At 66.2% G+C, this 446812-nt stretch carries 418 protein-coding genes and 3 pseudogenes (2 of these 421 running past the window's edge); 214 read left to right on the forward strand and 207 right to left on the reverse strand.

The window, feature by feature from the left end; all coding sequences use genetic code 11:
* Positions 1–117: the 3' portion of a phosphoribosylformylglycinamidine synthase gene (gene purL, locus ASE30_RS02765; protein ID WP_057283244.1), read on the forward strand. 3933 nt of this gene lie to the left of the window's left edge; only the last 117 of its 4050 coding nucleotides appear in the window; the start codon falls outside the window, past its left edge; it ends in the stop codon at positions 115–117.
* Positions 118–223: 106 nt separating this feature from the next.
* Here the strand turns inward: purL and ASE30_RS02770 are convergent, their stop codons facing one another.
* Positions 224–1147, reverse strand: coding sequence for a LysR family transcriptional regulator (locus tag ASE30_RS02770; RefSeq protein ID WP_200964379.1), 924 nt, complete (start codon positions 1145–1147; stop codon positions 224–226).
* Positions 1148–1344: 197 nt separating this feature from the next.
* Here ASE30_RS02770 and ASE30_RS02775 point away from each other — a divergent pair, with 197 nt between their 5' ends.
* The 3 genes from ASE30_RS02775 to ASE30_RS02785 all read left to right on the forward strand — a co-directional run bounded on the left by ASE30_RS02775 (position 1345) and on the right by ASE30_RS02785 (position 4170).
* Positions 1345–2586 (forward strand): aconitase X catalytic domain-containing protein, encoded by a 1242-nt coding sequence (locus tag ASE30_RS02775; RefSeq protein ID WP_057282707.1) that lies wholly within the window; start codon positions 1345–1347, stop codon positions 2584–2586.
* A 6-nt stretch (positions 2587–2592) separates the two neighbouring features.
* Positions 2593–3057: an aconitase X swivel domain-containing protein gene (locus tag ASE30_RS02780; protein ID WP_057282708.1), complete on the forward strand. Its 465-nt coding sequence runs from the start codon at positions 2593–2595 to the stop codon at positions 3055–3057.
* Between the two features lie 141 nt (positions 3058–3198).
* Positions 3199–4170 (forward strand): tripartite tricarboxylate transporter substrate binding protein, encoded by a 972-nt coding sequence (locus tag ASE30_RS02785; RefSeq protein ID WP_057282709.1) that lies wholly within the window; start codon positions 3199–3201, stop codon positions 4168–4170.
* 95 nt (positions 4171–4265) lie between these two features.
* Here the strand turns inward: ASE30_RS02785 and ASE30_RS02790 are convergent, their stop codons facing one another.
* Both ASE30_RS02790 and ASE30_RS02795 read right to left on the reverse strand, forming a co-directional pair.
* Positions 4266–4949 (reverse strand): RraA family protein, encoded by a 684-nt coding sequence (locus ASE30_RS02790; RefSeq protein ID WP_057282710.1) that lies wholly within the window; start codon positions 4947–4949, stop codon positions 4266–4268.
* 42 nt (positions 4950–4991) lie between these two features.
* Positions 4992–5651 carry an RraA family protein gene (locus ASE30_RS02795; protein ID WP_057282711.1) on the reverse strand — a complete coding sequence of 220 codons (660 nt, stop codon included), beginning with the start codon at positions 5649–5651 and terminating at the stop codon, positions 4992–4994.
* 125 nt (positions 5652–5776) lie between these two features.
* Here ASE30_RS02795 and ASE30_RS02800 point away from each other — a divergent pair, with 125 nt between their 5' ends.
* Complete coding sequence (locus ASE30_RS02800) at positions 5777–6715, forward strand: LysR substrate-binding domain-containing protein (protein ID WP_057282712.1); 939 nt, start codon at positions 5777–5779, stop codon at positions 6713–6715.
* Between the two features lie 53 nt (positions 6716–6768).
* Here ASE30_RS02800 and ASE30_RS02805 read toward each other — a convergent pair whose 3' ends face one another.
* The 3 genes from ASE30_RS02805 to ASE30_RS02815 all read right to left on the reverse strand — a co-directional run bounded on the left by ASE30_RS02805 (position 6769) and on the right by ASE30_RS02815 (position 9838).
* Positions 6769–7725, reverse strand: a complete 957-nt coding sequence (locus ASE30_RS02805; RefSeq protein WP_057282713.1) for a tripartite tricarboxylate transporter substrate binding protein — start codon at positions 7723–7725, stop codon at positions 6769–6771.
* Positions 7726–7764: 39 nt separating this feature from the next.
* The gene (locus ASE30_RS02810; protein ID WP_057282714.1) at positions 7765–8733 is read right to left on the reverse strand and encodes a tripartite tricarboxylate transporter substrate binding protein; all 969 of its coding nucleotides are present in this window, start codon (positions 8731–8733) and stop codon (positions 7765–7767) included.
* Between the two features lie 172 nt (positions 8734–8905).
* Complete coding sequence (locus ASE30_RS02815; protein WP_057282715.1) at positions 8906–9838, reverse strand: LysR substrate-binding domain-containing protein; 933 nt, start codon at positions 9836–9838, stop codon at positions 8906–8908.
* 115 nt (positions 9839–9953) lie between these two features.
* Between ASE30_RS02815 and ASE30_RS02820 the strand changes: the two genes are divergently transcribed.
* The 4 genes from ASE30_RS02820 (at position 9954) to ASE30_RS02835 (ending at position 14357) form a co-directional block, all read left to right on the forward strand.
* Positions 9954–10490, forward strand: a complete 537-nt coding sequence (locus tag ASE30_RS02820) for a phosphonopyruvate decarboxylase (RefSeq protein WP_057282716.1) — start codon at positions 9954–9956, stop codon at positions 10488–10490.
* Positions 10490–11089 carry a thiamine pyrophosphate-dependent enzyme gene (locus tag ASE30_RS02825; protein ID WP_057283246.1) on the forward strand — a complete coding sequence of 200 codons (600 nt, stop codon included), beginning with the start codon at positions 10490–10492 and terminating at the stop codon, positions 11087–11089. Before ASE30_RS02820 ends, ASE30_RS02825 begins: the two co-directional genes overlap by 1 nt.
* 51 nt (positions 11090–11140) lie before the next feature.
* Positions 11141–12619, forward strand: a complete 1479-nt coding sequence (locus ASE30_RS02830) for an aldehyde dehydrogenase (protein ID WP_057282717.1) — start codon at positions 11141–11143, stop codon at positions 12617–12619.
* 109 nt (positions 12620–12728) lie between these two features.
* The gene (locus tag ASE30_RS02835; protein WP_057282718.1) at positions 12729–14357 is read left to right on the forward strand and encodes a methyl-accepting chemotaxis protein; all 1629 of its coding nucleotides are present in this window, start codon (positions 12729–12731) and stop codon (positions 14355–14357) included.
* Between the two features lie 85 nt (positions 14358–14442).
* Here the strand turns inward: ASE30_RS02835 and ASE30_RS02840 are convergent, their stop codons facing one another.
* Entirely contained in the window at positions 14443–15426 is a 984-nt protein-coding gene (locus tag ASE30_RS02840) for a tripartite tricarboxylate transporter substrate binding protein (RefSeq protein ID WP_057282719.1), read from the reverse strand.
* Between the two features lie 19 nt (positions 15427–15445).
* The gene (locus ASE30_RS02845; protein WP_057282720.1) at positions 15446–16402 is read right to left on the reverse strand and encodes an alpha/beta fold hydrolase; all 957 of its coding nucleotides are present in this window, start codon (positions 16400–16402) and stop codon (positions 15446–15448) included.
* 167 nt (positions 16403–16569) lie between these two features.
* Here ASE30_RS02845 and ASE30_RS02850 point away from each other — a divergent pair, with 167 nt between their 5' ends.
* The 5 genes from ASE30_RS02850 (at position 16570) to ASE30_RS02870 (ending at position 22436) form a co-directional block, all read left to right on the forward strand.
* Positions 16570–17487 carry a LysR family transcriptional regulator gene (locus ASE30_RS02850; protein WP_057282721.1) on the forward strand — a complete coding sequence of 306 codons (918 nt, stop codon included), beginning with the start codon at positions 16570–16572 and terminating at the stop codon, positions 17485–17487.
* A 186-nt stretch (positions 17488–17673) separates the two neighbouring features.
* The gene (locus ASE30_RS02855) at positions 17674–19143 is read left to right on the forward strand and encodes a M20 family metallopeptidase (RefSeq protein ID WP_057282722.1); all 1470 of its coding nucleotides are present in this window, start codon (positions 17674–17676) and stop codon (positions 19141–19143) included.
* Positions 19140–19697: a DUF1415 domain-containing protein gene (locus tag ASE30_RS02860; RefSeq protein WP_057282723.1), complete on the forward strand. Its 558-nt coding sequence runs from the start codon at positions 19140–19142 to the stop codon at positions 19695–19697. Before ASE30_RS02855 ends, ASE30_RS02860 begins: the two co-directional genes overlap by 4 nt.
* A 431-nt stretch (positions 19698–20128) precedes the next feature.
* A complete protein-coding gene (locus tag ASE30_RS02865) occupies positions 20129–21118 on the forward strand; it encodes a tripartite tricarboxylate transporter substrate binding protein (RefSeq protein ID WP_057282724.1) in 990 nt (329 codons plus the stop codon).
* Positions 21119–21128: 10 nt separating this feature from the next.
* Positions 21129–22436 carry an acyl-CoA thioesterase/bile acid-CoA:amino acid N-acyltransferase family protein gene (locus tag ASE30_RS02870; RefSeq protein ID WP_057282725.1) on the forward strand — a complete coding sequence of 436 codons (1308 nt, stop codon included), beginning with the start codon at positions 21129–21131 and terminating at the stop codon, positions 22434–22436.
* Positions 22437–22516: 80 nt separating this feature from the next.
* Here ASE30_RS02870 and ASE30_RS02875 read toward each other — a convergent pair whose 3' ends face one another.
* A complete protein-coding gene (locus tag ASE30_RS02875) occupies positions 22517–23101 on the reverse strand; it encodes a YceI family protein (RefSeq protein ID WP_057282726.1) in 585 nt (194 codons plus the stop codon).
* 231 nt (positions 23102–23332) lie between these two features.
* Between ASE30_RS02875 and ASE30_RS02880 the strand changes: the two genes are divergently transcribed.
* Positions 23333–23824: a MaoC family dehydratase gene (locus ASE30_RS02880; protein ID WP_057282727.1), complete on the forward strand. Its 492-nt coding sequence runs from the start codon at positions 23333–23335 to the stop codon at positions 23822–23824.
* Here ASE30_RS02880 and ASE30_RS02885 read toward each other — a convergent pair.
* From ASE30_RS02885 to ASE30_RS02895, 3 genes are all read right to left on the reverse strand, one after another.
* The gene (locus ASE30_RS02885) at positions 23799–25373 is read right to left on the reverse strand and encodes a winged helix-turn-helix domain-containing tetratricopeptide repeat protein (protein ID WP_057282728.1); all 1575 of its coding nucleotides are present in this window, start codon (positions 25371–25373) and stop codon (positions 23799–23801) included. The two genes, ASE30_RS02880 and ASE30_RS02885, sit on opposite strands and share 26 nt — an antisense overlap.
* A gap of 103 nt (positions 25374–25476) precedes the next feature.
* Positions 25477–26778 (reverse strand): UDP-N-acetylglucosamine 1-carboxyvinyltransferase, encoded by a 1302-nt coding sequence (locus ASE30_RS02890; protein WP_057283247.1) that lies wholly within the window; start codon positions 26776–26778, stop codon positions 25477–25479.
* A 160-nt stretch (positions 26779–26938) separates the two neighbouring features.
* On the reverse strand, positions 26939–27649 hold the full coding sequence (locus ASE30_RS02895; protein WP_057282729.1) for a GNAT family N-acetyltransferase: 711 nt from the start codon (positions 27647–27649) through the stop codon (positions 26939–26941).
* A 102-nt stretch (positions 27650–27751) separates the two neighbouring features.
* On the opposite strand from ASE30_RS02895, the gene ASE30_RS02900 reads away from it, so the two are divergent.
* The 3 genes from ASE30_RS02900 to ASE30_RS02910 all read left to right on the forward strand — a co-directional run bounded on the left by ASE30_RS02900 (position 27752) and on the right by ASE30_RS02910 (position 30191).
* On the forward strand, positions 27752–28714 hold the full coding sequence (locus ASE30_RS02900; protein WP_057282730.1) for a GlxA family transcriptional regulator: 963 nt from the start codon (positions 27752–27754) through the stop codon (positions 28712–28714).
* Positions 28715–28884: 170 nt separating this feature from the next.
* Positions 28885–29640, forward strand: coding sequence for an SDR family oxidoreductase (locus ASE30_RS02905; RefSeq protein ID WP_057283248.1), 756 nt, complete (start codon positions 28885–28887; stop codon positions 29638–29640).
* A 149-nt stretch (positions 29641–29789) separates the two neighbouring features.
* A complete protein-coding gene (locus ASE30_RS02910) occupies positions 29790–30191 on the forward strand; it encodes a cupin domain-containing protein (RefSeq protein ID WP_057282731.1) in 402 nt (133 codons plus the stop codon).
* A gap of 51 nt (positions 30192–30242) precedes the next feature.
* Here the strand turns inward: ASE30_RS02910 and ASE30_RS02915 are convergent, their stop codons facing one another.
* The 3 genes from ASE30_RS02915 to ASE30_RS02925 all read right to left on the reverse strand — a co-directional run bounded on the left by ASE30_RS02915 (position 30243) and on the right by ASE30_RS02925 (position 32237).
* Positions 30243–30737, reverse strand: a complete 495-nt coding sequence (locus ASE30_RS02915) for a hypothetical protein (protein ID WP_057282732.1) — start codon at positions 30735–30737, stop codon at positions 30243–30245.
* A 12-nt stretch (positions 30738–30749) separates the two neighbouring features.
* A complete protein-coding gene (locus tag ASE30_RS28320; RefSeq protein ID WP_235515167.1) occupies positions 30750–31310 on the reverse strand; it encodes a hypothetical protein in 561 nt (186 codons plus the stop codon).
* Positions 31311–31754: 444 nt separating this feature from the next.
* The gene (locus ASE30_RS02925; protein WP_057282734.1) at positions 31755–32237 is read right to left on the reverse strand and encodes a nucleoside deaminase; all 483 of its coding nucleotides are present in this window, start codon (positions 32235–32237) and stop codon (positions 31755–31757) included.
* A 173-nt stretch (positions 32238–32410) separates the two neighbouring features.
* Between ASE30_RS02925 and ASE30_RS02930 the strand changes: the two genes are divergently transcribed.
* A complete protein-coding gene (locus ASE30_RS02930) occupies positions 32411–33052 on the forward strand; it encodes a glutathione S-transferase family protein (protein ID WP_057282735.1) in 642 nt (213 codons plus the stop codon).
* A gap of 104 nt (positions 33053–33156) precedes the next feature.
* Here the strand turns inward: ASE30_RS02930 and ASE30_RS02935 are convergent, their stop codons facing one another.
* Positions 33157–33750, reverse strand: a complete 594-nt coding sequence (locus ASE30_RS02935; protein ID WP_057282736.1) for a YSC84-related protein — start codon at positions 33748–33750, stop codon at positions 33157–33159.
* A gap of 143 nt (positions 33751–33893) precedes the next feature.
* Between ASE30_RS02935 and ASE30_RS02940 the strand changes: the two genes are divergently transcribed.
* Positions 33894–34940, forward strand: coding sequence for a zinc ribbon domain-containing protein (locus ASE30_RS02940; RefSeq protein ID WP_235515168.1), 1047 nt, complete (start codon positions 33894–33896; stop codon positions 34938–34940).
* 6 nt (positions 34941–34946) lie between these two features.
* On the opposite strand, the gene ASE30_RS02945 is transcribed toward ASE30_RS02940, so the two are convergent.
* Together ASE30_RS02945 and ASE30_RS02950 are read right to left on the reverse strand one after the other, a co-directional pair.
* On the reverse strand, positions 34947–35522 hold the full coding sequence (locus ASE30_RS02945) for a hypothetical protein (RefSeq protein WP_156407517.1): 576 nt from the start codon (positions 35520–35522) through the stop codon (positions 34947–34949).
* 224 nt (positions 35523–35746) lie between these two features.
* A complete protein-coding gene (locus ASE30_RS02950) occupies positions 35747–36535 on the reverse strand; it encodes a DUF899 domain-containing protein (protein WP_057282738.1) in 789 nt (262 codons plus the stop codon).
* A 486-nt stretch (positions 36536–37021) separates the two neighbouring features.
* Here ASE30_RS02950 and ASE30_RS02955 point away from each other — a divergent pair, with 486 nt between their 5' ends.
* On the forward strand, positions 37022–38281 hold the full coding sequence (locus ASE30_RS02955) for a PD-(D/E)XK nuclease family protein (RefSeq protein WP_057282739.1): 1260 nt from the start codon (positions 37022–37024) through the stop codon (positions 38279–38281).
* 160 nt (positions 38282–38441) lie between these two features.
* Here ASE30_RS02955 and ASE30_RS02960 read toward each other — a convergent pair whose 3' ends face one another.
* The gene (locus tag ASE30_RS02960; protein ID WP_057282740.1) at positions 38442–39341 is read right to left on the reverse strand and encodes a LysR family transcriptional regulator; all 900 of its coding nucleotides are present in this window, start codon (positions 39339–39341) and stop codon (positions 38442–38444) included.
* Between the two features lie 110 nt (positions 39342–39451).
* On the opposite strand from ASE30_RS02960, the gene ASE30_RS02965 reads away from it, so the two are divergent.
* Positions 39452–40480: an NADP-dependent oxidoreductase gene (locus ASE30_RS02965; protein ID WP_082601424.1), complete on the forward strand. Its 1029-nt coding sequence runs from the start codon at positions 39452–39454 to the stop codon at positions 40478–40480.
* 18 nt (positions 40481–40498) lie between these two features.
* Here the strand turns inward: ASE30_RS02965 and ASE30_RS02970 are convergent, their stop codons facing one another.
* From ASE30_RS02970 to ASE30_RS03000, 7 genes are all read right to left on the reverse strand, one after another.
* Positions 40499–40921, reverse strand: a complete 423-nt coding sequence (locus ASE30_RS02970; protein WP_057282742.1) for a hypothetical protein — start codon at positions 40919–40921, stop codon at positions 40499–40501.
* 37 nt (positions 40922–40958) lie between these two features.
* The gene (locus ASE30_RS02975; protein ID WP_082601425.1) at positions 40959–42872 is read right to left on the reverse strand and encodes a DUF4157 domain-containing protein; all 1914 of its coding nucleotides are present in this window, start codon (positions 42870–42872) and stop codon (positions 40959–40961) included.
* Positions 42873–43160: 288 nt separating this feature from the next.
* On the reverse strand, positions 43161–44147 hold the full coding sequence (locus ASE30_RS02980; RefSeq protein WP_057282744.1) for a tripartite tricarboxylate transporter substrate binding protein: 987 nt from the start codon (positions 44145–44147) through the stop codon (positions 43161–43163).
* A gap of 39 nt (positions 44148–44186) precedes the next feature.
* On the reverse strand, positions 44187–45335 hold the full coding sequence (locus tag ASE30_RS02985; protein WP_057283250.1) for a mandelate racemase/muconate lactonizing enzyme family protein: 1149 nt from the start codon (positions 45333–45335) through the stop codon (positions 44187–44189).
* 72 nt (positions 45336–45407) lie between these two features.
* Positions 45408–46316 carry an NAD(P)-dependent oxidoreductase gene (locus ASE30_RS02990; protein ID WP_057282745.1) on the reverse strand — a complete coding sequence of 303 codons (909 nt, stop codon included), beginning with the start codon at positions 46314–46316 and terminating at the stop codon, positions 45408–45410.
* Positions 46317–46347: 31 nt separating this feature from the next.
* On the reverse strand, positions 46348–47808 hold the full coding sequence (locus ASE30_RS02995) for an NAD-dependent succinate-semialdehyde dehydrogenase (protein ID WP_057282746.1): 1461 nt from the start codon (positions 47806–47808) through the stop codon (positions 46348–46350).
* 23 nt (positions 47809–47831) lie between these two features.
* Positions 47832–48812, reverse strand: a complete 981-nt coding sequence (locus tag ASE30_RS03000) for a D-glycerate dehydrogenase (RefSeq protein ID WP_057282747.1) — start codon at positions 48810–48812, stop codon at positions 47832–47834.
* A gap of 174 nt (positions 48813–48986) precedes the next feature.
* Here ASE30_RS03000 and ASE30_RS03005 point away from each other — a divergent pair, with 174 nt between their 5' ends.
* Positions 48987–49775 (forward strand): FadR/GntR family transcriptional regulator, encoded by a 789-nt coding sequence (locus tag ASE30_RS03005; protein WP_057282748.1) that lies wholly within the window; start codon positions 48987–48989, stop codon positions 49773–49775.
* A gap of 427 nt (positions 49776–50202) precedes the next feature.
* Here ASE30_RS03005 and ASE30_RS03010 read toward each other — a convergent pair whose 3' ends face one another.
* From ASE30_RS03010 to ASE30_RS28840, 3 genes are all read right to left on the reverse strand, one after another.
* Complete coding sequence (locus ASE30_RS03010) at positions 50203–50535, reverse strand: hypothetical protein (protein WP_057282749.1); 333 nt, start codon at positions 50533–50535, stop codon at positions 50203–50205.
* Positions 50536–50538: 3 nt separating this feature from the next.
* Entirely contained in the window at positions 50539–51117 is a 579-nt protein-coding gene (locus tag ASE30_RS03015; protein ID WP_156407518.1) for a hypothetical protein, read from the reverse strand.
* An 866-nt stretch (positions 51118–51983) separates the two neighbouring features.
* Positions 51984–52400 carry a hypothetical protein gene (locus ASE30_RS28840; RefSeq protein ID WP_156407519.1) on the reverse strand — a complete coding sequence of 139 codons (417 nt, stop codon included), beginning with the start codon at positions 52398–52400 and terminating at the stop codon, positions 51984–51986.
* Between the two features lie 156 nt (positions 52401–52556).
* Here ASE30_RS28840 and ASE30_RS28845 point away from each other — a divergent pair, with 156 nt between their 5' ends.
* Positions 52557–54029, forward strand: a complete 1473-nt coding sequence (locus ASE30_RS28845) for a hypothetical protein (protein ID WP_156407520.1) — start codon at positions 52557–52559, stop codon at positions 54027–54029.
* Positions 54030–54701: 672 nt separating this feature from the next.
* Here the strand turns inward: ASE30_RS28845 and ASE30_RS03020 are convergent.
* A complete protein-coding gene (locus ASE30_RS03020; protein ID WP_057282751.1) occupies positions 54702–55127 on the reverse strand; it encodes a helix-turn-helix domain-containing protein in 426 nt (141 codons plus the stop codon).
* Positions 55128–55193: 66 nt separating this feature from the next.
* Between ASE30_RS03020 and ASE30_RS03025 the strand changes: the two genes are divergently transcribed.
* Positions 55194–56603 carry an MFS transporter gene (locus tag ASE30_RS03025; protein ID WP_057282752.1) on the forward strand — a complete coding sequence of 470 codons (1410 nt, stop codon included), beginning with the start codon at positions 55194–55196 and terminating at the stop codon, positions 56601–56603.
* A 214-nt stretch (positions 56604–56817) separates the two neighbouring features.
* Here the strand turns inward: ASE30_RS03025 and ASE30_RS03030 are convergent, their stop codons facing one another.
* Genes ASE30_RS03030 through ASE30_RS03050 form a run of 5 tightly spaced genes read right to left on the reverse strand, consistent with a single transcriptional unit; the run spans position 56818 to position 60793 of the window.
* Entirely contained in the window at positions 56818–57591 is a 774-nt protein-coding gene (locus ASE30_RS03030) for a quinone oxidoreductase (protein WP_304438806.1), read from the reverse strand.
* Positions 57592–57631: 40 nt separating this feature from the next.
* Entirely contained in the window at positions 57632–58597 is a 966-nt protein-coding gene (locus tag ASE30_RS03035; RefSeq protein ID WP_057282754.1) for a tripartite tricarboxylate transporter substrate binding protein, read from the reverse strand.
* A 37-nt stretch (positions 58598–58634) separates the two neighbouring features.
* Entirely contained in the window at positions 58635–59174 is a 540-nt protein-coding gene (locus tag ASE30_RS03040; RefSeq protein WP_235515169.1) for a carboxymuconolactone decarboxylase family protein, read from the reverse strand.
* The gene (locus ASE30_RS03045) at positions 59165–59983 is read right to left on the reverse strand and encodes an SDR family NAD(P)-dependent oxidoreductase (protein WP_057282756.1); all 819 of its coding nucleotides are present in this window, start codon (positions 59981–59983) and stop codon (positions 59165–59167) included. Before ASE30_RS03045 ends, ASE30_RS03040 begins: the two co-directional genes overlap by 10 nt.
* Positions 59984–59998: 15 nt before the next feature.
* On the reverse strand, positions 59999–60793 hold the full coding sequence (locus ASE30_RS03050) for an SDR family NAD(P)-dependent oxidoreductase (RefSeq protein ID WP_057282757.1): 795 nt from the start codon (positions 60791–60793) through the stop codon (positions 59999–60001).
* 91 nt (positions 60794–60884) lie between these two features.
* On the opposite strand from ASE30_RS03050, the gene ASE30_RS03055 reads away from it, so the two are divergent.
* The gene (locus tag ASE30_RS03055) at positions 60885–61778 is read left to right on the forward strand and encodes a LysR family transcriptional regulator (RefSeq protein ID WP_057282758.1); all 894 of its coding nucleotides are present in this window, start codon (positions 60885–60887) and stop codon (positions 61776–61778) included.
* 60 nt (positions 61779–61838) lie between these two features.
* Here the strand turns inward: ASE30_RS03055 and ASE30_RS03060 are convergent, their stop codons facing one another.
* From ASE30_RS03060 to ASE30_RS03085, 6 genes are all read right to left on the reverse strand, one after another.
* Complete coding sequence (locus ASE30_RS03060) at positions 61839–62612, reverse strand: HpcH/HpaI aldolase/citrate lyase family protein (protein WP_057282759.1); 774 nt, start codon at positions 62610–62612, stop codon at positions 61839–61841.
* Between the two features lie 8 nt (positions 62613–62620).
* Positions 62621–63403, reverse strand: coding sequence for a 2-oxo-hept-4-ene-1,7-dioate hydratase (gene hpaH, locus ASE30_RS03065; RefSeq protein WP_057282760.1), 783 nt, complete (start codon positions 63401–63403; stop codon positions 62621–62623).
* A gap of 10 nt (positions 63404–63413) precedes the next feature.
* Positions 63414–64280, reverse strand: coding sequence for a fumarylacetoacetate hydrolase family protein (locus ASE30_RS03070; RefSeq protein WP_057282761.1), 867 nt, complete (start codon positions 64278–64280; stop codon positions 63414–63416).
* Positions 64277–65149 (reverse strand): amidohydrolase, encoded by an 873-nt coding sequence (locus ASE30_RS03075; protein WP_057282762.1) that lies wholly within the window; start codon positions 65147–65149, stop codon positions 64277–64279. The genes ASE30_RS03070 and ASE30_RS03075 overlap by 4 nt, the downstream gene beginning before the upstream one ends.
* 11 nt (positions 65150–65160) lie before the next feature.
* Positions 65161–65541 (reverse strand): RidA family protein, encoded by a 381-nt coding sequence (locus ASE30_RS03080; RefSeq protein WP_057282763.1) that lies wholly within the window; start codon positions 65539–65541, stop codon positions 65161–65163.
* 86 nt (positions 65542–65627) lie between these two features.
* A complete protein-coding gene (locus tag ASE30_RS03085; protein ID WP_057282764.1) occupies positions 65628–66596 on the reverse strand; it encodes a tripartite tricarboxylate transporter substrate binding protein in 969 nt (322 codons plus the stop codon).
* Positions 66597–66838: 242 nt separating this feature from the next.
* On the opposite strand from ASE30_RS03085, the gene ASE30_RS03090 reads away from it, so the two are divergent.
* The 8 genes and pseudogenes from ASE30_RS03090 to ASE30_RS29355 form a co-directional block, all read left to right on the forward strand.
* Positions 66839–67471, forward strand: a complete 633-nt coding sequence (locus tag ASE30_RS03090; RefSeq protein ID WP_057282765.1) for a flavin reductase family protein — start codon at positions 66839–66841, stop codon at positions 67469–67471.
* Entirely contained in the window at positions 67468–68259 is a 792-nt protein-coding gene (locus ASE30_RS03095) for an IclR family transcriptional regulator (RefSeq protein WP_057282766.1), read from the forward strand. The genes ASE30_RS03090 and ASE30_RS03095 overlap by 4 nt, the downstream gene beginning before the upstream one ends.
* An 84-nt stretch (positions 68260–68343) precedes the next feature.
* Positions 68344–69075 (forward strand): hypothetical protein, encoded by a 732-nt coding sequence (locus ASE30_RS03100; protein ID WP_057282767.1) that lies wholly within the window; start codon positions 68344–68346, stop codon positions 69073–69075.
* Between the two features lie 453 nt (positions 69076–69528).
* The gene (locus ASE30_RS03105) at positions 69529–72507 is read left to right on the forward strand and encodes an autotransporter outer membrane beta-barrel domain-containing protein (protein WP_057282768.1); all 2979 of its coding nucleotides are present in this window, start codon (positions 69529–69531) and stop codon (positions 72505–72507) included.
* Between the two features lie 471 nt (positions 72508–72978).
* A complete protein-coding gene (locus tag ASE30_RS03110; RefSeq protein WP_057282769.1) occupies positions 72979–74619 on the forward strand; it encodes a restriction endonuclease in 1641 nt (546 codons plus the stop codon).
* A gap of 158 nt (positions 74620–74777) precedes the next feature.
* Entirely contained in the window at positions 74778–77204 is a 2427-nt protein-coding gene (locus ASE30_RS03115) for an AAA family ATPase (protein WP_057282770.1), read from the forward strand.
* A gap of 398 nt (positions 77205–77602) precedes the next feature.
* The gene (locus ASE30_RS03120) at positions 77603–78544 is read left to right on the forward strand and encodes a toll/interleukin-1 receptor domain-containing protein (RefSeq protein WP_057282771.1); all 942 of its coding nucleotides are present in this window, start codon (positions 77603–77605) and stop codon (positions 78542–78544) included.
* A gap of 23 nt (positions 78545–78567) precedes the next feature.
* Positions 78568–78770, forward strand: a pseudogene (locus ASE30_RS29355) (transposase); the annotation flags it as partial.
* A gap of 150 nt (positions 78771–78920) precedes the next feature.
* On the opposite strand, the gene ASE30_RS28330 reads toward ASE30_RS29355, so the two are convergent.
* The 15 genes from ASE30_RS28330 to ASE30_RS03190 all read right to left on the reverse strand — a co-directional run bounded on the left by ASE30_RS28330 (position 78921) and on the right by ASE30_RS03190 (position 94399).
* Positions 78921–79484 (reverse strand): hypothetical protein, encoded by a 564-nt coding sequence (locus ASE30_RS28330; protein WP_082601426.1) that lies wholly within the window; start codon positions 79482–79484, stop codon positions 78921–78923.
* Positions 79485–79616: 132 nt separating this feature from the next.
* Complete coding sequence (locus tag ASE30_RS28335) at positions 79617–79928, reverse strand: hypothetical protein (RefSeq protein WP_082601427.1); 312 nt, start codon at positions 79926–79928, stop codon at positions 79617–79619.
* A 353-nt stretch (positions 79929–80281) separates the two neighbouring features.
* Positions 80282–81130: an SAM-dependent methyltransferase gene (locus tag ASE30_RS03130; RefSeq protein ID WP_057282773.1), complete on the reverse strand. Its 849-nt coding sequence runs from the start codon at positions 81128–81130 to the stop codon at positions 80282–80284.
* A gap of 142 nt (positions 81131–81272) precedes the next feature.
* The gene (locus tag ASE30_RS03135; RefSeq protein WP_057282774.1) at positions 81273–81548 is read right to left on the reverse strand and encodes a hypothetical protein; all 276 of its coding nucleotides are present in this window, start codon (positions 81546–81548) and stop codon (positions 81273–81275) included.
* 262 nt (positions 81549–81810) lie between these two features.
* Positions 81811–82986 (reverse strand): CMD domain protein, encoded by a 1176-nt coding sequence (locus ASE30_RS28340; RefSeq protein WP_082601428.1) that lies wholly within the window; start codon positions 82984–82986, stop codon positions 81811–81813.
* 24 nt (positions 82987–83010) lie between these two features.
* Positions 83011–84456, reverse strand: coding sequence for an acyl-CoA thioester hydrolase/BAAT C-terminal domain-containing protein (locus ASE30_RS03145; RefSeq protein WP_235515171.1), 1446 nt, complete (start codon positions 84454–84456; stop codon positions 83011–83013).
* A gap of 3 nt (positions 84457–84459) precedes the next feature.
* The gene (locus ASE30_RS03150) at positions 84460–86046 is read right to left on the reverse strand and encodes an ABC transporter substrate-binding protein (protein ID WP_057282775.1); all 1587 of its coding nucleotides are present in this window, start codon (positions 86044–86046) and stop codon (positions 84460–84462) included.
* A 78-nt stretch (positions 86047–86124) separates the two neighbouring features.
* The gene (locus tag ASE30_RS03155; RefSeq protein WP_057282776.1) at positions 86125–87144 is read right to left on the reverse strand and encodes an ABC transporter ATP-binding protein; all 1020 of its coding nucleotides are present in this window, start codon (positions 87142–87144) and stop codon (positions 86125–86127) included.
* Positions 87141–88154 (reverse strand): ABC transporter ATP-binding protein, encoded by a 1014-nt coding sequence (locus ASE30_RS03160; protein WP_057282777.1) that lies wholly within the window; start codon positions 88152–88154, stop codon positions 87141–87143. Before ASE30_RS03160 ends, ASE30_RS03155 begins: the two co-directional genes overlap by 4 nt.
* On the reverse strand, positions 88151–89077 hold the full coding sequence (locus ASE30_RS03165; RefSeq protein WP_057282778.1) for an ABC transporter permease: 927 nt from the start codon (positions 89075–89077) through the stop codon (positions 88151–88153). The genes ASE30_RS03160 and ASE30_RS03165 overlap by 4 nt, the downstream gene beginning before the upstream one ends.
* Positions 89074–90048: an ABC transporter permease gene (locus ASE30_RS03170; RefSeq protein WP_057282779.1), complete on the reverse strand. Its 975-nt coding sequence runs from the start codon at positions 90046–90048 to the stop codon at positions 89074–89076. Before ASE30_RS03170 ends, ASE30_RS03165 begins: the two co-directional genes overlap by 4 nt.
* Complete coding sequence (locus ASE30_RS03175) at positions 90045–91517, reverse strand: NAD(P)/FAD-dependent oxidoreductase (protein ID WP_057282780.1); 1473 nt, start codon at positions 91515–91517, stop codon at positions 90045–90047. The genes ASE30_RS03170 and ASE30_RS03175 overlap by 4 nt, the downstream gene beginning before the upstream one ends.
* Entirely contained in the window at positions 91514–92491 is a 978-nt protein-coding gene (locus tag ASE30_RS03180) for a LysR family transcriptional regulator (RefSeq protein WP_057282781.1), read from the reverse strand. The genes ASE30_RS03175 and ASE30_RS03180 overlap by 4 nt, the downstream gene beginning before the upstream one ends.
* Positions 92492–92648: 157 nt before the next feature.
* Complete coding sequence (locus ASE30_RS03185; protein WP_057282782.1) at positions 92649–93626, reverse strand: tripartite tricarboxylate transporter substrate binding protein; 978 nt, start codon at positions 93624–93626, stop codon at positions 92649–92651.
* Positions 93623–94399, reverse strand: coding sequence for an IclR family transcriptional regulator (locus ASE30_RS03190; RefSeq protein ID WP_057282783.1), 777 nt, complete (start codon positions 94397–94399; stop codon positions 93623–93625). Before ASE30_RS03190 ends, ASE30_RS03185 begins: the two co-directional genes overlap by 4 nt.
* 63 nt (positions 94400–94462) lie before the next feature.
* Between ASE30_RS03190 and ASE30_RS03195 the strand changes: the two genes are divergently transcribed.
* A complete protein-coding gene (locus ASE30_RS03195; RefSeq protein ID WP_057282784.1) occupies positions 94463–95512 on the forward strand; it encodes a cyclase family protein in 1050 nt (349 codons plus the stop codon).
* Positions 95513–95577: 65 nt separating this feature from the next.
* On the opposite strand, the gene ASE30_RS03200 is transcribed toward ASE30_RS03195, so the two are convergent.
* The 5 genes from ASE30_RS03200 to ASE30_RS03220 all read right to left on the reverse strand — a co-directional run bounded on the left by ASE30_RS03200 (position 95578) and on the right by ASE30_RS03220 (position 98816).
* Positions 95578–95844: a hypothetical protein gene (locus ASE30_RS03200; protein ID WP_057282785.1), complete on the reverse strand. Its 267-nt coding sequence runs from the start codon at positions 95842–95844 to the stop codon at positions 95578–95580.
* Positions 95845–95940: 96 nt separating this feature from the next.
* Positions 95941–96348, reverse strand: coding sequence for a hypothetical protein (locus ASE30_RS03205; RefSeq protein WP_057282786.1), 408 nt, complete (start codon positions 96346–96348; stop codon positions 95941–95943).
* A gap of 81 nt (positions 96349–96429) precedes the next feature.
* A complete protein-coding gene (locus tag ASE30_RS03210; RefSeq protein ID WP_057282787.1) occupies positions 96430–96723 on the reverse strand; it encodes a hypothetical protein in 294 nt (97 codons plus the stop codon).
* 77 nt (positions 96724–96800) lie between these two features.
* The gene (locus ASE30_RS03215) at positions 96801–97766 is read right to left on the reverse strand and encodes a 2-hydroxyacid dehydrogenase (RefSeq protein ID WP_057282788.1); all 966 of its coding nucleotides are present in this window, start codon (positions 97764–97766) and stop codon (positions 96801–96803) included.
* A 54-nt stretch (positions 97767–97820) separates the two neighbouring features.
* Complete coding sequence (locus tag ASE30_RS03220) at positions 97821–98816, reverse strand: tripartite tricarboxylate transporter substrate binding protein (protein ID WP_057282789.1); 996 nt, start codon at positions 98814–98816, stop codon at positions 97821–97823.
* 175 nt (positions 98817–98991) lie between these two features.
* Between ASE30_RS03220 and ASE30_RS03225 the strand changes: the two genes are divergently transcribed.
* The gene (locus ASE30_RS03225; protein WP_057282790.1) at positions 98992–99903 is read left to right on the forward strand and encodes a LysR family transcriptional regulator; all 912 of its coding nucleotides are present in this window, start codon (positions 98992–98994) and stop codon (positions 99901–99903) included.
* Between the two features lie 13 nt (positions 99904–99916).
* Here ASE30_RS03225 and ASE30_RS03230 read toward each other — a convergent pair whose 3' ends face one another.
* Positions 99917–100300, reverse strand: a complete 384-nt coding sequence (locus ASE30_RS03230; protein WP_057282791.1) for a hypothetical protein — start codon at positions 100298–100300, stop codon at positions 99917–99919.
* Positions 100301–100357: 57 nt separating this feature from the next.
* On the reverse strand, positions 100358–100900 hold the full coding sequence (locus ASE30_RS03235) for a DUF4189 domain-containing protein (protein WP_082601429.1): 543 nt from the start codon (positions 100898–100900) through the stop codon (positions 100358–100360).
* A gap of 204 nt (positions 100901–101104) precedes the next feature.
* Between ASE30_RS03235 and ASE30_RS03240 the strand changes: the two genes are divergently transcribed.
* From ASE30_RS03240 to ASE30_RS03250, 3 genes are read left to right on the forward strand one after another with little or no spacing between them, the layout of a single operon-like run.
* Positions 101105–101527, forward strand: a complete 423-nt coding sequence (locus ASE30_RS03240; protein ID WP_057283252.1) for a hypothetical protein — start codon at positions 101105–101107, stop codon at positions 101525–101527.
* 27 nt (positions 101528–101554) lie between these two features.
* Positions 101555–102673 carry a PHB depolymerase family esterase gene (locus ASE30_RS03245; protein WP_057282793.1) on the forward strand — a complete coding sequence of 373 codons (1119 nt, stop codon included), beginning with the start codon at positions 101555–101557 and terminating at the stop codon, positions 102671–102673.
* Complete coding sequence (locus ASE30_RS03250; RefSeq protein WP_057282794.1) at positions 102670–103071, forward strand: Imm1 family immunity protein; 402 nt, start codon at positions 102670–102672, stop codon at positions 103069–103071. The genes ASE30_RS03245 and ASE30_RS03250 overlap by 4 nt, the downstream gene beginning before the upstream one ends.
* On the opposite strand, the gene ASE30_RS03255 is transcribed toward ASE30_RS03250, so the two are convergent.
* The 5 genes from ASE30_RS03255 to ASE30_RS03275 form a co-directional block, all read right to left on the reverse strand.
* Positions 103061–103561, reverse strand: a complete 501-nt coding sequence (locus ASE30_RS03255) for a hypothetical protein (protein WP_057282795.1) — start codon at positions 103559–103561, stop codon at positions 103061–103063. The genes ASE30_RS03250 and ASE30_RS03255 overlap by 11 nt on opposite strands.
* A gap of 72 nt (positions 103562–103633) precedes the next feature.
* Positions 103634–104011 (reverse strand): DCC1-like thiol-disulfide oxidoreductase family protein, encoded by a 378-nt coding sequence (locus ASE30_RS03260; protein WP_057283253.1) that lies wholly within the window; start codon positions 104009–104011, stop codon positions 103634–103636.
* Positions 104012–104169: 158 nt separating this feature from the next.
* Positions 104170–104379 carry a hypothetical protein gene (locus ASE30_RS03265; RefSeq protein ID WP_057283254.1) on the reverse strand — a complete coding sequence of 70 codons (210 nt, stop codon included), beginning with the start codon at positions 104377–104379 and terminating at the stop codon, positions 104170–104172.
* Positions 104380–104490: 111 nt separating this feature from the next.
* Positions 104491–105864: an HdeD family acid-resistance protein gene (locus ASE30_RS03270; protein ID WP_057282796.1), complete on the reverse strand. Its 1374-nt coding sequence runs from the start codon at positions 105862–105864 to the stop codon at positions 104491–104493.
* Between the two features lie 72 nt (positions 105865–105936).
* A complete protein-coding gene (locus tag ASE30_RS03275) occupies positions 105937–106560 on the reverse strand; it encodes a DUF2239 family protein (RefSeq protein WP_057282797.1) in 624 nt (207 codons plus the stop codon).
* Between the two features lie 198 nt (positions 106561–106758).
* Between ASE30_RS03275 and guaB the strand changes: the two genes are divergently transcribed.
* From guaB to ASE30_RS03290, 3 genes are all read left to right on the forward strand, one after another.
* Entirely contained in the window at positions 106759–108219 is a 1461-nt protein-coding gene (guaB, locus tag ASE30_RS03280; RefSeq protein ID WP_057282798.1) for an IMP dehydrogenase, read from the forward strand.
* Positions 108220–108319: 100 nt separating this feature from the next.
* Positions 108320–109912 (forward strand): glutamine-hydrolyzing GMP synthase, encoded by a 1593-nt coding sequence (guaA, locus tag ASE30_RS03285; RefSeq protein ID WP_057282799.1) that lies wholly within the window; start codon positions 108320–108322, stop codon positions 109910–109912.
* Positions 109913–110283: 371 nt separating this feature from the next.
* Positions 110284–111267: a tripartite tricarboxylate transporter substrate binding protein gene (locus ASE30_RS03290; protein WP_057282800.1), complete on the forward strand. Its 984-nt coding sequence runs from the start codon at positions 110284–110286 to the stop codon at positions 111265–111267.
* Between the two features lie 64 nt (positions 111268–111331).
* Here the strand turns inward: ASE30_RS03290 and ASE30_RS03295 are convergent, their stop codons facing one another.
* From ASE30_RS03295 to msuE, 3 genes are all read right to left on the reverse strand, one after another.
* Positions 111332–112360 carry a methionine synthase gene (locus tag ASE30_RS03295; RefSeq protein WP_057282801.1) on the reverse strand — a complete coding sequence of 343 codons (1029 nt, stop codon included), beginning with the start codon at positions 112358–112360 and terminating at the stop codon, positions 111332–111334.
* Between the two features lie 27 nt (positions 112361–112387).
* Positions 112388–113371: a DUF1852 domain-containing protein gene (locus ASE30_RS03300; protein WP_057282802.1), complete on the reverse strand. Its 984-nt coding sequence runs from the start codon at positions 113369–113371 to the stop codon at positions 112388–112390.
* A gap of 172 nt (positions 113372–113543) precedes the next feature.
* Positions 113544–114125, reverse strand: coding sequence for an FMN reductase (gene msuE / locus ASE30_RS03305; RefSeq protein WP_057282803.1), 582 nt, complete (start codon positions 114123–114125; stop codon positions 113544–113546).
* A 216-nt stretch (positions 114126–114341) separates the two neighbouring features.
* Between msuE and ASE30_RS03310 the strand changes: the two genes are divergently transcribed.
* From ASE30_RS03310 to ASE30_RS03320, 3 genes are all read left to right on the forward strand, one after another.
* Positions 114342–115259 carry a LysR family transcriptional regulator gene (locus ASE30_RS03310; protein ID WP_057282804.1) on the forward strand — a complete coding sequence of 306 codons (918 nt, stop codon included), beginning with the start codon at positions 114342–114344 and terminating at the stop codon, positions 115257–115259.
* A 166-nt stretch (positions 115260–115425) separates the two neighbouring features.
* Positions 115426–116562 (forward strand): hypothetical protein, encoded by a 1137-nt coding sequence (locus tag ASE30_RS03315; protein ID WP_057282805.1) that lies wholly within the window; start codon positions 115426–115428, stop codon positions 116560–116562.
* An 82-nt stretch (positions 116563–116644) separates the two neighbouring features.
* Positions 116645–116830: a hypothetical protein gene (locus ASE30_RS03320; RefSeq protein WP_057282806.1), complete on the forward strand. Its 186-nt coding sequence runs from the start codon at positions 116645–116647 to the stop codon at positions 116828–116830.
* A gap of 46 nt (positions 116831–116876) precedes the next feature.
* On the opposite strand, the gene ASE30_RS03325 is transcribed toward ASE30_RS03320, so the two are convergent.
* Positions 116877–118490: an NAD(P)/FAD-dependent oxidoreductase gene (locus ASE30_RS03325; RefSeq protein ID WP_057282807.1), complete on the reverse strand. Its 1614-nt coding sequence runs from the start codon at positions 118488–118490 to the stop codon at positions 116877–116879.
* A 296-nt stretch (positions 118491–118786) separates the two neighbouring features.
* On the opposite strand from ASE30_RS03325, the gene ASE30_RS03330 reads away from it, so the two are divergent.
* Complete coding sequence (locus ASE30_RS03330; RefSeq protein ID WP_057282808.1) at positions 118787–119608, forward strand: type IV toxin-antitoxin system AbiEi family antitoxin domain-containing protein; 822 nt, start codon at positions 118787–118789, stop codon at positions 119606–119608.
* Entirely contained in the window at positions 119592–120536 is a 945-nt protein-coding gene (locus ASE30_RS03335) for a nucleotidyl transferase AbiEii/AbiGii toxin family protein (RefSeq protein WP_057282809.1), read from the forward strand. Before ASE30_RS03330 ends, ASE30_RS03335 begins: the two co-directional genes overlap by 17 nt.
* A gap of 111 nt (positions 120537–120647) precedes the next feature.
* On the opposite strand, the gene ASE30_RS03340 is transcribed toward ASE30_RS03335, so the two are convergent.
* Complete coding sequence (locus ASE30_RS03340) at positions 120648–121739, reverse strand: MBL fold metallo-hydrolase (RefSeq protein WP_057282810.1); 1092 nt, start codon at positions 121737–121739, stop codon at positions 120648–120650.
* 78 nt (positions 121740–121817) lie between these two features.
* Between ASE30_RS03340 and ASE30_RS03345 the strand changes: the two genes are divergently transcribed.
* Positions 121818–122462, forward strand: coding sequence for a TetR/AcrR family transcriptional regulator (locus ASE30_RS03345; RefSeq protein ID WP_057282811.1), 645 nt, complete (start codon positions 121818–121820; stop codon positions 122460–122462).
* 71 nt (positions 122463–122533) lie between these two features.
* On the opposite strand, the gene ASE30_RS03350 is transcribed toward ASE30_RS03345, so the two are convergent.
* Both ASE30_RS03350 and ASE30_RS03355 read right to left on the reverse strand, forming a co-directional pair.
* Positions 122534–123094, reverse strand: coding sequence for a dihydrofolate reductase family protein (locus ASE30_RS03350; RefSeq protein ID WP_057282812.1), 561 nt, complete (start codon positions 123092–123094; stop codon positions 122534–122536).
* A 101-nt stretch (positions 123095–123195) separates the two neighbouring features.
* Positions 123196–123645, reverse strand: coding sequence for a hypothetical protein (locus ASE30_RS03355; protein ID WP_082601432.1), 450 nt, complete (start codon positions 123643–123645; stop codon positions 123196–123198).
* A 106-nt stretch (positions 123646–123751) separates the two neighbouring features.
* Between ASE30_RS03355 and ASE30_RS03360 the strand changes: the two genes are divergently transcribed.
* Positions 123752–124432 carry a TetR/AcrR family transcriptional regulator gene (locus ASE30_RS03360; RefSeq protein ID WP_057282814.1) on the forward strand — a complete coding sequence of 227 codons (681 nt, stop codon included), beginning with the start codon at positions 123752–123754 and terminating at the stop codon, positions 124430–124432.
* A gap of 29 nt (positions 124433–124461) precedes the next feature.
* Here ASE30_RS03360 and ASE30_RS03365 read toward each other — a convergent pair whose 3' ends face one another.
* Both ASE30_RS03365 and ASE30_RS03370 read right to left on the reverse strand, forming a co-directional pair.
* The gene (locus ASE30_RS03365) at positions 124462–124881 is read right to left on the reverse strand and encodes an SgcJ/EcaC family oxidoreductase (RefSeq protein WP_057282815.1); all 420 of its coding nucleotides are present in this window, start codon (positions 124879–124881) and stop codon (positions 124462–124464) included.
* Positions 124882–124919: 38 nt separating this feature from the next.
* Positions 124920–126944, reverse strand: a complete 2025-nt coding sequence (locus tag ASE30_RS03370; RefSeq protein ID WP_057282816.1) for a GAF domain-containing protein — start codon at positions 126942–126944, stop codon at positions 124920–124922.
* A 184-nt stretch (positions 126945–127128) separates the two neighbouring features.
* Here ASE30_RS03370 and ASE30_RS03375 point away from each other — a divergent pair, with 184 nt between their 5' ends.
* The 8 genes from ASE30_RS03375 (at position 127129) to ASE30_RS03410 (ending at position 135211) form a co-directional block, all read left to right on the forward strand.
* Positions 127129–128430 (forward strand): ABC transporter substrate-binding protein, encoded by a 1302-nt coding sequence (locus tag ASE30_RS03375; RefSeq protein WP_057282817.1) that lies wholly within the window; start codon positions 127129–127131, stop codon positions 128428–128430.
* 26 nt (positions 128431–128456) lie between these two features.
* Positions 128457–129362, forward strand: coding sequence for a branched-chain amino acid ABC transporter permease (locus ASE30_RS03380; RefSeq protein WP_057282818.1), 906 nt, complete (start codon positions 128457–128459; stop codon positions 129360–129362).
* Positions 129362–130318 (forward strand): branched-chain amino acid ABC transporter permease, encoded by a 957-nt coding sequence (locus tag ASE30_RS03385; protein WP_057282819.1) that lies wholly within the window; start codon positions 129362–129364, stop codon positions 130316–130318. The genes ASE30_RS03380 and ASE30_RS03385 overlap by 1 nt, the downstream gene beginning before the upstream one ends.
* On the forward strand, positions 130315–131070 hold the full coding sequence (locus tag ASE30_RS03390; protein ID WP_057282820.1) for an ABC transporter ATP-binding protein: 756 nt from the start codon (positions 130315–130317) through the stop codon (positions 131068–131070). The genes ASE30_RS03385 and ASE30_RS03390 overlap by 4 nt, the downstream gene beginning before the upstream one ends.
* On the forward strand, positions 131067–131837 hold the full coding sequence (locus tag ASE30_RS03395; protein ID WP_235515172.1) for an ATP-binding cassette domain-containing protein: 771 nt from the start codon (positions 131067–131069) through the stop codon (positions 131835–131837). The genes ASE30_RS03390 and ASE30_RS03395 overlap by 4 nt, the downstream gene beginning before the upstream one ends.
* Positions 131834–133066 carry a CaiB/BaiF CoA-transferase family protein gene (locus ASE30_RS03400; protein ID WP_057282822.1) on the forward strand — a complete coding sequence of 411 codons (1233 nt, stop codon included), beginning with the start codon at positions 131834–131836 and terminating at the stop codon, positions 133064–133066. The genes ASE30_RS03395 and ASE30_RS03400 overlap by 4 nt, the downstream gene beginning before the upstream one ends.
* Complete coding sequence (locus tag ASE30_RS03405) at positions 133066–133839, forward strand: enoyl-CoA hydratase/isomerase family protein (RefSeq protein WP_057282823.1); 774 nt, start codon at positions 133066–133068, stop codon at positions 133837–133839. The genes ASE30_RS03400 and ASE30_RS03405 overlap by 1 nt, the downstream gene beginning before the upstream one ends.
* Positions 133840–133903: 64 nt before the next feature.
* Entirely contained in the window at positions 133904–135211 is a 1308-nt protein-coding gene (locus ASE30_RS03410; protein ID WP_057282824.1) for a hydroxymethylglutaryl-CoA reductase, degradative, read from the forward strand.
* On the opposite strand, the gene ASE30_RS03415 is transcribed toward ASE30_RS03410, so the two are convergent.
* From ASE30_RS03415 to ASE30_RS03435, 5 genes are read right to left on the reverse strand one after another with little or no spacing between them, the layout of a single operon-like run.
* On the reverse strand, positions 135208–136071 hold the full coding sequence (locus ASE30_RS03415; RefSeq protein ID WP_057282825.1) for a class I fructose-bisphosphate aldolase: 864 nt from the start codon (positions 136069–136071) through the stop codon (positions 135208–135210). The two genes, ASE30_RS03410 and ASE30_RS03415, sit on opposite strands and share 4 nt — an antisense overlap.
* A gap of 17 nt (positions 136072–136088) precedes the next feature.
* Positions 136089–137069, reverse strand: a complete 981-nt coding sequence (locus ASE30_RS03420; RefSeq protein WP_057282826.1) for an aldo/keto reductase — start codon at positions 137067–137069, stop codon at positions 136089–136091.
* Positions 137066–138106, reverse strand: a complete 1041-nt coding sequence (locus tag ASE30_RS03425; RefSeq protein ID WP_057282827.1) for an ABC transporter permease — start codon at positions 138104–138106, stop codon at positions 137066–137068. Before ASE30_RS03425 ends, ASE30_RS03420 begins: the two co-directional genes overlap by 4 nt.
* Positions 138094–139629 carry a sugar ABC transporter ATP-binding protein gene (locus tag ASE30_RS03430; protein ID WP_057282828.1) on the reverse strand — a complete coding sequence of 512 codons (1536 nt, stop codon included), beginning with the start codon at positions 139627–139629 and terminating at the stop codon, positions 138094–138096. The genes ASE30_RS03425 and ASE30_RS03430 overlap by 13 nt, the downstream gene beginning before the upstream one ends.
* Positions 139626–140666, reverse strand: a complete 1041-nt coding sequence (locus tag ASE30_RS03435; RefSeq protein WP_057282829.1) for a substrate-binding domain-containing protein — start codon at positions 140664–140666, stop codon at positions 139626–139628. The genes ASE30_RS03430 and ASE30_RS03435 overlap by 4 nt, the downstream gene beginning before the upstream one ends.
* 180 nt (positions 140667–140846) lie before the next feature.
* On the opposite strand from ASE30_RS03435, the gene ASE30_RS03440 reads away from it, so the two are divergent.
* Genes ASE30_RS03440 through ASE30_RS03450 form a run of 3 tightly spaced genes read left to right on the forward strand, consistent with a single transcriptional unit; the run spans position 140847 to position 144867 of the window.
* The gene (locus ASE30_RS03440; protein WP_057282830.1) at positions 140847–142337 is read left to right on the forward strand and encodes an FGGY family carbohydrate kinase; all 1491 of its coding nucleotides are present in this window, start codon (positions 140847–140849) and stop codon (positions 142335–142337) included.
* Positions 142334–144115 (forward strand): glycerol-3-phosphate dehydrogenase/oxidase, encoded by a 1782-nt coding sequence (locus ASE30_RS03445; RefSeq protein ID WP_057282831.1) that lies wholly within the window; start codon positions 142334–142336, stop codon positions 144113–144115. Before ASE30_RS03440 ends, ASE30_RS03445 begins: the two co-directional genes overlap by 4 nt.
* Positions 144112–144867 carry a GntR family transcriptional regulator gene (locus ASE30_RS03450; RefSeq protein WP_057282832.1) on the forward strand — a complete coding sequence of 252 codons (756 nt, stop codon included), beginning with the start codon at positions 144112–144114 and terminating at the stop codon, positions 144865–144867. The genes ASE30_RS03445 and ASE30_RS03450 overlap by 4 nt, the downstream gene beginning before the upstream one ends.
* Before the next feature lie 25 nt (positions 144868–144892).
* On the opposite strand, the gene ASE30_RS03455 is transcribed toward ASE30_RS03450, so the two are convergent.
* Positions 144893–145465, reverse strand: a complete 573-nt coding sequence (locus tag ASE30_RS03455; RefSeq protein WP_057282833.1) for a hypothetical protein — start codon at positions 145463–145465, stop codon at positions 144893–144895.
* Positions 145466–145844: 379 nt separating this feature from the next.
* Here ASE30_RS03455 and ASE30_RS03460 point away from each other — a divergent pair, with 379 nt between their 5' ends.
* The 6 genes from ASE30_RS03460 (at position 145845) to ASE30_RS03485 (ending at position 154836) form a co-directional block, all read left to right on the forward strand.
* On the forward strand, positions 145845–146558 hold the full coding sequence (locus ASE30_RS03460; RefSeq protein WP_057282834.1) for a gluconate 2-dehydrogenase subunit 3 family protein: 714 nt from the start codon (positions 145845–145847) through the stop codon (positions 146556–146558).
* Positions 146559–146561: 3 nt separating this feature from the next.
* Positions 146562–148337 (forward strand): GMC family oxidoreductase, encoded by a 1776-nt coding sequence (locus ASE30_RS03465; RefSeq protein WP_057282835.1) that lies wholly within the window; start codon positions 146562–146564, stop codon positions 148335–148337.
* 12 nt (positions 148338–148349) lie between these two features.
* Positions 148350–149669 (forward strand): cytochrome c, encoded by a 1320-nt coding sequence (locus tag ASE30_RS03470; protein WP_057282836.1) that lies wholly within the window; start codon positions 148350–148352, stop codon positions 149667–149669.
* 258 nt (positions 149670–149927) lie between these two features.
* Complete coding sequence (gene yghX / locus ASE30_RS03475; protein ID WP_057282837.1) at positions 149928–150815, forward strand: YghX family hydrolase; 888 nt, start codon at positions 149928–149930, stop codon at positions 150813–150815.
* A 92-nt stretch (positions 150816–150907) separates the two neighbouring features.
* Positions 150908–152569 carry a VRR-NUC domain-containing protein gene (locus ASE30_RS03480; protein ID WP_057282838.1) on the forward strand — a complete coding sequence of 554 codons (1662 nt, stop codon included), beginning with the start codon at positions 150908–150910 and terminating at the stop codon, positions 152567–152569.
* Positions 152566–154836 carry an ATP-dependent DNA helicase gene (locus ASE30_RS03485; protein ID WP_057283255.1) on the forward strand — a complete coding sequence of 757 codons (2271 nt, stop codon included), beginning with the start codon at positions 152566–152568 and terminating at the stop codon, positions 154834–154836. The genes ASE30_RS03480 and ASE30_RS03485 overlap by 4 nt, the downstream gene beginning before the upstream one ends.
* A gap of 12 nt (positions 154837–154848) precedes the next feature.
* On the opposite strand, the gene ASE30_RS03490 is transcribed toward ASE30_RS03485, so the two are convergent.
* On the reverse strand, positions 154849–155211 hold the full coding sequence (locus ASE30_RS03490) for a group III truncated hemoglobin (RefSeq protein ID WP_057283256.1): 363 nt from the start codon (positions 155209–155211) through the stop codon (positions 154849–154851).
* A 193-nt stretch (positions 155212–155404) separates the two neighbouring features.
* On the opposite strand from ASE30_RS03490, the gene fes reads away from it, so the two are divergent.
* From fes to ASE30_RS03535, 9 genes are all read left to right on the forward strand, one after another.
* The gene (gene fes, locus ASE30_RS03495) at positions 155405–157000 is read left to right on the forward strand and encodes an enterochelin esterase (protein WP_235515173.1); all 1596 of its coding nucleotides are present in this window, start codon (positions 155405–155407) and stop codon (positions 156998–157000) included.
* A gap of 242 nt (positions 157001–157242) precedes the next feature.
* On the forward strand, positions 157243–158700 hold the full coding sequence (locus ASE30_RS03500) for an amidase (protein ID WP_057282839.1): 1458 nt from the start codon (positions 157243–157245) through the stop codon (positions 158698–158700).
* 264 nt (positions 158701–158964) lie between these two features.
* Complete coding sequence (locus tag ASE30_RS03505) at positions 158965–160584, forward strand: methyl-accepting chemotaxis protein (RefSeq protein WP_057282840.1); 1620 nt, start codon at positions 158965–158967, stop codon at positions 160582–160584.
* Positions 160585–160592: 8 nt separating this feature from the next.
* Positions 160593–161135, forward strand: coding sequence for a chemotaxis protein CheW (locus ASE30_RS03510; RefSeq protein WP_057283258.1), 543 nt, complete (start codon positions 160593–160595; stop codon positions 161133–161135).
* A complete protein-coding gene (locus tag ASE30_RS03515; protein WP_057282841.1) occupies positions 161132–162403 on the forward strand; it encodes a protein-glutamate O-methyltransferase CheR in 1272 nt (423 codons plus the stop codon). The genes ASE30_RS03510 and ASE30_RS03515 overlap by 4 nt, the downstream gene beginning before the upstream one ends.
* Positions 162396–163058, forward strand: a complete 663-nt coding sequence (locus ASE30_RS03520) for a chemotaxis protein CheW (RefSeq protein WP_057282842.1) — start codon at positions 162396–162398, stop codon at positions 163056–163058. Before ASE30_RS03515 ends, ASE30_RS03520 begins: the two co-directional genes overlap by 8 nt.
* Positions 163055–165349, forward strand: coding sequence for a hybrid sensor histidine kinase/response regulator (locus ASE30_RS03525; RefSeq protein WP_057282843.1), 2295 nt, complete (start codon positions 163055–163057; stop codon positions 165347–165349). Before ASE30_RS03520 ends, ASE30_RS03525 begins: the two co-directional genes overlap by 4 nt.
* A complete protein-coding gene (locus ASE30_RS03530) occupies positions 165346–166356 on the forward strand; it encodes a chemotaxis response regulator protein-glutamate methylesterase (RefSeq protein ID WP_057282844.1) in 1011 nt (336 codons plus the stop codon). Before ASE30_RS03525 ends, ASE30_RS03530 begins: the two co-directional genes overlap by 4 nt.
* 34 nt (positions 166357–166390) lie before the next feature.
* Complete coding sequence (locus ASE30_RS03535; RefSeq protein ID WP_057282845.1) at positions 166391–167404, forward strand: PleD family two-component system response regulator; 1014 nt, start codon at positions 166391–166393, stop codon at positions 167402–167404.
* A gap of 126 nt (positions 167405–167530) precedes the next feature.
* Here ASE30_RS03535 and ASE30_RS03540 read toward each other — a convergent pair whose 3' ends face one another.
* The 4 genes from ASE30_RS03540 to ASE30_RS03555 all read right to left on the reverse strand — a co-directional run bounded on the left by ASE30_RS03540 (position 167531) and on the right by ASE30_RS03555 (position 170971).
* The gene (locus ASE30_RS03540; protein WP_057282846.1) at positions 167531–168190 is read right to left on the reverse strand and encodes a GntR family transcriptional regulator; all 660 of its coding nucleotides are present in this window, start codon (positions 168188–168190) and stop codon (positions 167531–167533) included.
* A gap of 143 nt (positions 168191–168333) precedes the next feature.
* Entirely contained in the window at positions 168334–169005 is a 672-nt protein-coding gene (locus ASE30_RS03545; RefSeq protein ID WP_057282847.1) for an RraA family protein, read from the reverse strand.
* A gap of 35 nt (positions 169006–169040) precedes the next feature.
* Positions 169041–170006: a tripartite tricarboxylate transporter substrate binding protein gene (locus ASE30_RS03550; protein ID WP_057282848.1), complete on the reverse strand. Its 966-nt coding sequence runs from the start codon at positions 170004–170006 to the stop codon at positions 169041–169043.
* An 89-nt stretch (positions 170007–170095) separates the two neighbouring features.
* On the reverse strand, positions 170096–170971 hold the full coding sequence (locus tag ASE30_RS03555; RefSeq protein WP_057282849.1) for a DUF1932 domain-containing protein: 876 nt from the start codon (positions 170969–170971) through the stop codon (positions 170096–170098).
* A gap of 280 nt (positions 170972–171251) precedes the next feature.
* Between ASE30_RS03555 and ASE30_RS03560 the strand changes: the two genes are divergently transcribed.
* The gene (locus ASE30_RS03560; RefSeq protein ID WP_057282850.1) at positions 171252–172535 is read left to right on the forward strand and encodes a cystathionine gamma-synthase family protein; all 1284 of its coding nucleotides are present in this window, start codon (positions 171252–171254) and stop codon (positions 172533–172535) included.
* A 49-nt stretch (positions 172536–172584) separates the two neighbouring features.
* Here ASE30_RS03560 and ASE30_RS03565 read toward each other — a convergent pair whose 3' ends face one another.
* Complete coding sequence (locus ASE30_RS03565; protein WP_057282851.1) at positions 172585–174105, reverse strand: MFS transporter; 1521 nt, start codon at positions 174103–174105, stop codon at positions 172585–172587.
* Between the two features lie 118 nt (positions 174106–174223).
* Between ASE30_RS03565 and ASE30_RS03570 the strand changes: the two genes are divergently transcribed.
* A complete protein-coding gene (locus tag ASE30_RS03570; protein WP_057282852.1) occupies positions 174224–175096 on the forward strand; it encodes a LysR family transcriptional regulator in 873 nt (290 codons plus the stop codon).
* A 3-nt stretch (positions 175097–175099) separates the two neighbouring features.
* Here the strand turns inward: ASE30_RS03570 and ASE30_RS03575 are convergent, their stop codons facing one another.
* The 7 genes from ASE30_RS03575 to ASE30_RS03605 all read right to left on the reverse strand — a co-directional run bounded on the left by ASE30_RS03575 (position 175100) and on the right by ASE30_RS03605 (position 184581).
* The gene (locus ASE30_RS03575; protein ID WP_057283259.1) at positions 175100–175786 is read right to left on the reverse strand and encodes a GntR family transcriptional regulator; all 687 of its coding nucleotides are present in this window, start codon (positions 175784–175786) and stop codon (positions 175100–175102) included.
* A gap of 145 nt (positions 175787–175931) precedes the next feature.
* Complete coding sequence (locus ASE30_RS03580; RefSeq protein WP_057282853.1) at positions 175932–176915, reverse strand: tripartite tricarboxylate transporter substrate binding protein; 984 nt, start codon at positions 176913–176915, stop codon at positions 175932–175934.
* A 22-nt stretch (positions 176916–176937) separates the two neighbouring features.
* On the reverse strand, positions 176938–178884 hold the full coding sequence (locus ASE30_RS03585) for an acyl-CoA synthetase (protein WP_057282854.1): 1947 nt from the start codon (positions 178882–178884) through the stop codon (positions 176938–176940).
* 16 nt (positions 178885–178900) lie between these two features.
* Positions 178901–180034 (reverse strand): acyl-CoA dehydrogenase family protein, encoded by a 1134-nt coding sequence (locus ASE30_RS03590; RefSeq protein ID WP_057282855.1) that lies wholly within the window; start codon positions 180032–180034, stop codon positions 178901–178903.
* 9 nt (positions 180035–180043) lie between these two features.
* Entirely contained in the window at positions 180044–181240 is a 1197-nt protein-coding gene (locus ASE30_RS03595) for an acyl-CoA dehydrogenase family protein (RefSeq protein ID WP_057282856.1), read from the reverse strand.
* 8 nt (positions 181241–181248) lie between these two features.
* Entirely contained in the window at positions 181249–182430 is a 1182-nt protein-coding gene (locus ASE30_RS03600) for an acetyl-CoA C-acyltransferase (protein ID WP_057282857.1), read from the reverse strand.
* Between the two features lie 27 nt (positions 182431–182457).
* The gene (locus ASE30_RS03605; RefSeq protein WP_057282858.1) at positions 182458–184581 is read right to left on the reverse strand and encodes a 3-hydroxyacyl-CoA dehydrogenase NAD-binding domain-containing protein; all 2124 of its coding nucleotides are present in this window, start codon (positions 184579–184581) and stop codon (positions 182458–182460) included.
* A 214-nt stretch (positions 184582–184795) separates the two neighbouring features.
* Between ASE30_RS03605 and ASE30_RS03610 the strand changes: the two genes are divergently transcribed.
* From ASE30_RS03610 to sodC, 5 genes are all read left to right on the forward strand, one after another.
* Positions 184796–185761, forward strand: coding sequence for a LysR family transcriptional regulator (locus ASE30_RS03610; protein ID WP_057282859.1), 966 nt, complete (start codon positions 184796–184798; stop codon positions 185759–185761).
* A gap of 18 nt (positions 185762–185779) precedes the next feature.
* The gene (locus ASE30_RS03615; protein ID WP_057282860.1) at positions 185780–187021 is read left to right on the forward strand and encodes an AI-2E family transporter; all 1242 of its coding nucleotides are present in this window, start codon (positions 185780–185782) and stop codon (positions 187019–187021) included.
* 27 nt (positions 187022–187048) lie between these two features.
* The gene (locus ASE30_RS03620; protein ID WP_082601433.1) at positions 187049–188419 is read left to right on the forward strand and encodes a sodium:proton antiporter; all 1371 of its coding nucleotides are present in this window, start codon (positions 187049–187051) and stop codon (positions 188417–188419) included.
* A gap of 126 nt (positions 188420–188545) precedes the next feature.
* The gene (locus ASE30_RS03625; RefSeq protein WP_057282861.1) at positions 188546–189874 is read left to right on the forward strand and encodes a DUF445 domain-containing protein; all 1329 of its coding nucleotides are present in this window, start codon (positions 188546–188548) and stop codon (positions 189872–189874) included.
* A 170-nt stretch (positions 189875–190044) separates the two neighbouring features.
* A complete protein-coding gene (sodC, locus tag ASE30_RS03630) occupies positions 190045–190569 on the forward strand; it encodes a superoxide dismutase family protein (RefSeq protein WP_057282862.1) in 525 nt (174 codons plus the stop codon).
* Positions 190570–190650: 81 nt separating this feature from the next.
* On the opposite strand, the gene ASE30_RS03635 is transcribed toward sodC, so the two are convergent.
* Positions 190651–191274 (reverse strand): glutathione S-transferase family protein, encoded by a 624-nt coding sequence (locus ASE30_RS03635; protein ID WP_057282863.1) that lies wholly within the window; start codon positions 191272–191274, stop codon positions 190651–190653.
* A 228-nt stretch (positions 191275–191502) separates the two neighbouring features.
* Between ASE30_RS03635 and ASE30_RS03640 the strand changes: the two genes are divergently transcribed.
* The 3 genes from ASE30_RS03640 (at position 191503) to ASE30_RS03650 (ending at position 194620) form a co-directional block, all read left to right on the forward strand.
* On the forward strand, positions 191503–192807 hold the full coding sequence (locus tag ASE30_RS03640; RefSeq protein WP_156407522.1) for a hypothetical protein: 1305 nt from the start codon (positions 191503–191505) through the stop codon (positions 192805–192807).
* A 185-nt stretch (positions 192808–192992) separates the two neighbouring features.
* Positions 192993–194219, forward strand: a complete 1227-nt coding sequence (locus ASE30_RS03645; protein ID WP_057282865.1) for a sulfite oxidase — start codon at positions 192993–192995, stop codon at positions 194217–194219.
* Positions 194220–194299: 80 nt separating this feature from the next.
* Complete coding sequence (locus ASE30_RS03650; RefSeq protein ID WP_235515174.1) at positions 194300–194620, forward strand: cytochrome c; 321 nt, start codon at positions 194300–194302, stop codon at positions 194618–194620.
* A 123-nt stretch (positions 194621–194743) separates the two neighbouring features.
* Here the strand turns inward: ASE30_RS03650 and ASE30_RS03655 are convergent, their stop codons facing one another.
* The 7 genes from ASE30_RS03655 to ASE30_RS03685 form a co-directional block, all read right to left on the reverse strand.
* Positions 194744–195964, reverse strand: coding sequence for an MFS transporter (locus ASE30_RS03655; protein WP_057282867.1), 1221 nt, complete (start codon positions 195962–195964; stop codon positions 194744–194746).
* A 142-nt stretch (positions 195965–196106) separates the two neighbouring features.
* Positions 196107–196898: a type I methionyl aminopeptidase gene (map, locus tag ASE30_RS03660; RefSeq protein WP_057282868.1), complete on the reverse strand. Its 792-nt coding sequence runs from the start codon at positions 196896–196898 to the stop codon at positions 196107–196109.
* On the reverse strand, positions 196899–197144 hold the full coding sequence (locus tag ASE30_RS03665) for a ParD-like family protein (protein WP_057282869.1): 246 nt from the start codon (positions 197142–197144) through the stop codon (positions 196899–196901). It abuts the gene before it with no gap.
* An 83-nt stretch (positions 197145–197227) separates the two neighbouring features.
* Positions 197228–197932 carry a DUF2894 domain-containing protein gene (locus ASE30_RS03670; RefSeq protein ID WP_057282870.1) on the reverse strand — a complete coding sequence of 235 codons (705 nt, stop codon included), beginning with the start codon at positions 197930–197932 and terminating at the stop codon, positions 197228–197230.
* Positions 197922–198572 carry an OmpA family protein gene (locus ASE30_RS03675; RefSeq protein ID WP_057282871.1) on the reverse strand — a complete coding sequence of 217 codons (651 nt, stop codon included), beginning with the start codon at positions 198570–198572 and terminating at the stop codon, positions 197922–197924. The genes ASE30_RS03670 and ASE30_RS03675 overlap by 11 nt, the downstream gene beginning before the upstream one ends.
* Complete coding sequence (locus tag ASE30_RS03680; protein ID WP_057282872.1) at positions 198569–201865, reverse strand: DUF802 domain-containing protein; 3297 nt, start codon at positions 201863–201865, stop codon at positions 198569–198571. The genes ASE30_RS03675 and ASE30_RS03680 overlap by 4 nt, the downstream gene beginning before the upstream one ends.
* Before the next feature lie 10 nt (positions 201866–201875).
* A complete protein-coding gene (locus ASE30_RS03685) occupies positions 201876–202727 on the reverse strand; it encodes a DUF3348 domain-containing protein (protein ID WP_057282873.1) in 852 nt (283 codons plus the stop codon).
* Positions 202728–202937: 210 nt separating this feature from the next.
* Between ASE30_RS03685 and ASE30_RS03690 the strand changes: the two genes are divergently transcribed.
* On the forward strand, positions 202938–203546 hold the full coding sequence (locus tag ASE30_RS03690; RefSeq protein ID WP_057282874.1) for a M23 family metallopeptidase: 609 nt from the start codon (positions 202938–202940) through the stop codon (positions 203544–203546).
* On the opposite strand, the gene ASE30_RS03695 is transcribed toward ASE30_RS03690, so the two are convergent.
* Both ASE30_RS03695 and ASE30_RS03700 read right to left on the reverse strand, forming a co-directional pair.
* Entirely contained in the window at positions 203459–204415 is a 957-nt protein-coding gene (locus tag ASE30_RS03695) for a LysR family transcriptional regulator (RefSeq protein WP_057282875.1), read from the reverse strand. The two genes, ASE30_RS03690 and ASE30_RS03695, sit on opposite strands and share 88 nt — an antisense overlap.
* Positions 204416–204454: 39 nt before the next feature.
* Entirely contained in the window at positions 204455–205231 is a 777-nt protein-coding gene (locus tag ASE30_RS03700; protein WP_057282876.1) for a MipA/OmpV family protein, read from the reverse strand.
* A gap of 133 nt (positions 205232–205364) precedes the next feature.
* On the opposite strand from ASE30_RS03700, the gene ASE30_RS03705 reads away from it, so the two are divergent.
* The 5 genes from ASE30_RS03705 (at position 205365) to fhuE (ending at position 211711) form a co-directional block, all read left to right on the forward strand.
* Positions 205365–206027, forward strand: coding sequence for a response regulator transcription factor (locus ASE30_RS03705; protein ID WP_057282877.1), 663 nt, complete (start codon positions 205365–205367; stop codon positions 206025–206027).
* Entirely contained in the window at positions 206024–207376 is a 1353-nt protein-coding gene (locus tag ASE30_RS03710) for a HAMP domain-containing sensor histidine kinase (RefSeq protein WP_057282878.1), read from the forward strand. Before ASE30_RS03705 ends, ASE30_RS03710 begins: the two co-directional genes overlap by 4 nt.
* Positions 207377–207485: 109 nt before the next feature.
* Positions 207486–208715, forward strand: coding sequence for a hypothetical protein (locus tag ASE30_RS03715; RefSeq protein WP_057282879.1), 1230 nt, complete (start codon positions 207486–207488; stop codon positions 208713–208715).
* A gap of 31 nt (positions 208716–208746) precedes the next feature.
* Entirely contained in the window at positions 208747–209391 is a 645-nt protein-coding gene (locus ASE30_RS03720; RefSeq protein ID WP_057282880.1) for a glutamine cyclotransferase, read from the forward strand.
* A 127-nt stretch (positions 209392–209518) separates the two neighbouring features.
* Positions 209519–211711 (forward strand): ferric-rhodotorulic acid/ferric-coprogen receptor FhuE, encoded by a 2193-nt coding sequence (gene fhuE, locus ASE30_RS03725; protein WP_057282881.1) that lies wholly within the window; start codon positions 209519–209521, stop codon positions 211709–211711.
* Here fhuE and ASE30_RS03730 read toward each other — a convergent pair.
* Positions 211702–212640: a LysR family transcriptional regulator gene (locus ASE30_RS03730; protein WP_057283261.1), complete on the reverse strand. Its 939-nt coding sequence runs from the start codon at positions 212638–212640 to the stop codon at positions 211702–211704. The genes fhuE and ASE30_RS03730 overlap by 10 nt on opposite strands.
* A 120-nt stretch (positions 212641–212760) precedes the next feature.
* Here ASE30_RS03730 and ASE30_RS03735 point away from each other — a divergent pair, with 120 nt between their 5' ends.
* The 6 genes from ASE30_RS03735 (at position 212761) to ASE30_RS03760 (ending at position 220774) form a co-directional block, all read left to right on the forward strand.
* Positions 212761–214110, forward strand: a complete 1350-nt coding sequence (locus tag ASE30_RS03735) for a D-serine ammonia-lyase (RefSeq protein WP_057282882.1) — start codon at positions 212761–212763, stop codon at positions 214108–214110.
* A 48-nt stretch (positions 214111–214158) separates the two neighbouring features.
* The gene (locus ASE30_RS03740) at positions 214159–215139 is read left to right on the forward strand and encodes a tripartite tricarboxylate transporter substrate binding protein (RefSeq protein ID WP_057282883.1); all 981 of its coding nucleotides are present in this window, start codon (positions 214159–214161) and stop codon (positions 215137–215139) included.
* A gap of 12 nt (positions 215140–215151) precedes the next feature.
* Positions 215152–216675: an amidase gene (locus ASE30_RS03745; protein ID WP_057282884.1), complete on the forward strand. Its 1524-nt coding sequence runs from the start codon at positions 215152–215154 to the stop codon at positions 216673–216675.
* Between the two features lie 275 nt (positions 216676–216950).
* Complete coding sequence (locus ASE30_RS03750) at positions 216951–218075, forward strand: TRAP transporter substrate-binding protein (RefSeq protein WP_057282885.1); 1125 nt, start codon at positions 216951–216953, stop codon at positions 218073–218075.
* 108 nt (positions 218076–218183) lie between these two features.
* Positions 218184–218807, forward strand: coding sequence for a TRAP transporter small permease subunit (locus ASE30_RS03755; RefSeq protein WP_057282886.1), 624 nt, complete (start codon positions 218184–218186; stop codon positions 218805–218807).
* Positions 218804–220774 (forward strand): TRAP transporter large permease subunit, encoded by a 1971-nt coding sequence (locus tag ASE30_RS03760; RefSeq protein ID WP_057282887.1) that lies wholly within the window; start codon positions 218804–218806, stop codon positions 220772–220774. The genes ASE30_RS03755 and ASE30_RS03760 overlap by 4 nt, the downstream gene beginning before the upstream one ends.
* Positions 220775–220792: 18 nt before the next feature.
* On the opposite strand, the gene ASE30_RS03765 is transcribed toward ASE30_RS03760, so the two are convergent.
* Positions 220793–221320 carry a GNAT family N-acetyltransferase gene (locus ASE30_RS03765; RefSeq protein WP_057282888.1) on the reverse strand — a complete coding sequence of 176 codons (528 nt, stop codon included), beginning with the start codon at positions 221318–221320 and terminating at the stop codon, positions 220793–220795.
* A gap of 144 nt (positions 221321–221464) precedes the next feature.
* Here ASE30_RS03765 and ASE30_RS03770 point away from each other — a divergent pair, with 144 nt between their 5' ends.
* Positions 221465–221977 (forward strand): MarR family winged helix-turn-helix transcriptional regulator, encoded by a 513-nt coding sequence (locus tag ASE30_RS03770; protein ID WP_235515176.1) that lies wholly within the window; start codon positions 221465–221467, stop codon positions 221975–221977.
* Positions 221974–222771, forward strand: a complete 798-nt coding sequence (locus ASE30_RS03775) for a hypothetical protein (protein WP_057282890.1) — start codon at positions 221974–221976, stop codon at positions 222769–222771. The genes ASE30_RS03770 and ASE30_RS03775 overlap by 4 nt, the downstream gene beginning before the upstream one ends.
* A gap of 22 nt (positions 222772–222793) precedes the next feature.
* On the opposite strand, the gene ASE30_RS03780 is transcribed toward ASE30_RS03775, so the two are convergent.
* Positions 222794–223543, reverse strand: a complete 750-nt coding sequence (locus ASE30_RS03780) for an SDR family oxidoreductase (RefSeq protein WP_057282891.1) — start codon at positions 223541–223543, stop codon at positions 222794–222796.
* A gap of 102 nt (positions 223544–223645) precedes the next feature.
* Between ASE30_RS03780 and ASE30_RS03785 the strand changes: the two are divergent.
* Both ASE30_RS03785 and ASE30_RS03790 read left to right on the forward strand, forming a co-directional pair.
* Positions 223646–224563, forward strand: a pseudogene (locus ASE30_RS03785) (LysR substrate-binding domain-containing protein).
* 74 nt (positions 224564–224637) lie between these two features.
* On the forward strand, positions 224638–225438 hold the full coding sequence (locus ASE30_RS03790; RefSeq protein WP_057282892.1) for a DUF169 domain-containing protein: 801 nt from the start codon (positions 224638–224640) through the stop codon (positions 225436–225438).
* Here the strand turns inward: ASE30_RS03790 and ASE30_RS03795 are convergent.
* Positions 225429–226325 carry a LysR family transcriptional regulator gene (locus ASE30_RS03795; protein WP_057282893.1) on the reverse strand — a complete coding sequence of 299 codons (897 nt, stop codon included), beginning with the start codon at positions 226323–226325 and terminating at the stop codon, positions 225429–225431. The genes ASE30_RS03790 and ASE30_RS03795 overlap by 10 nt on opposite strands.
* A gap of 108 nt (positions 226326–226433) precedes the next feature.
* Between ASE30_RS03795 and ASE30_RS03800 the strand changes: the two genes are divergently transcribed.
* Together ASE30_RS03800 and ASE30_RS03805 are read left to right on the forward strand one after the other, a co-directional pair.
* Positions 226434–227642 carry a CynX/NimT family MFS transporter gene (locus ASE30_RS03800; RefSeq protein WP_057282894.1) on the forward strand — a complete coding sequence of 403 codons (1209 nt, stop codon included), beginning with the start codon at positions 226434–226436 and terminating at the stop codon, positions 227640–227642.
* A gap of 67 nt (positions 227643–227709) precedes the next feature.
* Positions 227710–228378, forward strand: coding sequence for an HAD family phosphatase (locus tag ASE30_RS03805; RefSeq protein ID WP_057282895.1), 669 nt, complete (start codon positions 227710–227712; stop codon positions 228376–228378).
* Between the two features lie 26 nt (positions 228379–228404).
* Here the strand turns inward: ASE30_RS03805 and ASE30_RS03810 are convergent, their stop codons facing one another.
* The 3 genes from ASE30_RS03810 to ASE30_RS03820 form a co-directional block, all read right to left on the reverse strand.
* The gene (locus ASE30_RS03810) at positions 228405–229688 is read right to left on the reverse strand and encodes an RNA polymerase sigma factor (protein ID WP_057282896.1); all 1284 of its coding nucleotides are present in this window, start codon (positions 229686–229688) and stop codon (positions 228405–228407) included.
* Positions 229685–230092, reverse strand: a complete 408-nt coding sequence (locus ASE30_RS03815) for a VOC family protein (RefSeq protein ID WP_057282897.1) — start codon at positions 230090–230092, stop codon at positions 229685–229687. The genes ASE30_RS03810 and ASE30_RS03815 overlap by 4 nt, the downstream gene beginning before the upstream one ends.
* A 64-nt stretch (positions 230093–230156) precedes the next feature.
* Positions 230157–230570: a YciI family protein gene (locus ASE30_RS03820; protein ID WP_057282898.1), complete on the reverse strand. Its 414-nt coding sequence runs from the start codon at positions 230568–230570 to the stop codon at positions 230157–230159.
* A 212-nt stretch (positions 230571–230782) separates the two neighbouring features.
* On the opposite strand from ASE30_RS03820, the gene ASE30_RS29215 reads away from it, so the two are divergent.
* Positions 230783–230935, forward strand: a complete 153-nt coding sequence (locus ASE30_RS29215; RefSeq protein WP_156407524.1) for a hypothetical protein — start codon at positions 230783–230785, stop codon at positions 230933–230935.
* A 125-nt stretch (positions 230936–231060) separates the two neighbouring features.
* Here the strand turns inward: ASE30_RS29215 and ASE30_RS03825 are convergent, their stop codons facing one another.
* The 6 genes from ASE30_RS03825 to ASE30_RS03850 all read right to left on the reverse strand — a co-directional run bounded on the left by ASE30_RS03825 (position 231061) and on the right by ASE30_RS03850 (position 234909).
* The gene (locus ASE30_RS03825) at positions 231061–231414 is read right to left on the reverse strand and encodes a YciI family protein (protein ID WP_057282899.1); all 354 of its coding nucleotides are present in this window, start codon (positions 231412–231414) and stop codon (positions 231061–231063) included.
* A gap of 109 nt (positions 231415–231523) precedes the next feature.
* Positions 231524–231715 (reverse strand): helix-turn-helix transcriptional regulator, encoded by a 192-nt coding sequence (locus ASE30_RS03830; protein ID WP_057282900.1) that lies wholly within the window; start codon positions 231713–231715, stop codon positions 231524–231526.
* Positions 231712–232098, reverse strand: coding sequence for a hypothetical protein (locus ASE30_RS03835; RefSeq protein ID WP_057282901.1), 387 nt, complete (start codon positions 232096–232098; stop codon positions 231712–231714). Before ASE30_RS03835 ends, ASE30_RS03830 begins: the two co-directional genes overlap by 4 nt.
* A 125-nt stretch (positions 232099–232223) precedes the next feature.
* Positions 232224–233249 (reverse strand): OmpA family protein, encoded by a 1026-nt coding sequence (locus ASE30_RS03840; RefSeq protein ID WP_057282902.1) that lies wholly within the window; start codon positions 233247–233249, stop codon positions 232224–232226.
* On the reverse strand, positions 233246–234142 hold the full coding sequence (locus ASE30_RS03845; protein ID WP_057282903.1) for a motility protein A: 897 nt from the start codon (positions 234140–234142) through the stop codon (positions 233246–233248). Before ASE30_RS03845 ends, ASE30_RS03840 begins: the two co-directional genes overlap by 4 nt.
* A gap of 206 nt (positions 234143–234348) precedes the next feature.
* Positions 234349–234909 carry a GNAT family N-acetyltransferase gene (locus tag ASE30_RS03850; protein ID WP_057282904.1) on the reverse strand — a complete coding sequence of 187 codons (561 nt, stop codon included), beginning with the start codon at positions 234907–234909 and terminating at the stop codon, positions 234349–234351.
* 251 nt (positions 234910–235160) lie between these two features.
* On the opposite strand from ASE30_RS03850, the gene ASE30_RS03855 reads away from it, so the two are divergent.
* The 3 genes from ASE30_RS03855 (at position 235161) to ASE30_RS03865 (ending at position 238200) form a co-directional block, all read left to right on the forward strand.
* A complete protein-coding gene (locus ASE30_RS03855; RefSeq protein WP_057282905.1) occupies positions 235161–237206 on the forward strand; it encodes an NYN domain-containing protein in 2046 nt (681 codons plus the stop codon).
* A gap of 180 nt (positions 237207–237386) precedes the next feature.
* Positions 237387–237893 carry a DUF523 domain-containing protein gene (locus ASE30_RS03860; protein ID WP_057282906.1) on the forward strand — a complete coding sequence of 169 codons (507 nt, stop codon included), beginning with the start codon at positions 237387–237389 and terminating at the stop codon, positions 237891–237893.
* The gene (locus ASE30_RS03865) at positions 237883–238200 is read left to right on the forward strand and encodes a hypothetical protein (protein WP_057282907.1); all 318 of its coding nucleotides are present in this window, start codon (positions 237883–237885) and stop codon (positions 238198–238200) included. Before ASE30_RS03860 ends, ASE30_RS03865 begins: the two co-directional genes overlap by 11 nt.
* 29 nt (positions 238201–238229) lie before the next feature.
* Here the strand turns inward: ASE30_RS03865 and ASE30_RS03870 are convergent, their stop codons facing one another.
* Positions 238230–239207 carry a tripartite tricarboxylate transporter substrate binding protein gene (locus tag ASE30_RS03870; RefSeq protein WP_057282908.1) on the reverse strand — a complete coding sequence of 326 codons (978 nt, stop codon included), beginning with the start codon at positions 239205–239207 and terminating at the stop codon, positions 238230–238232.
* A 124-nt stretch (positions 239208–239331) separates the two neighbouring features.
* Positions 239332–239925 (reverse strand): hypothetical protein, encoded by a 594-nt coding sequence (locus ASE30_RS03875; protein WP_057282909.1) that lies wholly within the window; start codon positions 239923–239925, stop codon positions 239332–239334.
* A gap of 194 nt (positions 239926–240119) precedes the next feature.
* Here ASE30_RS03875 and ASE30_RS03880 point away from each other — a divergent pair, with 194 nt between their 5' ends.
* A complete protein-coding gene (locus tag ASE30_RS03880) occupies positions 240120–240734 on the forward strand; it encodes a TetR/AcrR family transcriptional regulator (protein ID WP_057282910.1) in 615 nt (204 codons plus the stop codon).
* A 26-nt stretch (positions 240735–240760) separates the two neighbouring features.
* Here ASE30_RS03880 and ASE30_RS03885 read toward each other — a convergent pair whose 3' ends face one another.
* The 4 genes from ASE30_RS03885 to ASE30_RS03900 form a co-directional block, all read right to left on the reverse strand.
* Positions 240761–241735, reverse strand: coding sequence for a tripartite tricarboxylate transporter substrate-binding protein (locus ASE30_RS03885; protein ID WP_057282911.1), 975 nt, complete (start codon positions 241733–241735; stop codon positions 240761–240763).
* Between the two features lie 156 nt (positions 241736–241891).
* Positions 241892–242233, reverse strand: a complete 342-nt coding sequence (locus ASE30_RS03890; protein WP_057282912.1) for a hypothetical protein — start codon at positions 242231–242233, stop codon at positions 241892–241894.
* 12 nt (positions 242234–242245) lie between these two features.
* Complete coding sequence (locus tag ASE30_RS03895) at positions 242246–244762, reverse strand: cbb3-type cytochrome c oxidase subunit I (RefSeq protein ID WP_057282913.1); 2517 nt, start codon at positions 244760–244762, stop codon at positions 242246–242248.
* A gap of 23 nt (positions 244763–244785) precedes the next feature.
* Entirely contained in the window at positions 244786–245766 is a 981-nt protein-coding gene (locus ASE30_RS03900) for a c-type cytochrome (RefSeq protein ID WP_082601435.1), read from the reverse strand.
* Positions 245767–245918: 152 nt separating this feature from the next.
* Between ASE30_RS03900 and ASE30_RS03905 the strand changes: the two genes are divergently transcribed.
* The 4 genes from ASE30_RS03905 to ASE30_RS03920 all read left to right on the forward strand — a co-directional run bounded on the left by ASE30_RS03905 (position 245919) and on the right by ASE30_RS03920 (position 248886).
* Positions 245919–246359, forward strand: coding sequence for a cytochrome c family protein (locus ASE30_RS03905; protein ID WP_057282914.1), 441 nt, complete (start codon positions 245919–245921; stop codon positions 246357–246359).
* Complete coding sequence (locus tag ASE30_RS03910) at positions 246356–247198, forward strand: c-type cytochrome (RefSeq protein WP_057282915.1); 843 nt, start codon at positions 246356–246358, stop codon at positions 247196–247198. The genes ASE30_RS03905 and ASE30_RS03910 overlap by 4 nt, the downstream gene beginning before the upstream one ends.
* A 98-nt stretch (positions 247199–247296) precedes the next feature.
* A complete protein-coding gene (locus ASE30_RS03915; protein WP_057282916.1) occupies positions 247297–248175 on the forward strand; it encodes an NmrA family NAD(P)-binding protein in 879 nt (292 codons plus the stop codon).
* A 69-nt stretch (positions 248176–248244) separates the two neighbouring features.
* Positions 248245–248886, forward strand: a complete 642-nt coding sequence (locus ASE30_RS03920; RefSeq protein ID WP_057282917.1) for a hypothetical protein — start codon at positions 248245–248247, stop codon at positions 248884–248886.
* A 101-nt stretch (positions 248887–248987) separates the two neighbouring features.
* Here the strand turns inward: ASE30_RS03920 and ASE30_RS03925 are convergent, their stop codons facing one another.
* From ASE30_RS03925 to ASE30_RS03955, 7 genes are all read right to left on the reverse strand, one after another.
* Positions 248988–250382: a M20 family metallopeptidase gene (locus ASE30_RS03925; protein WP_057282918.1), complete on the reverse strand. Its 1395-nt coding sequence runs from the start codon at positions 250380–250382 to the stop codon at positions 248988–248990.
* Positions 250379–251359, reverse strand: coding sequence for an ABC transporter ATP-binding protein (locus ASE30_RS03930; protein WP_057282919.1), 981 nt, complete (start codon positions 251357–251359; stop codon positions 250379–250381). The genes ASE30_RS03925 and ASE30_RS03930 overlap by 4 nt, the downstream gene beginning before the upstream one ends.
* The gene (locus ASE30_RS03935) at positions 251356–252345 is read right to left on the reverse strand and encodes an ABC transporter ATP-binding protein (protein WP_057282920.1); all 990 of its coding nucleotides are present in this window, start codon (positions 252343–252345) and stop codon (positions 251356–251358) included. Before ASE30_RS03935 ends, ASE30_RS03930 begins: the two co-directional genes overlap by 4 nt.
* A gap of 2 nt (positions 252346–252347) precedes the next feature.
* Positions 252348–253265, reverse strand: a complete 918-nt coding sequence (locus ASE30_RS03940) for an ABC transporter permease (protein WP_057282921.1) — start codon at positions 253263–253265, stop codon at positions 252348–252350.
* A gap of 1 nt (position 253266) precedes the next feature.
* Positions 253267–254184, reverse strand: a complete 918-nt coding sequence (locus ASE30_RS03945) for an ABC transporter permease (RefSeq protein ID WP_057282922.1) — start codon at positions 254182–254184, stop codon at positions 253267–253269.
* 63 nt (positions 254185–254247) lie between these two features.
* The gene (locus tag ASE30_RS03950) at positions 254248–255819 is read right to left on the reverse strand and encodes an ABC transporter substrate-binding protein (protein ID WP_057282923.1); all 1572 of its coding nucleotides are present in this window, start codon (positions 255817–255819) and stop codon (positions 254248–254250) included.
* A 23-nt stretch (positions 255820–255842) separates the two neighbouring features.
* Positions 255843–256604: a GntR family transcriptional regulator gene (locus tag ASE30_RS03955; protein WP_082601436.1), complete on the reverse strand. Its 762-nt coding sequence runs from the start codon at positions 256602–256604 to the stop codon at positions 255843–255845.
* A 199-nt stretch (positions 256605–256803) separates the two neighbouring features.
* Here ASE30_RS03955 and ASE30_RS03960 point away from each other — a divergent pair, with 199 nt between their 5' ends.
* Together ASE30_RS03960 and ASE30_RS03965 are read left to right on the forward strand one after the other, a co-directional pair.
* A complete protein-coding gene (locus tag ASE30_RS03960) occupies positions 256804–258000 on the forward strand; it encodes an alanine--glyoxylate aminotransferase family protein (protein ID WP_057282924.1) in 1197 nt (398 codons plus the stop codon).
* A 43-nt stretch (positions 258001–258043) separates the two neighbouring features.
* Entirely contained in the window at positions 258044–259099 is a 1056-nt protein-coding gene (locus ASE30_RS03965) for a serine hydrolase (RefSeq protein WP_057282925.1), read from the forward strand.
* Here ASE30_RS03965 and ASE30_RS03970 read toward each other — a convergent pair.
* From ASE30_RS03970 to ASE30_RS03980, 3 genes are read right to left on the reverse strand one after another with little or no spacing between them, the layout of a single operon-like run.
* Entirely contained in the window at positions 259032–259775 is a 744-nt protein-coding gene (locus tag ASE30_RS03970) for an RNA polymerase sigma factor (protein WP_057282926.1), read from the reverse strand. The genes ASE30_RS03965 and ASE30_RS03970 overlap by 68 nt on opposite strands.
* Before the next feature lie 48 nt (positions 259776–259823).
* Entirely contained in the window at positions 259824–260246 is a 423-nt protein-coding gene (locus ASE30_RS03975; protein ID WP_057282927.1) for a DUF2231 domain-containing protein, read from the reverse strand.
* Positions 260243–260581 carry a hypothetical protein gene (locus ASE30_RS03980; RefSeq protein ID WP_057282928.1) on the reverse strand — a complete coding sequence of 113 codons (339 nt, stop codon included), beginning with the start codon at positions 260579–260581 and terminating at the stop codon, positions 260243–260245. The genes ASE30_RS03975 and ASE30_RS03980 overlap by 4 nt, the downstream gene beginning before the upstream one ends.
* Positions 260582–260714: 133 nt before the next feature.
* On the opposite strand from ASE30_RS03980, the gene ASE30_RS03985 reads away from it, so the two are divergent.
* Positions 260715–261725, forward strand: coding sequence for an aldo/keto reductase (locus ASE30_RS03985; protein ID WP_057282929.1), 1011 nt, complete (start codon positions 260715–260717; stop codon positions 261723–261725).
* Positions 261726–261816: 91 nt separating this feature from the next.
* Here the strand turns inward: ASE30_RS03985 and ASE30_RS03990 are convergent, their stop codons facing one another.
* Complete coding sequence (locus tag ASE30_RS03990; protein WP_057282930.1) at positions 261817–262389, reverse strand: TetR/AcrR family transcriptional regulator; 573 nt, start codon at positions 262387–262389, stop codon at positions 261817–261819.
* 221 nt (positions 262390–262610) lie between these two features.
* Here ASE30_RS03990 and ASE30_RS03995 point away from each other — a divergent pair, with 221 nt between their 5' ends.
* Genes ASE30_RS03995 through ASE30_RS04005 form a run of 3 tightly spaced genes read left to right on the forward strand, consistent with a single transcriptional unit; the run spans position 262611 to position 268454 of the window.
* Entirely contained in the window at positions 262611–263825 is a 1215-nt protein-coding gene (locus ASE30_RS03995; protein WP_057282931.1) for an efflux RND transporter periplasmic adaptor subunit, read from the forward strand.
* A 38-nt stretch (positions 263826–263863) separates the two neighbouring features.
* Positions 263864–267013, forward strand: coding sequence for an efflux RND transporter permease subunit (locus ASE30_RS04000; protein WP_057282932.1), 3150 nt, complete (start codon positions 263864–263866; stop codon positions 267011–267013).
* A gap of 4 nt (positions 267014–267017) precedes the next feature.
* Complete coding sequence (locus ASE30_RS04005) at positions 267018–268454, forward strand: efflux transporter outer membrane subunit (protein ID WP_057282933.1); 1437 nt, start codon at positions 267018–267020, stop codon at positions 268452–268454.
* Positions 268455–268528: 74 nt separating this feature from the next.
* Here ASE30_RS04005 and ASE30_RS04010 read toward each other — a convergent pair whose 3' ends face one another.
* Together ASE30_RS04010 and ASE30_RS04015 are read right to left on the reverse strand one after the other, a co-directional pair.
* The gene (locus ASE30_RS04010) at positions 268529–269869 is read right to left on the reverse strand and encodes an MFS transporter (RefSeq protein ID WP_057282934.1); all 1341 of its coding nucleotides are present in this window, start codon (positions 269867–269869) and stop codon (positions 268529–268531) included.
* Positions 269870–269944: 75 nt separating this feature from the next.
* Complete coding sequence (locus tag ASE30_RS04015) at positions 269945–271606, reverse strand: GMC family oxidoreductase (RefSeq protein WP_057282935.1); 1662 nt, start codon at positions 271604–271606, stop codon at positions 269945–269947.
* 134 nt (positions 271607–271740) lie between these two features.
* Here ASE30_RS04015 and ASE30_RS04020 point away from each other — a divergent pair, with 134 nt between their 5' ends.
* Together ASE30_RS04020 and ASE30_RS04025 are read left to right on the forward strand one after the other, a co-directional pair.
* Positions 271741–272598 carry an IclR family transcriptional regulator gene (locus ASE30_RS04020; protein ID WP_057282936.1) on the forward strand — a complete coding sequence of 286 codons (858 nt, stop codon included), beginning with the start codon at positions 271741–271743 and terminating at the stop codon, positions 272596–272598.
* Between the two features lie 286 nt (positions 272599–272884).
* Positions 272885–274900, forward strand: a complete 2016-nt coding sequence (locus ASE30_RS04025; RefSeq protein WP_235515188.1) for a LamG-like jellyroll fold domain-containing protein — start codon at positions 272885–272887, stop codon at positions 274898–274900.
* A 35-nt stretch (positions 274901–274935) separates the two neighbouring features.
* Here the strand turns inward: ASE30_RS04025 and ASE30_RS04030 are convergent, their stop codons facing one another.
* A complete protein-coding gene (locus ASE30_RS04030; protein WP_057282937.1) occupies positions 274936–275364 on the reverse strand; it encodes a VOC family protein in 429 nt (142 codons plus the stop codon).
* A 117-nt stretch (positions 275365–275481) separates the two neighbouring features.
* Here ASE30_RS04030 and ASE30_RS04035 point away from each other — a divergent pair, with 117 nt between their 5' ends.
* The 10 genes from ASE30_RS04035 to ASE30_RS04080 all read left to right on the forward strand — a co-directional run bounded on the left by ASE30_RS04035 (position 275482) and on the right by ASE30_RS04080 (position 283652).
* Positions 275482–275826 carry a GFA family protein gene (locus tag ASE30_RS04035; RefSeq protein WP_057282938.1) on the forward strand — a complete coding sequence of 115 codons (345 nt, stop codon included), beginning with the start codon at positions 275482–275484 and terminating at the stop codon, positions 275824–275826.
* Between the two features lie 128 nt (positions 275827–275954).
* Positions 275955–276566, forward strand: coding sequence for an LON peptidase substrate-binding domain-containing protein (locus ASE30_RS04040; RefSeq protein ID WP_057282939.1), 612 nt, complete (start codon positions 275955–275957; stop codon positions 276564–276566).
* 26 nt (positions 276567–276592) lie between these two features.
* Positions 276593–277465: a hypothetical protein gene (locus ASE30_RS04045; RefSeq protein WP_057283265.1), complete on the forward strand. Its 873-nt coding sequence runs from the start codon at positions 276593–276595 to the stop codon at positions 277463–277465.
* Positions 277466–277623: 158 nt separating this feature from the next.
* Entirely contained in the window at positions 277624–278304 is a 681-nt protein-coding gene (locus ASE30_RS04050; RefSeq protein WP_057282940.1) for an RraA family protein, read from the forward strand.
* Complete coding sequence (locus tag ASE30_RS04055) at positions 278301–279503, forward strand: aminotransferase class I/II-fold pyridoxal phosphate-dependent enzyme (protein ID WP_057282941.1); 1203 nt, start codon at positions 278301–278303, stop codon at positions 279501–279503. The genes ASE30_RS04050 and ASE30_RS04055 overlap by 4 nt, the downstream gene beginning before the upstream one ends.
* Positions 279504–279573: 70 nt before the next feature.
* Positions 279574–280395 (forward strand): ABC transporter substrate-binding protein, encoded by an 822-nt coding sequence (locus ASE30_RS04060; RefSeq protein ID WP_057282942.1) that lies wholly within the window; start codon positions 279574–279576, stop codon positions 280393–280395.
* 123 nt (positions 280396–280518) lie between these two features.
* Positions 280519–281208 (forward strand): amino acid ABC transporter permease, encoded by a 690-nt coding sequence (locus tag ASE30_RS04065; protein WP_057282943.1) that lies wholly within the window; start codon positions 280519–280521, stop codon positions 281206–281208.
* Positions 281201–281890: an amino acid ABC transporter permease gene (locus ASE30_RS04070; RefSeq protein ID WP_057283266.1), complete on the forward strand. Its 690-nt coding sequence runs from the start codon at positions 281201–281203 to the stop codon at positions 281888–281890. The genes ASE30_RS04065 and ASE30_RS04070 overlap by 8 nt, the downstream gene beginning before the upstream one ends.
* 10 nt (positions 281891–281900) lie before the next feature.
* Complete coding sequence (locus ASE30_RS04075) at positions 281901–282635, forward strand: amino acid ABC transporter ATP-binding protein (protein WP_057282944.1); 735 nt, start codon at positions 281901–281903, stop codon at positions 282633–282635.
* A gap of 51 nt (positions 282636–282686) precedes the next feature.
* Positions 282687–283652: a LysR family transcriptional regulator gene (locus ASE30_RS04080; protein WP_156407525.1), complete on the forward strand. Its 966-nt coding sequence runs from the start codon at positions 282687–282689 to the stop codon at positions 283650–283652.
* A 66-nt stretch (positions 283653–283718) separates the two neighbouring features.
* Here ASE30_RS04080 and ASE30_RS04085 read toward each other — a convergent pair whose 3' ends face one another.
* Positions 283719–284105, reverse strand: coding sequence for an I78 family peptidase inhibitor (locus ASE30_RS04085; protein WP_057282945.1), 387 nt, complete (start codon positions 284103–284105; stop codon positions 283719–283721).
* A 61-nt stretch (positions 284106–284166) separates the two neighbouring features.
* Positions 284167–285081 (reverse strand): LysR family transcriptional regulator, encoded by a 915-nt coding sequence (locus ASE30_RS04090; RefSeq protein ID WP_057282946.1) that lies wholly within the window; start codon positions 285079–285081, stop codon positions 284167–284169.
* A 125-nt stretch (positions 285082–285206) separates the two neighbouring features.
* On the opposite strand from ASE30_RS04090, the gene ASE30_RS04095 reads away from it, so the two are divergent.
* Positions 285207–286451, forward strand: coding sequence for an SGNH/GDSL hydrolase family protein (locus ASE30_RS04095; protein WP_057282947.1), 1245 nt, complete (start codon positions 285207–285209; stop codon positions 286449–286451).
* Positions 286452–286467: 16 nt separating this feature from the next.
* On the opposite strand, the gene ASE30_RS04100 is transcribed toward ASE30_RS04095, so the two are convergent.
* The 3 genes from ASE30_RS04100 to imuA are packed head-to-tail and all read right to left on the reverse strand — an operon-like array spanning position 286468 to position 291826.
* Positions 286468–289710, reverse strand: a complete 3243-nt coding sequence (locus ASE30_RS04100; RefSeq protein ID WP_156407526.1) for an error-prone DNA polymerase — start codon at positions 289708–289710, stop codon at positions 286468–286470.
* A gap of 12 nt (positions 289711–289722) precedes the next feature.
* Complete coding sequence (locus ASE30_RS04105) at positions 289723–291192, reverse strand: DNA polymerase Y family protein (RefSeq protein ID WP_057282949.1); 1470 nt, start codon at positions 291190–291192, stop codon at positions 289723–289725.
* Entirely contained in the window at positions 291122–291826 is a 705-nt protein-coding gene (gene imuA, locus ASE30_RS04110; protein WP_057282950.1) for a translesion DNA synthesis-associated protein ImuA, read from the reverse strand. Before imuA ends, ASE30_RS04105 begins: the two co-directional genes overlap by 71 nt.
* 239 nt (positions 291827–292065) lie before the next feature.
* Here imuA and ypfH point away from each other — a divergent pair, with 239 nt between their 5' ends.
* The gene (ypfH, locus tag ASE30_RS04115; RefSeq protein ID WP_057282951.1) at positions 292066–292770 is read left to right on the forward strand and encodes an esterase; all 705 of its coding nucleotides are present in this window, start codon (positions 292066–292068) and stop codon (positions 292768–292770) included.
* Here ypfH and ASE30_RS04120 read toward each other — a convergent pair whose 3' ends face one another.
* From ASE30_RS04120 to queE, 7 genes are all read right to left on the reverse strand, one after another.
* The gene (locus ASE30_RS04120) at positions 292771–294192 is read right to left on the reverse strand and encodes an efflux transporter outer membrane subunit (RefSeq protein WP_057282952.1); all 1422 of its coding nucleotides are present in this window, start codon (positions 294190–294192) and stop codon (positions 292771–292773) included.
* A gap of 76 nt (positions 294193–294268) precedes the next feature.
* Positions 294269–295183, reverse strand: coding sequence for an HlyD family secretion protein (locus ASE30_RS04125; RefSeq protein ID WP_057282953.1), 915 nt, complete (start codon positions 295181–295183; stop codon positions 294269–294271).
* Between the two features lie 2 nt (positions 295184–295185).
* Positions 295186–295398 (reverse strand): DUF1656 domain-containing protein, encoded by a 213-nt coding sequence (locus tag ASE30_RS04130; RefSeq protein WP_057282954.1) that lies wholly within the window; start codon positions 295396–295398, stop codon positions 295186–295188.
* Complete coding sequence (locus tag ASE30_RS04135) at positions 295395–297458, reverse strand: FUSC family protein (protein ID WP_057282955.1); 2064 nt, start codon at positions 297456–297458, stop codon at positions 295395–295397. Before ASE30_RS04135 ends, ASE30_RS04130 begins: the two co-directional genes overlap by 4 nt.
* Positions 297455–297928 carry a MarR family winged helix-turn-helix transcriptional regulator gene (locus ASE30_RS04140; RefSeq protein ID WP_057282956.1) on the reverse strand — a complete coding sequence of 158 codons (474 nt, stop codon included), beginning with the start codon at positions 297926–297928 and terminating at the stop codon, positions 297455–297457. The genes ASE30_RS04135 and ASE30_RS04140 overlap by 4 nt, the downstream gene beginning before the upstream one ends.
* 224 nt (positions 297929–298152) lie before the next feature.
* Positions 298153–298596 (reverse strand): 6-carboxytetrahydropterin synthase QueD, encoded by a 444-nt coding sequence (queD, locus tag ASE30_RS04145; protein WP_057282957.1) that lies wholly within the window; start codon positions 298594–298596, stop codon positions 298153–298155.
* A gap of 28 nt (positions 298597–298624) precedes the next feature.
* Positions 298625–299257 (reverse strand): 7-carboxy-7-deazaguanine synthase, encoded by a 633-nt coding sequence (gene queE, locus ASE30_RS04150; RefSeq protein ID WP_057283268.1) that lies wholly within the window; start codon positions 299255–299257, stop codon positions 298625–298627.
* A 195-nt stretch (positions 299258–299452) separates the two neighbouring features.
* On the opposite strand from queE, the gene arfB reads away from it, so the two are divergent.
* From arfB to ASE30_RS04170, 4 genes are all read left to right on the forward strand, one after another.
* The gene (gene arfB, locus ASE30_RS04155; RefSeq protein ID WP_057282958.1) at positions 299453–299869 is read left to right on the forward strand and encodes an alternative ribosome rescue aminoacyl-tRNA hydrolase ArfB; all 417 of its coding nucleotides are present in this window, start codon (positions 299453–299455) and stop codon (positions 299867–299869) included.
* Positions 299866–300558, forward strand: coding sequence for a DUF2238 domain-containing protein (locus ASE30_RS04160; protein ID WP_057282959.1), 693 nt, complete (start codon positions 299866–299868; stop codon positions 300556–300558). The genes arfB and ASE30_RS04160 overlap by 4 nt, the downstream gene beginning before the upstream one ends.
* Positions 300559–300633: 75 nt before the next feature.
* The gene (locus tag ASE30_RS04165) at positions 300634–300981 is read left to right on the forward strand and encodes a helix-turn-helix transcriptional regulator (protein ID WP_057282960.1); all 348 of its coding nucleotides are present in this window, start codon (positions 300634–300636) and stop codon (positions 300979–300981) included.
* 54 nt (positions 300982–301035) lie between these two features.
* Positions 301036–302091 (forward strand): alkene reductase, encoded by a 1056-nt coding sequence (locus tag ASE30_RS04170; RefSeq protein ID WP_057282961.1) that lies wholly within the window; start codon positions 301036–301038, stop codon positions 302089–302091.
* A gap of 141 nt (positions 302092–302232) precedes the next feature.
* Here ASE30_RS04170 and ASE30_RS04175 read toward each other — a convergent pair whose 3' ends face one another.
* A complete protein-coding gene (locus tag ASE30_RS04175) occupies positions 302233–303081 on the reverse strand; it encodes a type II CAAX prenyl endopeptidase Rce1 family protein (RefSeq protein ID WP_057282962.1) in 849 nt (282 codons plus the stop codon).
* A 149-nt stretch (positions 303082–303230) separates the two neighbouring features.
* Here ASE30_RS04175 and ASE30_RS04180 point away from each other — a divergent pair, with 149 nt between their 5' ends.
* Positions 303231–303605 carry an MAPEG family protein gene (locus ASE30_RS04180; protein WP_057282963.1) on the forward strand — a complete coding sequence of 125 codons (375 nt, stop codon included), beginning with the start codon at positions 303231–303233 and terminating at the stop codon, positions 303603–303605.
* A gap of 49 nt (positions 303606–303654) precedes the next feature.
* Here ASE30_RS04180 and ASE30_RS04185 read toward each other — a convergent pair whose 3' ends face one another.
* The 10 genes from ASE30_RS04185 to ASE30_RS04230 form a co-directional block, all read right to left on the reverse strand.
* Positions 303655–304089 (reverse strand): carboxypeptidase-like regulatory domain-containing protein, encoded by a 435-nt coding sequence (locus ASE30_RS04185; RefSeq protein ID WP_057282964.1) that lies wholly within the window; start codon positions 304087–304089, stop codon positions 303655–303657.
* A gap of 117 nt (positions 304090–304206) precedes the next feature.
* The gene (locus ASE30_RS04190) at positions 304207–305022 is read right to left on the reverse strand and encodes an NRDE family protein (RefSeq protein ID WP_057282965.1); all 816 of its coding nucleotides are present in this window, start codon (positions 305020–305022) and stop codon (positions 304207–304209) included.
* A gap of 3 nt (positions 305023–305025) precedes the next feature.
* Positions 305026–307005, reverse strand: coding sequence for an FUSC family protein (locus ASE30_RS04195; protein ID WP_057282966.1), 1980 nt, complete (start codon positions 307003–307005; stop codon positions 305026–305028).
* 23 nt (positions 307006–307028) lie between these two features.
* Complete coding sequence (locus ASE30_RS04200) at positions 307029–307511, reverse strand: YbaK/prolyl-tRNA synthetase associated domain-containing protein (protein ID WP_057282967.1); 483 nt, start codon at positions 307509–307511, stop codon at positions 307029–307031.
* Positions 307512–307584: 73 nt separating this feature from the next.
* Complete coding sequence (locus ASE30_RS04205) at positions 307585–308307, reverse strand: response regulator transcription factor (RefSeq protein ID WP_057282968.1); 723 nt, start codon at positions 308305–308307, stop codon at positions 307585–307587.
* Between the two features lie 135 nt (positions 308308–308442).
* Positions 308443–309930, reverse strand: coding sequence for an efflux transporter outer membrane subunit (locus ASE30_RS04210; protein ID WP_057282969.1), 1488 nt, complete (start codon positions 309928–309930; stop codon positions 308443–308445).
* A gap of 6 nt (positions 309931–309936) precedes the next feature.
* Positions 309937–311082, reverse strand: coding sequence for an ABC transporter permease (locus ASE30_RS04215; protein ID WP_057282970.1), 1146 nt, complete (start codon positions 311080–311082; stop codon positions 309937–309939).
* Positions 311079–312026, reverse strand: a complete 948-nt coding sequence (locus tag ASE30_RS04220) for an ABC transporter ATP-binding protein (protein WP_057282971.1) — start codon at positions 312024–312026, stop codon at positions 311079–311081. Before ASE30_RS04220 ends, ASE30_RS04215 begins: the two co-directional genes overlap by 4 nt.
* On the reverse strand, positions 312023–312976 hold the full coding sequence (locus ASE30_RS04225) for an HlyD family secretion protein (RefSeq protein ID WP_057282972.1): 954 nt from the start codon (positions 312974–312976) through the stop codon (positions 312023–312025). The genes ASE30_RS04220 and ASE30_RS04225 overlap by 4 nt, the downstream gene beginning before the upstream one ends.
* A 2-nt stretch (positions 312977–312978) precedes the next feature.
* Positions 312979–313704, reverse strand: a complete 726-nt coding sequence (locus tag ASE30_RS04230) for a TetR/AcrR family transcriptional regulator (RefSeq protein ID WP_057282973.1) — start codon at positions 313702–313704, stop codon at positions 312979–312981.
* A gap of 162 nt (positions 313705–313866) precedes the next feature.
* Here ASE30_RS04230 and ASE30_RS04235 point away from each other — a divergent pair, with 162 nt between their 5' ends.
* From ASE30_RS04235 to ASE30_RS04245, 3 genes are all read left to right on the forward strand, one after another.
* On the forward strand, positions 313867–314916 hold the full coding sequence (locus ASE30_RS04235; RefSeq protein WP_057282974.1) for an NADP-dependent oxidoreductase: 1050 nt from the start codon (positions 313867–313869) through the stop codon (positions 314914–314916).
* Positions 314913–315596: a type 1 glutamine amidotransferase domain-containing protein gene (locus ASE30_RS04240; protein WP_057282975.1), complete on the forward strand. Its 684-nt coding sequence runs from the start codon at positions 314913–314915 to the stop codon at positions 315594–315596. The genes ASE30_RS04235 and ASE30_RS04240 overlap by 4 nt, the downstream gene beginning before the upstream one ends.
* 159 nt (positions 315597–315755) lie before the next feature.
* Positions 315756–316355, forward strand: coding sequence for an HD-GYP domain-containing protein (locus tag ASE30_RS04245; protein WP_057282976.1), 600 nt, complete (start codon positions 315756–315758; stop codon positions 316353–316355).
* A gap of 5 nt (positions 316356–316360) precedes the next feature.
* Here ASE30_RS04245 and ASE30_RS04250 read toward each other — a convergent pair whose 3' ends face one another.
* Both ASE30_RS04250 and ASE30_RS04255 read right to left on the reverse strand, forming a co-directional pair.
* Positions 316361–317959: a glycerol-3-phosphate dehydrogenase/oxidase gene (locus ASE30_RS04250; RefSeq protein WP_057282977.1), complete on the reverse strand. Its 1599-nt coding sequence runs from the start codon at positions 317957–317959 to the stop codon at positions 316361–316363.
* A gap of 87 nt (positions 317960–318046) precedes the next feature.
* Positions 318047–318838 (reverse strand): DeoR/GlpR family DNA-binding transcription regulator, encoded by a 792-nt coding sequence (locus tag ASE30_RS04255; protein WP_200964380.1) that lies wholly within the window; start codon positions 318836–318838, stop codon positions 318047–318049.
* Positions 318839–319047: 209 nt separating this feature from the next.
* On the opposite strand from ASE30_RS04255, the gene ASE30_RS04260 reads away from it, so the two are divergent.
* The 7 genes from ASE30_RS04260 to ASE30_RS04290 all read left to right on the forward strand — a co-directional run bounded on the left by ASE30_RS04260 (position 319048) and on the right by ASE30_RS04290 (position 326300).
* A complete protein-coding gene (locus ASE30_RS04260; protein WP_057282979.1) occupies positions 319048–320133 on the forward strand; it encodes an ABC transporter ATP-binding protein in 1086 nt (361 codons plus the stop codon).
* Entirely contained in the window at positions 320133–321221 is a 1089-nt protein-coding gene (locus ASE30_RS04265) for an ABC transporter ATP-binding protein (RefSeq protein ID WP_057282980.1), read from the forward strand. The genes ASE30_RS04260 and ASE30_RS04265 overlap by 1 nt, the downstream gene beginning before the upstream one ends.
* Complete coding sequence (locus tag ASE30_RS04270) at positions 321218–322108, forward strand: carbohydrate ABC transporter permease (RefSeq protein ID WP_057282981.1); 891 nt, start codon at positions 321218–321220, stop codon at positions 322106–322108. The genes ASE30_RS04265 and ASE30_RS04270 overlap by 4 nt, the downstream gene beginning before the upstream one ends.
* Positions 322101–322913, forward strand: coding sequence for a carbohydrate ABC transporter permease (locus tag ASE30_RS04275; protein ID WP_057282982.1), 813 nt, complete (start codon positions 322101–322103; stop codon positions 322911–322913). Before ASE30_RS04270 ends, ASE30_RS04275 begins: the two co-directional genes overlap by 8 nt.
* Positions 322914–322925: 12 nt before the next feature.
* Complete coding sequence (locus tag ASE30_RS04280) at positions 322926–323234, forward strand: DUF2160 domain-containing protein (protein ID WP_057282983.1); 309 nt, start codon at positions 322926–322928, stop codon at positions 323232–323234.
* A gap of 116 nt (positions 323235–323350) precedes the next feature.
* A complete protein-coding gene (locus ASE30_RS04285; RefSeq protein WP_057282984.1) occupies positions 323351–325081 on the forward strand; it encodes an ABC transporter substrate-binding protein in 1731 nt (576 codons plus the stop codon).
* Between the two features lie 247 nt (positions 325082–325328).
* On the forward strand, positions 325329–326300 hold the full coding sequence (locus ASE30_RS04290) for a dienelactone hydrolase (protein WP_156407527.1): 972 nt from the start codon (positions 325329–325331) through the stop codon (positions 326298–326300).
* Between the two features lie 40 nt (positions 326301–326340).
* Here ASE30_RS04290 and ASE30_RS04295 read toward each other — a convergent pair whose 3' ends face one another.
* Entirely contained in the window at positions 326341–327396 is a 1056-nt protein-coding gene (locus ASE30_RS04295; RefSeq protein WP_235515189.1) for a sensor domain-containing diguanylate cyclase, read from the reverse strand.
* Between the two features lie 142 nt (positions 327397–327538).
* Positions 327539–328435 carry an NAD(P)/FAD-dependent oxidoreductase gene (locus tag ASE30_RS04300; RefSeq protein WP_057282986.1) on the reverse strand — a complete coding sequence of 299 codons (897 nt, stop codon included), beginning with the start codon at positions 328433–328435 and terminating at the stop codon, positions 327539–327541.
* A 232-nt stretch (positions 328436–328667) separates the two neighbouring features.
* On the opposite strand from ASE30_RS04300, the gene ASE30_RS04305 reads away from it, so the two are divergent.
* From ASE30_RS04305 to ASE30_RS04320, 4 genes are all read left to right on the forward strand, one after another.
* Positions 328668–329489: a glucose 1-dehydrogenase gene (locus ASE30_RS04305; RefSeq protein ID WP_057282987.1), complete on the forward strand. Its 822-nt coding sequence runs from the start codon at positions 328668–328670 to the stop codon at positions 329487–329489.
* A gap of 7 nt (positions 329490–329496) precedes the next feature.
* Entirely contained in the window at positions 329497–331317 is a 1821-nt protein-coding gene (locus ASE30_RS04310; RefSeq protein ID WP_057282988.1) for a glycoside hydrolase family 15 protein, read from the forward strand.
* A 141-nt stretch (positions 331318–331458) separates the two neighbouring features.
* Positions 331459–332586 (forward strand): acyl-CoA dehydrogenase family protein, encoded by a 1128-nt coding sequence (locus ASE30_RS04315; protein ID WP_057282989.1) that lies wholly within the window; start codon positions 331459–331461, stop codon positions 332584–332586.
* A gap of 220 nt (positions 332587–332806) precedes the next feature.
* The gene (locus ASE30_RS04320; RefSeq protein ID WP_156407528.1) at positions 332807–334255 is read left to right on the forward strand and encodes a hypothetical protein; all 1449 of its coding nucleotides are present in this window, start codon (positions 332807–332809) and stop codon (positions 334253–334255) included.
* Here ASE30_RS04320 and ASE30_RS04325 read toward each other — a convergent pair.
* The 5 genes and pseudogenes from ASE30_RS04325 to ASE30_RS04345 all read right to left on the reverse strand — a co-directional run bounded on the left by ASE30_RS04325 (position 334230) and on the right by ASE30_RS04345 (position 336886).
* Positions 334230–334622 carry a DUF2784 domain-containing protein gene (locus ASE30_RS04325; protein WP_057282991.1) on the reverse strand — a complete coding sequence of 131 codons (393 nt, stop codon included), beginning with the start codon at positions 334620–334622 and terminating at the stop codon, positions 334230–334232. The genes ASE30_RS04320 and ASE30_RS04325 overlap by 26 nt on opposite strands.
* 7 nt (positions 334623–334629) lie before the next feature.
* Positions 334630–335205 (reverse strand): restriction endonuclease, encoded by a 576-nt coding sequence (locus ASE30_RS04330; protein WP_057282992.1) that lies wholly within the window; start codon positions 335203–335205, stop codon positions 334630–334632.
* 39 nt (positions 335206–335244) lie between these two features.
* Positions 335245–335490, reverse strand: coding sequence for an RNA-binding S4 domain-containing protein (locus tag ASE30_RS04335; RefSeq protein ID WP_057282993.1), 246 nt, complete (start codon positions 335488–335490; stop codon positions 335245–335247).
* Between the two features lie 160 nt (positions 335491–335650).
* Positions 335651–336304: pseudogene (locus ASE30_RS04340) on the reverse strand (DUF502 domain-containing protein); the annotation flags it as partial.
* Positions 336305–336418: 114 nt separating this feature from the next.
* Positions 336419–336886, reverse strand: a complete 468-nt coding sequence (locus tag ASE30_RS04345) for a winged helix-turn-helix transcriptional regulator (RefSeq protein WP_057282994.1) — start codon at positions 336884–336886, stop codon at positions 336419–336421.
* A 136-nt stretch (positions 336887–337022) separates the two neighbouring features.
* Here ASE30_RS04345 and ASE30_RS04350 point away from each other — a divergent pair, with 136 nt between their 5' ends.
* The 3 genes from ASE30_RS04350 to ASE30_RS04360 all read left to right on the forward strand — a co-directional run bounded on the left by ASE30_RS04350 (position 337023) and on the right by ASE30_RS04360 (position 342280).
* A complete protein-coding gene (locus ASE30_RS04350; RefSeq protein ID WP_057282995.1) occupies positions 337023–338324 on the forward strand; it encodes a D-amino acid dehydrogenase in 1302 nt (433 codons plus the stop codon).
* A 207-nt stretch (positions 338325–338531) separates the two neighbouring features.
* Positions 338532–339659: a DNA repair exonuclease gene (locus tag ASE30_RS04355; protein ID WP_057282996.1), complete on the forward strand. Its 1128-nt coding sequence runs from the start codon at positions 338532–338534 to the stop codon at positions 339657–339659.
* A complete protein-coding gene (locus ASE30_RS04360) occupies positions 339656–342280 on the forward strand; it encodes an AAA family ATPase (RefSeq protein WP_057282997.1) in 2625 nt (874 codons plus the stop codon). Before ASE30_RS04355 ends, ASE30_RS04360 begins: the two co-directional genes overlap by 4 nt.
* Before the next feature lie 25 nt (positions 342281–342305).
* Here ASE30_RS04360 and ASE30_RS04365 read toward each other — a convergent pair whose 3' ends face one another.
* Positions 342306–343295: a hypothetical protein gene (locus ASE30_RS04365; protein ID WP_235515178.1), complete on the reverse strand. Its 990-nt coding sequence runs from the start codon at positions 343293–343295 to the stop codon at positions 342306–342308.
* A gap of 461 nt (positions 343296–343756) precedes the next feature.
* Positions 343757–344737: a tripartite tricarboxylate transporter substrate binding protein gene (locus ASE30_RS04370; RefSeq protein WP_057282998.1), complete on the reverse strand. Its 981-nt coding sequence runs from the start codon at positions 344735–344737 to the stop codon at positions 343757–343759.
* A 564-nt stretch (positions 344738–345301) separates the two neighbouring features.
* Here ASE30_RS04370 and ASE30_RS04375 point away from each other — a divergent pair.
* The 17 genes from ASE30_RS04375 to ASE30_RS04455 all read left to right on the forward strand — a co-directional run bounded on the left by ASE30_RS04375 (position 345302) and on the right by ASE30_RS04455 (position 361761).
* Entirely contained in the window at positions 345302–348217 is a 2916-nt protein-coding gene (locus ASE30_RS04375; protein WP_057282999.1) for a monovalent cation/H+ antiporter subunit A, read from the forward strand.
* On the forward strand, positions 348217–348561 hold the full coding sequence (locus ASE30_RS04380) for a Na+/H+ antiporter subunit C (protein ID WP_057283000.1): 345 nt from the start codon (positions 348217–348219) through the stop codon (positions 348559–348561). Before ASE30_RS04375 ends, ASE30_RS04380 begins: the two co-directional genes overlap by 1 nt.
* Positions 348558–350189: a monovalent cation/H+ antiporter subunit D gene (locus ASE30_RS04385; RefSeq protein ID WP_057283001.1), complete on the forward strand. Its 1632-nt coding sequence runs from the start codon at positions 348558–348560 to the stop codon at positions 350187–350189. Before ASE30_RS04380 ends, ASE30_RS04385 begins: the two co-directional genes overlap by 4 nt.
* The gene (locus tag ASE30_RS04390; RefSeq protein ID WP_057283002.1) at positions 350189–350671 is read left to right on the forward strand and encodes a Na+/H+ antiporter subunit E; all 483 of its coding nucleotides are present in this window, start codon (positions 350189–350191) and stop codon (positions 350669–350671) included. Before ASE30_RS04385 ends, ASE30_RS04390 begins: the two co-directional genes overlap by 1 nt.
* Positions 350668–350949 (forward strand): K+/H+ antiporter subunit F, encoded by a 282-nt coding sequence (locus ASE30_RS04395; protein WP_057283003.1) that lies wholly within the window; start codon positions 350668–350670, stop codon positions 350947–350949. The genes ASE30_RS04390 and ASE30_RS04395 overlap by 4 nt, the downstream gene beginning before the upstream one ends.
* On the forward strand, positions 350946–351287 hold the full coding sequence (gene mnhG / locus ASE30_RS04400; protein WP_057283004.1) for a monovalent cation/H(+) antiporter subunit G: 342 nt from the start codon (positions 350946–350948) through the stop codon (positions 351285–351287). The genes ASE30_RS04395 and mnhG overlap by 4 nt, the downstream gene beginning before the upstream one ends.
* Positions 351288–351448: 161 nt before the next feature.
* Positions 351449–351985, forward strand: a complete 537-nt coding sequence (locus ASE30_RS04405) for a hypothetical protein (RefSeq protein ID WP_235515179.1) — start codon at positions 351449–351451, stop codon at positions 351983–351985.
* Positions 351986–352057: 72 nt separating this feature from the next.
* Complete coding sequence (locus ASE30_RS04410; protein ID WP_057283006.1) at positions 352058–352906, forward strand: HAD family hydrolase; 849 nt, start codon at positions 352058–352060, stop codon at positions 352904–352906.
* A 10-nt stretch (positions 352907–352916) separates the two neighbouring features.
* The gene (gene tadA / locus ASE30_RS04415) at positions 352917–353408 is read left to right on the forward strand and encodes a tRNA adenosine(34) deaminase TadA (protein ID WP_057283007.1); all 492 of its coding nucleotides are present in this window, start codon (positions 352917–352919) and stop codon (positions 353406–353408) included.
* Positions 353405–354448: an LD-carboxypeptidase gene (locus ASE30_RS04420; protein WP_057283008.1), complete on the forward strand. Its 1044-nt coding sequence runs from the start codon at positions 353405–353407 to the stop codon at positions 354446–354448. Before tadA ends, ASE30_RS04420 begins: the two co-directional genes overlap by 4 nt.
* 148 nt (positions 354449–354596) lie before the next feature.
* Complete coding sequence (locus tag ASE30_RS04425; protein WP_057283270.1) at positions 354597–356201, forward strand: ABC-F family ATPase; 1605 nt, start codon at positions 354597–354599, stop codon at positions 356199–356201.
* 163 nt (positions 356202–356364) lie between these two features.
* Entirely contained in the window at positions 356365–357591 is a 1227-nt protein-coding gene (locus tag ASE30_RS04430; RefSeq protein ID WP_057283009.1) for an MFS transporter, read from the forward strand.
* 106 nt (positions 357592–357697) lie between these two features.
* On the forward strand, positions 357698–358480 hold the full coding sequence (locus ASE30_RS04435; protein ID WP_057283010.1) for an ABC transporter ATP-binding protein: 783 nt from the start codon (positions 357698–357700) through the stop codon (positions 358478–358480).
* Positions 358481–358547: 67 nt separating this feature from the next.
* Positions 358548–359546, forward strand: coding sequence for an ABC transporter substrate-binding protein (locus ASE30_RS04440; RefSeq protein WP_057283011.1), 999 nt, complete (start codon positions 358548–358550; stop codon positions 359544–359546).
* The gene (locus ASE30_RS04445; RefSeq protein WP_057283012.1) at positions 359543–360316 is read left to right on the forward strand and encodes an ABC transporter permease; all 774 of its coding nucleotides are present in this window, start codon (positions 359543–359545) and stop codon (positions 360314–360316) included. Before ASE30_RS04440 ends, ASE30_RS04445 begins: the two co-directional genes overlap by 4 nt.
* A gap of 16 nt (positions 360317–360332) precedes the next feature.
* Positions 360333–361139 (forward strand): transporter substrate-binding domain-containing protein, encoded by an 807-nt coding sequence (locus ASE30_RS04450; RefSeq protein WP_057283013.1) that lies wholly within the window; start codon positions 360333–360335, stop codon positions 361137–361139.
* 34 nt (positions 361140–361173) lie between these two features.
* Entirely contained in the window at positions 361174–361761 is a 588-nt protein-coding gene (locus ASE30_RS04455) for a YigZ family protein (protein WP_057283271.1), read from the forward strand.
* A 61-nt stretch (positions 361762–361822) separates the two neighbouring features.
* On the opposite strand, the gene ASE30_RS04460 is transcribed toward ASE30_RS04455, so the two are convergent.
* Both ASE30_RS04460 and ASE30_RS04465 read right to left on the reverse strand, forming a co-directional pair.
* Positions 361823–362197, reverse strand: a complete 375-nt coding sequence (locus tag ASE30_RS04460) for a co-chaperone YbbN (protein WP_057283014.1) — start codon at positions 362195–362197, stop codon at positions 361823–361825.
* Positions 362198–362369: 172 nt separating this feature from the next.
* Positions 362370–363392: an LLM class flavin-dependent oxidoreductase gene (locus tag ASE30_RS04465; RefSeq protein ID WP_057283015.1), complete on the reverse strand. Its 1023-nt coding sequence runs from the start codon at positions 363390–363392 to the stop codon at positions 362370–362372.
* Positions 363393–363605: 213 nt separating this feature from the next.
* Here ASE30_RS04465 and ASE30_RS04470 point away from each other — a divergent pair, with 213 nt between their 5' ends.
* Positions 363606–363959 (forward strand): VOC family protein, encoded by a 354-nt coding sequence (locus ASE30_RS04470; protein ID WP_057283016.1) that lies wholly within the window; start codon positions 363606–363608, stop codon positions 363957–363959.
* A gap of 61 nt (positions 363960–364020) precedes the next feature.
* On the opposite strand, the gene ASE30_RS04475 is transcribed toward ASE30_RS04470, so the two are convergent.
* Complete coding sequence (locus ASE30_RS04475; RefSeq protein WP_057283017.1) at positions 364021–365313, reverse strand: NCS2 family permease; 1293 nt, start codon at positions 365311–365313, stop codon at positions 364021–364023.
* Between the two features lie 110 nt (positions 365314–365423).
* Here ASE30_RS04475 and tsaD point away from each other — a divergent pair, with 110 nt between their 5' ends.
* The gene (tsaD, locus tag ASE30_RS04480; RefSeq protein ID WP_057283018.1) at positions 365424–366455 is read left to right on the forward strand and encodes a tRNA (adenosine(37)-N6)-threonylcarbamoyltransferase complex transferase subunit TsaD; all 1032 of its coding nucleotides are present in this window, start codon (positions 365424–365426) and stop codon (positions 366453–366455) included.
* Positions 366456–366491: 36 nt separating this feature from the next.
* On the opposite strand, the gene plsY is transcribed toward tsaD, so the two are convergent.
* Positions 366492–367133, reverse strand: coding sequence for a glycerol-3-phosphate 1-O-acyltransferase PlsY (plsY, locus tag ASE30_RS04485; RefSeq protein ID WP_057283019.1), 642 nt, complete (start codon positions 367131–367133; stop codon positions 366492–366494).
* Positions 367134–367313: 180 nt separating this feature from the next.
* On the opposite strand from plsY, the gene surE reads away from it, so the two are divergent.
* From surE to rlmD, 7 genes are all read left to right on the forward strand, one after another.
* Positions 367314–368072, forward strand: a complete 759-nt coding sequence (gene surE / locus ASE30_RS04490; RefSeq protein ID WP_057283020.1) for a 5'/3'-nucleotidase SurE — start codon at positions 367314–367316, stop codon at positions 368070–368072.
* A complete protein-coding gene (locus tag ASE30_RS04495; protein ID WP_057283021.1) occupies positions 368057–368881 on the forward strand; it encodes a protein-L-isoaspartate(D-aspartate) O-methyltransferase in 825 nt (274 codons plus the stop codon). The genes surE and ASE30_RS04495 overlap by 16 nt, the downstream gene beginning before the upstream one ends.
* A gap of 16 nt (positions 368882–368897) precedes the next feature.
* Positions 368898–369758, forward strand: a complete 861-nt coding sequence (locus tag ASE30_RS04500) for a peptidoglycan DD-metalloendopeptidase family protein (protein WP_057283022.1) — start codon at positions 368898–368900, stop codon at positions 369756–369758.
* A complete protein-coding gene (locus tag ASE30_RS04505; protein ID WP_057283023.1) occupies positions 369755–370534 on the forward strand; it encodes a 3'-5' exonuclease in 780 nt (259 codons plus the stop codon). Before ASE30_RS04500 ends, ASE30_RS04505 begins: the two co-directional genes overlap by 4 nt.
* A 190-nt stretch (positions 370535–370724) precedes the next feature.
* Complete coding sequence (locus ASE30_RS04510; protein WP_057283024.1) at positions 370725–371351, forward strand: hypothetical protein; 627 nt, start codon at positions 370725–370727, stop codon at positions 371349–371351.
* A 466-nt stretch (positions 371352–371817) separates the two neighbouring features.
* Positions 371818–372570, forward strand: coding sequence for a TorF family putative porin (locus ASE30_RS04515; protein ID WP_057283025.1), 753 nt, complete (start codon positions 371818–371820; stop codon positions 372568–372570).
* A 163-nt stretch (positions 372571–372733) separates the two neighbouring features.
* Positions 372734–374227, forward strand: a complete 1494-nt coding sequence (gene rlmD / locus ASE30_RS04520) for a 23S rRNA (uracil(1939)-C(5))-methyltransferase RlmD (protein WP_057283026.1) — start codon at positions 372734–372736, stop codon at positions 374225–374227.
* Between the two features lie 25 nt (positions 374228–374252).
* Here rlmD and cueR read toward each other — a convergent pair whose 3' ends face one another.
* Entirely contained in the window at positions 374253–374645 is a 393-nt protein-coding gene (gene cueR, locus ASE30_RS04525) for a Cu(I)-responsive transcriptional regulator (protein WP_057283027.1), read from the reverse strand.
* A gap of 25 nt (positions 374646–374670) precedes the next feature.
* On the reverse strand, positions 374671–376953 hold the full coding sequence (locus ASE30_RS04530) for a heavy metal translocating P-type ATPase (protein ID WP_057283028.1): 2283 nt from the start codon (positions 376951–376953) through the stop codon (positions 374671–374673).
* A 163-nt stretch (positions 376954–377116) separates the two neighbouring features.
* Between ASE30_RS04530 and ASE30_RS04535 the strand changes: the two genes are divergently transcribed.
* The 3 genes from ASE30_RS04535 (at position 377117) to ASE30_RS04545 (ending at position 379884) form a co-directional block, all read left to right on the forward strand.
* Positions 377117–377317 (forward strand): heavy-metal-associated domain-containing protein, encoded by a 201-nt coding sequence (locus ASE30_RS04535; protein WP_057283029.1) that lies wholly within the window; start codon positions 377117–377119, stop codon positions 377315–377317.
* 168 nt (positions 377318–377485) lie between these two features.
* Entirely contained in the window at positions 377486–378214 is a 729-nt protein-coding gene (locus ASE30_RS04540) for a glutathione peroxidase (RefSeq protein ID WP_057283030.1), read from the forward strand.
* 239 nt (positions 378215–378453) lie between these two features.
* Positions 378454–379884 (forward strand): dihydrolipoyl dehydrogenase, encoded by a 1431-nt coding sequence (locus tag ASE30_RS04545; protein ID WP_057283031.1) that lies wholly within the window; start codon positions 378454–378456, stop codon positions 379882–379884.
* Positions 379885–379952: 68 nt separating this feature from the next.
* On the opposite strand, the gene ASE30_RS04550 is transcribed toward ASE30_RS04545, so the two are convergent.
* The 3 genes from ASE30_RS04550 to ASE30_RS04560 all read right to left on the reverse strand — a co-directional run bounded on the left by ASE30_RS04550 (position 379953) and on the right by ASE30_RS04560 (position 383011).
* Positions 379953–380843 (reverse strand): 23S rRNA (adenine(2030)-N(6))-methyltransferase RlmJ, encoded by an 891-nt coding sequence (locus tag ASE30_RS04550; RefSeq protein ID WP_057283032.1) that lies wholly within the window; start codon positions 380841–380843, stop codon positions 379953–379955.
* A gap of 12 nt (positions 380844–380855) precedes the next feature.
* A complete protein-coding gene (ugpQ, locus tag ASE30_RS04555; protein ID WP_057283033.1) occupies positions 380856–381605 on the reverse strand; it encodes a glycerophosphodiester phosphodiesterase in 750 nt (249 codons plus the stop codon).
* Between the two features lie 113 nt (positions 381606–381718).
* Positions 381719–383011 carry a M20/M25/M40 family metallo-hydrolase gene (locus ASE30_RS04560; protein ID WP_057283034.1) on the reverse strand — a complete coding sequence of 431 codons (1293 nt, stop codon included), beginning with the start codon at positions 383009–383011 and terminating at the stop codon, positions 381719–381721.
* A gap of 349 nt (positions 383012–383360) precedes the next feature.
* On the opposite strand from ASE30_RS04560, the gene ASE30_RS04565 reads away from it, so the two are divergent.
* Entirely contained in the window at positions 383361–385325 is a 1965-nt protein-coding gene (locus tag ASE30_RS04565) for a SurA N-terminal domain-containing protein (RefSeq protein WP_057283035.1), read from the forward strand.
* 11 nt (positions 385326–385336) lie between these two features.
* Here the strand turns inward: ASE30_RS04565 and ASE30_RS04570 are convergent, their stop codons facing one another.
* Positions 385337–385984 (reverse strand): arylesterase, encoded by a 648-nt coding sequence (locus ASE30_RS04570; RefSeq protein WP_057283036.1) that lies wholly within the window; start codon positions 385982–385984, stop codon positions 385337–385339.
* Here ASE30_RS04570 and ASE30_RS04575 point away from each other — a divergent pair.
* Positions 385983–386660: an ABC transporter ATP-binding protein gene (locus ASE30_RS04575; protein WP_057283037.1), complete on the forward strand. Its 678-nt coding sequence runs from the start codon at positions 385983–385985 to the stop codon at positions 386658–386660. The two genes, ASE30_RS04570 and ASE30_RS04575, sit on opposite strands and share 2 nt — an antisense overlap.
* Before the next feature lie 30 nt (positions 386661–386690).
* Here ASE30_RS04575 and ASE30_RS04580 read toward each other — a convergent pair whose 3' ends face one another.
* From ASE30_RS04580 to ASE30_RS04590, 3 genes are read right to left on the reverse strand one after another with little or no spacing between them, the layout of a single operon-like run.
* Complete coding sequence (locus ASE30_RS04580) at positions 386691–387674, reverse strand: ABC transporter substrate-binding protein (RefSeq protein ID WP_057283038.1); 984 nt, start codon at positions 387672–387674, stop codon at positions 386691–386693.
* Positions 387675–387694: 20 nt separating this feature from the next.
* A complete protein-coding gene (locus ASE30_RS04585) occupies positions 387695–389341 on the reverse strand; it encodes an iron ABC transporter permease (protein WP_057283039.1) in 1647 nt (548 codons plus the stop codon).
* Positions 389342–389354: 13 nt separating this feature from the next.
* Positions 389355–390431, reverse strand: coding sequence for an ABC transporter ATP-binding protein (locus tag ASE30_RS04590; protein ID WP_057283040.1), 1077 nt, complete (start codon positions 390429–390431; stop codon positions 389355–389357).
* A 246-nt stretch (positions 390432–390677) separates the two neighbouring features.
* Between ASE30_RS04590 and ASE30_RS04595 the strand changes: the two genes are divergently transcribed.
* Together ASE30_RS04595 and serB are read left to right on the forward strand one after the other, a co-directional pair.
* Positions 390678–391586, forward strand: a complete 909-nt coding sequence (locus ASE30_RS04595; protein ID WP_057283041.1) for a LysR substrate-binding domain-containing protein — start codon at positions 390678–390680, stop codon at positions 391584–391586.
* Positions 391587–391599: 13 nt separating this feature from the next.
* The gene (gene serB / locus ASE30_RS04600; RefSeq protein ID WP_057283042.1) at positions 391600–392316 is read left to right on the forward strand and encodes a phosphoserine phosphatase SerB; all 717 of its coding nucleotides are present in this window, start codon (positions 391600–391602) and stop codon (positions 392314–392316) included.
* A 50-nt stretch (positions 392317–392366) separates the two neighbouring features.
* On the opposite strand, the gene fabV is transcribed toward serB, so the two are convergent.
* Together fabV and ASE30_RS04610 are read right to left on the reverse strand one after the other, a co-directional pair.
* Positions 392367–393557 carry an enoyl-ACP reductase FabV gene (fabV, locus tag ASE30_RS04605; RefSeq protein ID WP_057283272.1) on the reverse strand — a complete coding sequence of 397 codons (1191 nt, stop codon included), beginning with the start codon at positions 393555–393557 and terminating at the stop codon, positions 392367–392369.
* Positions 393558–393670: 113 nt separating this feature from the next.
* Positions 393671–394630, reverse strand: coding sequence for a DMT family transporter (locus ASE30_RS04610; RefSeq protein WP_057283043.1), 960 nt, complete (start codon positions 394628–394630; stop codon positions 393671–393673).
* 74 nt (positions 394631–394704) lie between these two features.
* Here ASE30_RS04610 and ASE30_RS04615 point away from each other — a divergent pair, with 74 nt between their 5' ends.
* The 7 genes from ASE30_RS04615 to ASE30_RS04645 all read left to right on the forward strand — a co-directional run bounded on the left by ASE30_RS04615 (position 394705) and on the right by ASE30_RS04645 (position 401988).
* Positions 394705–395592, forward strand: a complete 888-nt coding sequence (locus ASE30_RS04615) for a LysR family transcriptional regulator (RefSeq protein ID WP_057283044.1) — start codon at positions 394705–394707, stop codon at positions 395590–395592.
* Between the two features lie 330 nt (positions 395593–395922).
* Complete coding sequence (locus ASE30_RS04620) at positions 395923–396969, forward strand: TRAP transporter substrate-binding protein (RefSeq protein WP_057283045.1); 1047 nt, start codon at positions 395923–395925, stop codon at positions 396967–396969.
* An 82-nt stretch (positions 396970–397051) separates the two neighbouring features.
* Positions 397052–397672, forward strand: coding sequence for a TRAP transporter small permease subunit (locus ASE30_RS04625; protein WP_057283046.1), 621 nt, complete (start codon positions 397052–397054; stop codon positions 397670–397672).
* Complete coding sequence (locus ASE30_RS04630) at positions 397669–398952, forward strand: TRAP transporter large permease (protein ID WP_057283047.1); 1284 nt, start codon at positions 397669–397671, stop codon at positions 398950–398952. The genes ASE30_RS04625 and ASE30_RS04630 overlap by 4 nt, the downstream gene beginning before the upstream one ends.
* 70 nt (positions 398953–399022) lie before the next feature.
* On the forward strand, positions 399023–399706 hold the full coding sequence (locus ASE30_RS04635; protein WP_057283048.1) for a DUF2848 domain-containing protein: 684 nt from the start codon (positions 399023–399025) through the stop codon (positions 399704–399706).
* 90 nt (positions 399707–399796) lie between these two features.
* The gene (locus ASE30_RS04640; protein WP_057283273.1) at positions 399797–401146 is read left to right on the forward strand and encodes an amidase; all 1350 of its coding nucleotides are present in this window, start codon (positions 399797–399799) and stop codon (positions 401144–401146) included.
* Between the two features lie 35 nt (positions 401147–401181).
* A complete protein-coding gene (locus ASE30_RS04645; RefSeq protein WP_057283049.1) occupies positions 401182–401988 on the forward strand; it encodes a putative hydro-lyase in 807 nt (268 codons plus the stop codon).
* 6 nt (positions 401989–401994) lie between these two features.
* On the opposite strand, the gene ASE30_RS04650 is transcribed toward ASE30_RS04645, so the two are convergent.
* The 5 genes from ASE30_RS04650 to ASE30_RS04670 form a co-directional block, all read right to left on the reverse strand.
* On the reverse strand, positions 401995–403356 hold the full coding sequence (locus ASE30_RS04650) for an alpha/beta hydrolase (protein WP_156407531.1): 1362 nt from the start codon (positions 403354–403356) through the stop codon (positions 401995–401997).
* 84 nt (positions 403357–403440) lie between these two features.
* Complete coding sequence (locus ASE30_RS04655) at positions 403441–404511, reverse strand: porin (RefSeq protein WP_057283051.1); 1071 nt, start codon at positions 404509–404511, stop codon at positions 403441–403443.
* 338 nt (positions 404512–404849) lie between these two features.
* Positions 404850–406151, reverse strand: coding sequence for a TRAP transporter large permease (locus ASE30_RS04660; protein WP_057283052.1), 1302 nt, complete (start codon positions 406149–406151; stop codon positions 404850–404852).
* The gene (locus ASE30_RS04665; RefSeq protein WP_057283053.1) at positions 406144–406644 is read right to left on the reverse strand and encodes a TRAP transporter small permease; all 501 of its coding nucleotides are present in this window, start codon (positions 406642–406644) and stop codon (positions 406144–406146) included. The genes ASE30_RS04660 and ASE30_RS04665 overlap by 8 nt, the downstream gene beginning before the upstream one ends.
* 7 nt (positions 406645–406651) lie before the next feature.
* Positions 406652–407626: a TRAP transporter substrate-binding protein gene (locus ASE30_RS04670; protein WP_057283054.1), complete on the reverse strand. Its 975-nt coding sequence runs from the start codon at positions 407624–407626 to the stop codon at positions 406652–406654.
* Between the two features lie 282 nt (positions 407627–407908).
* Between ASE30_RS04670 and nudC the strand changes: the two genes are divergently transcribed.
* The 3 genes from nudC to ASE30_RS04685 all read left to right on the forward strand — a co-directional run bounded on the left by nudC (position 407909) and on the right by ASE30_RS04685 (position 413034).
* Entirely contained in the window at positions 407909–408679 is a 771-nt protein-coding gene (nudC, locus tag ASE30_RS04675) for an NAD(+) diphosphatase (protein WP_057283055.1), read from the forward strand.
* A gap of 139 nt (positions 408680–408818) precedes the next feature.
* The gene (locus tag ASE30_RS04680; protein WP_057283056.1) at positions 408819–409328 is read left to right on the forward strand and encodes a winged helix DNA-binding protein; all 510 of its coding nucleotides are present in this window, start codon (positions 408819–408821) and stop codon (positions 409326–409328) included.
* Positions 409329–409410: 82 nt separating this feature from the next.
* A complete protein-coding gene (locus ASE30_RS04685; RefSeq protein ID WP_057283057.1) occupies positions 409411–413034 on the forward strand; it encodes a hydantoinase B/oxoprolinase family protein in 3624 nt (1207 codons plus the stop codon).
* 27 nt (positions 413035–413061) lie between these two features.
* Here the strand turns inward: ASE30_RS04685 and ASE30_RS04690 are convergent, their stop codons facing one another.
* Positions 413062–414096: a C45 family peptidase gene (locus ASE30_RS04690; protein WP_057283058.1), complete on the reverse strand. Its 1035-nt coding sequence runs from the start codon at positions 414094–414096 to the stop codon at positions 413062–413064.
* 165 nt (positions 414097–414261) lie between these two features.
* Here ASE30_RS04690 and glnH point away from each other — a divergent pair, with 165 nt between their 5' ends.
* The 3 genes from glnH (at position 414262) to glnQ (ending at position 416545) form a co-directional block, all read left to right on the forward strand.
* Positions 414262–415014: a glutamine ABC transporter substrate-binding protein GlnH gene (glnH, locus tag ASE30_RS04695; protein WP_057283059.1), complete on the forward strand. Its 753-nt coding sequence runs from the start codon at positions 414262–414264 to the stop codon at positions 415012–415014.
* Between the two features lie 149 nt (positions 415015–415163).
* Positions 415164–415820: a glutamine ABC transporter permease GlnP gene (gene glnP, locus ASE30_RS04700; RefSeq protein WP_057283060.1), complete on the forward strand. Its 657-nt coding sequence runs from the start codon at positions 415164–415166 to the stop codon at positions 415818–415820.
* On the forward strand, positions 415817–416545 hold the full coding sequence (gene glnQ / locus ASE30_RS04705; RefSeq protein ID WP_057283061.1) for a glutamine ABC transporter ATP-binding protein GlnQ: 729 nt from the start codon (positions 415817–415819) through the stop codon (positions 416543–416545). Before glnP ends, glnQ begins: the two co-directional genes overlap by 4 nt.
* Before the next feature lie 80 nt (positions 416546–416625).
* Here the strand turns inward: glnQ and ASE30_RS04710 are convergent, their stop codons facing one another.
* Genes ASE30_RS04710 through gmk form a run of 3 tightly spaced genes read right to left on the reverse strand, consistent with a single transcriptional unit; the run spans position 416626 to position 419823 of the window.
* Positions 416626–418920 (reverse strand): bifunctional (p)ppGpp synthetase/guanosine-3',5'-bis(diphosphate) 3'-pyrophosphohydrolase, encoded by a 2295-nt coding sequence (locus ASE30_RS04710; protein ID WP_057283062.1) that lies wholly within the window; start codon positions 418918–418920, stop codon positions 416626–416628.
* Positions 418921–418942: 22 nt separating this feature from the next.
* Complete coding sequence (gene rpoZ / locus ASE30_RS04715) at positions 418943–419146, reverse strand: DNA-directed RNA polymerase subunit omega (protein ID WP_006219679.1); 204 nt, start codon at positions 419144–419146, stop codon at positions 418943–418945.
* 44 nt (positions 419147–419190) lie between these two features.
* A complete protein-coding gene (gene gmk, locus ASE30_RS04720; RefSeq protein WP_082601439.1) occupies positions 419191–419823 on the reverse strand; it encodes a guanylate kinase in 633 nt (210 codons plus the stop codon).
* Between the two features lie 205 nt (positions 419824–420028).
* On the opposite strand from gmk, the gene ASE30_RS04725 reads away from it, so the two are divergent.
* A complete protein-coding gene (locus tag ASE30_RS04725; protein ID WP_057283064.1) occupies positions 420029–420799 on the forward strand; it encodes an SDR family oxidoreductase in 771 nt (256 codons plus the stop codon).
* Between the two features lie 104 nt (positions 420800–420903).
* On the opposite strand, the gene ASE30_RS04730 is transcribed toward ASE30_RS04725, so the two are convergent.
* A complete protein-coding gene (locus ASE30_RS04730) occupies positions 420904–421500 on the reverse strand; it encodes a C40 family peptidase (protein ID WP_057283065.1) in 597 nt (198 codons plus the stop codon).
* A gap of 377 nt (positions 421501–421877) precedes the next feature.
* Here ASE30_RS04730 and ASE30_RS04735 point away from each other — a divergent pair, with 377 nt between their 5' ends.
* Both ASE30_RS04735 and ASE30_RS04740 read left to right on the forward strand, forming a co-directional pair.
* The gene (locus tag ASE30_RS04735) at positions 421878–423377 is read left to right on the forward strand and encodes an AMP nucleosidase (protein ID WP_369819285.1); all 1500 of its coding nucleotides are present in this window, start codon (positions 421878–421880) and stop codon (positions 423375–423377) included.
* Positions 423378–423547: 170 nt separating this feature from the next.
* A complete protein-coding gene (locus ASE30_RS04740; RefSeq protein WP_082601440.1) occupies positions 423548–425107 on the forward strand; it encodes an amino acid permease in 1560 nt (519 codons plus the stop codon).
* 21 nt (positions 425108–425128) lie between these two features.
* On the opposite strand, the gene ASE30_RS04745 is transcribed toward ASE30_RS04740, so the two are convergent.
* From ASE30_RS04745 to ASE30_RS04765, 5 genes are all read right to left on the reverse strand, one after another.
* Positions 425129–425542: a type II toxin-antitoxin system VapC family toxin gene (locus ASE30_RS04745; protein WP_057283066.1), complete on the reverse strand. Its 414-nt coding sequence runs from the start codon at positions 425540–425542 to the stop codon at positions 425129–425131.
* Positions 425539–425790 (reverse strand): type II toxin-antitoxin system Phd/YefM family antitoxin, encoded by a 252-nt coding sequence (locus ASE30_RS04750; protein WP_057283067.1) that lies wholly within the window; start codon positions 425788–425790, stop codon positions 425539–425541. Before ASE30_RS04750 ends, ASE30_RS04745 begins: the two co-directional genes overlap by 4 nt.
* A 124-nt stretch (positions 425791–425914) precedes the next feature.
* Positions 425915–426199: a DNA-binding transcriptional regulator gene (locus ASE30_RS04755; RefSeq protein ID WP_057283276.1), complete on the reverse strand. Its 285-nt coding sequence runs from the start codon at positions 426197–426199 to the stop codon at positions 425915–425917.
* Positions 426200–426626: 427 nt separating this feature from the next.
* The gene (locus tag ASE30_RS04760) at positions 426627–427601 is read right to left on the reverse strand and encodes a hypothetical protein (RefSeq protein ID WP_200964381.1); all 975 of its coding nucleotides are present in this window, start codon (positions 427599–427601) and stop codon (positions 426627–426629) included.
* The gene (locus ASE30_RS04765) at positions 427601–428533 is read right to left on the reverse strand and encodes a YicC/YloC family endoribonuclease (RefSeq protein WP_057283068.1); all 933 of its coding nucleotides are present in this window, start codon (positions 428531–428533) and stop codon (positions 427601–427603) included. Before ASE30_RS04765 ends, ASE30_RS04760 begins: the two co-directional genes overlap by 1 nt.
* Before the next feature lie 180 nt (positions 428534–428713).
* Here ASE30_RS04765 and rph point away from each other — a divergent pair, with 180 nt between their 5' ends.
* Positions 428714–429448, forward strand: a complete 735-nt coding sequence (rph, locus tag ASE30_RS04770) for a ribonuclease PH (RefSeq protein WP_057283069.1) — start codon at positions 428714–428716, stop codon at positions 429446–429448.
* A 153-nt stretch (positions 429449–429601) separates the two neighbouring features.
* Here the strand turns inward: rph and ASE30_RS04775 are convergent, their stop codons facing one another.
* Together ASE30_RS04775 and ASE30_RS04780 are read right to left on the reverse strand one after the other, a co-directional pair.
* The gene (locus tag ASE30_RS04775; protein ID WP_057283070.1) at positions 429602–430975 is read right to left on the reverse strand and encodes an MmgE/PrpD family protein; all 1374 of its coding nucleotides are present in this window, start codon (positions 430973–430975) and stop codon (positions 429602–429604) included.
* A 16-nt stretch (positions 430976–430991) separates the two neighbouring features.
* Positions 430992–432152: an acyl-CoA dehydrogenase family protein gene (locus tag ASE30_RS04780; protein WP_057283071.1), complete on the reverse strand. Its 1161-nt coding sequence runs from the start codon at positions 432150–432152 to the stop codon at positions 430992–430994.
* A gap of 231 nt (positions 432153–432383) precedes the next feature.
* Here ASE30_RS04780 and ASE30_RS28350 point away from each other — a divergent pair, with 231 nt between their 5' ends.
* Entirely contained in the window at positions 432384–434099 is a 1716-nt protein-coding gene (locus tag ASE30_RS28350) for a methyl-accepting chemotaxis protein (RefSeq protein WP_200964382.1), read from the forward strand.
* Here ASE30_RS28350 and ASE30_RS04785 read toward each other — a convergent pair.
* A complete protein-coding gene (locus ASE30_RS04785; protein ID WP_057283072.1) occupies positions 433980–435764 on the reverse strand; it encodes an EAL domain-containing protein in 1785 nt (594 codons plus the stop codon). The genes ASE30_RS28350 and ASE30_RS04785 overlap by 120 nt on opposite strands.
* Positions 435765–436022: 258 nt before the next feature.
* Between ASE30_RS04785 and rdgB the strand changes: the two genes are divergently transcribed.
* From rdgB to ntrC, 5 genes are all read left to right on the forward strand, one after another.
* Positions 436023–436646, forward strand: a complete 624-nt coding sequence (gene rdgB, locus ASE30_RS04790) for an RdgB/HAM1 family non-canonical purine NTP pyrophosphatase (RefSeq protein WP_057283073.1) — start codon at positions 436023–436025, stop codon at positions 436644–436646.
* Between the two features lie 30 nt (positions 436647–436676).
* Complete coding sequence (gene hemW / locus ASE30_RS04795) at positions 436677–437897, forward strand: radical SAM family heme chaperone HemW (protein WP_057283074.1); 1221 nt, start codon at positions 436677–436679, stop codon at positions 437895–437897.
* Between the two features lie 184 nt (positions 437898–438081).
* Complete coding sequence (glnA, locus tag ASE30_RS04800) at positions 438082–439494, forward strand: type I glutamate--ammonia ligase (protein WP_057283075.1); 1413 nt, start codon at positions 438082–438084, stop codon at positions 439492–439494.
* Between the two features lie 191 nt (positions 439495–439685).
* Positions 439686–440750 (forward strand): nitrogen regulation protein NR(II), encoded by a 1065-nt coding sequence (gene glnL / locus ASE30_RS04805; RefSeq protein WP_057283076.1) that lies wholly within the window; start codon positions 439686–439688, stop codon positions 440748–440750.
* Positions 440750–442249: a nitrogen regulation protein NR(I) gene (gene ntrC / locus ASE30_RS04810; protein ID WP_057283077.1), complete on the forward strand. Its 1500-nt coding sequence runs from the start codon at positions 440750–440752 to the stop codon at positions 442247–442249. Before glnL ends, ntrC begins: the two co-directional genes overlap by 1 nt.
* Before the next feature lie 37 nt (positions 442250–442286).
* On the opposite strand, the gene ASE30_RS04815 is transcribed toward ntrC, so the two are convergent.
* Positions 442287–443201, reverse strand: a complete 915-nt coding sequence (locus ASE30_RS04815) for a LysR family transcriptional regulator (protein WP_057283078.1) — start codon at positions 443199–443201, stop codon at positions 442287–442289.
* Between the two features lie 179 nt (positions 443202–443380).
* On the opposite strand from ASE30_RS04815, the gene ASE30_RS04820 reads away from it, so the two are divergent.
* From ASE30_RS04820 to ASE30_RS04835, 4 genes are all read left to right on the forward strand, one after another.
* On the forward strand, positions 443381–444079 hold the full coding sequence (locus tag ASE30_RS04820) for a pirin family protein (protein ID WP_057283079.1): 699 nt from the start codon (positions 443381–443383) through the stop codon (positions 444077–444079).
* A gap of 126 nt (positions 444080–444205) precedes the next feature.
* Positions 444206–445111 carry a pirin family protein gene (locus tag ASE30_RS04825; protein ID WP_057283080.1) on the forward strand — a complete coding sequence of 302 codons (906 nt, stop codon included), beginning with the start codon at positions 444206–444208 and terminating at the stop codon, positions 445109–445111.
* Positions 445112–445186: 75 nt separating this feature from the next.
* Positions 445187–445768 carry an ABATE domain-containing protein gene (locus ASE30_RS04830; RefSeq protein WP_057283081.1) on the forward strand — a complete coding sequence of 194 codons (582 nt, stop codon included), beginning with the start codon at positions 445187–445189 and terminating at the stop codon, positions 445766–445768.
* Positions 445769–445984: 216 nt separating this feature from the next.
* Positions 445985–446812 carry the 5' portion of an alpha/beta fold hydrolase gene (locus ASE30_RS04835; RefSeq protein ID WP_057283082.1) on the forward strand. 45 nt of this gene lie beyond the right edge of the window, so the window shows 828 of its 873 coding nt (coding positions 1–828); it begins with the start codon at positions 445985–445987; its stop codon lies beyond the right edge, outside the window.

Consider the following 446812-nt stretch of genomic DNA (forward strand, 5'->3'; position numbering starts at 1 on the left):
GTGACCCGCAACGTCATGATGTCGTGGGCGCCCGAGAAATGGGGCAATGCCGACACGGGCGGCGCGTACAGCCCGTGGATGCGCATCTTCCGCAACGCTCGCGTCTGGCTGAAGTAAGACCGGCGTAGCCGCCGGGGATGGTTCCCCGGCGCATGCGCGACACACCCCGCCGCCTGGGCATATCGCCCGGCCGGCGGGGTGTTTTCTTTGAAGGGCGTCCGGCTCAGGCTACCGGCCGAGGCGCGTTTCCATCCGTCTGAAATATCTTCCCGAAATCGCATTGCTCCTGAGCCAATGCCGCGATGGCAGGGATGAGGCTGCTACGCTGATCGCTGCGAAAGATCGCCGCGTATGCCGCAGGCGGCAGCGCGGGCGATACGGTCAAGACCTCGAGCGCGCCTGATTCGACCATGGGCTCCAGGAACTTCTTTGGCAGATAACTGATGCCCATGCCGGAAATCGTCAGCCCGATCAAGGCGACGAGGCTGTTGCTCAATACTTTGTTTTCCGGCTGCACGCCGATTGAGCGAAACCATCGGTTGTACAGCAGCCCGGTGCCGGAGCGCTCGTCCTGCGTAAGAAGCCGGTACTTCAGCAGATCTTCCACGCGGATGCGGCGCCGCGACACTACGCCAGGTTTGCACATCCAGGAATTGACGACCTGGCCCACGTGTTTGGAAATGAAGCGTTGGTCTTCGAATACGTCTGGAACGACCATCAGGTCGACCTGGTCCGCCATCAGCTTGTCGCGCAAGATTGCGCTGGTGTCGACATGGGGCTCGATGATCACGCGGGGATAGGCCGCCTGGATCGCGCTGATCAGGCGCGGCAGCCATGTCATCGCGGTGAGCTCGGTCACGCCGATCCGGACATGGCGTTCCACCACCTCTGGCCTTTGGAATTGTTCGACCGCAGCGTCCCGCTGGTCGAGCAGCCTTTTTGCCAGCAGGAACATCTCTTCGCCTTTCTCGGTCAGGCGGGCCGCGCGCAATGTGCGGTCAAAGAGGGGTGTTTCAAACAAGGCCTCCAGTTCCTGGATCCGCTTGGATACGGCCGATTGCGTCGTGTGCAGTCTTTTCGCTGCTTGCGCGAAGCCGCCGAGCTGGACTACCCAATAGATGGCCTCCAGTTGTTTGAAAGTGATCATGCGTACGCCCGTCTTCAAAAAAAGATCGTTTTTAAGAATCCAAAACGATTCCAATTTATCGCTTTTTTTGATTTAACGCTCACCTCAAAATTTGCCTTCACGAAATCGTTTTGAGACGAGTCATGCGCGGCCCAGGCACTGCCGACGGGCGCTGCGCGCTACCAGGCCTCGATACTGGACTTAACGGAGATTGGCGTATGTTCCTTACGGATGAAGAAACAGGGATGCTGCATGGCAAGAGCGGCCCGGCCGTTCAGAAGGCCATGGAAATCCTGGTGGCGCTGGGCGAGAGCTTCGGCGCGGAAAAACTACTGCCCGTCAACAACGTTCATATGGCGGGATCGTCCGTGCTGGTGGCGGAAGAGGCCGGCACCCGATTTGTCGAAGACATCAGGAAGCAGGGCGGCACCTTCGTCACCCGCGTCACGACGAACCCGACCGCCGTGGATCCAGTGCAGTGGCGCGAGATCGGTATCCCCGAGTCGGACAGCGTGCTGCAGACGCGCCTGACCGATGCCTATGCCGGGATGGGCGCGAACACCTGTAATACCTGCATCCCGTACCTGGTCGGCAACAGTCCGCGGTTTGGCGAACACATGGCCTGGGGCGAATCGTCAGCAGTAGTGTTCGCAAACTCGGTATGCGGCGCCCGAACCAACCGCGAGGGCGGCCCCAGCGCATTGGCCACGGCCCTGACGGGGCGCACCCCCGAGTATGGCTTTCACCTGAAGGAGAACCGCTACGGCAAACTTCTCATCAAGGTCGAAACGTCTCTTGATGACATGACTGATTTCGGAACGCTCGGCTACTTCGCGGGGCGAATCGCCGGGCAGGATACGCCCGTGTTCCAGGGAATCCGTTCGGATCCGACGCTGGAGGATCTGAAGGCGCTCAGCGCCGCGCTGGCCGCCTCCGGGGCCGTCAGCATGTTCCACGCAGTGGGTGTGACTCCCGAGGCTCCCACGCTGGAGGCGGCGTTCGGCGGCAAGGAACCGGAGAAGGTGCTTGTGTTCGACCAGGCAGAAAAGGAAAAGGCGGAGGCCGCGCTGAACAAGGAGCCGTCCGATCATGTGGATTGGATCCTGGTCGGCTGTCCCAACGCTTCCGTGCAGGAGATCCGCGAGGTCGCCGAGGCGCTGGAGGGCCAGCGCGTACATCCGGATGTGGCCCTATGGGTCACGACGGCCGGCGCGATGTACGCCATGGCCGAGCGCATGGGATACATACAGACCATCAAGGACGCCGGTGGGACCGTGGTACGGGAAACCTGTCCATTCCTCGCTCGCAGCCGCGTGATTGCCCCCACCAAGGGCTATCGCACCTTGACGACCAATTCGGCCAAGATGGCTTTCTATGCGCCAGGGCAGTTCGGCTTGCCGACTCACTACGGAAACCTGGACCGCGTCATGAAGGCCGCTGTCAGCGGCGTTTGGAGGTAAGCAATCATGGCAGCGGAACAGCTGGTTCTGAAGGGGCGCAAGATCGTCACGGGCAAGGCCCGCGGCGAAGCCGTGGTAACGGCAGAAGCCATCAGCTTCAACGGGGGCGTGGACAACATGACGGGCGTCGTGACCGAGCCCGGGCATGAGCTCGAAGGGGTCGACATTTCGGGAAAGGTGCTGGTGTTCCTGACCGGAAAGGGCTCTACCGGCGGCTCATACAAGATCTACGACATGGTTTCGCGCGGTACCGCGCCCGTGGCGTTCATCCAGGTCACTCCGGAGCCGATAACCACGATAGGCGCAATCATCGGCAGCATTCCCGTGGTTGCCCACCTGGACCAGAACCCGACCCAGGCCATCGCGACCGGCGATTGGGTGGAGCTCGATGCCGACGCGGGGACCGTCGTGGTAACGCCCAGGGCGAGCGTGGCCGCGAGCCCGGGCCGAGATAGCGCCCGCTCTTCCTGAATTCTCATCGCGCGCGTGGCGCGGCATGGCTATGCACGCGGTGCGTGCGCTCCTGCACAACCGAATTCCAGTTCCCCGGGCAGCCGCGCAGGCGACTCGGCGCCCCGTCATGCAGCACATATTCCAAATAACGGAGACAACATGACCCCACGTATCATCCTCGGTCTTGCATTGGGCGCCTGTGTGAGCGCCAGCAGCCTTGCCGCAACCGGCGACGATTGGCCCTCGCGCAAGCCGCTCACGCTGATCGTTCCATTTGCTGCCGGCGGAAGCACGGACGCCACGGCCCGGTTGTTGGCCGAGCAGCTCGCGAAGAATCTGAACCAGCAGGTGATCGTCGAGAACCGCGCGGGCGCCGGTAGCAACTTGGGTTCCACCGTGGCGGCCAAGGCGGCGCCCGACGGGTACACGCTGTTGCTGGCGACCAGCACCAGCGCGACCAACGTAACCCTGTACAAAGATATGGGATACAACCTGCGCAAGGATCTTGTGCCGGTTTCGCAGGTAGCCGCGATTCCCAACGTGCTGACGATTAACAACGCAGTTCCGGCAAAGACGCTGGCGCAGTTCGTGGATTATGTGCAGAAGAAGTCTGCGCCCATCAACTATGGTTCCGCCGGCAATGGCTCCGCCTCCCATCTTTCCGGCGCGCTGTTCAACGCCATGGCCAAGGGCGACATGGTCCATGTGGCGTACAAGGGGGGAGCCCCCGCGAACGTCGATCTGATGGGCGGTCAGGTCCAAGCCGTGTTCTCGCCGCTGGTGGAGGTGCTTCCGTATCTGGAAAGCGGCAAGCTTCGCGCCTTGGGCGTCACCACCAAGGACCGGGCCTCGCGCCTGCCGGATGTCCCTGCCGTGGCCGAGGCGCTGCCCGGCTTCGAGGTGTCGCTGTGGAACGGCGTGTTCGTTCCCGCGGGTACGCCCGATGTCATCGTTGACAAGCTTGCCGGCGCCATCAAGGCGGTGACGCAGGATCCGGGTTTTCGCAAGGTGCTGATGGACCAGGGATCGACGCCGCGTAGCCAATCGCCCGCGGAGTTCCGGGTATTCCTGGATCAGGAGATAGACAAGTGGGCCACGCTGGTGAAGCTGTCCGGCGCTACTGTGGATTGATCTGTCCAGCACTTGCCGTCTTTCGTGGGTCCACCGGCCGGTAGCTGTTCAACCGGCAGCTACCGGCGAGTGGAAGCGGGTGTTCATGTCCCTTGTCACCCGGCCTTCCTTTGCAGCATGTGGTAACCCAGAGCGGCGCGCGCCTCGCGGATGGTGGCGCCCGGGCTGATGCGTTCGCGGATGGCGGCCTCGACGGTCTCGATCCGGCGAGCGGTATCGGCAACCTCGCGGGCGCGCTCACGCGGCACTACGACTACGCCGTTGGCATCGGCCACCACGATGTCGCGCGGCGCCACGCGCACGGCGCCGACCGCCACGGTGGTGTTGACCGATTCGACCTGGACACGGTCCTTGCCGGTGCGCATGAATCGACCCGCGGTGAACATCGGGTAGTTGTCGCCCAGCGCCTTGCTCACGTCGCGGCAGACGCCGTCGATCACCGTGCCGGCGATACCGCGCAGGCCTGCATACTGCGTCATGATGTCGCCCCAGACCGTGCAGTCGGTGCGGCCATCGTTGTCGATCACGACCACGTCGCCCTCAGCCACGTCATCGATGAAGTCGCCCACGGTGCCCGCTGGAACCGTCGCGGGCACATACCTGACGGTGTAGGCAGGGCCGATCACGGGGCGGGTGTAGTTGGCCAGCGGCATGATGCCTTGGGCCTGGCCGTGCAGGCCCAGCTTGTCCATGGCATCCGACACCCCGGCGGTGTCCAGTCCTTCAAAGAGTGAAACCAGTTCCTGGTCTTGCGCAGCGGCTTTCTGAGGGTTCGTCATCATATGTTCCTGGTATGGGTGGGTGTTAATCGTGACGGCGGTTCAGCCGCGGCGGATGGCCTCGAATTCCTTGTCGTGCATCACTTCGGCGACGGAGCGGCCTGCGCGCACGGCGGCGACCATCCCGTCCTGACGTTGGGCGATGCGTTCTCCCAGATCCAGCACCTCTTCGATGCGAGCCGCGGATACGAACACCGCGCCGCAGCGGTCGGCGATGACGAAATCGTCCTCCTGAACAGTCACGCCGGCCATCTGCACCGGCTTGCCCGAGTCGATCTGGACCACGCGATTGCGGGCGCTGATCATGGTCACGCCGCGCCCGTATACGGGATAGCCGATAGATTCGCTGCCTTCGATGTCGCGGCTTAATCCGTCGATCACCGAGCCTCGGACCTGTTTGGCGCGCGCGGCGTTGGCAAGGATGTCGCCCCAGCAGGAGATGCCGTCCGCGCCGCCGGCGATCACCAGCACGCGGTCATCGGACTGCACGGCATCGATGACTGGGGAGATCAGATGCACCGACGGCTTGGCGTCGGCTTTGGGGCCGAGCTGGATGGTGCTGGCGCGGCCCACGATCTTGGGGCAGTCCCAAAGTGGCTGCAGTCCGTAGGTGGCCCCGGGCAGGCCCAGGAAGTCGAGGGCGTCGGACACGGTGTTGGTGTCCAGCGAGGCAAGGCGTTCAAGCACGGAGCGTTGGGACATGAGGTCGGTTCCTGAGAGAGTTGCTTGCATTATCGACAGGCGGTTCTGATAGATAAATTTCTATTAAGAGAACTCTGTGATACCGTTTTCGGATTAAAGGACGGCCCTCGCTGGATGGATTTCGCATGAGCACCATCGACTTCAGATTGATACGGCAGCTTTGGATGTTCCTTGCCGTGGCCGAGGAACGGCACTTCGGGAGGGCGGCGGCGCGCCTTGGCATGTCGCAACCGCCTCTGACGGAACAGATAAAGGTGCTTGAGCAATCGCTGAAACTGCAGTTGTTCGATCGATCGCGCCGGGGCACGCAGCTTTCGGCGGCAGGCGCGGCGATATTGCCGGCCGTGCGCCAGTTCGCTGGCCAGGTAGAACATCTGGAACGTGTGGTGCGCGAAGTCGCCTCGGGCCAATCAGGTGTGCTGCACATCGGCGCGATCACGTCGGCCATGCTGGATACCGTGCCCCCGTTGCTCAATGAACTGCGTAGGGCGCATCCGCATCTGACGGTATTCGTGCGTGAAATCGACAGCGCCGAAGCCGTGCCCGGCCTGACCGAGGGCAAGCTGGACTTGGCATTCGTCAGGATCGACGGCGAGGTGGGCGCGGGAATCGCCACATTGCCGCTGACAGAAGACCGTTTGGCCGTCGCGCTGCCGAGAGACCATAAGCTGGCAGCGCTGTCACGCGTGCGCCTGCAGTCTCTGGCGGCCGAGCAGTTGGTCATGTCGTCACGCCAGGTCAGCCCCGTGTATTTCGACATGCTCGCCGCTGTCTGCCGTTCGCATGGCTTTGCGCCCCGTGTGCTGCATGAGGTCCGTTCGGTCGCATCCCAGGTCGCCTACGTCAGTTGCGGTCAGGGGGTCGCTCTGGTGCCGGCATCCATGAAGAAACTGGCGCCCGATAATGTGGTGGTGCGGCCCTTGAAGGAGAAGGTCATGGTGGTAACTGCCGCGCTGGCCTGGAATACCGAGCGTCATCATCCGCTGGTCGATGTGGCTGTGGCGTGGCTGCAAGATCGCTACAAAGCGCGACCCGCAGCAAAGGCCGGGCAAGGCCCGGCCTGAGCGGGATATCCGCGGGTTACGCGCGATATCCCGGTTGCACGCGATGCGCCGTTTTACTTGCTTGCCGTGGCGTCTTCGGCAAAAGCGCGGGCTTGCCGGTCCAGGCTTTCTTTCCACTGCGGTCCGGGCAAAAACGCAAGGACTGCGGCGTCGCGGCCGGAGGCGGCCAGAAACGCCGGATCCTTCAGCGTATCGGCAAGCGCGCGCTCCAGCTTCGTTGCGATGGAATCGGGCAGCGTTGCCGGCCCCCCCATCCCGCGCTCGGAAGAGTAGCGCAGCGCCACACCCGATTCGTCGGCCGTGGGAATCGCGTTAAGCCTCTTTTCACCAGTGATGGCAATGGCGGCGAACGGGCCGTTCGGTTCATTCAACTCCGGCACTTCGCTAACCGTGATCAAGCCGTAGTCGATATGGTTTCCCAGTACGCCCAGACGGATGTCGCCGCCGCCCTTGAACGGAACGCTGGTGCCCTGGACGCCTTGGCTGCGTTCCATGTCCATCAGCGCCAGGTGGCCCGTGGTTCCATCTCCGCTGTGGCCGAAGGATGCAGATTCGGGCGTTTTCTTCAGCTTTGCAACCAGCGCCTGCAGGTCGTCGGGCGCCGGCGAACCGCGCCGCTTGATGAAGAGCAGCGGATCGTCAACCAGGCGGGCAATCAGGCGGATGTCCTCGGGGCGGTATTTGGCGCCTTTGCGCACCGGCAGATAGACAAAGCCGGGCGCATTGATCATGCCCAGCGTGTAGCCGTCCGGCTTGGCTGCCGCCACGTAGCGGACGGCGATTTCTCCTCCCGCGCCGGGCTTGTTGATGACGATGATCCTTGCCTTGTCGCTCAGCCGCTTCTCCATGTGTTGCGCCACGAGCCTGGCCATCACATCGGTGCCGCCACCCGGCGCAAAGCCCACTACCAGTTCGATGGGCCGGTCGTCCGGCCACGCCGCATGGGCCGTGCCGGCGGCGACAGCCATCGCTGCGGCAAAAAAGACATTCTGCACAGTCTTGAGTTTCACGCTTGTCTCCCGGGCGGATCTTTCGTCCGCCGTTATGGCCTAGTTGACCTTGATGCCTGCTGACTGGATGATCCGCCGGTAGCGCTCCAGCTCGTCCGCCCAGAAGGCCGTGAATGCAGCGGGCGTGCTTTTGCGTAGTTCGGCGCCCATGGCGACAAGCCGGTCCGCATAGGCCGTGTCGGACATAGAGGCGTTCAACGCGGCGCTGATCTTGCCCACGATGTCGGCCGGCGTGCCCGCAGGCGCGGCCAGGCCGAACCACGTGGTCAGTTGCATGTCGGGCATGCCCAATTCCGCGAAGGTCGGCACGTTGGGTAAGGCCTTGAGCCGCGAATCCGAGGCGACCGCCAGCGCGCGCACCCGCTTGCCCTGTATATGTCCGATCGCGCCGTTGTCGAACATGAAGTCGAGCCGGCCGCCCATCAGGTCCGTCAGGGCCGGGTTGTTGCCCTTGTAGGGGATATGCATGACATCGATCTGATTCAGTGCGCGGAACAGTTCTCCAGACAGATGCCCGGAGTTGCCCGTGCCTCCCGATCCGTAGGACAGCTTGCCGGGTTGCTTGCGGGCCGCGGCCACGATCTCCGCGGGGCGCTGGTACGGGGAATCCACCGACACAATGAGCACGCTTGGCACCAGCGCCACTTCGCCGATGGGCGTGAAATCCTTGATAGGGTCGAAATGCACCTTCGCAAACAGGTGCGGCGCCGACACGTTCGCAGAACTGCTGGCCAGCAGCAAGGTATAGCCGTCCGGCGCGGCGCGCGTGAATTGCGAGGTGGCGATGGTGCCCGAGGCGCCCGCCACGTTTTCCACCACGACGGTCGTGTTCAGGCGCTTGCCCAGCGCATCGCCCAGAGAACGGCCGATCGTATCCGCCGAACCGCCCGCTGGCCATGGCACGATCAGCCGGATCGGCTTGTCAGGGTAGGGCGCTGCGGCGAGCGTTGCGGCGCTGAATGCGGACGCGAGGGCGCAAAACGCCCAACGCTTGAGGGAAAAGCGCATGGTTTGTCTCCTGTTAATCAGGCCCTCCCTCTTGCTCCATGGCGTATCGAGGAGGTGCGCGGCACTTGGGTGCCGTCGGGTCGCACCCAGATTAATCCGTTATGAAAGAACGGAAAAAATAGAATTTTGTGATGGAAATCATCACGAAGGGAGATGGGAGTAGCCGTGTGCCTTACTTCGCCAGCCAATGCGCCGAGGGCCATTGGTCGCGTTCCACGGCATCGCGGATGCACTGGACCAGTTCTTTCGTGACGCATCGCACGGAGTTCGCCATGGTGCGGGCGGCGGGCTGCGCCAGCACGATACGCCGCGTCAGCACGGGGTCGACGACCGGCGCTGCGGCCAGGATTCCACGATCCACATCGTCCACCACGGCAATCGACGGCAGGATCGTGTAGCCGTGTCCGTCAAGAACCAGGCGCTTCTGCACGCTCATGGCGTTGGTTTCGGCAACGATGTCGAGTTCGATGTCCTGGGTGCGCGCGGCCTGTTCAACCAGCGAGCGCAGGCCATGCGGCGCGCCGGGCAGGACCAGCGGGCGTCCGATGACCTCCGCCATGCGCACGGGGGTGCGCTTGTCCAGCCCGCTGGCCGGCGGGCCGACAAACCACAGGCTTTCGTCCAGCAGCGGCCGGAACTTCAAGGCGGGATTGGGTTTGGAGTCGTAGAGCAGCGCCACGTCCACATCGCCGGTCTCCAGCCAGGATTGCAGGTGGCCGGCATAGCCCGACGTCAGGCGCAGCCGGATGCCGGGATAGTTTGCGGCCACCGCGCGCAGCAATGCGCTGGACAGCATGTCGGCGGTGCTGGGCAGCAGGCCGACCGTGACGATGCCGCCTACCGTCCCGCTTGATGGACGGATTTCCGCGCGGGCGCGGTCAAGTTCGGTCAGGGCGCGGCGCGCGTAGTCGCCCAGCGTTTTGCCAGCGTCCGTGAGCTCCATGCCGTGGCGTCCGCGCGTGAACAGCGCGATGCCGACGTCCTCTTCCAGAAGCCTCAGCTGGCGCGACACCGCGGGCTGCACGATATTGAGCAGGCGCGCGGCCGCCGTCACGCTTCCCGTTTCCGCAACCGTCACGAATGCCTTGAGTTGCTTCAGATCCACCGTCTTCTCCTGGTATGCGGATGCGTCATGAGATCCATCACAAAATTCTATTTATTGACTCATTTTATAGCGATATAAGATGGCATTCATCACATAGCCATAGGAAATACGCATCATGAGCTCCGCAAGCAAAGAAGCGCCGGCATGGCAGCAGGCCGTGTTTGACGCCTTGAAGGCCGGTGACATCCGGCAGATTGCCTACGTGCCGGACGCCGGCCATGCCTACGCCATCCGCCAGGCACAAACCGATCCCGATATCAACGACGTGGTGCTGACCACCGAGGAAGAGGGCGTCGCGGTCGTCAGCGGCGCCTGGCTGGGCGGGCAGCGCGCCGCGCTGCTCATGCAGAGCAGCGGCGTGGGCAACTGCGTCAACATGTTCTCGCTGCTGCGCGCCTGCAATTTCCCTTTCCTGACGCTGGTGACCATGCGCGGCGAGTACGCCGAGTTCAATCCCTGGCAAGGCCCGATGGGCAAGACCACGCAGCAGGCGCTGGAACTGATGGGCATTACCGTCCTGCGGGCGTCCGATCCGGACGAGGTCGGGGAGATCGTCGGCGCTGCCGTGGATTCGGCTTTCCTGGCCGGCGAGCAGGTCGCCGTGCTGTTGTCGCAGACCCTGATCGGGCGCAAAAAATGGGAGCGCAACTGATGTCATCCGCATTGAATCCGCAAGCCGCCGTGGACCGGCGCGCCTTTGTGTCGCAACTGCTCCAGGCCACGCCGGACGCCTTGGTGGTCACGGGCCTGGGCTCGCCGTCGTACGACGTGTTCGCCGCGGGCGACCGCGATCACAACTTCTATCTTTGGGGCGCCATGGGCGCAGCCGCGGCGATGGGGTTGGGCCTGGCGCTGGCGCAACCGGACCGGTCCGTGCTGGTCATTACTGGCGACGGCGAACAGCTGATGGGCGTGGGCAGCCTCGGTACTATCGGCGTCAAACAGCCCAAGAATCTGACCATCGTGGTGCTGGACAATGGCCATTTTGGCGAGACGGGCATGCAGCGCAGCCACACCAGCCTGGGCACGGATCTGGTCGCCGTAGCGCGTGGTTTCGGCATTGCCGATGCGCGCCGCGTGGCGAGCATCGACGAAGCAGGCGCTGTCGCCGAACGCGTCAATGCGCGCGGCGGCGTGTCGCTTGCGCAGGTTTTCATCCGTCCCGACGAGCCCCCGCGCGCGTTGCCGCCGCGCGATGGCGTACACGTCAAGAACCGGTTCCGCGCCGCGCTCGGCCTGCCGACGTTCTGAACAGGCGCAGCCTGCTCGGCTGCCATTCCGCATGTCGGCCAGGAGGCTGCAATGAAGACATATGCAATGCGAATTGCCGGGGCGCCAGTTGCCCCGGCGTCGGACGACTGGTTCGAGACCCAGAACCCATACACCGGCCAGGCCTGGGCCCGCATCCCACGCGGCAACGCGGCGGATGTGGATGTAGCCGTGCAGGCAGCGCATCGGGCGTTTTCGGAAGGCGACTGGGCCGACCTGACGGCCACGCAGCGCGGCCTGCTGCTGTACCGCCTGGCCGATCTGATCGAACGCGATGCCCGCAAACTGGCCGAGACGGAGGTCCGCGATAACGGCAAGTTGCTGGCCGAGATGCACGGGCAACTCAATTATGTGCCGCAATGGTTCCGGTACTACGGCGGTCTGGCGGACAAGATACACGGATCGACGCTGCCCCTGGATAAGAAGGGCTACTTCGCGTACACGCGCCGCGAGCCGCTTGGCGTGGTCGCCGCGATCACTCCCTGGAATTCTCCGTTGCTGTTGCTGGCCTGGAAGATCGCGCCTGCGTTGGCGGCGGGCTGCACCGTGGTGGTGAAACCCTCCGAGTTCACCTCGGCGTCTACGCTGGAGTTTGCGGAGCTGTTCGAAGAGGCTGGCTTTCCGCCTGGCGTGCTGAATGTCGTGACCGGCTTTGGCCATGAGGTGGGTGCCGCGCTGGTACAGCATCCGCTGGTGCAGAAAGTCACGTTCACGGGTTCGGATCAGACCGGGCGCCTGATCAACGAACAGGCGGCGCGGCTGCTCAAGCACACGTCGCTGGAACTGGGCGGCAAGTCTCCCAACATCGTCTTTGACGACGCCGATATGGAGCAGGCGGTGTTCGGTGCGGTGTCCGGCATCTTTGCCGCCACCGGGCAGACATGCATTGCCGGATCGCGCCTGCTGGTGCAGGACAGTATCTACGATCGCTTCGTCGAACAATTGGTGGGGCTTGCCCGGCCGGCACGCATGGGCGACCCGATGGATGCAGCGACGCAGGTCGGTCCCGTCACCACGCCGCCGCAGTACCAAAAAGTGCTGGACTACATAGGCATAGCCCAGCGGGAGGGCGCGACGCTGTTGCTGGGAGGGCAGGCCGCGCAACGGCCGGAGTGCGGCAAGGGGTGGTTCGTGGAGCCCACGATTTTCGGCGATGTGCGCAACTCGATGCGAATCGCACAGGAAGAGGTCTTTGGCCCGGTACTGAGCATTATCCGGTTCAAGGATGAGGCCGAGGCGCTGCACATCGCCAATGACATCCGCTTTGGTCTGGCGGCTGCTGTCTGGACGCAGGACATGGCCCGCGCCCTGCGGATGTCCGAAAAGCTCAAGGCGGGAACCGTCTGGATCAACACCTATCGCGCGGTCAGCTTCATGGCGCCGTTTGGGGGTTACAAGGACTCTGGCCTTGGACGGGAAAACGGGATCGACGCCATCAATGAATATCTGCAGGTCAAGAGCGTCTGGCTCAATACCGGAGCCGTGGCCGGCAATCCTTTCGTTTTGCGCTGATTTCTCTCCGGCTAGGCCGTAATGTGCGTGTAACCCAATGAGATATTTAACTTTTCATTGCATTGCGCCGTTAAAGGGATAGCGTTACGCAACCCCCGGAGTGGCATCAATGTTCAAGAATTTAAGTATCCGCGCAATCCTGACGACCGCCTTGGCCGTCTTTTTCACCCTTTTCCTGGTAACCGGTATCGCGGTCTATCAGCAACTCACGTCCAATCGCACCTCTATCGAGGTGCTGCTGGACACCAACCTGGTCCGCGCCAACTCGCTGGACGATGCCGCGTCCGAATTGCTGCGGGCACGCGTGGTGCTGCTGGCGGCGCAAAGCGCGCTGCTGGAAGGCAAGAGCCTGGACAACATGGCCAGCATGCAACGGCTGGACGGCTACACCAAAAAGGCCGTTGACCTGATCGAAGCGGCCCGCAAGCAGCCCGAACTGTCAGCGGAAGGCAAACCCCTGTTCGATGCCGCCCTGGCTGCGCACGACGTCTACGCGCGCGACGCCATCGCGCCGCTGATCGCCGCCATCCGCGCGGGCAATGCCAAGGAAGCCGGCCGCATCAACCTTGAAAAGGTCACGCCGCTGGGCATTACCTTCACCCAGTCCATCCAGAAGTACGTGGACTATGCGGACGACGTCGGCCAGCGCGTGGCGCGCGAAGCCTCCACGCGCATCAACGGCGCGATCGTGTTCCTGATCTGTCTGCTTGCCGTGGTGGCGGTGCTGGTGGTGGCCCTGTACATCGTCTTCGGCCGCTCCGTCTTCCGTCCGCTGCACGAAGCCGGACGCCTGTTCGACCGCATCGCCGCCGGCGACCTGACCAACCGCATCGACCAGCGTGGCAACAACGAAATCGGCATCCTGTATGCCGCCGTCAAGCGCATGCAGGACAGCCTGGCGCGCACCGTGTCGGCCGTGCGGCTGGGCGTGGAAGAAATCCACACCGGTTCGCGCGAAATCGCCGCGGGCAATATCGACCTGTCCTCGCGTACCGAGCAGCAGGCCGCTTCGCTGGAAGAAACGGCCGCCAGCATGGACGAGCTGTCCTCCACGGTAAAGAACAACGCCGAAAGCTCGCGCAACGCGTCGCAGCTGGCGGTGGCGGCGTCCGCCGTCGCCACGCGCGGCGGCCAGGCCGTGGGCGACGTGGTGGGCACGATGCGCGGCATCGCCGACAGCTCGCACCGCATCGCCGACATCGTCGGCGTGATCGACGGCATCGCTTTCCAGACCAACATCCTGGCGCTGAACGCCGCCGTGGAAGCGGCGCGGGCGGGCGAGCAGGGCAAGGGCTTCGCGGTCGTGGCCAGCGAAGTGCGCGCCCTGGCGCAGCGCAGCGCCGCCGCCGCCAAGGAAATCAAGGGCCTGATCGACGATTCCGTGCAAAAGGTGTCCTTGGGTTCGGACCAGGTGGAAGCCGCCGGCGCCACCATGCAAGAGATCGTGACCTCTGTGCGTCGCGTCACGGACATCATCAACGAGATCTCCAGCGCCTCCGAAGAACAGTCGCAAGGCATCCAGCAAGTGAACCAGGCGGTGTCGCAGATGGACAGCGTGACGCAGCAGAACGCGGCGCTGGTCGAAGAGGCCGCGGCATCCGCGGCGTCGCTTGAAACCCAGGCGCAGCGCCTGCGCGAAGCCGTTGCGGTGTTCAAGCTGCAGACGGGCCGCGTGATCGACGCCGAAGCGCCGGCGCTGGAAGGCCGGGGCGGTGAGCCCGCGCTGATCGGCGCCTGATCCGCCATTGAAAAGGCCGGCCACGAAGGCCGGCCGCAAGACCATCCAGGAGGCCCTGGCGCTCAGCGCGCCGGGGCCTTTTCCATTACTGGTCGAGCTGGATCTTGGCGTCGGCCGCCACGTTCTTCCACTTCTTCACGTCGCTGGCGATCACCTGCTGGAAGGCGTCCGACGAGCCTGCCACCACGGTGCCGCCCAGGCTGGCCAGCTTGGCCTTCACTTCGGGCGTGTTCAGCGCCTTGACCGAGGCGTCGTGCAGCTTCTTCTTCACGTCTTCCGGCAGGCCCTTGGGCGCCAGCAGGCCGTTCCAGGCATTGGCTTCATAGCGCGCCAGGCCGGCTTCCTTGAAGGTCGGCGTGTCCGGCAGTTCCGGCGAACGCGCGTCCGCGGCGATGGCGATGGGACGGATCTGGCCGCTCTTGATGTACGGCAGGGACGCCGGCACCGGTTCCCAGATCATCGACACCTGGCCGCCGATCACGTCCGTGAACGCGGGGCCCGCGCCACGGTAGGCGATGTGCATGAGCTTGGCGCCGGTCATGGATTTCATCAGTTCCATGGCCAGGTTGCCCAGGCCGCCCGCGCCCGAGGAGGCGTAGGTGTACTTGTCCGGATTGGCCTTGGATTCCGCAATCAGGGCGTTCAGATCGGCCGCGGGAAAGTCCTTGGTGACGCTGAGCACGCCCGGCACGGTGACCAGCTGCGTGATAGCGGTGAAGTCCTGCGACGCATCGTAGGTCAGGTTCTTGTAGACGGCGGGGTTGGTGCCGTGGGTGCTGGACGAGGCCAGCAGCACGACGTAGCCGTCGGCCGGGGCGTCGGCTACATAGCGCGTGCCGATCGAGCCGCCCGCGCCGGCCTTGTTTTCCACGACGACGGTGGCGCCCAGTTCGGTGCCCAATTGGGCGGCGAAGACGCGGCCGATGATGTCGGCGGTGCCGCCCGGGGCGAACGGCACGATCATGCGGATGGGCTTGCTCGGGTAGTCGGCCTGCTGGGCCGAAGCGCCGGCCGCCAGCGTGGCGCCGGTCAGCAGCGCCAGGGCAATGGTGGTTTTCTTCAGGGTCATCGGTATCTCCACGAGAAGGTTAGTCGAGGCTGCGAGCGAGCCAATCGACGATCAATCCGGCAATGTGGTCGCTGTTGCGATCCAGCATGCAGAAGTGCGAGTTGCCGGCAATGCCGGCAGCGGGCAGGTCCAGCACGTCGGCGCGTTGGCCGGCCACGCGCAGGGCATTCCAATAGGCGTCCGTCTGGGCGCGGTAGCGCTGCCAGGTGTCGTCCGCGTCGAAGTGATCGCCCCAGACCAGCAGTTGCGGGGGCAACTGGCAGGCGGCCTGGGCGGGGGTGCCGGTGGGTTCCACCGCGACGATGGCGCGCACGGTGGCGGCGTATTCCTGGGCCAGCACGGTGGCGAAGCCGCCGCCCTGGCTATGGCCGATGACGATGCACGGACCGGCCAGGTCCAGCAGTTCGCGGTAGGCGTCCAGCGCCATGTCGCCGTGCGTCAGCCAGCGCGGCACGAACTGCTTGGCAAACGTGTCGTAGGCGTCGACGGGAAACTGCTGCCCCGGATAGGCCTGGCGCGGCTCGCCGGCGGGGGCGTAGCCCGAGGCCGGGCCGATGCGGAACAGGCGCCAGGCCTCTTCCTTGGAGCGGAATATGGGCGCGGAGTCGTACACCTGGGGATACATCGCCCAAGATGCGCGGCCGCGCTCCGGCGCGTCGGACACAAACACGTCGTAGCCCGCCTGCAGCAGCCGCCACAACCAGCCCTGGCGGCCGTCGGGCGTGCTCTCCCACTGCGCGCCCGTCATGCCGCCGCCGTGCCAGAGCAGCACGGGGCAGGGGTGGCGCGGCTGGACCAGCCGGTATTCCTGCACATACAACTGGCCGACGCTGTAGCCGCCGTTCATGTCGATGAGCCGGGGCAAGGCGTTGCCGACCACCTTCTGCTGTTGCATCGGCACGCCGCCGGCCACGGCGTCGGCGCCGCCCAGGAAGTGGCTGCGAATGGACTTGAGCAGGACAGGGGTGTCTGACATAGGGTTTTCCAGGGGTGGATGCGGGGATATTAGTTGCAAGGTGTTTCTGTCTTGTGCAAAATGCGCAGTCTCTGTGCCGAAACGGCACAGTCGATGAACGACAGGCAAACACAGGCCCAGCCCCGGATAAACAGGGCGGCGGGCAGGGGCATGGAGAAGAGACGCGCATGGATATCAAATGGCTGGAGGACTTCGTCGCGCTGTCGAAGTCGCGCAACATGTTCCAGGCCGCGGAGTCGCGCAGCGTGACGCACCCGGCATTCGGCCGCCGCATCAAGGCGCTGGAAGCGTGGGCGGGCGTGCCGCTGGTTGAACGCGGCCATCAGGTGTCCACGCTGAACGCGGCCGGGCGCAGCATGCTGGCCGCCGCGATCGACGTGCTGGACATCCTTCGGGAAACGCGCGAAACCCTGCAAAAACCCGAGCAGGAACGCGCCCGCAAGATCACCATCGCGTCCGGCAAGACGCTGGCGCATTCGGTGCTGCCCGGGCTGATGGCGGGCGTGCAACGGGGCCTGCCCGCATTCCAGTTGAAGGTCGTCACGACCACGCTGAATTACGGGGTCGACATGCTGGAGGACGGCGAGGTCGATTTCCTGCTGTGCCATGCGCACGAGCCGCTGTACGCCAAGATCGACAACCCCAATTACCGCTGCCGGCGCGTGGGCGCCGACAAGCTGGTCGCCGTCAGCGCGCCGGTCGCGCCGGGCGGCCGTTACCCCCGGTACGCCGTGCCCAAGCTGGCCTCGGACCCGCCGGTGCCGTTCCTGGCCTATGCCGACAGCATGTCGCTGGGACGCATCCTGCACGACAAGCTGCGCGGGCTGTGCGAGGTGCCGTTGCTGCAGACCATGTACGAGTCGGACCTGGCCGACGCGCTGCACGCAATGGCGCGCCAGGGTTTCGGGCTAGCCTGGCTGCCGAACACCCTGGTCGAATCCGACCTGCGCGACGGCACCCTGGTGCGCGCCGACGGCGCCCGCAATGACATCCATATGGAGATCCGGCTGTATCAGCCGGTCGGCAACGCCAAGCCGCTGGCCCGGGAAGTGTGGGGCCGGATCGAGGCCTACGCGGCCCGATAGCGGCGGGGTAGTGGCTCGGCCTGGCTCGGCTCGGAGGTCGCGGGGGCGCTCATGGGCCGGCGTGTGGGCGCAGATGGGCGGGCGAAAGCTGCCTTCCTGACAACGGACGGCGAAAAGATGCCGCGCCGGCCGCGCAGGCATAAAATAGCGGTTTGCCCATTCCCCGCACTCACAGGATCCCGCGCCATGAACGCACGCATCCCCGACGACGCATTGCCGCCCACCCTCGATCCGAAGGCCCTCCAGGACTTCGTGGACGACAAGTGGGACAACGAGATCATCCCGGCGCTGACCGACTACATCGCCATCCCGGCCAAGAGCCCGGCCTTTGACGCCGACTGGGAAAAGAACGCGTTCATCGACCGCGTGGTGCGTGATGCGGCGCAATGGGTCGAGGCGCAGAAGGTCTCCGGCCTGAAGCTGGAAGTCATCCGCCTGCCGGGCCGCACGCCCGTCATCTTCTTTGACGCGCCCGCCACGCGCAGCGACAACGGCGACACCATTCTGCTGTACGGCCACCTGGACAAACAGCCCGAATTCTCGGGCTGGCGCGCGGGCCTGGGCCCGTGGACGCCCAAGTACGAAGACGGCAAGCTCTATGGCCGCGGCGGCGCCGACGACGGCTACGCCGTGTACGCCTCGCTGACCGCCATCATGGCGCTGGACAAGCAGGGCGTGCCCCGTCCGCGTTGTGTGGGCATCGTGGAAACCTGTGAAGAATCCGGCAGCTACGATCTGCTGCCCTACGTGGATGCGCTGCGCGACCGCCTGGGCAACGTGGCCCTGGTGGTGTGCCTGGATTCGGGCGCCGGCAGCTACGACCAGCTCTGGATGACCACCTCGCTGCGCGGCATGGTGGCCGGCACCCTGGAAGTCCAGGTGCTGGACGAAGGCGTGCACTCGGGCGACTCCAGCGGCGTAGTGCCGTCGTCGTTCCGCATCCTGCGCCACCTGCTGGACCGCCTGGAAGACAGCGCCACGGGCCGTTTGCTGCCGCAAAGCCTGCATTGCGAAATTCCCGCCGAACGCATCGAGCAGGTCAGCGCCACGGCCCGCATTCTGGGTGACGAAGTCTGGCGCCGTTTCCCCTGGAGCTGCGGCGGCGATGGCAGCTTTGTGCTGCCCATGACGACCGCGCCCGAAGAGGCCCTGCTGAACCGCACCTGGCGCCCGACGCTGTCGGTGACCGGCGCCGAAGGCCTGCCGCCGCTGTCCAGCGCCGGCAACGTGCTGCGCCCCCGCACCGCGTTCAAGCTGTCGCTGCGCCTGCCGCCGCTGGTGGACGCCGTGGCCGCCTCGCAGGAAATCAAGGAACTGCTGGAAGCCGACGCGCCTTACAACGCCAAGGTGATCTTCAAGGCCAACGAAGGCGCCGCCACCGGCTGGAACGCGCCCGCGTCCTCCGCCTGGCTGACGCAGGCCCTGGATGCCGCGTCCCAGCAATACTATGGCGCGTCCTGCGGCTATATCGGCCAGGGCGGCACCATCCCGCTGATGAGCATTCTGCAAAAGGGTTTCCCCAAGGCGCAGTTCATGGTCTGCGGCGTGCTGGGCCCCAAGTCCAATGCCCACGGCCCCAATGAATTCCTGCACGTGCCCTACGGCAAGAAGCTGACCGCCGCCGTGGCCCAGACGATGGCAGCGATGCCGGCATGATTTCCACCTCTGATGCCTACGCCAACGTGGTGGCGGAAACCCGCCATTGGCTGAACCAGGCCGTGATCGGCCTGAACCTCTGTCCCTTCGCCAAGGCGGTGCAGGTCAAGGATCAGATCCGCTTTGCGGTCAGCGACGCCACCGACCCCGAGGGCGTGCTGACCGACCTGCAGGACGAACTGGCGCTGCTGGCCGAGGCCGATCCCGAAAAGATCGACACCACACTGCTGATCATCCCCGACACGCTCGACGACTTCCTGGACTTCAACGACTTCGAAGAGCTGTCGGACCGCCTGCTCAAGCGCATGCGCCTGGTGGGCGAACTGCAGGTCGCGACCTTCCATCCGCAATTCCAGTTCGCGGATACGCAGCCTGACGATATCGAGAACTACACGAACCGCTCGCCGTATCCCATCCTGCACCTGTTGCGCGAAGACAGCATCGACCGCGCGGTCGAGTCCTTCCCCGACGCGGCCGACATCTACGAAAAGAACATTGATACGATGAACAAGCTCGGGGTGGAAGGCTGGAAGAAGCTGATGACCAAAGCCTGACAAGGCAGCCGGCGCAGCGGCTTTGCCCGCTGTCTGCCGCCGGCTGCGTACCGGGGCCGGCCCGGCATGGCCCGGCATGGCCCGGCTTGGCATGGCTCGGCTCGGCGCGGCTCGGCTCGGCTCGGCTCGGCTCGGCTCGGCCCGGCGGGCAGCCTCCCGGATCGCCGCGCTCGACCACTGGGCGTTCACACCATCGCGCCATCGCCCCGCAGATCGGATACCAAATACCGATCCGCGAAATATCCGGGTCACTTCCCCCCGCCGCACCGGGATATCCCTAGATAGCCCATCGGTTGTATTGCATACAACATACGATCATTGTGACCGCCGCCATTCGGCGACCGGCCTGTGCGTCCTTCCCCTTTTCATTGTGTAGCCTCGCGGCCTTTCCCTGGCCGCGTGCTGGCCATTGCCTTAGTCTGGAGAGCCGTATGCGATTCACCCGCCGTCATGCCCTGGGCGCGCTTGCCGCGCTGCCCCTGATCTCGCGCCCGGTCTGGGCCCAGCAGAATGCATTTCCCACCCGGCCGGTGCGCCTGCTGGTGGGCTTCGCGCCTGGCGGCCTGACCGATATCGCCGCCCGCGCGCTGGCCGACCGGATGGGCAAGACGCTCAAGCAGAATGTCGTCGTCGAAAACCGTCCCGGCGGCCAGGCCATCATCGCCACCGTGGCGGTGGCGCGCGCCGAGCCGGACGGCTATACGCTGGGCTTCGCGGGCACCAACGGGATGATCCTGAATCCCTTGCTGTACAACAACCTGCCGTACCAGCCTGCGGATTTCAAGCAGCTCGGTTCGATGGGCAAGTCGCCCATGCTGCTGATCGTGCATCCCGACCTGGGGGTGAAGAACGTGCAGGAATTCATCGCGCTGGCCAAGAAGAAGCCGGGCGACATCACCTGCGCGCACGCCGGCCGCGGCGTGATCAATCATCTGGCGCTGCTGCATTTCCAGTCCAAGACGGGCACGCAGTTCCAGGACGTGCCTTACAAAGGCAGCGGCCCGGCGCTGCTGGATCTGATGGCGGGCACCGTGCAAAGCACCTTCGATTTTCCGACGTCGGCACTGCCGAACATCAAGTCGGGCAAGCTGCAGGTGCTGGCGGTGACCGCCGACCAGCGCCTGTCCAGCCTGCCGGACGTGCCCACCATGAAAGAGGCCGGCGTGGACGGCTTCGAGCTCTACACGCGCATGATGATTTCCGGCCCCGCCGCCATGCCCGCCGACGTGGTGAAGACGCTGGAGAATGCCGTGCGCGAAGGCACGCGCGACCCCAGCCTGGTGCAGCAGTTCGCGGATCAGGGCGTGGCCGTGGAGTTCACGTCGTCGGCCGACCTGGACAAGGTCATCGCCGACGAATCCGCGATGTGGGCCCAGGTCATCAAGGCCAATGGCGTGCCCAAGACCGATCTGAAGGCCTGAGGAGGCGCCCGTGACCCATCAGCCCCGTATCACCGTTACGCCCGAACGCGCGCTGATCGACGTCGAGCGCGACATCCGCATCGAAGGCTTTCCCGCCTACGCCTTCATCACCGTCACCGCCCGCATGGACATGTGCGGCGCGCCCTGGTGCTCCGAAGCCGTATTCGTGGCCGGCCACGACGGCCGCCTGGACCTGCGCCGCGATTGCCCGGTGTCGGGCGCCTACGCCGAGCCCGCCGCGATGGGCATCGTGTGGTCCATGGTGTGCCAGGACATGGACCGCGTGGTGTTCCCGCCCGACAGGACCGACACGCTGACCGTGCATCTGCGCGCCGAAGGCGGCGGCCAGTCCGCTGAAGCCATCCTGGTTCAGGACTTCATGGCCGATGGCGTGACGCACCGGTCCGTGCGCGAAGATATCGGCGGCATGACCTTGTCGGGCGAGCTCTACACGCCCGCCGGCCCCGGCCCGCATCCCGCCGTGATCTACATGAACGGCTCGTCGGGCGGCGTGAACGCGCCGCGTGCCGCGCTATTCGCCGCGCGCGGCTACCAGTGCCTGGCGCTGGCGATCTTCAACTACGACGGGCGTCCTAAGTACCTGAACGACATGCCGCTGGAATACTTCGAGGCGGCGCTGAAGTGGGTGCGCAAGTCCTTGCAGCCGCGCGACGGCTTCGTCGCCGTGTCGGGCATCAGCCGCGGAGGCGAGACCTCCTTGCTGGTGGCCGCGCACTATCCCGAACTGGTGAGCGCCGTCGTGGCCTATGTGCCGTCGCCGGTCATGCATGGGGTGGTCAGCGCTGGCGCGCCCGGCACGGGGCGCGACGCCCAGGTATGGACGCGGCAGGGCGAGCCCCTGCCGCATCTGTGGCAGGACAATGCCACGGCGGATTGGGAAGCGGCGTACGCGTCCCCGCCGCCATACCGCCAGACCCTGGCCTTCCTGAGCGCCACGCGCGATGCGGCCGCGGTCGAACGCGCACGCATTCCGGTGGAAAACTACCCGGGGCCGGTGATGCTGATCAGCGCGTCGGACGATGGCTTCTGGCCCAGCACGGCCTACTCGGAAATGGTCGTGCGCCAACGCCAGGCGCACGCGCTGCCGTCGTTCCACTACGTATGCGCGGGCGCGGGCCACCACGTCCACTACCCCCATCTGCCCGCCACCCTGATCAACAAGCCGCATGCAATGTCGGGGCTGCTGCTGGACGCGGGCGGCACGCCGTCGGCGAATGCGGCGGGCAACGAGGGGTCATACCGCGCGATGCTGGATTTTCTGGCCCGGGCGCGGCGCGAGCAGGGCAGCATGGAGTAGCCGGGAAGGGCGCGGCAAACTGCGCGAGGGCCTTAGCACCAGGCCCGCGCATTTCCGGTCCGGCTGAGTGGCAGCGCCGTTCAGGGCCGGCGCACCGCCTCGACCTGAATCTTCAATTCCACCTCAGGCTTGAAGCCCATATCCAGGCCAAAGTTCAGCCCGAAGTCCTTGCGGCTGAATTCCGTGGACACATCGGCGCCGCAGACCTCGCGCTTGACCATCGGATGGTCGATGCACTTGAAGTCGTCGATATCCAGCTTGACCTGCCGCGTGACGCCGCGCAGGGTCAGGTCGCCCGTCGCTTCGTCGGGACGGTCTCCGTCGAACTTCGTGATCTTGCCCTTGAACGTCGCGGTGGGGTATTTGGCGGCGTCAAAGATGTCCGGGGCGAGGGCGTGCTTGTTCATCTCGTCGTGGCCGAAGTCCACCGAATTGATGTCCACGGTGACCTCCACCGTGCCGGTGCGCGCCTCGCGGTCCAGCACGACCACGCCGCGTGACTGGTTGAATTTGCCGCGCCAGGTCGACAGGCCGCCGAAGTGATCGGCCTCGAAGCTTGGGTAGGTATGCGAGGGATCCAGGTCATAGGTCACCGGCGCGGCGGTGACGCCAACGTTCAGCATCAGCGCGGCGGCGCCCAGCAACAGGGACGGGATCAGCTTCATTGGAACTCCTTGTGTACGGCAATCTGAACCGCGCGCGGACCGGGCGCGGGTAGGGATGGAGGCATCACGATAACATTCAGGAGCAAGTCAGAAATTCATAATTCGGATCGATTTGGCGTAGATCATTGAACCCCCGCGATTCCGCCGGGATCGTCAAAAAGATTATGCTGACAAGCGCATACGCAACCGGCCCATCGTGCGCTTGAAACGGGGTCCGCAGGAGACATCAGCATGGCATCCACGCAACGTCCTCAGCCGCTTTTCTATGAAGACCTCGCCGTTGGCGACGTGTTCGTCAGCGTGCCGCATCCGCTGGACACGGAACAGGTGATCCGGTTTGCCGAGCAGTTCGATCCCCAGCCTTTCCATCTGGACGCCGAGGCGGCCAAGGACTCGTTCTTTCAGGGCCTGGCGGCCAGCGGCTGGCATACCGCGGCGATCACGATGCGCCTGCTGGTTCAGAGCGTGCCCCTGGCGGGCGGGGTCATCGGCGCCGGCGTCGAGATCAACTGGACACGGCCCACGCGGCCGGGAGACGCATTGCAGGTGACCAGCACGATCGTCAGCATCACGCCGTCGCGCTCAAAGCCGGATCGCGGAATTGTCGTGCTGGAGAGCATCACGTCGAACCAGCTCGGCGAAGACGTGCAGAAGCTGGTAAGCAGGGTCCTCTGCTTCAAGCGGCCCGCGCAGGGCGCTATTCCGGCAGCCCCGCCTGCCTGAGTCCGTCGGCCAGCGCGGCCAGATTGTCCGGCCGATGGATGGGCAGCCAGTCCGTGATATTCGACACCCGCAGGGCCGGGTCCAGCTTGCGCAAATGCGCCATTGCGCGCCGCGCGTCTTCGGTGCGTCCCGCCAGCGCGTGGCTGGCCGCGACGATGGCCGCCGCCATCAGGAAGCTCGGCAGGTCGCGCAGCGCCTTTTCCGACCACTGTATCGCGGCGTCGTAACGGCCCAGGAAAAGATGGGCGGTCGCCATGCCCGCCTGCATCCGGTATAGCTCCGGGTCCAGGGGGCTCAGGCGCATGCCATGGGTGAAGTGCTCGATGGCTTCGTCGGTCTCGCCATGCCAGAGCCTGAGAAACGCGCCCAGGAACCACGCCGCCGCCAGGTTGGGATTGAGCACCAGCGCCTTGTCCAGCAAGGCGACGCCCGCGGAGAGATCGCCGCCCAGGTGGCCCAGCGCATGGCCGGCACGGGTCAGTGCGACGGCGTCGTTCCTGTCCAGTTCGATCGCGCGGCGCGCAAGGCTGGCGCCTTCCGCCATCTCGCGCGGACGGTCGGCCATCCAGCCGTTCACCTTGCGCCAGCAATGGCACCACGCCGCCATGGCATGGGCCGACGCGAAGTTCGGGTCGGACTGGATGGCCTGATGGAAAAGCGGCAGGGCCTCGTCGATGGACTCCCTGGTGCCTTGATGCAGCCTGGCCATGCCCCGCAGGTAGTAATCGTAGGCGTCCAGGCTGCCGGTGGGCTTCTGGGCCGCGCGTTCGATCTCCGCGCGTTCGAGTTGCGGCGCAATCGCCCCCACCACGCTTTGGGTCACCTGGTCCTGAAGCTCGAAGATATCGTCCAGCACGCCTTCGAAGCGCCCGGCCCAGTGGTGCGCGCCGGTGGTGGCGTCGATGAGCTGGCCGGTGATGCGGACGCGGTTGCTGGCTTTGCGCCAGCTTCCTTCCAGCACGTAGCGCACGCCCAGTTCGCGGCCGACCTGCTTCACATCCACCACGCGGGACTTGTAGGTGAAGCTGGAATTGCGCGCCACGACGAACAGCCAGCGGTTCTGCGACAGCGCGGCGATGATGTCTTCCACCACGCCGTCCGCCAGATAGTCCTGTTCGGGGTCCGCGCTGAGGTTGACGAAGGGCAGGACGGCGATGGAGGGCCCGGAGGGCAGGGCGGGGACCGCGACCGCCGCTTCGGGCTGCAAGGCCAGGGCGGACAGGTCCGTGGCGTGCGGAGCGGAAAAGGCGATCTCGGCGACGAACCGGAACCCCTTGCGAGGAATGGTGCGTATCACGCGCTGTTCGTTGCCGCTGTCGCCGACCGCCTTGCGCACGGCGTTGATGTGGCTGGCCAGGGTGGATTCCGAGACGATCCGTCCGCCCCAGACCGCGGTGATCAGGTCGTCCCTGCTGACTACCCGCTCGCGGTTTTCCGCCAGGTAGACCAGCAGGTCGAAAACCTGGGGCGCGGTGGCGACAACCTGGGATGCCCGGGAGAGTTCCCGCCGGTCCAGGTCCAGCACGCAGTCGTCAAACACCAATAGCATCCGGGCTCCCATCCCGCGCATGCGCGCCGGGCGCTCGGCCTGGGCGGCCGGCAAAGTCCTTGTCCGGCTGCCAAGGATACTGCATCCCCCGGCCGTGGCGGCCTTATTCCTCGTTGGCCCATTCGACCTGCACGCCCAGGCTGCGCAGGTTCTCGACAAAGCGCGGATGGGCGCGGCGGATCGGCGTGGCGTTGCGGATTTCGGAGCGGCCCTTGATGCTGCTGGCCACCATGAACAGGGCGATCGCCACCCGGATGATGTACGGGCTTTCCACCACCGCCGGCGTCAGCGGGTTGCCGCCGAAGGTCACCACGCGGTGCGGGTCCGACGAGAACACATGGGCGCCGAACTTGGACAGTTCGCCCGTCCAGCCCAGCGCGCCGTCGTAGACCTTGTTCCAGAACATCGCGTTGCCCTCGGCGCACACGCCCAGCGCGATGAAGATGGGCAGCAGGTCCACCGGGAAATACGGCCACGGCGCCGCCTCGACCTTGGTCAGCACGTTGCTGGTGAAGGGCGTCTGCACCTTCAGCGGACCCGAACGCAGCGCGCGCGACCAGCCATCCTTGTGCTCGATCCGCACCCCGAACTTGGCGAAGGTCCGGTCGATCAGCGGAAAATTGCCGGGCGTGCTGTTGCGCACCACCACGTCGCCGCCCGTGATCGCGCCCAGCGCCAGGAAGGTCGTGATTTCGTGGAAGTCTTCTTCGAAGGTGAATTCGCCGCCTTTCAAGCGCACGCCGCCGCCCACCGTCAGCCGCGACGTGCCGATGCCATCGATGTCGGCGCCCATCATCGCCATGAAGCGGCAGAATTCCTGCACATGCGGCTCGGACGCCGCGTTCGTCAACGTCGACTCCCCTTCTGCCGCCGCCGCGCACAGCACGAAGTTCTCGGTCGTGGTCACCGACGCATAGTCGAGCCAGTGATGGGTGGGCTTGAGCGGGCCGCTCGCACGCACCAGCAACGATCCGCTGGTGCGCTCCACTTCACCGCCGAACGAACGGAAAATGTCCACGTGCGGATCGATCTCGCGCACGCCCAGCGTGCAGCCCTTGACGTTGTCTTCCAGCCGCGCCACGCCGAAGCGGGCCAACAGCGGCGGCACCAGCATGATGGACGAGCGCATTTCTTCGGGCAGGCGGTGCCGGGCGGCGTCGAACGCCGTGTCGCGATGGTGCAGCTCCAGCGTGCGCGTTGCATCGTCCAGCCGGACCTGGCTGCCCAGCGTGCGGAAGATGTCCAGGATCTTGCGGACATCCGTGATGTCCGGCACTCCATGCAGCCGCAGCGGCTGATCGGTCAGCAGCGTGGCGCACAGGATCGGGAGCACGGCGTTCTTGTTGGCCGAAGGAGTGACGCGGCCGCGCAGGGGAGTGCCGCCGTGGACGATGAGATTGGACATGGGGAGGAGGGGCGCGGCGACCGCAAAAGGGATGAAGAGAGCGGAAGCGATTGTACTGTCGCCGCGCGCCGGGCGATGCATGCGCCGGCCGTCAAAAGTGTCGAACTGCAATCAGCGTTTTCGAGATTTCTCGGCACTGCGTAGTGGACCCGCATCCCCGCTACGGCGGGTTCGCGCCTTGTTCCGCGTGCCCGATCAGGGTCAGAGACAACCGCTGCCGCAACGCGAAGCCAAGGCGTTCGTACAGCGCGATCGCATTGAGGTTGCTGCCGAGCACATGCAGAAACGGGGACTCCCCCCGTAGCCAGATGCCGCCAGCCAGGCGCTTCATCAGGCGGCCTGCAAGGCCCTGGCCGCGCCACGCATCGTCCACGCATACGGCGCTTATTTCGACGTGCCCGGCGGGGTGCATCCGTTCGCCCGCCATCGCGATCAGCCGCCCCTGCGCTCGGATGCCGATATAGCGGCCCATTTCGTGCGTGCGCTTGCAAAAGGGGCCGGGCTTGGTCTTCAGGGCCAGTTCAAGCATGTCTTGCGCATCGGCCGGGCCCAGCGTCACGATGTCCGGATCGTCCGGGGCGCGGGTGTCGCGGCGGGTGGCGACCATCTGGTGAATCAGGCCCACCGGCTGGGCGCGTAGCGCAGCCGGCGGCTTGACCGGATCGGATGAAAGCAGCGCCACCTGCTGGCCGGCAGGCAACAGCCGGCCCAACGCGAGCCAGGCTTCGCGAGATTCGGATTCCATCGCCGCGAACGGCGCCACGTCCGGGTGATACCGGCAAGCCAATGCGTCGCGCAAACCCAGGTGGGCCTGTTCGGTGACAAGGGCGGTCCAGATCGGGTTGTCCAGGCTGTGTGGGGAGGGGTCCATGCCGGCTCCTGTTGTCCGCGCGGATTGCGCGTGGGGCCAATGTAGACAAGGCCAGGTGTACGCTCTATTGTCGTAAATGACATTTTTGGAGCTATTCCCGCCATGAAGCTCACGGTTCTGGCCCTGGACGGCTGTTTCGACACCGGTCTGTCGGCCATTCTGGACGCCTTCACTACCGCCAACGAACTGGCCGATCTCCAGCATCCCGGCGATGGCCCCCGGTTCGACATCAATGTGATCGGCATGCGCCGCGAGGTGCGCACCGGCTTGGGCATGCGCGTGCCGGTCAAGCCCCTGAGCGCCATGGGCACCCCCGACTGGCTCGTCGTGCCCGCAATCGCGACCAAGATGCCGGAGCAATTGCTGCCGGCGCTGGCCCGGCGCGACGTCAGGGATGCCCTGGCATTGCTGCGGCAGAGCCATGCCGACGGCGTGAAGATCGCGGCCGCCTGCATCGGGACCTTCGTGCTGGCAGAGTCGGGGCTGCTGGACGGCCAGGAGGCCACCACGTCCTGGTGGCTCGCGCCGCTGTTCCGCCAGCGCTATCCTCGTGTGCGGCTGGACAGCGCGCGGATGATGGTGCCCTCGGGCAGCTTCACGACCGCTGGCGCGGCGATGGGGCACCTGGACCTGGCCCTGTGGCTGCTGGGCCAGGCCAGCCCCGCGCTGGCGGCCGTGGTCGTCCGCTACCTACTGGTGGACGCGCGGCCGTCGCAGGCGCCCTACATGATTCCCGATCATCTGGCGCGCGCCGACCCGCTGGCCGAACGCTTCGAACGCTGGGCCAGGGACAGGCTGGCCGAAGGCTTCTCGCTGGACGCCGCCGCCGATGCGCTGGCCACCAGCACCCGCACCTTGCAGCGCCGGATCGAGGCCGTGCTTGGAAAATCCCCGCTGTCTTACTTCCAGGACCTGCGCGTGGAGCGGGCCGTGCATCTGCTGCGCACCAGCCGCCTGAACATCGAGGCCATCGCCGCCGAAGTCGGCTATGCCGACGGCGCGACGCTGCGCACCTTGCTGCGCCGCCGGCTGGGGCGCGGGGTCCGAGAACTGCGCGTGGGCTGACGGGCGGCGGCGGCGTCCCCGCGGCACGCGGCGGCCGCCCGGGATGGAATCCCAAGGAAAAACCAAGGGAAATCCAAGACGGCCGCAAAGTCTTGGGTCTGGCGGAAACGGATACTGACTCCATCGATCAACGCAACGGCGGTGATCGCCACCAGACCAAGGAGACAAGCATGAAGATAGTCGTCATCGGCGGCACCGGCCTGATCGGGTCCAATGTCGTCAACCGCCTGCGCCAGCATGGCCACGACACCGTGGCGGCCTCGCCCGGCACCGGTGTGAACACGATTACCGGGGAAGGGCTGGCCGCGGCGCTCAAGGGCGCCCAGGTCGTCGTGGACGTGTCCAACTCCCCCTCGTTCGAAGACCGGGCGGTTATGGAGTTCTTTGAAATCTCCGGCCGGAACCTGCTTGCCGCCGAGGCCGAAGCCGGGGTCGAACACCACGTCGCGCTCTCCGTCGTGGGCACGGACCGCCTGCCCGACAGCGGCTACTTCCGCGCCAAGGTCGCCCAGGAAAATCTGATCAAGGCGTCGAAGATCCCCTACACGATCCTGCGCGCCACGCAGTTCTTCGAATTCGTCGAAGGCATCGTCAAATCGGGCGCCGAAGGCGACAAGATCCGCCTGTCGCCGGCCCTGGTGCAGCCCATTGCGTCGGACGACGTGTCGGCGGCATTGGCGGACCTGGCCGTGGGCGCGCCCGTGAACGGCATGGTGGAAGTGGGCGGCCCCGACCGCTTTCCGCTGGACGAGCTGGCCCGCAAATTCCTGGTGTCGCGCGCAGACCAGCGCGAGGTCATCGCCGACGTCCACGCGCGCTACTTCGGCAGCGAGCTGAACGACCGGTCGCTAGTTACCGCGGGCAACGCGCGCCTGGGCCCGACGCGTTTCCAGAACTGGCTCAGCCGCGCGGCCGCGCAGCGATAGCCCGGAAATTTCCGTGGACGGGCCGGGCCTGGCCGGTCAGACGCGCGCCGCCCTGCGCCGCCCGCCGTATCCGCTGGCGCCGGAGGGCGCCGCCCCGCAATTCATCCGCTGGCGGCAGCCCTGCACGCCACCGCAACAAGGAGCAATTCATGTCCCGATTCATGACATTCGCGCTGCCGCTGCTGCTGGCGACCGGCGTCGCCACCGCACAGCAGACGCCGCCGCCGCCGGAGGTCACGCCGGTCATCGCCAAGGCGCTAGCCGACTACCCCGGCAAGGAAGCGCTGATCATCACCGTCGAATACCCGCCCGGCGGGGCGGACCCGGTCCACCGTCACAACGCGCACGGATTCGTCTACGTGCTGGAGGGTTCGATCGTGATGGGCGTGCAAGGCGGCGAATCCGTCACGCTGACACCCGGCCAGGTCTTCTACGAAGGCCCGAAGGACGTGCATACGGTCGGGCGCAACGCCAGCCAGACCAAGCCCGCCAAATTCCTGGTGTTCCTGTTGAAGGACAAGGACGCACCGGTGCTGATACCGGAGAAATGATCCCGGGCCGCGCATCCGGTCCCGCGTGTGAAGACGCGCGGGCGCCGGATGTCAGGGGATCGCCGGCTTGTTCCGCGCTTTCCGGATCAGCACCGCGCCCAGGATGGTCAGCAGCAGCCCGCCGCCCAAGTAGGGCAGCCCAAAGATCAGCAGCACGAAAAACAATGCCGTGTTGGCATCGTTGGCCGCCTGCGCGCCGGCGGTAGAGGCGCTATGGGCGCTGATGTCCATCGGCAGCAGACTGGCGGGCAGGGTAAGGAGCAGGGCGATGCCGAGCAGCAGAAAGCCCCAGCCGATCCGGCGCTGCATGTTTGAGATGTTGGCCAGCGCCAGCGCGACCGCCACGGCCGTCGCCAGGAACAGAAGGCCGGCCGTTATCTGCATCCGCTCGAGCGTCGCGGGGTCTGACGCAACATAGGGCGCCGACGACGGTTGGTTCAGCCCAAACACGATCAACAGCAGCGGATTGAGGACCGCGTAGGCGGCCCAGCCGATGACCAGGCCGAACGCAATGCTGGAAGCCCATCTGGTTGCGGTGCTCGACATCGGTGGCGGCGCTCAATAATAGATATCGACGTAATCGGTCAGGCGGCCGCAGCTTTCCATCTGCTGCAGGCGCCAGTACTTGCGCTTGCCCGTCGCCTTGAATTCGAAGTCGCCGGTGCGGTCGCACTTCCGGCCCTTGTCCGGCGCGTCCAGAATCAGGATGGTGCCGCGGAACACGAAGCGGTCGCTGGCGATCGAGACGATCTCGCCCTTGACCTTCAGCGTGCCCTCGAAGTTGGCCTGCGTGCCTTCGATGCGCACCACATCGTTTTCGTCCGTCGCGCGCAGCGCGCCGCGTTTGGCGGACCACAGCCATTGCAACGTCATGCCGCTGTTGTTCAGCAGGCGTTCGTACGCGGCCTGATCGTTGATCTCGGTCCGCTGCACCGGAACCAGCGCCGACCCGCCTTGTGCCGGGGCCTGTGCTGCGGGGACCTGCGCGGCCGGGGACTGTGCGGCGGGAGCAGCCTGGCGCGGCGGGAGTTCCCCGGGCGTGGCTTGCCGGGGCGGCAGTTCGGCGGGGGCGGTGGATCGCGGGGGCAGCGCACCCGGCGTGGCCTGCCGGGGCGGCAAGTCCCCGGTTGCGCCTTGCCTCGGGGGCAGATCGTCTGCCACGGAAAGGGCGGGGGCGGCCCCGGCGACCATCGCGCACGCAAACAGAAGCGCGCGGGAAAGCCGGCTTTTTCGCAGGGCAATGGCGGGAACGGAGGCGGAAAACTTCAGGCGCCGGGGGAAGCGGAGAAGGCCGGACGTGCGTTTCATTCCCGAGGCGTCGGAAATGCCGCCATTAACGTTGGTTTGCATGGTCTGTATCAAGAGGGGAACAGGGGAGCGCCGTCGCAGGTTTATCGCTTGGATCGGGGCTTGGTTGGCCCTGACCCCGATTACGGCACGGGGCGCCAACTTAGCATGACGCCCGCGCTCAAATAATTGCTGTCTTTCGAGTTTATGTATCTATCCGTTAGTCGAAAAACAAATTGCTTCCGAAATCCCCGTTCCCCAGGGCAGCGGACTTGGTTAACTCCGACCGCGAACTCTCTCTTCATGCAGCATGCGAACCTGCTCGGCAAACTCCGGCACGGGCCCATCGACCTCCACGCCGTCTATGACCTCGGCGATAGACAGGGACCGCACGCGGGAAGCCGGAACTCCCCATTCCCGCATCCATTCCGCGTACTGCTTGGACGACGCGGCATACACGATCCGGCCGAGTCCCGCCCATCCATGGGCCGCCGAACACATGGCGCAATGTTCGCCCGAGGTATAGACGGTGCAAGCCGCGCGCTCGGCTTCCGGCACATGGTTCGCGGCCCAGCGGGCGATCTCGAATTCCGGATGGCGCGTGCGGTCCCCGCTGGAAACATGGTTGTGGTCTTCAAACAGCACCCGGCCGTCGGCGGACACCAGGACCGAACCGAAGGGCTGGTCTCCCGAGTCGAGCGCTTGCCTGGCCAGTGCGATGCATCTTGCAAGGTGCTTCTTGTCCTGTTCGGTAATCATGCGGGTTCCTTGGAGAGGGAAGGTACGCTGGGAACGGTCCTGAACTCAGGGATCCCGTCGGCTTGTCCGAGCGTTTTAACATCTGATGCCCAACTACGATTACGCTGAGTAGCCGGGTTGAGTTGCCGTCTGGCATTGTCGCCGCTCGTACACCAACAGAAGGAACCGCCATCATGCTGATCGTCCACCATCTGGGAAAATCGCAATCCGAGCGCATCGTATGGCTGTGCGAAGAACTTGCCATCCCGTATGAATTGAAGACCTATAAACGGGACCCGGCCACGCGGCTGGCGCCGCCCGAGTACAAGGCCCTGCACCCATTGGGCACCGCGCCGATCATCGCGGACGGCGATATCGTGCTGGCGGAATCCACCGCCATCGTCGAATACATTCTTGCCAAGCACGGCAAGGGAACGCTGGCCCCTGCGCCTGGCGATGCGGGTTATGCCGATTACCTGTATTGGTTCCATTTCGCCAACGGCAGCCTGCAGCCCAGCCTGATGCGCTGCATGGTGCTAAGCAGGGCCAACGTCCCCGCCGACAATCCCACGGTGCAGTTCGCGGATGCTCGGCGCAGGCACGGCCTGGACCTGGTCGAAAAGCGCCTTGGGGCCATGGATTATCTGGCGGGCGATGCCTTGAGCGCCGCGGACATCGTCGCGGTGTTTTCCTTGACCACGATGCGGCTGTTCTTTCCGTTCGACCTGGCGCCGTATCCGAATATTCTTGCCTACCTCAAGCGTATCGGCGCACGCGACGCCTACCGGCGCGCGATGAAGAAGGGCGATCCCGACATGGCGCCGATGCTGGCCTGAACAGGCAACGCCGCCGCGTCACGCACGCGTCTGCCAGGATTCCCGAACCCCGCCGTCAGCGCCTGCCTTGCCGGCACCAACGGCGGGCCCTGCGCCCTGCGGGACTACAACAGCAGCGGCGATATCTTGCTGCCGTCCACGGACACCCCGGCCATCAAGCCGCCGTTGTTCAGGACGAATCCCACGATGGGCTGCTGGGCGGTATTGGAATCGATGCTGCCATTGACGCCGACATTGGCCACGGCGATGGTCGCGTCGGCTCCTACGGTCCAGCCGCTGCTGGCGCGGAACTTGGCCAAGGCTTCATCCGTCATGAACAGCACCACCATGGCCTTGGACTGCGCACCCGCCTGGAAGCCAATGGAGCCGCCCGTGATGCTGAAGTACCCCGTGTCCTGGCTGCTGACGCGCAGCACGCCCGTCCCATGCTGCGCACCCACGATGAAGCTTGCGCTCAGCACCGCCGGAAACACCAGCACGCCGCGAGCCCGTTCCACCAACTGCTTGGACTGCGGCGCGGATTCGTAGAGCTTGGACAGCGTGGCATCCGTGGCGGAGTCCAATTCCTGGCGCTTTTCCGCCGGGGTGGCGGTTGCCCGGGAGTCCGTCGTGGTGCAGCCCGTGAACAGCACCCCGGCCATTCCCAGCGTCAGCGCAGCCACACCGGCCCTACGAAACTTTGAAGAGATATCAAGCATATAAGCTTCCTTTTTTTATGGATGACCAACGATGCACATCTAAACGTCTCCTGGCAGCAGGTTACCCCGGTCCGCCGCGCCCAGGGGCCGCACCGGCCCGCCTGCAAGAAAATAGGCGGCCGCCAACGGTTTAACATCCCGCCATGTTTCTGCTTATCTTCTTCTGGATCGCGCTTGCCATCGCGGTTGGCGTCCTGGCCACGGGCCGGGGGCGCAAGGGTTTCGGGTGGACTGTGCTGGCTTGCCTGATCAGTCCGCCGCTTGCAGGCCTTTTCCTGATGGTCATCGCCGACCGATCCCCGCACGCCAGCCAGCCTGTCCCGGCCACGCATATCGATTGCCCCCACTGCGGCAAGCGCATTCTTCGCGAGGCGCGCGTGTGCCGCCATTGCGGCGGCGCCGTGACGGACGCCGGGGACGGCGGCAAGCCGACGACCCTGCGGGAAGGCTACTGGTACGACTATCCCGATCCCTCGCTCGCCCTGAGCCGGACCGGCAAGCGGGTGGCGCTTGCACAAGCCAACCCGCCCTGGCTGGTGGTCGATCAATCCCTGGCCACCATGGTCATCGGCAGCCGCTGGCCAGGGCAGCTCTGGCGCGTACGCGTCGAAGAACTGGGCGACATGTCCGGCCTGGTGGCGCAGCCGGGGTACTGGCGAGCCTCGGCGGTCGAACTGCTGGAGGAAGTGCCCTTGTCGGCCTTGTTCGGTCCGAACGGCGATGCCGTGCTGGAGATCCTTGCGAAAATCCGTGGCCTGTCGCGAGCAGAGGCGCAAGCGCTGGCCGACAACCTGCCGCCGGATGCCTGGATGGCCTGCAGTCGCGCCTGGATGCGCTGGTCGCAGCAGGACGGCGAGCCGGCAGGCGGCTGCGAGGAGGAGTGGCGCGGCACACTCGCCGCCTCGCGGCGCGTCGACAAGGCGCGTTCCCCGGTCCATTCCGGCTTCCTGGTAATCCACGCCCAATTGCGGCAGCGCGCCTCGGACATCGACGGCGACCGCGCCTTCATCCTTGTCGAGGAAGACGGCGAAACCGAACAGATACTGGCGCCGCTGTGGCAAGGCGCATGCGACGCCTTCCTGTTCGCAGGGATGGCGCGAGCCGCGCCGCAGTATGTGTCCGACGAAGACGCCGTCGTGCTGGGGCAAGCCTGCGCCCGCGTTTTTGGCGGGGCCAGCCAGCGCGCGTGAAGGTGGTCACACCGCTTCGTTCAAAATCCCCTTGGCTCGGCGGACCGTGATGACCGCGGCCCAGACCGCCAGGATTAGGGCGACCCATGCAACCAGGCCACGCTGGAATTTGCGCGACAGATTCCATTCATGGACCTGCTTGGCATCGACCAGCGTTTCCTCGCCCTTGCGCACGCCATAGACCCGTACAGGAATGGCCATGTTGTATTCCAGGGCGATCTTGCTGTCCGTGAGTTGCGCTTCGTTTTCGAGCACCATGAACTCCACGGTCTCGCCCTCTGTGTATGGGACCCTGTAGGTTGTTTCGTAGAACTTGAACACCATGTAGGGATAATTGCCCGAATACACGCAAGCGACGCCGTAGGACTGCCACCGCCCCCGTATTTTGGCCTTGGTTTCGCAGCTTGCCACCTTGTCCACGCGTAGCTGGATGGTGTTCAGCTTCGCGGGATCGTAGGGCAAAGGAATGTCCTTGGCCATGCCGAAGAACTGGATGGAAACAAGACCCAGGACCAGCACTGCAAGCGCGGGAAGGCGGCAAGGCCGAAAGGCTCGCTTCCAGTCAGCCAGTTCACTGCCCACGCTGGCCGGCTCCGGAATGCTGGTGGCCTGTGGATGGGCCGTTTTCGATATTCATGGGGCGCGCTGCAAGAATTGCGATCGCGCATATCTTAAAGCACGCCCCTGGGCCCCGCGCCCGCGCGTGGCGCTTCCCTGGGGCCCGCGCTTGCGCGCGGCGGTTCCCTGGGACTCGCTCGCGCAGCGCTTATCTCGCATCGCGCGAAGGCTTGCGTCGTACGCCTTGCCTACGTCCCCTCGCAATGATTCCTGAACGCCTTCTCTCCCGCATCGGAAACCTCTACCCATTTCTGGTCCGGCGGCGCGTCAGGCACGTAGCTGTCATGCCAGTTCCACCATTTATAGGCCGGCGTCTGGGGATAGCCCGCCGGTGAATCTTCCCAGGCCTCCTGCCGGCCCAACGGTGTGATGTCCAGGTAATTCCACGTCCCGCCCATCTGCTCGTCACCACGGTTGTTCAGGAAGTAGGTGCGGAACACGCGGTCTCCGTCGCGAAAGAACACGTTCGTCCCGTGCCATTCGTCCACGCCGAAGTCGGCATCGAAACTGTCGGTCAGGGTGAACCACGGCATCGTCCAGCCCATGCGCGCCTTCAAGCGCGCGATGGCGTCCTGCGGAGCGCGCGACACGAAGACCAGCGTGGTGTCGCGGGCGTTCAGATGCGCCAGATGCGCAACCTGGTCGGCCACCATGGAACAGCCGCGGCAAGCGTGCTCCGGCCAGCCGTAAACGCCGGGTTCGAAGAACGCCCGGTAGACGATGAGCTGACGACGGCCGTCGAACAGACCGGGCAGGGTGCGGAGGCCGGCGGGGCCTTCGAACACGTAGGGCGTGTCGACGGCCGTCCACGGCATGCGGCGCCGTTCGGCGGCCAAGGCGTCGCGGGCGCGCGTCTGGGCTTTTTCCTTCAGCAGAAGCTGCTGGCGGGCCGCCTCCCAGTTTTCAGGGGAGACAACCGGGGGCGTCTGCATGGCGGGGTTGGCGCCATTGGCTATGGGTTCGGTCGGCGTGCTCATGGCTTTGAAACCTCCTGGTTTGCGTCGATTTCCTTACCGCCAGGGAGACGGCGCCGTTGTGCGCGGAGTCTTGCTGGGGGGTGGGCCAGGGATAGTTTGGCACTGGGGATCGGGCGCAGGGGGTAACAAATGTGGCGCTATTTGGACGGAGGCCGCCTAGCAAGGGAGTCGGCAATTCCCCAGCATGGCGATGCTTCCCGAAAAAACTTCCAAACTTCTACCCGATCCGGAACCAGCGTAAGCGAAGCCGTTTCAGGCTGGACGAGCGGTATCCGTTCGCCGTCATCATGGATTGGGCTTGGTAACTGAGGTAACATTTGGATTCTAATACCGCTCCGGATGTTTCCGGAATGGATACATATTCGCGTCGGCGATGCGAAAGATCTGGATCGCTCTGAACTGACATGTGACCAGCCGGAATTCTTGGAATTCTCACGCTGTACAAAAATTTAAAACCCGCCCCAGGGCAAGAATCTAGGTAAGTTAATGGATCAATTAGTAGATCATTTCTTTAGTGATTCGAATGTGCAGCGTCTCGTGGCGTCGACCGCGACGTGGGAACCTCTTCAAATCTGCTATCCGAAAGAAGTTAATGTTTCGAGGTTCATCGCGTGGCTATTGGATCCGACCGAGGGCCATGGGTTAGGCGATCTTGCAATTCAGTCGCTGCTGGTGCGTGCGTGGGTGCAGAGCGATCAGGCCGAGCTCGACCTGCCCACTCTCCGATTTCTTTCGCCCGCCAACATACAGACCGAAGGCTTTTCGGCATCCATGGTGACCACCGAGGTGAATCTCGGCGGCCGCCACTTGGATATCCTCGTGGTTGATCCCAGCCGCAAGCGCTACGTCGCCATCGAGAATAAATTCGGTGCGAACCAGTCTGCTGGCCAATTGAAGGATTATCGCAAGGCGCTGGAGAAGCTGTTTCCGAGGTATCTGGGGGTTCACATTTTTCTCGACTCGAATGAGGCTGAGCCGAAGGATCCCTCCTGGATACCCATCGGATACGACTGGCTAGCCGAGTTTCTGCATGAAGCGGAGGCCCGTGAAGCCACTGCGGAGCACGTGCGAAGCGCACTCTCGCAATTTCGCAGGGTGATCGAGGAAGAAGCGGACGAAGCCGTGGCGGAGACGAGCTACGGACGACTGGTGACCGAGGTCGCCAGCACGCATACCGACGTGGTTGGTTGCATGGCGGACTGGTCGGTCGAATCCAGTAAAGGCGCCAGGGCGCACATGCTGGCGCATTTGGCGGGAAATGCCGATACGCTGCAAGGCAAAGCGATGCTGCGGCTCTTCCAGCTCTACTGGCGGCGGACGTCCGTGTGGGACGACTGCATCCGACAAATGCAGTTCGCCCCCTTCATTCATGCCATGCGCGCGAAATTCACGGACCTCATCGTGAATGCCAAGCGTGTGAGAATTTCGTTTTCTCTGCGTGAATGGCACCCGTTGGTGGAGATGGACGCGAGGTACTTTCCCGCCGGTGTTACGGTTTGGCGTACGGGTGAGACGTTCAGGGTGATTACGTTCATTCAAATGAACGATGTGCGCTTGGACCGGCGTGAAGACGTCTTGAACGCAGCGTCACAGGCGCGTGAGGAAAATGGAATCAAGCGAAAGGTCCACGAAGAGCAGTCCTTTGTTGTACTTCGTCGACGGAAGGATTTAAGCCTGGAACGGGCCGTTGAAGAGGCCGTTGCGCAGCTTCACTATCTTCAAGAGATTCTTCCTTATTCTCCTTGATGGAAGCTCGCTCGGGCGGTTTTCCAGAAAACCGGTAAATCAAGATTAATCGTCCGAGCAGTATTCAATCGAGTCTCCACCCGTTCCGGTCTCCCCTCATCGTTGAGGGCCGCCAGGCAAAGCTGCGCCTGCCGTCCTGTCGCAAGCGGCTACGGGCGTGTCAGGCGGAGATAAGTCCCGCTTCTTGCGGCAGCCTGGGAGCGGTCCATCCGCGCAGGCTCTCGCGTAGCAGCGACACGGCGGCCTGGCCGCTTTCGTTCAGCCGCTTCGACGCATACATCCCGAACTGCGCGCTCAACCCCGGCGCGCCGTCGCCTCCGATCGAAATGACGCGCATGGTATCGGCCCGCAAGCATTCGGTCGTCAGCACCGCTACGCCCAGGCCGTTCTCGACGGCCGCGATCGTGGCGCCCACATTGTGGCTGGTCAGTGAAACCCGGAAGTCCCGCCCGGCCGCGGTCAGCGCGTCAAACACCAGCCGGCGCCACGAGCAGGGCTCGGCATAGACGATCATGTCCAGCGGCTGGTCCGGGTCGGGCATATCGTCGATGCCGCACACCCAGTGCAGATCCACCGCCCAGGTCTCGACGGGCTCATCCACGAACGCCGCGCAGACGCCCACCGCGACGTCCAGCATGCCCTCCTGCCAGCGCGCGGCAAGCCGCTCGCCATCGTCGATCACGATTTCCAGATGCATCTGCGGGCACGAACGCCTGAGCCGCCCCAGCGCGGCCGGCAAGGCCGCCACGGCAACGTCCTCCGACAGGCCGATCCGCACGCTGCCGGCGACGGCGCGTTCGCGCAGCCGCGCCGCGGCCGTCTCGCCCAGCGCCAGGATGCGGTTGGCATAGCTCAGCAGCAGTTCGCCTTCGGTCGTGGGCGACATGCCCCGCCCGGTGCGATGCAGCAGGCGCTTCCCCACCATCTCTTCGAGCCGCCGGATCTGGGTACTGAGCGCCGACTGCGCGCGTCCGGCCTGATCCGCCGCGCGGCTCAAGCTGCCATGGCGGCAGACGGCCACAAAGGTGCGCAACAGGGCAGGGTCAAAGTCGGCTGACATTATCAATCCATTAAGTCTGAATTATGAGGTATCAGTCTACCTTTATCTCTTGAGGGTGCCTAGCATTGGCCTGTCGCTAACTGGCTGACCCAATCCAAGGAGATTTCCCCATGTCCGATATCCAAAACCTGCGCGTCGTCCTCGCGTCCCGCCCGGTAGGCCGGCCCCAACCCAGCGATTTCCGCTTCGAGCGCACGCCCATCCCCGAACCGCGTGACGGGCAGGTCCTGCTGGAAGTCCAGACCCTGTCGCTGGACCCCTACATGCGCTGGCGCATCAGCGACGCCAAATCCTACGCGCCGCCCATCGCCATCGGCGACGTGATCGTGGGCGGCACCATCGCCCGGGTAAAAACGTCGCGTCACCCCGATTGGCGCGAGGGCGACATCGTCCTGTCCGAAGCCGGTTGGCAGCACTACGCACTGTCCGACGGCAGCGATCTGCGCCGGCTGGACCCCGCCATCGCGCCGCCGTCCACCGCACTGGGGGTGCTGGGCATGCCGGGTTTCACGGCCTACGCCGGACTGCTCAACATCGGCCAGCCCAAGCCCGGTGAAACCGTCGTCGTCGCGGCCGCCAGCGGCGCGGTCGGCTCGGTCGTGGGGCAGATCGCCCGCATCAAGGGCGCGCGCGCCGTGGGCATTGCCGGCGGCCCGGAGAAGTGCGCCTTCGTGAAGAACGAACTGGGCTTTGACGCGGTGGTGGACCATCAGGCGCCCGATTTTGCGCAGAAACTGGCCGAGGCCTGCCCCGATGGCATCGACGTTTACTTCGAGAACGTCAGCGGCCATGTGTGGGATGCGGTGCTGCCGCTCTTGAACAACTTTGCCCGCGTGCCGCTATGCGGACTGATCGCCAACTACAACCACGGCCCTTCGGACCAGACCGGCCCCGATCGCCTGCCCGCGACGATGCGCGAGATTCTCTCCAAGAGCATCACGCTGCGCGGCTTCATCGTGTATGACTTCGCGGGGGCGCAGGAAGACGAGTTCCAGCGCGAGGCCGCGGGGTGGATCGCCGACGGCCGGCTGCGCTGGCGCGAGGATGTGGTGGAAGGGCTGGAGCAGGCGCCGGAAGCTTTCATCGGCCTGCTGGAAGGAAAAAACTTCGGGAAGCTGGTGGTGCGGCTGGGGAACTAGCCGTTACGCCCGGATCGTCTATTCCTCGGTACGCCAGGACTTGCGCCGCGAGGCCTTCGGTTTGGGCGCCACGCCCATGCGCGGGTCACGCGCCACCGCAAGCTCCGCCAGCATTGCCGCCGTGGCCTCGAAGGCCTCGTCCGATTGCGGCAAATACAGCCACTTGCCCAAGACCGGATGCGGCAGCAACTGCGGCAGATCCGCAAGCAGCGCCGCGTGGCGGTCCTGCGAGGTGCACACCATCACGCCGTTCCACGGAACGTCGCGATCGGCGACGATCAAGTACAGCAGGCCATCCAGGTACGCGGCATCGGCCCCGAACATCTTGCGGTGCGTGTAGCCGGCTTCCCGCTCCAGCGGTTCCAGGATCCACAGGAGCGAGTTCAGACGGGCGCCGCGTTGCTTTCTTGGCGGGGCGAAGGGATCGGGCGGGTTGCGCATGGGAAGGGAGTGTAGCCAAAAGGCCAGGAAGTCCCTGCTATTGCTCGGATCCTTCGAACAGCGGCGCGAGCGGCATGAGCGGTCCGTACTTCTTGAACTTCTTCCAATTCTCCGCCGCCTGGCGCAGTTCCTCGTTCTTCTGCGCCTCTTCAAGGATTTCCGTGATACGCGGCGCCAGTGCGGCGGACAGGTCGATGATGTCGTACGCGGTGTAGCCACGCTCCCAGCGCTCGCGCAGGGTCATGTCGTCGCCCTTGGCCCGCATGGCGCGCGTGGCTTCCTTCAGCAAGGCCTTGCGCTGATCCGCGGAGAGCCGTTCCGCGAAGGAGATCCCGGCAACCAGCCCCTGGACGAAACCCTTCTCGCGATAACCGGTCGTGGCAGCCACCTGGCTGGCCACGCTGCGGCTGATGACCTTCGGCGCCAGGTTGTCGCGTATCCAGCCCCGGCTAAGCCGCAGCAGCCCCGCGCACAGGCCCTGGCCAAAGCCCGAGCGCATGCCGTCGGCGCGCGCGGCTTCCTGCGCCTCGGCGTAGGTCATGGCGAACTGGACCATCAGCATGATCGCGTCCTGCGGACCCGGCATCAGGAAGTCGGCGACCCAGCCGGCCGCCGACCCGATCTTGCCGAGCGCGCTGGCGGCCCGTCCCTGGACCTTCAGGACCGAGCCCGCTTCCTCGGCCAAGGCCGCCGAGGTGGCCGCGGGCGCGGCCGCCGGCGCCTTTCCGTAGCGTTGCTCGAATTCCGCCATCCGGGGGGGGCCGGAGCCGACCTTCGGTTGTTCACCGGGAACGCGCGGCTTGGTCGCCGGCTGCTCTACCGGCAACTGAGGCATAGACGCTTTCGGACGGGGACGGGGCGCGGTCTCGGGGTGCTGGATAAACTTTTCGTTGGGTAGTCCAGCCTGCACGGCGGGCTCGCGCATGCTGGACAAAGAGCGATAGTGTCCCGAGCCGTCGTTCCAGGATTTCACCTTGCCGCCTTCGAATTCGACCTGTCCCGCCCAGCTCACTCGCTCGCCGCGCGCCGCTTCGGTGTGGCCGATCGCACCCATCGTCCTCTTGGACTTGACCGCGAAGATCTCGCCGTCCTTCACGACGAAGTCGTAATTGCCCCGCGCGGTTCTGCCGTACCTGCCCCCGACCTCCTTCCATGTGCCGTTGACGTTCTTTAGCCGTATGACGTCGCGAGAGGAGCCCAACGCGGGCGCGTCTCTCGGCAGATTGCCGTAAGTCGGGGCGCGCTGCAGCAGCATCGCGCCGTGCGCAGCAACCATGCCGGCCGCTCCGGATGATTGCTGGACCACGTGCGCCAATTCATGGGCCAGGAGCACACGTCCCGCAGCCGTGCCCGGCGCGTACTCACCGGCGCCCAGAACAACGTGATGGCCGACCGTGTACGCGCGTGCCTGAACGGATTCGGCAGCCTCGACGGCCCGCGCATCCGAGTGCACCCGGACATTGCCGAAGTCCTTGCCGAACCGCGGCTCCATGAAGGCCCGCGTCCTTGCGTCGAGGGAACTGCCGGGGGAGCGCAATACCGCAAGCATGGCGGGGGATGCGTCGGCAACGCTCGCGCCGCTCGGCATCGCGGAGTGCATTTGCAGATGCTTCCGTGCAGCAGTCCCTTGATCCGTTCGCCGCTGGAGCGGTGGGTCAGGCATACGCATCACCTGATCCGCGACCCGATCGGCCGCCTGTTCGAATTCGTCGCCCGGTTGGCTGATCGCTAGTTTGGTTTGGATGGAGAGGGCAGGGAGCGGGTGCAGGGGAATTCGACTGAGATCGTGGCCGAAGGGAGCGGCGCGGGTGTCGATCGCCTTGTCCTTTGCATCCCATTGATCGACGCCGGGCATCCTGTTCAGGGTTTGATTCCCGGCCGTCCCGCGTGCCGCCGTCTTGGCGGCCATACCCTGCCGAGCCGTTCTCGGTTGCTGTACGAAAGTGCGCATGATGTCACTCCGTCCGTTCGATTGGCAGATGCCCGGGAGTTCAAGGCGCCGATATGGGCCGGCCCGAATTTGCCGGATCTGTCATCGAGCATTGTCCACCTTTATGGGGGTTCGGAAAACCCAGGTCGGCTCGATCCGGCACTCAATGGGTCCCGAGCGCCGCGCGCCATGCAGCAAGCCTGGGTTTGCCAGGCTGCTGAAGGCGATATTTGCGGTCAAGGGATGTCGGGGTCCCTTCGCTGCGTGTCCCTCTCGACAGGTCGGGAGCCGTGAACGAGCGTCCGGCGGTTATTCGATCTTGATACCCGCGCGATCGATGACGCCGGTCCATTTCTTGACTTCGGCATTGACCAGTGCCTTGAACTCAGCCGGGGAACTGGCCACGATTTCTACGCCCTGTTTGCCGAATCTATCGATCACGTCTTTGTCCCGCAGCATGTCCGTCATGCCCGCATTCACTTTCTTCACGACATCCGTGGGAGTGCCTGCCGGGGCTTGCATGCCAAACCACACCGTGACCTCATACCCTGGCACGCCAGCTTCGACCACGGTGGGAACATTGGGCAGCAGCGGAGCGCGCTTGGCGCCCGTGGCGGCCAGCCCGGTGAGCTTGCCCGCGATGAGGTTGGGGTAGACGTTCGGCAAGTTGTCGAACAAGACATCGATATCCCCGGCAAGAAGGGCGGAAACAGCAGGCGCGCTGCCCTTGTAGGGAATGTGGGTCATCTTGGTGCCCGTCAATTCCAGAAACAGCTCCATCGACAGATGGTTCGATGAACCGGAGCCCGTCGAGCCATAGTTGAGCTTGCCCGGGTTGGCTTTGGCGTAGGCGATGAGCGCTTTGACGTCCTTGAACGGCGAATCGGCACGTACCGTAAGAATATTCTGGGTGCTGCCCGCCCAGATCACCGGCTCGAAATCCTTGAGGGCATCGTAGGGCATCTTTTCCCGATAAAGCCCGGGCAGGGCCGAGAACGGCAGCGGCGTGATCAATAAGGTATAGCCGTCGGGCACCGACTGCGCGACCATGGTGTTGCCGATCAAGGTGTTTCCGCCGGGTTTGTTCTCGACGACGACCGACTGCTTCCATGCCTTGGTGAGGTATTCGCTGGCCGTCCTGGCGAGGGTGTCATTGAAACCGCCTGGCGTATATGGGACAACGATACGGACAGGCTTGCTGGGGTAGGCTTCCGCCGCGTTGGCCAGGATTGGACTGGCCGACGCTAGCGTGAGACTCAGGCCTCCCAGCAGCGAGATCAGCTTTTTGATGATCATGATTGTCTCCTCGACCCTGGGGGTCTTGTATTTATTGATCTAGAACTTCACGACATATCCCGGCCCATCCACTGCTGGAAATTTATCGAATATGGACTCGTCGACTTCCACCCCCAGGCCGGGCCCGGCGGGCGGCTCCACGCAACCGTCTGCGCCGATCTTGAAGGTCGGGCCGAACATGTCCCGGAACGGATTGAAGTGCGAAACGCAGGCCTCGAAATACCCGGCGTTCTCTGTCGCAGCCAGAAAGTGCAGTGTTGCGGCGTGATTCAGCCCGGTTGCCGAGCTGTGCGCGTTGATGGGGATACGGAAGGCAGAAGCCATCGCGGCGATCCGCTGGGCCTCGGTAATGCCGCCGGTCTTGGACAAATCCGGTTGCCAGACCTGTACCGCGCCCGCCTCAAGCATCTGGGCGAACTCGAACCGCATGAAGTGATTTTCCCCGGCGGCAATGGGAACAAGCGGAGTGATCTTGGCCGCTTCGCGATAGGACGCGAAGTCGTTGCAGGCAAACGGTTCCTCAAGCCAACCCGCCTGAATGTCCGCCAGCACCGGCAGCACCCGGCGCGCCTGGGCAATGGTGTAGGCCGTGTTCGCATCGGTCAGGATATCGATGTCGTCTCCCAGCACTTTCCGTACGTGCAGGCAGCGTGCAATATCGTCTTTGACCGTGTCGCCAATACGCAGCTTGACCGCACGGTAGCCTTGCTCGATGTATGACTGTGCTTCTTCCGCGAGGGCCTGGGGCGCCTGGTATCCCAGGGCAATGCCGCCGGCGTAGGCAGGCAGGCGCTTGCGCGAGCCGCCCAATAGCTCATAGAGCGGCATGTTGGCGGCTTTGCCGCGGATGTCCCACAACGCCATATCGATGCCGGACAACGCCAAGGCGGTACCGGCCCCCAGACCATGGCTCGAAAACTGCATGCGATGCACACGCTGCCAGGCGCCCACGACGTCGGTGGCGGGCATGCCGACCAGGAGCGGCGACAGTGTGTTGTGGATGAGGCTGACAATGGCGCCCGGGCTGCGCCCCGGATGCGATTCCCCGTAACCCACGATGCCTTCGGATGTTTCCACGCGCACGATGATGGCATCGCGCTTCAACGTACTGCCTACCCCCATGGTCACTGTCTTGCCTTCAGGCAGACGGTAGGAAATTGGCACGGCGGTAATCTTGGTGATTTTCACGGGATCTCCTTTTTTGCACAGCATTCGCGATTGCCCGGGCGGACCGGGCGATACGCACGACTTTGGGTTGAGTCATTTCCCTGCGGCGGCAGCGGCCGGCGCGCCGCCAAGACTGTCGATCAGTACAGGTACCGGCGATTGTCCGAGGCCTGCCTGAGAGGCCTCGTCATAGAGCTGCCTGACTGCCAGGGCAAGCGCGCCATGAGCGCTTTGCTCGTCGGCCATGGTGCAGTAGTAGCCCATGTCCTTCAACGCATTGGAGATCGAGAACCGGAAGCCCGAAGGGTCTTGGGATTCGATATAAGGACGCAGGCGATTCAGCACGACGCCACCACCGCCGCCCGCCGCCAGGATGTCACAGAATGTCTTCGGGTCCGTCCCCGCCTGGTGTGCGCATGCAGCGGCTTCGGCCAAGACAGCCGAGAATCCAAGAGACACATAGTTGTGCAGCAGCTTCATCTGGTGACCGCAGCCCACGCCGCCTGCGTAGGCAATATTCTCGGCATAGCTTTGGAGCACGGGCAGGCAGTGTTCGTAGACCTGCCTGTCGCCACCCACGATCAGGTTCAGGCGGCCCTCCGCGGCCTCCTTGGGGGTGCGCGTCATCGGGGCGTCCAGGAAGTGGCCGCCCACATCCTGAACGGCTTTGGCGATCTTGCGGGTGGACGACGGGATGGCCGTGGAGCAGTCGATGACGGTGGTGCCGCGCTTAAGACCCTGCAGCACGCCGTTCTGCTGGAAGAGAACCTCTTCCACCTGGGGAGATCCCGTCACGCAGAGAATCAGGATGTCGACCTCCGCGGCCAGATCCGATGCCTGGCGACGGGTGCCTGCCCCGCCAGCAAGCAAGTCATCCAAAGGCTGGTTGCCCGGATGTTCCAGCACGGTCAACGGAAAGCCGTTGCGCAAGAGGCTGGCGCCTATGCCCGAACCCATCATGCCGACGCCGATCAGGCCGATACGCGGCTTATTTTCTGCCATGGAGAATGCTCCTGAAACAGTGCGATTCGACCTAGGCGGCGCCCAGGCCACCGGCGCAGATGTATTTGATCTCGACGTAATCGTCGACGCCGTATTTCGACCCTTCGCGGCCGATGCCGGATTCCTTGACGCCGCCGAAGGGCGCCAATTCGGTCGAGATGATGCCCTCGTTCAGACCCACGATGCCGGTTTCCAGCGCTTCCGCGACGCGCCACGCGCGGCGGTAGTCCGATGTGTAGAAATAGGCGGCAAGTCCGAACGGCGTATCGTTTGCCAGGTCGATGACTTCCTGCTCGTTGCTGAACCGTATCAACGGAGCAACGGGTCCGAACGTCTCTTCCTGCATCAGCTTGGCCTGACGCGACACATTCACAAGAATGGACGGCTCGTAAAACAAGCCGCCAAGTTCATGCTTGCGGCCGCCAATCAGCGCGCTCGCCCCGCCAGCGATCGCATCGTCCACGTGCTCTTGCACCTTGTCGATCGCCGCGTGGTCGATCAGCGGCCCCAGATCGACGTCCTCTTGAAGGCCGGTGCCCACTCGCAGGGACAGCACTGCCTGCTTGAGATGCTCGGCGAACGCGTCATAGATGCCGTCCTGTACGAAAATCCGGTTCGCGCACACGCAGGTCTGGCCGGCATTGCGAAACTTGGATGCCATGGCGCCGGCCACGGCCAGGTCGAGATCGGCGTCATCGAACACGATGAAGGGCGCATTGCCACCCAATTCCATCGACACTTTCTTCATGGTGCCCGCGCACTGTTGCATCAGCAGCTTGCCAACGCTGGTCGAACCGGTGAACGACAGCTTGCGGACCAGCGGATTGCTGGTGATTTCCTCACCAATGGTCCCGGAGCTTCCCGTCACCACATTGAGCACGCCAGGCGGAATGCCGGCTTCCTGGGCCAACATGGCAAGGGCGAGGGCGGAGTAGGGCGTGGACGAGGCGGGCTTGATGACAATCGTGCAACCGGCGGCCAGCGCCGCGCCCGCTTTGCGGGTGATCATCGCGTTAGGGAAGTTCCACGGAGTAATGGCCGCCACCACCCCGACAGGCTGCTTGATCACGATAATGCGGCGGTCGGCCGTGGCTGCGGGAATGACGTCGCCATAAACGCGTTTCGCCTCTTCCGCAAACCATTCCAGGAATGACGCACCGTAAGCGATCTCGCCACGGGATTCCTTTATGGGCTTGCCTTGTTCCAGCGTCAGCAGCGTGGCCAGGTCTTCCTGGTGTGCCATGCACAAGTCGAACCATCGGCGGATCAATTGCGCGCGCGGCTTGGCCGCCATTGCACGCCACGCCGGCAGCGCGCGGTTCGCCGCCTCGATGGCCTGGCGCACATCAGGTCCGCTTAGCGAGGGCACGGTGCCGAGCACGGTGCCGTCCGCGGGGTTGGTGACGTCTATGGTTTTACCGCCGGACGCATTGGTCCATTGGCCGCCTACATAGCATTGCTGCCGGAATAGCTCTGGTCGTTTCAGGTTCATCGGGAGTCTCGTGAAAGGGGGGGCTAGCGTGGATTGAGCAGGTTGTCGGGCGTGGCGCCCTGGTAGAGAGCGTCCAGGCCATTGATCAATAGCCAGCCCATGGCGTCGCGGGTTTCCCGGGTGGCGCTGCCGATATGCGGAGACAGGAATACGTTGTCCAGCTCCCGGTAGCGGGGATCAACATTGGGCTCGTTGGCGTAAACATCGAGTCCCGCGGCAAACAGGCGCCCGGTTGATAGCGCGCTGGTCAATGCGTCATCGTCCACCAGGTCGCCGCGCGATATGTTCACCAGCACGGCGCGCTCGGGCATGCACGCGATGCGTTCGGCGTTGATGATTCCCTTCAATTGGGGGGAACCGGGAGCCGCTATCACCAGCACATCGGCAATTCGCAGCGCTTGGTCGAGGTCCGCGTGGTAGATGGCGCCAGCGGCCAGTTCGGGCGCAAGGGCGCGCCGGTTGTGATAGTGGATTTCCATGCCGAACGCACGGGCGCGTGCCGCGACTTCCCGGCCGATGCGGCCCATGCCGAACACCAGGACCCGCTTTTCTTTCAGGCCTATGCCCAATAACTGGGTGGGGCTCCATCCCGGCCAGCGGCCGTCGCGCACCATGCGGTCCGCTTCGTATCCACGGCGGCATGCATTGAGCATCAGCATCATTGCGACTTCCGCGCAGGCGTCGCTGAGCACATCGGGCGTATGCAAGACGCCAATGCCCAACTCGCGCGCCGCAGCCATGTCGATGTGGTCGTAGCCTACCGAAAGCGTTGCGACGTAACGCAAGGTTGGTGCCAGTTGGCGCAGGACATGCTCGTTGATTTGCTCCGTTGCGCTGGCGAACAACACTTCGGATCCCCGCGCGGATTGCACGATTTCGTCGGGGGACAAGATGCCGTCGTGCTCATTGAGGCGCAGATCGTAACGCTCTGCCAGGGCGGCTTCGACGCTTTCGGTGAACCGGCGGCATAGGTATGCCCGGGGTGTTGTTGCGTTGGCTGCCATCTTCCGCCATGCCTCCCTTGTGGTTTTTTGATATTATTAATTTGTCGTACCAATTTATCAACAAACAACATTTCGGCCTGCTAGTGTTTGCCCTAAGCGCCGCGGCCAGGCCGCCAGCGACAGGGCAAGCATCCAGCCCGCAAGATGGAAGGGTCGAAGGGCGCTCGTCGAGTCATGCAAGAGAACAAGCAAAGCGGTGAAAGAACGCTGGCCGACCGGCTGACGGACATGCTGGCCGAAGAGATCCGCCGTGGCGCATACCCGGTGGATTCCAGGCTGCCCACCGAAAGATTCATGACGCAGCAATACGGCGTCAGCCGTACTGTCGTGCGCGAAGTGATTTCACGCCTGAAATCGGCGGGTCTGGTGGATACCCGCCAGGGCAGCGGGACGGTCGTGCTGGACCCAGCATCCAGTGACGCGTTCCGGCTGGGCACGCCTGACGAAGACCCGGCCCGTGGGGTCCTGCGCATCATCGAACTGCGCCGCGGACTGGAAGGCGAAATGGCCGCTTTGGCGGCGGAGCGGCGCAGCGCGCAGGACATGCTGCGCATCAATCGGGCGCTGGTCGAAATCGACAACGCTGTCGACCTGGGCGGTGATGGCGTGGAGGAAGACCTGGCATTCCATCTTGCCATCGCCAGGGCCACCGGCAATCCGCATTATCCGGAGTTGCTTGGCATGCTGACCCGGGCCCTGAAAGACGCCATACGGGTCACGCGTGGCAACGAAGCACGCCAGGCCCAACTGGCCGACGACGTGCGCAGCGAACACGAGGCGATACGCGCTGCAATCGAAAGCCAGGATATCGACGCAGCAAGGGCTGCGGCGTTTCACCATATGCTGAGCACCGCAAAGCGGATTCAGAACGTGGATCCGGAGTACTGGCAAGGCGCCAGTCGGGCGGCGGCTGGCAGGTTGGCGCGGACCCGGTTGGCGGCGGAGCTTCGAAAAAGAAAATAGGTTTGCCAGGCAGGAGGGCTGCGGCCGGGCTGATTGGACGCCCATGTGGTCTTGGGCTCTATCCCTCAGTGCATCAGGACCTGGCGGGCCGCGCCCGCAGTCTGGGTGCTACCCCGGAGCGGGGGGCGAGCTTGGGCAGGCTCTGCGAGCACTGTCGGCGTGGCCTCAAGGGTCTCGTCGGCTAGTGGGAATTAGGGTCATTTTCCCAGGAGCGGATGAGGCGGCAGATTTAGAATGTCTGCAAGTAGTGCAGTATTTCAAGTGCTTGGGGGCGACGATTCGTCAAGTCAGATGGGGCCTGTCCGAAGCTTTTGGCCATCTTTTCAGTACTATCCGCCGTTACCCGCCTCGAAGCCAATACTTGCCCTAGCTTATTTCGCCGCCATTACAACAACCACACAGGTCGCCAGATTTTTTGCGCCTGGGGTTAAAGAAGGGCGAATCCAAGTGCAGAGTTCACGATGTCCTTTACTGCCGTCAATGCAGCATTAATCGCTTCTTCGATCAGCACCAGTCCCATGCCTTTGAGTGTGAGCATTACCGCCCGAGTGGTGTTCTTCTGCATCTCCAACAGGACACTGGCAGTGCCTTCGGATATTTTCTTCCTCGCTCGGAGACTCTGAATCTGTATTAGAGTTCGTGCAAGCTTTTCGAACTCCGGCTCGGCATAATCCTCGATGTCCGGCCAACGTTTGTCGAAAACGCCCTTGGCCGCTGCCAGCATCGACGCAACCAAGTCTTCAAATTTGAGACTCGACATCGCTCACTCCTTGCTTGATTTATCACCGCGTTTTTTTGCCAACTCTGCCGCCATGATGGCGCCGAACAGCTGATTGAACATGGATTTAATGGGTAGGATGGCATCTCGCTCCAAGGTCACCTCGCCCCGTGCTTGCCGGTCAGCTTCCGCCCCAAAATCCACATTACAGTCCATCGAGAGATCTGGACCCATTTCACCGACAGCCTGGATCTGAGCCGCAGTCAGGGGCTTGTCAATAGAGGTGCACCGCTTGTTCAGGAGTACAAGGTACGCGAGGTTGGTGGTCGCCAGATCGATTTGTTCGATCGTAATCTTATTTTTGTATATTCCCTCGGCTCTTACTTTTAACGCAGTCAGGTCGACGCTCGCGCTCTCGTAGAATTTCTGATTATTCTTGAATTTTAGGCCTTCCTCTCCTGAGTTTTGAAGGGATACCAAATGACTGTCGAACTTTCTCTGCAGTGCTTGGGCGTCTCTGTCCGTGGCTTCGTCATAGTTTGAAATCAGTTGAACCGATGAGCACCCGCTTACCAATAAGACAAGAGCAGCCGGAAAGCAATAATTTTTATAAATGGCTCGCATGGGAGCACCTTTCTTCGGCAGGTATTAGAAATTCAGGATAGGCGTTACGCGCAACTATCACCGTTGCGCCAAACCGCGCCAATCCGGGGAAACTCTGTCGGCCATTTGGAAGTGTTGAGATGAGGGCTGCTCATCCTTTAGTGGTGGGCCGCACAAGCGGGATAAACGATTTATCCCGAATAGCCGGTCCGATCAATCATCTAGAACGTTGAATGGGTATATGCGACCTAATTCAGGTGCCGAGCGCGGAATTGTTGGGGGCGGTTGTGGTACGAAGGAGTGTGGATGGCACTTCACTCTGTCTGTCTGTCCGGCCGGTGGGTGGCAGGAAACCAAAGGGGCCGAGTTGGTCCGACCCCTGGGGGTGCTAGCGCGCATGCTCAGGTCTGCAAATTGATAAGGATCCTGTCGTGCTGTCGTACGGAGCGCGCACCTGAACTGGCCATGGTGAATGAGCAATCGTCCGAAAAGAGCCCCGGCCATGGCATACGCCATTGAGGTTGCCAGCAAAATAGCAGGGAGCCTTGTGTCCTTTCATAAGCTAGCTCCGCAGATCCGGAATTCGGACTGGAAATTTTTGCGAGGTTAAGCCACACACCATATTCTTCCAGCCCGAAAACCGGACTAGTCGGCGACCCCCGCCGCCAGGGCCATCTGCTTGCGCTGCAGGGCATTGCGTAGCGCGCCAGCCGCGGGCTGAATGAGTGCATCGTTCAGCCCCCCTGTTCCGCGGTCGCCATCGCGCCAATCAGGCCCCAAGCGAGCCCGGCTCCTATTCCCGCCTGCACACTGTTTCCTGCGGTGTTCTGTGAAATCCCCAAAGACACAGATATGTCCTGAATCGCTACGTCCACCTGTTTCTGCACTTAGACTTCAGAGGCGTCTGGGTTGTCCAGCTGAATAATTCTCTCCGAGCCCGTTACTACCAGCACCTTGCCCGGCATGGCAGCGTCCTTGGGCAGGTAGACTGCGCAATCGGCCACTATGACGAAATTTCGCGAGCTGTCTGGCGCAAAAGGTCCAGGCTTCAGAATTCGCTGGCTATAGCAGCGCGACGGTCCCTCATAGAACGTGCCGTGCGCATCTTGCCCCAGCGGACGATATTTACCAGCAGAAAGTCGCGAAAGCCAAAGATGCGTATATGGGAACGCCTCATCCAGTTGCAATGCTGCAATTTCCTTGCCCGCCGGCGTCTGGGAAGTAATTTGCGTTCGGCAACCGCCCCGGCCAAGCCCTAATCCAACCATGGGCAGCAGGCTTATCAGTCTGTTCAACGTACTCACGGGGTTTTCCTCTTATCTTTCCGCGTTGAAACTTGAAAGTGCTTCAGGTCATAATTGCAGGGGGGGGCGTGGCCATTGGAGGTTCGCAATCCCCAATTTTGGGTATGTTCTATTTGCGGGCTGAGCCTACAGTGAAATAACTGTCCAGCGGAGCAGATGATGCAACATGGTCAACCCAGCGATGACGTTTTGGATCAACGAATAGAGAAACGGCTTCTTTCGTTCCGGGATAGCCTAGAGCTTCAACTCGGGAAGGCAATGGAGGTAAAGCTGAAGGGCCACTTTGATGCTGGCGTCAAAATCTTAGGTTGGACATTTGGCCTAGTAGCGTTGGTATTTACGTTGTTCGGGATAAAAACTGCCATTGATCTGCGTGAAGCGGCGAGGACTACAGCTATAGACGAAGTTAAGAAAAAGCTTGCCGTAGATGATTCAACCTCGGAGTTTCGCAGGGATGTCGATCGAGTCATCGCTCGTGGTCTCATTAGCTCCTACTTTCTAGAAATGTCTAGAAGCAAGGAGAATCCTTTCGCTCTTGATCTCTCTATTTCCGATACGGATCTGCGCAGGTTGATTGATCTGGTGAAAGACAGTCGCTCCGAAGATCGGGATTTTCGAGACGCGGTGGACATACTTACTAGGTCGACGCAGATCAAAGAAGGAAATTCCGTTAGTCGCCTTTTGCTAGCGCTGGGGACTGCCGCAGATGAGGAATTTCGATGGATTCGTGGCCAGCCGGACAAGAGAGCAACGGTTTTCGAACTTTTTTTGGACGGGAGGCTCGTGCAAACAGCGCGGTCCCTTGTGGGGGATGACAAAACCGACAAGCGACTACTGATTGCTGCCACTCGATACCTTGCTAAGATGAAAGATGCCGAATCAGCGAAATCGCTAGAAAAAATTGCAGTTCGTAGTGACGAAGACATTGCTCACGAGGCAAAGCATGCCCTCGCTCGAATTATGCCCGAGTCGGCGGTGGTATCAGCGGCGCTCAAAATTGCACAAGATGCATCCGACGAAGCGATTGTATCTGCGTTACGTCTTGCTATTAGCGTTGCGCGGCCAGATCGTCTATTTTTTACGACCGATCCGAAAATGGCCACCCGGAATAAACTAGCGGCAGCGGTTTTGTCTGAAGTGATGGCGCGAGGTTACGTTTTGCGGCTTTCCAGAGTAATATCGACTAACAAGATGGGGCTGGCAATATCTAATCCCCAAAACATGTCGAGACTTTATTTTCTGCCGTCGCGGTTAATAAACGGGCCCGAATCAGAATTGTTCGGAAAAATTATACGGGACTCCAAAGATGCGAAAGCTGTAGTCGGAATGCTGCGATCTCTTTGTCTTGAGGATGATGACCGCTGCCACGGCGTAGTTCACGTTTCCCTCGAAAAAGAAGCCCTAATAGAGTTGAGTTCTGGTTTCACTCTTTCGGCTGCGGACGCACCCGCAGGGGTCTATCTGCGTCCTCGGTCTCCTGAGAAAAATGCTGACATTATTGCATCGTGGACCGATCAGGATAGTAATCGAAAGAGTTTGGTATTTAGTAAGTTAATAAATTCCAACGATATGCAATTTGAAATCAGGTCTGCCCGCGCATTAAGTGAGGATTTGGCCGAGAGTGAATGAGGGCGTTGACCTCCCTGCCAGTGCTCCAGCGCGGTAAACGGCTGGTTATCGAGCTTTCGAAAGCGCGACTCCGATCATCGCCATGTTTTAATGTAGCAGAGCAAATACCCGGGTGTTCAGAGGTCCGGGTTGCGGTTGCGTGGGCTAGCGCCCGAGAACGTCAAGCTCAAACGCATTGGGCCGCGTTTCCGGAAACGTAATCGGTTGCTTGGAATTGGTGCTAGCTAATCCCGTATCACGCCGACACCCCGGGAAAACAGTGCGTCCTACTGCCTGCAGATAGACACCGTACTCCTTGGGTCTCCTCACACTGACCCCCGCGCCTAGTGTGGCCAGGGTTTTTTCCACCTTGTCGTCATCCTCTACCACCACCTTGCGCGCAGCTTGGTAAAGCGCATGTCCTTGGGCACCCTCAGGCCGTAGATCGTAGGACTGCCCACTAGACGCGCGGGGGTTTATCGCTGAATACGGCGACCGGCCTCAGGCCGCCGACGCGTCGATATGCGCCTGGGCGGGATCCTCCGTGTACCTGATGAGTATCCAGCATGGACATGATTCGATTTGCATGTGAGGCAAACGGGGCGGCATTCGAGACAGGTATTATCGATTGCATCGAGTTAATGGTGTCAGACTGCAATCCGGTCGCGCGACATTGCAGTCCGACAGCAAAATTCAGGTGCGCTTTCTTGCTGTGCCGCCCGGAGCCGCATCGCGCTGCGCGATGTGCAAGAGTTTTTGAAATCGCGGGCAATTCATGTGGCTGGGGGCGGAACAATCGGCCACGTGCCGCAGCGTATCCCTTAGCGCCGACAAGCGGTGTATCTGTTGATCCAGCGCATCCGCCCGTTCGTGCAAGGTAGGGCGCGGCAGGTTTGGCAAGCCATCCTGGCCGAACATCCCCTTGATCTCCATCAGCGAAAATCCCGCCGCTTTTCCCAGGGCAATCAGCGTGAGCTGAGTCAGCGTTTCCTCGCTGTACTGACGGCGCAGGCCGCGTCTGGCACGCGATTCGATCAGCCCGAGCTCTTCGTAGTAGCGCAGGGCAGAGGCCGGCACGCCGCTGCGTTGGGACAGCACCCCAATATCGAGAAGATTCATGCTTGACCTCAAGTCAACTTGAAGTTGCATAGTAGTTGCCATTCGATATTCCGGAAAGAAGTTCCCATGTCAGACACCTCCAGCGGAAAGACGGCGGCCGTCAAGATGACGGCGCTTGCAGGCGCGACGTTATTGGCGTCGCTAGGCATCAGTATCGTGACGGTAGCGTTGCCCGCCTTGGCGCGGGCGTTCAACGCGCCGGTTTCAAGCGTGCAGTGGGTGGTGCTGGCCTATCTGGTGTCGGTCACGGTCACCATCACCTTGGCCGGCAAGCTCGGCGACCTCATCGGCCACCGCCGGGTGCTGATGGCCGGCCTGATGTGTTTCGCCCTGGCGTCGCTGCTTTGCGCCGCGGCGCCAACGCTGGGCGTGCTGATCGCAGGCCGCGCGATTCAGGGAGTGGGCGGCGCAATTCTCTTGGCCTTGCCGCTCTCGATTGCGCGCGAGGTCGTCCCCAAAGAACGGATGGGGTCGGCGATGGGCCTGTTCGGAACGGTGTCGGCCATCGGAACTGCACTGGGTCCTTCACTGGGCGGCGTACTGATCGGAGACCTTGGCTGGCGGGCAGCGTTCGTCCTGCTGGCGGGCTTGGGCGTCTGCACTTGGGTACTCGCCGCCCGGACTATTCCACCAGCGGCCTCGCGGCCCACTGCCTCGGCCAAATCGCTGGACTGGATCGGTGCGGCCGTGCTGGCCACGACGCTGGTGCTCTATGCGCTTGCGACCCTGGGCGGCAAGACCGGTATGGCGATCGATTCGCGTCTATTGCTGGGGTTGGCCTTGGTGGCGCTTGGCATCTTCATCTTCGTTGAATCGCGCGCCGCCTCTCCGCTTCTGCCTATGGCGCTCCTGCGCAACCCGATGACCCGTGTTTCGCTGGCCATGAACCTTCTGGTGTCCACGGCCATGATGTCCACGCTAGTGGTCGGCCCGTTCTTCCTGGCGTTCGGCCTGGGCTTGAGTGAAGCCGCGACCGGACTGGTCATGGCGATGGGGCCGCTTACGGCCGCCTTCTCGGGCATTCCGGCGGGGCGCATGACAGACCGCTTTGGCGCACGCAGGACGTTGCTCTTCGGCTTGGTGCAGACCACCATTGGCTTGGTTTGCCTGGCCGTCGCGCCCAGGTTCCTGGGGGTTGCCGGCTATGTCGTGGCCCTGATGATTCTTACGCCGGGTTTCCAGCTTTTCCTTGCCGCGAACAACACCGCCGTCATGCTGGGGGCGGTGGATGCGCAGCGTGGCATGCTGTCGGGGCTGCTTGGGCTATCCCGGAACCTGGGCTTCATGACAGGCGCATCCGTCATGTCCGGGTTGTTCGCAACAGCCATAGGTTCCCAGGGAATAGCGGGTGCAACGCCGGATGACGTGGCGAAGGCGTTCACCATGACGTTCATGGTCGCGGTAGGGCTTGGCGTGATTGCCCTGGTTCTGTCGTTATGCGGACTCGCCAAGCAAAGCGGCCCTCAGCCTTCGTGAGTGGAGGGCGGTCGTGGAGTTGCGCGAGCTTCGCTGCGTCTCGCGGCAACATTGTTTGCGTACGCGCATGGGCGCACTGCTTGAACCCACCGGCTTGGCGGACCGTGCAGTGATGAAACGTCTATGGAACGATGACGATCGAACCCGCGCTCTTGCGGCTTTCCGCCAGTGTGTGGGCATCGGCAACGTCCTCCAAGGCGACCCTGGCCGCGATCTATGCCTTGAAATACCCGCGTTGCATGGCTTCGAACACTTCCGCCGCGTTCTCGCGAAACGTTACCGGATCGGCATTGTGGGGAAAGACAGACGGCCGCGTCAGAAAAAGACATCCCTTCTTGTTCAGGAGTTCGGGATCGATGGAGGGAGCCGGCCCTGACGCGGCGCCGTACAAAACGACCATGCCGAATTTGGCTGTGCAGTCCAGGGATCCAAGAAAGGTGTTCTTACCAACGGAGTCATAGACCACGTCAGCCTTTCTGCCATCGCTTGCGTTGATGACCTGGTCGATCCAATCTTCCTCGCTGTAATTCACAGCGTGGTCACAGCCCGCATTGATGGCGATTCGGCATTTTTCAGGCGAGCCGGCCGTGCCGATCACGGTGGCTCCCAATGCCTTGGTCCAACCGCTCAGGATCCGCCCGACGCCGCCCGCAGCCGCGTGGACGACGACGATGTTCCCCTTCTTGACCGGAAAGGTCTTGCGAACCAGATACTGCGCGGTCATGGCCTTGAAAAAAACGGCAACGGGAGTTTCGTCGTCTATCCCCTCGGGAATGCGTGCAAGCTTTTCGGCCGGAACGTTACGCCGGCTTGTATATGCGCCAACGCCGGCATTCATGTAGACCACATGATCGCCGACGCGGAAATCGGTAACGCCCGGACCAATCATTTCGACAATCCCCGCGGCTTCGTGACCCAAGCCGGTGGGCAAGGGAAGAGGGTACTTGCGGCCCGCTGCCAAACTTGCGTGGACAGCAGGCGCCTTCATCCCGCGCTTGTGCGCTTCTGGTCCGGCAGGGAAGAGGGAGCTACTCCCGTATCAGGCCGACACCCCGGGAAAACAATGCGCGCTGCTGCTGCAGATAAGCACCATATTCCTTGGGGTCCATTACACTGACCTCCGCCCCTAGCGTGGCCAGGGTTTTTTCCACCTCGGCGCCATGCTCGGCCACCACCTTGCGCGCGGCCTGGTAAAGCGCATCGATCACCTGCGGCGGTGTGTCCTTGGGCGCCATCAGGCCGTAGATGGTCGGGCTGCCGACGTCGTAGCCCAGCTCCCGCACGGTCGGCACGTCCGGGTAGGCGACCAGGCGCTTATCGCTGAATACGGCAAGCGGCCTCAACCCGCCGGCGTCGATATGCGCCTGGGCGGGACCCACCGCCGAGACCGCGATGTCGGTATGTCCGCCCAGTAACGCGGTTACCGCCGGGGTACTACCCTTGAACGGGATATGGCGCAGGGTAATCTTCGCTTCGGAAGCAAAGAGTTCTCCAAGAAGATGGCTGATGCCCATGGCGCCCGATGTGCCATACGCGATGGCGTCGGGGCGGGCCTTGGCATCGGCCACCACATCGGCCAGGGTCTTGTATCTGGACTTGGACGGTGCAACGATCATCATGCCGCCCAGCGAAATCCCGGCCACGGGTGCGAACGAATCGGTCGTGTAGGTGACCTCCTTATTGGCCAGCGGCACCACCACAAGCGAACCGGGAGAGCTTCCCACCAGCGTATATCCGTCTGGCGCCGCGCCGGCCGTGAACGCGGCGCCTATGCCGCCGCCCGCACCAGGCTTGTAGTTCATGACCAAAGGCTGGCCCATGTATTGCCCCATTTTCTCGGTGATGGGCCGCAGCATCCTGTCGGTGTCGCCCGGTGAAAAGGGAATGACCAGTTGAACCGGCCGGTCGGGATAGGGCTGCCCGGCGTAGGCCGTCGCACTCAGGGCCAAGCCCAGCGTGCACGACGCCACGATGCCTCCGAAATACTTGCGCATTGTTGTCTCCCATTATCGTTATGACGGACTTTGCCGTTTACTCGTGATCGACTTGTATGGCTTCCAGAAAACGCGACACCATGTTGTAGGCGGCGATGGTCGCCGTGATCTCCACGATCTCTTTCTCGTCGAATGATGCTCGCAGCGACGCGAAGGTTGCCTCGTTGACCCGGATGTCGCGCGTCATCGCATCGCAGTACGCAATGGCCGCTTGCGCCTTGTCATCCAGCGCGCCCCGGTCTCCCGATTTCAGGGCCGCCACCTGTTGCTCGGTGCAACCTTCCTTCAGCGCGATGGGCAGATGCTGCTCGAACTCGTAGTCGGCCTGGTTCAACACCGCTACCCGCAGGATAAGCATCTCTCGTATCCGGGCAGACAGGCCGCTCTTTTGGCGGATGGCTGTCAGATAGTTCAGCCAGCCCTCGGCGACGGGCGGACTGTTCAGCAGCATCCGGTACAGATTCGGCAGACTGGCGCGCTCGTGCTGTATGCGCTGGACCAGTTCCCGGGTTTCTGGCTTGGTGACATCCGCATAGGAGATTCTCGCCGTCGTGGGTTCCCTTTGTCTCAATCGCACCGTGCGCTCATGCCGCCATCTACGACGAGCTCGGTGCCGGTTATGAACCTGGCTTCGTCCGAAGCCAGGAAGAGCACGGCGTTCGCCGTGTCGCGCCCGTCCCCTTCGAAGGGCAGGGGAATGCGTTTCCGGCGCTTTTGCAGCAAGGCCTCGATATCGCCGGCGGCCTGCTGCACAGCCAGGAAGGCATCCACCAGCGGCGTGTGCAACTGGCCCGGCAGCACGGTGTTTATCCGCACGCCCCACTGGGCGTACTCAACCCCGGCAACCCGGCCAAACTGCATCACTCCCGCCTTGGCGGCCGCATAGCCGACCTGCGGCGCGCCCGTCCAGCGAATCGCGGACGTAGACGAGACATTCACCACCGCGCCCGCGCGCTGGCGCGCCATGATGGGCAGCACATGCCGGCACGTGGTGAACACCGTGGTCAGGTTCAACGCCAGCTGCTTCTGCCAATCGTGCTCTGACAACGCGCCCGGTCCGCCCGCGATTGGCCCGCCGATGTTGTTGACCAGGATGTCTATCCGGCCGTGCCTTTGCAGCGTCTGCTCGACCAGTGCGGCAACTTGACTCGAATCTTGGACATCGCAGATCTGCGTCTCGATGCGATCACGGGATTGGCCGGCACGTTCCAACGTTTCCGGCAGGGAATGCACATCCTTGTCCACCGCGACCACCATGGCGCCTTCCTGTGCCAGACGCACCGCAATCGCGCGCCCATTGCCCCATCCGGGGCCGGTGCATCCGGCGCCAAAGACCAATGCCACCTTGCCCGCCACCCGTCCTGTCTGGCTGTTCTCTTCGCGCATGATTTCCCCCAAGGCCTAAGGCGTGGACAGGGTGATGCCGCCGTCCACCACCAACTGCTGGCCGGTGATGTAGCGGCTCTCGTCGCTGGCCAGGAAGGCCACCGCATGCGCGACATCCCAGCTATCGCCCATGCGGCCAGTGGGCACCTGCTTGTGCCGATGGGCGACGAAGCCCTCGTAGTCGCCCTGGGCGTACTTCTGCGCCAGGCGCTGCACCAGCGGCGTAAACATCAGGCCGGGCACCACCGAGTTCAGACGCACGCCATCCTTTGCATAGATGACGGCGGTCGTCGCCGTCATCTGCATCAAGGCGGCTTTGGCGGCGGCATAACCCACCTGGGGTTTGCCCGCATACCTAAGCCCCGCGATGGATGAGATGTTGATGATCGAGCCGCCTCCCGCTGCTGTCATGAGCGGAATGACGTGCTTGCAGCAAAGAAAGGCAGAAGTCAGGTTCACCTGGATCTGATCGTTCCAGGTGTCTTCCGACATGCTGACTGGATCCCCCGGCTCGGACCTGCCGACATTGTTGACGAGGATATCGATGCGCCCATAGGCGGCGACACAGGCCTCCACCAGTTCGGCCACCTCGCGTGCATGCCGGACGTCGCATTGCCGCACCTGGATACGGCCGCCCTCGGCCTCGATCACGGCGGCGGACTGCCGCGCCGCGTCGATGTCGACATCACAGCCATATATCGATGCCCCCAGCCTTGCCAAGACCGCAGCCGTTGCCTTGCCATTGCCCCAACCGTCTCCCAGCGTGCCGCAACCCGTCACCAGCGCAATCTTTCCATCGAGGCGAAACATGTGAGCTCCAGATACCGTTCTGGAATCAAGGTTAGGCCGGCACCGCTTCAAGGTTAAGTTCCGATCCGCACTTTATTGATAGATAAAAAGAATGAATCTGACGACGAGACAACTGAAGATATTCGTGCTGTTGGCGCAAACCCTGAGCTTTCACAAGACGGCCGAAATGCTGAACATCACGCAGCCCACGCTGAGCAAGCTGCTGAAGGAAATCGAGGCGGCCATGGGCATCAAGCTGTTTGAGCGCAGCACGCGCATGGTGCGTCTGTCGCGCGAAGGGCAGGACATACTGGAAATCGCCCGCGGGGTAACGGCCCGGTATGACGAGGGCATGCTGGAACTGGACGAACGGCTGCGCGACCGCCACAACCGCGTCGCGGTCGCCGCATTGCCCACGCTGGCGGCATCACTGCTACCGCAGTTGGTCAGAAACCTCAGGCAGGCCGATCCGCATGCCCGCATCGACATCTACGACCCCATTGCCAGCGAGGCGTTGCAATTGCTGCGCGAACGCCGCGTCGATATCGCCGTCACCGCCATGGGCAACGACGGCTCGCCCGATCTGCGGTATCAGGAGCTGTTTACTGAACCCTTCGTGCTTTTTCATAGCCAACAGGCCAAGGTTGGAATCACGCATTGGATACCCGCCGAAATCAGCCAACTGCCTATCATCAGCATGCCATCCGGCACCAGCGTCCGCGTGTTGACCGAGCGCGCCTTCCAGAACGATGCGCAGCCCTTCAAGCCCCTGTATTCGCTGCGTGATCTCAATACCATCGCGCACTTCGTGCAAGGCAATTGCGGTATTGCCTTGCTTCCGGAATCGTCGCTGGACCAGGCGGTCCATCAGGGCGTCGCCAAGACCCGTTTGCCAGGGGCGCCGACGCGATCCGTGGGGATGTTTATTCGCCGGGAGTACCGCCCGTCTCGGCTTGCGCGGCTGGCTTTGGATGAGCTGCGCCGGCTGGGTAAGGATAGGCAGTAAGGGGGAAGTAGCGCATCTGTCAGCCAGCGGAGCAGCGCATGTGAAAACGGTGTACAGGCTTTACGGGGCTGCCGGAGCGAATCGCGCCGCGAGCTGATCGCAATGGCGTGCCAGGATCGCCGCATCCACCCCCACCGCCGTATACAGACTCCCCGCCGCCATATACCGCCGCGCCAGCGTCTCATCCGGCGTCAGCACGCCCGGCGCCTTGCCCGCCGCGCGCACCCGGCTGATCGCGCGTTCAACCTCCGCCACAACCTTCGGATGCTGCGGCTCGCCCGGATAGCCCAGGCTGGCCGCCAGATCCGCCGGTCCTATGAAAACGCCGTCCACGCCATCCACTGCGATGATGGCGTCCAGGTTCTCCAGCGCTTCGCCGGTCTCGGCTTGCACCAGCAGGCACAGTTCATCCTCGCAACGCCGCATGTAGTCGGCCACTCGGCCATAGCGCGTGGCGCGCATGGTGCCGCTGACACCCCGCACGCCGCGCGGCGCGTAGCGCATGCCGGCGACCGCGCTTTCGGCTTCGGCCGCATTCTGCACGTACGGCAGCAGCAGCGTCTGCGCGCCGATGTCCAGGTACTGCTTGATCTGCACCTTGTCGTTCCACGACGGGCGCACGACCGGATGGCTGCCGTAGGCGGCCGCGGCCTGTAGCTGCGCCATCACCGTCGGTAGCGTCACCGGCGTGTGCTCGGTGTCGAGCAGCAGCCAGTCAAAGCCGCTGGCCGCCACCAGTTCGGTGCTGTTCGGATGGCCCAGCGTGACCCACAGGCCGGTCTGGTGGCGCTGTTCGCGCAGCGCACGCTTGAACGTGTTGATCGGAAGTTCCATGTGGCGTCCTAGGAGAAATGCACCGAGATGCTGCCGAGCTTGCCGTAGTCGGCATGCAGGGTGTCGCCGCTTTTCACGGCGACGGTGCGGGTAAAGGAGCCTGCCAGCACGATCTGCCCCGCGTCCAGGCCCGTGTCGTGCTGGGCCAGCTTGTTGGCCAGCCACGCGATGCCCAGCGCCGGATGCCCCAGCACCGCGGCCGACACGCCGGATTCTTCGATCACGCCGTTCTTCAGAAGCAGGGCGCCCACCCAGCGCAGGTCGATGTCCAGCGGCCGCACGGGCCGGCCGCCCAGCACGATGCCGGCGCAGGCGGCGTTGTCGGCGATGTTGTCGACGATGCGGCGCGGATACTTGCTGCGCCCGTCGATCAATTCAAGTGCCGGCACCACGTAGTCGGTGGCGTCCAGCACGTCGAACAGGCTCACGTCGGGGCCACGCAGCGGCTTGCCCAGCACGAACGCCAGCTCCACCTCCACGCGCGGCACGATCAGCTTGGCGGTCGGGATGGTCTCGCCATCCTGATAGAACATCGTGTCCAGCAGGTGCCCGTAATCGGGCTCGTCGATGCCCACCGTGCTCTGCATCGCTTTGGACGTCAGCCCGATCTTGTGGCCTCGCAGCTTGGCGCCGGCGGCGAGCTTCTGGTCGATGATGCGTTTCTGGATCGCATAGGCGTCCGCGATTTCTATGCCCGGGAAGGCCTGGTCGAGCTGCGTGGTGGGCACGCCGCTGCGCTCCGCTTCCAGCAGCAGGCCCGCTGCGCGGGCGCGATCTTCTTCATTCAGCATGACGGGTTCCTTATGCGGACGCGGCCGCTTCGTCGGCCACGGGATTGGACAGAATGCCGATGCCGGCCACTTCCACTTCGACCACATCGCCGGGCTTCAGAAAGCGCGGCGGCGTGAAGCGCACGCCCGCGCCGATCGGCGTGCCGGTCGAGATCACGTCGCCGGGTTTCAGCGTGGTCCAGATGGAGATGTAGCGGATCAGTTCGGCAAACGGGAACATCAGGTTGTCGGTGGTGTCCTGCTGGCGCAGCTCGCCGTTCACGCGCGTGCTGACGGTAAGCGGCGCTGCCGGATCGAACTCGTCGGCCGTCACCATCCACGGCCCCATCGAACCGCTGGCGTCGAAATTCTTGCCCTGCGTCACGTTGAACTTGCCGTGGCGGATCCAGTCGCGCACCGTGCCCTCGTTCAGGCAGGTCAGGCCCGCGACGTGGCTCCACGCGTCTTCCGCGGCGATGCGGCGTGCGGCCTTGCCGATGATGATGGCGATCTCGCCCTCGTAGTCGAGCTGCTCCGACTCCGGCGGGCGCAGCAAGGGTTCGCCGTGCCCCACAAAGGATCCCGGAAAACGCGGGAACACGCTGGGATACGCCGGCGGCGCGCTGCCGTCCTGGTATTCCTCGTTGCGCTTGCCGTAGTTCACGCCCACGCAAATGATCTTCTCTGGCGCGAGAATTGGCGGCAGCAGCCGTACGTCGTGCAATCGGTGCGTGACCGGCAGCGTCTCGGCCAGGCGCGCCAGCGCGGGCAGGGCGTCTGCCTCCAGCGCCGCGCGCAGGCTGTCGTGGCCCTGGCCGTCCAGCGCCACGATCTCGTCCTGGCCGCGCAGGGCGCCGAAGCGCGCGCGGCCTTCATGGGTGTAGCTAAGCAGTTTCATTTGTCGAATCCAAACAGGCGGGCGGGGTTGTCGACCAAGATCTTCTTGAGCGTGGCGGCGTCACCGGCATAGCGCGCCAACTGGTCCAGCAGGTGGCCCTCGTTGGGCGTGGCCTTCACCGACACCGGATGCGGCCAATCGCTGCCCCACACCACGCGATCCGGGTTCGCGGCGATCAGCGCCTGGGCCAGCGGAATCACATCGTCCCAGGGCTCGCCCGCGCGCGACAGCTTCTCTGTCAGCGACAGCATCACCCAGAAATTGCCGCGGGCCAGCAGCGATTCCAGCTTGCGCCGCGTCGGATCGGCTGCGCCCGCGCCGGGATCGGCGCGGCCCATGTGATCCAGCAGCACCGGAATATCCAGCGCTTCAAACTGTTCCACCTGCGCCATCATGCCGTCGGGCTCCGGCTGGAACTTGGCGTACCAGCCCAACTCGCGGATGCGCGCGACGGCGCGGTCGAACACATCCGGCGCCATGCTGATGCCCAGCCCCTGGCGCGTAAAACGCGCGCCGCGTACACCGGCATCGTGCAGCTTCTGGATATAGGCGTCATCGCGCTCGGCCAACACGACGGCATTCGCACAGCCGCGATACGACGGGCCGGCGGCGGTCAGGCCATCCAGCACCACCTGGTGATCCGCACCGTAGGTGGTGGCCTGCACGATCACACCGCGCTCGATGCCCAGCAGCCGGTGCAGGCCCAGCGCGGTCTCGATGGTAGCGCTGGGCATCTCATACGCCGCGCCTGGACGCACCGGATAGCGGTCTGCCGGGCCAAACACATGGAACTGGCTATCGCAGGAACCGGCCGGCAAGCGGTAAGCCGGCGCCGTCGGATGGGAATGGAAAGGCTGGTATTGCGCCATCGTCTTGCTCCTCATCCGATCACGGCCACGAAATCGCACTCGATCAGCTTGTCGCCATCCAGATCCGCCTGCATGGTGTGGCGGGCCGGACGGTTCTGCGCTTCGGGAAAGGCTTGCAGCCACACCGCATTCAGCGCCGCGCGCTGGCTGCGGTCGCGCATCCACACCGTCATCTTGGCGACGTGGTCCAGCGTGCCGCCGCCCGCTTCCACGATGCGCCGCACATGGTCGAACATCAGCTCGCACTGGCGCTCCAGCGACGCGCCGTAAGCGCCCGTCGCCGGGTCCGTGCCCTGGATGCTGCCGGAATACAGCATGGGACCGATCCGGCAAGCGGCGGGAATGGGGTTCTTGTGGCTGAAGCCTTCGGCGTAGATGCTGCGTCTGCTCATGGCGGGTTCCGTGTCGGGTCGGGGTTTCAGGTCGAAATCAGGGAAGGGCGGGCCACGCCGATGCCGACGCGGCCCGCCAGGAAGTCTTAATTGGCCGTAATGCCGGCGCGCTTGATGATCGGCGTCCAGCGTGCGTCCTCGGCGGCCAGATAGCGCGTGAACTCCTCGGGCGAACTGCCGCGCGCCTCGGCGCCCAGTTCTTCAAAGCGCTTGATGATCGTCGGCTGCGCCAGGATCGTGCCCAGCGCCGCGCTCAACTTGCTCAGCACCTCAGGCGGTGTGCCCTTTGGGGCAAGCAAGCCGGTAAACGTCGCCGCCTCCATGCCCTGCACACCGGCCTCCGCGAACGTCGGCACATCCGGCATCGACGGCAAACGCTTGGCCGTCGTCACCGCCAGCGCCCGCAGCCGGCCCTCTTTCACGTAAGGCAGCGCCACCGAAATCTGGTCAAAGTTGAAATCCACCTGGCCGCCCAGCAGATCCGTCGTGGCCGGGGCATTGCCCTTGTACTGAGCCGTCGTCCAACGCGCGCCCGTCAGCGACTGCAGCAGCTCGCTCACCAGATGATTCGTCGTCCCCGCGCCCGGCGACGCCATGTTCAGCTTGCCCGGATCCTTCTTGGCCAGCGCCAACAGCTCCGCCAGATTCTTGGCCGGCAACTCCGGCCGCACCTGCAACACCAGCGGCGTATACGACACCGAACTGATCGGCGCAAAGTCTCGGTCCCACTTGTACGCGTCCCGCTTGAAAATCAGCGGCGAAAACAGCAGCGGGCCATTGGCGGCCATGAACAGCGTGTAGCCGTCGGGGTCGGAGCGCGCCACCTGCTCGCCGGCAATCATGCCGCCCGCGCCCGGCTTGTTTTCCACGATGAACGGCTGCCCCAGCGCCGCCTGCAAACCCGGCGCAATCAGCCGCGCCGCCACGTCCACATTCCCGCCGGGCGGGTAGGGCACAACGATCTTCACGGGCTTCTCGGGCCAGGCGGCATGCGCCATCGAGGTAAGGACGGTCAGCGCCACAGTGGCGCAGGCGCGGAGCGCGGTGCGGTTCATGGTCAGTCTCCTGTGCGTGTCATCGCGTTTTGTATGTTTGATGACACTCTAGGAATTTCGGCTTTTTCGGACAATGCGAATTTCGCGGAAAGTTCCGGATATTGGACTCTTTTTGAAGGACGCTCCGCGCACGGCTATGGGGCTGACGTCGCTACAGCGCAGAATTAAGCTTGGCGCCTATTGCGCGCGCGGCAATACGCTTAATCTGATGTTCAATATCCGGACTACCAAGCGAGACCCTCATGCACTTCCCCGCAAGCGACCTGAACCCCGAACAGACCTACCGCCTGATGAGCGGCATCATCGTTCCCCGGCCCATCGCCTGGATCAGCAGCGTCAACGCCCAGGGCAGCGTCAACCTGGCGCCTTTCAGCTGCTACACCTTCGTATCGAACCAGCCGCCCATGATCGGCGTCAACATCGGCAGAAAGGCCGGTGAGCGCAAAGACACCGGCCGCAACATCATCGCCAACGGCCACTTCGTCGTGAACATCGCCGACGAAACGCTGCTCGACCCGCTGCATGAAAGTGCCCAAGAGCATCCCCCCGAAATCAGCGAAGCCGAACTGCTGGGCCTGGAAGTCCTGCCCGGCGCCGCCATCGCCACCCCCCGCCTGGCCGCCGCGCCCATCAGCCTGGAATGCCGGCTACACAGCGTCACGCCTTTCGGAAACACCGGCGCCGAATTCTTCGTGGGCGAAGTTGTGATGTTCCACATCCGCGACGGCTTGATGCAGGACGGCAAGATCGACACCGGCCTGCTGCGCCCCATCTGCCGCATCGGCGGCCCCAACTACGCGTCGCTGGGCGCAATCGTCACCAAGCGCGGTATCGCGCAGACGGCGAAGTCCGTCATGAAACCGGAGGGTGTGTGAGCGATCCCGAGGATAAGAGCGCGTCAGGCGCGCAAACCGTGCGCCGAGCGCTGGCGTTGCTGCGGCTGATTGCCTGCGGTCAGGAGCGGGGAGTGCGGCTGGTGGATCTGGAGCGCATGTCCGGGCTTAACCGGCCGACCGTGCATCGCTTGCTCAAGACCTTGGTGCAGGAAGAGGCGGTCGAACAGGATCCGGAAACGCGAAGGTATCTGATCGGGCAGGAGATCACGCTGCTGGGGCTGGCGCGGACGCGACGCTTTCCGTTATTGACGCTGGCGGATCCGTATATGGCGGAATTGGCGGATCAGGTGGGGGATACGGTGTTTCTTAGTATCCGGCATGGGCATGATTCGATTTGTATTGGAAGGCGGACGGGGCGGCATCCGATACAGGTGTTGTCGATTGAGGTGGGGGTACGCAGGCCGCTTGGGGTGGGGGTGTCGGGGGTGGCGTTGTTGGCTAGCTTGGATGCCGAGGAGAGTGTGAGGTTGGTGCGGAGTAATGCGGCGAGGTTGGAGGTGTTGGGGGAGCGGGTCGAGGATGTGATTGCGCGGGTTGAGGTGGCGCGAAGGGAAAGGCTGGCGCATGCGCCGGCTGGGTTGATGCCGGGGACTAGTGCGGTGGCGGTGCCGATTATGTCCGCGGGTGGAGAGGCATTGGGAGCGATTACGGTTACCGCGATGGCGGAGAGGTTGGGGGTGGAACGGTTTGAAGTAGTTGTGGAAAGGATGAGGCAGGCGGCAGGAGGTATTGCGGGGAGGTATGAGCGGGTTTTTGATCGGGGCTGATTAATCCGTCAGCAAGTTCCAATTGAAGTCGTAGACTTAATTTCCTCTGTTCAACGCCGTTATCTCCCGAATAGGAGACGCGCGATGATTGATGAGATTTGGAATTTTTTTACTCGTCTGGGACAGTTGCTCGGCTATACGGGGCAAATGCCAAATTGGTTGGCAAATATAGCGTCCGTGATGCTCGCCCTTGCCATGGTCGTCCTGTTTTGCAAGCACCTGAATGTTGCGGGCCTGCTGGTTTGGAATCAAAAGCGGAAAGTCGAAGCTCGAGCGGTGCTTGAGGCCTTTTTGGCAAGAGAAAGCAGTGATACCCCTACCAGGCGAGCGATTAAAGAGCGTTTGGAAGCGCTGTATTTTTTGGGTGCCTACAGAATATACGCGGAACAGCCCTTGCGTGACGAACTGATTCAGCTGCATGAATCCGCAAAAGGACAGTTGTGTTGGGTTCATATTCGGCGCGCGTCGCAGCTCCTGAAAATCGAAAATGGGCGCTTGATGGTGCTGAACTGGTGGAAGTCGAGCCACGCTTTGACGATTCTGTGGGCTTGGGTCATGCAGTTGGTCTTTGGCATGATCACGGTCTATTGCGCCTTTGTATTCTTCAAAGCGAAACCTTTGTCGGCCGGCGACGGCGCCATATTGCTGTTTGGAATCGTATTAAGCGGGTGGATCACCTTGTTCGCCAACAGCGCACTTTGGCCCTTCGCGGACGCGAAAAGAATTCGGAAGCTCCTGCCCCTTACACGAGAGTCGGGTGAGCACCGCAAGAAAGATGCTTGCGAGCCAAGGAAGCCGCAAAAGAAAGGGAGTTGACGCTGCCGATGGTTCGGCCGAGTTAGCTGTATCGCGGGATGGAGCGAGCTCGGCGCCATTCCCACCTCTGAAGAGGCGCACACAAAGATTTCAATATGCAACCCGATTGTCCAGCGAAAGGATGATCCTGAACCATTTTTTTGCGACAACGGATGGTATCCGAATCTTCTAAATTCGGCAGATGGTTGGTATCTATCTGACTCAAATATGTAGAACTACCGACGATTCGCCCAGCCATAGTACGTATATCAGTCGTATGCCGTAGAACTATTCGCCAAATTAATCGCATGTTTCCCCATTTATTAATGGGGCCCCAATAAAAATCGTTATACATTCCCCACTTTTTTCCAGAGCTGACCCTTAATTCACGCCGGCCGCATTATTACTTACCGATACGTATTAAGCATATCGGTAACGCGTGAGAGGAAGCTCGATTAAATCCGGAGGAATGTTTTGGCATACGGCACAAAGAAATGGCTGACGGCGACGCTCGCCTTGAGCGCGTCCTACGGGGGTAGCGTTACGGCCGCGGACCTGACCATTGGATCGGGCAATACGCAGGTTTTTGACGGATCGGCCAACTTCCCAGGGGGAATCGACGTCAACGGCGGCACGGCAGTTATCGGCGGAAACGGCGGCGGGGCGGGCGTGACGATCGGTGGGAACGTCAACGCAATGTCGAACGGCACCGTCGCGGGCTTTGGTGCGATCAATGGCGATTTGAACGTGAGCGGAAATTCCCGAGTCGCGCCGGGATATTGGGTTGACACGCCGACTGGCGTTTCCAACGGCAATCTCGTCGTGAACCGCAATCTGTCGATCAACAACGGGATTTTCGATTTCGAGGCCGGTTATGCAGGCCTGCCTATCACGCAGCCGGGTACCGGCGACAACATCACTGTCGGCGGCGACGTTGCCCTCAATAACGCGACCTTGAACGTCAAGGTCAGCACGCTGGGCGCCAACGCCGGCTTCTATCGCATCATGTCCTACGGCGGCACGTTGAGCGGCAATGGCTTGTCGCTGGGCACGGTCTCCGGCGATTCCGTGCCTGCTGCAACCATCCAGACGCTGACCGGCGACAAGCACATCAACCTTGTCCTGGGCCCGAGCACGACCAATCTGTGGAATGGCAACGGCGTGGCGTCCGCCAGCCGCGCGGGCGGCGGCGACGGCACGTGGAGCGCGACGAGCGCGAACTGGAACAGCCCCACCAACGCTGCCGGCGCGCTGCCCGATGGCGGCTATGCGATCTTCACCGGCGCGGCGGGGACGGTGACCGTGGATGGCAGCGCCGGCCCCGTGCGCGTGTCGGGCCTGCAGTTCGCCACTGACCGGTATCGCTTGCAAGGCGCGCCCATTACGCTGGCCGGTACCGGCGGCAATCCCCCCGTGATCGTCGTCGGCGACGGCACGTATGCGGCAGGCAAGTTCGTCGAGATCATCGACAACCCGCTGCAAGGCACGCAGGGCTTCGTCAAGACGGGTGTTGGCTCGGTGATCCTGAACGCCGATAGCAGCAACCTTACCGGTCCCATCTTCATCGCCGACGGCGCACTGGAGATCAACGGCAAGCTGAACGGACCGGTCGATATCGGCCGCGAAGTGGTGCTGGCGGGTGTCGGGCAAGTGGGCAGCACGACGCTGTATCCCACCGCGGTGATTTCGCCGGGTAACGATGGCACGCCGATGGGAACGCTCACCGTCAACGGCAACCTCGACTTCGGTCAGGACACGATCTATCGCGTGCATGCCGATCCCACGAGCAGCCTCAGCGACCGCATCCACGTGACCGGCGTCGCGAAGCTCGATGGCACCGTCGCGCACGTGGGGCCCAACGGCAACTATGCGCCGCGCACGACCTACAACATCCTGACCGCGGACGGCGGCGTCCAGGGCCGCTTCACCGGCGTGTCCAGCGCGTATGCGTTCCTCACGCCCTCGCTCAGCTATGACGCGAAGAATGCGTTCATGACGCTCTCGCGCAATGACGTGCCTATCGGCAGCGTGGGCGACACAGACAATGAGAACAGCGTGGGCGGCGCGCTGGACCAGGAAGCTCCGCCTTCGAGCGGCAATGGTTCGGCGTCGACGGGCAATGGTTCGGGATCGACGGGCAACGGCTCGGCTTCGACCGGCAATGGCTCGGCATCGGCGGGCAACGACGCGGCTTCGTCCGGTAGTGGTTCGGCATCGACGGGCAATGGGACCGCATCAACCGGCAACGGCACCGCATCGACCGGCAACGGATCGACCACCACCGGCACCGGCTCCGCGCCCACCGGCACGAATCCCGTTGTACCCGGCGCCGACTCGTCCTTGGTTGCCAGCGGCAACGGCGCAGCCAAGACCACGGGCGCCAGCCAGGTGACGGCGGCGGTACTTTCCATGACGCCTGACCAAGCGCGTGCGGCCTTGAAGCAGCTTTCCGGCGAAGCGTACGCCAGTACCGGCAGCGTGCTGCAAGGGCAGGGCGACGCCGTGCGGACGCTGCCAATGTCGCACTTGCGCGGCAACCTCGACGCGCCCATGGCCGCCGGACGTCCGACTGCCCAACTGGGCGCACCGTCGTCCGATGCCCTGCCGCAAAGCGGCGCATCGCCCGTCTGGGCACAGGCGTTCGGCAACTGGAGCACCTTCGGCGGTGACGGCAACGCATCCACCGTGCACCAATCCGCGGGCGGTCTCTTTGTCGGCGGCGACGGCGCCGTGGGCAACGGCTGGCGCCTGGGCGGCGCGTTCGGCTATACCGGCAGCCACAACTCCGTCGCCGACGTGTCGTCGCGCATGAGCGTCGACAGCTACACGGCAACGGTCTTCGGCGGCAAGAACTTCGAAGCCGGCCCGGGGCAATTCCGCTTCACGGCGGGCGCGGCCTACACCTGGCACGAGATCGACGCCAAGCGCAATGTGGCGCTTGGCGGAGTGAACCAGCGCCTGGAGTCGTCCTATAACGCCTCGTCGACGCAAGTGTTCACCGAACTCGGCTACAAGCTTCCGCTGGGCGACGCCTACGCCCTCGAACCCTTTGCGGGCGTGGCCTGGAACCAGATCCGCACGCGCGACTTCCGGGAGTCGGGCGGCACCGCCGCCCTGCACGGCGAGGGCAGCACGGACGACGTGACCAGCACCACGCTGGGCCTGCGCGGCGCCATGCTGATCGGTTCCGACAGCGCGCCGGGCCGCCTGACCGCCACCTTGGGCTGGCGCCATGCGATGGGCGACGTGAAGCCGACGCAGAAGCTGGCTTTCGAAGGCGGCAGCACGTTCTCGGTGTCGGGCGTTCCGATTGCGCAAAATGCGGCAGTGCTGGGATTGGGCGCTGAAGTGGCGATCACGCGGAGTACGATGGCTGGCGTGGCGTATGACGCGCAGTTCGGCGGAGGGAACCGCCAGCAGGCGGGGATGTTTAGGTTGACGACGCGGTTCTAAGTGGGTCTGGCAAGGTTCGGAGCGTTGCCCTTCGGTGGGCATCGTTCCGGGCGTTGCTGCACCCGGCCTGCGCGGGGCAAAGGGCAAGCGGTATCTGGCCCTTTCCCGCGTCTCGTTGGGCTTCCCCCTTTGATTACCCCTGCTGGCGAAGGCGGGCTTTCCGCTTGCGCCAATTTTTCCATCGCGACTTCCAGGACGGCGCGCAGCGGCGATGCGCTCTGATGCCGCCCGGACAGTTCGATTGATTCCAATGAAAACTCGGTGCAGATTGGCGCCACACAGTGTGTGGCGACTGAACCAACTCGATTAAAGGAATCTATCGACAAAGTCCAGATCATCTAAACGGGCCGGTATTGAGCAGTAGGCCAATTAAAGTTCGGGTAATATTTGAAAACATTCGTCACGTACCCGTATGTTCACGATCATGGCGGCAAAGGCGATTCGATAACGCTTATAGCTAGTGAGGACTGCATGGCACGCCGTAATGGTTTCGGAGCGTTTATCAAGGCTGCGGCGAGAGTGGCGGCAGCTTCTCAGCGAGAAAGTCAGCGGGCCGCAAGAAGGCAACTGACCTATGCCAGACAAGTAGAACGAGAAGAGCACAGAGAAGCAGCGCAACATCACCGGGATCTGCGAAGGCTTGCTGCGCAGCAGGCTCGCGAAGATCGAGAAGCCGAGAAGGTTTTAAAGGCGCAGTACCTCCAGGACCGCCAAACTGAAGCCGACGACCTTAATGCGGAGTTGAATGAAAAAATAGAAGAGCTGCAAGACATCCTGGCGCATACGCTTCGCCACGATGACATCATCGACTTCGACAGCCTCCGACAATTTGACGTGTTCGCGCCCTTCGAGATTGCGGCGGAGCTTCACCCGAGCGATCCTCCATCATTGATCAACGTTCCCGCCCCAGCAGGCTTGAAAAAGTTGATTCCCGGTGCTAGCGGCAGGCATCAAGCCGCCGTAGAGAAAGCAAAGATCCAGAACCAGCAAAGGCTGGAGAGCTTTCGTTTGTTGGAAGAAGACAAGCAGGCGCAAGTCTCTATCCTGAAAGAACACTATCTACAGAAGAAAGCGCAGTACGACGCTGACGTGGCTCGTCGTAACGCGGAGGTAGACGAATTCCAAACGACATACCTGGCTCACGATGGCGACGCGGTCATCGCATACAACGAAATGGTGCTCATCCGATCCGAGTACCCGGAAACCGGTTTCCCCCAAGAGTTTCGCCTTGCCTATCGAGACGACGCGAAAGAGCTAGTGGTGGAATACGAGCTGCCACAGGTATCGGTGATCCCAACAGACTTGGAACACCGATACGTCAAGACTCGCGACCAAATCGACATCAAGCCTCGAAAGCCTGCTGACATCAAGCGGCTCTATCAAGACATTGTGGCGTCTATCGCGCTCCGGACACTGCACGAATTGTTTGAGGCCGATCAAGCTGATGCGTTGGCCCTCGTCACCTTCAATGGCATTGTTGATACTACGGATCCCGCAAGTGGAAGAGAGATTCGCGTGCCGGTCGTGTCGGTGAGGGTTGGTAAAACGGAATTTCAGTCGCTGCGGCTCGATCGTGTAGAGAAGATCGCATGTCTCCGGAACTTGGGTGCACAGGTCTCGAACAGACCTGATGAGTTGCAGGCAATCAAACCAATCGTTGAGTTCAACATGGTCGATAAGCGATTCATTGACCAGGGAGATGTGCTGAACGATCTGGAATCGCGGCCGAATCTATTGGATCTGACGCCGGGTGACTTTGAAGTGCTTGTGTCAAACCTGTTTAGCCAGATGGGGCTGGATACCAAACTAACCCGGGCATCTCGGGACGGTGGCGTGGACGCAGTCGCTTTTGATACTCGACCAATTTTGGGCGGCAAGGTCGTTATTCAGGCGAAGAGGTATAGGGATACCGTTGGCGTCAGTGCGGTACGAGATCTGTACGGGACGATGATGAACGAAGGGGCTACCAAGGGGATACTGGTTTGCACCAGTGGGTATGGTGTCGATGCTTACAAGTTTTCGCAGGATAAGCCGATTGAATTGATTGATGGTGGCGGGTTGTTGTATCTGCTTAGAGAGCATGCCGGGGTCGAAGCTAGGATTATGAATTAGCTATGCTTAATTCTTTTCCCCGCGGCGATAACTTCCGTTCGAAACAAGATGTCAGACTACGATTTCGCCGTGTGGAATTTGAAATTGCAGTCTTATACCTTTATTCAAGATACATTCTATGTTAGTACTTTGAACGTCACTGTAGAGGGGCGGAGCCGATGATTAGTCATATTGACATAGCAAACTTTGGTAGTTTCCAAGGTCTAGATTGGAAAAATTCCGTTAGAGACGACGGAAGAAACGTCAAGCTCTTCCATCGTTTGAATATCCTCTACGGACGCAACTACTCCGGCAAGACAACGCTCTCCCGCGTCTTCCGTTCGTTGGAGACTCGTAAGCTCCCGTTGAACTATGTGGGCTCGTCATTCACTGTGACAGGTGACAAGGGGGTGGCAACCCATTCTGACCTGGCCACTCACAACTACGACGTTCGGGTCTATAACCGCGACTTCGTAACCGACAATCTGAGCTTCCTCGTTAATCAGGAAATCGGTGGTGTCATCAAGACGTTCGCCATCGTCGGTGAGCATAATAAGGAACTTGACGAAGCTATTGCCGCCATTGAGACGAAACTTGGCAGCATTGAAGGAAAATCCGGACTGCACTTTGATTTGGAAGCTAAGAGGAAAGAGCGCGATCGCACTACGTCTAGCTATGGCACTACGGCAAGTGGTCTGGAGAGAAAGCTGCGTTCACATGCTGCGGAGAAAATAAAAAAGAACCGTGAGTATGGCTCCGCTGTCTACAACATTGACCACATCAAACGCGATATTGCCTCCATTAAGAACGCAGGTTTTGTCGCGCTGACCACCGAGGGGCAAGCAAGCAAACTTAACTTGCTCAGGCAGGAGGCCCTGCCGGAAATTACTGGCACCCTAAACATCACCCTCAAACTGGCGTCTCTAACGGCCACTGCCGAACCGCTGCTGTCCAAGACGATAGCCCCGACAAAGGCGATTGAAGAGTTGCTCAAAGACAGCGCCTTGCAGCTCTGGGTCAAGCAGGGCATGGGTCATCATCGGGAAAAACGGAGCACATGTGCTTTCTGCCGCCAGGATCTGCCGCACGATCTATGGCAGGTGCTTGATGAGCACTTCAGCAAAGAGTCAGGCGAGTTGGAAACGGCCTTGGACGCGGCTATCACATCAGTTGCGGAAGAGATGGGCACCATAGCGGGGCTCAACGCTTTCACAGGTGCACAGTTCTACGCTGACGAACGCATCGCGTTTGAAGCAAACAGTAAAGCGCTATCCGAGGCTCTGGCCGTCTATAAATCGGACTTGGAAACCCTTAAAAAATCGCTTGGAGCTCGGAAAGACAACCTGTTCCTGCATGTGTCTTTGAAGCCACCTTCGCATGACGTAAAGAAAATAGGGAAGCTTGTTGATGACATTAATGCGCTGATCGTCACGAGCAATGGCAAAACCGCCACCCTGGAAAGGGACAAGACCGCTGCCCGGGATGCACTTCGCCTAACTGACGTATCCGCATTTGCTGATGCAATCACCTACGACAAGGAACTTAACCGTATAGAAACCCTGAAGGCGGAGGCCGACACGGCAGCTACGGCCTACAACGATGCGGAGAAGGAGATTCGTGACGCCGAGGCAGAAATTCTGGCTTTCAGAGCAAAGCAGAAGGACGAGCGAAAGGGCGCAGAGCGGGTCAACTCCCTACTTAACAATTTTTTTGGCCATGACGGTATCAAGTTAGAAGCCCGTGACGGTACCGACGAGGCCACGGTCAAGTTTGAGATCACACGAGACGGGAAGGCTGCGTACAACCTTAGTGAAGGCGAGTGCAGTCTTATAGCATTTTGTTACTTTATGGCAAAGCTTGAAGAGCCGGAAAGTAAGGGCAAAGACTTGATCATCTACATTGATGATCCAATCTCAAGCTTAGACGGCAATCACATCTTCTTCATGTTCAGCTTAATTGAGAGCCTGATAGCTAAACCTATCAAGAACGCTGGCCAGTCAAACTCGTATCGCTACAAGCAACTCTTCATCTCCACCCATAACCTGGACTTCCTGAAATACCTTAAGCGGCTTTCCATTCCGACCAAGAAAATTACGGCCGGAGAAGGTAAAACCAGGAGTGTTAGCGATCATGAGCACTTCATGATTGAACGTAATGGGGCGTCAAGCAATATCCTGCTGATGCCGTCCTATCTCAAAGACTACATTACCGAATTTCACTATCTTTTCCACCAAATCTACAAGTGCAGAGATCAAGCTGCGGCTGTAGATAATCACGAGCCTTTCTTCGGATTTGGCAACAATCTGCGCAAATTTTTGGAAGCATTCCTGTTCTTTAAGTTTCCATATCACGACGATAAAAATGATGCCTTTGAACGAATAAAGAAATTTTTCGGCGAAGAAGAAGATGCTGCGGTTGCCCTCGTCAATCGTCTCAATAATGAGTTTTCTCACCTTGAAGCAGTCCCTGATCGGGGCTTCAAGCCGGTAGAAATTCCGGAAATCGCCAAGGTTGCAAAGTATGTTTTGGACAAAATTTATGCAGCTGACAATATACAGTACAACGCGTTGCTAAAGAGCATTGGCGAGCCTGAACGGGTGGACTAATGCGGCAATAAAATGCCAAGCTGCAGTTTCGTAGTTGGTGGTGCTTGGAATTGCAGTCTGCCGCCTTTATTCGCGTGCGATGAGTAGTCTGTCATGATACCGGCACGAAAGGCCGCTGCCGCTGCAAAGCCGACGTAAGCGGACGTCAACGCGATAGCCGGCTCCCGGAGAGAAGCGGACATTCTTGGGGGATCCGAAATGTCCAGCTCCGCGGGCCCCTATTGCCCACCGCCGGCTATCGGAATGGGTCTGGCCAGCCTATTTACTCGGGAAAATACCACTTCTACCGGGGGGGCTCTATCGTGGGAAATATAAATTCCGCCCGTTATCAAAGCTTTATCTTACTACTTTGTCAGAATAGATATATTTTTAAATGCTAACCCAACATCATTTTTTCCATGAAAACTAGCCTTTTTATCTCGTATGCTTGGACGTCGGATCCTCATCGTGCGTGGGTTAGGCTGCTAGTAAATCAATTTAGACTACTTGGTTATACAGTACAGATCGATGCGGCTGTAGAATATGGATCCAATCTAAACAGTTTCATGAGAGAACTGACAGCGGCCGATCACGTACTGCTAATTGCAGACGATAATTACGTTACCCGGGCCGACGAGATGCCCAATTCGGGTGTTGGTATCGAAAACCGTTGGATCAGAAGCGTATTCAAAGAAAAGCCAATCTCATGGCTTTCCGCTCTTTTCGTAAACAATCCTAAATATAGGTTGCCAGCTTGGTTAGTGGATGAAAATCCCAAGGGATTCGACTTCAATTCTTACGTGGACAGGAGCGACTTTCCCGGGGTTGATCAGATAGAAAGTCTTTGGCGGTGGGTGGAGGGATTGCCGGCTGACAAAGCGCATGCGCTCCCAGCTTCAGTGCTACTTGAACGCATTGCTCGCATTGAGCGAATTGATGCCATGCGTGATCCATCAAACTATGCTAACCCTGCGCTGGCAGATCGAGTGACCTTTCGCCACCGTGACCACAATGCGTACACATTGGGTCACGGGGAATACGAGTTCAAGTTAGCGTTCAGCGATCATGGTGACGATAGCGTTTATATATACAGAGACCATGGCCTCCACGCCGTTGGGCTTATCACCGCACGTGATTTCGATCGGCACACCGTTGATATATTTTTGAGACCCGGGAGAACCGAGAAACCGCGTGTGGGCCAAAGTGTCGTAGTGATGAACTCCTTTGGAGCTTTGTGCATCATCGAAATTGAAGGGGTGCAGCGTGAGACCAATGCGGCCAAATTCGTTCCGGGAGAGGTAACTTTTCGATATGAGATTCTGATTGACCTGCTCCCCGTGAATAGTACGAAATCGACGTAGAGTCCATTCTCAAAGGAATCGCAATGAAAAAAGCGATCGCGGAAGCTAAAATCATCGGCGTACTCAAGGAGGCCGATGGGGGGCCAAGCCTGCTGAACTGTGTCGCAAGCACGGGACGGCGTACTACAAATGGAATGCGAAGTTCGGCGGCATGACGGTGTCGGAGGCTCAGCGCCTAAAGGAGCTAGAGCAGGAGAACAACAAGCTCATGAAGCTGTTAGCCGAGTACCGACGTGTAGAGAAAATGAAGGCGCGCTGCCCGAATCTGGACAGTCTGTCAGATCAATTTTGCGAAAACTTGGGTTGGAAGTTTTGGCTGTTGGATCGAATTTCGGAAGGGTTTTTATAATACTTTGAGAGATAAAAGCGCGGACAGCTATGTGGAACTAGGGCGGTGAAACCTAGCCGAGGCTCTACCTGCCTCTAGTAGTGCTTGAAATGCCTCTCCAATAACCTGCTCCGTTTCTTGAATTTGAATGAGAACCAGCTTCAGGGCTTGTATTATCTCCTCCTCGTTGGCTGAGTCTGGAAGTTCTCCTAGAAACTGAGACATGCTTCTTAAGCGGTTAACTTGAGCAAATGCCGCAGCTAGTCGATTGCTAACGACTTCATTGAAAAGGTCTGCTTTGTCCAGGAACTGAGATGGAAATTCAAGGGTTATCAAAGAGGCCTTGAATGCCAATTCCTTTCGTCCTGTTTGATTGTCGAGTACTTTCAATAGGAAAGTAGTATCTTCGCCACCAGGGGGAACAACTAGGCTCCGGAATTTGGCAATCTCCAACTGGGCTGCACCTACCGGTACTGTCATGATCTGAGCGATAAGTCGTCTAGCCGCTCGTCGCTCCCGGCGTCTGCAGTATCGATCAACGAGCCAAATCCCCAAGGCGGTTAAGGCGGCAAAAGCAGTCCAATCTATTTTTGATCCTTCGCAGATCAGCATAGGTACTTCCATCGTGTTGGTTGGAAAGGGTCTTAGTCGACGCCCGCTTTGGGTTTGTCAGCCACCTGCTGTTGACGTATTACATGGCGCAGGCCGGCATCCTTGAGATCCCGGCCTGTGTGATGAAGCGTTTTAGTGGCTGGGTTTTGGTGTTGCTACGGACCTAAAGTTCAGCTGTGTCCCATCAAGTGCGGATCCGACAAGATCCGCGAGATGATCACACAGGCTCTCCACTCCACCTATCAAGTTAGAGACAACCCACGCATCCAGCGGTTGTGCGCCAGTGGCATCCGGTTCAGTAGCACTATTGCCCACAATTCGAGCAATCGCCCAAATCCCCTGGCAAGCCCGCTCCATCTTCCGCAAATCATTAAGGCGAACGGTGCCATGCTCCGGATCATCCGGCAAAGCCCAGCGGTCGTAGGTATTAGGGTGGTCATTCATCGCAGCCTCCTTTGTCGTCAGACCCGCTTCCCGCTGTCATTCGGGGTGGGCGGGCGCAAGGCCGGGTGACAGACCGGTGACAAAAGAAACCGGCGCACGCAAGCGTGCCCCAGCCAAGGCCCGCCCATAGCAGGGACGTGCTTCGGCCTACGGACGCAAAAATGCCGCTGTTGCAGCGGCTGTCCGCCTTTTGTCATTTCCGGCTGTCAATCCGGACGGTCATTGGTGTGACCGCAGCGCAAGTATAAGGCGTACAGCTTGGGAGGTAGCAATGACGCGTAGTGGCAATTTCGTCTCTGTCGAGACGATAACGCACAAAACATAAAGGGCCGCGAACGGCCCTTTATCTGCGGCTATGCCACCTGCGGCACAAAAAACCGCTCCCTCAATTCCTGCAACCCAATTCGATCCAACATCTCCGTCAACCGTTCCGCAGGCTTCCTCGTCGGCAGATTTTTATACTGCGCGATGATCAGCTCATTCTTCATCGAATGCTCCCACCCGACCAGCTCAGTGACACTGATCTGATACCCATGCGCCTCAAGCTGCAGACACCGCAGCACATTCGTAATCTGGCTCCCAAACTCCCGCGTATGCAGCGGATGCCGCCAAATCTCCGCCAGCGGATCAGCCAGAGCCTTTGCCTTATTCTTCCTCAGCACCGAAGCCACCTCAGCCTGGCAGCAAGGCACCACCACGATGTACTTGGCCCTCTTCTCCAACGCAAAATGAATCGCGTCGTCGGTGGCGGTATTGCAGGCGTGCAGGGCAGTCACGACATCGATGGACTCAGGCAGTTTGTCCGAGGTAATGGACTCAGCCACCGACAGGTTCAGAAACGACATGCCGTCAAACCCCAGGCGCTTGGCCAGTTCCTCTGACGACTTCACCAGTTCTTCTCGGGTCTCAATCCCATAGATATGCGACCCATTCTTCAGCGCCTCCGGCTGTTCCTTGAAGAACAGGTCATACAGAATGAAGCCCAGATACGACTTCCCCGCGCCGTGGTCGGCGAGGGTAACAGCGCCGCGTTGTTCCTGAACGTCCTTAAGCAACGGCTCGATGAACTGAAACAGGTGATAAACCTGCTTCAGCTTACGGCGGCTGTCCTGGTTCATCTTGCCGTCGCGGGTCAGGATGTGCAGGGCCTTGAGCAGTTCTATTGACTGGCCGGGGCGGATGTCGTGGGTTTTTTCGGACATGGGGAAGGCAATGCGCCCCGCTAATAGGGGCGGGGCGCAGGGGAAGGCGGAAAGTGGCAGTTTAACTCTTCCCCGCGGAAGGGCAGTCCCGGCGGCGGGTGTCGGACGCGTAAGGAGTGGGACCGGATGCGCCGTGGCGGCGCTATGGCGTGCCGCCGTATTCCTGTTCGCTGCGCGCAGCGCCTGGGCATTGCGCGTCTAGCGATGCGCGGTAGGCGACGCAGCCTCGCATGAACTGAGGCCAGGCGGGCACGATGGGCGGTTTGCCTGCTTGCTCGGGCAGCAGATCCCATAGCTGAGGGTGGTGCCAACAGAGGTCGTGGCCGGTGGCGTCGCGGTGGGCGCGCACGCCAGCGCGCAGTTTCTTGACTTCGCTGATGAGCTGCTCGCGCGTCATGGCATCAAGGTCATGGTCCATGGCTGGGCTCCGTGTCTTGTTCGCGGGGGGGGCTGCCGTGGCGGGCCGAAAGAGGGAGGCGCGGAGGGCGGCAGGGTGGCGGGCGGCGAGGTGGCCGCCGAGGCCAGTGTACGGCGATGCTTGCGGTGTCAGGAACACCCGCTGTGCCTGGTCAGGGACGGTGTCCGACACCCGCGACCGTGCTTGCAGAGCGACGATGGACTTGTACGGGTGTCAGACACCTGGGGCCTGACGCGGCCCCAGGGCAGGGAAAATGTAGGTGTCAGCCAGCAACGACGAACACCGGCTCGCCCAAATTCAACATCAACCGATTCGCCCAAGCGAAGATGGCGTCCGAATGCAGCAGATCCAGCACTTCGCCCTCGCTCAACCCGGCATCCTTCAACGCCTGGATGCTGTTCGCGTTCACATCCGCCTGGGCTTCCGTGATCTGGATCGAGAACTGCCCAATCGCCAGTTCGCGCGCCGTCGTTCCCGCCGTGTAGGGGTCTTCAAACACCTGCGCGATCACTTCATTGCGCTTGGCCAGTTGCTCGAATCGCTGCGCATGGACCGACGCGCAGTAGACGCAGCCGTTCACGCGCGACACAACCGTCGAACCCAGTTCACGTTCCGCGCGCGACAGACCGCCCGGCGCGTACATGATGGCGTTGAAGGCCGTGGAGCGCTGGCGCAGGATTTCCGCTTGGTGGACCAGGAACAGGTAGTAGTCCGAGACCTTGGCCTTGGGGTGGCTTTCTTCCAGGACGGCGATCTGTTCGGGCGTGGCGGTGTCGACGTTGACGACGTCCAGCCAGGCCTTCCACTCCAGCACTTCGTTGGTGAAGCCGTGGGCCTTGATGACGGCGCCGGGCTCGGTGGCCGCGGTGTTGGGCTCGTAGGGCGTGGGCGGGACGGCCGCCTGGCGGGCGGGTTGGCCGTCCAGGTCTTTCATGGCCACCAGGCCGGCGACGAGGCGGGTCTGGTAGGACAGGAAGGCGATCAGTTGCGACAGGGTGACGACGGCGGGCGTGGAGACGCCGGCGGCGGGCAGGGTTTTTAGCGCGGCTTCGTCGCCTTCGACCGGGTTTTCGATCAGCTTGCGCGTGAATTCCAGGATGGCGGCCAAGCGCGGGGTGGAGGCGTCTGACGGCTTCCCGGATTCCGCAACCGCGATGTCGGCGGGGGCTGCGTCCGCTTCCGCCAAGCGTGCGCGGTAGTGCGAAGCCAGCAGCGGCGACGGGCTGATGCGGGTGGCGTACAGCGCGACCAGCAGGCGCTCGGCCACGGAGAGGCCGGGCAGGGCGGGGTCGAAGAGGGCGTCGTAGCTGCCTTGGGTGGCGGCGGCGACTTTTTCGCGTTGGTGGCGGACCTCGAAGGTCTTGCTGCCGGGCGTCAGGCCGACGAGCTTGTCGACCAGATCATTGGCGGCGTCATAGACGATGGGTTGTTGTGCCATGGGGATGTTCTCCTTGGTGTCTGGTCAGCCGGCGTTGCCGGAATTGCTTGCTGAATGTGCAGCAGCGGAATGCGAGTTTGCCGAATCCGCACGAGCCGAATCCGAACGAGCCGAACCCGCCCGAGCCGAATCCGCACGAACCGAATCCGCCCGAACCGAATCCGCGCCAGCCGAAGCCGCCCGCGCCTTCACTGCCGCCTCCAAAAACGTCTTCACGCCTTCCCACGATTCCTGGTCCGCGCGGGCGTTGTCCTTGGGGGTGCCGCCGCTGGTGCTGATCTTGCCGGACACGGGATGGGCGTAGACGTGCTGGGTGGTGGGCACGTAGGGGAACAGGATGGAGTGGCCGCCGTTCTCGTAGTCCAGCCATTCGACTGGGTACGGATGCTTCACTTCGGTCAGCTTGTCCTGGATCATCTTGGAGTACAGGCTGGACGGCCAGGAGCCGTCGTCGGTGCCGGACAGCAGGATGACGGGGCCTTCGATGTCCTCGACCTTGATGCGGGCACGCGCCACGGCGTCGGGGTCTTGCAGGGCGGTGAGGATGGCCTTCTCGTGACGATGCGGCGCGGGGCCTTCATCGAAGGGCGCCCAGGTGGCGGTGCGGTTGTTTTCCCAGACGTGGGGAATGGGCTTGCCGCCCAGCAGCCACGTGGGGCCTTCGCGGCCGATCATGGGGTCGCAGGCATTCTGCCCGCTGTGGACGACGGCGCCGGGCACGTAGGCGACCACCGCCGACACTTCCTTGGGGAAGGTGGCGCCCAGCAGCAGCACCAGTTCACCGCCGCGCGACTGGCCGCTGATGGCGACGAAGTCGTGCTGGGGTTGGACCTTCTTGCGCAGCCAGCGCAGGCCGGTCTGGAAGTACTCCAGCGGGGTGTTGGAGATGTAGTCGGACAGGCCCGGCGCCTTGAAGTAGGCCAGCGCGAAGGCGGCGTAGCCGCGCGAGGCGTACAGCGCGGCGCGCGGTTCGTTGATGCCGCCGCCAGAGCCGTTCAGGATCATGACGGCGGGATGCGAACCCGGGGCGCTGCCTGCCGGCAGGTACAGGGTGCCGACCAGGCCTTCTTCGCGCACGTCGTGACGGGTGACGCCGTCGGCGGCCAGGCGTTGGGTGAAGCTGGCCCGGGCCTCGCCGCCTTCCACGCGGGCGACCACGTCGGTGACCAGCGCGTCGGTCACGGGCTGGTTGAAGTGTTCGCGGCTCTTCGAGTCCACGGGGGACTGCGACCAGACCAGGCCCATGGGGGCCACGCCGGTGTAGTCGCCCGAGACGGGCGCGTCGCGGGTCAGGTCGACGACGCCGTCGTCGCCCGCCGTGTAGGCGGCCTGGGCTTGCCAGAGCACGCCGTTGCGGCGGGTGAGGGCGGTGATCTCGACCGTGGCGCCAGGCGCGGCGTGTTCGACGCGGATCTGGCGCGGGACGTCGATCAGGGCGTCCGCGGGGGTGATGGTGAGGGTCGGCACCATGGCTTACTTACCGGCGGCAGCGGCGGCGGGTTCTTTGGTGACCATCATGGCGGCCGTACGGTCGCTGGTCATGGGGGTGACCTTCAGGCCCTTCTTGGTGGCCCAGATGTTCTTGTAGTGGAACAGCGGGATGATGCCGACGTCGTCGGACACGATCTTGACGGAGTCGCGCAGGATGGCTTCACGCTTGGCGACGTCGAATTCGGACGTGGATTGCTCCAGGGCGGCGTCGACCTTGGGATTGGTGTAGCGGCCCCAGTTGGAAGCGCCCAGGCCCTTCTTGGCGTCGGCGGTGGCCAGGATGTTGACCAGCGCGTAGCTGCCTTCGCCCGTGCCGTTGCCCCATGCCAGCATGCTGACGGCGAATTCGTTCTTGTTGGCGCGGCCCGAGTACACGGCCCACGGCACGACTTCCACCTGGGTCTTGACGCCGACGCGGGTCCAGAACTGCGCGACCGCCTGGGCCGTTTCGGGGCCTTGCGGGTAGCGGTCGTTGGGGACGTGCATGGTCAGCTTGAAACCGTCGGGAAAGCCGGCTTCGGCCAGCAGCTTCTTGGCTTGCGCGACGTCGTTGGGGATGTCCTTGACGTCGGGGTTGTAGCCGATGGTGCCCTTGGGCATCCACTGGTTGGCTTCGGTGGCGGCGCCTTGCAGGATGCGGTCGGAGATGGCCTTGCGGTTGATGGCCAGGTTCAGCGCCTGGCGCACGCGCACGTCCAGCAGCGGGTTCTTGTCCAGCGGCTTGCCGTTGTTGTCGGTGATGTACTGGTTGGGCGCGGGGTTGAAGCTGGGTTGCAGCAGCATGACGCGCAGGCCGTCGTACGGGTAGACCGAGATGTTGGCGGCCTTTTGCAGCTTGGCCAGGTCGGATACCGAGACCTTGTCGATCACGTCGACGTCGCCGGCCAGCAGCGCGGCGGTGCGGGCGGCGGCGTTGTTGATGTAGCGGTAGTTGACCTTCTCCCAGACCTGCTTGTCGCCCCAGTAGGCGTCGTTGCGTTCCATGATGACGCGGTCGCCGGGGGTGTAGGAGACGAACTTGTAGGGGCCGGTGCCGATCATGGCCTTGCCCGAGTTGTAGTCCTCGGTGGACGACTTTTCACCGACGTGTTTGCTGACGACGTGGATGGACGCCAGATTCAGGGGCAGGTCGGGGTTGGGGGCCTTGGTTTTGACGATCAGGGTCAGCGGGTCCTTGGCGGTCATCGTGTCGATGGTGCGCAGGTAGCCGGCGTAGGTGGCGACGCTGCCGGGCACGCCGCGCGCGCGGGTGTAGGAGTAGATCAGGTCGTCGGCGGTGAACGGCGTGCCGTCCTGCCACTTGACGCCTTCACGCAGCTTGAATTCCCAGGTGGTGGGATCCAGCGGCTTCCAGCTCACGGCCAGGCCCGGCTGCAGCTTGTTCCACTTGTTCTCGATCAGCAGGTCCCAGAAGTGCAGGGCCACCGAGCGGTCGCCGGCGTGGTTGTTCAACTGCGGGTCCAGCGACGACAGCGGGTCGGCGAAGCCGATGGACAGGTTGTCGGCGGCGGCGACGGCCGAGGCGCCCAGCAGGGCGGCGGTGAGGGTCGAGAGAATCAGGCGTTTCATTGTCCGGGGTCCTTGGGTAGAGGGGGGAACGAGCAGTTTGTTCAAGGGTCGCCGTGGCAGGGCCACAGCCGGTGATCGTCAGGCCATGTCGTTCAGGTGACAGGCGCTTAGGTGGTTGATGGCGATTCCCTTCAAGGTGGGAACCTCGGTTTTGCAGCGCGGCATCGCATGCGGACATCGCGGGTGGAAGTGGCAGCCGCCGGGCGGATTGAGCGGGCTGGGGATCTCGCCCTTGATCGCGGTGAAGATCTTGTGGCGCGATTTCAAGGTGGGGATCTCGGCCAGCAGCGCCTGGGTGTACGGGTGGTTGGGGCGCTGGAAGACGTCTTCCACGGTGGCCGTTTCCACGACGCGGCCCAGGTACATGATGACGACGCGGTCGGACAGGTGTTCGACCACGCCCAGGTCATGGCTGATGAAGAGGTAGGTCAGGTTCAGTTCTTCGCGCAGGTCCATGAACAGGTTCAGGATCTGCGCCTGGATGGAGACGTCCAGCGCGGCGACGGCTTCGTCGCAGACCAGCATGGTCGGCTGCACGGCCAGGGCGCGGGCGATGCCGATGCGCTGGCGCTGGCCGCCGCTGAACTGGTGCGGGTAGCGCTGGCGCAGGGCCGGGTCCAGGCCGGCGCGTTCCATCTGGGCGCTGACGTAGTCGTCGAAGTCGCCGTTGCCGACCAGGCCGTGGATGCGGGCCGCTTCGCCCACGATCTCGTCCACGCGCAGGCGCGGGTTGAGGCTGGCGTAGGGGTCCTGGAAGATCATCTGGACCTTCAGGCGCGCGGCGTGGGCTTCGGCGGCGTTCATGTCGGCGGGACGCTTGCCGTTGATGCGGACCTCTCCGCCCGAGGGCGTGAGCAGGCCCGCCGCGACGCGGCCCAGCGTGGATTTGCCGCAGCCGGATTCGCCGACCAGGCCGACGACTTCGCCGGGGTTGACGATCAGGTCAACGTGGTCCACGGCGCGGGTGATGGCGGGCGGCTTGGACAGGCCCAGCTTCTGCATGGCGCGACCGGCGGCGCCGACGTGGCGTTCGCCAAAGCGCTTGCTGACCTGGCGCAGGTCGATCAGCGGGGTGGGGGCGGGCGCGGCGGTGCTCATGCCGTCACCTCGCTGTGGATCTGGATGGAAGGATGGAAGCAGCGCACTTTGTGTTCGGGCAAGGCGTGGGTGATGCCGGGTTGCTGGCCGCAGGCGGCGGTGGCGCGCGCGCAGCGCGCGGCGAACGCACAGCCGGCGGGCAGGTGCAGCAGGTTGGGCGTCATGCCGGGAATCTGGCGCAGCCGCTGGCCCCGCTGGTTGTTGCTGGGCAGGCTGTCGATGAGGCCCACCGTGTAGGGGTGCTGCGGGCGGTCCAGCACGTCGTCGACCTTGCCGTGTTCGACGATGCGCCCGGCATACATCACCGCCACGTCGTCGGCAAGACCCGCGACGACCGACAGATCATGCGTGATCCAGATGAGGCTGGTGCCGTGCTGCTGGGCCAGCTTCTGGACTTCGGACAGGATCTGCGCCTGGATGGTGACGTCCAGCGCGGTCGTCGGTTCGTCGGCGATGATCAGGTCCGGGCGGTGCAGCATGGCGATGGCGATAGCCACCCGCTGGCGCATGCCGCCGGACAGTTGATGCGGGTAGGCCAGCAGGCGCTCTTCCGGGCTGGGAATGCCCATCATGCCCAGCGTGTCGCGCGCCAGCGTGCGGGCCTGCGACTTGCTCATGCTGTTATGGGCGCGCACCGTTTCGATCATCTGCACGTCCACCCGCAGCACGGGGTTCAGCGTCATCATCGGATCCTGGAAGATCATGGCGATGCGGTTGCCCTGCAGGCGGCGCATCTCGCGCGGCGCAAGTTTGGTCAGGTCGCGGCCCTGGAACAGGACTTCGCCGCCGACGATGCGGCCCGGCGCGTCGACCAGGCCCATGATGGAAAAGCCCGTGACGGACTTGCCCGAGCCGGACTCGCCGACCAGGCCCAGGATCTTGCCGCGTTCCAGGGTGAAGGAAACGTCGTCCACGGCGGGCAGCACGCCCGCGCGGGTATGGAAGTGGGTGCGCAGGTTGCGCACTTCTAGCGTGGCCGGCGCGCCAGCCGAGGCGGAGCGGTCGGTCATTTGTGGGTCCTCGGGTTCAGCACGTCGCGCAGGCGGTCGCCCACCAGGTTGATCGCCACGATGGTGATCAGCAGCGCGATGCCGGGATAGAAGCTGATCCAGTATTCGCCGGACAGCATGTATTGGAAGCCGTTGGAGATCAGCAGGCCCAGCGATGGTTCGGTCACGGGCACGCCCAGGCCCAGGAAGCTCAGTGTGGCTTCCAGCGTGATGGCGCGCGCGATCTGCAGGGTGCCGATGACGATCAGCGGCGGCAGGCAGTTGGGCAGGATGTGCTTCAACATGATCCGCCAGTTGGGGATGTCCAGGCAGCGGGCGGCTTCGACATATTCGCGGCGGCGTTCCACCAGGGCCTGGCCGCGCGCGGTGCGGGCGTAGTAGGCCCATTCCAGGATCACCAGCGTCAGCACCACGTTGCCCACGCCCTTGCCCAGGTAGGCCAGGATCATCATGGCGACCAGGATCGACGGGAACGACAGGATCAGGTCGACCAGGCGCATGATGAAGGCGTCGACCTTGCCGCCGGCGTAGGCGGCCAACAGGCCCAGCAGCGTGCCGATGACACCGGCGATCAGCGCCGAGCCCACGCCCACCATCAGGCTGATGCGCAGGCCGTACAGAATGCCCGACAGCAGGTCGCGGCCCTGGCCGTCGGTGCCCAGCCAGTAATGGAAGGTGTCCAGGCCGTTCATGCTGCCCGGCGGCAGGCGCGAGTCCAATACGTCGATCTGCAGCAGGTCATAGGGGTTCTGCGGCGAGATCCACGGCGCCAGCACGGCGGCCAGGATCAAGAGCGTGGCCACGGCCAGTCCCAGAATTGCCGTCTTGGACGACAGGAACTCGATCATGTTGCGCCGCCACGGCGACTCGCGTCGCAGCGCGGGCGCTGCGGGATTGGCTGCAGTTTGAGATACGGAACTCATGCCGAGGCCTCCAGCCGTACCCGGGGGTCCAGCACTTTGTACAGAATGTCCACGATCAGGTTCAGCGTCACGAACAGGCACACCACCACGATCAGGTAGGCCACGATCACGGGGCGGTCCAGCGCGTTCAGGCTGTCCAGGATCAGCTTGCCGGCGCCGGGCCAGGAAAAGATGCTTTCCGTGATGACGGCGAACGCGATGGTGGAGCCCAGTTCCAGGCCCAGCACGGTCACCAGCGGGATCATGGTGTTGCGCAGCACGTGCACACAGACGACGCGCAGCGGTGACAGGCCCTTGGCGCGCGCGAATTTCACGAAGTCCAGGGGCATCACGTCGCGCACGCCGGCGCGGGTCAGGCGGATCACCAGCGATATCTTGAAGAGCGACAGGTTGAACGCAGGCAGGATCAGGTGGCGCCAGCCGTCGGCCGTCAGCCACGACCACTGGAAGCCCAGGAACTCCACCGTCTGGCCGCGGCCGCTGGCCGGCAGCCAGCCCAGCGACACGCTGAACGTCATGATCAGCATCAGCGCCACCCAGAAGGTGGGCAGCGAGAAGCCGACGATGCTGCCCGCCATGATCATCTTGGAAAAGCGGCTGTCGGGATACAGCCCGGCGATCAGGCCTAGCGGCAGGCCGACGAGGACGGCGAAGGTCAGGGCGGTGATGGCCAGTTCAAGCGTGGCCGGCAGGCGCTGGATCACCAGCTCGATGGCGGGGATGTTGTAGACGAAGCTGTTGCCCAGGTTGCCGTGCAGCGCCCCGTTCAGAAAGCCCAGGTATTGTTGCCACAGGGGCTTGTCCAGGCCCAGTTCGGCGATGATGCGGGCGCGGTCCACCTGGTCCACGTCCTGGCCGATCAGGATGTCCACGGGGTTGCCGATGGCGTGCAGCCCCACGAAGACGATCAGCGTCATCAGGAGCACGACCACGGCGGCCTGCGCCACGCGGCGTAGCAGCCATGCGGTCATTGCGCGGTCTCCGCCTGCGTCGGGGCCGGCGTCGGGGCTGGGGTCCACTCATCGCCAAACACTTCCGGCTCGGCGAACGCTTCCATATTGGCGTAGTGCGTTTCGACGTCCTCGCGGTAGAAGAGACCCGCGATGCCTTGCGCCAGGCGCTTGGCGCCTTCGCTGATGGCGGGGATGTCGCCCGAGATCGTGCCCTGCGTCAGCGCGGCGGGGTAGGAAAAGCAATGCACGCGGTCCAGGCCCGGGCAGGCGCCGGGGACTTTTTCCTGCAGCTCGAACACGGCGCCCAGGTCGGGCGAATCGTGCAGTTCCTGGTCTTCTTCGCCAGCGGGCGGCGTGTAGCGGTCGCCCCAGGCGCGCACGTGGGGCGCGAGCGGCGCGAATTCCGGGCGCACGGTCCAGTCGATCCGAAAGCCCGTGGAGAGAATCAGGAAGTCCAGCACGAACACGCCCTTGGGCGTGGTGACGTGGATCTCGTCATCGATCAGCGCCAAGTCCTGCACGCCACAGCCCAGGTTGAAGTAGGCGTTGGGATGCCGCGACACGCGCAGGGTGCTGCCGCGCGGCGGCGGCACCTGCTGCGCATTGAAGTAGTGGCGGATCTTCCACTTCCAGTCGTCGGGCAGGGTCAGGTGGCCATGGGTCAGGCCGGGGTTGCCCGCGCCCTTGCCCTTGTTGATGCGCGGGATGTCGTTGCGGCGGATCAGCAGGTCCACGCTGGCGGCGCCCGCCTCCAGCGCGGTGGCGGCGCTGTCCATGGCGGATGCGCCCGCGCCCACGACGCCGACGCGCAGGCCGGCAAGCGTTTCGTAGCCCATCACGTCCGACGAATGCGCCCAGCGGCCGCGCGGCAGCTTCTTCGCAAAATCCGGCACATAGGCGCCGCCCAGTCCGTCGCGGCCGGTGGCCAGCACCACGCGGCGGGCCAGCACGGTGCCGCGTCCGGCGGGCGATTCGATGTCCAGTTGCACCAGCTTGTCGGCGCGCGGCAGGACGGACAGGATGCGATGTTCATTGCGCACGTCCAGGCCCAGCACGCGGCGGTACCAGCGCAGGTAGTCCATCCACTGCAGGCGTGGAATTTTGTCCAGCGCTTCCCAGGCCTCGGATCCGAATTGCGATTCGAACCAGGCGCGGAAGGTCAGCGCCGGCAGGCCCAGCGCGGGGCCCGTCAATTGCTTGGGCGAGCGCAGCGTTTCCATGCGGGCCGTGGTGGCCCAGGGGCCTTCGTAGCCTTCCGGCGCCTGATCGAAGACCGGCGCGTCGATGCCCAGGTGCTTCAAGGAGGCGGCGGCCGCCAGACCCCCCATGCCGCCGCCGATGACGGCCACGTCCAGCACCGGCTGGCCGTCGACGAGACGGGGCGTCACCCAGTTCTTGGCGGGAAGCTCCAGCCATGACAGGTCTTGCCGCAGGCGTGCCTCGAGGGCGGCCAGACCTTGCGGCGGGGTGGCGATGGGCAGATTCATAGTGCGGGGGTTTCCATAACAGGGGTGTCATCGCCGTAGATCGACTGCAACAGCGCCGAATGCTCGCAGGCGTCGTGCAGCACGAAGCCCGGCAGCAAGGCTGCGGCGGCTTCGGCCAGCGCGTCCGCCATGGCCTGGCAGGCCGGCGTCAACGTTTGCGACTGCGGGGTGATGACCCCAAAAAAGAAGGGAATGTCCAGGTCGATGGGCCGGATCGCCACGCCCGCCAACGGCGCGCCGTAGGCGGTGACGGGTTCCAGCACCGACACGCCCAGGCCGGCGCGGACCGCGGCCAGGGCGTTGATGGACGAATTGGTTTCGATGGTGCCCAGCGCCTGCACGTTGTGCGCCAGCGCGGCGTCCAGACGGCGGCGCAGGCGAAACGGGTTGGCCATGGTGATCAGGCGGCGCCCGGCCAGCGCCGATACCGGCACCACGGCGTGCCGCGCCACCGGATCGTCTTCGGGCAGCGCGACGACACAGGGAGCCTGGCCGATCCAATGCACGGTCAGGCCGCGATGCTCCAGCGGCAGGCTGGTGACGCCCACCTGCGCGGCGCCGTTCAGCACCGCATGCACCACGCGTTCGGGCGAGGCGCTGCGCAACTGGATGCGCGCGGCGCCGGATCGGGCTTCCATGCGCTTGAGCGCGGTGGGGACCAAGCCGGCGGCCATGGCGGAGGTGGCGGCCATCAGCAGGGGCTGGGCCTGGCCGCGAGCGATCTCTTCGGCGCGGTCGCGGATCTGGCGCAAACCGGCCAGCGCGCGCTCTACGTCGTCGTACAGCAGGAAGCCTTGTTCGGTCGGCGTCACGCGGGGCCCGCTGCGTGCGAACAGCGGATAGCCGATCTCGGCTTCCAGTTCTTGCAGCAGGCGGCTGATCGCCGGCTGGGAACGGCCAAGCAGGCGCCCGGCAGCGGTGACGCTGCCTGTGGACATGACGGCCGCGAAGGCCTCGAGTTGACGAAGTTCCATCTGTGTTGCTTTATGCTCAGGGCGAATTCTTGCCCGGCAAGTATGCGCTCTACAAATAATTAAAAGGCATAAGTAAATTCCCTAGGCGGGAATTTCTTATGCCTTTTAATTACTGCGAGTTATTTCAAGGGCTTAGGGGTATCCCTTGGTCCCAGCTTTACTCGGGCTGAATGTTCGCGTCCTTCATCACTTTGATCCAGCGGGCGCTTTCGGCCAGGTTGAAGGCTTCGGCCTCCTGGTAGCTCATCGTGCTGGGCAGCGTGCCCTGCGACTTCAGGGCGTCGACCACCTTGGGCGATTTCGATGCCTCGACCATGGCCTTGTTCAGCTTGGCGATGATGGGCTCGGGCGTGTCCTTGGGTACCCACATGCCGTACCAGGTCATGATGTCGAAATCGGGAAGGACGGTTTCGGCGATGGTGGGCACGTTCGGCAGGTCGGCCAGGCGCGCCTTGGTGGTGACGGCCAGCGGAATGACCTTGCCGCTCTGGATCAGCGGAAGGGCGGGGGCCAGCGGCGCGTACATCAATTCGACGTGGCCGCCGGCGACGTCCGTCAGGGCCGGGCTGCTGCCGCGGTAACCCACGTGCGAGATGGACACCTTGGTCGACGTGTTGATCAATTCACCCGCCAGGTGCGGCAGCGTGGCGACGCCCGGCGACGCGAAGGTCAGCGTGCCCGGCTGCGCGCGCGCATGCTGGATCAGGTCTGCAAAGGTCTTGAAGCGGGAGTTGGGCGGGACGACGGCCACCATCGGCACCGTGCCCAGCACGCCCACCATCCGGAAGTCCTTGATCGGATCGAAGCTCAGGCTCTTGAACTGGGCGGGGTAGATGCCCTGGACGGAGGGGTTCATCAGCAGCGTGTAGCCGTCGGCGGGCGCCTTGGCGACCTGCGCCGCGCCGATCGTGCCGCTGGCGCCCGCGCGGGTCTCGATGACCAGCGGCTGGCCCAGGATTTCTCCCATTTGCACCGCCACGACCCGGCCCACCACATCGGTCGGCCCCCCGGCCGCCCACGGCATGATCACGCGTATCGGCTTGTCGGGGTAGCTGGCCTGCGCCTGCGCGCCGGCGATAGGCATTGCGGCGACGATCGCCGAGCATGCCGCGGTAAGAAAGCTGCGTTTGTTCATCTAGTGTCTTCTCCTACGAAGGTGAGGTTGGCCGAGGGTAGGGCTGCGTGCAGCAGCGCCTTGACCTCTTCCAGTTGTTTTCCAGTGGTGGCTTCGTTTTTGAGCATGCGGCCCAGGGGGCCGGCCACCACGATGGCAAAGGCTTGTTCATACGCCCGGAACCCGAGGGATACGGACATCACGTCTTCGACGTTTTCACCGACCGACCGCTGCCAGCCGCGCGCCACGCCGGCCTGCAGGTCGCGGTCGAAGGCGTCGCGGGCGGTGATGGTGCTGTCGGTGAAGGCGGCGAATCCGCTGTAGGCCTTGAACCACTTCTGGCGTTCTTCGGGCGACAGCACGGACAGCAGCGCCTTGCCCGAGCTGGTGGCGTGCACGGCCTTGAACCCGCCGGGCTGGTGCGAAAAGCGGATGGTCTGCTTGGATTCGGCCACGATCAGGTAGACCACCTTGTCGTCCGCCAGCTTGGCCAGCAGGGCGGTTTCTCCGGTCAGGTCGCGCACGCGCTCCAGCACGGGTTCGATGACGGCGTTCAGGGGATCGCTGCGGCAAATGAGCGTGGCGACGTGAATCAGCTTCTGGGTCGGGTAATAGCCATGCTTCTTGCCGATTTCATACAGGTAGCCCCGCGCTTCCATGGTCTTGAGCAGACCGTGGCAACTGGATAGCGGGATCTGCATCTGCGCGGCAATTTCGCTGTACAGCAATGGCTTCTGCTCCTCGGCGAAGAGGTTCAGTACGTCCAGAACTCGAGCTGCTGTTTTCACATCCATGATGCAAGTATCCTATACGTGATAAAGTTGTGTCAATCCGCTAACGCCAAGGAGTTACGACGCATGAGATGGAAGAACCGTCCCGAAGGATCGAACTGGGGGGACTTCGGTCCTGACGATCAGCGCGGTTGCCTGAATTACATCACCCCCGAGAACGTGCTGAAGGGCATCGCCGAAGTTCGCCTGGGCCTGAGCTTCTGCCTGTCGCTGCCACTGGACTATCCGGGCGGCAACGGCGTGAATGTCCGCCGCCATCCGCCCAAGCTGCGCCCCACCGAGAGAGACGGCGACCAGTACATGAACTTTCCGCTGGGCCGGTTGCGTCCGGGTTGCGTGGACGTGCTGAGCGACGACATCGTCGAGATGAGCCTGCAGTATTCGACCCAATGGGATTCGCTTGCGCATGTGGGCGCGCTGTTCGACGCGAATGGCGACGGCCTGCCCGAGCGCGTCTACTACAACGGCTACCGGCCCAATGACCACGTCGTCGGTCCGGTGGACTACGACGTGGGGAACGGCTTTGCCAAGACGGAATTGGGGCAGGGCGCGGCATCCAACGCCAAGAAGCTGGACATCACGCACCTGGCCGAATCCTGCCTGCAGAGCCGGGGCGTGATGGTGGATCTGGCCAGGCATTACGGCCGCGCGCAGAAATCGGTGGGCTACGACGACCTGATGCGCATTCTTGAGACGGACGGCATCGACATCGAGCAGGGCGACATCGTGCTCTTCCATACGGAATTCGGCGACGCCTTGCTGGAAAAGAACCGCGAGCCCGACCCGCACACGCTGCACGAGATCTGCGCCGGCCTGGACGGCAGCGACGAGAAGCTGCTGCAATGGATCACGGATTCGAAAGTGGCGGCGATGGCGTCCGACAACCACGCGCTGGAAATCTATCCGACCCAGAAGCCCAACGCCTGCTGCGCCGCGCTGCCGCTGCACCACCACTGCATCTTCAAGCTGGGCATGCCGATTGGCGAGATGTGGTACCTGGGCAAGCTTGCGCGCTGGTTGCAGGCGAACGGCCGCAACCGTTTCCTGCTGACCGCGCCGCCCTTGAACCTGCCGGGCGCGGTGGGATCGCCGGCGACGCCGGTGGCCACCGTGTAAAGCGGGCGGACGTATATAGCGGCCGCCGTGGGGCGGCCTACGATAGCGGGCCGCCGTGGGGCGGCCTACGCCGCCGATGCAAGCAAGGCCCGGCCTTTTGCCGTCAGGACGACGATGGCTTCTCCGCGCACCGGGCTCTCTTCATGCGTCATGTCGATAAGCCCATTGGCGGCGGCGTCTTCCCAGGCGGAAAGCCGGGGGCAGTTGGTTCGCCAGGCCTCCATGGTCTCGGCGTAGGTGCGCGGCCGTGCCGAGACCCACAGCAGTAACTGGACCAGGTTTCCGCGCTGAGACGCGCCGGCTTCTAGCTCTATGGTTGGAATGTCAGGCATGAGGCATCTCCGTTCAACGGATGCCTTTCGACGATACTCCGGCAGCCGCCGGGATTCCAGTTCCCGCGCGCGTCAGCGGAGCCCGCCGTGCCTGCGTCAGCGCGCGTTTGCTATCCAGCCCGCGCTGGTGTCGTGAAATTTCTTGGCGATGGCGTTCGCCGCCTCCTGGCTTTGGGTCATCTTGGCCGCCAGGTCCTGCAGCTTCATCATCTCCATGCTCTGCCGGTTGATCACGGTGGTGAGTTCGGTGTCCAAGTCTTCAAGACGCGCTCTATCTTCGTCCGTCGGGTTGGGCTTGCAGGCGAGTTCCGCCTTTGCTTCGTTCAGGGCGCGAATCTGATGATTCATCGCCTGCACCCGTTCAGCCTGTTTGCCGACCAGCTCCTTCAGCGCTTCAAAGCGCGCCAGCATGATGGCCTCGATCGCGGGGTCCAGGGACGAGTTTTCGGCTGAGATGGGCGAACCGGCGTTGGGGCCGCCTGCGCTGATGGGGGGGATCGACATCGAAAGCTCCTGGGGCGCCATTGCCCGTATGCGCGGTAAGTAACCGCCCAAGGGGCGAAGTTCCCGGGATCCAGGAATGCTCTAGCGGGGAGCCATGCCCTTGCGCAGCTTGTCCGGCGCTTCCATCAACGAGGCAGCCATGTCCTCGCGTTCCAGCACGCAGGGCTCGGTGCGCAGGTCTTTCATGAACTCGTCATAGAGTTCGCCCGTGATCCCGGCGGGGCGTTTGAAATCGCCGGACAGTTGGTAGGCGCGCAGCAGCACCGAACGCAAGCGCTTGACCTCCCAGAGCAAGGCGATGACGTCGGTGTTCCAGGGCTGGCGTTCGCGAATGACGCGCAGGTCGGCGTGTGAGAGAGGGGTTTTGAACGGCATGGCGGAAAATACTGTTTGGATATACAGTATAGTCCGCTTAAAACAGTGACAGAACGCTAGCGTTTTCCGCAGGTCCGTCATCCCACCCGCGTCTGCACTTGGCCTTCGCGGAACCACCCGTCCAGGTTCGACCGCATCAAGTCGGCCATGGCGCGCCGGGTTTCGTAGGTGCCGCTGGCGATGTGGGGCAACAGCACCACGTTGTCCATGTCGTTCAGTTCGGCGGGCGTGGCGGGTTCATGTTCGAACACGTCCAGGCCCGCGCCCGCGATGCGTTTCTGGCGCAGGGCCGCCACCAGCGCCGCTTCGTCGACCACGGTGCCGCGCGCGATGTTGATCAGCCAGCCGTCCGCGCCCAGCGCGTCCAGCACCGGCGCGTTCACCATGTGCCGCGTGGCGTTGCCGCCCGGCACGGCCAGCACCAGATAGTCGCATTGTTCCGCCAGCGTCACGATGTCCGGGCAATAGCGGTAGGACGCGGGCGCGTCCGCGCGCGGCTTGCGGCTGGTGTACAGGATCTCCATATCGAACGCCTGGGCGCGACGGGCGATTTGCAGCCCGATATTGCCCAGGCCGACGATGCCGCAGCGCTTGCCGCTCATGCGGGTGCCCAGGCCGAATCCTTCCGTGGGCCAGCGGCCCGCCCGAACGAAACGGTCTGCTTCCGCGATGCGGCGCGAGACGGCCAGCATCAGCGCCAGGGCGGTGTCGGCCACGCAGGCGTCCAGCACGCCCGGCGTGTTGGTGACCACGATATCGCGCGCCTTGGCCGCGGCCACGTCGATGGTGTCGTAACCCACGCCGAAGCTGAAGATGCCTTCCAGGGCGGGCAGGGCGTCGATCAGTTCCCGGGTGGCGCCAAAACGTCCGCTGGTGGCGATGCCCCGGATGGCGGGGCCGTGTTCGCGCAGCAGCGCTGCCGCGTCGCCGGCCTCCCACAAGCGGTGGACGCGGTAGCGGGATTCCAGGTCGGCCACCAGTTCGGGCAGCAGGGGGCCGACCATCAGCAGGTCGGCGGTGGAGGCGGGAAGGGATGCGGTCATGGATACGGCTTGAGCAGTGAGAGAGAGGCCCGCCGAAGCGGGCCGGGTTCGGGTTCAGTTGGTCTGGATGTTGCGGGCCTTGATGATCTGGCCGTAGCGTTCACGTTCGCTGGCGGCCAGTTCTTGCAGTTCCTTGGGCGTGGATCCGTGCGCCACCGCGCCCTGCGCTTCCAGCTTGGCCTTGACGGCGGGCGCGGCCGCGACGTCGCGGATCGCTTCCGACAGCTTGTCGATCACGGCCTGCGGCGTGCCGGCCGGCGCCAGCACCGCCGTCCAGGAACCGCTCTGCGCGTTCTTCACGCCGGCTTCGTCGATGGTGGGCACGTCCGGCATGGCGGGCGAACGGGTGGCCCCCGTGACCGCCAGTGCGCGCAGCTTGCCCGCGCTGACATAGGGCATGGTCTCCAGCACCGACGCGAACAGCATGTCGACCCGCCCGGCCATCAGGTCGGTCATGGCCGGGCCGCCGCCCTTGTAAGGCACGTGCACCAGGTCCACGCCCGTGGCCTGCTGGAAGATTTCGCCGGACAGATGGGGCGCGCCGCCGGTGCCGGAACTTGCGAAGGTGTGCTTGCCTGGCTGGGCGCGCGTCAGGGCGACCAGATCGGCCACGTTCTTGACCGGCAGGCTGGCGGGGACGACCAGCACGAACGGCAGGTCGGAGAACAGGGACACGGGCGCGAACGCCTTGACCGGATCCGAGTGCAGCTTGTAGATCCAGGGGTTGATGGCCAGCATGCCAGAGTTCGCGAACAGCAATGTGTAGCCGTCGGCCGCAGAGCGCGCGACCAGGTCCGCGGCGATCTGGCCGCCCGCGCCGGGCCGGTTGTCCACGACCACCGAGGCCGAGAGCTTTTCCCCCAGGGCCGCGGCCAAGAGACGCGCCGAAATATCGGTGCCGCCGCCTGGCGAGAAGGGGACGATCAGGTTGATCGGGCGGTCCGGATACCCGGCGGCGCTGGCGGCGCCTGGCAAGGCCGCGGTGGCGGTCAAGGCCAGCGCCGCGGCGATGAGCCGGACGCGGATCCGGGCGGTTGTCTTTGTCTCCATGGATTTTCTCTTTTTGGCGTTGAGGGCGGCTGGGCCGCGAAAGATGGGGCTGCTGGGACTGCTCCTGAATGCGCTGGCGGGCCGGTTTCCGGCCTGGGATCCGAGTATAGGGAGGCCTGTCCATGGATAGCCGTTCGAGCTATAAATAGCATTGATCAATTCAAGGATTGAATCGATGGAATTCCGCCAGCTTGAGTGCTTTATCGCGGTGGCCGAGGAACTGCACTTTGGGCGGGCCGCCGAACGCCTGTGCATGACGCAGCCGCCGCTGTCGCGCCAGATCCAGTTGCTGGAACAGGATCTGGGCGTGACCCTGTTCGAACGCAACAGCCGTCAGGTGCTGCTGAGCGCGGCGGGACGGCGGTTTCTGCGCGATGCGCGGCATCTGCTGGAATTCTCGGCACGGGCGGCCGCCACCGCGCGGCGCACGTCGGGCGGCGAGGCCGGGCACATCACGCTGGGGTTCACGGCGGTGGCGGCGTACCGCTTGATGCCGTCGATGGTCATGCAGGCGCGCAAGCTGCTGGGCGGCGTGGAGATCCAGCTTCGCGAAACGGTGTCCACCGACCTGAGCCGCCTGCTGCTGGCGCGGGAATTGGACGCCATCCTGGCGCGCAGCGTGCCGCAGCAGGCGGGCATCGACTCGCGCCTGGTCGAACGGGAACCGCTGGTGCTGGCATTGCCCGCCGCCTCGCCTTTGTGCGAGCACGCCACGGTGCCGCTGCGCCTGTTGCAGGGGCAGCCGTTCGTGCTGTATTCACCAAGAGAAGGGAAGTACTTTTACGACCGCATCGTGGGGGCGTTCGGCCTGGCCGACGTGCAGCCGGACTTTGTGCAGCGCGCCGGGCAGACGCATACGCTGCTGGCGCTGGTGCGCGCGGGGCTGGGCGTGGGCATCGTGCCGGATTCGGCGCGCGAACTCCGGTTCGAAGGGGTGGAATTCCGGCCGATCGGCCAGCGCAATCTCTACGCCGACATGTACCTGGCCTGGCACGCGCAGCACGACAATCCGGCGCTGGATGCCTTCCTGCAGCGCGTGATGAAGGTGGATGGGCCGGGCTGTTTCCGGGCGGGCGGCCGGGAATGAACCCGGGCCTTGCCTAACGGCGCTTCGGGCGGTTCGGCGGAGCCAGCGGGGCGCCCACGTGGCTGGCCAGCCAGTGTTCGATCTTGTCGTCGCGGCGGGCGGCCCAGTCCTTGCCGATTTCAAGAATCAGCAGGTTGCGGGTGTCGCCATAATCTTGGCCGGGCGCCTTCTGGAACATTTCGCGCCATATTTCCGATGCGACCAGTTCGGTCGTGACCAGCACGCCGATGCCCTTGGCGTCGATCCACAGGGGCGCGGCCCGTTCGTCCACATGGGCTTTCAGGTTCTCAAGAATCTTCTGCGCCAGCGCGGCGTTGTCTTTCGATGCCGCGATCAGGACCAGATACTGCCGGTGGTCGCCAGACGGTTCGTCGGAATCGCCAAAGGGGTTTTCCATGGTTTGTTCCTTTTGGATGAGCTATGTCTGGACAGACTGTAGTTCATCGGCAAAGGTTCATCGGCGAATAGCGGGCGGCAGATAGGCCTGAAGCCCCTCGGACCGGGGCGCGTCCGCTTCCGCACTGACGCTTTGGTCCTCGGCCTTTTGCGCCTGCGTTGAGCACGCGCTGATCACCAGGCGGCATTGGGCCCCGGTTTTGTCGCCGCACAGGCGCAGGCTGTGGTCGCGCGTCTGCTGCATATCCCAATCTTCTTTGCCGGTCGCCACGAAATGGTGCGGGCCATGGGCGGCCACGGCAATGCACTGATTCTTGAAGTTGGAATAGACCGTGCATTTGGCGGCCGGTTCGTCTTTTCTGCAGGCGGCAAGGGCGCTCTGGCGAGCCGCGGATTCCGTGCTGTACAGGATGGACGCGTAATAGCGGTAATTCGACGAGACGATCAATGCCCCATACAGGTCGGAGAGCTTCTGGGGCGGGGTGTCGGATGCCGCCGCGCACGCAAAAAACAACAGCAGGCCCGGCGCCAGGCGCGGCAGCACGGCCCGGCGTGGCGGAGGTGGCACGGCATCGAGCAAGGTCTTGCATCGGGTACGCATGGCGATCCTCCCGCGGTACACGCTGACAGTAGCGGAGCATTGCCGATCCTGCTACGGGTTCCTTGCCCCGGCAACAAAGTCTTCGCCGTAGTCCGCCTGGCGATTTCGGCCCATCCGCATTGGGTCCCGAAGCGCCGGCCCGCCCAATATCTATCAAGTTGAAACATCCATGCACCATCCAAGTGGATGGTTTATTATCGATTCATGCCTCCTCGCACACCTCGCCTCGCCGCCGTCCCCAAGCCCGCCGACGAGAAGATCACCATCAACCTGGGTTATGTCGACCTGGGTCAGATCGATCTTCTGGTCCAAGAGGGCTTCTACGCGAACCGGACGGACCTGATCCGCACCGCCATCCGCAATCAGATCGCCTCGCACGGCGATGCCGTGCGTCAGGCCGTCAGCCGAAAGACGCTGGTGCTGGGGATCCAGCACTACGCCAGCCAGGATCTGCTCGCGGTCCAGGCCGCCGGCGAAATGCTCCAGATCCGCGTGCTGGGCCTGGCGACCATCGCCGCCGACGTCACGCCCGAGCTGGCGCTCGCCACGATTGAATCCGTGACGGTCTTGGGGGCGCTGCACGCCAGCCCCGCCGTCAAAGCCGCCCTGCGTCAGCGCATCCGCTGACATCACAGCCGCACAAAAGGTCACACCATGCACCCTGAATTCCAGCAACTGATGACGCACGCCACCCAGCTCACGCGATCCGGCGATCTGGCCGCGGCAACCGCCGCCATCCAGGCCGCCTTGCGCGGCGGTCTGCCCGTCGCCCGCGCCCGGCAGGAAGACGCCGACGTCATTGACGTCGAAGCGTGGGAAATTCCGGATACCACCGACGCGCCCAGGACGGCGCGTGCAACGCCCGACGATGCCGCCACGCCCGCGCAGAAGCCCGCCGTCTCTGGCGATACGTTCACGGCGGGATCATTTCGCAACTCGTCGGGGCAGCGCGGCTACAAGCTGTACGTGCCGCCGAACCCGAGTGGCGAGCCTCGGCCGCTGGTGGTGATGCTGCACGGCTGCACGCAGGACGCGGACGATTTCGCCGCCGGCACCGCCATGAATGCCGCGGCGCGCGAGCAGGGCTTCTATGTGCTGTATCCGGTTCAATCGCGCGACGCCAATCCCCAGAAGTGCTGGAACTGGTTCAAGCACAACCACCAACAGCAGGGCCGTGGCGAACCGTCCATCCTGGCCGGCATGACGCGCCAGGTGATCGACACGCACCCCATCGATACCGGGCGCGTGTATGTGGCCGGCCTTTCCGCGGGCGGCGCGATGGCCGCGATCCTGGCCGACGCTTATCCCGATCTCTATGCGGCGGCGGGCGTGCATTCGGGGCTGGCGCCGCGCGCGGCGTCGGATCTTCCGTCGGCGCTGTCCGCCATGAAGGGCATGCACGCCCGGGCCGCTGCACAAACGGGCAGCGGCGCGCCCACCATCGTCTTCCACGGGGACCGCGACGCCACCGTGCATCCCAGCAACGCCGAAAGCGTGATTGCGGCCAGCGTGGGCCCGGGCGCAAGCGCCGAGACCCAGCGCGTGCCGGTCGCAACCGGCAAACGCGCAAGCACCCGGCACCTGTACCGCAATGCGGCGGGCAGCGTCGTCGCCGAACGCTGGGACATCCACGGCGCCGGCCATGCCTGGGCCGGCGGGACGCAACAAGGGTCCTATACGGACGGCGCCGGCCCCGACGCCACGGCCGAGATGCTGCGATTCTTCTTCGAACGCTCCCTGAACGCGCAACCCGGGGCCGCTGGAACACCATGAAAATAGCCAGAATCCTGGAAGATGTGCGACAGGGTGACCGGCTGGTGACCCGCGCGCATGAAGATCCTACGCGGGCCGACCTGCTTGCCGCGCTGGACAGGCTGGATGGCGCGGACGTCAGCTCGACCGCCTTCGTGATCGACGACGACACCGTCCTTTCGGTCGGGGGCGGCGACGGCGCCTACGTGGTGTTCATGTCCCTGCGAGCAGACGCGGAAATACACACGCTGATCGACCCCAGCAGATCCGAAGACCTGGAACAGGACCTGGTGGCGGGCGGCCAGTTGGGCAACTACCCGCAATTCCAATGTGTGGACCGGAGCCGGGCGGCGTCCGCGCTCTTGTACTTTCACGAGCACGGAGCGCCTTCACCCCATTTGCACTGGGCTAGCGAGTAGGCGCGGGTTTGCCGTAAAGCAGCCGTGCACATACCAGGCCGGCGATCGCGGCGGGCAGGGCGCCCATGTACAGGGGAAACAGCGCGGAAGACCAGGACAGGTCGCGCCCGCCGAACGTCAACAGAAAGGCAAACGCATACACCGCGCCAATGAAGCCCATGCGCAGAATGGCCAGCCAGGACGGCGCGAGCGGCTTGAGGGCGCCCGCCGTCATCCCGCAAAGCAGGGCCGGCACGATGCCGAAAATATAAGCCCAGGGCAGTCCGAAGATCCCAAACATCAGGCTGTCCGCGCTTCGGGCGGCGACAGCCATGGTCAACGCAATGACGACGATGCCCACGGCGGGTCCGACGAACGCGAAGATGGCGGCGCCGGCGACCACGTCGCGGCCGATGGTGCGGCCGGAGTCTCCGGCCCTGCGCTGCGCGCGGCGATAAACAACAGAACCTAGCGTAAGCGCCAGCAGCACGGCGCCAGTGATGTAGAGCATCGGGTCAATTCCAGATTGAAGAGAAACGAACGCGTGGTGCGCGCACCCCGCGCAGCCGTGGGCACTGGCGCATCAGGGCATTTTTTTCCTGCCCAGCAATGTCAGCGTCAGGCTGCGGCCGGTGCGCATGAAGGGATACAGCGCCTTGGACAGGCACGCGTTGCTGAAGATCGTCGCGTTCACGCGGTTGAACAGATCGTTGCCGGTGCTGAGCAAAGCCAGCCGGTGGATGCAGTCCGCGCCCCAATAGTCTCGGCCATCCAGGTGCAAGAGCATGCCCTGGTTCAGGTCATAGCCCTGCGCCCGGTGCCTGGCGGCCAAGTCGGGATGGTCGCGCATGTTCAGCATGGCGATGGGGCCCGCGGCCTTGCGCAACTGCATCATCCGCACGTAGTTCGAGCAGAAGGGGCAATCGCCGTCGTACAGAAGGTAGTTTTCGTCGGACTGCATCATGGGGATCCATCGGTAGTTTCAGGAACATACCTCATAAATCCGGCTTGACGGTCCGGCGGCGCGTTTTTGCCGGCGGCGCACGCGCTGGAACTCGATCAGAAAAACATCGGGTCCGGGCGGGTGCGGCCGGCGGATATCGCGCGGGAATGGGGCCGTCAGCCGCCCCGGTGCCCGTGATAGCGCGGAGCGGCCACGCTGCGCGTGTTCTCCTTGTGCTGCGAGCCGACCAGCGCCTTGCGCCGGGCGTCTTCGTGCTGATGATCGGATTTGGCGCGCTCTTTGTCCGCATGCGGGGGCGCATGCGTGTCGGGCGCGGTATCGGGCGCGGCGTGGCGGGGATCGGAGCGGGGGGTGTTGGGCGTCATGATGCGTACCTGCGAAGGCGACGCGGCATATGCCGCGTTTTTCACGTTACGCCCGGACCCGGTGATTCTCCAGGGATCAATTGGGATCAATTGCAACAGCTTGGCCGCGGGTCAGACCCGGGGCCGCCGCGCCGGCGCTTCCTTGTCCTGCGCCCGCCAGCTTCCGCGCAGTTCCGCGATCCGGCGCAGCGCGCGCTGCGACATCTTCCACCAGCCGAACGGGCGCGGGTCGGCAAGCATGCTCATGGCGCGGGCGTAGTCCAGCGTGAGACCCGGTGTCCAGGCCATCGTCATGGCGCGTTTGCGGATCTGCGACGCCACCCACAATTCCGGCGTCAGCAACAGCCGGATCAGCACCCGCCAGCCGGCCTCGTCGCCGTGCAGGCGGCCCACGACGCCATCCAGCGCGGCATCCAGCGCGCCCGAGACGGTGCTGGAGCAGTTGCGGTGCGTCAGGTTGTAGATGGAGTTCTTGCGGTACTCGTCCCAGAAGGCGGCCAGCTTTTCCGCATCGTAGTTGCGAATCCGCACGCGGATGGTCGATGGGCACCAGGCCCTGGATTCGGTGGCGTAGTCGGGCTGATACACGCCCGGGATATCGTTTTCAGCGGTGGCGCGCAGCAAGGCGCTGAAATCGTCGGGGGACCGGTCGATCTCTTCTTGCGGATACAGGCTGATGTAGATGCCCTCGGGCGATTCCAGCGCGGCGTGTCCGGTGGAGATCACGCCGTTCACGTCCACCGCGGCGATGTAGCGGTCCACCAGCGGATAGTTGCGGGTCTGCGCCTTGGCCGACCCGGACGGCGTCCAGACGTGCACCGTCAACGCCAGTTCGGAATCAGCGGGCGGGCCGTCCCAGACCTGCGGCGCGCCTTGCTCGGGCGCGGCGGGCGCGAAGCCCATCGACCGGGTGGCGGCAAAGGCGGGATTGGAGGACAGGTGCCGGACGCGGCGCGCCAGCCACAGGAGCTTCACGCCCGCGATGCCCAGGAACAGGCCCAGGCAATAGGGCACGGTGCCCAGGTAATGGGTGGGATAGGGCTGGAAAAAGAAGATGGCCAGCAGGATTTCGGCCACGCCGCCCGCGAACGCATAACGCCAGCGTTCGTAGCGCACTACATAACCGGCAATGCACTGCAGCAGTCCATCGACCAGGAACAGCGCGCCGAAGATCATCGACAGCACGAAGTGCCCATGATGATGGCCGGCCAGGATCAGGCCGCCAGCCAGCAGGACGAACAGCCCCTTGGCATAGCGCAGCACACGCTGGCCGCCCACGCCGCTGGATGCGATCAGCAAGGTGCCCAGGCCTTCGATGATGAAAAGGATGGCGAAGGCATTCAGGGGAAAGTAGGGCGCGCCGTCGAGCGCGTCGATGAACACGACGATTCCCGCCAGCAGGAAGACGGCTCCCGCGATCGCCAGCGCGCGCCAGCGCTGGCGCAGGTAGGTCACTCCCAACAACAGCAATACCAGTTGCGGCATGGCGGCGGCCCCGGGGGCAAGTCGATAACGTGTACACGAAAAGTAAAAGCTGCGCGCACGGGCGTCAATGCGCTACGCGGGCGACCCCCAGGCCAGGCCCATCGCATAGCCGCGCACATCCTGCGGCCATTGTGCGACCTGCTGCGCGTAGCCTTCGCGGTCATCGGCATACAGGGCGCGCGTCGCCTCCTCGAAACCCGGCAGGTTCCCGGCCATGCTCGCCATGAAACGGTACGCCGCCTCCTGGCGTTCGCGGCGGGCATCCCGCGCCTCGTTGTCGCGGCGGGCCTGTTCCACCAGCTTGCGGAGTGCCACCGATGCGCCGCCGGGCTGCGCGGCAAGCCAGTCCCAGTGGCGCGGCAGCAGGGTCACTTCGCGCGGCACCACCCCCAGCTTGGGCCGGCCGCGGCCGCGTGGCGCCGCGTCCGGCTCGGCGTCGTCGTTCGCGGAAGTGGCGGCGGGGGCGGGGGCGGGGGCCGCCGCCGGGGCATGCCGCGCAACGATCTGCGCTTCGTTGCCGCTCAGGTCCAGATCCACCTGTTTGCCGGACGAGTCCTGGAAGACAAGCAGGGTGCTGTCGCCGCGCGTGACCATCGCGTGCTTGACCGCCAGCGCCACGTCGGCCAGCGTGCCGGCTGCAAGAATGCGATGGCCTTCAAAGGCGGTATGGGGATCGGAAGGAAGGGGGGAGTTCATGATGTGTTTTTATCCGGGTGAATTTGATGGGCGAATTATTACCCAGGTAAAAAGAGCCGTCAATATCATCCGGGTAAAATATTTGATGCCGACAGGATACCTGTTTTCATCGCATAAAAATTACGCCCAAACCTAGGGTCAACACCTAGGCAAAACATGCAGGCGGCGTATAATCTTGCTTTGCGCCCGGAGTTACCCATGCGTCTCGTTCAAAAAGCGCTCACCTTCGACGATGTGTTGTTGGTGCCTGCGTATTCCGAGGTGTTGCCGCGCGACACCTCCCTGGCCACGCGCCTGACTCGCAATATCAGCCTGAATATCCCCCTTGTGTCCGCCGCCATGGACACCGTCACCGAATCGCGCCTGGCCATCGCCATGGCGCAAGAGGGCGGCATCGGGATCATTCACAAGAATATGTCCGCCGACGCGCAAGCGCGCGAAGTGGCTCGCGTCAAGCGCCACGAATTCGGCATCGTGATCGATCCGGTCACCGTCACCCCCCAGATGAAAGTGCGCGACGCCATTGCGTTGCAGCGCCAGCATGGCATCTCGGGCCTGCCGGTCGTCGAAGGCCGCAAGCTGGTTGGCATCGTGACCAACCGCGACCTGCGCTTCGAAGAAAACCTGGATCAGCCCCTGCGCAACATCATGACGCCGCAGGAACGCCTGATCACCATGAAGGAAGGCGCCACGCTCGACGAAGCGCAGGCCCTGATGCACAAGCACCGTCTGGAACGTGTGCTGATCGTGAACGACGGCTTTGAACTGCGTGGCCTGGCCACCGTCAAGGACATCGTCAAGAACACCGAACACCCGATGGCCAGCAAGGATGCCCAAGGCCAGTTGCGCGTTGGCGCGGCGGTCGGCGTGGGCGCCGGCACCGAAGAGCGCGTGGAAAAGCTGGTTGCCGCCGGTGTCGACGTGCTGGTTGTCGACACCGCCCACGGCCACTCCAAGGGCGTGCTGGAAGGCGTGCGCTGGGTCAAGCAGAACTACCCCAAGGTTGAAGTCATCGGCGGCAACATTGCCACCGCCGCCGCCGCGCGCGCGCTGGTCGAATACGGCGCCGACGGCGTGAAGGTCGGCATCGGCCCCGGTTCCATCTGCACCACGCGTATCGTCGCTGGCGTGGGCGTGCCGCAGATTCATGCCATCTCGGAAGTCGCCAAGGCGCTGGAAGGCACCGGCGTGCCGCTGATCGCCGACGGCGGTATCCGCTACTCGGGCGACGTCGCCAAGGCGCTGGCCGCCGGCGCGTTCTCGTGCATGATGGGCGGCATGTTCGCCGGCACCGAAGAAGCGCCCGGCGAAGTCGTGCTGTTCCAGGGCCGTTCGTACAAGTCCTACCGCGGCATGGGCAGCCTGGGCGCCATGACGGAAGGCTCCGCCGACCGCTACTTCCAGGACCCGGCCAACAACGCCGACAAACTGGTTCCGGAAGGCATCGAAGGCCGCGTCCCCTACAAGGGCAGCGTGCTGGCCATCATTTACCAACTGGTCGGCGGCATCCGCGCCTCGATGGGCTACTGCGGCGCCGCTTCCATTGACGACATGCGCACCAAGACCGAATTCGTGGAGATCACCTCCGCGGGCGTGCGCGAGTCCCACGTGCACGACGTGCAGATCACCAAGGAAGCGCCCAACTACCGCGCCGACTGATCCGCACAGTCAACTACAATGTCATGCATCACGCACCGGCAGAACCGCAAAGATCAGCGGGTCTGCCGGTGCGGTTTTATTTACAACGGGTAGAGTCTCCATGCACCAGCGCATTCTTATCCTCGACTACGGTTCGCAAGTCACCCAGCTGATCGCCCGCCGCGTCCGCGAAGCCGGCGTCTATTCCGAAGTCCACCCGGGCGACGTCGACGACGCCTTCGTGCGCGAACAGATGGCGCAGGGCCTGAAGGGCATCATCCTGTCCGGCAGCCACGCCTCCGCCTACGAAGAAGGCTCCATGCGAGTGCCGCACGCCGTGTTCGAGCTGGGCGTGCCCGTCCTGGGCATCTGCTACGGCATGCAGTCCATGGCGCAGCAACTGGGCGGCGTGGTCAGCTTCTCGGACCATCGCGAATTCGGCTACGCCGAAGTCCGCGCCCACGGCCACACCAAGCTGCTGGAAGGCCTGGAAGACTTCAACACGGCCGAAGGCCATGGCATGTTGAAGGTCTGGATGAGCCACGGCGACAAGGTCACCGAGCTGCCCCCGGGCTTCAAGCTGATGGCATCCACGCCGTCGTGTCCCATCGCCGGCATGGCCGACGAAGACCGCCGGTTCTACGCTGTCCAGTTCCACCCCGAAGTCACGCACACCGTTCAGGGCAAGGCCATGCTGGCCCGCTTCGTGAACGAAATCTGCGAATGCACGGGCGACTGGAACATGCCCGACTACGTCTCCGAGGCCGTCGCCCGCATCCGCGAGCAGGTCGGCACGGACGAAGTCATCCTGGGCCTGTCCGGCGGCGTGGACTCGTCGGTAGCCGCCGCGCTGATCCACAAGGCCATCGGCGACCAGCTCACCTGCGTCTTCGTCGACCACGGCCTCTTGCGCCTGGACGAAGGCAAGCAGGTCATGCAGACCTTCGCCGAAAACATGGGCGTGAAGATCATTCACGTCGATGCCACCGCGCAATTCATGGGCAAGCTGTCCGGCGTGGCCGACCCCGAAGCCAAGCGCAAGATCATCGGCCGCGAATTCGTCGAAGTGTTCCAGGAACAGGCCGGCAAGCAGCAAAGCGCCAAGTGGCTGGCCCAGGGCACCATCTACCCCGACGTCATCGAATCCGCTGGCGCCAAGACGGGCAAGGCCACGTCCATCAAGTCGCACCACAATGTAGGCGGCCTGCCGGACACGCTGAACCTGCAACTGCTGGAACCGCTGCGCGAACTGTTCAAGGACGAAGTCCGCGAGCTGGGCGTGGCGCTGGGCCTGCCGCCGCAGATGGTCTACCGCCATCCGTTCCCCGGTCCGGGCTTGGGCGTGCGCATCCTGGGCGAAGTGAAGCATGAATATGCTGAACTGCTGCGCCGTGCGGATGCGATCTTCATTGAAGAGCTGCGCAATACCAAGGACGAGGCCAGCGGCCTGACCTGGTACGAGCTGACCTCGCAGGCGTTTGCCGTGTTCCTGCCGGTGAAGTCGGTGGGGGTGATGGGCGATGGAAGGACGTATGAATATGTCGTGGCGCTGCGGGCTGTGCAGACGTTTGACTTCATGACTGCCGATTGGGCGCCGTTGCCGCATCCGTTGCTGGCTCGCGTTTCGTCGCGGATCATCAATGAAGTGCGTGGCATCAACCGGGTTGTTTACGACGTGTCGAGCAAGCCGCCTGCGACGATTGAGTGGGAGTGATCCCGCGTCCGGTGTAGACCAGCACCGACTGGCAAGAAGTACCCCGGAAGCCCGCGTAATCGCGGGCTTTTTTATTTAAGGCTTGGCACTGTGTGGCAAATTTTCGCATCGCCAAGCGCCCCGTTTCCATGGCATGGAAACGGGGCGCTTTGAGCCCGATTTGTTCAGATCAAAGCATTTTCGCTAAGCCCCGCTTGCTCATCGCCGGAAAACTAGGGTTATCAGGGATTCTTTATGCTTAAAGTTTTGTGAAGAATGAGCGGCTGATGCAGGGTTGCCGCCGCGATGAGGCATCGCGGCGGTTCACCGTGGTGCGGCACCCGACGCACCGTACGCAGGATCGCGCGGTGGCGCCCTATTAGGAGAATCGCATGCTGCTGCGTAGACGTTGTCTGGCCATGGTGATGCTGGCGATGACTGGCTGGGCGACGGGCAGCCATGCGCAAACGCCGTCTCAGGCCTGGCCCGCCAAGCCCGTGCGCCTGGTCGTGGGGCTGGCCCCTGGCGGGCTGGTCGACGTGCTGGCGCGCACCGTGCAGCCGCATTTGTCCGAGGCCTTGAAGCAGACCGTCATCGTTGAGAATCGGGGCGGCGCGGGCGGCAACGTGGCGGGGGCCGAAGTCGCGCGCAATGGGGGGGACAACCATACCTTCTTGTTCAATCCGTCCACGACCGAATCGGTCAACCCGCTGATGTTCGTCAGCATGCCGTTCGATCCGCAGAAGGACCTGCGGCCGGTCGCCTTGTTGGCCAACAGCCAGTTGTTCCTGTTCGTCCGGTCCTCGCTCGGCGTCGATACGCTCGAAGCGTTCGTCGAATACGCGCGCAAGCAGCCTAATCCTCTGAACTACGGTTCGGCCGGCAACGGCACGACGCCGCATCTGGCGGGCGAGTTGCTCAAGCAGGCTACCGGCATGCAGGCCACCCATGCGCCATATCGCGGCGTGGCGCCGGCGATTCAAGACCTGGCCGCGGGTCAGATCGACTTCGCGTTTGGACCCGCCACGGTCTTTCCCATGGTGCAAGCGGGCAAACTGAAGGTGCTGGCGGTGGCGAGCCGGCAACGCGCTGCCGTGGCGCCCGATATACGAACCTTTTCCGAGGCCGGCATCGACGGTGTTTTCGCGGACAGCCTGTTCGGCATGTATGCCGCCGCCGGTACCCGCGATGATGTGGTCGATCGCATGAACGCCGAAATCAACAAGGTACTCGCGCGGCCAGAGATCCGTGCGCGCTTCCTGGACGCCGGCGCTGAGGCGCTACCGCTGAGCGCGGCCGACTATGCGACGCGTGTGCAGGATGAGAAGAAATTGTTCGCCCCGTTGATGAAGTCGTTGGGGCTGAAGGAACAGTAGTAAAAACCCCGAAAGTCGGATCCAAGTCCAACTTTCGGGGGGCGGTGGCGGCTCTAGATCCGCATCAGGCCGAGATTTCCCTGCGGACGATTTCCGCGCCTGCGCTGAGAGCACTCAGCTTGCCCGTCGCGACCCGGCGAGACAAAGGCGCCATGCCGCAGTTCGTGCAAGGGTAGAGCTTGTCGGCATCGACAAATTTAAGCGCCTTGCGCAGGGTGTTGGCTACTTCCTCCGGCGTTTCAACGGTATCGCTCGCCACGTCAATGGCGCCTACCATCACCTTCTTGCCACGAATAAGTTCAATCAGATCGATGGGCACCTGAGAGTTGTGGCACTCCAGCGAAATGATGTCGATGCTGGATTTCTGCAGCTTGGGGAAGGATTCCTCATACTGGCGCCATTCGGAACCCAGCGTCTTCTTCCAGTCGGTGTTGGCCTTGATGCCGTAGCCATAGCAAATATGGATGGCGGTTTCGCACTTGAGGCCCTCGATCGCCCGTTCCAGAGTGGCGATACCCCAGTCGTTCACCTCGTCGAAGAAGACATTGAATGCCGGCTCGTCGAATTGGATGATGTCGACGCCGGCAGCCTCCAGTTCCCTGGCTTCCTGGTTGAGGATCTTGGCGAATTCCCAGGCCAGCTTTTCGCGGCTCTTGTAGTGGGCGTCGTACAGCGTGTCAATCATCGTCATGGGGCCCGGCAGCGCCCATTTGATGGGTTGCTTGGTCTGCTGGCGCAGGAACTTGGCGTCTTCGACGAAAACGGGCTTTTGGCGGCTGACGGCACCCACGACGGTCGGGACGCTCGCATCATAGCGATCGCGAATCCTGACGGTTTCACGTTTTTCGAAATCGACGCCGGTGAGGTGCTCGATAAACGTGGTGACGAAATGCTGACGGGTCTGCTCGCCGTCGCTGACGATATCGATGCCTGCGTGTTGCTGTTCTTGCAGCGCCAGGCGCAAGGCGTCTTGCTTGCCCTCGACCAGTTCCTGGTCCTGCAGTTTCCAGGGCGACCAGAGTTTCTCGGGCTGGGCCAGCCAGGAAGGTTTGGGCAAGCTGCCGGCCGTCGAGGTGGGCAGTAGTTTTTTCATGATCAGTGTTCCGTGTGTTGCGAATGATTAGAGAGCGGAATTGGCGGCCCAGGCATCGAGCACTTTCTTGTAGGGCTTGATGAAGTGCTCTTCCGTGAACTTTCCTTGCTTGACGGCCAGCTGGCTGCGCTCTTCCCGGTCATAGACGATCTGCGTCAGGGAGTAGTCCTGATTCTTCAGGCTCGGTCGATAGAGCTTGCCTGCCGCTGAGTTGGCGTTGTAGATCTCGGGGCGGTAGATCTTCTGGAACGTTTCCATCGTGCTGATCAGGCTGATCAGCTCAAGATTGCTGTAGCGGCCAAGCAGGTCGCCTTGGAAATAGAAAGCCAGCGGCGCGGCGCTGCCCGGGGGCATGAAATAGCGAACCTGCAGCCCCATTTTTTCGAAGTACTGATCGGTCGATGAGAGTTCATCTTGCCGATACTCGACGCCCAGGATGGGGTGCTGGTTCTCGGTTCGGTGGTAGGTCTTGCTGCTCGATGCGCTGATGCAGATGACAGGCGGCTTGCTGAACCGCTCTTTGTAGGCGCTTGAATTCAGAAAGTGCTTGAACAGCTTGCCGTGCAGATCGCCGAAATCGTCGGGGATGCTGAACGTGGATTTATTGTTGTTGTGTTCGGACAGAACCACGCTGAAGTCGTAGTCGCGCACGTAAGAGGAAAAGTTGTTCCCTGCAATGCCCTCGATGCGTTCGTTGTTTTTCTTGTCGACGATGTTTGTTTGCAATATCTCGATCAGCGGAAAAACAATGCTGCCGCCTTCGGCGCCGATGTGCATTTCCGCGGAAATGATCTCGAGTTCGACCGCGTAGCGATCCCCCGTCGGGTTGTCCCAATGCGCCAGGCTATTGAAGCGCCTGTCGATCATCCGCAAGGTGTTGCGCAAATTCTCCTGGCGGCTGGCTCCCCGGGCCAGATTGGCGAAGTTCGTGGTGATGCGCGTGTTGTCCGATGGCTGGTAATTTTCATCGAAGCTGATGCTCTTGATGCTGAATGTGAACGCGTTGCTCATTGTGGTTTCGTGCGCTGATTTTGAGAAAAAGTTTGCAGGGAGTTAGTGCCGGTTTCTGGACGGGCGCCGCGCGGGAGAAATGCGCCTCGCGCCGGATGTTCAGTCAGAGGGCGTATGTCGGATGGAAAGGCCCGGGATGCAGCCTGATTAGCGCAATAGTCGGGTCTTGCTTTCAGGCCGCGACCGCTTCCTCCGCGGCGGCAGCTCTCGAATGACGCGTCAATTCGACCAAGGGCAACGCCCGCTGGACCGCCAGCCTGGCCCGCTGGATCAAGGCCTCGTCCTGCAGGCGGTAGCCGGCGAAATCCTTGTCGGTCGCGTACACGCCCAGCGGCAATGTGCGTGCCTGGAAAAAGCTGAACAGCGGCCGCAATTGGTGGTCGATGATCAGGGCATGGCGTTCGCTGCCACCCGTGGCAGCCAGCAGGACGGGCTTGTCGATCAAGGCGTCCTGGTGAATGAAGTCGAAGAAGTGCTTGAACAGGCCCGTATAGGAGCCGCGGAAGACCGGGGTTGCCACCACCAGGACGTCAGCTTGCTCGACCGCGACAAGCGCTTGCTCCACGGTGTCGGGCAGGTGGGAGCGCCAGACCGCGCCAGCAAGATGCGGGGCGAGCTGACCCAGTTCGACCAGGCGTTGTTCGCCAGGGACGTCGTCTGCAATCAGGTCCAGCAGGTGCTCTGCCAGGGCTGCGGATTTGGAGGGGCGTTGCAGTCCGCCGGAGACTGCTACTAGACGAAGTGGACGTGTCATTCTGGTTTTCATGATGATGGATCTACGCGCCGCTGCGGCTCTGCCGAATGCGTATGCGCCGCCGGAAGCTGCGGAGGTGCCCGCGAATACAACACTTGATTAATGGCAAGGGCCGCTCGCGAACATGCGAACGATCAATGGGAGCGGATACTAGGGGAGGGTAGTGATGAAGTAAAATGGTTTTATTTCACAAATCCATGAGCGGAATTCATCTGAATGCTTGAGCGTATCCATCTCAGCATCGTTCAGCAGGTCGAGAAGCAGGGGTCGTTGACGGCCGCCGCCGGCGTGCTGAGCCTGACCCAGTCGGCCCTGAGCCACAGCATGAAGAAACTGGAGCAGCAACTGGGCACCGACGTCTGGCTGCGTGAAGGTCGCAGCCTGCGCCTGACGCAGGCCGGCCAATACCTGCTGGCGGTGGCGAACCGCGTGCTGCCGCAACTGGACCTGGCCGAAGAGCGCCTGGGCCAGTTCGCGCAGGGCGAGCGCGGTGCGTTGCGCATAGGCATGGAATGCCATCCTTGCTACCAGTGGCTGCTGAAGGTGGTCTCGCCTTATCTGGCGGCGTGGCCCGACGTGGATGTGGACGTCAAGCAGAAGTTCCAGTTCGGCGGGATCGGCGCGCTCTTCGGTTACGAGATCGACTTGCTGGTCACGCCTGACCCGCTGTTCAAGCCGGGTCTCAAGTTCGAACCCGTGTTCGATTATGAGCAGGTGCTGGTCGTGGCCAAGGGCCATCCCCTGGCGTCGGCGGCGTATGTGAAGCCTCAGCAGTTGACCCAGGAAGTGCTCATCAGCTACCCCGTTGATATCGAGCGCCTGGACATCTACAACCAGTTCCTGTTGCCGGCCGGTGTCACGCCCAAGCGCCACAAAGCCATCGAAACCACCGACATCATGGTGCAGATGGTCGCCAGCGGACGCGGCGTGGCCGCCTTGCCGCGCTGGCTGGTCGAGGAATACGCGGCCAGGATGGACGTGGTGCCCGTGCGGCTGGGGGCGCGTGGCATTGCAAAGCAGATCTTCCTGGGCGCACGCGAGGCGGACACTGCCATCGACTACGTGCGGGCCTTCATCGAACTCGCCCAACAGCCAGCAACTGCCCCTGCCATTGCGCAAACAGCCAGTGGATGAGGTCCGCCCGGCAATATCGTTGACGCCTATCCCGCGTCCGGCTTATGCCGGCATATGCCGGTATTGAAACCGCCAAGCCCGCGTAATTGCGGGCTTTTTTATTGGTGACTGACCATTGATATACTCCCCGGGTCGCGATTAAGTAACCACTAACGGGAGATTTTGGATGCGCTTAAAGGCTCTTGCACTTGGCTTGGTGGCTGTTTGTGGTAGTTCGGTCGCTGCACAAGACAGCACTCAAACGTTGCAGCAAGCCTTGAAGCAGGTGCCGCAGGTGGTGTTGACCGCCCCTGAAGCGATGCAGATCTTCTTTCTGGATGTGCAAGCCTGGCGTGGGCTGGAGAAAGCCGGGCCAACCGCGGATGGCATGCGCAGGTTGTCCATCGCGCAGGCGATCAGCCCGCTTCAATCCATCGGTTACGGCCTGGACCCGTGGTCCGATAGCGCGAAGATCCCTTTTGATGAGCTTTCCTACTTTGCCGGATTTGGTCAGGCGCCCGGCAATGTCGCCTATTGGGGGCTGAAGGACAGGGAATCCGCGGATAAGTTTGTGGATCGCCTGAAGCAGGCTGATTTCAAGACAGTGAATGGTGATGTTGCGGGCCTGCTCGCAAATGGCGAACCCAATAAACCCGATATGACAAAGGCCAACGGACGAGATCCGTGGCGAGGCGCGATGGGCATGCCCACTTTCGTACTGCCTCTGGATGCGGCGCTGGTCCAGGCGCCCGCGCCAAAGGGAATGAAAATACTGTCTCGACCCGCGCCATCCGTTGCGGACAACGAGATCGTTGCGGCCTCCGTCGCCGGATTGAAGGAAGCCGTGCCTTCGGACAGCGGCCAGATTGTGCAGGCGGCGATCATCTCGCCTGTTCTCGGTCTGCAAGCCGTCGATCCGGCAAAGGTGTTGCCCGCTACGCCGGGGGATATGGAAACCGCGAAGCAGAATCTTCATGCCATTGCCGAATCCAGTGCACGCGGCATCCCGCCTTACTTTGCGGGAATCATCGCGGACGTGCAGATCAAGAACGCGCCTGCCGTCGTGATTTCCCTGTCCTACGCGGATTGCTCCACTGCCAAGCAGGCGGTTGATGGCGTGAGCGCGGCATGGAAGCAAAGCATGGCCGGTGCGGTGCAGGCCGAAGTCTCCGGGCGTACCGTGCAGGCTGGGAAGCTGTGTGCGGCGGTCGTGAGCATGACTGCGCCGAAAGCAGAGAATGTCGGAAACCCGATTCTGACGCAGATCATGAACCGGTATATGCAGCGGGACTTCGCCGTTCTGCAGATTGGCTCGTCACGCTAAGCGCGGTCACGGGTTTTCCGGGCCTGAGTGCGTGGCCATCAAGCTGGCACGCTTGGGCACTGCGTTGCAGCAGGAGAGATGAATGGACGAGGAGCGCCGTGGTGCCCGCCTGGCTGCCGCCATGAAAGTGGCTGAGCAGATGCGTGCGACAACGCCGTTCGACCCGCCTTTAGGCCGGCGAGGCCGATATTGCGATCATGTGCTGCACGACGCGTTGTGCGCCGCGGATTTGAAAGGGCTAGACCTGCGGGACGCGGCAGATTTGTGATCGCATCTGACTCCCGGCGGGCGCCCCGGGCATCGCCGATCTTCCCTTACCCCTGCCTTCCCATAATGCTCAGCGCCACCGCCTCGGCAACCTTGATCCCATCAACCCCCGCCGACAGAATCCCGCCCGCATAACCCGCGCCTTCACCCGCCGGGAATAACCCCTGTGTATTGATGCTTTGCAGCGTCTCGTTGTCCCGCTTGATGCGTACCGGCGACGAGGTTCGTGTTTCCACGCCCGTCAGCACGGCGTCGTGCATGCCGAAGCCTTTGATGGTCTTGTCGAAGGCGGGCAGGGCTTCGCGGATGGCGGTGATGGCGAAGTCGGGCAGGGCGGTGGCCAGGTCGGTCAGGTGTACGCCCGGGGTGTACGAGGGGAGCACGGAGCCGAATTCGGTAGACGCCTTGCCCGCGATGAAATCGCCGACCAGTTGGCCCGGCGCGCTGTAGGTGCCGCCGCCCAGTTCGAAGGCCTGGGATTCCCATTTGCGCTGGAAGTCGACGCCAGCCAGGACGTGCTCGGGGTAGTCGACTTCAGGCGAGATCCCTACGACGATGCCGGCGTTGGCGTTGCGTTCGTTGCGCGAGTACTGGCTCATGCCGTTGGTGACGACGCGGTTGGGTTCGGACGTTGCCGCCACGACCGTGCCGCCCGGGCACATACAGAAGCTGTAGACGGACCGCCCGTTGCTGGCGTGGTGCACCAGTTTGTAATCCGCGGCGCCCAGGATGGGGTGGCCGGCGTTGGGGCCGAAGCGGGCCTTGTCGATGAGGGACTGCGGGTGTTCGATGCGGAACCCGATCGAGAACGGCTTGGCTTCCATGAAGACGCCCTGGTCGTGCAGCATCTGGAAGGTGTCGCGCGCGCTATGGCCCACGGCCAGCACGACGTGGTCGGCCTCGATATGTTCGCCGTTGGCGAGCGTGACGCCGGTGACCCGGCCATTTTCGCGCTGCAGCGTTTCCACTTTGCTGGAGAAGCGCACTTCGCCGCCCAGCTTGGTGATGGTGTCGCGCATGACTTCGACCATGCCGACCAGGCGGAAGGTGCCGATGTGCGGTTTGGCGACGTACAGGATTTCTTCGGGCGCGCCGGCCAGGACGAACTCCTTCAGCACTTTTTCGCCGTAGTGCTTGGGGTCTTTGATCTGGCTGTAGAGCTTGCCGTCGGAGAAGGTGCCGGCGCCGCCTTCGCCAAACTGCACGTTCGATTCGGGGTTCAGGATGCGCTTGCGCCACAGGCCCCAGGTGTCTTTGGTGCGTTCGCGCACGGCCTTGCCGCGCTCCAGGATGATGGGCTTGAAGCCCATCTGCGCCAGGACCAGTCCGGCGAACAGGCCACAGGGGCCGGTGCCGATGACGATGGGGCGCTTGGCGAGGCTGGCGGGGGCCTGGGCGACGAATTTGTATTCGGTGTCCGGCGTCGGCTTGACGTGGCGGTCGTCGTGGAAGCGCTGGAGCAGCGCTGCTTCATTTTGAACGTCGATATCCAGCGTGTAGGTCAGCAGGATATTGTGTTTCTTGCGCGCGTCGTAGCTGCGCAGGAAGATGGTGAAGCCGTTCAGGTCGCTGGCCGGAACGCCCAGTTTCTTGAGAATCGCGGCGGGCAATTCCTCGGGCGTGTGGTTCAACGGCAGCTTGATTTCAGACAGGCGCAACATGCTTGGGGTCCAGATGGTGGGCGATCACAACGTCGCCAAAGCCGGGATTGTACTGGAGCGGTTGAAGGGGGCGGCAGAGGGAGATCGGTAGAGATTGGACGCGGTGAATCAAGCGGATGGGCGTGTACAGGGGCGATGGCGATGGATCGCTGGGAGTTCCAAATCGTTCGAAATTCTCATCGTGGGATAAAACTAGTTTGTCGTTAGTGTATTAAAGTCACTATTAGTGTTGATTTTCGGACGTGCTAAAACCAAATTGCTTGCATGGGGTTTACAAAATATATAGATTAGGCGCTATGAGTGATCAAAAATCCGGAAAATTAAACCAATTGCTGGTGCAACTGGATGATTCGCGCTTGGTGTCAAGTCGCTGGTTGCGGGCGCATGGGTACTCCAGCAGCCTCGTCGCGCGCTACGTGAGCAGCAGTTGGCTGGTGTCGCCGGCGCGCAGCGTTTATATGCGCAAGGGAGGGCGCCTGCGGTGGGAGGGCGTGGTTCGCAGCCTCCAGATTGGGGAGGGGATGCCGCTGCACGTCGGGGGCCGCTTTGCGCTGAGCCTGCAGGGGCACGAACACTACCTGCGCTTAGGTGATGCCGGGACGATCACCCTTTATGGGCCGGAGCGGCCGCCGGGCTGGCTGGGACAACTACCGCTGGAACAACGCTTCGAGTTTCTTGGCAAGGGGCCGTTTGACCTGCCAATCGTGTCGTACACCACCGAATTGTTCGAGAAAGCGCTGTCCGACCAAGGGCTGGACTGGCATCAGGCTGCGGCCGGTGCCGATACCCTGGTCTGCTCGACGTCCGAGCGGGCCATGTTGGAGCTGTGCGATGAGGTCTCGGACGCGGCGCTGGTGTACGAGGCCGATGCGCTGATGCAGGCCATGACTACGCTGCGACCGCAGCGGGTTGGCCTGCTGTTGCGCCACTGCCGCAGCATCAAGGCTAAACGGTTATTCTTGGCGCTGGCCGGACGCCATCGGCATGCGTGGTTGTCCCATGTACCTCTGGATGGCGTTGACCTAGGCCGGGGCAAGCGAGCATTGGTGCCGGGGGGACGTCTGCATCCTACCTACCAGATCACGTTGCCAGGAGACCTTGATGAACACCTGGCTTGACCGTTGGGATCGGCGCTACACCGACCGAGTGCGCCTGCTGGTTGAGATCTTGCCGGTACTGGCTCAGGAGCCGGGCTTCGCACTTAAGGGCGGCACGGCCATCAATCTGTTTGAGCACGACTTGCCACGCCTGTCGGTAGACATCGATCTGGCTTGGCTGCCGGTGCATGACTATGTCGAGGACGCAAGGCTGATTGCAGAAGCACTCGGACGACTGGCGGATATCCTCCGTGCACGTCCAATGAAATTGCAGGTGCAGTTGTCCGCGGGCGAGGGTGCGGTCACTCGGTTGGTGGCCAGTCGCGGCCGCGCGCGCGTGCAGATCGAGACGACGCCGGTTATGCGCGGCACGGTCCATCCAGTGCGGAGCATGGTGGTGCGTCCGAAAGTGGAGGAGGCATTCGGATTTGCCTCCGTGCAGGTGCTGAACTTCGCCGATCTCTATGCCGGAAAGCTGGCTGCGGCATTGTCCCGGCAGCATCCGCGTGATCTTTTCGACATCGGATTGTTGTTGGAGGATGAGCGAGCTGACTCGGTACTTTGGCGAACCTTTCTTGTGTATCTGACCTGCAGTCCCAAGCCCGCCTGGGAGATGCTGGCGCCTCGCGTACCGGCGGATTTCGCTGTGACCTTTGATGCGCACTTCAAGGGAATGACGGCCGCGCCGATCGAGGCCAGAACCCTGCTGGAGATCCATGAGCGGCTACTGGCTCGCGTGGCAGGGTGGCTGGACGAGCCGTCGTGCGCGTTTCTGAGGGCCGTAGAAGATGAGCAGTCGGACTTCGGCCTGATCGGGCTTCCACACGCGGTTGGCTTGCCGGCAGTGCGACGCAAGTTGCATAACCTGGCCCAGCGTACCGCGGCCAAACGAACCGCGGATCGGGACCAGTTGGAACAAACGCTGGCACGAATCGTCGGCCCCAGATGAGGTGGAAAGGTAGCGTCGGTGCTTTGGCGAACCTGCTCGGGGAGTTTTGCCGGCGCACTTTCTCGTACCTCTTTCGCATCGATGCCCGGCTTGACTTGCTCGTCGCGCGGCTCAAGATGCGCCTTCTTTTCTCCACCACGACGTCCCCGGCTCCGGCACTCGGATATCGACCCGCTCTCCCATTACCGGCGTCGTAAGCGCGACCTGATTGGCCGCCGCTAATTTCACGATGCGCTCGAAGGGCTGCTCCCAAGGATGCATCGCCAGATCGAACGTGCCGTTGTGAATCGGCAGGAGCCACTTGCCGCGCAGGTCGATATGCGCCTGCAGGGTCTCTTCGGGCTGCATGTGCACAAACGCCCAGCGTTTATCGTAGGCGCCGGTCTCCATCAAGGTCAGGTCGAAGGGGCCGTACGCGTCGCCTATCGCCTTGAAGCCGTCGAAGTAGCCGCTGTCTCCGCTGAAGAACACGCGCAGGTCGGCGTCCTGGATGACCCACGAGGCCCAGAGGCTGCGGTCGCTGTCGGTCAGCCCGCGGCCGGAGAAGTGCTGGGCGGGGGTGGCGGTCAGGCGCAGGCCGTCGACGTCGGTGGATTGCCACCAGTCCAGTTGTTCGACCTTGGCGGGGTCTATGCCCCAGGCGATCAACTGGTCGCCGACGCCCAACGGCGCGATGAACCGGCCGGTCTTGGCGTCCAGTTTCGCGACAGCGGCGCGGTCCAGGTGGTCGTAGTGGTTGTGCGACAGGATGACGCCCGCGATCGGGGGCAGGTCTTCGATGCTGATAGGCGGCGCGTGAAAGCGCGCGGGGCCGGCCCATTGCACCGGCGAGGCGCGTGCGGAGAAGACGGGGTCCGTCAGCCAGTAGCGGCCGCGCAGCTTCATGAGCAGGGTGGAATGCCCGAGCCGGTAGAGGCTGCGGTCGGGCGCGGCGTCGAGCTGTGCGCGGTCCAGGGCGCGCACCGGGATGGGGATGTCCGGAACGGTTCCGGCGGGCTTGGCGAAGAAGAAGGTCCAGGCGAGCTTCACGCCTTTCCAAAAGCCCATGGCCGGGCGCGGGAGCGGGTTTTGAAAGCGCCCGTCCCGATGTTGTGGCGATTCCGCATGGCTGGGCAGGGCGGGGCGGTGGCAGAGGGCGAGGGAGGTCACGACAAGGATTCCAAGCAGGATAAGGATGAACAATCGGAGGCGCGGTCGCTTCATGGGGCGGATCAAAAATTACACTACACAGTGTAGTTTTCATTTTTAGAAAAGTACACTGGCCGGTGTAAAATTTCCGGCATGCCATCCAAAAGCCAGGATCCCGCCGTTTCCCGTCCGTCCAAGCGCCTGACCGACCGCAAGCGCGACGACATCGTGCGCGCGGCGGTGGAAGAATTCCGTACCGCGGGTTACGAGGCGACCAGCATGGACCGCATTGCCCAGGCGGCGGGCGTGTCCAAGCGCACGGTCTACAACCATTTCCCCAGCAAGGAAGAGCTGTTCGCGCTGATGCTCGAACAGTTGTGGGCCAGCAGCGCGGCCAGCGTCGACGTTGCGTACCGGCCCGATCTGCCGCTGGCGCAGCAATTGCGGCAGCTCTTGATGCAGAAGCTCGAGCTGCTGGGCGATGCGAGTTTCATCGATCTGGCGAGGGTGGCGATGGCGGAGATCATCCATGCTCCGGACCGCGCGCAGGACATTGTTTGCCGCATGGACGAGAAGGGCAGCGGCGTTACCGCCTGGATACAGGCGGCCATTGCCGACGGGCGCCTGATCGACGCCGATCCCGGCTTCGCGGGGCATCAGTTGGAGGGGCTGGTGAAGAGTTTTGCTTTCTGGCCCCAGGTTACGTTGGGGCAGCTGCCGCTGGCCAAGGCGGAGCGCGAGCGGGTGGCTGATTCAGCGGTCGCCATGTTTTTGGGACATTACGCGCGGAAGGCTTGAGTCCGCGGCGCCGCGTTTCACGTGCCGTGCTTCACTTGCCGCGCTTTACGCGCGGGCTTCACCTGCCGGCCTCACGTGGCCGGTTTCACCGCGTAGGTATTGATGAGCGCGCCGTTCTCAAGCCGGCGGGTGTCGGTGAGATCGAGCCGCAACTTCCGGCCTGGCTTGAAGAACAGCGTGCCTTCGCCCAGAACCACCGGCACGATGCAAAGCATCAGCTCGTCGACCAAGCCGGCTTCGAGCAGGGAATGCGTGAGTTCGGCGCTGCCGAAGATATACAACGGTTTCGTCTCTTCGGCCTTCATGCGCGTGAGTTCCGGCACGATGTCGGCGCTGATCCGGCTGTTGTTCCAGTCCGCCGATTTCAGCGTGCGAGAGGCCACCAGTTTTGGCAGCGCGTTCATGTAGGCCGAGACGATGCTGGACTCGGCCTCGGCCGATGTCCAGTAGCTGGCCATGCCTTCGTAGGTCACCCGGCCGAAGACGAGGACGGCGGCTTTGTCGCCGAATTCTTCGCTCAGCTTGTTTAATTCCGGACCCCAGGCAAGGTTGTGGAAGTCGAGGTCCCACTTCTTGGCGCCTTCGAAATAGCCATCCACGGACACCAGATTCCAGACGATCAGCTTGGCCATGAGCTTCCCCTATGAACCGCATGCGGATTTCAGTGCGTTCAGGGTACAGCCAAACCGATCCGATCGCGCGCCTGGCATGCGTGCGGGCGGCAGCCTTGCTTTCAGCGAGTCTGGATTCTTACCAGGGCGGTCACGGGCTTGCCGTCCACCAGCACGGGCTTGTGGTGATCGTCGGCCAGCAACACGCCGATCACGTGTTCGCCCAGGGGTGATGGGCAGGCCCCGAAGTTGGCTTGGATCAGCGAGCCGCCGACATCGCTGTTCATGCTGTTGTACGGCCGGCCCGGCAGGTTGCAGGTGTCGCCCTGGGGATCGATCTTCATGTGGATGTGGCCGCAGCGCGTGTCGGCGCCGCACTGGCCGGCGGCCATGAGCTTGAAATTGCTATGGACGACGACCCCGATTGCGCCGTCGCTGTCCTTGCCCAGCGGGACGCTGGCGCCTTCGGGCGGCCAGGCGATCTGAAGGCTGGGAGGTTCCTGCGCCGCGGCTGGCGCGGCCGGCCAGACGAGGAGGGCGGTGATGGCAAGGGACAAGACCGGAAATCTCATGAACGTCTCCTTCGACGCGGGGGCAAGGCGTAATGTAATCACTGAATACATAGCGTGCCGTACTATAGCGCAAAATAATCACCGATTACATTCATCCGGAGCTTTCATGGCCGCCCGCACGCCCGACGCATCGCAGCGCATTGCGTATCACCACGGCAATCTGCGCGAGGCGCTCATTGCGGCCGCCGTGGAGATCATCGAGGAGCAGGGCGTCGAGGGATTGAGCGTTCGAGAGGCGGCCAAGCGCGCTGGCGTATCGCCCGGCGCCCCGTTTCGGCACTTCGCCAGCCGCACGGCCCTGTTGACCGCGGTGGCCGAGCAGGCGACGCAGCGGCTGCGTGTAGACGTGGACGCCGCGCTGAGCCGCGCGTCGGGCGGTTCGGCGCTGGAGCGTTTCGCGGCCATCGGCCACGCGTACCTGGTGTGGGCCGCGGCCAATCCCACGCACTTTCGCGTGATCAGCGACCGCCAGGGCATTGACTACGACGGATCCGCGACCATGGTCGAGAACAACCAGGCTATCCGCGACCACATGCAGTCCTTGCTCGACGAAGCGTTTGGCCAGGAGCTTGGGGACGCGCGTACCGCCCAGGCGCAGATTGCTGCGCGGGCGCTGGTGTATGGCCTGGCTCGCATGGCCGTGGACGGCCATTTCCCCGAGTGGAATCTGCGGGGCCAGCGGGTGGACGAAGCGATGTCCGAAACCTTGGACTTCTTTATCGGCACCCTTGGTGGCCTGGCTGGCGGGAAGGGGGCGGCAAAGACGCGGCAGCGGGTCGCGCCATAGTCTGCGTGCCAACAGGTTCTGACAGCGTCTCAGCCGGACGAATGACCGGGCGCCGGTGCGTGCGCGCCGGGCTTCGGGGTCATCAGGTTCGCATCGCGCGCAAGCCGCCACTTCCCGTCGGGCTCCTTGCGCAACAGCGTCAGCGTATAGCCTGAACGCCGCACGGCAGCGCCGCCCGGCGGTGTGGCGGTCATATCGATCCGGTTGCGGATGAAGGCCCAGTCTCCCAGCACCTGGATTTCGACGATCTCGGAAGATCCTTCCATCTTCGTGCCCGCCATGCTTGCCGACGCGTCGGAAAACGCCTGCTTGCCGAATGGCTCCTGGCCGGGGACCATGAAAACCACATCGTCAGTCATCAGCTCAAGAACGCGGGCGAGATCGCCGCTGGTGCTTGCCGCCATCCATGTGGCGACGACTTGCCGGATGGAAATTTCGTCGTTGCTCATATGCGCCTCCGCTGTGATCGAAAACGTTCCGGACGCCGTCAAGGCTGGACCCAGCCGGCGTCCGCGCCGAGGGGATCATTGGTCGTCCCGCTGGCCGCCGTGTCCCGCAATCCCTTGCGCAGCTTGTGCAATCGCAGCGCGACATGCAGTTCAAGAAAGCGTCCTTCCTGCCGCCACCCTTTGAGCAGGTCGTCCACGGCCTCCAGGCGTTGCCGCAGCGTGTTGACGTGGATCCGCAGATGCTCGGCGGTGGACCGTGCGTTCTGCGCGTGTTCCAGATAGGCCAGCAGCGTGTCGGCCAGGCCGGTGTTGCGGCGCTGGTCGTGTGCAACGAGCTTTCCGACCGTGGCGTCGATGAAGCCGGCAACATCCGCCGCTTGCCGCTGTTCGAACAAGAGCGAATACATGGACAGCCCCGCCTCGGCCACGATTTCGCGTGATCGGCCCAGGGTGTTGAGGATGTCGATTCCCCGCTTGAGCGCCCGGTAGCAATTGGGCAGCGCGTCCACCCTGGCAAGCGGGGCAGAGATGACGCCTTGCGTGTCGAGGCGCTCGTCCGTGAGCAGGGTGTCCTGGAACGTGCGGTGCAGGTGGTCGAAGGCGCCTTCGGCGCAGATGGCGACGATGAATCCCTCGAAATTCTCCAGCAGCGTTCCGCGTGGAGTGCCCGGACGCAGCCGGCGCAATGCGTATTCGACGTTGCGTTCTTCGACGCTCAGGACCGCCATGCGCAGGGGCTCGGAGAGATTGAGGCCAAAGGGGCTGGCCCTGGATTGAAGCGCGGATAGGCTTTCCTGTTGCCAACTCACCAGCGCGCGGATCGCCGCGGCGGATTCGTTGCTGCCTAAAAGTTCGCGCCGCTCCTGCGACAGCAGAACGACGCCCGCGACCAGCGCGCTGCGTTCGAAAGTGCGGATCTGCGTGGGCGTCATGGGCCCGGCCGATGCGATCAGCATGGCCCCCAGCAGACGGTCGGCGCCCATGAGCGCGGCGGCGCGGACGTGGATGCCGCCTTCGCATTCGACTTCATGCGACCTGCCGGTGCGGCGGCATGCGGACAGGGCAAGATGGACTGCGTCCTGCGTGCGCGTGTGCTGCAGCAGGGCTTCCAGTTGGTCGCCGACGAGGGCGTCGGCGTTGCCCGCGCTGGTGCGCTGGGTCGGTTGCTCGGCCTCGTCCAGCAGGGCGATGTGGCCGTCCAGCAATGAGGCCACCATGTTCAGGAGGTCGAGCACGGTGCAGCCGCTGGCAACCAGCTTGGTCATCTGTTCCTGGGCTTCGGCCGCCGTCTGGATTTCGGCGGCCTGGCGGTGCAGCGATGCGTTGGCTTCGCTTGCGCGCTGCAGCGCCACCTGCGCCTCCTGGAACAGGCGCGCGTTCTCCATGGCGATGGCGGCCTGCGCGGCCAGCGTGGACAGCATCGCGATTTCCCAGGGCGCGTGGTGGCGCGGCTGCCGGTCGCAGATGCACAGGACGCCGATGCAATGGCTGCCCACCATGAGGGGCGCGCCCAGCAAGGATTGAACGCCTTCGTCCTTGATCGCCAGGTCGATTCCGCGGTCATGCGCGAAGCCGCCGTCCGCAAGATAGTCGCTGCAGTGATAGGGCGTCTTGTGCTTGAGGACGTGCCCGCAGATGCCGTGGTCCGGCGGCACCCGGACGTTCTTGAAGCGCTCGGAGATCGCGCCGTCGGTGGCCCGGATGTAGAAGTCGTTGCGGACGCGGTCGAAGTTGGTGAGGTAGCCGATGTCCGACGCGAAGATCTGCCTTGCGCGGCGGACGATCGCGCCCAGCACGAGTTCCAGGTCGCGGATGGCGGTCAGGTCGTTGACGCTTTCCAGCACCACCAGCAGGCTTTTTTCACGGCGCTGCTGCAGGGCCTGCTGTTCGCAGATGGCGATGGCCGTGCGGATGCTGCCCGCCAGCAAGGCGCGTTCGGTGGGGTCCGGCGTGGTGGCCTCCATGCGGGCCAGCATCTGGTCGTAGTCCCGGGCGCTTGCGTTGCGCTGGAGCATAGCCAGCAGCTCCGTGGCCGCTTGCGCCGTAAGGGCGGATTCCCGCATGTGCTTCGTCCTTGGAAAAGTTCAGTGAAAACCCTGAATGAATCAGGTGCTCAGCAATGGCGATGTGTTTAAGAGACACAAGAACATCTGGCGCATGTGTTTTTTCTACATGTTCGCCGGGCGTCTTAAACGTCATTATTCACTCACTAAAACATTATCAGTCTGAAGGCTGAGGAGACAAACCATGAAATCGCTAGCCAGAATCCTGGGCGTAGGCGCCGCCCTGCTTGCGCTGTCCGCCACGTCGATAGCGCAGCAAAGCCGTCCCGCCGAACTCAAGCTCGGCATGAGCACCTTCATGACGGGTTCGGCCTCGGTGCTGGGCGCGCCCGCGAAGGTGGCGGCGGACATGTGGATCGAGGAGTTCAACGCGGCGGGCGGCATCGATGGCGTGAAGCTCAGGCAGACCTGGATCGACGAAGGGCAGGGCGCGGAGAAATTCCTGGCCGAGTACCGCAGGCTGGCGCAGGAGCCGGGCGAAAAGCTGATGCTGTCGGCGATATCCAGCGGCTACTGCAATGCGCTGGCGCCGGTTGCCGAAGATCTGAAGATCGTCAACATCCTGTGGGAATGCTCCAGCGAAAAGGTGCTGGAAGCGCAGCGCTACCGCTATGTGTTCCGCACCGGTCCGAACGGCACCATGGAAATGGTGGCGGCCGTGCTGCACCTGCTGCGGACCAAGCCGGACTTCAAGACGATTGCCGTGGTGAACCAGGACTATGCCTGGGGACGCGATTCCTGGGAGATCTTCCGCCTTACCCTGCAGGCCTTGAAGCCCGACGTCAAGATCGTGGCCGAGCTGTTCCCCAAGTTCGGCGCGCCGGATTTCTCCAGCGAAGTGACGCGCCTGCAGGCATTGCGCCCGGACGTCGTGCTGTCGACCGCCTGGGGCGGCGACCTGGACACTTTCCTGCGCCAGGCATCCCAGCGCGGGTTGCTGAAGAATTCGCAGTTCGTGCTGCCGCTGGCCGACTCATCGCTGGAGCGGCTGGGCGACGCGGTGCCGCCCGGCGTCATCGTGGGCTTCGTGGGGGATGGCTATTTCGCGGATCCGGAGTTCGCTGACGACCCCGAAACGCGCGCATTCGTGCAGAAGTTCAAGCAACGCACGGGCGCCTATCCGAACTTTGCCGTGTATCACATGATCCAGGCCCTGAAGGCCTCGACGGGCGCCTATAAGAAGGCGCTGGCGGAGAACGGCGGGAACTGGCCGACGCCGGATCAGCTTGCCGCCACCTTGCGCACGCTGGAATACCGCGGGCTGTCTCGTCCCATCCGCATGCGGGAAGACGGCCAGGCGCTGCAGGGCCAGCTCTACGGCGTCACCCGCAAGGACAGTTCGCAGACCTTCCCGGTCGTGGGCGAGCTGTCGTTCTATCCGGCGGACATCGTGGCGCCGCCCGTCGGGCAGAAGTCGGTCGACTGGGTCAAGACGCTCAAGCCCGAGCTGTTGCAGAACAGCCAGATCAAGCGCGTCGGCAATTGACTCAACCCTAGCGGCAACCCCTAGTCATGGACTTCAATCTGCTCTTGCTGGCGGGCGTGGACGGCGTGTCCTACGCAAGCCTGCTGTTTCTCATCGCGCTGGGCCTGACCTTGATCTGCGGCGTGTTCGGCGTGGTCAACGTGGCGCACGGCAGCCTGTATGCCTTTGGCGGCTACAGCGCCGCGACGCTGCTGGGCTGGCTGGCGCCGCAAGCACCATCCACGCCATTGATGGTGGCCGCGCTGTTCGTGGCCGCGGCGCTGGTTGGCGGATGCCTGGGGATGTTCCTGGAGCGAGGCCTGCTCCGGCACTTCCAGGATCGCGATCCCGTGCTTCAACTGCTGGTGACGTTCGCGGCGTTCATGGTGCTGGAAGACCTGCAACGCATGATCTGGGGGGCAACCCCCGTCAACGCGGGCGAGCTGGCGGCGCGCATGGGGACGACGGAACTGGTGGGCGTGACGTTCATGAACTACCAGTTGCTGTTCGTGCCGGGCGTGGCGCTTGCGGCGTATGCCGCGCTGCAGTTCCTGTTGAAGCACTCGATAGCGGGCCGCCAGATTGTCGCGGTGATCCACCACCGCGAGGTCGCCACCGCGCTGGGCATCAATGCCTCGCGCGTGGGCATGCTGACCTTCGGGCTGGCCGGCGCCCTGGGGGCGCTGGGCGGTGCGCTCTCGGTTCCGCTGACGTCCTTCGTGCCGGGCCTGGGCGCCGAAATGATCGTGACGTCCTTTGCCGTGATCGCCACGGCGGGCCTGGGCCAGATCACCGGCGCGCTGGTGGCGGCCCTGCTGATCGGCCTGGCCAGGGCCATGGCCGTCTATACGCTGCCCGAGCTGGAGGTGGTGATGCCTTATCTCATGATGGTCGCGGTGCTGCTGGTGCGCCCGCATGGCCTGTTTTCCGCCGCCACGGCCCGGAGGATCTGATGCAACGTTTCTTCATTCTGCCGGCCGCCGCGCTGGCCTTTCTGCTGGCGCTGGCGGCCTGCTGGTTCTGGCCCGGGCTGCGCGTGCCGGTCATCGGCTTCCTGTGTGCCGGGCTTGCCGCGCTGGGCTTGACCGTGCTGCTGCGGGCTGGCCAGGTGTCGTTCGGCCATGCGATGTATGCGGCGATCGGCGGTTACGCCGCCGCGTTCACCGCCCGGCTCTTTCCCGGCGCGGATGCGCTGGTTGTCGTCGGCGCCGGCGTGCTGGCCAGCGTGTGCGCCGGCACGATTGCCGCGGCGTTCGTCTCGCGCTATCGCGGCATTTTCTTCGGCATGCTCAATCTGGGGATTTCCATGGTGCTGTTCGCATTGGCCGGCAAGCTGTATGCCTGGACCGGCGGTACGGACGGCCTGCGCTTCGAGCGGCCGACGCTGCTGGGCATGACACTGGACCGTGGCGAGTTCGAGTTCGGGGTGCTGGCGCTGGCCCTGACGCTGGCCGTGGCGCTGACTTGGCTGATCCAGCGCTACTTCGAGTCGTCGGCCGGCCAGGTGATGGTGGCCATCCGGACGAACGAAACGCGGCTTGAATACATCGGCGTGTCGGCGCGGGCCACGCTGGCGCAGGGCTACCTCATGTCGGCGGCGCTGGTCGGGCTGTCGGGCGCTTTGCTGAGCCTGGAGCAGGGCCTGGTGACGCCGGAAAGCGGCTACTGGATCCGGTCCGGCGAGTACGTCTTCATCGCCATCCTCGGCGGATCCGGCCACGCGCTGGGCGCCTTCTTCGGAGCGGCCGTGTTCGAGACGATCAAGCTCACCGCCGCCGTGTACTTCACCAATGCCTGGCAGATGCTGCTTGGCCTGACGCTGATCGCCGTGATCTTCTTCGCGCCCGCCGGGATGGTGGGCTGGCTGGAACAGGCTCGCGCGCGGCTTGCCACGGGAGGTGCCCGATGAGCTCGCTACACGGGGAACTGCTGCGCACGGAAGGGCTGACGCTGCGCTTTGGCGGCGTGAATGCCGCCGACGAGATCGACTTCGCGCTGAACCATGGCGAACATCTGGCGGTGATCGGCGCCAACGGCGCCGGCAAGACCACCTTCATCAATATCTGCACGGGCTACCTGAAGCCGTCCAGCGGCAAGGTGTTTCTTGAAGGGGTGGACATTACGCGCCACGGCCCGCGGCAGATCGCCAGGCTGGGCGTGGGCCGTTCGTTCCAACTGCCGCAGCTATTTCAGGACCATACGGTGCGGCAGTGCCTGGAGCTGGCCTCCGCAAGCCGGCAGGGAAGGCTGTCGCGCTGGACCTCGCTGTCCGATTCCGCCGACCAGAATGCGGTGGCCGAGATGCTGGAACTGGTGGAGCTGGACCGGTATGCGGCGCACCCGACGATGGTGCTGCCCGAGGGGCATCGCAAGCTGCTCGATGTGGCGATCGCGCTGATGCTGGAGCCCAAGCTGGTCATCATGGATGAGCCCACCAGCGGCGTGGCCTCGGAGGACAAGCACGGCGTCATGCAGACGCTGATGCGAGCGCTGACGCTGCGCAAGGTCACCAGTTGGTTCGTGGAGCACGACGTGGACATTGTCCTGAAATACGCGACGCGGGTCGCGGCATGGATAGACGGCCGCATCGCCGCCGACAGCGAGCCGCGCAAGGTCTTCGCGGACCCGGTGGTCCGGCGTGAAGTGCTGGGGGTGCGATGAGTCTGCACATCCAGGCAATGAATGTGGACCTGGCGGGGCATGCCGTGCTGCGCGGGGTGGATGTCTTGCTGGACGCCGGCCAGACGGTGGCGGTGGTGGGCAGGAACGGCGCCGGAAAGACGACGCTGCTGCGCAGCATCATGGGCCTTGCGAAGCTGAAGTCGGGCCGGCTGCTGCTGGACGGAGAGGACATCGCGCAGCGTCCGGCCTTCCGGCGGGCGGCCCAGGGCTTCGGGTATGCGCCCGAGGACCGGGTGATCCTGCCGACGCTGACGGTCGAGCAGAACATCACGCTGCCCTGCGACGTGCTGCGAGTGCCCGCCCCGGAAATCCGGCGGCGGCTGGACGCCGTGCTGACCAGCGTTCCGCAGTTGAAGGCGCTGCTGCCGCGTTCCGGCGCCGCGCTGTCGGGCGGGCAGGGCAAGATCGTGGCGCTTGCGCGCGCGCTGATGGTCGGCACGCGCTTCGTGCTGCTGGACGAGCCGTTCCAGGGCCTGGCGCCGGCATTGGCGCGCCAGTACGGCGATTCGCTGCGCGGGCTGCGGGCGTCGCATCCGCAGCTGTGCGTGGTGGTCACCGAGTCGAATGCGTCCTTGCTCGAGGACGTGCAGAGCAGAACGCTGTACATCGAGCGCGGACACGTGGGAACGGCGCTGCCGGACGCGGACGCATACGCGGACGCCTGCGCCGGCCCTGAAGGATCCGCCACGGAATTCCAGCGCATGGACACCGCGTCCATGGGCCTTGCATCGGAGGGAACGAAGTGAATCATGATCTGGCGCAACTGCCTTTAGGCGTGGGTCCCTTGCGGGGACTGGTGGTGATCGATGTGACGCGGGTGGTGGCAGGCCCGTATTGCACGATGATGCTGGCCGACCTGGGGGCCACGGTGATCAAGATCGAGAACCCGGCCGAACCCGACTATGTGCGGAGCTTTCCGCCGTTCGTCGAGGGCGCGCATGGACAGGCCAGCGCGTTCTTCGCGCAATACAACCGCCACAAGCTGGGCGTGAGCCTGGACCTGAAATCGGAGCAGGGGCGGGCGCTGCTGCGCGAGCTGGTCGGCAAGGCCGATCTGCTCGTCGAGAATTTCCGGCCCGGAACCATGGCGCGCATGGGGCTGGGCTACGAGACGCTGAAGGAATGCAATCCCCGGCTCATCTACGTGTCGATCAGCGGGTTTGGCCAGACCGGCCCCAACGCCAGGCGGCCGGCCTATGACAACAGCGCCCAGGCCACGGGCGGCCTGTGGTCCCTCAACGGCGAGAAGGGCAAGGCGCCGCTGCGCGTGGGCACGATCATCGGAGACCTGTCCGCGTCGTTCTATGCGGCCATCGCCGCGCTGGCGGCCGTCATCGACATGCGGAGCTCGGGCAAGGGGCAGCTCGTGGACGTGGCCCAGCAGGATTCGGTGGTCACGCTGACGGAGCACGCCATCGTCAACTACACGGTCGACGGCGTCATCGGGGAGCCCTTGGGCAATGACCATCCCTTCGTGAAGCCCTATGGGCAATATGCCTGCAAGGATGGCTTTGTGTTCTTCGGGGCCTATACGGACAAGTTTTGGGGCGAGGCCTGCCGGCTCTTCGGGGAGCCCGGGCTGATCAACGATCCGGAGATCGCCACCATGGCCCAGCGCTTCGATCCCGAGGTCTACGCAAGGCGGGTGCAGCCCATCGTCCAGGGATGGTGCGGCGTGCGTACGAAGGCGGAGCTGGAGGCCATCGCCGGCGACACCATCCCGGTGACGCCCATCAAGACCATCGCCGAGGTGGTGGACGACCCCCACCTGCAGGCCCGGGACATGTTCGTGCCCATCGAGGTCGATGGCGCGGAGGTCCAGGCGTTCGGCAGTCCCATGAAGCTGTCCCGCACGCCCGTGCGGGCGCAGGGGGCGGCGCCCGGTTTCGGCGAGCACAACGAGGTCGTGCTGAAGGGCTGGCTCGGGGTCGCCGCCGCCGACTACGACCGCTACGTGGCGGAGGGAGTCGTCTGATGAGCATTTCCTATTCGGTCAGCGACGCCATCGCGCATATCCGGTTCGACCGGCCTGAAAAGTTGAACGCGTTGACCCTGGCCATGTACGACGCGCTGGCCCAGGCCTTTGTCCGGGCCAACGAAGACCCCGACGTGCGGGTAATTCTGCTGGGCGGCAACGGCGACCGGGCCTTTTGCGTGGGCGCCGACCTGGGCGAGTCCATTCCGGCGCTGGCCGAAGGCCGCTTCGACATATCGGAATGGGACGGGGCGCATCTGAAACAGGCGGGTTTCCATAAACCCGTGGTGGCGGCGATCAATGGCCTGTGCCTGGGCGGCGGCTTCGAGATCATGCTGGCCGCCGATATCCGGATTGCCTCGGACACCGCCACCTTCGCCTTGCCGGAGGCATCGCTGGGTTTCGTGCCGGCCGGGGGCACGCTGGTGCGCCTGGTGCGGCAGATTCCGTTCGCGCTGGCCATGGAGCTGATGCTGACGGCCGAGCGCTTTCCCGCGGCGCGGCTCGCTGAAATGGGCCTGTTGAATCGCGTGGTGGCTCCCGGCGAGCTAGAAACCGTGGCGCTGGAATATGCCCTGTCGATCGCCCGCAAGGGGCAGGTCGCCGTGTCGGTCATCAAGGAAGCGGCGCTGACGTTGGGGCATCTTTCGCTGGACGAGGCGTTCCGCCGCGAGGCGCTGCTGGGGCAGCGCGCGTTTACCAGCGACGAGGCCAAGGCGGGCCTGCGGCGTTTCATGTCCCGTGACCGGGCGGCAGGCCATGAATCGGGCTGAACGCCCGGGCCGCTGCCGCGCACGTTCCATCCGCAAGCAACCATAACCATTCAGGAGATTTTCCATGGCCGATTCGCGCCTGCCCAATTTTCGTGCCTTGACTCCCGCCCAGCGCCTGGCGCACGTTGCCCAGGTAACCGGGCTTACCGACGAAGAGATTGCCCTCGTCGCCCAGCCCGGCGCGCTGCCGGTGCCGCGCGCGGACGGCATGATCGAGAACGTGATCGGCACGTTCGAACTGCCCTTCGGCGTGGCCGGCAACTTCCAGGTCAACGGCCGGGACGTGCTGGTGCCGATGGCGGTGGAAGAGCCCTCTGTCGTGGCGGCGGCCTCGTTCATGGCCAAGCTGGCGCGCGATACTGGCGGCTTTGAAACGTCCAGCACCGGACCCATCATGCGGGCGCAGGTGCAGATCCTGGGCGTCACCGACCCGTATGGCGCGCGGCTGGCGCTGCTGAAAGGCCGCGACCAGATCCTGGAGATCGCCAATAGCCGCGACAAGGTGCTGATCGGCCTGGGTGGCGGCTGCCGCGACATCGACGTCCACGTCTTTCCCGATACGCCGCGCGGACCGATGGTGGTGCTGCACCTGCTGGTGGACGTGCGCGACGCCATGGGCGCCAACACCGTCAACACCATGGCGGAGTCGGTATCTCCGCTGGTGGAGAAGCTGACGGGCGGGCAGGTGCGCCTGCGCATCCTGTCCAACCTGGCCGACCTGCGCCTGGCGCGGGCCCGCGTGCGCCTGACGCCGGAGACCCTCACGACCCGCGAGCGCAGCGGGGAGGAGATCGTGGAGGGCGTGCTGGACGCCTATACCTTCGCGGCCGTGGATCCCTATCGCGCGGCCACGCACAACAAGGGCATCATGAACGGCATCGACCCCGTCATCGTCGCCACGGGCAACGACTGGCGCGCGGTGGAGGCCGGCGCGCATGCCTGGGCATGCCGCAATGGCCGCTATACCTCGTTGTCCACCTGGGAAAAAGACACCTCCGGCGCGCTGGTCGGCACGCTGGAAATGCCGATGCCCGTGGGCCTGGTGGGCGGAGCGACCAAGACGCATCCGCTGGCCCAACTGTCGCTCAAGATCATGGGCGTGAAGACGGCCCAGGAGCTGGGCGAGATCGCGGTGGCCGTGGGCCTGGCGCAAAACCTGGGTGCGCTGCGCGCGCTGGCCACCGAAGGCATCCAGCGCGGGCACATGGCGCTGCATGCCCGCAATATCGCGCTGGTCGCGGGGGCCGCGGGCGACGAGATCGATACGATCGCCAGGCAGATGGCCGCCGAGCACGACGTGCGCACCGATCGCGCCGTCGCGTTGCTGGAGCAGCTTCGCGGGAAGGGCCGCCAGGCGGGGTCGCCGCGCTAGGGGTGTCCGGTATGCGGGGCCGGGCCTTCGTATATTCCCCAGGCCTCCCTGGCGCTGGCGTCGCGATGGATCATCGCCATCAACGCCCGCACCACCGCCGAGGGATTCGCGTGCTGGTAGACATTGCGGCCGTAGACCAGGCCCACCGCGCCCTGGTCGAGCAGTTCGCGCGAGCGCTCGAACACCTGCCGCAGATCCTCCCGGCCGCCGCCGCGCACCAGTACCGGGCAGCGCGCCGCCTGCACCACGCGGTGGAAGTCCTGCGTGTTGCTGGTGGGGTCGGCCTTGACGATGTCGGCGCCCATTTCACGGGCAAGCCGCACCAGCGTGACGATCTTTTCGGCGTCGCCGTCCACCATGTAGCCGCCGCGCGCCGAATGGGGCGCCATGACCAGCGGTTCTATCATCAGCGGCATGCCATAGCGGTCGCAGTCGGCGCGCACGCGGGCGATGTTGGCGACGCACTGGCGGAACAGGTCGGGTTCATCCGGCAGCATGAAGAGGTTGACGACGACGCAGGCCGCGTCCATCTGCACGGCCGGCAGCACCGGGTCCTGCGTGTTCTGCAGCACCGCCCACATGACGCGGTGGGTGGTGGCGTTGTAGGGGTTGCCCATGTCCAGGCGCATCACTAGCGCGGGCCTGTCGCGGCCCGGACGCTGCTGCAGCAGGTCGGCCTGGCCGTAGTTGAGCTGGATGGCGTCCGGCCGCGCCGCGGCCAACTGTTCCATGACGGCCGGCATGTTTTCCAGCCCGTCGAGAAAGCCGGGTTCGTTGCAGACGCCATGGTCCACGGCGATGTCCAGGCAGCGCCCGGCGTTGAGCAGGCGGTTCAGGCGCGCTTCCTTGTTGTGCGGCATGTGGGGGTCCTTGGGGTTCAGTCCAGCGTGTTGAGATGGCGCGCGGCCGCCGCGTCGATGGCGGCAATGGCGGCAGCGTCCAGGGTCAGCCTGGCCGCGCCGGCGTTCTGCATGGCCTGTTGCGGCGTGCGCGCGCCGCACAGGGCCAGGCTGACCGCGCCCGGGCGGGTGGTCCAGGCGATCATCAGTTGGGCGGTCGAACAGTCCAGGCGCTGTTGCAGCGGCGCCAGGTCCTGGAAGAACGCCTGCAGCCGTGCGCGGTTGGCGGCGGAAAAGCGCGGATTGCCGGCGCGCTGGTCGTCGCCGGCGAATTGCCGCGCCGGATCGATGGGGCCGGCCAGCAGGCCCAGCGCCAGCGATGAATAGCCCAGAGAGGCCACGCCATGGTCCCGGCAGAGCGGCAGCAGGGTGGATTCGATGCCGCGGTCGATCAGGCTGTAGCGTTCCTGGATGGCGTCCACCGGGCCGTGGCGCAGGTATTCCGTCAGCGTGTCGGGCGTGATGTTGCTGACGCCGATGGCGCGGATCTTGCCCTGGCGCTTCAAGTCCAGCAGCGCGTCCATGGTTTCGGCCACGGGTGTTGCGCTGTCCTGCCAGTGCGTGATGTACAGGTCGATATAGTCCGTCCGCAGGCGGCCCAGGCTTTGTTCCACTTCATGAAAGATCGAGTCGCGGCCCAGGTGGCGGTGCACCGGCTTGCCGGCTTCGTCGAAGAAGTGCGCGCCTTGCTGGGTATGCCACACCAGTCCGCACTTGGTGGCGATGACGGCGTCCTGCCGCCGCCCCTTCAGCGCCGTGCCGACCAGGCTTTCCGCATGGCCCAGGCCGTAGGCAGGCGCCGTGTCGATCAGGCGCACGCCCGCGTCCAGCGACGCGCGGATGGCATCGACCGCCGCGGCGTCGTCGTTGCCGCCCCACATCCAGCCGCCCATGGCCCAGGTGCCCAGGCCGACGGTTTCGCATTCGATGCCTGAGGCACCCAGTGTCGTGGTGTTCATCGATGTCCTTTCTTGACGTTCATAAGATGGTCGACCGTGACGGCCCCCAGCAGGATCAGGCCCTTGACCACGTCCTGCCAGTAGGGCGAGACGTCCAGCAGGATGAGCGAGCTGGTGACGACCGACAGCAGGGCCAGGCCCAGCACCGCGCCCAGCACGGTGCCGGAGCCGCCCTTCAGGCTGGCGCCGCCGATCACGACCGCCGCGATCACGTTCAATTCCATGCCCAGGCCGAAGTTGGGGGTGGCGGCGCCAAAGCGCGCCGTGTAGACCACGCCGGCCAGGCCCGCCAGCGCCGAGCACAGCACCGTGACCCAGAACTTCACGCGGCCGGTGCGGATGCCGGAATAGAGCGCGGCCTTTTCGTTGCTGCCGGTGTAGAACACCTTGCGCAGCACGGCCGAGCGCCGCAGCGCGAAGTCGCTGACGATGACGATGAGCGCGAAGATGATGATCACCGCGGGGATGCCCGCGATGGCGCCCTGGCCGATGAACTTGAACTGCGGCGGCAGCGAGAACAGCGATTGCGGCGTGCCCTGGGTGATGGCCAGCGATAGTCCGCGCACGATCACCATGAAGGCCAGCGAGGCAATGAAATGGCTCAGGCCGATGCGCGTGACGCACAGGCCGATCAGCGCGCCGACCAGGGCGCTTGCGGCGATGGCGGCCAGACTGGCCGACCAGGGGTCCACGCCCATCAGGAACAGCTTGCCGGTGATGACCATGGCCAGGCACACCACGGATCCCACCGACAGGTCGATGCCGCCGACGATCACCAGCAGCGTCATGCCGACGACGACGATGCCCTCGATGGAAAACGACAGCAGCATCGCGCGTATGTTTTCCCAGGTCAGGAAGTGGGGCGACGCGAAGCTCATGACGATGGCGAGCAGCGCGATGATGAGCAGCAGTCCGGCTTCGCGCATGCTGGCCAGCCGGCGCCTGAGACCGGGTCCGGAGGCGCCGGGCCTGGGCGCCAGGCCCGCGTCGGCCAGCAGGGCGGCGTCTGCCGCCGAGGAGGGTTTCAGTTCGGACATCGGATCGTCTCCTCGGCGCTCAGGCCGGATGCCAGCCGTAGCAGGCGCTCTTCGGTCATGTCGCTGGCGGCCAGTTCCCCGGCCAGACGGCCGTCGCGTATCACCAGCGCCCGGTCGCACAGGCCGATGATCTCGGGCAGTTCGGATGAAATGACCACCACGCCCACGCCCTGGTTCGCCAGGTCCCGCAGGATGTGGTGGATTTCGGATTTGGCGCCCACGTCCACGCCGCGCGTGGGCTCGTCCATCAGCAGCACGGCGGGCTGCGTGGCCAGCAGTTTGGCGATGGCCACTTTCTGCTGGTTGCCGCCCGACAGGCTGGCGGCGTCGATGGCTACGCCGTCCGATTTGAGCTTGAGCCGGGCGCCCAGGTCGACGGCCAGGCGGCGTTCGGCTTGGCGCCTCAGCAGGCCGAAGCGCGAGCTGATCCGGCCCAGCGCCATCGACGACACGTTCTGTTCGATGGGCAGGTCCAGGAATAGGCCCGCCGCCTTGCGGTCTTCGCTGAGATAGGCGATGCCGTGGCGCAACGCGTCGCCGTAGCGGCGCAGGCGCAGCGGCGCGCCGCGCAGCCGGACCGCGCCACGGCGCGCGCGGCGCAGGCCGCAGATCGTTTCGGCCAGTTCGCTGCGCCCCGCGCCCATCAGGCCGGAGATGCCCAGGATCTCGCCGCGCCTGAGCGTGAACGAAATGCCGTGCACGCTGACGCCGTCGGCGATGTCCTCGACCTCCAGGATGGATTCGGCAGGCTCGTCGCAAGCCGCCTGCCTGGGCGGGTAATAGCTCCCCAGGTCGCGCCCGACCATGCTGCGCACCAACGCATCGGGCGTGATGTCGCCGATGCGCGCGCACAGGACGTCGCGCCCGTCGCGCAGCACGGTGACGCGGTCGCTGTGCTGGAAGATCTCGGCCATGCGGTGGCTGATGTAGATGATGCCGATGCCTTGCGCCTTCAGGTCGTGCAGCACGCGGAAGAGGGCGACGGATTCCACTTCGGTCAGCGCGGCGGTGGGCTCGTCCAGGATCAGCACCTTGCAGTCCAGCGTCAGCGCCTTGGCGATTTCCACCAGTTGCTGGCTGGAAATGCCCAGATCGTCCACGCGCAGGCTCGGATCGATGCGCTGGCCCAGGCGCCTCAGGACCTGGGCCGCGCGCGCGTTCAGGCTGGCGTAGTCCATCCAGGCGCGTGGACGGGTGGAGATCTCGGGCATGAAGATGTTCTCGGCCACCGTGGCGTCGCCGCACAGCGCGATTTCCTGGTGCACCAGGCCGATGCCCAGGCGCATGGCGTGGGCCGGCCCGCCGACGGTCACGCGCTCGCCGTTCAGGCGGATTTCGCCTTCATCGGGCGCGTGGATGCCGTCGATGATCTTCATCAGCGTCGATTTGCCCGCGCCGTTCTCGCCGCACAGGGCATGGATTTCGCCCCGTTGCAGCGAGAAATGGACGCCGGCCAGCGCCCGCGAGGCGCCGAACCGCTTGGCGATGCCGTGCAATTCCAGCAACGGCGCGGGCGCGGTCATTCGTTGATGCCTTTCGTGCCGCGGCGGGCCAGGTACTTGTCCCAGTAGAAGTCGTCGGCGTTCGCCTTGCTGACGATGGACAGGCCGTTGTCCAGGAAGGGCACGGCCATCGGGTTGGTGCCGTTGCGCTTGGCGTCGTTCATCGGGTCGATGAGCTGCTGGTTGCGCGCCAGGAACAGCAGCATCATGCCCATGTAGCCCTGCACGCCCTGGTTCGGATTGACGGACCCATAGACCTCGCCCGACTTGATCATGTCCAGGATCTTGGCGTTGACGTCGCAGCACAGCACCTTGATGTTCTTCTTGGTCTCGATGCTGGCCTGCGCGGCGCCCAGCGCGGAGTTGGCTTCCGGCATGAACAGCGCGCCCAGGTTGGGGTTGGCCTGCGCCAGACTCAGGGTGGCCTGGTAGGCCTTGTTCGGGTCTTGGTTGCTGGCCGCGCGGCCCACCAGCTTCATGCCGGGGTGCTGGGTCTTCATGCGGTTGATGAAGGCGGTGATGCGGCGGTCGTGATTGTCCTGCCCGGGGTTTTCCAGCACCGCGTAATCGCCCTTGCCGTTGAGCGCGGCGGCGATCGCATCGGCCGCCTGCGCGCCTTCGCGTTCGTTGTCGGAGGTGACGAAGGACACGCGCTTGGAATTGGGCGAGTCGGCCGCGAAGGTGACGACGGGGATGCCCATCGCGGCCGCGCGGTTGATGGGTTCGATGAACGGGTCGGGGTTCATCGGGTGCAGCAGGATGCCGGCGGGCTTGCGGGCCAGTTCCTGCTCGAAGGACGCGAGCTGCTTGTTGACGTCGTATTCCGGCGTGCCGGAATAGCGCGTTTTCACGCCCAGTGTCTGGCCCAACTGCTTCATCATTTCATACACCGGGAACCAGTACTCCACCCCGGACACCATGACGTTCATGACATAGACGTCGCTGTTCGCGCCTTTCAGGCCGGCCCCCTGGGCGGCGGGCGCGGCCTGCGCAAAGGCATTGGCTCCTGCAAGGCTGGCGCCCGCAGCAGCTACGGTCTTCAAGAATTCTCTTCTCATGTTGCGCTCCTTTTCCTCGCATTGGTCCGTGCCTGATGGCGTGGATACCGGGTGGGGGTGAGCCTGATAGACCCAACTCGTTGTTATGACATCGAGTGAACTATATGGCAGCCGAAATATTTCTTTTACTAGGGGAAACACTGCTATTCTGCCGAAAGTTTATGTAGACAATGTCATAACATGAAAGCCGACATATTCCTGGGTATCGACATGGGGTCCACCGGCCTGAAGGCAGTTGCCTTCGAGGCGGGGACGGGTGTCTCGCTGGCCGCTTCGGGCGGCGCGCTGCCGTATGCGCATCTGCCCGGGGGCGGCTGTGAGCTGAGCGCGGATGCGATCGAGTCCGCGCTGATGCTGGCGCTGCGCGGGGTGGCCGAACAGCTCGGTCCGCGCGTGGCGGACATCCGCGCGCTGTGCTGCACGGGACACGGCGCGGGGCTCTATGCGCTGGACGAACACGGCCGCTTGCTGGCAGGGCGGGCCGTGGCATCGACGGATCAGCGCGCCTCGGACCGCGCGCGGGCCCTGGCTGCGCGGCAGGGCGACGCGCTGTACCAGGAGGTCGGCTGCCGGCCCTGGTCCGGCCAGGCCAGCCTGGTGGCGGCGGAATTGTTCGACGCGCAGGCCGGCGGCCATCGCGCCATCCACCGGCTGCTGTTCGCCAAGGATTACCTGAGCTTTCTGTTGTGCGGCGAGATCGCCACCGATGCCAGCGACGCCAGCACGGCGGGTCTGCTGTCCCTGCAGTCGGGCGAGTGGTCGGCGCTGGCGTTCGAGGCGGCGGGCCTGTCCAGCCTGATGGCCCGCGCCTTGCCGCCCATCGTGCCCACGGGAACGGTAATCGGGCGTTTGCTGCCCGCCCGCGCCGCCGCCTGCGGACTGCCGGCGGGCTTGCCCGTGGCGATGGGCGCGATTGATCTGCTGGCGTCGCTGTCGGCGGTGGGCGCGGTGAAAAGCGGGCATGCGGTGGCGGTGTTCGGGACCTGGTGCGTCAATGCCGTCGTGGCGCCGGCAAGCGAGCCCAAGCCGCAGGTCGGCGCCATCGTGCGCCATGGTCCGCCAGGGGAGCGTCTGTATCTGGAAAACAGTCCGTCTTCGATGGCCAACGTGGCGTGGCTGGCGCGCACGCTGCAATTCGTGGACGCGGCGGCGGCGGTCGATTGCGCCATGTCCGTGCCGCTCGGCGCGGAAGGCCTGCGTTTTCTGCCCTTCATCAACGGCGGCGGCGTGGCGGCGGGGGCGACGGCCGGGTTCGTGGGCCTGAAGGGGCATCATGGGCGCGCGCACATGGCGCGCGCCGTGGTGGATGCGGTCGCGGCGCTGCATGCCTGGCATCTGAAGCGCCATGCCGCGCGCGGCCTGGGCGCATCAGGGCGGGTGGCCGCCTTGGGCGGAGGCGCGCGCGATCCAAGGCTGGTGCGCTTGTTGGCAAGCTTTCTGGGCCATGCGGTGGAACGCTGCGGCGACGACGAGACCGGGGCGCGCGGCGCTGCGGGCTATGCGGCGCTGTCGCAAGGGCTGCGCGCCGGCGACGCATTGCCGGTGCGTTGTGAAACCGTGACGCCCGAGGCCGGCGCCGAGCAGGCGCACGCCGACTTTTACGCGGGCTTTGAAGCGCTGATCGGCGGCATGGCGCCCGTGTTCGAACACCTGTCGAGGCCGGCGCGATGACGGCGCACACCTTGCCGCATACCTTGCCCTACGTGCGCGCCGCGTCGCTGGCGGGCCGGCACTTTTCCACCGTGATCGTCGGCGCCGGTATCAACGGCGCGGGCGTCTTCCGCGACCTGTCTCTGCAGGGTGTCGACTGCCTGATCGTGGACAAGGGCGACTTCGCCGCCGGGGCCAGCAGCGCGCCGTCGCGCATGATCCACGGCGGCCTGCGCTATCTGGAGAGCGGCGCGTTCTCGCTGGTGGCCGAGGCCACGCGCGAACGCAACCTGCTGCTGCGCAACGCGGCCCATCTGGTGCGTCCGCTGGAAACGGTGGTGCCGCTGTCCAGCCGGTTCGGAGGGCTGCTGGGCAGCGTGCTGCGCTTTGCCGGCTTCAGCGCGTCGCCCGGCGCGCGGGGCCTGTTCGTCGTGGCGCTGGGCCTGCGGTTGTACGACAGGCTGGGCCGCAGGCAGCGCGTGATGCCCGGGCACCGCATTGCGCGGCTGATGGCGGCGGACGGGGCGCTGTTCCGCGATTCGGTGCGCTGGACGGCCACGTACTTCGATGCATGGATCAGCCATCCCGAATGGCTGATCCTGGAATTGCTGGCCGACGCGCACGCAGACCAATCCACGTCCGTGGCGGCGAACTACTGCCGCGTGACGGCCTGCCGTGGCCGCGCGCTGACCCTGCGCGATGAGATCACGGGAGACTCCGTGCAAGTCACCGCCGATACCGTGGTCAATGCCACGGGCGCGTGGCTGGACCGGTCCGCCGGCGCGCTGCAAGGCGCGGGTGCGCGCGTCATGGGCACGAAGGGCTCGCATCTGATCCTGGAGCATCCGGCGCTGCACGCGGCGCTGGGCGGCCGCATGGCGTACTTCGAGACGTCCGACGGCCGCGTGTGCATCGTCTATCCCTTCATGGACCGGGTGCTGGTGGGCTCCACCGACATTCCAGTGGACGATCCGGACCGGGCCGCCACCGAGCCGGCCGAGATCGACTACCTGCTCGATGTGCTGGGCGAGGTCTTTCCACGGCTGCGCTTCGCGCGCGGGGACGTGGTCTACACTTACGTCGGAGTGCGCCCGCTGGCGCACTCGGATGCCGACAAGCCCGGGCAGATATCGCGGGATCACGCCGTTGTCATCGACCCGCCGAACGCGGTGCGCGAGGTGCCGCTGGTGTGCCTGGTGGGCGGCAAATGGACCACCTTCCGGTCGCTGGCGGAGCTGGCGGCAAACCAGGCGCTGGCCTTGCTGGCAAGGCCCCGCCTGCGGTCGACGGAGTCACTGGCCATCGGGGGCGGCGCGGACATGCCCGCCGACACGGCCGCGCGGGACCGCCTGATCGACGGCATCCAGTCCCGTACCGGCCTGGCGCGGGCACGCATCGCTGTGCTGGTCGGCCGCTATGGCTCGCGCGCGGACGTGCTGGCGCGGGACTTTGCCAGGGCGGGCGACGCGCCGCTGCGGCATGCGCCGGACTATACCGAGGCCGAGATCCGCCATCTGTGCCAGGAGACCGGCGTGCGGCGCCTGGATGACCTGGTGATCCGGCGTACGCTGCTGGCGATACGCGGCCGCGTCGGTGCCGGCCTGCTGTCCGAGTTGGCCGACCTGGCCGCCGCCGCGCTGGGCTGGACGGCCACGCGCCGGCGCGAAGAGTGGCGTGCCTGCGCCGCCATCTTGCGCGACCGGCATTTTGTAGACCTGCCCGCGGACGAAGCGGCGAAGGCATCCGTCAAGGATGCCGCGTCGTCCACGGATTCGATTTCAAGCCCAATCACGACATGAGCAGCTCCATACCTACCCTAGACGTGCTGGACCGCAATGCCGGAGCCCCCCTCTGGACGCAGTTCCGCGACGTGGTGCGCGGCAAGATCCTGCAAGGCGAACTGGAGGTGGGCGCCAAGCTGCCCACCGAGGCCGAGTTTGGCGAACAGTACGGCATTTCACGCATCGTGGTGCGGGAGGCGCTGGCGGATCTGGTGCGCAATGGCCTGATCTACAAGATACGCGGGCAGGGCGCTTTCGTGTCGGCGCGCGAACGCGACGAAGACTTCGTGTCGACGGTGCTGGGGTTTTCGGACGAAATGGCGCGCAAGGGGCGCACGGTCCGCACGCAGGTGCTGGTCCAGGAACTGCGCGCGCCCACGGCGCAAGAGGCCGTGGCGCTGGCGCTGTCCGAGGGCGATGCCGTCGTGGCGCTCAAGCGGCTGCGCAGCGTCGATGGGGAATTGCAGTTGCTGGTGGAAACCGCCGTGCCGGCGGACCTGGCCCCGGGCCTGCATCGCGCGCGGCTGGAGAACCGCTCGCTTTACGATCTGCTGCGCCGCCAGTACGGGTTGCGCATCGTACGCGCGGAGCGGTGGATCGACGCCGTGGCGCCGGATGCGCTGACCTGCGAATTGCTGGGCATGGCCAGCGCGGAACCCTTGCTGCGCATCGAGTCCATCGCCTACGGCGCCAATGGGCGTCCGCTGGAATACTACCGGGCGCTGCACCGCTGCAAGTCGAGCCGGCTGCACGTGCAGACCACGGCCTGAACCGGCGGTCGAGGCGCGGGGCGCCTCAGAAAAGGTTCAGCGCCTGCGCCACCCACAACGCCAGGCCGATGGCGATGCCGATCAGCAGCGTCCTGCGCAGCCCGCCGCCGGCCGGGACCGCGCCGGGCGCCAAGGCGGCATCTGTGCTTGCATGGCCGGGTTCGGACGAGGTTGAACGTGCCGCGGCCGCATCCGTGCCTTCGGTTTCGATCGTGAATGCCGGCTTCGCGCCTTGGGCGGCCAGGGCGCCCGCCAGATCCTTCGCGTCGATGCCTCCGTCTTGCAGCATGTCCCACAGGCCGTCCTTGCCTTGGCCGTTGCGCAGCGCCTCGATGCGCTCGCGGTCGGCGCGCGGCACCTCGTCCAGGCTGCCGTAGCGGCGGCCGTTCACCGTGACGGCGCCGTCGTCGATCTGGACGTTGAAGGCCTCGCCGTTTTCGGTGCCCGCGTAGCTCCAGGATTCGCTGACCGTCACGCCGTCCATGCGGCCGTCCAGCAATTCCTCGATGCTCGCGCGCTGTTCGGGCGTGAGGTCCGTCGTGGAACTCCAGCTTCGCGTGGTCGTCGAACTGCGCCAGGTCTTCGTGTTGTCGGTCATCGTGGGGTCCGTTCGTGTTGTGCGCGACGCCGCGCCGGCTGCATGGGGCACGGGGCCGCTGCGCCCTGCATTGCTGCGCGAATATACCGAATCCGTTCACCCTGCTGTCAGAAAAGCCCGCTTTCGCGGGCTTCTTACATTGTCCTTAATGCAAAAGACTTTTTTATGTCAAGAAAATTGATCTGATATGGCCGATTGGGCGGATCAGATGCGTTTATAGGCGCATAATTCGGGCACCTGCTCTTACGTCCCTTTTCAAAGAGCAGTATTGATATTCAGCAAGATAAGAGCGTGTTGTCTCTAGCTCGGCAGTTCGTGTTTCCAGGTCTCATGTTCGGGTAGCGCGCTAGGACAACTTGGAATATTCACGGAGATGTCTATGACAGAAGATGCAAAGCCGCGCCGGCGCTTTCTGCAGGCGCTGGCCATCGTGCCGGCGTCGACGTTGGCGGTAGGCGGCCTGACCGCCGGCTGTACCAACGCCGCCGACGGCAAGGTTGCGCAGGCGGCCAAGCCCTACGAGCCCACCTATTTCACGAAGCCCGAGTGGGCCTTTATCGTCGCCGCGGTCGATCACCTGATCCCGGCCGACGAGTACGGTCCCGGCGCGATCGAGGCTGGCGTGCCCGAGTTCATCGACCGCCAGATGGAAACGCCCTTCGGCCACGGCAAGCTCTGGTACATGCAGGGGCCGTTCCACACCGACCAGGTGCCGGAACTGGGCTATCAGCTCAATCAGAATCCGCGCGAGGTCTACCGCCACGGCATCGAGGCCTGTGATGCCTGGTGCGTGAAGACGCACGGCAAGGTGTATGCCGAACTGGACAAGGCCTTGCAGGAACAGATCCTGAAGGACCTGCAGGGCAACAAGATCAAATTCGAATCCGTTCCCGCCACGACGTTTTTCAACTTCCTGCTGGCCAACGCCAAGGAAGGGTTCTTTGCCGATCCGATCTACGGCGGCAACAAGAACATGGTGGGCTGGAAGATGGTGGGCTTTCCCGGCGCGCGCGCCGACTTCATGGATTGGACCGACCAGCCCAACGTCAAATACCCCTACGGCCCCGTGTCGATCTCTGGGGAGAAGGGTTAAATCATGGCGATCAAGAAAGATAAGGTGGATGCGGTGCTGGTCGGGTTCGGCTGGACCGGCGCGATCCTGGGCCAGGAGCTGACCGAAGCGGGCCTGCAGGTGCTGGCGCTGGAACGTGGCGGCATGCAGGACACGCCCAAGGACGCCGAATACCCCAAGGTGATCGACGAGCTGAAGTACTCGGTGCGCGGCTATCTGTTCCAGGACCTGTCCAAGGAAACCGTGACGGTCCGCCACGGCGTGGACGATGTGGCCGTGCCGTATCGCCAGAATGGTTCGTTCCTGTTGGGCACGGGTGTGGGCGGCGCGGGCTTTCACTGGAACGGCATGCACTACCGCGTGCTGCCCGAAGAGCTGGAACTGCGCACCCGCTACGAAACCCGCTACGGCAAGAAGTTCATCCCGGAAGGCATGACCATCCAGGACTTCGGCGTGACCTACGACGAGCTGGAGCCGTACTTCAGCAAGTTCGAATATGTGTGTGGAACGTCCGGCAAGGCGGGCAACCTGAACGGCAAGATCGTCGAAGGCGGCAATCCGCTCGAAGGCAAGCGCAGCAAGGAATTCCCGCTGGCGCCGCTGGCCACGACGTACGGCGCGTCGCTGTTCGAGAAGGCCGCGCGCGAAGTCGGCTTCAACCCGTATCCCACGCCGGCCGCCAACGCGTCCGGCCCGTACACCAACCCGTACGGCGTGCGCCTGGGGCCCTGTAATTTCTGCGGCTTCTGCGAGAACTACGGCTGCTATATGTATTCCAAGGCCTCGCCGCAGACGACCATTCTGCCGGTGCTGCTGAAGAAGCCGAACTTCGAACTGCGCACGCATGCGCAGGTGATCAAGGTCAACCTGGATTCGACCGGCAAGAAGGCCATCGGCGTGACGTATATCGACGCGCAGGGCCAAGAGATCGACCAGCCGGCCGATCTGGTGATCCTGTCCGCGTACCAGATGCACAACGTGCGTCTGTTGCTGCTGTCGGGCATCGGCAAGCCATACGATCCCAAGACCAATGAAGGCGTGGTGGGCAAGAACTATGCTTACCAGATGAACGGCGGGGTCAATGTGCTGTTGCCCAAGGGCACCCAATTGAACCCGTTCATGGGCACCGGCGCGGGCGGCGTCGGCATGGACGATCTGAATGGCGACCAGTTCGACCACGGCCTGCTGGGCTTTGTGGGCGGCGCCAGCATCCGCCACGTGCGTACCGGCGGGCGCCCCATCAAGCAGACGCCCACGCCGCCGGGCACCGCTAGCTGGGGCACGGCCTGGAAGGCCGGCGTGCAGGACGCCTACCAGCGCTACATGACCATCGGCATTTCCGGTTCGGTGATGTCTTACCGCGATGCGTACCTGTCGCTGGATCCGACCTACAAGGACGCATTCGGCCAGCCGCTGCTGCGCATGACGTTCGACTGGCACGACAACGAGTTCGACATGCTGGGCTACATGGGCAAGCGGATGGAGACCGTGGCGAAGGCCATGAATCCCGAGAAGTATTTCGTGGGTGTGCGCAAGAAGGGCGCGCGCTACGACACGCGCGTGTACCAGAGCACGCACAATACCGGCGGCGCCATCATGGGGTCCAACCCCAAGGAAAGCGTGGTCAACAAGTACCTGCAGAGCTGGGATGTGCCCAACGTGTTCGTGATGGGGGCCTGCGTGTTTCCGCAGAACATGGGCTACAACCCGACAGGCCTGGTCGGCGCCTTGGCCTATTGGGCCGCGCAGGCGATCCGGGAGCAGTACCTGAAGAACCCCGGCCCGCTGGTCCAGGCTTAAGGAGACGGCACAATGATTAAACAGACCATTGTTGCGGCCTTCTCGGCCCTGGTTGCCAGCGCCGCGTTCGCCGCGGACGGCACGCCGGCATCGAACGATGCCCAGATGATCAAGCAGGGCGAATACCTGTCGCGCGCCGGCGACTGTATCGCGTGCCATACGGCGAAGGGCGGCAAGCCCTTTGCCGGCGGCCTGGGGATCGATTCGCCGCTGGGCATGATCTATTCCACCAACATCACGCCGGACAAGGAAACGGGCATCGGCGGATACTCGTTGGAGGATTTCGACCGGGCCGTGCGCCACGGCGTGGCCAAGGACGGGCATTCGATGTATCCGGCGATGCCGTACACGGCCTACGCCAACGTCACGCCCGACGACGTGAAGGCGCTGTATGCCTACTTCATGCACGGCGTCCAGCCGGTGAAGCAGGAAAACAAGGATACCGACATCATCTGGCCGATGTCGATGCGCTGGCCGTTGACTGTGTGGCGCTGGATGTTCGCACCCGATGTCGCGGCGGCCCCCGTCACGGCGGACCTGAGCGGCGCCGACAAGCAGGCGCTGCTGCGCGGCCAGTATCTGGTCGAGGGCCTGGGCCATTGCAGCACCTGCCATACGCCGCGCGGCGTGGCCTTGCAGGAAAAGGCCCTGACCGACGCGGACGGCTCGGCGTTCCTGTCGGGCGGCGTGGTCGAAGGCTGGCTGGCCAAGAACCTGCGCGGCGACGCCACCGACGGCCTGGGCAACTGGAGCAAGGAAGACATCACGGCCTTCCTGAAGTCCGGCCGTAACGGCCATTCGGCGGCCTTCGGCGGCATGGCCCAGGTGGTCGAGGAAAGCACGCAGCACCTGACCGACGCCGACCTGAACGCCATCGCGGTGTACCTGAAGAGCCTGCCTCCGGTGAACAAGGACGCCACCAAGCCGCTGGCCTATGACGAGTCCGTGGCGCAAGCGCTGCGGACCGGCAAGGACAAGGGCGACGGCGCCATAGCCTTCCTGAATAACTGCGCGGCCTGCCACCGCAGCACGGGCAAGGGCTATTCCGAGACCTTCCCGCAGTTGGCGCTGAGCTCGACGGTGAATTCGGCCGATCCGGCCTCGCTGATCCACATCGTGTTGAAGGGCGCGCAGATGCCGGGCACGGCGGCGGCGCCCACCGCCTACGCGATGCCGGGCTTTGACTGGCGCATGACCGACAAGGAGGTCGCCGACGTGGTGAGCTTCGTGCGGTCAAGCTGGGGCAACAAGGGAGCAGCGGTCAGCGCCTCGGATGTGGCCAAGGTGCGCAAGGACATCGGCGCGGCGCCGCAGCCGGCACGGGCGCAGTAAGCCGATGGGTTGATCTGCTGCGTCAGGTGTAAGCCTGCGAGGACGGCGCCGGAAAGCCCAGGTTTTCCGGCGCCGTTTTTTTTGTCCATGGATCGTCAGGCAGGCGCTTCATCAGTCCAGGATCCCCCGCTTGCCGCGCTAGCGTTCGCGGTGCTCTGCACCTATGATGCCCGGGAGGCGTCCTCGCGCCGAGGTCGAGCCGGGTGGAGCCCTTCACGTCCTAGTGTCAGCCGCACAACCGCCAATCAGGAGGACCGCATGAACCGACTTACCGCCAACGACTTCCACCCCGAACTGCTGGAGCTTTACGACGGTTACGTGCATGGGCGCGTGAGCCGACGCGACTTCCTGGACCGCGCGGCGAAGTTCGCGGTCGGTGGCCTTACCGCGGCCGCGATCCTGGCCTCGCTGAGCCCGGACTACGCGCTGGCTCAGCAGATCGAGTTCACCGATCCCGATATCCTGGCCCAGTACATCCGCTATCCCTCGCCCAATGGCCACGGCGAGGTGCGCGCTTATCTCGTGCGGCCAGCCAAGGCAACGGGGCCGGTTCCCGGCATCGTCGTGGTGCATGAGAACCGTGGCCTGAACCCCTACATCGAGGATGTGGCGCGGCGCGTGGCCAAGGCTGGTTTCGTCGCGTTGGCGCCTGATGGCCTGAGTTCGGTCGGCGGCTACCCCGGCAACGACGAGCGCGGCCGGGAGTTGCAGCAACAGGTCAATCCGCAGAAGCTGATGAACGACTTCTTTGCCGCCATCGAATACCTGCGCGCCAGCGAGTTGGCCACCGACAAGGTCGGCATCACCGGCTTTTGCTACGGGGGCGGCGTCGCCAACGCGGCGGCCGTGGCCTACCCGGAACTGGCGGCGGCGGTGCCGTTCTATGGCCGGCAGGCCAAGCCCGAGGACGTGACGCGCATCCAGGCGCCCCTGCTGCTGCACTTTGCCGAGACCGACGCGAACGTCAACGCGACCTGGCCGGCCTACGAGGCCGCGCTCAAGGCCGCTGGCAAGACCTACGAGGCGCACGTCTATCCGGGCACCAACCACGGCTTCCACAATGACTCCACGCCGCGCTACGACGAAGCCGCCGCCAAGCTCGCCTGGGACCGCACCATTGCGTGGTTCCAGCGCTATCTGGGCTGACCGGACGCTTGGCGGGGTGAATTCGCAAGCAGGTGCCCCTGGCGGGCCCTGCTATGATAACTGGATAAATATCCAGTTATCCCGTTCCGCCGATGTTCCCCCCGCACCGTTACTACTATCTGCATAATTTCCAGCGCGCGCTGGCGTGGGTTTGCGCCCGTTACGCCGACTTGCTGGACACGGACGAACAACGCTTCCTGGCGGACTTCGCGGCGTTGCCCCAGGCGTCGCAAGCCCTGATGGTGCGCATGCTGATGCGGCGCGGTCCGTGGTTCCGGGCCAGCCGGCTGGTGTATGCGGAGATCGCTGGCATCGAGGCCGCGGCGGCACCCCTTGCCGCCCTGGGCTGGCTGGATGCGCAAGCGCCGATGACGCTGGATGAGCTGTTCGCCTTGCACACCAAGCCCGAACTGGTGCGGCTGTTCGTCGACGCGCCCGTCGGATCCGACGCGCCGTTCAGATCCGCCGCGCGCAAGGCCGACATGCTGGTGGCGCTGCGCGCCGCGCTGCCGGACGCGCGGCCCTACAGCGGCTGGAATCCGGATTCGGCCGAAGGCGTCTGGCGCGTGACGGTGGCAGACCGCTGCGAACGCCTGCGCCTGATGTTCTTCGGCAATCTGCACCAGGACTGGTCGGAGTTCGTGCTGGCCGACCTGGGCGTGTTCCAGTACGAAACCGTGCCGTTCGACGCCGCGTCGCGGGCGTTCCAGACGCGCGCCGACGTGGACTGCTATCTGGCGCTGCACGCCTGCCGCCAGGCGCTGGACGAAGGCGCCGACATCGACGCCTTGCTGCGGGCGGCGCACGGCTGCGCCAGCGGCAACGCCTGGCTGGAAAAGCGCCGCGCCAAGGTGCTGCTGCGTATCGGACAGGCCTGCGAACGGGCGCGGGACTGGGAGGCCGCGCAGCGCGTGTACGCAGGCTGCGCCTATCCCGGCGCCAGGCACCGGCGCATCCGCGTGTATGAACGGATGCAGCGGTTCGACGACGCGATGGCGCTGGCCTTGCAGGCGGGCGCTGCGCCCGAAAGCGAAGAAGAGAGCCAGCGCGTGGCGCGCATGATGCCGCGGCTGCGGCGCGGGCTGGGGCAGGGCGTGCCGGCGCGTCCCGCCGCGCCGGCCTTGCCGCGCACCGATCTGGCGCTGGCGCGCCCGGCCCTGCCGGCGTCGGTGGAATATGTGGCGCGCGACCACCTGCATCACGACGATGCACCGGTGCACTACGTCGAGAACGCCCTGATCAACTCGCTGTTCGGCTTGCTGTGCTGGCCCGCCGTCTTCGCGCCCCTGCCCGGCGCGTTCTTCCATCCGTTCCAGCGCGGTCCCGCCGACCTGGACGCGCCGGACTTTCACGCGCGGCGCCAGGCGTGGTTCGAGGACTGCCTGACGATGCTGGACACGCCGGCCTATCGCGACGTCATCCTGCGGCGCTACGCCGAAAAGTCGGGTGTGCAGTCGCCGTTCGTGTTCTGGGGCGCCTTGTCCGAATCCCTGCTGGCGCAGGCGCTGGATTGCGTGCCGGCCGCGCACCTGAAGCTGTACTTCACACGGCTGCTGCGCGACGTCAAGGCCAACCGTTCCGGCCTGCCGGACCTGATCCGGTTCTGGCCGGCCGAACGCCGCTACGAACTGATCGAAGTGAAGGGGCCGGGCGACAAGCTGCAGGACAACCAGATCCGCTGGCTGCAGTACTGCCTGGCGCACGGCATGCCGGTGCGGGTATGCCATGTGACATGGCGGGAGGGCGCGGCATGAGCTACACCGTGGCGGTACGGGCGCTGTGCGAATTCACGGCCCGGGCGGGCGACCTGGATTTGCGCTTCACGCCGGCGCCCTCCGGCCTGGAAGGCATGGCGGGCCATTCGGTGGTGACGGGCCGGCGCGGACCGGACTACGAAACCGAGGTGCCGCTGTCGGGCCAGCACGAGACCCTGCTGGTACGCGGGCGCGCCGACGGCTTTGACCCCGCCGCCAATCAGCTCGAAGAGATCAAGACGTACCGCGGGCAGTTCGACAGCGTGCGCGAGAATCATCGCGTGGTGCATTGGGCGCAGGCGCGGGTGTACGGCCATCTGCTGTGCCAGTCGCGCGGGCTGGAACGCTTGCGCGTGGCGCTGGTGTATTTCAACGTGGCCACCGAAGAGGAAACAGTGCTGGTCGAAACGCACGAGGCCGCCGAATTGGCTGTTTTCTTCCAGGAACAATGCGGGCGGTTCCTGGCCTGGGCCAAGACGGAACTCTTGCACCGGCAGGCGCGCGACGAGGCCCTGGACAAGCTGGCGTTTCCGCACGGCGAGTTCCGTGCCGGGCAACGCGATCTGGCGGTGGCCGTGTACCGCACGGCGCGCGACGGCCGCTGCCTGATGGCCCAGGCGCCCACCGGCATCGGCAAGACGCTGGGCACGATCTTCCCGCTGCTGAAGGCCAGCCCGGGCACGGGCCTGGACAAGATCTTCTTCCTGGCGGCCAAGGGCTCGGGCCGCGGGCTGGCCGTGCAAGCGCTGGACACGATCAATGCGCAACCCGCCGCGCCCGCGCTGCGCGTGCTGGACCTGCAGGCCCGCGACAAGACCTGTGAGCATCCCGACCTGGCCTGCCATGGAGATTCCTGCCCCTTGGCCCAGGGTTTTTACGACCGTCTGCCCGCCGCGCGCGCCGCCGCGCTGGCGCACACCCGCCTGGATGCGCCGGCGGTTCGCGCCACCGCGCGCGAGCACCGGGTCTGTCCGTATTACCTGTCGCAGGAGCTGATCCGCTGGAGCGACGTGGTGGTGGGCGACTACAACTATTACTACGATTCCACGGCGATGCTGCACGCGCTGACGCAGGCGCACCAGTGGAAGGTGGCGGTGCTGGTCGACGAGGCCCACAACCTGGTGGACCGCGCGCGCCGCATGTACACCGGTGAACTGGACCAGAACCGCCTGACGGCGGCGCGCCACGCGGCGCCCAAGGCGCTGAAAAAGCAACTGGACGGCCTGCACCGGTCCTGGAACGCGCTGAACAAGAAGCAGGCCGAACGCTACCAGGCCTACGACGCCGCGCCGGCGGGCGTGCTGGCCGCGGTACAGAAGGCGGTCGCGGCCATCACCGAGCACATGGGCCTGTCGCCGCTGCCGCAGGACGATCCCTTACTGAGCTTTTACTTCGAGGCCCTGCATTTCATGCGGCTGGCGGAACAGTTCGGCTCGCACGCGCTGTTCGACGTGACGCTGAGCGAGGCCGGCGCCGCCAGCGCCAAGACGCCGCCGTCGACCCTGTGCGTGCGCAACGTGATTCCCGCGCCCTATCTGGCGGGGCGCTATGCGGCGGCGCATGCGACCGTGCTGTTCTCGGGCACGCTGAGCCCGCAGCAGTTCTATCGCGACACGCTGGGCTTGCCCAAGGACGCGCCCTGGATCGACGTGGCCGCGCCGTTCCAGGCGGAGCAATTGGCCGTGCGGGTCGTGGGCAACGTATCGACGCGCTATCGCGACCGCGAACGCTCGCTGGCGCCCATCGCGGACCTGATCGCCCGCCAGTATGCCGAGCGGCCCGGCAATTATCTGGGTTTTCTGAGCAGCTTCGACTACCTGAAACGGGTCGCCGACCTGATGCGGCAGCGCCATCCGCAGGTGCCGATCTGGCTGCAGACGCCGGGGATGGACGAGCCGGGCCGCGCGGCCTTCCTGGCGCGCTTCACCGAAGCGGGCCAGGGCGTGGGGTTCGCGGTGCTGGGCGGCGCGTTTTCCGAAGGCGTGGACCTGCCTGGCAAGCGGCTGATCGGGGCCTTCATCGCCACGCTGGGCCTGCCGCAGGTGAACCCGGTGAACGAAAACATGAAGCGCGCCATGGACCAGCGCTATGGCGAAGAGAACGGCTACGACTACACCTATCTGTATCCGGGCATGCAGAAGGTGGTTCAGGCGGCGGGCCGGGTGATCCGCACCGAACAGGACGTGGGCACGGTGCACCTCATCGACGACCGCTACCGCCGCGCGAAGGTGCGCGGCCTGCTGCCGGGATGGTGGTGCGTGGACTGAGGCCGCGCCGGGCTAGGCGGAGCGAAGCTCGGTCAGGGGCTGGTGGGGATCGCGCGAGAGCTGGTAGCCATACCAGAGGCTGCGCGCCATGCGCTTGGCCATTTCCTGCGCGGCGTCGCCCAGCGCGCGGTTGGGCAGGGCGTCGGTGGTTTCCCCGAACAGAACCAGCCAGCGTTCGAACAGCTCGGCCTTGAGATTGGGCATGGCCGCGTGCTTGGGCATGGGCATGCCCGAGAAACGGCGGGTCCCCAGCAGCACCGCCGACCAGAAATCCGACAGCGTGGCCAGGTGTTCATCCCAGTCGTGGATCGTGCCGTTGAAGATGGGGCCGAGCGCGTCGTCGGCGCGCGCCTTGCCATAGAAGGTGTGAACCATGTCCTTGATTTCGGCTTCGGTGCAGAGGATGGACGTTGCGGTCAAGATCGTCTCCGGGCTGGGGCAGGATGCGATGTTAGGGCGGGGGCGGGCGCGCGCGGTTTGATCTGGCGCAAGCGCCGACGGCACGAGCTTTTAGGTAATAATGATATCCATTCTTATCTAAGCGAGTCTTGTCGGAAGTGGGATGCACATGCGGAAACTGAGCGGTATCGAATGGCGGGTTTGCGTGCCGGCGGCGGCGCTGGCCTGGGCGGCGGCTGGCATGTTGCCGGGTATCGCGGCGGCGCAATCCGGTCAGGGCACGGTAACGGCCCGGACGCACGCGGACGAGCGGATCACCCTGCAAAAAGGGGAGTTCCTGGCGGGCACCTGGGCCGCGGACAGCGGCGTGACGCTGGACCTGCTGGATGCCGCCGGCGGCCATGTGCGGCGGCTGAGCGACCTTGAAAAACCGGCCGGCACGCTGATGCTGGTGGCGCCGGCCGACGGCGTCTATACGGTGCGGGCGCAAGGGCAGGGCGCGTACCAGTGGGCCGTGACCGAACGCCTGCCCCTGTCGGCGCAGCAGGCGCCCGGGCCCACGATCGCCAGTCCGCGCCTGGCCGCGCTGGCGCGGACGGTGGCGCGGGGCGGCACGACCGCGGCCTTCTGGGATGAGGTGGCGCGCGAGGGCACGCCGCTGGTCGAGGCGGTGGATGCCACGCATGACCGCGTCACCTTCCTGTGGCGCGGGGCCGAACGCAATGTGCGCCTCTTTGGCGGGCCGTCGACCGACCATGCGCAATTGGCCCGGCTGGGCGATTCCGATGTCTGGCATGTCAGCTTCGTCGTGCCCAGGTCGACGCGGCTGTCGTACCGGCTGGCCCCCGATGTGCCGGAGCTGCCGGGAACCGGCATGGCGCGGCGCCGCGCCATCCTGGCCACGGCGCAGTCCGATCCCCACAACGCCCGGGTGTATCCCGCGCCGGGAGCGGACGCTTTCCAGACCTACTCGGTGCTGGAGCTGGCCGACGCGCCGCCGCAGCCCTGGGTCGAGCCGCGCGCGGGCGTCACGGCGGGCGCGGTGGAAACGCGGGAGCTGCGCAGCGATATCCTGGGCAACACGCGCAAGATCCATCTTTACCGCCCGGCCGGCTGGCGGGCGGATGCGCCGGAAAACCATGTGCTGGTGCTGTTCGATGCGGGCGCGTACCTGGGCCGGGTGCCCACGCCGACCATACTCGACAACATGATCGCCGCCGGCGTCATTCCCCCCACCGCGGCCTTGCTGATCGACAATCCCACGGCGGACTCCCGGGCCAGCGAATTGCCGCCCAATCCGGACTTCGCGGACTTTCTGGCGCGCGAGCTCATGCCGTGGGCGCGCAAGCAGGACATCGGCGCGCCGGCGGCGCGCACGGTCATCGGCGGCTCCAGCTATGGCGGCCTGGCGTCGGCCTACGCCGCGCTGCGCCACCCCGAGGTCTTCGGGAACGTGCTCAGCCAGTCGGGTTCGTATTGGTGGGCGCCGCCTGGCGAAGAGGACCAGTGGCTGACGCGGCAGTTCGTCGCCGTCCGCAAATTGCCGGTGCGCTTTTTTCTGGGCGCCGGCTTGTTCGAGTCGGGACGCGGCGGCCAGCCGGGCATCCTGGAGACCAACCGGCACCTGCGCGATGTGCTGCGCGCCAAGGGCTACCTGGTGACGCACCGCGAGGTCGCGGGGGGCCATGACTACCTGAGCTGGCGCGGCACCTTGTCGGACGGGCTGCTGGAGCTGATCGGCACGCGCCAGACCGCCAGCCGATAGCCGCCAGCCGCTTGCCGCCAGTCGATAGCCGCCAGCCGCTTGCCGCTAGCCGCTAGCGCGGTTTGCGGTGGCGCTGCCCGCGCGCGGTCCGGCCGATCACGGTCCGGCCGATCGCGGCCCGGCCGATCGCGGCCCGGCCGATTTACGTAGTATTGTCGGCGTGCGCGGGCGGCAGGCCGCCGCGCTGCCCGATGACAATATGCGCGCCCGGCTGTCCCGCGGCGCCCCAAGGAGACACAAGCATGCCCACCGCCGCCCCGCTGAACGAGATCGTTGCCCTGTCCGCGCACGCGCTGTCGGACGCGATCCGCAACCGGCGCGTGTCCTGCCGCGAGGTGATGCAGGCCTACCTGGCGCATATCGACCACGTCAATCCCAGCCTGAATGCCATCGTCGCCCGCCGCGGCAGCGAGGAGCTGCTGCGCGAGGCCGGCGAACGCGACGCGCAACTGGCCGCGGGGCAGTGGCTGGGCTGGCTGCACGGCATGCCCCAGGCGCCCAAGGACCTGACGGCCGTGCGCGGCATGGTCACCTCGATGGGATCGCTGGTCTACAAGGATCAGGTGACGGCGCACGATTCGATCATCGTCGAGCGCATGCGCGCCGCCGGCGCGATCTTCATCGGCCGCAGCAACGTGCCGGAATTCGGCCTGGGTTCGCACACGTATAACAAGGTCTACGGCACCACCGGCAATCCCTACGACGTCACCAAGACGGCCGGCGGCAGCAGCGGCGGCGCGGCGGCTGCGCTGGCCGCCCGCATGCTGCCCGTGGCTGATGGCAGCGATTTTGGTGGCTCCCTGCGCAATCCGGCCGCCTTCTGCAACGTCTACGGGATGCGGCCGTCGGCGGGCCGGGTGCCGCCCGGTCCGTCGCCAGAAGTGTTCCTGAAGCAACTCTCCTACGAAGGGCCCATGGGGCGCACGCCGCGCGATGTCGCGCTGATGCTGTCGGTGATGGCGGGGTATGACAAGCGCGCGCCCCTGTCGCTGACGGACGACCCCGCGCAGTTCGCGCTGCCGCTGGACGCCGACCTGTCGGGCAAGCGCGTGGGCTGGCTGGGCGACTGGGGCGGCTACCTGCCGATGGAGGCGGGCATCCTGGACCTCTGCGTGCAGGCCCTGAAAGACCTTGAAGCGACGGGCTGCCGGGCCGTGGACTACCAGGTGCCGTTCGCCGGCGACCGTCTGTGGCGCATGTGGCTGGTCCACCGCCACCTGATGGTGGGCGGGCAGTTCCAGGCACTGGTCGAGAACCCGGAAACGCGCAAGCTGGTGAAGCCGGCGCTGATCTGGGAGGTCGAGGGCCTGGACGGGATGACCGCGCGGCAGGTCTACCAGGCCACCGAGGAACGCAGCGCCTGGTACCAGACCGTCCTGCGCATGTTCGATGACGTGGACTATCTGGCCGTGCCGTCGGCGCAGGTGTTTCCGTTCGACGCGGCGCTGGATTGGCCCAAGGAGATTGCCGGTCGGCCGATGGACACCTACCACCGCTGGATGGAAACCGTGACGCCCTGGACGCTGGCGGGCTGCCCGGTGATCAGCGTGCCGGTGGGATTCAATGCGGCGGGCCTGCCCATGGGCATGCAGCTCATCGGACCGCCGCGCGGCGACCTGGCCGTGCTTCGGCTGGCCCATGCGTACGAACAGGTGCGCGACTGGGTGCAGGACCGGCCGCCGCAGGCGCTGTGGGCGTAGATTGCCCACGAATCCCCGGCCCTACGGAAGGTCACGATAAATCACAAGTCCCTGTAAGCGAACTTTGCGTTTTTCTGACGAAAAGGCTTTGTTTTCGGGATTTCCCGTATTTGTCATGGCTGTGGGGCGGGTCCTTTGTAATAATTGTCGAAAATTCCCGCATCCCGGACAGGGCCGTTGGCTGTTTTTGCGCCAACGCGGCAAGAATTGAGGGGCGTCCGGGTCGGGCGTTGACAAGTTGATACAGTGCAAAGGTCTCCCGGTATGAAGAATCTGACGCTCCGCCAGCGCATCCTGGCCAGTTTCCTGGTCATTTTGGCCATCATGACGATGATGGTGGTGGTGGACTACCGGCGCCTTCTGCACGTAGAGGCGGAAGTCGAAATGATCAACAACGATGCCGTGCCGGGCATCTACTACAGCACGTCGATCCGGTCGGCATGGTTTGGCGGCTTTGTCGTGGTGCAGGACGCATTCAATAGCGGCAGCGACCAGGAGCGCCGCCAGGCGCTGGAGGCCCTGCCCAAGAACGACCAGTTGCTGGACGAGCACATCGACTTCTATCGCCGCACCGTCTCCCGTCAGGAGGACCGGCAGATGTTCGATGACTTCCAGAAGGAACTGCAGCAGTACAAGCGCATCCGCGCCGACATCCTGGCGCCCGCCATGCAGGCGGACCCGGCCCGCGCGCAGGCGCGCATCGGGTCCGAGTTGCGGCCTTCGTTCTACCGGGGGCGCGACATCCTGGCCAAGATGGTCACCGAAAACAAAACCCAGGCCGACGACGCGGCGGTCAGCATCCGGCGCGCGGTGCAGGCGGCCCAGACCGGCATGCTGGTGTCGCTGGCGCTGGCGATCGTGGCCGCCATCATCTGCGGTTTCCTCTTGATGCGCGCCATCGCCAACCCGATGCGCGATATCGTGAAAACGCTGGAATCCACCGGCGGAGGCGATCTGACCCGCCGCCTGAAGCTTGCGCGCCAGGATGAGTTCAACGCGATCGAAACGGGTTTCAACGGCATGGTGGACGAGCTGACCACCCTGGTCGGCAAGACGCAACGGTCGGCCGTGCAAGTGGCCACCTCGGTGACCGAGATCGCGGCGACGTCCAAGCAGCAGCAGGCGACCGCGTCCGAAGTCGCCGCCACCACGACGGAAATCGGCGCCACGTCACGCGAGATCTCGGCGACGTCGCGCGAACTGGTGCGCACGATGACGGAAGTCTCCGGCGCCGCCGAGCAGACCGCCACGCTGGCGGGCAGCGGCCAGGTGGGCCTGGCGCGCATGGAAGACACGATGCGCAACGTGGTGGGCGCGGCCGGGTCGGTCAACGCCAAGCTGGCCATCCTGAACGAGAAGGCAGGCAATATCACACAGGTCGTGACCACAATCACGAAAGTGGTCGACCAGACCAACCTGCTGTCGCTGAACGCCGCCATCGAGGCCGAGAAGGCAGGCGAGTACGGCCGGGGCTTCGTGGTGGTTGCCACGGAAATCCGCCGCCTGGCGGACCAGACCGCGGTGGCGACCTACGACATCGAGCAGATGGTGCGCGAGATCCAGTCGTCCGTGTCCGCCGGCGTGATGGGCATGGACAAGTTTTCCGAGGAAGTGCGGCGCGGCATGGCCGACATGCAGCAGGTGGGCGACCAGCTCTCGCAGATCATCCAGCAGGTGCAGACGCTGGCGCCGCGCGTGCATATGGTGAACGAAGGCATGCAGGCGCAGGCGACCGGCGCCGAACAGATTAATCAGGCCCTGCAGCAGTTGAGCGACGCCGCGCAGCAGACGGTGGAATCCCTGCGCCAGTCCAGCCTTGCCATTGAAGAGCTGACGCTGGTGGCCAACGACCTGCGCAGCGGCGTTTCGCGCTTCAAGGTGTGACCGCCGTCATGACAGATCCTGCCGCCAGCGGCGCGCCGGCCGCGGCCAATGCGGGCGCGGGACGCCGGCTGTACCTGCTTTTCCGCATCGGCGCCGACCGCTACGCGTTGGATGCCGGGGACATCGTCGAGGTGCTGGGACTGCGCGCATTCAAGCAGGTGCCGGGCGCCCCGGGCTGGGTGGCGGGCATGACGGACCGCCGTGGCGCGGCCGTGCCGGTCATCGACCTGAGCGCGCTGGCCGGCGAGGGCGCCGCCGCCGCCGTGTCCAGCACGCGGCTGGCGATGGTGCGCTACCGGGCCGGCATGCAAGCCGGCGAACAACTGCTGGGCCTGATCCTGGAGCAGGCGACCGAAACCGTCCACTACGATCCGGCGGCGTTCCGGCCGCATGCGCTGGACAATCCCGATGCCCGCTATCTGGGGCCGGTGCTGAGCGATGCGCACGGCATGGTCCAGGCCGTCAGGGTTGACGACCTGCTGCCCGGGCACGTGCGGGCGCTGCTGTTTCCGGCCGCGTCCGGCACGGCGGCGGACAAGGCGCGGCCATGAACCTGATCGGTGAATTCAGCGGTTTGCTCAAGCGCAGGATGGGGCTGGACAGCGGGTCCATCGGCCAGGCCGCCGTCGAACGCGCGGTCCGCCATCGCATGCACTCGGTTGGCGTGCTCGACGAGCCGGACTACCTGCTGCGGGTTCAAGCGTCGTCCGACGAAATGCAGCAACTGATCGAGGCCGTGATCGTGCCGGAGACGTGGTTCTTCCGGTACGCCGAATCGCAGGCCGCCATGGCGGCGCTGGCCCGGGAACGCCTGTACGCCGCCGGTGCCGAGAACCGCGTGCTGCGGATCCTGAGCGTGCCCTGTTCCAGCGGCGAAGAGCCTTATTCCATCGCCATGGCGCTGCTGGACGCCGGCGTGCCGCCGCAACGCTTCCAGGTGGACGCGGTGGACATCAGCGTGCGCATGGTCGAATTCGCGCAGCGCGCCGTGTATGGCCGCAATGCCTTCCGGGGCGACGATCTGGCGTTTCGCGACCGCCATTTTTCCGAGACGGCCGATGGCCATCAACTGGCCGCGCAGGTCAGGGAACGGGTCCGGTTCCAGTCCGGCAACCTGTTCGATCCGCACCTGCTGGCGGGCGTTGCGCCCTACGATTTCGTGTTCTGCCGCAATCTGCTCATCTACTTCGACATGGCGACGCAGGAGCGCGCGGTGCAGGTGCTGCGGCGCCTCGCGCGCGAGGACGGGCTGATCTTCGTCGGCCCCGCCGAAACCAGTATCCTGACCGGACGCCGCCTGCCCTCGGTGCCCATCGCGCGATCGTTCGCGTTTGGCACCCGGCCGGCGCCGGCGGCGGCCACCGTGCCCGCGCTTGCGGCGCGGCCCCTCGTGCCGGGCTGGACGCCGCCCAGGCGCGCCGCGGCGTCCGCCGCCCGCTTGCCCTTGCCGCGCGCGGCGGTTGCCGCTCAGCCAGCCATGCCGGCCCGCGAGGCGCCGGGACAGGCTGCGCAGGCGTCCCTGCGCCGTATCGCGGCCCTGGCGGACCAGGGCAGGGTGCAGGACGCGATGGCGCAGTGCGGGACCCATATCGACCTTCATGGCGCCAGCGCCGAGGCGCTCCATCTGCAAGGCCTGCTGCTGGATGCGGCGGGCAACGCGCGGCAGGCGCAGGCCGCCTACCGCAAGGCGCTGTACCTGGACCCGACCCATCGCGAGGCCCTGCTGCACCTGGCCGCGCTGATCGCGTCCGATGGCGACCACGAAGGCGCCCGCCGCCTGCAGGCGCGCGCGGCGCGCGAGGAGGCCCGACGTGAGTGAACCGGTCGCGGCGCTGGCCGACGTGGACGATTGCTGGAACCGCATCGGTATCCAGGGCGACAAGCGCTGTCCGCAATTGCCCGAGTATGTGCATTGCCGCAACTGCCCCGTGTATTCGGCGGCGGCCAAGCGCATCCTGGATCGGCTGCCGCCCCGGATGGATGCCGCCGACGACGCCGTGGCCGGGCATGTGCAAGCCAATCTGTCTTCGCTGCTGGTGTTCCGGCTGCACCGCGAATGGCTGGGCCTGCCGACCCGGACGCTGGACGAGGTCGCCAGCACGCGCGGCATCATGCGCCTGCCGCATCGCCGCGATCCGGCGGTGCTGGGCGTGACGAACGTGCGCGGCACGCTGACGGTCTGCGTATCGCTGTCCCGCCTGCTGGGCCTGGACGCCGCGGCGCCGGACGCGCGCGAGCGGCCCGCCACGGCGCGCATGCTGATTTTCGGGGGCGCGGGGCAGGCGGTGGTGCTGCCGGTGGACGAAGTGGAAGGCATGCACGCCGTCAACCTCGACGCGCTGGAACCGCTGCCGGCGACGGTGGGGGGCGCAAGCCTCAAGTATTCGCGCGGGATGGCCCGCTGCGGCGGCCGTGGCGTGGGGGTCCTGGACGAGACCTTGTTGATGCAAGCCTTGGAACGGAGCCTGGCGTGAACCCGGATCAGATGCGCGACGCTTCGCTGATGGAGCTCTTCCAGCTAGAGACCCGCACGCAGGTGCAGGTACTGAACGACGGCCTGCTGGCGCTGGAACAGGACCCCACGTCCGCGCCGCGCCTCGAGGGCTGCATGCGAGCCGCCCATTCGCTGAAGGGCGCCGCCCGCATCGTGGACCTGTATCCCGCCGTGCGCATCGCGCACGCCATGGAAGATTGCCTGGCGGCGGCCCAGGAAGGGCGCACGCGCCTGCAGGCCGCTGATATCGACGCCTTGCTGATGGGCGCCGACCTGCTGCAGCGCGTGGCCACGCCCGGCGTGACGCTGGATGTGGAGATCGACGATCTGGTGGCGCGCCTGAGCGGCGCGCCCGACGCGCCGCCCGCGCCACCGCCGCGCGCGCCCAGACCGTCGGACTTTCTGCCGCCCATCGTGCGGCTGGAGGACGAGCCGCCGGCCGTCGCGCCTGAGCCCGCGCCGGCTTCGGCGGCCGCGGCGCCCACCCCGTCGCGGCGCAGTTCGGACCGTGGACTGGGCGAAGGCGAACGCGTGCTGCGCGTTACCGCCGGCACGCTGAACAAATTGCTGGGCCTGTCCAGCGAGACGCTGGTGGAATCGCATTGGATCGGGCCTTTCAGCGCGTCGATGCTGCACCTGCGGCGCATGCAGGCGGGTGCTGCGCGCGCGCTGGACAGCGTGCGCGCAGCGCTGGCGGAGCAGCAGCTCGATGCGCGTTCGCAAGAGGCACTGGACGATGCGCAGCGCATCGTCGACCAATGCCAGCGGGAATTGACGGAACGCGCGAGCGAAGTCGACGAATTCGGCTGGCGCATGAGTCACCTGGCGCGGCGCCTCTATGACACCGCGCTGGCCTGTCGGATGCGGCCCTTCGGCGACGCGCTGAATGGCATGGCGCGCATGGTTCGGGACCTGGGCCGTTCGCTGGGCAAGCAGGTGCGCCTGGAGGTGGAAGGCGAGGACACGCAGGTGGACCGCGACATCCTGGAAAAGCTGGATGCCCCGCTCATGCATCTGCTGCGCAACGCCGTGGACCACGGCATAGAAATGCCCCAGGCCCGGATCGACGCGGGCAAGCCGCCGGAGGGCGTGATCCGGCTGTCGGCCCGCCATGCGGCCGGCATGCTGCTGATCGAACTGGCCGACGACGGCGGCGGCATCTCGCTGGACGGGCTGCGCGTCGAGGTCGTGGAGCGCAAGCTCACCAATGCCGAGACCGCCGCGCGGCTGACCGAGCCCGAGCTGCTTGAATTCCTGTTCCTGTCCGGTTTCAGCACGCGCGACGAAGTCACCGAGATCTCGGGGCGCGGCGTGGGGCTGGACGTTGTGCAGACGATGGCGCGGCAGCTTCGCGGCGCCGTGCGGATCCACCAGCAGGCAGGCGAGGGCACGCGCTTCGTGCTGGAGATGCCCTTGTCCCTGTCGGTGGTGCGCAGCCTGCTGGTGGAAGTGCAGGGCGAGATCTACGCGTTTCCGCTGGCCTATGTCAGCCATGCGCTGCAGGTGCGGGCGCAGGACATCGAACAGCTCGAAGGGCATCAGCATTTCCGCTTCATGGGCCGGCAGATCGGCCTGGTGTCGGCGCGGCAGATTCTGCGCGCCGGCGAGCCCGCGCCGGCCGCCGAGGCGCTGCCGGTGGTGGTGGTCGGCGACCACGAGCGCAGCTACGGCATTGCCGTGGACCGCTACGTGGGCGAGCGCACGCTGGTCGTGCAGCCGTTGGATCCGCGCCTGGGCAAGGTGCAGGACGTGATGGCGGGTTCGCTGATGGACGACGGCACGCCGCTGCTGATCCTGGACGTGGAAGACATGCTGGTGTCCGTGCAGAAACTCGTGGAAGGCGGAAGCCTGGCGCGGGTGGAGGGCGGCGGCGGGGCCACGCAGGCCCGGCGCCGCAAGCGCGTGCTGGTCGTGGACGATTCGTTGACGGTCCGCGAACTGGAGCGCAAGCTGCTGCTCAACCGAGGCTTTGACGTGGCGGTGGCGGTGGACGGCATGGATGGCTGGAACATGTTGCGCAATGAGGCCTTCGACCTTGTCGTGACCGACGTCGACATGCCGCGCATGGATGGCATCGAGCTGGTGTCCCGGATCAAGGCGGATCCCAGGCTGCAAGGCCTGCCGGTCATGGTGGTGTCGTACAAGGACCGGGAAGAAGACCGGCGGCGCGGCCTGGATGCGGGCGCCGACTACTATCTGGCGAAGGGCAGCTTCCACGACGATGCGCTGCTCGATGCCGTGGAAGATCTGATCGGACGGGCGCGGACGTGAGAATCGGGATCGTCAACGATATGCAGATGGCGGTCGAGACGCTGCGGCGCGCGATCGCGCTGGAGCCCGGCCTGGCGGTGGCGTGGGTGGCGTCCAACGGCCTGGAGGCCGTGGAGCAATGCGCGCGCGACCGCCCCGACGTGGTGCTGATGGATCTGATCATGCCCGTCATGGATGGTGTCGAGGCCACGCGCCGCATCATGGCGGAAACGCCCTGCGCCATCGTCGTGGTGACCGCCGACGTGGCGCGCCATACGCCTCGCGTGTTCGACGCCATGGGCCATGGCGCGTTGGACGCCGTGGACACGCCTGTGGTGGGCGGCGCGGATATGCGCAGCGCGGCGGCGCCGCTACTGCGCAAGATCCGCAACATCGGCTGGCTGATCGGCCGCTACGGCAGCCGTCCGGCCCTGAGCCCGCTGGCCAAGCCTGCGCCGCCGTCCGGCGCGCGGCGCGTGCTGGTCATCGGCGCTTCGGCGGGCGGGCCGGCCACGCTGGCTCAGTTGCTGCGCGATCTTCCGGTGGACTTTCCGGCGGGCATCGTGCTGGTGCAGCATGTGGACGCGTCGTTCGCGGCCGGGATGGCCGACTGGCTCAACGATCAGGTGTCGCTGCCCGTCAGGCTGGTGCGCGAAGGCGAACGGCCCTTGCCCGGGCAGATCCTGCTGGCGGGCACCGACGACCATCTGCAGCTTGTGGCCGATGGTACGCTGCGATACACGGACACCCCCAAGGAAAGCCTTTACCGGCCTTCCATCGATGTTTTTTTTCACAGCGTGGCGCAGCACTGGCGCGGCGAGGCGGTCGGGGTGCTGTTGACCGGCATGGGCCAGGACGGCGCGCGCGGGCTGAAGGCCCTGCGCGAACGCGGATGCCTGACCATCGCACAGGATCAGGCCACCAGCGCCGTCTATGGCATGCCCAAGGCGGCCGCGGCCATGCAGGCGGCGGTGGAAATCAGGCCCCTGGAACAAATAGCCGCCCGCGTGATCCAGGCGTTTGCCTGAGCAGCGGGCCGCAGGCGGATATCAAGGACTTACTATGCTCCCTCTCACGGACGGCACGGCCTCGGCGGATCTGAATTCGCACGGGGCGATGGTGTTGCTCGTCGATGATCAGGTCTTGGTCGGCGAAGCCATCCGGCGCGCGCTCGTGCCGGAGGCAAACATCGATTTCCACTATTGCTCCGATCCCCATAACGCCTTGAACGTGGCGATACAGACCCGGCCCACCGTCATCCTGCAGGATCTGGTGCTACCGGGCGTGGACGGCCTGAGCCTGGTGCGGGAATACCGCAATCACCCGGTCACGCGCGACATCCCCATCATCGTGCTGTCCACCAAGGAGGACCCGGCGATCAAGGGCGCCGCCTTCTCGTCGGGCGCCAACGATTACCTGGTGAAGCTGCCGGACTCCATCGAACTGGTGGCGCGCATCCGCTACCATTCGCGCTCCTATATGGCGCTGGTGCAGCGCGACGAGGCCTATCAGGCCCTGCGCCAAAGCCAGCAGCAATTGCTGGAAAGCAATATGGAGCTGCGCCGGCTGACCAATTCGGACGGCCTGACGGGGCTGGGCAACCGGCGGTATTTCGACGAGTACCTGAACGCCGAATGGCAGCGCGCGCGCCGCGACAGCCGCGAGATCAGCATGCTGATGATCGACGTGGACCACTTCAAGTCCTACAACGACACCTATGGCCATATCGCGGGCGACGAAGCCCTCAAGCGCGTGGCCCACACCATCTTTTCGAGCTGCGACCGGTCCACCGACCTGGCGGCGCGCTTCGGCGGCGAAGAGTTCGCGCTGGTGCTGCCCGGCACGCCCGCGGGCAGCGCCCGTCTGGCCGCCGAGAAACTGCGCCGCGCCGTCGAAGCCATGCAGATTCAGCACCGGGCCGCGGGCGCCGGTGCCTGGCTGACGGTCAGCGTGGGCACGGCCACGGCGGTGCCTCATGCCGACCAGCCCTGCACCGATCTGATCCAGGTCGCCGACAGGAGCCTCTACGAGGCCAAGCGCCAGGGACGCAATCGCGTCGTGCCGGGCCAGCTTTGAGACGCGGCCAGCGCCTTCGCAAGGCGTCGTGACCGCGTCGCGCATTCCAATTGGCGGTCACGCCGAAGGGTATACCAGCGGCATCGCAAGTGGTGATTACGGTCACGCCGGTGGGAAATGCGCCGCTCAGCCGCCCGTCTTCTTGTCCTTCCGGTGCGTCCGGAACAGGAGATGGGTGGCGGCCAGGTGGAAGCGCATGGCGATCTGCGCGCATTCGGGATCGCGGGCGCGCAGCGCGGCGATGATCTGGCGGTGGTGCTCCACGCTGCGCAGCATGTCATCACGGCCGTAGAAGTAGAACGAGCCGATGATGATGGGCATGTCCAGCAGGTTCTCGACCATCGAACGCACCCTGGCCGACTGCGCGGCCTCCAGCAGGGTGTGGTGGAACAGGTTGTTGAAGTGCTGCACCTGGGCGATGTGATCAGGGGCGTCGGAATTGACCGCGTCGAGCATGCATTGGTTGATGCGCTCCAACTCCAGTATCTGTTCCGGGGTGGCGCGCTCGGCGGCCGCCTGGGCGGAGTAGGGCTCGAGCAGCATGCGCAGCTCGAAGGCCTCATCGATGTCGCGGTCTTGCCAGCCAAGCACCACGGCGCCGCGCCGGCCTTCGCGCGACACCAGGCCGTCCGCGATCAGGCGTTCGATGGCGTTGCGTACGGGCGTGCGGCTGACGGAGAGCTGGCTTGCAATGTGTTCTTCGCGCAGGGGTTCGCCCGGCAGGAAGGACCCTGCCATCAAGCGGCGACGCAATTCTCCGTATACAAAATCACTGGCGCTCGACATGAAGGCTTGCCATTCCTGGTTCTGAACACTCGACTATACCAACGGCGGCCGGCGGCATGGCGCGCCCCGCTGGTCTGGCCCAGGCGCTTGACGAGCGAGAGCAAGAGGGCGAACCGCCGCATGGTCTGGCGCAAGGCTTAACGCTAGAGTCCCGAACATCCCAGGGCGCCAAGCCGGGCATCGATCCAGGAGGTGTCCAGCGTTCCGGCAGCGATATCGGCCAGCATTTTGGTCTCGAGTTCGTGCTTGGCCGACGCGGCCTGGTAGATGGCCTCCGCCTGTGCGTACGGCACCGCCAGCAGTCCGTCGTCGTCGCCGATGATCAGGTCGCCCGGGGCGATGGTCATGCCGTCGAGCGAGACGACGCAATTGATCTCGCCCGGCCCGTCCTTGTACGGCCCGCGGTGGGTGACGCCGGCGGCGTACACGGGAAACGCGCCGCGGCGGATCGTGCCGCAGTCGCGGATGGCGCCATTGATGATGATGCCCGCGATGCCGCGCGATTGCGCGTAGCTGGTCATGATCTCGCCGATGATGGCATTGGTCAGGTCGCCGCCGGCGTCGACCACGATGACATCGCCGGGTTGCGCCAGATCCAGGGCCTTGTGCACCAGCAGGTTGTCACCCGGCCGCGTGCGCACCGTGAGCGCGGGGCCGGCCAGCGGATGGCCGTCATGCATGGGGCGCAACCGGGCGCCGCCCGCCGTCATGCGCGACATGCAGTCGCTGACGTTGGCAACCGGAACGCGGCTGAACTTATCGACCAGTTCCTTGCTTACGGCACGCTGGCGGGGGTGGATTTCAAAGCCTATCATCATTGCTCCTGATCGCTGGGGATATGCGGTTCTGATTACTGTTTGGGAATGCCGGCTTCCTGCACGACCTTGCCGAAGGCGTCGTGGTCCGCGCGATGTTGCCGCGCCAGGTCCTGCGGCGAGCCCTTCATGACGCTATAACCGGCGTCTTCCAGCTTCTTGATCAATTCCGGGTTCGATTGCACCTTGCGCAGCGTGTCATTCAGGGTGGCAATGACGTCGTCAGGCGTTTTTCCCGGCGCCATCAAGCCCCACCAGATCGACTGGTTGATGGTCTTGAAGCCGCTTTCGGGGAAGGTCGGAACGTCGGGCAAGGCAGGCGAACGCTCATTGGCGACGACGGCGAGCGCGCGGACCTTGCCGCCGCGGATTTGCGGCAGCAGCGACGCCACGGATCCCACATACATATCGATGCGCCCGCTGGCCAGGTCGGGGAATGCCTGGCTCCAGCCGCGGTAGGGCACGTGCATCAGCTCCATGTTTGCCGCCTTGCGCCACAAGTAGCCGGTCAGGTCGCCGGTGCCGCCGATGCCGGGGATGCCGAGCGAGACCTGGTTGGGCCGCGCTTGTGCGGCCTTCACCACGTCGCCCACGGTCTTGAAGGGCGAATCCGGCAGAACCACGAAGACGCTGGGCGAGGACGCCACCGGCCCCACCGGCTTGAAGTCCTTGAACGTGTCGTAGCTGAGCTTGCTGTAGAGCCAGGGGTTCAGGACGATGTTGTCGGTCTGCGCCATGACGAGCGTGTGGCCATCAGGGTTCGCGCGCGCCGTCGCGTCCAGCGCCAGGTTGCCGCCCGCGCCAGGTTTGTTCTCCACGACGATGTTCCAACCGGCTTCCTGGCTGATCGCCGATCCGATCATGCGCGTCAGGGTATCGGTGCCGCCACCCGGGGGAAAGGGCGAAATCAGCGTGATGGGGGCCTTGCCCAGGTCGGCGGCTTGCGCGGCGGCGCAACCCAGCACCAGCGAGACGGCCAGCAGTTTTTTGTACAGTTTCATTGTCTTCCTCTCATGTTCTATTTCGGATTGGGACTGCGCTCTATGGCGCAGTTGGCGCTGTCGGGGGTTGTCGGGGGTTGTCGGGTCTATCAGGCCTGGCGGGCCAGCGTGCTCAGCCAGGCAAGGCGGGCTTCCACGGAATCCGGCACCTCGGCCTGGCCGTTCGCGCGCGCGGCCTCGATGCCTCGCGTGGTTCGCTCAAAGAGCTGTTCGACGCCGTTCAGCACCAGCGGCTCCAGGCCGGCTTCGTGCAATTGGTCACGGGCTTCGCGCACTTCGGCCAGCCGGCGCGGCGCGTGCAGGACATGCGAGCGGACGAAGGAATCCATGAAGGCCGTGAGCGGCGTGCGGTCGATATCGGCCAGCACTTCGTAAAGGGACGCGCGCAGGCCCATGCGCTCGGCCGCCACCATGCATTCGACGGCCAGGCTCTCCATGCCCTTGGTCATCACGCTGCGCAGAAGCTTCAGGCGCACGGCGTCACCCGGGGTGCCGTCGATGATGCGCACGGGCGCGCCCGCGCTTTCAGCCAGCGCGGTCACTGCCTGCGCCCCGTGACCCGCACAGAGGAGCGGCGTCTTCTCCGCCAGCAGGGCAATGGCGCCCATGATGGCCACGTCCATGAATTCGATCGGCCAGGCGGCGGCAGCGGTCGCCGCGGCCTGCATGTCCGGGGCGCCGGCAGTGGTGAAGTCCGCGTAGACGGCGCCCGAACGCATGTGGGGAAAACTTTGCCGCGCGACTTGCGCCGCGTTGTAGCCATACACCGCCGACACGACGACGTCAGCCTCCGACAGCCACGGCCCGGGCTCGGCGTGCAGGCTGGCGCCCGCGGCCTGGGCGCGCGCGCGCATCTCGCTGTCTTGCCGCAAGTCGCAGATCCCCACGAACGTATGTCCGGCCGCTGTCCAGGCGCGGGCGTAGCAGTGCCCGACTTCGCCACATCCAATCAACGCGATCTTCATATTTAAAAACACATAAAAAAAACAATACGTGTTTATAGGGCCCAGATTATCTTGGGAAAAGCTAGTGATTACCCGTATTTTTCAACTGTAAAAGTACATAAAAAAAACAAAACTGGCTTGGGACTTGGCCGGATCCGGGTGGTCCGGGAGCACGGATTGCTCACGATCCGGCGCGCGCAGGTCACATACCGCAATGCATAACGCGGCGCTCGGCGCTATCGTCACCGGATGCACGACGCGCCTGCCCGGTCGGCTGGAACACCAGAGAAAGAGGCACTCCATGACTTACTCGAGCTATCACAAGAAGGACATCTTCGGCCGTCCCCTGCACGCGGAAACGCAGATGATGTCCTATGGCTACGACCCCTTTTTGTCGGAAGGGGCCGTCAAGCCGCCGGTGTTCCTGACGTCGACGTTCGCCTTCCGGTCGGCCGAGGACGGCGCCGCGTTCTTCGACCTGGTGTCGGGCCGCAAGCCCTTGCCGCAGGGGGAGACGGCGGGGCTGGTGTATAGCCGCTTCAACCATCCGAACCTGGAGATCGTGGAAGACCGGCTGTCGTTGCTGGATGGATCCCAGGATGCCGCGGTGACCTCCAGCGGCATGTCCGCCATCAGCGCCGTGCTGATGGCCTTTTTGCGGCCGGGCGATCAACTCGTACAGTCGGTGCCGCTCTACGGGGGCACCGAGACGCTGATCGGCAAGATCTTTCCGGAGTGGGGCGTCGGCTCGCATCCGGTGCAGGATGGCTTGTCGTCCAAGAGCATGCGCGCCGCGCTGGAAGACGCGGCGGCCAAGGGGCCGGTCAAGCTGTTCTATATCGAGACGCCCGCCAATCCCACCAATGCGCTGTTCGATTTCGAAGCCCTGAAGAACGAGCTGAATGCGTTCGAGACGCGCCATGGCTACCGGCCGATCTCGGTGTGCGACAACACGCTGCTGGGCCCTATTTTCCAGAAGCCGGCGGAACACGGCGTGGACCTGAGCGTGTATTCCCTGACGAAGTATGTGGGCGGCCACAGCGACCTGGTGGCGGGCGCGGTCACCGGCGGCAAGGAGCTGATCAAGAAGGTGCGCGGCATCCGCAGCGCGTTCGGCTCGCAGCTGGACCCGCATTCCTGCTGGATGATCACGCGCTCGATGGAAACCGTGGTGCTGCGCATGAAGCAGGCGGCCCGCACGGCGACCAAGGTCGCGCAATGGCTATCGGGCAACCCGCACGAGAGGGTGCGGATCTTCCATCCGGAGATGATCGATGACCGTGCCTACCAGGAGGTCTACAAGCGCCAGTGCACGGGTCCGGGCTCGACCTTCGCCTTCGTGCTGGAAGGCGGGCGCGAGCGCGCGTTCCGCTTCATCAATGCCCTGCATCTGTTCAGGTCGGCGGTCAGCCTGGGCGGGACGGAGACGCTGGTCTGCCATCCCGCGTCGACCACGCATTCGGGCGTGCCGGCGGCCGAGCGCGACGCCGCGGGTGTGTCGGAAGGGTTGATCCGGATCTCCATCGGCCTGGAGCACGAGGAAGACCTGATCGCTGACATGGACCACGCGTTTCGCAACGGCTGAGCCGGGGCCTTGACCGCCTGGCAGTGCGCCGTTCGCGCCGCGCCCGCGCTCAACCCGCTGGCGTGGGGCGGCGCGCGCGGTTCAACAGCACGAAGGCGGCCGTGGCCAGCAGCATGATGGTCGCGGTGGCGATCACCGCGGCATAGCCGGTTTCGAATGCCGTCCTGGCCAGGCGCGTCAGCGTGGCGGCAAGTTCCGCCGGCAGGCTTTCGGCAACGATCAGCGCCTCGTCCAGGCTGTCGCGGGCGGCGGCCGTCTGGGCCACGCCAGCCGGCACGGCCAGCGACTGTGCGTAGACGCCCGACAGGATCGATCCCATCAGGGTCACGCCCAGCGCGCCGCCCAACTCGTACGACACTTCCTCGATGGAGGCGGCCATGCCGGCGCGTTCCGGCGTGGCGCTCTGCATGATGGTGCTGGAGGCGGCCGTCATGGTGGCGCCGATGCCCAGGCCCAGCACGCTCAGGCTGACCAGCTGCGGCAGGACGGCGCCGTCGTAGGTCAGCAGATAGCCACCCATGCCCGCGCCCGACACCAGCAGTGCCAGGAACAGCAGGCGCCTGCTGCCGACGCGGCCCAGCAGCAGGCCGGCCAGCGGGCCGGCCACGAAGGCGGCCAGGGGCAGCGGCAGAATGAAGAGCGCGGCCTGGATGGGCGACATGCCCAGCACCAGTTGCAGCCGCTGGCTGAATACCAGTTCCATGCCCAGCAGCGCGGCGGCGGCGAAGAGCGCTGCCGCGACGGCCGAGCTGAAGGCGGCGGTGCGGAAGATGGCAAAGTCGATAAGCGGATAGGGCCGGCGCCGCTGGCGGCGCACAAAGATGGCCAGCATGGCGGCTCCCGCCACGCAGGCCAGGCCCGCGTGCAGCCAGGACGGGGTTGCACGGCCCAGTTCCTTGAGCGCGTAGGCGCACAGGATCAGCCCCGCCATGACCTGCAGCGACCCGGGCAGGTCCCAGGGACGCGATGCGTCCGGCTGGCTGGGCGGGATGAAGCGCCATGCCAGCGGCAGCGCCACGAGGACAATGGGCACGTTGATGAGGAACACCGAGCCCCACCAGAAGTGCTCCAGCAATATGCCGCCCACCACCGGCCCCAGCGCTGCGCCGCCCGAGGCCACCGAGGCCCAGACGCCGATGGCCACGGCGCGCTCGCGTTCGTCGGCGAAGGTGAGCCGCAAGATGGACAGGGTGGCGGGCATCATCATGGCCGCGCCGATGGCCAGCAGCGCGCGGGCCGTGATCAGGACGGCGGCGCCGGGCGAGTAGGCGGCGGCAAGCGAGGCCACGCCGAACACGGCCAGTCCCATCATGAAAAGGCGCTTGTGGCCCAGCCGGTCGCCCAGCGTGCCCATGCCCAGCAGCAGGCCGGACACGACCAGCGCATAGACGTTCACGATCCACAGCTTGGCGGACGCCGTGACGCCCAGTTCGTGCGTGAGCCGGGGCAGGGCCGTGTACAGCACCGTCATGTCCACCACGATCAGCAACAAGGCGCTGGACACGATGGCCAGCACGAGCCAGCGGCCGCGGGCGGCCGTGGCGACAGCGTTCGTATGAGTTCGCTGCATGGTTCTACTCCTAGCAATGCCGGACCCGGCGCGCGGGTCCACGGGTCCGCATTGTCCATCTAAGTATTTGCCATAAAAAGTTAGAATCCATCTATAAAACAGATAGATTGGGGATGTCATGCAGTGGACTTTGGACCAGCTCAGGATATTCGTGGCGGCGGCGGAATCGGGCTCGTTTTCGGCGGCGGCGCGGCGGATCGGCCGCGCGCAGTCCGCGGTCAGCACGGCCGTGGGGCTGCTTGAGGCGGACTTGGGCGTGGAACTGTTCGACCGCTCGCGCCGCAATGCGGTTTTGACGCCCGCGGGCGAAGTGATGCGGCTGGAGGCCCAGGAACTGCTGCGGCAGGCGGGTGGCCTGGCCCAGCGCGCGCTGTCATTCGCGGGTGGGCAGGACGCGCGGCTGTCCATCGCGCTGGACGAGGCGTTGCCGTATCTGGTGCTGGGTGCGCTGGTCGTGGAATTGGCCCAGCGGTTTCCGGCGCTGGAACTGACGCAGCTCAATGGCACCGCGACCGAGGTGGCCGACTACGTGCGGCAGGGGCGCGCAAGCATTGCCTTCCACTTTGACCGCGGCGACCCGGGCAGCGACTTCGCGCATCGCTACCTGGGCAATGTGGCGCAGGGTATTTTCGTGGCGGCCGGGCATCCGCTGGCCGCGCAACCCCGGGTGACGCGCAGGGACCTGGCGCGGCACCGCCAACTGGTCATGCAGATGGAAGAAGTGGAGGACATGGTGCTGAGCCCCACGGTGTGGCGCACTGACAGCTTCTACAGCATCGCCGGCATGGTGGCGGACGGGCTGGGGTGGGCGATCCTGCCGTTGAACATCGCTGAATACGAGAGTTTTCGCACCACGCTGACGCCGGTGCCCTGCGAAGGCCTGGCGCTGCCGATGCTGTCCGTGCGCACGCTGTGGCTGCAAGGGGCCACGCTGGGCGAGACCGAACGCTGGCTGCAGCAGCGGATGGAGCAGTTGCTGCGGCCGGGCTAGCTTTCAGCTCAGCAGCGCGGTGACCAGGTCATTGCCGGCCTGATGGCCGCCGGAGAAGTTCAGCGCGGTCTGGACGTGTTGCAGATGCTCGTCCATCAGGGCGCAGGCGCGTTCAGTGTCGCCGGCGCGGGCGGCTTCGATGAAAGCGTGGTGCTCCTGCGATGAGCAACTGGCGTCGTGCGAGCTTTGATACAGCACGGTGATGACGGCGCTGCGCGCGGACAGTTCGCGCAGCATGCCCGTCAGCACGGAATTGCCCACGGTTTCCGCCAGCAGGATGTGGAAATGGCTCAGCAGGCGGTTGCGCGTCTGCACGTCGCCGCTGTCCAGCGCTTTGCGCTCTTCGGCCAGGTGGGCGTCGATACGGCGGAAATCCGCGGCCTTGGCGTGCGCGACGAACTCGCGGGCCAGTGCGGCTTCCAGGATGCGGCGCACCGCGTAGACCTCGCGGGCCTCGTTCGCATCGGGCTTGCTCACGAAGGCGCCCTTGTCGGGCACGATGTTGATCAGCTTGTCCTTGGACAGCATCAGCAAGGCTGCGCGGATCTTGGTGCGGCTGACCTTGTAGACCTTCGCCAGGGCCTCTTCGCGCAGACGGGTGCCGGGCGGGAGCTTGTGCGCCACGATGGCGGCGGCCACTTCCTTGGCAATGTCGTCGGCGCTGGGGTCAGTCTGAACTTCCTGAGTCATGGGGCGCGGCAGAGGCTGCCGGGAGGGAAAACCATTGGGCAGCCAGTCTATCAAAAGCGGGACCGGGAAGGCAGACATTTTTTGCATACAAAGTTTGCGTGTATGCCTGCCCGAGCCTTCCCTGAGCGTCCGCGCGCGCCAGTAACTACTTCGCCATCAGCCCCAGGTATTCGATCAGTTCCTTTTCCTTCACGTAAGTGGCCTGGGCCCAGGCTTTGTAGTCCTCGCTATTGCGATAGGCGGGCGACTGGTTGAGCTGCTTCATGACGTCCATGCTGGCCTGGTCGAACAGCGCCTGCTTGAAGGCGTCGTGCAGGATCTTCACCACCGCCGGGTCCATGCCCTTGGGGCCGGCCAGGCCGTAGGGGGAGGTGGATACGACCTTGTAGCCCAGCTCTTGCGCGGTGGGCACGTCGGGCCAGCGGGTGGTGCGTTTTTCGCCGAAGGTGACCAGCAGGCGCATTTTTCCGGAGTCCACGAACTGGTCCCAGCCGGTGGCGTCGCTCTGCGCCATGACGTGCCCGCCCAACAGCGCCTGCTGCATGTCGGCGTTGCCCTTGAACGGAACGTGGTTCAGTTTGACCTTGGCGTTGATGGCGATTTCCTCGATCAGCAGGTGCGGCGACGAGCCGATGCCGGTGGAGCCGTAGTCGATCTTGCCGGGCGCCTTGCGCGCGGCCTCGATGTATTCGTTGAAGGTCTTGTACGGCGAGTCCGAGCGCACCGTGAAGCCGAAGGTGTAGCCGGACAGGCCCAGGATGAAGGTGAAGTCGTTGATCGGGTCCCAACTGCTTTTCTGCATGTAGGGCATGCGCAGCATCGCCAGGGTGTACAGGCTGATGGTGTAGCCGTCGGGCTTGGCCGTCTTGGCCATGGTGGCGGTGCCCAGGGTGCCGCCGGCGCCCGGGCGGTTTTCCACGATGACGGGTTGGCCCAGGTGTTTGGCGGCGTCCTGCGCCACGATGCGCAGGTGGCGGTCGGTGGAGCCGCCGGCCGGGAAGGGCACGATCAGGGTGATGGGCTTAGAGGGGAAGGTGTCTTGCGCGCTGGCGGGCAAGGGCAGCGCGGCGCTTGCCAGGGTAAGCAGTAGGGCGCTCAGGCAAGCGCGGCGCAGGGGCAGTCGGGCCATAGGGTTGTCTCCAGGTATGTAGTTATTGGGCTGCGGGCCGGTCGTGCAGCACGACCTTGACGGGCAGCCGGGACAGCGCTTCGCGCAGCAGGGCTTTCAGCGGCGCGGGCGCACCGGCGCCGGCTTCTACGGCGACATCCGGTTGCGCATCGGCCAGCACGCGGAAGACGGCATCGTCTTCCGCGAGGCCAGCCTCGTGCAGGGTGCGCGCCACCACGGCCTGGACCGACACGGCGGTCGCCAGGCGGCGCAAATCGGGTTTGTAGATCTTGCCTACGTTGGTCATCGGCATGGCGTCCAGGACGATGACCCGCTTGGGCCGGGCGGGGCCTTCGTCCACGTGCTCGGCGGCGTAGGCGATGAGCTCGGCCTCCGAGGCCTGGGCGCCGTCCGCCAGCGTGACGAAGGCGATGGGCAGCTCTCCGGCGTAGGCGTCCGGCGCGCCGACGGCGGCGCAGAGCTGCACCGCCGGATGCGTGGCGAGCGCGTCCTCGATGGTCTTGGGATCGATGTTGTGGCCGCCGCGGATGATCAGATCCTTGGCGCGGCCCTGCAGGTGCAGGCGGCCTTCGCCGTCCAGGAATCCGACGTCGCCGCTGATCAGCCAGCCGTCGCCGGTGAAGGCGCGCGCGGTGTCCTCGGGGTCCAGGAATCCGGGGATGACGTTGGGCGCCTTGAACAGCACCATGCCCGGCGTGCCGGTGGGGAGTTCGCGCGGAGGCTGGCCGGCGGGCATGTCCAGGCGGACGATGCGCACCTGCACGTAGGGCAGCGGAAAGCCCACGCAGTTCACGGGGAACTCGCAGCCGGGCGGCGAGATCGACGAGATGCCGGCCATTTCGGTCATGCCCAGGCTTTCGCTGACGTGCAGGCCGAACAGGCGCTTGAAGCGCGCCGCCAGTTCGGCGGGCAGCGGCGCCGCGCCGGTGCGGCAATAGCGCAGCGACGAGATGTCGGCCCCCGCCAGCGGAATGTCGGCCAGCGCGGCCAGGATGGTGGGCACGCCTTGCAGCGAGGTGGCGCGGTGCTTTTCGACCAGGCGCCAGTAGTTGCGCAGCACGTCGCGGTTGCGCAGCAACAGCGTGGTGGGGATGACGGTTTCCACGCCGGCGGACAAGGCCGCCAGCGAGGCCGGCAGCACGCCCGCCACGTGGAACAGGGGGTAGCCGTTGATGACCACGTCCCCGGGGCCGGCGTTCTGCAACTGCACCGCGGCCCAGGCCGAGAACACCTGGTTGGCGTGCGTATGGACGGCAAGCTTGGGCGCGCCGGTCGTGCCGCCGGTGTGAAAATACGCGGCCACGTCGTCCGGCCGGATGACGCGTTCGCTGAGCAGCCGGTCAGCCGGCTGGGCGGCCCGGCCGGCGTTGAAGTCCTGCGCGCAGGCGGGCAGCGCGGGACGGGCGGCAAGGGGCTCGTCCAGGGGCGCCACGCGCAGCAGGGTGCGCAGGGTGGGCACGCGTTCCAGCAGGCGCAAGGCCTTGGACCAGGAGCCGCACTCCACGTCGGAGCCATACGCGATCAGCACCTTGGCGCGCGCCGTCGTCATCAGCGAGGCCAGCTTGTCTTCGGTCAGCAGGGGATTGAGCGGCTGGACAATGCCGGCCGCTTCGCCGCCCCACAGCGCCAGGTGGTATTCCAGGCAGCCCGGCAGCAGCACGGCCACCGCGTCGCCGGCGCGGATGCCCAGCCCGTGCAACAGATTGGCCGTCTGGTGGATGCCGGCCAGCAGTTCCTGGTAGCTCCAGCGCACCGCCTCGTCGGCGGGATCGGCGCTGCGCAGAAAGGTCAGCGCGGTCTTGCCGCCGAAGGCGGCCGCGGAGTTGCGGAAGATTTCGTAGGTGCTTTGGACCGTCAGCGTCTCGGCCAGCGGGCGGGCCTGCAGGCGCTGCACGTCGGCCGCGTTGCGCACCGGAAAGGGCGCCGCGAAGGGGCGCGACAGGGTCGGGACGGCGTAGGGCGGGGTCATGTCCGCATTCCTCCGTTCAGGCCTGCCCCAGCGCGATGTAGCGCCGCAGGTGGTGGTCTTCGTCGCCCAATTGGTGGTCGATCATGACTAGGCGCTTGGCGTAGTGGGCCAGCGGCAGTTCCCAGGTCATGCCGATGCCGCCATGGAGCTGGATGCTCTCTTCGGCGACCAGGGTGCCGATGCGGCCGATGGTGTACTTGGCGGCGGACAGCGCGCGTTCGCGCGTGGCGCGGTCGGGGTGGTCCAGGGCGGCGGCCGCGTTGATGACGGCCGAGCGTGCCTGCTCGATCTCCAGCAGCACATCGGCCATGCGATGCTGCAGCGCCTGGAAGCTGCCGATGGGCGCGCCGAACTGGCGGCGGGTGCGCAGGTATTCCAGGGTGGCGTCGCGCGCGCAATCCATGGCGCCCACGGCTTCCGAGCACAGCGCAAGAAGGCCGCGGCCGGTGGCGCGCTCCAGCAGCGCGTAGCCTTGGCCCGCCGCGCCCAGCAGGGCGTCCGGACCCAGTTGCACCTGGTCGAAGACCAGTTCCGCCGCGCGGCCGCCGTCGATCAGGCCGTAGCCGCGCGCGCTCAGACCGAATGTGCCGGCGCTGACCAGGAACAGGTTGATGCCGGCTTCGTCGCCGTCCGCGCCAGCGGTGCGCGCGGACACCAGGAACAGGTCCGCGTGCTCGCCCGCGTTCACGACGGCCTTGGCGCCATCTAGCACCCAGCCGCCGGCATTGCGTTCGGCGCGCGTGCGTACCACGTTCAGTTCGTAGCCTGAGTCGGGTTCGGCCTGGGCGAGGGCGGCGGTGATGCTGCCCGCGATCAGCCCGTCCAGCGCTTCGCGCTGGGCCGGTGTGCCGGCCGTGGCGATCGCGGTGCCGGCCATCAGGGCGTCCAGGAAGGGTTCGACCACCAGGCCGCGGCCCAGTGCTTCGAAGACGACGGAGATATCGAAGCCCGCGCCGCCCAGGCCGCCGTCGGCCTCCGCGAACAGCGCGCCGATGGCGCCCAGTTCGGCGTAGCGGCGCCAGAGGTCCACGCTGTAGCCTTGCGGCGACTGGGCGTGGCGCATGCGGGTGGTGAAGTCGTACTGTTCGGCGACAAAGCGGCGCAGCATGTCGGAGAGCATGCGCCGGTCTTCGGTGTGTTCGAAATTCATGGCCGGCCCTTACAGTCCCAGGATCATCTTCGAGATGATGTTCTTCTGGATTTCATTGGAGCCGCCGAAGATCGACAGCTTGCGGTTGTTGAAGTACTGCGCGGCGGCGCTGGCGGCGCCGTCGGGGCCGATGGGCGGCGCGTCATGGCCGTCGTGCAGCGCTTCGGGCACGAAGGGCCGGGCGTAGGGGCCCATGGCGCGGCGGTTCAGCGCGCTGATCTCTTGCCGGATCTGCGTGCCGCGGATCTTCAGCATGGAGCTTTCCGCGCCGGGCGCGCCGCCGCCCGCCACGGCCGCCACCACGCGCAGGTTGGTGGTGCGCATGTTGGCCAGCTCGATCTCCACGCGCGCCAGCCGGGCGGCGAAGTCGGGGTCTTCGGCCAGCGGACGGCCGTGCTTCTTCTGGCGGGCGGCCACCGTCTTCAGACGTTCCAGGGCGGCCGTCGACTGGCCCACGCCGGCGATGTTGGTGCGTTCGTAGGTCAGCAGGTATTTGGCGCAGGTCCAGCCGCGGTTCTCTTCGCCGACCAGGTTTGCCACCGGGACGCGCACGTCCGAGAAGAACACTTCATTGACCTCGTGTTCGCCGTCCAGCGTGATGATGGGGCGCACTTCCACGCCGGGGCTGTTCATGTCGATCAAGAGGAAGCTGATGCCTTCCTGGCGGCGGCCTTCCTGCGAGGTGCGCACCAGGCAGAAGATCATGTTTGCGTACTGGCCCAGCGTGGTCCAGGTCTTCTGGCCGTTGACGACGTAGCTGTCGCCGTCGCGCACCGCGGTGGTCTTGACCGAGGCCAGGTCCGACCCGGCGCCCGGTTCGGAATAGCCCTGGCACCACCAGTCCGAGCCGTCCAGGATGCGCGGCAGCCAATGGCGCCGCTGCGCGTCGGTGCCGTACTTGATCAGCACCGGACCCAGCATGCTCAGGCCGAAGGGCACGATGCGCGGCGCGGCGGCCAGCGCGCATTCGTTTTCAAAGATGAATTTCTGCGTGGCGCTCCAGCCGGTGCCGCCGTATTCTTCCGGCCAGTGGCTGGCCAGCCAGCCCTGCTGGTTCAGGATGGCGTGCCATTCGTCCATGTCGGCGCGGGTCAGCAGCTTGCCTTCGCTGACCTTGTCGGACAGGCGGCGCGGCAGCCGGGCGTCGAGAAACGCGCGCACCTCATCGCGGAAGGCGTTTTCTTCGGGGGTGAATTCCAGGTCCATGGGGATCCTCAATAAATTTCAAACAGGCCGGCCGCGCCCATGCCGCCGCCGATGCACATTGTGACGACGGCGTAGCGGGCGCCTCGGCGCCGGCCTTCGATCAGGACATGGCCGGCCAGGCGCGCGCCGGTGACGCCAAACGGGTGTCCCAAGGCGATGGAGCCGCCATCCACGTTCAGCCGGTCCATCGGGATGCCAAGCTTTTCCTGGCAGTACAGGGCTTGCGAGGCAAACGCTTCGTTCAGTTCCCAGAGGTCGATGTCTGCTACCTTCAGGCCGTGGCGTGCCAGCAATCTGGGCACGGCGTAGACCGGGCCGATGCCCATTTCGTCGGGTTCGCAGCCGGCGATCGCCAGGCCGCGGAACGCGCCCAGCGGTCGGATGCCGGCGCGCTGGGCCTCGGATGCTTCCATCAGCACGCAGGCGGCGGCGCCATCGGATAGCTGCGATGCGTTGCCGGCGGTGACGAACTGGCCCTCGCCGCGCACCGGGGCCAAGCCCGCCAGCGCCTCGTAGGTGGTGCCGGGGCGGTTGCAGGTGTCGTGGTCTATCGTGACTTCGCGTTCGGAGACCGCGCCGGTCGCGCGGTCCGTGACGGCCATGACGGTGGTGACCGGGACGATCTCTTCGCGGTAGCGGCCGGCGGTCTGCGCGGCTTCCGTGCGCGCCTGGCTCTGCGCGGCAAAGCGGTCCTGCGCTTCCCGGCTGATGCCGTACCGGGCAGCAACGATGTCGGCGGTTTCGATCATGGGCAGGTAGAGTTCGGGCTTGTTCGCCACGATCCACGGGTCCATGCCGCTGACACCGTCGTCGCGCGTGCGGATCTGCGATACCAGTTCGACGCCGCCCGCGATGGCGGCCGGGACGCCGTCCATCACGATACGGCCGGCGGCCGATGCGATGGCCTGCAGGCCGGACGCGCAATAGCGGTTGACGGTGGCCCCGCCCACGCTGACGGGCAGCCCGGCGCGGATCACCGCCTGGCGGCCGATGTTGCGGCCGGTGGCGCCTTCCGGATAGCCGCAGCCGATGAAGGCGTCTTCGATCAGCGCGGGGTCGATGCCGGCGCGTTCGACGGCGGCGCGCACGGCGTGCGCGGCCAGCGTGGGCCCGGCGATCCGGTTGAATTCGCCGCGGCCCGCCTTGGTGATGGGGGTGCGGGCGGTGGAGACGATGACGGCTTCACGCATGGTCTATTCCTGTTGAATGCAAGCGGTTCAGGCGGCCTGGTTCAGGCTGGCGAAATTGCGTCCGGACTCCGCCAATTGCACGAGCAGCGGCGACGGTTTCCAGAAGGCGGGGTCTTCCTCGGCAAAGCCGCGGATGTCGGCCAGCACGCTGTCCAGGCCCACACTGTCGGCGTAGTGCGTCGGGCCGCCTCGGTAGCGCGGAAAGCCGTAGCCGGACAGGAACACCACGTCCACGTCGGACGGACGCAGCGCTATGCCCTGGTGCAGCACGTTGGCCGCCTCGTTGATCATGGCGGCCAGGTAGCGGCGCAGGATGTCGTCCTGCGTGTAGGGGCGGGGCGTGACGCCGGCGCGGCGGCGTTCCTCGTCGATGATGGCCAGCACTTCCGGATCCGGCGTGCCCTGGCGCGCGCCGTCGGGATACAGGTAGAAGCCGCGCCCGGTCTTCTGGCCGAACCAGCCGCGTTCGCACAGGCGGTCGGGAATCTGCACGTAGCGCAGCGCGGGGTCGCGGGTGGCGGCGCGGCGCTTGCGCGTGGCCCAGCCGATGTCGCCGCCGGCCAGGTCGGCCATCTGGTAAGGGCCCATGGGATAGCCGAACGCGCGCACGGCGGCGTCGATGTCGTAGGGCGATGCGCCGTCTTCCATCATCATGTCGGCGGCCTGCCGGTGCACGGCCAGGATGCGGTTGCCGATGAATCCGTCGCACACGCCCGCGCGCACGGGAATCTTGCGCAGCCGCTTGGCCAGTTCGAAACCCGTGGCCACGGTGTCCGGCGCGGTGTCCTTGCCCACCACCACTTCCAGCAGCTTCATGATGTTGGCGGGCGAGAAGAAGTGCAGCCCCAGCACGTCGGCCGGTCCGCGCGTCGCGGCGGCGATGCGGTCCACATCCAGGTACGAGGTGTTGGTGGCCAGCACCGCGCCCGGCTTGGCGACGCGGTCGAGCTGCGCGAAGACGGTCTGCTTGACGGCCATGTCTTCGAAGACGGCTTCGATGATCAGGTCGGCATCGCCCAGCGCGTCGTAACGGGTGGCGCCGCTGAAACGTGCCAGGCGGGCGGCGCGCTCGCCGGCGTCGATCCTGCCTTTCTTGACCAGCAGGTCATACACCTGTTCGACGCGTGCGCGGCCGCGCCCCAGCGCGGCGTCGTCCTGCTCCACCATCACCACGGGCAGGCCCGCATCCAGCACCGCCACGGCGATGCCCGCGCCCATGGTGCCGCCGCCGACGATGCCCACGCGTTCGAGCCGCCGGGCGCGCGCCTCTTTCAGTTCCGGGATCTTGGCGGTGTCGCGTTCGGCGAAGAAGGCGTGCACCAGCGCGGCCCGCTGCGGGCTGTCGATGCACTGCAGGAATAGCGCCCGTTCGGTGCGCAGTCCTTCTTCAAAGGGCTGTTCGATGGCGGCGCGCACGGCCTCGACGATTCTGGCGGGCGAAAACAGGCCCCGGGCGGTGGCGGCCACGCGTTCGGCGGCGGCGTCCACCGCCGCCAGCGCGGCCTGCCTGTCGGCCAGCGCGGCCGTGGCGTCGCGGGTGCGGCGCGCGCCCGCGTTCAGCGCCAGCAATTGGCGGGTGTAGGCCAGCCCCGCATCCAGCGGGTCGTCTTCCGTGGCCAGCGTGTCGACGAGTCCGGCATTCAAGGCGGCCTCGGCCGACAGGGGCTTGCCGGACAGCATCAGGTCCACCGCGGCCGCGGCGCCCATCAGGCGCGGCGCGCGCTGCGTGCCGCCCGCGCCGGGCAGCAGGCCCAGGTTCACCTCGGGCAGCCCCAGCTTGGCGCTCGCCAGCGCCACGCGGTAGTGCGCGGCCAGGGCGATTTCAAGTCCGCCGCCCAGCGCCGCGCCATGCAGGGCCGCGACCACCGGTTTGGCGCTGGCTTCGATCTGGTTGCACACGTCCGGCAGGAGCGGCTGCTGCGGAGGCTTGCCGAACTCGCGGATGTCGGCGCCCGCGATGAAGTTCCGGCCCGCGCCCACCAGCAGGATCGCGCGGACCTGGTTGTCGGTCTGCGCGCTTTGAATGGCCGCCGACAGGTCGCGGCGCACGGCGGCGCTCAGGGCGTTGACCGGCGGGTGGTCCAGGGTGACGACCAGGATGTCTTCGTAGCGGCGCGTCCGTGCCGCGCCGGTGCTTGCGCTGTCTGTCATGGACAGTGTCTCCGTGGTGGCTTCCTGCTGGCGGGCCGCGCGGCGCGTGGCTGGGGGCCGTGCGCCGGGGCGCCGCGCATGCGGTGCCTGGCGGGCCAGGGGTGGCCCGTCTTTTATGGGCTTTATTCTTTCGCAGTAAAGATGTCTTGACAATGGCATCCATAATTGACACTCCAGATAATAAAATTTGACAATGCGGTGAAGGAGAGCCGACATGGACACCAAATCCCTGACCCTGCTGGTCGAAATCCTGGACGCGGGTAATTTGAGCGAGGCGGCGCGCCGGCTGAAGATGACGCGCGCCAACGTCAGCTATCACTTGAATCAACTGGAAAAGTCGGTCGGCATGCAACTGGTGCGCCGCACGACGCGGCGCGTGGAGCCCACCGAAATCGGCCTGAAGCTGTACAAGCACGGGCGCAGCATCCAGGACGAACTGGTGGCCGCGCGCGAATCGGTCGAGACCCTGGGCAAGACGCCGCAGGGCAAGGTCCGGCTGAGCGTTCCCAGCGGCTACGGGCAGTTCGTGATGACGCCCTGGCTGCTGGAGTTCAAGCAGGCCTATCCGGATATCGTGCTGGACGTGCTGTTCGAGAACAGTGTCGAGGACCTGCTGCGCGATGAGGTGGACATCGCCGTGCGCATCATGTCCGAGCCGCCGCAGCATCTGGTGGCGCGCGAGCTGGGCCAGGTCCGCTACGTGGCCTGCGCGTCCAGGGCCTACGCCGACCGCCATGGGCTGCCGCAGCGGCCGGAAGACCTGGCGGGCCTGCCGGTCATCAGCGCCGCCGTGATTGGCCGCCCGCTGCGCCTGTCCGCCTACTACGGCGGCCAGCCCCGCCAGCATGTCGTGCTGGAGCCCACCGTCATCTCGCGCAATTACGCCTTTCTGCGCGACGCGATCCGCGCCGGGCTGGGCGTGGGCGTGGTGCCGGACTACGTGGTGCATGACGACGTGGCGCGCGGGGATCTACTGGCCGCGCTGACCGAATGGCGTCTCAGCATCTTCGGGCGCGGCATGTATATGCTGTACATGCCCAACCGGCACCATCCGCGCGCCATCGGGATGATGATCGAATTCATCCTGGACCGGGCGCAACGCCGGCACGACGGCCAGGCCGGCCTGCTGGCGGTGGGACGCGCGCCGGGCGCGGGCACGGGGCTTGCTGAAGGCATTTGAAAATCGAATGCGAGGGGCATGATGGAAACTGCGACGCCGGCGGACGCACCGCCACGGACCGAGGAAACAGCCCTCAAGGCGTCCGAACCCCCGGCGTCCGAACCCCCGGCACCCGAACCCCCCGCGCCCGAACCCACGGCGGAGAAGGTGACGGCGGAGGACGCCGGCCTGATCGACACGACCCCTCCCGTGCTTCCTTCCGTGCGCGCGCGCGGCGTATGCCTGACCACCTTGACCGTGCTGGCCGTATTGTTCAGCCTGAAGCTGGCCCAGGAATTCATGGTGCCCGTGGTAATGGCCATCGTGGTGTCCTATGCGCTGGACCCCGCCGTGACGCTGATGGAGCGCGCGCGCCTGCCGCGCGCCTTCGGCACCGTGGTGCTGTTGCTGGCTATCGCGTGCGCGATCGCCGGGCTGGCCTATGCGACGCAGGACCAGGTGGGCGACATCGTGCACGCCTTGCCGGAGATCTCCGGCAAGCTGTCCCACACCCTTAGCGGACTCAGCAGCGGCGACGGGTCCTTCGTTGAAAAGCTGAAGGCCGCGGCCAGCCTGCTGCAGGACTCGGGCGGCGTGCCGCCCGGACGCCAGGTCGTCGTGGCGAAGTCCGACGGCGGCCTGAGCGACATCCTGCTGTGGGGATCCAAGGGCGTGGCCACCTTTATCGGCCAGGCGACGATGTGCGTATTCCTGGTGTTCTTCCTGCTGCTGTCGGGCAATGCGTTCAAGCGCAAGTTCGTGAAGGTGGCCGGCACCACGCTGTCGCAGAAGAAGATCAGTGTGCACATGCTGGACCAGATCAACAGCGCCATCCATATGTACATGGCGATGATGCTGGTGACGAATGTGGTGCTGGGACTGCTGTCGTGGGTGGCTTTCCGCCTGCTGGGGCTGGAAAACGCCGCGACCTGGGCCATCGTGGCGGGGGCCCTGCACATCATTCCGTACTTCGGCCCGCTCCTGACCGCGGTCGGCACGGGCGTGGCGGCGCTGGTCCAGTTCGGCGAGCTTGGTCCCGCGCTGGCGGTGGCGTTGAGTTCGGTCGGGATCGCCTTGCTGATGGGCGTGGTCGTCACCACGTGGATGTCGGGCCGCATTGCCAAGATGAACGCCGTCGCGGTGTTCATCCTGCTGCTGCTGTTCACCTGGCTGTGGGGCATATGGGGCACGCTGTTGTCCGTGCCCATCGCCTTCATCGCCAAGGTGGTGGCGGACCACATAGAGGGCCTGGAAGCCGTGTCGGAATTCCTGGGCGAGTAAAACCGGCGCCGCGGATGGAGCGTGAACGTGAACATCGAGGCGGTCTGGTTCCTGCTGATAGGCGCGCTGTTCGTGTTGATGGCGCTGGCCAGGCGCGTGATCGACAGGCTGCCCATGACCGGCGCCATGGTGTATCTGGCGGTCGGCTTCCTGATCGGGCCGGCGGGGCTGGGCCTGCTCAACCTGGACCTGTTCGATGACCGCCATGTCCTGCGCCTGATCACCGAGGCCGCGCTGCCGGTTTCGCTGTTCGCCATCGGCATGCACCTGCGCGCCGCTTGCGGCGATCCGTTGTGGCGGCTGCCGCTGCGGCTGGCGGCCCCCGCGATGTTGCTGACGATCGCGCTGATGGCGGCATTGGGCGTCCTGGCGCTGGGTCTGGCTTGGGGGCCGGCGGTGCTGCTGGCCGCCGCGCTGGCGCCCACCGATCCGGTGCTGGCGAATGAACTGCGTCCGCTGGAGGCCGGCGACGACGAGCCGCTGCGGTTCGCCTTGTCGGGCGAGGGCGGCGCCAACGACGGCGCGGCGTTTCCGTTCGTGGTGCTGGGAATCGCCCTGTGCAATGCGGGACCGGAGGGGCTTGCACACCCCTGGGCGCTGGCGGCGGAAATGACCTGGGGCGTGGCCGTGGCCATCGCGATCGGCTGGCTGATGGGGACGTTGAGCGAGCGCCTGATCGCCATGCTGCGCATCCGCTACGGCAACGCGCTGGGCCTGGACGAATTCCTGGCGCTGGGGCTGATCGCGCTTTGCTATGGCGCCACGCTGCTTGCGCATGGCTATGGCTTTCTGGCGGTGTTCTGCGCGGGCGTGGCGCTGCGCCAGCAGGAGTTGCGCGCGACCGGCGGCGCCCGCAATCCGCGCGAGGCCGTGCAGGACGTGACGCCCGCCGAGCAGGAGGAGAGCTCGCAGGATCCCAAGCTGGCGCACGCCCATCTGGCCGAATCCATGATGGCGATATCGGTGGGGCTGGAACGCTTCGTGGAGCTGGCGCTGATGCTGATCATTGGCTGCGTGGTATCGGCGTACTGGCGCGAGATGCTGGCCTGGATGCCGTTGCTGGTGTCGGCCGCGCTGTTCGTGGCGGTGCGTCCAGCCAGCGTCATGCTGGCGCTGGCCGGGTCGACGCTGGACGCCCGCCAGCGCTGGATGGCGGGCTGGCTGGGCATCCGCGGCGTGGGCACCTTCTACTATCTGATGCTGGCGGTGGAGCAGGCGCCGCAGGCCGTGTCGGGAGGGCTAGCGCCGCTGCTGCTGGCGGCCATCGTCGGCTCGGTGCTGGTGCACGGCGTCACGGCGTCGCCCCTGCTCAGATGGTATTGCCGCGGCCAGCCGCGAAGTGGGCCGGGACGTGGGCCGGGAAGTGGACCGAGAAGTGGGCCCCGAACCGGGCCCTGAATCGGGCCCCGAACCCGGCCCCGAACCCGTTCCTGAAGCGCCGGCTCCTCCAGTCTTGCTTGCCGCGGCGCAGCGGTGCCGCCACCCCGGCTTGGTATGCTCGAGCCTCGATTCGCCGGATCCTTCATGACCGATACGTCCCGTTCCGCCAGTTCCGCCGCCACGCATTCCGCGCTGGCTCCCGACGCCCGCCGCACGCAGCTTCGGCGCATGAAGATCGCCGCGCTGGCGCTGCTGGCGGCCATGGTCAGCGGCTTCATCACCAGCCACGTCATGGGCGGGCAGGGCGCGTGGGCCTGGGTGCGGGCCTTTTGCGAGGCCGCCACGGTGGGCGCCCTGGCCGACTGGTTCGCCGTCGTGGCGCTGTTTCGGCGACCCATGGGCCTGCCCATTCCGCATACGGCCATCATCCCCAGCAACAAGGACCGCATCGGCGACAGCCTGGCGGTGTTCGTGCGCGACCACTTCCTGGATCCCGACACGCTGATGGAAAAGCTGCGGGTCTTCGACCCTGCCGCGCGGCTCAGCCGCTGGCTGGCGCGGCCCCGGCAAGCGCACGCGCTGAGCGACGGCGCCCGCCGGGTGGCGCTGCAGACGCTGGACCTGCTGGATGACCGGGCCGTGCGCGGCGTCATCCAGGAGTTCGTGGTGAAGAACCTGCGGCGCTGGGACGCCGCCGGCACCGCGGGCGAGGTGCTGGGCCTGCTGACGCGGGACGGCCGCCACCAGGAACTGCTGGACGCCGCCATGGAGCGGCTGGGCGGCTATCTGGCCGAAGAGGACGTGAAGGAACGGGCGTCGACCCTGCTGGTCAGGTTCGCGAGAAAAGAGTGGCCCCGGATCATCGCGGCGGTGGACGTGGTCAAGTCGGTCGACGGCATCGCGGATAACCTGGCCGACCGCCTGGCGCGCGCGCTGGTGGAAGAACTGCGCGACGTGCTGTCCGAACCGGATCATCCCGTGCGGCGCGACTACGAGGCCTGGGTGCTGAACTACATAGAGCGCCTGAAAGACGACCCCGCGCTGGCCGAGCAGGTCGAAGCGCTGAAGCAGCGCGCCATCGACCACCCCAAGGTGCAGGAGTATGTGCAAGGACTCTGGGACGACATCCATGCCGCGCTGCGGCGGGATCTGGCGGATGAGCAGTCCGCCCTTGCCGCGCATCTGGAAAGCGCCTTGCTGGCGCTGGCCCGCAAGCTGGGCGAAGACCCGGGCCTGCGCCAGGCCATCAACAGCCATGTGCTGGGCGCCGCGCGCCGCCTGACCGGCCGCCTGCGCGTGGGCGTGACCGAGCATATTTCGCGCACCGTCAAGAACTGGGACGAGCGCCATCTGGTCGACGAACTCGAACTGAGCGTAGGACGCGACCTGCAATACATCCGCTTCAATGGCACGCTGGTGGGCGGGCTGATCGGCGTCCTGCTGCACGCGGTGGTGCTGGTCGTGAACGGCTAACGCCGTCAGGGGGCTCGCGGGCGGGGCTCCGCGCGCTTGTATCAGGAATGAAGATTGCTGGCGGACCGTCCGGCGCCGGTGCTATTGTCATTGGCGCCGTCGGCGGAACAGGGCGGACCTTGATCCGCCGGTCGCCCGCAGTTCGCGGGCATCAATCCTGGAGGCAGTTCATGAAGAAAATCTCGATGCTTGTCACGGCTTTGGCATTGGCGGGCGCCTCGAGCGCCGCGCTGGCCGAGGACGTCTCCATGTCGTTCCTGACCGCCGACGGGGTGGGCAAGAGCGCCGGCTCCATCACCCTGAAAGATACCAAGGGCGGCTTGCAGTTCACCCCCAACCTGAAGGGCCTGCCTCCCGGCGAGCACGGCTTCCATGTCCACGAAAAGGGTTCCTGCGAGCCCGGCATGGTGAACGGCAAGATGGCGCCTGGCGGCGCCGCGGGCGGACACCTGGATCCCAAGGGCACCAAGGCCCACAAGGGGCCGATGGCGTCGGACGGGCACCAGGGCGACTTGCCCCTTATCGTGGTGGGCGCCGACGGCACCGCCAAGAAGGCCGTCGTGGCGCCGCACCTGAAGCTGGCCGACGTGAAAAAGCATGCCCTGATGGTGCACGTGGGCGGCGATAACTACAGCGACAAGCCCGAACCGCTGGGCGGCGGAGGCGGGCGACTGGTCTGCGGCGTCGTGAAGTAAAGCGCTTGAGCGCGCGCCGGTCCGACCGGCGCGCGGGGCACGGCCCTCGACGTACGACGCTCGGCGCACGACCCGCGCCGGCTAGGCCGTGCCGTTGCGGCCGTATCGCCGGTAGCCTTCGCGGCCGGCAAGCCGGTCGTAATAGGCGGCCACGGCAGGCAGCGCCGGTTTGTCGAAAGGCGTCTCGAACCAGCGGTTCACCGATAGCCCGATGGGGATGTCGGCCAGCGTGAATGCGCCGCCCGCCACGTACGCGCCGGTGGCGGCCAGGCGCTGGTCGAGAACCCGCATGAACTGCGCCCAGCCCTGGCATGAGGCTTCGATCGAGGCGGCGTCGCGATGCACTGGCGATTGCCGCGCCAGCGCCATGAACGCGTAGCTCCAGGACCGGTTCAGGTCGCTTGCCTGCCAATCCATCCATTGGTCCACCCGGGCCCGCTGCTTCGGCTCGGCGGGGTACAGGTGCTGGCCGCCATATTGGGCCGCCAGGTAACGGAGGATGCTGTTGGACTCCCACAGCACGAAATCGCCATCTTGGAGCACGGGCACCATGGCGTTGGGATTCAGGGCCAGGAAGCCGGGGTCGGTGGTGGGCTGAAAGCCGATGCCCCAGTCTTCGCGTTCGAACGCCAGGTTCAGTTCGGCGCAGGCCCACAGCACCTTGCGCACGTTGATCGACGTGGGTTTCCCTAATATTTTCAGCATCTTGAACGGGCCGGCGGCATCGGTAGAGGGGGCGGGATTGCGGCAGTCTAGCTGGCCCGCGGCCGCCCCGCCAGATACAGATCGGGGGCCGCGGGCGCGGAACAGATCAGGGTTTTGCTGTAGGTGGAATCCGCTGCACCCGGGTATCGTGCTTAGTCGGCATTCCGTGGCGTTCCAACGTGATCGATGCGCCGAAGAAATGGGGCAAAGCCAGTGCGGGGGTCAACAATGACGAACAACTATGCAGGTGGCGCCGTCGTGAGCTTTCGAGCCATCGACCGTGCATCCCATGTGTTTGACGGGCGCTCGTCGCTTACGTCCGTCATCGCGTTATTGGGACTGCTCGAATCTATCGTCCTGTACGACAAGCTGTGGTACTTGCCATTTGGGGACAGGGGCCACGAGGCCGTTTCCCAAGCGAACCTATGGACGGCAATGACGGCCCGGGGTCTGATAGCACCGATCGGCTATGCAATGCTTGAGGAAGACAGCACAGTCCTGGTTTCGGCGCGCGACGCCTGGAAGCGGCAAATGGGTTCCCTGCCGCACATTCCGTCGTACGGCCACGTGTCGCGGACCGAACTGCTCGACAACGTCTTTGACCATGCGATGGGGGCGCAGGTTTGGGCCTACGACGACTTTCTCAACGATGACCATCAACTCACCGCCGACGGCCTGTCGCGATGGGTGGACCACGTGACCGGCGTCGGCTTCGATCAGGCCGAGCAAGACGCAAACGACGGCGAGGACGACGGACGCTATATCGACTGGGAACGCGCAGCCATCTATATGGCGCGCGCCACGCTGGTGGGCAGGCTCGATTGCGATTACGTGGGCGATGCCATCGAGGATCCCATCGTTCGCATCGTCAACACCCACGTCAGCCGCAATGCCGCCGCCAGGCTCTACGCCCGGCTATCCGATGACTTTCGGGCGAACATCCTGGCGCTCGCCACGGATGGCCTGCCGGTCGTCCTTCCTGTGCCTCCCATTGCCGCCCTGCTGTTGGAGCGAAGCGCCGGCGGCATGGACTCGATCTTGTCGGAGGCGGTTGCGCTGCGCGAAGAGTTTGCCCCGTTCAGGCAGCGCTACCGGCAATACGCCGAGTCGCTCCGGAATCCTGCCGGCATGACGCTGACCGACCTGATGAGCGCCAGAAGGGAGGCACTGGACGAGGTGGAGGGGGCGTTGGGTAGAGTCGGCGGCGGCAGAACCGATACACGCCTGATCTCCGAGATCGTCGGCGCCACCCTGAAACCTTCGGACGATCAAGGCGTCAGCCTTGAGATCGAACCGTCTGTTTCCTTGACGTCTCTGGCAAAAGTCGGCGTCCAGCGGTTTACGCTGTCGCGCATCAAAGGCCGGGCGAAGATGCTTTTCGATGCCTATGGCAAGGCCATGCAGATCCGGAACTACCATTCGCTCATCGGCAAGGCACTGGCCGTGCATGTCACGGCGGACGAGTACGAGGCTTATGTTGCCTACACCAGCGCGGTCGACAAACTGGCCGGTGGCCGGCCGGTGAGGCGTTGACGGATCTGGCGGCAGGGCGGATATCCAAAATGCTTATATCTGAAAAATACATAAACCTATAGTTCTTTAGAACCCGTTGACATAAAGAGGGGCATTGCCGATGATGCAGAGGGCCGCCACCCGGCGGACCGACAAGCACAATACGGCGCCTGCTACGCAAGGCGCGGCAACCGGAGAGGCATGCCATGGAGACAACCCCCCTCAACCCCGCGCGGCGCCGCCTGCTGGCAGGTAGCGCCGGCGCCCTGGCCGCGGCAGGCCTGGGCGCCCCGGGCATCGTGCGCGCCGCCGACGCGCCCGCCAAACCGGCCGCCTCGGCGGCCAAGCCGCTGCCGCCCTATGCGGCCTGGAAAGACCCCGACAGCGTCATCGTGCACAGCGCCAACACCATCGAACTCCGGCGTGGCGCCTTTGGCGACGGCGTCATCACCCCGTCGCGCCAGCTCTATGTGCGCAACAACCTGCCGCCGCCCGATCCGTCCATCCTGGACGACCGCGATGGCTGGAAGGTGGAGATCCAGGGCGTCAAGCAGCCGCGCACGCTCACCGTCGGCGACCTCAAGACACTGGGCGTGGAAACGCTGGCCACGGTGCTGCAATGCTCCGGCAATGGCCGCGGGTACTTTCCGCACAAACCCAGCGGCACGCCATGGCAGGTCGGCGCGGCCGGCTGCGTCATGTGGACAGGTGTTCCGATCCGCACGCTGGTCGAATACCTGGGCGGCGTGGAAGGCGCGCCCGCCTACATGACGGGCACGGGCGGCGAAACCCTGCCCGAAGGGCTGGACCCGAAGACGCTGGTGGTGGAACGCTCGGTGCCGCGCGAGGCCATGCAGGACGCGCTGCTGGCCTGGGAGATGAACGGCGAGCCCCTGTCGCTTGCCCATGGCGGTCCGCTGCGCCTGATCGTGCCGGGCTATACCGGCGTGAACAACGTCAAGTACCTCAAGCGGCTGGCCTTCACCGCCGAACAAAGCCCCGCCAAGATCCAGCAAACCGGCTATCGCATGACGCCCATGGACGCCAAGCCAAGTCCCGAGCAGCCTTCGGTCTGGGCCATGGATCCCAAGTCCTGGATCACCGGGCCCGGCGCGGAGGGCCGCGCCGTCAAAGCCGGCCGCGCCGTGGTGCGCGGCGTGGCCTTCGGCGGCATGCATGCGGTCAAGCGGGTGGATGTGTCCATCGACGGCGGCAAGACCTGGAAACAGGCCGCGCTGATCGGACCGGACCTGGGCAAATACGCCTGGCGCCAGTTCGCCCTGCCGGTCGAGCTGTCCGCCGGCCAGCACATGCTGGTCAGCCGCATCGAAGACACCGCGGGCAATGTGCAGGTGGAAAATCGCATCGAAAATGCGCCCGGCTATGTCAACAGCAGTTGGCGCGACCACGCTTTGACCCTCAACGTGTCCTGACCATGGCGGTATCGATGCACAGTCGTTTGTTGTCGTATGTTGCGCCCCGCCGCCCGATGGGGTGGCGGGTTGGGCGCCGGATGCTATCCGCCGTGGCGGCGGGCCTTTTGTCGCTGGCGGGCGGTTTGGCCTGTGCGGCGGACGCGGGCGATGCCGAGGCCGGCCGCGCGCTGTTCCTGAAAGGCTCGACCCCCGCCTGCGCGGTCTGCCACACCTTGGCGGATGCCGGCTCGGCCGGCACCATCGGTCCCAACCTGGATGAACTGAAACCCGATGCCCATCGGGTGGCCCAGGCGGTACGCAACGGCATCGGCGTCATGCCGGCTTTCGAGGCGCTGAGCGATGCCGATGTGCAGGCCCTGGCGAAATATGTCTCCGGCGCCACGGGGGCCGCGCAGTAGGCCGGGACGCCGGACTCCGCGGCGCAGCGCGTTCCTGGCCCCGGCGTTCAACCGCGGGCGGTTCTGTCCGAGCCGGTGTTCACCTGCAGACGGTCGTGTCTGAGCGGGTATTCAACCTCCGGCTCAGGACACGACTGCCTGCGGCTGGCTGCGCAGCCGCAGCACCGGCGAGGTAAACAGCACCAGGAATTGCACGGCGAAGCCGGCGGTGGATACCCATAGGCAGGCCTGGACTCCGAACCGGGCGGCCAGCGCGGCGCCGATGAGCGCGCCGATAGGACGAGCGCCGAAGTTGGCGGTCACGATCACGGACGACACCCGGCCCAGCAGCGCGTTGGGCGTCACCGCCTGGCGCAGCGTGGTGGTGGTGATGGTCCACAGGATGGGGCCCGCGCCGAACAGGAAGAATCCCACCGCCGCCCAGGCGCCCGACGGATACGCCAGCGTGGACAGCAGGATGAGGCTGGCCGCCAGGGCGGACAGCGGTCCCGCCGCGATCATCGCGCCGAACGTCAGCCGGCGCGCCAGCCAGGGCGCGGCCAGCGCGCCCGCCAGCATGCCGCCGCCGTACACGCCCAGCGTGATGCCCACGCCCGCGGCGGACAGGCCCAGCCGTTCGATGGCGTAGGCCACGTAGATCGCCTGCAGCACGAACCAGGCGGTGTTGAAGAAGAGGGCGGTGACCAGCACCGGACGCAGCAGCGGATGCGTCGCCACGAACGCCGCGCCTTCGCGCAGTTCCGCAAAGGGATGGCGGCGCGGCGCGGACTTGGGCGCATCGTGGGGCAGACCCGCCAGCAGCACGACGGCCAGCAGCGACAGGGCGGTGGCCAGCACATAGGCGGGTGACGCGCCCATCCACCCGACCAGCGCGCCGCCCGCGGCGGGACCGGCCGAGAACGCGGCGCTGCGCGCCAGTTCCAGCCAGCGGTTGGCGCTGGCCAGTTCGGCCGCCGGGACCAGCCTGGGCACCAGGGCCGGGGCCGCCACGTTGTAGGCGACGGTGCCCACCGCGCCCACGAAACCCAGGGCGGCCAGCCATTGCAGATTCAGGCCGCCCAGGCCCAGCAGCGCCAGCATGCCAAGCAGGCTGGCCGCGCGCACGATCTCGGCGGCGGTCATCAGCGCGCGGCGCGACATCCGGTCGGCCAGCACGCCTGCGGGCAGGGACAGCAGCAGGAAGGGCAGCGTCTGCGCGGTCTGCAGATAGCCGGTCTGCGAGGCGCTGGCGCCCAGGGCCAGCACCGCGACCAGGGGGGCGGCCGCCAGGGCGATCTGTTCGGAGAATTGGGCCGCCAGATTGGAGGCGGCCAGGCGCCGGAAGGCGGAGGGCAGGGCAGTCATGGGAATGCGGCGAGGCCGCGCAAACGACAAGGGCACGATCTTAGTCGTGCCCTTGTCGGGTCGCACTCCGGTCCTTGCGCTGGGCCGGGAGTGGCGGGTCAGGGTGCCGGCCGGGGAATCGGCGAGGCAGGGTACCGGCCCGTCAGGGTATGGACGGGTAGTCGCCGAAGCCGTCTGGCCACGACGTCAGCACGTCAAAGCCGGTTTCGGTCACGACCACCATGTGCTCCCATTGCGCCGACAGCGAACGGTCCTTGGTCACCACCGTCCAGCCGTCAGGCATCTGCTTGGTCGTCGGCTTGCCGGCGTTGATCATGGGCTCGATCGTGAACATCATGCCGGGCTGCAGCACCAGTCCTTCGCCAGGGCGGCCGTAGTGCAGCACCTGCGGATCGTCGTGATAGATCTGGCCGATGCCATGGCCGCAGTATTCGCGCACGATGCTGAAGTGTTCGCGATGCGCCACGGTCTGGATCGCATGCCCGATGTCGCCCAGCGTGGCGCCGGGCTTGACGGCCAGGATGCCCGCGCGCATGGCTTCGTAGGTGGTGTTGACCAGGCGGCGCGCCAAGGGGCTGGGCTGGCCCACGTAGTACATGCGGCTGGTGTCGCCGAACCAGCCGTCCTTGATGACCGCCACGTCGATGTTCAGGATGTCGCCGTTCTTGAGCACCTTGGACGACGGGATGCCGTGGCAGATCACGTGGTTGACGGATGCGCAGATGGTCTTGGGAAAGCCGTGGTAGCCGACATTGGCCGGAATGGCCTTCAGGACGTTCACGATGTAGTCGTGGCAGATGCGGTCGATCTCGTCGGTGGTGACGCCGGGACGCACGTGTTCGCCGATCATGTGCAGCACTTCCGCCGCCATGGCGCCGGCCTTGCGGGCCATTTCGATGTCGGCGGCGGACTTGATGGAAACCTTCTTGGCCATTTACGCGGCCTCCTGCTGCGCGGACTGCGGCAAACCCTGGGACAGGGCGGCAATGGTGAAGCCTTCGGCCTGATCGATGCGGATCAGCAACTGGCAGATATCGGCGTGGCGCAGCTCGGGGTAGAGCTCGGACAGCATGCCGACGCGCATCCAGTGTTCGGCCTGGGAGTTGATGGAACGGCTGAGCGCGCCGCTGGCGACGCGCAGGTTCTCATGCATCTGCTCGGAAATCTTGACGATGCCCATAGTGGATATTCCGTATATGTTTTGTATATGGAACGTATGGTACTGCGTCGCGGGGGGCGGACGCAAATCGAGGGGCCTTCCTGTCAGGCGCTTTCCTTGCGCGCCTTGCCGCGCGCGGCCTTCTTCGCGGCGCCGGCGCGCGGCGCATCCTTGGCCGCGGGAGCGGCCGCCGCGGTCATCTGTTCCATCCAGATCAGCGCGTCGGTATACGAAAGAAACTTCTCCAGATACCCGGGCGACACCTCGCGCATCAAGGACAGCGCCCGGTGCACGAGCTGGTTGGAATTGAGCGGGCCGGCGTTCTTGTGGACCTGTTCCTGTGACTGGCGCACCTGGCGGTCGGCGCTGACCCGGGACCACACCGCCCGGAAATAATCGAGCATCGGCACTTCGGGGTAGGCGGCGCGCAGGCCCGCCGCGTCGCGGGCGGCTGCCTCGCCGCTGTCGGTCGGAAACGGAGCGGCAATGTAGTCGATCAGTTCCGCGAGCGGCCCGGGTTGGGGAGCGGCGGGCAGGGAAGGCGCCCCGCGCGGCGCGGCCGGCAGCGCGGCTCCGGTCGGTTCGGATTCTTCAGCCCGGACAAGCTCGGATTCATAAGCCTGAACCAGTTCGGCCAGCCTGCCGTCCAGGCGCTGGCGGGCCAGGCCGCGATACGCGGCCGCGCGGCGGGCCAGGGCTTGCATGGCATGGAAGCGGACGGGATTGACCCGGTCGGCGCCGCATTCGCGCCACGCGTCCAGCGCGGCGCGGATGTCGATGAATTCCCCGCGGGTCCCGTCACTGCTCACTCGGCTTTCCCGTGTCGTTGGACGGCTTGGGGATGGGCGTGATCTCGACCCGGCGGTTCATGGCCCGGCCTTCCTCGTCCGCGTTGGACGCCACCGGCTGCTCGGCGCCAAAGGCCGCCGCGAACACCGTGGACGAGGCCACGCCCTCGTCGATCAGGGCGCGGGTCACGGTCAAGGCGCGCTGGGCGGACAGGTCCCAGTTATCCGCGAAGCGCCGGTTGCCTTCGCGCACCTGCTGGTCGTCGGTATAGCCGCTGACCATCAGGATCTCGTTGTGGGATTTCAGGTACGCCGACAGCGGTTCGATCAGGCTCTTCAGGATCTCGCGGCCTTCGGGCTGCAACTGATCGGAGTTCAAGGCGAAGAGCACGCTGCCGCTGATGCCGATGCGCCCGTTGATCAGCGTCACGCGGCCGGCGGCCAGCGGGCCCGCCAGTGCCTGCTCCAGCGTTTCGCGGCGCTGCGTTTCCACCTGGCGCTGCTTGACCTCTTCTTCCAGTTGGGTCGAAAGCTGGAGCTGCACGGCCACCACGCTGACCAGGATCAGGACGAAGGCGCCCAGCAGCACCGACATCAGGTCGCCGAAGACGGCCCATGCGGGTGCCGTCGGCTCCACGCCGCCGTCGATATCCTCGCTCATGCCGCTTCCGCTCCGGCCGGCGCGCGCTGGATGGCAAGCTGTTGCAGGTTCTCGACGATCTGCTTCTGCGACAGCATGCTCAGGTCCACGACCTCACGGGCCTGGGCCACGTAATAGGCCAGTTGTTCGTCGCCGCGCGCGATGGACTTGTCCAGGGCGGCTTCGATGCGCTGCAGGTGGGCCATCAGCTTGTCGTTGGATTCCCCGAACGACTGCACCGCGACGCCAAAGGATTCGCCCAGGCTGGCCACTTCGACGGCGCTGCCGGTGACCAGCGCGGCCACCTCCGTCAGCTTGCCGGTTTCGGCATCCACCTTCTCGGTGAACTGCGTGCCCACCCGGTCCAGCATGTCCGCCGACGAGGCGACCAGCGCATCCACGGCGGTGCGCTGTTCGGCCGCGGTGTGGTTGACGGCGTCCAGCAAGGTGCCCAGCGTTTCCAGCAGGCGGTTGCGCTCTTCCAGCATGTCGTTGTCGCGCACCATGCTGTCGGACAGCTTCTGGCGCAGTTCGCCGATGACCTCGGCGGCGGCGCGCGGCGCTTCCGACGCGGCCTGCACCAGGCGGCCGATCTCCGCGATCGTTTCGCTGGCGTGCGCTTGCGTCTGGGACGTGATGTCCTGCGCGGTGAGGTTCAGGGTGTCGCAGATCTCTTGCTGCTGGCGGGCGGTGTTCGCGCCAGCCAGCTCCCATTCGGCGCGCAGCGCGTCGGCCATTGCGGCCAGCTTGCCGGTCCAGGCCGCCAGGCGGGCTTCGTCCTGCGCCGCCAGTCCGGCCTGAAGCTGGGCATGCGACTGGTCCAGCGTTTGCAGCAGGGCGGCCGAGTGCTGCCCGAAGGCGGCCGCGGCGGTTTCAAGCGCCTGCCGGTTGTTGGCCGCGAGTTGTTCGCCGACCTGCTCCTGGCGTGCCTGGGCGTCGGTCCACGCTTGCGTCACGCTGCCCGCCGCCGTTTCCAGGCGGGCGGAAGCGTTTTCCAGCAAGCCGGATTGAGTCTGCGTCTGGGCGGTAATGTCGCGCGCGGTCTGGGCCAGCGTGTCGCTGACCTCCAGTTGGCGCAGGGCGGCCTGCGTGCCGGCCTGTTCCCATTCTTCGCCAAGCTTGGCGGCCATCGCGGCCAGCGTGCCGGTCCAGGCGGACAGGCGTTCCTGGTCGCGCGAGGCCAGCGCTTCCTGCAGCCCGGCGTGCGATTGGTCCAGCGTGCGCAACAGCGACTCGGCCTGCAGGCCGAACGACGCCACCGCGGTTTCCAGCGCCCGCTGGTTGTCGGCGGCCAGCTTTTCGTTGGCGTGCTGCTGGCTGGACTGGGCATCGGTCCAGGCCTGCGTGACGCTGCCGGCCGCGCTTTGCAGGCGGGCCGACACGTTTTCCAGCAAGCTGGCCTGCGCCTGCGTCTGGGCCGTGATGCCGCGGGCGGTCTCGGCCAGTGTGTCGCTGATTTCCTGCTGGCGGGCCGCCGTTTGCGTGCCGGCCTGTTCCCATTCCTGGCTCAGCCTGGCGGCTGTCGAGGCCAGCGTGCCGGTCCAGGCGGCCAGGCGTTCCTGGTCGTGCGCGGCCAACGCCGCTTGCAGGTCCGCATGCGACTGGTCCAGCGTGCGCAGGAGCGACGCCGAGTGTTGCTCGAAGGCGGCGGCGGCGTCTTCCAGCGCGGCCTGGTTGTCGCCGGCCAGTTTTGCGCTGACCTGTTCCTGGCGGGACAGCGCGCGCGTCCATTGTTCCGACACGCCGAGGGCCGCCGCTTCCATGCGGCCCGACACGCCTTCCAGCAAGGTGGCTTGCGCCGTGGCCTGCGAGGTGATGTCGCGCACGGTCCGCGCCAGGGTTTCACCGATCTCCTGCTGGCGGGCGGCGGCTTGCGCGCCCGATTGTTCCCATTCCTGGCGCAGCGTGGCGCCCATGGCGCCCAGCGTTTCGGTCCAGGCGGCCAGACGCTGCTGGTCGCGCGATGCCAGTTCCGATTGCAGCGCGGTGTGCGACTGGTTCAAGGTGCGAAGCAGCGACGCGGAATGCTGCTCGAAGCTGGCGGCCGCGGCGGTCAAGGCCTGCAGGTTGTCGCCGGCCAGCTTTTCGCTGGCCTGTTCCTGGCGCGACAGCGCGCGGGTCCAGGTGTCGGACATCGTGCCGGACGAGGCTTCCAGGCGGGCGGAGACGCCGTCCAGCAGGGCGGATGAACGTTCCTCGAAGGTCTGGGCAAAACGGTCCAGCGAGGCGCGCAGGTCCTGGGCCATCGCTTCGCTGGCGCGCTGTTGGCCCGCGACCGCTTCACTCCAGATGCCCGCTACGTTGGTGGTCGTGGCCTGCAAGCCCGCGGTCAGGCCGTCGAGTTGCTGGCGCACCGCCTGCGTCACGGTGTCCTGCAAACTGGCCGTCTCGCGCGACAGGCTGGACATCGTTGCCTGCACGACGGGCTGCAGCGCCTCGCCGGCCGAGCGCGCGCTTTGCGCCACGCTTTCCTTCATGGACTGTTCCATGACGGACGCCAGGCGGGCGTACGCCGCCTCGGCCTTGCCCTGGAACACGTCCTGGCTGGCCAGTTGCCGGTCGTTCAGCGTCTGGCTCTGCTGTTCCATGCTCTTCATCATGGCCTGCAACTGATCGGCCAGCTTCGGCATGGCCTCGGCCTGGCGTTGCATGACTTCGGCCTGGCGCTGGAGCAGCTTGAACGATTCCTCGCGCTGGTAGCTCTGCGTGTACACGCGCAACGTGCTTGCCGCCTTGCTGTCCAGAAGCTGCGCCGCCTGCACCCGTTCGCGCCGGCACAGGGCCGCCAGCAGCCCCAGCATGGCGGACGTGGCGACCCCGGCGATCGATGTGCCGAACGCAAATCCCAGGCCCTTGACGGGCGCGGCCAGCGACGCGCGGATGGCGCCCAGGTCGGTGGCGCTTTCCAGCGCCAGCCCGGTGCCGCGCAGCGTCACCACCATGCCAAGGAATGTGCCCAGCATGCCCAGCAGCACCAGCAGGCCCACCAGATAGGGGGTAAGTGCCGGCCCCGGCAGGCCCACGCGCTCGCCTTCGATGCGCAGGCGCGCCGCGTTGCGCAGGCTGGCCGGCAGTTGGTCCAGCCAGGAGGCCAGGTTGCCGGGCGCTTCGGACAGGCCGGACACGGCCCGCGCCAGGGCGGACGTGGCCTGCTGGTAGCGCAGCAATTCCCATGCGCCCGCCAGGTAGCAGGCGCCGATCAGCAGCGTCACGGCCAGCGCCAGCGGATTGGTGCCCGCGTAGCCCGCGCCGATCCAGCCCACAACGGCCAGACCCGCCAAGAAAACAGCAATATTAGTCAGATACTTGGACATGGTGTCCTGGTTAGCTGGCGCGAAGGGCGGCAAGCAGCCCTTCGACCGGTTGTAAACGAACGTCCAATTCGGCTAGCAGGACGCTGCGCATGTCATTGCGGAACGTGTCCAGCCAGGCGCCAGGCGTTGCCGCCACGGCCGCCGGCGGAACCTGGGCCGGGCCGTTGGCCCGGGCTTGCGGCCCGCCATCCGGCTCGGTAGTCCTTGTTGCCGTGGATGCTGCCTCTGCCTCTGCCTCGGCGTCTGCTTCGGCCTGCGCCTCGGCCAGCGCCGACTCCTCGGCCTGGCGCAGGCGGTTGAAATGCCCCTGCAACAGCTTGGGGATCGCGCCCAGCAGGGCGCGTTCCTTGGGAAGCAGCGCGCGGTCCATGATGGCGTCCACCACCGCCAGGCGCGTCATTTCGCCGTTCTTCGCGGCCACCATCCCGCGCAGCCGGCTGCGCAGATTGCCGATGCTGGTCTCCATCGTGTGCTGCAACGACAGGTAACGCTGACGAAAACCCGAGTAGTCGGCATCGGCTTCGGCCAGGGCCGCAAGCTTCTTCACCGGCGCCTGTCCCGGCACGGTCCGCCGCGCGGCGGTGGCCGCGGTGTCGCTGGCGATGGCGTCGGCCAGTGTGGTTCGCACCCGCGCGCACTCGCGTTCCTCGGCGCTGCTGAACAGCCGCGCGCCGGGAGCGATCACCGGCGGGCTGGTATTCAACGCCGCGGACAGCGCGATCGCGTCCGTCCAGCCGAGCCACTGGCTCAGATGGTCAGAGAGGGATTGCCTGGATTGCTGGACCTCGGCGTCCGTCAGGCGAGTCAGCAAGCGAATGAGCGTCGGGCCGCTTAAACCTGTGCGCTGGGGGGCTTGCAACATACCGTCAGAGTCAAAAAGGGGGGAGTTTACACGCTGCCGGGGGCGCGGAGGGGCGGCGGAGGCGGGCGGAAGGAAGCGCGGGCGGCGATAATTGGGGTCATATCATTGGGGTCGCTTGATTAGGGCGTGCAACACTGTGACGCTCGCCCGCGCCGGGGCCTGCCGGGGAGCCCCGGGGAACCCCCCGGACACCGCTCCGTCGAACCTTACATGGACGTCAGCCCGCCTTTACGCTTCATCCGACGACTGCTGCTGCTTGCCGCGCTGGCCGCCCTGGCGGTCTGGGCCTGGCCGCGACTGCCCGAAGCGGCGCGCGCCCCGTGGCACATGGCGCGGCTGTCCTGGCAGGAGGCGCCCGCGTTTCTGCCGGTGCCGGTGCAGGGCGTGCCGTCCCGGCGCCTGGCCGACACCTGGGGCGCGGCGCGCGCGGACGGGCGTCGGCACGAGGGCATCGACATCTTCGCCGCGCGCGGCACCCCCGTGTTGTCCGCCACCGAGGGCGTGGTCACGCGCGTGGGCGTCAACAATCTGGGCGGCCAGGTGGTATGGGTGATGGGGCCCGGCCGCCAGATGCACTATTACGCGCACCTGGACGGCTACGCCGACATCGGCCGCGGCCGGTTGGTCGCGCCCGGCGACGTGCTGGGTTTCGTGGGCAACACCGGCAACGCCCGCGGCACGCCGCCGCATCTGCACTACGGCATCTACGCCACCGGCGGCGCGCTCAACCCCTATCCGTTGCTGACGGCGCCCGTGCCGGACGCGTCCGGTTCCGCCCGCCCGGGCCGGGCCGACGCCGCCGCCGGCGTATCCAGGTAGTCCGCCAGAAAGTCGATGAAGCGGCGGGTCTTCGCGGGCAGCAGACGGGTTTCCGTGACGGCATGGACCTCGATGGGGCACAGGTCCCATTGTGGCAGCACGCTGGCCAGTTCGCCCGCTTTGAGCCGCGCGCGCTGGTCGCCTCCCAGCGCCGCGATGCCCGCGCCCAGGACGGCCAGCCGTTCGGCCATGCCGGCGTCGTCGACGCAGTAGCGGTGCGCCGCTGTCATCAGGTAGCGGTTATCGCGCCGCTGCAGCCGCCAGGGTTCGCTCTGGCCGCCGCCCGTGCGCAGGCCGATGCAGTCGTGGCCGGCAAGGTCGGCGGGGGTGTCCGGCGCGCCCCGCGACGCCAGGTAATCCGGACTGGCGTACAGGCGGGCGTGCAGCGCGCCCAGCCGGCGCGCCACGAGCGATGAGTCGGGCAGCCCGCCGAACCGGATCGACACGTCGCAGGCCTCGGGCGCGCGGTCGCCGCCCTGGGTGCCCGCCAGGCTCAGGTGGAAACGCACGTCCGGATAGTGTTTCCCGAACGCCGCCAGGGCCGGCAGCAGGGCGTCCATGGCGTAGGCCGCGGCCACCTGGATACGCAGCGGGCCGCTGGGGACCTCCAGTTGGCCGCGCAGTTCCTCGTGCGCGACCTCAGCCTCCGCCACGATGCGGCGGCAGCGCTCGAAGTACAGGCGCCCGGCCTCGGTCAGTTCCACCCGGCGCGTGCTGCGGTTGAGCAGCCGCAGGCCGACGGAACGCTCGAGTTCCGCGACGTGGCGCGACACCGTCGACGCGGGCACGCCGAGCGCCGCCGCGGCGCGGCTGAAGCTGTGCGCCTTCGCCACTTCGGCGAACAATTCCATGCCATGCAGGCGTTTCACAGGGGCTCTCCCAAGCGCGGCCCGGCCGGGCCCTGGATGTCAGAAGGCGTAGACCACACCCACATTGGCGAAGACGTTCGTCTTCTGTTCGGTCAGGGGGCTCTGGCGGGCGTCGCCGACCAGGGTATTCACGCCCAGCGTCGTCACGGCGCTCCAGCTCGCGTCGATGCGGTGCGCCCAGGTGCCAAAGAGCGCCACGGACTTGAACCCGGCCGACGGCGAGTACGCGTCCAGGCCCTCGCGGCTGCGCGCGGCTTGCGATGGCGTGACGCCGAACCAGGTCTGCATGCCGTTGTGGTCGGCCCATTGGGTGCTGGCGCCGACCGAGACGCGATTGTTCGCGTCGTGCCAGGCCGCATAGGTGGCGCGCAGATCCAGCGTTCCGCCATAGCCGCTGCGCGCCGCCTGCCGATACGCGACCATCAGCGAGTAGGGGCCCGGCGACCATTCGACGAATGCGCCATAGACGCCATGGAAATCGATGTCGTCCAGCCCGCGTGTGCGGTCGGCATCGGACGCGTCGCGTCCCAGGGCCATGCCCACGAACGCACCGGCCGTCCAATCCGGGGCCAGATCGGTCTTCAGGCCCATCGCGGGCAGCCCGGCGCGCGGCGATATGAAGAAATTGCCCGACTGATAGTTGATCAGGGGGACCGGCAGCGCGCGGTATTCGCGCGAGCCTTCATACACGGGCAGGGCGGCCACGCCCAATCCGATGAAATTCCTGCCGCCCTCGTCGGCGTGCGCGCTGCCCGCCATTGCGGCCAGCAAGGCCGAGGCCACGAGCGGCGTCCTTGTTAACATACCCAGCTTCATTCCATTCCTTCCTACATGGGATGCGTGCAGGCGCAATGCCTGCCGCCAACGCTGCGCATTGTGGGCGCCGGGTTTTAATAATTTTTTAAATCGGCGCTGGCATCCTGGCGCCGTTGGGTTTTCTGGAGCTGTTTTGCGTGTCCTGTTAGTTGAAGACGATGCCATGCTGGGCGACGCCTTGCACACCAGCCTGTGTCAATCGGGCGTCGACGCGCACTGGGTCCGCGGTGTTTCCGAGGCGCGATTGGCATTGGTGCAGCATGGCTTCAACGCCGTGCTGCTGGACCTGGGGCTGCCCGACGGCAGCGGACTCACGGTCCTGAAGCAATTGCGCGCCCGCTACGACGCCACGCCGGTGCTGATTCTTACCGCGCGCGACCGCCTGAGCGAACGGGTCCAGGGCCTGGACGCGGGCGCCGACGACTACATCGTCAAGCCTTTCCAGTTGGACGAACTGCACGCGCGGCTGCGCGCGGTGGTCCGGCGCAGCAGCAATACCGTCGTGTCGGCGCTGCGCTGCCGCGACATCGCCGTCGAACCCGCCAAGCGTTGCGTGACGCGCGGCGGCATCGAGGTCAGCCTGAGCGCGCACGAATACCGGACACTGCTGGCGCTGATGGAGCGGATCGGCCACACCGTCAACCGCGAGCAATTGGAAACCGCCGTGTATGGCGATAGCGCCGCGCTGGAAAGCAATACGGTCGCCGTGTACATCCATCAGTTGCGCCGCAAGCTTGGCGACAAGCTGATCACGACGGTGCATGGCATGGGCTACCGCATCGAGGCCGGCGAATGAAGAACCTGCGCAGGCAGTTGACGGTCACGGTGCTGCTGACGCTGTTGCTGGCCTGGATTTTTGTTTTTGCGTTCCAGCAGTTCGAAACGAGGCGCGCCCAGACGGGCCTGCAGGACCAGGGGCTGTACGACGGGGCGAACCAGCTCCTGACGGCCATGCCCGTCAGCGTGCTGGGCAACGTGGCGCCGGCCGAGCGCTTTGCGCTGCCCGCGTCCGTCCAGTTCAACGGCGACCGGGCCAGCTTCCAGGTGTGGTCCCTGGCCGACCGCCGGCTGCTGCTGCAATCGAAGGAATCGCCCGCCCAGCCCTTGAGCCCGGACTTTCGCGAGGGCTTCGTCGACAGCACGGCGGGCGGAAAGCACTGGCGGGTGTATTCGGTCACGGACGCGACCGGCCGGGTGCAGGTGCAGCTGGCGTATTCGCAGAGCGACCTGCGCGCGAAGATGCTGCAGAACTTCCGGCGCGGGCTGGTCATTGTCTCCATCCTGTTCCTGCTGCTGGCCGCGGTGACCTGCGTGGTGGTGGGCCGGGCGTTCCGCAAGGTGGACCGCGCGGGCGTGGCCATCGAAAGGCGCGGCCCGTTCGATCTGGCCGCGTTGCCGCAGGCGGGAATGCCCGGCGAACTGCGTCCGTTCATCCGATCCATCAATCAACTGCTGTTGCGCGTCAAAGGCGCGCTGGACCGCGAGCGGCGCTTTCTGGAAAACGCGGCGCACGAGTTGCGCACTCCCTTGGCCGCCTTGAGCGCGCACGCGGAACTGGTTGCGCGCAGCGCCGATTCCGGCGAGTCGGCGCGGGCGGCCGACAAGCTGCGCCTGGTCGCGCAGCGCACGTCACGCATCGCCGAGCAGTTGCTGGACCAGGCCCGCATGGACGCCCTGAGCGAAAGCGCGCAAGCGCCGGAACGGATCGAACTGGACGGGCTGGTCGTCGTGCTGGCGCGCGACTGGGAGGCATGCGCCAGCCGCAAGCAGCAGCGCATTCTGCTGGACGTGCAGGCCTGTGCCGTCATGGGCAGCCTGGACGCCCTTGGCGTACTGCTGAGCAACCTGCTGGACAACGCCGGGCGCTACACGCCCAACGGCGGCCAGATTGCCCTGTCCTGCGGTCCCACGCCCGGGGGCGGCGCGTTCCTGCGCGTGGCCGATGACGGGCCGGGGATCGCGCCCGAAGAACGCAAGCGGGTGTTCGACCGCTTCTACCGCGCTGCGGGCACCCCGGCGGGCGGCAGCGGCATCGGACTGTCGCTGGTGGCGCAGATCGCGCGGCAGCACGGCGCCTCCGTGACGGTGGGCGCGGGCCTGCGGGACGCGGGCGTTTCGCTGACCGTGGAATTCCCGCCCGCCTAGCGTTGCGCTCGGCGCTCTGCCCGCGCATGCCGCGCGCAGGCCCGCGCCGGCGGCTTGGTGTAGATTAGTTTTCTGGCCAGGCTGCGAGGTGACCGGTGGCGGCATTTCCATGGACTTTCTGATCGCATCCGCGGCGCGCGCGCTGGCGGCGGGCGATCCGCTGGGCGCGCTGAACCACGTGGCGCTGCGCGGCGACGCGCCCGCGCTCGCGTTGCGCGGCATCGCCATGGCGCAGCTTGGCGACATGCTTTGCGCCAGGACGCTGCTGCGCGGCGCGGCCCGCGCCTTTGGCGCCAACGATGCCGCGGCCCGCGCGCGCTGCGTCGTCGCCGAAGCGGATATCGCGCTGGCCTCGCGCGATCTGGGCTGGCCGGAAAAGGCCTTGGACGCCGCGCGCGCCACGCTGCAGGCCCATGGCGATTTCATCAATGCGGCCCACGCCCGCCAATTGAAGGCGCGGCGTCAGCTTCTGGTCGGCCGCCTGGACGACGCCGAGGGCACGCTGGCCGGCCTGGACCCGTCCGCTTTGCCCTGGGCGTCCCGCGCCATTCAGGAATTGATCGCCTCCGGCATCGCCATGCGCCGCCAGCGCGCGAAGGCGGCCCGGGCGGCGCTGATGCGCGCCGAGCTGGCGGCCGGACATGCCGGCATCCCCGCGCTGATGGCCGAGGTGCAAAGCGCATCGCTGGCCTTGAATACGCCGGCCGCGCGGCTTGCCGGACCCGGCGCCGGCCGGCCCCTGCTGCTCGACGAGGTCGAAACCTTGCTGGCGTCCGGAACTGTGGTCGTGGATGCCTGCCGGCACGCCGTGCGCCACGGCGAGATTTCCATCGCGCTTGCCGGGCGGCCGGTGTTGTTCGCGCTGGCGCGCGCGCTGGCGCAGGCCTGGCCCGAAGATGTGCCTCGCGAGGCGCTCATCGCACAGGCCTTTCGCACCCGCTACGCCGATGAAACGCATCGCGCGCGCCTGCGCGTCGAGATCGGACGGCTGCGCGCGGCGCTTCGCGGGCTTGCCGGCGTCAGCGCGACCACGCGCGGCTTTGTGCTGAAGCCAGACGGCGGCCGGCAGATGGCGGTGCTGGTGCCCGTTGACGGCGACATGGATCCCGATCTGGGCTCGCTGCTTGCGTTCCTGGCCGACGGCGTCGCGTGGTCCAGCTCGGCCCTGGCAATGGCGCTAGGCGCAAGCCAGCGCACGGTGCAGCGCGCGCTGGATGCGTTGGCCGACGACGGCAAGGTTCAGCCCTTCGGCCTTGGGCGCGCCCGGCGCTGGATGCTTCCGCCCGTGCCCGGTTTCACGACAAGCTTGTTACTCCCGGGCATCCTGCCCGGCAATTAGCATGGACGGACCAACTTGAAAGGAAGCCACCATGAAACGAACGCAAGCCCGGATCCTCCGCGAATATGGCCCCTTCCCGGGCATTGATACCGTCCATGGGCTGACGTACGACGGCAAGCAGGTGTGGTTCGCCACCGGCGCAAGCCTCGTCGCCCTGGACCCCGACACCGGCGCCACGTCCCGCAAGCTCGACGTCGCCGCCAACGCGGGCACGGCCTTCGATGGCACGCACTTCTATCAGATCGCCAACGGCCGCATCCAGAAGGTCGATCCCGCAAGCGGAAAAGTGCTGGCGGCCATCGCCGTGCCGGGCGGGGACGATGCCTCCGGCCTGGCCTGGGCGGAAGGTAGCCTGTGGGTCGGCGAATACCGCGCGCGCAAGATCCATCAGGTCGATCCGGAAACCGGGCGCGTGCTGCGCACCATCGCGTCCAACCGCTTTGTCACCGGCGTGACCTGGGTCGAGGGGCAGCTCTGGCACGGCACCTGGGAAGAGGGCCAAAGCGACATCAGGCGCCTGGAGCCGCAAACCGGCGAGGTGCTGGAGGCCGTTGACATGCCCGCGGGCGCCGGCGTGTCGGGCCTGGAGTCCGACGGCGGCGAGCGGTTCTTCTGCGGCGGCGGCGAAAGCGGCAAGGTGAGGGCGGTCCAGCGCCCCGCAAAGATCGCCGGATAAACGGCGGACGGCCGGCGCGCGCCGGTGTGGATAGGGGGAAAATACAACACTACATAGATATGAGAAGTATTTGCATTTAAACTTCGTGCCGATTTGTCGTCGCAGTTCAACTCGGTAGGAAGCCAACATGCATCATCAGAGACCACCCGGCCGCAGCGCCATTGTTCAACCTCGTTTTGCGCTGCGCCGCACATCCGCTCTGGTGTTTCTGGCTTTGGCGGCGGGCGCCGCGACGGCGCAGGACGGCGGCGTCGCCACGCTGCCGTCCGTGCAGGTGGTGGGCGACACCGCCGGCACCACCACCGAAGGGACGGGTTCCTATACGCCGCGCGCCACGGCCGCCAGCACCGGCCTGTCGCTGTCGCTGCGCGAGACGCCGCAGTCGGTCACCGTCATGACCCGCCAGCGGATGGACGACGAGGACATGCGTTCGCTGGCCGACGTCATGGCCAGCACGCCGGGCATCTCGGTGCAGAACTTCGACAGCGAGCGGTATACCTTCAACTCGCGCGGTTTCAGCATCTCGAATTACATGTACGACGGGGTGCCCACGGCGTTCGACGTGGGCTACGCGGCGGGCGAGTCGTCCGTCGATCCGATCATCTATGACCGCGTGGAAATCGTGCGCGGCGCCACGGGCCTGATGACCGGCGCCGGCAACCCGTCGGCGTCCATCAATCTGGTGCGCAAGCACGCCGACAGCCGCGAGTTCAAGGCCGACCTGAGCGCGGGCGTGGGCAACTGGGACACCTATCGCGCCACCGCCGACCTGTCCACGCCGCTCAATGCCGACGGCAGCGTGCGCGGGCGCATCGTTACCGCCTACCAGGACAACCATTCCTTCCTGGACGATTACCAGAACCGCAAGACCGTGTTCTACGGCGTGGTCGACGCCGACCTGACCGCGAACACCACGCTGAGCGCCGGGTACAACTATCAGAACAACGATCCGCAAGGCAGTAGCTGGGGCGGCTTTCCACTCTGGTATGCCGACGGCGGCCGCACGGACTGGCGCCGTTCGTTGAACACGGGCGCGCACTGGACGTCATGGGGCAGCACCACGCAGGGGGCCTTCGCGAGCCTGGAGCACCGCTTCGACAATGACTGGCGCGTCCAGGCCGTGGCGTCCCATTCCAGGAACGAGATGGACGGCAAGCTGCTGTACCTGTACGGCTGGCCCGACCGCGAGACCGGCGAGGGCATGGGCGCGTCGCCGGCGTGGTATCTGGGCGATCGCAAGCAGAACGCGCTGGACCTGAAGGCTTCCGGACCGTTCACGATGTTCGGGCGCCGCCATGAGGCCGTCGTGGGCGCAAGCTTCAACCGCCAGAAGGGCGACTTCGACTACCGGTCGCCGTCGGACCCGGCCGCCGTCGGCAACTTCCTGAACTGGAACGGCTCGTATCCCGAGCCCGACTGGAACGACTCGGTCACCGCCAGCCGCTACACCACCACGCAAACCGGCTGGTACGGGGCCCTGCGCCTGAACCTGGCGGATCCGCTCAAGCTCATCGTGGGCGGGCGGTACAGCACCTGGAAGACCGACTCGGTGGGATTCGGCGGCGAAGGCCACACGGCATTCGACAAGAATTCGTTCACGCCTTACGCCGGCCTGCTGTACGACATCAACGACACGTACACGGCCTACGTCAGCTACACCGGCATCTTCAATCCGCAAAGCTATCAGGACCGCGACGCCAACTGGCTCGATCCGCTGGAAGGCAAGTCATACGAGGCGGGCGTCAAGGGCGAGTTCCTGGAAGGGCGCCTGAACGCAAGCGCCGCCGTATTCCAGATCGATCAGGACAATGTGGCGCAGGCAGATCCGGGCCAGATGGTGCCGGGCACGACCAACCAGGCGTACACCGCGGCCAAGGGCACGCGCAGCCGCGGCTTCGACCTGGAGGTCTCGGGCGAGGTCACGCCGGGCTGGAACCTGGCGGCGGGCTGGTCGCATTGGACCGCGCGCGACGGCGACGGCAACGCCATCCAGACCGACCAGCCGCGCAGCCTGGTCCGCGTGTTCACGACCTACCAGCTTCCCGGGGACTGGAACCGCCTGACAGTGGGCGGCGGCGTCAACTGGCAAAGCCATGTCTACACCATCGCCAGCGGACCGAATGGCGATGAGCGGGTGGGACAGGGCAGCTATGCCATCACCAACCTGATGGCCCGCTACCGCTTCAACCGCAGCCTGTCGGCCCAACTGAACGTGAACAACCTGTTCGACCGCAAGTATTACAGCCAGATCGGCTTCTACAGCCAAGGGGCGTGGGCGGCCGGCAGAAGCGCGATGCTGACGATGCGGTATCAGTACTGAGGCTCGGGCCGGCCCGGCGCGGCCAGCGGCTCCAGCGCTTCCCCGACGCTGGCGATGAACGCCTTCGCCGCCTCCGGCAGCAGGCGTCCCGCCAGGGTCTGGACCTCGAAGTGGCGTTCGTTCATTTCGCGGTCGCGCAAGGGCACGGCGACGATATTGCCCCATCGCAGCCGGTTGCGGATCGCCAGTTCGCCGCAAAAGGCGACGCCGCCGCCCGCGCTGGCGAAGCCCACCAGGGCGTCGATGCTGCGGCTGGTGAAGACCGGTTCGCAAGGCAGTTGCTGGCGGCTGCAACTGATGTCGATCAACTGCCGCAGGGTGGAGTCGGCACTGGGCAGGGCAAGCGGATAGGCCGTCAGTTGCGCCAGCGACAGATCGCGCCGCCCGGCCAGCGGATGGTCGGCCGCCAGTATCGCCCTGACCGGCGCGGGCACGCGCATTTCCACCCGGATGTCCCGCTGCGAGGTCAGGCTGAGCGTGACGCCGATGTCCGCCACGCCGTCGCGGATGCGTTGGGGAATCTCTTGCTGCGAGCACACGTCCAGCGAAAAGCGGATGCCGGCATAGTGATGGCGGAAGGCGGCGATGGCGGCCGGCACGAACTCCGACGCGTAACCCTCGGTGCTGACGATGCGCACATGGCCCTGGCGCAGGCCGCGCAGCGCCAGGATTTCCCCCGAGACCCGCTCCACATCCTGCTGCATGCGCTTGGCATGCGCGGCCAGCAGCTCGCCGGCCGCGTTCGGCATCATGCCGCGGGCGCGCCGTTCGAACAGCAATGTGCCCAGCTCCCGCTCCATGCGGGCGATCTGGCGGCTTACCGCCGACGGGGCCACGTCCAGCCGGGCCGCGGCCTCGCTGACCGAGCCGGTGCGCACCACTTCCACAAAATACCGAAGCGAAATCTCCTGCAGGACACGTGGGTTCACGGCCGTCTCCAAGGTTTGCGGAAAGCGCAAAGAATAATTCTAACCATTGATATTGCTGCAAAGGGATGACGGACTCTAGGATGTGGGCATTCTTTGCGCTCACCCCCGGCTACCACACTGATGTTTCATCCCGACGATTCTGCCCTGACCCCGATTGTGGATGCGCTGCGGCTCGCCCGGCCGGTGCTGTGGACGCGGCCCGACGGCGACGCGGCCACCGCCGCGCCCGGCGCCCATTTCCTGATGGATCAGGTGCTGTCCGCACAGGAGCGGCTGGCGCGGTTCGCGCCCTTGCTGGGGGACCTGTTTCCCGAACTGGCCGAGTCGGGCGGGGTGATCGAATCGCCGCTGCTCGCGGCCGACGCCATGCAGGCGGCGCTGGGGTTGCCGCCAGAGGCCGGGCGCTTGTGGATCAAGGCCGACCACGCGCTGCCGGTGGCGGGCTCGATCAAGGCCCGCGGCGGCATCCACGAAGTGCTGGAGTTCGCCGAATCGCTGGCGCTGGGCGCCGGCCTGCTGCAAGCCGGCGACGACTACCGGAAACTGGCCGAACCCAAGGCCCGGGCGTACTTTGGCCGCTATCAGGTGGCGGTGGGTTCCACCGGCAATCTGGGCCTGTCCATCGGGGTGATCGCGTCGGCGCTGGGATTCCGCGCGGCGGTGCATATGTCCGCCGACGCCAAGGCCTGGAAGAAGGCGCGTCTGCGCGCGCGCGGCGTCGAGGTCGTGGAACACGCGGGCGATTATGAAAAGGCCGTGGCGGCCGGCCGCGCCCAGGTCGAGGCGGATCCTTGCGGCTACTTCGTCGACGACGAGCGCTCGGCCTCGCTGTTCCTGGGTTACGCGGCGGCGGCGCTGCATCTGCGCGGCCAGCTGGGCCGGGCGGACATCCGGGTCGACGCCGAGCATCCGCTGTTCGTGTACCTGCCTTGCGGCGTGGGCGGCGCGCCCGGCGGCATCGCGTTCGGCCTGACGCAGCTTTACGGCCCGCATGTCCATTGCTTCTTCGCCGAACCCGTGCAATCGCCATGCTTCATGCTGCGCATGATGGCCGGCTGCGGCCAACTGCCCGGCGTGCCCATGCCGCCTTCGGTCTACGACCTGGGGCTGACCAACCTGACCGACGCCGACGGGCTGGCGGTGCCGCGCGCGTCCGAATTGGCCTATGCGGCGGTGGGCGCCCATCTGCGCGGGGTCTATACCGTGGCGGACGATACGCTGTACGCGGACCTGGCCCGCCTGCATGCCAGCGAGGGCCTGCGCATCGAACCGTCGGCCGCGGCCGGTTTCAGCGGGCCGGGCCAGCTCTGCGGCACCGATGCCGGCCAGGCCTGGCTGCGGGCCCGCGGCCTGCGGGCGCATCTGCCCCGCGCCACCCACCTGGCCTGGACCACGGGCGGGCTGTTCGTGCCCGACGAAGAATATGACCGATTCCTGAGCCGCGGGCGATCGCTTGCGGCGGGTTCCTAGGCGCCGCCAGACGCGCCCGTTTTCCACCATCTCTCATCGAGCACCGCTATGAAAACCTCGTTTCTTGCAGTCAGTCTCGCCGTTGCCAGCGCCTGGGGCGCCGTTGCGCCCGCCGTGGCGCAGGATGCCTACCCCAGCCGTCCGCTGACGCTGGTCGTGCCGTTCCCGCCCGGAGGCGCGACGGATGTGCTGGGCCGCGTGGTGGCGCAGAAGCTGGGCCAGGAACTGGGCCAGACCGTCGTGGTGGAAAACCGCGCGGGCGCGGGCACCGTGATCGGCGCGAGCTTTGTCGCCAAGGCCGCGCCCGATGGCTACACGCTGCTGGTGAGTTCGGGCACCACCTTCACCGTCAACCCGGCCATTCAGAAAAATCTGCCCTACGACCCGGCCAAGAGCTTCGAGCCGATCGGCATCGTCGGCCGCACCGGCCTGGCGCTGCTGGCCAATCCCAAGGTGCCGGTCAAGGACCTGAAGGAGTTCGTGGCGTACGCGAAGGATCCCGCCAACAACCAGCCGCCCTATGGTTCCTTCGGCACCGGCACTACGGCGCACTTCGTGGGTGAAGCCTTCATGGCGGCCGCGAACCTGAAGATGACGCACGTGCCCTACAAGGGCAGCTCGCCCGCGATGACGGACCTGATCGGCGGCCAGATTCCGTTCTCGGTGGATACGGTGGCGGCCGCACTGCCGCAAAGCAAGCAGGGCAAAGTGCGCGTGCTGGCCGTGTCCAGCCCCAAGCGCTCGGCCTTCCTCCCGGATGTGCCCACGTTCGCGGAACAGGGCTATCCGGCGGTGGCCATGGACACCTGGCTGATGGTGGCCGCGCCGCGCGGCCTGCCGGCGAATGTGAAGAGCCGGTTGGAACAGGCGCTGCGCGCCACCGTGGATGCGCCCGAGGTGAAAAAGAGCCTGGAGGCCCAGGGCTTCGAAGCCGCTTTCGCCAGCGCCGCCGAGGGCGAGGCCCTGATCCAGCAGGAACTTCCCGTGATGCGCGAGGTTGCGCAGCGCGCCAACATCAAGATCGACTGAAGGAAAACGACGATGGCATTGGACGACTCCCTGGTATCCCTGACGGCCGTGGAACTGCGGCGCATGATCGGCGCGCGCCAGCTTTCCCCGGTGGAGCTGCTGGAGGCCTGCATTGCGCGGATCGCGGCGGTCAACCCCTACGTCAATGCCGTCACCGCCACGGCTTACGAGCGGGCGCGCGCGGAGGCGCGCGCCGCCGAGCGCGCCGTAATGGCGGGCGAGCCGCTGGGCCTGCTGCACGGCTTGCCGATGGGCGTGAAGGATCTGGAGCCGACGGCCGGCGTGCTGACCACCTATGGCTCGGCGCTGTACCGCGGCCATGTGCCCCAAGAGGACGTCGAACTGGTGGCCCGCCTGCGCCGCGCCGGCGCCATCGTCGCCGCCAAGACCAACGTGCCCGAGATGGGCGCGGGCGCCAACTCGCGCAACACGGTGTGGGGCGCCACGGGCAACCCCTTCAATCCCAACCTGAACGCGGGCGGCTCGTCTGGCGGCTCCGCGGCGGCGCTGGCTTGCGACATGCTACCGGTATGCACCGGCTCGGACACGGGCGGCTCGCTGCGCATCCCGGCATCCAAGTGCGGCGTGGTGGGTTTTCGGCCGTCCCCCGGCATCGTGCCCAGCGTGCGCAAGCTGCTGGGCTGGACGCCGATTTCGGTGGTGGGTCCGATGGGGCGGACGGTGGCCGATGCCTGCCTGCAAATGGCCGCGTCGGCGGGGCCGCATGCCGGCGACCCGCTCAGCTATCCGCTGGATCCGCTGCAGTTCCTGAATCCCGGCACGGCCGACCTGGGTTCGCTGCGGGTGGCCTACACCGAAGACTTCGGCACCTGCGACGTGGACGACGGCATCCGGGCGACGTTCAGGGAAAAGATCGCGGCCATGCGGCATCTGTTCGCCGCGTGCGACCCGATCGAACTGGATCTGGGCGAGGCCCACCGCTGCTTCGATGTGCTGCGCGCGGAATCCTTCGTGGCGGGCATGCGCGACGCCTATGAGAAGGACCCCGGCAGCCTGGGCCCCAACACCCGCGCCAACTTCGAAATGGGCGCGGCGATGAGCCTGAAGGACTGCGCCTGGGCGCAAGCCGAACAGACCAGGCTGATCAAGCGGTTCCAGCGCGCCTATGACGACTACGACCTGATCCTGTCGCCCACCACGCCGGTCTCGCCGTTTCCGTGGACGCAGCTCTATGCCGACACCATCAACGGGGTCGCCCAGGAGAATTACTACCGGTGGCTCGCACTGACCTATGTCGTAACCTTGACGACGCATCCGGCGTTGACGCTGCCTTGCGGGCGCGATGCCCAGGGCATGCCCTTTGGCCTGCAGATGGTGGGGCGGTTCCGGGGCGACCGGGACGTGCTGGCCGCGGCGCAGGCGATGGAGCAGGCCTTTGGCGGTATCGAGGCCCTGCGGCGGCCGCGTCCGGATCTGGCGGCGCTGCGTCCGGCCGAGCCGTCGCTGACCTCTATCGTCACCACGCCGCCGGTGCTGGATGGCGGGGAACCCACGGAGGCGGTGTCGGCGGTGTAGCGCGTGCCCGCGCGGGTTTAGGGACCGGACGGCCGCGCCATGCGGCCGTTTTGCCATTACGACGAAAGGATTAGTCCTCTTTCTAGGGTAATTCCTGACTAAAAGCTGATTGTCAGCCGATAGTCAGGAAGGTTTAATCAGTCCAAAGTTGCGCATCAGACGCATCAGGCGCATCGCCCCGAACGGGAGGTCCGCAGCAGGCGTTTCCATCCCGCTTCACGCAGGAGTAGTAACTACAAGCTGGTCCATGTAGTCCACCCAGGAGACAACAAGCCATGCAACACGTTACAAAACCCCGCCGCAAGTTCATCTCTGGCGCTGCCGTCGCCGGGGCCGCGGCGCTTGGATTCCCCGCGGTCACCCGGGCGCAGAATGCACCCATCTCCTTCCGCTTCCAGAGCACCTGGCCCGCCAACGACATCTTCCACGAGTTCGCCCGCGACTACGCGACCAAGGTCAACGAGATGGCCGGCGGCCAGCTGAAGATCGAAGTGCTGCCCGCCGGCGCCGTGGTCAAGGCCTTCGACCTGCTGGATGCGGTGTCGGCCGGGACGCTGGACGGCGGCCACGGCGTGGTGGCCTACTGGTACGGAAAGAACACGGCGGTCGCGCTATGGGGCTCGGGGCCGTCGTTCGGAATGGACGCCAACATGCTGCTGGCCTGGCACGAGTACGGCGGCGGCAAGGAACTGCTGGTCGAGATCCAGAAAGCGATGGGGGTGAACGTGCAGTCCCTGATGTACGGGCCGATGCCGACGCAGCCGTTCGGCTGGTTCAAGCGGCCCGTCACCAAGGTCGAGGACGTCAAGGGCGTGAAGTTCCGCACGGTGGGGCTGGCCATCGACATGTACACGGCGATGGGCGCGGCGGTGAATGCGCTGCCCGGCGGCGAGATCGTGCCGGCACTGGATCGCGGGCTGCTGGACGGAGCGGAATTCAACAACTCGTCGTCGGATCTGGCGCTGGGCTTCCAGGATGTGTCCAAGATCTGCATGCTGCAGAGCTTCCACCAGAGCGCGGAACAATTCGAGGTGCTGTTCAACAAGACGAAGTACGACGCCTTGCCCCCGAACCTCAAGCACATCCTGAGCTATGCGGCGCAGGCGTGCAGCGCGGATATGTCCTGGAAGGCCGCGGACCGCTATTCGCAGGACTACATCAAGCTGCAGAAGGATCACAACGTCAAGTTCTACAAGACGCCGGATGCGATCCTGCAGCAGCAGCTGAAGATCTGGGACGAAATGATCGCCAAGCGGTCGGCCGAGAATCCGCTCTTCAAGAAGGTGCTGGACTCGCAACGGGCCTTCGCCGAGCGGGTGGGGCGCTGGCATGGTGATACGGCCGTCAATTTCCGCATGGCCTACAACCACTACTTCACGCGCAGCACCAAGCCGGCCTGACGCAATCCTCCGTTGTGCCCGCGCGCCGTGGACCCGGCGCGCGGCGCCTCGCCATGCGTCTAGGGCCCCGCGCGTTCAGCGCGGTGTGGCCCTAAACCGGGACCTTCGATGATCCGAATCGTACGCTTCATAGACCGCATTTCCACTTTCGTCGGCAAGACCTTCGCCTGGTTGATCGTGGTGCTGACGCTGCATGTGTGCTGGGAAGTCGCGGCCCGCTACATCCTGAACCAGCCCAGCGCCTGGGCCTTCGACCTTCAGATGATGTACTACGGCATCCTGTTCATGATGGCGGGCGCCTATACGCTGGCCAAGAACGGGCATGTGCGCGGGGACATCCTGTATGGGTTCCTGCCGCCGCGGGTGCAGGCCGGGCTCGACCTGGTTCTCTTCATCGTGTTTTTCTTTCCGGGCGTGATCGCGCTGGTGTGGGCGGGCTGGTACTACGCCGGCTACTCCATCGCCATCCGTGAACATTCCTCGCTGATGGCCGATGGGCCGCCCATCTATCCATTCAAGGCTTTCATCCCGATCGCTGGCGCGGTCCTGCTGCTGCAGGGCGTGGCCGAGGTCCTGCGATGCATACTCTGCCTGCGCCAGGGGGCGTGGCCGTCGCGCGAAGAGGACGTCGAGGAAGTGGACGTCGACAAGCTCAAGAAGATGGTGCATGTCAAGGACGAAGACATCGCCCAGCTCGACCGCTACGTCAACCCCGGGGAGCCCCAGCGATGAAGATTCACAAGGCGTTGTGGTTTGGCCTGTCGTGCATTGCGATCGTGGTGTTGATGATTGCGTTCCTGACGCCCTGGGACCATCTCACCACCGGCCATATCGGCCTGTTGATGCTGGCGCTGATCGTCGTCGCCATCATGCTGGGGTTTCCGACGGCCTTCACGCTGATGGGCATGGGGGTGCTGTTCACCTTCCTGGCGTACTACATGCAGAGTTCCGATCCGGGCCGTTCGATCGGGCAGACGCTGGACCTGATGGTGCAGCGCACGTACGCCACCATGACGAACGATTCGCTGATCTCGATACCCCTGTTCGTCTTCATGGGGTATCTGGTCGAACGCGCCAACCTGATCGAAAAGCTGTTCAGGTCGATGCACCTGGCGCTGGCGCGCCTGCCCGGCGCCCTGGCGGTGGCGACGCTGGCGACCTGCGCGATCTTCGCCACGGCGACGGGGATCGTCGGCGCGGTGGTGACGCTGATGGGCCTGCTGGCCATGCCCGCCATGCTGAAGGCGGGGTACAGCGTGCGCCTGACGGCCGGTTCCATCACGGCCGGCGGCTGCCTGGGAATCCTGTTGCCGCCGTCGGTGATGCTGATCGTGTATGGCGCCACCACGGGCGTGTCGGTGGTGCAGCTGTATGCCGGCGCGCTGTTCCCCGGCATCATGCTGGCCTTGCTCTACATGCTTTACGTGATCATCGTGGCCAAGCTGCGTCCCGACATGGCGCCGCCGCTGCCCATGGAGGAGCGCGGCGTACCGCTGTCGCCCGAGTCCACCGTGCTGGCGGCGGGTCCGTACACGCGCGCCGTGTCCGGCATGCTGGCGGCCATGTTCAAAGGCAGACGCAACAGCGGGGTGGCGTTCGGTTTTCTGATGCGCAACATGACGCTGGCGCTGGCGCCGCTGGCGGTCACTTTGCTGATGCTGGCCGTGGTGCACCATGCACTGACGCGGCCGGTGGTGGAATACGAAATCCCAGCCGAACTGATGCTGGGTAGCGGCGGCTTCGATTCAGAGCTGAGCGAGCCGCCCGCCGGCGGCCTGAGCGAGCCGCCGTCGAATGAGCTGGCCGAGCCGCCGTCCACCGGACCCGCCGCGGCGGGAGGCTTGAGCGAGCCGCCCGGGACGCCGTCCGCAGCACCCGCCGCGCCCGCCACACCCGCCGGCACGCCAGCGCCGGCCGAAGCGCCCGCGGCCCCCGACGGCACCCGCGCCGCGCCCACCGGGTTCTGGATATTCGCGGGCATCTGCGCGGTGATGCTGGCCGTGTTCTACGCGGCGTTGACGTGGGCGCGCCTGGAAATCTTCAAGATGCTGATGGCCTCGTTCTTTCCGCTCGCGGTGATGATCGCCGCCGTGCTGGGATCGATCGGCTTCGGCCTAGCCACCCCCAGCGAGGCGGCCGCCATGGGCGCCATGGGGGGCGCGCTGCTGGCGCTGGCCTACCGCCGCCTGAACCTGCCGGTGCTGCGGGAATCGGTATTCCTGACCGCCAAGACCAGCGCGATGGTGTGCTGGCTGTTCGTCGGGTCGTCGATCTTCTCCGCGGCCTTCGCGCTGCTGGGCGGCCAGCGCATCATCGAAGAATGGGTGCTGTCGCTGGGCCTGACGCAGATCCAGTTCCTGCTGCTGGCGCAGGCCATCATCTTCCTGCTGGGCTGGCCGCTGGAGTGGACCGAGATCATCGTGATCTTCATGCCGATCTTCGTGCCGCTGCTGAACACGTTCGGGATCGACCCGCTGTTCTTCGGCCTGCTGGTGGCGCTGAACCTGCAGACGGCGTTCCTGTCCCCGCCGGTGGCCATGTCCGCCTTCTACCTGAAGGGCGTATCGCCGCCGCATGTGACGCTGAACCAGATCTTCCTGGGCATGATGCCGTTCATGGGGATCCAGGTGGTGGCGATCTTCCTGCTGTACATGTTCCCGGCGATCGGAATGTGGCTGCCGACGGTGCTGTACCGCTGAAGCCGGTCCGCTGACCGCTCACTTTTCCCGGGGCTCAGCTGAGCGGACGGGGCGGTGAGCGGGGCGCGGCAGCACATAGGCTTCGGTGGGGCGGCCATAGTGTTCTTCCATGCCGGCAAAGGCGAAGCCCAGCTTTTGCAGGACTCGCTTCGAGGCCGCGTTGCCGGGCCAGACGATGGCAACCAATTCGGGGACGTCGAGCGTACCCCATGCGTAGTCGCAAAGCGCGGTGGCGGCCTCGGTGGCGCGGCCTTGACCCCAGGCGTCGCGGCACAGGCGATAGGCGAGCTGGATCCGGCCGGTGTTTTCGAGTGGCGTCAAACTGATCCAGCCCAAGGCCTTGCCATCTACCGCGATGGCCCAGTGGCCCAAGTCCGTCAACGGCTCGGCCAGCCATTCCAGCAATTCCTGCCGGCGCGCCTCGTCGGCGGTTTTCACACCGGTGCTGTGACGCATGACTTCGGGGTCGGATTCCATGGCGAGCATCATGGAAACGTCGGCCTCCCGAAGGCGGCGCAATATCACACGAGGGCGGGCATTGGGCATGGCAAGTGTCGTTCGGAATGGGCCGGAACCGATGATACCGGGTCCAGCGAGGGGCTTGCGTCTTAATAGTTAGCCGCCATACTATATGGCGCTTAATCAACCTGTTGCCACCGGTTCACACCTCATATGCCCCTGGTACCGCAAATGCTGGAACCCAAACATGATGCCTTGCTGACCGAAGCATCGCGCCGCGGTTTGCCCGACGCGGACGGGATACGGCTGTGTTTCCAGGTGCTGGCGCTGGCGCGGTCCATCGACCGCGATTGCGCCGCGCGGCTGGCGCCGCGGCAATTGTCGGAAGGAAAATTCGTGCTCCTGTTCCTGCTGCACGAGCAGCCGCAAGGCTTGCCGCCCCATGTGCTGGCCGAGCGGGCCGGTGTGACGCGCGCGACGATCACGGGGTTGCTGGACGGGCTGGAGCGGGACGGGTTCGTGTTGCGCCAGGCCGGTCAGGAAGACCGCCGCAGGATCGCCGTGACGCTGACCGCCAAAGGCAAGACGGCGGCGGCGCGGCTGTTCAAGGAACACACGGCTTGGATCGGCACTTTGTTCCAGGGCTTGAGCAGCGCGGATCAACGCCAACTGGGCGACTTGCTGACGCGGGTGTGGCGCGCCACCAATGCGGGCCGCGCGGCAACGGCGGGGAGGGGACAATGAGCAAAGCCAGCGGCAAGCATGCCCCGGTCTCCGCCAAGCCGGCCGGGCGCGGCGTGAAGGACATCGGCGCGGCGCGCCTTGCCGCTTTGAACGCGGGCGACCCGGCCACGACACTGACGGAATGCCTGGCGGTGGACTTCGCGGCGCTGATGCACGCGGCGGCGCCGCGCGTGGGCGCGCAGGCCGTGGCGGCAATGCGGGCCGAGGCCGCCGCCGGGATCTCCCGGCGCATGGCGCTGGCGGCCCGGATTCTGCTCGATCGCCTGGGGCCCGGGGCGCTTGCGGAATTGCAGGCGCACGGCTCGGACACGGTGCGCGGCTGGGCCTGCTTCATGGTCGGGGCATTGCCCGGCCTGTCGGTGCAGGCGCGTCTGGACCTGATCCGCCCCTTGGCCGACGACGCGCATTTCGGCGTGCGCGAATGGGCCTGGCTGGCGGTCCGGCCGCAATTGGCGGCGGAACTGGATACCTCGGTGAAGCGCCTGCGTCCCTGGACGAACGACCCGTCCGAGCGGGTGCGGCGATTTGCCAGCGAGTCCCTGCGTCCGCGCGGCGTGTGGTGCGCGCACATCGCGGCGCTGAAGGCGGACCCCGCGATCGCGCTGCCGCTGCTGGAACCGCTGCGCGCGGACCCCGCCGCCTATGTGCAGGATTCCGTGGCCAACTGGCTCAACGACGCCAGCAAGGACCAGCCGGACTGGGTGCGCGAGGTCTGCGCGCGCTGGCTGGCGGGCCAGCCCGCCGTGCCAACCGAACGCATCTGCAAGCGCGCGTTGCGTTCGATCGGCGCCTGATCAGCCCGGCGAACGGGCCGCCCTAGAGCTGGCTCATCCCGCCGTCCACGATGATCTCCGTGCCTACGATGAAGGCGGATTCCCGGGCGGCCAGATGCAGCACGGTGGCCGCGATTTCCTGCGGCGTGCCGAAGCGGCCCAGCGGCACCTGCGCCTGGATGCTCGCGGCGGTCTTCTCCAGCTTTTCGGGGTCCAGGCCCAGTTTTTCGTAGATCGGCGTGGCGACCGGACCGGGGCTGACGACATTGACCCGGATGCCGCGCGGCAGCAGTTCGGCGGACAAGGTCTTGGCCAGCGAGATCAGCGCGGCCTTGCTGGCGCTGTAGATGGACGACGCAGGCATGCCGATGTGGGCGTTGATGGAACCGTTCAGCACGATGGACGCACCCTCGTTCAGCAGCGGATCCAGCGCCTGAAGCTGGAAGAACACGCCCTTGATGTTGGTGTTGAAGGTCTGGTCCCACAGGTCCTCGGTGGCCTCGGACAGCGTCGCGAACTTGGCGATGCCCGCGTTGATGAAGACGGCATCCAGGCGCACGCCGGCCGCGGTGAGCGTGTCGGCCAGCGCGGCGGCGGCCCCCGGGGCGCCGGCGATGTTCTGGACGGCCAGGGCATTGGGACCCAGCGTGGCGCGGGTCTTTTCCAGCGCGGCGCCGTCGCGCCCGGTGATGATGACGCGGGCGCCTTCGGCGGCGAAGGCCGCGGCGGCGGCCAGGCCGATGCCGCTGGTGCCGCCGGTGACCAGGACGGTCTTCTGTTCAAAACGGTTCATGATGGTTCCTTTTGGGGTTGGGCTTCACATGTAGCCATGGTGCGCCTGGCCCGGCGCTTTGTCGTACGATCTTTCGCAAGAACACGTTCGAAGGAATTGCACATGTTGAGCCCGAATGAGCTGGCGCTATTGGAAGCCATCCGCGACAGCGGCAGCCTGTCGCGCGCGGCCGCCAAGCTGGGCAAGGCGCCTTCCTCGGTGTCGCACGCCGCCCGGCAACTGGAGGAGCGGTTCGATGCCTTGCTCTTCGACCGCCGCCGCTACCGGCTGCAACTGACGCCCGCCGGCCGGCTGCTGGCCGAAGAGGCCGGGCGGCTGATGCTGGACGTATCCCGGCTGACGCAGCGCGTGCGGCAGGTGGCCAGCGGCTGGGAAGACCGGCTGCATATCGTCAGCGACGAGATCCTGGAATTCGAGTTCATGGCGCCGCTGATCCAGGACTTCGACAAACTGGATTCGGGTGTGACCCTGCGCTTCACGCACGAAGTGCTGGGCGGCACCTGGGAAGCCTTGCGCGAGGGCCGGGCCGACCTGATCGTGGGCGCCACGAACGAACCCCAGACCATGCCGAACCTGTAATGGGCAGAACTGGGCGCGATGGAATGGCTCTTCGCCGTCTCGCCGCGCCATCCGCTGGCCAAGGTGAAAACGCCGCTGCGGCAAGACCAGATCCAGCAGCATCGCGCCGTGGTGGTGGCCGATACGGCGCGGGGCGCCGCGCTGCGGGGCTATGGCCGGGTGGGCGGTCAAGCCGCCCTGGCCGTGCCCAGCATGCGCGCCAAGATCCTGGCGCAGCGCGAGGGCCTGGGCGTGGGATGGGTGCCGCGCCATCGCGCGGCGTCCTTGCTGGCGCGCGGCGAACTGGTGGAGAAGGCCACCGAGACGCCGCGCGAGCCGAACCTGCTGTACCTGGCGTGGCGCGGCGACCACGAGGGGCGCGCGCTGCAATGGTGGCTGGACCAGTTGCGCCAGCCCAGGATGGCGAAAGCCTTGCTGCGCGGCGTGGATGCGTTCAGGTAGCGCCGGCCGTAGATGTTGCTATCGTCGTGCATGGAAGTGAGCAAACAAGAGACCTATCGGTCCAAAGGACAGGCATGGAAGAGACTACGCAGGAAACTCCCCTGAACTGGGCGTCGCTGGTCGACGATCTGAACAAGCTGCTGCGCCTGAAGACCACGGTCATCGGCATGAAGCTCTACGAACACGAGGCCGACATGGCCGGGGTGAAGGGCCTGCGGCGGCCGCAGGCCACCCACACCACCGACCAGATCGTGGGCATGGCGGCGCGGCTGGGCTGGACGGTGGGCATCACCGGCGACGATCTGGTCGGCTCGCAGTGCCGCGCCGTGATCGGGCTGGGGCCGCAGGACGAGGCCTGGAAGAGCGGCCGAGACTACGTGGGCGTGTGGCACGCCACGGAAGCGGACGCGCGCGCCCGCCAGCAGGCCCTGTCCTGTGTGCCCGCGGGCAAGTACCGGGCGATGGTGGTGTCGCCGCTGGCGTCGGGCCGGCTCGACCCGCCGGATATCTGCCTGGTGTATGCGACGCCCGGCCAGATGATCATCCTGATCAACGGCCTGCAATGGAAAAACTACCGGCGCTTTGACTGGAGCGTGGTGGGCGAGACGGCCTGCGCGGATTCCTGGGGGCGGGCGCTGGCCACGGGCGAACCCAGCCTGTCCTTGCCCTGTTTCGCCGAGCGCCGCTATGGCGGCGTGCCCGACGAAGAGATGCTGATGGCGCTGCCGCCGCGCTATCTGCCGATTGCGATCGAGGGCATGAAGGCCTTGTCGGCCAATGGACTGCGCTATCCCATCGCGCCCTACGGCATCCAGAACGACGTGCGGGCGGGCATGGGCGTGAGCTACGCGCAGCCGCCCAAGGCTCAGGGCTGAGCGGGCGCGCGCAGCGCCTCGGCCAGCGCGCGCGCGGCCGGCCCGAGGGGCCGGTCGATGCGGTGGGCAAGATAGGTTTCGGTTGCGACCTGGCTGTCGCGGCCCAGGCTGCCGGTGCGCAGGCGCAGCAGGCGGCCTTCGGCCAGGTCGCGCTCCACCTGCCACAGCGGAAGCCGGCCCCAGCCGACGCCGGCCAGGATAAGCGCGTGCTTGGTGTCCTGCCCGCTGACCCGGCACGTCCGTGGCGACAGCACGGCGAAGTCGCGGCCCTCGGTCAGGGCGGAGGGATCGGATTGCACGATCTGCAGATGATCCGCCAGCGCGCCCAGGGACTGCGCGCCTTGCGCGAGCGGATGCGCGGCGGCAACCACCGCCACCATCTGCACGGATCCCAGCGCCTCCACCGCGATGCGGGGATGCCGGAAATGTTCGCCCGCGAGGATGCCCAGGGTGTGGCTGCCAGCCAGCAGCGCCGCGACGGGGCCGCCCAGCGGCAGTACCGAAATGCGCGTGGCGACGGACGGGTAGGCCGCCCGCATGCGGTTCAGCGCCGCACCCACCTGCTCGATCGGAAACAGCGTATCCACCACCAGCGACAGTTCCAGTTCCACGCCTTCGCCCAACCCCTGGGCGCGGGCGCGCATCGCGTCCACGCGCAGGAGGATGTCGCGGGCGTTGGCCAGCAGCGCCTGGCCCTGCGGTGTCATGACGGGACGGTGGCCGCTGCGGTCGAACAGCGGCACGCCCAGTTGCGCTTCCATGTTGGCGATGGCGTGACTGACCGCCGATTGCACGCGCGACAGCTGACGCGCGGCGGCGCGAAAACTGCCGGCGTCCGCCACGGCGGCGAATACGCGGAGCTGATCCAGGGTCAGGGCGTCTATCATCGGGCAGGCTGATCTAAATATTCGATCAAGTTCGTCAAAAGAATATCACTTACCGGAATCGGTCTCGGCGCGCATGATGCGGGCATCGTGGAGAAGGCGAGGATAGGAATGCGGAAGGTTGAAGGCATGCCGGCCCTGGACGGGGCGGAGCGGACGCACTGGGGCGCAGTGCTGGCGATCGTCGGCGCGGGCGTGGTGGCGGCCTTGCAGGTCGGCAAGGTGATCATCGCCGCGCCCCTGCTGCGCCAGGACATGGGATTGGACCTGGCGTCCATCGGCACCCTGACGGCGGTGTTTTCCATCCTGGGCATGGTGGGCGGCATCGCGGCGGGCGGCGTCATTTCCCGGTTCGGCGCCAGGCGCATGCTGCTGCTGGGCCTGACGGCGACGGCCGTGGGCACGGCGGCCGGCGCGCTGGCCCCGGGTTACGGCGTGCTGCTGGGCTCCCGGGTGATCGAGGGCCTGGGCTTCCTGATGATCACCGTGGCCGGGCCGGCCGCCTTGCAGCGCATCGTGACGGCCGCCAACCGGGACTTCGCCTTCGCCCTCTGGAGCTGCTACATGCCCGCGGGCATGGCGGTGGCGATGCTGGCGTCGCAGGCTTTTGACGACTGGCACGCCTATTGGTGGTGCGCGGGCATCGCCGTGGGCGTGGCCTTGGCGTGTGTCGCCTTGCTGGCGCCGTCCTCGCCGCGCGGGGCCGGGCTGTCGTGGCGCGGCCTGCGCCAGGACACGGCCGACACCTTGGGCGCCGCCGGGCCGGTGCTGCTGGCGCTGTCGTTCACGCTGTACAGCCTGATGTTCTTCGCGCTGTTCAGTTTCCTGCCGGTCCTGCTGATGGAACAGCTAGGGCTGACGCTGGCGACGGCAGGCCTGTACAGCGCAATCGCCAGCGCCGCGAATATCGCCGGCAACCTGGGCGCGGGCGTGCTGCTGGCGCGCGGATGGCAGCGATCCACGCTGATCGCCTGCGCCAGCGTGACGATGGGCGCGGTGGCGTTGCTGATCTTCAGTTCGGCGCTGCCAGCGATGCCGACGTTTCTGCTGTGCGTGCTGTTCTCGGCCGTGGGCGGACTGATCCCGGCCACCTTGCTGGGCACCGCGCCGCTGGTGGCGCCGCGTCCGGCCTTGACCGCGGCGACGGTGGGACTGGTGATGCAGGGCAGCAACCTGGGGCAGGTGATCGGGCCGGTGGCCGTGGGCGGCGCGATTGACCGGTTTGGCTGGACGTCGGCTTCCTTCATTGTGGCGGCGGCGGGCCTGGGCGGCCTGGTCATCGCCGGGTGCCTGCGCCGCGTCAAGTCCCTGCGCCTCTAGGCCCACGGGCCACGCGGCACCGTCACGAAGCGGGCCTATCATGGAGGAACTTCCTGATGGAGACTCCATGCACACGCCCGCTCCCCGCCTGGTCATCTTTGATTGCGACGGCGTCCTGATCGACAGCGAAATCATTGCGGCCCGCGCCCAGTCGCGCGCGCTGGCCGAACACGGCATCGCCATCACCCCCGAAGAGGCCGCCCACCGTTTCGCCGGGATTCCCGACGCGGACATGTGGCAAACGCTGCAGGCCGAGAACGCCTGCGCGCTGCCCGAAGGCTTCGCGCGGCAATACGCCGACCGCCTGGAACACACCTTCCGCCAGGAACTGAGGGCCTTGCCCCACGTGCACGAAACGCTCCGGGCACTGCGCGAACGCGGCCTGGATCTCTGCGTGGCGTCCAGCAGCACGCCGCCCAAGCTGGAAGCGGCGCTCAAACTGGTCGGGCTGTGGGACGAGTTCGCGCCCCACGTGTTCAGCACGGCGCAGGTGGCCCGTGGCAAGCCGGCCCCCGATGTGTTTCTGTTCGCGGCGCGGCAGATGCGCACGGCGGTGCTGGACTGCGTGGTGGTCGAGGACAGCGTGCCCGGCGTGCGCGCCGCCCGCGCCGCGCGCATGCGGGCGGTGGGCTTCGTGGGCGCCTCGCATAACGGTCCGGATCAGCGGCAGCGGCTGCTGGACGAAGGCGCGTTCGAGGTCATCGACGACCTGCGGCGGCTGCCTGAGCTTATTTGATCTGGTGTGGCTCCTCGGCCGCGATGTCAGGCGCCTTGTCCTGGCAACGCCCGTGCCCGCGCCAGCAGCAGTTCGCGCTCGCGGGCGTTGCGCGTCATGCCGGCGGCGCGTTCGAATTCGTCGCGGGCCTCGGCGTGGCGGCCCAGCTTGGCGAGCAGGTCTGCGCGCACGCTGGGCAGCCAGTGATAGTTGGCCAGCGCAGGATCCGACGCAAGCAGATCGGCCTGATCCAGCCCGGCCTGCGGACCGAACGCCATGCCGACCGCCACGGCGCGGTTCAATGCCACCACCGGCGAGGGCATGGCCTGCGCCAGCGCGTCGTACAGCGCCACGATGCGGTGCCAGTCCGTGTCTTCGGGGGCGCGCGCCCGCGCGTGGCAGGCGGCCAGTTCGGCCTGCAGCGCATAGGGGCCGCGCGGTCCGCCCAGCGCATCCGCGCGCGCCAATGCCGCCAGGCCGCGGCGGATCAGCAGCGTATCCCAGCGGCCGCGGTCCTGGTCCATCAGCAGGACCGGCCGGCCCTGCGCATCGGTGCGCGCATGCAGCCGGGAAGCCTGCAGCTCCATCAAGGCGGCCAACCCATGCACCTCGGCCTCTGCCGGGGTCAGCTCGGCCAGGATGCGGCCCAGGCGCAGGGCTTCATCGCATAGCCCCGGGCGCATCCAGTCGTCTCCCGACGTGGCGGAATAGTCTTCGTTGAAGATCAGGTAGATCACTTCCAGCACCGACGCCAGGCGCGGCGCGCGGTCTTCGGCCGCCGGCACCTCGAAGGGCACGTTCGCCGCCGACAGGGTGCGCTTGGCCCGCACGATGCGCTGCGCGATGGTGGACTCCGGCGCCAGGAAGGCGCGCGCGATCTCGGCCGTGGTCAGGCCGCCCAGCAGCCGCAGGGTCAGCGCCACGCGCGCCTCGGTGGACAGGAGCGGATGGCAGGCGGTGAAGACCAGACGCAGCAGGTCGTCGCCGATGTCGTCCTGGCGCGCCGCGTCCAGGGCGTCGACGAAATCCGGCTCCACGTCGGCCTGCAGGGCTTCCCGTTCATGGCCGATCTGCTCGTGCTTGCGGGTGTGCAAGGCGTCGAGCCGCAGGCGGTCGCGGGCGCGGTTTTTCGCGGTGGTCATCAGCCATGCTCCGGGATTGTCGGGAACGCCCATCTCCGGCCAGCGTTCCAGCGCGGCGACCAGCGCATCCTGCGCCAGCTCTTCGGCCAGCCCCACGTCGCGGACCAGGCGCGCGACGCCGGCGATGACGCTGGCGGCTTCTATCCGCCATACCGCCTCGATGGCGCGATGCGTGGCCGCCTGGGTCATGCGTTCCCTGCCTGGGCGGGAACCATGTGCAGCAATTCCCAGATGTGGCCGTCCAGGTCTTCGAAGCCATGGGCGTACATGAAGCCGTGGTCTTGCGGATCGCGCGGCGCCGTGCCGCCCGCCGCGACCGCCCGCGCGACCAGGTCGTCGACTTCGGCGCGGCTTTCGCAGGACAGCGCGACCAGCACTTCGGTGCTGGCCTTGGCATCGGCCACCGGCTTGCCGGTAAAGCCCTGGAAGAAATCCTTCACCAGCAGCATGGCGTAGATGTTGTCGCCGATGACCATGCAGGCGCCCTGGTCGTTGGTGAAATCCGGATTGAAGGTGAAGCCCAGCCGCTTGAAGAAGTCCTGCGACTTCTGCATATCGCTGATGGGCAGGTTGACGAAGATCTGCTTGTGCATGGCGTGTCCCGATGGATGGGTGGTGTGGGTGTTGGTGTTGGTGGCGTTGCTTGAAGGGCGGGCCTCAGTGGCTGGGCGAGGGCATCTGGCGGAAGCGCTCGACTTCCTTGCTGGGCTCGAAGTCCTCCAGTTCGAACACCTGCCGGACCTCGATCTCGCAGGGCTGGCCGGGAAAGGGCGTGGGAAACCGCAAGGCCCATTGCATCGCCTCTTCGCGTGTACGCACCTGGATCATGGTGTAGCCCGCGATCAGTTCCTTGGTTTCGGCGAACGGGCCATCGAGCACCTGGCGTTCGCCGCCGCCGTCGTAGCGCACGCGCCATCCCTTGGACGTGGGCTGCAGCCCGTTCGCGTCCAGCAGCACGCCGGCCTTGACCAGCGCTTCGTGGTAGGTCGCCATCGAGGCCAGCAGGCTGTCGTCCGGCATCATGCCGGCTTCGCTGTCGGGCGTGGCCCGGACGATGATCATGAATCGCATCTGAATCTCCTTGGGGAAGGCAAGCCCGTCGGGGGGCTTGTACAGGTACGACGAATGGCGCTGCCCCGGATCGACACAACCACGCCAGCCCTAGGGAAAACACCAGGTAAATGAGATTCGTATGCACCGATATCAGGTGGTTACGAAGGTCCAGCCCTGGTTGCACGGTCTGCCCATACACTCGCACCGTCCCTGAAATTTCGAGCAACGACATGAGAATTCTGCTTAGCCTAGCCCTGGCCGCCACTCTGCTTTCCGGCTGTGCCGTGTATACGCCGCAAGGCTCCGTAGTGGTCGATCCGCACGACGGCGGCGGGCGCGGGGGCTTCTGTCCGCCGGGACAGGCCAAGAAAGGCAACTGCTGACAAACTGGCACGGGCTGGGCTACCCGGTCCGTGCCGATCGGCGCCGCGCAGCACCGCACGCCCCGCAGCACGCGGTGCTGCGCGCTGTGTGACACGCCGTGCCGCAGGCCGCGCCAAGCGCCTTGCTACATGAAGCACGGTCCCAGTTCCCGGACCTCTACCGTGGCCCATTGGGCGGCAGGGCATTCGGCCGCCAGCGCCAGCGCTTCTTCGCGCGTGTCGCAGGTCAGCAGGAAGAACCCGCCGATCATTTCCTTGGCCTCGGCGTAGGGGCCATCCACCAGCGTGCGTTCCCCGCCGCGGATCCGCAGGTGCACGGCTTCGGATTCGGATTTCAGCGATTCCGCGCGCGCCAGCAGGCCGCGCGCCTTCAGGTCTTCCGCGTAGCGCAGCATCTGCGCGTAGGCCTCGCGGCCTTCTTCGGGGGTGCGCTGGGCGCGCTGGCCCACCGGTTCGACGATAAACAGCAGGTAGGACATGTGGGCTCTCAGGGCGGGCTTGGCGATGCCGTGGAACGGCGGGTCCGCTAGATTACCGCCGTTCGCCGAGCCCGTGCCATCGCGCTGGAATGCGCGGCGCGCCCGGCGCTCAGCCTTCCTGGAAGATCGATTCGATCGTGGTCTGGAATACGCGGGCGATGGCGAAGGCCAGCGGCAGGCTGGGATCGTAGCGGCCGGTCTCGATGGCGTTGACCGTCTGACGGGAGACGTCCAGCCGCTCGGCCAGCGCGGCCTGGCTCCAGCCGCGTTCGGCGCGCAGTTCGCGGATGCTGTTTTTCATCGGTGGCGCAGGGCATCGAAGATGCTCAGGCCTGCCCACACCGCGCCCATCAACGGCCACACCGTGAACATGCTCAGCTTGGGAAAGCCCGCGATCTCCAGGAAACCGTAGGTGAAGGTGACGCCGGCCGTGACGGCAGCGGCGATGGCCAGATGTTCCAGCGAGGTCTTGCGGATGAACTCGTCCGAACGCCGGATGCCGCGCACGACGGCGCGCAGCGCCAGCAGGAACGCGAGCATCGGGCTCACGAGGACGGCGGTGCGTAACGCGCCGGGCTGCAGTTCCAGTCCCAGCCGCAGCGCACCCACCAGCAGCACCGCATACAGCGCCAGGGCGACGCCCAGTTCCTTGAAATAGCGGCGTTTGGCCAGGTCCTGATTCATGCGGGTCTCTCCGGGTATGTAAAGCATGCTTGACATTCTGCGGCGGCAGCCAAGGGGTGTCAAGCGTCCTTTACATCACGGCGAAAATAAAACGGGCTTGCGCCGGTTTCGGGGAGTGCGGCCGTTCAGGACTTGGCGGGCGGGGGCGCCTTGACGGCGGGCGCCGCCGCTTGCGGCGCCGGGGCAGCCGCGGCCGGGGCGGGCGTCGCCTGGGCGGTGGCCGACGCGGGTTGCGCGGCTGCCGACTGGGCGGGCTTCTGAGGCTGCGTGATGTCCATGATCAGCTCGACGCGGCGGTTTGCGGCGCGGCCGGCGGCGGAGTCGTTGGATTCGATGGGACGCGTTTCCGCATAGCCCACGGCGCGCAGGCGATCGGGCGCCACGCCGTCGCGCACCAGCTCGCGCAACACGCTGGTGGCGCGGCTGCTGGACAATTCCCAGTTGGACGCGAACTGCTTGGTCAGGATGGGCACCGGGTCGCTGTGGCCCTCGACGGACACCTGGTAGGCGTTCTTGTTCAGCACGCCCGCCAGATGCTTGATCACATCGAGGCCGGCGTTGCTGAGCGTGGCCTGGCCGGACGCGAACAGCAGTTCGTTGCTGATGCGGAAGCTGACGGACTGTTCGTTGATGATCACGTCGACCGATTTGGCCAGATCGCCCAGGCCCAGCGATTCCATGGAGGGCGCTTTCAGCGGCTTGGCGGCGTCGGCCACCACCACGCCGTCCGTGTCCGGCGCGGATTCGGCCGCCACGGCGGCGGGCGCGGCCGGTTCCGCCCAACTGGCGGGAATGGGCGTGGCGTCGAATTCGGAGTATTCGCCGTCATAGGCGGGCAGGCCGCTCGCGGCCAGCGTGCCGACCAGTTCCACCGGCGTCTGCGGCTTGTCGTAGCTCAGGCCGTTCAGGCGTGATATCGCCAGCATGACGACCAGCATGGCCAGCAGCAGGGTGATCAGGTCCAGGTAGCTCAGCAGCCAGTTCTCGGAATCCTGCTCGGGTATTTCTTCGACGTGCCAGCGCGCGTAGCGATCCTTGCGGTCGCTTTCGCTGGGACGCCAGCCGCTGCTGGCGGCCGCTTTCTGTGCGCGCAACTGGGCCTGGCGGGCCTGCTCGATCCGCTGGGCCAGGGAAGGGGAAATCAGGCTCATTGACGCGCGGCGGCTGGACGGGCGATGGACACGGGAGCGCTGGACGTCGCGCCCGCAACGGGGGCGGCGGGCTTGACCTGGCCTTCCGTCTTGGATTTGACCTTGGGCTGCGCAGCCGCGCCGCCATCGTAGATTTCGTCTTCGACGTGCATCACGAAGGAATTCAGGGTCTCGCGCACCATGGCCGGACCGCGCTTCTCGCACATCATCGAGATGCCTTGCAGCACCATGTTCATGGACTCGACACGGCGCGCGGTGCGGCGTTCCAGCTTCAGCGCGATCGGCTTGCAGACCAGGTTGGCCAGCAGGATGCCGTAGAAGGTGGTCATCAGGCCGATGGCGAGCTGCTGGCCGATGGTCTGCATGCTGCCGTCGCCCAGAATGGCCATCATGTTGACCAGGCCGACCAGCGTGCCCAGCATGCCGAAGGCGGGCGCGAACGTGGCCATGACCCGGAACATCTGCGCTTCGGCCTGTTCGCGGGCGCGCAGGCGCGCCACGCGCCATTGCAGCAGTTCGATGATCTGCTCTTCGGGCGTGTTGTCGATGATGAGCTGCACGCCCGTGCGCAGGAAGGGATTCGAGACTTTCTTGAGTTCGTGTTCGACCTTGTGGACGTCGGCGTTCATCCAGAGCTGGGCCATCGAGACCAGTTCCTCGATGTCGCGCTGCTGGTCGTGCTGGTCGTTGCGGAACACGGTACGCACCAGCTTGAAGATGCGCACCACCTCGGACAGCGGATAGGCGATGAACAGCGCGGCGCAGGTGCCACCCAGCACGATGGCCAGGCCTGGCAGGTTGAAATACATGCTCGCGTCGGTGGCGGAGAGCGCCACGACGATGACCAGGGTGAGCAGGCCGACAACGGCGCCGATGACGGTAGACGGATTCATGGATCTTGCCCGATAACAAAGGCATCCCACGCGCGGAATGCCGGATTTTCGGGAATTCTAGCCAGGAGATCGCCTCGGCAATTGGCCGGAAAGCGGGGCGAAAGGGGCGGTAAGCGCGGCGTTAACCTGGCTGTCAGGCAGGCACCGCGCGGAATAAGGCAGGCGCCCCGCGGAATAAATAAGGGGGGCGGATGCGGCGCCCGTGCTCAGACGGGCTGGCGGGCCAGCCATTCGTCGCGGCCGATCTCCCAGATTTCGCTGAGATATCGCCCGCCGACGTAGCCGCGCTCTTCGGTTTTCACCACGCGCATGCCGGTGCGCTCGGAGATCCGGCGCGACGCCGTGTTGTCGATGGCCTTCGGGGCGCGCAGCACGGGCTTGCCCAGCACGCCAAACCAGTAGCCGGTGACCGCCGCGCTGGCTTCGGTCATGTAGCCCCGGCCCTGATGGACGGGGTCCAGCCAGAAACCGCGATTATTTTCGGCGTCGTCGTCCATCAGGCTGATGACGCCAATGAGCCGGTCCGGCGCCTCGCGGGTGCGGATCGACCAATGCCATTGCGAGCCTCGGCGCATGGCGGGCAGGGCGAACGCCTCGACGAATTGCCGCGCGCCATCGGGCGGATACGGCCAGGGCACCCGGTCGGCCAGGAATCGCACCACTTCCCATTGGGGAAAAATGCGCTGGATGGCGTCGGCGTCCTCCAGGTCCAAGGGGCGCAGGACGAGGCGGGCGGTGGTCAGGACAGGCGGCGGGGCGTGGGTCATCGCGGCTGGACAGGAGGCGGAAGGCGTTGAACGGGATATGTATAAAAGGGGTGCTTGGGGGCGTTGAAGGGGATCTGTACCAGGGGGCCGGCGGGCGTTGAGGGGAATCTGTACAAGGGGTGCCGGGGGGCGTTGAAGGGGCTCTGTACAAGGGGCCCGGGGGGCAATCAACGGGATATGTATATCATGGGCGAAATCTGGCGGCGCATTGCCTGGCATTGCCCCTTGCGGCCGCAGCATTGGAGAAGAGCATGAACAACCCCAACGAAAACGTCAGCATGGCGCTTTTCTGCGACTTCGAGAACGTGGCGCTGGGAGTGCGCGACACCAAGTACCAGAAGTTCGACATCCGGCCGGTCCTCGAGCGCTTGCTGCTCAAGGGCAGCATCGTGGTCAAGAAAGCCTACTGCGACTGGGAACGCTACAAGGAATTCAAGGCGCCCATGCACGAGGCCAATTTCGAGCTGATCGAAATTCCGCACGTGCGCCAGTCGGGCAAGAATTCGGCCGACATCCGCCTGGTCGTGGATGCGCTGGACTTCTGCTACACCAAGTCGCACGTCAACACCTTTGTGATCATCAGCGGCGATTCGGACTTCTCGCCGCTGGTGTCCAAGCTACGCGAGAACAACAAGACGGTGATCGGCGTGGGCGTCAAGCAGTCCACCTCGGACCTGCTCATCGCCAACTGCGACGAGTTCATTTTCTATGACGACCTGGCGCGCGAAGGCCAGCGCACCGCGGAAGCGCGGCGCGACACCCGGGGCGGGGGCGCGCCCGCCCAGCGCCGCACGCCGGACGAAGAGCGCCGCCGCAAGGAGGAACTCGACGCGCGCAAGACGCAGGCGGTCGAGATGGTTGTCGAGACCTTCGAGGCGCTGATGGCCGAACGCGGCGACAGCGGCAAGATCTGGGCCTCCGCCCTGAAGGACGCCCTGAAGCGCCGCAAGCCTGATTTCAACGAGTCCTACTATGGATTCCGCGCCTTCGGCAATCTGCTGGAAGAGGCGCAGTCGCGCGGCTTCCTGGAAGTGGGCCGCGAAGAAAAGTCGGGCACTTATGTGTACCGCGACAGCACGGGCATCGAACCGGCCATCCACGGTGAAGGGTCCCGGCCGGCCGCCGCGCGCCAGCCGGCCCCCGAGGCCGGCGACGCACACGCCGGCGCCACGCAGGAAGGTTCCGGCGGCAGAACCGCCCGCAGGTCGCGCGGGGGCCGCAAGACGGCGGGCGGCGGCAGAGGTGCCAGCCAGAACGCGGACCACGCCGTGCCGGAAGAGGGCGCCGCGGCGCCGGCCGAAACCACCACGCACGGGGAGGCTTCCTCGCAAGGCGATACGTTCCAGCAAGGCGATACGTTCCAACCAGGCGATGCGTTCCAGCACGGCGATACGGTCCAGCAAGGCGATACGTCCCAGCCGGGCGATGCGGGCCAGCGGGCTGAGGCGTCCCAGCACATCGATGCCGCAGAGCGGACCGATGCGTCGCGGCGGACCGGGGCATCCCGACGGAACGAGGCGTCACAGCGGAGCGGGGCATCCCGGCGGAACGAGGGCTCACAGCGGAACGAGGGCTCACAGCGGAACGAGGGCTCACAGCGGAACGAAGGCTCACAGCGGAACGAAGGCTCACAGCGGAACGAGGCGTCGCAGCGAACCGAGTCGTCGCAGCGGGCCGATGCGCCTAGGCACGACGTTGCGTCCCAGCCGACCAGCGCGGCTCAGCAAGACGATGCATCCCAGCGGACCGAGGCTGCGCGTCGGGCGGATACGCCCGCGTCCACCCAGGCGCCCAAAAAGTCACTGATCCCCATTCCGATGCCCAAGCCCTATCAGCCGCCGCGGCACACCGCCGTCGTGGCCGGGCCGCCGCCGACCGTGAACGTGGCCGAGTGGACTTTCGAGGCGCCGCCGGCGGATACGCGCCGGGAACAACCCGCCAAGGTGTCCGACCCCTTCGCGGGCGGGGTACCCCGCGCAGCCGCCGAACCGGCGCCCGCGCCGGCCACCCCGGCCAAGCGCAGTGGCGCCAGCAAGACGGCGACGGCCAAGACGGCAGCGGCCAAGACGGCAACGGCCAAGACGGCTGCCGCCAAGGCGGGCGAAAGCGGCACGGGCAAGACCGCCCGTGCCACGGCGGCAAAATCCGCTGCCGCGCCTGCGGCGTCCCCGGACAAACCGGCCGCCGATTCCGCGCAGCCGGCCGAAGCCGAAGCACCCGCCAAGCCGGCTCGCAAGACCGCTCGCAAGACCGCCACCAGTGCGCGCCGGCCAAAAAAGGCCGAGACAGAATCCTGATCGGCGGTGCATGCGCGGGCCCCTGCGGGCCCTTTCCAGGGGAGCGCGTCCTGGCCTGCCGGGCTGCCATAGCGGCCCGGCGTGGCGCCCAGTTCGCGCTTGACTATGATTCCACGCTCCGGACGCGGGGTTTGCGGCACGCTTTGCCCGCAGCGCGTCCTTTTGTCGGGCATCCCTTCCATGCAATACGTGCTGGTCAGTTCCTGTCTGTTGGGCAAGCCCGTGCGCTACGACGGTCGCGGCGTGCCCAATGGCGATGCCGTGCTTGCCCGCTGGCTGGAGCAGGGCCGGGTGGTGCCGGTCTGTCCGGAAGTGGCGGGCGGCATGCCGATACCCCGGCCGCCGGCTGAAATCGAACCGGGCAAGGACGCGGCCGCCGTGCTGTCCAGCCAGGCGCGGGTGGTGGCGGTGACGGGCGACGACGTTACGGTGCCGTTCGTGCGCGGCGCGCACGAGGCGCTGGCGGCGGCGCGTGAGCGCGGCATCCGCGTGGCGGTGCTGAAAGAGGGCAGTCCGTCCTGCGGCAGCGGCTATGTGTATGACGGCCATTTCGCGGGCCGCCGCCAGCCCGGCGCCGGCGTGGCCGCCGAACTGCTGCGCCGCGCCGGCGTGCGGGTCTTCAGTGAAAAACAATGGCCCGAGGCCGCGGCCTGCCTGGCCCTGCTGGAGGCGGACGATGGGCGCTGACCTCGGCGACTGGCTGGTGCTGCTGGGCGTGGCCGGAGCCGGGGTCCTGATCTGGAAAGCCGCGGCCCGCGCCGGCCGCAGCCGGGTTCTGGCGCGCGTGGCGGCGGTGGCAAGCCTGGGCTGTTCCGCGTTTTTCTTCTACGCCTGGTATGCGCAGTACCTGAAATGGGACTTCAATGAGCTGGGCCGCCACTATGACGCCGTCGATCAGGTGGTCTACACGGATTCGGGCTTTGTGTGGGTGCTGCCGGCCGGCGTGCTGCTGATCGTCGGCCTGCTGTACGCCTGGCGGGGCTGGCGGCGCTGATACGCCCGCCGCGCCAGCGTGCCCCGCGCCTATTCGGTGCGGATGTTTGCCTGCTGCACGATCTTGCCGTTGTCGGCATATTCCTTTTGCACCTGGGCCGTGAACTGTTCGACCGTGCCGGGCGACATGATGTTCAGGGCGTCGGTCAGCGGCTTGCTGATGTCCGGCATGGCGGCCACCTTGTTGATCAGGGCGTTCATGCGCGCGCGAAACGCAGGGCTGCTGCTGGCGGGCGCGAAGAAGCCGAAGGTGGACGTCATGTTGGCCATCGGGTAGCCCAATTCGGCCAGCGTGGGCGTGTCGGGCCGGCCGGGCAGGCGGGCCGGTGAACCCACCGCCAGCAGCTTGAGCTTGCCTTCGTCTATCAAGGTGTTGACCGGTCCGGAAGCATTGACCAGCATCAGCGTGAACTGCCCGCCCAGCGCGTCGGGCACCATCTGCGCCATGCCCTTGTAGGGCACGTGCGTGATGCGCACGGCGGCCTGGCCGTTGATCTGTTCCAGCATCAGGTGTCCCAGCGATCCCACGCCGGCGGTCGCCAGCGACAGGCCGTCCGGATCCGCCTTGGCTTGATCCAGCATGTCCTTGAAGGTCTTGCCCGTGAATTTGGGCCCGCCCACCAGGAACACGGGCGAATACATGACGGACGCCACCGGCGCCAGGTCCTTCAAGGGGTCGTACAGGGTCTTCATCACATGGGGCGACAGCGTGACCGGGCTGACGGCGGTGAATGCCAGCGTGTGCTCGTCCTGGGCCCGGGCGACGGTGTTCATGCCTATCATGCCGCCCGCGCCGCCCCGGTTCTCGACCACGACGGGGCGGGCCAGTTCCACCGCGAGTTTCTGCGCGAATGCGCGGGCCGTGTTGTCGACGATGCCGCCCGCGCCATAAGGCACGACGATGGTCATCGCTTGCGGCTTGGCATCGCCCTGCGCCTGGACGCTGGCGGAAAACGCGCAGGTGGCGCCAAGGGCGCATAGCCCCGCGATCCGCTTGAAGTTCAACATGATTTCCCCTGGAAGGCCGGCCCTGGGGGCCGGCGCGGTATCAAGACGGGCCAAGGCGGCGCGCCGGCATGCAGTGTGTGCAGGCCGGCGCGCGGAGACAATCGGGATTACCCGGAATTGCGGATCAGTGGGCGCGGTAGCCGCGGCTGGTCATGCAGGAATCCAGCGAGTGGTTGTAGCTGTCCACCATGACCTGGGTGGTCCATTGGGAAATGGTGGCGGGGTCATAGCCGCTCTGGTTCATGGCCCAGCGCTGGCAATCGGCGGACGCGCCGGCCTGGGCGGCATCGACCGGCGGAATGGATTCGTAGTGCACCGGCTGGTATTGCGGCTGCGGCGCCGCGTAGGCAACCGGGGGGGAGTAATAGGGCCCTTCAGAGACGGAAGGTGCGGAATAATAGGGTCCTTCATAGACCGGCGCGCTGTATACCGGCGCGGCATACAGCGGCGGGCTGGTATAGCCCACCCCCGACGAGTACACGCCGGTCTGCACATAGGAGGGGCCCGAATTGGCCGCCAGCAGCAGGCCCACCGTGGCCAGCGCGAAGGCGCCGCCAATCCACCAGCCGTCCGAACTGCTGCCGCCCCCGCCGTGATGGTGATGGTAGCCGCCGTGTCCGCCGCCCCAATTTCCGCCGCGTGCGTCCGCCACCGCTGGCGCGCCGGCAACCGCCAGCGCCAGCGCCGCGATGACCATACGGCCTGTAAACCGATTCATGATGATGCTCCTTGACCGCCGGGAGCCGGCACATTGCGTTGGCCCGGGACGATATTCCTACTTTACCGCCGCGCCGCCGCAATATGTTTTCTCAACCGATACGGGGATTTCAACTGATTTCAGCGCGGCATTCAGCGCGGGGCGCGTTCCAGAAGGACGTGGCGAAAAGCGCGGAACGGTAGTACTTTCTCGCGATGATTACGGCGCCACCCCCTTCGTTATCGCAAGACAAGCGTCTCACCAAAGGTGAACGCACACGGCTGCACCTGCTTGATGTCGCTGCCGCGGAATTCGCGGAACGCGGGTTCCAGTACACCCGGATCAGCGACATCGTGGCCCGCGCCGGGGTGACTCAGCCTGTCTTCTACCAGTACTTCGCCAGCAAGCAGGCGGCCTACGACGAACTGGTCGGCATGTTCGCCCAGCGCCTGCGCCAGGCCATCGTCCAGGCGCGCTTGCCCGGCGACCTGACGGGCGCCGAACTGGCGAGCCGGATCCGCCAGGGCGTGAGCGGCCTGCTGGCCATTCTGCAGGAAGATTCCAATCTGACGCGCATCGGTTTTTTCCAGGCCGACGAAGCCGAGGCCCTGAAGGACGAACTTTTGGGGATGATCGCCGACAACGTCCGCGCCGAGCAGCAGGCGGGCCTGTTCCGGCCCGAGGTGTCCGCAGACTGGTTTGCGCAATCCCTCATGGGCATCATCGAGCGGTTCACGCGCCAGGCGCCGGACGCCGACCGGCAGCAGGCCCTGGCGGAATTCATCACCGGACTGCTGCTCGACGGCATACGACGACGAAAAGCCCCCTGACAGGGGCTTTTTTTTGCGTTGCCGTTTTACTCGACTCGCGCGCCCGACGCCGCGACCACCTTGCCGGCGGCCTCCCAGTCCGCCTTCAGCAGATCCTGGAATTGCGCCGCCGACCTGGCCTCGGCTTCGACGCCCAGCGATGCCAGACGCGCCTGCACTTTGGGATCGGCCAGCACCTTGTTGACGGCGGCGTTGATCTGTTCGCGGTCGGCGGCGGCGATGCCGGCCGGCGCCAGCAGGCCCAGCCAGGAGTCGAAGGCGTAGCCTGGCAAGCCGCTTTCGGCCACGGTGGGCAGGTCGGGCGCAAAGCGCGACCGGTTCTTGCCCGTATAGGCCAGGAACGTCACGCGGGGATCGTTGCGGTAGGCCGTTACGCCTATCGTGGCGGCGGTCACCGCCTGGACGCGGCCGGCCAGCAATTCGGTCACGGCATCGCCCGTGGACTTCATGGGGATGTGCTGCATCTGAACGCCCGCGGCGGTCAGGAACGAGGCCATGCCCAGATGCGACGCGCTGCCGTTGCCGGCGGACGCGTAGTCGTACCCGCCCGGCTTGGCCTTCACCGCCTGGATGAACTCGGCGGTGGTCTTGGCATTCAGCGCGGCGGACGCCAGGATGATGTAACCGGTGTTGCCGATGTAGGCGACGCCGCTGAAATCCTTGTAGGGGTCGTAGCTCAGGTTCTTGTACAGATGCCCCGCGATATGGTGGCTGGCCGCGGCAAGCACCAGTGTATTGCCATCGGGCTTGGCGCGCGCGACCTGGGCAGTGCCCACCGTGCCGCCCGCGCCCGCGCGGTTCTCGACCACGACGGACGCGTTGAGCGCCTGGCCCAGTTCGTCGCCGATGGCGCGCGCGATCGTGTCCTGGACCGCGCCGGTGCCGTAGGGCACGACGATGCGGATGATGCGCTGTTCCGCCTGGGCGGCGCCCATGCCGGCGACGGCCAGAGCAAGGGCAAGCAGGGTGTTGCGGCGTGTAGCTTGGAATCGGGAAGACATTGGGCAGCTCGTAGTTGAAAGGCGCGCGCGGAATGCGGACGCGGCATGGCGGCGTTGGACTCTAATGACTGGCGCCGCGCCTGCCAACGATTTATTCGGCGCTTGTTTATTTCCGCAGGCGATATGGGGCAGGACAGGGGCGTGCGGCCGCGCCGCTCACTGGCAGGCCGGCATCAGGAACACCGGCAGCGTTTCCCATACGACGGCCAGCGCCGACAACACGCTGAGCGCCGCCGTGAGCCAGGCATGGAAGGGCGGCGCGCCGCATACCCGCACGCGCCGGCGTTGCCGCCACGCGGCCAGCGCCATGCCGCCCAATGCCAGCACGCTGCCTGCCACGATGATCCAGGACGACGCGGGCAGCCCCATCCATGTGCCGCCCAGGGCCGACTTCGCGCAAGCCACGGCATTGACCGTATAGATGAACAGGAAATGCGCCAGCCAGATCGCCGGGCCGGCAATCAGGAACAGCAGTTCGACCGGGAATCGCGTTTTCATGGCAGGCCCCCGCTATCCGGCCAGCCGAGGAAAGACATGGACCAGCGCCAGCCCGGCCAGGCCCTGCGCGACGGTGTATTGCCACATCATCATCGTGGTGTCGAACGCCGCGCGCCGCGTCGCGCTGAGCCTGCCCGCCATGGAACGGGCCACGGTGAACAGGCCCATCATGGCGGCCAGCGCCGCGAAGGCGGCCTGCAGGCCGGCCACCGCGTACACCGCGGCCGCATAGGCGGAGGCCTGCGGCCGCAGGCCGGTCTGCCAGTGCGCGTTGAGCTCCACGCCGGCCGACGCCGCCAGCAGAACCATGGCCAGCGGCAGGCTCCACCTCAGGAACGATTGCCGGCCCTGCTTCAGGCGGTGCGCGGCGCCGGCGGCCAGTGCGGCGGCGCCCGCCAGCAGGCAGGCGGATAGCAGCGGCCAGACCGGGGAGGGAAGCCCGCCGGATTTCGGCCACGCCTGTGGACCCGCCGTCCACAGGAACAGATAACTGAACAGCAACGACCCGAACATGCTGGCGCAGACAATGACCAGCAGCACGGTTGCCCACGACGAATGCGAGGCGCTTCCGGAACACATCATGGGAATGCGCAGCCCCCCGCCGATATCCACCGGGGGCAGGTCGGGGCCGGTGTCCGCGTCCCACAGCCAGCGCCATAGCGAGGCCACCGCCAGCACGCCGAATGCCGCCGCCAGCGGCAGCAGCTTGAAGGTCAGCAGCAGGAAGAAGCCCGCCGTCCCCAGCGCCGCCAGCAGCGGCGACCATCCCGGCCCCGGCAGCGCAAGCACATAGTCCGGACGCGCATCCAGCGCGCGGGTCACCAGCGTCGAACGCAGCCCGCCCGGGGCATTGGGCAGGAAATGGCGCCCGGCCGCGACGTCCCGGGCCAGGCCCGGCTGGTCCCACAAGGGCTCGCGGCTGGTCACGGCGGGCACGCTGCGCAGGCCGTAGCTGCCGTTGGGCAGCCATTCCATCGTGCCGGCGCGCCAGACGTTGCCCGCGTTTCTGTCGCCGGGGCGGAAGTTGCGCGCCAGGTCCACCAGAAAGACCAGGACCCCGGCGGCGATGAGATAGGCGCCCACGGTGGACACCAGGTTCAGCGGCCCCAGGCCCTGGCTCTCCGCGTAGGTGTAGACCCGGCGCGGCATGCCGGCCAGGCCGGTGAAGTGCATCGGAAAGAAAGCCACATTGAAGCCGACGAACATCAGCCAGAACGCCCAGCGCCCCAGCCGTTCGGACAAGGCGCGCGTACTGACGAACGGCATCCAGTAGTAGAACGCCGCGAACAGCGGAAAGACCATCCCGCCGAACAGCACATAGTGCAGGTGGGCGACCACGAAGTAGGTGTCGTGCGCCTGCAGATCGAAGGGAATGACGGCGACCATCACGCCGGTCAGTCCGCCGATGACGAACACGAAGAAGAATCCCAGGATGAACAGCATCGGCGCTTTCAGCGGCCGCAGCCGGGCGGCGGCGGCAATCGTGGCGATCCAGGCGAATATCTGGATGGCGGTCGGCACGGACACCGCCATGCTCGCGGCCGACGCGAAGCTGAGCGATAAGCGCGGGATGCCCGTGGCGAACATATGGTGGACCCACAGGCCGAAGCTGAGAAAACCGGTGGACACCACCGCCAGCACCACCAGCCGGTAGCCGACCAGGGGCACGCCCGTCATGGCGGGAATGATCATCGACACCATGCCGGCGGCCGGCAGGAAAATGATGTAGACCTCGGGATGGCCGAAGAACCAGAACAGGTGCTGCCACAACAGGGCGTTGCCGCCGCGTTCGGCGATGAAGAACGGCATGTCGAACGCGCGCTCCAGTTCAAGCAGCGCGGTGGCCACGATGACGGCCGGAAACGCGATGATCACCATGCCGCAGAACACCAGCATCACCCATGCGAAGACCGGCATTCTTTCCAGCGTCATGCCGGGCGCGCGCGTGCGCAGGATGCCCACCGCCAGTTCGATCGCGCCGGCGATCGCCGAGATCTCGATGAACCCGATGCCCAGCAGCCACAGATCCGCATTGAGCGCCGGAGAGTACCGAGCGCTGGTGAGCGGCGGATACATGAACCAGCCGCCATCGGGCGCCAGGCCCACGAAGATGCTGCAGAAAAACACCAGGCCGCCGATCGCGTAGGCCCAGTACGCATAGGCCGACAGGCGCGGAAAGGGCAGATCGCGCGCGCCCAGCATATTGGGCAGCAGCAGCACGGCCACCGCCTCGACGGCCGGGACGGCAAACAGGAACATCATCACCGTGCCGTGCATGGTGAACAACTGGTTGTAGAGCTCATGCCCGATCAGATCGCTGTCCGGCACGGCCAGCTGGGCGCGCATCAGCAATGCCAGCACGCCCGCCAGCAGAAAGAACAGCAGCGCCGTGCCGATGTACAGCAATCCGATGGACGTGTTGTTGACCACCGTGAGCGCCCGCCACCCCGTGGGTCGCCGCCACGCGCGCTCGAGCTGCTCCAGTTCCCCTTCGGGGCGCGGCAGCGGATTCGGAAGCGCGGGCGGCATGTCGGACGCGGAGTGTTCGGCTGTCACTTCAGGCTTTCCAGGTAGCGGGCCACGGCGCGCAGATCCTCGCCGGGCCATTGGTCGAAGGAAGGCATGCCATTGCCCGGCTTGATGTGTTGGCTGCCGGCGATCCACCCGGCAAGCGCGCCGACGTTATTGGGCAGCACACCGGCCGCGAGCGTAGGGCGGCTTCCCAGATGGGTCAGGTCGGGCCCCAGCGTGCCGGCGGCCGGCGTTCCCCGCACGGCATGGCACTGCGCGCAGGCGCGCTGGAATATCCGTTCGCCCTGCAAGAGCTCGGGCCCGGCCGCCCGGGCCGGCTGGCGCTGCGTCTGCAGCCATGCGTCGAATCGTTCCGGCGGCAGCGCCTCGACATCGAACATCATCCGGGCGTGCTGGGCGCCGCAGTACTCGGCGCATTGCCCCCGGAACACCCCCGGCGTACGCGCCAGCACACGCAGGCGATTGACCCGCCCGGGAATCATGTCCAGCTTGCCGGCCAGATCGGGAATCCAGAAGCTATGGATCACGTTGCCGGACTTGAGCAGGAATTCCACTGGCAGCCCCGCGGGAATGCGGATGTCGTTCGCCGTTTCGAACAAAACGTTGCCGGCCGGATCCAGATAGCGGACGCGCCACCACCAGAGTTCCCCAGTCACCTCGATGCGCGCGGCCGGCATCGCGCCGTGGCGCGCCAGGGACGGCACCGGGCTCAGCACATAAAGCAGCAGGGCCGTCAGGGCGATTACGGGAAAGGCGATGCCGGCCGCCACGATCAGCGCGGGTTTCGCCAACAGCCGGCGGGCGCGCGGCGGCCCGTGCAGGGCCAATGCCATCACCGCCGCCACCGCTATGAAAATCACGGCCCCGCCGACGAACAGCACCCAGCCGATTTCGGCGATCCGGCCGGCTTCATCCCCGCTCGGCTGCGCAGCGGAAGCCGTGCGCGCCCATGCCGCGAGCGGTATCGCGGCGGCAAGCACGGAGGGGAGGATAGGCGCCATGTACGGGTAAGCGAAGAGTCCGGCGTGCTGGCGGACCGAAAGAGCGCGGTCCGCGACGGTCCCGCGTCAGCACATCCCGTGCCCGCCGCGCCCGGCGCGCGACGCAGGCGGGAACGGAAATTGCTGGCTGCGCCCGATTCAGGAGAGAGCCCTTGCGCCGGATTGCGCGACCCACCTGCCTGTTGCTGGCCTGCGCCGCGCTCATCATCACGGGCGCATGCGGCGACGACCGGCCGCCGCTCGCGTCGGCGGCAGATGCTGCGGCTGCCGGTGCCGGCGAGCCCAGCAAGCAAGCCGACCCGGCGCGCGGACGGCGGCTGATCGCGGAGCGCGGCTGTATCGCCTGCCATACCGTGCCCGGCGTGGGCGGACCGGCGTCCAAGGTCGGGCCGCCTCTGGACAACATGGCGCGGCAGGCCTACGTGGCCGGTGTGCTGCCCAATACCCCGGACAATCTGGTGCGCTGGCTGCTGGATCCCCCCGCCATCAATCCGCGCACCGCCATGCCCAACACGGGGCTGCGAACCGCCGATGCCCAGGACATCGCGGCCTTCCTGCTGTTGCGCGCCGGCACGCCGGAGAAGACGCCATGAAAAGCTGGAAGCGCGTCGCCGCCTTGACCCTCGCCGTCTCGGCCGCCGCCGCGGGCGCGCTGGGCGGGACGCTCATCTACCTGGGCTGGTATGACGTCAGCGCAACGAAGCCGCACACGATCGCCGTGCATCATCTGATGGACGTCGCACTGGCGCGCTCCGTGCAAGCGCATTCGGCCAACGTCGTGGTCCCCGATCTGGACGGCCCCGGCCGCATTCAAAACGGCTCCCGGCTGTATCGCGCCCACTGCGCGCAATGCCACGGCGGACCCGGTGTTGCGCCGCAACCTTATGCCCTGGGCCTCAATCCCGCACCCGCCGCGCTGGTCGCCACCGCTCGCCAGCGCTCGGCGGCCGAAGTCTTCTGGATCACCCGCCAGGGAATCAAGATGACCGGCATGCCCGCCTGGCAATACCGGCTGACGGATACCGAGATCTGGGACGTGGTGGCATTCCTGCGCGTGCTGCCGACCCTGTCGCCCGCCCAATACCAGGAGGGTGACGACGGGCAGCGGCCCGCGGCGCCGGCGCCGGCGCCCGCCGAACACGCGCGCGTCGGCGACGCCCGGGCCGGGCGGGATGCGCTCCAGCAGTATCTGTGCGTGACCTGCCACGCCATCCCCGGCGTCCCGGGCGCGTGGAACTACGTCGGACCGTCGCTGGCGGGCGTGGGCGGCCGCCCCTACATCGCCGGCGTGCTGAACAATACGCCGGCCAACATGCAGCAATGGCTGCGCGCGCCCGGTGCCATCAAGCCGGGCACCGCGATGCCGGACCTGGGCGTCACCGAGCAGGACGCGCGCGACATCGCCGCCTTTCTTCGCACCCTGTCTGATTGACAGTCGGGTGGCAAGGCTCGCGCACGCGGCCAATTCCCTAGCGTGCCCCTGGACCGGCCTGGCCGGAACATTCAACCGTGAATCAAAGGAAGACAAGCATGTACATCATCATGGGAGGCACCGGCCACGTCGGCTCGGCGACCGCGCAGGCCTTGCTCGCGCGCGGCGCCCCGGTCACCATCGTTACGCGCCGCGCGGCCCGCGCCGCGCACTGGCGCGCGCTGGGCGCCGATATCGTCGAGGCCGATGCCGAAGACGTGGCCTCGCTACGCGCTGCCTTCAGGCGCGGCCGCCGCGCCTTCCTGCTGAACCCGCCCGCCGACCCCTCCACGGATACCGACACCGTCGAAAGACGCACCGTCGCCAACATATTGGCGGCGCTGCAGGACGCCGGCCTGGAAAAGGTCGTGGCCGAGTCGACCGGCGGTGCGCAACCCGGCAGCCGCATCGGCGACCTGAGCGTGTTGTGGGAGCTGGAAGAAGGGCTGCGGAAGCAAGCCTTGCCGTCGGCCATCAACCGCGCCGCCTACTACATGAGCAACTGGGACGGCCTGCTGGAAACGGCGCGCGAGTCGGGCCGCCTGCCCACGCTGTTCCCGGCGGACCTTCCCATTCCGATGGTGGCCCCGGACGACCTGGGGGTAGCGGCCGCCGCGCGTCTGATCTCGGGCGTGGAGGACGACGGCATCCGCTACGTGGAAGGGCCCCGGCGATACACGCCCAACGATGTCGCGCGGGCTTTCCAGGAAGCGCTGGGGCGGCCTGTCGAGGTGGAAGTGATTCCACGCGATCAGTGGAAATTGGCGTTCCTGAACCAGGGGTTCTCCGAAGCGGCCGCCAAATCCTATGCACGGATGACCGAGGCCGTCGTCGATAGCGGATTTGATCTCTCGGACGATCCGCTGCGGGGAACAACGGCGTTGGAGGATTATGTGCGGGATCGGGTAAGGGGCGGGCGGGACACGCTACTCAGTTAGACTACGGCCCAATAATCCACTCAAGCTGACGTTTTCGGTGTGATCCAACCCGAGCGATGGCATCGCTATATGCACTACATCAAGGCGCTGCTGCACAAGTTCTTCGCGGTTCGTTCGACACTCGGACGTATTGGTAGATGGGCCACGTACCTGATCGCATTTTTCGTCGGATTGTCGATAATTGGTCCCTTCATTGCTTCCCCCGCGTACAAATTGCTGCGTGACCAGATAGCTGCACGTCCTCTTCTTGGCTACCTGCTGGACCCGGGGGACTGGATACGTGATCAACTCGTTGGGTACGTAGGCATTGTTTTCGCTGTATGGACGTGTGCATTCGCGGCCTATTGCAAATTCAAGGACAGAGTAGACGACCTTAATATTTACGTCGGTTATGCGTCCTCTCTTGCGAGAGGCATCGGAACGTTTCTTATCACCTTATTTGTGCTGATTGCCGGAATAGGTATATCCCCCGTGCTGGGCTTGCACAGGGAATCCGTCCATATCCCAATCGTGTCCCTTGCGTTCGTCGGATTTGGTATGCCGGGTCTATTCTTTAGCTGCGCTAAAGTCGGTTTCAAGCGGAGCTCGCTGCTTGATAATGTTGCACCTCATGCCGTTGTTGTGTGTGGGCTGCTGACGGCGGCGACTATCATTTATGGCGCCACTGCGAATCTCGTTGGACTGGCGCGCTTCCTGCTCAAACACGGTTAGGCTTGCCGCCAGGGCGCTGACACTATCATCCCGGCGAAGCCGGAACGACGGCAAGGTCCCGGCAACGCCAACGCCAACGCCGCCGTCCCTAAGCATTCCGCCTATCGCTCCACCGCCGGCGTATCCCCCGCGCCCATGTCCCAATACAGCCCGGTCATCAGGCACAGCCCCTGGCGCATCAACTCGGGCGGCAGATGTTCATTGGGCGCGTGCTGCGAGCAGCCGGGGTAGGAGTGCGGCACCCAGATCGTTCTCAGGCCCAGCACGTCAGTGAAGATGTCGTTGGGCAGCGAGCCGCCCAGGTTGGGCAGCAGCGCGGTCTTTTCGCCCGAGGTGCGTTCCAGCGAATCGACGGCCCAGCGCACCCAGGCGTCGTCGGGATCGATGCGGGTGGCGCGGAACATGTTTTCGCGGGTCATTGCGATCTTGACCATCGGAAAGCCCTGGCGGTCCAGGTGCCGGCGCAGGGCGGGGACGAGGTCCTCGGGGTCGACGCCCACCACGAAGCGCAACTGGCAGCGCGCCCAGGCGCGCGGCGGGATGGCGTTGACGGGCGTGTCCGGGTTGCCGGTCTTGTAGGCCAGCACCTCGAAGGAACACCAGCCGAACACGCGTTCGGCGGGGGACAGGCCCGGTTCGCCCCAGTCGGGTTCGATCTCGGGGCCGTCCGCGCCGCCGTCCACCTGGCAGTCGGCCAAGGCGCGCCGCACGGCGTCCGGCAGTTCGGCGGGCACCCATTCGGGGATGCGGATCTGGCCGGTGGGCGAGACGATGGTGGAGATGGCGTGCGCCAACTGGATGCCGGGGTTGGAGATCAGGCCACCCCAGTTGCCGGAATGATGGCCGCCCGCGCGCGCTTCGATGCTCAGGTCGATGTTCAGGCTGCCGCGCGCGCCCAGGAAGATGGTCGGGCGCGCGGCGCTGAGCCGCGGGCCGTCCGAGGCGATCAGCAGGTCGGCCGCCAGCAGTTCCCGGTGCTCGGCGCACAGGTCGCGCAGCCCCATGGAGCCGGTTTCCTCGCCCATCTCGATCAGGTATTTGGCGTTGAAACCCAGCCTGCCGCGCGTTTCCAGCACCAGGCGCAGGGCTTCCATGTTGATGGTGTGCTGGCCTTTGTTGTCGGCGATGCCGCGGCCGTACCAGCGGCCCTCGGATTCTGTCAGCGCCCATGGCGACAGGCCTTCCTTCCATTCGGGTTCCAGCCCGCGGATGACGTCGCCATGCCCATAGCCCAGCACCGTGGGCAAGGCGGGATCTTCGATGCGCTCGGCATACAGGAAGGGCGCCAGCGCCTTGGGATGGGTCAGCGTGCGGCAGGTGAAGCCCAGGGCTTCGAAGGCCGGCCGGATCTCGGTCTCCAGGTAGTCCGCCAGGACGGCGGCGCGGGCGGGGTTCTGGCTTTCCGTGGGCAGCGCCAGCCGGCGCGCGAGCAGCGCGCGGAAGGCGCCGGAATCAAAGCACTGTTCCGCTTGGGCGATGGCTTGTGCGCGGGTCATGGCTGTCGAACTCCATTGGAAGTAGAAGGGGCGGATGGATAGAGGTGGCAGGCCACCACGGCTTGCTCGCGCAAGGCCAGCGCGGGCCGTTCGGTCTTGCATTGGGCCATGGCGTGCTGGCAGCGCGGGTGGAAGGGGCAGCCGGCGGGCGGGTGCAGGGGGTCAGGAAACGACAGTCCCAGGCCCATGTCGGGGATGCCCAGTCCGGGCTCCGGCGTCAGCACCGAGGCCAGCAGGGCCTGCGTATAGGGATGGCGCGGGTCGTGGAACAACCGGGCGGTGGGCGCCGATTCGACCACGCGGCCCAGGTACATCACCGACACGTGCGTGGCGATGTGCTCCACCACCGCCAGGTTATGGCTGATGAAGACATAGGTCAGGTTGAATTCGCGGCGCAGGTCCATCAGCAGGTTCATGATCTGCGCCTGCACCGAGACGTCCAGGGCCGAGGTGGGCTCGTCGCAGATGACGATCTCGGGGTTCATCACCAGCGCCCGCGCGATGGCCACGCGCTGGCGCTGGCCGCCGGAGAGCTGTCCGGGCGTGTTGTGGGCCAGCCGGGGCGGCAGGCCGACGCGCTCCAGCATCTCGATGGCCTTGTGCAGCTTGGGGTTGGCGATGCCATGCACCTCCAGCGGCAGCGACACGATGGACGCGATGGAGCGGCGCGGGTTCAGCGACGAATACGGATCCTGGAAGATGGGCTGCACGCGCCGCGCCAGCGCGCGCCGGTCCATCTGGCGGATGTCCTGCCCGTCCAGGCGGATGGCGCCCTCCGACGGCGGCGTCAGGCCCAGCAGCATGCGCGCCAGGGTGGATTTACCGCAGCCGGATTCACCGACGATGCCGAGGACTTCGCCCCGCTGCACGGACAGGTCCACCCCATTGACCGCGTGCAGCGTCGCGCGCGGGCGGAACATGCCGGTCCGCACGGTGAACTGCCGGCTGACGGCATCGGCTTGCAACAGCGCGCTCATGCCGGAACTCCTTCGGCGCGGCGGATGCAGCGCCATTGCTGGCCGGGCGGCTGGCCGTGGATGGGAACGGTATGGCGGCATTCCGGCTGCGCGTAGGGGCAGCGGTCGATGAAGGCGCAGCCGCGCAGGTCGCCCACCAGCGACGGGACCACGCCGGGGATGGTGCCCAGATGTTCACCGGGCGCGGTGCGGCCCGGCACGGGGATACAGCCCAGCAGTCCCTGCGTGTACGGGTGGCGCGGCGTGGCGAAGATGTCGGCCACGGGGCCTTCTTCGACGATCTGCCCGGCATACATCACCGCCACCTGGCGGGCGATGCGAGCCACCACGCCCAGGTCGTGGGTGATCAGCACCATGGCGATGCCCAGCTCGGCCTGCAGGTCGGCCAGCAGCCGCAGGATCTGCGCCTGGATCGTGACGTCCAGCGCGGTGCTGGGCTCGTCGGCGATCAGCAGTTCGGGCCCGCACATCAGCGCCATTGCGATCATCACGCGCTGGCGCAGGCCGCCCGACAACTGATGGGGATACTGTGTCAGCCGCTGGCCCGCCGAGGCGATGCCGACCTTCTCCAGCAGTTCCACCGCGCGGTCGCGGGCTTGCTGGCGGCTGGCGTGGCGATGGTGGATGTAGTGTTCCGTCAATTGCTCGCCGATGGCGTAGGCCGGGTTCAACGCTGTCATCGGCTCCTGGAAGATCATCGCCATCTTGCTGCCGCGCAGCGCGTTGATGCGCCGTCCGCGGGCCTTGGACAGGTCTTCGCCCAACACCGCCAGCCGGCGCGTGCTGCGCTGGGCCGCCTTGGGCAGCAGGCCCATGATGGCCAGCGAGGTCATGGATTTGCCGCAGCCCGATTCTCCGACCAGGCACAGCGTTTCGCCGCGCCTGACCTGGAAGGACACGTCGCGCACGGCGTGCAGGGGGCCCCGCGGCGTGGCGATGTCGACTGTCAGTCCCTGTACGTCCAGGACGATATCCGTGCCGTTCATGCTCAGGCCCTCTCTTCAGGCGTCAGGAGTTGATGCAGTCCGTCGCCGGCCAGGTTGATCGCGAAGATCAGCAGCGCCAGCGCCGATCCGGGAATGGCGATCAGCCAGAACGAGAAGAACATGTAGGCCTTGGCCTCCGAGATCATCAGGCCCCAGGACGGCAGCGGCGGCTGCACGCCCAGGCCCAGGAACGACAGCGAGGCCTCCAGCAGGATGGCGCTGGCGGCTTCCAGGGTGGCGATGACGATGAGCTGCGGCACCACGTTGGGCAGGACCTCGCCCCACACGATGCGCCAGGTGGAGGCGCCCGCGGCCTGCGCCGCGGCCACGTATTCCAGCGAGCGCACCTGCTGGGTGGCGCTGCGCATCACGACGGCGTAGCGGTCCCATTTGAGCAGGCCCAGCACCAGGATCACGACCCACAGCGATCCGCCCACGATGGCCACGGTGGCCAGCGCCACCAGGATGACGGGCATGGACAGCCGGGTGGTGATCAGGAACGACACGGCCATGTCGACCTTGCCGCCGAAGTAGCCGGCGGCCATGCCCATGGCGGTGCCGATCAGGCCGGAGATGAGCGCCACGCTGACGCCGATCAGCAGCGAGATCCGCGCGCCGTAGAACAGCCGCGACAGGTAATCGCGCCCAAGCTGGTCGGTACCCAGCGGGTGCAGCCAGGTGCCTTTCTCGTACCAGACCGGCGGAGCGGTGCGGTAGGCCAGGTCCTGGAAGTAGGGGTCGTGCGGCGAGATCCACGGAGCCAGCAGCGCGATCAGCACGATGACCAGCAGGATGCCGCCACCGACCAGCAGCGCTTTGTTGCTGCGCAGGCGGCGCCAGCGCAGCGCGGACGCGGACAGTTCCAGCGGCGCCGGGGCGGGTGCGCCGGGTACGGATGGGGTGAGAATAGGCGTGGTCATGTCAGGACACCCGGATGCGCGGGTCGAGCCACGCGTTGGCGATATCGGCGGCGAGCGTCAGCATGACGTACAGCACCGAAAGCAGCAGCACGATGAGCTGCATGACCGGATAGTCCTTGTACGTGATGCTCTGGTAGGCCAGGTAGCCCAGCCCGTCCAGCGCGAAGATGGTTTCGATGACAACCGAGCCGCCCAGCAGGTAGCCCAGCTGCACCGCGGCCAGCGCCACCACCGGCACGATGGCGTTGCGCAGCGCATGCTTGAAGATGACCTTGCGCGCCGGCAGCCCCTTGGCCCGCGCGGTGCGGATGTAGTCGGCGCCCAGCACCTCGATCATGCCGGCCCGGATCAGGCGCATGAAGGCGGGCGCGACGTAATAGCCCAGTGCGATGGCCGGCATGACGAAGTGCTGCCAGGTGCCGCTGCCGGACACGGGCAGGATGCGCAGCGAGATCGAGAACAGCATGATCAGGATCAGCGCGAAGAAGAAGTTGGGCAGGGCCTGGCCCAGCACGGCGATGGCCAGGCACAGGCGGTCGATCAGGCTGCCCTTGTAGATGGCGGCCAGCACGCCCAGCGGGATGGAGATGGCCAGCGCGAAGGCCAGCGCGGCCACGCCCAGCTTCAGCGTGGTCGTGAGCTTGGACAGGATTAGCGGCCCGGCTTCGGTCTTGAAATACACCGAGGTGCCGAAATCGCCCTGCAGGATGTGCCAGAGCCAGTCGGCATATTGCACCGCCAGCGGCCGGTCCAGCCCATAGGTCTTGCGGATCATGTCGATGTCGGCCTGACGCGCGCCTTCGCCCGCCAGGGCCAGCGCCGGATCGCCCGACAGGTGCAGCAGCAGGAACGCCAGGACGGATACGGTCAGCGCCACCAGCGCCGCCAGGCCCAGGCGCCTGATCGTGAAATAAAGCATAGGACTTCCTCTATGTTCAGCAACGCCGGGCGCGCGCAACGCCCGCCCGGCGTGAACCGCGCCTTACTTCCAGCTCATGTCCCAGAAGCGCACCAGCTCATCCGAGTAGGGCTTGAAGTTCACGTCCTTGGTGGCGACGTAGTAGGCGGGCAGCGTCCACAGGGGCACGGCGTAGGCCTTTTGCGCGATCAGGTCCAGCGCCTCTTTGTAGGCCGCCTTGCGCGGGCCGCTGTCGATGGTGTGGTCGCCCTTGTTGAGCAGTTCGCGCACCTTGGCGTCGCGGGTGATGTCGTCGTTGCCGAAGGCGAAGTACACGGGCGTGGACGCCGACACGTCGTTGACCAGATTGGAGCCCCAGGTCTGGTGGGTGAGCGACGCCTTGTTGGCGCGGATCATGTCGCGCATGGCCGCATACTGCAGGAAATTCAGCTTGGCGCGGATGCCGACGGCCTGCAGATAGTTGATGATGGCTTCGGTCTGGTTGCGCTCGCGGTACGCCACGATGTCGATGTCGAAACCGTTGGGGTAGCCGGCTTCGGCCAGCAGCTTCTTGGCCAGCGCGGGGTCGTACTTGTAGGTCGGGGCGCCTTCCTGCGTGCAGCCGACCTGCGACGGCGTGCAGATGGTGTTGATGAGCCCGCCGCCTTCGCCCACGATGTTCTTGAGCATGGCGTCGCGGTCGATCGCGTGGATGATCGCCTTTCGCACGCGCTCGTCCTTGAGCTGCGGCGCCGGCGTGCCTTCCAGGATATTCATCTGCATGAAGACGATGCGCATCGTGTTGCCCGTGACCATCTGCAGATTGGGCATGCCGCCCAACTGTTCGGCCTGGTCCTTCGGGACGCTCATGATCAGGTCCTCGCCGCCCGAGATGACCTCGGCCATCTGCGTCTGGCGGTCGGGAATGAAGCGGATGACCACCTTGCCAATCTTGGGCTGCGCCTTGGGTGAATCCTTGAAGTAGTCGGCGTTGCGCTCCAGCGTGATGGACTTGCCGGGCTGGTAATCCACCACCTTGTACGGACCCGAGCCCACGGGTTTCGCGTTCATGCCCTTGGGGCCGACTTCCTGGTAGTACTTGGCGGGATGGATGGCCGCGGTGGTGGACAGGTATTCCTTGGCGCCCGGGAAGGGTTCCTTGGTCGTGAGGCGGACCTTGTACTTGTCGATCTTCTCGACCTTGTCTATCCAGGACACGTTCTGCTGCGTGACGGCCTTGTTCTTGGGGTCGGCCACGTAGTTCAGCGTGTAGACCACCGAGTCCGCGTCGAACTCCTCGCCGTTATGGAATTTCACGCCTTCGCGCAGCTCGAATTCCATGGTCTTGTCGTCGACCTGTTTCCAGCTCTTGGCGAGCTGGCCCTTGTACTCGTTGGTGACCGGGTCGCGGTAGAGCAGGGTGTCCCACACGTTGGCGGCGATGATGACGCCGATGCGGACGTTGTTGAAGTAGGGGTCCACGCTTTCCGGCGCCTGGTCATAGGCCATGCGCAAGGTGTCGTCTTTTTTGCCGGCGAACGCTGGCTGGGCTGCCAGCGCGGCGCAGGCCAGCAGGGCGGCGGCCAGGCCCTTCAGCGGTGTGGAGCAGCGGGAGGACAACGCGGGTGAGACGGGTTTGAAGCGACTATCAGCCATGGTGAAGGCTCCTCTTGAAGACACTACATGTGTTGCGTATCTATCGTCTCGCTCCGGCTTTTCAGCGCCGCCTCGCATTTGCGCTGCAGGTGCTGCCGCATGATGGCGGCAAGGCGGTCCGCGTCGCGCGCGTCCAGGGCCTCGGCCATTTCTATGTGTTCGCGCATCGCCAGATCCCATTTCTGACGGTTTTCGTTCGAGACGAAGCGCAGGTTCTGGATCCGCGCGTTCTGCGCCTCGTAAAGCTGCTTGAGCAGGCTGTTGTGCGACGCCAGGCTGATGCGTTCGTGGATCTCGCGGTTGGTGCGGTAGTAGGTGGGCAGGTCATGGCGGGCATGGCTGGCCATCATTTCGTACGTCAACGCGCGGATTTCGGCGATTTCCTGGTCGGTCGCCCGCTCGCAGGCCATGCGGCACGACATGGCTTCCAGCCCGCCGATCACCTCGAACGCTTCGCGGATGTTCGCTTCCGACAGCGCCACCACCTGCGCGCCGCGGTTCGGCTCGATCTGCACCAGCCCTTCGGATGCCAGCAGGCGGAAGGCCTCGCGCAGCGGCGTGCGGGACACGCCCAGCAGGTCGCAGAGCATGCGTTCATTCAGGCGGGACCCTGGGGGAAATTCGCCCTGGATGATGCGTTCGCGCAGTTGTCCGGCTGCCGTGCCCGCCAGCGTGCGGCCGTTGCCGGCGGCGCGGGCCGCGGGCTGCGGCGCGGGCTGCGGCGCGGGACCGGCCACGGCGTCGGCCGAGGCCAGATCCGGCATCAGACTAGGATCGCTGCTCATTGGTATACAAAAATTCCCCGTGTTTTGCGAAACTATAAACCTGTCTTTCATGCTTGAATGATGGGTGTATACCCTAGGTTATCGCCATAAAAACAATGGGATAGAGTGACGCATGCCGCAAGTCCGCATGCCCGGCAAACGTTAATCGTCTGCTGCGCAATCTTCGCTGGTATACAAAACGTCCACTGTGGGGCTACGCATGCTTTCGCTGAACAATCACCCGTCCGGCCGCCATTTTTTGCAGATTCCCGGGCCCACCAATGTGCCCGACCGGGTGCTGCGCGCTATCGACCAGCCCACCATCGATCATCGCGGCCCGGAGTTCGGGGCGCTGGGGTTGGCGGTGCTGGCGGGGATCAAGCAGGTGTTCCAGACCGACGCGCCCGTGGTGATCTTTCCGGCGTCGGGCACCGGTGCCTGGGAAGCCGCGCTGGTCAACACGCTGTCGCAAGGAGACCGGGTGCTGATGGTGGAAACCGGGCACTTCGCGAGCCTCTGGCGCAAGCTGGCGGGACGCCTGGGCCTGGAGGTGGACTACGTCGAGGGCGACTGGCGCCATCCCGTGGACGCCGCCGTGATCGGCAAGCGCCTGGCCGAAGGCACGCAGCACCGCATCAAGGCCGTGTGCGTGGTGCACAATGAGACCTCCACCGGCGTCACCAGCGACATTGCCGCCGTGCGCGCCGCGATAGACAACGCGGCGCATCCCGCGCTGCTCATGGTGGACACGATTTCCTCGCTGGGCTCCATCGACTACCGCCACGACGAATGGGGCGTGGACGTCACGGTGGCCGGCTCGCAGAAGGGGCTGATGCTGCCGCCGGGCCTGTCGTTCAACGCGGTCGGCCCGCGCGCGCTGGCCGCCGCCGAGACGGCGGGCCTGCCGCGTTCCTACTGGGATTGGCGCGAGATGCTGGGGCCCAACGCCAAGGGCTATTTTCCCTATACGCCGTCGACCAATCTTTTGTATGGCCTGCACGAAGCGCTGGCCATGCTGCAAGCGGAAGGGCTGCCGCAGGTATTTGCGCGCCACGAGCGCCATGCCCGCGCCACCCGGCTTGCGGTGGCCGCCTGGGGGCTCGAACTGTTGAGCCTGGATCCGGCCGCGCACAGTCCGGCGCTGACCGCCGTGCTGATGCCCGAAGGCCACAGCGCCGACGCGCTGCGCAAGATCATCCTGGACCGGTTCGACATGTCGCTGGGCCAGGGCCTGGGCAAGCTGTCCGACCGCATCTTCCGCATCGGCCATCTGGGCCACTTCAACGATCTGACGCTGTGCGGCACGCTGGCCGGCGTGGAAATGGGGCTGGCCGCGGCCGGCGTTCCGCACCGTCCGGGCGGGCTGCAGGCGGCCATGGAATTCCTGGCCCGCGCGCCGGAAAGCGCGGCGGGCTGACGCGCCCCGAGCTTGATGACAGACATACACAACGAGGGAACCAATGAATACGCTCATGCAGCAGGCGATCCAGTTCGCCAATGAACACGAATCCACCTGGGACCGCAGCGTCAAGGGCAACTTTGGCGTGCATCTGAATGATCCGCCGCCCTGGAACCGCCTGCTGGGCCCGATCCACGATCGCGGCCCCGTGTCGGGCGTGGTGGTGGTCGACGGCAAGACGGTCGCCTCGTGGGGCGAGCCGGACCGCGCCGACCTGACGTTCAGCGTCGCCAAGCTGTACCTGGCCATCCTGGCCGGCGTGGCGCATGACCGCGGCCTGCTGCCCGACGTGGACGAGCCCGTGGGCAAGCGCGTGCCGGGCATCGGCTTCGACGACGGCCAGAACGCCGACATCACCTGGCGCCACCTGCTGCAGCAGACGAGCGAATGGGAAGGCGAGCGCTTCGGCGTGTCGGATCAGGCGGATCGCTACCGCGCCGTCACCTTCGGCGTGCCGCCGGACGGCAAGAAGGGCGACGCGCGTCCCCTGCAGCGTCCCGGCACGTACTGGGAATACAACGACGTGCGCATCAACCAGCTTTCCTATGCGCTGCTGCACCTGTTCCGCAAGCCGCTGCCGGACGTGTTCCGCGAAGCCGTCACGCGCCCGATCGGCGCCAGCGAAGACTGGCAATGGGTGGGCTATGACGAGGCCTGGGTCGAGATCGACGGCCAGCGCATGCCGTCCGTGCCGGGCGGCTCGCACTGGGGCGGGGGCATGTCCATCAGCGCCCGCGACCAGGCGCTGATCGGCCAGATGCTGCTGAACGATGGCCAGGCCAACGGCCGCCAGATCCTGTCGCGCGAATGGATACAGGCCATGCGCACGCCCTGCGAAATCGCGCCGTACTACGGCTACCTGATCTGGCTGAACCACGACGGCCGCGTATTTCCCAGCGTGCCGGCGTCCAGCTTCTTCGGCGTGGGGGCGGGCAGCTCGTTCACCTGGGTCGAACCCGAGCGCAAGATGGTGGTGATCGTGCGCTGGCTCAATTCCGCTCACGCGGATGCGCTGTTCGGGAAGATCCTGGCGGCGGTGGACGCTGACGGGCAGTGATGAACACGCCCGCGACGATGCGATCGCAGCGGGCGCCATCGAAGGAAAAGGCGTCGTTCAACGCGACGTCGATCTGGCTGGCCAGCCCTTCGCGCAACAGCCCGCGGGCGCGGAAGTAGCGGGTCCGCACCGTGGCCTCGGGAATGTCCAGCGCCAGGGCTACCTCTTTCACGCTCAGTTCCTCGACCGCCCGCAAGACGAAGACGATACGGAAATCCTCGGGCAGCAGGTCGATGCGGTCTTCCAGCAGCCTGCGCATCTGGGCGCGCATCGCGGAATATTCCGGCCGGCGGTCGGGATCGTCGGTCAGCGACGCTTGGATATCGGGGTCGATGGCGTTCATGGCGGCATCCAGAGGTATGACTTGCGCGTTCCTGGGTTGCAGGCGCCCAAGCGCCTCGTTGACGACGATGCGCACCAGCCAGGTCGACAGCCTGGCCTCGGCACGAAAGCCGGCGAGTGCGCGCCAGGCGCGCAGATACGCCTCCTGAAGCGCATCCTCGGCCTCCGCGTCACTCTTCAGAATGCTGCGCGCGGTGCGGAACAGCAGGCGGTTGTTGCGCCGCATGATGGCCTCGAACGCCGCTTCGTCTCCCGTGGCCGCGCGCGACACGAGCTCGGCTTCGGGCGTCTGCGGTGAGATGGGCGCCGTCGTCTGATGCAGGGGATTCAGCATGGGGACTCCCTCCCGGGCCTCGATGGGCCTCGTCGGACTCGTTGGTTCCTATTTGCCGGCGCGGCCGACGCCGTGGTGATAGACCAGTGTGCCCCCCAGCCACCCGCCAACCGCGAGGCAGAAGAAGCCGGCGGCGTCCAACAGCAGGGAAAGCGTGTCGGGCGCCAGCGGACGCAAGTCCTCCAGCCGCAGCAGCAGGCGGACGGTGAACAGCGTGCCGGCGAGCAGCATCGTCCCCATGTGCCAGTAGGCAACCCGCAACGCCGGGCCTTCGGGCACCCGGGGTAGTTCGATCATGCCCGCCAGCATGGCAAGAAGCGCCATGACGCAGCCCACCGCGAGCAACCCGCCCGACCAGCGCCAGGCGGCCTCGCCGAACCAGATTCCGGCGAAATCCGCCACCACCGCCAGCGACCAGCAGGCGATGGGAAAATGCACCAGGGCGGGGTGCAGGGGATGGCGCGGCTTCACAACAGCACGCTTGCCAGGGTCAGAAAGCCCGCGACGGCGACGCCCGCGTGTATCACCACCACCGCCTTGGGCGGCAGCTTCTTGCGCGCATGGAACGAGGCCAGAAAAAACCCGCCCAGCGCCGCCACCAACAGCAGCACGAAGCCGATCATCACTTGCTGCGGCGCATTGCCTCGGACGAGCAGGGTGATCAACAGGACGAGGCCCGCCGCGCCCAGCAGCGCGTGCAGCAAGGACAAGGCCCAGGGGGCGAACTTGTTGCGCAGCACATGCGCCGCAAGCACCAAGCCGCCGACAGCGGCGACCGCGAATATCACGACGGCATAGCTCAACATGGATGTTCTCCTTTTGCGCGCACCTGACCATTGGATGGCGCCACGGTGAGCTACGTTCCCGAGGGCAGGGTTTCCTCCATGGCCGGCCGCCGGGTAACATCCAGACCTCATCCTCCGACTAGGAAATCACGCCATGAACTACCGCCGACTGGGAACCAGCAATCTTCGCGTATCGCCGCTATGCCTGGGCACCATGATGTTCGGAGAACAGACGCCCGACGACGAGGCCGCGCGCATTGTCGCGTCGGCGCGCGACCATGGCCTGAATTTCATCGATACCGCGGACGTCTACAACGAGGGCCGTTCGGAAGAGGTTGTGGGCAAGCTGCTGAAAGGACAGCGCCACGACTGGGTGCTGGCCAGCAAGATCGGCAACGCTGTCGGCAAGGGTCCGAACCTGGCGCATTACTCGCGCCAGTGGCTGATACGTGGCGTCGAGCAAAGCCTGTCGCGCCTGGGCACGGATTTCATGGACATCCTGTACCTGCACCGCGACTATCACGAAGAAAACCTGGAAGAGGCGTTGTGGGCGCTGGGCGACCTGATCCGCGCGGGCAAGCTGCGCAGCTTCGGCCTGTCGAACTTCCGTGGCTGGCGCATCGCCGAAGTGTTGCGGCTGTGCGAAAAAATGGGCGTGCCGCAGCCGGTCGTGTGCCAGCCTTACTACAACATGCTGAACCGTGGGCCTGAAGTCGAGATCCTGCCCGCCTGCAAGCATTACGGCCTGGGCGTGGTGCCCTACAGCCCGATCGCGCGCGGCGTGCTGACCGGCAAGTACCAGCCGGGTCAGGCGCCGGCGGCGGACACCCGCGCGGGACGCGGCGACCGCCGCATCCTGGCCACCGAGTTCCGCGAGGAATCCCTGCTGATCGCGCAAAAGCTGGTGCAGCACAGCGCCGCGCGCGGCGTGCAGCCTGGCCATTTCGCTACCGCCTGGGTGCTGGCCAATCCCATCGTCACCGCCGTCATCGCGGGTCCGCGCACGCTGGCGCAAATGGACGATTACTACGCGGCGCTGGATGTGGCGATCACGCCCGAGGACGAAACCGTGGTGGACGGCTGGGTCACGCCGGGCCACGCGTCGGCCCACGGCTACAACGACCCCAGCTATCCGTTCTACGGCCGTCCGGTGACGGCCGCCTGAACCTGGCCGGCGCCTCTGGATGCATGCCTCCGGGGGACCGGGGCGCAGGCGTCCACGATGCGCCCGCCGGGCCGCTCAGGTCCTTGAGGCCTCAGCCGGGGGCACGCGCGGGTTCCGCCGCGATGCCGTGCAGCATCATCTGTTCGGCCATCTGAGCAATGCCCAGCCGGGCGACGCGTCCGCGCCGCTCGGCGTCCACCATGCTGGTGATCACCGCCAGGAATAGTTCGCTGAGCCCGGCTGCCGGAATGTCCACGCGGAAGGCGCCTTCCCGCTGTCCGCGTAGAAAGAACGCATCCAGCGTTTCCTGAAAGCCGGACCAACTGCTCATGATGGCCGCGTCCAGTTCGGTGTCGGGCTTCCAGTTGTAGATCAGGAAAACCGTCAGTTCCTTGTGCGCCAGATGCTGTTCGATCAGTCTGCGCAGGGCCTCGGGCGGGGCGGCGCAATCCAGGTGCGAGTCCGCCAGCGTCTGCTTCATCACCTGGGCGCAATGCGTCATCAGGCGCAGCACCAGCTGGTCTCGCGTCTTACAGAAGCGGTACAGCGTCGCTTTGCTGACGCCGACGGCCTTTGCCAGTTCCTGCAGCGTCGCCCGCGGCTGGTCCACCATCGCCAACGCCAGCGCGACCAATAGCCGCTCGTGCCCCGCATCGTCAGTCATTGCCTGCCCCCGTCATGTGTTGGATCGCGCCTTGGTCCGGCATTGGATCATGGCCGATTCAGTTTGTACAAACTTTGGCTAATTAATCAAGAAATATCTGAAAGTCCCCGATTTTTATAAATTATTGGATCTTATGAATCATTATTGATTCAAATTAGCCTATAAGGTACCATCGGCATCTTATTGAATTCAAGTCGCCGCGGGGCGGGGGGTATCGAGTGATGTTGAACAAAGAATGGCGGCTGCCCCTGGCGGCATTGGCGATGGCGACGCTGCTGGCCGGATGCGGCGGGGCCGATGATGCGCCGCCGCAGGCGGCAGGCCCCCGGCCGGTGCAGGTGCTGGCGGTGCAGCCCGAGCGCTTCACCTTGTCCAGCGCGTTGCCGGGACGGGTGGAACCCATGCGGGTCGCCGAAGTGCGCGCCCGCGTGGCGGGCATCGTGCTGAGCCGCGATTTCGAAGAGGGCGCGGACGTGAAGGCGGGCGATGTGCTGTTCCGCATCGACCCGGCGCCTTTCAAGACGGCGTTGTCGCGCGCGCAAGGCGAACTGGCCAAGGCGGACGCCGCCGTGTCCGATGCGCAGGCCATCGTCCGGCGCTACGCGCCCCTGGTCAAGATCGAAGCCGTGAGCCAGCAGGATTTCGATACCGCCAACACCACGCTCAAGAGCGCGCAGGCGGCTCGCCGTTCGGCGCAGGCGGATGTGGAAACCGCGCAGTTGAACCTGGACTACGCCACGGTCAAGGCGCCGATCTCCGGACGCATCGGCCGCGCCCAGGTGACCGAAGGCGCGCTGGTGGGCCAGAATGAAGCCACGGTGATGGCGACGGTGCAGCAGTTGGATCCGGTCTACGTGGACTTCAACCAGCCGGTGGGCGACATGCTGCGCATGCGCGGCGCCATGCAGGACGGCAGCCTGGGCGAGGGCGCCAGCATCTCGATCACCATCGACGGCACCGACCAGAAGCGCGATGGCCGCCTGCTGTTCTCGGACATCGCCGTGGACCGGACCACGGGCCAGGTGGCCCTGCGCGGCGAGTTTGCGAATCCGGACGTGCTGCTGCTGCCCGGCATGTATGTGCGCGTAGAGACGCAGCAGGGCGTGGACCCCGCGGCGATCCTCGTGCCCCAGCGCGCCGTCACGCGCAGCACCGATGGCAAGCCGCAGGTGCTGCTCGCGGGCCAGGACGACGTCGTCGAATCCCGCGCCGTGCAGACCGGCACGATGCGCGGCAGCGACTGGCACATCACCGCGGGCTTGGCGCCCGGCGACCGGGTCATCGTCGGCGGCGTCAATGCCGCGGTGCCTGGGCAGAAGGTCAGCGTGACCGCCGCGCCCCAGCCCGTGGCCGCCACGCCCGAACCGGCGCGGCCGGATGCGGCCAAGGCGCAAATCGCCACTGCCGGCAATGCCGCCGGCCCGGCGGCGAACTGAACGCCGTTCCTGTAGCGCGCGCACTCCGAGGTTAGAACATGTCCAAGTTTTTCATTGGCCGCCCCAATTTCGCCTGGGTGGTGGCCATCTTCATTTCGCTGGCCGGCCTGCTGGCGATTCCGTCGCTGCCGGTGTCGCAGTTTCCGGTGGTGGCACCGCCCCAGGTGACCATCGCCGCCACTTATCCGGGCGCGTCCGCGACGGTGCTGGTCGATTCGGTCACCAGCGTCATCGAAGAGGAGCTGAACGGCGCGAAGAACATGCTGTACTACGAGTCGTCCAGCAGTTCGAGCGGCAGCGGGTCGATCACCGTCACGTTCCAGCCGGGCACGGATCCCGACCTGGCCCAGGTGGACGTGCAGAACCGCATCAAGAAGGCAGAGGCGCGCCTGCCCACGGCCGTGACGCAGCAGGGCCTGCAGGTTGAACAGGCCAGCTCCAACTTCCTGATGATCTACGCCCTGACCTACAAGGGCGAAGATGCGCACAAGGACGTGGTCGGCCTGTCCGACTACGCCGCCCGCCACATCAACAACGAGATCCGCCGGGTCAACGGCGTCGGCAAGGTGCAGTTCTTCGGCGCCGAGGCGGCGATGCGCGTCTGGATCGATCCGCAGAAGCTGCTGGGCCTGGGGCTTTCGGTGGCCGACGTCAACGCGGCCATCGCGGCGCAGAACGTGCAGGTTCCCGCCGGCAGCTTCGGCAGCCGCCCGGGCTCGCCCGAGCAGGAGCTGTCCGCGACGCTGGCCGTGAAGGGCACGCTGGACAACCCCGAGGAGTTCGGCCGGATCGTGCTGCGCGCCAACGCCGACGGCTCGTCCGTGCGCCTGGCCGACGTGGCACGGCTGGAAGTGGGCCGTCAGAGCTATGACTTCGAAACCCGGCTGAACGGCAAGAAGGCGGTGGGGGCGGCGGTGCAGCTTGCGCCGGGCGCCAACGCCATCGACACGGTCAAGGCCGTGAAGGCAAGGCTGCAGGAACTGTCCGCGTCCTTCCCCGAGGATGTGGCGTACTCGGTGCCGTTCGATACCTCGCAGTTCGTGAGCGTGGCGATCACGAAGGTGGTCCACACGCTGCTGGAAGCCATGGTGCTGGTCTTCCTGGTGATGTTCCTGTTCCTGCAGAACTTCCGTTACACGCTGATCCCCGCCATCGTGGTGCCGGTGTGCCTGCTGGGCACCTTCGCGGTGATGTCGGTGCTGGGCTTTTCGGTCAACATGATGACGATGTTCGGCATGGTGCTGGCCATCGGCATCTTGGTGGACGACGCCATCGTGGTGGTGGAAAACGTCGAGCGCATCATGGCCGAGGAAGGGCTGTCGCCGCGCGAGGCCACGGTCAAGGCCATGGAGCAGGTGTCCGGCGCCATCGTCGGCATCACGCTGGTGCTGTCGGCGGTGTTCCTGCCGCTGGCGTTCATGAGCGGCTCGGTGGGGGTGATCTACCAGCAGTTTTCGCTGTCGTTGGCGGTGTCGATCCTGTTCTCGGGCTTCCTGGCGCTGACGTTCACCCCGGCCCTGTGCGCAACCTTCCTCAAGCCCATTCCCAAGGGCCACCACGAGGAAAAGAAGGGCTTCTTCGGCGGCTTCAACCGCGCCTTCAACCGCCTGACGGGACGCTTCGAGGCGTTGAATTCGCGGCTGGTCAGGCGCACCGGCCGCTACATGGTGATCTACGTGGCCATCGTCGCGGTGCTGGGCGTGCTGTATGTGCGCGTGCCCGAATCCTTCGTGCCGCCGGAAGACCAGGGCTATGTCATCGTCGACGTGCAGCTTCCGCCGGGCGCGACCCACACGCGCACGGACAAGGTCGTGGCCGACGTCGAGCAGCACCTGATGTCGCTGGACGCCATGGGCGACGCCTTCACCATCATGGGCTTCAGTTTTTCGGGCACCGGCCAGAACGCGGGCATCGCGTTTCCGACGCTCAAGGACTGGTCCGAGCGCGGCAAGGGCGAATCGGCCGCCGACGTGGCCAACAGCGTGAACGAGCGCTTCGCGGTGATCGACGACGGCGCCATCATGGCCGTCAACCCGCCGCCCATCGATGGCCTGGGCAATTCGGGCGGCTTCGCCCTGCGGCTGCAGGACCGTGGCGGCCTGGGCCGGGCCGCGCTGACCGAAGCGCGCGACCAGTTGCTGGCCCAGGCCAACGGCTCGCCCGTGATCGCCTACGCCATGATGGAAGGGCTGGCCGACGCCCCGCAGCTGCGGCTGGACATCGACCGCCAGAAAGCCGAGGCGCTGGGCGTGGGGTTCGACGTGATCAGCACGGCGATCTCGTCGGCCTATGGCTCGGCCACGGTGAACGACTTCGCCAACGCCGGGCGGCTGCAGCGCGTGGTGGTGCAGGCCGACGTGCGCGACCGCATGACCCCCGAGAGCATCCTGCTGCTGAACGTGCCGAACCGGTCGGGCGGTATGGTGCCGCTGAGCGCGTTCGTGAAAACGGACTGGGAGACCGGGCCGGTCGAGATCTCGCGCTACAACGGCTATCCCGCCTTCAAGATCGCGGGCGACGCCATGCCGGGGCACAGCACCGGCGAGGCCATGGCGGAGATCGAGCGCATCGTGTCCGGGCTGCCGGACGGCATTGGCTACGAATGGACGGGCCTGTCCTACCAGGAAAAATTCGCCGGCTCGCAGGCGCCCATGCTGTTCGCCCTGGCGTTCCTGGTGGTGTTCCTGCTGATGGTCGCCCTGTACGAAAGCTGGGCCATTCCCGCGTCCGTCATGCTGATCGTGCCGATCGGCGCGCTGGGCTCGGTGCTGGCGGTGACGCTGCTGGGCATGTCCAACGACGTGTACTTCAAGGTGGGCCTGATCACCATCATCGGCCTGGCGGCCAAGAACGCCATTCTGATCGTGGAGTTCGCCAAGAGCCTGCGCGAGCAGGGCCATACGTTGGCCGACGCCGCCATCCAGGCCGCGAAGCTGCGGTTCCGTCCCATCGTGATGACGTCGCTGGCGTTCATCCTGGGCGTGGTGCCGCTGGCGCTGGCGACCGGGGCGGGCGCGGCCAGCCAGCGCGCGCTGGGCGTGGGCGTGATCGGCGGCATGCTGACGGCCACGCTGCTGGGCGTGATCTTCGTCCCTGTCTTCTTTGTGTGGGTGTTGTCGCTGGTGCGGCGCAAGCGGGGCGAGTCTTCGCCGGCATCCGCCGCCGCGCCGCGCGCGGCCCAGGAGTGATTCCATGATGCACGCTTTCTTTCCCTTGAAACTCTCCGCGCTGGTCCTGAGCGCGGCGCTGGCCGGGTGCTCGCTGGCGCCCGTATACGAACGTCCCGCCTCGCCCGTGGGCGACCACTGGAGCCAGGCCGCCGCCGGATCGCAGCCGTCTTCCGCGGCGACGCTGGACTGGCAGTCCTTCGTCACCGACGACGCCCTGCGCAAGCTGGTGGAACTGGCGCTCGAGAACAACCGCGACCTGCGGCAGGCGCTGCTGAACATCGAAGCGGCGCGGGCGCAGTACCGCATCGAACGCGCCGACCGCCTGCCCGGCATCAATGCGCAGGGCACCGGTACGCGGCAGCGCGTGCCGGGTGACCTGAACAGCACGGGCGCGGCCGGCGTGCAGAGCAGCTATCAGGCGGGGGTGGGGCTGACCTCGTTCGAGATCGATCTGTTCGGGCGGGTACGCAGCCTGTCGGATGCGGCGCTGCAGGAATATCTGGCGACCGAGGCCACGGCGCGCGGCGCGCAGATCAGCCTGGTGGCCGAAGTGATCCAGTCCTATCTGGCCCGCGACAGCGCGCAGCGCCGCCTGCAGGTCACGCGCCAGACTCTGGCCAGCCGCGAGGCCTCGCTGGAACTGATCGTCAAGCGGCGTCAGGCCGGCACGGCCACCGCGCTGGATTATCAGGAAGCCCTGGGACTGACCGAGCAGGCGCGCGCCGAGCAGGAACGCATGGACCGCGAGGTCCGGCAGGCCGGCAATGCGCTGGGCCTGCTGGTGGGGATCAGCGACCTGTCGCCATACCTGCCGCAGCGGCTGGCCGACGCGCCGATGCTGGTGCAGGAGATCGCGGCGGGCGCGCCCTCCGAATTGCTGGAGCGGCGGCCGGACATCCTGGCCGCCGAGCATCAGCTCCAATCGCGCAACGCCAGCATCGGCGCGGCGCGGGCGGCGTTCTTTCCCAGCATTTCGCTGACCGGCCTGTTCGGAAGCTCCAGCGCCGACCTGTCCGGCCTGTTCGATTCCGGCCAGCGCGCCTGGTCGTTCACGCCGCAGATCACGCTGCCGATCTTTGCCGGCGGGCGCAACGCCGCCAATCTGGATCTGGCAAGCGTGCGCAAGGACATTGCCGTGGCGCAGTATGAAAAGACCATCCAGACGGCGTTCAAGGAGGTCTCCGACGCGCTGGCGGCCACCGACACCCTGCGCCGCGAGGAAGCCTCGCGGCTTGCGCTGGCGCAATCCAGCCAGGAGGCCATGCGCCTGTCCGAAGCACGCTACCGGGGCGGCGTGGACAGCCATCTGCGCTATCTGGACGCGCAGCGCAGCGCGTACACGGACCAGTTGGCCTATATCGACGTCAGCACCCAGCGCCAGGCGGCGCTGGCGGCCTTGTTCAAGGCGCTTGGCGGCGGCTGGCCGGCGGCGCGGGGGCCGCAGGCCGCGCTCGATTGATCCGCCGGCCTGGCCGGTTCACGATTGAGTCGCTGGCCCGGCCGGCTCATCACTGATGCGCCGGCCTGGCCGGCTCAGGCCTTGCGCAGCCCCGGGCTGGGGATGGCCGGCTGGGACGCGTCATCCTGTCCGGCCGGCTGCCTGCCGCGTCCGATCAGCCAGGCGCACAGCGCCGACACCACGCCCGCGAACATCACGTACAGGCAGATCAGCCAAGGCTGGCCGCCGCCCGTTTTGAGCAACGCGGTGGCGATGATGGGCGTGATGCCCGACGCGAAGATTCCGGAGAACTGGTAGACGAACGAGATGCCGGTGTAGCGCACCTTGGCGTCGAAGAGCTCGCAGAACAGCGCGGCCTCGGGTCCGTAGATGGCGGCGTAGAGGATGCCGAAGGGGATGATGATGGCCAGCCAGATCAGCATGACGTTGCCGCCGCTGTTGATCATCAGCCAGAAGCCGGGAAAGGACGCCGCGGCGGTGATGAGCGATCCCCAGAAATAGACCCGCGTGCGGCCGATGCGGTCGGACAGGCGCCCAAAGAACGGGATGAAAAAGCACATCACCAGCGCCGCGGCCATCACGCCGATCAAGGCCTCGGTCCGCGTGATCTGCACCGACTGCGTCAGGAACGAGATCGAAAACACGCCGAACACATTGAAGAACACGCCGTCGATGTAGCGCGCGCCCATGCCCTTGACGACGTTGCCGGGATAGCGCCGCATCATGTCCATGAAGGGGATGCGGCTTTCGGCGTTGCTGGCCTTGACCGCCGTGAACTCCGGCGTCTCCTTGATGTTCAGGCGGATGTACATGCCCACCATCACCATCGCCGCCGAGGCCAGGAAGGCGACGCGCCAGCCCCAGGCCATGAACTGCGCGTCGGTCAGCAGGGTGGACAGCAGCGCCACCGTGCCCGAGGCCAGGCACAACCCGATCGCCAGCCCGATCTGGGGCAGCGACGCGTAAAAGCCTTTCTTGTCCGGCGGCGCGTATTCATAGGCCATCAGCACCGCGCCGCCCCATTCGCCGCCCAGCCCGATGCCCTGGAACACGCGCAGCAAGAGCAGCAGGATCGGCGCCCAGATGCCGATGCTGTCGTAGGTGGGCACCAGGCCGATCAGGAAGGTGGCGACCCCCATGATCATCAGCGTCATCACCAGCATGCTCTTTCTGCCGATGCGGTCGCCGAAGTGCCCGAAGATCAGCCCGCCCAGCGGCCGCGTCACGAAGCCGACCGCGAACGTGGTGTAGGCCAGCATGGTGGAGACCAGCGGATCGCCGGTGGGGAAGTACAGCTTGTTGAACACGATGCCGGCGACGACGCCATACAGGAAAAAGTCGTACCACTCGATGGTGGCGCCGATCAGCGACGCGGTGACGACTTTGCGCACCGCGGCTTCGTTTTGCTTGGCCATGTCTAGTCTCCTTTGGTGGGGCGGCCGGGCAATCTGCGTTGTCCTGCGCCGTTTCTTTGCGCTATCCGTAATGGTCTATCCGGGGTCCGTCATTGCCATCCGGGCCGCCGTCCGCAGCGTCTGCGGACGGGCCTGCCTGATGTCCTGCAAGATGAAATCGGCCGCGCGTTCGGCCAGCATCACCACAGGCGCATTGGTGTTGCCGGACACGAGCGTGGGCATGATCGAGCAATCCACCACGCGCAGGCCGGAAACGCCGTGCACGCGCAGGCGCTCGTCCACGACCGCCATGGGATCGCTGCGCGGCCCCATCCGGGCGGTGCCGGAAGGATGGAAGATGGTGGCGCCGTACTCCCGGCAGAAGTGCAGGATCTCGTCATCGCTGCGCACGTCCGCGCCCGGCCGGAATTCGCGCTTCATCAGGCCGGCCAGGGGCTCGGCCGCGGCGATCCGCCGCGCGTATTTGACGGCGGCCACCGCCATGCGGCGGTCCAGTTCGGTGGACAGGTAGTTCGGCTGCATGGAAGGCGCGTCGAACGGATCGGCGCTGCGCAGCCGCACACGGCCCCGCGACGACGGGCGCAGCTGGCAGACCGAATAGGTACAGCCGGAGAACGGATGCACCTTGCCGCCCGCCATGTCGGCCGACAGCGTGGCGAAATGGAACTGGGTGTCGGGCCTGCCGCTGGCCGGATCGACCCGGCAGAACAGGCCTCCCTGGTTGATGCCCACCGCCAGCGGACCGCTGCGGAACAGCAGCCATTGCAGCCCCATGCGCAGGCGCCCGGCCAGCGTGCGCAACTGGTCGTTGGTGGTGATGGGGCGGGTGGTCTCGTAGATCAGGCGGATCTGCAGGTGATCCTGCAGGTTCTCGCCCACGCCGGGCAGGTCGCGCACGACGCCGATGCCGAACTCGCGCAACAGGCGGGCGGGGCCGACGCCGGAAAGCTGCAGCAACTGCGGCGATTGCAGGGCGCCGGCGCACAGCACCACCTCGCGCCGGGCGCGCAGCGTACGCACCTGGCCGTCCTGCCGAAAACGCACCCCGCAGGCGCGGGTGCCCTCGAACAGCACGGCCATGGCGTGCGCGCCGGTCTCCACGCGCAGGTTGGGCCGGTCCTGCGCGGGGCGCAGATAGGCCACGGCGGTGGAGCAGCGGCGGCCGTTGCGCGTGGTGAGCTGGTAATACCCCACGCCTTCCTGGTCGCCGGTGTTGAAGTCCTCCAGGCGCGGAATGCCCTGTTTTCCGGCGGCGGCGATCAGTGCTTCCACCAGCGGGTGCGGCGTCTTGATGGAGGTGGCGTTGAGCGGGCCGCTGGTGCCGCGGGTGGGGCCGGGCCCCAGGTCGTTGTTTTCCAGCTTGCGGAAGTAGGGCAGGCAGTCGTCCCAGCCCCAGCCGGGGTTGCCGGCGTCCGCCCAGGCGTCGTAGTCGGCGCGCTGGCCGCGGATGTAGATCAGGCCGTTGATGGAGCTGGAGCCGCCCAGCGTGCGGCCGCGCGGCCAGTAGATGCGCCGGCCCAGCATGTTGGGATCGGGGTCGGTGTAGTAGCCCCAGTTCACCACCTTATGGAACATCGTCTTGCCGTAGCCGATGGGGATGTGTATCCAGGGGTAGCGGTCTTTGGGGCCGGCCTCCAGCAGGCAGACGGCATGCGCGCCGTCCGCGCTCAACCGGTTTGCCATCACGCATCCGGCCGATCCGGCGCCCACCACGATGTAATCCACGGTATCGGACATTTCCGCGCGGTCTCCCTTATATACTGGGCCTGCGCCGGGGTCCCCTGCATGACAACGCGGACCGGGCCGGCATCTGAGGCGATTCTAGGAAGCACGCGCGTAGAACAAAGCACAACAAGCGCAGGGGCGGAATAATGGAACAGAACATGCGGCTTCGGTTTCAAAATCGCAGTGCAGCATCGGGCGAGGCGCCCGAAGCAGGCGCGGGCGGCCCGGCCGGCCAGCAGCAGGAGGCCTCGCGTTCGCTGCGGGCCCTGCTGGTGCTGGACCATCTGGCGCGGGCCCAGCATCCGCCCACGCTGGCGCAACTGGCGCAGCGGCTCGACATGCCCAAGACCACCTTGATGCGCCTGCTGGCCACCATGCAGCGCGCCGGCTTCGTGGCCGCCACGCCCACCGAGAACGGCTACGTGCCGGGGCCGCAGGCCACGTCGCTGGCCCTGTCCACCCTGCGGGCTTCCGCCTTCACCCGGGCCTGCCGCGCGGTGCTGACCAAGCTGGTCGCCACCCTGGGCGAGACCTGCAACCTGACCGCGCCCGACGGCGACCAGGTGGTCTATATGGAACGAGTGGAGACGACCGAGCCGCTGCGGCTGTTCTTCGCGGTGGGCAGCCACGTGCCCATGCACTGCACCGCAAGCGGCAAGCTGTTCCTGGCTTCCATGAACCGCCTGGAACGCGGGCGGGTGCTGGCGCGCCTGCCCCTCACGCGCAATACCCCGCGCACGCTGACCGATGCCGGCCGGCTGGAGGCGGAGCTCGACCGCCTGGCCGCGCGCGGCATCGGCATCGACAACGAAGAGTTCGTGCGCGGCATGAGCGCGGTGGCGGTGCCGGTGCGCGACGCCGAGGACCGCGTGGTGGCGGCGGTGGCCTGCCACGCGCCCACCGCCCGCATCATGCTGGACGATCTGCTGCGCGCCGTTCCGGTGCTGCAGGGCGCCGCGCAATCGCTGCGCGAGGTGCTGGCCCTGCATCGGCCCGGCGGCTGACGCCGGCAAAACGAAGACTCTTCACGCACTCGTCACGTGAGGGTCATGCCGCTGTTGCATTGCCTGCCTAGAGTGGCGGCTTCGAACGCGGATGCCAGTCGGCATCGGACAGTCCGGCCCAGGGGGGCCGGCGCGCGTTCGGGACTTCTCTCGAACCACGGAGTGCAGAGTGTCTTCAGACCAGAAAGAGAACGGGATCGGCCACGACGCCGGGGACAGCGCGCAACAGGACGGCGTCAACACGCGGCGGCGCTCCCTGATCAAGGCGGGCGTGGGAACGTGGGCAATGCCGGCCGGGCTGGTGACGCTGCTGTCGGCCTGCGGCGGCGACGACGACGATGACGACGCGGCTCCCGGCCCAGGCGGCGGCGATGGCGGGACGGAACCGCCGCCCGCGGCGAAGCTCCTGTCCAGTTTCGGCCTGGTGGTGCTGCCCGACACGCAGTTCTACGCGCGCTATGCCACCGCCGAAACCGGCAACCAGTTCGCCAAGCTGTTCGGCAGCGAGCCGTTTATTGCGCAGACCAACTGGATCGCGCAATCGGCCAAGGCGTTGAACGTGCCGTTCGTGATTCATGTTGGCGACGTGGTGGACCAGGTGTCCAAGCCCCAGCAATGGGAAGTGGCGGACGCCGCCATGAAGCGGCTGGAAGACGCGGGCGTGCCGTACTCGATACTGGCGGGGAACCACGACGTGTTGCAGGACATCGGCTACGAATCCGATCCCGTCAATGGCACGGACGCCACCCGCGACCCCGCGGCCGAGCCCTATCTGAAGTGGTTCGGCAAGGACCGCGCGAGCGCGCAGCCCACCTTTGGCGGCCGCGACGCCAGCGGCTTTCATGAATACCACGTGTTCGAGACGGAAGGGCAGAAGTTCCTGGTGCTGTCGCTGTCGTGGCGCGTGTCGGATGCGGGCCTTGCATGGGCCCGGCAGGTCCTGCAGACGCATTCGTCCTTGCCCGCCATCCTGGTCAACCATCAGTTGCTGGCCATCGCCAACGACGGGGTGAGCCCGCTGGAAGTCGACTACGGCCTGATGCTGTGGGACAAGCTGATCCGCGGCAGCGATCAGATCTTCATGACCGTCAACGGCCATCATCATGGCGCGGCGCACCTGACCAAGATCAACGACTTCGGCCACGCGGTCGAGGAAATGGTGGTGGACTACCAGATGGCCTACCAGGGCGGCAACGGCCTGTTGCGCTTCTATGAGTTCGACCTGAGCAACAACCGGATCGTCGCGTCGTCGTTCTCGCCGTGGGTGCCCCTGAAGCCGAAGAGCGCCGTGAACGAATTCGACCAGGCGGTGCTGACCGACGCGAACAACCAGTTCGTGATCGAGATGGACTTCGCCAAGCGTTTTGCCGCCTTCAATCCGGACTTCAAAGCGGGGCCCGGCACACGCGCTGGCAGCATCACGGACGCCGCGCTGGCGCTGGCGTTGAATGGCTACACCGACGCGCAGCCGCCCGAGAAGGCCGCGCCCGCCAACGATGAAGACTACGCGCACGCCGCCGGCACGTTGGCGCACTGGCGCTTCGCGGGAGGCGCCGCGGGCGCCTCGGTCGCGCAAGGCGCCGTGATCGCCGACAAGTCCGGCAACAACAATGTGCTGACGCGCGCGCCGCTGAACGCGCCGGCCGGCAATACCGCCCAGGAAGGCGATCTGGTCTGGAGCGCCGACCGCCATCGCCTGTCGGCCGCGCCCGGCAGCATTACGTTCCGCAACACCGCCGGGCCGCGCCTGAGCTACTTCCTGACGGACGCCGCGGCGGCGCTGAATACCGAAACGTTCACCAGCGGGTACACGGTCGAGGCCTTCATCAAGATCGCCGGAGACTGGACGGCGGCCGCCAACGCCTGGATGAACATCATGACGCGCGCCGGACGCCGTGGCGATTTGCCGGGGTGGGCCGCCAGCCTGCCGCAATCGCCGCCGCTGCAGTTCGCCATCTCCAACCTGCGCGAAGTGCAATGGGAAGTGGTGCCCTCGGTGGCCACGCCCGTCAGCGCCCGCACCAACTGGTCGGGCGAGATCCTGGTGGACACATGGCTGCACGTGGCGGTGGTCAACGACCCCGCGACGCGCGAAACCACGATGTATGTGGAAGGCGCGCCGGTGCTGCGCAACGCCGTGGATGGCGCGGGCCTGGCCACGCTGAACCTGCCGTGGACGGTGGGCGCGGGCTATTGGGACGGCGGCGGCCCCAGCGGCGGCTTCCTGGGCGCGCTGGGCGAAATCCGCATCGTGGGCAGGCCCTTGCCGCCCGCGGAATGGCTGACGGCGCGCGCGCCCTGATACGCGGCGTAACTGCGGGCGGGACGCGTCGGCCCCTAGTGGCTGAGGCGTCCGCCGCTGAGCATCCAGCGGGTGCCGTAGCGGTCGATCAGCGCGCCGTAGGCCTCGGCCCAGAAGGTCTTCTGCAGGGGCATGGTGACGCTGCCGCCTTCGGCCAGATGCTCGAATACGCGGTGCGCGTCGGAGACGGTGGGGTACACCAGCGCCAGCGCCACGCCCTGTTTTCCCGGATACGGATGGCCCGCGGTGGCGTCACTGCCCAGCAGGGTCTGCTCGTCCAGCGACAGCCGGGCATACATGATGCGCCCGGCGTCCTCGGAAGAGAGCACGGGCATGGCGGCGTCCGGGGGCGCGTCGGCGTAGCGGATCATGGCTTCGAGCCGGCCGCCCAGCACGCGTTCGTAGAAGCGCATGGCGTCGGCGCAGTTGCCATCGAAACTGAGGTAAGCGGATAACTGGGGCATGATGTCTCCGGGTTCGATGGCGCCGCGCTGGATGGCGCCGCGCCGTTCCGCATGGCCAAGGCGGGCGGCGCGGCTCTATGATGGGAATCCGACCCGGTAACGCTCAGGAGCCAGACCATGCAACAAGGAAGCTGCCACTGCGGACAGATCGCCTTCGAAGTCGACGGCGATGTGCCCCAGGTATTGGAATGCAATTGCTCGCACTGCAGCCGCAAGGGCTATCTGCTCTGGTTCGTGCCGCGCGCCAGCCTGCGCATCACGTCATCCACGCAGGGCATGTCGACCTACAAGTTCAACAAACACGTGATCTCGCATCATTTCTGCGCCAACTGCGGCTGCGCGCCGTTTGGCTTCGGGGTGGGGGCCAAGGGCGAGGAGACGGCGGCCGTGAACGTCCGCTGCATTGAAAACCTGGACCTGAACGCCCTGACCCGCATTCCGTACGACGGCCGCAACGCCTGAAGGCCGGTTGCGCCACATGATAGGGCAACGGGTGCGATCGTGGAATCGCGGCGGGGTAACGTGGTTTATCACCGATAGGCAGGCGCCGGAGGACGATGTCTTCCGCGTGAAATGAACAGGAGGCGGCCATGTCGCTGATTCCCTTGTTTCCGTTATCCAACGCGCTGTTTCCCGCCGGCGTGGTCCACCTGCGGATCTTCGAGGTGCGCTACCTGGACATGATCCGCCGCAGCATCGCGCAAGGCAGCGAGTTCGGCGTGGTGGGCCTGCTTGCGGGCAGCGAGGTGCGTTCTCCGGAAGGCATGGAGACGCTGTCGCCCGTGGGCACCATGGCCCGCGTGGACGCCTGGGAGGCGCCGATGCCGGCCTTGCTGGAAATCCGCTGCACGGGAACGGCGCGTTTCCGGCTGCTTTCCAGCGTAGTGGCAAAATACGGTCTTTGGATGGGCGAAGCCGAACCCATCCCCGACGATCCGCCCACGCCCGTGCCGGCGGCCATGCAGGCCAGCGCCGATGCGCTGGGGCGCCTGGTGGCGCAATGGCAGCAGGACGGCGTGCCCCCCGAAAGGATGCCGCTGGCGCCGCCGTTCCGGCTGGACGACTGCGGCTGGGTGGCGAACCGCTGGTGCGAGCTGCTGCCGCTGCCGCCGGACGACAAGGCCACCTTGCTGGCCATGACCGACCCGGTGGCGCGCCTGGCGTCCATTCAGGACGTGCTGCGCGGCCAGGGGCTGGCGTAGGGCGCGGCAAGAACACTTTGGACACCATGGATATCAGGATAGACGAAGGCCTGCGCGCCTATATAGACCCCTTGACCGAAGACGAGCACGCCGCGCTGGAGCGCAGCCTGCTGGCCGAAGGCTGCCGCGATGCGCTGGTGTTGTGGGGCGACCTGCTGGTGGACGGCCACAACCGCTATGCGCTCTGCATGAAGCATGGCATCGCTTTCCAGACCACCCAGAATCCACGCTTCAAGTCCATGGAAGACGTGCACCTGTGGATGATCGAAAACCATCTGGGCCGGCGCAGCGTGTCGGACTTCCAGCGCGGCGTGCTGGCGCTGCGCAAAAAGGAAATCCTGCAGTCGCGGACCGCGCCGGAAGACGGGACGCGCACGGCGCCCGAGGACGGCTCCCCGCCCTGGGACGAGGATGCGCCCGCGCCCGAGGGCGCGCCGCTGCGCGAACCCGCCAACACGACCTGGGCGCCGGCCATTCCCAGCCGCCAGGCCCTGGCGCGCGCGGCCCGGATCAGCAGCAATACGCTGGGGCAGATCGAGAAAATCCAGAAGGCGGCGGCGCCGGAACTGGTGCGCGCCGTGAAGGAGGGCGCGATTTCCATCAACGCGGCGGCCGCGGTGGCGTCGCTGCCCGCCGAGCGGCAGGCGGCGGCCGTGGCCGGTGGCAGGAAGGAACTGCAGCAGGCCGCGCGCGAAGCGCGCCAGGCCAAGGCCCCGGCGCCCCGCGAGGCTCCGCCCGAGGAACCCATCGAGAACATCGAGGATCTGCCCGCCGAAGTCGCGCGCCTGCGCCAGTTGCTGGCCAAGCTGACGGACGAGCGCGATCAGCTCAAGAAAAAGGTCATGCACCTGACGGTGGCCTTGTCCGAAGCGCGCAGCGCGGCCGGCGGCGACGACTGACGGCGGGATGCACGAATAAGGGATAACCCTTAAGTGCTGTTATCCACGAATAAAATTCGTGGATCGATGGGAATTTATATCGTTTTGAAGAAGGGCGCGTGGGGCTTTGTAATGCATGTTCGCTTAACCGCTACACGCATACACACCTGGCTTCCCTTATGAACCCCATCGGATATCGCATACTTTCCCGGCCCGCGCCGGCCGTCGCCGCCGACGTGCTGGCCGGTTTCGCCAGCATCGGCTCGGCCCAGATCAGCGACTGCATGAATCGCCTCTACGGCGTGTCGGGCCTGCGCCCGCTGCACGCCGGATCGCGCCGCACCGTGGGCCTGGCGTTGACCGTCAAGACCCGTCCGGGCGATAACCTGATGATCCACAAGGCGATCTCCCTGGGCGGCGCGGGCGACGTGATCGTCGTCGACGGCGCCGGCGACGCCAGCAACGCGCTGGTTGGCGAATTGATGATGATGGACGCGCAAGCGCGCGGCATCGAAGGCTTCGTGATCGACGGGGCCGTGCGCGATCTGGACGTCTTTGCCCAGAACGAATTCGGCTGCTTCGCCCGCGCCGTGTCGCACAAGGGCCCGTACAAGGATGGCCCCGGCGAGATCAACGTGCCGGTGTCCGTGGGCGGGCAGGTGGTCAATCCGGGCGACGTGGTGGTGGGCGATGCCGACGGCGTGGTGGTGATCCCCGCGGAACACGCGCGCGCCGTGCTGGCGCTTGCCGTGAAGAAGGAAGCCGACGAAGCGGTGGCCAAGGAAAAGCTGCGCGCGGGCACCTACACCAAGCCGTGGCTGGAGAAGACCATCGCCGAGAAGACGGGAGCGGCCAAATGAGCATCGTCGCCGACCGCATCAAGCGCATCAAGCTGTCGCCCAGCGTGGCGGCGCGCGCCATCATCGCCGAATTGCGCGAAGAGGGCCGCCGCATCATCGACCTGACGATAGGCGAGCCGGATTTCTCCACGCCGGAACACATCCGCCTGGCCGCCACCGCCGCCATGAACCGCGGCGAGACCAAGTATCCGCCCGCCCAGGGCACGGTGGCCTTGCGCAAGGCCGCCCGCGCGCATCTGCTGGAAGCGACCGGGGTGGACTATCCCGTGGCGCGGATCATCGTCAGCACCGGCGCCAAGCAGGTGATCTTCAACGGCCTGGCCGCTACGCTCAACGACGGCGACGAGGTGCTGATCCCGGCTCCGTTCTGGGTGTCGTACCCGGACATGGTGCTGGTCAACGGCGGCGTGCCGGTGACGGTGGCGACCACGCCCGCCACGAGCTACAAAGTCACGCCCGAGGCCCTGGAAAGCGCCATCACGCCGCGCACCAAGTGGCTGATGATGAACGCGCCCAGCAACCCCACGGGTTCGGTCTATTCCGCCGATGAACTGCGCGGCCTGGCCGAGGTGCTCAAGCGCCATCCGCACGTCTGGCTGATGACCGACGACATCTACGCGCGCCTGAACTTCACCGGCGAGCCGACGGTGCACCCGCTGCAGGTGGCCCCGGAGCTCGCCGCGCGCACGCTGGTGGTCAACGGCGTGTCCAAGGCATACGCCATGACGGGCTGGCGCATCGGCTATGGCGCGGGCCCCGACGAGCTGATCAAGGCCATGGCGATCCTGCAATCGCAGAGCACGTCGGGCGCGTCGTCCGTCAGCCAGGCGGCCGCGCTGGAAGCCTTGTCGGGTCCCCAGGACTGCGTAGCCGAGTTCGCCAGGGTATTCCGGGAACGCCGCGACCTGGCGGTCGCCGAGCTGTCGGGCGCGCCGGGCTTGGAGATCGTTGTGCCGCAAGGCGCGTTCTACGTGTTCCCCGATTGCTCGGGCCTGCTGGGCAAGAAGACGCCCGCCGGCGACGTGATCGCCACCGACACCGACCTGACGCATTACCTGCTGCGCGAAGCGGGCGTTGCCGTCATCGACGGCCACGCCTACGGGGCGCCGGGCACCTTCCGCCTTTCGTTCGCCGCGTCGATGGACGATATCCGGCAGGGATGCGCCGCCATACGCGACGCCTGCGCCAAGCTGGCCTGAGGGCGGGCTTGTTTACACCCGGGCTTGTTTCAAGCCAGATCACCACACAACCATACAAGGGGAACCAACCATGAAGCGCAACACACTCTTCGCCGCCTGCCTGGGCCTGGCCACGCTGGCCCTGGGCGGCGCCGCCCACGCCGATCAGGTTGACGACATCAAGGCGCGCGGCGAGCTGGTCTGCGGCACGCTGGGCACGTCGCAGCCGTTCAGCTTCCAGGACGGCGCGACGCGCCAACTGGTGGGCTATGACGTGGATGTCTGCAAGCTCGTCGCCGACAAGCTTGGCGTCAAGATCAACTACAAGCTGCTGTCGGTGGCGGCGCGCGTGCCGGAACTGAACGAAGGGCGCGTCGACATCCTGGCGGCCAACCTGGGCTATTCGCCCGACCGCGCGCAACAGATCGCCTTCAGCCATGCCTACTACGTCAGTCCGCAGAAACTGATGGTGCGCAAGGATTCGGGGTTCGATTCGATCGAGGCGCTGAATGGCCGCCGCATCGGCGCCACCAAGGGATCCAGCTCCGAACGCGAGATCAAGCGCATCCTCGACAAGTCGCAGGTCATCGGCTATGGCGACAGCTCGGCCACCTACCTGGCCTTGCAGCAAAAGAAGGTGGACGCGCAGTTCGCGTCCGAACTGGTACTGGTGCGCCTGGTGCTGCAAAGCCCGCCCACCGCGCCCGTCAGCGTGATCGCCAAGCCGGTGTTCGACGAACCGTGGGGCCTGGGCGTGCGCAAGTCCGAAACGCGGTTCCTGGAAACGGTGAACCAGGCGCTGGACGAGGCCGAGGCGTCGGGCGCGGCCGCCAAACTGTTCGACAAGTGGTTTGGCCCCGAGACGCCGTACAAGCTGGAACGCGGCTTCAAGATCGGCCCGATCGCCGGTTAAGGCCGCGGACCACGGCGCGGCCATCCGCCAGTCCCGTCACGGCTTCCCGCGCAACGCCCAGCGGTGCGCGGGAAGCCGTGACGCTTGGCGCGGACCGCGCGATTGCAGGAGATTGATTGTTCTATGAGCCTACTTGACGCATCCCAATATCAACTGCTGCTAGGCGGCATGGCCGTCACCGTGCAACTGTTCCTGGTCGCATGGGTGATGGCGTTTTCCATTGCGGTGACGCTGGTGGTCGTGCGCGCCACCAATCTCGCGCCGTGCCGCTGGCTGGTCGACGCCTACGTGGAATACCACCGCAACGTGCCGCTGCTGGTGCAGGTGCTGTTCTGGTACTTCGGCATGCCCGAGCTTCTGCCCGAGGGCTTTCGCATGTGGCTGTACGCGCACAACGCCGAGATGTCCCTGGCCGCGATCGCGCTGGCGCTGGGGTCGGCGGCCTATATCGCCGAAGACATCCGCAGCGGCCTGCGCGCCATTCCCGGCACCCAGTTCGAGGCGGCGCGCGCGCTGGGCGCCAGCTACCTGCAGTGCATGCGCTTCGTGATCGTGCCGCAGGCGCTGCGCATTTCCATCCCGCCGCTGGTCGGCCGCGCGCTGCTGCTGTTCAAGAACACCAGCGTGGCCATGGCGATCGGCGTGATGGAGCTGACCTACCAGGCGCGCGAAATCGAAAACGAAACCTATCGGACCTTCGCCACCTTCGGAGCCGCGACCATCATGTATCTGCTGGGCTCGTTCCTGATCATGGCCATCGGATCGCGCATCTACGCCCGTTATCGTCTGAACCGCGGAGGCCATGGTGCTTGATCTGCTGATGCAATACTGGCCCACGCTGCTCGTCGGCCAATACCCCAACGGCCCGCTGGGCGGACTGGCGCTGACGCTGATCCTGGCCGCCTGCGGCCTGGCCCTGTCGCTGCCCCTGGCGCTGCTGGTCGCGCTGGCCCGCGTCAGCCCCTACGGCTGGCTGCGCGTGGCCAGCAAGACGCTTGTCAACGTGGTGCGCGGCATGCCGCTGCTGATGCTGATCTTCTGGGCCTACTTCGTCGTGCCCAAGCTGACCGGCCAGGTCGTCAGCGGCTTCTGGACGCTGATCTTCGCGCTGGTGGTCTATGAAAGCGCCTATCTGTCGGAAGTGATCCGCTCGGGCATCGAGGCGGTGCCGCGCGGCCAGATCGAGGCGTCGCGTTCGCTGGGCGTGGGCTACTGGACGACGATGCGCCGCGTGGTGCTGCCGCAGGCGCTGTTCAATGTGCTGCCCAGCATGACCAGCCAGTTCGTCTCCACCATCAAGGAAACGTCGCTGGGCTATGTCATCAGTGTCAATGAACTGACTTTCGCCGCCAACCAGGTCAACAACCTGGTGCTGACCCAGCCGCTGCAGGTGTTCGGCATCCTGGCCATCATCTATTTCCTGGTGTGCTTCAGCCTGAGCCGCGGCTTGAGCTGGCTGGACCTGCGTATCCGCCGCTCGCGCGCCATGGCTTAAAGGAACAAACATGATCAATCTTGAAAAAGTGAACAAGTGGTACGGCGAGCATCATGTGCTCAAGGACGTGGACCTGTCGGTCGCGCGCGGCGAGGTGCTGGTGATATGCGGTCCGTCGGGGTCGGGCAAGTCCACCATGATCCGCACGATCAACCGGCTGGAGCCCATCGAGAAGGGCCGTATCCTGATCGACGGCGCCGACATCTACGCCAAGGGCGCCAACCTGAACGCGCTGCGCCAGAAGATCGGCTTCGTGTTCCAGCAGTTCAATCTGTTTCCGCACATGAGCGTGCTGGAAAACGTGATCTTCGCGCCCGTCAGCATCCGCAAGCAGCCGCGCAAGCAGGCGGTGGAGCTGGCGCGCACGCTGCTGGAGCGCGTGGGGCTGGAGCACAAGATCGACGCCTATCCGGGTTCGCTGTCGGGCGGCCAGCAGCAGCGCGTGGCGATCGCGCGGGCGCTGGCCCTGCAGCCACCGGTGATGCTGTTCGACGAACCCACCAGCGCGCTGGACCCGGAGATGGTGGGCGAGGTGCTGCAGGTGATGAAGGGCCTGGCCAAGGATGGCATGACGATGGTGTGCGTGACCCACGAGATGGGTTTCGCCCGCGACGTGTGCGACCGCGTCGTCTTCATGGACGCGGGCGAGATCCTGGAAATGGACACGCCCGAGCGCTTCTTCAGCGCGCCGGCCCATCCGCGCGCCCAGCGCTTCCTGGCGGACATCCTGCATCCGCGCGGCTGACCGGGGCGGGTCCGGGGCGATCGGACCGCGATGGTAAGGTGAGGTTTTTCCATGCGTTTCGCATCCACCGCGGCGATGTACACCCTTAAACAGCTAGAGGCTTTTTACTGGAGCTCGCAACTGGGCAGCTTCAGCGCGTCTTCGCGCAAACTGCACACGACCCAATCGGCCGTCGCCAAGCGGGTGGGCGAGCTCGAAGCCTTTGCCGGCGCGCCGCTGTTCGAGCGGCGCGCCAAGAAGCTCCTGATGACCCCGCAGGGCCGCAAGCTGTTCGAACTGGCCAGCCAGATGCTGGAGTTGAACAGCCGCATCGTGCAGAACATGGCCGACCCGGCCAGTTTCGAAGGCGTGGTGCGGCTGGGGGTGACGGAACTGGTCGGCATGACCTGGCTGGCCGGGCTGATCAATCAGATCAGCCAACGCTACCCGCGCGTGCAGCTCATGCCCGAGATCGACGGCGGCATCACGCTGTATGAACGGCTGGAGCAGGACGAACTGGACCTGGCCATCATGCCCGGCCCGTTCTGGGGATACCAGTACGATTGCACGCACCTGGGCGCGGTCACCAATGTCTGGATGGCCAGTCCGGCGCTGGACATCGATTTTTCGGCCAGCTTGACGCCTCAGGACCTGGCGCCGTATCCGGTGATTTCCCAGCCCACGAACTCCGCGCTCTCGCATCTGTACGACGCGTGGTTCGCGGAACAGGGGCTGCCGGTCAAGCGCGTGCTGACCTGCAACAGCCTGGGGATGATGGCGCAGCTGACGATGCTGGGCCTGGGAATCAGCTACCTGCCGGGGGCCTATTTCGCGCCGCTGGTGGCGCGCGGCGCGCTGTGCCAGCTCAATGTGCGGCCGGACCTGCCGACCATCAATTACTACGCGGTGCACAAGAAGAACATCGTCAACCCGGTCGTGTCCCGGGTGATCGACATTGCGCGCGAAGAATGCGCGTTCGAGGTGGCGGGGGCGTTTCTGCCCCATGTGCCGCCGGCGGCCAGGCCGCGCGAGGGCTGACCGGGGCCGGGCGGCCGGTCCGGGGCGGGCCCGGCCCGGCGGTCAATGAACGGGGCGGAGCGGGCTTCAGCCGCAGCGGATCGCGGTCATGACGTCCTTGTCGTCCACGATGAGATTCAGGCGGGTGTTGTTGTATTCCATGGTGACCAGCTGGCCTGGGCGCAGCATGCGGGCCGAGGTGCTGCCGCTGCGCGTGCGCAGGTCTTCCATGACGGACGGCGTGGCTTTCTGGCCGATCTGCGATTGCAGCGGGCCGGCGTCGCAGGACTTGCCGCGGGCGCTGCCGGGCATGGACGCCGAGCCGCCGTAGGACGAACCGGAACTGTCGCTTGAAGACGATGACGCGCTCGAGGAGCTGGAGGCTGCCGGTGCGCTGGACGAACGCGGAGCACCTGTATTGGCGCACGCGGTCAGGCTGGCAACCAGCAGGAAGGGGATCAGCTTGCGGATCATGTAGGGCTCCTTGCGGCGAACAGACAAAAAGCCATGATAGACCAGCCGCGAGACGCTGTGCTCAAGGAGCGGTGGGCGCCTGCATGCCCGGCAGCTGGCCGAGCCGGTCGGCCAGGAACTGGATGAGCAGACGCGCCCGCAAGGACTGGTAGCGGCGCGAGGGATAGATCAGAAATGCCTCCTGCGGCGAGGCGTTCCAGGCGGGCAGGACGCGCAGCAATTCGCCGCTGGCCAGCAGGTCCTGCACCAGCCAGGCCGGGCACAGGCCGATGCCCGCGCCCATGGCCAGGGTTTCCCGGATGGCCAGGGCATTGTTGACCCGGTAGCGGCCCTGGGTCTGGACGGTGGCGCTCGCGGCGCCCCGCCGCAGCTCCAGGGTTGCGCCCGCGGCCAGCCAGGCGAAGCGGACGTATTCGTGGCCGGCCAGGTCGTCCGGCGTGCGGGGCTTGCCGCGCGCGGCCAGGTAGGCGGGGGCGGCCACCAGGTAACGCGGCGACGTGGCCGCCTTGCGCGCGATGGCATTGGGCGGCAGGCCGCCGCCCAGCCGCAGCGCCACATCCACGCCTTCTTCCACCAGGTCGACAAAGCGGTCGTTCAGGATCAGTTCGACCTGGATGCCGGGATGGGCGTGCAGGAATTCCAGGATCAGCGCGTTCAGCCGGAACTGGCCCAGGGCAACCGGCGCGTTCACGCGCAGCAGGCCGGCGGGCGTTTCGGTCTGGTCGCGGGCGTCGGCGACGGCCTCTGCGTATTCTTCCAGCACCCGGGTGGCGCGCTCGTAGAAGCGCTTGCCTTGCTCGGTGGGCACGACGCGGATCGTGCTGCGTTCAAGCAGGCGCACGCCCATGTCTTTTTCCAGCGCGGCCACGATCTTGCTGAGGGCGGGCTGGCTCAGGCCCTGCTCACGGGCGGCGGCGGACAAGGTGCCCAGTTCCACGGCGCGGACAAACGCCCGCATGGCGCGCAGGGTATCCATGTCGGTCATTCCTTTTTGGAAGAAGTGGTATGCAGTTTACGGGGCTACCGGCACATTCGGGAAGAACCTATCGTGGCGTTACCGAATCCGGTTTTCCGCCGGTTCTTTCTTTTGAAAGGAATGCCATGCACACCCTACGCTTTACTGGAGCACTCGCCTTGCTGGCCGGCAGCCTGTCCGTCCTGGCACCGGCCGAAGCCGGCGCCGCCTGGACCGCCTCCTGGTTCGCCAGCCCGCAGCCTTCATGGGACGCGTCCTTCATCCTGCCGACGGGGATGCCCGCCGAACTGCGCAACCAGACGCTGCGGGAAAAGGCCAGGATCAGCCTGGGCGGCCAGCGGCTGCGCGTGGTGCTGTCCAACCGCTACGGCACGCAGCCGCTGGTGATCGGCGCCGCCCAGGTGGCGGTGGCCGCGGAGGGGGCGGCGATCCGGCCGGGCACGGACCGCGTCCTGCGCTTCGGCGGTCAGCCGGGCGTGACGGTGGCGCCGGGCGCTCAAGCCGTCAGCGATCCCGTGGACCTGTCCGTGCCCGCCTTGAGCGAGCTGGCCGTCAGCACCTACTTCCCGCAGGCCACGCCGGTGACGACCTTCCATTGGGGCGCGCAGCAAACCGGCTTGCTGGTGCGGGGCGATGCCACCGGACAGTCCGGGATGCCCGGCGCCAACCCCTTGGACGGCCGCGCCTTCCTGGCCGGAATCTGGGTGGAAGGTCAGGCGGATGCGCCGGTGGTGGTGGCGTTCGGCGATTCGCTGACCGACGGTAATGGATCGACGCCCGGCGCGAACCGCCGTTGGCCGGACGTCCTGGCCGGCCGTCTGGCGCCCTTGGGCGTGGGCGTGGTGAACGCCGGCATTTCCGGCGCGCGCGTCTGGGGCGACAAGATGGGCCAGAACGCGATGGCGCGGTTCGAGGCGGACGTGCTGTCCCAGCCCGGCGTGCGCACGGTGGTGATGATGATGGGCATCAATGACATCGGCTGGCCGGACAGCGCCTTCGCGCCCGGCGACGCGCCCATGACGGCGGCCCGGCTGACCGAAGGCTACCGGCAACTGGCGGCGGCGGCGCGCGCCCGGGGCGTGCGGGTCGTGGGCGGGACGCTGGCGCCGTTCGAAGGCGCCTTGCACGGGACGCCGCTGGCGGGCCATTACAGTCCGGCCAAGGATGCGGTGCGGCGTGAAGTGAACCGCTGGATCCGCGACAGCGGGGTGTTCGACGCGGTGGCGGATTTTGACGCGGTGCTGCGCGATCCGTCCCATCCCGGCCGCCTGCTGCCGGCCTACGATTCGGGCGATCACCTGCATCCGGGCGATGCCGGCTACCGGGCGATGGCCCGGGCGCTGGACATGGCCACGCTGTTCGGACGGTGAGCCGGGCCGCGCGGGCTCAGTGAAAATTGCGGCTCTGCGCCGCCAGCCCGCCCAGCAGGTCGGACATGTCCACCAGCCGCTGCGCGATCAGATGGCGCACCCCGTCCACGCTCTGCCAGGCCCCGAACACGCCCAGCAGCGTTGCGCCCAGCAGCTCGCGGCGCTGGCGTTCGATCAATTCGGGGCGCACCACCACGTTGACGGGGCCGGTTTCGTCTTCGAGGGTGACGAAGATCACGCCCTTGGAGGTCTGCGGGCGCTGGCGCACGGTGACGATGCCGCAGGCGCGCGCGACGCGCTTGTTGGGATAAGCGTTCAGCACCGAGGCCGGCTGGAAATTGCGCGCGGCAAGCTGGGGGCGCAGCAGCGCCACCGGATGGCTGTGCAGCGTCAGGCCCACGCTGCGGTAGTCCGCGGCCACGGTCTGGCTTTCCGATGGGGCGGCCAGTTGCGGCGCCTGGGTCTCCACGATCTCGGCATCGCGCAGCAGGTCGCGGCTTTGCACGCTGGCGGCGGCCTCCCAACTGGCTTGGCGGCGGTGGCCGGCCAGGGCGCGCAGCGCGTCGCCGGCGGCCAGGGAATTCAGGTCATGGCGGTTGAGCCCGGCGCGGCGGGCCAGGTCGGCGGTGTCCGCGAAAGGGGCGCTGGCGCGCGCCGCCTCGATGCGGCGGGCGGCGTCTTCGCGCATGCCCTGGATCAGGCTCAGGCCCAGCCGCACGGCGGGGCGGGGGCCGCCATCGTCCGGGGCGTGCGGATGCGGGCGTTGTCCGCCGCCGGGGGGCGAGTCCGGCCGGGCTTCCAGGGCGGAATCCCAGCCGCTCACGGTCACGTCCGCGGGCAGCACGCAGACCCCATGGCGGCGGGCATCCTGCACCAGTTGCGCGGGCGCATAGAACCCCATGGGCTGGGAATTGAGCAGGGCCGCCAGAAAGGCTTCCGGCTCGTGGCGCTTGAGCCAGGAACTGGAATACGCCAGCAGCGCGAAGCTGGCGGCATGGCTTTCCGGGAAGCCGTATTCGCCAAACCCTTCCACCTGGCGGAAGAGGGCCTCGGCGAACTCCAGGGTGTAGCCATGCGCCAGCAGCCCGCCCACCAGCTTGATTCGGAACTTGTCCACGCCGCCTTTGCGCCGCCAGGCGGCCATGGAACGGCGCAACTGGTCGGCTTCGCCGGGCGAGAAGCCCGCGGCCACCACGGCGATCTGCATGACCTGTTCCTGGAAGATGGGCACGCCCATGGTGCGGCTGAGCACGCCGCGCACCTTTTCGCTGGGATAGGTCACTTCTTCCTTGCGCTGGCGGCGGCGCAGGTAGGGATGGACCATGCCGCCCTGGATCGGGCCGGGCCGCACGATGGCCACCTGCACCACCAGGTCGTAGTATTCGCGCGGTTTCAGGCGCGGCAGCATCGTCATCTGCGCGCGCGATTCGATCTGGAACACGCCCACCGTGTCGGCGTCGCAGATCATGTCGTAGGTGGGTGCGTCGCCTTCGGGGATGTCCTGCAGCGTCAGCGCCTGGCCGCGGCGCTGGCCGGCCAGTTCCAGCGTGCGGCGCAAGGCCGACAGCATGCCCAGCGCCAGTACATCCACCTTCAGCAGCTTCAGGGCGTCCAGGTCGTCCTTGTCCCATTGCACGACGCTGCGGTCTTCCATGGCGGCGTTCTCGATGGGCACCAGGCGCGAGAGCTTGCCGCGCGAGATCACGAAGCCGCCCGGGTGCTGCGACAGGTGGCGGGGAAAGCCCATCATGGTCTGCGCCAGCGACGCCCACTGGCGCGCCACCTGGGATTCCGGGTCCAGTCCGCAGGCCCCCAGCGTGCGCAGCATTTCCTTCTTGCCGTCCCACCACTGATGGGCGCGGGCCACGGCGTCGATGACGCCCGGGTCCACGCCCAGCGCGCGTCCGGTATCGCGCAGCACGCTGCGCGGGCGGTACGAAATCACGACCGCGGTCAGGGCCGCGCGTTGTCGGCCGTATTTGCCGTAGATGTACTGGATGACCTCTTCGCGGCGCTGGTGTTCGAAGTCGACGTCGATGTCGGGCGGCTCGTTGCGTTCCTTGCTGATGAAGCGTTCGAACAGGTTGTTGCCGCGCGCGGGATCCACCGCGGTGATGCCCAGGCAATAGCAGACGGCGGAGTTGGCGGCCGAACCGCGGCCCTGGCACAGGATGCCGATGCCGCGGGCGTGCTGGACGATGTCGTAGACGGTCAGGAAATAGGCTTCGTAGCCCAGCTCGGCGATCAGCTCCAGTTCTTTTTCGATCTGCGCGGCCACATTGTCGGGAACGCCGGCGGGAAAGCGCCGGATGGCGCCGGCCAGCGCCTCCTGGCGCAGATAGCTGGCCGGCGTGTGGCCGGGCGGCACGATCTCGTCGGGGTATTCGTAGCGCAGCTCGTCCAGCGAAAACGCGCAGCGGCGCGCCACCGCCAGCGTCTGCGCCAGCGCCTCGGGCGGATACAGGCTGGCCAGCCGCATGCGGCTGCGCAGGTGCTGTTCGGCGTTGCCGGAGAGTTCGTAGCCGCATTGCGACACCTGCCGGCGCGTGCGGATGCCGGTCAGCGTGTCATGCAGCGGCTTGCGCGACCGGACGTGCATCTGGACCTGGCCCACCGCCACGACAGGCAGTTCCGAAGCGTGGGCCGCGTGCTCGACCGCGGCGCGGTGCAGGTCGTCGCGCGACTGATACAGCAGGGTCAGCCCCACCCAGGCCCGGTTGGGAAAGACCCGCGCCAGCCAGCGCGCCTGGTCCGCCATGCGGTCGGCGTCGGTGCCGTAGGCGGGCGTCAGGATGGCCAGGCATTCGGGCAGGTGGCGCAGATGCGCGTAGCCTTCGGGCGGATCGGTAAGATCCGCGGGCGCCAGCCGGTATTCGCCCTTGGGCGCGCGGGTGCGCGCCAGCGTGATCAGTTCGGACAGGTTGCCGTAGCCTTCGCGGGTCTGCGCCAGCAGGGTCAGGCCCAGCGGCGCGGCATCGGGCGCGGCGCGCAACTGGAAGGTGGCGCCGATGATCAGCGGCAGCTTCAGGGCCTTGGCTTCCGTGTGGGCGCGCACCACGCCCGCCAGCGAGCATTCGTCGGTCAGGGCCAGGGCGGCGTAGCCCAGTTCGGCGGCACGCGCGGCCAGTTCCTCGGGGTGCGAGGCGCCTTGCAGGAAGGAGAAATTGGACTGGCATTGCAGCTCGGCATAGCCGGGCAACTGGGCCAGGGCGTCAGCGGCGTCCAGCTCGTCGGGGGTGTCGGGAGTGTCGTCGTCCATGTGCATGCGTGCTCAGGCGTACAGCCCATGCAGGAACCAGCGCGCGTGCTCGGCATCGCGTTCGCGGTAGATCCAGTAGCGCGCGCCGGCCGCGTCTTCGGCCACGAAATAATCGCGCACGGTCAGGGCCGGATCCCACCAGCCGCTTTCGATGCGTTCGGGACCGCGCGTCAGCCGCAGGGCCTGGCCGCCGTACTGCGGCCGATGGCCGGACAGCTTCAGGGGTTGCGGGGATTCCAGCAGCCAGAACGGGCGGTCAAGCAGGGTGGGCAGGGGTTCGGGGCGCTGCGGCGGGGCCAGCGCGTCGCCCCAGGAATTGGCGGCCTCGGGACGGTGATCGGGGATGGGGTGGGCGTGGCGCACCTGGCCGCGGCCCAGCCGGGCTACCAGCAGGTCGATCAGGCGGGCGTGGTCGGCGGCGGTGCCGCCGGGTTCGGGAAACAGGGTGGTGCTGGCGGCGGGCTGTTCCACCGTGTCGGGCGCCAGCAGCGTCACGGCGATGACGGGGGCTTCCAGCGTGAAGTGATTCAGTTTTTCGCGCAGCAGGTGCAAGAGCTGCGGCGCCTGCCAGACGGGCTGGGCCAGGGCCAGTTCCAGTTCGGTGGGGGGCCGGGCGTGGCGGCCGCGTTCGTGTTCCATGCTGAGCACCACGCGCCGCACCGCCAGTTGCCGGGCGGTCAGCCAGCCGCCGAGTTGCTCGGCCAGCCGGCGCGCCACGGCCAGCACCGCGTCAGTGTGCTCGACATAGTCCATGAGTTCGATACGCCGCGAAAACTGATTGGGCGGTTCGATCCAGCGGTAGAGCTCGGGCGCCTGGCCATAGGCGGCATCCAGGGCCTGCAGCAGGTCGGGCGTGCTGCGCCGCTGCAGGCCCGCGCGCGGCAGGGCGCGCAGGTGCGCCAGGGTGTGGCAGCCGATGTCGTCCAGCCAGTCCCGCCGGGCTTGGGCCTGGGGCAGCAGCGTCAGGGGCAGGGCATCCAGCCGGCGCGCCAGCGTGGGCAGCGTCAGGGTGCGCCGGGGCGCGCGCCGGCCGGCACGGTGCGCCAGCAGCCAGGCGCCCGTGGCGGTGGGCGCCATGCCCAGCGTCACGCGCAGGTCCAGCGCGCGCAGCGTGGCGGCCACCCGCCGGCTCAGTGCCCGCGGGCCGCGAAAGAACATCAGGCTGGCGCCCACGTTCAGCAGCACGGTGTCGTCGCCGCTCAGGGCGATTTCGGGCGTGTACTGCAGCAAGGCCAGCGCCGCGCCTTGCAGGGTTTCGGCTTCGGCCAGGGCATTGCGGGGCAGCAGCTCGACCTGGGGAGCGATGGCCGCCGCGCCGGCGCGGCGCATGCCCGGCGTGACGCCGGCCTGGCGGGCGGCGGGAGTAAGGGCGGCGACGCGTTCCTGGTCCAGGACGGCGAACGCCTGCCCTTCATGCGGCCAGTGCGGGCGTATGGCGTCCAGCGGCAGGCAGCGCAGGCAGGCGGCGATCCAGAGGCGCATGGCGGGGGGAAGAAGGCGTAAGGGCGCCGGGCTCCAGGCCCACGTACAGCGGCGTGTCGCTGACAGGCCCCCGGCGCTTGAGTATGTGTACGGACAAGCCGCCCGGCGCGGGCGCAAGCGCCAGCCGCAGGGCGGCGGGGGTGGCGTTCTGCGCGGCGCGCGACGGACGCACGGCGATGAACAGCAGGTCGCTGGCCTGGGCCGCCAGGTGCAGGCGGCGCAGGGATTCGGGACGCACATGGGGCAGCCAGCAGATCAGCGCGCCGCAACTCCCGTTTTTCAGGATCTGCTCGGTGGCCCACAGGGCGTCGACGGGTTTTTCGGGCGCCACCCACAGCAATTGCCGGGGATCCAGCCGCCAGCTCATCCAGCTTGCGATGTGCGGAACGTGCGGAGGCTGCACCAGCGCGATGGGGCGGCGCGTTTCTAACTGGGCCAGCGCCGGGCGCAGCAGGCGGATTTCTCCCACGCCGGGATGCGGGGTCAGCAGTTCGACCAGCGAACCCAGCGGCCAGCCGCCGTCGGGCAGTTCGGCCGACAGCGCCGCATGCCCGGTGGGCAGGGTGCGGGCGACGCCTTGGGCAAGCTGGGTGGCGCGCCACAACGCGGGATGGATACGTTCAGGGGACTGCATGGCGGGGACGCCCGGGGCTCGATAGCTGTATGAATATACAGTATTGTACCGGGCTTTGATCCCGCCGGACGTATCGAAAAGTGCCCGGCCTTCGTGCCCCCCGCGCGCGCCGCCGGCGCCTTCGGCAACGGGCGCCGACCGCCGCGGCGTATCCAAGGCGCCCGGATATCCCGCCGCGCATTTTACAATCCGGCAACCGGGGCTCGGTTCTGCGGCCCCATGCCAGCACGGAGCGGTTTATGGCATCTTCCAGTTCTATCGAATTTCTTCCCGATCCGGGCGTCGACGTGCGCCAGCTCTTCATCCTGCTGCACGGCGTGGGCGGCTCGCCCGAGACCCTCAGCCCCCTGGCCGATGCCGTGCGCGCGGCGTTTCCGGCCGCGGCGGTGCTGATCCCCCAGGGCTTCGAGCCTTTCGACGGAGGCGGCGCGGGCCGGCAATGGTTTTCGGTGCGCGGCGTCACCGACGAAAACCGCCCCGACCGCGTGGCCCAGGCCCTGCCGCCCCTGGAAGCCTATGTGCGCGACGCGCAGGCCCGCTTCGGCCTGCTGCAATCGGACACCGCGCTGGCGGGCTTTTCGCAGGGCGCCATCATGGCGCTGGAACTGGTGCAGGCCCACGATGGCATGGCCGGGCGCGTCATCGCGTTTTCGGGACGCTATGCGCAACTGCCCAAAGCCGCTCCGCAATACACCACCATCCACCTGCTGCATGGCGCCGACGACCCTGTCATGAGCGTGGCCCACGCCCAGGCGGCGCAGACGCGGCTGAACGAACTGCATGGCGATTCCACCATCGACATCGCGACCCATGTCGGACACGAATTGCACCCGGCCCTGATCCAGCGCGCCATCGTGCGCCTGCAGACCTGCGTGCCGCTGCGCAGTTGGGAGGCCGCGCTGGGCCTGAACCAGGCCCCGCCCGACGGCACGACGGTGCATTGATCACTTTTCCCAGCCGCCGCCCAGCGCCAGGAACAGCGCGATCTGGTCGCCGCTGAGTTCGGCCTGCGAGGCGGCCAGCGCGCTCTCGTTGGTGGCCAGCGTGCGGTCGGCGTCCAGCACCGTCAGGTAGTCGGTCTTGCCGTACTGGAACAGCCGGCGCGCCTGCGCGGCGGCTTCCGCGCTCTGGTCGCGCGCGGCGCGCAGGGCGGTGTCCCGGTCCAGTTGCCGGGCATAGACGACCAGCGCGCTTTCGGTTTCGCGCAAGGCATTCAGCACGGTCGCATCGAAGCGGGCCGCCGCGGCCTTGGTATTGGCCTCGGCTTCGGCGATGCGGGCCTGCGCGGCGCCGGTGTTGGGAATGGTCCAGGAAATCAGCGGCCCCACGCTCCAGCCGAATGTGCCGCGGTCGCCGAGCATGGAGGCCGGGCCGCCCGACGCGCCCGACAGGCCCAGCGTGATCTTGGGATAGAGATCGGCCGTGGCCACGCCGATGCGCGCGGTCGAAGCGGCCAGGGTGCGTTCCGCCTGCCGGATGTCCGGCCGGCGGCGCAGCAGTTCGGCGCCGTCGCCCACCGGGATGGTCTCCGTCAGTTTGGGCGCGGTGGCGCATTGCAGCAGCGCGGGCGAGATGTCGCGGGGCGTCTGCCCGGTGAGTGCGGCCAGGCGGTACAGCGCGGTGCGCTGCTGCGCCTGGAAGGGCGGCAGGTTGGCCTGCAACTGTTCAAGCTGGCTGCGCGCGCGGGTCACGTCCAGCGTGGTGCCGCGGCCGGCGCGCTGCAGCCGGCTGACGGCGTCCACCGATTCCTTTTGCACCTGCACCGAATGCTGGGCCGAACCCAGCTGCATGCCGGCCGCGCACAAGTTGGCGTAGGCGCGGGCGGTCTCGGCCGCCACGGTGACGCGGGTGGCGTCGTAGGCGGCTTGCGCGGCCTGCGCGTCGCCGCTGGACGCCTCCACGGCGCGGCGGATCTGGCCGAAGAGGTCAAGCTGGTACGACACGCTGGCGCCCGCGGAATAGGACCAGCGGTTGGGGGGATCGATGCCCGGCTGCAGTTCCTGCAGGCCGGACACGTGGCCGAAGGTGGGCGACGCATTGACGCCGATCGTGGGCTGCTGCTGCGCCTGGGTTTCCCGCAAGGCGGCCTGCGCGCGTTCCAGGTTGGCGCTGGCGACGCGCAGGTCGGTGTTGGCGCCCAGGGCTTGCTCGACCAGTCCGTCCAGCACGGGGTCGTTGTACAGGCGCCACCAGTGGCCAGGCACCGCTTCCTGCCGGTACACCCCCGCCTGCGCTTCCACGAACGACGATTGCGCGCTCGGCCGCCCGGAGGCCGACTCGGCGGGCACCTGATAGTCAGGCCCAACGGAGGCGCATCCGGCCAGCGCGAGGGCCAGCATCAGCGGAAGTAGGTGTTTGGTGTTCATGGCAGGTACGGCTTGGCGTCGATAAGAGGTTGCGGGTTGGTAAACGGGTGGGTAAGCGGGGTGAGGGCGGCGCGTGTCAGGAAGCCCGGGGCAAGGCGGCCGGCGCCTGGGCGGGCGCAGGGTCCACCGACACGGTGGCGGTCTGGCCGGCCACCAGGCGCACGCCATCGGGCACGTCGTCGATCTTCACGCGCACGGGGATGCGCTGCGCCAGACGGACCCAGTTGAAGGTCGGGTTCACATTGGGAAGCAGATTGGCGCCGGTGCTGCGGTCGCGGTCGGCGATGCCCATGGCGATGCTCTCGACGTGGCCGCGGATGTGGCGCGAATCGCCCATCAGGGTCACGGTGACCGGGTCGCCTTCACGGATGCCGGGCAGCTTGGTTTCCTCGAAGTAGCCTTCCACGTAGAAGGAGCCGGCGTCCACCAGCGCCATCACGCCATGGCCGGCGGTGGCGTAGGACCCCGCGCGCAGATCCAGGTTGGTGACGCGGCCATCGCTGGCGGCCAGCACGCGGCTACGCTCCAGGTTCAGGCGCGCGGTGTTCAGCTGCACCTCGGCCTGGGCGAGCGCCGCTTCGGTCTGCTGCACCTTGGTCTGGCTTTGCTCGACGGCCTCGGCGGCCACCAGTTGGCCCAGCGAGCGGTTGCGCTTGGCGTCGCGCAGCGCCTGATCGTGCGCCACCTGTTGCGAACGCATCGCGGCCTGGGCCTGGTCGAAGGCAAGCTGGAAGCGCGCGCGGTCGATCTCGAACAGCAGGTCGCCGGCCTTCACGTCCTGGTTGTCGTGCACGGGCACGCGGGTCACCAGGCCGGAAACGTCGGGCGCGACCTGCACCACGTAGGCCTTGACGCGCCCGTCGCGCGTCCAGGGTTCGACTTCATAGTGGTCCCAGAGCTGCCAGCCGGCGTAAGCGGCGGTGGCCACGACGATGGCCGTCACCGCGAACTTGCCGACGGCGGCAGGGCGAAGGGCATTGGGAAGTTTCATACCTATCTCTGGAGAAAATAAGGGGAAATGAGGGAAACGCCGTACAGCAGCACCACGAACAGCGCCAGGTCGAACAGCGCGGGGTGCCACACCAGGCGATACAGCCCGGCGCGCGCAAGCACGCGGCGCACGCCCCAGGCCACGGCCAGGGTGATCACGCCCAGCACCAGCAGCCAGGGGAAGTAAATGCCATACAGGTTGAATTCGCCGGTCATGATGCTTGGCCCTCCATCGCGGGATGGGCGGGTTGGTAGTCGGGCGCGTCGGGGAAGAACGCGCGGCGGATGCCCACCAGCGCCACCACGGCGCGGTCGCGCGCGGTCGGGCCTTGCGGCGTGGCGGCCACGCTGGCAAGCGCGCGGTCGATCTGCGTCAGGAATTCGGGCGGCTTATCGTGCGCGCGCTCTGACGAGCGGATGCGGAAGAATTGCGCCAGGCTGTCGAGCACCGGCTGGATCGTGGGGTCGGCCATCGGCAGGTGGCGGCGCGCCCGCTGCAGCTCGGTGATGTCGCGGCCCACGCGCAGGTCTTTCAGCGCGTCGGCGGCCACCAGGTCGTCGGGCCGCTTGGCCAGCGCCAGGCGCGGCTGCAGCAGGCCGATGCGGTCCAGCATGCGGGCCGTATACGTGTGGCGCGACGGCGCGCGCGGCGAGCTCGCCAGCGTCGCCAGCTCTTTCCAGTTGGCGGCCTGGATGCGGCGCGCGCTCCAGTCGGCGCTGACCGTGCGGAAGATGGCGGCGATGATCGCGGCCGTGGCCACGCCCATGCATTGGGCGACTTGCGTATCGATGAAGGACACGACGTCGGCGGTGTTGGTGTCCTGCAGCGCCATGGTGCCCAGGAAGCCGAACAGCAAGGCCATGGCCTTGCCGGCGCTGGCTGGCCGGGCGATGAAGATGCCCAGCACGAAGGCGGTGGGCAGCATCGACAGGGCCAGCATCTCGAACGAATGGATGGCGGGCATGATGCCCAGCAGGTACAGCGCCGACAGCGGAATCGAATATACCGTGTAGGTCAGGAACTGCATGATGCCGGGAACGGGGTTGTCCTGGGACGCGAAAAAGCAACTGAAGATGGCGGCCATCAGCGCGGCGGTGGCGCCGTTGCTCCAGGCCGTGCCGATCCAGAACGCGCAGCAGACCGAAATGGCCACGCCCGCCGCCAGCGCGGAAAGCAGCGCCATGCCGTGGTCGCGGTGCAGCGCCGAATTGGGATCGCGCGCGGACCGCGACGCGCGCACCGGGGCGCGCAGCGGCGCGCCTTGCAGGCCGGCGCGGATATCGCGGCGCAGGGCCAGGCATTCGTCATAGGTGTCAATGAGCTCGCGCAGCCGCGTCATCAGGCTGGCCAGCAGGGCGTCGCGCCAGCTTGAGCGGCTGTCGATGCCGGGCGTCAGCCGCGTCACGGCCGCGCGCAGGCGCACGGCCGTTTCATGCGATGCCTGCGCGCCGGCATTGATCCATTCGGAGATGTCGCGCAGCAGCGCCGCCACGGGTTCGGGCAAGGCCCGGCCGCCGGCCTGCAGAGCGCGCATGCGGTCTTCCACGGCCGAGACGGCCGGCGTCAGCGCCGAGATCTGGTCCTGCATGGCGCGCACGGCGCCCGCGGTCCAGCGCAGGTTGCTGGTGTCGAACGGGACATGCGTGGACAGCAGGCGCAACTGCGTGATGTCGTTGGCCAGCACGCGGCGGTCCTTGTCGCGCTGCTCGGCGTTCTTGCCGCTGAGCGTGTCATGCATCCAGTTGCGGGCGTCGCGCACCGCTTTGTCCAGTTGCAGCGTCAGCGCGGGCGCCAGGCCGCGCGGCAGGACGATGCTGTGGATCAGCGTGGCGCACACGATGCCCAGGCTGATTTCCTCGACGCGGGCGAGCGCCGTGTCGAACACCAGGGAAGGGTCCGTCACGCTGGGAAAGCCGATCATGGCGGCGGTGTAGCCGGCCAGCATGAACAGGTACGAGCGCGGCGCGCGGTCCAGCACCGACATGTACAGGCAGGCGCCCACCCACAGCACCATCGCGCCGGTCATGATGACGGGCGAATTCGACAGCCGCGGCACCATGTAGACGGTGGCGGCGGAACCGATGAAGGTGCCGACCAGGCGGTACAGCGCCTTGGACCGCACGGCGCCGGACCAGGGCTGGGCCACGACATAGGCGGTGGTCATGGCCCAGAACGGACGCGGCAAACCGATGCTGTAAGCCAGATAGAGCGCCATGATGGCGCTCAGGTAGCTCTTGAGCGAAAAGATGGTTTCGCGGACGTTCGGCAATTTCATGGCCGCGTGTCCTCGTGGGCGCCGGCCCCGCTGCGGCCCAGCGACACCTTCAGCACATCGAAAACGCGCTCGCAGGCTTCCAGGTCCGCTTCGCTCACGCCGTTGAAGAGGCGGCGGCGCAGTTCGACCAGCACGGCTTCGACCTGCGCGCGCAGCGCATGGCCGGCTTCGGTCAGGTGCAGCGTCTTGGCGCGGCGGTCGTGGGCGTCTTCGCGGCGCTCCATCAGGCCGGCGGCGACCAGTTGGTCCAGCACCCGCACCAGCGACGGCCCCTCGACGCCCAGCGCCTCGGCCAGCGCGCCCTGGCGCACGCCGTCTCCCAGCCGGCCGGCCAGGATGACCGGCCAGGCGGTGGCCTGCGACAGGCCATAGTCGACGAGCGCCTTGTCGGCGGCGCCGCGATAAGCGCGCGACAGCACCATCAGGTTTGCGGTGGTGGCCATGAGTTGGGAGTCGGAAGGCGTGTTCATGGAATAGATTGTATCCTATCTATTAGCTTACTAATAATTGAAAATGGCGAATATCTCCATGGATTTTTTCAATTGGGGAAATAGGGGCGGACTTACCGCTGATGGAAAACCGGGAAATAGGGGGCAGGGAATGCCGGGCCTGGCGCCCGGGCCTTCGCCGCCCGAGGCGGCGCCGAACGGCAGCGGGAGGGCTTTTCAGCCGCCGCGCCGCTGGCCCGGAAGACTCAACCGTTGCAGTCGGCCCAGCAATTGGGCGTTTCGTACAGGCGCACGCGGGTCAGGCGCAGGTCCGCGCCGTAATGGCCGTGGTAGTGCGGCGCCAGCGTTTCGAAGACGATGGCCGCCAGGTTTTCCGCGGTGGGAATGCGGTCCAGCACGACGGTCTTGTGGTCGGGCAGGCTGTCCAGAAAGCCGCGCACGGCGGCGTCCCCTTCGAAGACCAGGAACGCGTGGTCCCAGACGTCCACGATGTGGGTCTTGGCGATGTGCTTGATTTCGGAGAAGTCCATCAGCATGCCGTTGTCGGACTCGCCCGGCGCCTGCACCACGTCGCCCGTCAGCGTGATCTCCAGCACGTAGCGGTGGCCGTGCAGGTTGCGGCACTGGCTGCGGTGATCGGGAATGCGGTGGCCGGCGTCGAACTCGAGCCTGCGGGTCACGGAAATCATCGCGTGCTCCGCAAGGCGTGGGGGTAAATCATGGAATGCCTATGTATTTGTGGGTTTGCAGGCTGAGCCGCCATTGCGGATGCTGCATACAGTACTGGACGGCCTGCTCGGTGTTGGCCGCGCGCGCGGGGCCGTCCATGGGTTGCAGGAAGAAATGCTCGAAATCCAGATGCGCGAACGCCGCGGGCAGGGCGTTGGGCTGCGGATAGACCAGCTTGAGCTCGTTGCCGCGTTCCACGACGACGGGCGCCGTGCCCTTGGGACTGACGCAGATCCAGTCGATGCCCGCGGGCGGCTTGATCGTGCCGTTGGTCTCGATGGCCACGGTGAAGCCGCGCGCATGAACCGCGGCCAGCAGCGGCGCGTCCAGTTGCAGCAGGGGTTCGCCGCCGGTGAAGACCACATAACGGTCATCGGCGCCGGGGCCCCAGGCCGCGGCAATGGCGTCGGCCAGCAGGTCCGCCGTGGCGAACTTGCCGCCGCCGTCGCCGTCGGTGCCGATGAAGTCGGTGTCGCAGAAGGTGCAGGCGGCGCTGGCGCGGTCGCTTTCGCGGCCGGTCCAGAGATTACAGCCCGCAAACCGGCAAAATACCGCCGCGCGGCCCGCATGGGCGCCTTCGCCTTGCAGGGTCTTGAAGATTTCTTTGGCGGAGTAAGTCATAAGGATCTGGCGGCAGGGCGCCATGAAAATCGAGCAAAAGCGCACTATTTTACTTGCCGCGGCCGATGTACGCCTAAAGACCCTACCAGCGGTTGGTCTCGCGCGGTCCGGCCACGCCCACCGCGGGACCGGCCGGGCATTCTTGCCGAGCGCCCATCGTGCGCAAAGCGTGAGGGAGTTGTAGACTTCCCGCCTATGTTCAACGTCCAAGATTCCCTATACATCGACGAACGCGACCTGACGTTCACCATGATCCGCGCCCAGGGCGCGGGCGGGCAGAACGTCAACAAGGTTTCCAGCGCCGTCCACCTGCGCTTCGATGTCCGCGCGTCCAGCCTGCCGCCCGAGGTCCAGGATGCCTTGTGCGCCGTGAGCGACCATCGCATCTCCAAGGACGGCGTGATCGTCATCAAGTCGCAGTCGTTTCGCAGCCAGGAAAAGAACCGCGCCGAAGCCATCGAACGCCTGCTCGCCATGGTGCGTTCGGCGATCCAGGTCGACAAGCCGCGCCGCCCGACCAAGCCCACCCGCTCATCGCAGCGCCGCCGCGTGCAGCGCAAGGTGGTGCACGGCGAGGTCAAGCGCCTGCGTGGCCGCGTCCAGGGCGAATGATCGTGGCCGACGCGCGGCGGCGCCACCTGTTCACTTTGGCGGCGCTGTTCGCTGTGCTCTGGCTGGCGCTGGCGATCCATCCGCACGACCGCGCGGACTGGGCGCTGGAAAACGTCCTGGTGCTGGCCTTCGGCGGCGCGCTGTTCTTCACGCGGCGCTGGTTCGTGTTCTCGCGCGTGTCGTACACGCTGATCTTCCTGTATCTGTGCCTGCATGCCGTCGGCGCGCACTACACCTATTCGCTGGTGCCCTACGACGAGTGGTGGCGCGCCTTGACCGGCCATGGCTTCAACAGCCTGGTCGGCTGGGAGCGCAACAATTTCGATCGGGTGGTGCATTTTTCGTATGGCTTGCTGCTGGCCTATCCCATCCGCGAGATCTTCCTGCGGGTGGTCGAGGTGCGCGGCTTCTGGGCCTACTTCCTGCCCCTGGACGTGACCTTGTCCACGTCGGCGCTGTACGAACTGATCGAATGGGGCGCGGCGGAATTTGTCGGGGGCGACCTCGGCGCCGCCTACCTGGGCACGCAGGGCGACATCTGGGACGCCCAGAAAGACATGGCGCTGGCGGCGCTGGGGGCGGCCATCGCCATGGCCGTCACCGCGCTGGTCAACTGGCGGGCGCAGCGCGATCTGGCGCGCGACTGGGCCGACAGCCTCAAGCCTGGGCAAGCGCAGCGGGGCCAATAGCCTCAACGTCCGCAGGGGCATAAGGATATATCGGTTCTTCACGATATATGATTCGATAAATTGCGATATACAAATATGACCGCATCCGCTTCATCCCCCGATCAGATCGGCACGCAACCCGGCATCGACGCCGACGCCATCCTCAAGGCGCTGGCCAACCCCGTGCGGCGCGACATCCTTGCGTGGCTGAAGACGCCTCATGCGTATTTCGAGGAAAGCCCTGGCCACACCTTCGAACACGGGGTGTGCGCGGGCCACATCGATAACCGCTGCGGGCTGTCCCAGTCCACGGTGTCTTCGCATCTGGCCGTCTTGCAACGCGCGGGTCTGATCTCGGCCACGAAGGTGGGGCAGTGGGTCTTCTTTCGTCGCAATGAATCCGTGATTGCCGCGTTCCTGCGGCAACTGAACCTGGATATGTAGGCAACTCGCCGCACCCGCCAAAACGCCCCGTACCCCGGGGTGGAAGGATTTTGCATGAACCGCTTGTTTGAACCCCTGCGCGCTGGCGACCTGGCCTTGCGCAACCGCGTCGTCATGGCGCCCCTGACCCGGCAGCGCGCCAGCGCCGGCCGCGTGCCCAACGACCTGATGGTCGAGTACTACACCCAGCGCGCCGGCGCCGGAATGATCCTGACCGAAGCCACCGCCGTGACGCCCCAGGGCGTGGGCTATGCCGATACCCCGGGCCTGTGGTCCACCGAACAGGTCAAGGGCTGGCGCAAGGTCACGTCCGCCGTGCATGACCTGGACGGCCTGATCGTGGCCCAGTTGTGGCACGTCGGGCGCATTTCGGATCCGCTGTTCCTCGACGGCGAGCTGCCCGTCGCGCCCAGCGCCATCGCGGCCAAGGGCCATGTCAGCCACGTGCGTCCCCAGCGCGCCTACGTCACGCCGCGCGCGCTGGAAACCGCGGAAATCCCGGGCGTGGTCCAGGCCTATCGCCATGGCGCGCAGATGGCGATGGAAGCGGGCTTTGACGGCGTCGAAGTGCATGCCGCCAACGGCTACCTGCTGGACCAGTTCCTGCAGGACAGCACCAACCAGCGCACCGACCAGTACGGCGGTTCTCTCGAAAACCGCGCCCGCCTGCTGATGGAAGTGGTCGACGCCTGCGTGTCGGTATGGGGCGCGGGCCGCGTGGGCGTGCACCTGTCGCCGCGCGGCGACATCCACACCATGGGCGACTCCGATCTTGCCGGCACCTTCCGCTACGTGGCGCGCGAACTGGGCAAACGCGGCATCGCCTTTCTGTGCGTGCGCGAACATGAAGCCGCCGACAGCCTGGGCCCGGTCCTGAAGGCCGAGTTCGGCGGCGTGTACATCGCCAACGAAGGCTATACGCGGGAATCCGCCGAGGCCGCCGTGGCCGCGGGCAAGGCCGACGCGGTGGCGTTCGGCGTGCCGTACATCGCCACGCCCGATCTGGCGCGGCGGATTGAAATCAACGCGCCGCTGAACAAGCCCAATCCGTCCACGTTCTACGCGTCGGGCGCCGAAGGGTACACGGACTATCCGGCGCTGCCGGCGTAAGTTTGCGGGCCCGCGTTTTGCGGGGCCGCAGGCGAGTGCGTGGTGTATGCATGGCGCATGGCGCGAACGTGGCGTCTGCATGACGCCTGCACGACGCCTGTATGACGCGAACGTGGCGTCTGCAGAGCGTGTACATGGCGCTTAGAGCGCGGCGCGCATCGGATAGGTGAACAAGCCGAAGTGCGCCGCGTTCAGGCCCAGGTGCGCCAGCACCGCCGCGCCCAGGCCGCCGTATTTGTACGCGGCGCCATAGGCCGCGCCAGCCAGGCCGGCCAGCAGCATCCATTGCCAGCCGCCCGCGTAGTGGGCCAGGCCGAATAGTACGGCCGCCACGACCAGCGCCGCCCAGGCGCCCCAGGCGCGGTGGCCCCACCATGCGGCCAGCCGCTGCTGCACATAGCCGCGGAACAGGGCTTCTTCCGCCAGCGTAACCAGCAAGGCATTGTTGATCAGCCAGAGCCAGCCGGACGCGGGCCATTTGGGCGCCCATCCCACCACGCCCAGCGCCAGCGCGCATCCCAGGCATGCCAGCACCGCGGCCGCGCACGCCAGGATCGCGGCGGCCCAGGTGGCGCGCGGATTGGCGGCCGTCATCGGCGGCGCCAACGCCAGCACGACCCAGAACGCCACCAGAGGCTTGTCCATGTTCAGGTACAGGCCAAAGGGCACCGCGTTCGCGCTCAGCGGGACGGGCGCAATCACCAGCGGGTTGTGGAATCCGGGCAGCAGATGCAGAAAGAGCAGCGCGGCCAGCGCAAGAAACAGTGCGTGCCCGGCGGCGCGCGCGGCAGGACTGCCTTGCGGGCGCACAAGCGCCGCGGCCAGCACCAGCAGCGCGGGCCAGGCGAACGCCACGGGATCGACCACGCCCTCGTAAAAGGCCCACACCGAGGCGGCTCCCAGAGGCGCCAGCGCCCAGCGGCGCGTGGCCGGCGGCCATAGCATGGCGGCGGCCAGAAACAGGGCGGACCAGGGGGAAATGACGGGCATTGGCGGAGGCGGGGCGCGCGCAAAGCGCTCAGTGTAAGCGCGGCCAGGCTATTCGATCAGCCTATATCCCCATGCCGGAACCAATCCCTGCGCGACGGCACGGATGCGGTATCGTTTGCGGCCCGCAAACGTGTGTACAGGAGTCAAGAATGAAAACCATCGCGTGGCTGATGTTGGGGGCGGCGCTGCTGCCGTTCGTGTCGGCGATTGTGGCCAAGGCGGGCGGCAGGAAATTCGACAACAACGATCCACGCGCGTGGCTGGCGCGCCAGGAGGGTTGGCGCGCGCGCGCCAATGCGGCGCAGACCAATACGTTCGAGGCGTTGCCGTTCTTCTTTGCCGCCGTGTTGTTCGCGCTCTACAACCAGGCGCCGACGGCGCACGTGGCCAGCCTGATGGCTTGCTGGCTGGGCGTGCGGCTGGGGTATCTGGCCATGTACCTGGCAAATTGGGGCGCGTTGCGCTCGCTGGTCTGGGCGATCAGCGTGGGCTTCGTCATCGCGATCCTGTTCTCGGGCGTCTAAAGCCTGGCGGGGCGGCTTTTCCGCGCGGCCAGGCCCCGCCTGTCTTTCCTCACTTCCACTCGAACATCGCGCGCACGGTGCCGGCGCCTTGCACGGACACCTCGCGCTCTTGCGCCTTGCCGTTGTAGGTGGCGGACACCTTGTAGCTGCCCGCCGGCAGCTTCACCAGCATGTAGGGGCCCTCGGCCGTCACCTGCAGCACGGACTTGCCCTGTGCGTCGCGGATCACGACCGCGACATCGGCCACGTAGTCCGCCTTGCCGTCGCGCTGCGCGGCAAAGGTGAGCGCAAGCGGGTAATGGCTGGCGGCGGCTTTCATGGCTTCGGATTCGTCGATGCCGATGCCGCCGCTGACGTATTCCACCGGGCCCTGATGCTGCACCGGCGGCATGCCGGCCTGCGCCGTCGACAGGATTCCCGCGATGGCCATGCTGCCCAGCGCCATGGCGGTGGCCATGGTGCAGCGTTCGATTCTCTTGTTCATAGGATTCTCCTGACAGGATGTCCGGGACGGCGGCGTGCCGGGCCAACCATCGCCGGACGAAAGCAAGACGTTCGACCCGCATGCCCGCGCGGAGTTCGCGTCACGATGCCTGGGATATCAACCGATTGTTTCAGGCGGCTGTTGCAGAATATCGCCGCCGGGGGCGGGGCGCCAGGAAAACGTCAGACGGCTTTCGCCGCTGACAGCGCCGTCGGGCGCGAAGCGCCTTTCATGCAGCTGTCCGGCGCCGTCGCCGTGCAGCGCCAACACGCTAGAGCTGCGGGTGCCATAGTCCGGGCTGACGATGAAGGGGCTGCTCAACAGCCGTTCGCGGTCCAGGGGCAGACCGGTGGCGGGCAGATCGCCGTCGTCCGCGGGATTGCGGTCGGCCAGCGCGGCGTAGAGCGCGGGCAAGTCGGGCTGCGGATGGCCTTGCAGCACGGCCATGAACGCCGCCTTGGTGCGGGCCAGCTTGGGCCAGGGCGTGTCCAGCAGATGGTTGGACAGCGCGTAGACGCCGGGCGCGAGCGCGCGCGGCCCGCCGTCGCGGTTGCTCAGGTACCAGGCCTCGCGGGAGTCGCCGACGATCAGGTTGAATCCGTTATAGGCCTGGCCGGTCCGGTGCACGTCCGCCAGGTAGGCCCGCGGCTCCATAGAACCGCGCAGGAAATCCTCGACCAGCGCGCCGCGCGACGGCGCATTGTCCAGATGCCTGCCCGGCTCGCGGAAGTTGGTCACCAGCGCGTAGCGGCCGTGGCTGGTCACGCCCATCCAGGTGCCGCCGGCCAGGCCGTCGCGGCCGGCGTAGATCGCGGGCGCGTCGGCCCATTGCGCGGCGGGCAGGGTGGGGCGCACGTGGAATTCGTCGCGATTGGCGGCGATCAGCACGGGAATGCCGGGAAGGGAATGCAGGGCCAGTACGGCAAGACACATGATTCAGACCTGGTTGGCGGTGGATGTGGGGGTGGCGCGGCCGGGAGCCGCCGTGAAATCGGGACCGGCAAGTGTTGCGCGCAAGGCTTCGATCTCGGCGGCCACGTCCCGCAAGGCGGGCGCCGGAGCGGCGATGGCGTCCGCCGGCATCGGCGTGCCCTGTTCCACCGCCGCGGCGATGCGCTTCAGGTCGGCGGACAGCAGGGCGATTTGTGCGGCGGTGGGCGTGTCCTGGCCGGCCTGCAGCGGCCAGGCGGTGTCCGAGATCGCATTGGCCACGCGTTCCAGCGCCACTTCCACCGGCCACCATGCCAGCGCGCGGCGGCTGACCAGCCGGGGCTCGGACAGCCCGCGCTGCAGCGCGATGCGCAGGTCGGACAGACGCGCATAGGCCTGCGCGCGCAGGACGTGACGGTTGGCGGCATCCGCCTGGAAGACCGTGTTCAGGTAGGCGGCCAGGGTTGCGATGGCGGTGGATACGGCATGGTCCAGGTTGTTGCGTTCGATGCGCATCCAGGGCAGGTAGCCCACCAGCAGCACGATGGCCGCGGCGACGCCCACGTCGACCAGCCGCGCCAGCGCGATGGGCCAGCTTCCCGGCTGCAGGGCGCCGATCAGCAGCATGAGGATGGGCAGCAGTATGGCCGAGAACAGGCCGTAATTGCGCCGTATCGACCACGGCAGCAACGCGGCCAGCGCCGCCACGATGAGCAGACTGGCGATGCCGCCACGGTCCAGCGCCAGCACGGTCGCGCTGATCGCCACGCCGACGACGCTGCCCGCGCAGCTTTGCAGCGCGCGCGCGAAGACCGAGCCGAAATTGGGCTTGAACACCACCACCACGATCAGCGGCACCCAATAAGACCGGGGCAGCGAGGCCGCCAGGGCCACGGCTTCCGCGGCGGCCAGGCACAGCCCCAGGCGCACCAGGTAGCGCACGGTCGCCGGTCCGGGCCGGTAGGTGCGCGCCAGCACGCGCCATGGCGTGCGCGGGCGCGCGGGTTGCAGGGCGGCGAACGCCTCGGCTTCGGAAGGCCTGGCGCCGTCCAGCAGGGGCTGCGCCTGCGCCAGCGCATCGGCCAGCAGCGGCATGCCGGCCTGGCGCAGCGCGGCGATGTCATCGCGCGCGTCCGGTTCGGCGTCGTTCTCCACCCGGTCGGCCAGATGATTCATGACGCGGGCGCATTCTGGCGGCAGCACGCGGCCGGCGCGCGCCAGCGCCAATGCGGCATTGGTCAGCGGCGTGCAGGCCTGTAGCTGGGCGGCCAGCCGCGCGAGCCGGGGCGATGGACCCGCCGCGCGGCCTCTCGCGGCCAGCACGGTATCGTAGGCGGCGCTCATGGCCGCTTCCATGTCGCGGCGCGCGATCATGAGGCGGGACGTGCCGGTGGCCGCGAACATCGCCGCCAGCTTGCGGTAGGCCTGCGCCACCGCGGCGCGTTCGGGCGCGATGGGGTTGACGATCCAGCCCGACAGGGTGAGCGTCAGGCCGAACAGGCCGCCCGCGCCCACCAGCACCGAAGGCAGCCAGGGCGGCAGGGTGGACGTCAGGCTCGACCCCACGATGACATACGTGGCGAACTGCAGGGTGGCCACGGCGGCGATGTTGTTGAACGTGCCGACCAGGCTGGCCGCCAGCACCAGGACCATCATCGCGGCCGAGGTCCACAGGCCGTGGCCCGCTACCAGGTTGCCCAGCAGATAGCCCAGCGCGCCGCCGAACACCGTCGAACCGATGGAAAGCGCGCGGTTGCGGTAGGGGCCGCCGTTGTCGCCCGTGATGGCGGGCAGCGCGCCCAGCGCCACCAGCGCGGCGGCGGCGCTCTGGTCCAGCGCCATGCCCACGGCCGACGGCAGGCCGATGGCCAGAGCCGCGCGCAGCATCACCCAGGGATTCACGGGCGAAGGCTCCATGTGCGCCAGGCTCATCAGCCAGCGCATGTTGGAGGCGCGCGCGCCGTGGTTCAGCGTGGGGCGGGACACGGTGGCCTCATGGGCGTCGGCGTTCAGGCCTTGATCAGCGGCGCCTCTTCGGGCGCGGCCAGGCGGAAGTAATCTTCCGTGTTCAGCAGGATGGAGGCGTCCAGGCGGCCGGCGTTGAACACGATTTCATCGTGGCGGGCGCGCAGGGTGGGATCCACCAGCAGCAGCAGGTCGGGATTGAAGCTGAAGGGCGGGATCGCGCCGATCTCGCATCCGGTGAGTTCGCGCGCCAGGTCCTGGGAGGCCAGCGATGCCTTTTTGCCGCCCGCCGCGCGCGCGATCGCGTCCAGGTCGGCCTGCTTGTCGGCCGGAAACACGGCCAGCACGTTCTTGCGCTGGTTCGATGAGATCTTCACGCGGCAGACCAGCGCCTTGGCGCCCTGGCTGACCTCGGTGCCGCGTATGGCCGCGACCTCGACGGAACGGCCGGCCGCGGCGTGTTCGAGCAGGCGGTAGCGCGCCTGGTTCTGGGCAAGAAGGGCTTGCAGGCGTTCAAAGACTTCCATGGGGTGACGGCAGCGGAAAAGGGGGCGCCGGGATTCGGCCCCGTACGCCGCATGATACGCCCGCGCGCGGCCGTCAGATCTCTCCGGTGAAGGCGTAGCCCCAGCCCCAGACGGTGCGGATCGGCAGTTCCATGGGCACGTCCTGCGCCTTGCGCCGCAAACGGCTCACGAGGACATCGGTGCGGCGCATGGACTCGCGGCCCGAACGAGAATCGACGCCCGGCGGGTCGCTGCGGGGCATGCGCTTGTCGGGGGAGGCCGTCAGCTTCAGCAGGAACTCCCGTTCGGCCTGGGTCAGCGACAGGCGCGTGCCCTGCGGGCTGACGAGCGTCCAGGCGGCATCGAGGAACTGCCATTTGCCGGTGGATTCGGCGGCAGGGACGGGCACGGGCGCGCGCGGTTCGGCCTCGGGCGCGCGGCGGCCGGTGGCAGGCACCCGGCGCACCAGCGCCTGCAGCGCCGCCGCGATCTCGGCGGTGGCGACATCGAGCGAAAAGCAGGCGTCGGCCCCGCAGTGCAGGCCGAGGATGCGGTTCTCCGGGGAGTCGAAGGCGGAAACGGCGACGATGCCGGCGGTGGTATCCATGGCGCGCAGACCTGCGACGGCCATGCAAAGATCGGAAAATTCGGCTTGCATCACCAGCAGCGGGGTACGGCGCGTCTGGAACAGCCGGAACAGTCCATTGGAGTCTTCGCAGCATCGCGGCGAAAATCCCATTCCGGCCAATTCGTCGCTGCGGCGTACGCGCTGCCCGGCATCGGGAGCGAAGACGATCAGGTCTAATAAGTCATTCATGAATCGTTGTGAACATCTGTGCAGCTTGAGCGCTTGCATGATGCATCGGATACAAGGGTTTCCCAAACCTCGCACAACGACACTTTCGTACCCGAATTCTCGGACATGGCCGTCCGGACTGCGTTTACGCGGGCGTCAGGGCGGCGCCGCGCCCGCTTCGTTCCACCAGCCGCCGCCCAGCGCTTGTAACAGCGCGGCCGTGTCGGTGTAGCGCGCCGCATCCGCCGCCGTGCGGGAGATGCGCGCCTGCAACACCTGGCGCTGGCTGTCCAGCAGGCTCAGATGGCTGATACCGCCGGCCTGGTAACGGCCGGCCGCGATCCGGCCCGCTTCGTCGGCGCGCCGCCATGCATCGTCATAGGCATTGAATGCGTCGCCGTCCGTCTGCACGGCGCGCAGCGCGTCGGCCACCTGCCGGAAACCGTCCAGGACTGTCTGCTGGTAACTGGCGGCCGCGGCGTCGTAGGCGGCCTGGGCCGAACGCTTGCGCGCGCGCAGTTCGCCCCCATGAAACAGCGGCTGCACCAGTCCCAGCCCCAGATTCCAGATATTGACGCCATCGGCCAGATCGCCCGCGCCGGTGCGCTGCGATCCGAAGCTGGCGGTCAGCGTGAACTGCGGATACAGGTTGGCCGTGGCCACGCCCACATCGGCGGACGCCTTGTGCCACAGGGCTTCGGCGGCCAGGATGTCGGGCCGCTGGCGTGTCAGCGCCGACGGCACGCCCGTGGGCACGTCGGCCGGCAGGGTCAGGTCGGCCAGCCGCAGCGGCGCCGATTGCAGCGCGGCGGGCGGCACGCCGAGATAGGCGGCAAGCTGATGCGTCACCTGTGCCAGTTGGTACTCCAGCGGCGGCACCGTGGCGCGGGTTTGGGCGACCAGCAGCTCCTGGTTGCGCAGATCGGCCAGCGCGATGCCGCCGGCGTCCAGGCGCTGCCGCATGATGTCCTGCTGGCGGGTCTGGGCGGCCAGGAGCTCCCGCGTGGCCGCCAGCCGTTCGCCCAGGTCGGCCTGGCGGATGGCGGCGGTGACCACGTTGGCTGCCAGCGCCATGCGGGCGGCCTGCATTTCGTGCGATTGGTAATCCACCTGCGCCGCCAGTCCCTCCAGCACCCGCTGGTTGCCGCCGAACACGTCCAGCGTGTAGGACACGTCGATCGAGGCGTTGTAGAGCGTGAAGGGCGGGGGCGGCTCGGTCACCGGCACGCCGAAGGCGGAGGGGTCCACTTTCTGCCTGGCTACGGAAAGGTTGCCGTCGACCGACGGCAGCAGGCGTCCGCCCGTCTCTGCGTTCAGGTCCTCCTGGGCCTGGCGCAGCCGGGCGCGCGCCTGTTCCAGGGTGGGGCTGGCGTCCAGCGCCTGCCGCACCAGCCGGTCCAGCGCGTCGGAATGGAACAGCCGCCACCACTCGGCCGGGATGTCCCGGTCCGGGTGGAACCGCTGCGCGGCGCTGGCGGGCGCGGCCTGGGTCTGGGCCTTGGTCTCGGCCTGCGCCGTATAGGACGCCACCTCCGGCGCCGCGGGCGATGCGAAGTCCGGGCCGACCGCGCAGCCCGGCAACAATGCGGACAGCGCCATCGAGGCCAGGGGAAGGGGGGCGAGCAGGCGGGATAGGCGGGGCATGGCGGGTCAATCCAGGGTGCGGCGGTAGAACTTCACGGCGGCGGTCATGACGACCGCGGTGAACAGCAGCAGGGGCCAGATGCTGGGCCACAGGTCCCACCAGCCGTTGCCCTTGAGCAGAATGCCGCGGATCAGCCGGTTGAAATGCGTGAGCGGCAGCAGGTTGCCCAGGTACTGCGCCCACATCGGCATGCCCTGGAACGGAAACATGAAGCCCGACAGCAGCATGTTGGGCAGGAAATAGAACATGGTCAGCTGCATGGCCTGCAACTGGTTCTGCGCCAGCGACGACAGCGTGATGCCCACCGTCAGGTTGGCGGCCACGAACAGCAGCGCGGCCAGATAGACGGACAGCAGGCTGCCCATGAGGGGCACATGGAACACGTAGTGCGCGGCCAGCAGGATGATGGTCGCCTGGATCAGGCCGATGGCAATGTACGGCACGATCTTGCCCGTCATCACCTCGATCGGCCGCACCGGCATCGCCAGCAGGTTTTCCATCGTGCCCCGTTCGCGCTCGCGCGTCATGGCCAGCCCGGTCATCATCACCAGCGTCATCGTCAGGATCACGCCCATCAGCCCCGGCACGGTGTTGTATTGCGAGATCTGCTCTTCGTTGTAGAGCTGGTGCACGCGCACGTCGAAGGGCGGCTGGCCGCCCGCCAGGCCCGCCAGCGGGCCGGTCAGGTCCTTTTGCGCCACGGCCTGGGTCAGTTGCGTGGCCGCGCCAATGGCCATGCCGGTCGCCATGGGATCGGTGGCGTCGGCCTCGATCAGCAGCGCCGGGCGTTCGCCGCGCAGCAGCCGGCGCGTGAAGTCCGGCGGTATCGTCACCACGAACAGCACCCGGCCCTGGGCCAGCGCCGCGCGCCCGGCTTCCTCGTTGTCCAGTTCCTCGGTGATGTGAAAGTAGTCCGACGACTTCATCGCCGCGATGAAGCTGCGCGTGAAGGGGCTGTGGTCCGCCGCGATGACGGCGGTGGGCATCTGCTTGGGATCGGTGTTGATGGCGTAGCCGAACAGCGCGAGCTGCATGATGGGCAGGCCCACGATCATGCCGAAGGTGACGCGGTCGCGGCGAAGCTGCAGGAACTCCTTCAAGACCATGCTCCACCAGCGCGACCAGGAAAAGCCTTCCAGACGGGAAATCATGGCTTGCCCGCGAAGTTGTCGGTGGACCGGTTCATCAGGTAGATGAAGACGTCTTCCAGGCTGGTGTCGATGCGTTCCAGTCGCAGGTCCTGGCCTTCGATCGCGCTTTTGAGCGTGCGTTCGAGCAGCGCGGCGTCCTGTCCGCTGATGTGCAGCGCGGAACCGAACGCCACGGTCTGGTCCACGCCCGGCGCGCCGCGCAGGCGCTGGCCCAGCGGCACCAGGTTGTGGCCGTGGATGGCCCAGGTGGTCAGATGCTGTTCGGCGATCACCTCGTCGGCCGTGCCCTGCGTCAGCAGCCTGCCGTAGGAGATATAGGCCAGCTTGTGGCAGCGTTCGGCCTCGTCCATGTAGTGCGTGCTGACCAGCACCGAAATGCCGCGCGCGGCCAGTTCGTGCAACTGCTCCCAGAAGTCCCGCCGCGCCGTGGGGTCCACGCCGGCGGTGGGCTCGTCCAGCAGCAGCAGGCGCGGCTGATGCAGCAGGCAGGCCGCCAGGGCCAGCCGCTGCTTCCAGCCGCCCGACAGCGAACCCGTCAACTGCCCGGCCCGGCTCTGCAGCCCCAGGTCTTCCAGGGCGCGGTCCACGGTCTGCGCGCGCTGCGGCATGCCGTACATGCGGGCGACGAAGTCCAGGTTCTCGCGGATGGTCAGGTCGTCCCAGTAAGAGAATTTCTGCGTCATGTAGCCCACGTGCCGCTTGATCTGGGCGCTGTCGCGGACGATGTCGTAGCCCAGGCAGGTGCCGCTGCCCGAATCGGGCGTCAGCAGGCCGCACATCAGGCGGATGCAGGTGGTCTTGCCGCTGCCGTTGGGCCCCAGGAAGCCGAAGATCTCGCCTTCGCGCACCTGCAGCGACACATCGTTGACGACGTGCTTGTCGCCGAAATGCTTGTTCAGACCCTGGACGTCGATGACCAGGCTGCCGTCGGCGGGCGCGCTCATTGCAGCGTGACCTCTACCGGCTGGCCGGGATGCAGGCGCGCCGCGGCGTCGGGCGCGGGCCGGGCCTCCACCATGAAGACCAGCTTGCTGCGGTTCTCGCGGCTGTAGATGACCGGCGGCGTGTATTCGGCCTGGTCGGACACGAAATCGATGCGGACCGCTATCGGATCGCCGCAGCCGTCGCAGCGCAGGCTGGCCTGCTGCCCCGCCTTCAGCGATCCCACCACGGTTTCGGGCACGAAGAAGCGCACCTTGATGTTGCCCGGCGGCAGCAGGCTGACGACCGGGCTGCCCGCCGGCACCCATTCGCCTTCGCGGTACATAGTGTCGAACACCCGTCCCGCGGCGGGCGCCGCCAGCCGCTTCTGCGCCAGCGTCCATTCCGCCTGCGCGAGCGCTGCGCGCGCGGCCTCCACCTGGGCGGCCTGCGCGCGCCGCTGCTCGTCGCGGCCGGGAAGCCGAGTCACTTCCAGTTGGGCCTTCAGTTCGCGCACGCGCGCCGCGTCCGATTGCGCCTGCTCGCGGCTGTCGTCAAGCTGGGATCGCGCGATGCCGCCGATGCGGAATTGCGCGTTGTCGCGCTGCAGTTGCGCGGCCGAACGGCGGCTGGCGGCTTCCGCCTGCGCAAGCTGGGCGCGGCTGACGTCGACTTCGGGCGGGCGCTTGCCGGTGGCGATGTCTTCCAGTTGGGCGCTGGCCGCCGCGAGCTCCGCGCTGGCCTGGTCGCGCGCCGCGGTCTCGCGGGTGGCTTCCAGCGCGTACAAGGGGGCGTCGGCGCCAACCTGCTGGCCGCGACGCACGGCCAGCGCGTCCAGGCGGCCCGCCTCGGACGAGGCGACGTAGACGTAATCGCCCTCTACATAGCCCTGGTAGAAAACCGGCTCGTTATTGCCGCAGGCGGCCAGCAGAAGGATCAGGGCAGCGGCGGACAGGGAAGGTAGGGTGCGCATGATCAGCGTCCTGAAGGCGATGGACTGGGCGGGCCGGGCGGCGCGAACAGGCCGCCCGTCAGCATGGCGATGGCGTGGGCGGCGATCGCCTCGTTGCCGATGGACTGCGCCACGGGATCCCCCTGCCAGATGCGGCGCCACAGGTTGGAAGTGGCCAGCGGCAGCAAGGTCAGGCCCAAGATGGACAGAAACACCAGGCGCGGTTCGACGCCCGCCGTGATGGCGCCGTGGCGCTGGCATTCCGCGATCTGGCCGGCGAACGCCTGCAGCCGGTCCGAAGGCAGATGGCGCAGCACGCGTTCGCGCAACTGGCCGCCTTCGTTGACCACTTCATGCATCCATAGCGAAGGCAGCCAGGGCTTATCGGTGGCGCTTTGCACCAGCCGGTTCACGATTTCCGTGACGAAGCGGCGCGCGGCGGCGGCGGGATCGGGATCGGGTTCCGGCTCGGCCGTGAGCGGCACCGGCGCCCAGACAAAGCCGATGACGGGCACGATGCGTTCGAGCACGACGGCGTCGATCAACTGGTCGCGGCTCTTGAAGTAGTAATGCAGCATGGCCGGCGTGACGCCGGCGCGCTGCGCGATGTGGGCAATGGTGGTGGCCGCCACGCCCTGCGCGGCGAACATGCCGGTGGCCAGATCCAGCAGCCTGGCGCGTGCGGCTGCGTTGTCGGGCCGCGGCGGACGGCCTGGACGGCGGGAAGGGGGAGGCGGGACGGGACACATGGCGTCGATTCTAATTAAGGACTTAATTAATTAAAAGGGGGGCGGCCATCAGGGTTACAAACTGGGCGGCGGGGCATCGATGGTGTAATGGACTGATTCCCCACACCGCCACCCGGATCATGCCGGAGCAGGCCCGGGCGGCTTCCCAGGAGGCTGGACGTCATGCCGCAATCGTCTTTGATCAACCGCCGAATCGTGCTGGCCGCGCGCCCGCGTGGAGAGCCCGCCGACAGCGATTTCCGTCTGGAAACGAGCGAGGTGCCGCAGCCCGGCCCCGGCCAGGTGCTGCTGCGCACCGTGTATCTGTCGCTCGATCCCTATATGCGCGGCCGCATGAGCGATGCCCCGTCCTATGCGGAACCGGTGCAGATCGGCGAGCCCATGGTGGGCGGCACCGTCACGCGGGTCGTGGCGTCCAATCATCCCCAGTACCAGCCGGGCGAATGGGTGCTGGCGCAGTCCGGCTGGCAGGACTACGCCGTGTCCGACGGCGCCGGCCTGCTGCGCCTGGGCGCTCATCCCCAGAACCCTTCGTATTCTCTGGGCGTGCTGGGCATGCCGGGCTTCACCGCTTACATGGGCCTGCTGGATATCGGGCAGCCCAAGGCCGGCGAGACCGTGGTGGTGGCCGCCGCCAGCGGCGCGGTGGGCGCGGTGGTGGGCCAGATCGCCAAGATCCACGGCTGCAAGGTCGTGGGCATCGCGGGCGGCGCGGACAAATGCCGCTATGTGGTCGATGAACTGGGCTTCGACGATTGCCTGGACCATAAGGCGCCGGACCTGCCCGGGCGTCTTGCCCGCGCGGCCCCGCAAGGCATCGACGTGTACTTCGAGAACGTGGGCGGCGCCGTCTTCGACGCGGTGCTGCCGCTGCTGAACGCGCGCGCCCGCGTGCCGGTCTGCGGCTTGATCTCGGCTTATAACGCCACCAGCCAGCCCGAGGGGCCGGACCGCCTGGCATTGCTGATGCGCACCATCCTGACCAAGCGGCTCAAGATGCAGGGGTTCATCATCTTCAACGAATACGCGCACCGTTATGGAGAGTTCCGCGAAGCGATGGAAGGCCTGATCAAGGCAGGCCGCATCAAGTACCGGGAAGACGTGGTCGACGGCCTGGAAAACGCCCCGCGCGGGCTGATCGGGCTGCTGAAGGGCGAAAACGCCGGCAAACGCATCGTGCGGGTCGGTCCTGACGAACGGAGCGCAACATGAATATCCTGATCGTACTGACTTCCCACGACACGCTGGGCAACACGGGCCGCAAGACGGGTTTCTGGCTCGAGGAGTTCGCGGCGCCGTACTACGCGTTCGCCGACGCGGGCGCCAAGGTGACGCTGGCTTCACCCCATGGCGGGCAGCCGCCGCTGGACCCCAAGAGCGATGACCCGGACGCGCAGACCGACGCCACGCGCCGCTTCCGGCAGGACACGGAGGCGCAGCGCCTGCTGGCTTCCACGCGCCTGCTGGCCGATGTGCAGGCGGCCGATTATGACGCGGTGTTCTACCCGGGAGGGCACGGACCGCTGTGGGACCTGGCGGAGGATGCCAAGTCCGCCTCGCTGATCGAGACCATGCTGGCGGCGGGCAAGCCGGTGTCGGCCGTGTGCCATGCGCCCGGCGTCCTGCGCCACGCCAAGACCGCCGATGGCAAGCCGCTGGTGCAGGGCAGACAGGTCACGGGATTCTCCAACGCGGAAGAGGCCGCCGTGCAATTGACCGACGTGGTGCCGTTTTTGGTCGAGGACGAGCTCAAGAAATTGGGCGGCCTGTACAGCAGCGGTCCGGACTGGCAGCCGCACGTGGTCAGCGACGGACTGCTGATCACGGGGCAGAATCCGGCTTCGTCCGTCGGGGTGGCCGAAGCGCTGCTGGCGCGGCTGAAGGACCGATGATCGCTTGAAATCGGCGCCGGGCGGGCAGGGCGTCCGCCGCGCCAGGTTCCGCGCCGCCCGGGATTCGGGCCGAGCCGGCGGACCGTCTGGCCGTGTGTCAGAATCCCGCCTTTCCGACACCCGCGCGCCGTTGCGCCGCCACCGCGCGCGCTTTTCCCGATGCCTTCCGACGTACCCGTATTCCCCGAAAATTCCTGCGAGGCGGCGCTGTTCGCCGCCATGCAGGCGCGAGACCCGGCCACCGGCCGGCATTGCGCCAGAGTCGCCGCGCTGAGCGTTGCATTGGCCCGGGCCTGTGGCTTGCCGCAAGATGAGCAGGATGTAGTCGCCATTGCCGCAAGGCTGCACGACGTGGGCAAGATCGGTACACCCGACCGCGTGCTGCATTCCCCCAAGCGCCTGAACAAGGACGATTGGGAAATCATGAAGGCGCACGCGGCGGTCGGCGCCGACATCATCCTGCAAACCGACATGCCGCGACGCGAGCTGATCGCGCTGACGGTACGCCACCATCACGAACACTTCGACGGCTCGGGCTATCCGGCGGGCCAGTCCGGGCATGGCATCGGGCTGCATTCGCGCATCGTGTCGCTGGCGGATTCCTACGATGCCCTGGGCGATGCGCGGCCCTATCACCCGGCGCGCACGCATGCGCAGATCATGGCCATCCTGAACCGGGAAGCGGGATCGAAATTCGATCCCGATCTTCTGCGCGTATTTGAAAAGATGATCGGGGACAGCCCGTTGCGCGTGCCGTAGGAACGCTATTTAAGGCGGTAGTTCGCCGCGACGACGGCCAGGTCGTGCAAGGTGCGCTGTTGCCAGGCTGCGTCATGGCCCAACTCTTCGGCCAGGATGCGCGCCACTTCCGGGGCGGCCAGCATGGCGGCCTCCGCGTCCAGGAACAGTGCGCGGTTGCGGCGCGCCAGCACGTCTTCGGCGCTGCGGGCCAGTTCGAAGCGTGCCGCGAAACGCACATGCGCTTCCGACAGGCCGCTGGCCTTGATCAGCATGCGGTCCGCGCCCGGCAGGGCCTTCAGCGCGGCGAGATCGCTGCCGTAATAGCTGTCCGGCGTGCCGGCGTGCTCTTGCGACGGCGCCAGCCCCGCGGCGCCGTGCAACGGCAGCGATTCGGTGCGGCAAGAGGCCTGCGTCAGCAACTGGTGCTGGATCGCGGTGTCCACCACGTCCTGCGCCATGCGGCGGTAGGTCGTCCATTTGCCGCCCGTCACCGTCACCAGGCCGGCCTTAGACACCAGGATCGTGTGTTCGCGCGACAGCTTCTTGGTGGACGCTTCGCCCGTGGCCTTGACCAGCGGGCGCAAGCCCGCCCAGACGCTGGTGACGTCGTCGCGCGTGGGCTTGCGGCTGAGATAGCGCGCCGCGGTGCTCAGGATGAAGTCCACGTCCTGCGCGCCGGCTTCCGGATCCAGCGGCAGGTTGTCGCGCGGCGTGTCGGTGGTGCCCACGATGGTGTGGCCGTTCCATGGCACCACGAACAGCACGCGGCCGTCGTCGGTCTTGGGAATCAGGATGGCGCGCTTGCCCGGCAGGAAGTCGTGCGGCAAGGTAAGGTGCACGCCCTGGCTGGGCGCCACCATGGTCTGCGCATTCTTGTCTTCCATGCGGCGTACGGCGTCCACCCACACGCCCGTGGCGTTGACGACGCAGCGCGCCCGCAGCGTGAAACTCGCGCCGCCGATCACGTCCTGCGCGGTCACGCCGTCCACCTTGCCGCCCGTGGACGTCAGGCCGGTGGCGCGCACATAGTTCACCGCCGTGCCGCCCAGGTCGAACAGCGTGCGCATCAGGCTCATGGCCAGGCGCGCGTCGTCGAACTGGCCGTCGTAGTACAGCACGCCGCCCTTGAGACTGCGGCCGTTCACGCTTTCCGACAGGGTGGGCGCGTTGGCCAGCGTTTCGCGGCGCGACAGCCAGCGGCTGGGGGCCAGGTTCAGCTTGCCCGCCAGCATGTCGTACATTTTCAGGCCGACGCCGTAGAAGGGCTGGTCCAGCATGTTGTAGGCGGGCACCACGAAGCCCAGCGGCCACACCAGATGCGGCGCGTTGCGGTTGAGCAGGCCGCGTTCATGCAGCGCCTCTCGCACCAGGCTCACGTTGCCTTGCGCCAGATAGCGCACGCCGCCGTGGACCAGCTTGGTGGCCTTGCTGGACGTGCCCTTGGCGAAGTCCGCGCCTTCGATCAGCAGCGTCCGGTAGCCGCGCGAGGCGGCATCCACGGCGGTGCCCAGGCCGGTCGCGCCGCCGCCGATGACGATGACGTCCCAGGAATGCGTGTTGTCCAGCGTGTTCAGCAGGCGGTTGCGGTCGGGCGGGGTGACGGAGGCTAGCGGTTGGTTCATGTCGTTGGTGGCGGCGGCGCCGCGAGGTAGCTTTCGGATGTCGTGACGGCATGCCGGACGGGGCTCGGGGCCGGTCCGGCGCTTCGGTCAGGGCGTGGGTTTTGGGGGATGCGGCGCTGCCGCGACGTCGCAGCGCACGCCGGAATCGAGCAGTACCTGGGCCAGCGGTTCCTGCGGATGCGCGTCGGTGAAAAACCGGTCAATCTGCGAGATATGCGCCAGTTCCACCATGGCCTGGCGCTTGAACTTGCTGCTGTCGGCCGCCAGCCAGACCTCGCGCGACTGTTCGATGATGGTCCGGGCCACACGCACCTCGCGGAAGTCGTAGTCGCGCAGCGTGCCGTCGGCCTCGATGCCGGAAATGCCGATCAGGCCGATATCCACCTTGAATTGGCGGATGAAGTCCATGGTGGCTTCGCCGACGATGCCGCGGTCGCGCGAGCGCACCACGCCGCCGGCCACGATGACCTCACAGTCCGGGTTGTCCGACAGGATGTCCGCCACGTGCAGGTTGTTCGTGATGACGCGCAGGCCGCGATGGCGCAACAGCGCGCGCGCGATGGCCTCGGTGGTGGTGCCGATGTTCAGGATCAGCGAACAGCCGTCCGGCACGGCGCGGGCCACGGCCTCGGCGATGCGTTGCTTGCCGGCGGCATGCAGCCCCTGGCGCTTGCGGTAGGCGATGTTCTCGATGGTGGACGCTTCGATGCGCACACCCCCATGGAAGCGCGACAGCAAGCCGGCTTCCGAAAGGATGTTGACGTCGCGCCGCACGGTCTGCAGCGTGACGTCGAAATGTTTGGCAAGCTCTTCGATCGAAGCGGAGCCTTGGGCCCGCACCATTTCGATCAAGGCGCTCTGGCGAGGATTCAGTGTCATGTCCGCATCATAAAACAACAAAAGCGAAAAATAATGACGCACTGCAAGATTGTTTTTTGTTCGCTTCTTCAGTAAAACGCACAAAAAACGAAAGCCATCTGAAAGAGTATGCTCATCGTGTTGCCCGCATGAGCGCAGGTCGGGACGCTGTACCGAATACCGAAGTCCGTAGAAAAAACAGGGACGTATTAGTAGGTAGAGGAGACTAGATGCAGCTGAACCTGGACAGGATAGGTTTGCGCGCCGGCTCGCAAACGCACCTGTATCCGATGAGCCTGGCCCCGGTTCCGGGCGCCATGACCGTGCTGCTGGGGGCCACCCTGGCCGGCAAAACCTCGCTGATGCGCATCATGGCCGGGCTGGACCGGCCCACCGAGGGCCGCGTGCTGGCCGACGGCGCCGATGTCACCGGCGTGCCGGTCCGCCAGCGCAATGTCGCGATGGTGTACCAGCAGTTCATCAACTATCCGTCCATGACGGTCTACGACAACATCGCGTCGCCCTTGAAGCTGCGCGGCGCGGCCGATGTCGGCGCAAAAGTCCAGGCCATGGCGGCGCGGCTGCACATCGACCATCTGCTGCAGCGCTATCCGTCGGAACTGTCCGGCGGGCAGCAGCAGCGGGTGGCCCTGGCCCGCGCGCTGGTCAAGGATGCGCCGCTGATACTGCTGGACGAACCCCTGGTGAACCTGGACTACAAGCTGCGCGAGGAATTGCGCGATGAACTGTCCGAGCTGTTCGCCGAGGGCCGCTCGACCGTCGTCTACGCCACCACCGAACCGGGCGAGGCCCTGTTGCTGGGCGGCCATACCGCCGTGCTGGACGCGGGCGAACTGCTGCAATACGGCCCCACGGCCCAGGTCTTTCACCGGCCCAATTCCATTCGGGTGGCGCGCGCCTTCAGCGATCCGCCCATGAACCTGTATGCCGCCCGCCGCACGCAGTCCGGATTCGTGCTGCAAGGCGATATCGCCGTGGAGCGCGCGCTCCCGGCTGGCGCGGACGCGGACATCACGGCCGGGCTGCGGGCGGGCGCGCTGGACGTAGAGCCGCGCCCCGGGCATATCGGCCTGCCGGGCGTGGTCAAGCTGGCCGAGATTTCGGGGTCGGATACCTTCGTGCACGCGGCCACGGCCGCGGGCGACGTGGTGGCGCAGTTGCCGGGCGTGCACCGCTACACCCTGGACCAGCGCGTGCAGCTTTATTTCGACCCCGCGCAGACCTACGCCTTTGGCGCCGATGGCGCGCTGCTGGCCGCGCCGCGGCAGCCCCAGGGCGCCGGGGAGGTGGCCTGATGGCGCAGATCGAGCTGGACCTGTCCCATTCCTATGTGGCCGATCCGAAGCGCGATGAGGACTACGCGCTGCTGCCGCTCAGGTTCACCTTCCGCGACGGCGGCGCCTATGCCTTGCTGGGGCCGTCGGGCTGCGGCAAGACCACGCTGCTCAATTGCGTGTCGGGCCTGCTGCGCCCCTCGCACGGCCGCATCCTGTTCGACGGCCAGGACGTCACCGGCAAGACGCCGCAGGCGCGCAATATCGCGCAGGTGTTCCAGTTTCCGGTGGTCTACGACACCATGACGGTGGCCGACAACCTGGCCTTTCCGCTGCGCAACCGCGGCGTTCCGCCCGACCGCATCCGCGAGCGCGTGGGCCGCATCGCCGAGATGCTGGAGATGTCCGCCGTGCTGGACCGGCGCGCCAGCGGCCTGACGGCCGACGCCAAGCAGAAGATCTCGCTGGGCCGCGGGCTCGTGCGCAGCGACGTCTCCGCCATTCTGTTCGACGAGCCGCTCACGGTGATCGATCCGCAGCTCAAATGGGAACTGCGGCGCAAGCTCAAAGAGATCCACCACGAGTTCAAGCTGACGCTCATCTACGTGACGCACGACCAGACCGAGGCGCTGACCTTCGCCGATCAGGTCATGGTCATGGCGCAGGGGCGGGCCGTTCAGGTGGGCAGCGCGGATGACCTGTTCGAGCGCCCCGCGCACACCTTCGTGGGCCACTTCATCGGTTCGCCCGGCATGAACTTCCTGCCCGCGCAGTGGGGCGAGGGGGCGTTGTCGGTGGGGCAGACCCGCGTCCAGGGCGTGCCGGCGCCCATGGCCGCGAAGCTGGCCGAGGCCGGTCCGGTCAAGCTGGGGGTGCGCCCCGAATACCTGCGCGTGACCGAGCCCGGCGCGCCGGGGGCCGTGCCCATGCGCGTGGACCGCGTGCAGGACGTGGGCACCTATACGCTGCTGGTGGCCGACTTCGAAGGCACGCCGGTGCGCGCGCGGCTGGGCAGCAGTGCCGTCCCCACGGCGGCCGGCGGCACGGTGTGGCTGTCCGTCCTGAATCCGCATACCTGCTTCTACCGCGACGAGGAGCTGATCCGATGAAACCCGTAGACCACCGGGCCTGGTTCCTGGTCTTGCCCGTCGTGCTGTGCGTGGCGTTCTCGGCCATCCTGCCGCTCATGACCATCGTCAACTATTCGGTGCAGGACATCATTTCGCCCGATCGCCGCGTCTTCGTCGGCACGGAGTGGTTTGCCGCCGTGCTGCAGGACGAAGAATTGCATGGCGCCTTGTTCCGCCAGATCGGATTCTCGTTCGCGGTGCTGGCCATCCAGATTCCGCTGGGCATCCTGCTGGCCCTGTCGATGCCCGCCAGCGGCTGGCGGGCATCGGCCGTGCTGGTGATCATCGCGCTGTCGCTGCTGATCCCGTGGAACGTCGTGGGCACGATCTGGCAGGTGTTCGGCCGCACGGATATCGGCCTGCTGGGCGCCACGCTGTCATGGCTGGGCGTGGACTACAACTACACGGGCAACGACTTCGACGCCTGGGTGACCGTGCTGATCATGGACGTGTGGCATTGGACGCCGCTGGTCGCGCTGCTGTGCTACGCGGGCTTGCGGGCGATTCCCGACGCCTACTATCAGGCCGCCCGCATCGACGGCGCATCGCGCTTCGCCGTGTTCCGCTACATCCAGTTGCCCAAGATGCGCGGCGTGCTGATGATCGCGGTGCTGCTGCGCTTCATGGACAGCTTCATGATCTACACCGAGCCCTTCGTGCTGACGGGCGGCGGGCCTGGCAACGCCACCACCTTTCTTTCCCAGTACCTGACGCAGAAGGCGGTGGGACAGTTCGACCTGGGGCCGGCGGCGGCGTTTTCCATCATCTACTTCCTGATCATCCTGCTCTTGTGCTTCATCCTCTACAACTGGATGCAGCGCGCTGGCACGACCGGCGGCGTCGACGAGGAGCGTGCAAATGCGTGAGAACAAGGCGTGGTGGCGCGGCATCTTCCTGACCGTGTACCTGTTGTTCGCGATCCTGCCGCTGTACTGGATGCTGAACATGTCGTTCAAGACGAACACCGAGATCGTCAGCACGCTGACGCTGTGGCCGCGCGACTTCACCTTGGAGCACTACCGCACGATCTTCACCGATCCGGCCTGGTACTCCGGCTATATCAACTCGCTGATCTACGTCGTCATCAACACGGTGGTGTCGCTGGCCGTGGCGCTGCCGGCCGCCTACGCGTTTTCGCGCTACCGCTTCATCGGCGACAAGCATGTGTTCTTCTGGCTGTTGACCAACCGGATGACGCCGCCCGCGGTGTTCCTGCTGCCTTTCTTCCAGCTATACAGTTCATTCGGGCTGATGGACACGCACCTGGCCGTGGCGCTGGCGCACCTGGTGTTCAACGTGCCGCTGGCCGTGTGGATTCTTGAAGGCTTCATGTCGGGCGTGCCGCGCGAAATCGACGAGACCGCCTACGTCGACGGCTATTCGTTTCCGCGCTTCTTCCTGACCATCTTCCTGCCGCTGATCAAGTCGGGCGTGGGGGTGGCGGCGTTTTTCTGCTTCATGTTCAGTTGGGTGGAATTGCTGCTGGCGCGCACGCTGACATCGGTGAACGCCAAGCCCATCGTCGCCACCATGACGCGCACGGTGTCGGCGTCGGGCATGGACTGGGGCGTGCTGGCGGCGGCGGGGGTGCTGACCATCGTGCCCGGCGGCATCGTCATCTGGTTCGTGCGCCACTACATCGCGAAAGGCTTCGCGATGGGCCGCGTCTAGGAGGGACCGCCCATGTTCAGCTGGATGGTATGGACCACCCCCGTCGCCGTGTTTTTCAGTTGCATCGTGCTGATGCTGATCGGCATGACGATCTGGGAGTTGAAGTCTCCCACGCATGAAAGAAAAGGCTTTCTGCCATTGCCCACCACGCGTGGCGACAGGCTGTTCATCGGCTTGATGGCCGCGGCATGGCTCAACCTGGCGTTCCTGGGATTCGGCCAGAAGGCGATGGAATGGTTTTCGCTCGAGCAACCGCCATCGGTATGGATCAGCTTCGTGCTGTCCATGCTGCTGCTGGCGTTCATCATGAAGAAAGGCTGAAGAGGGGCGGCAGACCCTTCGTGATTACAGGCGGTTTGGAAGGACTATCGGCCAGCGTCTTCCCCGGCCAGCGGTCCGCAGCACGATAAGGGGAAGACTTATCGAGGAGACAGGTCATGAAATTGCGCATGCACGCCATGGCGGCCGCTATCGCCCTGATCGGAACGTCAGGGGCATGGGCCGGCGAGCCGGAAGCGAAGAAGTGGGTCGATTCGGAGTTCCAGCCTTCGTCGCTGTCCAAGGACCAGCAGATGGCCGAGATGAAATGGTTCATCGACGCCGCGGCCAAACTCAAAGCCAAGGGGATCAACGAGGTCAGCGTGGTGTCCGAAACCATCACCACGCACGAGTACGAATCCAAGGTGCTGGCCCGCGCCTTCGCCGAAATCACCGGCATCAAGGTCAACCACGACCTGATCCAGGAAGGCGACGTCGTCGAAAAACTGCAGACGTCGATGCAGTCCGGCAAATCCATCTACGACGGCTGGATTTCCGATTCCGACCTGATCGGCACGCACTACCGCTACGGCGCCATCCTGCCGCTGTCCGACTACATGGCCGGCGGCGGCAAGGAATGGACCAATCCCAATCTGGATCTGAAAGACTTCATCGGCACCAAGTTCACCACTGCGCCCGACGGCAAGCTGTACCAGCTCCCCGACCAGCAGTTCGCCAACGTCTATTGGTTCCGCGCCGACTGGTTCGCCCGGCAGGACCTGAAAGACAAATTCAAGGCCAAGTACGGCTACGAGCTGGGCGTTCCCACCAATTGGTCCGCCTATGAGGACATCGCCGACTTCTTCTCCAACGACGTCAAGGAGATCGACGGCAAGAAGGTGTACGGCCACATGGACTACGGCAAGAAGGATCCGTCGCTGGGGTGGCGTTTCACCGACGCGTGGCTGTCGATGGCGGGTGCGGCCGACAAGGGCTTGCCCAACGGCATGCCCGTGGACGAATGGGGCATCCGCGTCGCCGACGACAAATGCACGCCGGTGGGCGCATCGGTGGATCGCGGCGGCGCCACCAACAGCCCGGCCGCCGTCTATGCGCTGACCAAGTACATAGACTGGATGAAGAAATACGCCCCGCAGCAGGCCATGGGGATGACCTTTTCGGAATCGGGCCCCGTCCCCGCGCAAGGCCAGATCGCCCAGCAGATCTTCTGGTACACGGCGTTCACCGCCGACATGACCAAGAAGGGCCTGCCGGTCGTGAATGACGACGGTACGCCGAAATGGCGCATGGCGCCGTCGCCCTACGGGCCGTACTGGAAGGACGGCATGCAGAACGGCTACCAGGACGTGGGTTCCTGGACGTTCTTCAAGTCCACCAACCCCGACAAGATGGCGGCGGCCTGGTTGTATGCGCAGTTCGTCACGTCCAAATCCGTGTCGCTCAAGAAGTCCATCACGGGTCTGACGTTCATCCGCGACAGCGACATCAACAGCGAGTTCTTCACCAAGAATGCGGCGAACTACGGCGGCCTGATCGAGTTCTACCGCAGCCCGGCGCGCGTGGCCTGGACGCCGACCGGCACCAACGTGCCGGATTATCCGAAGCTTGCGCAGCTGTGGTGGAAGAACGTGGCAACGGCTGTCACCGGCGAGAAGACCCCGCAAGCGGCGATGGACAACCTGGCCAATGAAATGGACCAGGTCATGGCGCGGCTCGAACGCGCCGGCATGGCGCAGTGCGCGCCCAAGCTGAATCCCAAGAGCGCGCCCAGCAAGTGGCTGTCGGACCAGCATGCGCCGTGGAAGAAGCTGGCCAACGAAAAGCCCAAGGGCGAGACGATCCCTTATGAAAAGCTGCTGTCGGCCTGGAAGGAGGGGAAGGTCAGGTAAGGAGCCACCCCAAGCGGGCCACGCCACGCGATACGCGTGGCGTTTTTTTTGCGGCGCGCGTTCCCGCGATCCCGCATTCCCGCATTTCCGCATTCCCCGCATTCCCGTATGCGCGCCGCCGTCTCCGCCCGCGCGCATGTCACAATCTCCCGTCCGCGCCGCAAGGCCCCCAGGGCCGGGCGCATGGCCAGTGTCCGCCATGACCGGGGCCCCCGGGCAGGCTTCCTATTTTTCTCTGCATCCAAGCATGACCTTGACCTTCCCGCTCTCATTCCTGCTCGCCTGCGCGATGGCGCTGTCGGCCAGCCTGGCCCACGCCGCCGGCTTCCAGCGCCTGAACCTCCCCATGGACCAGAACGGCCCCGCCTTGCAGGGCGCGGTCTGGTATCCCTGCGCCGACCCGGCACGCGAAATCAGGATAGGCCGCGCCGTCATCGCCGGCACGCCGGACTGCAAGATGACCGAAGGCCGGTATCCGCTGATCGTCATGTCGCACGGGGCGGCCGGATCCTTCCTGAGCCACCACGACACCGCCGCGGCGCTCGCCGATGCCGGATTCGTGGTGGCCGCGATCAATCATGTGGGCGACAACGCGCAGGACCGGTCGCGGCAGGGGTATCTGTCCATTTTCTCGACCCGTCCCAGGGAAATGCGCCGCCTGATCGACTACATGACGGGCGCGTGGCCGGGCAAGTCGGCGCTGGTTCCGGACAAGGCCGGTTTCTTCGGCTTTTCGCGCGGGGGTTATACCGGCCTGGTGCTGGCCGGCGCCGTGCCCGATTTTCGGGCGGGGCTGGCGATATGCCAGGATGCGCCGGCATTGCCGATGTGCCGCGACATCGCGGCGGGCAAAGTGGCGGCGCAACCGTATCCGCACGATGCGCGCATCCAGGCGGCCGTCATCGCCGATCCGCTCAATGCCTTTCCGGGCGACGCGCTGAAGGGCGTCGCCATTCCCATTCAGCTATGGGCGTCGGAGCGCGGCGGCGATGGGGTCAGCCCAGCGAGCGTGGATGCTGTGCGCCAGGGCTTGGGCGTGGCGCCCGATTACCGGGTGGCCCAGGGCGCCGGACATTTTGCGTTTCTGGCGCCGTGTTCGGCCGAGCAGGCCGAGGCGCTTCCGGCCCTCTGCACCGATGAAGCCGGCCTGGACCGGCTGGCGTTGCATCGGGACTTGAACGCCCGCGCGGCGGAATACTTCAAGGCGCGCCTGCAATGAGCCGGACCTGGCGGCCAGCCGCCAGGTGGGCTTACGCAAGCTAGTGGATGGTGCGCGAGCCCTTGCGGGCGTGCTTGATCTCGTACATGCGCGCATCGGCCCGGCGGACGGCGGCTTCGGCGTCCAGCCCCTTCGGGTCCAGCGCCACCACGCCGACGCTGGCGCCTTCGTAGCGGACGACCTGGTCGCCGATCTGGTACTTCCCGACGGTGGCGGCCGCGGCGCGCTCTTCAAGGGTGCGGGCCGCTTCTTCCGCTTCGCCGCGTTGCGCCTCGCCGCCCGGGGCGGCGTCGCCCTTGGCAAGGACCGGGCCCGGGCCGATCAGCACGAACTCGTCGCCGCCCAGTCGTCCCAGCATGTCCGACGAGCGCAGCGCCGCCGCGATCCGCCGCGACACCTCTTGCAGGAACAGGTCTCCGCCCTGGTGGCCATAGGTGTCGTTGATGCCCTTGAAACCATCCAGATCGATAACGCCGACCAGCACGCTGCCGCCTTCGCGGATGGCGCGCGCCTGCAGGCGTTCCAGCGATTCATAGAGCGCGCGCCGGTTGGGCAGGCCGGTCAGCGTATCGGTCAGCGCGTACGACATGAGCTGCACGTTGGCGGCGTGCAGCTGTTCCATCAGCATCTCGCGTTCGAGAAAGCTGGCGATCACGCTGGAAAACAGCTTCAACACCGATTCCGCTTGCGGGGTGATCTGGTGCCGCGTGGCGCTGGCCGCGCACAGTGTCCCGAACAGCACGCCGTCGTCGGTGCGCACGGGCGCGCTGACATAGGTTTGTATGCCCAGCTCGCGGGCGGCGCCGGAATCGGGCCAGCATAGCGAAACATCGCTGGTGCACATGCGGCCTTCGTCCAGCGCGCGCTTGCAGAGCGTATCGTCCCAGGGCACGGACAGCCCCTCGGGAATCATCAGTCCGCCGGCATTGCGCGCGTAGCGGATGTGCTGCAGATCGGCCTTCAGGTCGATCGACGTGAGATAGGTGGATTCCAGTCCCGTGACGGCGCCCAGCATGTCGAGCAGCGGCCGGGTCAATTGTTCCACCGACTTGGCCCCCGGAAGGGCCGTCGACAGTTCGGCGAGTATCGGATCCAGCACGGCGTCTCCTGGCGGCATGGTCGGATGGACACCTGGCCCGTGCTCCGACGGAGGGCGGCCCGGGCATGCCGCCATTATGCACGCCGGCGCCTTCGCGCGCAGGTCTGGGGACGCACGCTCGAACCCGCGCGCGGGGCCTCTACGCGAATGCCAGCGAACGGTGCGCGCAGACGCCGGCCATGACTCCCGAAGCGCTGGCCAGCGTGGCGTTCGACATGGGCGTGGCCGCGTCGCCCGCGGCAAAGACGCCGGCCACCGTCGTCTGCTTGAATTCGTCCACGCGGATCACCGGCCCCATCGGGCCGCTGTCGAACGCGCAGCCAAGCTGCATCGCCAGCGGACTGGCCATGTGCGCCTTGCTGGCCACGAACAGCGCGTGGATCGGCAACTGGCGGCCGTCGGCCAGCGTCACGCCGGTCAGGGCGGGCGCCGCGCCCCGCAATTGCACGATGGGCGAGCGCTCCAACCGCACACCGCGCGCCGCAAGCGCCTTGGCCTCATCGGGTGCGGGCTCGAACTCGCCTTGCGTGAAGTAGGTGGTCGGCCCCCAGTCGGGCAGCAGCATCGCCTGATGCACGGACATCGGATGCGTGGCCATGACGCCGAGCGGCTGGCCGGCGACTTCGTAGCCATGGCAGTAGGGGCAATGCAGCACGGTCTGGCCCCACCGCGCCTCCAGGCCGGGCAGGGACGGCAGTTCATCGCGCATGCCGATGGCCAGGATCAGGCGCGAGGCCCGTACGCGTTGCCCGCTGGCCATCGCGAGTTCAAAGCCGCCGTCCCGCGCGGCGGCATCGACCGCCTCGCCGTCCAGGAATTCCACGGTCGGATAGCGGGCAAGCTGCGCGCGCGCCTGGGCCACGATCTCGTGCGGCGGCGTGCCGTCCTGCCCAAGAAAGCCATGCGCGTGCGCGGCATAGCGGTTGCGGGGCTGGCCCGCATCGACCAGCAGGATACGGCGGCGGGCGCGGGCCAACTGCATGGCGGCGGAAAGGCCGGCAAAGCTTCCGCCCACGATGATGACGTCATAGTCCATACGGATAGTCCTCTTCGATGACTGTTTCGATACTTATCAAGTTGCATGATATGGCGGGGCACGCGTTTATGCAACTTATGATGTTTCATATGGGAACGGGTGCGCGGAAGGAGCTGCGGGAGCCGGGTCCCGCGTCCGGGTTGCGCCGCCCCGGGTCCCGGGACTACCCTGAAATCCTCTACACCCGGCGGTCGCCCCGTTTTCTTGCGCGCCGACCGCCCAGGAGGCTGGCATGCAGCACGCGACTGAACTACGCGGCCGGGTGGCCGTGGTGACGGGGGCGTCTTCGGGCATCGGACGCGCCACGGCGATCGGCCTGGCGGCGGCGGGGGCGCGGGTGGTGGTCAACCATCGCGGCGGCGGCGATTCCCAGGCCCGGGCGGCGGCGGTCGTCGAAATCATCCAGCGCAGCGGCGGTTCGGCCGTGACCGCCGCCGCCGACATCAGCCGGGAAGCGGAGGTCGACCACCTGTTCGCGCAGGCGGTCCAGCACTTCGGGCGGCTGGACATCCTGGTCAACAACGCGGGCATCGAACATCCGTCTCCGGTTGCCGACATGACGCTGGCCGACTGGCAGCGCGTGATCGATGTGAACCTGACGGGGCATTTCCTGTGCGCCCGGGCGGCCGCCCGGACGTTCCAGGGTCAGGCCGCCGATCCTGCCCGGCAGGGCCTGGCCCTGGGCAACATCCTGTTCATCAGCTCGGTCCATGAAGTGATTCCCTGGGCGTTCCAGGTGAACTACGCCGCCTCCAAGGGCGGGCTGTCGATGCTGATGAAATCCCTGGCGCAGGAACTGGCGCCCAGCCGGATCCGCGTGAATGCCATCGCGCCGGGGGCGATCCGCACCGCGATCAACCAGCCCGCCTGGGATACGCCGGAAAGCCTGGCCAATCTGCTCAAGCTGATCCCCTACGGCCGCATCGGCGAACCCGAAGACGTGGCGCGCGCGGCCGTGTGGCTGGCCGGCGATGCATCGGACTACGTGACGGGCACGACCTTGTTCGTCGACGGCGGCATGACGCTGTATCCCGAATTCCGTGGCGCCGGATAACGCCGCCATGTCCAAACCCCTCGAAGACTACGGACTCATCGGCAACATGCTGTCCGCCGCGCTGGTGGCGCGCGACGGCTCCATCGACTGGCTCTGCCTGCCGCATTTCGATTCGCCGGCGTGCTTCGCGGCGCTGCTGGGCGACGAGAGCCATGGGCATTGGCGCATCGCGCCCCATGGCAAGGTCAAGGAGACGCTGCGGCGCTACGTGCCGGATACCGCGGTGCTGGAAACGCGCTTCGAAACCCGCACGGGCGTGGTGCTGCTGTACGACTTCATGCCGCTCAGCGACGATGACGAACGCGTGGACGTGGTGCGCGTCGTGCGCGGCGAATCCGGGCACGTGCAGATGGACATGGAGCTGGTGCTGCGCTTTAACTACGGCCAGTCCGTGCCCTGGGTGCGGCGGCGCGATTACGGCCTGAACGCCATCGCGGGGCCCGACGCGGTGGAACTGCACACCCCCGTCGAGCTCGAAGGGCACGACATGAAGACGACGGCGCGCTTCACCGTGCACCAGGACCGGGTGGTGCCGTTCACCCTGTCGTATCACCGCTCGCACCGCACGCCGCATTTCGTGCCCGACCGCGTCGAAAGCATGAACAGGACGATCTCCTGGTGGCAGGAATGGGCCAAGCGCTGCCATTGGGATGGCCCCGAAGGCCCAAGGCGGGATGCGGTGGTGCGGTCGCTGATCACCTTGAAGCTGCTGACCTTCCAGCCCACGGGCGGGATCATCGCGGCGCCGACGACCTCGTTGCCGGAGTCGCTGGGCGGCAGCCGCAACTGGGACTATCGCCACTGCTGGCTGCGCGATTCCGCGCTAACCCTGTATGCCTTGCTCAACGCCGGCTACCGCGAAGAGGCGGAGGCCTGGCGCCAATGGCTGTTGCGGGCGGTGGCCGGGCACCCAGACCAGCTTCAGATCATGTATGGCATCGCCGGAGAACGCTGGCTGCCCGAGCTGGAAATCCCCTGGCTGCCGGGCTATGAGTCCAGCCTGCCAGTGCGCAGGGGCAACGGCGCCGCGGGGCAGAGCCAGCTCGACATCTATGGCGAACTGATCGAGACCCTGTACGCCGCGCGCGTGGCCGACCTGGCGCCGCTGGCCGAGGCATGGCGTCTGCAAAAGGTGCTGCTGGAGCCCTTGGAACACCGCTGGCGCGAGCTGGATCACGGCATCTGGGAGGTGCGCGGCGCACGCCGGGCCTTCACGCATTCGCGGCTGATGTGCTGGGTGGCGTTCGACCGCGCGGTCAAGGCGTGCGAGCGTTTCGGATTGCAGGGGCCGGTGGCGGCGTGGCGGCGGCTGCGCGAACGGATTCGCAAGGACATATGCGAGGGCGGCTACGACCCGGCCAGGGGGTGTTTCGTGCAGAGCTATGGATCGTCCGCGCTCGACGCCAGCCTGCTGCTGATTCCCCAGGTGGGCTTTCTGCCCGCCAGCGATCCGCGCGTCGCGGGCACGGTGCATGCCATCGAACGCGAGCTGCTGCATGGCGGGCTGTTGCGCCGTTACTCCACCGAGCATACCGACGACGGACTGGAGGGCGACGAGGGCGTGTTCATCGCGTGCAGCTTCTGGCTGGCGGACGCCTATGTGATGCAAGGCCGCCTGGGCGATGCCGAACGCTTGTTCGACCGGCTGCTGGGGCTGCGCAACGACCTGGGCCTGTTGTCCGAAGAGTACGACGTCGTGCAGCGCCGGCTGGTCGGCAATTTTCCGCAGGGTTTTTCGCATATCGGCCTGGTGAACACCGCCTACAACCTTGGCCGCGCGATGGGTCCGGCCCAGCAGCGCGCCGGGCAGCACGCGCCGCGCGAGTAGCGTGTCCGCGTCCGTCCGCAGCGTCCACGCGGCGGTGTATTCTGGCAATCGTGCGGCGCCTCCCGCGGGCCCGCCTTGCACAGACAGAGCCTGGCGGCGCCCGCGCGCGCCCGCCGGCCACCGCACCCCGGAGAGACAAGCATGCTACTGACCGAAGAACAACTGAGCGTCCAGGAAATGGCGCGCCGGTTTGCCCAGGAACGTCTGGCGCCGAATGCCGAACGCTGGGACCGGGACCATCACTATCCCGCGGACGCCATCGCGGAGATGGCGCAACTGGGGTTTTTCGGCATGCTCGTGCCGGAGGCCTGGGACGGCAACGACAGCGGCTATATCTCGTATGCCGTCGCGCTGGAAGAGATCGCGGCTGGCAGCGGCGCGTGCTCCACCATCATGAGCGTCCACAATTCGGTCGGCTGCATGCCCATCCTGAAGTTCGGGACCGACGCCCAGAAAGAACAATTCCTGCGGCCCCTGGCGCGCGGCGAACACATCGGCGCGTTCGCGCTGACCGAACCGCAGGCGGGTTCGGACGCCAGCAGCCTGCACACCCGCGCGCGGCGCGATGGCGACGGCTACGTCCTCAATGGCGCCAAGCAATTCATCACCTCGGGCCGCAATGGACAGACCGTGATCGTGTTCGCGGTGACCGACGCCGACGCGGGCAAGCGCGGCATTTCCGCGTTCATCGTGCCCACCGATACGCCGGGCTACAAGGTCCTGCGGGTAGAGGACAAGCTGGGCCAGCACGCTTCCGATACGTGCCAGATCGCGTTCGAGGACTTGCGTATCCCCGCTGCCTTCAGGCTGGGCGCGGAAGGCGAGGGCTACAAGATCGCGCTGTCCAACCTGGAGGGCGGCCGCATCGGCATCGCGTCGCAATCGGTGGGCATGGCGCGCGCCGCCTTCGAATGCGCGCGCGACTACGCCCATGACCGCCAGGCTTTCGGAAAACCCATCATCGAGCATCAGGCCGTTGCGTTCCGGCTGGCCGACATGGCGACGCAGATCCACGCCGCGCGGCAGATGGTGCTGCACGCCGCCGCGCTGCGCGAGGCCGGACGGCCAGCCCTGACGGAAGCGTCGATGGCCAAGCTGTACGCCTCGGAGATGGCCGAAAAGGTCTGTTCGGCCGCGATCCAGACGCTGGGCGGCTATGGCTATCTGAAGGATTTCCCCGTGGAACGCATCTACCGGGACGTGCGCGTGTGCCAGATCTACGAAGGCACCAGCGATATCCAGCGGCTGGTGATCGCGCGCAGCTTGTAGGCGGGCGTCATGCGGCATGGGCTTCTGGCATCGGCCGCTGGCGATTCGGCTGTACCGCAACCGGAACCTCGGCTAGCGGACGGCAACGGCGAATGATTGGGCTGCGGCATCGGCGTGCGCCGCGTTGCCGCAGCGCCGCTTGCCGGGCATGAAAAGCCAGCCGCCCATTTCCGCTTTATGCATAATCCCGGTCTGACTGTTGAATCACGCCGTGGAATCCATGACTGAACCGCTGTCCTTCCACCCCCGGCTGCGCGTGCGCACGGCCGACTTCTTTCCCGTTGACAATGCGCCGGCCGTCCGGCAATTGCCCGACGGCCCGGGTGTCGGGCTGCGCTGGTTGGCGCATTGCGTGCTGGGGAGCCATCTGCTGATGGTGGCGTGGCTGACCGGACCGCGCGGCGCGCAGGGCTTCGGGCTGGCGGTGGCCGATAGCGATTGGACGCTGCTGGCCACGCACTTCCAGCCGGTCGAACTGCCGGCGGGGCAGCCGGGCGCGCAGTCCGGCGATATCGAGCGCCACGGCGACATCTACGCCGCGCAGTTGCATTGCCTGCATCGGGACGCGCAAGGCTTGCGCGCGATGCTGGCGGTAGAGCAACGGGCCACGCGCCGCTACCCGGGCGCGCATGGGGGCGGCGTTGTGCTGACCTCGGGCGTGGCCGACTGGTTCCGGATAGAGATTGCGCTGGAAGCGGACGGGCGGCCTCGCCTGAATACGCGCGCGGCGCCGGCGCACCATGAACCGTTCTGCAATTCGCTGCATGCCGCGCAGTTTCCTGATGGCGGCCATTGGCTGGCGCTGCGCGACACGCTGCCCGAGACGGTCTCGGAAGCGGATGCCTACCTGAACACGCATCGCCGGCTGCACGTGGCCGCCGACCGGCAAGGCGTCCCGCAAGCGTGGCGTCCCATCGAGGGCGCGGAAGGCGCATTGCCAATGGATACGGTGCTGACGGGCGCGATGCACGCACGGGCCTATGACGATACGCAGGTCGTGACCCTGCTGACCATGGCAGGGGCCACGCGCCTGTGCTTGCTGGATCTTGCCGAGGCGCGGCTGACGCAAGCCGTGGCGCTGCGCATCCCCAAGGGCCATTGGCGCGTGCTGGCCTGGCGCGCGGACGCAGCGGGGGAAGGCGGGGAGTTCTGGCTGCATGCCAGCAACGACAAGCTGAGCATCAGGCATCGGGACAGCAGCTTGTGGCGCGTGACCTACGGGGCGGCGGCCGGCCGTGGCAAGAAGCGTTCGTCGCCAGGCTTGCCCGTGCTGGCCGAGCGCATCACCGAAGACCGCCTGGTTGCGGGGGCGGTCGCCATGGACTATGCGGACTTCACCCTGCTGTTGTGGCAGCACGGGCAGGGCATCAAGAACGTGGAACCCATGCGCTGCGCGGTCCATCCCTTGGCGGGCCCCTTGCAAGAGACGACGGCCTGGGACTGCGCCCGTCTGGCCGACAGCCTGCCGCAAGCGCCGGCCAGGGAAGTGATGGCTTTCGGCCGAACGATGCAGCGGCCCGCCGAGCCCTCGCTGCCTGCGCGCGGATTTGATTTCGCGGGCCAGCGGGTGCTGGTGTTCGACGAATGCAGCGCGCCGGCCGGGTTTCCGGACAGTGCGTTGCTGGGCACCGTCGAACCCGCCGTCAGGAGCGCGTCGGCGCGGGCTTGATCCGGTTACGGGCGCGGCGGCGCGCCCACAGCGCGTAGACGGCGATATTGCCCACGATCAGCAGCGCGGCCAGCACGATCTGCGTGGTTCTGGTGATGCCCTCGGGATAGATGAGGCCCAGGACGTAATGCTCGATGAAGCCGCCGGCATAGCCTTCCTGGCCGGCCCGCTCGCGCAGCGACACCTCGAGCGGGGTCAGGGGGCAGATCCAGCCCATGCCGATCACCATGGCGCCCCAGGCCAGCGCCGGCAGATGCAGATAGGCGGCCCGGGGCTTGCACAGCGCCAGAAGGCCGCCGAACATCACGAAGGCGACGAAAAGGCCGTGCGCGACGAGCACCAGGTCGGCAAGGATGCGATAGGTCATCGGGGCTTCAGATCTTCAGGTCGCGCAGAAGCTTGGTCAATTCCGGCGCCGTCATCAGGGACACGCCCTGCGACTTCGCGTATTGCAGCGCGTTGTCGGACACATCGCCCAGCGCGATATAGATGGCTTCGCGGGCGCCGCGCTTCTCGCGCACGGCCTGCAGGTCGCGCAGCGGCTCCACGCCGACGCGGGCGGCCTTCCAGCGCTTGGCGCTGACGATGGCCACATGGCCGTCCTTGCTCAGCGCAAAATCCGCGCCGGGCAGTTGCAGGCGTTCGACTTCGCAGCCGTCACGCCGGAAACCGGCTTCGACGGTCTTCGAGAAGTCCGCCCAGGACATGGCGGCGGTGGCCTCGGCCACGGCCTGCACGCGCGTGCCGGATGGCGCGCGCAACTGCTTGTAGGCCGCCATGATCGAAATCACGGCGAACGGCACGGCGGCAAACACGCCCATCGCGGCGTAATCCAGGGGCAGGGCGGCAAAGCCGCCCACGCACAGCAGCAGGGCCACGCCCGCGCCCATCCACCACGGTGAGCGCAGCAGGACGGCGAAGATGGAGTTCTGGGACATCTTGAGTTTCATGGCGGCTCGCGGCGGTGCGGTAAAGGGGATCGGGCCGGATCAGGCGTCGTTGCCCGCGGCGTCAAAGGCGCGCACCACGATGCGCACGTCGCCGCAGGTCACGATCTGTCCGCCGCGGATCTTTGCCGTCTTGCGCGTTTCCACCACGCCGCCGACGCTGACATGGCCGTCGGCAACAAGCATCTTGCCCGCGCCGCCGCTGTCGCACACGCCGGTGGCCTTGAGCAACTGGTTGATTTCAATATAGGGGCTGCCGTCGGCAAGGGTGAATTCGATGATGGGCATATCGCGCGAGTCAGTGAGATCAGGGGCGGGGCGCTCAGGCCGGGCGGTCGCCATTGGTATTGCCGGGGACGCCGGGGCCGGAGGCGCCGGGATTGCCAGGGTTACCGGGATTGCCGGGATTGCCAGAGGTGCCAGGGGTTCCAGGGGTTCCAGGGGTGCCCGGATTGCCCGCCGCAGCGGCCTCCTCGGCCGGCCCCTGGGGCGCGGCGGCCGGCGCCGGGCGGTTGTTGGTTTCGGCGCGCGCCATCCAGGCGATCAGCGACGAGCGCATGGCCTCTTCGACCGACATCTGGATGGGCTGGACCCAGTCCTGCGGGACGAAGACCGTGTAGCCGCCGATCATGTAGCCCATCGGCAAATAGACGGCGACGCGATCGCCCTGCGTGAAGCCTTCGGGCAGGCCTTCCATGCCGCGCCGGGTGACCAGGCCCACCAATTCCAGTTGCTGGCCCGGCACGCGCAGAATCACCACCTGCTGGGCCGTGTTCTTGGAGCTGGGCGAAAAATAATCGGCGAAGCTCTTCAAGGACGAATAGATGCTCTTGACCACCGGCAGGTTGGTGAACGGCATTTCCACCAGCGTCAGCACCCGCTGCACGCGTTCCTTCGACACGAGATAGCCGATCGCCAGGATGCCCAGGATGCCCAGCGCCAGACCCATGCCCGGCACATAGAAGCCGCCGATGAACGGGCGCAGGAAGGTCAGCGCGACGGATTCCGTCCAGGCCAGGAAGATATAGAGCAGGTAGATCGTCAGCGCCAGCGGCAGGACGGTGATCAGGCCGCGGAAGAAATATTTGTAGAGACGGGTCATAGGCAATGGCAAATTGGGGTCGGACAGCGATGCATGGCGTGCCGGGGGCCGCCAGCATAGCAGCCGGCGAATGGCAGCCGGGTAACAAAACCGCGTGGCGGGCGGGGGCCGGTACTACCGGTCGACCGGCAAGAACAGGGTCTCCTTGATTTCCTCCATGACCACGTAGCTGCGCGACTCGGCGGACGCGGGCAGACGTTTGAGGATTTCGCCCAGAAGACGGCGGTATTCATTCATTTCGGTCAGGCGGGCTTTGACCAGGTAATCGAAGTCACCCGACACCAGGTGGCATTCCATGACTTCGGGCACGTACAGCAGCTCTTTCTTGACCTTGTCGAAGACGTCGCCGGACTTGGCCGACAGCTTGATCTCCAGGAAAACGAGCAGGTTCTTGCCCAGCGCCGCCGGGTTGACGCGCGCATGGTAACCCGTGATGACGCCCTCGCGCTCCATGCGCTTGACGCGGTCGGAGCAAGGAGTGGCTGAAAGGCTGACCCGCTCGGCCAATTCAGTCACCGAAATGCGGCCTTCGCGCTGCAGGATTTCCAGGATTTTCAGGTCGATACGGTCGAGGTCGCGCATTTTCACTTTTGGCGATCATAAAACGGGGGCGGCCCGAGAAAAAGCACTGGCAAACGAAAATCTTCAGTGCTTTTCACTGCCTGGAGGCCCATAGACTACCGAAATTCCTGTACAAAACCAAACACTGGAAAGAATCATGCATGTGATCGTCCTCGGCAGCGGCGTTATCGGCACCACGACCGCCTATTACCTGGCCCGCCAGGGCGCCAAAGTGACGGTGCTGGACCGCCAGCCCGCGGCGGCCCAGGAAACCAGCTACGCCAACGCCGGCCAGGTCTCCCCGGGCTATTCCACGCCGTGGGCCGCGCCCGGCATTCCGCTGAAAGCCATCAAGTGGCTGTTCCAGAAGCATGCGCCGCTGGCGATCCGCCTTGACGGCAGCCTGTACCAGCTCAAATGGATGGCGGCCATGCTGGCCAACTGTTCCGCGGACCGCTACTCGGTCAACAAGGAACGCATGCTGCGCCTGTCCGAGTACAGCCGCGATTGCCTGCGCGAACTGCGCGCCTCGACCGGCATCCACTACGAAGAGCGCACCCGCGGCACCTTGCAGCTATTCCGCACGGACGCGCAGATGGAAGCGGCGCGCCGCGACATCGCCGTGCTCGAAGAAGTGGGCGTTCCCTACGAACTGCTGGACCGCAACCGTCTCGTGACGGCCGAGCCCGCGCTGGCGCATTCGGTCCACAAGCTCTCGGGCGGTCTGCGCCTGCCGAACGACGAAACCGGCGACTGCCAGTTGTTCACGAAGCGGCTGGCCGACATGGCCGCCGCCCTGGGCGTGGACTTCCGCTACAACCAGACGGTGTCGGGCCTGGACAGCGTGGGGGGCCAGATCACCGGCGTGCGGGTCGGCGGCGAAGTGCTGACGGCGGATCGCTATGTGGCTGCCTTCGGCAGCTACACCCGGGGCTTTCTGGAGCCGCTGGGCCTGGATCTGCCGGTGTATCCGGTCAAGGGCTATTCGCTGACCATTCCCATGAAGGACGAATCGGCCGCGCCGGTGTCGACCATCCTGGACGAGACCTACAAGATCGCGGTGACGCGTTTCGACCAGCGCATCCGGGTGGGCGGCATGGCCGAGCTGTCCGGCTTCGACCTGCGCCTGAAGGACGCGCGCCGCAAGACGCTGGAACTGGTGGTCAACGACCTGTTCCCCGGCAGCGGGCACGTCGCGCAGGCCGAGTTCTGGACCGGGCTGCGTCCCATGACGCCGGACAGCACGCCGGTCGTCGGCCCGACCCGTTACGGCAACCTGTATCTGAACACCGGCCACGGCACGCTGGGCTGGACCATGGCCTGCGGCTCCGGCAAGCTCGTCGCCGACCTGGTCATGGGCCAACGCCCCGCCATCCGCACGGACGGCCTCGGCCTGTCGCGCTACGAGCGCAGCGCCGGATCCAGCCAGCCGCTCGTGCTGGACGGCAAACGCGCGTAGCGCCCCGCCGCCGGGCCGCCCCAAGGCGGGGCAGCCCCCTCGGGGGGCAGCAAGCACGCGACGCGTGCGCGGCGTGGGGGCCCGATACAGCCGCCCCGCCGCCGGGCCGCCCCAAGGCGGGGCAGCCCCCTCGGGGGGCAGCAAGCGAGCGCAGCGAGTGCAGCGTGGGGGCCCCATTTCTACTTGCCTCTATGCCAAAATCCGCGCATGACTCATTTTCTGCATACTGCCGACTGGCAGATCGGCCGGCAATACGGCCAGTTCGAAATTGACGACGCCGCGATGCTGGCCGAGGCGCGCTTTGACGTCGTGGCGCGCATCGCCGCGCTGGCCGCCGAGCGCGGCGTGGACGCGGTGCTGGTGGCCGGCGACGTGTTCGATACGCAGGGCGTGTCGGACCGCACGATCCGCCGGCTGTTCGCCGCCATGGCCGGCTATGCCGGTCCCTGGGTGATGATCGCCGGCAACCACGACGCCGCGCTGGCCGACAGCGTCTGGAGCCGCGCGATGCAGTTGGGCTGCATTCCCTCCAACGTCCATGCGCCGCTGCGCACCGGCGTGGTGGACCTGGCGGCGATCAATCTTGCCGTCCTCGCCGCGCCGCTGACGCAGCGCCATACCTACGACGACGTCACCCAGGCCTTCGACACCCTGGAGTCCGAACCCGGCCGCGTGCGCGTGGGCCTGGCGCACGGCAGCGTCGCCGGCCGGTTGCCGGACACCATCGACGCCACCAACCCGATCGCTGCGGACCGCGCGGCCCGGGCGCGCCTGGACTATCTGGCGTTGGGCGACTGGCACGGCTGCCTGTCCGTGGACGACCGCACCTGGTATGCCGGCACGCCCGAGCAGGACCGCTTCCGCGGCAACGAGCCCGGCTATGTGCTGGACGTGCGCATCGCCGCGCCCGGCGCGACGCCGCTGGTGGAGCGCGTGGCAACCGGCAGATACCGCTGGTCGGCCTGGTCCGAGACGCTGAGCCTGCCCACGGATGCGCAGGCGCTGGCCGAACGCATGGCCGCGTTGCGCGCCGAAGATGTGCTGCGCCTGGACGTGCAGGGCCACGTCAACATGGAAACCTGGGACGCGCTGCAGCGCGCCGTGGACCAGGCCGCCGCGCAGGTCCGGGCCCTGCTGCCGGACCTGTCCGGCCTGCGGCTGGAACCCGACGAGGCGGACCTGGCCGAACTGCGCGCCAGCGGCTACGTGGGCGAGGTCGCGGCGCAGCTTCAGGCATTGCAGGGCGATGCCGCCCAGTCCGCCGTGGCGGGGGAGGCGCTGCGCCTGCTGCTGCGGTATCAGCGTGAAAGCGCGGCGCCGGGAGCCACGTCATGAAGCTCTCTCGCATCGTCCTGGAAGAATTCCGCAAGTTCCGCCAGCCCCTGGCGCTGGACGGCCTGCAAGACGGCCTGAATCTGTTCGTCGGCCCCAACGAGGCCGGCAAGAGCACGGTGGCCGCCGCGTTGCGCGCGGCCTTCCTGGAACGCTACAGCACCAGCAAGGTGGCGGACCTGGCCCCGCGCGGCGAGTCCGGCGCCCGGCCCAGTGTCGAACTGGCCTTCACGCATGCCGGGCATGGCTATGTGCTGAAAAAACAGTTCCTTTCGCGCGCGCGTTGCGAGCTGCTGATCGACGATGGCGCGCAGCGCCTGGATGGCGAAGAAGCCGAAAACGCGCTGGCCGCGCTGCTGGGTTTCGAGCTGTCCGGACGCGGGCAGAGCAAGCCCGATCTGGCGGGCATCCCCGGCCTGTTGTGGATCCAGCAGGGCGATGGCCAAAACCTGCAAGAGGCGGCGGGCTTCGCCGGCGCGCACTTGCGCGATGCGTTGACGCAGCTATCGGGCGAGCTCGCCTCCGGCGACGGCGACCGCCTCTACGAGCGCGTGTCGGCCGAACGCGGCGCGCTGCTGGATGCGCGCAATGGCCGGCCGAAGGGCGTCTACAAAGAGGCCGAGGACGCATTGGCGCGCGCCTTGGCCGACCGCGAAGCCTGCGCGCAGGCGATGGCGCAGCTCAACGCCGACGTGGACCGGCTCGCGGAACTGCGGCGCGAACACGAGCGCGCCCAGGCCGCCGAACCCTGGAAGGACTTCGATTCCAAGGCGGCGCAAGCCCGCTTGCGCCTGGCCGCCTTGGCCAAGGAACGCGAGGCCTTCGACGGCCTGCGCCGCGAACAGGCCCAGGCCGCGCAAACCCTGACCTTGCTGCAGGACCAGGTCCGGCGCGACCAGCAGGACGAAACCGAACTTCAGACGCTGATGCGCGACGCGCGGGCAGCGCGTGCCCAGGTGCAGGCCGCGCAGGAGTCTCTGGCGCGCGCGCAGCAACAGCGGCAGGCGCATGCCGCCTCCGTGGAGGCGGCCCGCCAGCGCGTGGTCCTGGTGCAGGCGCTGGCCGACCGGCGCGACCTGAATGCTCAACTGACCCCGTTGGGCCCCGAGATCGAACGCCTGGATGGCGCCTTGAAGGACGCCACGGCCCTGATCGAACAAGGCTCCGCGCTGAAGTCCGAGGCCGTGCGCCTCGAGATTGCCGATGCCGAGATCGAGGCATTGCGCAAGGCCACGCGCGAACTCAACAACCTGCAATTGCAGCAACAGGCCATCGCCACGCGCCTGCGCTACCAACTCGACGCGGGACAGCAGGCGATGCTGGACGGCAGGCCGCTCACCGGCGCCGACGAGGTGCTGCTGACGGCGGCCGCGGAGTTGGTTCTGCCCGGCGTGGGCCGGTTCCACATCGAGCCGGGAGGGCAGGACCTGCCCGCCTTGAAGCGCGATCTGGCGCAGGCCGAGGCGGGCTGCGCCGCATTGCTCAAACGCGCGGGCGTGGACACGCTGGCCGAGGCCGAACAGCGTCACGCCCGCTACAGCGCCCTGTTGCGTGAACTGGACGGCATGCGCAAGACCCTGGGCATCCATGCGCCCAAGGGCGTGGATGCCTTGCGCAATCAGCGCGACGAGGCGCTGGCGCGTCAGACCCAACTGCGGGAGCGCCTGTCCAAGCTGCCCGCCGCGGTGGAATCGGACGGCGACGACCTGCCCGCCGCCGCCCAGGCCCTGCGCGAAGCCGAGGCTGTCGCGGCCCAGGCCGAGAAGACGCTGGCGGCCGCGCAGCGCGCGCTTGACGCCGACGGCGCCCGCGCCCAATTGCTGGAAGGCCAGGCCACGGCGCGCGGCGCCGAAGTGCAGTCACCCGAACGGGCGGCGCAACGGCAATCCCGCGCGGGCCGGCTGGCCGAGGCGCGCAGCGCGCACGACGAGCTGGAACGGCGCGTGCGCGAAGCACAGGCCGCGCTGGCCGAACACCGGCCCGAACTCGCCGAGCAGGATGTCCAGCGTTTTGAAAAGTCCGCCGCCATCGAACGCGAGGCCCAGCACAAGCGCCACGGAGACATCCTGCAGTTGCAGGGCAAGCTGGACCAGGCCGGCGCCCAGGGCCTGGGCGAACGCCTGTCGGAAGCGGATGCCGCCTGCGAACGCCTGGAACGCCGCCGCGACGAGTTCGCGCGCCGCGCCGCCGCGCTCGAACTGCTGCTGAAGCTGCTGGCCGACAAGCGCGCCGCGGCCACGCAGCGTCTGCAGGCGCCGCTGGCCCGCCGCCTGAATCACTATCTGGCGCTGCTGTTTCCCGAGGCCGCGCTGCGCCTGGACGACGCGCTGCTGCCCACCGCGCTGCGCCGCGGCGACGGCGAAGACCTGCTGGACGCGCTGAGCTTCGGCACGCGCGAACAACTGGGCATCCTGGCCCGCTTTGCCTACGCGGACCTGCTGCGCGAGGCCGGCCGCCCGACCTTGCTGGTGCTGGACGACGCGCTTGTGCATACCGACGATGCCCGGCGCGACTTCATGAAGCGCGCGCTGTTCGACGCGGCGACGCGGCATCAGATCCTGATGTTCACCTGCCATGGCGAGGCATGGCGGGATATGGGGGTGGAGCAGCGCAGGATCGGCTAGGGCAGGCGGACGGCCAGGCGCCGGGCTAGTCGCGTTTCCGGCTGTCCGCCGCTACGCGCGCGGCTGGTTGCTGGCCGGAGGTGCCGGCGCCGCCGTCGAACCAGCCATTCCAGGGCTGTGCGGCGGGGGCGGCGTCTTCCAGGCCGCTGTCGTCCAGCCCCGCCCAATGCCCGCTCACAAGCTGGGCCGGCCGCGTTTGCGCCACGACCCGCGCGCACACGGACCAGGCGTCCAGGCGCACGCTCAGGCCGGCGTAGATGCCATGGCCGGCGCCCGCTTCGATGATGCCTTCCGCCTGCGCGCCCTCGCCGGCCCGGATCGACCCTTCGGCGCGGATGTCCTCGCCCGCGATGAGGCCCCATCCGGAAAACAGATGGTCGCCGCATTGGATCGAGCCGCCCGCCTGAATGCCGCTGGCCGCGTTGATTTCCTTTTCCGCCCGCACGTGGCCGCCGGCCTTGATGCCTTGTCCGCATTTGATGGCGCCCTGTGCGCTCACGTCCTGTCCCGCGTGCAGGTGGCCGGTGACCGCCAGGTCCTGTCCGGCGCAGATGTCCCATTTTGCGCGCAGGTTGCCGCCGCAATCCAGGCGCGTTGCCGTTTCCACGCCCCAGTCCGCGGTCACGTCGCCGCCCGCGCGCAGGTTGCCGCCGCTGGCGATATTGGCGCCCGCGCTGATGTTTTCTCCGGCCATGATGGTCTCGCCGGCGCGGATGCCGCCGCCCGTGACGATGGCGCGGCCGGCGCGCACCACCGTGTCCACATTGATCCCCATGCGCACTTCCAGCGTGCCCGCGAACACAATGGCGTTGGCGTCGACGGCATCGAGCCTGAGGACGGCATCGGTCGGGCCGAACTGGTCCAGCAGCCAGCAGGCGTCGCCGACGCGGCCGTCGGCGACCAGCGCATCAAGCACGGCCTGGTAATCCCCTTGGCCGTTGTGGTCCCGCAGGAACCATTTGTAGCCGCCCGCGCAGGGATTCTTGGCTTTGACGAATTTCTTGGTGAGTTGCATGGCGATTGAAAAGAAACAGTGCGTGGCGTGGCCGCATGCCGCCGCGGGCATGCGCAAACCAGATAGGGCGCGGACCCGGCCACGCGGCAGGGCGTCCGCCGGCCGGTTTTGGGCTGCGGGCCGCGCGGATGTGCGCAGGCAGCCGGCAACGGGCCGGAATGAAACTTCAGGAAGGGAAAAGCCGGGTGATTAGCCGGGCTTGGAGCGCGCGTAGGCGGAACGCGCGGCGACTTCCTGCGAACTCAACAGTGTTGAGCGCAGGGCGCAGAGGGCGCAGGCAGCGCAGGGAGGGGGGCAGAAATCGGATCGCACGGGTGCAGATGCTACCACCCGGGCGTTGGCAGTCAAGCGGGGCCCCCGCAAAGCGCCCGGCCGGGGGCCGGTCCCGTGCGAGGCCGCTTGCAGGATGAACAGGCCCGGGGCACGACCCTTACAGGGAGGCCGCCCCGGGCCGGTGCGGGTCAGTTCGTCAGGACGATGTTGCGGTCCTTGGCGATGCGCTGGCGCAGTTCCAGTTCACGCTTGATCTGCGCGGCGTACTGGGCGGGCGTGTTGCCGTCCACCAGGGAACCGCCGTCGGCCAGGCGCTGGGCGACCTTGGGGTCCTTCAGGGCCTTGACGGTAGCGGCGTGGATGCGGTCCACCACGGCTTGCGGCGTGCCGGCGGGGGCCACCAGTCCGTACCAGGCCATGTTGTCCACGTCGGCCAGGCCGCCTTCGGTGAAGGTGGGGACGTCCGGCAGGGCAGGCAGGCGCTTGGGAGCCGCCACGGCCAGGGCGCGCAGCTTGCCGGCCTGGATGTGGGGCATGGACGAGGGCAGGTTATCGAACTGGGCGTTGACCTGGCCGGCAATCACGTCGTTGAGCGCCGGGCCCGAACCGCGATAGGGCACGTGGACCATGTCGGTCTTGGTGATCGACTTGAACAGTTCGCCGTCCAGGTGGCTGATGCCGCCCGCGCCCGACGACGCATAGCTGTACTTGCCGGGGTTGTTCTTCAAGAGCGTGATGAACTCCGCCAGCGTCTTGGCGGGCACGGCGGGGTTGACGGTCAGCACGTTGGGAACGTTCACCATATTGGTGATGGGCGTGAAGTCCTTGAGCGGATCGTAGGGATTCTTCGGGTTCGTGGCCGGATTGGTGGCCATGGTGCTGACGGTGGCCACGCCCAGCGTGTAGCCATCGGGGGCGGAGCGCACGAGGGCATCCGCGCCGATCGAGCCGCCGCCGCCACCCCGGTTCTCAACCACGACGGCCTGACCGAGCTCGCGGCCCAGGCCTTCGGCGACGATGCGCGCGACGATATCGGTGGTGCCGCCCGCGGCGAAGGGCACGATCAGCCGGATGGGCTTGTTGGGGTAGGGGTCGGCGGCTTGCGCGGCGGAACTAAGGCAGACGCCTGCGATGGCGGCGGCCAGGACGGCCTTGGCATGTGACAGCATATTCAAGAGTCTTCTCCATATTGTTGTTCCGAGCCGGCCCGGCTTCTTGGGCCGGCGTCGGTGAGGCGCGCGCTGCAGGGATACCGGCAGGTCAACGCCTCGTGGGCGCAATTCCACACAGGAATCCCCCTACGGTCAACTTGGGATTCTCCCTGCTTTGAGGATTCGCAATAATTTTTTACGGTGACGGATAGTTGTCGGGAAATGGCGGAAATTCCAAGAAAATAGCCGTCTGACAAGTAGATGAACATGCATTCAACGGCCTTCATTGCGCAATCATTGCGCATTCATCTTGCTGTCATTAGCTGGGTTCGTGCATAAATCTCTGCATAACTTACGAGAATCTGATATTTTTCGGATGAGATTCTTGGCCGGTCTTGCAAGAAAACTATTGCGTTTGTTTCTGTCTGCGCCGTTCAATGGCGTTGGTTGATGTCCCCGCGGGGCAACGTGTAGTGCAGCGACGCACCGGGCCAGGGTTCCGTCCGTTTTTCAATCCCCGGTCTGTTTCGTCTCTCGCTGCCTTGTGCTGGCGGGAGGGGGCCCGGACATTCTCGGAACGCCATGTCGCTGATCCTGATCCTCGCTCTGCCGTTCGCCGGCAGCCTGTGCGCCGCGCTGCTGCCTTCCAACGCCCGCAACGCCGAGGCCTGGTTGGCGGGCCTTATCGCCCTGGCCTGCGTGGTTCTGACCGCCAGTCTCTATCCGGACGTCGCCAACGGCGGCGTGATCCGGGCCGATCTCCCCTGGGCGCCTGCGCTGGGGCTCCAGTTCACGCTGCGCATGGACGGCTATGCCTGGCTGTTCGCGCTGATCGTCTCCGGCATGGGCGCCCTGGTGGTGCTGTACGCCCGCTACTACATGTCACCGGAAGACCCGGTGCCCCGCTTTTTCTCGTTCTTCCAGGCCTTCATGGCCGCCATGCTGGGCGTGGTGCTGTCCGGCAATCTGATCCAGCTTGTGCTGTTCTGGGAAATGACCAGCCTGGCTTCCTTCATGCTGATCGCCTACTGGCACCATCGCCTGGACGCGCGCCGCGGCGCGCGCATGGCGCTGACCGTCACGGGCGGGGGCGGGCTGTGCCTGCTGGCGGGCGTGCTGATCCTGGGCCATATCGTGGGCAGCTACGACATGGACCGCGTCCTGGCGTCGGGCGACCTGGTCCGCGCCGACCCCTGGTATCCCGCCGTGCTGGTGCTGGTGGCGCTGGGCGCGCTGACAAAGAGCGCCCAGTTCCCATTTCACTTCTGGCTGCCCAACGCCATGGCCGCGCCCACGCCGGTGTCGGCCTACCTGCATTCGGCCACCATGGTGAAGGCGGGTGTATTCCTGCTGGCGCGCTTCTGGCCCGTGCTGTCGGGCACCGACGAATGGTTCTGGATCATCGGCGGGGCAGGGCTGATCACCCTGGTGCTGGGCGCCTACGCGGCCATCTTCCAGCAGGACATGAAAGGGGTGCTGGCCTATTCCACGATCAGCCATCTGGGCCTGATCACGCTGCTGCTGGGGCTGAACAGCACGCTGGCGCTGGTGGCCGCCATCTTCCACATGATCAACCACGCCACGTTCAAGGCCTCGCTCTTCATGGCGGCGGGCGTGGTCGACCACGAAACCGGCACGCGCGACCTCAGCCGGCTGTCCGGGCTGTACAAGGCCATGCCCATCACGGCCACGCTGGCCATGGTGGCGGCGGCCTCGATGGCGGGCGTTCCACTGCTGAACGGCTTCCTGTCCAAGGAAATGTTCTTCGCGGAAACCACCTTCGTCAGCGGCGACCGGTTCACGCAGATCGGCCTGCCGCTGCTGGCCACCATCGCGGGCGCGTTCAGCGTGGCGTACTCGCTGCGCTTCATCCTGCAGGTCTTCTTCGGCCCTCCGGCGACCGACCTGCCGCGCGCGCCGCACGAGCCGCCGCGCTGGATGCTGCTGCCCAGCGCGCTGCTGGTATTCATGTGCCTGCTGGTGGGCGTGGTGCCCAGCCTGACGGTGGGCCCTTTCCTGGCCACGGCCGCGCACAGCATCCTGGGCGAGGACATGCCCGAGTACAGCCTGGCGGTCTGGCACGGCGTCAACCTGCCCCTGGTCATGAGCCTGGTCGCCACGACGGCGGGCGTGCTGCTGTACCTGGCGCTGCGGGCGCACCAGCGCGCCAATCCGGGCCGGGTGCCATTCATCTACCGGCTGGACGGCCGCCGCACCTTCGAGGCGCTGCTGGACGGTTCCAGCGTCGCGGCCGCCTGGCTGCTGCGCTGGGTGTCGTCGACTCGCCTGCAGGTGCAGATGCTGCTGATCGTGCTGGGCGCCTTGTTCGTCGCCTGGCTGCCGCTGCGGGCGGGCGGCTGGCTGGATGGCACGGGCCGCATGACGCCCATCGATCCGGTATTTGCCCTGCTGTGGCTGGTTGGCGGCACCTGCGCCCTGGCAGCCGCGTATCAGGCCAAGTATCACCGCCTGGCGTCCCTGGCGCTGGCGGGCGGCGCCGGTCTGATCACCTGCCTGACCTTCGTGTGGTTCTCGGCGCCCGATCTGGCGCTGACGCAGCTTTCCGTGGAAGTCGTGACCCTGGTCCTGCTGCTGCTGGGCCTGCGGTGGCTGCCCCGCCGGATCGAGCAGGACGACGAAGAAACCCTCAAGGCCACGCTGCAGGCCCGGGGCCGCCGCTTGCGCGACCTGCTGGTGGCCGTGGCCGCGGGCACCGGCATGGCCGCGCTGGCGTATGCGGTGCTGGCGCGCCCGCAAGGCGACACCATTTCCTCTTACTTCGTTGACCGCGCGCTGCCCGACGGCGGCGGCACCAACGTGGTCAACGTGATCCTGGTGGATTTCCGCGGCTTCGATACGTTCGGCGAGATCACGGTGCTGGGCATCGTGGCGCTGACGGTCTATGCGCTGCTGCGCCGTTTCCGCCCCGCGACCGAAAGCGCGGACCTGCCGCGCCAGCAGAAGGAGCAGGACGGCGGCGTGCCGGACGCGCCGGACATCAAGTCGCTGGTGCCCGCGGGTTCGATGATGGTGCCCACCGTGCTGGTGCGCCTGCTGCTGCCCGTCGCCGCGTTGATCTCCGTGTATTTCCTGCTGCGCGGCCATAACCAGCCGGGCGGCGGATTCGTCGGCGGCCTGATCTTCGCCACCGCGGTCATCCTGCAATACATGGTGGGCGGCGTGTACTGGGTGGAGTCGCGCAGCCGCCTCAACCCGCAGAACTGGATCGGGATCGGGCTGCTGTCCGCCGGCGCCGCCGCGGTGACCGCATGGCTGGCCTACAAGCCTTTCCTGGCCGCGCTGGCCTGGGATGTCGCGCTGCCGTTCATCGGCCATGTCCACTTGTCCAGCGTGCTGCTCTTCGACCTGGGCGTCTACATGCTGGTCGTGGGGTCCACCGTGCTCGTGCTGGTGGCACTGGCTCACCAATCGCTGCGCGCGCAGCGCAAGGCCGCCGCCGAAATCCAGGCGGCCGCCGCTCAAACAGGGGAAGCCTGATGGAATTGATTTACGCCGTCGCGATCGGCGTCCTGGCGGGCTCGGGCGTCTGGCTGCTGCTGCGGCCCCGGACGTTCCAGTTCATCATGGGCCTGACGCTGGTCTCCTATGCGGTGAACCTCTTCATCTTCGGCATGGGCCGGCTCACCTCCGGCCGTCCGCCGGTCGTGGATCCCGCCATGGCGCATGATCCTTCCTGGTATGCGGATCCGCTGCCGCAGGCGCTGGTGCTGACGGCCATCGTGATCGGCTTCGCCACCACCGCGCTGTTCCTGGTTGTGCTGCTGGCCTCGCGTGGCCTCACGGGTACCGACCACGTTGATGGACGGGAGTCCCAATCTTGAGTTTCTGGCTTCAACATCTTCCTGTTCTGCCCGTCGTTACCCCGCTGATCGCGGGGGCCGCGATGCTGCTGCTCGCCGATACCAGCCGCTATGCGCGCGGCGGTATTGCGCTCCTGTCCACGATGGCCCAGCTTGCCGCCGCCATTGCCCTGCTGGCGGTGGCCGGCGGCGCCGTGCCCGGCGTCTGGCCGGACGGGGTAGGGGTCTATCTGGTGGGCGACTGGCCGGCGCCGTTCGGCATCGTGCTGGTGGTCGACCGCCTGGCGGCCGTCATGCTGACCCTGACCTCGGTGCTGGGCCTGGCCACGCTGGTCTATGCGCTGGCCCGCTGGGACCGCGCGGGCGTGCATTTCCATTCGCTGTTCCAGTTCCTGCTGATGGGCCTGAACGGCGCCTTTCTCACGGGCGACCTGTTCAACCTGTTCGTGTTCTTCGAAGTACTGCTGGCGGCATCCTACGGCCTGCTGCTGCACGGCTCCGGCGTGGCGCGCGTCAGCGCCGGCCTGCAGTACATCGCGGTGAACCTGGTGGCGTCGTTCCTGCTGCTGATCAGCATTGCGCTGATCTATGGCGTGACCGGGACGCTGAACATGGCCGACCTGGCCCTGCGCGCCGGCAACCTGACCGGCGCCGACCGCATGCTGTTCGAGGCCGGCGCGGCCATCCTGGGCGTGGCCTTCCTGGTGAAGGCGGGCGCCTGGCCGCTGAATTTCTGGCTGGTCAAGGGGTATGGATCGGCCGGCGCGCCCATCGCGGCCATGTTCTCCATCATGACCAAGGTCGGCATCTATGCACTGCTGCGCATCGGATCGCTGCTGTTGCCGTCGGGCGCGCCCGCGGCCTTCAGCCTGGACTGGATGTTCGCGGCGGGGCTTGCCACGCTGCTGTTTGGCGGCTTGGGCCTGCTTGCCACGCAGCAACTGGAAAAAATGGTCGGCTATTGCGTGATCGTATCGGCCGGCACGCTGCTGACCGCACTGGGCATGCCCGGGGTGACGCTCACCGGCCCGGCGCTGTTCTACCTGATCAGTTCGGTGCTGACGACGGGCGCGTTCTTCCTGCTGGCCGAACTGATCGAACGCACCCGCAGCTTTGGCGCCAACGTGCTGGCCGTGACCCTGGATGCCTTCGACCTGGACGATCCGGCGTCGGTTAACCGTTCCGACGACGTGGTGGGCGTGGCCATACCGGCCGCCATGGCCTTTCTTGGCCTGGCCTTCATCTGTTGCGCCTTGCTCGTGACCGGGCTGCCGCCGCTGTCGGGCTTCGTGGCGAAGTTCTCGCTGCTGTCCGCCGCGGTGTCGGCCGCCACCGAATCGGCGCCGCCCATGGACGCCTGGATACTGGTCGCCGCCGTGCTGGTTTCGGGTCTGGCCGGCCTGATCGGCCTGAGCCGTACCGGCATCCGCGTGTTCTGGGCCAGCGATGACCGCAGCACGCCGCGCCTGCGCGTGATCGAGGCCGGCCCCGTGGCGGTGCTGCTGCTCCTGTGCGTGGGCCTGGCCGCGGGCGCGGGTCCGGTGTCGGCCTACCTGGACGACGCGGCGCGGTCACTGGACCAGCCCAGTTCGTATATCAATGCCGTCATGTCCGCGCAGACCGTGCGCGGCGCCCAGGGAGGAAGCTGATGCGCCGTCTCTACTTCCTGATCCTGCCCGGCCTGCTGTTCGCGCTGTGGCTGGTGCTGAACGAAAGCGTTTCCCCCGGCCAGATCGCGTTGGGCCTCGCGCTGGCGCTGTGGTTCACCTGGGCCGCGTCGCGCCTGCGCCCGCTGCATGCGCGGCCGCGCCGCCTGTGGAAGGTGCTGCCGCTGTTCCTGCACGTCACCTTGGATATCATCAAATCCAATGTCGCCGTGGCCCGGCTTATCCTGAATCCGCGCCGCAACGACTTTTCGCCCGGATTCATCATGATTCCGCTGACCATGCGCGACCCGCATGGACTGGCGATGCTTGCCTGCATCGTCACCTACACGCCCGGCACCGTCTGGGTGGACCTCACCGACGACCACCGCCTGAAACTGCACGTGCTGGACCTGCAGCACGAAGGCGATTGGATCAAGCTGGTACAGGAGCGCTACGAGCGCCCGTTGATGGAGATGTTTGAATGAACACCGTACTGTATTGGGCGGCGTCCTTTGCCTTGCTCTGCTTCGCGCTGGGCATGGTGTTCGCCACCATCCGCCTGCTGCGCGGACCCACCGCCCAGGACCGCGTCCTGGCCCTGGACACGCTGTATATCAACGGCATGCTGACGATGCTGGTCTTCGGCATCCGGTCCGGCACGTCCGTCTATTTCGACATTGCGCTGCTCATCGCGCTGTTCGGGTTCGTCGGGTCCACCGCGATGGCGCGCTTTCTGCTGCGCGGCGAGGTCATCGAGCCATGATCGACGCCCAACTCCCCCTGTGGGCCAGTATCCCCGCCACCGTCCTGCTGGTGCTGGGAGGCTTGCTGGCCGTGACCGGCTCCGCCGGCCTGCTGCGGTTCCGCACCTTCCAGGCGCGCATCCATGCGCCGACGCTGGGCAACACCCTGGGCTGCGCCTGCGTGCTGGCGTCCTCCATACTCGTGTTCTCCGCGCTGTCAGCCCGGCCTGTTTTCCATGAGGTCATCATCACGCTGCTGCTGATCGTTTCGTCCCCGGTCACCGCCATGCTCCTGATGCGCGCCGCTACCTACCGTAACCGCTTGACAAAGGCCGATGCGGACTTCGACGCGCGGTAGTGGCGGGTCGACATGTCCCTGTTTTCATGGCTGAAACGTAACCTTACGAATTCAAGTCGCTGGACATGTCCCCGACCGCGCAACATGGGATAGTGATGGCAGTAGGCGGCGCAGTGCAGAGCCGCGCCGTCCAGGTTCAATCTCTCTTAAAGGAGCTGACCATGACTACACGACCCATGCAGACCAAGCGTCTTGCCGCAACCCTTTGCACGGCGGGCCTGATGCTGATTGCCGGCGCGGCCCACGCGGCTGATGCCGGAACCAGCGGCACCGGTACGCCGCAGTCCCGCTACCAGCAGGATGTGGCCGCCTGCAAAAGCGGCGCCACCGGCCAGCCGCTGCAGACCTGCCTGCGCGAGGCGGGCGCCGCGCGGGAAGAGTCCCGCCGCCAGAACCTCAACGAAGCCAGCCCCGAACAGCGCCAGCAAAACATCCTGGCCCGCTGCAACCGGCTGCCCGAGGCGCAGCGCCAGAATTGCGTGACCCAGATGACCGCGCCCACGAACGTGCGCGGCAGTGTGCGGGGCGGGGGTGTCCTGCGTGAAACCGTGATCCAGGTGCCCGCGGATTCCATGCCGCCCGCCGCCACGGCGCCGGGGATGGCGCCCGTGCCGCCTGCCAGCACGGCGCCCGGCATGGCGCCGATGCCGCCCGCCAGCACTGCGCCGGGCATGGCGCCCGCGCCGATGCGCCAGTAAGCGGGGCCGCGGGGCGCGGCCGCAGCCACAATCAGGCAAAATGGCGGCTGTCGCCCTTTCTTACGCATATTCATGTCCGACGTCATCGCCCTGATTTTCGATTTCGACGACACGCTGGCCTCGGACAGCACGTCCGGTTTCCTGGACAGCATCGGGGTGGACACGGCGTCCTTCTGGAAGGACCAGGTCGACCCGCTGCTGTCCCAGCAGGACTGGGACCCCGTGCCCGCCTATCTGTACAAGATGATCCAGCTTTCCCAAGAGGGCAGGCATGGCCTCATCACGCAGCAACGGCTGAAGGACTGGGGCGCGCGGCTGGAACTGCACGACGGCGTGCCGACGCTGTTCCAGCGGCTGCGCGCGGCGGTGCGCGCCGAGCAGCCGCAGGTGCAGCTCGAGTTCTATCTGATTTCCAGCGGTATCGGCGACGTGGTCCGCTCCACGCCCATCGCGCACGAATTCACCGAGATCTGGGCGTCCGAATTCGTCTACGGCGAAGACGGCGGCATCTCCTTCCCGCGCCGCATCGTCAGCTTCACCGACAAGACCCGCTACCTGTTCCACATCCAGAAGGGCATCATCGGGCGCGATTTCCGCAGCAAGCCTTTCGAGGTCAACCGCAAGGTGCCCGAAGACCGCCTGCGCGTGCCTTTCGACCAGATGGTGTTCGTTGGCGACGGCTACACCGACATTCCCTGCTTTTCGCTGATCCGCCGCGCCGGCGGCTTTGCCTTCGGCGTCTGGGATCCCAAGCATCGCGACAAGCGCAGCCGGGCCTGGGGCTTCATCGAAGAGGGCAGGGTGTCCAACCTGAACCAGGCCCGCTACGACGAGCAGGCCGAACTCTATCAATGGCTCGAAGAGGCGGTCACCAGCCTGGCCGGCCGCATCGCGCTGAAGTCCCGGGTGTACCGTGGGTGAGCCCGCGGCCATGGCGGCGGTTCCGCCCTGGACCGAACAGGACGCCCGCTACATCACCCTGGCGCTCGAAGAGGCGCAGGCCGCCTACGACATAGGCGAAGTGCCGGTGGGCGCGCTGGTGGTGTCCGCCCAGGGAGACATCCTGGGCCGGGGCTACAACCGCACCATCATCGACCACGACCCGACCGCGCATGCCGAGATCGTCGCCTTGCGCAGCGCCGCGCGTCAGCTTGAAAATTACCGCCTGCCCGGCATCACCGTCTACGTGACGCTGGAGCCCTGCGTCATGTGCATCGGCGCCATGCTGCACGCGCGGCTGGCCCGCGTGGTGTTCGGCGCGTACGACCCCAAGACGGGAGCCTGCGGCAGCGTGCTGGACGTCGGTTCCGTTCCCAAACTCAATCATCACACTTCTGTCACCGGCGGCGTGCTGGCCGAACCTTGCGGCGATCTGCTGCGCCGGTTCTTCCGCGAGCGCCGCGCCAAGGAATCCATCGCATGAGCACCCCCAAAGCCGCCAAGCCTGCCGTCAAGGCGCGCGGCGCCAAAGCCGAAGCCGTCCCCGGCCATGATCACGAGCATGGCGACGCCTGCGGCGACGATTGCGGCCACGACCACGGCCACGACCATCATCACGGCGACCTTCCGGACGCGCGCGGCATTTACCTGATCTCGCCGTCTTCGGCGGTGCGCGACCCGGCCACGGTGGAACTCGCGCGCGAACGGCTTCAGCAGCAGGGCTTCAAGACAGCCCTGGACCGCACCGCCTTTGCCGAGCACCAGCGCTTCGCCGGCACGGACGCCCAGCGCCTGGCCAGCCTGACGCGCGCGGCCAAGCAGAAGCTGCCGATCGTGATGGTGACGCGCGGTGGCTATGGCCTGGGCCGGCTGCTGCATGCCATCGACTGGAAGGCCATGGCCGACAGCGGCAAGCGCTTTGTCGGCATGAGCGACTTCACCGCGTTCAACCTGGGCCTGCTGGCGCAAACCGGCGCGGTCAGCTACACGGGCGCGACGGCCGTCCAGGACTTCGGCGGCAAGAAGGTCGATGACCTGACCGAAGCGCTGTTCGGCGAAGTGATGCGCGGCGAACTCGAAATCCTCAGTTTCGAAACGCTGGACGCCGATCCGGTCGATGCCCGCGGCATTCTCTGGGGCGGCAACCTGGCCATGGTCACGTCGCTGCTGGGCACGCCCTACATGCCCAAGATCCGGGGCGGCATCCTGTTCCTGGAAGACGTGGCCGAGCATCCCTACCGCATCGAGCGCATGCTGATCCAGTTGTGGCAGGCCGGCATCCTGGCCAAGCAGAAGGCGATCGTGCTGGGCCGGTTCTCGGACTATAAGCTTGCGCCCCACGACAAGGGCTACGACCTGCACGAGGTCGTGGCATGGCTGCGCAAGACGGTGAAGGTGCCCGTCATCACGGGCCTGCCTTACGGGCATGTGGCCACCAAAGCCACCTTGCCGATCGGGCAGAAAGTCGGCATCGCCACCGAAAAGGGCCTGGCCCACCTGGTGCTGGACGAGCACCACCACTGATATTCCTGGCTGGCGGGCGGGCAGGATCGGGCGCGCAGGCCGCGCCCGCGCGATCCTGTCCACCCAAAAATAGGGGCCGCAGCCCCATTTGCTACACTATCCGGTTTCCTCGCATGCGTCTTCGGACGCCTTCAAACGCAAATACACCGTGATATCCACAGCCAATCTCACCATCCAGTTCGGTCCCAAGCCCCTTTTCGAGAACGTCAGCGTCAAGTTCGGGGAAGGCAACCGCTACGGGCTGATCGGGGCCAATGGGTCCGGCAAGTCTACGTTCATGAAGATCATCGGCGGCGACCTCGAATCCTCCGGCGGCAACGTGTCGCTCGAGCCGGGCGTGCGCCTGGGCAAGCTGCGCCAGGACCAGTTCGCGTTTGAAGACCTGCGCGTGCTGGACGTCGTGATGATGGGCCACACCGAGATGTGGGCCGCCATGTCCGAGCGCGACGCCATCTACGCCAATCCGGAAGCGTCGGAAGACGACTACATGCGCGCGGCCGACCTGGAAGCCAAGTTCGCCGAATACGACGGCTACACCGCCGAAGCCCGCGCGGGCGAGCTGCTGCTGGGCCTGGAAATCGCCGTGGACCAGCACAACCTGCCCATGCGCGAAGTGGCCCCGGGCTGGAAGCTGCGCGTGCTGCTGGCGCAGGCGCTGTTCTCCAACCCCGACGTCCTGCTGCTGGACGAGCCCACCAACAACCTGGATATCAACACCATCCGCTGGCTGGAAAACGTGCTCAACGGCTACCAGAGCACGATGATCATCATCAGCCATGACCGCCACTTCCTGAACCAGGTGTGCACGCACATGGCCGACGTGGACTACGGCGAGATCCGCATCTACGCCGGCAACTACGACGACTACATGCTGGCGTCCACCCAGGCCCGCGAGCGCCTGGTGTCCAACAACGCCAAGGCCAAGGAACGCGTCGCCGAACTCCAGGATTTCGTGCGCCGCTTCGCGGCCAACAAGTCCAAGTCGCGCCAGGCCACCTCGCGCCTGAAGCAGATCGACCGCATCAAGGCCGACCAGGTCGTGGTCAAGCCCTCGTCGCGCCAGAACCCGTATATCCGCTTCGAGCAGAACAAGGTCATGCACCGCCTGGCGGTCACCGTCGAAAACCTCACCAAGGCCTACGACGCGCCCGTGATCACCAAGTTCTCGGCGATGGTCGATGCGGGCGAAAAGATCGCCATCATCGGCGCCAACGGCGTCGGCAAGACGACCCTGCTGCGTCTGCTGGCCACGGAACTGCAACCCGATTCGGGCTCCGTGAAGTGGTCCGAAAACGCTGACCTGGGCTATATGGCCCAGGACGTGTCCGACCAGTTCCTGCAAACCGACATCAACCTGCTGGACTGGATGGGCGATCACCGCCAGCCGGGAGACGACGACCAGTCGATCCGTTCCGTGCTGGGCCGCCTGCTGTTCTCGGCGGACGATCTGCCCAAGGCGCCCAAGGTGCTGTCCGGCGGCGAAAAGAACCGCATGACCTTCGGCCGCCTGATGCTGGGCCGGCATAACGTCATGCTGCTCGACGAACCGACCAACCACCTGGACATGGAATCGATCGAGTCGCTGCAGTTCGCCCTGGAAAAGTACGAAGGCACGCTGGTGTTCGTCTCGCATGACCGTGAATTCGTGTCGGGCCTGGCCACGCGCGTGATCGAAATCCTGGCCACCGGCGAGATCATCGACTACCGCGGCGGCTACGAAGACTACCTGTCCTCGCGCGGCATCGAGGCCTGATCCCGCCGGATCTGCCACAGAGCGGCGCACGGCAACGTGCGCCGCTCTGCTTTTGGGCCCGGCAGGCGCGCCGCGCCCGCCGTTCAGCAAACCGCAATGTGCGCTGCGCTATCATCGCGCCAACCCTGGCGGCTGTCCGGCCAGGCATCTTTTTGCCCCCCTCATGTCTCCCTCCCAGTATGCCGCGCCCGATGGCGCGCAGATCAGTACGTTCGCCCTGACGGGCCGCATCGTCGCCATCGCTTTTTTCACCTTCATCTGCTACTTGGCCATCGGCTTGCCGCTGGCCGTGCTGCCGGGCTACGTGCACGACAAGCTGGGCTACGGCTCGGTCCTTGCCGGCCTGGCGATCAGCGTGCAGTACGTGGCCACCTTGCTCAGCCGGTCCCACGCGGGGCGCATGGCCGACACGGTCGGTCCCAAGCAGACGGTCGTGATCGGCATGGCGGCCTGCGCGGCCAGCGGTGTCTTCCTGCTGCTGGCGTATGCGTTCGAGCGCAGCGCCTGGCTCAGCCTGACGGCGATCATCGTCAGCCGGCTGGCGCTGGGCTTCGGCGAAAGCTGGGTCGGGACGGGCTCCGCCACCTGGGCCATCGCCAGGGTCGGGCCGCTGCACACGGCGCGCGTCATTTCCTGGAATGGCATCTGCACTTACGGCGGGCTGGCATTGGGCGCGCCCCTGGGCGTGCACCTGGAAACCGAATGGAGCATGGGAGCGCTGGGCGGCGCGGTGCTGCTGCTGGGGCTGATCGGGCTGGGACTGGCGATATCGCGGGCTGCCGTGGCCATCGTGGGCGGCCACCGCATGGCCTTCAAGAGCGTCGTCCTGCGCGTTTTTCCACACGGCATGGCGCTAGGCCTAGGGTCGGTCGGCTTCGGCACGCTGGCGGCCTTCGTGGCGCTGTTCTACGCCAGTTTCTCGTGGGATGGCGCCGCGCATGCGCTCAGCGCCTTTGGGGGCGCCTTCATCGGCGTGCGCCTGCTGTTCGCCGGCACCATCACGCGATTCGGCGGCTTCCGGGTCGCGCAGGTGTCCTTCCTGGTGGAAGCGGCGGGGCTGTTGCTGCTCTGGCTGGCGCCCAACCCCGGCGTGGCGCTGATGGGCGCCGCGCTGACGGGCTGCGGGTTCGCGCTGGTGTTCCCGGCCATCGGCGTCGAGGCCGTGGCGCGCGTGCCCGCCGGCAGCCGCGGGGCGGCACTGGGGGCGTATTCCGCCTTCCTGGACCTCGCGCTGGGCGTAACGGGACCGATCGCCGGGTACATCTCCAGCGGCTTCGGGTATCCGGCCATCTTCCTGGCGGCCTCCGGGTCCGTGCTGGCAGGGTTCATGATCGCGTTCGGATTGCAGCGCCATGCGGTCCGGCAGCATGCCGCCACCGCGGCGGCGTGATGTTTATTACTAAAAGAAGTAAAGACATTCGATATTGATTGTTTGGATTCATATAACGAATTGTTAGATTTGAGGCTCGTTTTCACGCGCCCACACGCTTCGTTCCATGAATCTGACCTTCGATCACGTCCATAAACACTTCGGCGACCTGCCCGTCGTGGATGGCTTCACCAGTGAAATCAAGACCGGGGAACTGGTCGCGCTGGTGGGTCCGTCCGGCTGCGGCAAATCGACTTTGCTGCATCTGGCCGCGGGACTGGAAAAGCCCACGGAGGGCAGCGTGCAGGCCGATGGCCGCGCGATCACCGGCCCGCATCCCAGCCGCACGCTGGTGTTCCAGGAACACGCGCTGTACCCGTGGCTGACGCTGGAAGACAACGTGGCGCTGGCGCTGGAATTTCAAAACACGCCCAAGAAGCGCGCCCGCGAGGCCGCCCGCGATTGGCTGGCCCGCGTCAGCCTGGCGGGGTTCGAACACTATTACCCCCATCAGGTGTCCGGCGGCATGCGCCAACGCGCCGCACTGGCGCGCGCGTTCGTCGCGCAGCCCCAGACCATGCTGATGGACGAGCCCTTCGGCGCGCTGGACGCGCTGACCCGCCTGAGCCTGCAGGATGTGCTGCGCCAACTGATCGCCCAGGAAAAACCCACCGTTCTGCTCGTCACCCACGACGTCGACGAAGCCCTGTTCCTGGCCGACCGCATCGTGGTGTTCAGCCCGCGCCCGGCGCGCGTGCTGCGCGAGTTCAATCTGGCGCATCGCGCCAAGACCCACGACCTGTCCGGCCTGGCCGCTGAAAAACGCGAGATCCTGCGCCTGCTGGGCATCGCGGTGGACGGCTCGCACGCTGACGCAGACTCGGACTCGGACCTGGCGCTGGCCGCCTGATCCCCTTTCCTGAACATTCCAGGCTGCGCACAGGCGCGGCCCATACCCGAATTCCCTGGAGCTCCTGATGAAATTGAAGCAATGGCTGTCCCTGCCGCTGGCCGCGGCGCTGCTGGCGGCGGCCCCCGCGATGGCGGCCGAAAAATTCCGCGTTGGCTATCTGCGCGTGATGGACGATGCGCAAGCCATCGTCGCGCAAGAGGGCGGCTATTACAAAAAGGCCGGCCTGGATTCCGAACTGATCGAATTCAAGTCGGGCACCGATCTGATCAAGGCGATCGTCGGCGGCCAGCTCGACATCGGCGTGCTGGGCTTTACCAATGCCGTGGCGTGGGCCTCCAAGGGCGCGGACCTGAAGGTGGTCGGCGGCGCGCAGCAGGGCTACCACTCGCTGATCGTGCGTGATGACTCGGGCATCAAGGACATCGCCGGCCTGAAGGGCAAGACGCTGGCTTCGCAGGCCGAGGGCAGCACCGCCGACGTGGTGCTCAAGGGCGTGGTGCTCAAGCAGGGCAACCTCAGCGCGGACGACGTCAACGTCATGGGTGTGAGCCCGGCGGTGGCGGTGCAGTCGCTGGTGGGCAAGCGCGTGGACGCGGCCTTTCTGTTCGAACCCTACGACCGCATCGCGCAACTGATCGCGCCGGTCAAGCAGATCTACGAAGTGGGCCAGGCCTGGCCGTTCCCCTGCATGGTCGTGATCACGTCGGGCGAGACGCTGGCCAAGCGCAAGGACGATGTCTGGAAGGCGCTGGATGCGCAGAACCAGGCCATCGCGCTGCTCCAGAAGGAACCCGCGCAAGCCTCCAAGCTGATCGCCTCGTATTTCATCGCCGAGCCCACGCTCAAGACGCTGACCCGCGGCGAACTCCCGCGTGAGACCGTCATCGCCGAAGCCATCGGCACGCAGGTGTTCACGCCCAAGCTGACGGAAAAGGACACGGCCCGCATGCAGGAAATCGCCGATATCCTGCAGGCCCAGGGTTCGCTGAAGACCCGTGACGGCAAGCCGTACGACGTGTCCAGCATCGTCGACCTGTCCTGGCAAGAGGCTCGCAAGCTTTGAGCGCATCTACCCGAGTAACCGGCGCCCGCAAGCATTTCGCGGGCGTTTTGGGCGTCTTGTTCATCCTGGCCCTTTGGCAGCTCGCGGCGTTCGCGCTGCCCGACTTCCTGATGCCAGGCGTGCCGGCCGTGGTCGAACGCCTGTTCGAAGACCTGGGCAAGCAGTCGTTCCACCAGAGCCTGATGGGCACGCTGGGCCGGCTGGGCGCGGGCTATGGCCTGGCGCTGGCGGCCGGCATCGGCTTCGGGCTTGTCGCGGCCGTGCTGTTCTTCTTCCGCGAGGTGCTGCGCAGCGCCATCGTCATCCTGCAATCGATTCCGTCCATTGCATGGGTGCCGCTGTTCCTCATCGTGATGGGATTCGGCAACACGCCCATCATCGTGGTGGTGGCGCTGTCGGCATTCTTTCCTGCAGCGCTCAGCGTGATGAACGCCACCGAGTCCGTGCAGCGCGTGCATGTGTCCGCGGCGCGCGTCATGGGCGCCACGCGGTGGGGGCTGGTCAAGCGGGTGTACCTGCCCGCCGTCATGCCCGAGCTCATCACCGGCGCGCAGCTTGCGTTCGGCAATGCCTGGCGGGCGCTGATCTCGGCGGAAATGCTGATCGGCTTCGGCAAGGGCCTGGGCCGTTCGCTGGCGTATTCCGGCGAGATCGCAGACATGACGGGCGTCATGACCAACATCCTGGTCATCGCCGTGCTGGCCGCGCTGATCGACCAGTTCGTGCTTGAAAACCTCAAGCACCGCCTGCTGCGCTACCAGTACGTCTAAGCGCGACGAGCACGCCATGGTCCGCCGCTGCCGCCTTTTCGTTCTTGCCGCCTGCCTGATGTTCGTGGGCCAGGCCCACGCGCAGGCCGAGACATTCGCGTCGGCGCGGGCCCGGGGCGAACTGGTGGTGGGCATACCGTATCTGGCGCCGCCGCCCGTGGCGGGCGCCAAGATCCGCACGCCGGACGGGCTGGACGCGGCCATCACCGAAAAGCTGGGCGCGAGCCTGGGCCTGCCGGTTCGCCTGGTGCAATTGCCGGCGGAACAGGCCGCGTCCGCGCTGGCCGCGGGCCAGGTGGACCTGGTGCTGGCCGACCGGGCCGCCAACCAGCCGGCCGAGGTCGCCACGCAGCCCACGGGCTATGCCGCGCGCCCCAAGGCCGTGATCCGCAGCGATACGCGCTTGCGCCAGCCCGCCGACGCGCGCGGCCGCAGCGTGTGCATGGCCGAGGCCGCCACGGCGGCCAAGGCCCTGGCGGAAAGCTGGGGCGCGGTGGTGCGCACGTACAAGGCGCCGTCCGACGCGCTGGTCGCGGTGCGTGAAGGCAGTTGCGATATCGGCCTGGTCGATGACGCCGTATGGGAACCGCTGGTGCGCTTTCCGGAATGGAAGAAGTTCTCCTCCACCCTGGCCGCCGATGGATCGCGGCGCGAACGGGTGTGGCTGCTGGCCGCCGATGACCAGGCCTCCCGCGTCTGGCTAGGCCAGGAAATGCGGGCCTGGGAACGCGCGGGCGCCTGGAAGGCCATGACGGCGAAATGGGCCCGCGACGTGGCCTTCGACGTCTACCTGGATCAGGAAGTGCCCGACTGCCACGGCTAGGGCCCGCGCGGGCCCGGCACTTACAATGCCGGGCATGACGCACACGTTGACCGCTCCCTGCTCGTATCAGGAAGACATCAAGAAAAGCCGCTTTGCCGCGTACGCCACGCCGGTATCCGCCGTCGACGACGCCATGCGTTTCTTCGCCGAGCGCGGAGACCCCGAGGCCACGCACAACTGCTGGGCCTACCGCATCGGGCAGGAGTACCGCTTCAATGATGACGGCGAACCCGGCGGCACCGCTGGCCGGCCGATCCTGCAAGCCATCGAAGGGCAGGACATGGACCGCGTGGCCGTGCTGGTGGTGCGCTGGTACGGGGGCGTGAAGCTCGGCGCGGGCGGACTGGTGCGCGCCTACGGCGGTTGCGCGGCCAATTGCCTGCGCTTGGGCGACCGGACCCCCATCGTGGATCTGGCGACCATCCGCTGCGCCTGCGGATTCGCCGAGCTCGCGCTGCTGAAGTCGCGCCTGGCGCAGGCGGGCGCGGCGATTCAGCAGGAAGACTTCAATGAGGAAGGCGTGGCGCTCTGCTTCACGGTGCCGCGCACGGCGATCGGCGAACTCGAACACACCGTGGCCAACATCACGCGCGGACGGTCGGCCTGGGAGCTGGTGTCGTAGCGGGGCGGGCCTGTTCCGCGCGCCCAACAGAAAGGGGCCCGATTCCGGGCCCCTTGCTTGTTTATGCGTCCTGGCTGTCTTGAGCCGCGGCGATTTCCTCGTGGACCTTCTTCATGTCCACTTCCTTGATCTTGGCAAGCAGCTCATTGAGCTGGCCGCCCGAGAGCGCGCCGGGTTGCGAGAACAACAGGACCTTTTCGCGGAACACCATCAGCGTGGGGATCGAGCGGATGCCCAGCGCGCCCGCCAGTTCCTGTTCGACGTCGGTATTCACCTTGGCGAATGTGACGTCGGGATGCTCGGAGGAAGCGTGCTCGAACACGGGCGCGAAGCCGCGGCACGGACCGCACCAGGGCGCCCAGAAATCGACAATGAGGGTGCCGTCAGGCGTGATGGCGTCTTGGAAGCTGTCTTTGGTGAGTTCAACAATACTCATATGGAATCCTTGCCGTCGGGGCGGCTGAAAAAGCGGTGTCGGAGGCCCGGGGGTGCCTTCCCCCGAACCCGATGCGGCGACGCGTGATGGCCAGGAGCCTGATAAGCAATAGTAGTGCGGGTCAAGGCTGCGTCGCAATGGTTGGCGCTCTGGAGAGCGCGGGCGGCCAGGCTCAGGCCGCGTTTACGGTGGAAATGCCGGCGCCGTTCTTCAGCGACGCGACGATCTCGAAGGAGCGCAGCCGGTCCGCGATGTCGTAGAAGTCGGACACGATCATGACCTCGTCGGCCTCGGTTTCGGCGACCAGCGCTTCGAGTTCGCGCTTGACCGTGTCCGGACCGCCCACGATGGAGGCGCCCAATCTTTGATTGACCGCCTCGCGTTCCCATTCGTTCCACAAGCCGTCCATGCTTTGGACGGGCGGCTGCAACTGCAGCCGGTTGCCGCGCACCAGCGACAGGAATTTCAATTGCTGCGTCGTGGCCTGGAACCGGGCGGCCTCGTCCGATTCCGCCGCGATGACCGGCACGCCTATCATGGAATAGGGGCGCGACAGCGTGGCGGAAGGCTTGAAGAGATGCCGGTAAAGCCGCATCGCGGCCATGCCTTCGGGCGAAAAATGGCCGGCGAACGAGAACGGCAGGCCCAGTTCGGCCGCCATCCGCGCACTGAAATCGCTGGATCCCAGCAGCCAGATGGGGACGTCCAGGCCTTCACCGGGAATGGCGCGCACGGGCTGGCCGGGGCGGGGCGGCGCCAGGTAGGCGCGCAGTTCCTCGACCAGCGCGGGAAACTCCAGACCGCTGCGGGGGCTGCGGCGCAGCGCCTGCTGGGTAGCGCCGTCGCTGCCGGGCGCGCGGCCCAGGCCCAGGTCGATGCGGCCCGGGTACAGGGTCTCAAGGGTGCCGAACTGTTCGGCGATGATCAGCGGCGCGTGGTTGGGCAGCATGACGCCGCCTGACCCGACGCGCAGGGTGCTCGTGTGGCCGGCCACGTGTCCGATCAGCACGGCGGTGGCGCTGCTGGCCACGCCGTTGATATTGTGGTGCTCGGCCAGCCAGAAGCGGTTGTAGCCTAACTGTTCCACATGCTGGGCCACGGCCACCGTATTGCGGAAGGCGTCCGCGGCATCGCGGCCCTGCACAATGGGGGCCAGGTCCAACACGGAAAAGGGAATGCGGGCCAGGGCGCTCATGCGTGCGCCTGCGGTGTCGTGGCGCCACAGGCGGGCAGGGCGGGGATCGGGCGGATAGGGCGCAAGTCGTACTCCATATGCTGATATACATGGGGAGTGTATCGGCGAATTCAACCTCGCAAGCCAGCAACCATGCGCTCGGGCGGGTTGATTGATTTTTCCGATCCGTGCAATAGTGGACACGAACCGAACACGACTTCAACGGAGACGCGCATGGGCACCCCGGGCCGCAACAACCAGATCGACAACATCGAATTCAACGTCGCGGACATCGCGCGCAGCAAGCAGTTCTACGGCCAGGTCTTCGGGTGGACGTTCACGGATTACGGCCCCACCTACTGCGAATTCACCGATGGCCGCCTGACCGGCGGCTTCACCACGGGCGAGGAGGTGCGTCCCGGCGGGCCGCTCGTGATTGTGTACGGCGACGATCTGGCCGCGACCCAGCAGCGTGTGACGGCGGCGGGCGGGCGGATCAGCCGCGAGGTGTTTTCCTTTCCCGGCGGCAGCCGCTTCCATTTCGTCGACCCCGACGGCTACGAACTGGCGGTGTGGACCGCCAAATGAAAAAGCCGTCCCGGCCTGAAGGCCGTGACGGCTTGGTGCCGCGGCCCGCGGGCCGGGCGGCCTATCCCGGGAAGAACGCGTAGCGGATGACGAACAGCACGGCCACCAGCCACGTGGCCGGGTGGACGTCGCGGATCTTGCCCGTGGCGGTTTTCAGCACCACATAGCTGATGAAACCGAACGCGATGCCGTTGGCGATCGAATACGTGAAAGGCATGACCAGCGCGGTCAGCGCGGCCGGCGTCGCTTCGCAGACGTCGTTCCAGTCGATGTCGATCAGTTCGCGCATCATCAGGCCGGCCACGTAGAGCAGGGCGGGCGCGGTGGCGTAAGCAGGCACGGCGCCGGCCAGCGGCGAGATGAACAGCGCGGCCAGGAACAGCAGGCCCACGACCAGCGCGGTCATGCCCGTGCGCCCGCCCGCCTGCACGCCCGAGGCGCTTTCGACATAGGCGGTGGTGCTGCTGGTGCCCAGCATCGAGCCGGCGACGATGGCGGTGCTGTCGGCGAACAGCGCGCGGCCCAGGCGGTTGGGCCGGTCTTCGGGCACCAGGCCGGCGCGCTTGGCCACGCCCACCAGCGTGCCGGTGGCGTCGAACACTTCGACCAGCACGAACACCAGGATCACGTGAACAAAACCGCTGTGCAGCGCGCCCAGGATGTCCAGCTTGAACAGCGTGGGCGACAGGCTGGGCGGCATCGAGAAAATGCCCTTGAATTCGTTGTAGCCCAGCGCCATGGACAGCACGGTCACGGCAATGATGCCGATCAGGATCGCGCCGCGCACGCGCAGCGCGTCCAGCGACGCGATGATGAAGAAGCCCAGGATGGCGAAGAGCGGGCCGTGGGTCGTCAGGTTGCCCAGCGTCACCTTGGTGGCGGGGTGCGCGACGACGATGCCGGCGCTGGATAGCGCGATAATGGCAAGGAACAGGCCGATGCCGGCTGCAATCGCGCTGCGCAGCGAATGCGGAATGCCCTTGACCAGCCACACCCGGATGCCCGAGATCGTCAGGAACAGGAAGATCACGCCCGAGATGAACACCGCGCCCAGCGCCTGCTCCCAGGTGTAGCCCATGGTCTTGACGACCGTGAATGCGAAGAATGCGTTCAGGCCCATGCCGGGCGCCATGCCGATGGGCCAGTTGGCGATCAGCGCCATCACCAGGGAACCCAGCGCGGCGGCCAGGCAGGTGGCCACGAAGACGGCGTCGCGGTCCATGCCGGTCGATGACAGGATGTCTGGATTGACGAAGATGATGTACGACATCGTCAGGAATGTCGTCAGGCCAGCCACGACTTCCGTTCGCGCGGACGTCCCGTGTTCACGCAGCTTGAATAGCTTCTCCAGCATTCTGGTCCCCAGTGTGTTTGCAAGCTTGCAGGTGGTGGCGGGAGGGCGCCGGGCGGCCCCCGCATTTCAGAAACAGGCGTATTTTCGCATCAGTTGTAAACTCTGCCGCCATGATTATTCTCGGCTTTGAAAGCTCCTGCGACGAAACCGGTGTCGCAGCCGTCTGTACCGAACGCGGTCTGCTCGCGCACGCGCTGCATACCCAGATCGCCATGCACCAGGAATACGGGGGCGTGGTGCCCGAACTCGCCTCGCGCGACCATATCCGCCGTGTCGTGCCCTTGACCCGCCAGGTGCTCGAAGAAGCTGGCCTGCAGATGTCGGACATCGGCGCCGTGGCCTATACGGCCGGCCCGGGCCTGGCGGGCGCTTTGCTGGTAGGGGCAAGCGTGGCGCAGTCGTTCGCCTGGTCGCGGCGCCTGCCCGCCATCGGCATCCACCACCTGGAAGGGCATCTGCTGTCGCCGATGCTGGCGGATCCGCGGCCCGACTTTCCCTTCATCGCCTTGCTGGTGTCCGGCGGCCACACGCAATTGATGCGGGTGGACGGCGTGGGGCGCTACAAACTGCTGGGCGAAACGCTGGACGACGCCGCGGGCGAAGCCTTCGACAAGTCCGCCAAGCTGATGGGCCTGGGCTATCCGGGCGGCCCGGCGCTGGCCAAGCTGGCCGGTAGCGGCGACGCCTCGCGTTTTGAGTTGCCTCGGCCCATGCTGCACAGCAAAGACCTGGATTTCAGCTTCAGCGGCCTGAAGACGGCTGTGCTGACCCGCGTCAAGGCGGCGGAGCAGGCGGGCGGGCTGGACGACCAGACTCGCGCGGATCTGGCCGCGGCCACGCAGGGCGCCATCGTGGACGTGCTGGCGGCGAAGGCCATCCGCGCGCTGAAACAGACCGGCTTGCGCCGGCTGGTGGTGGCCGGCGGCGTGGGCGCGAACCAGCTTCTGCGCGCCAAGCTGGACGCGGCGCTCAAGCCGCTGAAGGCCCGCGCCTACTTTCCGCCGCTGGCCTTGTGCACCGATAACGGCGCCATGATCGCGTTCGCGGCGGCGGAGCGGGTCAAGGCGGGTCTGGCAACGCTGGATCCCGATGCGCACAGCTTTACGGTCAAGCCGCGCTGGGACCTGGCGGATATCGCCTGAAACGTAACGGGCGGCCAGGCCGCCCGCTGTTCTTGTTTATTTTTTCTTGCCGCCGCCGATGCGGCTTTCCGTGCCCTGGATCAGCCGCGTGATGTTGGCGCGATGGCGGTAGAACAGCAGCACGCCGATGACGGCCAGCGCCACGGCCATGGGCGGCTGCGCATGCCATGCCAGGCCGGATCCGAAAACGTAATACACGGGGGCGAAGAACGCCGCCACCAGCGAGGCCAGCGAGGAATAGCGGAAAAAGACGGCGATGATGAGCCAGGTGGCGGCCGTGGCGACGGCCAGCCAGGGCTGGATCGCCACCAGCACGCCCAGCGCGGTCGCCACGCCCTTGCCGCCCTTGAAGCCCAGGAACACCGGGTACAAGTGGCCCACGAAGGCGGCCAGCGCCACCAGCGCCAATGCCACGGGGGCGATGCCCGGCGCCAGTCTTTCGGCCAGCCAGATCGCGAACCATCCCTTGGCCGCGTCGCCCAGCAGCGTCAGCGCGGCGGCCGTCTTGTTGCCGGTGCGCAGCACATTGGTGGCGCCGGGATTCTTGGATCCGTAGCTGCGCGGATCCTGCAGCCCCATGAGCTTGCTGACCACCACGGCGAACGGCACGGAGCCGATCAGGTAGGCCAGCACGACGAGCGCAGCGGTGAACACCAGGGAGGGTTCGGTAATCGCCATGGAAAGGGAGTCCGTTGTTGTAGTAATGGCTGCGGATTCTACCGCGCCCGGGGCAGGACCGGGTTCGGGTTATCGAGTGTGCGCTGCTGGCGTAAAGCGGACAGGCGGACAGACGGGAGGGGGCTGCGGACGGTACAATCCGCAACGTCCACCTGCGTTTTATTTTCTTTCGGATGCACAATGCGAATTCTGGTTTCGAACGACGATGGTTATTCCGCCCCTGGCCTCGAAGCCCTGGTGGCTGCGCTGCAAGGCCTGGGCGACCTCACCGTCGTCGCGCCCGAGACCAACCACAGCGGGGCATCCAATTCCCTTACCCTGAACCGCCCCCTGTCGGTGCGCACCGCCTCCAACGGTTTCATCGCCGTCAGCGGCACACCGTCTGACTGCGTGCACGTGGCGCTGACCGGCCTGATGGATACGCGCCCCGACCTGGTGGTGTCCGGCATCAACAACGGCGCCAACATGGGCGACGACACCCTCTATTCGGGCACCGTCGCCGCCGCCAGCGAAGGCTATCTGTTCGGCATACCGGCCATCGCGTTTTCGCTGGCCGAGAAGGGATGGGAACACATCGATTCGGCCGCACGCGCCGCCCGCCTGGTGGTCGAGCGCCATCTGGCGCAGCCGCTGGCCGCGCCCGTGCTGCTCAACGTCAACATCCCGAGCCGCCGCTTCGAGGACATGCACGGCTTCGCGGTCACGCGGCTGGGCAAGCGGCATCCGTCGCAGCCCGTGGTGCGCACCACCACGCCCTATGGCGATACGGTCTATTGGATCGGGCCGGTCGGCCTGGCCGCCGACGCCACGCCGGGCACCGACTTCCACGCCGTCGAGCAGGGCACGGTGTCGGTCACGCCGCTGCGCCTGGACTTGACCCAGCACAGCCAGCTCGACGAAATCCGTACCTGGGCGGAGCCGCTATGCGCAAACGCATAAGCCAGCCCGACGTGTCGCAGGCGCCGTCCGGCCGCTCCAGCGCGGTCCGCCATGACGCCGGCCGCCTGAGCCCGGGCGTCACGCCCGCCAACAGCAACACGCGCGTGTCCGCGGCCACCTTGCAACGCCAGGCCCAGGCGCCCGCGCCCGCGTCCGGCGGCAACCTGGGCTTGAATTCCGAACGCCTGCGCCAGGCCATGGTGCAGCGCCTGCGCGCGCAGGGCATCACCGACGAACGCGTGCTGAACGCCATGTCCATCGTGCCGCGCCATCTCTTCGTCGACGAGGCGCTGGCCAGCCGCGCCTATGAAGACGCCGCGCTGCCCATCGGTCATTCACAGACCATCTCCCAGCCTTGGGTCGTGGCGCGCATGATCGCGGCGGCCTGCGAAGACCGCACGCCGACGCGCGTGCTCGAAGTCGGCGCGGGCTGCGGCTACCAGGCCGCGGTGCTGGCGCAGTTCGTGCGCGATGTCCACACCATCGAACGCATCCGTGGCCTCTATGAGCTGGCGCGCGAGCATCTGCGCGCCTTGCGGCTGACCACCAGGATCCGCCTGATCCATGGAGACGGCACCTTGGGGCTGCCCGGCGTGGCGCCTTTCGATGCTATCGTTGTGGCTGCCGCTGGCCTGGCCATCCCGCAAGCGCTGCTTACGCAGCTTGCGCCGGGTGGACGCCTTATCGCTCCCGAAGGGGGCTCGAACCAGCGCCTCGTTCTCATCGAACGCACGGGCGCGGCCAGCTGGAAACGTACTGAACTAGAGGCCGTGCGCTTTGTGCCGCTACGGTCCGGAATACAATCTTGAGCGACAGGAGAAACGTATGCTCAACGGGCAGTTGCAACTGACCGATATGAATTTGGGCGCGTCCAAGACGCGTCTGCGCCGCCCGCTCTTCGCAGTGGGGGTCCTCAGCCTTGCCATCCTGGCGGGCTGCGCATCCAAAGGTACTCGTGCCCCGGTGGTCGACATGACCGGCGGGCAACCCGCGTCGTCGGCCCAGTCCGGCGGAAGCTATGTGGTCAAGCCGGGCGACACGCTCTACAAGATCGCTCGCGCGAACAATGTGGATATCGAGAACATCAAGCGCTGGAACAACATCACCGATCCCAACCAGATTTCGGTCGGGCAGGTGCTGAAGATGTCCGGCGGCTCGGGCGGCGGCGCGCAAACCGCGCCGATCGCCAGCGCCAAGCCGCAGCCGCGTCCGCTGGACCAGCCCGATCCCTCGGCGTCGCCACCCCCGTCGCCGGACGCAACGCCCACGCCGCCTCCGGTTCCGGTAGAGACCAAGCCCGCCACGCGCGCGGCGGATGCGGGCGTCATCAACTGGGCCTGGCCGGCCGGCGGACCGATCGTGCAGGGCTTCAATGCCAGCAGCAAGGGCATCGACATCTCCGGCGCGCTGGGCGACCCGATCACCGCCGCGGCCGACGGCCTGGTCAAGTACAGCGGCAACGGCGTGCGCGGACTGGGCAACCTGATCATCGTCGAACACCAGAACGGTTTCATCACCGCCTACGCGCATAACCGCGCCGTGCTCGTGAAGACCGGCCAGACGGTCAAGCGCGGGGCCAAGATCGCCGAACTCGGCCAAAGCGACACCACGTCGCCGCGCCTGCACTTCGAGATCCGCCGCCAAGGCACGCCCGTCGACCCGATGCAATACCTGCCGCCCAAATGACGCCCACCCTGGTATTCGACCTCGAAACCATCCCCGACGCCGACGGGCTGCGCAAGCTCAACGGCTGGGGCGCCGACGTGCCCGACCAGGAGGTCGTCGAGCGCGCCCTCGCGGCGCGCCGCGAGGCCGTCGGCCATGACTTCCTGCCGCTGCACCTGCACAAGGTGGCGGTGGTGGGTTGCGTGTTCCGCGACGACCAGGGTTTTCGCGTCAAGACGCTGGGCCAGCCCGACGATCCCGAAGCCGCCTTGCTGGCGGGTTTCTTCAAGACCATCGAACGCTACACGCCAAAAATCGTGAGCTGGAATGGCTCGGGATTCGACCTGCCGGTGCTGCATTACCGCAGCCTGATCCAGGGGGTGCCCGCGCCGCGCTACTGGGACATGGGCGAAGAAGACCGCGACTTCAAGTTCAACAACTACATCTCCCGCTACCACACGCGCCATCTTGACCTGATGGACGTGCTGGCCAAGTACAACGGCCGCGCCAACGCGCCGCTCGACGAACTGGCCAAGCTGTGCGGCTTTCCGGGCAAGCTCGGCATGGACGGCAGTAAGGTCTGGGAGGCCTGGAGCCAGGGCCGCGCCGACGAGGTGCGCGCGTATTGCGAAACCGACGTGGTCAACACCTGGCTGGTGTATTGCCGCTTCCGCTTCCTGCGCGGCGAACTGGACCGCACTTCCTACGACGCTGAAATCGCGCTGGTGCGCGATACGCTCAGCGCCAGTGACGCGCCGCACTGGAAGGAATACCTGACGGCCTGGGACGCGGGCTGACGGGCGTACGCAAGGCGGCGAATGCGACGGGGCCATGCCCCGCCAAGCACGGACGGACGGGGCCTGATCGGCCCCGTTCCCGCGTCTGGGGCCAAGCAATCGACTGAAACATGGACGCCAAGCACGAAACCTGGATGAAACCGGCGCGACCGCACAATGGCCTCGCTTTCTTCACTTTCAGGAGACCTTCATGTCCCGATTCGCTATCCGCTCCAATTTGGCCGCCCTTGCTATTGTCGCCGCGACGAGCGGTTTCGCGGCCGGCACCGCTATGGCTGCTCCTCCTCCTTCCGGCGACGGCGGCCCGGCCGCCATGCACGAAGGCCACCGCGGCGGCGGCTTCCACAAAGGCATGCGCGACGGCCTGCTCATTCCCGGCCTGGGCCCCGTGTCCAAGTCCCAAATCGCCGAACTGAAGCTCGACGCCAAGCAGGAAGCCTTGTTCAAGACCGCGCAGGACGGCCAGCGCAGCCTGCACGAAGCGATGCGCGCGTCCGGCGGCAAGCGCCATGACCTGCTGAAAGCGCAACTGGACAGCGGCAAGCTGGATCCGCGCGCGCTGATGGAGCAGTCGGAAAAATCGCGTGACCAGTTCGGTCCGCAGGCCAAGCAGGTCCGCGACCAATGGCTGGCCGTCTGGGACAGCCTCAACGAAACCCAGCGCGGCCAGGTGACCAAGATCGTCAAGGATCGCGAAGCCAAGATGGCGGAGCGCCACGCCAAGATGGAAGGCCGTCATGGCAAGGGCAGGGGCGGCATGCCTCCCCCTCCGCCCGCCGCCGGCGACGTGCCGCCGCCTCCGCCCAAGGCTAACTAAGCCGGTACTGCTGGCCAGTAGCTCAGGCCAGTAGCTCAGGCCAGTAGCTCAGGCCAGTAGCTCAGGCCAGTAACTCAGGCCGGTAATTCCTGCCAGCAATTCAGGCCAGCAATTCAGGCCAGCAATTCAGGCCAGCAATTCAGGCCACCCCCACCAGCCCCGGACGCCTCGTGCGTACCGGGGCTTTATTTGGGCCGCCGCTTTCGCCCGCGCGCGGTAGGAACGCTTTGGGTGCGCGCGCCCCATTTTGGCGCATAGCGCCGTCAGTTCGCGCCAAAGCGGGGCGCCGGCGGGCCGTTCCCGCCGGGAAACCGTGCGCCGCGCGTCTTGTGAGGCGTGATCGGAACCTGGCACGGACATTGCTTGATGGATGGGGAGCCGGTGCTGACCCAGCGCTGCCAAGCCGGCCAGTTGGATGCGCCCCGGGCCGTCCGCTTCCTTGTAAATCCGATCAGGACTCCGCACCATGAAGAAGACGTTGCTAGCCTTGCCATTTGCGCTTGCCGCTTGTTTCGCCGCGACGGCGCAGGCCGAACCCACCGATCTGGGAGGCGGTTTTTCGCTGAGCGGTAACGCAACCATCGTCAGCGACTATCGCTTTCGCGGCTATTCCCAGACCGATTTCCGTCCCGCCGCGCAACTGGGCTTTGACCTGACCCACAGCTCCGGCTTCTATCTGGGCAACTGGAACTCCAACGTCTCCAGCTTCGTGTTCACCGACGGCAACCTGGAGATGGACTTCTACGGCGGCTGGAAGGGCGACGTCGGCGGCGGCTTCGCGCTGGATGCGGGCGTGCTGCATTACTACTACCCCGGTTCCAGTTCCCCCAAGGGCGGTAACTACAACAACACCGACATCTATCTGGGCGCGTCCTACGGCAACTACAGCCTCAAGTATTCGTACACGCCCAGCGACTTCTTCAGCACGCCCGACAGCAAGGGCACGTGGTACCTGGACGGCACGGCCACGTTCGACCTGGGCGACGGGTGGGGCCTGTTGGGCCACCTGGGCTACCAGAAGCTCAAGAACCAGACCAACATGGACGGCGATTCGATCGGCCACTACGTCGACTACAAGGTCGGCGTGACCAAGGACCTGAAGGGCTGGATCCTGGGGCTGGCGGCGGTCGGCGCCACCAAGGACAACTGGCTGCCCACCAAGTACGGGCATCCCTCGGGCCGTATCGGCGCGGTCTTCTCGGTAGCCCGTTCGTTCTGACCACCGGGCCGGCGCGCCGAACCGCGCCGGCCTTTCGAGGTTTTCCGGATGCCGCCCGTTGGGGCGGTTGTTGCACGCGCTCCGGCCCCATCAAACAGGATTTCCGGGATTGGCCGCTGTCCTTCTACAATGCCGGGTTGCGTGTAATTCTGGACTGCGTGAGATGTCTGACGTTTTGAATATCGAGTCCCTGGATCTGGAAGCCAGGGGGATCGCCCGCCGCGACGGGAAAGTCGTGTTCGTGGAAGGCGCCTTGCCGGGCGAACGGGTCACCGCCGTGACGTTGCGCCGCAAGCCGTCCTACGAGACCGCCCGCGTGGACGAGGTGCTGCGTCCCTCGTCGCAGCGCGTCGTGCCGCGCTGCCCGCACTTCGGCGTCTGTGGCGGCTGTGCCATGCAGCACCTCGAGCCCAGCACGCAGGTGGCCATCAAGCAGCGCTCGCTGGAAGATACCTTCTGGCACGTCGGCAAGCTGCGCCCCGCGCGCGTGCTGGCTCCCTTGCAGGGCCCGACCTGGGGCTACCGCTACCGCGCGCGCCTGTCGGTGCGCGTCGTGCCGAAGAAGGGCGGCGTGCTGGTGGGCTTCCATGAGCGCAAGAGCAGCTTCGTGGCCGACATGCGCGAATGCCATGTGCTGCCCCGCCACGTCAGCGATCTGCTGCTGCCGCTGCGCGAGATGATCGGTTCCATGTCGGCGCCGGACCGCATGCCGCAGATCGAGGTCTCGCTGGGCGACGGCGTGACGGCGCTGGTGCTGCGCCATCTGCTGCCTTTGACCGATGGCGACATCGCCATCCTGCGCGCCTTCGCCGCGCGCCACAACGTGCAATGGTGGCTGCAGGCCAAAGGGCCCGACACGGTGCACGCACTGGAGCCTGAGCACAACGACGCGCTGTCCTACACCATGCCGGAATTCGGCCTGCGCATGCCGTATCGTCCCACCGATTTCACGCAGGTCAATCACGCCATCAACCGCGCGATGGTCTCGCGCGCCCTGAAATTGCTGGAAGTGCAGCCGACCGACCGCGTGGCCGACCTGTTCTGCGGCCTGGGCAACTTCACGTTGCCGCTGGCCACGCAGGGCCGCGAAGCCGTGGGCGTCGAAGGCAGCAAGGCGCTGACCGACCGCGCCTACGACGCCGCGTCGCGTCACGGCCTGGGAGACCGCACCAGCTTTGCAACCTTGAACCTGTTCGAGGTGGACGCCCACTGGCTGCGCAGCCTGGGTTATTTCGACCGCATGCTGATCGACCCGCCGCGCGAAGGCGCCCACGCGGTGTCGCAGGCGCTGGCGGAACTGGCGCATGAAGAGCGTCCGCGCCGCATCGTCTACGTGTCCTGTAATCCGGCCACGCTGGCACGCGACGCCGCGATCCTGGTCCACGAGGGCGGCTACCTGCTCAAGAGCGCGGGCGTGATCAACATGTTCCCGCATACGGGCCACGTCGAATCCATCGCCGTGTTCGAAACGCTGGACGCGGCGGGCGTGCTTGAAGTCAAGGAGCGAGCCCGTCAACGCGCCATCCAGGCGGCCGCGGATGCGGTGGCGGCCGAAGAGGCCAAGCTGGCCGCTGCCGCCGAGAAGGCGGCTGCCAAGCAGGCGGCCACCGATGCTTACCTGGCCCGCGTGGCCGCGGAAGCCGAAGCCCAGCAATAGTTCCCGGCGCCCGGGCCGATTCGCCTTATTGCGAACGGCCCAGGCTTTCCAGGATGGGGCAGTCGGGCCTGTTGTCGCCTTGGCAATGCTGCGCCAGATGTTTGAGCGTCGCAGCCATGTCGTGCAGGGCCTCGGCCTTGCGCTCCAGTTCCTGCACGTGCTCCAGCGCAATGCGCTTGACGTCCGCGCTGGCGCGGCTGCGGTCCCGCCATAGCGCCAGCAGCTCGTTCATCTGCTCCACCGAAAAGCCCAGGTCGCGCGCGCGGCGCACAAAGCGCAGCGTGTGCAGGTCGTGTTCGCTGTAGACGCGGTAGCCCGAATCCGTGCGCACCGCCGGCCCGATCAGGCCGATGCTCTCGTAGTAGCGGATCATCTTGGCGGAGATGCCGGATGCCTTCGCGGCTTGTCCGATATTCATCTAGTGGCTCCTGGGTCCGATGGTTTCAGGCCTGCGCGGCGCGCGGGCGGAACGCCTTCAGGCGCAAGGCGTTGCCCAGCACGAAGACGCTGGACAAGGCCATGGCGCCCGCGGCGAAGATCGGCGACAGCGACAGGCCGAAGGCCGGATACAAGGCGCCTGCCGCAAGCGGAATCAGCGCCGCGTTGTACGCGAACGCCCAGAACAGGTTCTGGCGGATGTTGGCCAGCGTGGCGCGGCTCAGCGCGATGGCATTGGGCACGCCGTGCAAGTCGTCAGCCATCAGCACGACGGAGGCCGCCTCGATGGCCACGTCGGTGCCCGTGCCGATGGCGATGCCGGTGTCCGCCGCGGCCAGCGCGGGCGCGTCATTGATGCCGTCGCCCACGAAGGCCACCTTGCGCCCGCCTTCGCGCAGCATGCCGATGGCCTGCACCTTGCCGTCGGGCAGCACTTCCGCGCGCACCTCGTCGATACCGAGCCGACGGGCGACGGCTTGCGCGGTGTAGCGGTTGTCGCCGGTGATCATGGCTGTCTTCAGTCCCTGCGCGTGCAGCGCGGCGATGGCGGACGCGGCGGACGGCTTGACCGGGTCCGTCACTGCCATCATGGCGGCAGCCTGGCCGTCGATGGCCACATAGATGGGCGTTTTGCCTTCGTTGCCCCAATCGGTGGCGCGGGCGCCGAATGCGGCGACGTCCACGCCGCGCTCGGCCATCAGGCGCGCGGCGCCCGCCAGCACCTTCCTGCCCGCCACCGAGGCCTCGACGCCGGCGCCCGTGATGGCCGCGAAGCCTTCCGCGGGCAACAGTTCCAGCTTGCGTTCCGCGGCCGCGGCCACGATGGCCAGCGCGATGGGATGCTCGGAGCGCGCCTGTACCGACGCCACCCATTGCAGCACCTGCGTGGCGTCGTGGCCGTCGGCCGGCTCCAGTTCGGTCAGCGTGGGCTTGCCCAGGGTCAGCGTGCCGGTCTTGTCGAAGGCCACGACGTCGACGTCGCGCAGCGTCTGCAGGGCGTCGCCCTGGCGGAACAGCACACCCATTTCAGCGGCGCGCCCGGTGCCCACCATGATCGACGTGGGCGTGGCCAGGCCCATGGCGCAGGGGCAGGCGATGATCAGCACGGCAACCGCGTTGACCAGCGCATGCGACAGCGCGGGCGACGGGCCCAGGAAGAACCAGGCCAGGAAGGTGAGCAGGGCGGCCGCCATGACGGCCGGCACGAACCAGGCCGTGACCTGATCCACCAGCGCCTGGATCGGCAGGCGCGCGCCCTGGGCTGCCTCGACCATGCGGATGATGCGGGCCAGCATGGTGTCCGCGCCGGTGTGCGTGACGCGCAAGGTGAAACTGCCGGACGTGTTCAGCGTGCCGCCGGTCGCCTGCATGCCGGGGCTTTTTTCGACGGGCACGGGCTCGCCGGTGAGCATGGATTCGTCGACATAGGAGGTGCCTTCGATGATGTCGCCGTCGAGCGGGATTTTTTCACCGGGGCGCACGACCACGATATCGCCGCGGCGCACCTGTTCGATCTCGACGTCCTGCGCCTGGCCGTCGCGCATGACCCGCGCGGTGCGCGGCTGCAGGCCGATCAGGCGCTTGATGGCCGCGCCGGTCTTGCCCTTGGCGCGCGCTTCCAGCGTGCGTCCCAGCAGGATCAGCGTGACGATCACGGCGGCCGCTTCAAAGTAGACGTTGCGGGCGGCTTCCGGGAGGAAGGCGGGCGCGAACGTCGCCACCACGGAATAGCCCCAGGCCGCCCCGGCGCCCAGCGCCACCAGGGAATTCATTTCGGGCGCGCGGCGCCACAGCGCGGTCAGCCCCTTGGTGAAGAACTGCCGGCCGGGCCAGACCAGCACGGCGGTGGTCAGCACGAACTGCAGCAGCCAGCTGTTTTGCTGGCCTATGGTGTCCAGCACCCAGTGGTGCATGGCCGGAATCAGGTGCGAACCCATTTCCAGGGCGAACACGGGCAGCGTCAGTATCAGCGCCGCGATGAACGCGCCCTGCAGCCGATGCGCCTCGGCATCGCGCGCCTGCGATTGGCGCTGGGCATGGTCGTCCTGGTCGGCGATCGGGCGGGCTTCGTAACCCATCTTGCCGACGGCGGCGACCAGGGCCTGCGGCTGCGCGGCGGCCGGGTCGAAAGACACCAAGGCGCGCTCGGTGGCCAGGTTTACTTGCGCTTGCGCAACACCGGGCACATTGGTCAAGGCTTTTTCCACGCGCTTGACGCAAGATGCGCAGGTCATGCCTTCAATGGCGAGTTCCAACTCGGAAAATGAGGATGGGCGGGCAACGCTCATGGCAGTCTCTTTCTGGATAGGAGTACGCAGTTTCATCCTTACCATCATGGGAAGGTCAAGGCCCATTCTACGCTTGACCTTGACATGATGGGAAGGTTTAACCTGCTTGCACGGTGGATGAATGCACTAGCCGCCACCCCCCTTGAAACCTCTGGAGCAACACATGAGCATCGAATTCCAAGTGCCCGACATGACCTGCGGACATTGCGTCAAGACCATCACCGGCGCCGTCAACCAGGCCGCCCCGGGCGCCACCGTGACCGTCGATCTGCCCACGCATCGCGTATCGGTGACCGGCACGGACCAGGGCGAGAAGATCGAGGCCGCCATTCGCGAGGCCGGCTACGAGCCGTCGCGCGTCTAGGGCGCCAGGCGGGCTGGGCTATGATAGACCCAGCCTGTAACAAGCAATTTGGTAATTACTTAAAGCTATCGATCAATTGAATTAATTAAATTGGATTGTTTGATAGTTAAGATTTATGATTCTTTCCATGGTGGTTAAACAAACCCCGCTACCCAAGGAGAGATCTGAATGCTGCAAAACCGCGAAGGCCAACGTGTTCCCAACGTTACGTTCCCCGTCCGTGAGGACAACACGTGGAAAAAGGTTTCGACCGACGACCTGTTCAAGAACAAGACGGTCGTAGTCTTTTCGCTTCCCGGCGCTTTCACGCCGACCTGCTCGTCGACCCACCTGCCGCGCTACAACGAACTGGCCTCCGCGTTCTTCGACGCCGGCGTGGACAGCATCGTCTGCCTGTCGGTCAACGACACCTTCGTCATGAACGAATGGGCCAAGGACCAGGAATCGGCCAACATCACGCTGCTCCCGGACGGCAATGGCGCCTTCACCGAAGGCATGGGCATGCTGGTCGACAAGAGCGACCTGGGCTTTGGCAAGCGTAGCTGGCGTTATTCCATGCTGGTCAAGGACGGCGTGGTGCAGAAGATGTTCATCGAACCGGAAAAGGAAGGCGACCCGTTCGAAGTGTCGGACGCCGACACCATGCTGGCTCACATCGCGCCGACGGCCAAGAAGCCCGACCAGGTGGTCGTGTTCTCCAAGCCGGGCTGCCCGTTCTGCGTGGAAGCCAAGGCGCTGCTCGACAGCAAGGGCTACGCCGCGATCGAAATCCCGCTGGAAAACAAGGTCCGCGGCCGCGTGATCGGCGCGGTGTCCGGCAAGGGCACGGCACCCCAGGTGTTCATCAATGGCGCCCTGGTGGGCGGCCTGGAAGACCTGAAGGCGTACTTCGCCTAAGCGGACGTAGCCCGGCAGCCGGACAGGGACCTGGTTCCCGTCCGTCCGGCCGGCCGGGCGCGCGGCCCTGGGGGCCGCGCCTTTTCCGCCCGCACGAGTTTCCCTTCTTCCGCACCCTTACCGCACTGCCTTGCGCCCCGGAACCGGCGGCGCGGGACGGCGTTCGTCCAGAGGATGCGCAACAAGGCGGAACTCGCCTTTGAATCCTTGCTTCACGCTACACCGGGGGATACCCAGTCATGAAAACTCTGCATACCGATATTGCCGTCATCGGCGCCGGCACCGCCGGCCTGGCCGCCTATCGCGCTGCCAAGGCCGCGGGCAAGCGCGCGCTCCTCATCGAGGGCGGCGCTTATGGCACGACCTGCGCCCGGGTGGGCTGCATGCCCTCCAAGCTGCTGATCGCGGCCGCCGAAGCCGCGCACAACGCCGCCCATACCGAGGCATTCGGCGTCCACGTGGGCGGAGAAATCTCTATCGACGGCGGCGAGGTCATGGACCGCGTCAAGCGCGAGCGCGACCGCTTTGTCGGCTTCGTCCTGGAAGGCGTGGAAAACATCCCCGCGGAAGACAAGCTGCGCGGCAATGCGCGCTTCGTGTCGGACACGGTGCTGCGCGTCGATGAGCATACCGAGGTCCACGCGTCCCGGGTGGTGATCGCGACGGGTTCGCGTCCGTCCGTGCCGCCGCCGTTCCGCGCGTTGGGCGATCGCCTGGTCGTGAACGATGACGTGTTCGCCTGGGACGATCTGCCTGGCCGCGTGGCGGTGTTCGGGCCCGGCGTGATCGGGCTGGAGCTGGGCCAGGCGCTGTCGCGGCTGGGCGTCGAGGTGCGCGTGTTCGGCGTCAGCGGCAGCCTGGGCGGCATCAGCGATCCACACGTGCGGCAGACGGCGCGCAAGATCTTCCAGCGCGAGTTCTATCTGGATCCGGACGCCCGCGTGCTGGAAACCTCGCGTGTCGGCGACGAAGTGGAAGTGCGTTACGTGACGCTGGACAACAGCGAGCGCACCGAACGCTTCGACTACGCGTTGGTGGCCACCGGGCGGCGTCCCAATGTGGACGGGCTGGGCCTGGAAAACACCTCGCTCGAGCTCAACGCCCACGGGGTCCCGGTATTCAACCGCGAGACAATGCAGGCGGGGAATTCGCCGATCTTCATCGCGGGCGACGCGAATGCCGATGCGCCCCTGCTGCATGAAGCCGCCGATGAAGGCCGCATCGCCGGCGAGAACGCGGCGCGCTTCCCAGAGGTGCGCCAAGGCCTGCGCCGCGCGCCCCTGGCCGTGGTGTTCTCGGATCCGCAGATCGCCCTGGCGGGAGCGGGTTACGGCCGCCTGATCCCGGGCACCTTCGTGACGGGCAGCGTCGATTTCAGCGATCAGGGGCGTTCGCGCGTCATGCTGAAGAACCGGGGCATGCTGCACGTGTACGCGGATATCGAGACGGGCCGCTTCCTGGGCGCGGAAATGGTCGGCCCCAGCGCCGAACACATCGGCCACCTGCTGGCCTGGGCCGTGCAGCAGGAGCTGACCGTGGCGCGCATGCTGGAAATGCCGTTCTATCACCCCGTGATCGAAGAAGGCGTTCGCACCGCCTTGCGCGATGCGGCCTCCAAACTGGTCCTGGCGCGGGAAGCCTTGCGCCAGTCCGCCGCCGAAACGGTGTAATTGCCCGAGGCACGCAAAAAGGCCGCGCAACGCGCGGCCTTTTTTTCGTGGCGACGGCAGGCCGCGCGCTATTCGTCGGCGTGCTTCTTGGCGACGGGGAAGGGGTTCTCGCGGTACTGCAGCGTGAATCCGGCCCGCTCGTCCTGCCCGAGTTCGCGCGCCAGATAGGGCATGGCCTGCTTCAGGGCGTCGTGCAGCGTCCACGGCGGGTTGATGAGGAACATGCCGCTGCCGTGCAGTCCGTAGCCGTCGATGGTGGACTTCTTGACGGTCAGGGTGGCGTGCAGCCAGCTCTTGACCTTCAGGTTCTCGAAATGGCGGGCCATTTCACTGGCCTCGCGGCGTTGCACCAGCGGATACCAGATCGCGTAGGTGCCCGTGGCGAAGCGCTTGATGCACTCTTTCACGGTGAGCAGGGTACGGCGGTAGTCGTGCTTGTCTTCGTACGACGGGTCGATCAGCACCATGCCTCGGCGCGTCGGCGGCGGCAGCAGCGCCTTGACGCCTTCGAAGCCGTCGTCACCGTAGATGGTCGTCTGGCGCTGGGCGGCGCGGCCCTGGTGTTCCAGGTTGCCGACCAGCGTGTCGATCTCGGTCGGGTGCATCTCGAACAGGCGCAGGCGGTCGGACGGGCGCATCGCGTCCAGCGCCAGCCACGGCGAACCGGGGTAGCGCTTCAGGCGGCCATTGGTGTTGTAGTCGCGGATGCGGGCGACGTAATCGGCCAGGATCGGCGGCAGGTCCTTGGCTTCCCACAGACGGCCGATGCCGTCCGCGAATTCCGAGGTCTTGGCCGCCCAGTCGCTGTCCAGGCTGTAGAGGCCGGCGCCGGCGTGCGTATCGACGACCCAGTAGGGCGCGTCTTTCTTGTTGAAGTAGTCCAGGGTGTGGACCAGGATGGCGTGCTTGAGCACGTCGGCATGGTTGCCGGCGTGAAAGGCGTGGCGGTAACTGAACACGTTCGTTCTGCCTCAGGCGGCGGGCCGGATCGCGGCCAGCTCGTCGGTGAATATGCCGTCGATGCCCCAGTCGAGCAACAAACGGGCGCGTTCCGGGTCATTGACGGTCCAGGCCGCGATCCGGTAGCCCGCGGCATGCACGGCGTCGATCAGTTCGCGGGTAGCGTCTTTCTGGTTGATGTTCAGGGCCACGCAGCCATGCTTGACCAGGCGTTCTTGCCAATCGGCCGGCACTTTTTCGACCAGCAGGGCGCGGGGCAGCTCGGGCGCGGCATCCCGCGCGGCCTGCAGGGCTTCCTCGGCGAACGAAGACAGCAGCGGCGGGGGGCTCGCGCCGTTCCACAGTGCCTGCGCGGCCAGCGCCACGGCTCGGCCGGTCTCGGCTTCACGCCCCGGGCAGGGCTTGATTTCGACATTGCTGGCGATGCCGTTGGCCACCGTGTAGCGGGCGACCGCGGCGAAGGTGGGCAGGGGCTCGCCGGCATAGGCGGCGGAATGCCAGCCGCCGAAGTCCAGTTGCGCGAGTTCGGCGTAGGTCTTGGCCGCGGCGGGGCCCCGGCCATTGGAGGTGCGCTCCACGTCGTCGTCGTGCATCAGCACCAGCACGCCGTCGCTGCTGAGCTTCACGTCGTACTCGAACATCGTGAAGCCGTGCTCGGCGCCGACGCGCATGGCGGCCAGGGTGTTCTCTGGGGCCAGACGGCCGCCGCCGCGATGCGCGATGTAACGGGAATAGGGCCAGGACGGCAGTTTTGCGGTCATTTCGGTGTTGCTTTCGGGTTCTTTTGAGACAGGTTGCAAGGATACCCTGTTCTTGGCGGGCGCCCGGCCGCCCGGGCGCGCCCCAGCCCCCGGGCAGAGGCGCGCCGCGGCCCTTATTTCAGGGGCGCCTTGTCCTGCGACACGTCCATGATCATTCTTGTCGCCAGGTACAGCCGGGGCACGATGCTGTTGATCTGGATGTACTCGGCGTCGTTGGAGTGGGCGCCGAAGCCGCTCAGGCCCATGCCTTCGATGACGGGGCCGCGGGCTTTCAGCGCGGCGAAGGCGGCGTCGGTGCCGCCGCCGCTGGCGCGGTCCACGACCTTCATGGGAAGGTCGAGTTCCTGGTAGATCCGCACGCCATGCTGGGCCAGCTTGCGCGAGGCTTCGGTGGCTTCGAGCGGCGGGCGGCGGACCTCGAATTTGACGCTGACCTTGGAGTCCGGCAACAGCTTCTTCTGTATGCGCTCAGCCAGCGTGCGCGACAAGGCGTCGAAATCGGACACCCGCAGGGCGCGGGCGTCGGCCTGGGCGGTAGCTTGGCCAGGGATGACGTTGCGGTTCGTGCCGGCCTGGGCGACGGTCCAGTTCAGCTTCAGGCCGTCGTCCGGCTTGGACAGCTTGTCGAGCTGCAGGAGCTGGTGGGACAGCTCATAGAGCGCATTGACGCCGCCCTCCGGGCGCGCGCCAGCGTGCGAGGTCTTGCCCTGCACGGTCAGGTAAGCCGCGCCGATGCCGCTGGTGGCCAGGGTCAGGCGGGGTTCGACGCCGCCGCCTTCGAACGAGAAGATGGCGTCCTGATCGGCGCCCAGGCGGGTGATGGTGCTGCGCGCCCCGGGCGAACTGATCTCCTCGTCGCCGTTGATCAGCACCGTGAGGGTGCCGTAGTCGGCGAAGCCCAGATTCTTCAGCAGGGCCAGGGTGTGGATGATGGTCGCCACGCCATGCTTGTCGTCCGCGATGCCCAGCCCATAGGCCTTGTCGCCGTCCACGCGAAAGGGCTGGTCTTTCAGCATGCCGTTGCGGTAGACGGTGTCCATGTGGGCAATCAGCATGATTTTCCGGGTGCCGCCGCCCTTGAACTCGGCGTGGACCATCGGCCCGACCTTCTCGGGCGTGTCGTCCAGCCGGAACACATCCGTGGGCGCGATGATCTCGACGGTCCCGCCCAGCGCCTTGAGGCGGTCGCGGATCAGGTCGGCGATGCGCTCCACGCCTTCGACGTCCTTGCTGCCCGATTCGATATTGACCAGGTCGCGCATGGTGTCCAGCATGGCCTGCTGCTGGCCCTTGGCCGCATCGTGCACGGCGGCCACGGGCGCGGCCAGCGCGGCGGTCGCGCCGCCCAGGAAGGCCAGGGCAAGGCAGGTTCCGAGGACATGCAGGCGGGGGGATGTGAGCGGCATCGATGGTTACCTTTATGCGTGGGGGATGAGGCGCCGACGGTCGGCCGGCCCCGGGGGCACCGCGCCAGCCGCGGGCTTACCCCGAGAGCCACGATACGGGGGGATGAAGGGGGCGGAAATGGTGATTTCCCGGGTTGACGCCCGTGGGCGTCCGTGCGGCGGGGCAGGCTGGCGCGGCCCCGGATGACGGGCTGGAGAATCCGACGCTCCGTCATGAATGAGAAATGCTAAAATCCGCCCGCTGATCCGGTATAACCGGTATGGGAATAGGGCGAATCGAGTTCGCCTTTTTTTATGCGTTTTCGTGCGGCTTCGGGTGGATACCCCGGAGCGCGGCAACAGGGATTCCATGTTCGAATTTATTCGCAGCCATCGGCGCTGGATGCAGCTCATCCTGCTGCTTCTGATTGTGCCGTCCTTCTTCCTGGTCGGAATTCAAGGCTATGACAGCTTCATGCGTCAGGAGCCCGAGTTGGCGACGGTCGCTGGCCAGCCGATTTCACGCGCCGAGTTTGATCAGGCGCACCGCAACCAGCTCGAGCAGTTCCGCCAGCGCATGGGCGCGCAGTTCGACCCGGCCGTGATCGACACGCCCGCGCTGCGCGAAGGCCTGCTGAACCAGCTCATCAACCAGCGCCTCTTGGCCAACGTGGCCGTGGACAACCGGTTCTCGGTGTCCGACGAGACGCTGCGCAACACCATCGCCGCCATTCCGGAAGTCCAGGACAATGGCCGTTTCTCGCCTGAGCGCTATCGCCAGGTGCTGGCCGCCCAGGGCATGTCGCCCACCTCGTTCGAGGCCGGCCTGCGCCGCGACCTGGCGGTGGCCCGTGTGCTCGAACCCGTCGGCCAGTCGGCCCGCGCGCCCGCTGAAGTCGTGTCCGCCCTGGAAACGGCGCTGACGCAGTCGCGCACGATTCAACTGCGCCGCTACGCCGCAGCCGACTACCGCTCGCAGGTCAGCGTCGCACCGGCCGACATCCAGGCTTGGTACGACGCCAACAAGCAGCAGTTGCAGATCCCGGAACAGGTCCAGGTGCAATACCTGGTGCTGGATGAAGCCGCCGCGACGCAAGGCATCCAGGTCAAGGACGAGGACCTGGCTTCGTACTACGAACAGAACAAGAGCCGCTTCGGCCAGCCCGAACGCCGCCGCGCCAGCCACATCCTGATCGAACTGGCGCCCGGCGCGTCGGAAGACGCCCGCAAGGCCGCCCGCGCCAAGGCCGAGGATCTGGCCAAGCAGGCCGCCGCCGATCCCGCCAAGTTCGCGGAGCTGGCGGGCAAGAACTCGCAGGACGCAGGCTCGGCCGCCAAGGGCGGCGACCTGGGCTGGCTGGCGCCCGGCGCTCAGCCCGGTCCGCTGGACAAGGCCGTCTTCGGCCTGGCCCAGGGCCAGGTGTCCGGCGTCGTCGAAAGCCCGTTCGGCCTGCACATCGTGAAGGTCACCGAGATCCATCCGGCGGCCATCAAGCCGCTGGCCGAGGTCAAGGACCAGATCACCGCCGAAGTCCGCAAGCAGTTGGCGGCCGTCCATTTTTCGGAAATGGCCAGCCAGTTGAACAAGCAGGTCTATGACCAGCGAGACAGCCTGCAGCCGGCCGCCGACGCCGTTGGCCTGAAGCTGCGCACCGCCTCCGGCGTGACCCGCGAAGGCCTGCTGCCCGCCGATAAGGCGGGCCCGGGTTCGGCCGCCGACAGCCCGGACGCCGCGCTGCTGGACAACCCGCGCGTGCGCCAGGTGCTGTTCTCGCCCGACGTACTGCGTGAAAAGCAGAACTCGGGCGTGATCGAACTGTCGCCCGACACGATGCTGGCCGTGCGCGTCGCCGCCGTGGAACCCGCCCATGTGCCGCCGCTGGACAAGGTCAGCGATTCGATCCGCGCCAGACTGCTGGACGAGCGTTCGGCCGAAGCCGCCAAGAAGGCCGGCGAAGCCGCGCTGGCTGCCGACAAGGCCAATCCCGCCGCGCAGCCCGAGGGCTTTGCCCCCGCCGTGACGGTGTCTCGCCAGGATCCCAAGGACCTGCCGCGCCCGGTGCTGGACGCCGTGATGCGTCTGCCTTCGACCCCGCTGCCGGCCTATGCCGGCGTGCAGTCGGGCGTGGACTACACCCTGGTGCGCCTGGAAAAGGTCGAGGCCGGCAAGATCGAAGCCGCCGACCGCGAACGCCTGGCGCAGCAGTTGTCGGGCGCCTGGGGCCAGGCCGAAAACGAGGCCATGATCCGCATGCTGCGCGAGGAATACAAGGTCAAGGTGCTGCCCGGCGCCGCGGACGTGATCCGCGGCGAACAGCCGCAGTCCGCGGGCTGATCAGTCCGGTCCTAGTTCAACAGCGGCCGCAGCGTCGGCCACACGTTGTCCAGCAATCGAGGCTGGGCATCCTCGTTCGGATGGATGCCGTCAGCCTGGAACATCGCCCGGTTCGTTGCAATGCCTTCCATCAGGAAGGGCACGAGCCGGGCGTTTTCGTCTTTGGCGACCGTGGGAAACACCTGGGCGAAGCGCTGGGCGTAGTCCCGGCCATAGTTGGGCGGAATCTGCATGCCCACGATCAACACGTCGGCATCCGCCTTGCGGGCGGCCTGCGCCATGGTGCGCAGGTTCTGTTCGGTCATGTTGAGCGGCAGGCCCCGCAGCGCGTCATTGGAACCCAGTTCCAGCACCACCACGGCAGGCGTGTGCTGGCGCAGCAGGGCCGGCAGCCGGGCGACGCCGCCGCTGGTCGTGTCGCCGCTGATGCTGGCGTTGACGACCTGGAACTTCGGGTATTGTTCAGAAACTCTTGCGGACATCAAAGGCACCCAGCCGGTGCCACGCTTGATGCCATATTCAGCGGACAGGCTGTCGCCAACCACCAGCACGGTGCGCGGCGAGGAACCCTGCGCCGCGGCGGCGGTCTGAGCGTGGGCGGGCGCCACGATGGCGGCCGCCAGGGCGGACATAAGAAGCAGACGGGAAAATAGGCGCATGGATAGCAATAATTCAATCGTGGTGAAGGGGCTGGGCAAGCGGGTGGCCGATGCCGGCGGGACGCTGTCTATCCTGGAAGGCATTGATTTTACGGTCGCTGCGGGCAGCGCCGTGGCTATCACGGGAAGCTCGGGTTCCGGCAAGTCCACCTTGCTGGGACTGCTGGCCGGCCTGGACGTTCCCAGCATGGGTAGCGTACACCTCGCCGGCCAGGACCTGTTCGCGCTGGACGAAGACGGCCGCGCGCGCCTGCGCGCCAACCATGTGGGTTTCGTGTTCCAGTCGTTTCAACTGCTGCCTAACCTGACGGCCCTGGAAAACGTGATGCTGCCGCTGGAACTGGCGGGGCTGGCTGCCCGCGAGGCCTCGCAGGCCATGCTCGAGCGGGTGGGGCTGGGGGCACGCCTGCATCACTATCCGCGCACCCTGTCGGGGGGAGAGCAGCAGCGCGTATCGCTGGCCCGGGCTTTCGTGGTGCAACCCGACCTGCTGTTCGCCGATGAGCCCACCGGCAGCCTGGATGCCGCCACGGGCGTGACGGTCATCGACCTGATGTTCGACCTGCATCGCGAGCACGGCACCACCCTGGTGCTGGTGACCCACGATCCGCAACTGGCTGCCCGCTGCGGGCGCCAACTGGTGCTGGCCGCGGGCCGGATGGTCCAGGACAACTGAGGCCCCGGCCGGCCCGCGCCGTGCGCGGCCTTACTTGGACTTCGCGACGGCCTGGTTCCAGGCCGTGACCACCGCCTCGTAGTCGGTGGCGGCGGCTTCCTGGCTGACCGGGAAGATCTTGATGGTCTTCAGATCCGGCAGCGTGGTCAGGCTGGCGACGGCCACGTCCGTGCGGGTGGGGCGGCGGAAGTTCTTCACGAGCTGGGCTTCTTGGGACTCCTTGCTCAGAAGGCCGTCGTACAGGGCCTTGGCGGCGTCCATGTTCTTGGCGCCCTTGATGATGAACATGCCCTCGGGCGCAAGATAGCTGCCTTCGGACGGGTACACCAGCTTGATTTCCTTTTGGCCGCCGGCCACGTATTCCTGCGCGGCGTATTCCAGCGTCATGCCCACGGCGTACTCGCCCGCCGCCACGCCCTTGTAAGTGGTGCCCGACGACGCCGTGATGACGGCGTTGGCCGCGATCTTGTCCAGGCCCTCCTGGCCGAACTGCTTGTACAGGCCGTACACCAGCATGTAGGCCGTGCCGCTCTTGGAAGGATCGGTGATGGCGAACTTGTTCTTCCATTGCGGTTGCATCAGGTCGGACCAGGTGGCCGGCGCGGGCAGGCCCTTGAGCTGGCGCTCGTTGACCATCATCACCATGACATGCACGTTGGTGCCGACCCACAGGTCGTCGGGGCCGCGGAATTCGGCCGGGATCTTGTCCAGGTCGGCGGGGCGGTAGGGCTGCAGGTGCTGGCGGTAGGCGCCCAGCGTGCCGAAGCCGCCGCTCCAGAACAGGTCGCCGCGCGGGTTCTGCGATTCAGCCTCGATGCGCTTCATCATGGTGCCCGTGCCGCCGGTCACCGGCTGCACATTGAGCTTGGGCGACTTCTGCTTCACGGCTTCCAGCGCGGTCTCGATGGTTTCCGTGTTGTTGGACGAATAGAGCACGACGTTCTGCGCGTGGGCGGCGCCCGTTGCCAGGGCCGCGGCCAGGACGCTGTACTGAAGAAGGTGCTTGAGTTGCATGGGTAGCCTCTGCGAGTGGGTTATTTACCGGAGAACAGCTTGATGCGGAATGCCTTGACGGACACGATGATGGGCAGCACGATCACCGTGACCAGGGCCGCGCCGTAGGCGGACGCCATCCCCAGCCTGCCGCCGTCGACCTGCCGGAAGATGGCGATGGGCATGGTTTCCAGGCCGCCGCTGTAGGCCACGATGGAAGCCGAGAGCTCGGAGATCGTGGTGAGCCACATCAGAATGGCGGCCGAGATGATCGATGCCTTCATCGCGGGCAGGATCACCTTGAAGAACGTCATTAGCGGAGACACGCCCAGGCTGATCGAGGCTTCCTCGATCGACTCGGGGATGTTGAACAGCACCGAGGACGCGTTGCGCACCGCGAAGGGCAGGCGGCGCACGGTGTAGCACAGCACCATGATCCCGGACGTGCCGGCCAGCACCAGCCAGCCGGTATTGAAGGTCTGGACCAGCGCTATCCCCAGCACCGTGCCCGATATGGTCAGCGGCAGCACCACGATGTAGTCCAGCACCTGCGTGAAGGAACTGCGCTTCTTGATCGTCAGGTAGCTCACCAGCACGGCGAAGGCAACGCCCAGCACGGTGGCCAGCGATGCGAATTTCAGTGAATTCAGGATGGGTTCGGGCGCGCCGTGCAGCGCGCGCTGCATGCTGGCCAGGGACCATTGCCCCCACTGCATGACCGGCCCGCTGGTCTTGGTGAAGGCCGCGATGAAGACCACGATGAGCGGCAGCATGGAAATCAGGATCACCAGGCCCACGCCGCTGGTGTAGACCAGCGCCGTCCACGAGCGCACGCGCACGGCGGCGGGCGCGCGGCCCTGGGTCATGGTGTAGACCTTGCGTTCCACCACGCGCTTCTGGAAGAACAGGACGATGGCGACGATGGCGATCGACACCACCGACATCGCGCTCTGCAGCGTGGGGCTGCCGCCCATTTCGCTGACGAACGTGTTGTAGGTCATGACGGACAGGAGCGGCACGCGGCTGCCCAGCAGCATCGCCAGCGCGAAGTTGCCCACCACCAGCGTGAAGACCACCAGCGCGTTGACCAGCACGGCCGGCAGCAGCACCGGCACCAGCACGCGCAGCTTGGTCAGGAAGGGCGGCGTGCCCAGGCTCAGGCCCGCCTCTTCGAGCTGGCCGTCGAAGCCGCGCAGCGCGGCCAGCACGCCCAGGTAGATGTAGGTGTAGTAGACGAGCGTCATGGAGAAGACCATGCCCGTCCAGCCGTAGAACGAAGGCAGCGAGATTCCCGCATCGCCCAGCAGGTTGGTCAGGATGCCGTTGTTGCCCAGGATCAGCAGCCAGGACTGGCCCACGATGATCTCGGGGATCACGATGGTCAGCACCGGCAGGATCGCCACCAGATTCTTGAGCGGGAAGTCGTAGCGCGCCACCATGTAGGCGAACGGCACGCCCACCAGCACGGTGCAGGCGGTGACGGACAGCCCGAGCACCAGCGTGTTGCCGAAGGCCTCCAGGTATTGCGAATCGGCCAGCAGGGCCTTGAAGCCCTCCAGCGAAAAGCCGCCGTCCTGTCCCGTGAGGCTGTTGCCGAAGAGCACGCCCAGCGGATACAGCACGAAGAACAGCAGCAGGGCCAGGCTGATCGCGGTCAGGACGCCCCAGGGCCACCATTTGATTTTCATGGCGTGCGCGTCCTCAGGCGTTGACGACGCGGCTGTCGGCGGGAATCAGCACCTGCACGGCCTCGCCCGGCTGGAACTGCGCCACCATGTTGCCCGCGTGCAGTTCGACGCGGATCTCCGATCCGTTGTCCAGAGCGATGCGATAGGCGGTCTTGAAGCCCAGGTATTGGCGCCGCAGGACCTTGCCCGGCAGGGTGTTGGGCACATACGGGGCCGGGGCCATCAACGCCAGTTCCTCGGGGCGCGCGATCAGCACGCCCTGGGCGTCCAGCCCGGCGCTGCCCTGCATGCCGTCGAACCCCAGGCCGCAGAGTTCATAGCGGACGTGCCCGTCGGGCGCGCCGGCCAGCCCGGTGCGGGCCGGCACCGGGATCACGTTGGCCGAACCGATGAAATCGGCAACGTAGGCATTGACGGGCGTGCCATAGAGCTCTTCGGGCGTGCCCAGTTGCGCGATGTTGCCGTGGTCCATGATGGCGATGCGGTCGGACATCGCCAGGGCCTCTTCCTGGTCGTGCGTGACGAAGACGGTAGTGATGCCGGCTTCGCGCACCAGGTCCAGGATCACGTCGCGCATCTGCAGGCGCATCTTTGCGTCCAGGTTGGACAGCGGCTCGTCCATCAGCAGCACGCGGGGGCGGATGACCAGCGCGCGCGCCAGCGCGACCCGCTGGCGCTGTCCGCCGCTCATCTGCGCGGGGTAGCGGGCGGCCAGGGGCAGGAGCCCCACCTTGTCCAGCGCCTCGTTGACGCGCCGCGTGATCTCGGCGCGCGCCACGCCGCGGGCGCGCAGTCCGTAGGCCACGTTGTCGAAGGCGGTCTTGTCGGGGAACAGCGCATAGTCCTGGAAGACCATGCCGATGTCGCGGCGGTGCGCGGACACATGGGTCACGTCGTCCTGGTCGAACAGCAGGCGTCCGCCATCGGGGGAGTAGAAACCCGCGATGCAGCGCAGCAGGGTGGTCTTGCCGCAGCCGCTGGGACCCAGCAGCGTGTAGAACTCGCCGTCGGGAATGTGCAGGGACAGGTTGCGCAGCACCTGCTGTCCGCCGAAGGTCTTGACGATGCCGTCTACCGTGATCGATGCCATATTGAGTTCCTGCTTGAGGTTGTGGGCATCATAGGAACGGGCCCGGCGCGCGACCAGCAGTGTTTTTTAAGGCATGGCGTTAGATTTTCTAAGAGGTCGGCCCGCCGGCTATCCCCTAGAATGCGGCAGGATGGGGCAGGGGCCGGAACAGGCCGCGCGCCGACAATAAATAGACGACAAGGGTAAACGTGGGAAAGAGCAGCACAGCGCGGCGCCGGGCCGGCGCCCGGGCGGGCGTCATTTGAGATGGCGGGGCACAGCCTGCCGCCGTTGAAGGCCTTGCGGGTGTTCGAGGCGGCGGCGCGCCTGCGCAGTTTCACCGCGGCCGCCGACGAACTGAGCATCACGCACAGCGCGGTCAGCCAGCAGATCCGCATTCTTGAAGAGTATGCGGGTCAGCCCCTGTTCGCCCGCGAGGCGCGCGGGGTGGCGTTGCTGCCTTGCGCCCAGGCTTATTTCCCGGAAGTCCAGGCCAGCCTGGAACGCATCGCGGCCGCCACCGCCAAGCTCAAATCGCCGGTGCATGGCGGCGCGCTGCGCGTGTGCGCCACGCCCTCCCTGACTATGAAATGGCTGATCCCGCGCCTCTCGGCGTTCCAGGCCCTGCATCCCGCCATCGATGTGCAGCTCAGCACGCAGGGCCGGCCGTTCCTGGACCGCGGGGGCGACACCGGCAGCGATGTCCTGATCCGGCATGGCTACATGGCGCAATCCGACCTGGCCTGCGTGCATTGCCTGGATGACTTCCACCTGCCGGTCGCCTCGCCTCGCTTCATCGAGCGCAACCGCCTGTCGGCGCCCGCCGACTGCCTGGGCCACCCGCTCCTGAAGATATCGGGCGGCATGGATCATTGGCCGCGCTGGTTCGCGCTGGCCAAGGTGGATGTGCCCGCGCAGTTGCCCGGGCCGGTCTTCGATCACCAGTTCCTGTGCATGCAGGCGGCGATGAACGACCTTGGAATCGCGCTGGCGCCCTGGTGCCTGCTGGAAGACGACATCCGCGCCGACCGGCTGCGCCCGCTGTTTGCGCTGCCCCACCTGCCCAACGCCGGCATCCACGCGCTGTACCGCCAGGACGGCCCGGCCGCGGCGTCGGCGCAGCTATTCATCCAATGGCTGTGCACGCAAAGGCACGGCCTTTCCCATCCCGCATAGACAAGGATTCTCCATGTTCGCAACCCCGACGGCTCCGGGCCTGCGCTGGCGCGGCATCACCCCGCCGCTGGCATTGACGGACTACAAGGTCATCGCCTTCGACATGGACTCCACGCTGATCTCGATCGAGACGCTGGACGAAATGGCGGACCTGATGGGCAAGAAGGCGCAGGTCGCGGCGCTGACCGAGGCCGCCATGCGCGGCGACATCGTGGACTACAAGCGCAGCCTGCGGGACCGCGTGGCGCTTCTGGCCGGCATGCCGGAGGCAGCGCTCGACGTGGTCTATGAAGAGCGCCTGCGGATCAACCCCGGCGCCGAAACGCTGATCGCGGCATGCAAGGCGGCGGGCCTGACCTGCCTGCTGGTCACGGGCGGCTTCACGTGTTTCACGGACAGGCTGCGCGCGCGGCTGGGGCTGGACGACGTGCGCGCCAACGTGCTGGAAGTGGAAGGCGGCCGGCTGACGGGCCGCCTGGTGCCGCAGGCCTGGGGCGATATCTGCGACGGCGAGGAAAAGCGCCGCAAGCTCGTGGAAGTGTGCGCGTCGCTCGGCGTGGGGCCTGCGCGCGCCATCGCGGTGGGCGATGGCGCCAACGACTTGCCGATGATGCGCGTGGCCGGGCTGTCGGTGGGCTACCGCGCCAAGCCGGCGGTGCGCAGCGAGGTGTCGGTGGCGATCGACGAAGGCGGCCTGGACCGGCTGCTGGAATTGTTCACGCGGGATTGAATGGCGCGCCCCCTGGCCGCTGGACGCAAGCGCCAGGGCCTGGCGCGCGGTCAGATCAGGCCGCGGATTTCCACGGCCGGGTCGACGTCGGCGTCATAGTCCACGCCTTCGATCTCGAAGCCGAACAGCCGCAGGAAGTCGCGCTTGTAGCCGGCGAAGTCGGTCTGCTGGTAGAGGCTGTCGGTGGTGACCTGGTTCCATAGCGCCTGGACACGTGCCTGCACGCCCGGATCCAGCTCCTTGTAGTCGGCGCGCAGGCGTCCTTCCTGGTCCAGGATCGGCGCGGGGCCGCACAGGCTGTCGCGGTACAGGCCATACACCTGTTCGATACAGCCTTCGTGCGTGCCGTCTTCCTTCATGACCTTGAACAGCAGCGACAGGTACAGCGGCATCATGGGGATGGCCGAGCTGGCCTGCGTCACCACCGCCTTGAGCACCGACACGCGGGCGTCGCCGCCGCGCGCGGCCAGCTTGGCGCGGATGTCCAGCACCTTCTGGTCCAGATCCTTCTTGGCGGCGCCGATGGACCCGTTCCAATAGATGTCGTGGGTGATCTTTTCGCCCAGGTAGGTGAAGGCCGTGGTGGTGGCGCCTTCGGCCAGCACGCCGGCCTCGAGCAGCGCGTCGATCCACATCTGCCAGTCTTCGCCGCCCATGACCGCCACGGTCGCGTCGATCTCGGCCTGCGTAGCCGGTTCCAGCACGCCGTCCTTGATGACTTCCTTGTCGGTATCCAGTCCGCGCAGGGTCACCGATTTGCCGACGGGCTTGAGCGTGGAGTTGAACACCTGCCCGGTCTTCGGATGCGTGCGGCGCGGGGCCGCCAGGCTGTAGATGACCTGGTCGACCTGGCCCATGTCCGCCTTGATCGCGGCGATGGTCTTCGCCTTGATCTCATCCGAGAACGCGTCGCCGTTGATGCTCCTGGCGTAGAGGCCTTCGGCGTCCGCGAACTTGTGGAAGGCGGCGCTGTTGTACCAGCCGGGCGTGCCGGCCTTGCCGGTATCGCCGGGCCGCTCGAAGAACACGCCCAGCGTCTGGGCGCCACAGGCGAACGCCGCGCTGATGCGTGCGGCAAGCCCGTACCCGGTCGATGCGCCAAGCACGAGCACGCGCTTGGGACCCCCGGCGACCGGCCCCTGCGCCTTCACGTAGTCGATCTGGTTCCTGACGTTGGCCTCGCAGCCGACGGGATGGGTGGTGACGCAGATAAAGCCGCGCACGCGGGGCTTGATGATCATGAAGGCCTCTTTTCGGGGGGATGCCGGGGTGGCCGTTGCGGGAAAGCGCAAAAGGCGACGAGCATTGTACGGGAGGCCGCCACCCGGCGGCGCCGGGCGGACGGCCGCCGTCGTCAGCGCGAGGCGGCCGGAGCCGGCGCGGCGCCCTGCGCGCGGCTGCGGCGCCATTCGACCAGGCCGATGGCCATGCCGCTGGCGCAGATGATCGCGATGCCCAGCCAGGTCAGCGGATCCGGGAAATGGCCCCAGACCAGCCAGCCCACCGACGTGGCGCTGATGATCTGCAGGTAGATGAACGGCGCCAGCGTGGAGGCGGGCGCCCGGCGGTACGCGGCGATCTGGAACAGATGGCCCAGCCCGCCCGTGACGCCGGTGGAGATCAGCAGGACCCAGTCCAGCGGCGACAGGGCCTGCAGCACGGGCAGGGCGGGCGGCAGGATGAAGGGCAGGGTGAGCGTGAGGCAGACGGTGCCCACCGCGCCGCTCCAGATCAGCGAGGTGAACGGATCATCGCCCGCCACGCGCCGGGTGGCGATGAACTGCGCGGTGAAACAACAGGCCGTCAGCAGGCCGAAGACGGTTCCCATCGGATGCAGCCCGCCGCCGGGGCGGATCACGATGATCACGCCGACGAAGGCGACACCGGCCGCGACGAAGCGTGACAGGCGGGCGGGTTCATTCAGCACCCAGGGCGCCAGCGACAGCACCAGCAGGGGGGCGAGGAAATTGATGGCCGTGGCTTCGGCCTGCGGAATGTAGCTCAGCGTCGTGAAGAACATGAGCGTGGCCAGGAACATCGATCCGCCGCGGATGAGCTGCTCGCGCGGCTTGTTGCTGCGCAGCACGCGCAAGCCCCGCGCGGGCAGCACCAGCGCCAGCACCAGCACCAGATGCACCGCGTAGCGGAACCACGACAGCACCAGCAAGGGGACGCCGGCATTCATCACCCACTTGCCGCTGGCGTCCAGGCAGGACAGTGTCCACATCGACAGCACCAGCAGCAGCACGCCGGTCATCGGACCTCGCGCGGCGGAAGCGCCGGGGCGCGGGCGACCGTTATCGGCCGGGGGCATGGACAAGCTCCTTGATGGTCATAGGGCAGTGAGCGGCTGACATGATACGCTCATCCCGCCGGGGGAACAGGCCAATGATAGAACTACGCAATATCGAAACTTTTTTCTGGGTTGCCACACTGGGCAGCTTTCGCGCCGCATCCGACAAGCTCAACACGACACAGCCCGCGGTCTCGCAGCGTATCGCCTCGCTGGAGGCCGATCTGGGCGTCAAATTGTTTGAACGCGACGCGCGCGGCGTCAAGCTGACGGCCAAGGGGCACGAACTGCTCTCGCATGCCGAGCGCATGCTGCAGGTGCGGCGCGACATGTTCGAAGCCGCGCGCGAACAGAACGTCATGACGGGCACGGTGCGGATCGGCGTGGCCGAGACCATCGTGCAGACCTGGCTGCCCACGCTGATCGAATTGATCCACACCACCTATCCGGCGCTGGTGCTCGAGATCGAGGTCGATACGACGCACGTCTTGCGTTCGCATCTGATGTCGCGCCAGATCGACCTGGCCTTCCTGATGGGCCCGGTGCTGGAGGCAAGGGTAGAGAACCTGCCGCTATGCACCTACCCGCTGGCGTGGGTGGCCAGCCCGCTGCTGGACCTGGGGCCGGAACCGCTGACGCTGGCAACGATCGGCAAGTTGCCGATCATCACCTATCCGTCCAACAGCTCGCCATACCGTGTCGTGCGCGACATGCTGACCCGGGCGGGCATCCCTTCGCCGCGCATGTACGGAAGCGCCTCGATGTCCATGGTGGTAAGGATGACGCAGGACGCCATCGGCACCAGCGTGATCGCGCCGGTGTTCCTGGGCAAGGAACTGGCCCGCGGCGAATTACGCATTCTGCACGTCGAGGCAGATCCGCTGCCGGAACTGAGCTTCACCGCAACCTGGGTGCAAGGCCCGGACAGCCACGCCGTGCGCGTCATCGCGCAGATGGCTCAGAAGGTCGCCGCGCAGGCCTGAGCCAGGAATTGGCCGTAGGTGTTTTCCCCAGCACTCGAGCTGGGGAGCGACGCCCGGGTGTGCCTGCCGGACCAGATCCGCGGGCCTTCCGCTGCCCGCAAGGCCGCGCCGCAGCGTCGTCTGCCGAAAATCGCGCAGGGGGTTCGGGCGAGACCCAAAAATTATTTATACCCCCACATCGCAACTTACGATTGGACGCTGCTGTCCCCTGGCGATGCAATGGCGTTACAGAAAAAAGTAGCGGCCCTGACTATCCGATTACTACCCGCTCGCGACCAGGATAACGGGATCCCGCGCGCCAGACCATCCCGCCAGCCAGGAGTTTTGTCCATGAAGAAGTCTCTTGTTTTCGCCGCCGTCGCCGCCAGCTTGCTGGCCGGCGCCGTCCAGGCCCAAGACCTGCCCAAAACCCAGTTGAAGGTCGTGGGAGGCCTGTCCAACCTGACCGCCTACAACGACTACGAGAAGCCGTTCTGGACCAAGACCATTCCCGAGCTGTCCAAGGGCCAGGTCACGGCCGAAATCAAGGGCTTCAATGAGATGGGCCTGAAGGGCCCCGAGCTGCTGCGCCTGATGTCGCAGGGCGTGATCGAATTCGGCACCGCCACGCTGTCGTACTTCGCCAGCGACAATCCCATCAACGAAGCGATCGACCTGGCCGGCCTGGCGCCGGACGTCAAGACCGCGCGCGCCGTCACCGACGCGTTCGAGCCCGTGTACTCCAAGCTCTACGGCGAGGGCAACAACGTCAAGCTGCTCGGCATCTCGACCTATCCTGGCCAAGTGCTGTTCTGCAATGCCGAGATCAAGAGCCTGGCCGACATCAAGGGCAAGAAGGTGCGCACCAGCAGCCGCACCACCGCCGAGTTCGTCGAGGCGCTGGGCGGCTCCAGCGTAACGATGGCCTTCGGCGAAGTGGTTCCCGCACTGCAGAACAAGGTGGTCGATTGCGCCATCACCGGGTCGCTGTCGGGCTATTCGGCCAAGTGGTACGAGGTATCCACTCACCTTGTCGCGCTGCCGATCAACTGGAACCAGCAGATCCATGCCGTCAACCAGAAGGCCTGGGACAAGCTCGATCCCAAGGTGCGCACGTTCCTGCAGGCCAATATCAAGACGCTGGTCGACAACATCTGGGACGCCGCCGCGCGCCAGACGCAGGAAGGCTATGACTGCAATACCGGCGCCGCCGCTTGCCCGTTCCCCGTCAAGGGCAAGATGGTGCTGGTGCAGCCTTCTGAGGCCGACCACGCTCTGGTGAAGAAGGTCGCGCAAGAGGCCGTGCTGCCCAAGTGGGCCGCCCGCTGCTCGGCGCAGTGCGTCAAGGACTGGAACGCCACCGTCGGCAAGACGTTGGGACTGACCGCCAGCAAGTAAGAAGCGCGTGGGCGCGCCGGCCCCGTGGGCCGGCGCGTCTTCCAGTCCGCTATCGCGGACCGTGCCCCCAAAGGTTCCATTCATGACTCAAATCGAACACTTCCGTCTGCTCGGCGGCCTGTTGCGCCGCGCGGAGAGCTTCTCGCGCGTGGCCGTATGGGCCGGCGGCGCCCTGACGGTGGCCAGCGTGCTGCTGATCTCCTTCGACGTACTCGCCCGGAAATTCCTGGGCTTCACGACGGGCGGCGCGGACGAGCTGTCCAGCTACGCCTTCGCCATCAGCACCTCCTGGGCGCTGGCGTTCGCCACGCTGCAGCGCGCCAATGTGCGCGTCGATGTGCTCTACCAATATTTGCCGGTGCGCCTGTCGGCCGTGCTGGACTGGATTTCCATGGTGGCGCTGGCCGTCTTCATGGTGTTCCTGACGTACTACGCCTATGACGTGGTGCATACATCCTGGATGCAGAAGTCGGCGGCCAATACCCCGTTGGCCACGCCGTTGTGGATTCCGCAGGGGTTGTGGCTGCTGGGCCTGGCCTGGATGTGCATCACCGTCGCGCTGATGCTGGCGCGCGCCTCCGCCGCCCTGGTCACGGGCGATATCGAACTGGTCAAGCAGATCTGCGGCGTGCGTTCCGCGCAGGAAGAAGCTGACGAAGAAGCCGCCGCGGGCGAGCGCATGGTGAAGGGAGAAGCCGCATGATTTCCACTGCCTTGATATTGCTGCTGGTGCTGATCGGGCTGTCCATTCCCGTGGGTGCCGCGCTGGGCGTGCTGGGCCTGATCCTGGATCCCCTGTTCTCGATGCTGCCGCTGTCGCGCGCCATCGGCGAAATTTCCTGGAGCTCCAACAACGAGTTCCTGCTGGTTGCCATTCCGCTGTTCATCATGCTGGGTGAAGTGCTGCTGCGCGCGGGCTTCGCCGAGCGCATGTATGGCGCGATGAGCCTGTGGCTGTCGTGGCTGCCGGGCGGGCTGATGCACGCCAACATCGGCGCCTCCACGCTGTTTTCCGCAACCTCCGGTTCCAGCGTGGCCACGGCTGCCACCGTGGGTACGGTCGCGATTCCGCAGATCCGCAAGTACGGCTACAACGAACCGCTGTTCCTGGGCAGCCTGGCCGCGGGCGGGACGCTGGGCATCCTGATCCCGCCGTCGATCAATCTGGTCATCTACGGCGTGCTGACGAATTCCTCGGTGCCCAAGCTTTACCTGGCGGGGATCATCCCGGGCTTCGCGATGGCGGCGTTGTTCATGCTGACGGTGGTCATCGCCTGCGTGGCGAAGCCTTCGTGGGGCGGCAAGAAGATCCACGCAAGCTGGGGCCAGCGCCTGGCCAGCCTGGTGCACCTGGCGCCGCCCATGGGCATCTTCTTCCTGGTGGTCGGATCGATCTACGCCGGCCTGGCGACACCGACGGAAGCCGCGGCGCTGGGCGTGCTGGGCGCCTTCATCCTGGCGGCGTGGTTCCGCAGGCTTAGCTGGTCCATGCTGCGCGAGGTCATGGAAGGCACCATGCGTTCCACCGCGATGATCATGCTGATCGTTATCGCGGCCAGCTTCCTGAACTTCGTCATGTCGGCCACCGGCCTGACCGACGCATTGACCAAGTCCATTACGGGGCTGGGGCTGTCGCCGGGCTGGATGCTGCTGATCGTGGTGATCTTCTATCTGGTGCTGGGCTGCTTCATGGAAACGCTGTCCATGATGATCACGACGATCCCCATCGTCGCACCGATCATGATCGCGCTTGGCTATGACCCGATCTGGCTGGGTATCGTCATCATCATCCTGGTCGAGGCTGCTCTCATCACGCCGCCCGTCGGGCTGAACCTGTTCGTGGTGCAGAGCCTGCGCAAGAGCGGCTCCATGAGCGCGGTCATCGTCGGCAGCCTGCCGTTCGTGCTGGCCATGTTCGTGATGCTGGCCCTGCTGGCGTTCTGGCCCGACCTGGCGCTGTGGCTGCCGCGCGTGTTTGGCTGATTCCCCTTCATTCGATTCCAGCGCGGCGTGACGCCGTGCCGTTCCAAACTCTTTTTACAGCAGGACAGACATGAAAGCCGTATTCCAGATCGACGACGCCAATCCCCGCCAGGTGGAAGTGGACTTCAACACCGTGATCGTGGCGGGCTGGGCCGGCCGCGACATGGCCGCCATCGAGCACCATATCGAGGAACTGGCCGCCATCGGCGTGCCGCGTCCCTCCAGCGTGCCCCTGTACTACCGCATCGCCGACAACCAGCTCACCCAAGCCAGCACGGTGCAGGCGCTGGGCGAGGAGTCTTCCGGCGAGGTCGAGACCTTCGTGTTCGCCGTGGACGGCGAGATGTATGTCAGCATCGCCTCGGACCATACCGATCGCAAGCTGGAGACGGTCAGCGTGGCCATGTCCAAGCAGGTCTGCGTCAAGCCCGTTGCGACCGTGGCCTGGCGCCTGGCCGACGTGGCGGACTACTGGGATGAGCTGGTCATCCGCTCGTACATCGTCGAAAACGGCGAGAAGGTCCTGTACCAGGAAGGGCCGTTGTCCACCCTGCGTACCCCGCAAGACCTGATCGCCGGCTATACCGGCGGCGCCGCTACGCTGCCGCAGGGCGCGGGGATGACCTGCGGCACGGTGGGCGCCATCGGCGGCATCCGCGCCGCCGCGGACTTCACCATGGAGCTCTTCGATCCGCGCCGCCAGCGCACGCTGCGCCACAGCTATCATGTTGAATCGCTGCCCGTCGTGGCCTGATTCCGGCCACGCACGCCATTGAAAACCGGGCGCCTCCCCGCGGGAGCGCCCGTCCGCACTTTTACGCCGCCAGGCGGCATTAGGACAATGATGGTTTCGACCCTGAATGATCTGACCTTGGCCCTGAGCGAGGGCCGCAGCACGTCCGTCGAGCTGACCGAAGCCGCGCTGGCCCGGGCCCAGGACGAGGCGGGCGAGGGCGCCCGCGTGTTCACCAAGCTCTACGCCGAGACCGCGCTGGCGCAGGCGCGCGCGTCCGACACCCTGCGCGCGGCCGGCATCGTCCGTTCCGCGGTGGAGGGCTTGCCGATCAGCATCAAGGACCTGTTCGATATCGAAGGCGAGACCACGATGGCCGGCTCGGTGGCGCGCGAAGGCGAGCCCGAGGCCGAAGCGAACGCCGAAGTCGTGCAGCGCCTGATCGCCGCCGGCGCCGTCATCATCGGCCGCACCAACATGACCGAATTCGCCTATTCGGGCCTGGGCATCAATCCGCATTACGGCACGCCGCTGAACCCCTATGACCGCGCCACCGGCCGCATCCCTGGCGGCTCGTCCTCCGGCGCCGCGGTGTCGGTCGCGGACGGCATGGCCGCCGCCGGCATCGGTTCGGACACGGGCGGTTCGGTGCGCATCCCCGCCGCCCTGTGCGGCCTGACGGGCTTCAAGCCCAGCGCCTGGCGCGTGTCCATGACGGGTGTGTTGCCGCTGTCTGCCAATCTGGACTCCATCGGTCCGATCGCCGCCAGCGTGCGCTGCTGCGTCGAGCTGGACGCCATCCTGTCGGGCGATGCCGGCCCCTTGCCGCAAGCGCTTCCCGTGCGCGGCCTGCGCCTGGCCATTCCGGCCACGCTCGCCTTGGATGCCATGGACAATCACGTCGCAGCCAGCTTTGCCGCGGCCGTGCAGCGCCTGCAGGATGCGGGCGCGCTGGTCGACCGGATCGAGATTCCCGAATTCGCCGAACTCGCCGCCATCAACGGCAAGGGCGGTTTTACCGCCGCCGAGGCCTGGGCCTGGCACCGCGGCCTGATCGCGCGCGCCGGCAAGCGCTACGACCCCCGCGTGGTGTCCCGCATCATGCGCGGCCAGGACATGACCGCGGCCGATTACCTGGATCTGCTGGACGCGCGCGAAGCCTGGGTCGCGGCCGTGGACCATCGCATCGCGGGGTACGATGCCCTGATCATGCCCACCACGCCCATCGTGGCGCCGGCGGTGGCTGACCTGCAGGCGTCCGACGACGCCTACTACGCCGCCAACGGCCTGATCCTGCGCAACCCCACGCTGATCAATTTCCTGGATGGCTGCGCGCTGTCGCTGCCTTGCCACGCGCCCGGCACCGCGCCGGTGGGCCTGATGATCTCGGGCAGCAACGGAACCGACCGCCGGATCCTGGGCATCGGGCTGGCCGTCGAAGACCTGTTCGCAGGGCGTTGAACGGCCTTTGAGAAACCCGCAACAAGAGAATTTTCATGGTTGACGCCGATAAAGCTAGAAACAGCCTTGCGCTGGCCCGCCAGGCACGGCTGGATGCGCGCAGCGGCCGCCTGACCGGTCCCACGGCCAATCTCGCGCCCGGGCATGTGCAGGCCAACCTGGCGATCCTGCCGCGTGCGCTGGCGGCGGATTTCCTGCATTTCTGCCAGCGCAATCCCAAGCCTTGCCCCTTGCTGGCCATGTCCGAACCGGGGGACCCGTCCTTGGCGGAACTGGGAGCGGATATCGACATTCGCACCGACATCCCGCGCTACCGCGTCTGGCAGAACGGTGAACTGGTCGCCGAGCCCACGGATGTACGGGACATCTGGCGCGACGATCTGGTGTCTTTCCTGATCGGATGCTCGTTTTCGTTCGAAGAGGCGATGCTGGACAACGGCCTGCCCGTGCGCCACATCGAACAAGGCAGCAATGTGCCGATGTATCGCACGAACATCCCGACGCATCCCGCCGGCGTTTTCGGCGGGCCGCTGGTGGTATCCATGCGGCCGCTCAAGGCCGCGGATGCGATCCGCGCGATCCAGGTGACGTCGCGTTTCCCCTCGGTCCATGGGGCGCCGGTTCATCTCGGGGATCCGGCCCTCATCGGTATCCTGGATATCGCGCATCCCGATTACGGTGACCCCGTGGAGATACGCCCCGGGGAAATCCCCGTGTTCTGGGCATGCGGCGTGACGCCGCAATCCGTCGTGGCAGCCGTCCGGCCCGAATTCTGCATCACGCACGCGCCCGGCCACATGCTCGTCACGGACCTCATCAACAGCCGCATGGCGGTGTTGTAGCGCGTTTCAGCGCATGCGCATCAGGTCCGAGACGCGCTGTTCGTAGTCCGGGGGGAAGGTCCAGAAACGCATTCCCTGCGCGGTGAAACCTTCCTGCAGGCCACGTTCCGCCGGCGCCTTGTGCCACAGGAACTGCATCAGGACATCGCTGCTGACCCAGGCGTTGCTGAACCAGAAACTGTGCGCGCGGCGGCCCAGGTCGGGTATGTTGCGCGGATCCACCCAGATCATGTCGAAGTTCAGGCGCTGGGACGCCGCGTTCACGAAGTCCACCTGTTCTTCTGTCAGGTCATCCGCGCTGGGGCGGCCGGCCCGGGACGCGCGCTGATGGCGCGCCGCGAAGCGCAGGGCGCGGTCGTCCAGGTTGGCACCCAGGCTCACGCGCTCGGTCAGGTCGATGTACTGGCGCAGGTCCGTCACGAACCGGTAGGTGTCCTCGTCGGGCGCGGCGAAGTAGATCTGCCCCAGGCGCAGCCGCGCGCGCAAGGCCTCGCGGGTTTCGCCTTCCTTGGGTTGAGCCAGCGTCGCCAGGCCCTCGCTGGCAATCCGGGCGCCGGCGCTGAATGCAAGCACGTTGATGTGCTCGGCGTTCGTGTTCCGGGACAGCATCTCTATCAAGCGGGCAAACGCGGGCACGGAGGCGCGCGCCGTGCGGACGTCGGTGGCATAGGCAAGCAGGCTGCCCGCCGAAGGCCACAGGAACGCAAGCACGACGGCCTGGCGGCCCGTGAAGTGGTGAAACTGCGCGGCCTGCGCGGTGCCGCGCCAGACCGCGTTATTGAAGCCGTGCACGTAGATGATGAGATCCCGGTGCTGGCTGGCCGCCAGGGCGTCGTTGATGAGGGCGAAGTACGCCTGCGCCTCCGGCGAAGTCTCCGCATCGCTTTGCGGGGTGAGCGCGACCAGCTCATCCATGCGCTCCAGGCTGAGCACGGGACGGCCGCGCTGGCTGGCCGAGGTGGACAGAAGGCGCAGTTGTTCCCAGTCGAGCGTGCCGTCGCCGATCTGCACCCGCGCCACGCCCATGCGCAGGGTGTCGCTGGGAAAAATGGAGTAGAACGGCTGGCGCGATTCAAGGAAGACCGCGCGATTCGTGGCATACAGCAGGGGTATCGATGTGCTGCCGCCGCGGGCTTCCTTGTATTCGAAGGGATCGACGACGCCCGTCGTGAATTTCAGCGGCGTGGGCATGAGCTGGACGGGCGACGAGCAGGCCGCCAGGACCGCCACGGCCGACACCGCCATGGCTGTCCTGGCTGCCCGCGACAGGCGGGCAGGCCAGGCGTTCGTGCGGGCATGGAAGAGGCTCATGCGGTGCGCCTGGTTCATGTTGAGGAACTGGCGCCACGCATGCACTGCCAGCAACACGCGACAGGCCAGTCGGATTCCCCGGCAAACGAGGAAGTCACGCGTTGGATTGTCGCCGTGCTTGTTGCGGCGATCAAGCGGGAATCAGAAAATGTGCCGGAAACCCACTGCCGCGCCGACCTGGCTGCTCTTGCCGGCGATTTCGCCGGTGGCGGCGTCGCCGACCTTGTTCCAGTCCACGGTGCCGTACAGTTGCGAACGCTTGGACAGCGAGTATTCGGCCACCGCGACGAGCGCATAGCGCTTGCCCTTGTCGCCTTCCTCGACCACGTTCTCGCTGCGGTCGTAGTAGGCGGCGCCGGTGATCGCCCAGCGCGGCGTGGCCTGCCAGGTCACGCCGGCGAAATAGCCGTTGTCCTTGCGGTCCAGGCTGGCGGTGGTGGTGCCGCCCATGACGCCGTTCACCCAGCCGGTTTCGTCGCGCCCGTTGAAGTAACCCGCGAACACCTTGGCGGAGTCGAACTGATAAGAGGCGTTCAGGTTCCACACCCGCTGGCGCAGGTCGGAATCCGTGCCGGCGTAGGTCTGCTGATAGGCGGCGCCCAGGCCCAGTTTGCCGGCGGTATAGCGCAGGCTCGCGCCATATTGCTGACCGGCCTTGCGGTCCTCCCAGTCGTCGCCGTTTGCCCACGACGCCACGACGGCCAGATTGCCGAAGGTGTTGGCGTACTTGGTCATGTTGTTGGTGCGCACGCGCGACATGGCGGCGGGCAGCCAGGCGTTCTGCTCGTAGTTGCCGACCGTAAGCGGGTCGAAGTAGTCGGCCAGCAGATCGAACATCGGGGTGTTCTGCAAGCCCAGGGTCAGGATGCCGACGCCGCCGCCGTCCAGGCCCACGTAGGCGAGGCGGCTGAAGGCTTTGGTCGTGTCGGACCCTTTGCCGTTCTGCAGGTTGATGCCGTTTTCCAGGCGGAAGAAGGCGCGGTTGCCGCCGCCCAGGTCTTCCGAGCCGCGCAGGCCCCAGCGGCTGTTGGAAATGGCGCCATTTTCCATGGATACGCGGCTGCCGTCTTCGCCCACGCTGCCGGAGCTGGTGTTCAGGTAGCGGATGCTGACGTCGGCGATGCCGTACAGGGTGACGCTGGTTTCGGCGCTTGCCGCGCCGGCGGCCAGGCCGAGGCTGGCCGTGGCCAGCGTTAGTGCGATGCGTTTCATTGGGACTCCTCCTGGTGTAGCTGATTTGTGATTGCGCCGCGCTTATGGCTCGGCTGGTCGCGCCCGGCGGGTCGCCGGACGCCAGGCCGCTGCACCGACGCTGTGGGTCAGCGCGGGTCCGGAGCATTGGCCTGCTTGCAGAACATGCGCCATGTTGGTGCCGCGCATGGACGCAAGAGGATTCTAAGAAAGTTGGGGAAGTCGGAGAATTCCAAATTATTCGGCGTTTTCCCTGGTTTACAGGGCGGGAAAACAGGGGCTGCCTCGCGCGGGCGATAAAAAACCCCGTTCAGGGAACGGGGTTTTGGTCGCGCATGCCGGGGTTTGGAACCCTTGGCCTACAGCGTCATGTGCAGCGGCAGCCAGGTGGCGATTCCGGGCAGGACATACAGCAGCAGCACGGCCAGGATCATCAGGAAGAACATGGGCAGCGAGGCGCGCGCGATGTAGGGCAGTTCCCGCCCGCTCATGCCGGAAAGCACGAACAGGTTGAACCCCACCGGCGGCGTGATCTGTGCCATTTCCACCACGAACACGATGAAGATGCCGAACCAGATCAGGTCGATGCCGGCGGCCTGCACGGTCGGCAGCAGCACGCCCATGGTCAGGACGACGATGGAAATGCCGTCCAGGAAGCAGCCCAGGATGATGAAAAACACCATCAGCGCCATGATCAGCCCGAACTGCGACAGGCCCAGGCCGCCGATCCATTCCGCAAGCGCGCGCGGCAGGCCGATATAGCCCATCGCCAGGGTCAGGAACTGCGCACCCGCCAGGATCAGCGCAATCATGCAATACAGCCGTGTGGCGCCCAGCAGCGATTGCTTGAAGGTGGACCCGTTGAGCGAGCCTTGCAGGGCAGACAGGATCAACGCCCCCACCACGCCGACGGCAGCCGCCTCGGTGGCGGTGGCGATGCCGGTGTAGATGGACCCCAGAACCGCGCCGATCAGCAGCATGACCGGGATCAGGTGCCGCGAGCGGGACAGCTTCTGCATGAACGTCAGGCCCGGGTCCGCGGCCGGCACCTGGCCGGGATTGCGGATGGCCCACCAGGCGATGTAGCCGCTGAACAGCAGCGCCAGCAGGATGCCCGGGATGATGCCGGCAATGAAAAGTTTGGCGATGGAAACGTCCGCTGCCACCCCGTACACGATCATGATGATGGAAGGCGGGATGAGCAGGCCCAAGGTGCCGGCGCCCGACAGCGTGCCCAGGATCTTGTCCTCGGGGTAACCGCGGCGCGTCAGCTCGGGGATGGTCATCTTGCCCACCGTGGCGCAGGTGGCGGCCGACGAACCCGACACCGCCGCGAAGATTGCGCAGCCGATCACGTTCGTATGCAGCAGCCGGCCAGGAAGGCGGTTGAGCCAGGGCGCAAGCCCCTTGAACAGGTCTTCGGACAGGCGCGTGCGGAACAGGATTTCTCCCATCCAGAGAAACAGCGGCAGGGCGGTCAGCGTCCAACTGGACGACGCGCCCCAGATCGTGACGGCCATGGCGTCGCCAGCCGGACGGCTGGAGAAGATTTCCATCCCGATCCAGGCGGTGCCGGCGAGCGTCAGGCCGACCCAGACCCCGCAGCCCAGCAGGACGAAGATCGAGACGACCAGAAGGGTAATGACGAGAAGTTCATTCATGGGTTTGCTGCGAAGTGGCGGCGGACTGGCCGCGCAAACGGCGGATCAATTCATCGACGATGGCGACCAGGAACAGGATCGTGCCCACCGCCATGGAAATCTGCGGAATCCAAAGGGGCGTGGCGTCGTTGGACGTGGAAATGTCGTTGAACAGCCAGGAATCGTAGGTCAGCTTGACGCTGAAGAAAGCGAAGGCGCAAGCGAGCAAGGCGCCGACGGCCAGCGCAAAAATGTCCAGCCGGCGGCTGCCTGCCGGCGCCAGCGAATTCAGCAGCAGCGTCACGCGGATGTGCTCGCCGTGCTTGAACGTGCTGGACAGGGCAAGGAAACCGGCCGCGGCCATGAAGTACCCGGCGTAGGCGTCGGTGCCGGGGATGTTGAAACTGAGCTGGCGGGCGATGATCGCCGCCAGCACCGAGACCAGCACGCCTATCGTGCACAGGCCGGCCAGCAGGCCGGCCGCGCCGTACAAACCATCTAAAAAGCGGCGCATGGCGATATCACTGCTTCTTGTAGGCGTCGATCATGGCCTGGCCGTCCGCGCCGGCCTTTTTCAGCCAGTCTTCCAGCATGCGCTTGCCGATCACGCTCAGGCCTTCCTTGAGCTCGACCGTGGGCGCGATGGTTTCCATGCCGTTCTTGGCCAGTTCGGCCTGATACCACTTGTTCTTTTCCTGGGACAGCTTCCAGCCGCGCTCTTCCGCCTGCGCGCCGGCCTTCTTCAGGGCTTCCTGCGTGGCGGGGTCCAGGGCGTCGAACGCCTTCTTGTTGACGATGATGGCGTTCTTGGGCAGCCAGGCCTGCGTGTCGTAGAACTTCTTGATGTACTCGTAGGTCTTGGTGTCGTAGCCGGTGGACGCGGACGACATGTAGGAATCGATCACGCCGGTGGCCAGCGCCTGGGCCAGTTCGGCCTGCTGCACGGTGACGGGCTGCGCGCCGACCAGTTCGGCGATCTTGGCCGTCACCGGGCTGTAGGCACGCCATTTCAGGCCCTTCATGTCATTGATCTGCTTGATGTCCTTGTTGGCGAAGATGCCCTGGGGCGGCCATGCCACCGCGTACAGCAGGGTCATGCCCTGCGAGGCCAGCTTCTTTTCCAGGAACGGCTTCTGCGCCTGGTACAGCTTGAACGACGCGTCGTAGCCGGTGGCCAGGAAGGGCAGGCCGTCCAGTTCGTAGATCGGGTCTTCGTTGGCGAAGTTGGTCAGCAGGATCTCGCCGATCTGCGCCTGGTTGCCTTGCACCGCGCGCTTGATCTCGGGCGCCTTGTACAGCGATGCGTTGTTGTGCAGCGTGATCTTCAGCTTGCCTTGCGACAGCGAATCCACGTCCTTGATGAAGGTCGTCAGGTTCTCGACATGGAAGTTACTGGCCGGATAGGCGCTGGGGAGGTCCCACTTGGTCTGGGCCTGTGCGCCCGCACTGAATGCCAGGACGATGCTGCCGGTCAGCAGCGAGATTTTCTTGTACATGGGTGGTCCTTCTCTGCGAATGGTGAAGACGGGTCTTGCCCGATAGGCATTGCGAAAAAAGAATGCGCGGCACGGTAGCGCGCCGCCGGAGTGCCGTGCCATTCTATGTTGCTGTGCGGTAACAAAGCGCGGGAAATCGCGCATTTACGGGTAATTCCTAAGGGGTTGCTGTTGTTCATTGGTTGACGGTTCAAGCAATCGCACGGCCCCGCATCAAGCACGGCGGGCCTGAGGCTTTTTCTTCTAAGATCGTGGAATTGAAAACGTGCTGCCGAGGCTAGTGTGAATTTCGTTTTTCGCCGTGATGAGTTGCTGGTCGAAGAGACGTCCAGCGTGTTGCCGGATACGGCCCTGTGTGAACGCATCGGCCTGCCGGCCGCGGCGCTGCAGCCGGTCTGGATGCAATCGGGATCCCCGTATCGCACCGTGTGCGTCGACCCCGGCATCGAGGCCCCGCAAGGCTATGCCTTCAAGAAGCTGCGCTCGCTGTTCGGCGTCTTCGATGACGAAGGGATGGCGCTGGCGGGGCGTGCCTACCAGATCGCGGAATGGGCGCGCACGCACCGGTTCTGCGGGGCCTGCGGCACGCCGGCCGAGCGCGTCAGCCATGAATTCTGCCTGCGCTGTCCGTCCTGCGGCTTTTCGGCCTATCCGCGCATCTCGCCGGCGATGATGGTGCTGATCCGCAAGGGCGACAGCATCCTGCTGGCGCGCCACACCACGTCGCCCACGGCCCGCTACACGGCGCTGGCGGGCTTTGTCGAGCCCGGCGAAAGCATCGAGCAGACCGTGCACCGCGAGGTCCTCGAAGAGGTCGGGCTGAAGGTCGGCAACCTCCAATACTTCGGCAGCCAGTCCTGGCCGTTTCCGCATTCCCTGATGGTCGCGTTCACGGCCGACTACGTGTCGGGGGATATCCGGGTCCAGGAAGACGAAATCGCCGACGCCCGCTGGTTCGGCCCGGGCGACCCCATGCCAGACATCGCGCCCCGTATCTCGATTGCCGGGTGGCTGATCAACGCCAACCTGCCGATGGGGTGGACGGCGCCGTGATCGCGGCCTGACGACGATTCAAGTCGTAGGGGTATTCCCTCGAAATGAGGGGATTTTTATGGTTCCAGATCATTTTTTATTGATGAAATATAGATAAATTATTAGTATTTCACTCAGATAAACTTGGCTCCCGCCTCTTATGACGCCCACCTTGATTGCTTCATCGGCCCACTTGGCCGGCGGCAGCGCGCCCGATCTTTCCGAGGTGGAGTTCGGCCTGATGATCGCCAGCCACGCCTTCGACCGCTGGACGGTGCGGTGCATGGCGGCGGCGGGCCTGCCCGACCTGACACCCACCGACGTGATGGTGTTTCACCACGTCTACCACCGGCAGCGGCCCAAGAAGCTTGCCGATATCTGCTTCACGTTGAATGTGGAAGACACCCACATCGTCAGCTACGCGTTGAAGAAGCTCGACAGGCTGGGCGTGGTGCGCGGCGAACGCAACAGCAAGGAAGTCTTCTATAGCGTCACGCCCGAGGGCGCGGCGATTCTCACGCGCTACGGTGAAATCCGCGAGCAATGCCTGACCGCCGGACTGGACGCGCCGGGCGGGGGCGGGCTGGAATTCAGCCGCCAGCTTGCGCATACGCTGCGTGCCCTGTCGGGCCTGTACGACCAGGCGGCCCGCGCGGCAACCTCTCTTTAAACACATTCGGGGCATGCCCCCGTCATCCGCAAGCCGACCGCGGCCGGGCGCGCCGCGGCGGCCCTTGTTTTCGAGGATACCTATGAAGTGGCAATTCTGGATTGATCGTGGGGGCACCTTTACCGACATCGTGGCGCGACGCCCCGATGGCACCACCACCACGGCGAAGATGCTCTCGGAAAACCCCGAGCAGTACCGCGACGCCGCGGTAGCGGGCATACGCAAGCTGTTGGGCATCGCGCCCGGCCAGCCCGTGCCGGCGGACCAGGTCGAGTGTGTGAAGATGGGCACCACAGTGGCCACCAACGCCTTGCTGGAGCGCAAGGGCGAACGCACGTTGCTCGTGACGACGCGCGGGTTCCGGGATGCCTTGCGCATTGCCTACCAGAACCGCCCGCGGCTGTTCGACCGCAACGTGCTGCTGCCGGAAATGCTGTACGAATCCGTCGTCGAGGCGGACGAGCGCGTGGCCGCCGATGGCGAGGTCATCCGCGAGCTGGACGAAGCCAGCCTGCGCGAAGGCATGCAAGCCGCCTACGACAGCGGCATCCGGGCAGTCGCGATCGTGTTCATGCACGCCTGGCATGCCACCGCGCACGAACAGCGCGCGGCCCGCATCGCCAGCGAAATGGGCTTCACGCAGGTCTCCGCTTCGCACGAGGTCAGCCCGCTGATCAAGTTCGTGTCGCGCGGCGACACGACGGTGGTGGACGCTTATCTGTCGCCCATCCTCAAGCGCTATGTGGACCAGGTGGCGGGCGAACTGCCGGGCATCCGCCTGATGTTCATGCAGTCCAGCGGCGGCCTGACCGACGCGCACCGCTTCCGCGGCAAGGACGCGATTCTGTCCGGACCTGCCGGCGGCATCGTCGGCATGGTGCGCACCAGCGAGATCGCGGGCTTTCCGAAAGTCATCGGCTTCGACATGGGCGGCACGTCCACCGACGTGTCGCACTACGCGGGCGAATTCGAGCGCGAGTTCGAGACCCAGGTGGCGGGAGTGCGCATGCGCGCGCCCATGATGAGCATCCACACGGTCGCGGCCGGCGGCGGATCCATCCTGCATTTCGACGGCGCGCGGCTGCGCGTGGGTCCCGATTCGGCCGGCGCCAACCCGGGTCCGGCGTGCTATCGCCGCGGCGGCCCGCTCGCGGTGACCGACTGCAACCTCCTGCTCGGCAAGATCCAGCCCGACTTCTTTCCCAAGGTGTTCGGTCCCGACGCCAATGAGGCGCTCGACCGCGACGCCGTGGTCGACCGCTTTGCCGCCATGGCCGCCGACGTGCGCGCCGCGACGGGCCGCGAAATGTCGCCCGAGCAATTGGCCGAGGGCTTTCTCGAGATCGCCGTGGGCAACATGGCCGAGGCCATCAAGCGCATCTCGGTGCAACGCGGCCACGACGTCACGGAATACGCGCTGACCGTATTCGGCGGCGCCGGCGGCCAGCACGCGTGCCTGGTGGCCGATGCGCTGGGCATGACCACGGTCTTCGCCCATCCGCTGGGCGGGGTGTTGTCCGCCTATGGCATGGGCCTGGCCGATCAGACGGACATGCGCCAGAAAACGGTCGAGAAGCTGCTGGATGCCGCCTTGATGGCCGAGCTCAAGGACGAGCTCGACGTCCTGGCCGGCCAGGCGGTCGGCGAGCTGCGCCGTCAGCATGTGGCGCAGGCGGACATCAGCGTGCAGCGCCGCCTGCACCTGAAGTATCGCGGCACCGACACCGCGCTGGAAGTCGCTTACTCCGACCTGGAGCAGGCGCGCAGCGATTTCGAGGCCGCCTACCGCCAGCGCTATTCCTTCCTGATGCCCGACCGCGAACTCGTGGTCGAGACCATCTCGGTCGAGGCCACGGGCGGGGGCGAGCGCGTCGCCGAGGCGTCGACGTCGCGCACCCGCCAGGGCGCGCTGTCGGCCCGCCGCCAGGTCAGCATGTACAGCGCCGGCGCCTGGCGCGACACGCCGCTGTATGTGCGCGAAGACATGGCCGGCGGCGACGTGGTGGCGGGTCCCGCCATTATTTCCGAGCCCAACCAGACCACGGTCGTCGAGCCCGGCTGGCAGGCCGAGCTGACGGCGCAGGACCACTTCGTGATCCGCCGCGTGGAAGAGCGCGCCGAACGCCGCAAGATTGGCACCCAGGCCGATCCGGTCATGCTGGAGGTGTTCAACAACCTCTTCATGTCGATCGCCGAACAGATGGGCTACCGCCTGCAGAACACGGCGTATTCGGTCAACATCAAGGAACGCCTGGACTTTTCCTGCGCCATTTTCGACGCCCAGGCCCGCCTGATCGCCAACGCGCCCCACATGCCGGTGCATCTGGGTTCCATGGGCGAATCGGTCCGCACGGTCATGAATGCCAATGCCGGGCAGATGATGCCGGGCGACGCCTACGTGGTGAACGATCCCTACCACGGCGGCACGCACCTGCCCGACGTCACCATCATTACGCCGGTGTTCGACAAGGCCGGCCGCGAAATCCTGTTCTACGTGGGATCGCGCGGCCACCATGCCGATATCGGCGGGACCACGCCGGGCTCGATGCCGCCGGACTCCAAGACGGTGGAAGACGAAGGGGTGCTGTTCACCAACTTCCAGCTGGTGAAGAACGGCGAATTCCGGGAACAGGCCGCGCGCGACATCCTGGGCTCGGGCCGCTGGCCGGCGCGCAACCCCGACCAGAACATCGCCGACATGCACGCGCAGATCGCCGCCAACGAAAAGGGCGTGCAGGAACTGCTGCGCATGTGCGACCACTTCGGCCTGGACGTCGTGCGCGCCTACATGGGCCACGTGCAGGACAACGCCGAAGAGGCGGTGCGGCGGGTGATCTCGGTGTTGAAGGACGGCAGCTACGAGTATCCGCTGGACAACGGCGCGGTCATCCGGGTTGCCGTACGGGTGGACAACGCGGCGCGCAGCGCCGTGGTCGACTTCACCGGCACCTCGGCGCAGTTGGAAAACAACTTCAACGCGCCGGGCGCGATCGCGGTGGCTGCGGTGCTGTACGTGTTCCGCACCATGGTCAATGACGACATCCCGTTGAACGACGGTTGCCTGGTGCCGCTATCCATCATCGTGCCGGAAGGTTCGATGCTGCGTCCCAACTCGCCGGCTTCCGTTGTGGCGGGCAACGTGGAAACGTCCATGTGCATCGTCAACGCGCTGTATGGCGCGCTGGGGGTGCTGGCGGCCAGCCAGGGCACCATGAACAACTTCACGTTCGGCAACGCCCGCCATCAGTACTACGAGACCATCTCGGGCGGCACGGGCGCCGGTCCGGTGCGCATCGATGCGGCAGGTCCGCATGACGAGGGCTTCGCCGGCACGTCGGTGGTGCAGGCGCACATGACCAACTCGCGCCTCACGGATCCCGAAGTGCTGGAGTTCCGCTTCCCGGTGCGCCTGGAATCCTACGAGATCCGCAAGGGCTCGGGCGGCGCGGGCAGGTATCCGGGTGGCGAAGGCGGCGTGCGCCGCATCCGCTTCCTGGAAGACATGACCGCGGCGATCCTGTCGAACAACCGCCGCTATGCGCCGTTCGGCCTGGCGGGCGGGCAGCCCGGCGCAATGGGCCGCAACACGGTCGAGCGCGCCGATGGCACCATCCAGGAACTGGGGCCGCAGGACAGCGCGCAACTGCATCCGGGCGATGTGTTCGTGGTGGAAACGCCGGGAGGCGGCGGCTACGGCGCCGCCTGATTCCCGCGCGGGGATGTCCGGTTCCGGTCAGTCGGGATCGGACATCACGTCCAGCGCGATATCCGCGCGCGGCTTGCGGTCATGCACGCGCAGGACGACCTCGCCATCGCGTATCTCGAAGATCGCGGTGGCGAGGGTGTTTTCGGCATCCGGATCGTCGCGCGCGGTGCGCAGGATGGGCAGCTCGCCTTCGGTGTCGAAGAGCGCGGCAAGGATATCCGCGCTGTCCGAGTCCGCAGACCAGCCATCGACGATGCCTTCGATGCGGTTCTGCCGCGCCCGCGACGACGCGGTGACGATCTGCGCCTGTCCGCGCGTTTCCACATGCACCATATGGTTGGCGTGGCCGTAGCGCCTGCCGATCTCGTGGATGGAGACGGCGCCCGGCGTGACCTCGGCGCTGAGGATGCGCGGATCGGCCGCGGCGCCCAGGATGTGATGGAAGCCGCCGGAATGCGGCAGGTCGCGCAGCAGGGCCACCGCGTCTTCCAGCGTGGTGCAATCCAGCACCGCGCGCGCCAGGAACATGCGCGGCACGCCCGGATGCCGTTGCCGCGTGCGCAGGTTGTTGATCGTCTGGACCAGGCCAGCGCGATTGGCCCCGAACGTGTGGCCCGGCAGCGATCCGGGATAGTAGAAGCTCAGGTAGCCGGGCGCGTCGTCCAGCGCCACGTCCACCAGGTGGCAGCGTCCATACAGATAGGGATCGCCGTCTTCGTTGTGGCCGATCCAGCGCGACCCATCGGCGGCCTTCAATGCGACGGACGTGCAGCCGTCGGTGGTGCTGTGCAGCAGATCACCCCGGCAGTGCCACAGCAGCACGTCCTTGGCGGGCATGCGCAGGCCTTCGGCCATCCCTTCGAGTTCTTCCCAGATCTGGGGCAGGGCCGCCTGGGCCTGCTGCGCAAGCTCGTCCACATAGGGGTGCCCGCGCCAGGGCCGCAGCGCTTCCCAGGTTCCGCTTTGCGCCAGATAAGCCGCCATGATCGGGCGGGCCAACTTGCCCAGCGCCAGGCCAACCTGGCGCCGGTTTCCGGCTATGCGTACGTATTTGTAGGGCATGGCGTTCTCCGGGTGTCACGCGGATTGTAATTTTTCCGGCGGCCGCCGAGTGGGGACTGATGCGTTAAGATCGTCGGTAAGCCGCCCGGGGGAGCCCGGCGCGACCCAGGAATCATGCCCCTACAACAACCCCGGGGTGCCGACGGTCCCCAAGAGGAGAGTTTCATGATCAAACGTAAAGTCGCCGCTGCGCTGGTCGGCCTGTCAGTGGCCATGTTCGGCGCCGCCTCGGGCGCTCAGGCCCAGGGCAGGGAATTGGTGGTGGCCACCGATACCGCTTTCGTGCCGTTCGAATTCAAGCAGGGTAATACCTATACGGGATTCGACGTAGATCTGTGGGCGGCCATCGCCAAGGAACTCAACCTCAAGTACAAGCTGCAGCCGATGGACTTCGCGGGCATCATCCCTGGCCTGCAGACGAAGAACATCGATGCCGCGCTGGCCGGCATCACCATCCGCGACGACCGCAAGAAGGTGATCGACTTCTCCGATCCCTATTACGAAAGCGGCCTGGCCATCCTGGTGGGCGAAAAGAACACCGACATCAAGGACGCCAAGTCCCTGGCCGGCAAGACCGTCGCCGTCAAGACCGGCACCGCCACGGTGGACTTCCTGCGGGCGCAGGTGCCGGAAGCCAAGCTCAAGCTGTTCCCCAATATCGACAACGCCTACCTCGAACTGGCGACCGGGCGCGTGGATGCCGCCGTGCACGACACGCCCAACGTGCAGTACTACGCCAACACCGCCGGCAAGGGCCGCGTGAAGGTGATCGGCTCGGTCAAGAGCGGTGACTTTTACGGCATTGCCTTCCCCAAGGGCAGCGATCTGGTTCCCCAGGTGAACAAGGCGCTCGCCACCTTGAAGGCCAACGGCCAGTACGACGCGATCTACACGAAGTGGTTTGGCAAGAAGCCCTGAACGGATAGGCGGGCGGCTTTCTCGGGCGCGCGGCGCCGGCAGCGGGCCTGGGCGGTTTCCGGCGGCAATGCCGGACCCCGGCCGGCTGCCGCCGCCGTCCGCCGGCGCGTCCGCCATGATGCGGCGCGGCGCCGCGTAGGGGGAATATCGTGGAGTTCGACTGGACTGTAATCAAGGATGCGCTACCCAATCTGCTCGAGGGTACGCTCATGACCATCAAGATCACGTTCTGGGGCCTGGCGGGCGGTTTCCTGCTGGGCGCGCTCTCGGGCGTGACGCGGGCCTACGGGCATCCGATACTGTCGGGCATCGCGCAAGTCTATGTCGCGGTCATCCGCGGCACGCCGATCGTCGTGCAGGTCATGTTCATCTATTTCGCCTTGCCATTGCTGGCGGACATCCGGGTGGATGCCGAATGGGCGGCCATCGTCACCCTGATCATCAACTCGGGCGCGTATATCTCGGAGATCGTGCGGGGGGCGCTGCTGTCGGTGCACAAGGGCCTGAAGGAAGCCGGGCAGGCCATGGGGCTGCCCTTTCACAAGATCCTGTTCCATATCATCGGACCGGTGGCGTTCCGGCGCATGATCCCGCCGCTGGGGAACCAGTGCATCATCAGCCTGAAGGATTCATCGCTCTTCATCGTGATCGGCGTGGCTGAGCTGACGCGGCAGGGCCAGGAAATCATGGCCAGCAACTTTCGCGCGGTCGAAATCTGGTCCGCGGTGGCGATTGTCTACCTGATCCTGACGGGGCTGATGGCGCTGGGCCTGCACCTGGTGGAAAAAAGGATGCGCATATTATGAGCATGGTCGAATTTCACAACGTCACCAAGCGCTTCGGCGAGTCCACGGTGCTCAATGGCATTTCATTGAATATCGACGCGGGCGAGGTCGTGGTGGTGGTCGGCCCGTCGGGGTCCGGCAAATCCACCTTCCTGCGCTGCATCAACGTGCTGGAAACCATCAACGACGGCGACCTGCTGGTGGACGGCCTGAGCGTGAAGGGCGGGGCGGCGCAAGTGCGCGAGATCCGGCGCGAAGCAGGCATGGTGTTCCAGCAGTTCAATCTGTTCCCGCAGATGACGGCGCTTGAAAATGTGATGTTCGGCCCCGTCCACACGCGGGGCCAGAGCAGCGCCGAAGCCCGCGAGGCGGCCGAGGCGCTGATGGCCAAGGTGGGGCTGGCCGAGCGCATGAACCACTATCCGGCGGAACTCTCGGGCGGGCAGCAGCAGCGCGTGGCGATCGCCCGCGCGCTGGCGATCAAACCCAAGCTGATGCTGTTCGACGAGCCCACGTCCGCGCTGGATCCCGAGCTGCGCCACGAAGTGCTCAAGGTCATGCGGGATCTGGCCGAGGAGGGCATGACGATGGTGGTGGTCACGCACGAAATGGAGTTCGCGCGCAAGGTCGGCAGCCGGCTGATCTTCATCGACGGCGGCAAGATCGCGCACGACGGCCCGCCCGCCGAACTGCTGAGCGATCCGCCCAGCCAGCGCCTGAAGGATTTCCTTCAGCACGTCACCTGATTGGCGGGCCGCGCGCGGCAGCGGCGCGCAAGGCAAAAGGCCGGCATTGCTGCCGGCCTTTTGTTTGGGACGAATGCCGCCTAGCCTTTCACGCGGACGATCTTCTGCACCTGCGGCACGTGCCGGATGGCGCGGATGACCTGGGCCAGATGCTTGCGGCTGTCGACCTGGATCGTGAGGTGCAGGGAAACGGTGGACACCGCGTCGTCGTGCATCGTGACGTGCATGATATTGGCGTCGGCGGCGGTGACTTCCGCCGCCAGCCGTCCCAGTACGCCACGTTCGTTGCGCGTGACGATGTCCAGGCGCGTCGCCAGGTGCTTGGCGGTGTGGGCGTCCCAGCCGACGTTGATCCAGCGTTCGGGTTCGCGCAGGCGCTGGCGCATGGCGACGGGACAGTCGGCGGTGTGCACCACCAGCCCGTGGCCCATGCGCATGCCCGCCACGATGGGATCGCCCGGCAGCGGCCCGCAGCAGGGCGCGAGCTGCACCGCCTGGCCTTCGTTGCCCTGGATCAGGATGGGGGCGCTGCGCGCCGAGGTCAGTTCGTCCACCGCGGCCGCGGTAGTGGCGACGAGCTGGTGTTCGGGCGCGAAGCGGCGGGCGACGACCGCGGCCAGGCGCTTGCCCAGTCCGATGTCGGCCAGGATCTCTTCGCGGGAACTGGCGCCCGTGCTGCGCGCCAGTTTCTGCCACGCGGGATCGTCGGTGGCGGGCAGGGGCATGCGCAGTTCCTGCAGCGCCTGGCCCAGCAGGCGTTCGCCGAAGGCGACCGACTCTTCGTATTTGACGGTGCGCAGGTAATGCCGGATCTCGGAGCGCGCGCGCCCGGTCCGCACGTAGTTGAGCCACTGCGCGTTGGGCCGCGACGCGGGAGAGGTGACGATCTCGACCGTGTCGCCGCTGTTGAGCTCGGTGCGCAGCGGCACGAATTCGCCGTTGACCTTGGCGGCGACCGCCTGGTTGCCGATGTCGGTGTGGATGGCGTAGGCAAAGTCCACCGGCGTGGCGCCGCGCGGCAGCGAAATGATCTTGCCCCGGGGCGTGAACACATAGACCGCGTCGGGGAACAGGTCGACCTTGACGTGTTCGAGGAATTCGCCCGAGTCGCCGGTCTGGCTCTGGATGTCCAGCAGCGACTGCAGCCATTGGTGCGTGCGCTTCTGCAGATCGTTGAGCGTCAGGTCCGCGCCCTTGTACAGCCAGTGCGAGGCCACGCCTTCTTCGGCCACATGGTGCATGTCGCGCGTGCGGAACTGGAATTCCACCGGCGTGCCGTAAGGGCCGACCAGGGTGGTGTGCAGGGACTGGTAGCCGTTCACCTTGGGAATGGCGATGTAGTCCTTGAACTTGCCGGGCACCGGCCGGTAGAGCTGATGCAGGGTGCCCAGGGCCAGATAGCATTCGGGCAGCGTGTGGACGACGATGCGAAAGCCGTAGATGTCCAGCACGTCGGAGAACGACTTCTTCTGGTCCACCATCTTGCGGTAGATGCCGAAGAGCGTCTTTTCGCGGCCGGTCACTTCGGCCTCGATGCCGGCGGCGGGCAGGGAAGCGCGCACCGAGTCGGCAATCTTGGTGATCACTTCGCGGCGATTGCCGCGCGCGGCCAGCACGGCCTTGTACAGCACCTGATAGCGATTCGGGTACATCGCGGCAAAGCACAGGTCCTGCAGTTCGCGGAACAGCAGGTTCAGGCCCAGCCGGTGCGCGATGGGCGCGTAGATGTCCAGTGTTTCGCGGGCGATGCGGCGCCGCTTTTCCGGGTTGACCGCGTCCAGCGTGCGCATGTTGTGCAGGCGGTCGGCCAGCTTGATGAGGATGACGCGCACGTCGCGCGCCATGGCCAGCAGCATCTTGCGAAAGCTCTCGGCCTGCTGTTCGGCCTTGGTGGCGAAATCCAGGCGGTCGAGTTTGGACAGGCCATCGACCAGTTCGGCGACCTCAGGGCCGAATTTCTCGGCAAGCTCGTGCTTGGCGATGCCCTGGTCTTCCATCACGTCGTGCAGCAGGGCGGCGGACAGCGCGTTGACGTCGAGCTTCCAGCCCGCGCAGATTTCGGTGACGGCGATGGGATGCGAGATATAGGGCGAACCGCTGGCGCGGAACTGGCCCAGATGCGCCTGATCGGCGAAGCGATAGGCTTCGCGCACGCGCTCTACGTCTTTCTTGTCGAGGTAGCTGCCGATGATTTCGGTCAGCGGCGCCAGCGAGGCGACCGGAGATGCGGTCGCGTCCGCCGCTTCTTGTGCGGCGACGGACGGTGGCGTGGGGGAATTCTTGTCTTTCTTGCCCGTGCGGCGCCCAAGGCGGGAGCCGGCACGTAGTGCGGCAAGCAGACCAGATGAAGCGTACTTCAGCCCGGGAAAAGCCATGCTTGCCGCCCCCCGGAGAGTATCAGGTGGGAACTTTACGCAGCATTTCCACGCCGGTTAGGCCGCCCGCGATTTCGCGCAGTGCAGTGACCGTGGGCTTGTCTTTGCTGTCCAGGCGCGGGGCATGGCCCTGGGCCAATTCACGGGCGCGGTACGTCGCGGCCAGCGTGAGCTTGAAACGGTTGGGGATTTGGTTCAGACAGTCTTCGACGGTAATGCGAGCCATTAGGACACCTGGTGCTGATGGATGATAGGGAGAATGCGTTCGGCTCAGTGTTCGGCCGGAATGCCGAGTTGCGCAAACAACTGGGCATGGCGGGCGGCCTGAGACGAAAAGCGCAGCCGAGCGGCGCTGACGATTTGGGTCAGTTCCGACAGGGCTACGCTAAATTCTTGATTAATAATAACATATTCGCATTCCGGCGCATGGGCGATTTCTCCGCCCGCGGCCATCAAGCGGCGCGCAATGACTTGGGGCTCGTCCTGGCCACGCGCCTTGAGGCGGCTTTCGAGTTCTTCGATGGACGGCGGCAGCACGAAAATGCCGATGGCGCGCGGGAAGCGCTGCTTCACCTGGCGTGCGCCTTGCCAGTCGATTTCCAGCAGGACGTCGCGCCCCTGGCTGGTGGCCTCGTCGATGCGGTCGCGCGGGGTGCCATAGAAGTTGCCATGCACTTCCGCCCATTCCAGCAGGTTCTGCGCGTCGCGCATGACCCTGAATTCCTCAGCCGATACGAACCGGTATTCACGGCCGTCCTCTTCGCCGGGGCGGGGCGCGCGGGTGGTGCACGAAATGGATAGCAGGATGGACGGGTCTTGGGCAAGCAGGGCCTTGACGAGGCTGGACTTGCCGGCGCCGCTGGGCGCGACGACCATGAAGACGTTTCCGGGAGTGGCATGCATGAAAGAGATGACCGGCGTGTGATGCTGAGACTCGAAGGATAGCAAATCGTAAGGGCCAACAGGGGGATAACCCGGTGCGGTGCCGCGCATAATTTTCTTCTGCTTACGTGCAGCGCTGAAAGTGTGTTGCGCTTGGAACCTTCGCTTGCAGCATCGCCAGAATGATTCGGGTAGCATCTCGCGGATTGAGAAGAAGGAGAATCCGATGCATACGAACGAGATCGATCCCCCCCGAGTAGCCCTGGTGACCGGCGCCGGCACCGGCATAGGCCGCGCCGTGGCCTTGGAATTCCTGGCGCAAGGCTATCGGGTCGTGCTGGCCGGGCGCCGGCGCGAGCCTCTGGAAGCGACGCGCACCGCGGCCGGCGAGGACGGCGTGCGCGCGCTGGTGGTGCCCACCGACGTGTCCGACGAGCAGGCCGTGCGCGATCTCTTCGATACCGCCCAGCGCGAGTACGGCCGCCTGGACGTGCTGTTCAACAACGCCGGACGCGGCGCGCCCGCGGTGCCGATCGAGGACCTGCCCGTTGCCGTCTGGCGCGAGGTGGTCGATACCAACCTGACCGGCATGTTCCTGTGCGCTCAGGCCGCGATCCGCGTCATGAAGGCGCAGACGCCGCGCGGCGGCCGCATCATCAACAACGGTTCGATCTCTTCGCACGCGCCCCGGCCGTTCTCGATTGCCTACACCGCCACCAAGCACGCCGTCACGGGGCTGACCAAATCGATCTCGCTCGATTGCCGTCCCTACGGCATCGCCTGCGGCCAGATCGATATCGGCAATGCGGCGACCGAGATGACGGAACGCATGGCGGCCGGCATCCTGCAGGCCGATGGCAGCACCAAGGTAGAGCCGCGCATGGACGTCGCGCATGTGGCGCAGGCCGTCGCCGCCATGGCGCGGCTGCCGCTGGAAGCCAACGTGCAGTTCATGACGATCATGGCGACCAACATGCCTTTCGTGGGCCGCGGCTGAAACGCCTGGGACATGCCCCGGTTTGCCCGCATGCGGATGCCAACGCGGGTCCGGCCTGCCGTCCCTTCCTGGCGCCCGCCGGGCGCCGTCCGCCGCCTATCCGTTCAGGGGGAGGCCTGGGCCAGCATCTGGCCGTGCGTCGTATCCAGATAGCGCCGCGCGCCGACATAGCGCTTGGTCCAATAGGAATTCTTCATGTCGTCCACCCGCACCTTGGTGCCGCGGCGCGGCGCGTGGACGAATTTGTTCTGGCCGATATAGATGCCGACGTGCGAGGTCACGCCGCGTCCGCGCGTGGCGAAGAAGACCAGGTCGCCGGGGCGCAGTTCCTTCTTGGCCGCTACCGATTGCCCCTCGCTGCGCTGTGCGCGCGCGGTGCGGGGCAGTTCGAGCCCGGCGATTTCACGGAAGACATACAGGACGAGCCCGCTGCAGTCGAAGCCTTCGGCGTCGTCGCCGCCCCAGCTATAGGGCGTGCCGATCGCGTCCAGGCCGGCTTGCACGACCAGCTCGCGCAGCGTGGGCACCGTGGGTTCCTGCGCAATGCGCAGGCCGCTGAGCGTCGGGCGGGCTTGTTGGGAGGCCAGGGACGCTTGCGCGGCGCCGGGTATCCAGGACAGGGTCAGGGCCAGGATGGGCGCTGACAGGAATGCGGGAATGCGGAATTGGGCAATTCGGACTTTTCGCGTAGGCGGCGTCATTACGTCACTTCAAGAATCGGAGTGGGCGGCATGGCTCGGCCTTCAAGAGGCAAGCCGGCGGAAAGGGGGCGACCCCAGGGCGGAACCCCGGAATGCTTCACGATTATAATGGAATAAAGTTTCATTACATTTGTAGTGCGTTGCAGCATAATCCGCGCGCTCTCGTTACGCCGCCCGGTGGGCCGTACGTAACCGCGATGGCCGGACGCGCACGCCACCTATCGGACGCGCACGCATAGAAGACCGCCTCCGGTCCGCGTCCGCGTATGACACTTCATCTTTCATCGGCTCGGGCATAATCGTTGGCATCGGCCTTCGGCATTACCGCCGAGAGCGGCCGCGCAAGCAAGACGGATAAGAAAGCGGAGTAGAGCTCAATGATGAACGCAGTACACCCTTTGTCCTCCATGAACCGGCCCGACGCCTTGCCCTTCGAGCCCTACCAGGATGCGGAGACCGCGGTGGACCGGCTGGTGGAGATCTATGCGCGCAACACCGCATTCCTGCGGGCGGCGTTCCGCGAGGTCCTGAAGGGCGCCGGCAACGGCCGCGAACGCGCCCGCGCCTACTATCCGGCCATCCGCATCGTGGTGGAAACCTACGACCCGATCGACACCCGGCTCTCTTACGGCCATGTGGCCGAACCCGGCATCTACCAGACCACCGTCACCCAGCCCGCGCTGTTCCGGGACTACCTGATCGAGCAGGTCGGCCAGCTTCTGCAGAACCACCGGGTGGCGGTCGAGGTCGGTGAATCCGATTCCCCCATTCCCCTGCATTTCGCCTTTCCCGAAGGCGCCTATGTCGAAGGCGAGCACCTGGAGGCGCTCAAGCGCCCCTTGCGCGACCTGTTCGACGTGCCGGACCTGGCCGTCACCGATGACGCCATCGTCAACGGCTCATGGCGCGGCAAGGCAGGGGAGCCCAAGCCGCTGGCGCCGTTCACCGCCCAGCGGGTGGATTATTCGCTGCATCGCCTGCAGCACTACACCTCCACCGCACCAGCGCACTTCCAGAACTTCGTGCTGTTCACCAACTATCAGTTCTACGTCGACGAATTCTGCGCCCGCGCCCGGGCGCTCATGGCCAGCGGCAACGAAGACTACGAGATGCTGGTCGAGCCCGGCAACCGCATCACCCGCCGCGGCGAAAGCGGCCCCGGCGACGAAGACCAGGCGGTGCGCCTGCCGCAAATGCCGGCCTACCACCTGGTGCGCGAAGACCATTCCGGCATCACGCTGGTCAACATCGGCGTGGGTCCGTCCAACGCCAAGACCATCACTGACCATATCGCGGTGCTGCGCCCGCATGCCTGGCTGATGCTGGGCCATTGCGCGGGGCTGCGCGATTCGCAGCGGCTGGGCGATTACGTGCTGGCCCACGGCTATGTGCGCGAAGACCATGTGCTGGACGACGATCTGCCCACCTGGGTCCCGGTTCCGGCGTTGGCCGAGGTGCAGGTGGCGCTGGAGCAGGCGGTGGAAGAAGTGGCGGGGCTGTCGGGCTGGGACCTGAAGCGCATCATGCGCACGGGCACCGTCGCCACCATCGACAACCGCAACTGGGAGCTGCGCGACCATGTCGAACTGGTAGAGCGTTTTGCGCAGTCGCGCGCGATCGCACTGGACATGGAGTCCGCCACCATCGCCGCGAACGGCTTCCGCTTCCGGGTGCCGTATGGCACCTTGCTGTGCGTCTCCGACAAGCCTTTGCATGGCGAGCTGAAGCTGCCCGGCATGGCCAGCGCGTTCTACCGCCGCCAGGTGAACCAGCACCTGGAGATCGGCATCCGGGCGCTGGAGCGCTTGCGCGACATGCCGCCGGAACGGCTGCATTCGCGCAAGCTGCGCACCTTCATGGAAACGGCGTTTCAATAGCGCCAGGCCCGAGCCAGACCTCGGCGGCCTAGGCCGCTTCGAGATCCGTCCCCCACGCCCCGTCATTTCTCTTGGCGGGGCCACTTGCGCTATTCTCGCCCGTTGCTCGGAAATCCCAGGGCACCCGGGCGCATTGCGCGGGGTGCCTTCATGACGTGAAGGAAAGCATTTTGGCACCATCGGAACACGGTGAACGCCGCGCGGGCGGCACGCGCAAGACGGAGGCGGACAGGCCGTCCGAATTGCGCCGCACGCTATCCGCGCGCCACCTGACCATGATCGCGGTAGGCGGGTCCATCGGCACCGGGCTGTTCGTGGCCTCTGGCGCGACCATCGCCCGCGCCGGCCCCGGCGGCGCGCTGCTCGGCTATGTGCTGATCGGCATCATGGTCTATTTCCTGATGACCAGCCTTGGCGAGCTTGCCGCCGCCATGCCGGTGTCGGGCTCCTTTTCCACCTACGGCGCCCGCTATGTCGAAGACGGCTTCGGTTTCGCGCTGGGCTGGAACTATTGGTACAACTGGGCGGTCACCGTCGCGGTCGACCTGGTGGCCGCGCAGCTTGTGATGGCGTACTGGTTCCCCGATGTTCCCGGCTTTTATTGGAGCGCGCTGTTCCTGGCGATCACCTTCGGGCTGAACGCCATGTCGGCGCGCGGGTTCGGTGAAGCGGAATTCTGGTTCGCGCTCATCAAGGTGATCGCTGTGCTGGGCTTCGTGGCGATGGGCGTCATGATGCTGCTGGGCATCATCCGCGGCGGCGAAACCGGCGGCCTGGCCAACTGGACGGTCGGCGACGCGCCTTTCGCGGGCGGATTCGCCGCGCTGATCGGCGTGGCGATGGTGGTGGGGTTCTCGTTCCAGGGGACCGAACTGATCGGCATCGCCGCGGGCGAATCCAAGGATCCGGCGCGCAACCTGCCGCGCGCCGTGCGCCAGGTCTTCTGGCGCATCCTGCTGTTCTACGTGGCGGCCATCCTGGTGATCGGCCTGCTGATTCCCTATACCGATCCGCATCTGCTGCGCAATGACGTCGCGGACATCAGCGTCAGTCCGTTCGCCCTCATCTTCGAACGCGCCGGCCTGCTGGGCGCGGCTTCGGTCATGAACGCCGTGGTGCTGACCTCGGTGCTCTCGGCGGGTAATTCGGGCATGTATGCGGCCACGCGCATGCTTTACAGCCTGGCGCGGGAAGGCAAGGCGCCGCGCATTTTTGGCTACATTTCGCGCAACGGCGTGCCGCTGTGGGCGCTGCTGGCAACGACCGCCGTGGCGGCCCTGTGCTTCTTCACGTTCATCTTCAGCCCGAATGCCGTCTACATCTGGCTGCTGAATACGTCGGGCATGACGGGCTTCATCGCATGGCTGGGCATCGCGATCAGCCACTACCGGTTCCGCCGCGGCTACGTGAAGCAGGGCAACAGCCTGGCCGATCTGCCCTATGTTTCGCCGTTCTTCCCATTCGGCCCGATTTTCGCGTTCGTGCTTTGCCTGATCATCACGCTGGGGCAGAACTACCAGGCCTTCCTGCAGGACAAGATCGATTGGGGCGGCGTCGTCGCGACCTATATCGGCATTCCGCTGTTCCTGCTGATCTGGGCCGGCTACCGCCTGGCGCGCGGTTCGCGCTTCGTGAATTATCGGGACATGCGGTTTCCCGATGCGCGGGCGCGCAGCGACTACCTGGATTCGGCGCTGCGCGGCGAGCCTGCGGCGGGCGAGGTGCGTTGAAAGACCGAGGGGGCCCAGCCTTCAGACGTTCCAGGGATTGATGACATTCAGGCCCGGGTGTTGGAAATCCCGTTCGTTACGCGTGACGAGTGTCAGTCCGCGCGTCAGCGCTGTGGCCGCCAGCAAACTGTCGATCGCCGGTAGCGCGCGCCCGGCTTGAGCGGCCAGGCGTCCCCAGCGATCCGCGACGGCTTCATCAATGGCCAGAACGCGGCCACTGAAGAACCGAGGGAGTTCAACCTCCAGCCAGTCCAGATAACTGCGTTTTCGTTCGCCTTCCGGCATCAATTCAATGCCTTTGCGTAGCTCCCCCAATGTCAGGACAGACAGGAACAGCGTGGTGGGCGGTCGCTGATCGAGCCACCTGACCACGTTGCCGTCTGCTTGCTTTCGACGCAATTCCGACAAGACATTGGTATCGATGAGATAGCTCAAAGTCCTTCCTCGCGCGTCAGGCTGTCGTCGCGAGGAAAGTCGAGGGATTCATCTCCGGCCAGGGGGGAGCGGCGCATGAAGGCGACGAGAGATTCTCCCGTGCCAGAAAGTTTGTCGAAGTCCGATCGGGAGAGCACGACCGCGACAGAACGGCCATGCACGGTGATTTCTTGTGGACCATCGCTTCCGGCCGCTTTGACGACCTCGGACAGGCGGGATTTGGCTTCTTGCATTTGCCAGGCGTGCATGCTGCCCTCCTTATTCTGACTAGATTGGTCAGATTTTAAGCGGGGATTTGGGCAGCCGCAAGGGACACGCCCCTTGCTCCTCGATCGCTGCGCTGTTGCGCCTGAATCTGTAGGGCGCCCGAACTCAGGCCAATGCTTCGATCACGGCTTGCGGGTTGCGCTCGATAACATTGAGCAGCACCAGCGCCGGGCCGTGGGGGGTGCGGTCACCGCGCTCCCAGTGCCGCAGGGTCGCGGTGGAGAAGCCGAAGCGCGCTGCAAATTGCTCCTGGGTCATGCCCACTTTGGCGCGCACGGCCTTCACGTCGATTTCTCGGGGGCGATGCACGCGCACACCGCGCTCGTCACCCTTGGCATGGGCGATGGCCTCTTGCAGTCCCTGCTTGATGTTTTCAAATGCGGCACTCATGATTTTTCCCGTCCTTTCCAGATGTTCACCAGCACGTCCACCAGGCCAGTCAGTTCGTTGCGCTCGGCCTTGGTCAGGTTGGCCTTGTCCGCCACGGCGCCAGCGCAGCTTGCGCACGCCGCCCGTGCCTTCCATGATGTCCCCCGCCTTGGGATGCTCGGCCAGGTAGCCGATCAGGTCTTGGCGCTCTTCCGCGCTCAGGAGCTTGTCGGCCAAGCGGATGTAGGAGGGTAGCTCGGCGACGCCGTGCAGGACTTCGGACATGATGCATTCTAATCCAATGGATTAGATGCATCAAGGGGATTCGCCGCCGCTTCACTCCTTTAAAGCGCTTCCGCGGCGGGTGCCTTCGCCTAGATTGCGGCCAAGCCATGGCAAACTTTTCACGGATTGCGACAGACCGCTAGTCCAATCTTCGATTGGTCTCCTATGCCCTGGCAAATGCCAGCGAGAGATGATTGACGCTTGATAGCTCGACGCTGTACAGGTCGAACGTGGCGCCGCCCTTCAATTCGACTGGCGTCTTGGCCGGATGGGCACCCACAAAGAACGCGACCACATCCTCCTTGCCATCGACCGCTTTCTTGAGCTCTGCGATTTCAGCCAAGAATGACTTCTTTCTTCTGGAATCATCAATGACTTCCTGGGATATATGTGCCCAGATTCGATAGGGCCGCTTTTCCACCCATACGGAATCGGCAAAGCGCAAGCCGATTCCCTTCTTGCCGTTATATATCTTTAGGCCATCAATGAGGCCGTAATAGATCAACCCAGCTTCGTCCCCGAAGTACTGAACCTTCTTGAAAAATCGGCCAAACGGCTTCGTCTTGCCGGCGATGGTGAGATTTCCGCTCTTGCCGTCTTCATCCCCGGACAGAAAGCAGTCCACCACGAGGTCGAGATAACGCGTGCGACTATTTGTTTTTCGCTTGTCTGCGCCGCTATAGCCGCCACTGCTTCTACCACCTGCTCCCTCATCGCCTTCACTGCCGCCATCGTCGGAACCACCATTTCCCTTGCGCCTAGGCGGGTTCAGATCCAGTTCCGTCGGGAAGTTTGTCGGCTTGTAGTCGTCCTCACGCTCGGACGGTTTCCGTACCTTGCCGCCGTCGCCTGGTTTCACGAGCTCGCATCCAGCCTTGTGCTCTTCCTTCGTGCGAAAGTGCAATGCGCGTTTTGACTTGCGCACCATGTAAATGCCAACGGGTGTCAAACGAGCCCGACAACCTGGGTCTTCGCAGCCGAACGTAAGCTCCTTGCCATAGTGCTCGTGATCTTCATCGGTGTAGATCTCGCGTGCTCGGTATGGAGATACAAACCCATCAAGCGCTTCGCAATAGGCACGACCAAACTTCATCGACATATTCTTCTTGTCCTCACCTGCCTGCCCCGTCTGGGTCACTACTCAAGGTTCTGCGCCTGTTCGCGCATCTGCTCGATCAGCAGCTTCAAGTCCATGGCGGCGCGCGTGACTTCCATGCTGCCGGCCTTGGAGCCCAGCGTGTTGGCTTCGCGGTTCATTTCCTGGAACAGGAAGTCCAGGCGCTTGCCGGCGCTGCCGGCGTTCTTCTTGCCGCCCGTGGGCTTGCCGCCGGCATCGGTCAGCAGATGGCGCAGTTCTTCCAGATGCGAGCGCAGGCGCGACAACTCTTCGGCCACGTCGATGCGCAGCGCGAACAGATTGGCTTCCTGCGACAGGCGTTCGGACAGCTCGGCGCCCGAGATATGCGTGAAGCCGCCGGGGAATGCCGATTCCACGCTTTCGCGTAGCTTGGCGGCCAGCTTGTCGCGGTGGTCGGCCAGCAGTTGGGGCAGGTGGGCCTGGACGATGTCGACGACGCGCGCCACGCCGTCGGCGCATTCGCGCATCATGCCGGCCAGGCGTTCGCCTTCGCGTTCGCGGCCTTCCTGCAGTTGCGTCAGCGCCTGCTGGGCGGCTTGCAGGCAGGCGGCTCCCCATATCTGGGGATCGAGCGCATCGTTGCCGCGCTGGCCGGGCCAGTTGAATAGTTCCACCAGGCGCGGCGGCGCGATGTCCGGGACGATGCGGCGGGCGGCCTGGAGCTGTTCGGCCAGGCTTTCCAGCCAGGCGGGGTCCAGCTTGGACAGGTCGGTGCTGGCGTTGCGGGTGTAGGAAACACGGATTTCCACCTTGCCGCGCGCCAGGTTGGCGGTAAGCAGTTCGCGCAGGGGCGTCTCCACGTGCCGCAGTTCGTCGGGCAGGCGGAAATACAGGTCGAGAAAGCGGCTGTTGACGCTGCGCAGCTCTAGGGCAAGCGTGCCTTGTTCGAGGTCTGCGCGGGCGTTGCCGAAAGCGGTCATGCTGCGGATCATGATGTGCGTGTCCTGGTGATTCTTCGAATAAGAGCCGGTTGTGCCGGGGCCGTGGCGCCCAGGGCTGGGGCGAGGCTGTTTTTTCAACCGGATATATCGCGGCAGGATACTCCAAGCGCCATTTCCCTGCGGCGCCTGCCCGTACAATGCGGCGAAACAACGCCATCCTGGAGTCTGCCTGTGACCACTACCCCCGCCATCGCCCGCCCGTCGGGCCGCGCCGTCGACCAATTGCGCCCGTTCACCCTCGAGCGCGGCTTTACGCGCTACGCCGAAGGCTCGGTGCTGGTCAAGGCCGGCGACACCCACGTGCTGTGCACGGCCAGCGTACTGGAGAAAGTACCGCCTTTCCTGAAAGGCAAGGGGGAAGGCTGGGTAACCGCCGAATACGGCATGTTGCCGCGGGCCACCCATACACGGGGCGACCGCGAGGCCGCGCGCGGCAAGCAAAGCGGCCGCACGCAGGAAATCCAGCGCCTGATCGGGCGCAGCCTGCGCGCGGTGTTCGATATGAAGGCGCTGGGCGAACGCACGCTGCACCTGGATTGCGACGTGCTGCAGGCGGACGGCGGCACGCGTTGCGCCAGCATCACCGGCGCCTGGGTGGCGGCGGCCGATGCGGTCGCCTTGCTGATGAAGCGCGGTGATCTGGCAAGCAATCCCATCCGCGACGCCGTGGCTGCCGTGTCCGTGGGCCTGGTGCAAGGGCGCTCCGTGCTGGACCTGGACTACGAGGAGGATTCGGCCTGCGATGCGGACGTGAACGTCATCATGACCGGCAGCGGCGCATTCGTGGAAGTGCAGGGCACCGGAGAGGGCGCGACCTTCACCCGCGCCGAACTGGACACGATGCTGGTGCTGGCTGAAGGCGGAATCGCCGAGCTGGTGCGGGCGCAGCGGGCCGCGCTGGCCTAGTCCGGCGGCCACGGAGCCGCTTGATAGAAAACAGCCGCTTGCTTGAACTGCCCGCGTAGGTTGGATCTCGTCCAACTTTCGAGGGGCAGTTCAGCCAAGCGGCTGTTTTTTTGCACGGCCGGTCGGGCCACGCGGACGTTTTATCCTGCCGGGCTAGCTTGGCAGCAGCGCGCCGATCTTGCTCTGGTTCTCCAGCCCCCAGATCGCATCGATCAGGCCGCGCAGTTCCTTTTCGGTCGCGGCGTCCGCGTAGCGCCCCAAGCTGAGGGTCTTGTCCTCGATCTCGGCGCGGCTCAGGGTGTTGCCCGGGTCGCCCTTGGGTTCGTCCACGCGGCCATGCAGTTTGCGGCCGTCGCGGGTATAGACCGTGACCTTGCCGATCCAGCGCTGCGGATAGGCGCCGTCGACCTCCGGGTCCAGTTCCATTTCGACCTTGCCGCGGAAGGCCGCGACGGCGGGGTCGTCGAGTCCGGCGTCGAATTCGGCCAGGCCGGCGCGGCCCTGGCGGGCGATCAGCGCCAGCACCGTGCCCATCGAGAACTTGGACTGGTGCACGGTCTGCGGGTTGACGACGGGCCCGAGCACGTCGATGGCGCCCTGGTGGACGTGCGCCACCACGCGCTCGACGTCGCCCTCGGTCAGCTTGTTGTCGCGCAGCGCCTGCTGCAGCGCGTCGGCCGCGGGATGGGTGTGGCGGCACGAGGCATGGAACTTGAACGACGTTTCGGCCAGCGCCCAGCGTTCGCCCAGGCGGTCGCACAGGCGGCTGGGATCGGCGTCGGTGGACATGCCGGCGGCCATGCCCTGCGGGCCTTCCAGGATGTGGCGGGCACCGGTGAAGCCTTCGCGGGCCAGGTAGGCGGCGGTAATGCCGTCGGCCGCGGCCTTGGCCGTGTGCAGTTGCTTGGAATCGGCGGCATCTCGCAGGAACTCCCACAGGCCGGCGGCCTGCGTGCCGGCCGAGCCCAGCGCGTGCAGCATCTGTTCGGGGGACAGCTTGAGCAGCCGGCCCGTGGTGACGGCGGCGGCCAGCGTGCCGGCGGTGCCGGTGGTGTGGAAGATCCTGTAGTGCGAACGGCCCAGGAATTCGCCGACGCGGATACCGACTTCATAGCCCGCCACGGCGGCGGTCAGGAGGTCGCGGCCGGAGCTGCCCAGCGCCTGCGCGACGGCCAGTGCAGGGGGGAACACGACGGCGGCGGGATGGAACACGGACCCGTTGTGCACATCGTCCTGTTCGACCACGTGCGCGGCGGCGGCGTTGACCATGGCGGCGAACAGCGGCGTGGTGCGGCGCCGGGTGATCAGCACTTCGCTGGGGCCGTCGGCGGGGCCCATCGCGGCGGCGTAGCGGTCGATGGCCTGCACGGCGCGGGCGGACGCACCGGCCAGGATGGAGGCCAGGCAGTCCAGCAGGAGGTCTTCGGCGCGGCGCAGCACCGGCGCGGGGATGTCTTCGTAGCGCAGGTTGGCGGCAAAGGCCGCGAGTTCGGCGCTCAGGTGCGGGGTGTCTTTGGCAGCGGTCATGGTGGCAGGCGGCGTGTCAGAAGGAGCGGGGCAGGCCCAGGATGTGTTCGGCGACGTACGACAGGATCAGGTTGGTGGAAATGGGGGCAACCTGATAGAGGCGGGTCTCGCGGAACTTGCGCTCGACGTCGTACTCGGTGGCAAAGCCGAAGCCGCCGTGGAACTGCAGGCAGGCGTTGGCGGCTTCCCAGGACGCGTCGGCGGCCAGCAGCTTGGCCATGTTGGCCTGGGCGCCGCAAGGCTCATGGGCGTCGAACAGACGGCAGGCCTCGTAGCGCATCAGGCTGGCCGCTTCCACGTTGATATGGGCGCGCGCGATGGGGAACTGCACGCCCTGGTTCTGGCCGATCGGGCGGCCGAACACCATGCGTTCCTTGGCGTAGGCCGTCACCTTGTCCACGAACCAATAGCCGTCGCCGATGCATTCGGCGGCGATCAGGGTGCGTTCGGCGTTCAGGCCGTCGAGGATGTACTTGAAGCCCTTGCCCTCTTCGCCGATCAGGTTTTCCTCGGGGATTTCCAGATTGTCGAAGAAGAGTTCGTTGGTCTCGTGGTTGACCATGTTGGGAATGGGGCGGATCGCCATGCCGTGCTTGACGGCGTGGTGCAGGTCGACCAGGAAGATCGACATGCCTTCCGACTTGCGCGTGACCTGGTCCAGCGGGGTGGTGCGGGCCAGCAGGATCATCAGGTCCGAGTGCTGCACCCGCGAAATCCAGACCTTCTGGCCGTTGATGACGTAACGGTCGCCGCGCTTGACCGCGGTGGTCTTGATCTTGGTGGTGTCGGTGCCGGTGGTGGGTTCGGTCACGCCCATGGATTGCAGGCGCAATTCGCCGGCGGCGATGCGCGGCAGGTACTCGCGCTTCTGGGCTTCGGAGCCGTGGCGCAGCAGCGTGCCCATGTTGTACATCTGGCCGTGGCAGGCGCCGGAATTGCCGCCGCTGCGGTTGATCTCTTCCATGATGACCGAGGCTTCGGTCAGGCCCAGGCCCGAGCCGCCATATTCCTGGGGAATCAGCGCCGCCAGCCAGCCCGCTTCCGTCAGGGCTCGGACGAAGTCTTCGGGATAGCCGCGTTCTTCGTCGATCTTGCGGAAGTATTCGGAGGGAAATTGGGCGCAAAGGTCGCGCACGGCTTCGCGGATGTCCTGATAGGCGTGGGAGGCGTGGGGCATAGGGCTGCTGTTCTGAATGTGGGAATGGTTCGGTACAGCATCGAATGTGCCGCACGGCCGCGCGCGTGCCAATTCACAATTCGTTAATACGGGGTTCCTGTTCGCAAAAGCGCGCGTTTTATGACGGGCGTTCGTCATGCGGGGGACGAGGTTGTGTCAAGAAATTGCCAAACTGGGTGTCCATAATCCAGAGCACTGCCGCGAATGCGGCCAGGCTACACACGGATGGATATGCGGAAAAATCTTAGGGTCACAACGGCGTTGTCGGCCATTCTTGCGCTGTTTGTGGTGCTGTTCGCCGTCGTGGCGGGCGCGGGCATCACCGTCCTGCGCGACAATCGCGCGGATATCGAGGCACTGGGCCGCGGCAGCATCGAGCGCGCCAGCGATCTGGCGGACATGACCAGCCGGCTGTTCCAGGCGCGCGCGGCATTGACGGACGCCAAGACCGCCATGGAAGGCGGGCTGGAGGACGCGCGCGACGGCTCCCTGGCGCAGGCGGACGCGCTGCTCAAGCAGGCGGCGGCCAGCCTGGCGCGGCTGCGCGCCAACCCGGATGCGAGCGCGGGGGGCGCGCCGCTGTTCGGCGAGGTGCTCGCGGCGCACGCCGCCTTCGCCGACCAGACGCTGGCGCCGATGCGCAAGGCGATCGGGGGCTGGAACGGGATCGAGGTCAACCGCCTGACGGACAAGGTGCTGCCCGCCAGCGGCGCGGCCTACGTCAAGCAGGCCGAGGCCTATCAAGCCTATGCCCGCGAACAAGGCCAGGCCGCCGTGGCGGGCGCCAGCCGCACGCTGGATCGCGTCATGCTGGTGGCGGCGGCCATGCTGGGTTTCGTGTCGCTGCTGGCCCTGCTGATACGGCTGGCGTTCCGGCGCAGCATCCTGCGGCCCTTGAACGAGGCCGGCGCGCACTTCGACCGCATCGCCGACGGCGATCTGACCGGCGCCATCGCCCTGCGCGGCGACAACGAGATCGGCGTGCTGTATTCCGCCATGCGCCGCATGCAGACCGGATTGTCGGCCGCGGTGGCCTCGGTACGCCATGGCGTGGAAGAAATCCATACCGGCTCCGGCGAGATCGCGGCGGGCGGCGCGGACATGTCGGACCGGACCGCGAGGCAGGCGGGCTCGTTGCAGGAAGCCGCCGCCAATATGACGCAGCTGGCGCACACGGTGCAGATGACCGCGGGCAATGCCGACCTGGCCAGCCGCCAGGCGCTGAGCGCCACGCAGCTTGCGCAGCGCGGCGGCGAGGCGGTGCAGGAAGTGGTGCAAAGCATGCAAGGCATCGCCGACAGCGCGCGTCGCATCGGCGAGATCGTGGGCGTGGTGGACAGCATTGCCTTCCAGACCAACATTCTTGCGCTGAACGCTGCCGTGGAAGCGGCGCGCGCGGGCGAACAGGGCAAGGGTTTTGCCGTCGTGGCGGGAGAGGTGCGCTCGCTGGCCCAGCGCAGCGCGCAGGCGGCCCGGGAGATCAAGGGCTTGATCGAGGATTCCGCGGCGCGGGTGGACGCAGGCGTGCGCCATGTGAACCTGGCGGGCGACACCATGCGCGACATGGTGACCTCGGTGGACCGGGTGACGCAGATCGTGGCCGAGATCTCCAGCGCCACGGCCGAACAGGCGGCCGGCATATCGTCGGTGAACGACGCGGTGGCGGATATCGAGCGCTCCACGCAGGAAACCGCCGCCATGGTCGAGCAGACGGCGGCCGCGGCTTCCGCGCTTGAAGTCCAGGCGCAGGGGCTGCGGCGCGCCGTGGAGGTGTTCCAGATTGCCCAGGCCGCGCAGCAGGCCGCCGGCCGGGCTCCGGCCGGCGAGCTACGGCAGGGCGGCGCCGGTGTAGCGCTCGGTCACCAGAGACAGGTTCCCGTGCTTGACCTTGTGCTTGACATGGGCGGCGGCCGACGCGATGTCCTCCGGGCGGATGCGCTCGCATAGGGAAGGCGTGACGGTGAGCGCGCCCACGCCCAGCGTCACGAAAGGAAAGAAGCGGGGTACGCCGTAACGGTCCTCGGCCTCGATGCCGCCGTTGCGGCGGCCCTGGTCGTCGTAGAGGTCCATGGCGCGCTCGTTGAATTCGGCGATGATGCGCTGGATGCGGTCCATCCAGTCGGGGCTGCGCAGCAGCACCACGAAGTCGTCGCCGCCCACATGGCCGACAAAGTCGCGCTGCGGGTCGCAATGGCGCTTGATGAGCTCGGCCGTCAGCATGATCATGTCGTCGCCGCGCCAATACCCGTAGACGTCGTTGAAGGGTTTGAAGTTGTTCAGGTCGCCGTAGCAGATGGCGAAGTCCGAGGCGTCTTCAAGCAGCGTGGCGATATGCCGGCTGATGGGGATGTTGCCCGGCAACGAGGTCAGCGGATTGGCGTAGCGTGCGGCCTCGATGCGCATTTCGGTCACGGAGCGGACCAGTGTCTCGCCGGTGGAGAGGCCGTCGTAGCGCCCGTCCCGCGTGATGATCAGCCCGTCCATCAGGTAGCGCTGGTCTTCCGAGATCAGCACGTGGCTGAGCTGGTCGATGGAGACGTTCAGGTCCACCAGCACAGGTTCGGCGTTCATGAAGGTCGAGCAGGCGTCGCGTCCGAAAAGCTCGCGGGTGTAGCGCTGGGCGTAGTGCTCCGAGAAGTCGCGCCGGTTGATGATGCCGACCGGGCGGTTATCGCCGTCAAGCACCGCCACGGCGTGCAGGCTCTTGTGTTCGATGAACAGCCGGTGGACATCGTCGTTGGTGTGCTTGTTGAGCAGGGCGGCCGGCGCCTCGACCCGCAGGCTGGCGGCGGTGCCGCCCGCGGCGCGCTGCGAGAGCGGGGCGGGCGAGCGCAGCCGCAGGGAGTCGCGCAGCGGCGGTGTCAGTTCCGTCAGCAGGGTCTCGTCGGGCATGCCCAGGAACCAGCCCTGCGCAAAGCGGATATCCATCTCGCGCACGACGGCCAGGTCCTCGGCGGTTTCAATGCCTTCGGCGACGATCGAGGTGCCCAGATGCTGCGCCACCTTCAGGATGGCGCGCACCATGTTCTGCTTGCGGTCGTCGTGGCCGATGCCGTCGAAGAAATAGCGGTCGATCTTGACCAGATCCGGCTGCATTTCCGCCCAGAGCTGAAGGTTGGAATTGCCCACGCCGTAGTCGTCCAGCGCGATGCGCATGCCGGCCTCGCGCAGGCAGGCGAACGCATCGTGCAGATCCGCCATGCGGTCCGACAGCGGATCCTGTTCCGTCAGTTCGATGATGATGCTGGCGGGTTCCAGCGAGCAATCCTTGAGCAGGCGCGCCGGCATTTCGTCGCCCCACAAGGTCCAGTAGTGCAGCAGGGCCGAGCCGGACAGGTTCAGGAACAGCTTGCCGGCCGCGTCGTTCTGGTGAAAGCCCTGCGCGCCCGCCCGGAAGCTGGCCAGTTCCAACTGCGGATGCAGTCCCTGGCGGCGTGCTTCGGCGAACAGGGCGTCTGGAAAGTGCAGGGCGGTGTCGACGGGGCCGCGGATCAGGCTTTCATGGCCATAGATGCGGCTGTGGGACAGATCGACAACGGGTTGGAAGCGCGGACGCAGCAGCCGTTCGCGCAGGATTCCCGCAAGGCTGGCGTGCGCGGGCGCGCCGTCCATTGGAAGTGGCGCGCGGGCCGCGGCCGGCCGGGGAAAAGCGTGGCAGGAGTTCATCGCCGGGGCGTTTGGATACGATCAGTGACAAGATGGGGCATATTGACAACAAAATATGTCTGCGTTGTTGCGCCGATTCGTGACGTGCAATCTTCAAGCCCTGTTACAAAAGTGTCAACAGACAATTGATCCTGCCCATGATCGGTGCAGGGATATCGCCGCATCGGCCGCCCGGCAAGGCCGCCGGCCTATACAATTTGCGCTATGACCTCACCCAAGATTCCCGATTCCCTGCGCCGTGTTGTTTTGGCGTCCAATAACGCGGGCAAGCTGCGCGAGTTCTCCGCCTTGTTCGCTCCCCTGGGCATCGAATTGGTGCCTCAGGGCGACCTCGGCGTGCCCGAAGCCGAAGAGCCGCACGTCACGTTCGTCGAGAACGCGCTGGCCAAGGCCCGCCATGCCAGCCGCCTGACCGGCTTGCCGGCCCTGGCCGATGATTCCGGACTGTGCGTGGCCGCGCTGGACGGCGCGCCGGGGGTGTATTCCGCGCGCTACGCCAAGATGCACGGCGGCGAAAAATCCGACCAGGCCAACAATGCGCTGCTGGTGCGCAATCTGGCGTCCATTTCAGACCGCAGCGCCTGGTACGTGGCGGTGCTGGCGCTGGTGCGTGCCGAAAACGATCCCCGGCCGCTCATCGGCGAAGGGCTGTGGCACGGCGAGATCATCGACCAGCCCGAAGGCGCCAACGGCTTTGGGTACGATCCGCATTTCTACCTGCCCGATATGGCGCTGACCGCCGCCTCGCTGGACCCCGAGGAAAAGAACCGGGTGAGCCACCGCGCGCGCGCCTTGCGCGAACTGCTGAGCAAGCTGAACCAGGCTTGAAGAGGGCGCCACCGGCGCCAGGAATTCCGCATGTCCATCACCATTCCCATCCGCAACGAAATGGGCGCATCGCCGTCGCGCCTGATCGTGCCCGCCGGCGCCACGCTCACCAGCCTGCCGCCGCTGTCCGTCTATGTGCACGTGCCCTGGTGCGTGCGCAAGTGTCCCTACTGCGACTTCAATTCCCACGCGGCGCCCGGCGAAATCCCCGAGCGCGCCTATCTCGACGCCCTGCGCAGCGACCTGGAGCAGGCGCTGCCGTCCATCTGGGGCCGGCAGGTGGTGTCGGTCTTCATCGGCGGGGGCACGCCCAGCCTCCTGTCGTCGGCCGGCCTGGACGAGCTGCTGGCCATGTTGCGCGCCTGCCTGAATGTCTGGCCGGATGCCGAGATCACCATGGAGGCCAATCCGGGCACCGCCGAGGCCAGCCGCTTTCGCGACTATGCCGCCAGCGGCGTCACCCGGTTCTCGCTGGGCATCCAGAGTTTCGACGACGCCCAACTGAAGAAGCTGGGCCGCATCCATGATTCCGCCCAGGCCCGCGCCGCGATCGACATGGCGCAGCGCGCCGCGTCGCGCGTGAACCTGGACATGATGTTCGCGCTGCCGGGCCAGACGCTGGAGGCCTGTCTGGACGATCTGCGGCAGGCCGTGTCCTTCGGCACCGAGCACCTGTCGCTGTATCACCTGACCATGGAGCCCAACACCGTCTTCGCGAAGTTCCCGCCCGAAGACCTGCCGGACGACGACACCAGCGCGGCCATGCAGGACGCGGTGGAATCCGAGCTGGCCGCGGCCGGCCTGGCCCGCTACGAGGTGTCGGCCTACGCCAAGCGCGGCGCCCGCTGCCGCCATAACCAGAACTACTGGGAATTCGGCGACTACCTGGGCATCGGCCCGGGCGCGCACGGCAAGCTGTCGTTCCACGACCGCATCGTGCGCGAAGCCCGCCTGCGCAGCCCCGATTCCTGGATGCAGGCCGCGATGGCGCGCGACGGCAGCCATGTCGCCGAAAGCCGGCAGGTCGGCCCGGACGAGTTGCCGTTCGAGTTCATGCTCAATGCCCTGCGCCTGAAGGACGGGGTGGCCGCCACGGCATTCAACGAACGCACCGGCCTGTCCCTGGCCGTGATTGCGCACCAATTGGAGGCAGCCTCGAAACGGGGCCTGCTGGACGCCGATCCCACCCGCTTGCGGGCCACGCCCTTGGGGTGGAGATTCCTCAATGACCTCCAGGAAATGTTCCTGTAGTGTTAAGGCACCAAGATGGGGCAGTCATGCCTCATCTTTTGCACCAATACGGTGCTACATTTTTCCCTGACTTGGCTGCCTTCCCCGGGGATTCCCGGGGGTAAAACCTGGCACGCTTATTGCTTCCCTCTTTTATGCCAGTCGAGAGGCAAAGCCCTCGACCCTTTTATCTAATGGAGATGACATGGCAAGCCCGAAAGACGTCCTGAAACAGATCGCCGATAACGAAGTCAAATTCGTGGATTTCCGCTTTACCGATACGGTCGGCCGTGAGCACCACGTTTCCGTGCCCACCAGCCAGATCGACGAAGACAAGCTGGAAAGCGGGCAGGCCTTCGACGGTTCGTCGATCCCGGGTTGGAAGGGCATCGAAGCTTCCGACATGCTGCTCATCCCCGACTGCTCCACCGGCAACCTGGACCCGTTCCGCGAAGAGCCGACCCTGATCCTGTCGTGCGACGTCGTCGAACCCTCGGACCTGAAGGGCTATGACCGCGACCCGCGTTCGCTGGCCAAGCGCGCCGAAGCCTACCTCAAGTCCTCCGGCCTGGGCGACACCGCCTACTTCGGTCCGGAACCCGAATTCTTCGTGTTCGACGGCGTGACCTGGAACACCGACATGTCGGGCACGTTCGTCAAGATCAAGTCCGAAGAAGCATCGTGGTCCAGCGGCCAGGAATTCGAAGGCGGCAACACAGGCCATCGTCCGTCGGTCAAGGGCGGCTACTTCCCCGTGCCCCCGGTTGATTCGTTCCAGGACATGCGCTCGGAAATGTGCCTGTTGATGGAACAAATGGGCGTGCCGGTCGAAGTGCACCACCATGAAGTCGCCGGCGCCGGCCAGCTGGAAATCGGCACCAAGTTCAGCACGCTGGTTCAGCGCGCCGACTGGACGCAGATCGTCAAGTACGTCGTGCACAACGTGGCCCATGCCTACGGCAAGACCGCCACGTTCATGCCCAAGCCCATCGTTGGCGACAACGGTTCCGGCATGCACGTGCACCAATCCATCTGGAAGGATGGCCAGAACCTGTTCGCGGGCAACGGCTACGCCGGCCTGTCCGAATTCGCGCTGTACTACATCGGCGGCATCATCAAGCACGCCCGCGCCCTGAACGCCATCACCAACCCGGGCACGAACTCGTACAAGCGCCTGGTTCCGCACTATGAAGCACCGGTCAAGCTGGCCTATTCGGCTCGCAACCGCTCGGCTTCGATCCGCATCCCGTACGTCGGCAACCCGAAGGGCCGCCGCGTCGAAGCGCGTTTCCCGGACCCCCTGGCCAACCCGTACCTGGCTTTTGCCGCCCTGATGATGGCCGGCCTGGACGGCGTGCAGAACAAGATCCACCCCGGCGATCCCGCCGACAAGAACTTGTACGACCTGCCGCCGGAAGAAGACGCCAAGATCCCGACCGTGTGCTCCTCGCTGGAGCAGGCGCTGGAAGCCCTGGACCAGGACCGCGAGTTCCTGACCCGTGGCGGCGTGTTCAGCAACGACATGCTCAACGCCTACATCGACCTGAAGATGGGCGATGTGAACCGTCTGCGCATGACGACCCACCCGGTCGAATTCGACATGTACTACAGCCTCTGATGGTTTGAGGCTGTGGCTGGGGGGAGCGCGATGATGTAGGCAGAACCAGGGCCCACACCACGCGCACCGCCAGGTCGCGGCTCGACGAATTGCCCGCCAGGCGCCGCGCCCGGCGGGCAGGGCGCCGGGTTCCGGCGCCGCCGTCGCGGACGCGTTCCGCTTTCCCCCTGTCCATTCGGGTACGTTGAAAAATGAATGTAGAAGCTCTCGATCTGCTTGCCACGTCCGTTTTCCTGGTCAACGAGCGCGGCCACATCGAATACGCCAACGCAGCCGCCGAGGATCTGTTCGGCCGTTCGCGCAAGCAACTGGGCGGGCACTCAGCCGCCACGTTGTTCGACAATCCTGAGAACATCCAGTCATCGATCGACCGCGCCGCGGCCGGACGGTACGCCGACGTGAGGCAACTGGCCTCGTTGCGCCGCGCCGCCGAATCCGTGGAAGTCGCCGTGACGACCGTGGGCCTGACCGGCCAGCGCTGGCCGGTGCTGATCGAAACGCGCGAGATCGAGCAGCGCGTCCTGGCCGACCGCAACCACCGGCTGGTGGACGAGATCGAGGCACACCGGGAACTGCTGCGCAATCTTGCGCATGAAGTGAAGAACCCCCTGGGCGGCCTGCGCGGCGCCGCGCAACTGCTTGAAGCCGAACTGCCCAGTGCGGCATTGGCCGAGTACACCCAGGTCATTATTTCCGAAGCCGACCGCCTGCAGGCGCTGGTGGACCGCCTGAGCGGTCCGCAACGTGTGCCGCTGAACGCGCGGCCGGTGAACATCCATGAAATCTGCGAGCGCGTCTGCGCGCTGATCCAGGCCGAGTTCCGCAACGACGTCACCATCCTGCGCGACTATGACGCGTCGGTGCCCGACCTGAAGGGCGATGCCGCGCGACTGATGCAGGCCGTCCTGAACGTGGCGCGCAACGCCGCGCAGGAACTGGTCGCCCGGCCGCACGGGCCGCAGGCCGAGCCCGGCGTAGTGACCCTGCGCACCCGGGTCGCGCGGCAGGTCATGCTGGCGCACAGGCAGCACCGCCTGGCGCTGGTGCTGTCCATCATCGACAACGGTCCCGGCGTGCCGGACCACATCCGCGACCGCATCTTCCACCCGCTGGTCACGGCCAGGGCGGGCGGCACCGGCCTGGGCCTGAGCCTGGCGCAGGACTTCGTGCAACAGCACGGCGGCATCATCGAATTTGAATCCCGACCGGGGCGCACCGAGTTTCGCCTGGTCCTACCGATGGAGCCCGCACACTGATGAAACCCGTATGGATCGTCGACGACGACCAGGCCATCCGCTGGGTCCTCGAAAAGGCCCTGGCGCGCGCTGGCGTCCCCACCCGCAGTTTCTCCCAATCGGCCGATGTGCTGGAAGCGCTGTCGCGCGACACGCCCGTGGCATTGGTGTCCGATATCCGCATGCCCGGCGGCAATGGCCTTGAGCTGTTGCGTCAACTCAAGGAGCGCCACCCCGGCCTGCCGGTCATCGTGATGACCGCTTTCGCCGATCTGGACAGCACCGTGTCCGCCTTCCAGGGCGGCGCGTTCGACTATCTGGCCAAGCCGTTCGACGTGAACGAGGCGGTCGCGCTGATCCAGCGCGCGATGCAGGAATCAACGCAGCCGGAAAGCCCCGAGGGGCAGGGCGACGCGGCGCAGAACAACGAGCGCTGGATGATGACGCAATCGTCGTCCACCGCCATGCAGGAAGTCTTTCGCGCCATCGGCAGGCTGGCGCAGTCCAAGGTCACCGTCCTCATCACAGGCGAATCCGGCACCGGCAAAGAGCTGGTGGCCCGCGCGCTGCACGGACACGGCGTGCGCGCCAGCGGTCCCTTCGTGGCGCTGAACGCGGCGGCCATTCCGCGCGACCTGCTGGAAGCCGAGCTGTTCGGCCATGAGCGGGGCGCGTTCACCGGGGCGAACAATCTGCGCCGCGGCCGCTTCGAGGAAGCCCACGGCGGCACCTTGTTCCTGGACGAAATCGGCGACATGCCGATCGAATTGCAGACCCGCCTGTTGCGTGTGCTGGCCGAAGGCAGCTTCTACCGCGTCGGCGGCGCGCAGCCCGTGCGCGTGGACGTGCGCATCGTGGCGGCGACCCATCAGCCGCTGGAGCAGCGCGTCGAGCAAGGCCTGTTCCGCGAAGACTTGTTCCATCGCCTGAACGTGATCCGGCTGCGCCTGCCGCCGCTGCGCGAACGGGTGGAGGATATTCCGGCCCTGGCGCAGCACTTCCTGACCGCCAGCGCCCGCACCTTGGGCGTGCCGGTCAAGCGGCTGACGCCCGACGCGCTGGCCGTGCTGACCAAGTTCGACTTTCCGGGCAACGTCCGCCAGTTGGAGAATTTCTGCCACTGGCTGACGGTGATGGCGCCGGGGCAGACCGTGGACCGGGGCGATCTGCCTCCCGAAATCCGCGCCATGGAGCATCAGCAACTGACGGGATCCGCACCGCTGCGTCCGGCGGCGCCGATGGCCGGCATCGGCACCGTGGTGCAGGCCGCGGCGCCCGTCGCCGTGGACGACGGCGCGCCGCGCAATTGGCAGGATTCGCTGCTGCGCGACGCCCAGTACCGCCTGGAACGCGGCGAGCCCGCCGTGATGGCGACGTTGACCCGCCAGTTCGAAAAGATCCTGCTGCAGAGCGCGCTGGACGCCAGCCGCGGCCGGCGTGTCGAAGCGGCGTCGCGCCTGGGCATCGGCCGCAACACCATCACGCGCAAGCTGCGCGAACTCGGCATCGAAGACGAGTAGGCGCGCCGGGGCGGCGCATTGCCGCCGTCCCGCGCCGTCACCCCAAGCCCAGCAGGCTCTCGCACAGGCGCGGGGATTTCAGCTTCTGCAGCCACCATTTCAGTGCTTCGCCGGGCGGCTCCGCCCGCCACGCGTAAGCCACGTGTTCCGTGAGGGACATGCCCTCATCCGTTTCGCACACCACCAGCAAGCCTTGCGTCAGGTAGGGCGCGGCCAGGGTCAACGGCAGGTAGCCGCAGCCCAGGCCGCGCACCTGCGCCTCGACCTTGGCTTCCATGGTCGGCATGACCAGCGTGGGCTGGTCGGCCAGGATGCCGCGCGATTGCGGCGGTAGATTGCGCGAGGTGTCCGCCACCACCACGGCGCAATACCGGGTGATGTCGGCGCGGCTGAGCGGCTGCGGCAGCGCCGCCAGCGGATGATGCGCCGCCACGCAGAAGGCGAACTGCGTCAATCCGATGGCCTGCGACCGGTAGGGGCCGGTGGGTTCGTTCGCGGCGCCGGCGCCGATCACCAGATCGGCGCGGCCGGCGGTCAGCGCGTCCCAGTTGCCGCTCAGCACTTCGCTGGAAAAGCGCAGCGTGGTGGCGCTGTCCAGCGTGTTGAACTCATCGATCAGGTCATAGAGCGGGCGCCATGGCAGCACCGCGCTGACCGCGATGCGCAGTTCCACTTCCCAGCCCGTGGCGATGCGCTTGACGCGGCAGGCCAGGTCGTCGAGCGACTGCAGGATGTGGCGGCCATCCCGCAGCAGGGCCTCGCCCGCGGGGGTCAACAGCGCGCGGTGGCCGGAACGGTCGAACAGCAGGACGTCCAGCCCGTCTTCCAGCTTGCGGATGGAGTAGGTGACGGCGGACGGCACCTTGCCCAGGTCGCGCGCCGCCTTGGCGAAGCTGCCGTGGCGCGCGATGGCGTCCACGAGGATGAGCAATTCGGGCGTAATTGGCTGCATGAAAGGGGCGGAAAATGGATGTTCAAAATATTTGAATGGTTTCGTCAAAATATAGCGGCAAAACCGTGGCCGAGCACGCGCAGAATATCACTCATGCCGGGGTTGAAGCGAAATCGGCGGAGAGATCCACCGAACCTTGCACCCCCAGATCATTCATATTATTGAAACAGGAGTCCACAATGCTTACGATTCGCCGCGCCGCCGAACGGGGTCACGCCAACCATGGCTGGCTCGATTCCTTTCACACCTTTTCCTTCGCCAACTACTACGATCCCGCTCACATGGGCTTTGGCGCGCTGCGCGTGATCAACGACGACCGCATCGCCGCCGGCCGCGGTTTCGGCACGCACGGCCACCGTGACATGGAGATCATCACCTATGTGCTGGACGGCGCGATTGCGCACAAGGACAGCATGGGCAGCGGTTCCACCATCCAGCCCGGCAACGTGCAGCGGATGAGCGCCGGCCGCGGTGTCATGCACTCCGAGTTCAATCCGTTGCCCGACACCGAAACGCACATGCTGCAGATCTGGATCGAGCCCGACGTCACCGGCATCGCGCCGGAATACGAAGAGCGCGGTTTCAGCGACGCCCAGAAGCGCGGCCGCCTGCAGGCCCTGGTGTCGGCCGACGGCGTGGATGGGTCGATGAAGATCCATCAGGACGTCCGGCTGTACGCAGGCTTGTTCGACGGCGACGAATCGGCCGCGCTGGAACTGGCGGCCGGCCGCCGGGGCTGGATCCACGTGGCCCGCGGCAGCCTGAGCGTCAACGGCACGGCGTTGTCGGCCGGCGATGCCGTGGCGATCACGGATGAAAGCCGCGTCGAGCTGTCGGGCGGCAAGAACGCCGAAGTCCTGGTGTTCGACCTGGCCTGAACCCGCGCGCCGGGCGGATGACGCATCCGCCCGGCATCGCCGCGGGCCAGAACGCCGCAGCCCCTATTTGCCCCTGCCATCAAGCCTTAAGATGGCCTTTGCCTCACCTATCCGGAGCACTCCAACATGTCCACCTTGTCCCAAGCAGGCGAAAACCAGATCGAAACCGTCGTGGTGCCGCGCACCAGCGACCTGGGCGGCTTTTCCGTGCGCCGCGCCATTCCGTCCGCGCAGCGCCGCAGCGTCGGTCCCTTCGTCTTCCTGGACCAAATGGGCCCGGCCGATTTCGACGTCGGGTCGGGCATCGACGTGCGGCCGCACCCGCACATCGGCCTGTCCACCGTCACCTACCTGTACGAAGGGTCGATGGTGCACCGGGACGGAGCGGGGCACACGAAGACGATCCTGCCGGGCGAGGTGAACTGGATGACGGCCGGCCGAGGCATCGTGCATTCGGAACGGTCCTCGCCCGAAAGCCGCCAGGCGCCGCAACGGCTCTGTGGCCTGCAGATCTGGGTGGGCCTGCCCAAGGCCCACGAGGAAACCGATCCCGGCTTCACCCACTATGGCCTGGATGCGCAGCCGGTGATCGAAGGCGAGGGCGTGCGCGCCCAGGTGGTGGCGGGCTCGCTGTTCGGCAAGACGTCGTCGGTGAAGACCCTGTCGCCCCTGTTCTATGGCGATCTGCAATTGCAGGCGGGCGCCACGACCGTGCTGCCGGCGGAACACGAGGAACGCGCCGCCTACCTGGCGCAAGGCACCGTCGAGATCGACGGCCAGGCCTATGAAAGCGGCCGGCTGGTCGTGTTCGCGCCGGGCAAGCCGGTGCAGATCCGCGCCCTGACCGCCGCGCGCTTTGCGCTGCTGGGCGGSGAGCCGCTGGATGGGCCGCGCTTCGTGTGGTGGAACTTCGTGTCCAGCAGCAAGGACCGCATCGAGCAGGCCAAGCAGGATTGGCAACGCACCCGTTTCGACCAGATCGTGCCGGGCGACGAGACGGAATTCATCCCGCTGCCGGAACCGCGTGTCTGACCGCGGCGGAGCCTGGACGGCAGCGTAACTTTCATACCTTTTGTTTAGGGGTTACACTGCCGACGGAGGCTTCTTATGCACACCACGCGCGCACCCGAATTCAGACACCTGGGCGATCACCTTGCCCTGGACATGATCAACACCATCGAGCAGGGCGACGCCGGTCCGCAGGACCGGTGGCAGTCGGACGCCGACGTGCAGGCCTGGCTGGCGCAGTTCGGGCTGGCGCCTGCCCGCGACACCGTGCCGGCGGGCCTGCTTGAAAGCGCGCGCGATTTGCGCGAGACCGTGCGCGGGCTGGTCGCGCAGCGCAAGGCCGGCGCGCCGCTCAAGCTCACCGCGCTGAATCGCGCGCTGGCCGCGGGCGGCAGCCATCTGGCCTTGTCCGTCCAGGACGGCGGCGGGCTGGAGTTGGCCCGGCGTTATCCGTCGCGGACCGCGGCTGACTGGCTGCTGCCGGCGGCCGAGGCGGCCGCCGAGCTGCTTGCCCATGGCGATTTCGCGCTGGTGCGCAAGTGCGAGAGCGACGCGTGCTCGCTTTGGTTCTACGACCGCACCCGTTCCCATCGTCGCCGCTGGTGCAGCATGGCCTTGTGCGGCAACCGGCACAAAGTGGCGGCGTTCCGGCAGCGCGAGGCATCGGGCCCGGCGTCCTGAGGCGGCTTGCTTGCATGGCTTGACCGAAGCCCGGCGATTTCGCCGGGCTTTTTCATGGGGTCGCCGGCCATGGCGGCGGTGTGGGGCGATCCGGGTCACTCTTGAATTTGATGTAACCCGTAAAAATGCTATTGACAGGTTACTCAAAATCCGTAGACTGGATCCTGAAGCTTCGATACCCCACGTTTTCTCTTGTCCCCCACACCGGAGATCATCATGACCGCCCAACCCGACAACACCGTCCAATATCGTCACGTCCATGCCGACGGCCTGCGCTTTTTCTACCGCAGCGCGGGAGATCCCCAGGCGCCCGTGCTGCTGCTGTTGCATGGATTTCCCAGCTCTTCGCATCAGTTCCGCAATCTGATCCCGCAACTCGCCAGCCGCTTCCATGTGATCGCGCCCGATCTGCCCGGCTTCGGCTTTACCGAGGTGCCGGCGGAACGCGGCTATGTCTATACCTTCGACAATCTGGCCAAGTCGCTGGAAGCGTTCGTCGACGAACTTGGCCTGGACCGTTATGCGCTTTTCTTCTTTGACTATGGCGCGCCGACCGGACTGCGCCTGGCGCTGGCGCATCCCGAACGCGTCACCGGCCTGGTCTCGCAGAACGGCAATGCCTATCTCGACGGCCTGGGAGACGCCTGGGCACCCATCCGCGCCTACTGGGCGGATCCCTCGCCGCAGAACCGCCAGGCCATCAGCGACACCATCCTGCACCTGGAAGGCACCAAATGGCAGTACGTGCATGGCGTGGCCGACCCCGACAGCGTCGCGCCCGAAAGCTACACGCTGGACGCGGCCCTGCTTGAGCGTCCCGGCAACAAGGACATCCAGCTTGACCTGTTCCTGGACTACGCCAATAACCTGAAGCTGTACCCCGCATTCCACGAATTCTTCCGGCGCGCCAAGGTGCCGACCCTTGCGATCTGGGGCCGTAACGATCCCTTCTTCATTCCGCCGGGCGCGCAGGCATATCAGCGCGACAATCCGGATGCCGTCGTGGAATTGCTGGACACGGGCCACTTCGCGCTGGAGACGCAT

It is taken from the genome of Achromobacter sp. Root83 (genome assembly GCF_001428845.1).
Taxonomy (GTDB): Bacteria; Pseudomonadota; Gammaproteobacteria; order Burkholderiales; family Burkholderiaceae_B; genus Achromobacter.

Bases quoted from the DNA above. Each gene is read 5' to 3' on its own strand.
- sodC (WP_057282862.1), top strand. From the start codon at position 190,045: ATGAAGAAAATCTCGATGCTTGTCACGGCTTTGGCATTGGCGGGCGCC.
- ASE30_RS04435 (WP_057283010.1), top strand. From the start codon at position 357,698: ATGAATCTGACCTTCGATCACGTCCATAAACACTTCGGCGACCTGCCC.
- ASE30_RS04500 (WP_057283022.1), top strand. From the start codon at position 368,898: ATGCTCAACGGGCAGTTGCAACTGACCGATATGAATTTGGGCGCGTCC.
- ASE30_RS04045 (WP_057283265.1), top strand. From the start codon at position 276,593: ATGGATATCAGGATAGACGAAGGCCTGCGCGCCTATATAGACCCCTTG.
- ASE30_RS04100 (WP_156407526.1), bottom strand. From the start codon at position 289,710: ATGGACGACGACACTCCCGACACCCCCGACGAGCTGGACGCCGCTGAC.
- ASE30_RS04565 (WP_057283035.1), top strand. From the start codon at position 383,361: ATGTTCGAATTTATTCGCAGCCATCGGCGCTGGATGCAGCTCATCCTG.
- ASE30_RS04000 (WP_057282932.1), top strand. From the start codon at position 263,864: ATGTCCAAGTTTTTCATTGGCCGCCCCAATTTCGCCTGGGTGGTGGCC.
- ASE30_RS04105 (WP_057282949.1), bottom strand. From the start codon at position 291,192: ATGCGCCTCTGGATCGCCGCCTGCCTGCGCTGCCTGCCGCTGGACGCC.
- ASE30_RS03300 (WP_057282802.1), bottom strand. From the start codon at position 113,371: ATGAGCAACGCGTTCACATTCAGCATCAAGAGCATCAGCTTCGATGAA.
- ASE30_RS04180 (WP_057282963.1), top strand. From the start codon at position 303,231: ATGAAAACCATCGCGTGGCTGATGTTGGGGGCGGCGCTGCTGCCGTTC.
- ASE30_RS03720 (WP_057282880.1), top strand. From the start codon at position 208,747: ATGAAACGAACGCAAGCCCGGATCCTCCGCGAATATGGCCCCTTCCCG.
- ASE30_RS02990 (WP_057282745.1), bottom strand. From the start codon at position 46,316: ATGGCAGAAAATAAGCCGCGTATCGGCCTGATCGGCGTCGGCATGATG.
- ASE30_RS03810 (WP_057282896.1), bottom strand. From the start codon at position 229,688: ATGACCCAGGCGGCCACGCATCGCGCCATCGAGGCGGTATGGCGGATA.
- ASE30_RS02925 (WP_057282734.1), bottom strand. From the start codon at position 32,237: ATGATTACCGAACAGGACAAGAAGCACCTTGCAAGATGCATCGCACTG.
- ASE30_RS04035 (WP_057282938.1), top strand. From the start codon at position 275,482: ATGCAACAAGGAAGCTGCCACTGCGGACAGATCGCCTTCGAAGTCGAC.
- ASE30_RS04690 (WP_057283058.1), bottom strand. From the start codon at position 414,096: ATGCCCTACAAATACGTACGCATAGCCGGAAACCGGCGCCAGGTTGGC.
- ASE30_RS04495 (WP_057283021.1), top strand. From the start codon at position 368,057: ATGCGCAAACGCATAAGCCAGCCCGACGTGTCGCAGGCGCCGTCCGGC.
- ASE30_RS04685 (WP_057283057.1), top strand. From the start codon at position 409,411: ATGAAGTGGCAATTCTGGATTGATCGTGGGGGCACCTTTACCGACATC.
- ASE30_RS03000 (WP_057282747.1), bottom strand. From the start codon at position 48,812: ATGGCAGCCAACGCAACAACACCCCGGGCATACCTATGCCGCCGGTTC.
- ASE30_RS02860 (WP_057282723.1), top strand. From the start codon at position 19,140: ATGATTTCCACCTCTGATGCCTACGCCAACGTGGTGGCGGAAACCCGC.
- ASE30_RS04205 (WP_057282968.1), bottom strand. From the start codon at position 308,307: ATGAATGACTTATTAGACCTGATCGTCTTCGCTCCCGATGCCGGGCAG.
- ASE30_RS03220 (WP_057282789.1), bottom strand. From the start codon at position 98,816: ATGGAGACAAAGACAACCGCCCGGATCCGCGTCCGGCTCATCGCCGCG.
- ASE30_RS03775 (WP_057282890.1), top strand. From the start codon at position 221,974: ATGAGCAAAGCCAGCGGCAAGCATGCCCCGGTCTCCGCCAAGCCGGCC.
- tadA (WP_057283007.1), top strand. From the start codon at position 352,917: ATGGCGGCGGTTCCGCCCTGGACCGAACAGGACGCCCGCTACATCACC.
- ASE30_RS04210 (WP_057282969.1), bottom strand. From the start codon at position 309,930: ATGCCCCGCCTATCCCGCCTGCTCGCCCCCCTTCCCCTGGCCTCGATG.
- ASE30_RS04775 (WP_057283070.1), bottom strand. From the start codon at position 430,975: ATGACCGCTGCCAAAGACACCCCGCACCTGAGCGCCGAACTCGCGGCC.
- ypfH (WP_057282951.1), top strand. From the start codon at position 292,066: ATGGCATCTTCCAGTTCTATCGAATTTCTTCCCGATCCGGGCGTCGAC.
- ASE30_RS03585 (WP_057282854.1), bottom strand. From the start codon at position 178,884: ATGACCCCGCCCTACGCCGTCCCGACCCTGTCGCGCCCCTTCGCGGCG.
- ASE30_RS28330 (WP_082601426.1), bottom strand. From the start codon at position 79,484: ATGCTGATCTGCGAAGGATCAAAAATAGATTGGACTGCTTTTGCCGCC.
- ASE30_RS03175 (WP_057282780.1), bottom strand. From the start codon at position 91,517: ATGAATCTGCCCATCGCCACCCCGCCGCAAGGTCTGGCCGCCCTCGAG.
- ASE30_RS03555 (WP_057282849.1), bottom strand. From the start codon at position 170,971: ATGAAGATCGCGTTGATTGGATGTGGCGAAGTCGGGCACTGCTACGCC.
- ASE30_RS04610 (WP_057283043.1), bottom strand. From the start codon at position 394,630: ATGCCCCCGGCCGATAACGGTCGCCCGCGCCCCGGCGCTTCCGCCGCG.
- ASE30_RS04275 (WP_057282982.1), top strand. From the start codon at position 322,101: ATGCGTGAGAACAAGGCGTGGTGGCGCGGCATCTTCCTGACCGTGTAC.
- ASE30_RS04265 (WP_057282980.1), top strand. From the start codon at position 320,133: ATGGCGCAGATCGAGCTGGACCTGTCCCATTCCTATGTGGCCGATCCG.
- msuE (WP_057282803.1), bottom strand. From the start codon at position 114,125: ATGACACGTCCACTTCGTCTAGTAGCAGTCTCCGGCGGACTGCAACGC.
- ASE30_RS03505 (WP_057282840.1), top strand. From the start codon at position 158,965: ATGAAGAATCTGACGCTCCGCCAGCGCATCCTGGCCAGTTTCCTGGTC.
- ASE30_RS03915 (WP_057282916.1), top strand. From the start codon at position 247,297: ATGTACATCATCATGGGAGGCACCGGCCACGTCGGCTCGGCGACCGCG.
- yghX (WP_057282837.1), top strand. From the start codon at position 149,928: ATGAACCGACTTACCGCCAACGACTTCCACCCCGAACTGCTGGAGCTT.
- ASE30_RS03890 (WP_057282912.1), bottom strand. From the start codon at position 242,233: ATGAAAACGCGATTCCCGGTCGAACTGCTGTTCCTGATTGCCGGCCCG.
- ASE30_RS04250 (WP_057282977.1), bottom strand. From the start codon at position 317,959: ATGAACCAACCGCTAGCCTCCGTCACCCCGCCCGACCGCAACCGCCTG.
- ASE30_RS04245 (WP_057282976.1), top strand. From the start codon at position 315,756: ATGCCTTCCGACGTACCCGTATTCCCCGAAAATTCCTGCGAGGCGGCG.
- ASE30_RS02905 (WP_057283248.1), top strand. From the start codon at position 28,885: ATGAAGATAGTCGTCATCGGCGGCACCGGCCTGATCGGGTCCAATGTC.
- ASE30_RS28335 (WP_082601427.1), bottom strand. From the start codon at position 79,928: ATGAATGACCACCCTAATACCTACGACCGCTGGGCTTTGCCGGATGAT.
- ASE30_RS03545 (WP_057282847.1), bottom strand. From the start codon at position 169,005: ATGATAGGCTTTGAAATCCACCCCCGCCAGCGTGCCGTAAGCAAGGAA.
- ASE30_RS03560 (WP_057282850.1), top strand. From the start codon at position 171,252: ATGACTTACTCGAGCTATCACAAGAAGGACATCTTCGGCCGTCCCCTG.
- ASE30_RS04830 (WP_057283081.1), top strand. From the start codon at position 445,187: ATGCACACCACGCGCGCACCCGAATTCAGACACCTGGGCGATCACCTT.
- ASE30_RS02820 (WP_057282716.1), top strand. From the start codon at position 9,954: ATGAGCTCCGCAAGCAAAGAAGCGCCGGCATGGCAGCAGGCCGTGTTT.
- ASE30_RS03225 (WP_057282790.1), top strand. From the start codon at position 98,992: ATGGAATTCCGCCAGCTTGAGTGCTTTATCGCGGTGGCCGAGGAACTG.
- ASE30_RS03580 (WP_057282853.1), bottom strand. From the start codon at position 176,915: ATGGCCCGACTGCCCCTGCGCCGCGCTTGCCTGAGCGCCCTACTGCTT.
- ASE30_RS03350 (WP_057282812.1), bottom strand. From the start codon at position 123,094: ATGGCCAAGCTGATCGTCTGGAATCTGGTGTCCGTGGATGGCTATTTC.
- ASE30_RS03850 (WP_057282904.1), bottom strand. From the start codon at position 234,909: ATGACCCACGCCCCGCCGCCTGTCCTGACCACCGCCCGCCTCGTCCTG.
- hemW (WP_057283074.1), top strand. From the start codon at position 436,677: ATGTCCATCACCATTCCCATCCGCAACGAAATGGGCGCATCGCCGTCG.
- ASE30_RS03970 (WP_057282926.1), bottom strand. From the start codon at position 259,775: ATGCTGAATCCCCTGCATCAGACGACGGCGCCCATCTCACCGCAGACG.
- guaB (WP_057282798.1), top strand. From the start codon at position 106,759: ATGCGTCTCGTTCAAAAAGCGCTCACCTTCGACGATGTGTTGTTGGTG.
- ASE30_RS02930 (WP_057282735.1), top strand. From the start codon at position 32,411: ATGCTGATCGTCCACCATCTGGGAAAATCGCAATCCGAGCGCATCGTA.
- ASE30_RS04590 (WP_057283040.1), bottom strand. From the start codon at position 390,431: ATGGCATCGATCACGGTAGACGGCATCGTCAAGACCTTCGGCGGACAG.
- ASE30_RS03910 (WP_057282915.1), top strand. From the start codon at position 246,356: ATGAAAAGCTGGAAGCGCGTCGCCGCCTTGACCCTCGCCGTCTCGGCC.
- ASE30_RS03230 (WP_057282791.1), bottom strand. From the start codon at position 100,300: ATGGAAAACCCCTTTGGCGATTCCGACGAACCGTCTGGCGACCACCGG.
- ntrC (WP_057283077.1), top strand. From the start codon at position 440,750: ATGAAACCCGTATGGATCGTCGACGACGACCAGGCCATCCGCTGGGTC.
- ASE30_RS04620 (WP_057283045.1), top strand. From the start codon at position 395,923: ATGAAGAAGTCTCTTGTTTTCGCCGCCGTCGCCGCCAGCTTGCTGGCC.
- ASE30_RS04305 (WP_057282987.1), top strand. From the start codon at position 328,668: ATGCAGCACGCGACTGAACTACGCGGCCGGGTGGCCGTGGTGACGGGG.
- ASE30_RS03295 (WP_057282801.1), bottom strand. From the start codon at position 112,360: ATGAAAAAACTACTGCCCACCTCGACGGCCGGCAGCTTGCCCAAACCT.
- ASE30_RS03430 (WP_057282828.1), bottom strand. From the start codon at position 139,629: ATGACCGCGCCCGCGCCGTTGCTGGAATTGCACGGCATCGCCAAGCGG.
- ASE30_RS04410 (WP_057283006.1), top strand. From the start codon at position 352,058: ATGTCCGACGTCATCGCCCTGATTTTCGATTTCGACGACACGCTGGCC.
- ASE30_RS04165 (WP_057282960.1), top strand. From the start codon at position 300,634: ATGACCGCATCCGCTTCATCCCCCGATCAGATCGGCACGCAACCCGGC.
- ASE30_RS03880 (WP_057282910.1), top strand. From the start codon at position 240,120: ATGATTACGGCGCCACCCCCTTCGTTATCGCAAGACAAGCGTCTCACC.
- ASE30_RS03575 (WP_057283259.1), bottom strand. From the start codon at position 175,786: ATGACTCAGGAAGTTCAGACTGACCCCAGCGCCGACGACATTGCCAAG.
- ASE30_RS03490 (WP_057283256.1), bottom strand. From the start codon at position 155,211: ATGGTTCACACCTTCTATGGCAAGGCGCGCGCCGACGACGCGCTCGGC.
- ASE30_RS04005 (WP_057282933.1), top strand. From the start codon at position 267,018: ATGATGCACGCTTTCTTTCCCTTGAAACTCTCCGCGCTGGTCCTGAGC.
- ASE30_RS04085 (WP_057282945.1), bottom strand. From the start codon at position 284,105: ATGATCCGCAAGCTGATCCCCTTCCTGCTGGTTGCCAGCCTGACCGCG.
- ASE30_RS03820 (WP_057282898.1), bottom strand. From the start codon at position 230,570: ATGCGATTCATGATCATCGTCCGGGCCACGCCCGACAGCGAAGCCGGC.
- ASE30_RS04350 (WP_057282995.1), top strand. From the start codon at position 337,023: ATGCATGTGATCGTCCTCGGCAGCGGCGTTATCGGCACCACGACCGCC.
- ASE30_RS04175 (WP_057282962.1), bottom strand. From the start codon at position 303,081: ATGCCCGTCATTTCCCCCTGGTCCGCCCTGTTTCTGGCCGCCGCCATG.
- ASE30_RS02895 (WP_057282729.1), bottom strand. From the start codon at position 27,649: ATGGACCCCTCCCCACACAGCCTGGACAACCCGATCTGGACCGCCCTT.
- ASE30_RS02780 (WP_057282708.1), top strand. From the start codon at position 2,593: ATGGCAGCGGAACAGCTGGTTCTGAAGGGGCGCAAGATCGTCACGGGC.
- ASE30_RS03165 (WP_057282778.1), bottom strand. From the start codon at position 89,077: ATGAGTTCCGTATCTCAAACTGCAGCCAATCCCGCAGCGCCCGCGCTG.
- ASE30_RS03425 (WP_057282827.1), bottom strand. From the start codon at position 138,106: ATGTCCGAACTGAAACCCTCCTCGGCGGCAGACGCCGCCCTGCTGGCC.
- ASE30_RS03500 (WP_057282839.1), top strand. From the start codon at position 157,243: ATGCCCACCGCCGCCCCGCTGAACGAGATCGTTGCCCTGTCCGCGCAC.
- ASE30_RS03995 (WP_057282931.1), top strand. From the start codon at position 262,611: ATGTTGAACAAAGAATGGCGGCTGCCCCTGGCGGCATTGGCGATGGCG.
- ASE30_RS03710 (WP_057282878.1), top strand. From the start codon at position 206,024: ATGAAGAACCTGCGCAGGCAGTTGACGGTCACGGTGCTGCTGACGCTG.
- ASE30_RS03115 (WP_057282770.1), top strand. From the start codon at position 74,778: ATGATTAGTCATATTGACATAGCAAACTTTGGTAGTTTCCAAGGTCTA.
- ASE30_RS04235 (WP_057282974.1), top strand. From the start codon at position 313,867: ATGCCGCAATCGTCTTTGATCAACCGCCGAATCGTGCTGGCCGCGCGC.
- ASE30_RS03410 (WP_057282824.1), top strand. From the start codon at position 133,904: ATGGCCGATTCGCGCCTGCCCAATTTTCGTGCCTTGACTCCCGCCCAG.
- ASE30_RS03370 (WP_057282816.1), bottom strand. From the start codon at position 126,944: ATGCGGGAATCCGCCCTTACGGCGCAAGCGGCCACGGAGCTGCTGGCT.
- ASE30_RS03185 (WP_057282782.1), bottom strand. From the start codon at position 93,626: ATGAACAAACGCAGCTTTCTTACCGCGGCATGCTCGGCGATCGTCGCC.
- glnH (WP_057283059.1), top strand. From the start codon at position 414,262: ATGATCAAACGTAAAGTCGCCGCTGCGCTGGTCGGCCTGTCAGTGGCC.
- ASE30_RS04515 (WP_057283025.1), top strand. From the start codon at position 371,818: ATGAAGAAGACGTTGCTAGCCTTGCCATTTGCGCTTGCCGCTTGTTTC.
- ASE30_RS03885 (WP_057282911.1), bottom strand. From the start codon at position 241,735: ATGTCTTCCCGATTCCAAGCTACACGCCGCAACACCCTGCTTGCCCTT.
- ASE30_RS03715 (WP_057282879.1), top strand. From the start codon at position 207,486: ATGGACTTTCTGATCGCATCCGCGGCGCGCGCGCTGGCGGCGGGCGAT.
- ASE30_RS04465 (WP_057283015.1), bottom strand. From the start codon at position 363,392: ATGAGCGCCCTGGCCCGCATTCCCTTTTCCGTGTTGGACCTGGCCCCC.
- ASE30_RS03930 (WP_057282919.1), bottom strand. From the start codon at position 251,359: ATGAGCGCGCTGTTGCAAGCCGATGCCGTCAGCCGGCAGTTCACCGTG.
- ASE30_RS03310 (WP_057282804.1), top strand. From the start codon at position 114,342: ATGCTTGAGCGTATCCATCTCAGCATCGTTCAGCAGGTCGAGAAGCAG.
- ASE30_RS02810 (WP_057282714.1), bottom strand. From the start codon at position 8,733: ATGCGCTTTTCCCTCAAGCGTTGGGCGTTTTGCGCCCTCGCGTCCGCA.
- ASE30_RS03070 (WP_057282761.1), bottom strand. From the start codon at position 64,280: ATGAAACTGCTTAGCTACACCCATGAAGGCCGCGCGCGCTTCGGCGCC.
- ASE30_RS03120 (WP_057282771.1), top strand. From the start codon at position 77,603: ATGAAAACTAGCCTTTTTATCTCGTATGCTTGGACGTCGGATCCTCAT.
- ASE30_RS02845 (WP_057282720.1), bottom strand. From the start codon at position 16,402: ATGTCAGACACCCCTGTCCTGCTCAAGTCCATTCGCAGCCACTTCCTG.
- ASE30_RS04405 (WP_235515179.1), top strand. From the start codon at position 351,449: ATGACTACACGACCCATGCAGACCAAGCGTCTTGCCGCAACCCTTTGC.
- ASE30_RS28350 (WP_200964382.1), top strand. From the start codon at position 432,384: ATGCGGAAAAATCTTAGGGTCACAACGGCGTTGTCGGCCATTCTTGCG.
- queD (WP_057282957.1), bottom strand. From the start codon at position 298,596: ATGATTTCCGTGACCCGCAGGCTCGAGTTCGACGCCGGCCACCGCATT.
- ASE30_RS04290 (WP_156407527.1), top strand. From the start codon at position 325,329: ATGACCTTGACCTTCCCGCTCTCATTCCTGCTCGCCTGCGCGATGGCG.
- ASE30_RS04750 (WP_057283067.1), bottom strand. From the start codon at position 425,790: ATGCACGCCTGGCAAATGCAAGAAGCCAAATCCCGCCTGTCCGAGGTC.
- ASE30_RS03665 (WP_057282869.1), bottom strand. From the start codon at position 197,144: ATGGGCATCGTCAAGATTTCCGAGCAGATGCATGAGAACCTGCGCGTC.
- ASE30_RS03945 (WP_057282922.1), bottom strand. From the start codon at position 254,184: ATGCTTTATTTCACGATCAGGCGCCTGGGCCTGGCGGCGCTGGTGGCG.
- ASE30_RS03240 (WP_057283252.1), top strand. From the start codon at position 101,105: ATGCCTCCTCGCACACCTCGCCTCGCCGCCGTCCCCAAGCCCGCCGAC.
- ASE30_RS02975 (WP_082601425.1), bottom strand. From the start codon at position 42,872: ATGCGCACTTTCGTACAGCAACCGAGAACGGCTCGGCAGGGTATGGCC.
- ASE30_RS03815 (WP_057282897.1), bottom strand. From the start codon at position 230,092: ATGCACAAGCAGATCTTCGTCAACCTGCCCATCAGCGATATGCAGAAG.
- ASE30_RS04440 (WP_057283011.1), top strand. From the start codon at position 358,548: ATGAAATTGAAGCAATGGCTGTCCCTGCCGCTGGCCGCGGCGCTGCTG.
- ASE30_RS03445 (WP_057282831.1), top strand. From the start codon at position 142,334: ATGACGGCGCACACCTTGCCGCATACCTTGCCCTACGTGCGCGCCGCG.
- ASE30_RS03030 (WP_304438806.1), bottom strand. From the start codon at position 57,591: ATGAAGGCGCCTGCTGTCCACGCAAGTTTGGCAGCGGGCCGCAAGTAC.
- ASE30_RS03960 (WP_057282924.1), top strand. From the start codon at position 256,804: ATGCTTTCGCTGAACAATCACCCGTCCGGCCGCCATTTTTTGCAGATT.
- ASE30_RS04345 (WP_057282994.1), bottom strand. From the start codon at position 336,886: ATGCGCGACCTCGACCGTATCGACCTGAAAATCCTGGAAATCCTGCAG.
- ASE30_RS03965 (WP_057282925.1), top strand. From the start codon at position 258,044: ATGAATACGCTCATGCAGCAGGCGATCCAGTTCGCCAATGAACACGAA.
- ASE30_RS03980 (WP_057282928.1), bottom strand. From the start codon at position 260,581: ATGTTGAGCTATGCCGTCGTGATATTCGCGGTCGCCGCTGTCGGCGGC.
- ASE30_RS04570 (WP_057283036.1), bottom strand. From the start codon at position 385,984: ATGCGCCTATTTTCCCGTCTGCTTCTTATGTCCGCCCTGGCGGCCGCC.
- ASE30_RS03440 (WP_057282830.1), top strand. From the start codon at position 140,847: ATGAAAGCCGACATATTCCTGGGTATCGACATGGGGTCCACCGGCCTG.
- hpaH (WP_057282760.1), bottom strand. From the start codon at position 63,403: ATGCTGAATGAAGAAGATCGCGCCCGCGCAGCGGGCCTGCTGCTGGAA.
- ASE30_RS03435 (WP_057282829.1), bottom strand. From the start codon at position 140,666: ATGAGAAGAGAATTCTTGAAGACCGTAGCTGCTGCGGGCGCCAGCCTT.
- ASE30_RS03590 (WP_057282855.1), bottom strand. From the start codon at position 180,034: ATGAATTTCGAACACACCGAAGACCGGCGCATGCTCTCCGACATGCTG.
- ASE30_RS02940 (WP_235515168.1), top strand. From the start codon at position 33,894: ATGTTTCTGCTTATCTTCTTCTGGATCGCGCTTGCCATCGCGGTTGGC.
- ASE30_RS03080 (WP_057282763.1), bottom strand. From the start codon at position 65,541: ATGAGCAGACGCAGCATCTACGCCGAAGGCTTCAGCCACAAGAACCCC.
- ASE30_RS03025 (WP_057282752.1), top strand. From the start codon at position 55,194: ATGTCAGACACCTCCAGCGGAAAGACGGCGGCCGTCAAGATGACGGCG.
- ASE30_RS03110 (WP_057282769.1), top strand. From the start codon at position 72,979: ATGGCACGCCGTAATGGTTTCGGAGCGTTTATCAAGGCTGCGGCGAGA.
- ASE30_RS02795 (WP_057282711.1), bottom strand. From the start codon at position 5,651: ATGTCCCAACGCTCCGTGCTTGAACGCCTTGCCTCGCTGGACACCAAC.
- ASE30_RS02955 (WP_057282739.1), top strand. From the start codon at position 37,022: ATGGATCAATTAGTAGATCATTTCTTTAGTGATTCGAATGTGCAGCGT.
- mnhG (WP_057283004.1), top strand. From the start codon at position 350,946: ATGATCGACGCCCAACTCCCCCTGTGGGCCAGTATCCCCGCCACCGTC.
- ASE30_RS02910 (WP_057282731.1), top strand. From the start codon at position 29,790: ATGTCCCGATTCATGACATTCGCGCTGCCGCTGCTGCTGGCGACCGGC.
- ASE30_RS03450 (WP_057282832.1), top strand. From the start codon at position 144,112: ATGAGCAGCTCCATACCTACCCTAGACGTGCTGGACCGCAATGCCGGA.
- ASE30_RS02800 (WP_057282712.1), top strand. From the start codon at position 5,777: ATGAGCACCATCGACTTCAGATTGATACGGCAGCTTTGGATGTTCCTT.
- fhuE (WP_057282881.1), top strand. From the start codon at position 209,519: ATGCATCATCAGAGACCACCCGGCCGCAGCGCCATTGTTCAACCTCGT.
- ASE30_RS04360 (WP_057282997.1), top strand. From the start codon at position 339,656: ATGAAGCTCTCTCGCATCGTCCTGGAAGAATTCCGCAAGTTCCGCCAG.
- ASE30_RS04355 (WP_057282996.1), top strand. From the start codon at position 338,532: ATGACTCATTTTCTGCATACTGCCGACTGGCAGATCGGCCGGCAATAC.
- ASE30_RS03005 (WP_057282748.1), top strand. From the start codon at position 48,987: ATGCAAGAGAACAAGCAAAGCGGTGAAAGAACGCTGGCCGACCGGCTG.
- ASE30_RS02885 (WP_057282728.1), bottom strand. From the start codon at position 25,373: ATGCTATTGGTGTTTGACGACTGCGTGCTGGACCTGGACCGGCGGGAA.
- ASE30_RS03250 (WP_057282794.1), top strand. From the start codon at position 102,670: ATGAAAATAGCCAGAATCCTGGAAGATGTGCGACAGGGTGACCGGCTG.
- ASE30_RS04450 (WP_057283013.1), top strand. From the start codon at position 360,333: ATGGTCCGCCGCTGCCGCCTTTTCGTTCTTGCCGCCTGCCTGATGTTC.
- ASE30_RS04065 (WP_057282943.1), top strand. From the start codon at position 280,519: ATGAGCCTACTTGACGCATCCCAATATCAACTGCTGCTAGGCGGCATG.
- ASE30_RS03390 (WP_057282820.1), top strand. From the start codon at position 130,315: ATGAGCTCGCTACACGGGGAACTGCTGCGCACGGAAGGGCTGACGCTG.
- ASE30_RS04030 (WP_057282937.1), bottom strand. From the start codon at position 275,364: ATGCCCCAGTTATCCGCTTACCTCAGTTTCGATGGCAACTGCGCCGAC.
- ASE30_RS03940 (WP_057282921.1), bottom strand. From the start codon at position 253,265: ATGACCACGCCTATTCTCACCCCATCCGTACCCGGCGCACCCGCCCCG.
- ASE30_RS03635 (WP_057282863.1), bottom strand. From the start codon at position 191,274: ATGCTGAAAATATTAGGGAAACCCACGTCGATCAACGTGCGCAAGGTG.
- ASE30_RS04185 (WP_057282964.1), bottom strand. From the start codon at position 304,089: ATGAACAAGAGAATCGAACGCTGCACCATGGCCACCGCCATGGCGCTG.
- ASE30_RS03835 (WP_057282901.1), bottom strand. From the start codon at position 232,098: ATGAATCAGGACCTGGCCAAACGCCGCTATTTCAAGGAACTGGGCGTC.
- ASE30_RS04710 (WP_057283062.1), bottom strand. From the start codon at position 418,920: ATGGCTTTTCCCGGGCTGAAGTACGCTTCATCTGGTCTGCTTGCCGCA.
- ASE30_RS03375 (WP_057282817.1), top strand. From the start codon at position 127,129: ATGAAATCGCTAGCCAGAATCCTGGGCGTAGGCGCCGCCCTGCTTGCG.
- ASE30_RS03075 (WP_057282762.1), bottom strand. From the start codon at position 65,149: ATGGCGCAATACCAGCCTTTCCATTCCCATCCGACGGCGCCGGCTTAC.
- ASE30_RS03010 (WP_057282749.1), bottom strand. From the start codon at position 50,535: ATGTCGAGTCTCAAATTTGAAGACTTGGTTGCGTCGATGCTGGCAGCG.
- ASE30_RS03200 (WP_057282785.1), bottom strand. From the start codon at position 95,844: ATGCCTGACATTCCAACCATAGAGCTAGAAGCCGGCGCGTCTCAGCGC.
- ASE30_RS02980 (WP_057282744.1), bottom strand. From the start codon at position 44,147: ATGATCATCAAAAAGCTGATCTCGCTGCTGGGAGGCCTGAGTCTCACG.
- ASE30_RS03605 (WP_057282858.1), bottom strand. From the start codon at position 184,581: ATGACAGACAGCGCAAGCACCGGCGCGGCACGGACGCGCCGCTACGAA.
- ASE30_RS03550 (WP_057282848.1), bottom strand. From the start codon at position 170,006: ATGAAACTGTACAAAAAACTGCTGGCCGTCTCGCTGGTGCTGGGTTGC.
- ASE30_RS03290 (WP_057282800.1), top strand. From the start codon at position 110,284: ATGCTGCTGCGTAGACGTTGTCTGGCCATGGTGATGCTGGCGATGACT.
- ASE30_RS03275 (WP_057282797.1), bottom strand. From the start codon at position 106,560: ATGAACTCCCCCCTTCCTTCCGATCCCCATACCGCCTTTGAAGGCCAT.
- ASE30_RS03470 (WP_057282836.1), top strand. From the start codon at position 148,350: ATGATTAAACAGACCATTGTTGCGGCCTTCTCGGCCCTGGTTGCCAGC.
- ASE30_RS03685 (WP_057282873.1), bottom strand. From the start codon at position 202,727: ATGTTGCAAGCCCCCCAGCGCACAGGTTTAAGCGGCCCGACGCTCATT.
- ASE30_RS29215 (WP_156407524.1), top strand. From the start codon at position 230,783: ATGAGAATTCTGCTTAGCCTAGCCCTGGCCGCCACTCTGCTTTCCGGC.
- ASE30_RS02830 (WP_057282717.1), top strand. From the start codon at position 11,141: ATGAAGACATATGCAATGCGAATTGCCGGGGCGCCAGTTGCCCCGGCG.
- ASE30_RS03610 (WP_057282859.1), top strand. From the start codon at position 184,796: ATGGACACCAAATCCCTGACCCTGCTGGTCGAAATCCTGGACGCGGGT.
- ASE30_RS03255 (WP_057282795.1), bottom strand. From the start codon at position 103,561: ATGCTCTACATCACTGGCGCCGTGCTGCTGGCGCTTACGCTAGGTTCT.
- ASE30_RS03090 (WP_057282765.1), top strand. From the start codon at position 66,839: ATGCACTTCCCCGCAAGCGACCTGAACCCCGAACAGACCTACCGCCTG.
- ASE30_RS03315 (WP_057282805.1), top strand. From the start codon at position 115,426: ATGCGCTTAAAGGCTCTTGCACTTGGCTTGGTGGCTGTTTGTGGTAGT.
- ASE30_RS03985 (WP_057282929.1), top strand. From the start codon at position 260,715: ATGAACTACCGCCGACTGGGAACCAGCAATCTTCGCGTATCGCCGCTA.
- ASE30_RS04615 (WP_057283044.1), top strand. From the start codon at position 394,705: ATGATAGAACTACGCAATATCGAAACTTTTTTCTGGGTTGCCACACTG.
- ASE30_RS02785 (WP_057282709.1), top strand. From the start codon at position 3,199: ATGACCCCACGTATCATCCTCGGTCTTGCATTGGGCGCCTGTGTGAGC.
- ASE30_RS04655 (WP_057283051.1), bottom strand. From the start codon at position 404,511: ATGAAACGCATCGCACTAACGCTGGCCACGGCCAGCCTCGGCCTGGCC.
- ASE30_RS04095 (WP_057282947.1), top strand. From the start codon at position 285,207: ATGCACACCCTACGCTTTACTGGAGCACTCGCCTTGCTGGCCGGCAGC.
- ASE30_RS03655 (WP_057282867.1), bottom strand. From the start codon at position 195,964: ATGACTGCCCTGCCCTCCGCCTTCCGGCGCCTGGCCGCCTCCAATCTG.
- plsY (WP_057283019.1), bottom strand. From the start codon at position 367,133: ATGGCGATTACCGAACCCTCCCTGGTGTTCACCGCTGCGCTCGTCGTG.
- ASE30_RS03180 (WP_057282781.1), bottom strand. From the start codon at position 92,491: ATGGAACTTCGTCAACTCGAGGCCTTCGCGGCCGTCATGTCCACAGGC.
- ASE30_RS03640 (WP_156407522.1), top strand. From the start codon at position 191,503: ATGACGAACAACTATGCAGGTGGCGCCGTCGTGAGCTTTCGAGCCATC.
- ASE30_RS03135 (WP_057282774.1), bottom strand. From the start codon at position 81,548: ATGGACCATGACCTTGATGCCATGACGCGCGAGCAGCTCATCAGCGAA.
- ASE30_RS03950 (WP_057282923.1), bottom strand. From the start codon at position 255,819: ATGGCTGATAGTCGCTTCAAACCCGTCTCACCCGCGTTGTCCTCCCGC.
- ASE30_RS03625 (WP_057282861.1), top strand. From the start codon at position 188,546: ATGACCGATACGTCCCGTTCCGCCAGTTCCGCCGCCACGCATTCCGCG.
- ASE30_RS03265 (WP_057283254.1), bottom strand. From the start codon at position 104,379: ATGACGCCCAACACCCCCCGCTCCGATCCCCGCCACGCCGCGCCCGAT.
- ASE30_RS03600 (WP_057282857.1), bottom strand. From the start codon at position 182,430: ATGCGTGAAGCCGTCATCGTCTCCACCGCCCGCACCCCCATCACCAAG.
- ASE30_RS03690 (WP_057282874.1), top strand. From the start codon at position 202,938: ATGGACGTCAGCCCGCCTTTACGCTTCATCCGACGACTGCTGCTGCTT.
- ASE30_RS02790 (WP_057282710.1), bottom strand. From the start codon at position 4,949: ATGACGAACCCTCAGAAAGCCGCTGCGCAAGACCAGGAACTGGTTTCA.
- ASE30_RS04580 (WP_057283038.1), bottom strand. From the start codon at position 387,674: ATGCAACTCAAGCACCTTCTTCAGTACAGCGTCCTGGCCGCGGCCCTG.
- rdgB (WP_057283073.1), top strand. From the start codon at position 436,023: ATGACCTCACCCAAGATTCCCGATTCCCTGCGCCGTGTTGTTTTGGCG.
- glnQ (WP_057283061.1), top strand. From the start codon at position 415,817: ATGAGCATGGTCGAATTTCACAACGTCACCAAGCGCTTCGGCGAGTCC.
- ASE30_RS04140 (WP_057282956.1), bottom strand. From the start codon at position 297,928: ATGAACACGCCTTCCGACTCCCAACTCATGGCCACCACCGCAAACCTG.
- ASE30_RS03645 (WP_057282865.1), top strand. From the start codon at position 192,993: ATGGAGACAACCCCCCTCAACCCCGCGCGGCGCCGCCTGCTGGCAGGT.
- ASE30_RS04310 (WP_057282988.1), top strand. From the start codon at position 329,497: ATGTCCAAACCCCTCGAAGACTACGGACTCATCGGCAACATGCTGTCC.
- ASE30_RS04200 (WP_057282967.1), bottom strand. From the start codon at position 307,511: ATGGAAGTCTTTGAACGCCTGCAAGCCCTTCTTGCCCAGAACCAGGCG.
- ASE30_RS04130 (WP_057282954.1), bottom strand. From the start codon at position 295,398: ATGACCGGCGAATTCAACCTGTATGGCATTTACTTCCCCTGGCTGCTG.
- ASE30_RS03745 (WP_057282884.1), top strand. From the start codon at position 215,152: ATGGCATTGGACGACTCCCTGGTATCCCTGACGGCCGTGGAACTGCGG.
- ASE30_RS04535 (WP_057283029.1), top strand. From the start codon at position 377,117: ATGAGCATCGAATTCCAAGTGCCCGACATGACCTGCGGACATTGCGTC.
- ASE30_RS03650 (WP_235515174.1), top strand. From the start codon at position 194,300: ATGCTATCCGCCGTGGCGGCGGGCCTTTTGTCGCTGGCGGGCGGTTTG.
- ASE30_RS04730 (WP_057283065.1), bottom strand. From the start codon at position 421,500: ATGACGCCGCCTACGCGAAAAGTCCGAATTGCCCAATTCCGCATTCCC.
- ASE30_RS03860 (WP_057282906.1), top strand. From the start codon at position 237,387: ATGCAATACGTGCTGGTCAGTTCCTGTCTGTTGGGCAAGCCCGTGCGC.
- ASE30_RS03045 (WP_057282756.1), bottom strand. From the start codon at position 59,983: ATGCGCGAAGAGAACAGCCAGACAGGACGGGTGGCGGGCAAGGTGGCA.
- ASE30_RS03345 (WP_057282811.1), top strand. From the start codon at position 121,818: ATGCCATCCAAAAGCCAGGATCCCGCCGTTTCCCGTCCGTCCAAGCGC.
- ASE30_RS04060 (WP_057282942.1), top strand. From the start codon at position 279,574: ATGAAGCGCAACACACTCTTCGCCGCCTGCCTGGGCCTGGCCACGCTG.
- ASE30_RS03770 (WP_235515176.1), top strand. From the start codon at position 221,465: ATGCTGGAACCCAAACATGATGCCTTGCTGACCGAAGCATCGCGCCGC.
- ASE30_RS03535 (WP_057282845.1), top strand. From the start codon at position 166,391: ATGCTCCCTCTCACGGACGGCACGGCCTCGGCGGATCTGAATTCGCAC.
- ASE30_RS02970 (WP_057282742.1), bottom strand. From the start codon at position 40,921: ATGCGCAACCCGCCCGATCCCTTCGCCCCGCCAAGAAAGCAACGCGGC.
- ASE30_RS03195 (WP_057282784.1), top strand. From the start codon at position 94,463: ATGAGATGGAAGAACCGTCCCGAAGGATCGAACTGGGGGGACTTCGGT.
- ASE30_RS03365 (WP_057282815.1), bottom strand. From the start codon at position 124,881: ATGAGCAACGACGAAATTTCCATCCGGCAAGTCGTCGCCACATGGATG.
- ASE30_RS04055 (WP_057282941.1), top strand. From the start codon at position 278,301: ATGAGCATCGTCGCCGACCGCATCAAGCGCATCAAGCTGTCGCCCAGC.
- guaA (WP_057282799.1), top strand. From the start codon at position 108,320: ATGCACCAGCGCATTCTTATCCTCGACTACGGTTCGCAAGTCACCCAG.
- ASE30_RS04225 (WP_057282972.1), bottom strand. From the start codon at position 312,976: ATGCGCACCCTACCTTCCCTGTCCGCCGCTGCCCTGATCCTTCTGCTG.
- tsaD (WP_057283018.1), top strand. From the start codon at position 365,424: ATGATTATTCTCGGCTTTGAAAGCTCCTGCGACGAAACCGGTGTCGCA.
- ASE30_RS04630 (WP_057283047.1), top strand. From the start codon at position 397,669: ATGATTTCCACTGCCTTGATATTGCTGCTGGTGCTGATCGGGCTGTCC.
- ASE30_RS04300 (WP_057282986.1), bottom strand. From the start codon at position 328,435: ATGGACTATGACGTCATCATCGTGGGCGGAAGCTTTGCCGGCCTTTCC.
- ASE30_RS04160 (WP_057282959.1), top strand. From the start codon at position 299,866: ATGATCGTGGCCGACGCGCGGCGGCGCCACCTGTTCACTTTGGCGGCG.
- ASE30_RS03485 (WP_057283255.1), top strand. From the start codon at position 152,566: ATGAGCTACACCGTGGCGGTACGGGCGCTGTGCGAATTCACGGCCCGG.
- ASE30_RS02965 (WP_082601424.1), top strand. From the start codon at position 39,452: ATGTCCGATATCCAAAACCTGCGCGTCGTCCTCGCGTCCCGCCCGGTA.
- gmk (WP_082601439.1), bottom strand. From the start codon at position 419,823: ATGCATGCCACTCCCGGAAACGTCTTCATGGTCGTCGCGCCCAGCGGC.
- ASE30_RS04380 (WP_057283000.1), top strand. From the start codon at position 348,217: ATGGAATTGATTTACGCCGTCGCGATCGGCGTCCTGGCGGGCTCGGGC.
- serB (WP_057283042.1), top strand. From the start codon at position 391,600: ATGTTCGCAACCCCGACGGCTCCGGGCCTGCGCTGGCGCGGCATCACC.
- ASE30_RS04390 (WP_057283002.1), top strand. From the start codon at position 350,189: ATGCGCCGTCTCTACTTCCTGATCCTGCCCGGCCTGCTGTTCGCGCTG.
- queE (WP_057283268.1), bottom strand. From the start codon at position 299,257: ATGACTTACTCCGCCAAAGAAATCTTCAAGACCCTGCAAGGCGAAGGC.
- ASE30_RS03325 (WP_057282807.1), bottom strand. From the start codon at position 118,490: ATGTTGCGCCTGTCTGAAATCAAGCTGCCGTTGAACCACACGCCCGAG.
- ASE30_RS03840 (WP_057282902.1), bottom strand. From the start codon at position 233,249: ATGAGCCTGATTTCCCCTTCCCTGGCCCAGCGGATCGAGCAGGCCCGC.
- ASE30_RS04120 (WP_057282952.1), bottom strand. From the start codon at position 294,192: ATGAACACCAAACACCTACTTCCGCTGATGCTGGCCCTCGCGCTGGCC.
- ASE30_RS03360 (WP_057282814.1), top strand. From the start codon at position 123,752: ATGGCCGCCCGCACGCCCGACGCATCGCAGCGCATTGCGTATCACCAC.
- ASE30_RS04260 (WP_057282979.1), top strand. From the start codon at position 319,048: ATGCAGCTGAACCTGGACAGGATAGGTTTGCGCGCCGGCTCGCAAACG.
- ASE30_RS03085 (WP_057282764.1), bottom strand. From the start codon at position 66,596: ATGAACCGCACCGCGCTCCGCGCCTGCGCCACTGTGGCGCTGACCGTC.
- ASE30_RS03865 (WP_057282907.1), top strand. From the start codon at position 237,883: ATGGGCGCTGACCTCGGCGACTGGCTGGTGCTGCTGGGCGTGGCCGGA.
- ASE30_RS04170 (WP_057282961.1), top strand. From the start codon at position 301,036: ATGAACCGCTTGTTTGAACCCCTGCGCGCTGGCGACCTGGCCTTGCGC.
- ASE30_RS03160 (WP_057282777.1), bottom strand. From the start codon at position 88,154: ATGACCGACCGCTCCGCCTCGGCTGGCGCGCCGGCCACGCTAGAAGTG.
- ASE30_RS04230 (WP_057282973.1), bottom strand. From the start codon at position 313,704: ATGTGTCCCGTCCCGCCTCCCCCTTCCCGCCGTCCAGGCCGTCCGCCG.
- ASE30_RS04375 (WP_057282999.1), top strand. From the start codon at position 345,302: ATGTCGCTGATCCTGATCCTCGCTCTGCCGTTCGCCGGCAGCCTGTGC.
- surE (WP_057283020.1), top strand. From the start codon at position 367,314: ATGCGAATTCTGGTTTCGAACGACGATGGTTATTCCGCCCCTGGCCTC.
- ASE30_RS03270 (WP_057282796.1), bottom strand. From the start codon at position 105,864: ATGCCGCAACTGGTATTGCTGTTGTTGGGAGTGACCTACCTGCGCCAG.
- ASE30_RS03060 (WP_057282759.1), bottom strand. From the start codon at position 62,612: ATGGAACTTCCGATCAACACGTTCAAGCGTGCGCTGCGCGAACAGCGC.
- ASE30_RS04530 (WP_057283028.1), bottom strand. From the start codon at position 376,953: ATGAGCGTTGCCCGCCCATCCTCATTTTCCGAGTTGGAACTCGCCATT.
- ASE30_RS03700 (WP_057282876.1), bottom strand. From the start codon at position 205,231: ATGAAGCTGGGTATGTTAACAAGGACGCCGCTCGTGGCCTCGGCCTTG.
- ASE30_RS04645 (WP_057283049.1), top strand. From the start codon at position 401,182: ATGGTTGACGCCGATAAAGCTAGAAACAGCCTTGCGCTGGCCCGCCAG.
- ASE30_RS03155 (WP_057282776.1), bottom strand. From the start codon at position 87,144: ATGAGCACCGCCGCGCCCGCCCCCACCCCGCTGATCGACCTGCGCCAG.
- ASE30_RS04540 (WP_057283030.1), top strand. From the start codon at position 377,486: ATGCTGCAAAACCGCGAAGGCCAACGTGTTCCCAACGTTACGTTCCCC.
- ASE30_RS03190 (WP_057282783.1), bottom strand. From the start codon at position 94,399: ATGGATGTGAAAACAGCAGCTCGAGTTCTGGACGTACTGAACCTCTTC.
- ASE30_RS04395 (WP_057283003.1), top strand. From the start codon at position 350,668: ATGAACACCGTACTGTATTGGGCGGCGTCCTTTGCCTTGCTCTGCTTC.
- ASE30_RS03830 (WP_057282900.1), bottom strand. From the start codon at position 231,715: ATGAAAAACAGCATCCGCGAACTGCGCGCCGAACGCGGCTGGAGCCAG.
- ASE30_RS02865 (WP_057282724.1), top strand. From the start codon at position 20,129: ATGCGATTCACCCGCCGTCATGCCCTGGGCGCGCTTGCCGCGCTGCCC.
- ASE30_RS03935 (WP_057282920.1), bottom strand. From the start codon at position 252,345: ATGAACGGCACGGATATCGTCCTGGACGTACAGGGACTGACAGTCGAC.
- ASE30_RS03335 (WP_057282809.1), top strand. From the start codon at position 119,592: ATGAACACCTGGCTTGACCGTTGGGATCGGCGCTACACCGACCGAGTG.
- ASE30_RS04735 (WP_369819285.1), top strand. From the start codon at position 421,878: ATGATGAACGCAGTACACCCTTTGTCCTCCATGAACCGGCCCGACGCC.
- ASE30_RS04010 (WP_057282934.1), bottom strand. From the start codon at position 269,869: ATGGCCAAGCAAAACGAAGCCGCGGTGCGCAAAGTCGTCACCGCGTCG.
- ASE30_RS03415 (WP_057282825.1), bottom strand. From the start codon at position 136,071: ATGCCGCACAACAAGGAAGCGCGCCTGAACCGCCTGCTCAACGCCGGG.
- ASE30_RS02875 (WP_057282726.1), bottom strand. From the start codon at position 23,101: ATGAAGCTGATCCCGTCCCTGTTGCTGGGCGCCGCCGCGCTGATGCTG.
- ASE30_RS04420 (WP_057283008.1), top strand. From the start codon at position 353,405: ATGAGCACCCCCAAAGCCGCCAAGCCTGCCGTCAAGGCGCGCGGCGCC.
- rpoZ (WP_006219679.1), bottom strand. From the start codon at position 419,146: ATGGCTCGCATTACCGTCGAAGACTGTCTGAACCAAATCCCCAACCGT.
- ASE30_RS03515 (WP_057282841.1), top strand. From the start codon at position 161,132: ATGAACCTGATCGGTGAATTCAGCGGTTTGCTCAAGCGCAGGATGGGG.
- ASE30_RS03825 (WP_057282899.1), bottom strand. From the start codon at position 231,414: ATGTCCTACCTGCTGTTTATCGTCGAACCGGTGGGCCAGCGCGCCCAG.
- fes (WP_235515173.1), top strand. From the start codon at position 155,405: ATGCGGAAACTGAGCGGTATCGAATGGCGGGTTTGCGTGCCGGCGGCG.
- ASE30_RS02775 (WP_057282707.1), top strand. From the start codon at position 1,345: ATGTTCCTTACGGATGAAGAAACAGGGATGCTGCATGGCAAGAGCGGC.
- ASE30_RS04475 (WP_057283017.1), bottom strand. From the start codon at position 365,313: ATGCTGGAGAAGCTATTCAAGCTGCGTGAACACGGGACGTCCGCGCGA.
- ASE30_RS04510 (WP_057283024.1), top strand. From the start codon at position 370,725: ATGTCCCGATTCGCTATCCGCTCCAATTTGGCCGCCCTTGCTATTGTC.
- ASE30_RS03205 (WP_057282786.1), bottom strand. From the start codon at position 96,348: ATGTCGATCCCCCCCATCAGCGCAGGCGGCCCCAACGCCGGTTCGCCC.
- ASE30_RS03210 (WP_057282787.1), bottom strand. From the start codon at position 96,723: ATGCCGTTCAAAACCCCTCTCTCACACGCCGACCTGCGCGTCATTCGC.
- ASE30_RS03675 (WP_057282871.1), bottom strand. From the start codon at position 198,572: ATGAGCGAGGATATCGACGGCGGCGTGGAGCCGACGGCACCCGCATGG.
- ASE30_RS03925 (WP_057282918.1), bottom strand. From the start codon at position 250,382: ATGACCCGCGCACAAGCCATCGCCCAAGCGGAACAGTGCTTTGATTCC.
- ASE30_RS03990 (WP_057282930.1), bottom strand. From the start codon at position 262,389: ATGACTGACGATGCGGGGCACGAGCGGCTATTGGTCGCGCTGGCGTTG.
- ASE30_RS03245 (WP_057282793.1), top strand. From the start codon at position 101,555: ATGCACCCTGAATTCCAGCAACTGATGACGCACGCCACCCAGCTCACG.
- ASE30_RS04090 (WP_057282946.1), bottom strand. From the start codon at position 285,081: ATGGATACCCTGCGCGCCATGCGGGCGTTTGTCCGCGCCGTGGAACTG.
- ASE30_RS04365 (WP_235515178.1), bottom strand. From the start codon at position 343,295: ATGCAACTCACCAAGAAATTCGTCAAAGCCAAGAATCCCTGCGCGGGC.
- ASE30_RS04660 (WP_057283052.1), bottom strand. From the start codon at position 406,151: ATGAATGAACTTCTCGTCATTACCCTTCTGGTCGTCTCGATCTTCGTC.
- ASE30_RS03380 (WP_057282818.1), top strand. From the start codon at position 128,457: ATGGACTTCAATCTGCTCTTGCTGGCGGGCGTGGACGGCGTGTCCTAC.
- rlmD (WP_057283026.1), top strand. From the start codon at position 372,734: ATGTCTGACGTTTTGAATATCGAGTCCCTGGATCTGGAAGCCAGGGGG.
- ASE30_RS02850 (WP_057282721.1), top strand. From the start codon at position 16,570: ATGGATATCAAATGGCTGGAGGACTTCGTCGCGCTGTCGAAGTCGCGC.
- ASE30_RS04625 (WP_057283046.1), top strand. From the start codon at position 397,052: ATGACTCAAATCGAACACTTCCGTCTGCTCGGCGGCCTGTTGCGCCGC.
- ASE30_RS02915 (WP_057282732.1), bottom strand. From the start codon at position 30,737: ATGTCGAGCACCGCAACCAGATGGGCTTCCAGCATTGCGTTCGGCCTG.
- ASE30_RS03920 (WP_057282917.1), top strand. From the start codon at position 248,245: ATGCACTACATCAAGGCGCTGCTGCACAAGTTCTTCGCGGTTCGTTCG.
- ASE30_RS03955 (WP_082601436.1), bottom strand. From the start codon at position 256,604: ATGAGCAGCGATCCTAGTCTGATGCCGGATCTGGCCTCGGCCGACGCC.
- ASE30_RS04220 (WP_057282971.1), bottom strand. From the start codon at position 312,026: ATGAGCGCGCCCGCCGACGGCAGCCTGGTCATCGACGTCCAGGGTCTG.
- ASE30_RS04460 (WP_057283014.1), bottom strand. From the start codon at position 362,197: ATGAGTATTGTTGAACTCACCAAAGACAGCTTCCAAGACGCCATCACG.
- ASE30_RS03805 (WP_057282895.1), top strand. From the start codon at position 227,710: ATGCACACGCCCGCTCCCCGCCTGGTCATCTTTGATTGCGACGGCGTC.
- ASE30_RS03855 (WP_057282905.1), top strand. From the start codon at position 235,161: ATGAACAACCCCAACGAAAACGTCAGCATGGCGCTTTTCTGCGACTTC.
- ASE30_RS04325 (WP_057282991.1), bottom strand. From the start codon at position 334,622: ATGACCTATCGCATCCTTGCCGACCTGGTGCTCGTCGCGCACGGCCTT.
- ASE30_RS04820 (WP_057283079.1), top strand. From the start codon at position 443,381: ATGCTTACGATTCGCCGCGCCGCCGAACGGGGTCACGCCAACCATGGC.
- ASE30_RS04665 (WP_057283053.1), bottom strand. From the start codon at position 406,644: ATGCGCCGCTTTTTAGATGGTTTGTACGGCGCGGCCGGCCTGCTGGCC.
- ASE30_RS03460 (WP_057282834.1), top strand. From the start codon at position 145,845: ATGACAGAAGATGCAAAGCCGCGCCGGCGCTTTCTGCAGGCGCTGGCC.
- ASE30_RS03405 (WP_057282823.1), top strand. From the start codon at position 133,066: ATGAGCATTTCCTATTCGGTCAGCGACGCCATCGCGCATATCCGGTTC.
- ASE30_RS04215 (WP_057282970.1), bottom strand. From the start codon at position 311,082: ATGATTTCCCGTCTGGAAGGCTTTTCCTGGTCGCGCTGGTGGAGCATG.
- ASE30_RS03760 (WP_057282887.1), top strand. From the start codon at position 218,804: ATGAAGATTCACAAGGCGTTGTGGTTTGGCCTGTCGTGCATTGCGATC.
- ASE30_RS04050 (WP_057282940.1), top strand. From the start codon at position 277,624: ATGAACCCCATCGGATATCGCATACTTTCCCGGCCCGCGCCGGCCGTC.
- ASE30_RS03235 (WP_082601429.1), bottom strand. From the start codon at position 100,900: ATGCGTACCCGATGCAAGACCTTGCTCGATGCCGTGCCACCTCCGCCA.
- ASE30_RS03050 (WP_057282757.1), bottom strand. From the start codon at position 60,793: ATGTTTCGCCTCGATGGAAAGATTGCGCTGGTGACGGGTTGCGGCACG.
- ASE30_RS04430 (WP_057283009.1), top strand. From the start codon at position 356,365: ATGTCTCCCTCCCAGTATGCCGCGCCCGATGGCGCGCAGATCAGTACG.
- ASE30_RS03570 (WP_057282852.1), top strand. From the start codon at position 174,224: ATGCAGTGGACTTTGGACCAGCTCAGGATATTCGTGGCGGCGGCGGAA.
- ASE30_RS03055 (WP_057282758.1), top strand. From the start codon at position 60,885: ATGAATCTGACGACGAGACAACTGAAGATATTCGTGCTGTTGGCGCAA.
- ASE30_RS04755 (WP_057283276.1), bottom strand. From the start codon at position 426,199: ATGAGTGCCGCATTTGAAAACATCAAGCAGGGACTGCAAGAGGCCATC.
- glnA (WP_057283075.1), top strand. From the start codon at position 438,082: ATGGCAAGCCCGAAAGACGTCCTGAAACAGATCGCCGATAACGAAGTC.
- ASE30_RS04785 (WP_057283072.1), bottom strand. From the start codon at position 435,764: ATGGACGGCGCGCCCGCGCACGCCAGCCTTGCGGGAATCCTGCGCGAA.
- ASE30_RS03015 (WP_156407518.1), bottom strand. From the start codon at position 51,117: ATGCGAGCCATTTATAAAAATTATTGCTTTCCGGCTGCTCTTGTCTTA.
- ASE30_RS03465 (WP_057282835.1), top strand. From the start codon at position 146,562: ATGGCGATCAAGAAAGATAAGGTGGATGCGGTGCTGGTCGGGTTCGGC.
- imuA (WP_057282950.1), bottom strand. From the start codon at position 291,826: ATGCAGTCCCCTGAACGTATCCATCCCGCGTTGTGGCGCGCCACCCAG.
- ASE30_RS03565 (WP_057282851.1), bottom strand. From the start codon at position 174,105: ATGCAGCGAACTCATACGAACGCTGTCGCCACGGCCGCCCGCGGCCGC.
- ASE30_RS03795 (WP_057282893.1), bottom strand. From the start codon at position 226,325: ATGATAGACGCCCTGACCCTGGATCAGCTCCGCGTATTCGCCGCCGTG.
- ASE30_RS04025 (WP_235515188.1), top strand. From the start codon at position 272,885: ATGCCGGCCGGGCTGGTGACGCTGCTGTCGGCCTGCGGCGGCGACGAC.
- glnL (WP_057283076.1), top strand. From the start codon at position 439,686: ATGAATGTAGAAGCTCTCGATCTGCTTGCCACGTCCGTTTTCCTGGTC.
- ASE30_RS03320 (WP_057282806.1), top strand. From the start codon at position 116,645: ATGGACGAGGAGCGCCGTGGTGCCCGCCTGGCTGCCGCCATGAAAGTG.
- ASE30_RS02935 (WP_057282736.1), bottom strand. From the start codon at position 33,750: ATGCTTGATATCTCTTCAAAGTTTCGTAGGGCCGGTGTGGCTGCGCTG.
- ASE30_RS03455 (WP_057282833.1), bottom strand. From the start codon at position 145,465: ATGACCGACAACACGAAGACCTGGCGCAGTTCGACGACCACGCGAAGC.
- ASE30_RS03870 (WP_057282908.1), bottom strand. From the start codon at position 239,207: ATGTTGAACTTCAAGCGGATCGCGGGGCTATGCGCCCTTGGCGCCACC.
- ASE30_RS04040 (WP_057282939.1), top strand. From the start codon at position 275,955: ATGTCGCTGATTCCCTTGTTTCCGTTATCCAACGCGCTGTTTCCCGCC.
- ASE30_RS03100 (WP_057282767.1), top strand. From the start codon at position 68,344: ATGATTGATGAGATTTGGAATTTTTTTACTCGTCTGGGACAGTTGCTC.
- ASE30_RS03540 (WP_057282846.1), bottom strand. From the start codon at position 168,190: ATGTCGAGCGCCAGTGATTTTGTATACGGAGAATTGCGTCGCCGCTTG.
- ASE30_RS02770 (WP_200964379.1), bottom strand. From the start codon at position 1,147: ATGATCACTTTCAAACAACTGGAGGCCATCTATTGGGTAGTCCAGCTC.
- ASE30_RS02840 (WP_057282719.1), bottom strand. From the start codon at position 15,426: ATGACCCTGAAGAAAACCACCATTGCCCTGGCGCTGCTGACCGGCGCC.
- ASE30_RS03395 (WP_235515172.1), top strand. From the start codon at position 131,067: ATGAGTCTGCACATCCAGGCAATGAATGTGGACCTGGCGGGGCATGCC.
- ASE30_RS04240 (WP_057282975.1), top strand. From the start codon at position 314,913: ATGAATATCCTGATCGTACTGACTTCCCACGACACGCTGGGCAACACG.
- ASE30_RS03765 (WP_057282888.1), bottom strand. From the start codon at position 221,320: ATGCCCAATGCCCGCCCTCGTGTGATATTGCGCCGCCTTCGGGAGGCC.
- ASE30_RS04815 (WP_057283078.1), bottom strand. From the start codon at position 443,201: ATGCAGCCAATTACGCCCGAATTGCTCATCCTCGTGGACGCCATCGCG.
- ASE30_RS04640 (WP_057283273.1), top strand. From the start codon at position 399,797: ATGGTTTCGACCCTGAATGATCTGACCTTGGCCCTGAGCGAGGGCCGC.
- ASE30_RS03150 (WP_057282775.1), bottom strand. From the start codon at position 86,046: ATGAAACGCCTGATTCTCTCGACCCTCACCGCCGCCCTGCTGGGCGCC.
- ASE30_RS03035 (WP_057282754.1), bottom strand. From the start codon at position 58,597: ATGCGCAAGTATTTCGGAGGCATCGTGGCGTCGTGCACGCTGGGCTTG.
- ASE30_RS02880 (WP_057282727.1), top strand. From the start codon at position 23,333: ATGGCATCCACGCAACGTCCTCAGCCGCTTTTCTATGAAGACCTCGCC.
- ASE30_RS04255 (WP_200964380.1), bottom strand. From the start codon at position 318,838: ATGACACTGAATCCTCGCCAGAGCGCCTTGATCGAAATGGTGCGGGCC.
- ASE30_RS04080 (WP_156407525.1), top strand. From the start codon at position 282,687: ATGCGTTTCGCATCCACCGCGGCGATGTACACCCTTAAACAGCTAGAG.
- ugpQ (WP_057283033.1), bottom strand. From the start codon at position 381,605: ATGACCGCAAAACTGCCGTCCTGGCCCTATTCCCGTTACATCGCGCAT.
- fabV (WP_057283272.1), bottom strand. From the start codon at position 393,557: ATGATCATCAAGCCCCGCGTGCGCGGCTTTATCTGCGTCACCACCCAT.
- ASE30_RS04015 (WP_057282935.1), bottom strand. From the start codon at position 271,606: ATGTCCGATACCGTGGATTACATCGTGGTGGGCGCCGGATCGGCCGGA.
- ASE30_RS02960 (WP_057282740.1), bottom strand. From the start codon at position 39,341: ATGTCAGCCGACTTTGACCCTGCCCTGTTGCGCACCTTTGTGGCCGTC.
- ASE30_RS04335 (WP_057282993.1), bottom strand. From the start codon at position 335,490: ATGCCCATCATCGAATTCACCCTTGCCGACGGCAGCCCCTATATTGAA.
- ASE30_RS04635 (WP_057283048.1), top strand. From the start codon at position 399,023: ATGAAAGCCGTATTCCAGATCGACGACGCCAATCCCCGCCAGGTGGAA.
- ASE30_RS04315 (WP_057282989.1), top strand. From the start codon at position 331,459: ATGCTACTGACCGAAGAACAACTGAGCGTCCAGGAAATGGCGCGCCGG.
- ASE30_RS03680 (WP_057282872.1), bottom strand. From the start codon at position 201,865: ATGTCCAAGTATCTGACTAATATTGCTGTTTTCTTGGCGGGTCTGGCC.
- ASE30_RS03750 (WP_057282885.1), top strand. From the start codon at position 216,951: ATGCAACACGTTACAAAACCCCGCCGCAAGTTCATCTCTGGCGCTGCC.
- ASE30_RS03740 (WP_057282883.1), top strand. From the start codon at position 214,159: ATGAAAACCTCGTTTCTTGCAGTCAGTCTCGCCGTTGCCAGCGCCTGG.
- ASE30_RS03735 (WP_057282882.1), top strand. From the start codon at position 212,761: ATGTTTCATCCCGACGATTCTGCCCTGACCCCGATTGTGGATGCGCTG.
- ASE30_RS04075 (WP_057282944.1), top strand. From the start codon at position 281,901: ATGATCAATCTTGAAAAAGTGAACAAGTGGTACGGCGAGCATCATGTG.
- ASE30_RS04545 (WP_057283031.1), top strand. From the start codon at position 378,454: ATGAAAACTCTGCATACCGATATTGCCGTCATCGGCGCCGGCACCGCC.
- ASE30_RS04505 (WP_057283023.1), top strand. From the start codon at position 369,755: ATGACGCCCACCCTGGTATTCGACCTCGAAACCATCCCCGACGCCGAC.
- ASE30_RS02825 (WP_057283246.1), top strand. From the start codon at position 10,490: ATGTCATCCGCATTGAATCCGCAAGCCGCCGTGGACCGGCGCGCCTTT.
- ASE30_RS03260 (WP_057283253.1), bottom strand. From the start codon at position 104,011: ATGCAGTCCGACGAAAACTACCTTCTGTACGACGGCGATTGCCCCTTC.
- ASE30_RS03510 (WP_057283258.1), top strand. From the start codon at position 160,593: ATGACAGATCCTGCCGCCAGCGGCGCGCCGGCCGCGGCCAATGCGGGC.
- ASE30_RS02890 (WP_057283247.1), bottom strand. From the start codon at position 26,778: ATGTCCAATCTCATCGTCCACGGCGGCACTCCCCTGCGCGGCCGCGTC.
- ASE30_RS03875 (WP_057282909.1), bottom strand. From the start codon at position 239,925: ATGAATCGGTTTACAGGCCGTATGGTCATCGCGGCGCTGGCGCTGGCG.
- ASE30_RS03845 (WP_057282903.1), bottom strand. From the start codon at position 234,142: ATGAATCCGTCTACCGTCATCGGCGCCGTTGTCGGCCTGCTCACCCTG.
- ASE30_RS04595 (WP_057283041.1), top strand. From the start codon at position 390,678: ATGGCGGGGCACAGCCTGCCGCCGTTGAAGGCCTTGCGGGTGTTCGAG.
- ASE30_RS28340 (WP_082601428.1), bottom strand. From the start codon at position 82,986: ATGGCACAACAACCCATCGTCTATGACGCCGCCAATGATCTGGTCGAC.
- ASE30_RS28845 (WP_156407520.1), top strand. From the start codon at position 52,557: ATGATGCAACATGGTCAACCCAGCGATGACGTTTTGGATCAACGAATA.
- ASE30_RS03340 (WP_057282810.1), bottom strand. From the start codon at position 121,739: ATGAAGCGACCGCGCCTCCGATTGTTCATCCTTATCCTGCTTGGAATC.
- ASE30_RS03615 (WP_057282860.1), top strand. From the start codon at position 185,780: ATGATGGAAACTGCGACGCCGGCGGACGCACCGCCACGGACCGAGGAA.
- ASE30_RS03130 (WP_057282773.1), bottom strand. From the start codon at position 81,130: ATGTCCGAAAAAACCCACGACATCCGCCCCGGCCAGTCAATAGAACTG.
- ASE30_RS03385 (WP_057282819.1), top strand. From the start codon at position 129,362: ATGCAACGTTTCTTCATTCTGCCGGCCGCCGCGCTGGCCTTTCTGCTG.
- ASE30_RS04125 (WP_057282953.1), bottom strand. From the start codon at position 295,183: ATGAAACTTCCCAATGCCCTTCGCCCTGCCGCCGTCGGCAAGTTCGCG.
- arfB (WP_057282958.1), top strand. From the start codon at position 299,453: ATGTTCAACGTCCAAGATTCCCTATACATCGACGAACGCGACCTGACG.
- ASE30_RS04670 (WP_057283054.1), bottom strand. From the start codon at position 407,626: ATGTACAAGAAAATCTCGCTGCTGACCGGCAGCATCGTCCTGGCATTC.
- ASE30_RS04725 (WP_057283064.1), top strand. From the start codon at position 420,029: ATGCATACGAACGAGATCGATCCCCCCCGAGTAGCCCTGGTGACCGGC.
- ASE30_RS04470 (WP_057283016.1), top strand. From the start codon at position 363,606: ATGGGCACCCCGGGCCGCAACAACCAGATCGACAACATCGAATTCAAC.
- ASE30_RS04370 (WP_057282998.1), bottom strand. From the start codon at position 344,737: ATGCTGTCACATGCCAAGGCCGTCCTGGCCGCCGCCATCGCAGGCGTC.
- ASE30_RS04560 (WP_057283034.1), bottom strand. From the start codon at position 383,011: ATGCCGCTCACATCCCCCCGCCTGCATGTCCTCGGAACCTGCCTTGCC.
- ASE30_RS03480 (WP_057282838.1), top strand. From the start codon at position 150,908: ATGTTCCCCCCGCACCGTTACTACTATCTGCATAATTTCCAGCGCGCG.
- ASE30_RS03215 (WP_057282788.1), bottom strand. From the start codon at position 97,766: ATGACCGCATCCCTTCCCGCCTCCACCGCCGACCTGCTGATGGTCGGC.
- ASE30_RS04765 (WP_057283068.1), bottom strand. From the start codon at position 428,533: ATGATCCGCAGCATGACCGCTTTCGGCAACGCCCGCGCAGACCTCGAA.
- ASE30_RS04330 (WP_057282992.1), bottom strand. From the start codon at position 335,205: ATGAAACTCAAGATGTCCCAGAACTCCATCTTCGCCGTCCTGCTGCGC.
- ASE30_RS04270 (WP_057282981.1), top strand. From the start codon at position 321,218: ATGAAACCCGTAGACCACCGGGCCTGGTTCCTGGTCTTGCCCGTCGTG.
- ASE30_RS03595 (WP_057282856.1), bottom strand. From the start codon at position 181,240: ATGGACCTGGAATTCACCCCCGAAGAAAACGCCTTCCGCGATGAGGTG.
- ASE30_RS03355 (WP_082601432.1), bottom strand. From the start codon at position 123,645: ATGAGATTTCCGGTCTTGTCCCTTGCCATCACCGCCCTCCTCGTCTGG.
- ASE30_RS03145 (WP_235515171.1), bottom strand. From the start codon at position 84,456: ATGGTGCCGACCCTCACCATCACCCCCGCGGACGCCCTGATCGACGTC.
- ASE30_RS04285 (WP_057282984.1), top strand. From the start codon at position 323,351: ATGAAATTGCGCATGCACGCCATGGCGGCCGCTATCGCCCTGATCGGA.
- ASE30_RS02900 (WP_057282730.1), top strand. From the start codon at position 27,752: ATGAAGCTCACGGTTCTGGCCCTGGACGGCTGTTTCGACACCGGTCTG.
- ASE30_RS03420 (WP_057282826.1), bottom strand. From the start codon at position 137,069: ATGAACACCACGACACTGGGTGCCTCAGGCATCGAATGCGAAACCGTC.
- ASE30_RS03895 (WP_057282913.1), bottom strand. From the start codon at position 244,762: ATGCCGCCCGCGCTTCCGAATCCGCTGCCGCGCCCCGAAGGGGAACTG.
- ASE30_RS02835 (WP_057282718.1), top strand. From the start codon at position 12,729: ATGTTCAAGAATTTAAGTATCCGCGCAATCCTGACGACCGCCTTGGCC.
- ASE30_RS02950 (WP_057282738.1), bottom strand. From the start codon at position 36,535: ATGAGCACGCCGACCGAACCCATAGCCAATGGCGCCAACCCCGCCATG.
- ASE30_RS03170 (WP_057282779.1), bottom strand. From the start codon at position 90,048: ATGACCGCATGGCTGCTACGCCGCGTGGCGCAGGCCGCCGTGGTCGTG.
- cueR (WP_057283027.1), bottom strand. From the start codon at position 374,645: ATGAATATCGGACAAGCCGCGAAGGCATCCGGCATCTCCGCCAAGATG.
- map (WP_057282868.1), bottom strand. From the start codon at position 196,898: ATGGCCAAGAAGGTTTCCATCAAGTCCGCCGCCGACATCGAAATGGCC.
- ASE30_RS02995 (WP_057282746.1), bottom strand. From the start codon at position 47,808: ATGAACCTGAAACGACCAGAGCTATTCCGGCAGCAATGCTATGTAGGC.
- ASE30_RS03020 (WP_057282751.1), bottom strand. From the start codon at position 55,127: ATGAATCTTCTCGATATTGGGGTGCTGTCCCAACGCAGCGGCGTGCCG.
- ASE30_RS03800 (WP_057282894.1), top strand. From the start codon at position 226,434: ATGCGGAAGGTTGAAGGCATGCCGGCCCTGGACGGGGCGGAGCGGACG.
- ASE30_RS04020 (WP_057282936.1), top strand. From the start codon at position 271,741: ATGGAACAGAACATGCGGCTTCGGTTTCAAAATCGCAGTGCAGCATCG.
- ASE30_RS04190 (WP_057282965.1), bottom strand. From the start codon at position 305,022: ATGTGTCTTGCCGTACTGGCCCTGCATTCCCTTCCCGGCATTCCCGTG.
- ASE30_RS04575 (WP_057283037.1), top strand. From the start codon at position 385,983: ATGGATAGCAATAATTCAATCGTGGTGAAGGGGCTGGGCAAGCGGGTG.
- ASE30_RS03900 (WP_082601435.1), bottom strand. From the start codon at position 245,766: ATGGCGCCTATCCTCCCCTCCGTGCTTGCCGCCGCGATACCGCTCGCG.
- ASE30_RS03790 (WP_057282892.1), top strand. From the start codon at position 224,638: ATGGAAGAGACTACGCAGGAAACTCCCCTGAACTGGGCGTCGCTGGTC.
- ASE30_RS04780 (WP_057283071.1), bottom strand. From the start codon at position 432,152: ATGCCCCACGCCTCCCACGCCTATCAGGACATCCGCGAAGCCGTGCGC.
- ASE30_RS04585 (WP_057283039.1), bottom strand. From the start codon at position 389,341: ATGAAAATCAAATGGTGGCCCTGGGGCGTCCTGACCGCGATCAGCCTG.
- ASE30_RS04280 (WP_057282983.1), top strand. From the start codon at position 322,926: ATGTTCAGCTGGATGGTATGGACCACCCCCGTCGCCGTGTTTTTCAGT.
- ASE30_RS03780 (WP_057282891.1), bottom strand. From the start codon at position 223,543: ATGAACCGTTTTGAACAGAAGACCGTCCTGGTCACCGGCGGCACCAGC.
- ASE30_RS03755 (WP_057282886.1), top strand. From the start codon at position 218,184: ATGATCCGAATCGTACGCTTCATAGACCGCATTTCCACTTTCGTCGGC.
- ASE30_RS04135 (WP_057282955.1), bottom strand. From the start codon at position 297,458: ATGAAATTGCCGAACGTCCGCGAAACCATCTTTTCGCTCAAGAGCTAC.
- ASE30_RS02855 (WP_057282722.1), top strand. From the start codon at position 17,674: ATGAACGCACGCATCCCCGACGACGCATTGCCGCCCACCCTCGATCCG.
- ASE30_RS04455 (WP_057283271.1), top strand. From the start codon at position 361,174: ATGACGCACACGTTGACCGCTCCCTGCTCGTATCAGGAAGACATCAAG.
- ASE30_RS04320 (WP_156407528.1), top strand. From the start codon at position 332,807: ATGACTGAACCGCTGTCCTTCCACCCCCGGCTGCGCGTGCGCACGGCC.
- ASE30_RS03330 (WP_057282808.1), top strand. From the start codon at position 118,787: ATGAGTGATCAAAAATCCGGAAAATTAAACCAATTGCTGGTGCAACTG.
- ASE30_RS04680 (WP_057283056.1), top strand. From the start codon at position 408,819: ATGACGCCCACCTTGATTGCTTCATCGGCCCACTTGGCCGGCGGCAGC.